This is a genomic window from Mesorhizobium sp. YM1C-6-2 (assembly GCF_003666685.1).
GTDB lineage: Bacteria > Pseudomonadota > Alphaproteobacteria > Rhizobiales > Rhizobiaceae > Mesorhizobium_K.
The window spans coordinates 82,501-539,831 of the sequence record NZ_RCIZ01000002.1; the positions used below are offsets into that span (position 1 = coordinate 82,501).

The 457,331-nt window shown below is 64.5% G+C and carries 426 protein-coding genes, 3 tRNA genes, 2 rRNA genes and 1 pseudogene (2 of these 432 only partly in view); 255 read left to right on the forward strand and 177 right to left on the reverse strand.

Annotated features, from left to right (window positions below; genetic code table 11):
* The 3 genes from D8676_RS05310 to D8676_RS05320 form a co-directional block, all read left to right on the forward strand.
* Positions 1–2,757: ribosomal RNA gene (locus D8676_RS05310) — 23S ribosomal RNA — on the forward strand; it begins 53 nt to the left of the window's first position.
* 87 nt (positions 2,758–2,844) lie between these two features.
* Positions 2,845–2,959 (forward strand): 5S ribosomal RNA (gene rrf / locus D8676_RS05315).
* A gap of 154 nt (positions 2,960–3,113) precedes the next feature.
* Positions 3,114–3,190 (forward strand) — tRNA-Met (locus D8676_RS05320).
* Between the two features lie 324 nt (positions 3,191–3,514).
* On the opposite strand, the gene D8676_RS05330 is transcribed toward D8676_RS05320, so the two are convergent.
* Complete coding sequence (locus D8676_RS05330) at positions 3,515–4,624, reverse strand: FlgO family outer membrane protein (protein WP_121579829.1); 1,110 nt, start codon at positions 4,622–4,624, stop codon at positions 3,515–3,517.
* A 127-nt stretch (positions 4,625–4,751) separates the two neighbouring features.
* Between D8676_RS05330 and D8676_RS26995 the strand changes: the two genes are divergently transcribed.
* From D8676_RS26995 to D8676_RS05355, 6 genes are all read left to right on the forward strand, one after another.
* Positions 4,752–5,030 (forward strand): hypothetical protein, encoded by a 279-nt coding sequence (locus tag D8676_RS26995; protein ID WP_147448159.1) that lies wholly within the window; start codon positions 4,752–4,754, stop codon positions 5,028–5,030.
* 411 nt (positions 5,031–5,441) lie between these two features.
* Positions 5,442–5,882 carry a GNAT family N-acetyltransferase gene (locus tag D8676_RS05335; RefSeq protein WP_348628999.1) on the forward strand — a complete coding sequence of 147 codons (441 nt, stop codon included), beginning with the start codon at positions 5,442–5,444 and terminating at the stop codon, positions 5,880–5,882.
* 60 nt (positions 5,883–5,942) lie between these two features.
* Positions 5,943–6,296 (forward strand): DUF488 domain-containing protein, encoded by a 354-nt coding sequence (locus D8676_RS05340; RefSeq protein WP_121579831.1) that lies wholly within the window; start codon positions 5,943–5,945, stop codon positions 6,294–6,296.
* Positions 6,297–6,441: 145 nt separating this feature from the next.
* Entirely contained in the window at positions 6,442–7,128 is a 687-nt protein-coding gene (locus D8676_RS05345) for a hypothetical protein (RefSeq protein WP_121579832.1), read from the forward strand.
* 95 nt (positions 7,129–7,223) lie between these two features.
* A complete protein-coding gene (locus tag D8676_RS05350) occupies positions 7,224–8,660 on the forward strand; it encodes an aldehyde dehydrogenase family protein (RefSeq protein WP_121579833.1) in 1,437 nt (478 codons plus the stop codon).
* Positions 8,661–8,752: 92 nt separating this feature from the next.
* A complete protein-coding gene (locus D8676_RS05355) occupies positions 8,753–9,655 on the forward strand; it encodes an NAD(P)-dependent oxidoreductase (RefSeq protein ID WP_121579834.1) in 903 nt (300 codons plus the stop codon).
* A 14-nt stretch (positions 9,656–9,669) separates the two neighbouring features.
* Here the strand turns inward: D8676_RS05355 and D8676_RS05360 are convergent, their stop codons facing one another.
* From D8676_RS05360 to D8676_RS05370, 3 genes are all read right to left on the reverse strand, one after another.
* Positions 9,670–10,434: an SDR family oxidoreductase gene (locus D8676_RS05360; RefSeq protein WP_121579835.1), complete on the reverse strand. Its 765-nt coding sequence runs from the start codon at positions 10,432–10,434 to the stop codon at positions 9,670–9,672.
* Between the two features lie 27 nt (positions 10,435–10,461).
* On the reverse strand, positions 10,462–11,460 hold the full coding sequence (locus D8676_RS05365) for an ABC transporter permease (protein WP_121579836.1): 999 nt from the start codon (positions 11,458–11,460) through the stop codon (positions 10,462–10,464).
* A 121-nt stretch (positions 11,461–11,581) separates the two neighbouring features.
* A complete protein-coding gene (locus D8676_RS05370; RefSeq protein WP_245426605.1) occupies positions 11,582–12,325 on the reverse strand; it encodes an ATP-binding cassette domain-containing protein in 744 nt (247 codons plus the stop codon).
* Between the two features lie 418 nt (positions 12,326–12,743).
* Between D8676_RS05370 and D8676_RS05375 the strand changes: the two genes are divergently transcribed.
* Both D8676_RS05375 and D8676_RS05380 read left to right on the forward strand, forming a co-directional pair.
* Positions 12,744–13,739, forward strand: coding sequence for a substrate-binding domain-containing protein (locus D8676_RS05375; protein WP_121579838.1), 996 nt, complete (start codon positions 12,744–12,746; stop codon positions 13,737–13,739).
* Between the two features lie 88 nt (positions 13,740–13,827).
* Positions 13,828–14,598: a FadR/GntR family transcriptional regulator gene (locus D8676_RS05380; RefSeq protein ID WP_121579839.1), complete on the forward strand. Its 771-nt coding sequence runs from the start codon at positions 13,828–13,830 to the stop codon at positions 14,596–14,598.
* 4 nt (positions 14,599–14,602) lie between these two features.
* Here the strand turns inward: D8676_RS05380 and D8676_RS05385 are convergent, their stop codons facing one another.
* Both D8676_RS05385 and D8676_RS05390 read right to left on the reverse strand, forming a co-directional pair.
* Positions 14,603–15,091, reverse strand: coding sequence for a nucleoside deaminase (locus D8676_RS05385; protein WP_121579840.1), 489 nt, complete (start codon positions 15,089–15,091; stop codon positions 14,603–14,605).
* Between the two features lie 87 nt (positions 15,092–15,178).
* A complete protein-coding gene (locus D8676_RS05390) occupies positions 15,179–15,913 on the reverse strand; it encodes an SDR family oxidoreductase (RefSeq protein WP_121579841.1) in 735 nt (244 codons plus the stop codon).
* A 122-nt stretch (positions 15,914–16,035) separates the two neighbouring features.
* Here D8676_RS05390 and D8676_RS05395 point away from each other — a divergent pair, with 122 nt between their 5' ends.
* The 8 genes from D8676_RS05395 (at position 16,036) to D8676_RS05430 (ending at position 24,888) form a co-directional block, all read left to right on the forward strand.
* Entirely contained in the window at positions 16,036–16,890 is an 855-nt protein-coding gene (locus D8676_RS05395; RefSeq protein ID WP_121579842.1) for an amidohydrolase, read from the forward strand.
* Between the two features lie 63 nt (positions 16,891–16,953).
* Entirely contained in the window at positions 16,954–18,483 is a 1,530-nt protein-coding gene (locus tag D8676_RS05400; RefSeq protein WP_121579843.1) for a phospholipase D family protein, read from the forward strand.
* Between the two features lie 106 nt (positions 18,484–18,589).
* The gene (locus tag D8676_RS05405; RefSeq protein ID WP_245426613.1) at positions 18,590–19,513 is read left to right on the forward strand and encodes an endonuclease/exonuclease/phosphatase family protein; all 924 of its coding nucleotides are present in this window, start codon (positions 18,590–18,592) and stop codon (positions 19,511–19,513) included.
* 90 nt (positions 19,514–19,603) lie between these two features.
* On the forward strand, positions 19,604–20,770 hold the full coding sequence (locus D8676_RS05410; protein ID WP_121579844.1) for a diphosphate--fructose-6-phosphate 1-phosphotransferase: 1,167 nt from the start codon (positions 19,604–19,606) through the stop codon (positions 20,768–20,770).
* Between the two features lie 27 nt (positions 20,771–20,797).
* Positions 20,798–21,643, forward strand: coding sequence for an ion transporter (locus D8676_RS05415; RefSeq protein ID WP_121579845.1), 846 nt, complete (start codon positions 20,798–20,800; stop codon positions 21,641–21,643).
* A gap of 101 nt (positions 21,644–21,744) precedes the next feature.
* Positions 21,745–23,031 (forward strand): 4-aminobutyrate--2-oxoglutarate transaminase, encoded by a 1,287-nt coding sequence (gene gabT / locus D8676_RS05420; protein ID WP_121579846.1) that lies wholly within the window; start codon positions 21,745–21,747, stop codon positions 23,029–23,031.
* Between the two features lie 149 nt (positions 23,032–23,180).
* On the forward strand, positions 23,181–24,155 hold the full coding sequence (locus D8676_RS05425) for a nucleoside hydrolase (RefSeq protein ID WP_121579847.1): 975 nt from the start codon (positions 23,181–23,183) through the stop codon (positions 24,153–24,155).
* 283 nt (positions 24,156–24,438) lie between these two features.
* The gene (locus D8676_RS05430; RefSeq protein WP_183096994.1) at positions 24,439–24,888 is read left to right on the forward strand and encodes a thermonuclease family protein; all 450 of its coding nucleotides are present in this window, start codon (positions 24,439–24,441) and stop codon (positions 24,886–24,888) included.
* Positions 24,889–25,436: 548 nt separating this feature from the next.
* On the opposite strand, the gene D8676_RS05435 is transcribed toward D8676_RS05430, so the two are convergent.
* Positions 25,437–26,180, reverse strand: a complete 744-nt coding sequence (locus D8676_RS05435) for a L,D-transpeptidase (RefSeq protein ID WP_245426615.1) — start codon at positions 26,178–26,180, stop codon at positions 25,437–25,439.
* A gap of 229 nt (positions 26,181–26,409) precedes the next feature.
* On the opposite strand from D8676_RS05435, the gene D8676_RS27835 reads away from it, so the two are divergent.
* The 6 genes from D8676_RS27835 to D8676_RS05460 all read left to right on the forward strand — a co-directional run bounded on the left by D8676_RS27835 (position 26,410) and on the right by D8676_RS05460 (position 31,403).
* Positions 26,410–26,532, forward strand: coding sequence for a hypothetical protein (locus D8676_RS27835; RefSeq protein ID WP_281034272.1), 123 nt, complete (start codon positions 26,410–26,412; stop codon positions 26,530–26,532).
* A 101-nt stretch (positions 26,533–26,633) separates the two neighbouring features.
* Positions 26,634–27,380 (forward strand): MBL fold metallo-hydrolase, encoded by a 747-nt coding sequence (locus D8676_RS05440; RefSeq protein ID WP_245426617.1) that lies wholly within the window; start codon positions 26,634–26,636, stop codon positions 27,378–27,380.
* Positions 27,381–27,457: 77 nt separating this feature from the next.
* A complete protein-coding gene (locus tag D8676_RS05445) occupies positions 27,458–28,081 on the forward strand; it encodes a LysE family translocator (RefSeq protein WP_121579850.1) in 624 nt (207 codons plus the stop codon).
* 179 nt (positions 28,082–28,260) lie between these two features.
* On the forward strand, positions 28,261–29,712 hold the full coding sequence (xylB, locus tag D8676_RS05450) for a xylulokinase (RefSeq protein ID WP_121579851.1): 1,452 nt from the start codon (positions 28,261–28,263) through the stop codon (positions 29,710–29,712).
* Positions 29,712–31,022, forward strand: coding sequence for a xylose isomerase (gene xylA, locus D8676_RS05455; protein WP_121579852.1), 1,311 nt, complete (start codon positions 29,712–29,714; stop codon positions 31,020–31,022). The genes xylB and xylA overlap by 1 nt, the downstream gene beginning before the upstream one ends.
* Positions 31,023–31,151: 129 nt before the next feature.
* On the forward strand, positions 31,152–31,403 hold the full coding sequence (locus D8676_RS05460; RefSeq protein ID WP_121579853.1) for a hypothetical protein: 252 nt from the start codon (positions 31,152–31,154) through the stop codon (positions 31,401–31,403).
* 27 nt (positions 31,404–31,430) lie between these two features.
* On the opposite strand, the gene D8676_RS05465 is transcribed toward D8676_RS05460, so the two are convergent.
* Positions 31,431–32,411, reverse strand: coding sequence for a GlxA family transcriptional regulator (locus tag D8676_RS05465; RefSeq protein ID WP_121579854.1), 981 nt, complete (start codon positions 32,409–32,411; stop codon positions 31,431–31,433).
* Between the two features lie 71 nt (positions 32,412–32,482).
* Between D8676_RS05465 and D8676_RS05470 the strand changes: the two genes are divergently transcribed.
* The 7 genes from D8676_RS05470 to D8676_RS05500 all read left to right on the forward strand — a co-directional run bounded on the left by D8676_RS05470 (position 32,483) and on the right by D8676_RS05500 (position 41,506).
* The gene (locus D8676_RS05470; protein WP_121579855.1) at positions 32,483–33,400 is read left to right on the forward strand and encodes a 3-keto-5-aminohexanoate cleavage protein; all 918 of its coding nucleotides are present in this window, start codon (positions 32,483–32,485) and stop codon (positions 33,398–33,400) included.
* Between the two features lie 14 nt (positions 33,401–33,414).
* Positions 33,415–34,593 (forward strand): 3-hydroxyacyl-CoA dehydrogenase NAD-binding domain-containing protein, encoded by a 1,179-nt coding sequence (locus D8676_RS05475; protein WP_121579856.1) that lies wholly within the window; start codon positions 33,415–33,417, stop codon positions 34,591–34,593.
* 4 nt (positions 34,594–34,597) lie between these two features.
* The gene (locus D8676_RS05480) at positions 34,598–35,761 is read left to right on the forward strand and encodes an acyl-CoA dehydrogenase family protein (RefSeq protein WP_121579857.1); all 1,164 of its coding nucleotides are present in this window, start codon (positions 34,598–34,600) and stop codon (positions 35,759–35,761) included.
* Positions 35,758–37,914 carry an acetate--CoA ligase family protein gene (locus tag D8676_RS05485; protein ID WP_121579858.1) on the forward strand — a complete coding sequence of 719 codons (2,157 nt, stop codon included), beginning with the start codon at positions 35,758–35,760 and terminating at the stop codon, positions 37,912–37,914. Before D8676_RS05480 ends, D8676_RS05485 begins: the two co-directional genes overlap by 4 nt.
* A complete protein-coding gene (locus D8676_RS05490) occupies positions 37,915–38,697 on the forward strand; it encodes a carnitinyl-CoA dehydratase (protein ID WP_121579859.1) in 783 nt (260 codons plus the stop codon).
* 243 nt (positions 38,698–38,940) lie between these two features.
* Entirely contained in the window at positions 38,941–40,443 is a 1,503-nt protein-coding gene (locus tag D8676_RS05495) for an MFS transporter (protein ID WP_281034279.1), read from the forward strand.
* A gap of 118 nt (positions 40,444–40,561) precedes the next feature.
* Positions 40,562–41,506, forward strand: coding sequence for a cation diffusion facilitator family transporter (locus D8676_RS05500; RefSeq protein ID WP_121580421.1), 945 nt, complete (start codon positions 40,562–40,564; stop codon positions 41,504–41,506).
* Between the two features lies 1 nt (position 41,507).
* Here D8676_RS05500 and D8676_RS05505 read toward each other — a convergent pair whose 3' ends face one another.
* The 4 genes from D8676_RS05505 to puuE are packed head-to-tail and all read right to left on the reverse strand — an operon-like array spanning position 41,508 to position 44,860.
* Positions 41,508–42,101 carry a nucleoside deaminase gene (locus tag D8676_RS05505; protein WP_121579861.1) on the reverse strand — a complete coding sequence of 198 codons (594 nt, stop codon included), beginning with the start codon at positions 42,099–42,101 and terminating at the stop codon, positions 41,508–41,510.
* 1 nt (position 42,102) lies between these two features.
* Positions 42,103–42,600: an ureidoglycolate lyase gene (locus D8676_RS05510; RefSeq protein ID WP_121579862.1), complete on the reverse strand. Its 498-nt coding sequence runs from the start codon at positions 42,598–42,600 to the stop codon at positions 42,103–42,105.
* On the reverse strand, positions 42,597–43,445 hold the full coding sequence (locus D8676_RS05515) for a bifunctional allantoicase/(S)-ureidoglycine aminohydrolase (RefSeq protein WP_121579863.1): 849 nt from the start codon (positions 43,443–43,445) through the stop codon (positions 42,597–42,599). Before D8676_RS05515 ends, D8676_RS05510 begins: the two co-directional genes overlap by 4 nt.
* Positions 43,442–44,860 carry an allantoinase PuuE gene (gene puuE, locus D8676_RS05520; RefSeq protein WP_121580422.1) on the reverse strand — a complete coding sequence of 473 codons (1,419 nt, stop codon included), beginning with the start codon at positions 44,858–44,860 and terminating at the stop codon, positions 43,442–43,444. The genes D8676_RS05515 and puuE overlap by 4 nt, the downstream gene beginning before the upstream one ends.
* Before the next feature lie 168 nt (positions 44,861–45,028).
* Between puuE and uraH the strand changes: the two genes are divergently transcribed.
* Genes uraH through xdhC form a run of 5 tightly spaced genes read left to right on the forward strand, consistent with a single transcriptional unit; the run spans position 45,029 to position 50,851 of the window.
* Positions 45,029–45,394, forward strand: coding sequence for a hydroxyisourate hydrolase (uraH, locus tag D8676_RS05525; protein ID WP_121579864.1), 366 nt, complete (start codon positions 45,029–45,031; stop codon positions 45,392–45,394).
* A gap of 2 nt (positions 45,395–45,396) precedes the next feature.
* Complete coding sequence (xdhA, locus tag D8676_RS05530) at positions 45,397–46,878, forward strand: xanthine dehydrogenase small subunit (RefSeq protein ID WP_121579865.1); 1,482 nt, start codon at positions 45,397–45,399, stop codon at positions 46,876–46,878.
* A 14-nt stretch (positions 46,879–46,892) separates the two neighbouring features.
* Positions 46,893–47,582, forward strand: coding sequence for a glutathione S-transferase family protein (locus D8676_RS05535; protein ID WP_121579866.1), 690 nt, complete (start codon positions 46,893–46,895; stop codon positions 47,580–47,582).
* A complete protein-coding gene (xdhB, locus tag D8676_RS05540) occupies positions 47,579–49,936 on the forward strand; it encodes a xanthine dehydrogenase molybdopterin binding subunit (RefSeq protein ID WP_121579867.1) in 2,358 nt (785 codons plus the stop codon). The genes D8676_RS05535 and xdhB overlap by 4 nt, the downstream gene beginning before the upstream one ends.
* Positions 49,937–49,990: 54 nt before the next feature.
* Positions 49,991–50,851, forward strand: coding sequence for a xanthine dehydrogenase accessory protein XdhC (xdhC, locus tag D8676_RS05545; RefSeq protein ID WP_121579868.1), 861 nt, complete (start codon positions 49,991–49,993; stop codon positions 50,849–50,851).
* On the opposite strand, the gene dps is transcribed toward xdhC, so the two are convergent.
* Together dps and D8676_RS05555 are read right to left on the reverse strand one after the other, a co-directional pair.
* Positions 50,852–51,340 (reverse strand): DNA starvation/stationary phase protection protein Dps, encoded by a 489-nt coding sequence (dps, locus tag D8676_RS05550; protein ID WP_121579869.1) that lies wholly within the window; start codon positions 51,338–51,340, stop codon positions 50,852–50,854. It abuts the gene before it with no gap.
* A 101-nt stretch (positions 51,341–51,441) separates the two neighbouring features.
* On the reverse strand, positions 51,442–52,362 hold the full coding sequence (locus tag D8676_RS05555) for a LysR family transcriptional regulator (RefSeq protein ID WP_121579870.1): 921 nt from the start codon (positions 52,360–52,362) through the stop codon (positions 51,442–51,444).
* Positions 52,363–52,493: 131 nt separating this feature from the next.
* Between D8676_RS05555 and D8676_RS05560 the strand changes: the two genes are divergently transcribed.
* The 4 genes from D8676_RS05560 (at position 52,494) to D8676_RS05575 (ending at position 56,914) form a co-directional block, all read left to right on the forward strand.
* Positions 52,494–53,711: a urate hydroxylase PuuD gene (locus D8676_RS05560; RefSeq protein WP_121579871.1), complete on the forward strand. Its 1,218-nt coding sequence runs from the start codon at positions 52,494–52,496 to the stop codon at positions 53,709–53,711.
* Position 53,712: 1 nt separating this feature from the next.
* Positions 53,713–55,035, forward strand: a complete 1,323-nt coding sequence (gene guaD / locus D8676_RS05565; RefSeq protein WP_121579872.1) for a guanine deaminase — start codon at positions 53,713–53,715, stop codon at positions 55,033–55,035.
* 113 nt (positions 55,036–55,148) lie between these two features.
* Complete coding sequence (locus D8676_RS05570; RefSeq protein ID WP_121579873.1) at positions 55,149–55,652, forward strand: heme-degrading domain-containing protein; 504 nt, start codon at positions 55,149–55,151, stop codon at positions 55,650–55,652.
* Positions 55,649–56,914 carry a glycerate kinase gene (locus tag D8676_RS05575; RefSeq protein WP_121579874.1) on the forward strand — a complete coding sequence of 422 codons (1,266 nt, stop codon included), beginning with the start codon at positions 55,649–55,651 and terminating at the stop codon, positions 56,912–56,914. The genes D8676_RS05570 and D8676_RS05575 overlap by 4 nt, the downstream gene beginning before the upstream one ends.
* Before the next feature lie 7 nt (positions 56,915–56,921).
* Here the strand turns inward: D8676_RS05575 and D8676_RS05580 are convergent, their stop codons facing one another.
* The 6 genes from D8676_RS05580 to D8676_RS05605 all read right to left on the reverse strand — a co-directional run bounded on the left by D8676_RS05580 (position 56,922) and on the right by D8676_RS05605 (position 66,973).
* Positions 56,922–58,472: a UdgX family uracil-DNA binding protein gene (locus D8676_RS05580; protein WP_121579875.1), complete on the reverse strand. Its 1,551-nt coding sequence runs from the start codon at positions 58,470–58,472 to the stop codon at positions 56,922–56,924.
* A 2-nt stretch (positions 58,473–58,474) separates the two neighbouring features.
* The gene (locus D8676_RS05585; protein ID WP_121579876.1) at positions 58,475–59,710 is read right to left on the reverse strand and encodes a putative DNA modification/repair radical SAM protein; all 1,236 of its coding nucleotides are present in this window, start codon (positions 59,708–59,710) and stop codon (positions 58,475–58,477) included.
* A gap of 63 nt (positions 59,711–59,773) precedes the next feature.
* Positions 59,774–61,162, reverse strand: coding sequence for a glutamine synthetase family protein (locus D8676_RS05590; protein WP_121579877.1), 1,389 nt, complete (start codon positions 61,160–61,162; stop codon positions 59,774–59,776).
* 25 nt (positions 61,163–61,187) lie between these two features.
* Positions 61,188–62,561 (reverse strand): aspartate aminotransferase family protein, encoded by a 1,374-nt coding sequence (locus D8676_RS05595; RefSeq protein ID WP_121580423.1) that lies wholly within the window; start codon positions 62,559–62,561, stop codon positions 61,188–61,190.
* Positions 62,562–63,089: 528 nt separating this feature from the next.
* Positions 63,090–64,712, reverse strand: a complete 1,623-nt coding sequence (locus D8676_RS05600; RefSeq protein ID WP_121580424.1) for an ABC-F family ATP-binding cassette domain-containing protein — start codon at positions 64,710–64,712, stop codon at positions 63,090–63,092.
* 173 nt (positions 64,713–64,885) lie between these two features.
* Positions 64,886–66,973 (reverse strand): autotransporter outer membrane beta-barrel domain-containing protein, encoded by a 2,088-nt coding sequence (locus D8676_RS05605; RefSeq protein WP_121579878.1) that lies wholly within the window; start codon positions 66,971–66,973, stop codon positions 64,886–64,888.
* Positions 66,974–67,213: 240 nt separating this feature from the next.
* On the opposite strand from D8676_RS05605, the gene D8676_RS05610 reads away from it, so the two are divergent.
* Together D8676_RS05610 and D8676_RS05615 are read left to right on the forward strand one after the other, a co-directional pair.
* Positions 67,214–68,284 (forward strand): helix-turn-helix domain-containing protein, encoded by a 1,071-nt coding sequence (locus D8676_RS05610; protein ID WP_183096995.1) that lies wholly within the window; start codon positions 67,214–67,216, stop codon positions 68,282–68,284.
* Positions 68,285–68,297: 13 nt separating this feature from the next.
* Complete coding sequence (locus D8676_RS05615) at positions 68,298–68,762, forward strand: hypothetical protein (RefSeq protein WP_121579880.1); 465 nt, start codon at positions 68,298–68,300, stop codon at positions 68,760–68,762.
* Positions 68,763–68,799: 37 nt separating this feature from the next.
* Here the strand turns inward: D8676_RS05615 and D8676_RS05620 are convergent, their stop codons facing one another.
* Positions 68,800–69,234 carry a MarR family transcriptional regulator gene (locus tag D8676_RS05620; protein WP_121579881.1) on the reverse strand — a complete coding sequence of 145 codons (435 nt, stop codon included), beginning with the start codon at positions 69,232–69,234 and terminating at the stop codon, positions 68,800–68,802.
* Between the two features lie 72 nt (positions 69,235–69,306).
* Between D8676_RS05620 and D8676_RS05625 the strand changes: the two genes are divergently transcribed.
* Positions 69,307–69,771, forward strand: a complete 465-nt coding sequence (locus D8676_RS05625; RefSeq protein WP_121579882.1) for a hypothetical protein — start codon at positions 69,307–69,309, stop codon at positions 69,769–69,771.
* Here the strand turns inward: D8676_RS05625 and D8676_RS05630 are convergent.
* Together D8676_RS05630 and D8676_RS05635 are read right to left on the reverse strand one after the other, a co-directional pair.
* Positions 69,768–70,739, reverse strand: a complete 972-nt coding sequence (locus D8676_RS05630) for a WD40 repeat domain-containing protein (protein WP_121579883.1) — start codon at positions 70,737–70,739, stop codon at positions 69,768–69,770. The two genes, D8676_RS05625 and D8676_RS05630, sit on opposite strands and share 4 nt — an antisense overlap.
* Before the next feature lie 115 nt (positions 70,740–70,854).
* Positions 70,855–71,880: a GTP-binding protein gene (locus D8676_RS05635; protein WP_121580425.1), complete on the reverse strand. Its 1,026-nt coding sequence runs from the start codon at positions 71,878–71,880 to the stop codon at positions 70,855–70,857.
* A 172-nt stretch (positions 71,881–72,052) separates the two neighbouring features.
* On the opposite strand from D8676_RS05635, the gene D8676_RS05640 reads away from it, so the two are divergent.
* Both D8676_RS05640 and D8676_RS05645 read left to right on the forward strand, forming a co-directional pair.
* Positions 72,053–73,243 (forward strand): NAD(P)/FAD-dependent oxidoreductase, encoded by a 1,191-nt coding sequence (locus D8676_RS05640; RefSeq protein ID WP_121579884.1) that lies wholly within the window; start codon positions 72,053–72,055, stop codon positions 73,241–73,243.
* 223 nt (positions 73,244–73,466) lie between these two features.
* A complete protein-coding gene (locus tag D8676_RS05645; RefSeq protein ID WP_121579885.1) occupies positions 73,467–73,937 on the forward strand; it encodes a MarR family transcriptional regulator in 471 nt (156 codons plus the stop codon).
* Here the strand turns inward: D8676_RS05645 and D8676_RS05650 are convergent, their stop codons facing one another.
* Positions 73,938–74,816 (reverse strand): AraC family transcriptional regulator, encoded by an 879-nt coding sequence (locus D8676_RS05650; RefSeq protein WP_121579886.1) that lies wholly within the window; start codon positions 74,814–74,816, stop codon positions 73,938–73,940.
* A gap of 29 nt (positions 74,817–74,845) precedes the next feature.
* On the opposite strand from D8676_RS05650, the gene D8676_RS05655 reads away from it, so the two are divergent.
* The 4 genes from D8676_RS05655 (at position 74,846) to D8676_RS05670 (ending at position 78,341) form a co-directional block, all read left to right on the forward strand.
* Complete coding sequence (locus tag D8676_RS05655; protein WP_121579887.1) at positions 74,846–75,253, forward strand: DUF2000 family protein; 408 nt, start codon at positions 74,846–74,848, stop codon at positions 75,251–75,253.
* A 136-nt stretch (positions 75,254–75,389) separates the two neighbouring features.
* Complete coding sequence (locus D8676_RS05660; protein ID WP_121580426.1) at positions 75,390–76,274, forward strand: DMT family transporter; 885 nt, start codon at positions 75,390–75,392, stop codon at positions 76,272–76,274.
* A 64-nt stretch (positions 76,275–76,338) separates the two neighbouring features.
* The gene (locus tag D8676_RS05665) at positions 76,339–77,358 is read left to right on the forward strand and encodes a LacI family DNA-binding transcriptional regulator (protein ID WP_121579888.1); all 1,020 of its coding nucleotides are present in this window, start codon (positions 76,339–76,341) and stop codon (positions 77,356–77,358) included.
* Complete coding sequence (locus tag D8676_RS05670; protein ID WP_121579889.1) at positions 77,358–78,341, forward strand: 2-hydroxyacid dehydrogenase; 984 nt, start codon at positions 77,358–77,360, stop codon at positions 78,339–78,341. The genes D8676_RS05665 and D8676_RS05670 overlap by 1 nt, the downstream gene beginning before the upstream one ends.
* A 3-nt stretch (positions 78,342–78,344) precedes the next feature.
* Here D8676_RS05670 and D8676_RS05675 read toward each other — a convergent pair whose 3' ends face one another.
* The gene (locus tag D8676_RS05675; RefSeq protein ID WP_121579890.1) at positions 78,345–79,118 is read right to left on the reverse strand and encodes a gamma-glutamyl-gamma-aminobutyrate hydrolase family protein; all 774 of its coding nucleotides are present in this window, start codon (positions 79,116–79,118) and stop codon (positions 78,345–78,347) included.
* Positions 79,119–79,372: 254 nt separating this feature from the next.
* Here D8676_RS05675 and D8676_RS05680 point away from each other — a divergent pair, with 254 nt between their 5' ends.
* Positions 79,373–80,482, forward strand: coding sequence for a TRAP transporter substrate-binding protein (locus D8676_RS05680; protein ID WP_121579891.1), 1,110 nt, complete (start codon positions 79,373–79,375; stop codon positions 80,480–80,482).
* 90 nt (positions 80,483–80,572) lie between these two features.
* Here the strand turns inward: D8676_RS05680 and D8676_RS05685 are convergent, their stop codons facing one another.
* From D8676_RS05685 to D8676_RS05695, 3 genes are all read right to left on the reverse strand, one after another.
* Positions 80,573–82,375: a TRAP transporter large permease subunit gene (locus tag D8676_RS05685; protein WP_183096996.1), complete on the reverse strand. Its 1,803-nt coding sequence runs from the start codon at positions 82,373–82,375 to the stop codon at positions 80,573–80,575.
* Positions 82,372–82,956 carry a TRAP transporter small permease subunit gene (locus tag D8676_RS05690; RefSeq protein WP_121579892.1) on the reverse strand — a complete coding sequence of 195 codons (585 nt, stop codon included), beginning with the start codon at positions 82,954–82,956 and terminating at the stop codon, positions 82,372–82,374. The genes D8676_RS05685 and D8676_RS05690 overlap by 4 nt, the downstream gene beginning before the upstream one ends.
* A gap of 156 nt (positions 82,957–83,112) precedes the next feature.
* Positions 83,113–84,021, reverse strand: a complete 909-nt coding sequence (locus tag D8676_RS05695) for a branched-chain amino acid ABC transporter permease (RefSeq protein ID WP_121579893.1) — start codon at positions 84,019–84,021, stop codon at positions 83,113–83,115.
* 92 nt (positions 84,022–84,113) lie between these two features.
* Between D8676_RS05695 and D8676_RS05700 the strand changes: the two genes are divergently transcribed.
* The 17 genes from D8676_RS05700 (at position 84,114) to D8676_RS05780 (ending at position 104,094) form a co-directional block, all read left to right on the forward strand.
* Entirely contained in the window at positions 84,114–84,725 is a 612-nt protein-coding gene (locus tag D8676_RS05700; RefSeq protein ID WP_121579894.1) for a CGNR zinc finger domain-containing protein, read from the forward strand.
* Positions 84,718–85,257 (forward strand): hypothetical protein, encoded by a 540-nt coding sequence (locus tag D8676_RS05705; protein WP_121579895.1) that lies wholly within the window; start codon positions 84,718–84,720, stop codon positions 85,255–85,257. Before D8676_RS05700 ends, D8676_RS05705 begins: the two co-directional genes overlap by 8 nt.
* 216 nt (positions 85,258–85,473) lie before the next feature.
* The gene (locus D8676_RS05710; protein WP_121579896.1) at positions 85,474–88,947 is read left to right on the forward strand and encodes an indolepyruvate ferredoxin oxidoreductase family protein; all 3,474 of its coding nucleotides are present in this window, start codon (positions 85,474–85,476) and stop codon (positions 88,945–88,947) included.
* A gap of 142 nt (positions 88,948–89,089) precedes the next feature.
* Entirely contained in the window at positions 89,090–91,402 is a 2,313-nt protein-coding gene (locus tag D8676_RS05715; RefSeq protein ID WP_121579897.1) for an EAL domain-containing protein, read from the forward strand.
* Positions 91,403–91,592: 190 nt separating this feature from the next.
* Positions 91,593–92,387 (forward strand): hypothetical protein, encoded by a 795-nt coding sequence (locus D8676_RS05720; RefSeq protein WP_245426622.1) that lies wholly within the window; start codon positions 91,593–91,595, stop codon positions 92,385–92,387.
* A gap of 122 nt (positions 92,388–92,509) precedes the next feature.
* Complete coding sequence (locus D8676_RS05725) at positions 92,510–94,492, forward strand: AMP-binding protein (protein WP_210210701.1); 1,983 nt, start codon at positions 92,510–92,512, stop codon at positions 94,490–94,492.
* Between the two features lie 65 nt (positions 94,493–94,557).
* Positions 94,558–95,313: an ABC transporter ATP-binding protein gene (locus D8676_RS05730; RefSeq protein WP_245426673.1), complete on the forward strand. Its 756-nt coding sequence runs from the start codon at positions 94,558–94,560 to the stop codon at positions 95,311–95,313.
* Between the two features lie 11 nt (positions 95,314–95,324).
* Positions 95,325–95,474 carry a DUF3096 domain-containing protein gene (locus D8676_RS05735; RefSeq protein WP_121579900.1) on the forward strand — a complete coding sequence of 50 codons (150 nt, stop codon included), beginning with the start codon at positions 95,325–95,327 and terminating at the stop codon, positions 95,472–95,474.
* 34 nt (positions 95,475–95,508) lie between these two features.
* Entirely contained in the window at positions 95,509–96,468 is a 960-nt protein-coding gene (locus D8676_RS05740; protein ID WP_121579901.1) for a branched-chain amino acid ABC transporter permease, read from the forward strand.
* 134 nt (positions 96,469–96,602) lie between these two features.
* A complete protein-coding gene (locus D8676_RS05745) occupies positions 96,603–97,070 on the forward strand; it encodes an endonuclease domain-containing protein (RefSeq protein WP_121579902.1) in 468 nt (155 codons plus the stop codon).
* 1 nt (position 97,071) lies between these two features.
* A complete protein-coding gene (locus tag D8676_RS05750) occupies positions 97,072–98,148 on the forward strand; it encodes a branched-chain amino acid ABC transporter permease (protein ID WP_121579903.1) in 1,077 nt (358 codons plus the stop codon).
* Positions 98,149–98,253: 105 nt separating this feature from the next.
* Entirely contained in the window at positions 98,254–99,564 is a 1,311-nt protein-coding gene (locus tag D8676_RS05755; protein ID WP_121579904.1) for an ABC transporter substrate-binding protein, read from the forward strand.
* A 151-nt stretch (positions 99,565–99,715) separates the two neighbouring features.
* Positions 99,716–100,540 (forward strand): ABC transporter ATP-binding protein, encoded by an 825-nt coding sequence (locus tag D8676_RS05760; RefSeq protein ID WP_121579905.1) that lies wholly within the window; start codon positions 99,716–99,718, stop codon positions 100,538–100,540.
* 133 nt (positions 100,541–100,673) lie between these two features.
* Positions 100,674–100,901 (forward strand): aa3-type cytochrome c oxidase subunit IV, encoded by a 228-nt coding sequence (locus D8676_RS05765; protein ID WP_121579906.1) that lies wholly within the window; start codon positions 100,674–100,676, stop codon positions 100,899–100,901.
* An 82-nt stretch (positions 100,902–100,983) separates the two neighbouring features.
* On the forward strand, positions 100,984–102,276 hold the full coding sequence (locus D8676_RS05770) for a Re/Si-specific NAD(P)(+) transhydrogenase subunit alpha (RefSeq protein WP_121579907.1): 1,293 nt from the start codon (positions 100,984–100,986) through the stop codon (positions 102,274–102,276).
* The gene (locus D8676_RS05775; RefSeq protein ID WP_121579908.1) at positions 102,276–102,695 is read left to right on the forward strand and encodes a proton-translocating transhydrogenase family protein; all 420 of its coding nucleotides are present in this window, start codon (positions 102,276–102,278) and stop codon (positions 102,693–102,695) included. Before D8676_RS05770 ends, D8676_RS05775 begins: the two co-directional genes overlap by 1 nt.
* Before the next feature lies 1 nt (position 102,696).
* On the forward strand, positions 102,697–104,094 hold the full coding sequence (locus D8676_RS05780) for an NAD(P)(+) transhydrogenase (Re/Si-specific) subunit beta (RefSeq protein ID WP_121579909.1): 1,398 nt from the start codon (positions 102,697–102,699) through the stop codon (positions 104,092–104,094).
* Here the strand turns inward: D8676_RS05780 and D8676_RS27635 are convergent.
* Positions 104,088–104,348 (reverse strand): hypothetical protein, encoded by a 261-nt coding sequence (locus D8676_RS27635; RefSeq protein WP_245426624.1) that lies wholly within the window; start codon positions 104,346–104,348, stop codon positions 104,088–104,090. The genes D8676_RS05780 and D8676_RS27635 overlap by 7 nt on opposite strands.
* Here D8676_RS27635 and D8676_RS05785 point away from each other — a divergent pair.
* Positions 104,274–104,984 (forward strand): aminoglycoside phosphotransferase family protein, encoded by a 711-nt coding sequence (locus D8676_RS05785; protein ID WP_245426674.1) that lies wholly within the window; start codon positions 104,274–104,276, stop codon positions 104,982–104,984. The two genes, D8676_RS27635 and D8676_RS05785, sit on opposite strands and share 75 nt — an antisense overlap.
* A gap of 52 nt (positions 104,985–105,036) precedes the next feature.
* Here D8676_RS05785 and D8676_RS05790 read toward each other — a convergent pair whose 3' ends face one another.
* The 4 genes from D8676_RS05790 to rpsU all read right to left on the reverse strand — a co-directional run bounded on the left by D8676_RS05790 (position 105,037) and on the right by rpsU (position 107,393).
* On the reverse strand, positions 105,037–105,522 hold the full coding sequence (locus D8676_RS05790; RefSeq protein ID WP_121579911.1) for a DUF992 domain-containing protein: 486 nt from the start codon (positions 105,520–105,522) through the stop codon (positions 105,037–105,039).
* 88 nt (positions 105,523–105,610) lie between these two features.
* Positions 105,611–106,090 carry a DUF992 domain-containing protein gene (locus D8676_RS05795; RefSeq protein WP_121579912.1) on the reverse strand — a complete coding sequence of 160 codons (480 nt, stop codon included), beginning with the start codon at positions 106,088–106,090 and terminating at the stop codon, positions 105,611–105,613.
* Between the two features lie 43 nt (positions 106,091–106,133).
* A complete protein-coding gene (locus D8676_RS05800) occupies positions 106,134–106,982 on the reverse strand; it encodes a tetratricopeptide repeat protein (RefSeq protein WP_121579913.1) in 849 nt (282 codons plus the stop codon).
* Between the two features lie 153 nt (positions 106,983–107,135).
* Complete coding sequence (gene rpsU, locus D8676_RS05805; RefSeq protein WP_121579914.1) at positions 107,136–107,393, reverse strand: 30S ribosomal protein S21; 258 nt, start codon at positions 107,391–107,393, stop codon at positions 107,136–107,138.
* 270 nt (positions 107,394–107,663) lie between these two features.
* On the opposite strand from rpsU, the gene D8676_RS05810 reads away from it, so the two are divergent.
* Positions 107,664–108,875, forward strand: a complete 1,212-nt coding sequence (locus D8676_RS05810) for an MFS transporter (RefSeq protein ID WP_245426626.1) — start codon at positions 107,664–107,666, stop codon at positions 108,873–108,875.
* A gap of 37 nt (positions 108,876–108,912) precedes the next feature.
* On the opposite strand, the gene D8676_RS05815 is transcribed toward D8676_RS05810, so the two are convergent.
* Positions 108,913–109,671: an SDR family oxidoreductase gene (locus D8676_RS05815; RefSeq protein WP_121579915.1), complete on the reverse strand. Its 759-nt coding sequence runs from the start codon at positions 109,669–109,671 to the stop codon at positions 108,913–108,915.
* A gap of 246 nt (positions 109,672–109,917) precedes the next feature.
* On the opposite strand from D8676_RS05815, the gene D8676_RS05820 reads away from it, so the two are divergent.
* The 5 genes from D8676_RS05820 (at position 109,918) to D8676_RS05840 (ending at position 115,391) form a co-directional block, all read left to right on the forward strand.
* Positions 109,918–111,171, forward strand: coding sequence for a sarcosine oxidase subunit beta (locus D8676_RS05820; protein WP_121580430.1), 1,254 nt, complete (start codon positions 109,918–109,920; stop codon positions 111,169–111,171).
* 13 nt (positions 111,172–111,184) lie between these two features.
* The gene (locus D8676_RS05825) at positions 111,185–111,568 is read left to right on the forward strand and encodes a sarcosine oxidase subunit delta (protein WP_121579916.1); all 384 of its coding nucleotides are present in this window, start codon (positions 111,185–111,187) and stop codon (positions 111,566–111,568) included.
* On the forward strand, positions 111,568–114,564 hold the full coding sequence (locus D8676_RS05830; protein ID WP_121579917.1) for a sarcosine oxidase subunit alpha: 2,997 nt from the start codon (positions 111,568–111,570) through the stop codon (positions 114,562–114,564). Before D8676_RS05825 ends, D8676_RS05830 begins: the two co-directional genes overlap by 1 nt.
* Positions 114,557–115,114, forward strand: coding sequence for a sarcosine oxidase subunit gamma (locus D8676_RS05835; protein ID WP_121579918.1), 558 nt, complete (start codon positions 114,557–114,559; stop codon positions 115,112–115,114). Before D8676_RS05830 ends, D8676_RS05835 begins: the two co-directional genes overlap by 8 nt.
* 73 nt (positions 115,115–115,187) lie before the next feature.
* Positions 115,188–115,391: a hypothetical protein gene (locus D8676_RS05840; RefSeq protein ID WP_348629006.1), complete on the forward strand. Its 204-nt coding sequence runs from the start codon at positions 115,188–115,190 to the stop codon at positions 115,389–115,391.
* 4 nt (positions 115,392–115,395) lie between these two features.
* On the opposite strand, the gene D8676_RS05845 is transcribed toward D8676_RS05840, so the two are convergent.
* Complete coding sequence (locus D8676_RS05845) at positions 115,396–116,301, reverse strand: LysR family transcriptional regulator (RefSeq protein WP_183097029.1); 906 nt, start codon at positions 116,299–116,301, stop codon at positions 115,396–115,398.
* Positions 116,302–116,404: 103 nt separating this feature from the next.
* On the opposite strand from D8676_RS05845, the gene D8676_RS05850 reads away from it, so the two are divergent.
* Both D8676_RS05850 and D8676_RS05855 read left to right on the forward strand, forming a co-directional pair.
* The gene (locus tag D8676_RS05850) at positions 116,405–117,298 is read left to right on the forward strand and encodes a DMT family transporter (RefSeq protein WP_121579921.1); all 894 of its coding nucleotides are present in this window, start codon (positions 116,405–116,407) and stop codon (positions 117,296–117,298) included.
* Between the two features lie 75 nt (positions 117,299–117,373).
* Positions 117,374–117,685 (forward strand): hypothetical protein, encoded by a 312-nt coding sequence (locus D8676_RS05855; RefSeq protein ID WP_121579922.1) that lies wholly within the window; start codon positions 117,374–117,376, stop codon positions 117,683–117,685.
* Between the two features lie 9 nt (positions 117,686–117,694).
* Here the strand turns inward: D8676_RS05855 and D8676_RS05860 are convergent, their stop codons facing one another.
* Complete coding sequence (locus D8676_RS05860) at positions 117,695–118,060, reverse strand: antibiotic biosynthesis monooxygenase (RefSeq protein ID WP_121579923.1); 366 nt, start codon at positions 118,058–118,060, stop codon at positions 117,695–117,697.
* A gap of 32 nt (positions 118,061–118,092) precedes the next feature.
* On the reverse strand, positions 118,093–118,566 hold the full coding sequence (locus D8676_RS05865; protein ID WP_121579924.1) for a MaoC family dehydratase: 474 nt from the start codon (positions 118,564–118,566) through the stop codon (positions 118,093–118,095).
* A gap of 185 nt (positions 118,567–118,751) precedes the next feature.
* Between D8676_RS05865 and D8676_RS05870 the strand changes: the two genes are divergently transcribed.
* Complete coding sequence (locus D8676_RS05870) at positions 118,752–120,005, forward strand: FAD-dependent oxidoreductase (RefSeq protein ID WP_245426631.1); 1,254 nt, start codon at positions 118,752–118,754, stop codon at positions 120,003–120,005.
* 201 nt (positions 120,006–120,206) lie between these two features.
* Here the strand turns inward: D8676_RS05870 and D8676_RS05875 are convergent, their stop codons facing one another.
* The 12 genes from D8676_RS05875 to D8676_RS05930 form a co-directional block, all read right to left on the reverse strand.
* Complete coding sequence (locus D8676_RS05875; RefSeq protein ID WP_121579925.1) at positions 120,207–121,271, reverse strand: ABC transporter ATP-binding protein; 1,065 nt, start codon at positions 121,269–121,271, stop codon at positions 120,207–120,209.
* Positions 121,272–121,283: 12 nt separating this feature from the next.
* Positions 121,284–122,075 (reverse strand): ABC transporter permease, encoded by a 792-nt coding sequence (locus D8676_RS05880; RefSeq protein ID WP_121579926.1) that lies wholly within the window; start codon positions 122,073–122,075, stop codon positions 121,284–121,286.
* The gene (locus D8676_RS05885) at positions 122,072–122,983 is read right to left on the reverse strand and encodes an ABC transporter permease subunit (protein WP_121579927.1); all 912 of its coding nucleotides are present in this window, start codon (positions 122,981–122,983) and stop codon (positions 122,072–122,074) included. The genes D8676_RS05880 and D8676_RS05885 overlap by 4 nt, the downstream gene beginning before the upstream one ends.
* A 126-nt stretch (positions 122,984–123,109) precedes the next feature.
* Complete coding sequence (locus tag D8676_RS05890) at positions 123,110–124,216, reverse strand: ABC transporter substrate-binding protein (RefSeq protein ID WP_121579928.1); 1,107 nt, start codon at positions 124,214–124,216, stop codon at positions 123,110–123,112.
* A 241-nt stretch (positions 124,217–124,457) separates the two neighbouring features.
* On the reverse strand, positions 124,458–125,630 hold the full coding sequence (locus D8676_RS05895) for an iron-containing alcohol dehydrogenase (RefSeq protein ID WP_121579929.1): 1,173 nt from the start codon (positions 125,628–125,630) through the stop codon (positions 124,458–124,460).
* Between the two features lie 16 nt (positions 125,631–125,646).
* Positions 125,647–126,126 (reverse strand): DUF2569 domain-containing protein, encoded by a 480-nt coding sequence (locus tag D8676_RS05900; protein WP_121579930.1) that lies wholly within the window; start codon positions 126,124–126,126, stop codon positions 125,647–125,649.
* A 3-nt stretch (positions 126,127–126,129) separates the two neighbouring features.
* Positions 126,130–127,518 (reverse strand): aldehyde dehydrogenase family protein, encoded by a 1,389-nt coding sequence (locus D8676_RS05905; protein ID WP_121579931.1) that lies wholly within the window; start codon positions 127,516–127,518, stop codon positions 126,130–126,132.
* A 60-nt stretch (positions 127,519–127,578) separates the two neighbouring features.
* Positions 127,579–128,949, reverse strand: a complete 1,371-nt coding sequence (locus tag D8676_RS05910) for a glutamine synthetase family protein (protein ID WP_121579932.1) — start codon at positions 128,947–128,949, stop codon at positions 127,579–127,581.
* A gap of 84 nt (positions 128,950–129,033) precedes the next feature.
* Entirely contained in the window at positions 129,034–130,098 is a 1,065-nt protein-coding gene (locus D8676_RS05915; RefSeq protein WP_121579933.1) for a TRAP transporter substrate-binding protein, read from the reverse strand.
* A 77-nt stretch (positions 130,099–130,175) separates the two neighbouring features.
* Positions 130,176–131,501: a TRAP transporter large permease subunit gene (locus D8676_RS05920; RefSeq protein ID WP_121579934.1), complete on the reverse strand. Its 1,326-nt coding sequence runs from the start codon at positions 131,499–131,501 to the stop codon at positions 130,176–130,178.
* Positions 131,498–132,010, reverse strand: coding sequence for a TRAP transporter small permease subunit (locus D8676_RS05925; protein WP_121579935.1), 513 nt, complete (start codon positions 132,008–132,010; stop codon positions 131,498–131,500). The genes D8676_RS05920 and D8676_RS05925 overlap by 4 nt, the downstream gene beginning before the upstream one ends.
* Positions 132,011–132,027: 17 nt before the next feature.
* Positions 132,028–132,789, reverse strand: coding sequence for an N-formylglutamate amidohydrolase (locus tag D8676_RS05930; RefSeq protein ID WP_121580432.1), 762 nt, complete (start codon positions 132,787–132,789; stop codon positions 132,028–132,030).
* Positions 132,790–132,968: 179 nt separating this feature from the next.
* Here D8676_RS05930 and D8676_RS05935 point away from each other — a divergent pair, with 179 nt between their 5' ends.
* The 5 genes from D8676_RS05935 to D8676_RS05955 all read left to right on the forward strand — a co-directional run bounded on the left by D8676_RS05935 (position 132,969) and on the right by D8676_RS05955 (position 139,153).
* Entirely contained in the window at positions 132,969–133,796 is an 828-nt protein-coding gene (locus D8676_RS05935; RefSeq protein ID WP_121579936.1) for a MurR/RpiR family transcriptional regulator, read from the forward strand.
* A gap of 206 nt (positions 133,797–134,002) precedes the next feature.
* Entirely contained in the window at positions 134,003–135,166 is a 1,164-nt protein-coding gene (locus D8676_RS05940; protein WP_121579937.1) for an efflux RND transporter periplasmic adaptor subunit, read from the forward strand.
* A gap of 18 nt (positions 135,167–135,184) precedes the next feature.
* Entirely contained in the window at positions 135,185–138,313 is a 3,129-nt protein-coding gene (locus tag D8676_RS05945; RefSeq protein ID WP_121579938.1) for an efflux RND transporter permease subunit, read from the forward strand.
* A 110-nt stretch (positions 138,314–138,423) separates the two neighbouring features.
* A complete protein-coding gene (locus D8676_RS05950) occupies positions 138,424–138,732 on the forward strand; it encodes a hypothetical protein (RefSeq protein WP_121579939.1) in 309 nt (102 codons plus the stop codon).
* Positions 138,733–138,736: 4 nt separating this feature from the next.
* Positions 138,737–139,153: an SET domain-containing protein-lysine N-methyltransferase gene (locus D8676_RS05955; protein WP_121579940.1), complete on the forward strand. Its 417-nt coding sequence runs from the start codon at positions 138,737–138,739 to the stop codon at positions 139,151–139,153.
* An 84-nt stretch (positions 139,154–139,237) separates the two neighbouring features.
* On the opposite strand, the gene D8676_RS05960 is transcribed toward D8676_RS05955, so the two are convergent.
* The 3 genes from D8676_RS05960 to D8676_RS05970 all read right to left on the reverse strand — a co-directional run bounded on the left by D8676_RS05960 (position 139,238) and on the right by D8676_RS05970 (position 141,663).
* Positions 139,238–139,540 carry a DUF982 domain-containing protein gene (locus tag D8676_RS05960; protein ID WP_121579941.1) on the reverse strand — a complete coding sequence of 101 codons (303 nt, stop codon included), beginning with the start codon at positions 139,538–139,540 and terminating at the stop codon, positions 139,238–139,240.
* Between the two features lie 153 nt (positions 139,541–139,693).
* Complete coding sequence (locus D8676_RS05965) at positions 139,694–140,707, reverse strand: saccharopine dehydrogenase NADP-binding domain-containing protein (RefSeq protein ID WP_121579942.1); 1,014 nt, start codon at positions 140,705–140,707, stop codon at positions 139,694–139,696.
* Between the two features lie 50 nt (positions 140,708–140,757).
* Complete coding sequence (locus D8676_RS05970; RefSeq protein WP_121579943.1) at positions 140,758–141,663, reverse strand: LysR substrate-binding domain-containing protein; 906 nt, start codon at positions 141,661–141,663, stop codon at positions 140,758–140,760.
* Between the two features lie 95 nt (positions 141,664–141,758).
* Between D8676_RS05970 and D8676_RS05975 the strand changes: the two genes are divergently transcribed.
* The 9 genes from D8676_RS05975 to D8676_RS06015 all read left to right on the forward strand — a co-directional run bounded on the left by D8676_RS05975 (position 141,759) and on the right by D8676_RS06015 (position 151,633).
* Entirely contained in the window at positions 141,759–141,995 is a 237-nt protein-coding gene (locus D8676_RS05975) for a hypothetical protein (protein ID WP_147448160.1), read from the forward strand.
* Positions 141,996–142,207: 212 nt separating this feature from the next.
* Complete coding sequence (locus D8676_RS05980) at positions 142,208–143,488, forward strand: PotD/PotF family extracellular solute-binding protein (protein ID WP_121579945.1); 1,281 nt, start codon at positions 142,208–142,210, stop codon at positions 143,486–143,488.
* Between the two features lie 79 nt (positions 143,489–143,567).
* Positions 143,568–144,446 carry an ABC transporter permease gene (locus tag D8676_RS05985; RefSeq protein ID WP_121579946.1) on the forward strand — a complete coding sequence of 293 codons (879 nt, stop codon included), beginning with the start codon at positions 143,568–143,570 and terminating at the stop codon, positions 144,444–144,446.
* 2 nt (positions 144,447–144,448) lie between these two features.
* Positions 144,449–145,285 (forward strand): ABC transporter permease, encoded by an 837-nt coding sequence (locus tag D8676_RS05990; protein WP_121579947.1) that lies wholly within the window; start codon positions 144,449–144,451, stop codon positions 145,283–145,285.
* Between the two features lie 44 nt (positions 145,286–145,329).
* The gene (locus tag D8676_RS05995; RefSeq protein ID WP_121580433.1) at positions 145,330–146,463 is read left to right on the forward strand and encodes an ABC transporter ATP-binding protein; all 1,134 of its coding nucleotides are present in this window, start codon (positions 145,330–145,332) and stop codon (positions 146,461–146,463) included.
* Between the two features lie 285 nt (positions 146,464–146,748).
* Entirely contained in the window at positions 146,749–148,125 is a 1,377-nt protein-coding gene (locus D8676_RS06000) for an amidase (protein ID WP_121579948.1), read from the forward strand.
* A gap of 82 nt (positions 148,126–148,207) precedes the next feature.
* Positions 148,208–149,182, forward strand: coding sequence for an N-carbamoyl-D-amino-acid hydrolase (locus tag D8676_RS06005; protein ID WP_121579949.1), 975 nt, complete (start codon positions 148,208–148,210; stop codon positions 149,180–149,182).
* 25 nt (positions 149,183–149,207) lie between these two features.
* Entirely contained in the window at positions 149,208–150,665 is a 1,458-nt protein-coding gene (hydA, locus tag D8676_RS06010) for a dihydropyrimidinase (RefSeq protein ID WP_121579950.1), read from the forward strand.
* Positions 150,666–150,727: 62 nt separating this feature from the next.
* Complete coding sequence (locus D8676_RS06015) at positions 150,728–151,633, forward strand: NAD(P)-dependent oxidoreductase (protein WP_121579951.1); 906 nt, start codon at positions 150,728–150,730, stop codon at positions 151,631–151,633.
* Between the two features lie 31 nt (positions 151,634–151,664).
* On the opposite strand, the gene D8676_RS06020 is transcribed toward D8676_RS06015, so the two are convergent.
* From D8676_RS06020 to D8676_RS06035, 4 genes are all read right to left on the reverse strand, one after another.
* On the reverse strand, positions 151,665–152,264 hold the full coding sequence (locus D8676_RS06020) for a 2'-5' RNA ligase family protein (RefSeq protein ID WP_121579952.1): 600 nt from the start codon (positions 152,262–152,264) through the stop codon (positions 151,665–151,667).
* A 95-nt stretch (positions 152,265–152,359) separates the two neighbouring features.
* The gene (locus tag D8676_RS06025) at positions 152,360–153,751 is read right to left on the reverse strand and encodes an MmgE/PrpD family protein (RefSeq protein WP_245426632.1); all 1,392 of its coding nucleotides are present in this window, start codon (positions 153,749–153,751) and stop codon (positions 152,360–152,362) included.
* Positions 153,752–153,772: 21 nt separating this feature from the next.
* Positions 153,773–154,630 carry a MaoC family dehydratase N-terminal domain-containing protein gene (locus D8676_RS06030; RefSeq protein ID WP_121579953.1) on the reverse strand — a complete coding sequence of 286 codons (858 nt, stop codon included), beginning with the start codon at positions 154,628–154,630 and terminating at the stop codon, positions 153,773–153,775.
* Between the two features lie 4 nt (positions 154,631–154,634).
* Positions 154,635–155,048 carry a DUF3830 family protein gene (locus D8676_RS06035; protein WP_281034273.1) on the reverse strand — a complete coding sequence of 138 codons (414 nt, stop codon included), beginning with the start codon at positions 155,046–155,048 and terminating at the stop codon, positions 154,635–154,637.
* A gap of 214 nt (positions 155,049–155,262) precedes the next feature.
* Here D8676_RS06035 and D8676_RS06040 point away from each other — a divergent pair, with 214 nt between their 5' ends.
* From D8676_RS06040 to D8676_RS06060, 5 genes are all read left to right on the forward strand, one after another.
* Complete coding sequence (locus D8676_RS06040) at positions 155,263–156,165, forward strand: polysaccharide deacetylase (protein WP_121579955.1); 903 nt, start codon at positions 155,263–155,265, stop codon at positions 156,163–156,165.
* Between the two features lie 72 nt (positions 156,166–156,237).
* Positions 156,238–156,537: a hypothetical protein gene (locus tag D8676_RS06045; protein WP_121579956.1), complete on the forward strand. Its 300-nt coding sequence runs from the start codon at positions 156,238–156,240 to the stop codon at positions 156,535–156,537.
* A gap of 5 nt (positions 156,538–156,542) precedes the next feature.
* A complete protein-coding gene (locus D8676_RS06050; protein ID WP_210210702.1) occupies positions 156,543–157,514 on the forward strand; it encodes a GTP-binding protein in 972 nt (323 codons plus the stop codon).
* 9 nt (positions 157,515–157,523) lie between these two features.
* On the forward strand, positions 157,524–158,147 hold the full coding sequence (locus D8676_RS06055) for an isochorismatase family protein (RefSeq protein ID WP_121579957.1): 624 nt from the start codon (positions 157,524–157,526) through the stop codon (positions 158,145–158,147).
* Between the two features lie 155 nt (positions 158,148–158,302).
* Positions 158,303–159,208 (forward strand): S1C family serine protease, encoded by a 906-nt coding sequence (locus tag D8676_RS06060; protein ID WP_121580436.1) that lies wholly within the window; start codon positions 158,303–158,305, stop codon positions 159,206–159,208.
* A gap of 5 nt (positions 159,209–159,213) precedes the next feature.
* Here the strand turns inward: D8676_RS06060 and D8676_RS06065 are convergent, their stop codons facing one another.
* From D8676_RS06065 to D8676_RS06085, 5 genes are all read right to left on the reverse strand, one after another.
* Entirely contained in the window at positions 159,214–160,032 is an 819-nt protein-coding gene (locus D8676_RS06065) for an ABC transporter permease (protein WP_121579958.1), read from the reverse strand.
* A complete protein-coding gene (locus D8676_RS06070; RefSeq protein WP_121579959.1) occupies positions 160,032–160,862 on the reverse strand; it encodes an ABC transporter permease in 831 nt (276 codons plus the stop codon). Before D8676_RS06070 ends, D8676_RS06065 begins: the two co-directional genes overlap by 1 nt.
* Before the next feature lie 10 nt (positions 160,863–160,872).
* On the reverse strand, positions 160,873–161,988 hold the full coding sequence (locus D8676_RS06075; RefSeq protein WP_121579960.1) for an ABC transporter substrate-binding protein: 1,116 nt from the start codon (positions 161,986–161,988) through the stop codon (positions 160,873–160,875).
* Positions 161,989–162,031: 43 nt separating this feature from the next.
* A complete protein-coding gene (locus D8676_RS06080; RefSeq protein ID WP_121579961.1) occupies positions 162,032–163,114 on the reverse strand; it encodes an ABC transporter ATP-binding protein in 1,083 nt (360 codons plus the stop codon).
* Positions 163,115–163,223: 109 nt separating this feature from the next.
* On the reverse strand, positions 163,224–164,132 hold the full coding sequence (locus D8676_RS06085; protein ID WP_121579962.1) for a LysR substrate-binding domain-containing protein: 909 nt from the start codon (positions 164,130–164,132) through the stop codon (positions 163,224–163,226).
* Between the two features lie 99 nt (positions 164,133–164,231).
* Between D8676_RS06085 and D8676_RS06090 the strand changes: the two genes are divergently transcribed.
* The 3 genes from D8676_RS06090 to D8676_RS06100 all read left to right on the forward strand — a co-directional run bounded on the left by D8676_RS06090 (position 164,232) and on the right by D8676_RS06100 (position 168,181).
* On the forward strand, positions 164,232–165,833 hold the full coding sequence (locus D8676_RS06090) for an amidohydrolase (RefSeq protein ID WP_121579963.1): 1,602 nt from the start codon (positions 164,232–164,234) through the stop codon (positions 165,831–165,833).
* Positions 165,834–165,846: 13 nt separating this feature from the next.
* Positions 165,847–166,782 carry a dimethylarginine dimethylaminohydrolase family protein gene (locus tag D8676_RS06095; protein ID WP_121579964.1) on the forward strand — a complete coding sequence of 312 codons (936 nt, stop codon included), beginning with the start codon at positions 165,847–165,849 and terminating at the stop codon, positions 166,780–166,782.
* A 250-nt stretch (positions 166,783–167,032) separates the two neighbouring features.
* Positions 167,033–168,181, forward strand: coding sequence for an amidohydrolase (locus D8676_RS06100; RefSeq protein ID WP_121579965.1), 1,149 nt, complete (start codon positions 167,033–167,035; stop codon positions 168,179–168,181).
* Positions 168,182–168,327: 146 nt separating this feature from the next.
* On the opposite strand, the gene D8676_RS06105 is transcribed toward D8676_RS06100, so the two are convergent.
* The 6 genes from D8676_RS06105 to D8676_RS06130 form a co-directional block, all read right to left on the reverse strand.
* The gene (locus tag D8676_RS06105) at positions 168,328–168,675 is read right to left on the reverse strand and encodes a RidA family protein (RefSeq protein WP_121579966.1); all 348 of its coding nucleotides are present in this window, start codon (positions 168,673–168,675) and stop codon (positions 168,328–168,330) included.
* A gap of 33 nt (positions 168,676–168,708) precedes the next feature.
* Positions 168,709–169,839: a pyridoxal-phosphate dependent enzyme gene (locus D8676_RS06110; protein WP_121579967.1), complete on the reverse strand. Its 1,131-nt coding sequence runs from the start codon at positions 169,837–169,839 to the stop codon at positions 168,709–168,711.
* 1 nt (position 169,840) lies between these two features.
* Positions 169,841–170,572, reverse strand: coding sequence for an amino acid ABC transporter ATP-binding protein (locus D8676_RS06115; RefSeq protein ID WP_183096997.1), 732 nt, complete (start codon positions 170,570–170,572; stop codon positions 169,841–169,843).
* A 20-nt stretch (positions 170,573–170,592) separates the two neighbouring features.
* Positions 170,593–171,246 carry an amino acid ABC transporter permease gene (locus D8676_RS06120; RefSeq protein WP_121579968.1) on the reverse strand — a complete coding sequence of 218 codons (654 nt, stop codon included), beginning with the start codon at positions 171,244–171,246 and terminating at the stop codon, positions 170,593–170,595.
* Positions 171,247–171,249: 3 nt separating this feature from the next.
* Positions 171,250–171,915 carry an amino acid ABC transporter permease gene (locus tag D8676_RS06125; protein WP_121579969.1) on the reverse strand — a complete coding sequence of 222 codons (666 nt, stop codon included), beginning with the start codon at positions 171,913–171,915 and terminating at the stop codon, positions 171,250–171,252.
* 64 nt (positions 171,916–171,979) lie between these two features.
* On the reverse strand, positions 171,980–172,795 hold the full coding sequence (locus tag D8676_RS06130; RefSeq protein ID WP_210210703.1) for a transporter substrate-binding domain-containing protein: 816 nt from the start codon (positions 172,793–172,795) through the stop codon (positions 171,980–171,982).
* A 134-nt stretch (positions 172,796–172,929) separates the two neighbouring features.
* Here D8676_RS06130 and D8676_RS06135 point away from each other — a divergent pair, with 134 nt between their 5' ends.
* The gene (locus D8676_RS06135) at positions 172,930–173,688 is read left to right on the forward strand and encodes an IclR family transcriptional regulator (RefSeq protein WP_121579970.1); all 759 of its coding nucleotides are present in this window, start codon (positions 172,930–172,932) and stop codon (positions 173,686–173,688) included.
* An 86-nt stretch (positions 173,689–173,774) separates the two neighbouring features.
* Here the strand turns inward: D8676_RS06135 and D8676_RS06140 are convergent, their stop codons facing one another.
* From D8676_RS06140 to D8676_RS06155, 4 genes are read right to left on the reverse strand one after another with little or no spacing between them, the layout of a single operon-like run.
* Positions 173,775–174,497, reverse strand: a complete 723-nt coding sequence (locus tag D8676_RS06140; RefSeq protein ID WP_121579971.1) for a GntR family transcriptional regulator — start codon at positions 174,495–174,497, stop codon at positions 173,775–173,777.
* A gap of 1 nt (position 174,498) precedes the next feature.
* The gene (locus tag D8676_RS06145; protein WP_121579972.1) at positions 174,499–175,347 is read right to left on the reverse strand and encodes an ABC transporter permease; all 849 of its coding nucleotides are present in this window, start codon (positions 175,345–175,347) and stop codon (positions 174,499–174,501) included.
* Positions 175,344–176,165: an ABC transporter ATP-binding protein gene (locus D8676_RS06150; RefSeq protein WP_245426633.1), complete on the reverse strand. Its 822-nt coding sequence runs from the start codon at positions 176,163–176,165 to the stop codon at positions 175,344–175,346. Before D8676_RS06150 ends, D8676_RS06145 begins: the two co-directional genes overlap by 4 nt.
* Positions 176,162–177,196 (reverse strand): ABC transporter substrate-binding protein, encoded by a 1,035-nt coding sequence (locus tag D8676_RS06155; protein WP_121579973.1) that lies wholly within the window; start codon positions 177,194–177,196, stop codon positions 176,162–176,164. The genes D8676_RS06150 and D8676_RS06155 overlap by 4 nt, the downstream gene beginning before the upstream one ends.
* Before the next feature lie 223 nt (positions 177,197–177,419).
* Between D8676_RS06155 and D8676_RS06160 the strand changes: the two genes are divergently transcribed.
* Genes D8676_RS06160 through D8676_RS06175 form a run of 4 tightly spaced genes read left to right on the forward strand, consistent with a single transcriptional unit; the run spans position 177,420 to position 180,430 of the window.
* Positions 177,420–178,118: a fumarylacetoacetate hydrolase family protein gene (locus D8676_RS06160; RefSeq protein WP_121579974.1), complete on the forward strand. Its 699-nt coding sequence runs from the start codon at positions 177,420–177,422 to the stop codon at positions 178,116–178,118.
* Complete coding sequence (locus D8676_RS06165; protein WP_121579975.1) at positions 178,115–178,732, forward strand: RraA family protein; 618 nt, start codon at positions 178,115–178,117, stop codon at positions 178,730–178,732. The genes D8676_RS06160 and D8676_RS06165 overlap by 4 nt, the downstream gene beginning before the upstream one ends.
* Entirely contained in the window at positions 178,729–179,592 is an 864-nt protein-coding gene (locus tag D8676_RS06170; protein WP_121579976.1) for an NAD(P)-dependent oxidoreductase, read from the forward strand. Before D8676_RS06165 ends, D8676_RS06170 begins: the two co-directional genes overlap by 4 nt.
* Positions 179,593–179,599: 7 nt before the next feature.
* Entirely contained in the window at positions 179,600–180,430 is an 831-nt protein-coding gene (locus D8676_RS06175; RefSeq protein WP_121579977.1) for a sulfite exporter TauE/SafE family protein, read from the forward strand.
* A 17-nt stretch (positions 180,431–180,447) separates the two neighbouring features.
* On the opposite strand, the gene D8676_RS06180 is transcribed toward D8676_RS06175, so the two are convergent.
* Positions 180,448–181,224 (reverse strand): LuxR family transcriptional regulator, encoded by a 777-nt coding sequence (locus D8676_RS06180; RefSeq protein ID WP_121579978.1) that lies wholly within the window; start codon positions 181,222–181,224, stop codon positions 180,448–180,450.
* Between the two features lie 113 nt (positions 181,225–181,337).
* Between D8676_RS06180 and D8676_RS06185 the strand changes: the two genes are divergently transcribed.
* The 11 genes from D8676_RS06185 (at position 181,338) to msuE (ending at position 193,717) form a co-directional block, all read left to right on the forward strand.
* Positions 181,338–183,482 carry a hydantoinase/oxoprolinase family protein gene (locus D8676_RS06185; protein ID WP_121579979.1) on the forward strand — a complete coding sequence of 715 codons (2,145 nt, stop codon included), beginning with the start codon at positions 181,338–181,340 and terminating at the stop codon, positions 183,480–183,482.
* Between the two features lie 13 nt (positions 183,483–183,495).
* Entirely contained in the window at positions 183,496–185,691 is a 2,196-nt protein-coding gene (locus tag D8676_RS06190) for a hydantoinase B/oxoprolinase family protein (RefSeq protein ID WP_121579980.1), read from the forward strand.
* Positions 185,692–185,696: 5 nt separating this feature from the next.
* Entirely contained in the window at positions 185,697–186,191 is a 495-nt protein-coding gene (locus D8676_RS06195; protein WP_121579981.1) for an acetone carboxylase subunit gamma, read from the forward strand.
* 4 nt (positions 186,192–186,195) lie between these two features.
* Entirely contained in the window at positions 186,196–186,966 is a 771-nt protein-coding gene (locus D8676_RS06200; protein WP_121579982.1) for a glucose 1-dehydrogenase, read from the forward strand.
* A 2-nt stretch (positions 186,967–186,968) separates the two neighbouring features.
* On the forward strand, positions 186,969–187,796 hold the full coding sequence (locus D8676_RS06205; protein ID WP_121579983.1) for an SDR family NAD(P)-dependent oxidoreductase: 828 nt from the start codon (positions 186,969–186,971) through the stop codon (positions 187,794–187,796).
* Positions 187,797–187,842: 46 nt separating this feature from the next.
* A complete protein-coding gene (gene choX, locus D8676_RS06210) occupies positions 187,843–188,784 on the forward strand; it encodes a choline ABC transporter substrate-binding protein (protein WP_121579984.1) in 942 nt (313 codons plus the stop codon).
* Positions 188,785–189,211: 427 nt separating this feature from the next.
* Positions 189,212–190,228, forward strand: coding sequence for a taurine ABC transporter substrate-binding protein (gene tauA / locus D8676_RS06215; RefSeq protein WP_121579985.1), 1,017 nt, complete (start codon positions 189,212–189,214; stop codon positions 190,226–190,228).
* Between the two features lie 75 nt (positions 190,229–190,303).
* Positions 190,304–191,098 (forward strand): ABC transporter ATP-binding protein, encoded by a 795-nt coding sequence (locus tag D8676_RS06220; RefSeq protein ID WP_121579986.1) that lies wholly within the window; start codon positions 190,304–190,306, stop codon positions 191,096–191,098.
* On the forward strand, positions 191,095–191,943 hold the full coding sequence (locus D8676_RS06225) for an ABC transporter permease subunit (RefSeq protein ID WP_121579987.1): 849 nt from the start codon (positions 191,095–191,097) through the stop codon (positions 191,941–191,943). Before D8676_RS06220 ends, D8676_RS06225 begins: the two co-directional genes overlap by 4 nt.
* Positions 191,944–191,975: 32 nt before the next feature.
* Entirely contained in the window at positions 191,976–193,145 is a 1,170-nt protein-coding gene (gene ssuD / locus D8676_RS06230; protein ID WP_121579988.1) for an FMNH2-dependent alkanesulfonate monooxygenase, read from the forward strand.
* An 11-nt stretch (positions 193,146–193,156) separates the two neighbouring features.
* Positions 193,157–193,717, forward strand: coding sequence for an FMN reductase (msuE, locus tag D8676_RS06235; RefSeq protein WP_121579989.1), 561 nt, complete (start codon positions 193,157–193,159; stop codon positions 193,715–193,717).
* Between the two features lie 95 nt (positions 193,718–193,812).
* Here the strand turns inward: msuE and D8676_RS06240 are convergent, their stop codons facing one another.
* The 3 genes from D8676_RS06240 to D8676_RS06250 are packed head-to-tail and all read right to left on the reverse strand — an operon-like array spanning position 193,813 to position 196,520.
* Positions 193,813–194,412 carry a UbiX family flavin prenyltransferase gene (locus tag D8676_RS06240; protein WP_121579990.1) on the reverse strand — a complete coding sequence of 200 codons (600 nt, stop codon included), beginning with the start codon at positions 194,410–194,412 and terminating at the stop codon, positions 193,813–193,815.
* A gap of 2 nt (positions 194,413–194,414) precedes the next feature.
* Positions 194,415–195,740: a UbiD family decarboxylase gene (locus D8676_RS06245; RefSeq protein WP_121579991.1), complete on the reverse strand. Its 1,326-nt coding sequence runs from the start codon at positions 195,738–195,740 to the stop codon at positions 194,415–194,417.
* A gap of 21 nt (positions 195,741–195,761) precedes the next feature.
* Positions 195,762–196,520, reverse strand: coding sequence for a UTRA domain-containing protein (locus tag D8676_RS06250; protein WP_121579992.1), 759 nt, complete (start codon positions 196,518–196,520; stop codon positions 195,762–195,764).
* A 285-nt stretch (positions 196,521–196,805) separates the two neighbouring features.
* Here D8676_RS06250 and D8676_RS06255 point away from each other — a divergent pair, with 285 nt between their 5' ends.
* From D8676_RS06255 to D8676_RS06285, 7 genes are all read left to right on the forward strand, one after another.
* Positions 196,806–198,296 carry an aldehyde dehydrogenase gene (locus D8676_RS06255; RefSeq protein WP_121579993.1) on the forward strand — a complete coding sequence of 497 codons (1,491 nt, stop codon included), beginning with the start codon at positions 196,806–196,808 and terminating at the stop codon, positions 198,294–198,296.
* 108 nt (positions 198,297–198,404) lie between these two features.
* Positions 198,405–199,292 carry an ABC transporter substrate-binding protein gene (locus tag D8676_RS06260; RefSeq protein WP_245426634.1) on the forward strand — a complete coding sequence of 296 codons (888 nt, stop codon included), beginning with the start codon at positions 198,405–198,407 and terminating at the stop codon, positions 199,290–199,292.
* Positions 199,293–199,412: 120 nt separating this feature from the next.
* A complete protein-coding gene (locus D8676_RS06265) occupies positions 199,413–200,240 on the forward strand; it encodes an amino acid ABC transporter permease (RefSeq protein WP_245426635.1) in 828 nt (275 codons plus the stop codon).
* Positions 200,241–200,269: 29 nt separating this feature from the next.
* Positions 200,270–201,034 (forward strand): amino acid ABC transporter ATP-binding protein, encoded by a 765-nt coding sequence (locus tag D8676_RS06270; protein ID WP_121579995.1) that lies wholly within the window; start codon positions 200,270–200,272, stop codon positions 201,032–201,034.
* A gap of 12 nt (positions 201,035–201,046) precedes the next feature.
* Complete coding sequence (locus D8676_RS06275; RefSeq protein WP_121579996.1) at positions 201,047–202,318, forward strand: FAD-binding oxidoreductase; 1,272 nt, start codon at positions 201,047–201,049, stop codon at positions 202,316–202,318.
* 163 nt (positions 202,319–202,481) lie between these two features.
* Positions 202,482–203,852 (forward strand): formimidoylglutamate deiminase, encoded by a 1,371-nt coding sequence (locus D8676_RS06280; RefSeq protein ID WP_121579997.1) that lies wholly within the window; start codon positions 202,482–202,484, stop codon positions 203,850–203,852.
* A gap of 29 nt (positions 203,853–203,881) precedes the next feature.
* Positions 203,882–204,400 carry a TIGR02444 family protein gene (locus tag D8676_RS06285; protein WP_183096998.1) on the forward strand — a complete coding sequence of 173 codons (519 nt, stop codon included), beginning with the start codon at positions 203,882–203,884 and terminating at the stop codon, positions 204,398–204,400.
* A gap of 602 nt (positions 204,401–205,002) precedes the next feature.
* On the opposite strand, the gene vsr is transcribed toward D8676_RS06285, so the two are convergent.
* A complete protein-coding gene (gene vsr, locus D8676_RS06290; RefSeq protein ID WP_210210704.1) occupies positions 205,003–205,497 on the reverse strand; it encodes a DNA mismatch endonuclease Vsr in 495 nt (164 codons plus the stop codon).
* 176 nt (positions 205,498–205,673) lie between these two features.
* Here vsr and D8676_RS06295 point away from each other — a divergent pair, with 176 nt between their 5' ends.
* Genes D8676_RS06295 through D8676_RS06305 form a run of 3 tightly spaced genes read left to right on the forward strand, consistent with a single transcriptional unit; the run spans position 205,674 to position 210,730 of the window.
* Positions 205,674–207,158 (forward strand): DNA cytosine methyltransferase, encoded by a 1,485-nt coding sequence (locus tag D8676_RS06295; RefSeq protein ID WP_121579999.1) that lies wholly within the window; start codon positions 205,674–205,676, stop codon positions 207,156–207,158.
* A gap of 2 nt (positions 207,159–207,160) precedes the next feature.
* Complete coding sequence (locus D8676_RS06300) at positions 207,161–208,912, forward strand: hypothetical protein (protein WP_121580000.1); 1,752 nt, start codon at positions 207,161–207,163, stop codon at positions 208,910–208,912.
* A gap of 3 nt (positions 208,913–208,915) precedes the next feature.
* Positions 208,916–210,730 (forward strand): DUF2357 domain-containing protein, encoded by a 1,815-nt coding sequence (locus D8676_RS06305; RefSeq protein WP_121580001.1) that lies wholly within the window; start codon positions 208,916–208,918, stop codon positions 210,728–210,730.
* 51 nt (positions 210,731–210,781) lie between these two features.
* Here D8676_RS06305 and D8676_RS06310 read toward each other — a convergent pair whose 3' ends face one another.
* From D8676_RS06310 to D8676_RS06335, 5 genes are all read right to left on the reverse strand, one after another.
* A complete protein-coding gene (locus D8676_RS06310; protein WP_121580002.1) occupies positions 210,782–211,351 on the reverse strand; it encodes a recombinase family protein in 570 nt (189 codons plus the stop codon).
* Positions 211,352–212,394: 1,043 nt separating this feature from the next.
* Positions 212,395–213,525 carry a hypothetical protein gene (locus D8676_RS06320; RefSeq protein ID WP_147448161.1) on the reverse strand — a complete coding sequence of 377 codons (1,131 nt, stop codon included), beginning with the start codon at positions 213,523–213,525 and terminating at the stop codon, positions 212,395–212,397.
* A gap of 180 nt (positions 213,526–213,705) precedes the next feature.
* Positions 213,706–214,749 (reverse strand): site-specific integrase, encoded by a 1,044-nt coding sequence (locus D8676_RS06325; protein WP_121580005.1) that lies wholly within the window; start codon positions 214,747–214,749, stop codon positions 213,706–213,708.
* A gap of 99 nt (positions 214,750–214,848) precedes the next feature.
* Positions 214,849–214,923 (reverse strand) — tRNA-Val (locus D8676_RS06330).
* A gap of 95 nt (positions 214,924–215,018) precedes the next feature.
* The gene (locus D8676_RS06335; protein ID WP_121580006.1) at positions 215,019–215,381 is read right to left on the reverse strand and encodes a response regulator; all 363 of its coding nucleotides are present in this window, start codon (positions 215,379–215,381) and stop codon (positions 215,019–215,021) included.
* Between the two features lie 150 nt (positions 215,382–215,531).
* On the opposite strand from D8676_RS06335, the gene D8676_RS06340 reads away from it, so the two are divergent.
* Entirely contained in the window at positions 215,532–216,473 is a 942-nt protein-coding gene (locus D8676_RS06340; protein WP_121580442.1) for an N-formylglutamate amidohydrolase, read from the forward strand.
* Positions 216,474–216,877: 404 nt separating this feature from the next.
* Positions 216,878–217,681 carry a histidinol-phosphatase gene (gene hisN, locus D8676_RS06345; protein WP_121580007.1) on the forward strand — a complete coding sequence of 268 codons (804 nt, stop codon included), beginning with the start codon at positions 216,878–216,880 and terminating at the stop codon, positions 217,679–217,681.
* A gap of 102 nt (positions 217,682–217,783) precedes the next feature.
* Here the strand turns inward: hisN and D8676_RS06350 are convergent, their stop codons facing one another.
* The 3 genes from D8676_RS06350 to D8676_RS06360 all read right to left on the reverse strand — a co-directional run bounded on the left by D8676_RS06350 (position 217,784) and on the right by D8676_RS06360 (position 219,446).
* Positions 217,784–218,125, reverse strand: a complete 342-nt coding sequence (locus D8676_RS06350; protein ID WP_121580008.1) for a type II toxin-antitoxin system HicB family antitoxin — start codon at positions 218,123–218,125, stop codon at positions 217,784–217,786.
* Positions 218,122–218,376 carry a type II toxin-antitoxin system HicA family toxin gene (locus tag D8676_RS06355; protein WP_121580443.1) on the reverse strand — a complete coding sequence of 85 codons (255 nt, stop codon included), beginning with the start codon at positions 218,374–218,376 and terminating at the stop codon, positions 218,122–218,124. Before D8676_RS06355 ends, D8676_RS06350 begins: the two co-directional genes overlap by 4 nt.
* A 113-nt stretch (positions 218,377–218,489) precedes the next feature.
* On the reverse strand, positions 218,490–219,446 hold the full coding sequence (locus D8676_RS06360; protein WP_121580009.1) for an alpha/beta hydrolase: 957 nt from the start codon (positions 219,444–219,446) through the stop codon (positions 218,490–218,492).
* Between the two features lie 448 nt (positions 219,447–219,894).
* On the opposite strand from D8676_RS06360, the gene D8676_RS06365 reads away from it, so the two are divergent.
* Positions 219,895–220,359, forward strand: coding sequence for an Hsp20 family protein (locus D8676_RS06365; RefSeq protein WP_121580010.1), 465 nt, complete (start codon positions 219,895–219,897; stop codon positions 220,357–220,359).
* A gap of 53 nt (positions 220,360–220,412) precedes the next feature.
* Here D8676_RS06365 and D8676_RS06370 read toward each other — a convergent pair whose 3' ends face one another.
* Entirely contained in the window at positions 220,413–221,462 is a 1,050-nt protein-coding gene (locus D8676_RS06370) for a low specificity L-threonine aldolase (protein ID WP_121580444.1), read from the reverse strand.
* Between the two features lie 369 nt (positions 221,463–221,831).
* On the opposite strand from D8676_RS06370, the gene gltB reads away from it, so the two are divergent.
* From gltB to D8676_RS06415, 9 genes are all read left to right on the forward strand, one after another.
* A complete protein-coding gene (gene gltB / locus D8676_RS06375) occupies positions 221,832–226,532 on the forward strand; it encodes a glutamate synthase large subunit (RefSeq protein WP_245426636.1) in 4,701 nt (1,566 codons plus the stop codon).
* Between the two features lie 184 nt (positions 226,533–226,716).
* On the forward strand, positions 226,717–228,171 hold the full coding sequence (locus tag D8676_RS06380; RefSeq protein ID WP_121580012.1) for a glutamate synthase subunit beta: 1,455 nt from the start codon (positions 226,717–226,719) through the stop codon (positions 228,169–228,171).
* A 613-nt stretch (positions 228,172–228,784) separates the two neighbouring features.
* Positions 228,785–230,872 carry a flagellar biosynthesis protein FlhA gene (gene flhA, locus D8676_RS06385; RefSeq protein ID WP_121580013.1) on the forward strand — a complete coding sequence of 696 codons (2,088 nt, stop codon included), beginning with the start codon at positions 228,785–228,787 and terminating at the stop codon, positions 230,870–230,872.
* Positions 230,869–231,621 carry a flagellar biosynthetic protein FliR gene (gene fliR, locus D8676_RS06390; protein ID WP_121580014.1) on the forward strand — a complete coding sequence of 251 codons (753 nt, stop codon included), beginning with the start codon at positions 230,869–230,871 and terminating at the stop codon, positions 231,619–231,621. The genes flhA and fliR overlap by 4 nt, the downstream gene beginning before the upstream one ends.
* A gap of 3 nt (positions 231,622–231,624) precedes the next feature.
* The gene (locus D8676_RS06395) at positions 231,625–232,017 is read left to right on the forward strand and encodes a hypothetical protein (protein WP_121580015.1); all 393 of its coding nucleotides are present in this window, start codon (positions 231,625–231,627) and stop codon (positions 232,015–232,017) included.
* Positions 232,018–232,072: 55 nt separating this feature from the next.
* Complete coding sequence (locus D8676_RS06400) at positions 232,073–232,639, forward strand: rod-binding protein (protein ID WP_147448162.1); 567 nt, start codon at positions 232,073–232,075, stop codon at positions 232,637–232,639.
* A 5-nt stretch (positions 232,640–232,644) separates the two neighbouring features.
* The gene (locus tag D8676_RS06405; protein WP_183097000.1) at positions 232,645–233,067 is read left to right on the forward strand and encodes a hypothetical protein; all 423 of its coding nucleotides are present in this window, start codon (positions 232,645–232,647) and stop codon (positions 233,065–233,067) included.
* Positions 233,064–233,600: a hypothetical protein gene (locus tag D8676_RS06410; RefSeq protein ID WP_121580017.1), complete on the forward strand. Its 537-nt coding sequence runs from the start codon at positions 233,064–233,066 to the stop codon at positions 233,598–233,600. Before D8676_RS06405 ends, D8676_RS06410 begins: the two co-directional genes overlap by 4 nt.
* 130 nt (positions 233,601–233,730) lie before the next feature.
* Positions 233,731–234,015, forward strand: coding sequence for an SCP2 sterol-binding domain-containing protein (locus D8676_RS06415; RefSeq protein ID WP_121580018.1), 285 nt, complete (start codon positions 233,731–233,733; stop codon positions 234,013–234,015).
* Positions 234,016–234,046: 31 nt separating this feature from the next.
* Here D8676_RS06415 and D8676_RS06420 read toward each other — a convergent pair whose 3' ends face one another.
* The gene (locus tag D8676_RS06420; RefSeq protein WP_121580019.1) at positions 234,047–234,625 is read right to left on the reverse strand and encodes an N-acetyltransferase; all 579 of its coding nucleotides are present in this window, start codon (positions 234,623–234,625) and stop codon (positions 234,047–234,049) included.
* Between the two features lie 145 nt (positions 234,626–234,770).
* Positions 234,771–235,904, reverse strand: coding sequence for an ornithine/lysine decarboxylase (gene odc2, locus D8676_RS06425; RefSeq protein WP_121580020.1), 1,134 nt, complete (start codon positions 235,902–235,904; stop codon positions 234,771–234,773).
* A gap of 611 nt (positions 235,905–236,515) precedes the next feature.
* On the opposite strand from odc2, the gene D8676_RS06430 reads away from it, so the two are divergent.
* On the forward strand, positions 236,516–236,905 hold the full coding sequence (locus tag D8676_RS06430) for a GFA family protein (protein WP_121580021.1): 390 nt from the start codon (positions 236,516–236,518) through the stop codon (positions 236,903–236,905).
* A 142-nt stretch (positions 236,906–237,047) separates the two neighbouring features.
* Here D8676_RS06430 and D8676_RS06435 read toward each other — a convergent pair whose 3' ends face one another.
* From D8676_RS06435 to D8676_RS06460, 6 genes are all read right to left on the reverse strand, one after another.
* Positions 237,048–238,712, reverse strand: a complete 1,665-nt coding sequence (locus tag D8676_RS06435) for an ABC transporter ATP-binding protein (protein WP_121580022.1) — start codon at positions 238,710–238,712, stop codon at positions 237,048–237,050.
* Positions 238,705–239,535 carry an ABC transporter permease gene (locus tag D8676_RS06440; RefSeq protein WP_121580023.1) on the reverse strand — a complete coding sequence of 277 codons (831 nt, stop codon included), beginning with the start codon at positions 239,533–239,535 and terminating at the stop codon, positions 238,705–238,707. The genes D8676_RS06435 and D8676_RS06440 overlap by 8 nt, the downstream gene beginning before the upstream one ends.
* Before the next feature lie 9 nt (positions 239,536–239,544).
* Positions 239,545–240,504, reverse strand: a complete 960-nt coding sequence (locus tag D8676_RS06445; RefSeq protein ID WP_121580024.1) for an ABC transporter permease — start codon at positions 240,502–240,504, stop codon at positions 239,545–239,547.
* A gap of 85 nt (positions 240,505–240,589) precedes the next feature.
* Positions 240,590–242,179, reverse strand: a complete 1,590-nt coding sequence (locus D8676_RS06450) for an ABC transporter substrate-binding protein (RefSeq protein ID WP_121580025.1) — start codon at positions 242,177–242,179, stop codon at positions 240,590–240,592.
* Between the two features lie 293 nt (positions 242,180–242,472).
* Positions 242,473–243,225 (reverse strand): DUF1236 domain-containing protein, encoded by a 753-nt coding sequence (locus D8676_RS06455; protein WP_183097001.1) that lies wholly within the window; start codon positions 243,223–243,225, stop codon positions 242,473–242,475.
* A gap of 68 nt (positions 243,226–243,293) precedes the next feature.
* On the reverse strand, positions 243,294–243,596 hold the full coding sequence (locus D8676_RS06460) for a DUF1236 domain-containing protein (protein ID WP_121580446.1): 303 nt from the start codon (positions 243,594–243,596) through the stop codon (positions 243,294–243,296).
* 474 nt (positions 243,597–244,070) lie between these two features.
* On the opposite strand from D8676_RS06460, the gene D8676_RS06465 reads away from it, so the two are divergent.
* Positions 244,071–244,499, forward strand: coding sequence for a hypothetical protein (locus D8676_RS06465; protein WP_121580447.1), 429 nt, complete (start codon positions 244,071–244,073; stop codon positions 244,497–244,499).
* On the opposite strand, the gene D8676_RS06470 is transcribed toward D8676_RS06465, so the two are convergent.
* Positions 244,441–245,133, reverse strand: coding sequence for a response regulator transcription factor (locus D8676_RS06470; protein WP_121580027.1), 693 nt, complete (start codon positions 245,131–245,133; stop codon positions 244,441–244,443). The genes D8676_RS06465 and D8676_RS06470 overlap by 59 nt on opposite strands.
* Before the next feature lie 25 nt (positions 245,134–245,158).
* Entirely contained in the window at positions 245,159–246,634 is a 1,476-nt protein-coding gene (locus D8676_RS06475) for a sensor histidine kinase (protein ID WP_245426637.1), read from the reverse strand.
* A 154-nt stretch (positions 246,635–246,788) separates the two neighbouring features.
* Between D8676_RS06475 and D8676_RS06480 the strand changes: the two genes are divergently transcribed.
* The 4 genes from D8676_RS06480 to D8676_RS06495 all read left to right on the forward strand — a co-directional run bounded on the left by D8676_RS06480 (position 246,789) and on the right by D8676_RS06495 (position 250,769).
* Positions 246,789–248,000, forward strand: a complete 1,212-nt coding sequence (locus D8676_RS06480) for an amidase (RefSeq protein ID WP_121580028.1) — start codon at positions 246,789–246,791, stop codon at positions 247,998–248,000.
* A gap of 3 nt (positions 248,001–248,003) precedes the next feature.
* The gene (locus D8676_RS06485) at positions 248,004–248,903 is read left to right on the forward strand and encodes a LysR family transcriptional regulator (protein ID WP_121580029.1); all 900 of its coding nucleotides are present in this window, start codon (positions 248,004–248,006) and stop codon (positions 248,901–248,903) included.
* Positions 248,904–249,003: 100 nt separating this feature from the next.
* A complete protein-coding gene (locus tag D8676_RS06490; protein ID WP_121580030.1) occupies positions 249,004–249,651 on the forward strand; it encodes a DUF1007 family protein in 648 nt (215 codons plus the stop codon).
* A gap of 23 nt (positions 249,652–249,674) precedes the next feature.
* Positions 249,675–250,769, forward strand: coding sequence for a nickel/cobalt transporter (locus D8676_RS06495; RefSeq protein ID WP_121580031.1), 1,095 nt, complete (start codon positions 249,675–249,677; stop codon positions 250,767–250,769).
* Between the two features lie 3 nt (positions 250,770–250,772).
* On the opposite strand, the gene D8676_RS06500 is transcribed toward D8676_RS06495, so the two are convergent.
* The 4 genes from D8676_RS06500 to D8676_RS06515 form a co-directional block, all read right to left on the reverse strand.
* A complete protein-coding gene (locus tag D8676_RS06500; RefSeq protein ID WP_121580032.1) occupies positions 250,773–250,979 on the reverse strand; it encodes a hypothetical protein in 207 nt (68 codons plus the stop codon).
* An 85-nt stretch (positions 250,980–251,064) separates the two neighbouring features.
* Positions 251,065–251,823 (reverse strand): SDR family oxidoreductase, encoded by a 759-nt coding sequence (locus tag D8676_RS06505; RefSeq protein ID WP_121580033.1) that lies wholly within the window; start codon positions 251,821–251,823, stop codon positions 251,065–251,067.
* 18 nt (positions 251,824–251,841) lie between these two features.
* Complete coding sequence (locus D8676_RS06510; RefSeq protein WP_245426679.1) at positions 251,842–252,720, reverse strand: cation diffusion facilitator family transporter; 879 nt, start codon at positions 252,718–252,720, stop codon at positions 251,842–251,844.
* A 194-nt stretch (positions 252,721–252,914) separates the two neighbouring features.
* Entirely contained in the window at positions 252,915–253,595 is a 681-nt protein-coding gene (locus D8676_RS06515; protein WP_121580035.1) for a GNAT family protein, read from the reverse strand.
* Between the two features lie 72 nt (positions 253,596–253,667).
* On the opposite strand from D8676_RS06515, the gene D8676_RS06520 reads away from it, so the two are divergent.
* From D8676_RS06520 to D8676_RS06530, 3 genes are read left to right on the forward strand one after another with little or no spacing between them, the layout of a single operon-like run.
* Positions 253,668–253,904: a type II toxin-antitoxin system VapB family antitoxin gene (locus D8676_RS06520; protein ID WP_121580036.1), complete on the forward strand. Its 237-nt coding sequence runs from the start codon at positions 253,668–253,670 to the stop codon at positions 253,902–253,904.
* Positions 253,904–254,320: a type II toxin-antitoxin system VapC family toxin gene (locus D8676_RS06525; protein ID WP_121580037.1), complete on the forward strand. Its 417-nt coding sequence runs from the start codon at positions 253,904–253,906 to the stop codon at positions 254,318–254,320. Before D8676_RS06520 ends, D8676_RS06525 begins: the two co-directional genes overlap by 1 nt.
* A 3-nt stretch (positions 254,321–254,323) precedes the next feature.
* The gene (locus D8676_RS06530; RefSeq protein ID WP_121580038.1) at positions 254,324–255,523 is read left to right on the forward strand and encodes a pyridoxal phosphate-dependent aminotransferase; all 1,200 of its coding nucleotides are present in this window, start codon (positions 254,324–254,326) and stop codon (positions 255,521–255,523) included.
* Between the two features lie 27 nt (positions 255,524–255,550).
* On the opposite strand, the gene D8676_RS06535 is transcribed toward D8676_RS06530, so the two are convergent.
* Positions 255,551–256,183 carry a LysE family translocator gene (locus tag D8676_RS06535; RefSeq protein WP_121580039.1) on the reverse strand — a complete coding sequence of 211 codons (633 nt, stop codon included), beginning with the start codon at positions 256,181–256,183 and terminating at the stop codon, positions 255,551–255,553.
* 174 nt (positions 256,184–256,357) lie between these two features.
* On the opposite strand from D8676_RS06535, the gene D8676_RS06540 reads away from it, so the two are divergent.
* A complete protein-coding gene (locus tag D8676_RS06540) occupies positions 256,358–256,720 on the forward strand; it encodes a YciI family protein (protein ID WP_121580040.1) in 363 nt (120 codons plus the stop codon).
* A 3-nt stretch (positions 256,721–256,723) separates the two neighbouring features.
* Here the strand turns inward: D8676_RS06540 and D8676_RS06545 are convergent, their stop codons facing one another.
* The 3 genes from D8676_RS06545 to D8676_RS06555 form a co-directional block, all read right to left on the reverse strand.
* Entirely contained in the window at positions 256,724–257,494 is a 771-nt protein-coding gene (locus D8676_RS06545) for an SDR family oxidoreductase (RefSeq protein WP_121580041.1), read from the reverse strand.
* Between the two features lie 204 nt (positions 257,495–257,698).
* Complete coding sequence (locus D8676_RS06550; RefSeq protein WP_121580042.1) at positions 257,699–258,478, reverse strand: tellurite resistance TerB family protein; 780 nt, start codon at positions 258,476–258,478, stop codon at positions 257,699–257,701.
* 90 nt (positions 258,479–258,568) lie between these two features.
* Entirely contained in the window at positions 258,569–259,498 is a 930-nt protein-coding gene (locus D8676_RS06555; protein WP_121580043.1) for a rhodanese-related sulfurtransferase, read from the reverse strand.
* A 107-nt stretch (positions 259,499–259,605) separates the two neighbouring features.
* Here D8676_RS06555 and D8676_RS06560 point away from each other — a divergent pair, with 107 nt between their 5' ends.
* The 3 genes from D8676_RS06560 to D8676_RS06570 are packed head-to-tail and all read left to right on the forward strand — an operon-like array spanning position 259,606 to position 262,306.
* On the forward strand, positions 259,606–260,523 hold the full coding sequence (locus D8676_RS06560) for an N-acetylmuramidase domain-containing protein (RefSeq protein WP_348629001.1): 918 nt from the start codon (positions 259,606–259,608) through the stop codon (positions 260,521–260,523).
* Positions 260,524–260,581: 58 nt separating this feature from the next.
* On the forward strand, positions 260,582–261,223 hold the full coding sequence (locus D8676_RS06565) for a 2-dehydro-3-deoxy-phosphogluconate aldolase (RefSeq protein WP_121580045.1): 642 nt from the start codon (positions 260,582–260,584) through the stop codon (positions 261,221–261,223).
* Positions 261,224–261,235: 12 nt separating this feature from the next.
* Positions 261,236–262,306, forward strand: coding sequence for a D-alanine--D-alanine ligase family protein (locus D8676_RS06570; protein ID WP_121580046.1), 1,071 nt, complete (start codon positions 261,236–261,238; stop codon positions 262,304–262,306).
* Positions 262,307–262,393: 87 nt separating this feature from the next.
* Here the strand turns inward: D8676_RS06570 and D8676_RS06575 are convergent, their stop codons facing one another.
* Both D8676_RS06575 and D8676_RS06580 read right to left on the reverse strand, forming a co-directional pair.
* Positions 262,394–263,959 carry a DUF882 domain-containing protein gene (locus tag D8676_RS06575; RefSeq protein WP_245426638.1) on the reverse strand — a complete coding sequence of 522 codons (1,566 nt, stop codon included), beginning with the start codon at positions 263,957–263,959 and terminating at the stop codon, positions 262,394–262,396.
* 316 nt (positions 263,960–264,275) lie between these two features.
* Positions 264,276–265,784: a sigma-54 dependent transcriptional regulator gene (locus D8676_RS06580; protein WP_121580047.1), complete on the reverse strand. Its 1,509-nt coding sequence runs from the start codon at positions 265,782–265,784 to the stop codon at positions 264,276–264,278.
* A 143-nt stretch (positions 265,785–265,927) separates the two neighbouring features.
* On the opposite strand from D8676_RS06580, the gene D8676_RS06585 reads away from it, so the two are divergent.
* From D8676_RS06585 to D8676_RS06600, 4 genes are all read left to right on the forward strand, one after another.
* Positions 265,928–267,781 carry a M3 family oligoendopeptidase gene (locus tag D8676_RS06585; RefSeq protein ID WP_121580048.1) on the forward strand — a complete coding sequence of 618 codons (1,854 nt, stop codon included), beginning with the start codon at positions 265,928–265,930 and terminating at the stop codon, positions 267,779–267,781.
* Positions 267,782–267,815: 34 nt separating this feature from the next.
* Positions 267,816–268,961: an aminodeoxychorismate synthase component I gene (locus D8676_RS06590; RefSeq protein ID WP_121580449.1), complete on the forward strand. Its 1,146-nt coding sequence runs from the start codon at positions 267,816–267,818 to the stop codon at positions 268,959–268,961.
* Complete coding sequence (locus D8676_RS06595) at positions 268,910–269,569, forward strand: aminotransferase class IV family protein (RefSeq protein ID WP_121580049.1); 660 nt, start codon at positions 268,910–268,912, stop codon at positions 269,567–269,569. Before D8676_RS06590 ends, D8676_RS06595 begins: the two co-directional genes overlap by 52 nt.
* Before the next feature lie 63 nt (positions 269,570–269,632).
* Entirely contained in the window at positions 269,633–270,559 is a 927-nt protein-coding gene (locus D8676_RS06600) for a DUF3445 domain-containing protein (protein WP_121580050.1), read from the forward strand.
* A 19-nt stretch (positions 270,560–270,578) separates the two neighbouring features.
* Here the strand turns inward: D8676_RS06600 and D8676_RS06605 are convergent, their stop codons facing one another.
* The 4 genes from D8676_RS06605 to D8676_RS06620 all read right to left on the reverse strand — a co-directional run bounded on the left by D8676_RS06605 (position 270,579) and on the right by D8676_RS06620 (position 274,736).
* Positions 270,579–271,454, reverse strand: coding sequence for a sigma-70 family RNA polymerase sigma factor (locus D8676_RS06605; protein WP_121580051.1), 876 nt, complete (start codon positions 271,452–271,454; stop codon positions 270,579–270,581).
* Positions 271,454–271,912, reverse strand: a complete 459-nt coding sequence (locus D8676_RS06610) for a carboxymuconolactone decarboxylase family protein (RefSeq protein ID WP_121580052.1) — start codon at positions 271,910–271,912, stop codon at positions 271,454–271,456. The genes D8676_RS06605 and D8676_RS06610 overlap by 1 nt, the downstream gene beginning before the upstream one ends.
* A gap of 115 nt (positions 271,913–272,027) precedes the next feature.
* Positions 272,028–273,866, reverse strand: a complete 1,839-nt coding sequence (gene ilvD, locus D8676_RS06615) for a dihydroxy-acid dehydratase (RefSeq protein ID WP_121580053.1) — start codon at positions 273,864–273,866, stop codon at positions 272,028–272,030.
* A 171-nt stretch (positions 273,867–274,037) separates the two neighbouring features.
* A complete protein-coding gene (locus D8676_RS06620) occupies positions 274,038–274,736 on the reverse strand; it encodes a TetR/AcrR family transcriptional regulator C-terminal domain-containing protein (protein ID WP_121580054.1) in 699 nt (232 codons plus the stop codon).
* Between the two features lie 195 nt (positions 274,737–274,931).
* Here D8676_RS06620 and D8676_RS06625 point away from each other — a divergent pair, with 195 nt between their 5' ends.
* From D8676_RS06625 to D8676_RS06635, 3 genes are all read left to right on the forward strand, one after another.
* Entirely contained in the window at positions 274,932–275,408 is a 477-nt protein-coding gene (locus D8676_RS06625) for a RidA family protein (protein WP_121580055.1), read from the forward strand.
* A 112-nt stretch (positions 275,409–275,520) separates the two neighbouring features.
* Positions 275,521–276,966, forward strand: a complete 1,446-nt coding sequence (locus D8676_RS06630) for a homospermidine synthase (RefSeq protein ID WP_121580056.1) — start codon at positions 275,521–275,523, stop codon at positions 276,964–276,966.
* Positions 276,967–277,039: 73 nt separating this feature from the next.
* Entirely contained in the window at positions 277,040–277,735 is a 696-nt protein-coding gene (locus D8676_RS06635) for an RNA methyltransferase (RefSeq protein WP_121580057.1), read from the forward strand.
* 40 nt (positions 277,736–277,775) lie between these two features.
* Here D8676_RS06635 and D8676_RS06640 read toward each other — a convergent pair whose 3' ends face one another.
* The 3 genes from D8676_RS06640 to D8676_RS06650 are packed head-to-tail and all read right to left on the reverse strand — an operon-like array spanning position 277,776 to position 280,022.
* Complete coding sequence (locus D8676_RS06640) at positions 277,776–278,063, reverse strand: PTS sugar transporter subunit IIB (protein ID WP_121580058.1); 288 nt, start codon at positions 278,061–278,063, stop codon at positions 277,776–277,778.
* 20 nt (positions 278,064–278,083) lie between these two features.
* On the reverse strand, positions 278,084–278,572 hold the full coding sequence (locus tag D8676_RS06645) for a PTS sugar transporter subunit IIA (RefSeq protein WP_121580059.1): 489 nt from the start codon (positions 278,570–278,572) through the stop codon (positions 278,084–278,086).
* A 43-nt stretch (positions 278,573–278,615) separates the two neighbouring features.
* Positions 278,616–280,022: a PTS transporter subunit IIC gene (locus D8676_RS06650; protein WP_121580060.1), complete on the reverse strand. Its 1,407-nt coding sequence runs from the start codon at positions 280,020–280,022 to the stop codon at positions 278,616–278,618.
* A 252-nt stretch (positions 280,023–280,274) separates the two neighbouring features.
* On the opposite strand from D8676_RS06650, the gene D8676_RS06655 reads away from it, so the two are divergent.
* The 7 genes from D8676_RS06655 (at position 280,275) to D8676_RS06685 (ending at position 288,314) form a co-directional block, all read left to right on the forward strand.
* Entirely contained in the window at positions 280,275–280,652 is a 378-nt protein-coding gene (locus D8676_RS06655) for a hypothetical protein (RefSeq protein ID WP_121580061.1), read from the forward strand.
* Between the two features lie 280 nt (positions 280,653–280,932).
* A complete protein-coding gene (locus D8676_RS06660) occupies positions 280,933–282,186 on the forward strand; it encodes an AMP-binding protein (RefSeq protein WP_121580062.1) in 1,254 nt (417 codons plus the stop codon).
* Between the two features lie 131 nt (positions 282,187–282,317).
* Positions 282,318–284,267, forward strand: coding sequence for a 5'-nucleotidase C-terminal domain-containing protein (locus D8676_RS06665; protein ID WP_121580063.1), 1,950 nt, complete (start codon positions 282,318–282,320; stop codon positions 284,265–284,267).
* Positions 284,268–284,423: 156 nt separating this feature from the next.
* Entirely contained in the window at positions 284,424–285,506 is a 1,083-nt protein-coding gene (gene hemH / locus D8676_RS06670) for a ferrochelatase (protein WP_121580064.1), read from the forward strand.
* Positions 285,507–285,561: 55 nt separating this feature from the next.
* The gene (locus tag D8676_RS06675) at positions 285,562–286,776 is read left to right on the forward strand and encodes an FAD-dependent oxidoreductase (protein ID WP_121580065.1); all 1,215 of its coding nucleotides are present in this window, start codon (positions 285,562–285,564) and stop codon (positions 286,774–286,776) included.
* A gap of 113 nt (positions 286,777–286,889) precedes the next feature.
* Positions 286,890–287,840, forward strand: a complete 951-nt coding sequence (locus D8676_RS06680; RefSeq protein ID WP_121580066.1) for an SPFH domain-containing protein — start codon at positions 286,890–286,892, stop codon at positions 287,838–287,840.
* A gap of 9 nt (positions 287,841–287,849) precedes the next feature.
* The gene (locus D8676_RS06685) at positions 287,850–288,314 is read left to right on the forward strand and encodes an NfeD family protein (RefSeq protein WP_121580067.1); all 465 of its coding nucleotides are present in this window, start codon (positions 287,850–287,852) and stop codon (positions 288,312–288,314) included.
* 35 nt (positions 288,315–288,349) lie between these two features.
* Here the strand turns inward: D8676_RS06685 and D8676_RS06690 are convergent, their stop codons facing one another.
* On the reverse strand, positions 288,350–289,348 hold the full coding sequence (locus tag D8676_RS06690; RefSeq protein WP_121580068.1) for a KpsF/GutQ family sugar-phosphate isomerase: 999 nt from the start codon (positions 289,346–289,348) through the stop codon (positions 288,350–288,352).
* A gap of 201 nt (positions 289,349–289,549) precedes the next feature.
* On the opposite strand from D8676_RS06690, the gene D8676_RS06695 reads away from it, so the two are divergent.
* Entirely contained in the window at positions 289,550–291,121 is a 1,572-nt protein-coding gene (locus D8676_RS06695; RefSeq protein ID WP_245426639.1) for an outer membrane beta-barrel protein, read from the forward strand.
* 117 nt (positions 291,122–291,238) lie between these two features.
* Here the strand turns inward: D8676_RS06695 and galU are convergent, their stop codons facing one another.
* A complete protein-coding gene (galU, locus tag D8676_RS06700) occupies positions 291,239–292,153 on the reverse strand; it encodes a UTP--glucose-1-phosphate uridylyltransferase GalU (protein ID WP_121580069.1) in 915 nt (304 codons plus the stop codon).
* 206 nt (positions 292,154–292,359) lie between these two features.
* Here galU and D8676_RS06705 point away from each other — a divergent pair, with 206 nt between their 5' ends.
* Both D8676_RS06705 and D8676_RS27535 read left to right on the forward strand, forming a co-directional pair.
* Positions 292,360–293,580 carry a lytic murein transglycosylase gene (locus D8676_RS06705; protein ID WP_121580070.1) on the forward strand — a complete coding sequence of 407 codons (1,221 nt, stop codon included), beginning with the start codon at positions 292,360–292,362 and terminating at the stop codon, positions 293,578–293,580.
* Between the two features lie 9 nt (positions 293,581–293,589).
* The gene (locus D8676_RS27535) at positions 293,590–295,944 is read left to right on the forward strand and encodes an SGNH family hydrolase (protein ID WP_210210705.1); all 2,355 of its coding nucleotides are present in this window, start codon (positions 293,590–293,592) and stop codon (positions 295,942–295,944) included.
* A 50-nt stretch (positions 295,945–295,994) separates the two neighbouring features.
* Here the strand turns inward: D8676_RS27535 and D8676_RS06715 are convergent, their stop codons facing one another.
* The 3 genes from D8676_RS06715 to uvrB form a co-directional block, all read right to left on the reverse strand.
* Complete coding sequence (locus tag D8676_RS06715; RefSeq protein ID WP_121580071.1) at positions 295,995–296,348, reverse strand: DUF1428 domain-containing protein; 354 nt, start codon at positions 296,346–296,348, stop codon at positions 295,995–295,997.
* 86 nt (positions 296,349–296,434) lie between these two features.
* On the reverse strand, positions 296,435–296,839 hold the full coding sequence (locus D8676_RS27000) for a hypothetical protein (RefSeq protein WP_147448163.1): 405 nt from the start codon (positions 296,837–296,839) through the stop codon (positions 296,435–296,437).
* A 165-nt stretch (positions 296,840–297,004) separates the two neighbouring features.
* Positions 297,005–300,046 carry an excinuclease ABC subunit UvrB gene (gene uvrB / locus D8676_RS06725; protein WP_121580073.1) on the reverse strand — a complete coding sequence of 1,014 codons (3,042 nt, stop codon included), beginning with the start codon at positions 300,044–300,046 and terminating at the stop codon, positions 297,005–297,007.
* 246 nt (positions 300,047–300,292) lie between these two features.
* Here uvrB and D8676_RS06730 point away from each other — a divergent pair, with 246 nt between their 5' ends.
* From D8676_RS06730 to D8676_RS06740, 3 genes are all read left to right on the forward strand, one after another.
* A complete protein-coding gene (locus D8676_RS06730; protein WP_121580074.1) occupies positions 300,293–300,826 on the forward strand; it encodes a DUF1097 domain-containing protein in 534 nt (177 codons plus the stop codon).
* Positions 300,827–300,945: 119 nt separating this feature from the next.
* Positions 300,946–302,064, forward strand: a complete 1,119-nt coding sequence (locus D8676_RS06735) for a CapA family protein (RefSeq protein WP_121580075.1) — start codon at positions 300,946–300,948, stop codon at positions 302,062–302,064.
* Between the two features lie 513 nt (positions 302,065–302,577).
* Entirely contained in the window at positions 302,578–303,507 is a 930-nt protein-coding gene (locus tag D8676_RS06740; protein ID WP_121580076.1) for a diacylglycerol kinase family protein, read from the forward strand.
* Positions 303,508–303,571: 64 nt separating this feature from the next.
* On the opposite strand, the gene D8676_RS06745 is transcribed toward D8676_RS06740, so the two are convergent.
* Genes D8676_RS06745 through D8676_RS06755 form a run of 3 tightly spaced genes read right to left on the reverse strand, consistent with a single transcriptional unit; the run spans position 303,572 to position 307,316 of the window.
* Positions 303,572–304,492, reverse strand: coding sequence for an NAD(P)-dependent oxidoreductase (locus D8676_RS06745; RefSeq protein ID WP_121580077.1), 921 nt, complete (start codon positions 304,490–304,492; stop codon positions 303,572–303,574).
* On the reverse strand, positions 304,492–305,703 hold the full coding sequence (locus D8676_RS06750) for a mandelate racemase/muconate lactonizing enzyme family protein (RefSeq protein WP_121580078.1): 1,212 nt from the start codon (positions 305,701–305,703) through the stop codon (positions 304,492–304,494). The genes D8676_RS06745 and D8676_RS06750 overlap by 1 nt, the downstream gene beginning before the upstream one ends.
* A complete protein-coding gene (locus D8676_RS06755) occupies positions 305,700–307,316 on the reverse strand; it encodes a GMC family oxidoreductase N-terminal domain-containing protein (protein ID WP_121580079.1) in 1,617 nt (538 codons plus the stop codon). Before D8676_RS06755 ends, D8676_RS06750 begins: the two co-directional genes overlap by 4 nt.
* A gap of 155 nt (positions 307,317–307,471) precedes the next feature.
* Here D8676_RS06755 and D8676_RS06760 point away from each other — a divergent pair, with 155 nt between their 5' ends.
* Positions 307,472–307,861: an acyl-CoA thioesterase gene (locus tag D8676_RS06760; protein WP_121580080.1), complete on the forward strand. Its 390-nt coding sequence runs from the start codon at positions 307,472–307,474 to the stop codon at positions 307,859–307,861.
* Between the two features lie 6 nt (positions 307,862–307,867).
* Here the strand turns inward: D8676_RS06760 and D8676_RS06765 are convergent, their stop codons facing one another.
* A complete protein-coding gene (locus tag D8676_RS06765) occupies positions 307,868–308,269 on the reverse strand; it encodes a helix-turn-helix domain-containing protein (RefSeq protein ID WP_183097003.1) in 402 nt (133 codons plus the stop codon).
* Positions 308,270–308,354: 85 nt separating this feature from the next.
* On the opposite strand from D8676_RS06765, the gene D8676_RS06770 reads away from it, so the two are divergent.
* Positions 308,355–308,957 (forward strand): NAD(P)H-dependent oxidoreductase, encoded by a 603-nt coding sequence (locus D8676_RS06770; RefSeq protein WP_121580081.1) that lies wholly within the window; start codon positions 308,355–308,357, stop codon positions 308,955–308,957.
* Between the two features lie 127 nt (positions 308,958–309,084).
* Here D8676_RS06770 and D8676_RS06775 read toward each other — a convergent pair whose 3' ends face one another.
* From D8676_RS06775 to D8676_RS06800, 6 genes are all read right to left on the reverse strand, one after another.
* Positions 309,085–310,392 carry a hemolysin family protein gene (locus tag D8676_RS06775; protein WP_121580082.1) on the reverse strand — a complete coding sequence of 436 codons (1,308 nt, stop codon included), beginning with the start codon at positions 310,390–310,392 and terminating at the stop codon, positions 309,085–309,087.
* Positions 310,393–310,477: 85 nt separating this feature from the next.
* Positions 310,478–311,209: an LssY C-terminal domain-containing protein gene (locus tag D8676_RS06780; RefSeq protein WP_121580083.1), complete on the reverse strand. Its 732-nt coding sequence runs from the start codon at positions 311,207–311,209 to the stop codon at positions 310,478–310,480.
* Between the two features lie 66 nt (positions 311,210–311,275).
* Entirely contained in the window at positions 311,276–312,043 is a 768-nt protein-coding gene (locus D8676_RS06785) for an extensin family protein (protein ID WP_245426680.1), read from the reverse strand.
* Positions 312,044–312,385: 342 nt separating this feature from the next.
* Positions 312,386–313,291: an extensin family protein gene (locus D8676_RS06790; protein WP_245426640.1), complete on the reverse strand. Its 906-nt coding sequence runs from the start codon at positions 313,289–313,291 to the stop codon at positions 312,386–312,388.
* A 414-nt stretch (positions 313,292–313,705) separates the two neighbouring features.
* Complete coding sequence (locus D8676_RS06795) at positions 313,706–314,140, reverse strand: DUF3775 domain-containing protein (RefSeq protein ID WP_121580085.1); 435 nt, start codon at positions 314,138–314,140, stop codon at positions 313,706–313,708.
* Between the two features lie 82 nt (positions 314,141–314,222).
* Complete coding sequence (locus D8676_RS06800) at positions 314,223–315,449, reverse strand: SLC13 family permease (RefSeq protein WP_121580086.1); 1,227 nt, start codon at positions 315,447–315,449, stop codon at positions 314,223–314,225.
* A gap of 174 nt (positions 315,450–315,623) precedes the next feature.
* Here D8676_RS06800 and D8676_RS06805 point away from each other — a divergent pair, with 174 nt between their 5' ends.
* Positions 315,624–316,493 (forward strand): NAD(P)-dependent oxidoreductase, encoded by an 870-nt coding sequence (locus tag D8676_RS06805; protein ID WP_121580087.1) that lies wholly within the window; start codon positions 315,624–315,626, stop codon positions 316,491–316,493.
* Positions 316,494–316,500: 7 nt separating this feature from the next.
* Here the strand turns inward: D8676_RS06805 and D8676_RS06810 are convergent, their stop codons facing one another.
* The 4 genes from D8676_RS06810 to D8676_RS06825 form a co-directional block, all read right to left on the reverse strand.
* A complete protein-coding gene (locus tag D8676_RS06810) occupies positions 316,501–316,848 on the reverse strand; it encodes a type II toxin-antitoxin system PemK/MazF family toxin (protein ID WP_121580088.1) in 348 nt (115 codons plus the stop codon).
* Positions 316,835–317,059, reverse strand: coding sequence for an AbrB/MazE/SpoVT family DNA-binding domain-containing protein (locus tag D8676_RS06815; RefSeq protein WP_121580089.1), 225 nt, complete (start codon positions 317,057–317,059; stop codon positions 316,835–316,837). The genes D8676_RS06810 and D8676_RS06815 overlap by 14 nt, the downstream gene beginning before the upstream one ends.
* A 58-nt stretch (positions 317,060–317,117) precedes the next feature.
* A complete protein-coding gene (locus D8676_RS06820; protein WP_121580090.1) occupies positions 317,118–317,645 on the reverse strand; it encodes a TIGR00645 family protein in 528 nt (175 codons plus the stop codon).
* A 236-nt stretch (positions 317,646–317,881) separates the two neighbouring features.
* Positions 317,882–319,285: an OmpA family protein gene (locus D8676_RS06825; protein ID WP_348629002.1), complete on the reverse strand. Its 1,404-nt coding sequence runs from the start codon at positions 319,283–319,285 to the stop codon at positions 317,882–317,884.
* Between the two features lie 834 nt (positions 319,286–320,119).
* Here D8676_RS06825 and D8676_RS06830 point away from each other — a divergent pair.
* Positions 320,120–320,566: a YcgN family cysteine cluster protein gene (locus D8676_RS06830; RefSeq protein WP_121580453.1), complete on the forward strand. Its 447-nt coding sequence runs from the start codon at positions 320,120–320,122 to the stop codon at positions 320,564–320,566.
* Positions 320,567–320,702: 136 nt separating this feature from the next.
* On the forward strand, positions 320,703–321,062 hold the full coding sequence (locus D8676_RS06835) for a hypothetical protein (protein ID WP_121580092.1): 360 nt from the start codon (positions 320,703–320,705) through the stop codon (positions 321,060–321,062).
* 103 nt (positions 321,063–321,165) lie between these two features.
* Here the strand turns inward: D8676_RS06835 and D8676_RS06840 are convergent, their stop codons facing one another.
* Complete coding sequence (locus tag D8676_RS06840; protein ID WP_121580093.1) at positions 321,166–321,879, reverse strand: SIMPL domain-containing protein; 714 nt, start codon at positions 321,877–321,879, stop codon at positions 321,166–321,168.
* 315 nt (positions 321,880–322,194) lie between these two features.
* On the opposite strand from D8676_RS06840, the gene D8676_RS06845 reads away from it, so the two are divergent.
* The gene (locus D8676_RS06845; RefSeq protein WP_210210706.1) at positions 322,195–323,265 is read left to right on the forward strand and encodes an efflux RND transporter periplasmic adaptor subunit; all 1,071 of its coding nucleotides are present in this window, start codon (positions 322,195–322,197) and stop codon (positions 323,263–323,265) included.
* Positions 323,266–323,268: 3 nt separating this feature from the next.
* Positions 323,269–326,415, forward strand: a complete 3,147-nt coding sequence (locus D8676_RS06850; protein WP_121580095.1) for a multidrug efflux RND transporter permease subunit — start codon at positions 323,269–323,271, stop codon at positions 326,413–326,415.
* A gap of 75 nt (positions 326,416–326,490) precedes the next feature.
* On the opposite strand, the gene D8676_RS06855 is transcribed toward D8676_RS06850, so the two are convergent.
* Positions 326,491–328,020: a DUF1254 domain-containing protein gene (locus D8676_RS06855; protein ID WP_245426641.1), complete on the reverse strand. Its 1,530-nt coding sequence runs from the start codon at positions 328,018–328,020 to the stop codon at positions 326,491–326,493.
* A 994-nt stretch (positions 328,021–329,014) separates the two neighbouring features.
* Between D8676_RS06855 and D8676_RS06860 the strand changes: the two genes are divergently transcribed.
* From D8676_RS06860 to D8676_RS06875, 4 genes are read left to right on the forward strand one after another with little or no spacing between them, the layout of a single operon-like run.
* Positions 329,015–330,031 carry an ABC transporter substrate-binding protein gene (locus D8676_RS06860; RefSeq protein WP_121580096.1) on the forward strand — a complete coding sequence of 339 codons (1,017 nt, stop codon included), beginning with the start codon at positions 329,015–329,017 and terminating at the stop codon, positions 330,029–330,031.
* Between the two features lie 34 nt (positions 330,032–330,065).
* Positions 330,066–331,535, forward strand: a complete 1,470-nt coding sequence (locus D8676_RS06865) for a sugar ABC transporter ATP-binding protein (protein ID WP_121580097.1) — start codon at positions 330,066–330,068, stop codon at positions 331,533–331,535.
* Positions 331,532–332,503 carry an ABC transporter permease gene (locus D8676_RS06870; RefSeq protein WP_121580098.1) on the forward strand — a complete coding sequence of 324 codons (972 nt, stop codon included), beginning with the start codon at positions 331,532–331,534 and terminating at the stop codon, positions 332,501–332,503. Before D8676_RS06865 ends, D8676_RS06870 begins: the two co-directional genes overlap by 4 nt.
* 1 nt (position 332,504) lies before the next feature.
* Positions 332,505–333,452, forward strand: a complete 948-nt coding sequence (locus D8676_RS06875; RefSeq protein WP_121580099.1) for an ABC transporter permease — start codon at positions 332,505–332,507, stop codon at positions 333,450–333,452.
* An 8-nt stretch (positions 333,453–333,460) separates the two neighbouring features.
* Here the strand turns inward: D8676_RS06875 and D8676_RS06880 are convergent, their stop codons facing one another.
* Both D8676_RS06880 and D8676_RS06885 read right to left on the reverse strand, forming a co-directional pair.
* A complete protein-coding gene (locus tag D8676_RS06880; protein ID WP_121580100.1) occupies positions 333,461–334,753 on the reverse strand; it encodes a sn-glycerol-1-phosphate dehydrogenase in 1,293 nt (430 codons plus the stop codon).
* Between the two features lie 62 nt (positions 334,754–334,815).
* A complete protein-coding gene (locus D8676_RS06885) occupies positions 334,816–335,661 on the reverse strand; it encodes a hypothetical protein (RefSeq protein ID WP_183097004.1) in 846 nt (281 codons plus the stop codon).
* A gap of 285 nt (positions 335,662–335,946) precedes the next feature.
* Here D8676_RS06885 and D8676_RS06890 point away from each other — a divergent pair.
* Both D8676_RS06890 and D8676_RS06895 read left to right on the forward strand, forming a co-directional pair.
* A tRNA-Ile gene (locus D8676_RS06890) sits at positions 335,947–336,022 on the forward strand.
* A 422-nt stretch (positions 336,023–336,444) separates the two neighbouring features.
* Positions 336,445–337,644: a P1 family peptidase gene (locus D8676_RS06895; protein ID WP_245426642.1), complete on the forward strand. Its 1,200-nt coding sequence runs from the start codon at positions 336,445–336,447 to the stop codon at positions 337,642–337,644.
* Between the two features lie 60 nt (positions 337,645–337,704).
* Here D8676_RS06895 and recQ read toward each other — a convergent pair whose 3' ends face one another.
* Positions 337,705–339,504 (reverse strand): DNA helicase RecQ, encoded by a 1,800-nt coding sequence (gene recQ, locus D8676_RS06900; protein WP_121580102.1) that lies wholly within the window; start codon positions 339,502–339,504, stop codon positions 337,705–337,707.
* Positions 339,505–339,733: 229 nt separating this feature from the next.
* Entirely contained in the window at positions 339,734–340,492 is a 759-nt protein-coding gene (locus D8676_RS06905) for an IclR family transcriptional regulator (protein WP_121580103.1), read from the reverse strand.
* 86 nt (positions 340,493–340,578) lie between these two features.
* Between D8676_RS06905 and D8676_RS06910 the strand changes: the two genes are divergently transcribed.
* The 9 genes from D8676_RS06910 (at position 340,579) to D8676_RS06955 (ending at position 349,828) form a co-directional block, all read left to right on the forward strand.
* Complete coding sequence (locus D8676_RS06910) at positions 340,579–342,273, forward strand: thiamine pyrophosphate-binding protein (RefSeq protein ID WP_121580104.1); 1,695 nt, start codon at positions 340,579–340,581, stop codon at positions 342,271–342,273.
* Positions 342,274–342,308: 35 nt separating this feature from the next.
* Positions 342,309–343,112 carry a transporter substrate-binding domain-containing protein gene (locus tag D8676_RS06915; RefSeq protein WP_183097005.1) on the forward strand — a complete coding sequence of 268 codons (804 nt, stop codon included), beginning with the start codon at positions 342,309–342,311 and terminating at the stop codon, positions 343,110–343,112.
* A 97-nt stretch (positions 343,113–343,209) separates the two neighbouring features.
* Complete coding sequence (locus tag D8676_RS06920; RefSeq protein WP_121580106.1) at positions 343,210–343,878, forward strand: amino acid ABC transporter permease; 669 nt, start codon at positions 343,210–343,212, stop codon at positions 343,876–343,878.
* Entirely contained in the window at positions 343,878–344,630 is a 753-nt protein-coding gene (locus tag D8676_RS06925) for an amino acid ABC transporter ATP-binding protein (RefSeq protein WP_121580107.1), read from the forward strand. Before D8676_RS06920 ends, D8676_RS06925 begins: the two co-directional genes overlap by 1 nt.
* An 8-nt stretch (positions 344,631–344,638) precedes the next feature.
* Positions 344,639–345,793: an NAD(P)/FAD-dependent oxidoreductase gene (locus D8676_RS06930; protein WP_183097006.1), complete on the forward strand. Its 1,155-nt coding sequence runs from the start codon at positions 344,639–344,641 to the stop codon at positions 345,791–345,793.
* Position 345,794: 1 nt separating this feature from the next.
* Entirely contained in the window at positions 345,795–346,922 is a 1,128-nt protein-coding gene (locus D8676_RS06935; RefSeq protein ID WP_121580109.1) for an acyl-CoA dehydrogenase, read from the forward strand.
* Between the two features lie 25 nt (positions 346,923–346,947).
* The gene (locus D8676_RS06940; RefSeq protein ID WP_121580110.1) at positions 346,948–347,295 is read left to right on the forward strand and encodes a RidA family protein; all 348 of its coding nucleotides are present in this window, start codon (positions 346,948–346,950) and stop codon (positions 347,293–347,295) included.
* 38 nt (positions 347,296–347,333) lie between these two features.
* Positions 347,334–348,782 carry an NAD-dependent succinate-semialdehyde dehydrogenase gene (locus D8676_RS06945; protein ID WP_245426643.1) on the forward strand — a complete coding sequence of 483 codons (1,449 nt, stop codon included), beginning with the start codon at positions 347,334–347,336 and terminating at the stop codon, positions 348,780–348,782.
* Between the two features lie 398 nt (positions 348,783–349,180).
* Positions 349,181–349,828 carry an isochorismatase family cysteine hydrolase gene (locus D8676_RS06955; RefSeq protein ID WP_121580112.1) on the forward strand — a complete coding sequence of 216 codons (648 nt, stop codon included), beginning with the start codon at positions 349,181–349,183 and terminating at the stop codon, positions 349,826–349,828.
* 132 nt (positions 349,829–349,960) lie between these two features.
* Here D8676_RS06955 and D8676_RS06960 read toward each other — a convergent pair whose 3' ends face one another.
* The 8 genes from D8676_RS06960 to D8676_RS06995 all read right to left on the reverse strand — a co-directional run bounded on the left by D8676_RS06960 (position 349,961) and on the right by D8676_RS06995 (position 357,992).
* Entirely contained in the window at positions 349,961–351,121 is a 1,161-nt protein-coding gene (locus D8676_RS06960) for a substrate-binding protein (protein WP_121580113.1), read from the reverse strand.
* A gap of 49 nt (positions 351,122–351,170) precedes the next feature.
* On the reverse strand, positions 351,171–351,869 hold the full coding sequence (locus D8676_RS06965) for an ABC transporter ATP-binding protein (protein WP_121580114.1): 699 nt from the start codon (positions 351,867–351,869) through the stop codon (positions 351,171–351,173).
* Positions 351,869–352,570, reverse strand: coding sequence for an ABC transporter ATP-binding protein (locus D8676_RS06970; RefSeq protein ID WP_121580115.1), 702 nt, complete (start codon positions 352,568–352,570; stop codon positions 351,869–351,871). The genes D8676_RS06965 and D8676_RS06970 overlap by 1 nt, the downstream gene beginning before the upstream one ends.
* A complete protein-coding gene (locus D8676_RS06975) occupies positions 352,567–353,517 on the reverse strand; it encodes a branched-chain amino acid ABC transporter permease (RefSeq protein WP_245426645.1) in 951 nt (316 codons plus the stop codon). The genes D8676_RS06970 and D8676_RS06975 overlap by 4 nt, the downstream gene beginning before the upstream one ends.
* Before the next feature lie 83 nt (positions 353,518–353,600).
* A complete protein-coding gene (locus tag D8676_RS06980) occupies positions 353,601–354,443 on the reverse strand; it encodes a branched-chain amino acid ABC transporter permease (RefSeq protein ID WP_245426647.1) in 843 nt (280 codons plus the stop codon).
* A 64-nt stretch (positions 354,444–354,507) separates the two neighbouring features.
* Entirely contained in the window at positions 354,508–356,007 is a 1,500-nt protein-coding gene (locus D8676_RS06985; protein WP_210210707.1) for an aldehyde dehydrogenase family protein, read from the reverse strand.
* A 153-nt stretch (positions 356,008–356,160) separates the two neighbouring features.
* Entirely contained in the window at positions 356,161–357,222 is a 1,062-nt protein-coding gene (locus tag D8676_RS06990) for a dihydrodipicolinate synthase family protein (RefSeq protein WP_121580117.1), read from the reverse strand.
* A gap of 83 nt (positions 357,223–357,305) precedes the next feature.
* On the reverse strand, positions 357,306–357,992 hold the full coding sequence (locus D8676_RS06995; RefSeq protein WP_121580118.1) for a TetR family transcriptional regulator: 687 nt from the start codon (positions 357,990–357,992) through the stop codon (positions 357,306–357,308).
* A 227-nt stretch (positions 357,993–358,219) separates the two neighbouring features.
* Here D8676_RS06995 and D8676_RS07000 point away from each other — a divergent pair, with 227 nt between their 5' ends.
* Genes D8676_RS07000 through D8676_RS07015 form a run of 4 tightly spaced genes read left to right on the forward strand, consistent with a single transcriptional unit; the run spans position 358,220 to position 362,676 of the window.
* Positions 358,220–359,098 carry an ABC transporter permease gene (locus D8676_RS07000; protein ID WP_183097007.1) on the forward strand — a complete coding sequence of 293 codons (879 nt, stop codon included), beginning with the start codon at positions 358,220–358,222 and terminating at the stop codon, positions 359,096–359,098.
* Positions 359,095–360,081, forward strand: a complete 987-nt coding sequence (locus D8676_RS07005; RefSeq protein WP_121580120.1) for an ABC transporter permease — start codon at positions 359,095–359,097, stop codon at positions 360,079–360,081. The genes D8676_RS07000 and D8676_RS07005 overlap by 4 nt, the downstream gene beginning before the upstream one ends.
* 21 nt (positions 360,082–360,102) lie before the next feature.
* Positions 360,103–361,173, forward strand: a complete 1,071-nt coding sequence (locus tag D8676_RS07010) for a substrate-binding domain-containing protein (RefSeq protein WP_183097008.1) — start codon at positions 360,103–360,105, stop codon at positions 361,171–361,173.
* 6 nt (positions 361,174–361,179) lie between these two features.
* Positions 361,180–362,676: a sugar ABC transporter ATP-binding protein gene (locus D8676_RS07015; protein ID WP_121580122.1), complete on the forward strand. Its 1,497-nt coding sequence runs from the start codon at positions 361,180–361,182 to the stop codon at positions 362,674–362,676.
* 10 nt (positions 362,677–362,686) lie between these two features.
* Here D8676_RS07015 and D8676_RS07020 read toward each other — a convergent pair whose 3' ends face one another.
* The 10 genes from D8676_RS07020 to D8676_RS07065 form a co-directional block, all read right to left on the reverse strand.
* Positions 362,687–363,511, reverse strand: a complete 825-nt coding sequence (locus D8676_RS07020; protein WP_121580123.1) for a GNAT family N-acetyltransferase — start codon at positions 363,509–363,511, stop codon at positions 362,687–362,689.
* Entirely contained in the window at positions 363,498–364,532 is a 1,035-nt protein-coding gene (locus D8676_RS07025) for an NAD(P)-dependent oxidoreductase (protein WP_121580124.1), read from the reverse strand. The genes D8676_RS07020 and D8676_RS07025 overlap by 14 nt, the downstream gene beginning before the upstream one ends.
* Positions 364,533–364,595: 63 nt before the next feature.
* On the reverse strand, positions 364,596–366,029 hold the full coding sequence (locus D8676_RS07030; RefSeq protein ID WP_121580125.1) for an amidase: 1,434 nt from the start codon (positions 366,027–366,029) through the stop codon (positions 364,596–364,598).
* Positions 366,030–366,042: 13 nt separating this feature from the next.
* The gene (locus D8676_RS07035; protein ID WP_121580126.1) at positions 366,043–367,638 is read right to left on the reverse strand and encodes a GMC family oxidoreductase N-terminal domain-containing protein; all 1,596 of its coding nucleotides are present in this window, start codon (positions 367,636–367,638) and stop codon (positions 366,043–366,045) included.
* Between the two features lie 373 nt (positions 367,639–368,011).
* Positions 368,012–368,641, reverse strand: a complete 630-nt coding sequence (locus D8676_RS07040; protein WP_245426649.1) for a cupin domain-containing protein — start codon at positions 368,639–368,641, stop codon at positions 368,012–368,014.
* Between the two features lie 36 nt (positions 368,642–368,677).
* Positions 368,678–369,694, reverse strand: coding sequence for an oligopeptide/dipeptide ABC transporter ATP-binding protein (locus D8676_RS07045; RefSeq protein ID WP_121580127.1), 1,017 nt, complete (start codon positions 369,692–369,694; stop codon positions 368,678–368,680).
* A 1-nt stretch (position 369,695) separates the two neighbouring features.
* Positions 369,696–370,682: an ABC transporter ATP-binding protein gene (locus D8676_RS07050; protein ID WP_245426650.1), complete on the reverse strand. Its 987-nt coding sequence runs from the start codon at positions 370,680–370,682 to the stop codon at positions 369,696–369,698.
* A complete protein-coding gene (locus D8676_RS07055; RefSeq protein ID WP_121580128.1) occupies positions 370,679–371,650 on the reverse strand; it encodes an ABC transporter permease in 972 nt (323 codons plus the stop codon). The genes D8676_RS07050 and D8676_RS07055 overlap by 4 nt, the downstream gene beginning before the upstream one ends.
* A complete protein-coding gene (locus D8676_RS07060) occupies positions 371,640–372,641 on the reverse strand; it encodes an ABC transporter permease (protein ID WP_121580129.1) in 1,002 nt (333 codons plus the stop codon). The genes D8676_RS07055 and D8676_RS07060 overlap by 11 nt, the downstream gene beginning before the upstream one ends.
* Before the next feature lie 22 nt (positions 372,642–372,663).
* A complete protein-coding gene (locus tag D8676_RS07065; protein ID WP_183097009.1) occupies positions 372,664–374,304 on the reverse strand; it encodes an ABC transporter substrate-binding protein in 1,641 nt (546 codons plus the stop codon).
* Between the two features lie 213 nt (positions 374,305–374,517).
* On the opposite strand from D8676_RS07065, the gene D8676_RS07070 reads away from it, so the two are divergent.
* The 5 genes from D8676_RS07070 to D8676_RS07090 all read left to right on the forward strand — a co-directional run bounded on the left by D8676_RS07070 (position 374,518) and on the right by D8676_RS07090 (position 380,587).
* A complete protein-coding gene (locus tag D8676_RS07070) occupies positions 374,518–376,086 on the forward strand; it encodes a serine hydrolase domain-containing protein (RefSeq protein ID WP_121580131.1) in 1,569 nt (522 codons plus the stop codon).
* 40 nt (positions 376,087–376,126) lie between these two features.
* Entirely contained in the window at positions 376,127–376,879 is a 753-nt protein-coding gene (locus D8676_RS07075) for a glutamine amidotransferase (RefSeq protein ID WP_210210708.1), read from the forward strand.
* 109 nt (positions 376,880–376,988) lie between these two features.
* Positions 376,989–378,362: an aminopeptidase P family N-terminal domain-containing protein gene (locus D8676_RS07080; RefSeq protein WP_121580132.1), complete on the forward strand. Its 1,374-nt coding sequence runs from the start codon at positions 376,989–376,991 to the stop codon at positions 378,360–378,362.
* Positions 378,363–378,378: 16 nt separating this feature from the next.
* Positions 378,379–379,338 (forward strand): ribokinase, encoded by a 960-nt coding sequence (gene rbsK / locus D8676_RS07085; protein WP_121580133.1) that lies wholly within the window; start codon positions 378,379–378,381, stop codon positions 379,336–379,338.
* Position 379,339: 1 nt separating this feature from the next.
* Positions 379,340–380,587 carry a Zn-dependent hydrolase gene (locus D8676_RS07090; protein WP_121580134.1) on the forward strand — a complete coding sequence of 416 codons (1,248 nt, stop codon included), beginning with the start codon at positions 379,340–379,342 and terminating at the stop codon, positions 380,585–380,587.
* 154 nt (positions 380,588–380,741) lie between these two features.
* Here the strand turns inward: D8676_RS07090 and D8676_RS07095 are convergent, their stop codons facing one another.
* Positions 380,742–381,584 (reverse strand): LuxR family transcriptional regulator, encoded by an 843-nt coding sequence (locus D8676_RS07095; protein ID WP_121580135.1) that lies wholly within the window; start codon positions 381,582–381,584, stop codon positions 380,742–380,744.
* A gap of 439 nt (positions 381,585–382,023) precedes the next feature.
* On the opposite strand from D8676_RS07095, the gene D8676_RS07100 reads away from it, so the two are divergent.
* The 8 genes from D8676_RS07100 (at position 382,024) to D8676_RS07130 (ending at position 389,973) form a co-directional block, all read left to right on the forward strand.
* Positions 382,024–383,385, forward strand: coding sequence for a sugar ABC transporter substrate-binding protein (locus tag D8676_RS07100; protein WP_183097010.1), 1,362 nt, complete (start codon positions 382,024–382,026; stop codon positions 383,383–383,385).
* A 65-nt stretch (positions 383,386–383,450) separates the two neighbouring features.
* Entirely contained in the window at positions 383,451–384,380 is a 930-nt protein-coding gene (locus tag D8676_RS07105) for a sugar ABC transporter permease (RefSeq protein ID WP_121580137.1), read from the forward strand.
* On the forward strand, positions 384,377–385,195 hold the full coding sequence (locus D8676_RS07110; protein WP_121580138.1) for a carbohydrate ABC transporter permease: 819 nt from the start codon (positions 384,377–384,379) through the stop codon (positions 385,193–385,195). The genes D8676_RS07105 and D8676_RS07110 overlap by 4 nt, the downstream gene beginning before the upstream one ends.
* Positions 385,196–385,214: 19 nt before the next feature.
* On the forward strand, positions 385,215–386,270 hold the full coding sequence (locus D8676_RS07115) for an ABC transporter ATP-binding protein (RefSeq protein ID WP_121580139.1): 1,056 nt from the start codon (positions 385,215–385,217) through the stop codon (positions 386,268–386,270).
* A complete protein-coding gene (locus D8676_RS27230) occupies positions 386,267–386,428 on the forward strand; it encodes a hypothetical protein (RefSeq protein ID WP_183097011.1) in 162 nt (53 codons plus the stop codon). Before D8676_RS07115 ends, D8676_RS27230 begins: the two co-directional genes overlap by 4 nt.
* Positions 386,429–386,465: 37 nt before the next feature.
* The gene (locus D8676_RS07120) at positions 386,466–388,733 is read left to right on the forward strand and encodes a propanediol/glycerol family dehydratase large subunit (protein ID WP_121580140.1); all 2,268 of its coding nucleotides are present in this window, start codon (positions 386,466–386,468) and stop codon (positions 388,731–388,733) included.
* Complete coding sequence (locus D8676_RS07125) at positions 388,730–389,149, forward strand: diol dehydratase small subunit (RefSeq protein ID WP_121580141.1); 420 nt, start codon at positions 388,730–388,732, stop codon at positions 389,147–389,149. Before D8676_RS07120 ends, D8676_RS07125 begins: the two co-directional genes overlap by 4 nt.
* Before the next feature lie 17 nt (positions 389,150–389,166).
* Complete coding sequence (locus D8676_RS07130; protein ID WP_121580142.1) at positions 389,167–389,973, forward strand: SDR family NAD(P)-dependent oxidoreductase; 807 nt, start codon at positions 389,167–389,169, stop codon at positions 389,971–389,973.
* A 108-nt stretch (positions 389,974–390,081) separates the two neighbouring features.
* On the opposite strand, the gene D8676_RS07135 is transcribed toward D8676_RS07130, so the two are convergent.
* Positions 390,082–390,771 (reverse strand): GntR family transcriptional regulator, encoded by a 690-nt coding sequence (locus D8676_RS07135; protein WP_121580143.1) that lies wholly within the window; start codon positions 390,769–390,771, stop codon positions 390,082–390,084.
* 143 nt (positions 390,772–390,914) lie between these two features.
* Between D8676_RS07135 and D8676_RS07140 the strand changes: the two are divergent.
* The 10 genes and pseudogenes from D8676_RS07140 to D8676_RS07185 all read left to right on the forward strand — a co-directional run bounded on the left by D8676_RS07140 (position 390,915) and on the right by D8676_RS07185 (position 402,272).
* A pseudogene (locus D8676_RS07140) lies at positions 390,915–392,035 on the forward strand (cupin domain-containing protein).
* A 10-nt stretch (positions 392,036–392,045) separates the two neighbouring features.
* Complete coding sequence (locus D8676_RS07145; RefSeq protein ID WP_121580144.1) at positions 392,046–392,966, forward strand: fumarylacetoacetate hydrolase family protein; 921 nt, start codon at positions 392,046–392,048, stop codon at positions 392,964–392,966.
* A gap of 126 nt (positions 392,967–393,092) precedes the next feature.
* Positions 393,093–393,731: a flavin reductase family protein gene (locus D8676_RS07150; RefSeq protein WP_121580145.1), complete on the forward strand. Its 639-nt coding sequence runs from the start codon at positions 393,093–393,095 to the stop codon at positions 393,729–393,731.
* A 113-nt stretch (positions 393,732–393,844) separates the two neighbouring features.
* Positions 393,845–394,897, forward strand: a complete 1,053-nt coding sequence (locus D8676_RS07155; protein WP_121580146.1) for a peptidase M29 — start codon at positions 393,845–393,847, stop codon at positions 394,895–394,897.
* Between the two features lie 22 nt (positions 394,898–394,919).
* On the forward strand, positions 394,920–396,233 hold the full coding sequence (locus tag D8676_RS07160; protein ID WP_121580147.1) for an acyl-CoA dehydrogenase family protein: 1,314 nt from the start codon (positions 394,920–394,922) through the stop codon (positions 396,231–396,233).
* A 4-nt stretch (positions 396,234–396,237) separates the two neighbouring features.
* Positions 396,238–397,527: an alpha/beta fold hydrolase gene (locus D8676_RS07165; protein ID WP_121580148.1), complete on the forward strand. Its 1,290-nt coding sequence runs from the start codon at positions 396,238–396,240 to the stop codon at positions 397,525–397,527.
* Positions 397,527–398,213, forward strand: coding sequence for a TetR/AcrR family transcriptional regulator (locus tag D8676_RS07170; protein ID WP_121580149.1), 687 nt, complete (start codon positions 397,527–397,529; stop codon positions 398,211–398,213). The genes D8676_RS07165 and D8676_RS07170 overlap by 1 nt, the downstream gene beginning before the upstream one ends.
* On the forward strand, positions 398,203–399,543 hold the full coding sequence (locus D8676_RS07175; RefSeq protein ID WP_121580150.1) for a glutamine synthetase family protein: 1,341 nt from the start codon (positions 398,203–398,205) through the stop codon (positions 399,541–399,543). Before D8676_RS07170 ends, D8676_RS07175 begins: the two co-directional genes overlap by 11 nt.
* 8 nt (positions 399,544–399,551) lie before the next feature.
* Entirely contained in the window at positions 399,552–400,715 is a 1,164-nt protein-coding gene (locus tag D8676_RS27235; RefSeq protein ID WP_210210709.1) for a LysR substrate-binding domain-containing protein, read from the forward strand.
* Between the two features lie 120 nt (positions 400,716–400,835).
* Positions 400,836–402,272: an APC family permease gene (locus D8676_RS07185; RefSeq protein WP_121580151.1), complete on the forward strand. Its 1,437-nt coding sequence runs from the start codon at positions 400,836–400,838 to the stop codon at positions 402,270–402,272.
* 110 nt (positions 402,273–402,382) lie between these two features.
* Here D8676_RS07185 and D8676_RS07190 read toward each other — a convergent pair whose 3' ends face one another.
* The 7 genes from D8676_RS07190 to D8676_RS07220 form a co-directional block, all read right to left on the reverse strand.
* Positions 402,383–403,657 carry an amino acid deaminase gene (locus tag D8676_RS07190; protein WP_121580152.1) on the reverse strand — a complete coding sequence of 425 codons (1,275 nt, stop codon included), beginning with the start codon at positions 403,655–403,657 and terminating at the stop codon, positions 402,383–402,385.
* A gap of 36 nt (positions 403,658–403,693) precedes the next feature.
* Positions 403,694–404,608: an SDR family oxidoreductase gene (locus D8676_RS07195; protein WP_348629004.1), complete on the reverse strand. Its 915-nt coding sequence runs from the start codon at positions 404,606–404,608 to the stop codon at positions 403,694–403,696.
* Positions 404,493–405,395: an SMP-30/gluconolactonase/LRE family protein gene (locus D8676_RS07200; protein ID WP_121580154.1), complete on the reverse strand. Its 903-nt coding sequence runs from the start codon at positions 405,393–405,395 to the stop codon at positions 404,493–404,495. The genes D8676_RS07195 and D8676_RS07200 overlap by 116 nt, the downstream gene beginning before the upstream one ends.
* 8 nt (positions 405,396–405,403) lie before the next feature.
* Positions 405,404–406,162: an ATP-binding cassette domain-containing protein gene (locus tag D8676_RS07205; RefSeq protein ID WP_121580155.1), complete on the reverse strand. Its 759-nt coding sequence runs from the start codon at positions 406,160–406,162 to the stop codon at positions 405,404–405,406.
* Positions 406,159–407,166, reverse strand: a complete 1,008-nt coding sequence (locus D8676_RS07210) for an ABC transporter permease (protein ID WP_245426653.1) — start codon at positions 407,164–407,166, stop codon at positions 406,159–406,161. The genes D8676_RS07205 and D8676_RS07210 overlap by 4 nt, the downstream gene beginning before the upstream one ends.
* Before the next feature lie 99 nt (positions 407,167–407,265).
* On the reverse strand, positions 407,266–408,177 hold the full coding sequence (locus D8676_RS07215; RefSeq protein ID WP_183097014.1) for a substrate-binding domain-containing protein: 912 nt from the start codon (positions 408,175–408,177) through the stop codon (positions 407,266–407,268).
* 94 nt (positions 408,178–408,271) lie between these two features.
* Entirely contained in the window at positions 408,272–409,012 is a 741-nt protein-coding gene (locus D8676_RS07220) for a FadR/GntR family transcriptional regulator (protein WP_121580158.1), read from the reverse strand.
* 431 nt (positions 409,013–409,443) lie between these two features.
* Here D8676_RS07220 and D8676_RS07225 point away from each other — a divergent pair, with 431 nt between their 5' ends.
* The gene (locus D8676_RS07225; RefSeq protein WP_121580159.1) at positions 409,444–410,139 is read left to right on the forward strand and encodes an MOSC domain-containing protein; all 696 of its coding nucleotides are present in this window, start codon (positions 409,444–409,446) and stop codon (positions 410,137–410,139) included.
* A gap of 45 nt (positions 410,140–410,184) precedes the next feature.
* Here the strand turns inward: D8676_RS07225 and D8676_RS07230 are convergent, their stop codons facing one another.
* The 5 genes from D8676_RS07230 to D8676_RS07250 all read right to left on the reverse strand — a co-directional run bounded on the left by D8676_RS07230 (position 410,185) and on the right by D8676_RS07250 (position 415,366).
* Positions 410,185–411,006 carry an ATP-binding cassette domain-containing protein gene (locus tag D8676_RS07230; protein ID WP_121580160.1) on the reverse strand — a complete coding sequence of 274 codons (822 nt, stop codon included), beginning with the start codon at positions 411,004–411,006 and terminating at the stop codon, positions 410,185–410,187.
* Positions 411,003–412,175, reverse strand: a complete 1,173-nt coding sequence (locus tag D8676_RS07235; protein WP_121580161.1) for an ABC transporter permease — start codon at positions 412,173–412,175, stop codon at positions 411,003–411,005. The genes D8676_RS07230 and D8676_RS07235 overlap by 4 nt, the downstream gene beginning before the upstream one ends.
* Before the next feature lie 136 nt (positions 412,176–412,311).
* A complete protein-coding gene (locus tag D8676_RS07240; RefSeq protein ID WP_121580162.1) occupies positions 412,312–413,292 on the reverse strand; it encodes a sugar ABC transporter substrate-binding protein in 981 nt (326 codons plus the stop codon).
* An 80-nt stretch (positions 413,293–413,372) separates the two neighbouring features.
* Positions 413,373–414,299, reverse strand: a complete 927-nt coding sequence (locus D8676_RS07245) for a ChbG/HpnK family deacetylase (RefSeq protein WP_121580163.1) — start codon at positions 414,297–414,299, stop codon at positions 413,373–413,375.
* A 323-nt stretch (positions 414,300–414,622) separates the two neighbouring features.
* The gene (locus tag D8676_RS07250; protein ID WP_121580164.1) at positions 414,623–415,366 is read right to left on the reverse strand and encodes a hypothetical protein; all 744 of its coding nucleotides are present in this window, start codon (positions 415,364–415,366) and stop codon (positions 414,623–414,625) included.
* Between the two features lie 440 nt (positions 415,367–415,806).
* Between D8676_RS07250 and D8676_RS07255 the strand changes: the two genes are divergently transcribed.
* The gene (locus tag D8676_RS07255; RefSeq protein ID WP_121580165.1) at positions 415,807–417,045 is read left to right on the forward strand and encodes an aminotransferase class I/II-fold pyridoxal phosphate-dependent enzyme; all 1,239 of its coding nucleotides are present in this window, start codon (positions 415,807–415,809) and stop codon (positions 417,043–417,045) included.
* A gap of 623 nt (positions 417,046–417,668) precedes the next feature.
* Here D8676_RS07255 and D8676_RS07260 read toward each other — a convergent pair.
* From D8676_RS07260 to D8676_RS07270, 3 genes are all read right to left on the reverse strand, one after another.
* Positions 417,669–419,126 carry a PLP-dependent aminotransferase family protein gene (locus tag D8676_RS07260; protein ID WP_245426655.1) on the reverse strand — a complete coding sequence of 486 codons (1,458 nt, stop codon included), beginning with the start codon at positions 419,124–419,126 and terminating at the stop codon, positions 417,669–417,671.
* A gap of 18 nt (positions 419,127–419,144) precedes the next feature.
* On the reverse strand, positions 419,145–419,393 hold the full coding sequence (locus D8676_RS07265; protein WP_121580166.1) for a LacI family DNA-binding transcriptional regulator: 249 nt from the start codon (positions 419,391–419,393) through the stop codon (positions 419,145–419,147).
* A 220-nt stretch (positions 419,394–419,613) separates the two neighbouring features.
* The gene (locus tag D8676_RS07270) at positions 419,614–420,462 is read right to left on the reverse strand and encodes a LysR family transcriptional regulator (protein WP_121580167.1); all 849 of its coding nucleotides are present in this window, start codon (positions 420,460–420,462) and stop codon (positions 419,614–419,616) included.
* 232 nt (positions 420,463–420,694) lie between these two features.
* Here D8676_RS07270 and D8676_RS07275 point away from each other — a divergent pair, with 232 nt between their 5' ends.
* Genes D8676_RS07275 through D8676_RS07285 form a run of 3 tightly spaced genes read left to right on the forward strand, consistent with a single transcriptional unit; the run spans position 420,695 to position 423,008 of the window.
* On the forward strand, positions 420,695–421,288 hold the full coding sequence (locus tag D8676_RS07275) for an ankyrin repeat domain-containing protein (protein WP_245426657.1): 594 nt from the start codon (positions 420,695–420,697) through the stop codon (positions 421,286–421,288).
* Between the two features lie 15 nt (positions 421,289–421,303).
* The gene (locus D8676_RS07280; RefSeq protein ID WP_121580461.1) at positions 421,304–421,777 is read left to right on the forward strand and encodes a nucleoside deaminase; all 474 of its coding nucleotides are present in this window, start codon (positions 421,304–421,306) and stop codon (positions 421,775–421,777) included.
* 4 nt (positions 421,778–421,781) lie between these two features.
* A complete protein-coding gene (locus D8676_RS07285; protein WP_245426659.1) occupies positions 421,782–423,008 on the forward strand; it encodes a cyanate transporter in 1,227 nt (408 codons plus the stop codon).
* A 21-nt stretch (positions 423,009–423,029) separates the two neighbouring features.
* On the opposite strand, the gene D8676_RS07290 is transcribed toward D8676_RS07285, so the two are convergent.
* Positions 423,030–423,890 (reverse strand): LysR family transcriptional regulator, encoded by an 861-nt coding sequence (locus tag D8676_RS07290; RefSeq protein ID WP_121580170.1) that lies wholly within the window; start codon positions 423,888–423,890, stop codon positions 423,030–423,032.
* Positions 423,891–424,001: 111 nt separating this feature from the next.
* Between D8676_RS07290 and D8676_RS07295 the strand changes: the two genes are divergently transcribed.
* Positions 424,002–425,219: a pyridoxal phosphate-dependent aminotransferase gene (locus D8676_RS07295; protein ID WP_121580171.1), complete on the forward strand. Its 1,218-nt coding sequence runs from the start codon at positions 424,002–424,004 to the stop codon at positions 425,217–425,219.
* Positions 425,216–425,638, forward strand: coding sequence for a RidA family protein (locus D8676_RS07300; protein WP_121580172.1), 423 nt, complete (start codon positions 425,216–425,218; stop codon positions 425,636–425,638). Before D8676_RS07295 ends, D8676_RS07300 begins: the two co-directional genes overlap by 4 nt.
* 67 nt (positions 425,639–425,705) lie before the next feature.
* On the opposite strand, the gene D8676_RS07305 is transcribed toward D8676_RS07300, so the two are convergent.
* Genes D8676_RS07305 through D8676_RS07320 form a run of 4 tightly spaced genes read right to left on the reverse strand, consistent with a single transcriptional unit; the run spans position 425,706 to position 429,884 of the window.
* The gene (locus D8676_RS07305) at positions 425,706–426,806 is read right to left on the reverse strand and encodes a biotin-dependent carboxyltransferase family protein (protein WP_121580173.1); all 1,101 of its coding nucleotides are present in this window, start codon (positions 426,804–426,806) and stop codon (positions 425,706–425,708) included.
* A complete protein-coding gene (gene pxpB / locus D8676_RS07310) occupies positions 426,718–427,464 on the reverse strand; it encodes a 5-oxoprolinase subunit PxpB (RefSeq protein WP_121580174.1) in 747 nt (248 codons plus the stop codon). Before pxpB ends, D8676_RS07305 begins: the two co-directional genes overlap by 89 nt.
* Positions 427,461–428,723: a Zn-dependent hydrolase gene (locus D8676_RS07315; protein WP_121580175.1), complete on the reverse strand. Its 1,263-nt coding sequence runs from the start codon at positions 428,721–428,723 to the stop codon at positions 427,461–427,463. Before D8676_RS07315 ends, pxpB begins: the two co-directional genes overlap by 4 nt.
* Positions 428,724–428,735: 12 nt before the next feature.
* Complete coding sequence (locus D8676_RS07320; RefSeq protein ID WP_245426661.1) at positions 428,736–429,884, reverse strand: hydroxyacid dehydrogenase; 1,149 nt, start codon at positions 429,882–429,884, stop codon at positions 428,736–428,738.
* Between the two features lie 9 nt (positions 429,885–429,893).
* On the opposite strand from D8676_RS07320, the gene D8676_RS07325 reads away from it, so the two are divergent.
* The 28 genes from D8676_RS07325 to D8676_RS07460 all read left to right on the forward strand — a co-directional run.
* A complete protein-coding gene (locus D8676_RS07325) occupies positions 429,894–430,673 on the forward strand; it encodes a transporter substrate-binding domain-containing protein (protein ID WP_121580177.1) in 780 nt (259 codons plus the stop codon).
* 53 nt (positions 430,674–430,726) lie between these two features.
* Positions 430,727–431,506 carry a 5-oxoprolinase subunit PxpA gene (locus D8676_RS07330; protein ID WP_121580178.1) on the forward strand — a complete coding sequence of 260 codons (780 nt, stop codon included), beginning with the start codon at positions 430,727–430,729 and terminating at the stop codon, positions 431,504–431,506.
* Positions 431,503–432,114, forward strand: a complete 612-nt coding sequence (locus D8676_RS07335; RefSeq protein ID WP_121580179.1) for an urea carboxylase-associated family protein — start codon at positions 431,503–431,505, stop codon at positions 432,112–432,114. The genes D8676_RS07330 and D8676_RS07335 overlap by 4 nt, the downstream gene beginning before the upstream one ends.
* On the forward strand, positions 432,111–432,905 hold the full coding sequence (locus D8676_RS07340; RefSeq protein ID WP_121580180.1) for an amino acid ABC transporter ATP-binding protein: 795 nt from the start codon (positions 432,111–432,113) through the stop codon (positions 432,903–432,905). The genes D8676_RS07335 and D8676_RS07340 overlap by 4 nt, the downstream gene beginning before the upstream one ends.
* Before the next feature lie 9 nt (positions 432,906–432,914).
* On the forward strand, positions 432,915–433,565 hold the full coding sequence (locus tag D8676_RS07345) for an amino acid ABC transporter permease (RefSeq protein ID WP_121580181.1): 651 nt from the start codon (positions 432,915–432,917) through the stop codon (positions 433,563–433,565).
* A gap of 18 nt (positions 433,566–433,583) precedes the next feature.
* Positions 433,584–434,543, forward strand: coding sequence for an agmatinase (gene speB, locus D8676_RS07350; RefSeq protein WP_121580182.1), 960 nt, complete (start codon positions 433,584–433,586; stop codon positions 434,541–434,543).
* Between the two features lie 123 nt (positions 434,544–434,666).
* Positions 434,667–435,332 (forward strand): GntR family transcriptional regulator, encoded by a 666-nt coding sequence (locus D8676_RS07355; protein WP_121580183.1) that lies wholly within the window; start codon positions 434,667–434,669, stop codon positions 435,330–435,332.
* Between the two features lie 51 nt (positions 435,333–435,383).
* Positions 435,384–436,577 (forward strand): carboxyl transferase domain-containing protein, encoded by a 1,194-nt coding sequence (locus tag D8676_RS07360; RefSeq protein ID WP_121580184.1) that lies wholly within the window; start codon positions 435,384–435,386, stop codon positions 436,575–436,577.
* Positions 436,578–436,582: 5 nt separating this feature from the next.
* Complete coding sequence (locus D8676_RS07365; RefSeq protein ID WP_121580462.1) at positions 436,583–438,544, forward strand: acetyl/propionyl/methylcrotonyl-CoA carboxylase subunit alpha; 1,962 nt, start codon at positions 436,583–436,585, stop codon at positions 438,542–438,544.
* A gap of 35 nt (positions 438,545–438,579) precedes the next feature.
* Complete coding sequence (locus tag D8676_RS07370) at positions 438,580–439,803, forward strand: aminotransferase class I/II-fold pyridoxal phosphate-dependent enzyme (protein WP_121580185.1); 1,224 nt, start codon at positions 438,580–438,582, stop codon at positions 439,801–439,803.
* Positions 439,804–440,239: 436 nt separating this feature from the next.
* Complete coding sequence (locus tag D8676_RS07375; RefSeq protein WP_121580186.1) at positions 440,240–441,193, forward strand: ABC transporter substrate-binding protein; 954 nt, start codon at positions 440,240–440,242, stop codon at positions 441,191–441,193.
* A gap of 30 nt (positions 441,194–441,223) precedes the next feature.
* Positions 441,224–442,234, forward strand: a complete 1,011-nt coding sequence (locus D8676_RS07380; RefSeq protein ID WP_121580187.1) for an ABC transporter permease — start codon at positions 441,224–441,226, stop codon at positions 442,232–442,234.
* A gap of 1 nt (position 442,235) precedes the next feature.
* A complete protein-coding gene (locus tag D8676_RS07385) occupies positions 442,236–442,985 on the forward strand; it encodes an ATP-binding cassette domain-containing protein (protein WP_121580188.1) in 750 nt (249 codons plus the stop codon).
* Positions 442,986–442,998: 13 nt separating this feature from the next.
* A complete protein-coding gene (locus tag D8676_RS07390; RefSeq protein WP_121580189.1) occupies positions 442,999–443,658 on the forward strand; it encodes an orotidine 5'-phosphate decarboxylase / HUMPS family protein in 660 nt (219 codons plus the stop codon).
* Positions 443,643–444,149: an SIS domain-containing protein gene (locus D8676_RS07395; protein WP_183097016.1), complete on the forward strand. Its 507-nt coding sequence runs from the start codon at positions 443,643–443,645 to the stop codon at positions 444,147–444,149. The genes D8676_RS07390 and D8676_RS07395 overlap by 16 nt, the downstream gene beginning before the upstream one ends.
* 5 nt (positions 444,150–444,154) lie before the next feature.
* Positions 444,155–445,069, forward strand: a complete 915-nt coding sequence (locus tag D8676_RS07400; protein WP_121580191.1) for a PfkB family carbohydrate kinase — start codon at positions 444,155–444,157, stop codon at positions 445,067–445,069.
* Between the two features lie 36 nt (positions 445,070–445,105).
* The gene (locus D8676_RS07405; protein ID WP_121580192.1) at positions 445,106–446,194 is read left to right on the forward strand and encodes a LacI family DNA-binding transcriptional regulator; all 1,089 of its coding nucleotides are present in this window, start codon (positions 445,106–445,108) and stop codon (positions 446,192–446,194) included.
* 337 nt (positions 446,195–446,531) lie between these two features.
* Entirely contained in the window at positions 446,532–447,815 is a 1,284-nt protein-coding gene (locus D8676_RS07410) for an extracellular solute-binding protein (protein WP_183097017.1), read from the forward strand.
* Between the two features lie 65 nt (positions 447,816–447,880).
* Entirely contained in the window at positions 447,881–448,774 is an 894-nt protein-coding gene (locus tag D8676_RS07415; RefSeq protein WP_183097018.1) for a sugar ABC transporter permease, read from the forward strand.
* Complete coding sequence (locus tag D8676_RS07420) at positions 448,771–449,616, forward strand: carbohydrate ABC transporter permease (RefSeq protein WP_121580195.1); 846 nt, start codon at positions 448,771–448,773, stop codon at positions 449,614–449,616. The genes D8676_RS07415 and D8676_RS07420 overlap by 4 nt, the downstream gene beginning before the upstream one ends.
* 10 nt (positions 449,617–449,626) lie before the next feature.
* Positions 449,627–450,652, forward strand: a complete 1,026-nt coding sequence (locus tag D8676_RS07425; RefSeq protein ID WP_121580196.1) for a Gfo/Idh/MocA family oxidoreductase — start codon at positions 449,627–449,629, stop codon at positions 450,650–450,652.
* Positions 450,653–451,447 (forward strand): creatininase family protein, encoded by a 795-nt coding sequence (locus D8676_RS07430; RefSeq protein WP_121580197.1) that lies wholly within the window; start codon positions 450,653–450,655, stop codon positions 451,445–451,447.
* A complete protein-coding gene (locus D8676_RS07435; RefSeq protein ID WP_121580198.1) occupies positions 451,444–452,658 on the forward strand; it encodes a hypothetical protein in 1,215 nt (404 codons plus the stop codon). Before D8676_RS07430 ends, D8676_RS07435 begins: the two co-directional genes overlap by 4 nt.
* Positions 452,655–453,428, forward strand: coding sequence for an MBL fold metallo-hydrolase (locus D8676_RS07440; RefSeq protein WP_121580199.1), 774 nt, complete (start codon positions 452,655–452,657; stop codon positions 453,426–453,428). Before D8676_RS07435 ends, D8676_RS07440 begins: the two co-directional genes overlap by 4 nt.
* A 23-nt stretch (positions 453,429–453,451) precedes the next feature.
* Positions 453,452–454,525, forward strand: a complete 1,074-nt coding sequence (gene ugpC / locus D8676_RS07445) for a sn-glycerol-3-phosphate ABC transporter ATP-binding protein UgpC (protein ID WP_121580200.1) — start codon at positions 453,452–453,454, stop codon at positions 454,523–454,525.
* 23 nt (positions 454,526–454,548) lie between these two features.
* Positions 454,549–455,865, forward strand: a complete 1,317-nt coding sequence (locus D8676_RS07450; RefSeq protein WP_121580201.1) for an aspartate aminotransferase family protein — start codon at positions 454,549–454,551, stop codon at positions 455,863–455,865.
* Between the two features lie 121 nt (positions 455,866–455,986).
* Positions 455,987–456,763 (forward strand): IclR family transcriptional regulator, encoded by a 777-nt coding sequence (locus D8676_RS07455; protein ID WP_121580202.1) that lies wholly within the window; start codon positions 455,987–455,989, stop codon positions 456,761–456,763.
* A protein-coding gene (locus D8676_RS07460) for a M81 family metallopeptidase (protein WP_121580203.1) crosses the window boundary here: on the forward strand, positions 456,760–457,331 show its 5' portion. Its footprint extends 919 nt past the window's final position; 572 of the gene's 1,491 nt are visible here — the first part of the coding sequence; its start codon is at positions 456,760–456,762; the stop codon falls past the right edge of the window. Before D8676_RS07455 ends, D8676_RS07460 begins: the two co-directional genes overlap by 4 nt.

Consider the following 457,331-nt stretch of genomic DNA (forward strand, 5'->3'; position numbering starts at 1 on the left):
AGGACGTGATACGCTGCGATAAGCTACGGGGAGGTGCGAATACCCTTTGATCCGTAGATTTCCGAATGGGGAAACCCACCTAAGGTACTTGTAAAATCAGAGCAGCTGGCAGACTTCGGTTTGCTGGCTACTTCGGTTTACAAGTATCGATAATAGGTAACTTACCCTGAATACATAGGGGTAAAGTGGCGAACGCGGGGAACTGAAACATCTAAGTACCCGTAGGAAAGGACATCAACCGAGACTCCGCTAGTAGTGGCGAGCGAACGCGGACCAGGCCAGTGGCGATTGAGAGACAAGTGGAACCTTCTGGAAAGTTGGGCCATAGCGGGTGACAGCCCCGTACACGTAATGCGATCAATCGTCCTCGAGTAAGGCGGGACACGTGAAATCCTGTCTGAAATTTGGGGGACCACCCTCAAAGCCTAAGTACTCGTGCATGACCGATAGCGAACTAGTACCGTGAGGGAAAGGTGAAAAGCACCCCGACAAGGGGAGTGAAAGAGTACCTGAAACCGATTGCCTACAAACAGTGGGAGCCTGAAATGGTGACCACGTACCTTTTGTATAATGGGTCAGCGACTTAGTGTGACGAGCAAGCTTAAACCGGTAGGTGTAGGCGCAGCGAAAGCGAGTCTGAATAGGGCGTTCAGTTCGTCGCATTAGACCCGAAACCGAGTGATCTAGCCATGAGCAGGTTGAAGGTAAGGTAACACTTACTGGAGGACCGAACCCATAACTGTTGCAATAGTTCGGGATGACTTGTGGCTAGGGGTGAAAGGCCAATCAAACTCGGAAATAGCTGGTTCTCCGCGAAATCTATTTAGGTAGAGCGTCGACCGAATACCCTGGGGGGTAAAGCACTGCATGGGCTAGGGGTCCTCACCGGATTACCAAACCTAAGCAAACTCTGAATACCCAGGAGTACTAGTCGGCAGACACACGGCGGGTGCTAACGTCCGTCGTGAAAAGGGAAACAACCCTGACCTACAGCTAAGGTCCCCAAGTTATGGCTAAGTGGGAAAGGATGTGAGGATCCCAAAACAACCAGGATGTTGGCTTAGAAGCAGCCATCATTTAAAGAAAGCGTAACAGCTCACTGGTCTAAATAAGGGTCTTTGCGCCGAAAATGTAACGGGGCTAAAGCCATACACCGAAGCTTAGGGTTCACGAGCAATCGTGAGCGGTAGCGGAGCGTTCTGTAAGCTGATGAAGCCGTACCTGCGAGGGGCGGTGGAGGTATCAGAAGTGCGAATGCTGACATGAGTAACGTAAGGGGTGTGAGAGACACCCCCGCCGAAAGTCCAAGGGTTCCTGCTTAAAGTTAATCTGAGCAGGGTTAGCCGGCCCCTAAGTCGAGGCAGAAATGCGTAGACGATGGGAATCACGTTAATATTCGTGAGCTTGGAGGTAGTGACGGATCGCGTGTATCGTCAGGTCTTATCGGATTGATCTGGCGGTGAAGCGGTTCCAGGAAATAGCTCCTCCTTATAAACCGTACCCGAAACCGACACTGGTGGACTGGTAGAGTATACCAAGGCGCTTGAGAGAACTATGCTGAAGGAACTCGGCAAATTGCACGCGTAACTTCGGAAGAAGCGTGACCCTTTGCTGCGCAAGCAGTGGAGGGTGGCACAGACCAGGGGGTAGCGACTGTTTATCAAAAACACAGGGCTCTGCGAAGCCGCAAGGCGACGTATAGGGTCTGACGCCTGCCCGGTGCTGGAAGGTTAAGAGGAGGGGTGCAAGCTCTGAATCGAAGCCCCAGTAAACGGCGGCCGTAACTATAACGGTCCTAAGGTAGCGAAATTCCTTGTCGGGTAAGTTCCGACCTGCACGAATGGCGTAACGACTTCCCCGCTGTCTCCAGCATAGACTCAGTGAAATTGAATTCCCCGTGAAGATGCGGGGTTCCTGCGGTTAGACGGAAAGACCCCGTGCACCTTTACTATAGCTTTACATTGGCATTCGTAGTGGCATGTGTAGGATAGGTGGTAGGCTTTGAAGCAGGGGCGCCAGCCTCTGTGGAGCCATCCTTGAAATACCACCCTTGCGACTATGGATGTCTAACCGCGGCCCGTTATCCGGGTCCGGGACAATGTATGGTGGGTAGTTTGACTGGGGCGGTCGCCTCCTAAAGAGTAACGGAGGCGCGCGATGGTGGGCTCAGAACGGTCGGAAATCGTTCGCTGAGTGCAATGGCATAAGCCTGCCTGACTGCGAGACTGACAAGTCGAGCAGAGACGAAAGTCGGTCATAGTGATCCGGTGGTCCCGTGTGGAAGGGCCATCGCTCAACGGATAAAAGGTACGCCGGGGATAACAGGCTGATGACCCCCAAGAGTCCATATCGACGGGGTTGTTTGGCACCTCGATGTCGACTCATCGCATCCTGGGGCTGGAGCAGGTCCCAAGGGTATGGCTGTTCGCCATTTAAAGCGGTACGTGAGTTGGGTTCAGAACGTCGTGAGACAGTTCGGTCCCTATCTGCCGTGGGTGTAGGAATATTGAAAGGATCTGTCCCTAGTACGAGAGGACCGGGATGGACGGATCTCTGGTGGACCTGTTGTGGCGCCAGCCGCATTGCAGGGTAGCTATATCCGGACGGGATAACCGCTGAAGGCATCTAAGCGGGAAACCCACCTTGAAACGAGTATTCCCTGAGAGCCGTGGAAGACGACCACGTTGATAGGCCGGGTATGGAAGTGCGGCAACGCATGAAGTTTACCGGTACTAATAGCTCGATCGGCTTGATCGTTCTCATTCTCTGTGCCCATCGTACCTTACGGTGCTGATCGGATGGCACGACAAGAACAGCTTCTCGAAACAACATGCTCTTCGCCGACCTGGTGGTTATGGCGGGGTGGCTGCACCCGTTCCCATTCCGAACACGGCCGTGAAACGCCCCAGCGCTGATGGTACTTCGTCTCAAGACGCGGGAGAGTAAGTCGCTGCCAGGTCTGCAAAGTGCATGTTGAAATCTTCTCTTTTACGACGGCCCGCCAAACGGGACATGGGGCCGCGCAAGCGGCCCTTTCATTTGGCGGGTTTAGCACTTAAGTAAGCGATGACTTACGTGAAAAGGACATTTTGCCTGCGGCAAAAGTCCGGTGACGCGGGGTGGAGCAGCCCGGTAGCTCGTCAGGCTCATAACCTGAAGGTCGTAGGTTCAAATCCTACCCCCGCAACCAAATCAAAACGGCCCGGCTTTGTCCGGGCCTTTTTTTCTGTGGTGCTGCAGCGTAAGCGGTGTTCTGTAAGCGGTGTTCTCAGGCCACGGCCTTGAGTTCGGGGCGCGCACGTAGGCCGCAGCCGCATCGGGAGTATTCCGAGATTGACCAGCTTCGTCTCGCGCTCCTTGCGAGCGGCAAGGGCAGCTCGCGTACGCTCAGAGGTTTGCCTGCGCTCCTTCTCCGCCAGCGCTGCGTAGACGTGAGCAGTTGGCGGTGCGAGCACCGGAGCCGGTCAGAAGGTTGTCGTTGGGGAAACAGCCCCAGCGCTGGACCCCTCGCCGACTATCCGCACCGATCGCCACGACCGTTTCGAACGAGCCAGTCGACGTTCCCGCAAGAAACACCAACATCCTTGAACATGCTGTCGTCAGCCCCGAGCAGCCGGCGTTTCAAAAGCCACACCTCCACCTCGCGCCGGATGGTCCGCATTGTTGCCTTGGCCCGATGCCGGGCTTGTTCAGTGGCGCGAAGCTGCAGGTCGTCCGCAAAACCCGGATCCAGTTCGATAGATCTCTCGATCAGCAAACGCGCGGGGCGATTCCCTTTGACCGACTGGTTGACCAGCGCCCGCCCGCGCACGAAAAGGTCGTAGGCTTCAAGATTCGCTGGCCTTTGACCTGCAATGGAAGGCACCGGTGGCAGCAGATCAGAAAGGCTGTTCACGATCCTTGCCACTATCTCATCCTGCAGCGCAAAGATATCTGCGAGATCCCGATCGAACCGTTCGGCCCACAGTGGGCGATTGTCGAGCGCATCGATGATCTGGGCGCTGATCCGGACACGATTCGCGGCACGGCGTACGCTCCCTTCGATTACGTAGCGCACGTTGAGATCCGTGGCGATTGATCGGATATCGGCCTGCTTGCCTTTGTAAACGAAAGAGGAATGGCGTGCGATCACCAGGAGACCGGCGACCTTCGACAGGTCCGTGATCAAATCCTCGGCCAATCCGTCGCCGAAATACTCTTGCTCTGGATCGCTGCTCATATTGGTGAACGGCATTACGGCAATCGAAGGCGTTGACCCAGTCGCTTGCGGCACCGGCGCATCGACTGCGGTGTCGATGTCGTGATTTCGTAACGGCGTGGAATGGACCAGCCTGTACCCCACGCGCGGAACAGTTGCTATCCACTCTTCGCCGTCAGCCGACCGGCCGAGGACTTTGCGAAGCGCGGCGATCTGAACGGTAAGATTGCTCTCCTCGACGTTCGTGGATGGCCACGCCGCATCCATTAATGCTGACTTCGTCAGGACCTCGCCATTTGCTTCCAATAGGGCCTTCAGTAGCGCCCGGCCTCTGGTTCCGATGGCAACCGGCGACCCACGTCGCAACAAGGTCCCGCGTCCGCAATCGAACGCGAACGAACCGAACGTGACGAACTGAAGCGCCATATCCAATCATATCGTCTTTCCGAAGATTTCGGAATAGTTCGGAACGGCTTTCAGGACCGGAAGTCGCCGAACGCCGATGATCCGGCCGTGATGCCCACGACGCACCACTAAGACTATGGAGGAGTTCATGAGCAAGCGAACTCGTGTTGGGCTTGGCTGCGGCTTGGCGTTCTATGTAGCAGTTGGCGTTTCAGAAACCTTTGCGGCCAACATGCCCAGTGACCCCGACATCGACCTGGCCGGAGGCAGCAAAATCGAACCCGGCAACAATCCGCGAGACGATTTGGTTGGCGTAACAACTATCCGAATAATAGGTCCGGACCACGATCAGGAACTCGGGACGATAATGTATGACGTTCCGGATAACGGACTGGCACCCGCCCATCTATGGGGTGGCCCGCGCTGAGTCGCGATATCATGTCATCGATGGCTTTGATGCCAGCGGTGCATGTCGCAGAGCCCATAGACACGACGGCGCGGACGACGCTTTCAGTGGAGCCCATCTCGCCGCCGCTTCCGTCCGCGCCGTCGAGGCGGCACCAGTGGTCCACCTATTGCCGCTGCCGTCGAATATGTGCGCTGCGAGCCGACGTCATTCCATAGCCGCACACACAGGCCGATTCTAGCTGGCAAGGGCCCGCAGTTGTTGGCAGCGGCCCGAGTTTACTTTCCGTCCGACCCGTCATATAGCCGCCGGTGTTCGTAGAAGGAGATTTATGCGCAGAGGATGAGACCTCGACCGCTTCAGCGGTGTTGTACGGCGCCTGCAAAGGCGCTGCCCTTTGTGCATATTCATCTACGGAAAATCATGAAAGATATGGATATCGCGATCCGCGCCTATGAGGCTGCGGACCTGGAAAAGTTGTCGGCCATGTGGTTCGAGGCGTCTCTGATCGCTCACGCGTTCATCGGCGAGACCAGCCTGCGTGAGCAGCGCGTTCTGATAGAGACCGTCTATCTTCCCCGGGCGGAGACCTGGGTCGCGGTGCGTGGCGGTGAGCCGGCCGGCTTCATAAGTCTCATCGAGGACTTCATCGGCGGGCTGTTCGTGTCTCCCAGCCGTCAGGGCGGCGGCATCGGCCGCCGGCTGGTCCGGCACGCCGCGCAACTGAAGGGTTCGCTTCGCCTGGAGGTGTATACCGCCAATGCGCAGGCTCTCGCCTTCTACAGGTCACTCGGCTTCGAGGAACTGTCGCGCAGGCCAAGCGACGATCAGGGGCTCCCCTTCGAAAATGCGCAAATGCTCCTGAAAGCCTGAGCCGAATCGAACATCGAAGCCCGCAGGTTTACCCTGCGGGCTTTTTTGTTATGGTCTGGCATGCGAGTTGCGATCAAGCGCGTCTATGAACCCGCCGCCGACGACGATGGACGGCGCATCCTCGTCGACCGTCTCTGGCCGCGCGGGCTCACGAAGGAGAAGGCCGCCGTGGATCTTTGGCTGAAGGAGGTCGCGCCGAGCGACGAGCTCCGAAAATGGTTCGGCCATGATCCGAAGAAATGGGGCGAGTTCCAGCGCCGCTATCGCGCCGAGCTCGATTCGAACGAAGAAGCCGTGCAGACCCTGAAGCAGGCGATCGGCAAAGGGCCGGCGACGTTGGTCTACGGCGCGCATGACGAACAGCACAACCAGGCGGTCGCTCTTCGCGACTGGCTGACCGCTTCGAAACGCTAGGCCGGCGATTCGCCGGCGGGGCGCGTCTTCCCGAAATTTCGGACATCACCGCTCCAGCCACGGAATTTTTGCCGCTTTCGCTCGTTATCCGGCAAAGCGTCGTGCGCGGCGCTCGTGAAATGCTGAAAGCGGCAGGAGCAGAAACATGGACAAGGCGCTGTTGCGGATGATGCCGGGCCTTGCCGCGTCCTGGCCGGTCTATCTGCTCGCGCTGCTGCCGGCCCTGGCGTTCTTCGGCCTGCTCTACATCCAGCCCTGGTTGCCGATGGCCAGCCTGATTCGGGATCCGGTGGCGATCTTCGAAGGCCAGTTCTACCACGGGCTGGTTTCCAACATCGGCATTCTCTTGTGGTGCACTGCGGCGGCGATCTGCCTGTTCCGCGGCGCCGAGAACTGGCGCGCCGGAGATCTGCGCCGCGGCGGCTTTCTGCTCTCGGCCGGTGTGCTGACGTCGATGCTGATGTTCGACGATTTTTTTCTCATGCACGAACAGATGCTGCCGCGCCTCACCGGGATGCCGGAGAAGCTTTTCCTCATCGTTTATCCAGTCGCCGTCGTGCTTTATGTCGCGGCGTGGTGGCGCGAGATCGTCCGCGCCGACGCCGCCCTGTTTCTGCTCTCACTGGCATTCTTCGCGATCAGCAACCTGATCGACGTCGCATTCGACTATCATTTCTACGAAATACCCGCCGGGCTGGAAGTGTCGGCGAGCGTGATCCTCGAGGAGGGGGCGAAGTTCATCGGGATTGCCGCCTGGGCGGTGTTCCATATCCGGGCCGCCTGGATGCTGAGGCCGGCGTCACCCTCGGCACGCGCAGTTCGCCGCGACTGATTCGCCGCCGGGCTGGCCGCGAGCCTTTTAGGGCTTGCAGTCTGCGGCCTGCCGGCCCAATTACCTCCTGCCGGAACAGAGGATTTAATGGACCAATGACATTGCATCAGAATTTCATCGCGGGAAGCTGGACCGACGGAGCCGAGGCCGCCGACAACATCAATCCGTCCGACACCGGCGATGTCGTCGGCCGCTATGCGCGGGCCTCGCGCGAGCAGGCCGAGCAGGCGATCGCGGCCGCCCGGGCTGCTTTCCCGGCATGGTCGCGCTCCGGCATCCAGCAGCGCCACGACATCCTGAAAAAGGTCGCCGACGAGATCGTCGCGCGCAAGGACGAGCTCGGCAGGCTGCTCGCCCGCGAGGAGGGCAAGACGCTGCCCGAGGCAACCGGCGAGGTGCTGCGCGCCGCCCAGATATTCGACTTCTTCTCCGGCGAGACGCTGCGTCTGGCGGGTGAAAAGCTGCCGTCGACGCGTCCCGGCATCGACGTCGAGCTGACGCGCGAGCCGGTCGGCGTCGTCGGCATCATCACGCCGTGGAACTTCCCGATCGCCATTCCCGCGTGGAAGATCGCGCCGGCGCTTGCCTACGGCAACTGCGTGGTCTTCAAGCCGGCCGACCTCGTGCCCGGCTCGGCCTGGGCGCTCTCCGACATCATCATTCGCGCCGGCGTGCCCGAGGGCGTGTTCAACCTCGTCATGGGCCGCGGCTCGGTCGTCGGCGAGGCGCTGCTCAACGATCCGCGCGTCGACGCCATCACCTTCACCGGCTCGGTCGGCACCGGCAAGAAAGTCGCCGCCGCCTGCGTCGAGCACATGCGCAAGTTCCAGCTCGAGATGGGCGGCAAGAACCCGCTCGTCGTGCTCGACGACGCCGACCTCAATGTCGCCGTCGATTGCGCCGTCAACGGCGCCTTCTTCTCTACCGGCCAGCGCTGCACCGCCTCGTCGCGGCTCATCGTCACCGAAGGCATCCACGACAAGTTCGTGGCGGCGGTCGGCGAGCGGCTGAAGGGGCTCGTCGTCGACGATGCGCTGAAATCCGGCACCCATATCGGCCCGGTCGTCGACCAGAGCCAGCTCGATCAGGACAACTCCTATATCGACATCGGCAAGAAGGAAGGCGCCAAGCTCGCCTTCGGCGGCGAGATGCTGTCGCGCGAGAAGCCCGGTTTCTACCTGCAGCCGGCGCTCTTCACCGAGACCACCGCCGAGATGCGAATCAACCGCGAGGAGATCTTCGGGCCGGTCGCCAGCGTCATGCGGGTGAAGGATTACGACGCCGCGCTCGCCGCCGCCAACGACACGGCGTTCGGCCTGTCGGCGGGCATCTGCACGACCAGCCTGAAACACGCCTCGCATTTCAAGCGTAACGCGGAGGCCGGCATGGTAATGGTCAACCTGCCGACCGCCGGCGTCGACTACCACGTTCCGTTCGGCGGCCGGAAGGGCTCGTCCTACGGACCGCGCGAACAGGGCCGCTACGCCGCGGAATTCTTCACCATCGTCAAGACGGCCTACACGCTTCCGTAAGACGGACGCTTTGCGGGCGCCTTTTTCGGCGCCCGCACTTGTGCTCGGGCACAACTGGCGTCAAATGTCTGACAAATAACGGAGGGCGCCTGATGAGCAAGCGGATCATGTTCACCGGCGGCAGCGGCAAGGCCGGCCGCCATGTCGTCAAATATCTCGTCGACCAGGGGCACCAGGTGCTCAACATCGACGCGAAGCCGCTCGACAACCCCAAGGTCCGCACGCTCATCACCGACATCACCGACAGCGGCCAGGTGTTCAACGCCCTGTCGAGCTATATGGGCCTGCACGAATTCGACCCGTCGCTGCGGCCCCAGCCGGTCGACGCGGTCGTCCATTTCGCCGCCATCCCGCGCATCATGATCACGCCGGACAACGAGCTTTTCCGCGTCAACACGATGGGCACCTACAACGTCATCGAGGCGGCGGTGAAGCTCGGCATCCGGAAGATCGTCATCGCCTCCAGCGAGACGACCTACGGCGTGGTCTTCGCCAACGAGCCGAAGGACCCCGCCTATTTCCCGCTCGACGAGGAATACGACGTCGACCCGATGGACTCCTATGCGCTGTCCAAGGTGGTCAACGAGAAGTGCGCGCGGGCCTTCGCCCTGCGCAGCGGCTTCGACATCTATGCGCTCAGGATCGGCAATGTCATCGAGCCGCACGAATATCAGGGGTACATCCCGAACTGGATCAAGGACCCGGCCTTCCGCAAGCGCATCGCCTGGAGCTACATCGACGCGCGCGACCTCGGCCAGATCGTCGATCTCTGCATTGCCAAGGACGGGCTGGGCTACCAGGTCTTCAACGCGGCCAACGACGATCCGTCCGCCGACCTGACGACGCAGGAACTGCTCGACCGCTTCTATCCGAAAGTGCCGTTGAAGCGGAAGCTCGCCAAATACGAATCGCTCTATTCCAACCGCAAGATCAGGAAAGTGCTCGGCTTCAAGCAGGAGCACAACTGGCGCAAATACGCGCCGAAGAAGAAGTAGCCCGCCAGACTCGTCTACACCGATGTCGTCAGTCCGCCGTCCACATAGAGCGTGTGGCCGTTGACGAAGGAGGACGCGTCGGAGGCGAGGAAGACGGCCGCGCCGACCAGTTCCTCAACCTCGCCCCAGCGCGCGGTCGGCGTGCGCTTCTCCAGCCAGGCGTTGAACTCGGGATCCTCGAACAGAGCCGTGTTGAGTTCGGTGCGGAAGAAACCCGGCGCGATGGCGTTCACCTGCAGCCCGTGCTTCGCCCAGTCGGCGCACATGCCGCGCGTCAGATTGCGCACCGCTCCCTTGGTTGCCGTATAGGGTGCGATCGTCGTTCGCGCGAGCTCGCTCATCACCGAGCCGATGTTGATGATCTTGCCGCGCCGGCGCGGGATCATGCGCTTCGCCGCCGCCTTGCCGACGTTGAAGACGCCGGTCACATTGGTCTGCAGCATCGCCTGCCACTTGTCGTCGGGGAATTCCTCCAGCGACTTGCGGAACTGCATGCCGGCATTGTTGACGACGATGTCGATCGGGCCGATTTCCTTCTCGATGCGCGCCACTTCCGCTTCGACCGCGGCGGCATCGACCACGTCGAACACCGAGCCTTCGACCTTCAAACCCTTGCCGCGCAGCGAGGCCACCGCCTTCTCCACCTTGTCGGCCGAGCGGCCGTTGACGACGACTATCGCGCCATGCTCGGCTAGGCCTTTCGCCAGCGCGAAGCCGATACCCTGGCCGGAGCCGGTGACCAGCGCAAGCCGGCCCTTCAGGCTGAACAGTTCTGACATTTCAAGTATTTCCTTGCTCGCCCGGGGCTATTCGCTCTGCCGGAAATTGCGGATGCGGTCGAACATCACGGCGAGCACAATGGCTCCGCCGATGAACGTGCCCTGCCAGAAGGCGTTGATGCCGAGCAGGCCGAGGCTGTTGCGGATGATCTCGATCAGCGCCGCGCCGACAAGCGCGCCGAAGGCGGTGCCGACGCCGCCGGCGAGGTTGGCGCCGCCGATGACGGCCGCGGCGATCACCTGCAGCTCCAGTCCGGCGCCGATGTTGGTGGTGATGGCGCCCAGCCAGCCGGTCTGAATGATGCCGGCGATGCCGGCCGATAGCGCGGAGATCATGTAGACGGCGACCTTGATCGGCTTTACCGGCACGCCGGTCAGCGTCGCCGCGTGCTCGTTGCCGCCGATGGCGTAGACGTGGCGGCCGAATTTCGTCCAGCGCAGCACGAAGCCTGTCAGCAGGGCCAGGATGATCATGTAGAGCACCGGATTGGCGATGCCGAAAAGCCACGCGCCGCCGCCGAGCGACAGCAGCTTGTCGTGATCGGGGCCGAACTCGAAAACCACCGTATTTCCGGATGCGACCATAGCCAGGCTGCGCGCGATGGACAGCATGCCGAGCGTCACCACGAAGGGCGGGAAGCCGAGATAGGCAATGAGAACGCCGTTGAAGGCGCCGACGATCAGCGCGGTGGCGATTGCCGCGGCGATGCCGACCTCGATGCTGTAGCCGGCGTGCATCGTCACGCCGAGCACCATCGAGCACAGGCAGAGCACGGAGCCCACGGAAAGGTCGATGCCGCCCGTGATGATCACCAGCGTCATGCCGAGCGCGATGATGGCGACGAAGGTGACGTTGCGGGTGATGTTGTAGAGGTTCTTCGTCGTGGCGAAGGAGTCCGTCGCGAAGGACAGGTAGATGCAGGCGAGGATTACGGCCAGCAGCACCCAGAAGGTCTGGGCGTTGAGGAGCCGGCTGAGCCAGGTGTGCTGCTTGTGTGCGATCGTCTGGTCAAGGGTGACGGCCATCTTCGATCTCTCTGAGCATCTTGCAGCGAGGCGAAATAGCCTCGCGCGGCAGACATGCGACGACAATTCGATGGAGCATGATCTTTACCGAAAACCGGTTTCCGCTTTTCGGGATCATGCTCTACGCCACTTGCTCGATGGCGCCGGTGATGAGGCCGGTGACCTCCTCGGGCGAGCTTCTTGCGATCTGCTTGTCTGCGACCTTCCTGCCGCGCCGCATGACGATCACCCGGTCGGCCACCGTGAACACGTCGGGCATGCGGTGGCTGATGAGCACCACCGCGATGCCCTTGCTGCGCAATTCGCGGATGAGGTTGAGCACCTCCGCCACCTGGCGCACCGAGATCGCCGCCGTTGGTTCGTCCATGAGCACGATCTTGGCTTCCGAAAGCATCGTGCGGGCGATCGCGACCGCCTGGCGCTGACCGCCGGACATCTGCTTGACGAGGTCGCGGGGCCGGGTCTCGGACTTCAATTCCTTGAAGATCTCGCCGGAACGCCGGTACATGGTCGCGTAGTCGAGAACAGCCAGGGGCCAGACGCCCTTGCGCAGCTCGCGGCCGAGAAAGACGTTGGCGGCGGCGGTCAGGTTGTCGCAAAGCGCCAGGTCTTGGTGAACGATCTCGATGCCGTGCCGGCGCGCATCGACCGGCTTGTGCAGCACCAGCTCCGCGCCGTCCATCTTCATGCTGCCTTCGCTCGGGCGGTAGTTGCCGGCGATCATCTTCACCAGAGTGGACTTGCCGGCGCCGTTGTCGCCCATCAGCCCGACCACCTCGCCGGGCTCGATCGCGAACGACACGTCGCTGACCGCGTGGATGGCGCCGAAATGCTTGGAAATGTTGGTCAGTTCGAGAACTGCCACCCTATCCTCCCTGAGCCGCTGCCGGTCTGTGCCAAGCTGGCGATATCGCGGCCCCTGTTCCTCCCGAGGCCAGCACGGCATTTACGCAAACCGCCGCGCGGGCGTCAATCGACAGTCCGGCCGGTCGACAATTTTGTAAGACAAATAGGACAATACCCGTTGACGAGCCAAACGCGCCGTTATTAGCTAGCCCTCCTTCGGGAGGAAGGCATGCTGATCCTGGCGACTGGCGCAACCGGCAAGGTCGGGCGGAAGCTCGTTGCACGCCTGCCTTCGCGGGGCGGCCGCAATCGATCTCGAAAGACTTGTCTATTCTGCGTGGAATGCAAAGGCGCGGAAGACGAACCGCGCATCTACCATCCGTGTTGATGTGGTTGGCGGACGCGTTCCGCGTCCGTCTGTTCAAGGGAGGAAGCAGATGAGGAAATTGTTGTTGCTCGCCGCCACGGCGGCGATGGCGCTCGGCGCGAGCCAGGCGATCTCGCAGGAAAAGAAACAGCTCGTGATCGTGGTGAAGGGCCTCGACAATCCCTTCTTTGAGGCGATCAACCAGGGCTGCCAGAAGTGGAATTCCGAGAATGCCAGCTCGGAATATGAGTGCTTCTACACCGGCCCGGCGTCGACCTCCGACGAGGCGGGCGAAGCGCAGATCGTGCAGGACATGCTCGGCAAGCCGAGCACCGCCGCGATCGCGATCTCGCCGTCCAACGCCAAGCTGATCGCGCAGTCGATCAAGACGGCCAATCCGACCGTTCCGGTGATGACGCTCGACGCCGACCTCGCCAAGGAGGACGCTGCGCTGCGCAAGACCTATCTCGGCACCGACAACTATCTGATGGGCAAGCGCATCGGCGACTACATGAAGGAGGCCAACCCGAAGGGCGGCAAGGTCTGCTCCATCCAGGGCAACCCCGGCGCCGACAACATCCTGCGCCGCGCCCAGGGCTGGCGTGACTCCCTGTCCGGGCAGGAAGGCCTGGCGGAACTCAAGGGCGAAGGCGGCTGGACCGAAGTCGCCGGCTGCCCGGTCTTCACCAATGACGACGGCGCCAAGGGCGTGCAGGCGATGACCGACATCCTTGCCGCCAATCCCGATCTCGTCGGCTTCGGCATCATGGGCGGCTGGCCGCTGTTCGGCGCGCCGCAGCCTTATCGCGACCTGTTCAAGCCGATGGCCGACAAGATCGCGAGCAACGAATTCGTGATCGGCGCCGCCGACACGATCGGCGAGGAAGTGGCGATCGCCAAGGAAGGCCTGGTCACGGCGCTCGTCGGACAGCGTCCGTTCGAAATGGGCTACAAGGCCCCGACGGTGATGATCGACCTCATCGAGGGCAAGGAAGTCGCCGATCCGGTCTTCACCGGCCTCGACGAATGCACCAAGGACACGACCGACACCTGCATCCAGAAGTAGACAAGGTCCAGGGCGCGCCCTTCCCGGGCGCGCCCGCTCCTTGCCCGCCCTACCCAAAGATGACATAGGCAGGGCGAGGGGATGATCCATGCGGGGCAGGAAAGACAAGACGATCGCGGCGGCCGGCCAGGCAGCGCCGGCTGAGCGAAGCAAGGGATCGGGCGCGCAACTGGTCGGCACCAGCGTGCATGCCTCGCTCGCCAACGAGATCGGCATGCGCATCGTGCGCGGCGACTATCCGCCCGGCACCATCCTGCCCAACGAGGCGAAATGGTCGCAGACCTTCGAAGTCAGCCGCTCCGCCGTGCGCGAAGCGATCAAGATGCTGATGGCGAAGAGCCTGTTGTCGTCACGACCCAAGGTGGGCAGTTGGGTCGAGCCGCGCGAGCGCTGGAACCTGCTCGACCGCGACGTGCTCGGCTGGTACGCCGCCGCGCCTGACCGGGAAGCTTTCCTGCGCACGGTGCAGGAATTCCGCCACATCATCGAGCCGGAAGCGACGGCGCTCGCTGCCGAGCGCCGCACCGACGAGCAGATGGTCGAGATCAGCACCGCCTGCCGCGAGATGGGCGAGGCGACGTCGCTCGCCAGCCGCACGCAGGCCGACACGCGCTTCCACCTTGCAATCCTGCACGCTTCCGGAAACGAGCTCCTGGTGCCGCTCGGCGTGCTGATCGAATCGGCGCTCAACAACCTCTTCGTCTTCACGACGCGCGAGACGAGCGACGTGCGCCATGCGCAGAAGCTGCACGAGGCGATCGAACGGAGCATCCGTCTGCAGCGGCCGGAGGCGGCCCGCGCGGCGGTGCGCAAGCTGCTCGCCAACACCGACCAGGTCATCGTCCGCGACCGGCGCTGAGCCGCTACTGGTCTTTCCAGAAATCGGTCTGGAGTTTCGACGCTTCGTCGGCAAGCAGCGGGCCGACGACCTCGGTGGGTCGCTGCCCGGCCCCGAAGACGATCGTGCAAGGCAGGTCGAGTGTCGGGTTCTCGTCATGCGCGCCCGTCTGCGCCTTGAGGTCACGTTCGCTTTGCCCGAAGACGACCCGTCCGATGCCCACCCAATAGATTGTGCCGGAGCACATCGCGCAAGGCTCGGCCGACGTGTAGAGCGTGCAGGAGGACAGCTCTTCGAGACTGAAATTCATCCCCGCCCAGCGGGCCAGCAGGCTTTCGGCATGGGCGGTGCGGTCGCCTCCTCCGGATTTGTAGGCGTTGGGCTGCTCGCGCAGCACGTTGCCGTCCTTGTCGGCGAGGAGCGAACCAAAGGGATGTTCGCCGGCGTCGCGGGCCTTGCGCGCGACGTCGAAGGCCTGTCGGAGCAGGCGCTCGTCATAGGGGCGTTGCGGCATCGACTGACCCTCCGGCGTGCCGCGGGATCATAATGCCGAACGATCGGGCCGCTCAAGCGGCCAGTTCAGTCGAGAACCTTCCTGCGCCTAGATCGTCCAGCCGCCGTCGATGACATAGGCCTGCCCGGTCGTATAGGTCGCGCCGGCGAGATGGACGGCGAGGTCGGCGATCTCCTCCGGCGTGCCCAGCCGGCCCATCGGCTGGCGCGCGATGAAGGCGGCGCGCGCCTTCTCGTAGTCGCCCTGAGCGCGCATGCGCTGCTCGAGGGAAGGGCTCTCCACCGTACCTGGGCAGATCGCGTTGCAGCGTATGCCCTTTGCCACATAGTCGGCGGCAACCGCCTTGGTGAGGCCGATCACGGCAGCCTTGGTGGTGCCGTAGGCGAAACGGTTCGGCACGCCGGTGACGCTGGACGCGACCGAAGCCATGTTGACGATGGCGCCGCCGCCGCGCTCGATCATGCCGGGCAGGACGGCGCGGATGGTGCGCACCATGGCGCGGACGTTCAGGTCGAAGGCGAAGTCGAGATCCTCGTCCTTCATCTCGAGGAGCGCGCCCGCATGGACGACGCCGGCACAGTTGAAGAGCACGTCGACCGGCCCGATCGCCTCGAAGGCGGCCTTCACCGCCGCGTCGTCGAGCACGTCGAGCTTGCGCGTCGAAATGCCGCTCTCCTTGCCGAGTTCGGCGAGTACGGCCTCGTTGAGGTCGGTGGCGATGACCTTGGCGCCGGCCTTGGCGAAAGCGAGCGCGGAAGCACGCCCGATGCCTTGCGCCGCCGCGGTCACCACAACTGTCTTGCCGGTCAGTTTCTCGGTCATGGGCTATTCCTGCGTCTCATGGATTTCGGAGTCGGCGGCAGTAATCATGTCTTGCGGCCACCCGCAAGACCGTCGCATGAATGGCGCGACCCACATTGCCCGTGGCGCGCAAGGAGGAACAAGTGCTCGTCGACACGCATCTGCATCTCATCGACCAGTCCCGGCTCGGCTATCCGTGGCTGGCGGGCGAACCGGCGCTGAACCGCGACTTCCTCTATGCCGAATATGCCCGCGACGCGCTTCGGGCCGGCATCACCGACGTGCTGCACATGGAAGTCGACGTGGATCCCGCCGAGATCGTGAGCGAGATAGAGTTCGTTCGCGAGCAATCGCAGAAACCGGGCAATCTGATCCGCGGCGCCATCTCCGCCTGCCGGCCGGAGGAAGACGGCTTTTCGCCGATGCTGGAACGGGCGCTCGCCGATCCTTTCGTGAAGGGCTTTCGCCGCATCCTGCACACTGTCGACGACGGCATCTCGCAGCAGCCGCTCTTCCGCGAGAACGTCAAGCGGCTTTCGGGCACCCGGCTGACCTTCGACATCTGCATGTTTCCTCGCCAGCAGCCGCTGGCGCTTGCACTCATCGGGCTTGCGCCCGAAGTGACCTTCATCCTCGACCATTGCGGCGTGCCCGACATCAAGAGCGGCGATTTCGATGGCTGGAAGCGGGGCATTTCCGAAATCGCGGCGCGGCCCAACGTGGTGGCCAAGATTTCAGGTATTGTCGCCTATGCCGACAGCGGTACCTGGACTGCCGAAACGCTGCGCCCCTATGTCGAGCATGTGATCGACTGCTTCGGCTGGGACCGCGTCGTCTGGGGCAGCGACTGGCCGGTCTGTACGCTGGGCGGTGGGCTGCTCGCCTGGGTGGCCGCGACCCACGCCGTGCTGACCGGCTGCTCCGAGGACGAGCGCGACAGCCTTTTCTGGAGAAATGCCGACCGCATCTGGCAACTCGGACTGGCCGTCGCGCGTTAAAGGCCGCCGGGCGCGGCAGCCGCACGCTCGAAGCGATCTGTTGGAGAACCTATATCTCGCCATATGTGGTGGGCTCTCATCATCGTTGTCCTCGCGGTGCTCGTCGCCGTCACGCTCTACGGCCGGTTCTCCGTCCGCATGGAGGGCGCGCGGTCCTGGGTCTTCCCGCTTTCGGAGGACGCTACCGTACTCGACCGTGCGGTCGCGCCGTTGCTCGCGCAAAATCCCGGCAGGACGGGCCTGCGGCTGCTCACCGACAATATCGAGGCCTTTGCGCTGAGGGCCGCCGCGGCGCGCAGCGCCGAGCGCAGCCTCGACCTGCAATATTACTACTGGAAGGACGACCTGACCGGCTCGCTGCTGGCGGCCGAAGTGCTGAAGGCGGCCGACCGCGGCGTGCGGGTGCGTCTGCTGCTCGACGACGTCAACGCCTGGCGGCGCGACTCCAGCTATCGTTCGCTCGACAAGCATCCGAACATCGAAGTCAGGCTTTTCAACCCCATCCGCTACCGCGAGGGCGCGCTGTTGCGCGGCATCGAGATGGTGCTGCGCTTCTGGAGCCTCAACCGGCGCATGCATCACAAGGCCTGGATCGCCGACGGACGCGTGGCGGTGGTCGGCGGCCGCAATGTCGGCGACGCCTATTTCGATGCGTCCGAGGCGTCGAATTTCCGCGACATGGACCTCTTGGTGCTCGGGCCTGCCGTAGGCCAGGCCGAGGAAGTGTTCGACCGCTACTGGAACAGCGCCATGGCGGCGCCGATCCGCAAGCTTGCCGTCTGGAAAGGGCGCGGCGATCTCGGGCGCCTGCGCCGCCGCCTCGAAACGAAGATCGCGCCTGAGCGCGCAGAGCCCTATCTGGAGAGGGTCCGAAGCGGAGCGGCCGCGCGGGGGCTGATGTCGGGCTCCGGCCTGCACTGGACGGAACGGGCGTCGATCGTCTCGGACCCGCCGGAAAAGGCCGGGTCCAGCGTGAATGACGGCTGGCTGCTCGACGCCATCGTTCCGGTCATCACCGCGGCGCGCGAGAGTATCGAGATCACCTCGCCCTATTTCATCCCGCTCGACAGCGGGACTGGGCTGCTTCTCAAGCTTGCCAGGCAGGGTGTCGCGATCTCCGTCCTCACCAATTCGCTTGCCGCGACCGACGTGACGGCCGTCCACGGCGCCTATATGCGCTACCGCAAGCCGCTGCTGGCGGGCGGAATCCGGCTGTTCGAGCTGCGCGCCCGCGACGCGGCCAGGAAGGATATGTCGCTGTTCGGCTCGCGCGGCGCCAGCCTGCACACCAAGGCGTTCGTCGTCGACGGGCGGTACGGTTTCGTCGGGTCGTTCAATTTCGATCCGCGCTCGGTCTCGCTCAACACCGAGATGGGGCTGCTTTTCGAGCATGCGGGGCTGGCGCAGGAGATGCAGGCGGTCTTCGCCACGGAAACCGAGGCCAAACGCAGCTACAGGCTGGTGCTTTCAGGCAAATCCGTTGGCTGGCAGGACGGCGGCGACCGCGTGCTGGACAACGAGCCGGAAGCCAGCTGGCGCCGGCGTTTCCTTGCCGCCACGATCAGCCTGCTGCCGGTGGAATCCCAGCTTTGAGCTCCTCTTGCATCGTGGGTAACGGAACCTTCATCACAAGACCGCCTTTTCCTCGTGGAAGGGTACGGTTATCACTAGTGTTCGAAATGCTTGCCAAGGTCGATTCATGCTGAAGAGCCGCCTCGCATTCCTCGATCCTGTCCTCGTGGCGCGTCTCAAGAAAAATCCCAGTTTCACCGCACTCAAGACGCGGCTGAGAACGCGGCTGCAGGCCATGCAGGCGGTCGACATCGCGGCCGCCGCGCCGGGCCGCGCCGTCGCGGCCAATGGCGACCACGAGTTGGTCGTCGCCTCCTACAACATCCACAAATGCGTCGGCACCGACGGCCGCTTCGATCCAGCCCGTGTCGCGGAGGTCATCGCGCAACTCGACGCCGATGTCGTCGCCGTCCAGGAGGCCGACAAGCGTTTCGGCCGACGCCACGGCCTGCTCGACCTCAAGGCGCTCGAAAAGCAGACCGGCCTGTTGCACATCCCGACGTCGGAAGACGCGGACGGGCACGGCTGGCACGGCAACGCGCTGCTCCTGCGCAAGGGCAAGGTGCTGGACATGCGCCGGCTGGCGCTGCCGGGCGCAGAGCCGAGGGGGGCGCTCGTCGTCGACCTCGACCTGCCGGCCGGGCCGCTCAGGCTCGTCGCCGCCCATCTCGGCCTGCTCAGGCGCAGCCGCCGCTGGCAGGTGCGCTCCATCCTCAATGCGATAAACGAGGGGCCGCCCATGCCGACCCTCCTGGTTGGCGACTTCAACGAGTGGCGGCCCGGCCGCAAATCCTCGCTGCACGAGCTCAGGCCCGTCTTCGGCCCCCTGGTGCACGCGCATTTCTCCTTCCCGTCCTATTTCCCCGTCATCGCGCTCGACCGCGTCATCGGCTCGCCGGGCCTGGTCACCGCGATGGAGGTGCATGACAGCGAACTCGCCCAGGTCGCCTCCGACCATCTGCCGCTCAAGGCGACCATCGACATCCCCGCCGCCCGGCGCGAGATGCGCGGCCACGACGACGAGCTGGTTCTGAACGAGGTCGGCACGTAAGTCCGGCCGCAACCTTCCCGACACCCGTTGCGCTCGCCGCCAAGGTCGGGCATGTGTCCCGCGGGGCAGACCTTCTCGGAGGAGTTTTCGATGGCAGAGACGTTCGTGATCGCGCAGGGCGGTGGCCCCACGGCGGTAATCAACCAGACGGTGGTGGGCGCGACGCTCGAGATCCGCAAGCGCTACCCGAACGCGCGCGTGCTCGGTTCCCGCTACGGCGTGCGCGGCGTGCGCGACGGCGATTTCGTCGTGCTGTCGGACATTTCCGAGCGGGAACTGCGGCTGTTCGGCGGCACGCCGAGCTCCGGCCTCGGCTCCACCCGCGACAAGCCGGATGCCGCCTATTGCGACCTCGTGCTGAAAGGCCTGAAGAAGGTCGATGCGCAGGCCTTCATCTATATCGGGGGCAACGACACGTCGGGCACCCAGCAGATCCTCACCGATGCGTCCGGCGGCTCGATCGCCTTCGTGCATGCGCCCAAGACCATCGACAACGACCTGATGGAGAACGACCACACGCCGGGCTTCATCTCGGCGGCCGAATTCGTCGCCGGCGCCTTCCTCTCCGTCGACCTCGACTTCCGCGCGCTGCCCGGCGTCTATGTGGCGATCGTCATGGGCCGGCATGCCGGCTTCCTCACCGCGGCCTCCGCCGCCTGGCGTCTCGATGAGCAGAGCGGCCCGCATCTGATCTACGTGCCGGAGCGCGCCTTCTCGGTGAAAAGCTTCATCGACGACGTCAAGCGCACGCTCGACAAGCACAAGCGCTGCATCGTCGCCGTCTCGGAAGGCGTGCAGACCGCCGACGGCACCTCGCTGGTCGAAAGCATCGTCGGCCCCGACAAGGTCGAGCGCGACGCGCATGGCAACGTCAAGCTGTCGGGCAGCGACCTCAACCGCGCCTTCGAGACCGCGCTGGCCGAGGGCCTGCCCGGCAAGCGCGCCCGCGTCGACGCGCTCGGCTACATGCCGCGTGGCTATGTCGGAGCGATCAACAGGACGGACAGCCAGGAAGCCTTCGATGCCGGCGTTTACGCGGTCGAGGCGGCAGCGCAGGGCGGCGGCTCGGTGGCGCTGCAGTATGACGGGCAGAAGACGGTGCTGAAGATCGTGCCGCTCTCCCACGTCGCGGCCAAGACCCGCCATATGCCCGACGACTTCATCACCGCCGAGGGCACGGGCCTGACGGCCAAGGGCATGGCCTATCTCGAGCGCCTCGTGCCGAAGAAGTACGACGTCGGCAAGCCGTTCGTGTGAGGCAGGAGCCAGGCGCGAGGTCTGCTCATGAATGCCAGTCATCACGAGCCGAAGACCTGGCGCCGCTGGCTCTACGTCAACCTCCATCCGCCAGCATGGCACAAGCGCGGCCTGTCGCCGCTCAACCGGCTGGTCGCGCTGGCGATCCTCGGCGCGGTCGCGCTTGCCATCCTGCAAAGCGAGCCGCTGGTCTACAGCGGCAATGAGGCACTGTTCCGGGCGCTGGAAATCGCCTTCGCGATCATCTTCCTCGCTGAATACGTCGCCCGGATCTGGATCGCCGGCGAGAACCCGAATTACGGCCCCACGTTTGGCGGCCGGCTTCGTTATGCGCTGACGATCCCGGCGCTCATCGACCTCATCGCGACGGTCACACTCTTCCTGACGCTGTTCGGATCGCACGGCGCCGTGCTACGGCTCGTGCGCCTTGTCCGGATCGTGGCGCTTGCCAAGCTCGGCCGCTACTCATCGGCGCTCAACGCCATCGGGCACGCCATCCATTCGCGCCGCTACGAGCTGACGATGAGCCTGGTCATCGCCGGCATGCTGCTGCTTGTCTCCTCGACCTTCCTTTATCTGGTCGAGGGCGAGGGCCAGCCCGACGACTTCGGCTCCATCCCGCGCGCCATGTGGTGGTCGATCGCCACGCTGACGACGGTGGGTTACGGCGACGCCGTCCCGCAAACCGTCATCGGCAGGATTCTGGCCGGCTTCACCGCCATCACCGGCATCGGCCTCATCGCCATGCCGACCGGCATCCTCGCCGCCGCCTTCAGCGACGCGCTGCAGCGCCAGCGCGAGGAGCGCGAGCACCAGCGCGAGGAACGCCAGCATGAGCGCGAGGAGCAGGCGAGGAAAAGCGAGGACACCTGACAGGCGGGCGGCTGCCTCCCTGATCGGGCTGCGTCTGGCCCAGTTCCGCTCGCCGCTCCGCCCCTATAGGATGGGCCAATTTCCACTGGCAGAGGTGTTTCATGTCCAGCAATTCAGCGCTCCAGGCCCGGCGGACCGCGGCCATTCCACGCGGTGTCGCCACCGCCTACCCGGTCTTCGCCGAACGGGCGGAGGGTTCCGAGCTCTGGGACAAGGACGGCAAGCGCTTCATCGATTTTGCCGGCGGCATCGCCGTGCTCAACACCGGCCACCGTCATCCGAAGGTGATTGCTGCGGTGAAGAAGCAGCTCGACGCCTTCACCCACACTGCCTTCCAGATCGTGCCCTACGAGCCCTATATCGAGCTTTGCGAGCGCCTGAACAAAATTGCGCCCTTCTCCGGCGAGGCGAAGTCGATCCTCTTCTCGACCGGCGCGGAGGCCGTCGAGAACGCGGTCAAGATCGCCCGCGCCGCCACCGGCCGCACCAACGTCATCGCTTTTTCCGGCGCCTTCCACGGCCGCACGCTGATGACGTCGGCGCTGACCGGCAAGGTCGCGCCCTACAAGAAGAAGTTCGGGCCGATGCCGGCGGGCGTCTGGCATGTGCCGTTCCCGGTGCCGCAGTTCGGCGTCTCCGTCGCGGATTCGCTGCGCGCCATCGACTACCTCTTCCGTGCCGATGTCGACCCGGTGAACGTGGCGGCGATCATCATCGAGCCGGTGCAGGGCGAGGGCGGTTTCCATCCGGCGCCGACCGAACTGCTCGAAGGCCTGCGCAGTATCTGCGACCAGCACGGCATCCTGCTCATTGCCGACGAGGTGCAGACCGGCTTCGCGCGCACGGGCAAAATGTTCGGCATCGAGAATTCCGGCGTCGAGCCGGACATGATCACCATCGCGAAATCGCTGGCCGGCGGCTTTCCGCTGTCGGGCGTCGTCGGCAAGGCGTCCGTCATGGACGCACCGGATCCCGGCGGTCTTGGCGGCACCTACGCTGGCAGCCCGATCGCCTGCGCGGCGGCGCTCGCGGTGCTCGACGTCATCGAGGAGGAGAAGCTGATCGAGCGCGCCAACACGCTGGGCGCCCGCATCAAGGGCGAGCTTCAGCGCATGTCGCAGCGCAACGACACGGTCGCCATGGCGGCGATCCGCGGGCCGGGCGCGATGGTCGCCTTCGACGTGGCCAAGGCGCGCGGTGGCGAGGAGCCCGACGCCGACGCCACCAAGCGCGTGACGACCGCAGCACTCGCCGAAGGCCTCGTGCTGCTCTCCTGCGGCGTTCACGCCAACACGATCCGCATCCTGATGCCGCTCACCATCTCCGACGAGCTGCTGACGGAAGGCCTGTCGAAGCTCGAGCGGGCGCTGATCGTCGCGAACGGTTGAAGGCTTTTCTCCGGCCTGCCTGAACGGGCAGAGACTGCCGACCTGCCGATTGAGCGGGTCGGCTCCCGGCCGTTCGGGATGGGAGCCTTGACGGCGCCAGGCGCGGCAGTCTGTAGTCGCGGCAGGCTCGGCCGATAAGGGTGTGTTTCATGGAAAAGATCATCCTGGACTGCGATCCGGGGCACGACGACGCGATCGCTATCCTTTTGGCGGCCGGCAACCCTGCCATCGATCTGCTCGGCATCACCACCGTGTCGGGCAACCACAACGTCGACAACACCACACGCAACGCGCTCTCCACCTGCACCGCCTACGGCATCAAGGTGCCGGTAGCGAAGGGTTCGCCCGGTCCCATGCTCGCCGATCAGGTCCTGGCCGTCGAGATCCATGGCGAGACCGGGCTCGACGGACCGGAGCTGCCGCCCGCCTCGTTCGAGCTCGACAAGCGGCATGCCGTCGATTTCATCATCGACACCGTCATGGCGCATGAGCCGAAGACCGTCACGCTGGTGCCGGTCGGCCCCTACACCAACATCGCGCTCGCCGCCCGCAAGGAGCCGCGCATCGTCAGCCGTGTGAAGAAGGTCGTGGCGATGGGCGGCGCCTATACGCGCGGCAACATCACGCCTGCGGCGGAGTTCAACGTCTATGCGGACGCGGAGGCCGCCGATGTCGTGTTCCGCGCCAACTGGGACGTCACCATGGTGGGGCTGGACCTCACCCACCAGGCGCTGGCTACCCCGGAATTGCAGGACAGGGTGCGCGCCGTCGGCGGCCCGATCGCCAAGTTCATCCTCGACATCTGGGAGTTCATCGACACCACGCATGGCGGCCTGCTGCAGATCCCGTATCCCGCCGTCCACGACGCCTGCTGTGTCGCGGCCATGATCGACCCAAGCGTCTTCACCACCGAAAAGGCCGACATCCGCGTCGAGATCGCCGGCCGCTGGACCAAGGGCATGACCGTCTGCAACTTCGAGAAGATGGGCGGCATGCGCCATTTCGGCGGCACTGCGAACGAGCAGGTCGACTTCCGCCACACGGTCGCGATGAAGCTCGATCATCAGAAATTCTGCGACCTGATCGTCGACGCGCTCGAGCGGCTTACCCGGCAGAAGGGCTGACGCGCTTTCTGCGAGTTGGCCGGCAGCGCTCGCCGAGGCTCTCCTGCGGCGTGCACGCCAACACCATCCATATCCTGATGGCGTTTTCGTGCATTTGCGAGAGGGCTTGTCCGCAAGCCGCAACATGATCAACATTTCCTGATTTGGAAACCGCCGATCAAGTCATCACGCCTCGCATGTTTTGCGTTAAACCCGGATCTCTGATCAGAATAGGTCGGCGGGGTAGCGGGAGGAAGCGGCAATGGCTAGATTCCTTGCTTTCGCGGCGACTGCACTTTCGATTTTGTTCTGCGCTTCGGCAAACGCACAATCCGAAACACCTGGCCCGACCGAACCGGTACACCTCTATCGCGCCAAGGTCGTGGGGGTCGTCAATGGCGATACATTCGTCGCCGACATCGATCTGGGCTTTCATATCAGGATCAACAAACGCCTTCGCCTTCTCGGCATCCATGCGCCCGAACCGGAAGGTGAAAGGTCGACGGCTGGCAAAACCGCCGCCGAATGCTTGCGGAAGCTGATCGACGCCAAGAACATCATCATCAGAACGGCAAAAGGCAGCGACGGCGCTGACCGCGACGTCGACGGTCGCTGGCTCGTCGTTGCCTATCTGGACGGCCTGGAGGTGAATGACTCGATGCTGAGCAAGGCCCAGCTGTGCCGCGTAGTCGACCCCAGACGCGCCGCCACGGCCATGCCGGAACGCGTGCTGGCGACGTGGTCGGACCGCTGACCCGTGGGGTGGAGAGATCACGCGCCGCGCGTCTGTAATAAAAAAATTCGGCGGCGCTTTTTCCACGCGCATTTTGCCTGGCGCATAATGCTCGTCACCGCCCTCGCGGGAACCCTGGTCCGGACCAGGGATCAGGGGAGGGCGGCGGTACCGGTTCGGTCGCGCGGAGGTGGCGCGGCTGGGTGATGAGCCCCGAGGACCGGGCCCTGACCGAGGTCGCGCGGTGAAACGATTCTGCGTCCCCTCCAGGTAGGGCAAGAACGCCGGCGGGGTGCGGGAAACCGGCCACGTATAATATTTGAGAGGCCAGGCCCCGTGCCCGCTTCCCGACTTCTCCCTCCGTGGCAGGGAGCGTTCTTTGACAAAGGCCAGACTGCGAAAGCAGGGCGTGGCGATGATGAAGCGCGCGGGTACCCTCCCCAAAGTCGATCGGGATGGGGTCGCCGATGAAGTGCTCGACCTCGTAGGAACGTCGCGTTGCCGCAACGACCCCACCCGGCTCGCTTCGCTCGCCGACCTCCCCTCGAGGGGGAGGTGGAGCGTCGGCGCTATACCACCAGGACCGGCGTCTTGCCGTTCACGCGGTTGAAAAGATCGATCACGTCCTGGTTGATCATGCGCACGCAGCCGGACGACATCGCCTGGCCGATGGTCCACCATTCGGGCGAACCATGGATGCGGTAGCCGGTGTCCTGGCCGTTCTGGAAGATATAGAGCGCGCGCGCGCCGAGCGGGTTCTTCAGGCCGCCGGGCTGGCCGCTGCGCCATTTCTCCAGCTCCGGCTGGCGCTTGATCATCTCGGCCGGCGGCGTCCAGGTCGGCCATTTCTTGCCGTACTGGATATTGGCGCGGCCGGACCAGGAGAAACCCTCGCGCCCGATGCCGACTCCGTAGCGCAGCGCGTCGCCGCCGGGCTGCACGTAATAGAGGTAGCGCTCCTGCGACCTCACCACGATCGTGCCCGGCGCCTCGCCGGTCGGGTCGACCACCACCTGGCGGCGCCACTGCGGATCGATCTTCTTGAACGGCACCTCGGGCAGCGTGAAGCTCTCGTCGGTGAAGGAGGCGTACATCAGCTCGGGCGAAGTCACCTGCCGGTCGACGCTGATCTTCGGCCTGATAGAGCCGGTCGACATGTCGTCCACCTGGTAGGCCGGGACCTCGAGCGCGGCCATGTCGATGGAGCGCGTGCAGCCCGCGCCGGCGACCAGGGCCGCCGAACCAAGGCCAAGAAGCGCCGTACGGCGCGAAATCGGTTCTCGGGATTCCTGCGATGCGGAAAGCTTGGACACGGGCACTCTTCCACTCGGCTACACACTCGGGCACAGCGCCGGAGCTTCTCGTATTTTAGCGATTCATGGTTGACGAAAAGTGAAAGCCTTGCCCGCCAAGGCGTTGTGCCGTTGCTTTCCCGCAACGCCGGCGCCGCCCGCTGCCGCCGGCACGAAAAGACCATTTCGCCGTCACAATCTCTCCCGAAACGGCGGGCTACTTGCCGCCTGTTAGTGACGAGGGGAAATCATGAGCCAGAAACTGAAGACCGATTTTGCGCTGTTCGCTGCGGCCTTCATTGCCAGCGCCATCGTGCTTGGAGCCGATACCGGTTTTGCGCACATGCTTGGGGCGGTGTTCGGCGCGCATTGACCGCATCCGGCGGGGCGGCCCGTAGGTCCGCTTCGGAGAGCCTTGCCCGGCGGCGCATTTCCTGTCCCTATCCGGCTGACACAGCTTCGAGGAGATCGAGCTTGCAGCCGACAGCATTGCCAGCAGGCCAGTCATGGTTCTCGAAAACGTCGCCAGATTCGACTCTCGGCGTCAGCCTTGCCGCATATACCGAACCGTTCCTGAACGACTACTTCAGGGCGAATTTCTATCACCTCAAGGGCCGCGATCTCGACCTCGTCGTTGATGCCGGCATGGGGCTGGCGCCGCTCGTTCCGCTGCTCGACCTGACACCGGGCAAGCCGGTGCTCGCGGTCGCCACCCACATCCATGCCGACCATGTCGGCTCGCTGCACGAGTTCGCGAACCGCGCCGGCCCGCGCGCCGAGGCCGAGGCCTTCGCGACTATGGAGGACCGCTGGACCTTCGCCGACGAGTTCCGTGCGCTCGCCGAGCCGGTGACGCGGCTGCCTGCCGTTGGCTGGACGGCCGCAGGCTATCGCATCCAGCCGGCGCCGCTGACCCGCATCCTCGACGAAGGCGACAGGATCGATACCGGCGACCGCAGCTTCACCGTGCTCAACCTGCCGGGCCATTCCTTCGGCTGCATCGGCCTTTACGACGAGCGCGAAGGGCTGCTGTTTTCGGGCGACGCCGTCTATGACGACAGCCTGATCGACGACATGTGGTGCTCGGACAGCGAGGACTACCGCGCCACGATGCGCAAGCTGATCGACCTGCCGGTCCGCATCGTTCATGGCGGCCACGGCGGGAGTTTTGGCGACGCGCGTCTGAAGGAGATCGCGCGGGAATATCTCGACAGGCCCTGAAACACAAAAAGATCGAGTGGCTTTACAAACGTCGCCCGCCAAGGATTTATCATGTCCTTTGCGAGAGGACCTCTGCCATGACCATCGAAACCTGGATAGCTTTCATCGCCGCTTCGTCCATACTTTTGATCATCCCGGGACCGACCATACTTTTGGTCGTTTCCTACGCGCTCGGGCAGGGCTGGCGCACCGCGCTGCCGATGGCTGTCGGCGTTGCGCTCGGCGACTTCACCGCCATGACGCTCTCCATGCTCGGCATCGGCGCGCTGCTGGCCGCGTCGGCCACCGTCTTCACGGCCCTCAAATGGATTGGCGCCGGCTATCTCATCTATCTCGGCATCAAACTCTTCCGCGCCGGCGGCACGCTCAGCGCCGAGCCGCGCACGGACGCCGCTTCTTCGGCGAAGATGATGGCGCATGCCTGGCTGGTCACCGCTCTCAACCCCAAGAGCATCACCTTCTTCGTCGCCTTCCTGCCGCAGTTCCTCGACCGCCATGCCGATTTCTGGACGCAGATGGTGATCTTCGAGGCGACCTTCCTGGCGCTCGCCTTCGCCAATGCCTTCGGCTACGCGCTGGTCGCCGCGCGGGCGCGCGACATGGTCCGCAACCCGCGCGCCATCCGCATCTTCAACCGCGCGGGCGGCTCGCTGCTCGTTGGCGCGGGCGTCGCCACGGTGGCGATGCGCTCGGGCAATTGAGGCAGGGAACCGGTTCGGTAGCAGCGCTCAGCTAATTTTTCCGAAACACGAAAAAAATCATGTTCCCGCTGTTGCGCCCCATGCGATTTTGCGCTGTAGGATTTGCGGGGAGGAAGCGCGGCGCCGAAAACCGGTGAACCGCATGACGGCCGATCGGAAAAACGGCCGGGAGGAGAGGCATGTATCTCGGCATCGATCTCGGTACGTCCAGCGTCAAGACGCTGCTCATCGATTCCGCCCAGGCGCTCATCGCTTCGGCGTCCGCCACGGTCGAGCTCTCGCGTCCGCGTCCGGGCTGGTCCGAGCAGGACCCGGCCGACTGGATCGCGGCGACCGAAACGGCGCTCGACGAGCTGAAGGCAAAGCACGGTGCCGAACTCGCCGCGGTGAAGGGCATCGGCCTGTCAGGCCATATGCATGGTGCAACCCTGCTCGACGCCGCCGACAAGGTGCTCCGCCCCTGCATCATGTGGAACGACACGAGAAGCTACGCCGAGGCGGCGAAGCTCGACGCCGATCCGCGTTTCCGCAAGATCACCGGCAACATCGTGTTTCCCGGCTTCACCGCGCCGAAACTCGCCTGGGTGAAGAACAACGAGCCGGCAGTCTTCGGCAAGGTCGCCAAGGTGCTGCTGCCCAAGGACTATCTGCGCCTCTGGCTCACCGGCGAGCACATGTCGGAGATGTCGGATTCCGCCGGCACATCTTGGCTGGATGTTGCGCAGCGCCGCTGGTCGGACGATCTGCTCGCCGCGACCGACCTGTCCGAGAAGCAGATGCCGAAGCTGGTCGAGGGTAGCGACCCGGCCGGAGCCTTGCGCGCCGAACTTGCCTCGAGATGGGGGATGAGTGCCGGCATCCCGGTGGCCGGCGGGGCAGGGGACAATGCGGCCTCGGCCTGCGGCATGGGCACCGTGAAGCCTGGCCACGCCTTCGCCTCCCTCGGCACGTCGGGCGTGCTTTTCGCGGCCAACGGCTCCTACCTGCCCAATCCCGAAAGTGCCGTGCACACCTTTTGCCATGCCCTGCCGGGCACCTGGCACCAGATGGGCGTCATCCTGACGGCGACCGACTCGCTGAACTGGTTGTCGAACATAACAGGGAAAAGCGCCGGCGACCTGACCGGCGAGCTTGGCGACAGTCTGAGGACGCCGACTGGCGTCACCTTCCTGCCCTACCTCTCGGGTGAACGCACGCCGTACAACGACGCGGCGATCCGCGGCTCCTTCACCGGGCTCAGCCATGAGGTCGACCGCGCGACCTTGACGCAGGCCGTGCTCGAAGGCGTCGTTTTTGCCTTTCGCGACTGCCTGGAAGCCCTGCATGTGGCCGGTACCGAACTGTCGCGTGTCACCGCGATCGGCGGCGGCTCGCGTTCGCGCTACTGGCTGAAGTCGCTCGCCACCGCGCTTGGGCTTCCGGTCGACATCCCGGCCGACGGCGATTTCGGCGCGGCCTTCGGCGCCGCGCGCCTCGGCCTCATCGCCGCAGAGAAGGCCGATCCTTTCGCGGTCTGCACCGCGCCCGACACCGAGGAAACGGTCGAGCCCGATACGGAAATGGCCGCTGCCTACTCCGAAGCCTATCGGCGCTACCGCGCGCTCTATCCCGCCATCAGAGGAGTTTCGTGATGCCCACCGGCTTTTTCGGCGACATCAAAAAGATCAAATACGAAGGGCCGGACAGCACCAATCCGCTCGCCTACCGCTTCTACAACAAGGACGAGGTGGTCGCCGGCAAGAGGCTGGAAGACCATCTGCGCTTCGCGATCGCCTATTGGCACTCCTTTGCCTGGCCGGGCGGCGACCCGTTCGGGGGGCAGACCTTCGAACGTCCCTGGTTTGGCGACACGATGGAACTGGCGAAGCTCAAGGCCGACGTCGCCTTCGAGATGTTTTCCCTCCTCGGCGTCCCCTACTACTGCTTCCACGACGCCGACGTCCGCCCGGAAGGCAAGAATTTCACCGAGAGCGCAGCACGGCTCGATGAGATCGCCGACTATTTCGCCAAGAAGCAGAAACAGACCGGCGTCAAGCTCCTCTGGGGCACGGCCAACATGTTCTCGCATCGCCGCTTCATGGCAGGCGCCGCGACGAATCCGGATCCCGACGTCTTCGCCTATGCAGCCGCGACCGTTAAGGCCTGCATGGACGTCACCAAGCGCCTCGGCGGCGAGAACTATGTTCTGTGGGGCGGCCGCGAGGGTTACGAGACGCTGCTCAACACCGACCTCAAGCGCGAGCGCGAGCAGGCCGGCCGCTTCCTGTCGCTGGTCGTCGACTACAAGAAGAAGATCGGCTTCAAGGGCACGATCCTGATCGAACCCAAGCCGCAGGAGCCGACCAAGCACCAGTACGATTACGACGTCGCCACCGTCTACGGCTTCCTCAAGGAGTTCGGGCTGGAGAAGGAGGTCAAGGTCAATATCGAGCAGGGCCACGCGATCCTTGCCGGCCACTCCTTCGAGCACGAGCTGGCGCTCGCCGGCTCGCTCGGCATCTTCGGCTCGATCGACATGAACCGTAACGATTACCAGTCCGGCTGGGATACCGACCAGTTCCCGAACAACGTGCCGGAGATGGCGCTCGCCTACTACTATGTGCTGCAGGCCGGCGGCTTCAAGACGGGCGGCACCAATTTCGACGCCAAGATTCGCCGCCAGTCGATCGATCCGCAGGATCTGCTGGTCGCCCATATCGGCGCGATGGATTGCTGCGCGCGCGGCCTCAAGGCTGCGTCCAGGATGATCGAGGACAAGGCGCTTTCCGGCCCGCTCGAGGAACGCTACGCAGGCTGGCGCTCGACCGAGGGCAGGGCGATGCTGTCGGGCAAGCGTTCGCTGGAAGAGATCGCCGACCGCGTCGTGAAGAAGTCGATCGAACCGCAGCCGAAATCCGGCCGGCAGGAATATCTGGAGAACATCGTCAACCGCTACGTCTGACGTGAATCGCAGCGCGGCAAGGCCTTCCTTCAAGGCAGGCTTTGCCGCAATGCCGGTAATAATAAAACTGTCGTCGGTTCGACACGTCTCTGCCTTCTGGTCGTCATGAACGACGGCTAGATTCGCGGCATGGAAACGAACCGCACCAACCGTACACAGATCCATTCGCAGAGTGGCTTCGAGGCTCAGGTCGGAGCGCTGCTTGATCGTGTCCATGAATCGGCGTCGATCATCGACAGCCTGATGGCCATGCCCCTGCCGGGCGAGAACGATGACGCGCCGGAATGGAATGCGGCGGTGACGCGACGGCTGGAGCGCCGCCTGGCCGACTCGATGCGGGCCATCATCGAGCCGGGCGAGCCGGATCGGCGCAGCGCCTGACGCAATTCCAAGAAGTCGAACCGGCTTTCAACCCTTCCGCAGCGCGGTCGGCGGCTTGCCGAAAGATCGCGCAAACGCCCGGGAGAAGGATGCGGCCGAAGAGAAGCCGGTGCGCGCGGCGATGTCGGTCATCGGAACGCGCGTGTCGACCACGAGCTTGCGCGCGGCGGTGAGGCGCAGACGCAGATAGTATGCCCCGGGCGTCTCGCCGATAGATTTGCGGAAAATGCTTTCCAGCGTGCGCGGGGTGACGCCCGTCCGTTTCGCGATCGCATCGATGCCGAACGGCTGGTCGACATGCGCCTCCATCAGCCTGATCGCCTGCGCCAGCCTGGGATCGTAGCCGTCGAGCCGGCCGAGCGAGACCAAGGGCTGCGCGTCGGTTGCTGCCCGCGACTGGTCGTAGATGAAGACGCTCGCCACATCGAGCGCAGCGGCCATGCCGAGGCGCGAGCGCACGAGATGCAGCATCAGGTCGAAGGTCGGAGAGGCGCCGCCGCTGGTGAAGACCGGACCGTCGATGACGTAGCGGTCGGGCCGGACGTCCGTGCCGGGGAAGGCGGCGGCGAAATCCTCCATGTCCTCCCAGTGCGTGGTCGCCGCGCGGCCTTCCAGCAGCCCCGCCCGCGCCACCAGCCAGGTGCCTGCCTCGATGCCGCCGCAGGCGCGCGCCGACCGGGCAGCGCGGCGTAGCCCCTGCAGGAAGCTCGCGGTGGCGTAGCCCTGGGTGCCGAAGCCTGCGATCACTACGATCACGTCGGTGCTGGCGGCGGGATCGAACCTGCCGCCGACGGCGATGGGAAGTCCGCATGTTGTGATGGCCGGATCGCCGCTCACCGAGACGAGGCGATAGCGGAAAGACTCCCCGCCGGAAATACGATTGGCCGCGCGCAGGGGATCGATGGCGGATGCGACGCACATGATCGACGCGCCCGAAAAGACGAGGAACGTCACGTCGAGCGGTGTTCGTTCCGGCTGGAAGATGCTTGGCTTTGCGGTTTTTGCCATGTTGTCTTCGTAAAACGCGAAACAGAGTTCCGCAAGCCGCGCCAAAATCCCGATCATTAAGGGAGAGATACATGCCGCTAGCCATGAATCGCGAGGTCTTCATCACCTGCGCCGTTACCGGATCGGGTGGCACACAGGACCGCAGCCCGCACGTGCCGCGCTCGCCGAAACAGATCGCGGACTCGGCCATTGCGGCAGCCAAGGCGGGGGCGGCTGTCGTCCATTGCCATGTGCGCGACCCCGAGACCGGCAAGCCGCGCCGCGACGTCTCGCTCTACCGCGAGGTGACCGAGCGCATCCGCGACGCGGATGTCGACGTGGTTCTGAACCTTACGGCCGGCATGGGCGGCGACATGGTGTTCGGCCCGGTGGAGAGCCCGCTGCCGTTGAAGGAGCAGGGCACCGACATGGCAGGCGCGGCCGAGCGCGTGGAGCATGTCAGGCAATGCCTGCCGGAAATCTGCACGCTCGACTGCGGCACGATGAATTTCAACGAAGCCGACTATGTGATGACCAACACACCCGGCATGCTGCGCGCCATGGGTGGTATGATGACCGCGATGGGCGTGAAGCCGGAGATCGAGGCCTTCGACACCGGGCATCTCTGGTTTGCCAAGCAACTCGTCGCCGAAGGCGTGTTGAAGCCGGATGCCCTGGTGCAGCTCTGCATGGGCGTGCCGTGGGGGGCGCCTGACGATCTCAACACCTTCATGGCGATGGTCAACAACGTGCCGCCGGAATGGACCTTTTCGGCCTTCTCGCTCGGCCGCAACCAGATGGCCTATGTCGCTGCCGCGGTGCTTGCCGGCGGCAATGTGCGCGTCGGGCTGGAGGACAATCTCTGGCTGGACAAGGGCGTGCTGGCGACCAACGCGCAGCTCGTCGAGCGTGCCGTCACCATCGTCGAGAATCTCGGCGCGCGGGTGATCGGCCCTGAGGAAGTGCGCAAGAAACTCAATCTCACCAAGCGCGCGCCGCTGGCGGCGTAATCGAGGGCAAAACCATGACCATCACCAAGGCGGCCGCGATCGGCGGCGGCGTGATCGGGGCGGGCTGGGTGGCCCGGCTGCTGCTCAACGGCATCGACGTGTCGATCTACGATCCCGACCCCGAGGCTTCGCGCAAGGTGAGCGAGGTGATGAAGGGAGCTCGCCGCGCTTACAAGAAGATGCTGCCGGACGGGCTGCCCAAGGAAGGCAAGCTGACCTTCGCAAAAACCATCGCCGAGGCGGTGAAGGACGCCGACTTCATCCAGGAAAGCGTTCCCGAACGCCTCGACCTCAAGCACAAGGTGCTGGCCGAGATCGACCTCCACGCGCCGGCCAATTCCATCGTTGGTTCATCCACCTCCGGCATGCTGCCGTCGGACATGCAGGTGGCGATGAAGAAGCATCCCGAGCGGCTGGTGGTCGGCCATCCGTTCAATCCGGTCTACCTGCTGCCACTGGTCGAGATCGTCGCCGGCAAGCAGACTTTTCCGGAGGCGGTCGAGGTCGCCAAGGAGATCTATGCTTCGATCGGCATGAAACCGGTCGTCATCCGCAAGGAGATCGAGGCCTTTGTCGGCGACCGCATCCTGGAGGCCGCCTGGCGCGAGGCGCTGTGGCTGGTGAAGGACGGCATCTGCACCGTCGAGGAACTCGACGACATCATGCGCTATTCCTTCGGCATACGCTGGGCGCAGATGGGCATGTTCCAGGTCTATCGCGTGGCCGGCGGCGAGGCCGGCATGCGCCATTTCATGGCGCAGTTCGGGCCGTGCCTGAAGTGGCCCTGGACCAAGCTGATGGATGTGCCGGAGTTCAACGACGAACTGGTCGACCTGATCGCCACGCAGTCGGACGAGCAGTCGGACAAATGGTCGATCCGCGAGTTGGAAAAGATCCGCGACGACAATCTGGTCGCGATCATGGAAGCGCTCGGCAGGCAGAACAAGGGCAAGGGCTGGGGCGCCGGCGAACTCTACAACGACTATACGAAGCAGCTTTCCGGGCTCGTGGCGAAGAAGGCGAAGCCCACGTCGAAGGCCAAGGCTACCAAGCCGGCCACGAAGGCGAAGGCCGTGAAGCCGGCCGCCAAGGCGAAGGCCGCGAAGCCGGCGAAGAAGGCGGCGGTCAAGGCAGCCCCGAAGGTCGCGTCCAGGAAAGCCGCGCCCAAGAAGGCCAGCCGCAAGAAGGGTTGATCAGATGGATTTCGGCCTCTCGGAAGAACAGAAGCTCATCGTCGAGACCACCCGCGCCTTCGTCGAGAACGAACTCTATCCGCACGAACAGGAGGTCGAGCGCACCGGCGTGCTGCGGCCCGAACTCGTGGACGAGCTGAAGGCGAAGGCGATCGAAGCGGGCCTCTACGCCGCCAACATGCCGGCCGACGTCGGCGGGGCGGGGCTCGATACGGCGACATGGCTCCTCTACGAGAAGGAGCTCGGCCGCGCCAACTATGCGCTGCACTGGACCTGCGTGGCACGCCCGTCCAACATCCTGCTCGCCGGGACGTCGGAGCAGCGCGAGAAGTATCTGTTTCCCTGCATCCGCGGCGAAAAATCCGACTGCCTCGCCATGACCGAGCCTGGCGCCGGCTCCGACCTGCGCGGCATGAAGGCGACGGCGGTGCAGGACGGCGGCGACTGGGTGCTCAACGGCACCAAGCACTTCATCTCACACGCCGACGTTGCCGATTTCGCCATCGTCTTCATGGCGTCGGGTGAGGAGGATAGTCCGCGCGGCAAGCGCAAGAAGATCACCGCCTTCTTCGTCGACAAGGGAACGCCCGGCTTCACCGTGCGCGACGGCTACCGCAACGTCTCGCATCGCGGCTACACCAATTCGGTGCTGGAATTCGACAATTGCCGCCTGCCGGCGAGCCAGATCCTCGGCGAGGTGCACAAGGGTTTCGAGGTCGCCAATTCCTGGCTCGGCGCGACGCGCCTGCAGGTCGGCGCGACGTGTCTGGGCCGCGCCGAACGCGCGCTCGGCCATGCCATCGATTATGCCGCCAGCCGCGAACAGTTCGGCCAGCAGATCGGAAAGTTCCAGGGCGTGTCCTTCAAGCTCGCCGACATGGCGACCGAGCTGAAGGCCGCGGAGCTCATGATCCTCGAAGCCGGCTGGAAATACGACCAGGGCACGGTGACCGACCAGGACATGGCGATGGCCAAGCTTAAGGCCACCGAGATGCTCGCCTTCGTCGCCGACGAAGCGATCCAGATCCATGGCGGCATGGGCCTGATGGACGACCTGCCGCTGGAGCGCATCTGGCGCGACGCCCGCGTCGAGCGCATCTGGGAGGGAACCAGCGAAATCCAACGCCATATCATTTCGCGCGCGCTGCTGAGGGCCGTCGGGGGATGAGCCGCCTGGACCGTCTGCTGCGGCCGAAATCGGTCGCCGTTGTGGGCGGCGGCTTCTTCGCGCCCAATGTCGTGAAGCAGTGCCTGAAGATGGAATTCGCCGGCGGCATCTGGCCGGTGCATCCGTCGAAGGACGAGGTCGCGGGCGTCAAGGCCTATCGTTCGCTGGCCGATCTGCCATCCGCGCCCGACGCCACCTTCATCGGCGTCAACCGCAACCTCACCATCGACATCGTGCGCGAGCTGCGGGAGCTGGGCGCCGGCGGCGCGATCTGCTTCGCAGCCGGTTTTCGCGAAACGGGCAGCTACGACGCCGACGGCGAGCGCCTGCAGCAGGCGCTGGTCGAGGCGGCCGGCGACATGCCGGTTATCGGGCCCAACTGCTACGGCCTGATCAATTATGCCGACGGCGCGCTGCTGTGGCCCGACCAGCATGGCGGACGGCGCCTGAAGGAAGGCGAGGGCGGCGCCGCGATCATCACGCAGTCGTCCAACATCGCCTGCAACCTCACCATGCAGACGCGGGGCCTGCCGCTCGCCTACATGATGACGGCCGGCAACCAGGCGCAGACCGGGCTCTCCGAAATGGCGCTCGGGCTAATCGAGGATCCGCGTGTCTCGTGCCTTGGCCTGCACATTGAGGGTTTTGACTCGGTCGCCGGCTTCGAGCGGCTGGCGGCGCGGGCGCGCGAGCTGAAAAAGCCGATCGTGGCGATGAAGGTCGGCCGCTCCGAACAGGCGCGCGCGGCCACGGTTTCGCATACCGCTTCGCTCGCCGGTTCGGATGCGGCGTCGGACGCTTTTCTCAAGCGTCTTGGAATACCTCGCGTGGACACCATCCCGGCCTTTCTGGAGACGCTGAAGCTCTTCCACGCGGTCGGGCCGCTGGACAGCTACACGCTGTCGTCGATGAGCTGCTCGGGCGGCGAGGCATCGGTGATGGCCGACACGGCGGAAGGCCGCCGCGTCCATTTCCCGAAGCTTGCGCAAGAACACCGTGCGCGTGTGCAGGAAACGCTCGGGCCGCTGGTCGCGGTCGCCAACCCGCTCGACTACAACACCTACATCTGGGCCAACGAGCCGGCGATGACCGCCACTTTCAGCGCCATGGCATCAGGCGGATTCGGCCTCAACATGCTGGTGCTGGATTTCCCGCGCACCGACCGCTGCTCCGACGCCGACTGGTGGTTCACCGTCAACGCCTTCGAGGCAGCGCTGAAGGCTAACGGCGCCAAGGGCGCGGTCGTTGCCTCGATGGGCGAGAACCTGCCCGAAAACCACGCGGAAGAGCTGCTCAGGCGCGGCATCGTGCCGATCCTCGGTATCGCCGAGGCGTTGGACGCGGCGGCGGCGGCGGCGTTCGTGGGGGAGATGTGGAAGCGCGACACTACTCCCTTGAGAGGAGGATCGCTCGGCGGGGCCGAGCGGGGTGGGGTCGCTCCGCCAGTACGCGACGCTGCTGAGGTGCCTTCTGAGGCTACTCCCTCCGCCTGCTCAAGCGGGAAAGAAATCTTCCCGGACGAAGCCTCGGCCAAGGCCATGCTGGCTGCAGCAGGCCTGTCCGTGCCGCCCGGCCGCCGTGCCGCCAGCGTGGCGGAGGCGGTGATAGCGGCCAACGAGCTCGGCTATCCGGTTGCGCTGAAGGCGCTTGGCGTGGCGCACAAGTCGGAAGCCGGCGCGGTCAAGCTCAACCTGAGGGACGAGGCGTCGGTGCGCGCCGCCGCCGAACAGCTGGCCGGCCTCGGAAGCGGCCTCTATGTCGAGCGCATGGTCGAAGGCGGCATCGCCGAACTCATCGTGGGCATCACGCACGATCCTTTGTTCGGGCCGGTGATGACACTGGGCACCGGCGGCGTGCTGGTCGAACTCTTGAAGGACAGCGCCACGCTGCTCCTGCCGGCTGCGCGCGAGGAGGTGGAGGCCGCCTTGCGCGGGCTGAAACTTTTCCCGCTGCTCGACGGGTTCCGCGGACGGCCGAAGGCCGATCTCGCCGCTGCCATCGATGCGGTGCTCGAGATTTCCGGCTTCGCGCTCGCCAATGCCGATACACTGACCGAGCTCGACGTCAATCCGCTCATCGTCTGCGCCGAAGGCAAGGGCGCCTGGGCCGCGGACGCGCTGCTCGTCACAAGAAAAACAGCTCCGGAGGCATAGATGACCGACGTGATCACCACGCGCCGCGAGGGCGGCATCCTCGAAGTCACGCTCGACCGGCCCAAGGCGAACGCCATCGATTTGAAGACATCGCGGCTGATGGGCGAGACCTTCAAGGCCTTCCGTGACGATCCGGAGCTGCGCGTCGGCATAGTCAAGACTGCCGGCGACAAGTTCTTCTGCGCCGGCTGGGACCTCAAGGCGGCAGCCGCCGGCGACGCGGTCGACGGCGACTACGGTGTCGGCGGCTTCGCCGGCCTGCAGGAACTGCGCGACATGAACAAGCCGGTGATCGCCTGCGTCAACGGCATGGCGGTGGGCGGCGGCTTCGAGCTGGCGCTGTCCTGCGACATGATCATCGCATCCGATCATTCGAGCTTTGCGCTGCCGGAAATCCGCGCCGGCACACTGGCCGACGCCGCGACGGTCAAGCTGCCGAAACGCATTCCCTATCACGTCGCCATGGACCTGCTGCTCACCGGCCGCTGGATGGATGTCGCAGAGGCGCATCGCTGGGGCCTGGTCAACGAGGTGCTGCCCAAGGAAAAGCTCGAGGAGCGCGTCTGGGAGCTTGCCCGGCTACTGGCCTCCGGCCCGCCGCTGGTCTTCGCCGCGATCAAGGAGGTGGCGCGGGAGGCCGAAGGCATGACCTTCCAGGATGCGATGAACCGCATCACCAAGCGCCAGTTCCGCACCGTCGACGTCCTCTACGGCTCGGAGGACAATCTCGAAGGCTTCAAGGCCTTTGCCGAGAAGCGCGATCCCGTCTGGAAGGGCCGCTAGTCTAGAGCCAGCCTCTGCGCTCCTGACAGAAGGCTGTCATGACGTTCTGCTATTGCTCCCAGTCCGTCCATTGCGGTTTTCAGCCGCGGACGCGATCTGCCGTGAAGTGACGAATGTTATGTCGGCTGCGAAGCCGGACATTCGTCCTCGATACGAAGAGGAGCGACACATGGACATGCGGGACACACTGCCCAAGGCACACCGCGCAAGGCAAGCCGCCGCGAGTGGATCGGACTCGCGGTCATCGCGCTGCCCTGCCTGCTCTATTCGATGGACCTCACGGTGCTGAATCTCGCGGTGCCGGCGATCACCGCCGACCTCAATCCGAGCGCCACGGAGCTTCTCTGGATCGTCGACATATACGGCTTCATGATCGCCGGCGCGCTGATCACCATGGGCACGCTCGGCGATCGCATCGGCCGGCGCAAGCTCCTGATGATCGGTGCCTTCGCCTTCGGCCTTGCCTCGATTCTCGCCGCTTTCGCCAACAGCGCCGGGATGCTGATCGTCGCTCGGGCCTTGCTCGGCCTGTCGGCTGCGACGCTCGCACCGTCGACCCTGTCGCTGATCTCAAACATGTTCCCGGACCCGAAGGAGCGTACTTTCGCCATCGGTGTCTGGATCTCCAGCTTCTCGGCCGGCGGCGCCATCGGGCCGGTGATCGGCGGGATCCTGCTGACGTGGTTCTGGTGGGGCTCCGTCTTCCTGATCGCGGTGCCGGTGATGATCCTGCTGTTGGCGGTGGCCCCACGCCTGCTGCCCGAATATCGCGACGAGAATGCGGGCCGGATCGACCTCGTCAGCGCTGCGTTGTCGCTCGCTGCCGTGCTCGCCACGATCTACGGCATCAAGCATGCGGCATCCTCTGCGTTCGACGCCGAGGCGATGGTTGCGATCCTGGCGGGCCTCGCCGTCGGCATCGTCTTCGCGCGGCGGCAGCGGCGGCTGGCCGAGCCGCTGATCGATCTGAAGCTGTTCAGGTCGCTGAAATTCTCGGCGTCGCTCGGCATCAACGTGCTTGGCTTCTTCGCCGCCTTCGGCATCTTTCTGCTCACGGCGCAATATCTGCAGCTTGTTCTCGGTCTGTCGCCGCTGGCGGCGGGGCTGTGGAGCGCGCCGTCCTCGATCGGCTTCATCGCGGGCTCGCTCCTGGCGCCAAGACTGCTCGGCAGCATGCGGCCTGCCTATGTCATGGCGGGCGGCTATGCGGTCACGGCGGCAAGCTTTCTGCTGATGGCGCAGGCGGCGTCGATGGGCTCGCTCTATCTGCTGGTGACGAGCTATATCATCATGTCGTTCGGCCTGGCGCCGATCTTCACCCTTTCCACCGACCTCATCATCGGCACGGTGCCGCCGGAGCGGGCGGGAACGGCCGCGGGGCTTGCCGAAACGAGTTCGGAATTCGGCGGTGCGCTCGGCATCGCCATCCTCGGCAGCATCGTGACCGCGCTCTATGCCAGCGGCATGGCGGCCTTCGACGGCGGCGGACTGAGCCGGGAGGCGCTGGTCGCCGCGCGCGAGACGATCGGCGGCGCCGTGGATCAGGCGGCGAATATCGGCGGAGTGGCCGGCGATCTGCTGCTTGCCGAGACGCGCGAAGCCTATGCCAGTGCATTTCACGCGGTAACGCTGGTTTGCGCGGCCGTCTCGCTGCTCGCCGGCCTGGTGGCGCTGCTCGTCCTCGGGCGCATCAAGCCCGACGCCGAGGAGAAATGCGAGGAAAGCAGTGTAGAGGCGGCCGCCTAGCCGGCTCTACGCGCCATGCGCGGCACGGCGGCTGCGGACGTTGCAGGAATGGATGAACCTCCCGTAGGCTGTGGATGCGAGCGCCCGGCGCTCTATCTTCGCCGTCGAGGAGGCGGGCATGGCGGCACATTCAGGCTCCAGGACGGTCATCTATGCGGCGCTGGTGGGCAATACGCTGATCGCCCTTACCAAGTTCGTGGCGGCCTGGTTCACCGGCAGTTCTGCGATGCTGTCGGAGGGCGTCCATTCGGTCGTCGACACCGGCAACGGGCTGTTGTTGCTCTATGGTCTGCACCGCGCCTCCCGCCCGGCGGACCTCTCGCACCCCTTTGGTCACGGCAGGGAGCTCTATTTCTGGAGCTTCATCGTCGCGCTTCTGGTTTTCGCTCTCGGTTCCGGCATCGCCTTCTACGAAGGCGTCATGCACATCATGGAGCCGGAGCCCGCGACCGACCCGATGGTCGCCTATGTCGTGCTCGGTCTATCGATGCTGTTCGAGGGGTATTCGTGGCGCGTGGCGCTGAAGGAGTTCCGTACCGTCAAGGGCAAGTTGAGCTATGTCGCGGCGGTCAGGCGGAGCAAGGATCCCAGCGTCTATACCGTGCTCTTCGAGGACAGCGCCGCCCTGCTAGGCTTGGCGATCGCCTTTCTGGGCATTCTTGGCGCGCAGGTGCTCGGCATCCCGGAGCTCGACGGTCTCGCTTCGATCGGCATATCGCTCATCCTTGGCGCGACCGCGATATTCCTGGCGATGGAGAGCAAGGGACTGCTGATGGGCGAGGAGGCGCTGCCCGAAGTGCAGCAGGCCATCCGGTCGATCATCGAGCGGGATCGGGACGTGGTGAAGCTCAACGGGCTCATCACAATTCATCTCGGTCCCGATCAGATCGTCGTCGCGCTCAGCCTGGAGTTTCGCGACGAAATGACCGTGCCGGAGGTGGAGGCCTGCATTGCGCGGCTCGAGGCTGCCTTGCGCACGGAACGCAACGACATCACCGGGCTGTTCGTCAAACCGCAGACGGCGCGGGCCTGGCAGGAGCGCCGCGCGCGGCTTTCGAGCTGACTCAGTTCAGCGGGATGTCGTTGCCCGCCTTGCCCGACTGGTAGGTCTCCGAGAGACGATCGTAGGTCGCCGCGATCTTGCCGATGCGGGCCTCCAGCCGCGACCGCTCGACTTCCGGCAACTCGCGAACGAGCTTCCGGATCGAATAGCTTTTCCAATAGGCGTTCTCGGACCGGTAGCCGCCGGGATCGAGCGTGAAGACCTCCTTCAGGATGCGGAGATCGTGCGGGATGGCGAAGCTGTCGCGCGAATCCTCGTGGCTGAAGAGGTAGTAGAAATTGTCGAAGCCGGTCCAGGTGATCGCCGACAGGCAGAGCGAGCATGGCTCGTGGGTTGTGAGGAAGATCGCATCCTTGGTGTCGACGCGCTCGGCCTTGGGCATTTCGTAGAAGCGCTTCAGGCAATGCATCTCGCCGTGCCAGAGCGGATTCTCCGTCTCGTTGTTGGTCTCGGCCAGAACCAGCGAGCGGTCGTCCTTTTGCAGGATCGCCGCGCCGAACAGCTTGTTGCCTCCGTCCACGCCGCCAGCCGTCTTCGGAACGATGTCGTGCTCGATCACGTCGAGCAACCGGTCGATGAGGGAGATGTCTGTCATGTCACTTCTGCAATTGGATTTCGTATGGATCGGAGAAGAAGAACTCTTCCAGATTGTTGCCGGCTCCGCCGCGGTCGACGATTAGAAAGTCCTGTGGTTCGCCGATCGGCGTCAGCACGCCGTGCCAGCTGTTGCGTGGATAGTTCACGCCCTGGCCGGGCTGGGTGAGGAAGGCGTGAGGCTTGCCCGGCGTGCCGTTCTCGTCGTGGCAGACGACAACGAGGAAAGGACGCGGCGACAGCGGCACGAAAGCCTGGCTGCCGAGCGGGTGACGCTCGACCATGGTCAGCTTCAGCGGGACGTCGTAGGGCATCGCCTTGGCGAGGCTGATCAGCACATGGCCGCCTGGCCCGGTTGCTTCCGGGCGGGCGAGCGCATGGTAGCGCTCCGTCTTGCCGGCATTGATCGGGTAGTGATTGTCGCCGCTGGCGTCGATCACGTCGCCGAAGGCCGCGAAGTTTTCGCGCGTCAGCAGTTCAGCCGTGATGACCTTGCTCATCGGCTGAACCCGCCCAGCTTCGCGTGGCGGTTGACGTCCTTGTAGAGGAGGTAGCGGAAGCGCCCCGGGCCGCCGGCATAGCAGGCCTGCGGACAGAAGGCGCGCAGCCACATGAAGTCGCCGGCCTCAACCTCGACCCAGTCCTGGTTCAGCCGGTAGACCGCTTTCCCTTCCAGCACATAGAGGCCGTGCTCCATGACATGCGTCTCGGGGAACGGGATGACGCCGCCCGGCTCGAAGGTGACGACCGTCACGTGCATGTCGTGGCGGACATCGTCGGGATCGACGAAACGCGTGGTCGCCCAGCGGCCGCCGGTATCGGGCATCGGGTTGGGGGCGACGTCGTTCTCATTGACGAAAATAGGTTCCGGCACGTCGATCCCGTCGACAACCTCATACGCCTTGCGGATCCAGTGGAAGCGCGCTTCGGAACGACCCCGGTTGGCGATGCTCCACTCCGAGCCGGGCGGCAGGAAGGCGTAGCCTCCTGGCTTCATCCTGTAGGATTTGCCGCCGACCTTGACGGTGATCTCACCTTCGAGGACGAAGAGCACACCCTCCGCAGCCTGGTCCGGCTCAGGCTTGTTGCTGCCGCCGCCGGGCTGCACCTCCATCACATATTGCGAGAAGGTCTCGGCGAAGCCGGACAGCGGCCGGGCGATCACCCAGGCGCGCGTACCGTCCCAGAAGGGCAGGCGGCTCGCCACAATGTCGCTGAACTCGCGTTTCGGGATGACGGCATAGGCCTCGGTGAAGACCGCCCTGTCGGTGATCAGGTCGGTCTGCGGCGGCAGGCCGCCGCGAGGCGCGTAGTAGCTGCGGACGGGAGCGGCGGATTTTCTCATGACGGCAGGATTTCTCTCAACCTGAGCAATGCGATGCGTTCAACCTGTTTGCAGGCGGTGGCGAATTCGGTGGCGCGGTCGTTGCCGATGCGGGTCTCGAAAGCCGCGAGAATCTCTTCCTTGGTCTTGCCTTTCACGGAAATGATGAATGGGAAGCCGAAGGTCGAGACATAGGCAGAATTGAGCTTCGAGAAGAGCTCGCGCTCTGCGTCGGTGAGGGCGTCGAGTCCTGCGGAGGCCTGCTCTTTCGTCGATTCCGGCGTCAGGCGCCTGGCGGCGGCGAGCTTGCCGGCGAGGTCGGGGTGGGCGTTGAGCACACCGAGCCGCTCCTTGTCGCTCGCCGCTCGGAAGATTCGGCAGAGCGCATTGTGCAGGCCGCCGGCGCTATCGTGGGCGGGGCCCAGCTCCAGTTCGTAGGCGCGCTCGGCGATCCAGGGGGAATGCTCGAATATGCCGCCGAAACGCGCGACGAAGTCGTCGTGGTCCATTCTGGACGGCCTGACCGCCTGCGGCTGGAAAGGGTGCGTCTCCCTCCAGTGGCGTGCGATGTCGATACGCCGCGCCAGCCACACTTTGTCATGGCTCTTCACGTAGCCGATGAAGCGCTGGAGCGCTGCCGCGCGGCCCGGCCGGCCGACCAGCCGGCAATGCAGGCCGATGTTCATCATGCGCGGGCGGCCCGCCTTGCCCTCCGCATAGAGCGTGTCGAAGCTGTCCTTCAGATAGGCGAAGAACTGGTCGCCCGAGCTGAAGCCCTGCGGGGTCGCGAAACGCATGTCGTTGGCGTCGAGCGTGTAGGGAATGATGAGCTGCGCGCGGCCGTCATGCTCGAACCAGTAGGGCAGCTCGTCGTCATAGGTGTCGGAGACGTAGTCGAAGCCGCCTTCCTCGGCGGCCAGCCTGACCGTGTTGACCGAGGTGCGGCCGGTGTACCAGCCAGTCGGCCGCTCGCCGGTCACCTCGCGGTGCAGCTTGATCGCCTCTTCCATGTGGTGGCGCTCGTCGTCGGCCGAATAGTCGCGGTAGTCGATCCATTTCAGCCCGTGCGAGGCAATCTCCCATCCGGCCTCCTGCATCGCCGCGACCTGGTCGGGAGAGCGGGCGAGCGCGGTTGCCACGCCGTAGCAGGTGACCGGCACCCCGGCCTCGGTGAACATGTGGTGCAGCCGCCAGAAGCCGGCGCGCGCGCCGTATTCGTAGATCGATTCCATATTCCAGTGGCGGATGCCCTGCCAGGGCGCCGCGCCGACGATTTCCGACAGGAACGCTTCCGAGGCCGCGTCGCCATGCAACACGCAGTTCTCGCCGCCTTCCTCGTAGTTGACGACGAACTGCACGCAGACATGGGCGCCGCCGGGCCATTGGGGATCAGGCGGGTTGCGGCCGTAACCGCGCATATCTCTTTCGTATCGCATGGTGTCGCTGTTGCCTGTCCGCTGCATCTTTAGGATAATCAAAGGGTGTGGCGGGCATTCCCCCCAAAATTTTTGAAAGTCTTTTCGTGGCCTTTCGCTTCACCCCGCCGACAGCATGGCATTTAATGGTGCAGAATTATGCTTTCGATCGCAGGTAAGGAGGGGCCGATGGCGAAAGTCGATGGCGGGCGCCTGACGACCCATGTACTCGATACCGCTTCCGGCCGACCGGCGGCAGGGCTGAAGATCGCGCTCTACCGTGTCAGCGGCAACTCGCATCGCAAGGTGAAGGAGGCCGTGACCAACGATGACGGGCGCTGCGACGAGCCCCTGCTCGAGGGGAAGGCGTTCCAGACCGGACAATACGAACTGATCTTTTTTGCCGGCGACTATCTCAGGGCGGCCGGCGCGACGCTGTCCGAGCCCCCGTTCCTCGACCAGATCCCGATCCGGTTCGGGATGGGGGAAGAAAAGCACTATCACGTGCCGCTCCTGCTTTCGCCTTACGGCTATTCCACCTACAGGGGGAGCTGAGCATGGCGAGGCCGAAGATCCGCAATGAGCTGCGCTTCATCCTCAACGGCGAGGATGTGGCGCTATCCGATGTCGGCCCGGACGAGACGCTGCTTGACTATCTGAGGCTTCGCCGTTCGCTGCGCGGCACCAAGGAAGGCTGCGCGGAAGGCGACTGTGGCGCCTGCACCGTCCTGGTCGGCAAGCTCGCTAGCGGCAAGCTCGTCTATGAGAACGTCAACGCCTGCATCCGCTTCCTCGGCTCGCTCGACGGCTGCCATGTCGTGACGGTTGAGCATCTCCGGGGGGAAGGCGGCAGCCTGCATCCCGTGCAGCAGGCGATGGTCGATTTCGACGGCTCGCAATGCGGCTTCTGCACGCCGGGCTTCGTCATGTCCCTCTATGCGTTGTGGATGCGCTCGCCCGATCCGTCGGTCGCGGCGATCGAGAAGGCACTTCAGGGCAATCTCTGCCGCTGCACCGGCTATGAGGCGATCGTGCGCGCGGCCAGGGCGATTTCCCGCTACGGCCAGGCGGCAAAAGATCCGCTCGCCACCGAACGCAAGCGCGTCGCCGCGAGGCTGGCTGCGATCAGGGACGGTTCGCGGGTAGAGATGGGCGAAGGCAAACGGCGGCTCGTCGTTCCCGCCGATGTCGATGATTTCGCATCCGTGCTGGACAAGGAGCCGGCCGCCACCATCGTAGCCGGCTCTACCGACGTCGGCCTCTGGGTGACCAAGCACATGCGCGACATCTCGCCGGCCGTCTTCATCGGCGGTCTCGACGGGCTGCGCGCGATCTCCGAGGTGAAGGGGCTCGTCACCATCGGCGCAGGCGTCACCTACAGCGAGGCCTTCTCGACGCTCGCAAAGCGTATTCCGGCGCTGGGGCCGCTGTTCGACCGGATCGGCGGAGAGCAAGTGCGCAACATGGGCACGATTGGCGGCAATATCGCCAACGGCTCGCCGATCGGCGACACGCCGCCGCCCTTCATCGCGCTCGGCGCGACGCTGACCTTGCGCCGAGGCAAGAAGCGCCGGACGATCCCGCTTGAGGAATTCTTCATCGCCTATGGCAAGCAGGATCGGCGTCCGGGCGAATTCGTCGAAGCTGTGCACGTGCCGGTGCCTGCGAAAGGCTCACATTTCGCGGTCCACAAGGTCACCAAGCGCCGCGACGAGGACATCACGGCGACGCTCGGCGCCTTCCACCTGACGCTGGCGAAAAACGGCACCGTCGCTTCGATCCGGATCGCCTATGGCGGCATGGCGGCGACGCCGAAGCGGGCGACCGCGGTCGAGGCGGCGTTGCTAGGCAAGCCATGGACGGAAGCGGTGATCGAGGCGGCGCTGCCCGCCTATGATCTGGACTTCACCCCGCTGACCGATATGCGCGCGACGGCCGAATATCGGCAACTGGCTGCCAAGAACCTGCTCCGGCGTTTCTTCGCCGAGACGTCAGGCACCAAGGCGCCAGTCATGGTGACCAGGCAAGAGGCGGCCTGAGGCGGAGGCGGAGGATGGCCCTCAAGCTTTATTTCCACCCGCTGGCGTCCTTCTGCCACAAGGTGCTGATCTCGCTTTACGAGAAGAACGTCGCGTTCGAGCCCATCGTCGTCGATCTAGGCGATCCGGAGTCTGCGGCGGCGTTCCGCAAGGTGTGGCCGATGGCGAAAATGCCTGCGCTGGTTGACGGGGAGACCGGCCGGACGGTCGCCGAGACCACGATCGTGCTCGAATATCTGGAGCAGCATTTTCCGCAGAAGCCGTTGCTGCTGCCCGCCGATCCGGACCAGGCGTTGCAGGTCAGGTTCTGGGATCGTTTCTACGATTTCTACGTTGAGCTGCCGATGCAGAAGATCGTCACCGACAGGCTACGGCCGGAAGGTGCAAACGACACGTTCGGCGTCGAGCAGGCATACGGCCAACTCCGGGAAGCCTATGGCGTGATCGACGGCGAGATGGCTTCGAAGAAATGGGCGGCGGGCGCAGCCTTCTCGATCGCCGACTGCGCCGCCGCGCCGGCGCTGTTTTATGCCAACACGGTCGAGCCCATCGGCGACGGCCACGGGCACGCCAAGGCCTATCTGAAGCGGCTGATGCAGCGCCCGTCCTTCAGCCGTGTGCTCGTCGAAGCAGAGCCGTATTTCAAGTTCTTTCCGATGCCACAAAGGCCGGATATTTCGCTTGCAAGGGGAACGGGACGATGACCACCCACACGCCCAATCTCAAGGCTGTGAAGATCGCCGGCGGCGTCGCGACGAACCAGCGCCACGACTCCGCGCACAAGCACGTCACCGGAACGGCGGTCTATATCGACGACATGCCGGAGCCGGCCGGCCTGCTGCATGTCGGGCTCGGCCTGTCCAATGTCACCCACGGGACGCTGAAAAAGGTTGATCTGTCGGCGGTTCGCGCGGCCCCAGGCGTCGTCGACGTGCTGACCTATGCGGACGTTCCCGGCGAGAACGACGTGTCGCCGAGCGGTATGCATGACGACCCGGTCTTCGCCGAAGGCAAGGTGCAGTTCCATGGCCAGCCGATCTTCGCCGTTGTCGCCAGGACCCGCGAAGAGGCCCGCCGGGCGGCGCGGCTGGCCAAGATCGAATACGGAGAACTGCCTGCGGTCACAAGCATCTGGGACCTCGATCCCGAGAAAGACAAGCAGGTCACAACGCCGCTGACGCTGACGCGCGGCGATGCGGCGGCCGCCATCGCTGCCGCGCCGCGCCGCTTGAAGGGGCGGATGAAGCTCGGCGGTCAGGATCATTTCTATCTCGAGGGCCAGGTGTCGCTGGCGGTGCCGGGCGAAGACGACGAAGTCCTGGTCTATTGCTCGACACAGGGGCCGAGTGAGACCCAGCACCTTGTTTCCCACGTGCTCGGCGTGCCGAGCCATGCGGTGACAGTGGAAGTGCGCCGCATGGGCGGCGGCTTCGGCGGCAAGGAAACCCAGGCCAACCAGTGCGCGGCGATCGCGGCGATCGCCGCCAAGAAGCACGGCAGAGCCGTCAAGGTCCGCCTCGACCGCGATGAGGATATGACGGCCACCGGCAAGCGCCACGACTTCGCCATCGACTATGAGGTCGGCTTCGACGAGGAGGGCCGAATCCTCGGCGTCGACTTCATGTTCGCGCTCAATGCCGGCTTCTCGGCCGATCTTTCCGGACCCGTTGGCGACCGCGCGCTGTTCCACTGCGACAATGCCTATTTCTATCCGGCTGTGCACGCCAAGTCGGCGCCGCTCTACACCAACACCGTGTCGAACACGGCGTTCCGCGGCTTCGGCGGTCCACAGGGCATGGTCGGCGCCGAGCGCGTCATCGAGGAGGTGGCATTCGCCGTCGGCAAAGACCCGCTCGAGATCCGCAAGCTCAATTTCTATGATGCGATAGGCGTGGCGGGCGAACGCAACCTCACCCCTTATCACCAGAAGGTCGAGGACAACATCATCCACCGCATCGTGGCGGAACTGGAGGAAAGCGTCTCCTATGCCCGTCGTCGGCGCGAGATCGCGGCGTTCAACGCCAACAGCCGCTTCGTCAAGCGGGGTATCGCGCTGACGCCGGTCAAGTTCGGTATCTCCTTCACCAAGACCGAGTCCAACCAGGCCGGCGCGCTGGTGCATGTCTACGCCGACGGCTCGGTGCACATGAACCATGGCGGCACCGAGATGGGCCAGGGCCTGCACCTCAAAGTGGCGCAGGTGGTGGCCGAGGAGTTCCAGATCGACCTCGACCGGGTGAAGATCACGGCGACGACGACGGCCAAGGTGCCGAACACGGCACCGACGGCAGCATCCTCGGGCGCCGATCTCAACGGCATGGCAGCGCAGGACGCAGCGCGGCAGATCCGCAAGCGGCTGACCGACTTCGCGGCGGAAAAATACCAGGTGCCGGTCGACCAGGTGGTGTTCCTGCCCAACCGGGTGCGTGTCGGCAATCAGGAGATCAGCTTCGACGCCCTGGTCAAGCAGGCCTATCTCAACCGCATCCAGCTCTCGGCCGCCGGCTTCTACAAGACTCCGAAAATCCACTGGGACCGCAGCAAGGGCCGCGGCCACGCCTTCTACTATTATGCCTATGGCGCGGCCTGCTCGGAGGTGTCGATCGACACGCTGACCGGCGAATATGTGGTCGAGCGTGCGGATATCCTGCATGACGTCGGCCGCTCGCTCAACCCGGCGATCGACCTCGGCCAGATCGAGGGCGGCTTCATCCAGGGTATGGGCTGGCTTACCACCGAAGAGCTGTGGTGGGACGGCAAGGGGCGGCTTCGCACGCATGCGCCGTCGACCTACAAGATCCCGCTCGCCTCCGACCGGCCAAAAATCTTCAACGTCGCTCTGACCGACTGGTCCGAGGCCTATGAGCCGACGATCCATCGGTCCAAGGCGGTGGGCGAGCCGCCGCTGCCACTAGGCATTTCGGTGCTGCAGGCACTGTCCGATGCCGTCGCCAGCGTCGCCGACCACAAGATCAGCCCGCGTCTCGATGCGCCAGCGACGCCGGAGCGGGTGCTGATGGCGGTTGAGCGGCTGAAGGCTCAGGCGGCCAAGGCCTAGGGCGCGCGAGGAGCAATTCGGGCCGGAACATGTTATGTTCCGGCAGGGTGCAGAATGGCCACGACCACAGGAAGCCTGAAAGCCTTTCTCGACGCGACCGATGAGGTCGCGCTGGTCGAGGTCGCGCAAGCAAAAGGCTCGACCCCGCGGGAAGCGGGCGCAGCCATGCTCGTGTCTCCAACGGCGATCCATGGCACCATCGGCGGCGGCCAGCTTGAGTTCATGGCGATCGATCAGGCGAGGCAGATGCTGACGCCTGCGGTCTCCTCCTCAAAGGCGAGGGAAATTCGCGCCACCCTCGACGTTCCGCTCGGGCCCGAGATCGGTCAGTGCTGCGGGGGACGCGTCGAGATTGCCATCAGACTGGTAGACAAGGCGTTGATGGCCGAGTTGATTCAGATTTCAGAGGCGCAAGACGCCCGCCTGCCTCACATCTATGTCTTCGGCGGCGGCCATGTCGGGCACGCGCTGGCCGGCGCCCTGTCGCTGCTTCCCGTAAAGGCGACCATCGTCGAGACGCGTGCCGAGGCTCTGGACGGAATGCCTGCCGGAGTTGAGACCCACCTGACGTCGGTGCCGGAGGAAATGGTGCGATCGGCCTCGGCGGGGGCTGTCTTCGTCGTGCTGACCCACGATCACGCGCTCGACTTCCTGATCGTCGCCGAAGCCTTGAGGCGGAAGGATGCCACCTATGTCGGCATGATCGGCTCGAAGACCAAGAAAGCGACGTTCCGGAGCTGGTATCTGAAGTCGGCCGGCGGCAACGACGCCGATTTCGCAAGGCTCGTCTCGCCGATCGGCGGCGACGCCGTGAAGGACAAGCGGCCGGCCGTTATTGCCGCGCTTGCGGCGGCGGAGATCATGACGGCGCTCGCGGCCTCCGCGACGGCGAAGGCCGAGGCTGCTGCCGGCTGATTATTCCTTTTCCTGCGTATGCGCCTCCAGGAACCACAGCGACTTGTCGAGCGAGCGTGAGAAGGCGGTGAAGATGTCCGCCGTGCCGGCGTCGCCTGCCTCGTCCGACTCGTCGATCGCCTTGCGCACGGAATTCGCGACAGCGGCATAGTGGTTGATCAGCGCCGCCAGATGATCCTTGGTCTTGTGGATGTCGATCGGATAGGGCTTCAGCGTCGTCACCTTCGCGACCTCCTGAGAGGTGCCTTTCGCGGTGCCGCCGAGCTGAACGGCGCGCTCGGCCATCGTGTCGACATGCCCGTCGAGCTCGGTGCGGAAGCCGTCGAGCATCTCATGGATGGCGATGAACTGGGGGCCCTTGATGTTCCAATGCGCCTGCTTGGTGATCAGCGCGAGGTCGATCGCGTCGGCCAATCGTGCGTTGAGCAACTCGATCGAAGCGGTTTTGGCGTTGGATTTGAGGTCGTTCTTGGTGGGGATGCCGGCCATGTGAAGCTCCTGAATTATGTTGGCGCTCTAATCTATATGGCAGCCGATGAGCCGGTTTCGAGCGCATCGGCGATGAAATCGTAATACCAGCCCACGCAACGTCATTTTCCCGCCAGCAAATCCTTGATCAAACGTTGGCACCGCTCCGCCATGAAGTCCAGCAGCAGACGGACCTTAGGATCCTGAAGCTTCTTGTGCGGATAGACGGCAGCGAGCTGCACCGGCGTCGGCGGTGTATCCGGCATGATGACCTTCAGGCGGCCGTCACGGATGAACGGCTCGACCTCGAAGCGCGGTTTGTTGATGATGCCGCGGCCGGCGAGCGCCCAGCCGGTCAGCACGTCGCCGTCGTCGGAATCGAACGGTCCGCGCACCTCGAATTTTGCCGGTCCCGAAGGCGTTTTCAGCGTCCAGAAGTGCTCGCGCATGCCGGGGTAGCGCAGCATCAGGCAGTCGTGCTTGCTGGCGATCAGTTCCTTGGGTTCGTTCGGCTCGCCCCTCACCTCAAGATAGGCAGGTGCGGCGACCAGCACCCGCTCACAATCCATCAGGCCGCGCATCCTGAGGCTGGAATCCTCCAGCAGGCCGAGCCGGAAGGCGACGTCGATGCCCTCCTTCATCATGTCGACGTCATGGTCGGAGAGGCGCAGCCGCACCTCGATATCCGGGTATTTGTCGTGGAAGTCCGGGATGCCCGAGGCGATCAGGCGGCGACCGAGCCCCAGCGGCGCGGTCACCCGGATGGTGCCGCGCGGCTGGCCCGACAGGGCGCTGACCGCGGCTTCGGCCTCGGTAATCGCTTCGAGCACTTGTTTGGCGCCGGCATAAAAGACGGTGCCGTGCTCGGTAGGCATCAACTGCCGCGTCGTGCGATTGAAGAGCCGGACACCCAGATGCTTTTCCAGTTCCTTGATGCGGTTCGACGCGACCGCCGGCGAAATGCGCATGTCGCGGCCCGCGGCGGAAAGATTGCCGAGTTCCACGACGCGGACGAAGACGGCGATGTTGTCGAGATATGCCATGCGGCCCGGAACCCCATGCCGGTTTTCGGTTACGGCGACAGTATTTTACATATTTTTTTGAAAGTCATGGGGCATGTCCCCTCTTTTCGTTTGGAGCGGAGCCCGTAAAGTCCTGGGACGAGAGGGTCCTGATGATCGATTTTGCCATTGCCTGGGACTGGCTGAGCTTCGCCGCGCGCTGGCTGCACGTCATCACCGGCATCGCCTGGATAGGCTCGTCATTCTATTTCGTCGCGCTCGATCTTGGCCTGCGTCAGCGGCCCGGCCTGCCGGCCGGAGCGCATGGCGAGGAATGGCAGGTCCATGGCGGCGGCTTCTACCACATCCAGAAATATCTGGTGGCGCCGGCCGAGATGCCGGAGCACCTGACCTGGTTCAAGTGGGAATCCTACGCCACCTGGATGTCGGGTTTTGTGATGCTCGCCATCGTCTACTACGCCGGCGCGGATCTCTTCCTGATCGATCGCAACGTGCTCGACATCTCGCCGATGACGGCGATCGGCCTGTCGATCGCCTCGCTGGTGCTGGGCTGGCTGCTCTACGACCTGCTCTGCAAGTCGCCGCTCGGCAATCACGACACGCTGCTGATGCTGGTGCTCTACGCGATCCTGGTTTTCCTCGCTTGGGGCTTTACGCAGATCTTCAGTGGACGCGCGGCCTTCCTGCATCTCGGCGCGGTGACCGCAACGATCATGTCGGCCAACGTGTTCATGGTGATCATCCCGAACCAGAAGATCGTTGTCGCCGACCTGATCGCCGGCAGGAAGCCCGACCCCAAATACGGCAAGATCGCCAAGACGCGCTCGACGCATAACAACTACCTGACGCTGCCCGTGCTGTTCCTGATGCTGTCGAACCACTATCCGCTGGCGTTCGGTACTGAGTTCAACTGGATCATCGCCTCGATCGTCTTCATCATCGGCGTGCTGATCCGGCATTTCTTCAACACGATGCACGCGCGCAAGGGAAAGCCGTACTGGACATGGCTCGCCGCGACGATCCTCTTCATCGTCATCATCTGGCTTTCGACCGTGCCGAAGGTGCTGACCGGCGAGCCGCAGGCTTCGGCCGCCGCGCAGACTTTAGTGGCCTCGACGCATTTCCCCGCGGTGCGCGACACCGTGCTCGGCCGCTGCGCCATGTGTCACGCGACCGAGCCCTCCTATGAAGGCATCTACCACGCGCCGAAAGGCGTGATCCTCGAGACCGATGCCGAGATCGGCGAGCATGCGAAGGAAATCTACCTGCAGGCCGGCCGCAGCCACGCCATGCCGCCCGGCAATGTCACACAGATCACCCCGCAGGAGCGGACGCTGCTGGTGACCTGGTTCGAGGAAACGCGGCAGTAAAATGGCCCAGACCCTTCTGCGCGGCCGCACGCTGAGCTTCCTGCGCTGGCCTGACGATACGAACGACCGATCGGCCTACCGATACGAGGAGGATGGCGGCCTGCTGGTCGAGGACGGCAGGATCGTCGCCGCCGGCGCATATGCCGATGTCTCCGCCAAGGCCGGAGAAGGCGCCAGGCGCATCGACCATCGGCCGCATCTCATCCTGCCGGGCTTCATCGACGCGCATGTGCATTTCCCGCAGATGCAGGTGATCGCCTCTTACGGGGAGGAACTGCTCGACTGGCTGAACAAATACACTTTCCCGGAAGAGACAAAGTTCCGGGACGCCCAGCACGGCCGCCGCATCGCCCGGCTGTTTCTCGACGAATTCATCCGCCAGGGCACGACGACCGTCGCCGCATACTGCTCGGTGCACAAGCAGTCGGCGGAAGCCTTCTTCGCGGAATCGCACGAGCGCAACATGCTCAACATCGCCGGCAAGGTGATGATGGACCGCAACGCGCCCGAGGGCGTGCTCGACACGCCCGAGAGCGGCTATGACGACACCAGGGCGCTGATTGCCGAATGGCATGGCAAGGGCCGCCAGCATTATGCCATCACGCCGCGCTTCGCGATCACCTCATCGCCCGAACAAATGGAAATGGCCGGTGCGCTGATGCGCGAGTTCCCCGATCTGCACATGCAGACGCATCTGTCGGAGAACCACGCCGAGATCGCCTTCACCCAGGAACTCTACCCTTGGTCGCGGGATTATACCGACGTCTACGAGCACTATGGCCTGCTCGGCCCGCGCGCGCTGCTCGGCCACTGCATCCATCTGTCGGAACGCGAGGCCGACGCCTTGTCGGACAGCGGCTCGGTCGCCGTCTTCTGCCCGACCTCGAACCTGTTCCTCGGCTCGGGCCTGTTCGACTATCAGCGCTATCGCACGCGGTCGAAGCCGCTGAAGATCGCGACCGCGACCGATGTCGGCGGCGGCACCAGCTATTCGATGCTGCGCACGATGGACGAGGGCTACAAGGTAATTGCGCTGAACGGCGAGAAGCTCAATCCGTTCGCCTCCTACTGGCAGCTGACGCGCGGCAATGCCGAGGCGCTCTCCATTGCAGACAAGGTTGGCACGCTGGACGTTGGCACGGACGCCGACATCGTCGTGCTTGACGCGCATGCTACGCCCGCCATGAAGCTCCGCATGGAAACCGTGAACACGCTGGCCGAAGAGCTTTTCCTGCTGCAGACGCTGGGAGATGACCGTTCCGTAGCCGAGGTCTATGTCGCTGGCAGGCCCGCAAAAAGCGCACTTGAAGCCTTCGTGCCTTAAGTTTGCCGCCGAACAGTCCGAAACCGCAAGCCACTTTTCGGCCTGATGGCCTTGCCGGACTTGACCGGCAGCCTCGATGACGTAAAGCCATGCTGCCGGTCAGGAGGAATGCCATGAGCGTCGCCGACGATATCGCGAAAATCGCCGAGCAGGAGAAGCGGCTGGCTTTCAGCGCTTTCGACGAGGCGACAGCCTTCACCATCGGCTCGGCATTGCGTGAGCGGGCGCTGGCTGAAAACCTGCCTGTCGTCATCCAGGTGAGCGTCTGGGACCGACTGCTGTTCTACGCCGCGCTGCCGGGCTCATCGAGCTCCAATTTCGACTGGGTGCGCCGCAAGATCAACGTGGTGAAGATGTTCCAGAAGAGCACCTACCGCATGGTGCTGGAGCAGAACAGTCCGGACCGGGCCTTCAAGACGGGACACGGCCTGCCCGTCACCGATTATGTGCTGGCGGGCGGCGGCTTTCCGGTGATGATCAAGGGCGTCGGCGCGGTCGGCGCTTTCGGTGTGTCGGGTCTGCCGGAACGCCAGGACCACGGCATCATCGTCGATGCGCTCTGCGACCACCTCAAGATCAAGCGCAAGACGCTGGCGCTGCCCGATAGGGCGGACTGATGGCGCTCGATCCCAAGGCATTTCTCACCGCGATCTTCGAAGCGGCAGTCGCCGCGGCCGATCCCGAGCGGACGATCCGCGCGCATCTGCCGGCGAAGCCGAAGGGCCGCACGATCGTGATCGGCGCCGGCAAGGGTTCGGCGCAGATGGCGGCCGCCTTTGAGAAGGCCTGGGACGGGCCGATCGAGGGGCTGGTCGTCACACGTTATGGATATGCCGCGCGCTGCGAGCGGATCGAGATCATAGAGGCGGCGCATCCGGTGCCGGATGAAGCCGGCCTGATTGCGTCGAAGCGGTTGCTGGAAAAGGTGTCCGGCCTGACGGCGGACGACCTCGTCGTTGCGCTGGTCTCCGGCGGCGGCTCGGCGCTGCTGCCGTCGCCGGCACCGGGGCTGACACTTGCCGACGAGATCGCGGTCAACGAGGCGCTGCTCGCCTCCGGCGCGCCGATCGCCGCGATGAACACGATCCGCAAGCATGTTTCCACCATCAAGGGCGGACGTCTGGCGGCGGCAGCCCACCCGGCGAAGGTCGTGTCGCTCGTCGTCTCCGACATTCCCGGCGACGATCCGGCGCTGGTCGCCTCTGGCCCGACCATTCCGGGCGAGGGCAGCCGCGCCGAGGCGCTGGACTTCGTGAAGGCCTATGCCATGAAGCTGCCGGACGCGGTGACGGCGCATCTCAACGCGCCCGAAGCCGACGCGCCCGAGATTGACGATCCACGCTTTGCCGGCAACGAGGTTCACCTGATTGCTTCTGCGGCGGTGTCGCTCGATGCGGCGGCTGCCGAAGCCAGGCGCCAGGGCATCGAGGCGGTGATCCTGTCGGATTCCATCGAGGGCGAGGCGCGCGAAGTGGGTTCGGTACATGCCGCATTGGCCCGCCAAGTCGGGTCGCGAAACCGGCCGTTCCGAAAGCCGGTGCTCATCCTCTCCGGCGGCGAGACGACGGTGACGCTGCGCGCGAAAGGCAAGGGCGGGCGCAACACCGAGTTCCTGCTGGCCTTCGCGATCGGCATCAACGGTTTTGACGGCATCCATGCGCTCGCCGCCGACACTGACGGCATCGACGGCTCGGAGAACAATGCCGGCGCCTTCGCCGACGGCTCGACCGTGGCGCGCATGCGGGCTGTGGGCGTCGACGCCAAGTCGATGCTGGCTGGCAACAATGCCTGGACCGCTTTCCACGTCGTCGGCGATCTCTTCGTGCCGGGGCCGACGGGCACCAACGTCAACGATCTGAGAGCGATCCTCATCCGCTGACTGGCTCTCATGTCGCCATCAGCTTTTTGACCGCCAGCATGTCCTGAAGGAAGCGCTCGCGTTCGGCTTCCTTGTCCGCCGCCTCGCGGATGCGCAGGATGAAGGAGGGGTGGATGGTGAGGAAGATGCGCAGCCCATCCTCGCGCTCGATCATCTGACCACGCATTTTCGTGATCGGCACCGCCTTGCCGAGCAGCGACTGTGCCGCTGTTGCGCCGAGCGCCACGACGAGGCTTGGCTTGGTCAGGGCAAGCTCTTTGTCGAGCCACCAGCGGCAGGCCTGGATCTCGCCGGCATTGGGCTTCGAGTGGATGCGGCGCTTGCCGCGCGGCTCGAACTTGAAATGTTTCACGGCATTGGTGACGTAGGTCTTCCTACGGTCGACGCCGGCTTCGTCGAGCACGGCGTCGAAGACTTTCCCGGCCGGACCGACGAAAGGCTTGCCGGCCAGATCCTCTTGGTCGCCGGGCTGCTCGCCGACAAACACGACCGTTGCATCTTCAGGTCCTTCGCCGAATACGGTTTGCGTGGCGTCGCGCCACAGGGGGCAGCGGCGGCAGCTTTCGGCCGCCTTGCGCAATTCGGCGATCGAGCGGGCGCCGGCGCCATCGTCGCTCGGCGCGGGTTCGCGCGGCGTCGGCCAGTGTTTGGCCTGGACCTTGGCATGATGGGGAGCAGGAGCCGTCGGCATCTTCTCGATCATCTCCCTGGCGGCGGCATCGGCGCCGGCTACCAGGCGAGGAATGAGCGGAGCCTCCGGAAGGTTCCGCCAATATTTCTTCGGCATCTCCTTCTGCATCGCCTTGGTCTTCAGGCGCGCCGGGTTGAAGATGTTCTGGTAGTAGGTCTGCCATAGTTCTTCGGCGGCGTCCTCTGCCGGCGCGTCGCGCTTGTCGGCGCCGGGCGTGAAGGTCAGATCAGCCGTATCCCAATGCGCGCAAAGATGGGGTGTGAGGATCGACCAGCGCATGCCGGTGAAACGGCGCACGAAGAACGGCGCGTTGCGCTCGACGATGAAATGCTCCGGCTCAAACCAGGCGACGTAGCGCTCGTCATCGCCGTCGCCGATCTTCCGGAAACGCACGAAGGCGCGCATCTTGTGGATGTCGCGGCCGACCGCCTTCTCCAGTGCCTCGAAGCGCCGCACGTCAGGATCGGAGGCGATCTTCAGCAGCGCCGGCTCGGCACGCATGCGCCACAGCATGCGGTAGAGCAGCGCAAAGCGCTCGGGATCGTTGTGGCAGACGACGATCTCGGCGCGTTTCACGAACTCGCGGGGGACGGTGAGTTGTGGCCCTGCGTTCCGGCCGTCATCCTCGGGCTTGTCCCGAGAATTTGCCACAGCAGCCAAACGTTCGGCGTGGATAGATCCTCGGGACAAGCCCGAGGATGACGGAGAGGGGTGTGGGCTTCCGTCACCACTAACAACCCATGCAACTTCCTCCGGCCTCACTCCACCCAGCGCCAGCCGGCGCGCCGCATCCCGCCAGCTTGCGAAGTCGGTCTCGCCGGCAAGATGAACCGTATGGGCGGAGAGGTCGAGAAGCGCGTTCTGCATGGTCAAAACAGCGAAAGCTGCTCGCAGGATGAAACGATCTTCTCGCGCAGCGCCGGCTGGTCGGTGAGCCCGCCGGGCGACCAGCCTTCGGCCGTGATGAAGGGCCTGACCTTGGCGAGTGAATGGCAGAGCCGGCCGATATCTTCGAGGCGCAGGCGGCGGTGCCAGCGAGTCTCCAGAATGCGCGCGACGACCTTGGCGCCGAGCCCCGGCACGCGCAGCAGCGTTTCCCGGTCGGCCCTGTTCACGTCGACCGGGAAGATGGCTCGGTGCCTGAGCGCCCAGGCGAGTTTAGGGTCGATCTCGAGGTCGAGCATGCCGTCGGGACGGCCGTCGAGGATTTCATCCTGCGCGAAGCCGTAAAAGCGCATCAGCCAGTCGGCCTGGTAGAGGCGGTGCTCGCGCATCAGCGGCGGCTTCTTCAGCGGCAGCGAGGACGAGGCGTCGGGAATCGGGCTGAAGGCGGAATAATAGACGCGGCGCAGGCGGTAGCTGCCGTAGAGCCGCGCGCTGGTCTGCAGGATGCCGGCGTCGGGCGTTGCGTCGGCACCGACGATCATCTGCGTCGACTGGCCGCCGGTGGCGAAGCGCTGGCGCCTCTTCGTCCGCAGCGTCGGCTCCGACTTCTCCTCTATCTTCGAGCGCAGCGCGGCCATGGAAAGCCGGATGGTTTCCGGACGCTTTTCCGGTGCGAGCTTCTTGACGCCCTCGTCGGTCGGCAGCTCGACGTTGATCGACAGGCGGTCGGCGTACCGTCCCGCCGCGTCGAGCAGGTCCTGCGAACATTCGGGGATAGTCTTCAGGTGAATGTAGCCGCCGAAATTCTCCTGCTCGCGCAGGCGGCGCGCGACCTCGACAAGCTCGGCCATCGTCTCGTCGGGCGAGCGGATGACGCCCGAGGAGAGGAACAGGCCTTCGATGTAGTTGCGCTTGTAGAAGGCGACGGTGAGTTTCACGACCTCGTCGACCGTGAAGCGGGCGCGGCGGACGTTGGACGACGAGCGGTTGATGCAATAGCTGCAGTCGTAGATGCAGAAATTGGTGAGCAGGATCTTCAGGAGCGAGATGCAGCGGCCGTCAGGCGCATAGGAATGGCAGATGCCCATGCCTTCGGTCGAGCCGATGCCGCCGGTCTTGCGTGAGTCGCGTTTCTCCGCGCCCGAGGAGGCGCAGGAAGCGTCGTATTTGGCGGCGTCGGACAGGATCGCCAGCTTTTCGCGCGTGTTGAGCAGGGCCATTCGTTCATGATATGTTCTTTCGGACGAAAGCGCCAACACATTTGATAAGCGGCCTTGCGCAGCTCACACCTCGTGCAGGTAAAGGTGGTAGTCGAGCTCGTTGACGGTGCGGGCGACGCGCAGATATTCGGCGTGCTTGATCTCGACGAAGGTGCGATGCATGTCCTCGCCGAGGGCCTGCTTCAGGAATTCCGACTTCCTGGCAAGCTCGATCGCCGAGCGCCAGTCCGGCGGCATGGTGTTGGACGCGTCGGTGGCGGCCTCGTAGCCATTGCCCTTGGTTTCCGGACCCGGATCGAGCTTCTCGTCCAACCCCTTGTTTATTCCGGCAAGCACCGTTGCGGCGACGAGATAGGGATTGGCGTCGACTCCGGACGGCCGGTGCTCGATGCGGCGCGCGGCGATGTTGCCGGCCGGTACGCGCAGCGCCACCGAGCGGTTGTTGACGCCCCAACTGGGCGCTACCGGCGCATAGGACTGGGAGACGAAGCGCCGCCAGGAATTGGCGTGTGGCGCGAAGACCAGCATCGATTCCGCCATGGTCGCGGACAGCCCTCCGAGGGCGTGCAGAAGGTTCGGTGACCACGTCCCTTCGCGCTCCTCGACGAAGACGTTTTTGCCACCGGCGTCCTGCAGCGAGACATGCAGATGCATGCCGGAGCCGGCGTAACGCTCGATCGGCTTGGCCATGAAGCAGGCGGTGACGCCGTGGCGGCGCGCCTGCGCCCTGACCAGCCGCTTCAGCATCAGAAGGTCGTCGGCGGCCTGCAGCACGTTCTTGCGGTAGTTGAGCGTCAGCTCGTACTGGCCGGGCGCATATTCCGAGATGACTGTTTCGGCGGGGATGCCCTGAAGCTTGGCGGCGGCATAGATGTCCGAAAACAGCGGCTCCATGCCGTGCAGGTGATCGACGGAATAGACCTCGGTCTTGCCGCTCTTGCGGCCGTCGAGCACGGCGGTCGCGGGCTGCACGCGCCCCTCGGCGTCGCGCTCATTGGCGAGCAGAAAGAATTCCAGCTCGAAGGCGCCGGCCGGATACAGGCCCTTTTGCGCGAAGGCGTCGACCTGGCGGGCGAGCGCGTGGCGCGGGTCTGACGTCATCGGCGCGCCGTCCAGCGCATACATCGACATCAGCACCTGGCCGCGCGCGGGGGAGGTGCCGTGCAGCGGCTTCAGCGTGCCTGGGATCGGCCATGCCCTGAGGTCGCCGTCGCCGGAATCCCAGATCAGGCCGGTCTCGTGGACGTCCTCGCCGGTGATGTCGAGGCCGAGGATCGAGATTGGCAGGTGGCGGCCGTGCTCGTAGAGGCCCATCAGCTCGTGGCGGCGGATGATCTTGCCGCGCCCGACCCCGTTGGCGTCGGTGAGCACGATATCGAAAGCCTCGATCTCGGGATGAGCGTCGAGGAAGGCCTTTGCTTCGTCTGGGGTCGAACCGGAGGGGGACGTCATGATGGAACTCTGTTTGCCGCTTGTCTCACGCCGCAAGAAGCGCCGCAACCTCGCCGAAGGCGCGAACCAGGCGGTCGACCTGGCGCCTGGTGGTGGCCGGCGAGACCAGCATCATGTTGTGGAACGGCGCGATCAGCACGCCACGGTTGACCAGCGCGACGTGGATCGCGGCCTCGAGATCGGGTGCATGCGCGGCTTCCGCCTCGCCGCCGTTCCTGAGTGGTCCCTCGGCGCAGATGAACTCGACGCGGGCGCCGACACGCGTCACGTGCCAGGGCAGGCCGTGCGATGCGATCGCGGCGGACAGTCCTGACGCGAGGCGTTCCGCGAGTTCTTCCATGTGGGCGTAGTTCGCCTCGGTCATCACCTCCTCCAGTGTTGCGCGCATGGCGGCGAACTGCAGCGGGTTGGCCGACAGTGTGGTGCCCATGCCGGAATAGCCTGATACCTTGGTCCTGTTGTAGGCGCGGTAGCGGCGGGCGAGGTCGGCGCTCATGCCCCAGACGCTCGCCGGCACGCCGCCGGCGACCGGCTTGCCGAGCACGAAGAGGTCGGGCTCCAGACCGTAACGCCGGGTGTAGCCGCCCGGGCCGGTCGAGATGGTGTGCGTCTCGTCTATGAGGAGCAGCGTGCCCGCCTTGCGGGTAAGCCGGCGAAGCGCGTCGTGGAAGCCGGGATCCGGCAGCACCATGCAGGAATTGGTCAGCACCGGCTCGGTGATGACGCAGGCGACGTCCTTGTCCGCGAGGGCCTTTTCGAGCGCGGGAATGTCGTTGAACTCGACGACCTTGGTGGCGCCGGTGAGGTCGCGGAACTCGCCGGCGAGACCGGGGCGGTTGACGGGCTTGCCGCCGACCAGCCGCACCATCGTCTCGTCGACGGAGCCGTGATAGCAGCCGTTGAAGACGAGGATCTTGGGACGGCCGGTGACGGCGCGGGCGACGCGCAGCGCAAAACGGTTGGCGTCGGTGGCGGTGGTGGCGATCTGCCATTCGGCGAGTCCGAAACGCTCCGACAGCAACCGGCCGAGCACCAGCGCGTCCGCGTCGGGCAGCATGTAGGTCAGGCCGCGGTCCGACTGCCGGCGGATGGCGCGCGCGACCGGCGGCGGCGAATGGCCGAACATCGAGCCGGTGTCGCCAAGGCAGAAATCGTCGAGGCGGATGCCGTCGATATCGAGGATCGTCGCGCCGCGCGCGCGGTCGACGACAACAGGGAAGGGCGTCGGCCAGTCGTTCATCCAGTGCATCGGCACGCCGCCGAAGAAGCCGGCGATGCCCTTGCCGAAGGCGGCTGCCGATTTCGGCCGCGCGGCGCGGAAAATTTCCGCTTCTGCGGTCCGCAGCTTCCTGATGCGGGCGAGGCCGACGCCGCCCTGGCTGTTCCCAGATGTCTTCATGATCCTGCCCGAGACGTTCATCGTTCCTAGCCGTTGGCGCGTTTTGCTGCAATCGAGGAGGGGTACCCGCGCGCTTCATCCTTGCCACGCCTGCTTTCGCATCTGGCCATTGCCTGGAAAGGTGGGAAGCGGGGCACGGGGCCTAGCCTCTCAAATGTTATACGTGGCCGGTTTCCCGCACCCCGCCGGCGTTCTTGCCCTACCTGGAGGGGACGCAGAATCGTTTCACCGCGCGACCTCGGTCAGGGCCCGGTCCTCGGGGCTCATCACCCAGCCGCGCCACCTCCGCGCGACCGAACCGGTACCGCCGCCCTCCCCTGATCCCTGGTCCGGACCAGGGTTCCCGCGAGGGCGGTGCGAGAAGTATCGCTCAGGCGAGAGAGGTGTGAATGAACAGCCGCTAAATTTTCTCGATATCTTGGAAAATCAATGGCTTGGCCGACGCATCCATCCACGCGGCATTGCACACCTCCCACGGGGGGAGATGGAGAGGCTGGACCTGCCGGGCTCGCCGCCGATGCGACGAACCTAGCTGCGCAGGCCCGGCGCCTCCTGGCCGGTGCGGGCGACATATTCGGTGTAGCCGCCGCCATAGGTGTGGACGCCGTCTTCGGTCAGCTCGAGCACGCGGTTGGAGAGCGCGGCGAGGAAGTGGCGATCGTGCGAGACGAACAGCATGGTGCCCTCATACTGCTCGAGAGCCGCGATGAGCATTTCCTTGGTCGCCATGTCGAGATGGTTGGTGGGCTCGTCCAGCACGAGGAAATTCGGCGGGTCGAACAGCATCATCGCCATCACCAGCCGCGCCTTCTCGCCGCCCGACAGCACCCGGCATTTCTTGTCGATCTCGTCGCCGGAGAAGCCGAAGCAGCCGGCCAGCGCGCGCAGCGGCGCCTGGCCTGCCTGAGGAAAGGCGTCTTCGAGCGACTGGAAGACCGTGCGTTCGCCGTCGAGCAGTTCCATGGCGTGCTGCGCGAAATAGGCCATCTTGACGCTGGGACCGCGCGACACCGAACCCTGATCCGGTTCCACTGCTCCCGTCGCGAGCTTCAGCAGGGTGGACTTGCCGGCCCCATTGACGCCCATCACGCACCAGCGCTCGCGGCGGCGCACCTGGAAATCGAGGCTGTCATAGATGCTGCGGCTGCCGTAGCGCTTGTGCACGTTCTTCAGCGTGACGATATCCTCGCCGGAGCGCGGCGCGGGCTGGAACTCGAACTTGACCGTCTGGCGGCGCTTGGGCGGCTCGACCTTGTCGATCTTCTCCAGCTTCTTGACCCGGCTCTGGACCTGGGCGGCGTGTGAGGCGCGCGCCTTGAAGCGCTCGATGAAGGCGATCTCCTTGGCCAGCATCGCCTGCTGGCGCTCGAACTGCGCCTGCATCTGCCGGTCGGCGATGGTGCGCTGCTGCTGGTAGAATTCGTAGTCGCCGGAGTAGCTGGTCAGCGAACCGCCATCGATCTCGACGATCTTGCCGACGATGCGGTTCATGAACTCGCGGTCGTGCGAGGTCATCAGCACCGCGCCGTCATAACCCTTGAGGAAGCTCTCGAGCCAGATCAGGCTTTCGAGATCGAGATGGTTGCTAGGCTCGTCGAGCAGCATGGCGTCCGGGCGCATCAGCAGGATGCGGGCGAGCGCGACGCGCATCTTCCAGCCGCCCGACAGCGCATCGACGGGACCGTCCATCATCTCCTGGCTGAAACCGAGGCCGGCCAGCACCTCGCGGGAGCGCCCGTCGAGAGCGTAGCCGTCGAGATCCTCGAACTGCGCCTGCAACTCGCCGTAGCGCTCAATGATGGCGTCCATCTCGTCGGCGCGGTCGGGGTCGGCCATGGCCGCCTCCAGCGCGCGCATCTCGCTTGCGACCGCGCTGACCGGCCCGGCGCCTTCCATCACCTCGGCGACCGCGCTGCGGCCTGCCATGTCGCCGACGTCCTGGCTGAAATAGCCGATGGTGACGCCGCGGTCGACCGACACCTGGCCTTCGTCTGGCTGCTCCTGCCCTGTCACCATGCGGAACAAGGTCGTCTTGCCGGCGCCGTTGGGGCCGACCAAGCCTACCTTCTCGCCTTTCTGGATCACGGCGGACGCCTCGATGAAGACGATCTGCTTGCCGTTCTGCTTGCTTATGCTTTCGAGACGAATCATGCCTGCCTGCGCGAAGTGCTGGAACGTTTTGCCCCGCGCCATACGCGATGAGCGGCGTCCGCGAAAGCCTGTCGCAGCGGCAGAATGGCTTGACCCTGCCAGCGATTTGCGTGCGGATGCCGGCAGGCGGCGTGCAAGTGATGGCAGGCTCTATTCGCTTACGGCGTCTTCGATCAGAACTTGAAGGCCAGACCGGCGCGTCCGGCGAAGATACTGTCGCCGTCATCCTCCAACGCGGTCTCGGCGCCCGCGAAGACCTGCGTGCTTGACGCCACCGAGAACGTCAGATCGGCGCCCAGGAAGCCGGCGACCGCGTCGTCGTTATCTTCCGGCGTCACGTTGAACGCCGTGGAGACCGCCAGAACACCGACAAGACTGTCGTCGCCGATGCTGCTTCGTCCTCTTACGCCGGCGCGGACAGCCGTCTGCCACGGGCCGGTGGAGGTTTCGCCTGACGTCCTCATCTCCAGTTGCAGCCGGCCGTTGATCAGCTCGATGTCGCGCGACTCGAGGGTGACGGCCGCCTGCGACCCTGTTTCCGTCAACTCGTCGAGGAAAAGCCCCGCGTAGCCGACGCTGGCGCTGGGCACCAGTTTCGAACTCACCCCGAAGGGCATCTCCATGCCCAGCGTCAGCTCGGGATTGACGAACCAGCCGTCGTAGCCGCCACGGGCGAACTCGACCCCGTCGAGCGCCATGTTGTTCAGGATGCGCCGCGCCGAATCGTTGTCGGTCTGTCCGGCCGTCACTATCAGATCGGCAAACGCCTGACCCCAGAAAGCGCGGCCATATGCACCCCCGAACCAGCTCTGCTGATCGATCTCGTGGTTTGGGCTTCCGAGGCTGCCATGCGCGTAACCCGCGAACAGCCCGCCGCGTGCGAACGAGGCCAACGGGGTCGAAAAGCCGGCCATGCCGCCGGCGAGCGTGTTGTCGGCCGCCGCGGGCTGGAAGGAGCCGCCGCCGTCATCGTCGGCATTGCGCTGGGCGCCGAACCCTTGAGTCCAGACATAGGTGGTCGGGTTGCCGGCCGTAAGGCGATGGTGCAGCGTCGCGTTGACTACGCCGGTCAGATCGGACAGGGCCGATGCCTCGGCCCCGAAGACCGTCGCCGCGGCGTCGAAGGTGGCGACGGTCAGCCCGCCGTTGAGAAAGGCCGTCGGCGCGCCCGATGTGTCGAGACTGTTGCGGAGCGTGGGGTCCTCGGTGAAGGTCATCAACCAGTTCTCGCCGCGCCCGAGTTTGACGGTGTTGCCTTCGCCGTCAAACTCCCCGAATTCAATCAGTCCGACGATGCGCGAGCCCTGCAGCAGGTTGAGCGTATTGTCGGTCTGCGACAGATGCACCGCCGACGAATTGAGGCCCGTGGCTACAATGGCGCCGCTGTTGGTGATGACGTTGCCGTTGAGCACGATGACGGCGTCCGAGCTTTCTCCGACCGTGGAGATGAGGCCCGAGTTGTTTATGATGTTGTCGTCGTCGACGGCGACACCCCAGGAGTAGTTGCGGGTTGTCCGGATCGTTCCGGTATTCGTGACGTTGTTTCCGTCGCCAAGATCGACAGCGGTCCGGATGGCCGTTATCTCGACAAGACCGGAGTTGACGACGGTGTTGTCGTGGTCAGCGTCTATGCCAATGCCGGTTACCGAGATGGTGCCGGTATTCGTTATGACGTTGCGGCTGCTCCCGTCGAGCCCGAACGTGTCGGTGCCCGTTCCCCGGATCTCCCCGGTATTCGTGACGATGTTGTCGTCGTCGAAAACAACCGCATGTGGCGAACCGTTTGCCAGTATCACGCCTTGATTGATGATCGTGTTCGAGTCTTCCGTCCTGATGACGTTGGCTCGTTCGGCCGACATCGTGCCGTAATTGATGATCGTGTTTTCGTCGTAGACAGAGATTGCCTGAGAGATCGCCTCCTCGGTCGCAATGACGCCGTGGTTGACGATCGTGTTGCCGTCCTCGCCATTTATGCCCCTGGCGTCTATTCCGGTGGTGGAAATGAAGCCGCGGTTGACGATCGTGCTGAAGTCGTCGGCCGCGATGCCATACTCGCTGTCGCCGGTCGTCTCGATTCTCGTGCCCGGCAGGACGGTGCAGTCCTCACCGGAGGCGATCGTCTGCGTGCCGACCGGAGATTCAGCCGGCTTAACGCTGGTCGGGCATGCCGCGGAGGCCGGCGCGGTGGCGGCGAATGAAATCACCAGGCCGGCAATCGGGAGACAGGCGACCTTGGCTGTTCGGCAGGTAAACCAGATCATATGAAGAATCCCGATTGCTGAAGAACAGGTTGCCGCCAACGCTTTCCGGACAGAGGGCATCGGAAGCGGGCGCCGCCGCGTGCGCAACCGCAGCCCCCGGTTCGCGACGACCATTACAGCGGAGATTTCCGAACAAAAGGTCGTGAATGGTCAATGAGACGCCCTGCAGGAAGAATGAGACGCCTTGCAAACCGGGAATGCCAAAGGCAGGCTGCGGCGCGATCTTGGCGGGAGGCGGTGGTGGAATCGCAGCGCGTGCAACAGGCCGTGACGCCGGCTCAATTCCGCCTGGACCTTTCGGTTGCCCCCGGTAATGCGGACGAGTTCGAACTCTGGCGCTTCGGCCTGTCGCCGCTGGTGGGGATGGAGGTTCCCGACCCGGAGGCGCGCTCCAGGTTCGCGGTGACGCTGGCGAGCTACCAGTTCGCAGATGTCGCGATCAGTTCGGGCTGCTCTTCTGCGGCTACGTACGAGCGGACTGCCCAGAGCATCGCGCGCAGCGGCCTCGACAGCATTTCCCTTATTACCTATTGCGTCGACGCGCGCCTCGACATCGAGGGGCGGGACGTCGAGCTGAAAGCCGGCGACGTTCTCTTTTTCGACCTGACCCGCCGCTGGAAGATCCGGGTTCCGGATTTCAGAAGCCACTCGATCATACTGCCGCGGGCGCTGCTTGTTCCTCTCGTTCCCGATCTCGACGACCTGCACGGGCTGATACTGCCGCGATCGAGCCCGCTCAACGCGATGCTGGCCAGCCATCTGCAGACGCTGTTTGCCGAGGCGCCTTCGTTCGGCACGCAGGATGCGTACACCGCCGCACGCGGAACGGCGGCGCTCATCGCGGCATTGGCCGGCGCGAGCACCAAGGGAGCCGGCGCGGCCGTCCGGAATGCGCCCGTCACCTCTCTCCTTGCGTTGCGGCGGACCATCGACGCCAACCTGGCAAACCCGGATCTGGGCCCGGGGTTTCTTTGCCGGCACCTCGGCATGTCTCGCGCGACGCTCTATCGCCTGTTCGATCCACTGGGCGGCGTGCGCCGCTACATCCAGCAGCGGCGGCTGATGCGCGCATATCAGGCGGTCACCGATCCGGCGCATACGGGAGATCGCGTCGGTACCATCGCCGCCCGCTGCGGCTTCAGCAGCAATTCGGTGTTCAGCCGGGCCTTTCGCGAGGCCTTCGCAATGTCGCCCACCGATTTGCGTGTTGCGCGCAGGGCCGGCGATCCAGTCGGTTTCGCCCACTCGAAGGGAGGCGATTTCATGACCATGAATCGCTGGCTTCTGGGTCTGGAGACCGCTGGCAGATAGCGAGGAGGCACCGATGCGCGCGAAACTTTTCCTGTTCCTGACGGCGCTTTCCTGTCAGCCGGCGCTGGCTTCCGGCGGCGTTAATTGTTCGGCGGATGCGGAAGGCGTGAGCTTCGAGGTCGGGGGCGGAGCCTCGCGAGGCATGGGCGCGGCACTGTTCAGCTTCGAGGGGACGCTGGCCGTCGCCGGACCGGATGTGGCGGACGATCTCGCCAAAACCAGCTTCGCGCGCGAGCATGTCGCGCAATACTGGCTGGACGGCGAGGAACTGAGGCTGCTGCTCTATCGCGAGCGGGAGGGAGACAAGCCGCACGGCTATGTCGAGCTGACGATCCGGACGAAGGCGCGGCCGGGCGACGACGGCGAAGGCATGTATGACGGCCGCTACGCGCTGACGGTGTTCGACATGACCGACGAGAATGGCGGGGAGGGCGTGACGATCAACCGCGAAGGCGAGGTCGCCTGCTCGGTCGAGTGACAACGGCCTTCTTGTTTTCCAGCAAATCCCGGATGCCTTAGTAGCGCTGCTTCAGCGCATCGATCACGCGACGGGTGAGGTCGAGGAAGACCAGCCGTTCCTCTTCGCTGAGATCGCCGAGAGCGACCCCGTTTACCGCCAGGGCGGCCGATGTCGCAGGCTCGCGCAGGGCGACGGCCTTCGGCGTCAGGTGGATGGACTGCGAGCGCCCGTCCTCGGGATGGGCGCGGCGCTCGATCAAGCGATCGCGCTCCATCCTGGTCAGCGTATTCGCCATGGTCGCCTGCTCGACGTCCAGCCGCTCGACCAACTGGCGCTGGGTGAGGCCGTCTTCTTCCCAGAGCGCAAGCAGGGTCATGAATTGTGCCGGGGCGAGGCCGAGCGGTTTTATGTTCTGCTGCAGGCCCTTGGCGAAAAGCCGGGCCATGTGGTTGGCGAGAAAGCCGGCGGAGCGGGTCTTGTCGAATGCCATGCCTAAGGAATAGCAGTTGCATAGCAAGCTATCCAATGATAAATAGCATGCTATCTAATTGGAGGCGGAGCGATGAAAACCAGGGTTCATGCCTTTGCCGGCGCGCTGGCGCTGCTGACGATCTGCATCTTCTGGAGTGCGACTGCGATCAGCGAACTGTTCGGCGACACCGCAGCGGTTGCCGCCGTGAAGAACGGCGTCCTCGCAGGCATGCTGGTGCTGATCCCGGCGATGGCCGTCGCCGGCGCGTCCGGCTTCTCGCTCGGCAAGGGATGGCGCAACCCCGCGGTGCTGCGCAAGAAGCAGCGCATGAAGATCATCGCCGCCAACGGCATCCTGATCCTCGTTCCGTCCGCTGTGTTCCTGGCGAGCAAGGCCGCGGCAGGCGCGTTCGACGCGGCATTCGTTGCCGTCCAGGCGATCGAACTGGTCGCGGGAGCGGTCAACATCACGCTGCTCTCGCTCAACATGCGCGACGGGCTGGCGCTACGCCGGAAGCCGGCGCGGCCGAAGGCTGCGAAAACGCTGCTGGCCTAACCGGTGATGTCGATGACGCCGCAGTCGCCGGTTTCGGTGCCGAAGGCGATGCGGCGTTCCTCGTCGTCCCACATCATCGAGGTGACGGCGCCCTTGCCGGGACGGCGCAACAGCACTTCCTTGGAGTCGGCGAAGCGCACGGCCATCACCATGCCGTCGTCATAGCCGATTGCCGCGACCTCCTGGCTCGGATGGCAGGCGACCACGGTCACCATGGAATTGCCGCGCGTGCCGAGTTCCAGCGGCGCCTTGCCCATCGGCCCGTCCTTGGCCTGGAACGGCCAGACGATCGCCGCCGGCGCGCCGGAACTCGCCAGCCACTTGCCCTTGACGCTCCAGGACATGCTCTTCACTTTGGCTGGATAGCCCGACATGCGCATGTGCTTGCCGTCGGCGAGCTTCCAGCCGTGCAGGGCATTCTCCTGCATGGCGGTGACGACGAAATTGCCGTCGGGCGAGAAGGTGATCGCCGTATGCGCGCCCGCCCATTCGAGCTCGGTCGGCTTGCCGTCGGTCGCCGGGAAATGCAGCGTGACGCCATTGTAGCGGGCGACGCCGAAACGCATGCCCTTGGGCGAGAAGGCGAGGCCTTCGACCGTGCGGGGGTGCTGGAATTCCTTTGTGCGGCCGTCGGAGAAACGCACGAAGGCGGAGCGGCCGGCGGCATAGGCGATCGCGGCTTGTGGGCCCGAAGCGACGCTGCTGATCCATTTGCGCCCGGCCTCGGCGAGCACTTCGGTCGTTTCGCCCGCGCTGGCGCAGACCTTGCCGTCCTCGCCGCCGGTGATCAGCCGTGTTTTCGTCTGGTCGAGCGTGGCGCAGAGCAACCCATCATGGACGGCAAGCGTCTTGTGGCCGTGGTCGAGGCGATGAATGGTGCCGTCGGCCAGCGCAAAATGCGGCACGCCGCCGAGGAAGACGGCGGCGATACAATGGCCATCGAGATCAAGCGGGGCGACGGTGGGCATGGGCTAAATTCCTGCGGCAGGGTGTGGCCGTGTTTGCGCAAAACGACGGCCTTTTCAACCGCGATCTTCCCGATGACGGGTGAAGACGACAGCAGCCCATGCAGAGAAGAGGCGGTCAAGCCGCCTGGCAGGCCTCAAAACTCTTCCTGAGGCGCTCGGCGTCGAGGTCGCGGCCGATGAAGACCAGCCGGCTCTCGTGCTTCTCGCCATCCTTCCAGGGACGCTGGTGGTCGCCTTCGATGATCATGTGCACGCCCTGGAGGACGTAGCGGTCCGGATCGTCCTTGATGGCGATGATGCCCTTGAGACGCAGGATGTTGGGGCCTTCCATCTGGGTGATCTTCTCGATCCACGGGAAGAACTTCTTGGGATCCATCTCGCCGCCGCGCAGCGACACCGACTTCACGCCGACGTCGTGGATCGCCGAGGCATGATCGTGATGGTCGTGGCCGTCATGATCATGGTGGTCGTCATGCGCCTCGAGGAAATGCGGATCGTTGTCCAGCGCCCGGCTGAGGTCGAAAGCGCCGCGGTCGAGCACTTCCGCCAGTTCGACGCCCGAACGCTCCGTGCGGTGAATCTTCGCCGCCGGATTGATGGCGCGGACCGTCGCCTCGACGGCGGCGAGTTCTTCCGGCGTCACCAGGTCGGTCTTGTTCAGGACGACGACGTCGGCGAAGGCGATCTGGTCTTCGGCCTCCTTGGAATCCTTCAGCCTGAGCGGCAGGTGTTTTGCGTCGACCAGCGCCACGACCGCGTCGAGCTTGGTCTTGGAACGCACGTCTTCGTCCATGAAAAAGGTCTGGGCGACCGGCGCGGGGTCGGCGAGGCCAGTGGTCTCGACCACGATGGCGTCGAAGCGGCCGGGGCGGCGCATGAGGCCCTCGACCACGCGGATCAGGTCGCCGCGAACGGTGCAGCAGACGCAGCCATTGTTCATCTCGTAGATTTCCTCGTCGGACTCCACGATCAGGTCGTTGTCGATGCCGATCTCGCCGAATTCGTTGACGATCACGGCGTATCGCTTGCCGTGGCTCTCCGAGAGGATACGGTTGAGCAGGGTGGTCTTGCCGGAGCCGAGATAGCCGGTGAGCACGGTCACCGGGATTTGCGCCGGGGTCTGGGTCTGCGCTTCGCTCATGGGAATGCCTCTGTCGATCAGACGCTCCATATAGTGTGGCGGGGCGGGTTTTGCACCCTGCGAATGCGATCATGCACGGGTTGGCTCGGGGTATGGGCCGGGTGGTCGAAATCGCCCGGTTCACGCGGCGCGGCCCGGCCTGTACAAGCGGCCGGTTTCAGGAGTGCTGGATTTGGATTCGATCGATGTCGTTGTCATAGGAGCCGGTGCGGCCGGCATGATGTGCGCCATCGAGGCGGGCAAGCGCGGCCGCAAGGTTCTGGTGATCGACCACGCGCCGAGCCCGGGGGAAAAGATCCGGATTTCCGGCGGAGGGCGGTGCAATTTCACCAACATCCACGCCAGTCCGAAGAACTTCATCTCCCAGAACCCGCATTTCTGCATCTCGGCGCTGAAGCGCTACACACAGCATGACTTCGTTGCCCTGGTCGAGCGGCATGGCATCGCCTTCCATGAAAAGACGCTTGGGCAACTGTTCTGCGACGGCTCGGCCATGCAGGTCATCAACATGCTGACGGGCGAGATGAAGCGGTCCGGCGCTGCGCTCAGCCTTTCGACAGCGGCCGAGCGGATCGAGAAAACGGACGGCGGCTTCGCGTTGACGCTGAGCGGCGGCGTGCCGGTGCGCTGCGCCTCGCTGGTCGTGGCGAGCGGCGGCAAGTCGATCCCCAAGATGGGGGCGACGGGGTTCGGCTATGACGTCGCGGCGCGGTTCGGCCTGCGGACCGTGGAGACGCGTCCGGCACTGGTGCCGCTGACCTTCGAGCCGAATACGCTGGAGCGGCTGCGGCCGCTGGCCGGCATCGCCGTCGACGCTGTCGTCTCCTGCGGCAAGACGCAGTTCTCGGAAGCCATGCTGTTCACCCATCGCGGCATCAGCGGTCCCGCGATCCTGCAGATCTCGTCCTACTGGCGCGAAGGTCAGGAGATCGGCATCGCCATGCTGCCGGAGGTGAATGTGTTCGAGGCGCTGCGCCAGGCGCGGGCGCAGAACGGCAAGCAGGCGGTGCAGACGGCGCTGGCCGCCTTCCTGCCGAAAAAGCTGGCCCAGACAGTCACCCAGACCCTGGGGCAGGAATTCGGCGCATCGACCTTGGCGGAAATGTCAGACAAGACCCTTCGTCGCGTCGAGGCGGCAGTCAACGGCTGGCGCATCAAGCCATCGGGATCGGAAGGCTATCGCACCGCCGAAGTGACGCTCGGCGGCGTCGACACGCGCGACCTGGATTCCCGCACCATGGAGGCCAAGGGCGTGCCCGGGCTCTATTTCATCGGCGAGGTCGTCGACGTGACGGGCTGGCTCGGCGGCTATAATTTCCAATGGGCCTGGTCGTCGGGCTGGTGTGCGGGCCAGTACGCCTAGGCGCTTCGGCTGAACCGCTTTCCAAGCCGGAATGATGGAGCCGGAACGCGTCCCCTGGACGAGAACCTTGCTGCAATTCAATTGTCATCTGGCTGTCAAATGATTCTGTCATTAGCCTTGGCGGCGACGAAGTCGCTCGCCGGCAAAGGAAATTTATGCGCAATGCTTTCCGGTGGGGGCAGTGCGCTCCAAGAGTGTGCTCCTACCGATCGAGAGGTTCAACATGGCCAAGACGAACAAGGCTGCGACGATGAGCCGGCTTCACTCGGCGGCGCGCCTGTCGCGCACTGCGCTGGCATCGAGACTGCTGGCGCATGGTTTCTATGCCGGCCAGGACCAGATCATGCTGGCGCTCAGCCACGATGACGGGCAGACGCCGGGGCAGCTCGCCATCCGGCTGGGCGTGCGCCCGCCGACGATCACCAAGACCATCAACCGCCTGCAGGCGCAGGGTTTCCTCGACAAGAAGGCCTCGAACCACGATGCGCGGCAGGCGCATATATTCCTGACCGACCCCGGTCGCGAGACGATCAAGGCGATCGAGAAATCGGTGCGCAAGACGGAGAAGCAGGCGCTGAAGGGGCTCGACAAGAAGGAGCAGAAGACGCTGGCGAAGCTTCTGCAGCGCGTCGAGGCGAACCTCTCCAGCAGCGAACTCGTCGAGATCGACGACGAGGTTGAGACGGAAGAGTAGTCAGGCGGCCGACGGAGCGGCGTTTCGGGTGAGCGCCGCCCAGCGGCCGGGCGTCATGCCGAACGCCTTCTTGAAATGCCTGTTGAAATGGCTCTGGTCGGCGAAGCCGGTCGCTGCTGCGATCTCGGCCAGCGGTTCGCCGTTCTCGATCATCCTGCGCCCGCGCTGAAGCCGGCGCATGACCAGGAAACGATGCGGGCTGGTCGAGAAGGCGGCGCGGAAATGGCGCGACAGCGCGTAGCGGTCGAGCCCGGTCACCGCTTCCAGCTCGTCCGAACGGACCGGCCGTTCGATGTTCTCCCTAAGATAGTCGCGGGCGAGATTTGCGGCCCGCCACGCCGTCCTACCGAGCGGCCGCGCCGGCTGGCCCGAATGCCTGGCGAGGCAGCGGCCAAGCTCTGCTACGAAGTCCGCCAGGAAAAGATCGTCGAGCGCCTCGTCCAGCGAGCCCAGCGCTGAAAGCAGCGTGGCGCAGAGGTCGGTGTCGCTGAGGACGGCCTCCCGCACGAAGGGCAGCGACGTATTCGCCGCTCCAAGGCATTCGGCCAGCACGTCAGGCTCGAGGTAGAGCATGCGGTAGCGCAGTCCGGCCTCGGTGCCGGCGCCGCCGTCGTGCAGTTCGTCCGGATGGAGCACGATGACCTGGCCGGGCAGGCTGCTCCGTGCGGTCCCGCGATAGCGGAAGGTCTGGACCCCGGAAAGCGTCACGCCGAGCGCATAGGTGTCGTGGCGGTGGAGATCGAAGGCCGGCCCGCTGAACCTCGCCTCGATGCGCTCGATGCCCTCGGAGGCCGGCGCCTGGAGGATCCGGTTGCCGGTTACGTCCGCGCACAAACGTCCAAGACCCTGAAAGGCTTCGCTCGATAGATCGTCCGGCATCGTCTCATCCAATCGAACGGAAAAGTGCCATGTTCGACACGAAATTTGCAATCGTCGTGCGCGACGATCTTGCCGTCTGGCAGAAGCTCAACGTGGTCGCATTCCTCGCCACCGGCGTCGCCGCGCAGTTCCCCAGCCTGATCGGCGAGCCCTACCGCGACCGCGCCGGCAACATCTACAATGCGCTTAGCATCCAGCCGGTCATCATCCTGTCCGCCGACCAGCCGACGCTGTCGGCCATCCATCGCCGTTCGCTGGAGCGGGGCGTGCAGACCTCGCTCTATGTCGAGGAGATGTTCTCGACCGGGCATGATGTCCTCAACCGCGAGGTCTTCGCCCGCTTCGCGCCTGATGACGCCAAGGTCGTCGGCATCGCGCTGCGCGCCGACAAGAAGACGGTCGACAAGATCACCAAAGGGGCACAGATGCACAAATAGCGGACCAGAGCGCCTTTTATATTGCCCGGTGGCGGAGAGTGCCGCAAAAGCAGAGCACATCCCTTTCCCGGCATCAGACGTGAACAATCCGAAAATACCAGGCGATTTCGCGACCCCGCCCGCGGCGATCATGTACATGGTCGTCGTCTACCTGTTCTTCACCTTCCTCGACACCAGCGCGAAATACCTCGTGCTTGCCGGCATCGCGCCGCTGTTCGCGGTCTGGATGCGTTACGCGTTGCATGTCGTGGTGGTGCTGTTCCTGCTGCGCGGCTGGCGGGAGCTTTGGCGCTTCCGCGCGCAGAGCCTGCCGCTGCAAGTACTGCGCAGCGGTTTCCTGTTCGGCTCGACCCTCTTCAATTTCCTCGCGCTCGAGACCCTCCAGCTTGCCGAGGCGACGTCGATCTATTTCTTCGGGCCGATGGTGATCACCGCGCTCGCCGGTCCGCTGCTCGGCGAATGGGCGGGATGGCGGCGCTGGCTGGCGATCCTCGCCGGCTTCGTCGGGGTCCTCGTCATCACACGGCCGGGCGTCGGCGTCTTCGCCATCGGGCACGTCTATGCGCTTTGTGCGATGCTCTCCAACTGCTTCTACGTAATCATGACCCGGCGGCTCGCCGCCACCGAGTCGCCGGAGAGCCTGATCCTCTATCCGGCGCTGGTTCCCGTCATCCTGCTCGCTCCGACGCTGCCCTTCACGGTCTCGTTGCCGCCGGACCTGTGGCACTGGATCATCCTCCTGTCGTTAGGCTTCTACGGCGCGCTCGGGCACTGGTTTCTCATCCGCGCCTACCGCATCGCGACGGCGTCGGCGCTGGCGCCCTATCCCTATCTGCAGATGGTGTGGATGATCGCCGCCGGCTGGCTGGTCTTCGGCCAGTTGCCGGACGGCTGGACGATCGGCGGCGCCGCCATCATCGTCGCCAGCGGGCTCTACATCGTGCATCGCGAACATCGTCTGCGCGTGCAGAACAGCGCGGCCCCGAACGCCGAGGACGAGGAACTGGCAAAAAAGCTTTGACCTCGCGGCCAAGGATGGCATAAGCGCGTCTTTAAACTGTTTAAAGACCGGGTGGGGAAGCGCGCTGGCACAGAAGATCAAGTTATCGACGATCGCCGACGCGCTCGGCGTTTCCACCGCCACGGTGTCGCTTGCCCTGCGTGACAGCCCGCTTGTCGCCGACGTCACCCGCGACCGCATCAAGGATCACGCCAGGGCCATCGGCTATATCTACAACCGTCGCGCGGCGAGCCTCAGGACATCGCGGTCGGGCATCGTCGGGGTCGTCGTTCACGACATCATGAACCCGTTCTTCGCGGAAATCCTGCGCTCGATCGAAAGCGAACTCGATCGCAGCCGCCAGACATTCATCCTCTCCAACCACTACGACCAACTCGAGAAGCAGCGCACTTTCATCGATACGCTATTGCAGCTCGGCGCGGACGGGGTGATCATGTCGCCGGCCATCGGGACGCCGCGCGAGGACATCGTCATGGCCGAGGAGAACGGCCTGCCGGCGGTGCTGATCGCCCGCACGGTCGAGGGCGCCGAGGTGCCGGTCTTCCGTGGCGACGACGCCTATGGCACCGGCCTTGCCACCAATCACCTGATCTCGCTCGGCCACAAGCGCATTGCCATGATCGGCGGCACCGACCAGACCTCCACGGGCCGCGACCGCTACCAGGGCTATGTCGCCGCGATGGAGGCGGCCGGGCTGGAGATCAGGCCGCACTGGCGCATTCCCGGCCCGCGTACCAAGCAGGCCGGTTTCGAGGCGGCCGGCCAGTTCCTGGCGCTCAAGGACCATCCGACGGCTGCCTGCTGCTGGAACGACCTCGTCGCCATCGGCCTGATGAACGGCATCGCCCGCGCCGGCCTCGTGCCGGGGGTCGACATTTCGGTGACGGGCTATGATGATCTCGAGGAGGCGGCGATCGCCACCCCGGCGCTGACCACCGTGTGGAACGGTCAGCGCGAGGTCGGCCGCCGCGCCGCGCGGGCGCTGCTCGACAAGCTCGGCGGGCAGTCCGTGCGTCCCTCGCAGGAACTCATCAAGCCGGAACTGCATATCCGGCAATCAACCGGCAAGCCCGTGGAGCGCTGATGACCGATACACATGACCTTAGCCGGATCACCGTGCTGGTGCCCGGAGCGCTGAACGACCACGCCGCCAAGCGCATAGAGAAAACCTTCGAGATGATCCGCATGGACAGCGCGGACCCGGCCAAGGTCACGCCGGAGCTGGCGGGCAAGGTACGCGGCATCGCGGCCTTCGGCGGCATCAGCGCCGGCTTCATGGATGCTTTGCCGAAGCTCGAAATCGTTGCCAGCTTCGGTGTCGGCTACGATTCGGTCGATGCCGTCCATGCCGGCAAGAAGAGCGTGATGGTCACCAACACGCCCGATGTGCTGACCGAGGAAGTGGCCGACACCGCGCTCGGCATGCTGATCAACGCGGTGCGCGAACTGCCGCGCGCGGAAGACTACCTGCGCGAAGGCCGCTGGGTGAAGGAAGGCCCATACCGCCTGACGCCGGGCACGCTGCGCGGTCGCAAGGCCGGCATCTTCGGCATGGGGCGGATCGGACAGGCGATCGCGCACCGGCTGGAGGCGTTCGGGCTGCCCGTCGCCTATCACAACCGGCGGCAGGTCGAGGGAATGGACTATGAGTACCACCCGACGCTGGTGTCGCTCGCCGGCGCCGTCGATACGCTGATCTCGGTGGTTCCGGGCGGCGCTTCGACGCTGAAGGCGGTCAATGCCGAAGTGCTGAAGGCGCTCGGGCCGAACGGCGTCTTCGTCAATATCGGCCGCGGCAGCACCGTGGACGAGGAGGCGCTGGCCGCAGCGCTCCGCGACGGCACCATTCTCGCCGCTGGCCTCGATGTCTTCGCCGACGAGCCGAATGTGCCGAAGGCGCTGCTCGATGTGCCCAATGCCACGCTGTTGCCGCATGTCGGCTCGGCGTCGGTTCACACGCGCAACGCCATGGCCGACCTCGTGGTCGACAATCTGCTGTCGTGGTTCTCGAAGGGCGAGCCCGTCACCGCCGTCCCCGAGACGGCGCATGTGAAGGCGAAGCGCTGAGGGTTATTCCGCCGCCGTCTGCACACCCGTACGGGCCAGCGCATGGGCCCGCACGGCGTCGCCGAAAGCGCGGAAGATCTTCGCCGAGTTGCCGTCGGAGTGCACCCAGTATTCCGGGTGCCACTGGACGCCGACCGCAAAGGCCCGGGCATCCTTGACCGACACCGCCTCGACCGTGCCGTCCTCGGCGACGGCCTCGACCTGCAGGCGCGAGCTTGGCAGGTCGATGGCCTGGCGATGAACGGAATTGACCAGGATCTCGCCGGGACCGAACACGCCGGCAAGGCATGATCCGGGCTTGATCGAGACGGTCTGGCGGATGCCGAAACGCTGATCCTGGTCGTCCGAAACCGGCGCGCGGTGGTCAAGCGAGCCGGGACGCTCCTGGATTTCGGACGCCAGCGTGCCGCCGAGCGCGACGTTGAGCTCCTGGATGCCGCGGCAGATGGCGAGCAGCGGGACGCCGTAGTCGATGGCCTTGCGGATCAGTGGCAGGGTCGTGGCGTCGCGATGCGCGTCGTAGGGACCGTTCGCCTCGCTGGCGTCGCCGCCGTAGATCGACGGGTGGACATTGGATTTCGACCCGGTCAGCATCACGCCGTCGACGGAAGCGAGCAGCCGGTCGAGGTCGAGCCGGTCGCCGAAGGAGGGCACCAGCACCGGGAACACGCCGGCGCCGGCAATCGCCGCCTCGAGATACTGTTTCGGCACGGCATGCCAATCGTAATTGTCGAAGTGCTTTACGTCGGTCGATACGGCAACGAGAGGCTGGAACATGGATGCCCTGTCAAAAGCCGGGAGTTTTCGTGCCTAATAGATAGGCGATCGGCCGCCGCAAATCCATTGCAACTTGCCGGGCTTCCTACTCTTCTCCGACTTTAGTTCCAGTTGCGGTCCGCCGGCGGCTTGCCGACCTCTCGAATGCTGGACTCGGGTCCTGTCGCGTGTATTGTCTGCGTCCGGCGCCGGCCAAGGAAATCAACGGCTTCCCTTGGGTCAGGCACGTCATGATCCAACAAGGGAGGTATTGCATGGATCGTCGTTCATTCATCCGCAAGGCGGGCAGCGCCGGCATCGGCGCGGCGGCCGCGACCGCCACGCTTGCCGCGCCGGCGATCGCCCAGTCGAACCCGAAGATCACGTGGCGGCTGGCCTCGTCCTTCCCCAAGTCGCTCGACACGATCTACGGCGGTGCGGATGTATTCTCGAAAATGCTGTCGGAGGCGACGGACGGCAATTTCACCATCCAGCCCTTTGCGGCAGGCGAGATCGTGCCCGGGCTGCAGGCGGCCGACGCCGCGGCGGCAGGCACCGTCGAGGCCTGTCACACGGTGGCATATTATTACTGGGGCAAGGACCCGACCTGGGCGCTGGGCGCCGCGGTTCCGTTCGCGCTCAACGCGCGCGGCATGAACGCCTGGCTCTATCACGGCGGCGGCAACGACCTGTTCAACGAGTTCCTCGGCACCCAGGGTCTCGTCGGATTTCCCGGCGGCAATACCGGCGTGCAAATGGGCGGCTGGTTCCGCAAGGAGATCAACACGGTCGCCGACCTGCAGGGCCTCAAGATGCGCATCGGCGGATTTGCGGGCAAGATCGTCGAGAGGCTTGGCGTGGTGCCGCAACAGCTGGCCGGCGGCGACATCTATCCGGCGCTCGAGAAGGGCACGATCGACGCAGCCGAATGGGTCGGGCCGTATGACGACGAGAAGCTCGGCTTCCAGAAGGTCGCGCCGTATTACTACTATCCAGGCTGGTGGGAGGGCGGACCGACCGTCCACCTGATGTTCAACAAGGCGAAGTTCGAAGAGCTTCCCCCGGCCTACAAGTCGCTCGTGCGCACCGCCGCCCAGGCGACCGACGCGAACATGCTGCAGAAGTACGACTATCTGAACCCGACGGCGATCCGGAACCTCGTCGCCAACGGCGCGCAGCTGAGGCCGTTCAGCAACGAGATCCTCTCGGCGTGCTTCGACGAGTCCAACAAGGTCTACGACGAGATGATGGCGTCCAACGCCAACTTCAAGAAGATCTGGGATTCGATCGTCGCGTTCCGGAAGGACTACTACCTGAACATGCAGATCGCAGAGTACAATTACGACACGTTCCTGATGGTGCAGCAGCGCGCCGGCAAGCTGTAACCTCGTCGTAACAACGAAAAGCCAAAGGCCCGGATCGGTCGCCGATCCGGGCCTTCGCTTGTCAGCATTCCAAAATGCCCGATGTCGGCCTCAGTTGAACTTCGGCGGCTGCGACAGATCGTTCGCCGGCGGCGCCGGCTCAGACTTGGGCTCTCCGAAACTCGGCGGCGCGGAGAGGTCGTTGGCCGGCGCGGGATTGGCCGGTGCCGGCGCGGCGCCGTTGGTGGCGGGTCCACCGAGCGGCGGCAGGCCTAGATTGGGCAGTCCGGGCTGCGCGCCGCCGCCGAGCGGCGGGAGCACGATCTCCACATCGGCCGGGTTCACCACGGTGCCCTTGTAGTGCATGACCATCTGCGGGAAGGCGATGGTCAAGCCCACCATGAGGACCTGTATGCAGACGAAGGGCACCGCGCCCCAGTAGATCTGGCCGGTCGTCACCGGCGCGATCTGCTTGCCGGTGATGCGGTCCAGATAAGGCACGCGGGCCGCGACCGAGCGCAGGTAGAACAGCGCGAAGCCGAAGGGCGGGTGCATGAAGCTCGTCTGCATGTTGATGCCGAGCAGGACGCCGAACCAGATGAGGTCGATGCCCAGCCGGTCGGCCGCCGGCGCGAGCAGCGGCACGATGATGAAGGCGAGCTCGAAGAAATCCAGGAAGAAGGCGAGCAGGAACACCAGTATGTTGACGGCGATCAGGAAGCCGGTCTCGCCTCCGGGCAGCGACACCAGGAGATGCTCGACCCACAGGTGGCCGTTGACGCCGTAGAAGGTGAGGGAGAACACCCGGGCGCCGATCAGGATGAACATCACGAAGGCCGACAGGCGCGTGGTCGAGGCGAGCGCCTGCTTGATGACGTCGAGCGTCAGGCGGCCCTTGACGGCGGCCATGGCCAGCGCGCCGACCGCACCCATCGCGCCGCCCTCGGTCGGGGTGGCAACGCCGAGGAAGATGGTGCCCAGCACCAGGAAGATCAGCGCCAGCGGCGGTATGAGGACGATGATGACCTGCTGGGCGAGCCGCGACATCATGTTGATCTTCAGACCGCGATCGGCGATGGCGACGACATAGATCACGATCACGCCGACCGTCGCACCGAGGATGTCGGCATTCGCCCCGTGGGTGGGGGTGAGGTAGACGTGCGCCGCGTAGGCGATGGCGGCGGCTGCTGCGAGCGCGATGAGCAGCGACGTCACGCCGTGCCCCAGCGTGCGGGCTTCTGGCGGCAGCGCCGGCATGGAATCGCGTTTCAGAAAGGAGAGGATGAACACGTAGACCATGTAGAGGCCGGTCAGCACCAGGCCCGGGATGAGCGCGCCCGCATACATGTCGCCGACCGAGCGGCCGAGCTGGTCGGCGAGCACGATGAGGACGAGCGAAGGCGGAATGATCTGCGCAAGCGTGCCCGAGGCGGCGATGACGCCGGTGGCGGCGCGCCGGTCGTAGCCGTAACGCAGCATGATCGGCAGCGAGATCAGGCCCATGGCGATGACCGATGCGGCCACCACGCCGGTGGTCGCCGCGAGCAGCGCGCCAACGATGACGACGGCGTAGGCGAGGCCGCCGCGGATGGGGCCGAAGAGCTGCCCGATCGTGTCGAGCAAGTCCTCCGCCATGCCGGAGCGCTCCAGCACGATGCCCATGAAGGTGAAGAAGGGGACGGCCAGCAGCGTCTCGTTGGACATCACGCCCCAGAAGCGCTCCGGAAGGGCGTAGAGCAGCGGCCAGGAAAGCGTGATGGTGTTGTTGGAAAGCGGTGCGAGCTCGACGGCTATGACGAAGAAGAGCAACCCGTTGGCGGCGAGCGAGAAGGCGACGGGGTAGCCGAGCAGCATGAAGACGATCAGCGAGAAGAACATGATCGGCGCCATGTTCTGCGCTATGAATTCGATCACTGGCGCACCTCTCCGGCAAGCGCCTTGGCTTCGAGTTCGGCCTGACCGTGGGCCGACACGAACGGATTGGGATCGTCGATGTCGCCGCGTATCACGGCGATCTTCTTGATGATTTCGGAAATGCCCTGGAAGCCGAGCAGGACGAAGCCGATCAGAAGCACCGACTTCGCCGGCCACAGGATCAGCCCGCCGGCATTGTTCGACATCTCGCCGGAGCGATAGGAGAGGCCGACATAGGGAACGAAGTAGACGATCATCAGGATGACGAAGGGCATCAGGAAAAAGACGTGCCCGAAAAGGTCGATCCAGTGCTGGACGCGGCGGGAGAAGGCTCCATAGACGACGTCGACGCGGACGTGCTCGTTTTGGCGCAGCGTATAGGCGGCGGCCAGCATGAAGGCGGCGCCGAACAGGTACCACTGCAGCTCGAGCCAAGCGTTCGAGGACATGTTGAACGCCTTGCGGATCACCGCATTCCCGGCGCTGACGAGGATGGCCGCCAGGATGAGCCACGAGACCCATCTGCCGACAACCTCGTTGAATCGGTCGATCGCCCGCGACAGTGCGAGAAGGCCTGACATCCGCTCCTCCCTTTCGCCCGCGCCGGTTTTTTGGGGTCGCGCGCCGTATCGGTATGACGCCCGGCGCAGGACCCGTCAACAGAAGCGCAAGCATCAAGGAGGCGGTGAAATCAGGGGTGGCGCTACGTTATGCGCCGAAAGTTCTAGACCGTCCGGCTAGGCCGTGGCGCGGTCGTCTTCCCTGCCGGTCCGGGTGAGCACGAGGAGGGCGGCGAGGAAGGCGAACATCCAGGCATCCCGCCATTCGATGGGGAAATATCCGGTCCACAGCGACTCCGCGATGCCGAAGCAGGCAGCGCCGGCCGCCGCCCGGGACGGGTCCCGGTAGCTGCCGGCGGCGGTCACGAACAGGACCTTCAGCCCGTAGACCATGCCGCTGCCGAAGCTGATATTGCCGTAATAGAGCGCTGCCATCGAGCCGGCGAGTGCCGCCAGCAGCGCTCCGCCGACGACCGCGGCCTGGAAGACGCGGCGCACGTCGACGCCGCACATCGCCGCCGCCGCGGGATCGTCGCTGACCGCCCGCCAGGACCGTCCGAATTGCGAACGCGACAGCGCGGAACCGGCCAGCACGATCACGGCGACGGCCAGCACGCAGTCGATGACCTGGATGACGGTGAGCGTCACCGGGAAGCGCCCCGACGGGAGGAACATCACCGGCGCGGCCAATATAGGGGGCAGCCAGAGATCGCGGGTATCGGCGGCGATGCGGGCGAGTTCCATGAGCACGATCGCAACGCCCAGCGTCGCCACCACGATGGCGTTCGGGGAACTCAGCGCAAGCGGGATGTACACGCTGCGCGCGAGCAAGCTGGCGGTCAGCGCCGCATAGAGGAAGGCAAGCAGGATGCCGAGCGCAACGGTCGCCGGAAGCGTTAGCCACAGCACGTTCCAGCCGAAGACGGCGATGATGATCAGCACCTGTCCTGCAAAGGCGAATATGGGCCCGTAGGCGAGATTGGTGCGCTTCAGCACGCCGTTGGTGAGCACGTAGCCGAAGGCCAGCAGCGCATAGAGCGCGCCCGAATGAAGGCCATTCAGCAGTTGCTGCAGAAAATAGAGCATCGGCGGCCCGGCCGTCCCGCGGCTGTGTCACAGACGACAGTTCACTGCGGAATCTAACTTGTCAAACATATATTGAAGGTTAGAATTCCTGCATGGCAGTTGCCTGGACGAAACATCGCTTTTCCGGCGGGCTCCTCGTGCTCGACACCACCAATACGGTGGTGCTGCGCGGGGACCCGGCGCGCATGTTCGACCGTTTCGAGGACACGGCCGAGATCGCGCGCTTCGCTTCCGCCGCCGAAGGCTTTCGCTCCGCCGAACTCGGCGGCCGGAGGCTTTCGTTCCAGGCTTCCGAGGCGGCGGCCGGGCGGGTCGTCGCATTGCGGGAAGCGGCCGACCGGCTGTTCCGGGCGGCGGCCGCCGAAGGATCTGTCCAGACCGGCGAGCTTCCGGAATTGCTGCGCGCCTGCGCGGCCTGCCTCGACGGCAGCGCCGAACGCATCGGCCCGGACGGCTTGCCATCAGGCGATCCGTCCCAGCCGATCCGCTTCGAGGCGGCGCTGGCGGTTTCGGCTCTTGCGCTGCTGGCGGACCGCGCCTGGGAGAAGGTCCGGATCTGCCCGAACTGCAACTGGCTGTTCGTGGACCGCAGCCGCAACGCCAGCCGGCTTTGGTGCGACATGTCGGTCTGCGGCAACCGCAGCAAGGCGAAACGGCACTATGAACGCCGCAAGGTGGCCGAAAAGGAGGCCGTCGATGCCTAAGCGATCCTTCCTGCTCCCCGCGTTTGCCCTTCTGGCCGTGCTCGGCGTCTCCGCCTGCCGCGACAGCGGCGGGGAGGGCGAGTATTTCGCCCTCGACGGCAAGCTCTTCGTCTTCAACTACCGCATCGCCACGGCGACCTATCTCGTCAATCTGGTGCCGATCAAGCCGGTCGAAGAAGGCCAGACGGCGGTGGCGAGCTTCGAGAATCCGGCCGGCGGCGAGGCGATCGTCGTGCGCAAGAAGATCTGGCCCAATCTGGCCAAGACAACGATCGAGAGCCCGCCGCTGCGCTGCGTGGTCAAGGACAGGCCCTACAAGGTGACGATCAGGATCGAAGGGCCGGATGGTGCGACCAGGCAGACGATAGAGACCGAGATGGCCTCCACGCAGGACCAGAGCATATTGCCGGATCTTCCGCTGGTGGTCGGCGACGGCTACATGCCGAACCCCGCCCTTGCCGGGAATCGTGGCGGGAAGCTTCCGAATCGACGCGAACCGCCTTGCCCTGCGGCTGCACCCGCCGACGGATAATAGCGATTGTGCGCCGCACAAGATAAGTATCATTCGCGATTGATGCGGCGCCGGTCACTTTGTTGCGCCGGCTGTTCTCCGCGCAGGCCGAGCATTGCTCTTTTCCGGCCGCTCCGGATTTCGTTTGACCTTGCAGTTCCTGCGGGGAACATTGCGTCATGCAACCCACGTTGGCCCGCCTGATATCCTAGGCCGACCTCCGCAGAGGATTTGCCGATGACGCTTCATGACGTTGCGCTCGACGACAAGTTCGACCTGGGCAAGCAGCGCATATTCCTGTCCGGCGCGCAGGCAGTCATCCGCATGCTCCTGATGCAACGCGAGCGCGACCGCCGGGCCGGCCTCAACACGGCAGGTTTCGTCTCGGGCTACCGCGGCTCGCCGCTCGGCGGGCTCGATCAGCAGTTCTGGCGCGCCAAGAAGCAGCTCGCCGAATCCGACATCGTCTTCCAGCCGGGGCTCAACGAGGAACTCGCCGCCACCGCCTGCTGGGGCTCGCAGCAAGCCGAACTCCTCGGCGAAGGCAAGCATGACGGCGTCTTCTCGGTCTGGTACGGCAAGGGGCCGGGCGTCGACCGCTCGGGCGACGTCTTCCGCCACGCCAACCTCGCCGGCTCGTCGAAACATGGCGGTGTGCTCGCCCTGATGGGCGACGACCACACGGCGGAATCCTCCACCAACGCGCATGCGACCGAGTTCCTGTTCGTCGACACGATGATCCCGATCCTCAACCCGGCCGGGGTGCAGGAACTCGTCGACTACGGTCTCTACGGTTTTGCGCTGTCGCGCTTCGCCGGCACCTGGGCGGCGATCAAATGCGTCAAGGACAATATCGAATCGACGGCGTCGGTCGACGCCTCGCTCGAACGGCTCGGCATCGTCATTCCGGAATTCGACATGCCGCCGGGTGGACTGAACATCCGCCACGAGATCAACTTCCTCGGCCAGGAAGCGCGGCTGCACGAGTTCAAGCGTGCGGCGGCGGCTGCCTTCGTGCGCGCCAACGGCCTCAACCGCACCATCTATTCCGGCGGCAGCAAGGCCAAGATCGGCATCATCACCGTCGGCAAGAGCTATCTCGACGTCCGTCAGGCGCTTGAGGACATCGGCATCGACGAGGCGAAGGCCAACCAGATCGGCGTGCGGCTGTTCAAGGTTGGCTGCCCCTGGCCGCTGGACATCGAGCATATCAAGGATTTCGCGCGCGGCCTCGAGATGATCGTCGTCGTGGAGGAGAAGCGTTCGCTGATCGAGGTGCAGGTCCGCGAGGACCTCTACGGCACGAGCATGCAGCCGACCGTCGTCGGCAAGAAGGACGAGAACGGCCACTGGCTGTTCCCGGCCAAGGGCGCGCTCGATCCGAACGAGATCGCCATCGCGCTCGGCGAGCGCGTGCTCAAGGTGATCGGACCTTCCGAGGAGATCGCGGCGCGGGTCAGCCGGCTGAAGCAGTACCAGGCCATGCTGGCAGATACCAAGGACATCGGCTCGCGCACGCCCTTCTTCTGCTCGGGCTGCCCGCACAATTCCTCCACCAAGGTGCCCGAAGGCTCGATTGCCGGCGCCGGCATCGGCTGCCACTTCATGGTGCTCTGGATGGATCGCGACACGGTCGGCTTCACCCAGATGGGCGGCGAGGGCGCGCAGTGGGTCGGCCAGGCCCCGTTCTCGAAGCGCGAGCATTTGTTCCAGAATCTCGGCGACGGCACCTACAACCATTCCGGCGTGCTGGCGCTGCGCTTCGCGCTCGCTGCCGGCGTCAACATCACCTACAAGATCCTCTACAACGACGCAGTCGCCATGACCGGCGGCCAGCCGCACGAAGGCGGGCTGACCGTCGACATGATCGCGCGCCAGGTTCATGCCGAAGGCGTCGAGCGCATCGCCGTCGTCTCGGACGAGCCGGGCAGGTACGACCGCGCGAAATTCCCGCCGGTCGCCACTTTCCATCATCGCGACGACCTCGATCCGGTCCAGCGCGAGCTGCGCGACGTGAAGGGCGTGTCGGTGCTGCTCTACGACCAGACCTGCGCGGCGGAGAAGCGGCGGAGGAGGAAGCGCGGCGCCTATCCGGATCCGGACAAGCGGGTCATCATCAATGAGCTGGTCTGCGAAGGCTGCGGTGATTGCGGCGTCAAGTCGAACTGCGTGTCGATACAGCCCGTGGAAACGGAATTCGGGCGCAAGCGGCGGATCGACCAGTCGAGCTGCAACAAGGATTTCTCCTGCCTCAACGGCTTCTGCCCGTCATTTGTCACTGTGCATGGCGCCAGGATGCGCAAGGCGGAGGGGATTGCCGGAAGGATCGATCCGCTCGAAGGCGTGCCGGAGCCGCAGGAATTTCCGCTCGACCGCGACGGCTGGGCCTCCATCATCGACGGCGTCGGCGGCACCGGCGTGGTCACGGTCGGCGCCATCCTCGGCATGGCGGCGCATCTCGAAGGCAAGGGCTGCGGCATGATCGACATGGCCGGCCTCGCCCAGAAGGGCGGCTCCGTCTTCAGCCATGTCCGCATCGCCAAGACGCCGGAGGACATCCACGCCATCCGTGTCTCTGCCGGCAAGGCGGACCTCATCCTCGGCTGCGACCTCGTCGTCTCGGGCGCCCGCAAGGTGCTCGCCGCGGTGCGCGAGAACCATACGCTCTTCGTCGCCAACACGGCCGAGGTCATGCCCGGCGAATTCACCCGCTCGGCCGACTTTTCGCTTCCCGTCGAACGACTCAAGAAGGCTATCCGGCAGGCCGCCGGCGAGGAGAAGGCGCATTTGTTCGACGCCACGCGCACGGCTTCGGCGCTTTTCGGCAATTCGCTCGGCGCCAACATGTTCATGCTGGGCTTCGCCCACCAGCTAGGGGGACTGCCGCTGTCCGCCGCAGCCGTCGAGAAGGCGATCGAACTCAACGGCCAGGCCGTCGCCATGAACGTTTCGGCCTTCCGCTGGGGCCGCCGCGCGGCGCATGAACCGGACCTGGTGCGCGGCCTCGTCGTCAAGGCGACCGGCGTGACCGCCGATCCCGCCGCGCAGACTGTCGACGAGGTCATCTCCCGCCGCGCCGAATTCCTGACGGCCTACCAGGATGCCGGTTATGCGCGGCGCTATCTCGACCGCGTCGCCGCCATCCGCGCAGCCGAAACCCTGGCAGCGCCGGACTCGACGCTGGTGACCGAGGCGGCCGCCCGGAACCTCTTCAAGCTGATGGCGATCAAGGACGAATACGAGGTTGCGCGGCTTTATACGGACGGCTCCTTCGCGAAGCAGATTTCCAAGGAATTTCAATCCTTTGACCGGTTGGAATTCCATCTCGCCCCGCCCATCCTCGGGCGCAGGGGCGCGGACGGGAAGCCGAGGAAATCGAGCTTCGGACCCTGGATGATGAAGGGTTTCCGGCTGCTGGCGGCGCTGAAGGGCTTGCGCGGCACCGCCTTCGACGTCTTCGGCTATTCCGAGGAGCGCCGCTTCGAACGGGAATTGCTTGTCCAATACGAGCAGGATCTCGATCTTATCCGTGGCCTTCTGTCGCCGGACAGGATCGAGGCGGCGGCGGCCCTTGCCTCGGTTCCGTCGCTGATCCGCGGCTACGGTCACGTGAGGCGGGCGAGCGCCGATGCTGCCTCGGCCGAGCGCGCGCGGCTTCTCAAGCGGCTGTCCGACGCGTCCGACGCGCCTGTCCTGCGGGCTGCCGAGTGACGGATACGGCTTGTTTACCGGAATGCCGGAATCCTTGCTTTGCAAGCATTTGAGGGCTTTCCAGGCCGTTCGAAAAGCGATGTTCTAAGCCTTTCTTAAGGCGATCCATGCCAAGACTGCGGTTCGCGCGGCTCCGCAGGCAATGAAAACAAGCGAACCCGAAGAGATACCGGAAGACATTTATGTCGGCTTTGTCCGGTCGCTTTTCAGCGGCTTCGTCATTCTGTTGCTTGGAGCCTTGACGCAGGGACTGGTCGGCCTGCTCGTCTACTGGAAGACCAACGAACCGATCTACATCGTTCTCGCCGTCATGATGACGGCCGCCAGCCTTGGCCGATACTGGGCCATACGCCGGGTCGATCCCGACAGCATTGTCGGCTATGAAACCGCGCTCCGCTGGGAGCGCTACTATATCGTGGCGGGAACGATCCAGGGCTTCTGCGTGGGCTTGTTCGCCTTCGTCAGCCTCTATGTGGCGCCGGACACTTTTGGCGAGATCGCAGCGATCTCGGTGGTGCTGGCAAGCACGATCACCATCGCCGGGCGCAATTTCGGCTCCCGCAAGATGGTCATCATACTGTCCGTCTCGGTGCTCGCGCCTATCGCGCTGGGGCTGATGCTCAAGGGTGATCTCTATCACTTCCTTCTAGGCCTCTTCATCATCCCGTTCATGTTCTCGATCAACAAGATGGCGCATCTGGTGCGCACAGTCTTGTTTACTGCCATCAGCGAGGAGAAGAAGGCGAACCGCATAGCGGAGCGGTTCAACCGCGCGCTGAACACCATGTCGCACGGGCTGGTGATGATCGGGCCGAGCGGCCGCGTCGTGGTGGCGAATGCGGAAGCCGCGAACCTGATGCTGTTCAAGTCGCCCGATGCGCTGCTGGGGCGCACCATCCACTCGATGCTGATGCGCGGCGTGGCGGGCGGCATGCTTGCCGCCAAGGACTGCAAGTTCATCGAGGGGCAACTGACGAGGGCGCTGCGCGAGGGGAGGGATCGCAAGGTCCTCGTTTCGCTTTCGAACGGCCAGCATTTCGAGTTCTCGGCCCGCGAAGGCAGCCAGGAACTCGGCGTCATCACCTTCGAGGACGTGACGCAGCGCGTCGAGGCGGAGGAAAAGATCCGCTCGATGGCGCGTTTCGACAATCTGACTGGCCTGCCGAACCGTGCCTATTTCCACGAGCTGGTCGGCGAAACCATGTCGACCGGCGACCGCGACCGCTTCTGCGGGCTGGCCGTCCTCGATCTCGACGACTTCAAGAGCGTCAACGATACGCTCGGGCATCCGGTCGGCGACGGCCTCATCTATGCGGTGGCCGAGCGGCTCGCCGCCTTCTCCAGCGATACGGTCAAGGTCAGCCGCTTCGGCGGCGACGAGTTCATGATCTTCATCGATCATGTCGAGGACGAGAGCCACCTTACCGGCATACTCGACCGGATCTTCGCCGGGTTGCAGGGGGATATCGACATCGCCGGACATGCGCTGCGCATCCAGGCGAGCGGCGGCGCGGTGCTGTCACGCGTCAAGGACACGGATGTCGACGCCATGACCGTCAAGGCCGACCTCGCCCTCTACAAGGCCAAGGAGCTCGGCAAGAACGGCTGGCGCCTGTTCGAGGCGGCGATGGACGCCGCCTTCCGCAGCCGCCAGCTGATGAAGGCGGATCTGCGCGCCGCCATCGAGTCCAACGCCCTGCGCGTCGTGTACCAGCCGATCGTGACGATGGACACGATGCGCATCGCGAGCTGCGAGGCGCTTTGCCGCTGGGAACATCGCGATCTCGGCCCGATCTCGCCGGCGGTCTTCATACCGCTCGCCGAGGAGATGGGCATGATCTCGGAGATCAGCCATTTCGTCCTGCAGGCCGCCTGCGCCGACTGCGTCAGCTGGCCGAACCAGCTCAGCGTCTCGGTGAACCTGTCGGCCAAGGATTTCCGCAGCCGCAACGTGGTCGAGAAGGTGCGCAACGCGCTCACCGCCTCCGGCCTTGCCCCGCACCGGCTTGAGATCGAGGTGACAGAAACCGCGCTGCTCGACGACAAGTCGCAGACCCGGCAATATATCGAGGAGCTGAAGCAGCTCGGCGTCCGCATCGCGCTCGACGATTTCGGCACCGGCTACTCGAGCCTCAGCTATCTGCACAAGCTGCCGCTCGACAAGATCAAGATCGACCGCAGCTTCCTCATGGATGTCAGCCAGAGCACACGTTCGCTAGAGCTGCTCAAGGGCATCGTCAGCCTGTCGCGGCCTCTCGGCCTCGCGGTGACCGTCGAAGGGGTGGAGACCTTCGAGCAACTGAAGATCCTCGCCCTCGTGGTGAAGCCGGACCTCGTCCAGGGTTTCCTGTTCGGCGCGGCGCTCACGGCTTCCGGCATCGAGACGATGTCCAATACCGTCTGGCCGTTCGCCAAGGATATCCAAGGCGCCAAACGCGCCTCAGCCAAGCACTGACGACGCTTTTCTCCTTCGACATCAGCAAGCCATCCAGCCGGATCGATGATCAGCGGCCGGTTGGATCGTATTAGATTCAATTTACCACTTGTTAAGGTTAACGCGTCGTAAACATCTTGTATGTAATTTAAAAGTTTACATATTTTGTAATTTCCGTACCTTGATGGCGCGGCGGACCATGGGGTTGCGTATGCTTACGAAGTCAACGGCGCTTCGCTCGACACCCGATACTGATCACGAGGATGCGGATCACGAGGGCGGGTCGGGCGGCAGATCGTCTTTTGCCACCAGGGTAGCCGAGCTGCTGGAGCGCACCGAATACAGGCGGTGCGAGAGCGGCGAGGACATCGAGGCCATATACCGCCTGCGCTACAAGGCCTATCGGCTGCACGGCTTCGTCGAGGAATCCAGCGACCAGATCGTCACCGACGATCTCGACGATGCGCCCAATTGCTACCGGTTCGGTGTCTTCATCGACGGCGAGCTGGTGAGCACGGTACGCATCCATCACATCTCGAAAGACGAGCCCTACGGGCCGGTGATGAAGACCTTCGACGATCTCCTGCGTCCGCGGCTGCTCCGCGGCGAGAGCTTCATCAACCCGACCATGCTGGCCGCCGAACCGCACTACCGGTCGCCTTTCCAGGCGCTGCCGTATCTGACGCTGCGGCTCGGCCTCGTGGCCAGCGTCTACTTTGATGCGACCGCCTGCATCGGCGTGATCAGGGCGGAGCACACGGCGTTCTACCGACGGATATTCGGTGCCGTGCAGGTGGGAGAACCGCGGGAATATCCGCCGATCAGCATCCCGCTCGTGCTCTACGACGCCAATTGCGAGGCGAACCGGCAGCCGATCCTCAAGCGCTTTCCCTTCTTCTGGTCGACCGCGGTGGAGCAGCGCATGCTGTTCGCCAAGCCGGCGAAGGGAGAACTTGCGCCGCTCACCATCCTGCCGACCGCCAAGTACTTCCGCGCCGCCGCCTAGCCTGTTGGCCCGGCGGCCGGCTCCCTTCCGTCTCATTCCAACGATGGGGTTGCGCGCCACGATGCCGCTGGCATTATGGCTGCAATCACACCGCGGACAGGCGGGACGGGAGGAGAATGCGCATGGTTGCGGCGGCCTTGGCCGGCGACATGGACACATTCCCGAAATACCTGCTGCGCAATGCCGAAAGGCTGGGCGACCACCCCGCCATGCGCCACAAGGACTTCGGCATCTGGCAGAGCTGGAGCTGGCGCGAGCAGCTTGAAGAAATCCGCAGGCTGGCGCTGGGGCTTCAGGCTCTCGGTCTCGGCAAGGGCGACCGGATCGCAGTCATCGGCGCCAACCGCCCGCGTTTATACTGGACCTTTGCCGCTGCTCAGTCGCTCGGCGCCGTCCCGGTGCCGGTCTATGCCGATGCGGTCGCCGACGAGATGGCCTATGTGCTGGACCATGCCGGCGTCCGCTTCGCGGTGGTGCAGGACCAGGAGCAGGTCGACAAGATCAAATCATGCGCGGCGAAGATCCCGGCGCTGACCGACGTGATCTATGACGAGCCCCGCGGCCTTGCAGGATATCCCCCGCAGGGGCTGCACGCCTTTTCCGACATCCAGGCGACGGGAGCCGGGCGTCTCGCCGCTGATCCTTCGCTCGGCCGTATCTGGGAGGACGGGATCCGGGCCGCGAGCGGCGAAGATATCTGCGTCATGCTCTATACGTCGGGGACGACGGGTCGCTCCAAGGGCGTGATGGTGAAGGCGGCGAGCGCCGTCCGGGCCGCGCAGGACACCGTCGCCTTCGACCGCCTGACCGAGCGCGACAGCGTGCTCGCCTACCTGCCGCTCGCCTGGGTCGGCGACCACTACCTCAACTATGCCCAGGGCTATGTCGCCGGGCTCTGCATGAACTGCCCGGAGAGCACCGATACGGTGCCGCAGGATTTGCGCGAGATCGGCCCGAGCTTCTATTTCGCGCCGCCGCGCATCTTCGAGCAGTTGCTCACCAGCGTCACCATCCGGATGGAGGACGCCGGCTGGCTGAAGCGCAAGCTGTTCCAGCATTTCATCGCGGTGGCGCGGCGGTATGGCGAGCCGATCCTCGAGGGACGGCCAGTGCCGCTGTCGGGCCGCCTGTCCTATGCGCTCGGCGAGTTGGTGATCTACGGCCCGCTGAAAAACGTGCTCGGCTTCTCCAACATCCGCGTCGCCTATACGGCGGGCGAGGCGATCGGACAGGACCTCTTCTCCTTCTTCCGCTCGCTCGGCATCAACCTCAAGCAGCTCTACGGCCAGACCGAAGCCTTCCTCTATGTGACCTGCCAGAAGGACGGCTCGGTGCGCGCCGACACGGTCGGGCCGGCCGCGCCGAATGTCGATATCCGCATATCCAGCGACGGCGAGGTGCAGTTCCGTTCGCCGGGCATGTTTTCGGGCTACTTCCAGCAGGAGGAGACGACCGCCGAGGTGATGACTGATGACGGCTATGTGCGCACCGGCGACGCCGGCTTCTTCGAGCCGGACGGGCAGCTCTGGATCATCGACCGCGCCAAGGATGTCGGCCGGCTGAAGGGCGGCGCCTTGTTCGCGCCAAAATACATCGAGAACACGCTGAAATTCTTCCCCGATATCAAGGAGGCGGTGGCCTTCGGCAACGGCCGCGACTTCTGCACGGCGTTCCTCAACATCGACCTCCAGGCTGTCGGCAACTGGGCCGAGCGCAACAACATCCCCTATGCCTCCTATCAGGAGCTCGCCGGCCATCCGGAGGTGGCGAAGATCATCGCCGCCCATGTCGACGCGACCAATCTCAGGCTGTCGCGCGAGCCGATGATGGCGGGCGGACAGATCAGCCGCTTCCTCGTGCTGCACAAGGAGCTCGACGCCGACGACGGCGAACTCACCCGCACGCTGAAGGTGCGCCGCGCCTTCGTCGCCGAGCGATACGCGCCACTGATCGAGGCGCTTTATGACGGGTTGGCGGAGAAATATGTCGAGACGGAGATGACCTTCGAGGACGGCCGCAAGGGTGCTGTTCGCGCGACCGTCCGCATCCACGAGGCGCGGACCCATCCGGCGGTTGCGCCGCCGGCGCTCGAGGCCGCCGCATGAATGTCGAAGCCGCGCCGGCTCGGGCATTCGCGGCTGACGACGGCGTCGCACCGGGCGGGCTCCTGATGGACGTCCGCAACGTCTCGCTCTCCTTCGGCGGCGTGAAGGCCGTCACCGACATCTCCTTCGACGTCAGGAAGGGCGAAATCCGCGCCATCATCGGCCCCAACGGCGCCGGCAAGACGTCGATGCTCAACGTCATCAATGGCTTCTACACGCCGCAGAAGGGCACCATCGTCTTTCGCGGCCACGAAAGGCGGTCGATGAAGCCGCACCACGCGGTACGACAGGGCATCGCGCGGACCTTCCAGAACGTCGCGCTGTTCAAGGGCATGTCGACGCTCGACAACATCATGGCCGGGCGTTCGGTGCTGATGAACCGCAACCTAATCTGGCAGATGCTCTGGCACGGTCCGGCGCTCGCCGAGGAGATCGAGCATCGAGAGAAGGTCGAGGAGATCATCGATTTCCTCGAGATCGAGCACATCCGCCGCACACCTGTCGGCAAGCTGCCCTATGGGCTGCAGAAGCGCGTGGAACTCGGCCGCGCGCTCGCCATGGAACCGTCGCTGCTGCTGCTCGACGAGCCTATGGCCGGCATGAATCTCGAGGAGAAGGAGGACATGAGCCGCTTCATCATCGAGGTGAACCGGCAGCGCGGCACCACGATCGCTCTCATCGAGCACGACATGGGGGTGGTGATGGACCTTTCCGACCGCGTCGTCGTTCTCGACTACGGCAAGAAGATCGCCGACGGCACGCCGGATGCCGTGAAATCCGATAGACACGTCATAGACGCCTATCTCGGCGTCGCCCACTGAAAGGAAAAGACATGGACCTCTCCAGCCTGCCGCTCACGCCGCTGATCTCGCTGATCGCCGGCGTGGTCATCCTGATCATGCCGCGCCTGCTCAACTACATCGTCGCGATCTATCTGATCATCGTCGGGCTGCTCGGCCTGTTCCCGCAACTCGCATCCTGACCCGGACGCGCCGGCCTCGGCGAGGGAGCCGCATATGGAGTTCGTGAATTCCGTCTTCGTCAAACCCTTCCAGGACATGGCCGGCGCGCCGGATTTCCTGCTGCAGGTGCTGTGGGAAGGGCTGGTCGCGGGCGTGCTCTACGCGCTGATCGCGCTGGGCTTCGTGCTGATCTACAAATCCTCGCGCATCTTCAACTTCGCGCAAGGCATCATGGTCGTCTTCGCGGCGCTGACGCTGGTCACGCTCTACGAGAAGGGCGTGCCGGCGCTGCTGGCGCTGCCGCTTACTCTGGCCGTGATGTTCGCACTGGCGGTCGCCATCGAGCGCGTCGTGCTGAGGCCGCTCGTCAACCAGCCCGACATCATCCTGTTCATGGCGACGATCGGCATCACCATGTTCCTGATCGGCTTCGGCGAGACCGTCTTCGGCGGCGAGAACAAGGCGATGATCACCGAGGCGCTTCATATTCCGACCGGCAGCTACACGTTCGAGCCGTTCGGCGGCCTGGTGCTGATCGAGCAGAAGGACCTCACGGCGGTCGTCGGCGCGGTCGTGCTGGTCTGCTGCCTGCTCCTCTTCCTCCACAGGTCGAGGCTGGGGCGGGCGATCCGGGCGCTCGGCGACGACCACCAGGCCGCACTCTCCGTCGGCATCTCGCTGTCGACCATCTGGGTGCTGGTGTGGTTCATCGCCGGCGTCATCGCGCTCGCCACCGGCATCGTCTGGGGCGCCAGGGCAGGGGTCTCCTTTGCGCTCGAAGTGATCGCCTACAAGGCGCTGCCAGTACTGATGCTCGGCGGGCTGGAATCGGTCAGTGGCGCGATCGTCGGCGGCATCGCCATCGGCGTGCTGGAAAAACTGTTCGAGATCTACTGGGGCCAGCCGCTGCTCGGCGGCAACACGGAGACGTGGTTCGCCTTCGTGCTGGCGCTGATCGTGCTCCTGTTCCGGCCGCAGGGCCTGTTCGGCGAGCGCATCATCGAGAGGGTGTGAGAGATGGGCGGGGAAACGATCACCGCGAGGCGCGACGCCTCCCTCCCCCTTGAGGGGAGGGTGGCCGCGAAGCGGCCGGGTGGGGTCGTCTCGGCAGTGCTCCAACGCCGTTTCTGGTGGCGAGGTGCGTTCTGATGGCCCGCACTCGCGTCAGCTTCGAAATGCGCCAGAAGGCCCGCTCGCTTAGGCTGTATGCGAGCAAGGCAGAGTCGCTTCTCTGGTATGAACTGCGGGAACTCAGAAAAACAGCTGACTTGAAATTCAGGCGTCAATCGCCGATCGGACCATACATCGTGGATTTTGTCTGCCTGGCCACAAGGCTTATCGTCGAGGTGGATGGCGATAGCCACGAAACCGAGGCAGGCAAGCGGCATGACGCCAACCGTGATCGGTATTTGAGGTCGCTGGGTTACGATATTCTCCGCGTAGACGAGCCCGATGTCATTCATAGCGCCTGGCATGTTGCCCAAGCGGTAAAGGAGAAGGCCGAGCGTATGTTCGGCAACCCCACCCGACCGCTTCGCGGCCACCCTCCCCTCAAGGGGGAGGGGGACGTTGCGCCCGTCAGCTCGCGTCGCGACTTAGCTGGCAGGAGAGTGTAAAATGCTCTACCGCACCGTCGGCCAGTTCAAGACATCCTACGCGGCCGACCACGCGCTGTTCCCGGTCAGGCAGGACGCCTGGCTGCTCGGCGTCATCCTGGTCTTCGCCTTCGTCATCTTCCCGTTCACGGCCAGCGAGTTCGCCTTCAAGGCCCTGCTCATCCCCGTGCTGATCTATTCGCTGGCCGCGCTCGGCCTCAACATCCTCACCGGCTATGCCGGGCAGCTGTCGCTCGGCACCGGCGCGTTCATGGGGGTAGGAGCCTATGCCTGCTACAAGCTGATCAGCATCTTCCCCGAGCTCAACCCGATCGCCGCGATCTTCCTCTCCGGCTTCTTCTCGGCGGCGATCGGCGTCGCCTTCGGCCTGCCGTCGCTGCGCATCAAGGGTTTCTATCTCGCCATCGCTACGCTCGCCGCGCAGTTCTTCCTCGTCTGGCTGTTCGAGAAATGGGCCTGGCTCTACAACTACAATTCCTCGGGCGCGATCCAGGTGCCGACGGTGTCCTCGTTCGGCGTTCCCGTCTTCGGCCCGAACGCCCTGTCGATCGTGCAGTATTATGTCGTGCTCTGCATCGTGACGGTGATCACCATTGCTGCGATCAACATCACGCGCGGCCGCATCGGGCGCATCTGGAAAGCCGTGCGCGACATGGACATTGCCGCCGAACTGGTCGGCATCAACCTGATGAAGGCGAAGCTCTCGGCCTTCGCCGTCTCGTCCTACATCGTCGGGGTCGCCGGGGCGCTGTTCGTCTTCCTGTGGCGGGGCGCGGCGGAGCCGGTCGTCTTCGACATTCCGCTCTCCTTCCGCGTCCTGTTCATCGCCATCATTGGTGGCCTGGGCTCGATCCTCGGCAATTTCCTCGGCGCAATCCTGATCGTGGCGCTGCCGGTCCTGCTCGGGACCGTGCCCGCCGCGCTCGGCCTGCCTATCAGCTCGGCCATGGTCGAGCACCTCAACACGATGATCATCGGCGCGCTGATCATCATGTTCCTGATCGTCGAGCCGCACGGGCTCGCGCGCTTCTGGGAAATCATCCGGGAAAAGCTCATCATGTGGCCTTTTCCGCACTGAAGATCGGACCGAAAAATGCGAAGCGGCTTTCGAAAGAATCCCGATGCGCAAACGACGAAAAAGCAGGCATTCTCGTATCCAGAACGACAAAGCGGAGGAAACGACATGAAGACCAACATGACCCGCCTGGCGCTTTCGGCACTATTGTCCGTCGGCGTGCTCGGCGCCGTACCGGCGCTCGCGGAAGACATCGTCAGCCTGCCCAATCTCTCCTACCGGACGGGGCCGTTCGCAGCGACCGGCATCCCGCTGATGAACGGCCAGCGCGACTACATGACGATGATCAACGAGCGCGACGGCGGCGTGAACGGCGTCAAGCTCGGCTACGAGGAGTGCGAGACCGGCTATTCCACCGAAAAGGGCGTCGAGTGCTACGAGAAGACCAAGGCAACCGGCATCGTCACGCAGCCCTGGTCGACCGGCATCACGCTGCAGGTGCTGCCGCGGTCGAACGTCGACAAGATCCCGATCTTGGCGCCCGGCTACGGCTTCTCGCCGATGGCCGACGGCAAGGTGTTCAAATGGGCGTTCAATCCGCCGGCTTCCTACTGGGACGGCGCCTCGATGATCCTGAGGCACATCTCGGAGGGCAATCTCGACAACCTCAAGGGCAAGAAGATCGTGCTCCTGCACCTCGACGCGCCCTACGGCAAGGAGCCGATCCCGCTCCTCCAGGCGCTTGCCGAAAAACACGGCTTCACCTTGCTGCCGATCCCCGTCGGCGTGAAGGAGATGCAGAACCAGTCGGCGCAATGGCTGCAGATCCGCCGCGAGAACCCGGATTTCGTGCTGATGTGGGGCTGGGGCGCGATGAACGCCGGCGCGCTCACCGAGGCGGTGAAGACGAGGTTCCCGATGGAGAAATTCATCGGCATCTGGTGGTCGGGCCATGACGGCGACATGAAAAGCGTCGGCGAGGAGGGCAAGGGCTACCGTTCGCTGTCCTGGAGCGTGCCGGTATCGGACTCGCAGGCCATGCAGGACATCAAGAAATACGTGCTCGACCCGAAGAAGACCGAGATCGGCGAGGGCGAGTTCGACTGGGTCTTTTACCAGCGCGGCGTGCTGATCTCGATGTTCACGGTCGAGGCGATCCGCGCCGCGCAGGAGCAGTTCAACACCAAGGTGGTCAATGCCGAGCAGCTTCGCTGGGGTTTCGAGAACCTGAAGCTCGACGAGGCGAGGCTGGCCGAGATCGGCATGACCGGCATGATCGCGCCGTTCGAGACGTCCTGCGACAACCATTCCGGCCATGCCGGGGCGTGGATGCTGCAGTGGGACGGCGCGAAGTTCGTGAAAGTGTCGGACCTCTTGCAGGCCGACCAGACCGAAATCGCGCCGCTGGTCGAGGCCGAGGCGAAGAAATACGCCGACGCCAATGCGCCCTGGCCGATGAACGACGAGTGCAAGATGTAAGCTCTCCTCTCCCCGCTTGCGGGGAGAGGATGCCGGCAGGCAGGTGAGGGGCAGCGCGAACGTTTAATGTTAGGCGCTGCCCCTCATCCGGCCCTTCGGGCCACCTTATCCCCGTGAACGGGGAGAAGGGGTCGTCCACGCTGGAGCCCGCATGACGAACCTTTCTCCAGATTCAACCCCGATCCTCTCGGTGAACAACATCGAGGTGATCTACGATCACGTCATCCTGGTGCTGAAGGGCGTGTCGCTTACGGTGCCGCAGGGCGGCATCACCGCGCTGCTCGGCGCCAACGGGGCCGGCAAGACGACGACTCTGAAGGCGATCTCCAACCTGCTGCGCACCGAGCGCGGCGAGGTGACCAAAGGCTCGATCGTCTTCGACGGCCAGCAGGTGCAGGCGCTGTCGCCCGACGATCTGGTGCGGCGCGGCTGCATCCAGGTTCTGGAGGGCCGGCGCTGCTTCGGCCATCTCTCGGTCGAGGACAACCTGGCCGCCGGCGCGTTCACGAGGCGCGACGGCAAGGCCGCCATCCGCGCCGACCTCGACCTGGTCTACGACTATTTCCCGCGGCTGAAAGTCCGGCGGAACAGCATGGCCGGCTATACGTCTGGCGGCGAGCAGCAGATGGTGGCGATCGGCCGTGCCCTGATGTCGCGGCCGAAGATGATCCTGCTCGACGAGCCGTCCATGGGGCTCGCCCCGCAACTGGTGGAAGAAATCTTCGGCATCGTGGAGAAGCTCAACCGGGAGCAGGGCGTCTCCTTCCTGCTTGCCGAGCAGAATACCAATATCGCGCTGCGTTTCGCCAAATATGGCTACATACTGGAATCGGGACGGGTCGTGCTCGACGGCGATGCCGGCGTGCTGCGCGAGAACGAGGACGTGAAGGAATTCTACCTCGGCATCGCAGCCGAGGGCCGCAAGTCGTTCCGGGACGCCAAGCACTACAAGCGGCGCAAGCGCTGGCTGGCCTGAGCGTCGCGCCGGGACACGATCCGATCTTATCAAGTCCTTTGACACTCTTGTCGCAGGCGGCACGGCAATCCTGCCATTGCCCTTGGCCTGGCTTTTCGGTATGTGCGCTTGAGAGCTATCCGGAGGATTTTGCATGGCCGACCACTCGCCGACCGGACCCGTCGAAACGGGCGCGCAGATGGACTATATCGAACACGAGAAAACCTACGCGGCTTTCACGACGCTCGCGAAGTATGGATCGCTGTTCTGCGCCGCGGTGCTCATAGCCATGGCCTTCGGTTTCTTCACCAGCGCCGGCTTCTTTTCGGCGACGATCCTTTTCATCCTGGTCTGCGCCGTCGGCTGGTTCATCCTCCGCTAAGGCTCGATCTCTCCATCCGCCGGACAGCCAGATTCCGGCCATCGCTTAACGTTGGGTAAGGTTCCGGCCGAAAGGACATGCGGTGGGACAGATAGCATTCATCCCCAAGGAAGTTGAGGCTGGAGAGCCGCGAGTTGGGGCGTCGCCGGAGACGGTGAAACGGCTTGCCGGCCTTGGCTTCGAGGTGATCGTGGAGGCGGGCGCCGGGCTTGGCTCGCGCATCACCGACGACGAATTCGCCAAGGCGGGTGCTGCGATCGGCAAGGCCGCGGATGCGGGCCGCGCCGATCTGGTGCTGAAGGTCCGCCGACCGACGGAAGCCGAGCTCAAGGGCTACAAACCAGGGGCGGCGGTCATCGCCACCATGGACCCCTATGGCCACGACGCGGCGGTGGCGGCGATGGCGAAAGCCGGCATCACCGCCTTCGCGATGGAATTCATGCCGCGCATCTCCAGGGCGCAGGTGATGGACGTGCTGTCCTCGCAGGCCAATCTCGCCGGCTACCAGGCGGTGATCGACGGCGCCGCCGAATATGACCGCGCGCTGCCGATGATGATGACGGCGGCCGGCACGGTTCCGGCGGCGAAAGTGTTCATCATGGGCGTCGGCGTCGCCGGCCTGCAGGCGATCGCCACGGCCCGGCGGCTTGGCGCGGTGGTCACCGCGACCGACGTGCGCCCGGCGGTGAAGGAGCAGGTTCAGTCGCTCGGCGCAAAGTTCCTGGCGGTCGAGGACGAGGAGTTCAAGGCGGCCGAGACCGCCGGCGGCTACGCCAAGGAGATGTCGAAGGAATACCAGGCCAAGCAGGCGGCGCTCACCGCCGAGCACATCGCCAAGCAGGACATCGTCATCACCACGGCGCTGATCCCGGGACGGCCGGCGCCGAAGCTGGTGTCGGCGGCCATGGTCGCCTCGATGAAGCCGGGTTCGGTGCTGGTCGACCTCGCGGTCGAGCGCGGCGGCAATGTCGAAGGCGCCGTCGCCGGCGCGGTCATCACGCTCGACAACGGCGTCAAGATCGTCGGCCATCTCAACGTGCCCGGCCGCGTCGCGGCGTCGGCCTCGCTGCTCTATGCCAAGAACCTCTACGCCTTCGTCGAGACGATGGTCGACAAGACCACCAAGGCCTTTGCCGTCAACCGCGAGGACGAACTGGTCAAGGCGACCATGCTGACCGACGCCGGCAAGGTCGTGCATCCGGCCTTCGCCGATGCGGCGGCTGCCGCCGAAAAGGCCGCGGCGGAACAGAAGAGCGCCGACGAGCCGGCCGCCGGGGGCGAACCGGCAAAGGCCGAGAAGAAACCGGCCGCCCGGAAATCGAAGAAGGCGGCATCGGGGCCGACATCCGGGCCAGCATCTGGGGGAGAGGCGTGATGGAGAAGACCGCGCTCGAACAGGCGCTCGACCAGCTCGAACAGGCGATCGGTACTGCCCGCGCCGCACTCGCCAATGTCGAAGGCAGCGCGGCAGCGGCCGGCGACGCGGCGCACGCGCTGTCGGGCGGCGCCATCGACCCCTTCGTCTTCCGCTTCGCCATCTTCGTGCTGGCGATCTTCGTCGGCTACTACGTGGTCTGGTCGGTGACGCCGGCGCTGCATACGCCGCTGATGGCCGTCACCAACGCCATCTCCTCGGTCATCGTGGTCGGCGCTCTGCTGGCAGTCGGCATCTCCGCCTCGGGGCTTGCCACCGGCTTCGGCTTCGTTGCGCTGGTGCTCGCCTCGGTGAACATCTTCGGCGGCTTCCTGGTCACCCAGCGCATGCTCGCCATGTACAAGAAGAAGGAGAAGTGACGTGAACGCCAACGTCGCCTCCTTCCTCTATCTCGTCTCCGGCATCCTGTTCATCCTGGCGCTGAGGGGGCTGTCGCACCCGACGACCTCCAGGCAGGGCAATCTGTTCGGCATGATCGGCATGGCCATCGCCATCGCCACCACGCTGGCGCTGGCGACCCCCAGCGCCACCGGCTTCGGCCTGATCGTGCTTGGCCTCGCCATCGGCGGCGGCGTCGGCGCGGTGACTGCGCGGCGCATCGCCATGACCTCGATGCCGCAGCTGGTCGCCGCCTTCCACAGCCTCGTCGGCCTTGCCGCGGTGATGGTGGCGGCAGCCGCCATGTACGCGCCGGAAAGCTTTGGCATCGGCACCGCCGGCGACATCCACGGCCAGGCGCTCATCGAGATGAGCCTCGGCGTCGCCATCGGCGCCATCACCTTCACCGGCTCGGTCATCGCCTTCCTGAAGCTCGACGGGCGCATGTCCGGCAAGCCGATCATGCTGCCCGGCCGCCACCTGCTCAACGCCGCGCTCGGCATCGGGCTCGTCGTGCTGATCGTCATGCTCGTCTCGACCGAGAGTTTTACTATCTTCTGGCTGATCGTCGCGGTTTCGCTGCTGCTCGGCGTGCTCCTGATCATCCCGATCGGCGGCGCTGACATGCCGGTCGTCGTGTCGATGCTGAACTCCTATTCCGGCTGGGCGGCGGCCGCACTCGGCTTCACGCTCGGCAACCTGGCGCTCATCATCACCGGCGCGCTGGTCGGCTCGTCGGGCGCCATCCTGTCCTACATCATGTGCAAGGGCATGAACCGCTCCTTCATCTCCGTTATCCTCGGCGGCTTCGGCGGCGAGACCGCCGCTGCGTCCGACGACGGCATCGAGCGCACGGTGAAGCAGGGCTCGGCCGACGACGCCGCCTATCTGATGATGAACGCGCAGAAGGTCATCATCGTGCCCGGCTACGGCATGGCGGTCGCCCAGGCGCAGCATGCGCTGCGCGAGATGGCCCACAAGCTGAAGGCCGCCGGGGTCGAGGTGAAATACGCCATCCACCCGGTGGCCGGCCGCATGCCCGGCCACATGAACGTGCTGTTGGCCGAAGCCAACGTGCCCTATGACGAGGTGTTCGAGCTCGAGGACATCAACTCCGAGTTCGCGCAGGCCGACGTCGCCTATGTCATCGGCGCCAACGACGTCACCAACCCGTCCGCGCGCGACGACAAGAGCTCGCCCATCTACGGCATGCCGATCCTCGACGTCGACAAGGCGCGCACCTGCCTGTTCGTCAAGCGCTCGCTCGGCTCCGGCTACGCAGGCATCGACAACACGCTGTTCTACAAGGACGGCACCATGATGCTCCTCGGCGACGCCAAGAAGATGACCGAGGAAATCGTAAAGGCAATGGATCACTGATCGATCTTCAGGTTCCAGACAGCGTACCCGATGCCTTCCGGGCGGCTATCCTGGCCGCCCATCCTTCCTTCGCCGGCAAGTCCTTCACAGTTGCCGGCCGGGGCTGGCACAGCATTGCCGTCGATGTCGGCGGCCGGTTCATAGCGAAGTTTCCCGAGGGTGCGGAGGCCGAGGAGGCGCTGAGGCGCGAGGCATCGCTGCTGGCTGCCGTCCGGCCGCGGCTCACCATGGCGGTGCCGGACATGACGATCCATGAAGGGCCGCCCCTATTCTCCCTGCACGGCAAGCTGCCGGGCGGGACGCTCGATGGCGGGGGCTATGCGCGGCTCGATGAGGAAGCCCGCCGCCGGCTGGCGGATGACGTTGCGCTTTTCCTGGTCGAGCTGCATGCGATCGAGCCGGCCGTCATGCGCGAGGCCGGAGCCGGTCCGGTTGGCTGGTGGGATACGGAAGAGGCCACGCTGGCGCCTGTCTGGCCGCTGCTGCCCGAGCATATCCGTGGCCCGGCCCAGGCCGCTATCGCCAACTACCGCCGGCTGTCGCCGGACCCGCTCGGCGAGGTCTACGGCTTCTTCGACGCGCATGGATGGAACATGGCCTTCGATCACGGAGAAGGCCGATTGAAGGGCATATTCGACTTCGCGGATTCAGGCTTCGGCCCGCCGCACCGCGAGTTCGTGCAGATATCGCTGATCGCTCCCGAGCTCGCGGCGCGCACCGTGGAGGCCTACCAGGCCCGGACAGGCAGGGTGCTCGACAGGGGGCGCGTCTTTCTGCTGACTGCCGCAATGCGCCTCTCGGAACTCGCCGGAGCAATCGAGACGGGCGAGCATGTCGACGGCATCCGCGGCTTTGTGCTCGACTGGTTCGAGCAGCGCGTACTGCGCTAAGCAATTGCCGGCCGCGCCTGGCGCGACCGGCTAATGTCACCGACGAGGGCGGTCAGCCCGCCGCGGTCCGCAGCTTGAATTCGGTGACGCCGACGGCGAGGTTGACGCCGGTCTGCGCCTGGACGCTCAGCGGCTGCAGCGAGAAGGTGCGGTTCGAGCCGCCGACCAGCACATTGGCGCCGGCGCCGATCGCGGCAGACGCCTCCGCGCTGGCGCCGACATAGTCGCCCGACAGCGCGCCCGGCGCATAGAGGTCGGCGTTCGGCGCAAGCACCGCCCAGGTGATCAGGGTTTCGCCGGTGACGCCGACGTCGAGCCCGATCTTGCTGATCGTGCCGTGATAGTTCTCCGGTGCGAGGTTCTTGTCGGCCGGCCGGTAGGTGCAGAGCACATCCTTGGTGGAGCCGATGATGAAGCCGGCGCCGCCCTCGACCTTGCAGTCGAGCACGCCGAGTTCCATGCCCTTGGTCTGGGAATTGGCCGCGGGCATGGCTGCCAGCATTGCTGCGGACGCAGCCGCGATAAGCAGATATTTCATGTCGGAACCTCCTTCAAAACTTTCGTCAACAACTGTCGACGCGGTTTCAAGGTTCCATCCCGGCCCGCCGGAAGGGCCGGAAGCCGGGCTATTTCAGCGGCTGGTATAGCCTCATCGACGTCACGGCCAGCGCGAGATTGACGCCGGTCTGCGCCTGGACGCTCAGCGGCTGCAGGCTGAACGATCGCTGGAAGCCGCCGACGAGCAGGTTGGCGCCGCCGCCAGCGACGACGCTCGCTTCGGCTGTCGCGCCGAGATAATTGCCGGCAAGCTGCCCGCCTTCGTAGTCGCTTGTGACGGCGAGGACCGCCCATACCAGCGAGCCCTGATGGGTGACGCCGAGGTCGACGCCAATCTTGGAGATGATGCCGGTGTAGCGCTCCTTGTGGCCGCCGCCGGACGGCTTGAAGGTGCAGTCGAGCCCCTTGTGGGAGGCGATGACGAGCGCGGTGCCTCCTTCAATGTCGCAGGTGAGGATACCGAGCCTCATGGTTCCGGCGCTGGCCGGAGCGGCGAGCAAAGCCGTCATGAGCGATGCTGCGAAGACGGAGGCGGTTCTCTTGATCATCGGAGTCCTCCAACGGTTTCGTGTGAAATGCCGGGGCCCGGGTTCAGGTTCCCCTGGTGCGGGCCAGCCCATCCACGGCGGGCTTGTAGTTCGGGTCCAGCCGCACGGCCTGCTGGTACGATTTCGCTGCCTTGGCCTTGTCGCCGCGCCGCTCGTAGACCAGCGCCTGGTTGGCCCAGCTCTCGGCGACCTTGCCGTCGAGCTTGATCGCCGTGTTGAAGTCGGAGAAGGCGTTGTCCTCGTCGTTCGTCGCCAGGTAGGAGAGACCGCGGCCGTTATATGGCTCGGGCGCGTTGGGTGACAGCGAGATGGAGGTCGAGAAATCCTCGATCGCGAAGGCGTGCTGTCCCTGGCTCTGATAGATCAGGCCGCGATTGTGGTAGGCGCGCGCATCGGTGGTGTCGAGCTGGATCGCCTTCTGGAAATCGTTGAAGGCGAGCGTCACCTGGCCCGTCTTGCGGTAGAGATTGCCGCGCCCGATATAGGCGGCGTCGTAGTTCGGGTTGAGCTGGATCGACCGGTTGTAGTCGTTGAGGGCTGCCTGCTGGTCGCCCATGAAGCGGTAGATCAGCGCCCGGTTGGAATAGGCCTGGTAGAAGTTGGGCCGGAGCTCGATCGCCTTGTTGAAATCGTTCAGCGCCTCGCGGTACTTGCCGCCGCGGCCATAGGCCGACCCGCGAACGTTGTAAGCTTCCGGATCCTGCGGATTGCGGCTGATGACGGCGGTCAGCGAAGAGATGTTCTGCTGCGAGCCCTGCGCCGTGTCGATGGTGGTGAGTTCGCCGCTCGGGCCGCTTTGGCAGGCGGAAAGCAGGAGGCCGGCAAACAATGCCGCCATTATCGTCGCGCCGCCAGACTTCGTCCGCTTGCGGTCGCCAATGGCTGCTTTCATCGCGCTCTTCCCTCAGATGCCGGGCCTGCTACGCCGGATTCATGATCCCCGCACCGCGTCCCCACGCGCGATGAAAAAACGAAAGGTGGCGGCGATTCACATCGCCCCACCCTGATGGTCGTATCGCCGGAAAAGGACGAAAAGTGGGCGTGCTCAGCGCGCCGGACGCCCTGCACCGCCGGCCGGGGCCGGACGCGGCGTCATCGGCAGCAGACCCTCGCGCTGGGCGCGCTTGCGGGCCAGCTTGCGGGCGCGGCGAACGGCCTCGGCCTTTTCGCGGGCGCGCTTCTCGGAAGGCTTCTCGTAATGTCCGCGCATCTTCATCTCGCGGAAGATGCCTTCGCGCTGCATTTTCTTCTTGAGGGCGCGGAGCGCCTGATCAACATTGTTGTCGCGGACGAGTACCTGCACGGGCGATCCTGCTTTTCGTGTTCAGAAACAAGGTGCTAGGTCGGGGTCAACGCCTACGGCCAAGCGCCTCCGCGGCGGCCTCCACCGCGAATTGGGGCGGCTGATAGCAGAATCAGGGCAGGTTGTCGAGTGTGGATCGCAGTATCATATGGCGGCCGAAGCGGCCATACTGGCACCAAAGCTTAGCAGGACTGCATCATACGCTTGACGCAGCCGGGGCGTATTGCACCCCTGACGCGCGTGCGTCAGGGCATTCTTCCGAGACGGGCAGTGACCGAGATCAGCATAAAGGGGCGGCCTTCGAGCGCCGACAGTACAGTCTTTGCCGTCATCGTGGCGGTGAGCCTGTGCCACTTCATCAACGACGTGATGCAGTCGCTGCTCGCCGCGATCTACCCCTTGCTGAAGGACAACTACCATCTCGACTTCTGGCAGATCGGCGTGCTGACGCTGGCCTTCCAGGGGACGGCCTCGCTGCTGCAGCCGCTGATCGGCATGTACACAGACAAGCGGCCGCTTCCCTATTCGCTGCCGGTCGGCATGGCGTCGTCGCTTGTCGGCCTGATCGTCCTCGCCTACGCGCACACCTATCCGGTCCTCATCGCGGGCGCGATGCTGATCGGCCTGGGTTCGGCGATCTTCCATCCGGAATCCTCGCGTGTCGCCCGCCTCGCATCCGGCGGCCGCTTCGGCCTGGCGCAGTCCCTGTTCCAGCTCGGCGGCAATTTCGGCCAGGCAATCGGCCCGCTGCTGGCCGCCTTCATCGTCATGCCGTTCGGGCAGGGCAGCATCTCCTGGTTCGCCGTCGGCTCGCTGGTCGGTATCGTGGTGCTGTGGCAGGTGGGAGGCTGGTATGCGGCGCATCTGCGCGACCGCAGCGCGCGAAAGATGCCGGCATCGATGTTCCCGGCGCTGCCCAGGGCCAAGGTGGTGACCGCGCTCGTCGTGCTGATGATCCTCACCTTCTCGAAGAACATCTACGTGGCGGCGCTGTCGAGCTACTACACCTTCTACGCGATCGACAATTTCGGCGTCTCGGTGCAGGGCTCGCAGCTCATGCTGTTCGCCTTCCTCGCCGCGTCGGCGGCGGGGCTGGTGCTCGGCGGGCTGATCGGCGACCGCTTCGGGGCGAAGACCGTCATCTGGTTCTCGATCCTCGGCGCGCTGCCCTTCACCCTGGCGCTGCCCTATGCCGACCTGTTCTGGATCAACGTGCTTGCCGTCCTGATCGGCCTCATCCTGTCGTCGGCCTTTTCGGCGATCGTGGTGTTCGCCCAGGAACTGGTGCCCGGCCGTGTCGGCCTGATCGCGGGCATATTCTTCGGGCTCGCCTTCGGCTTCGGCGGCATAGGCGCCGCGGCGCTCGGCGTGCTCGCCGACTACAAGGGCATCGAATATGTCTTCTGGCTGTGCTCGTTCCTGCCGCTGCTCGGCCTGCTCACCATCTTCCTGCCAAACATGACCGGCCCCAAGGCTAGCTGAAGCCGGCACGCGGCATGCCGCGTGCCTCCGGATCGCATCAGGTCCGGTTGATCGACACGCCGCCATCGGCGAACAGGGCGGCTCCGGTGGTGAAGCTCGAGGCGTCGGAGGCGAGATAGAGCGCGGAACGTGCGATCTCCTCCGGCTGGGCGACGCGTTTAAGCGCATGCAATCCTTCGACGAAGCTGCGTGTTTCAGGCGTCTTGAAGGTCGCCGACGGCGTGTCGGTGCCGCCCGGCAGCAGGGCGTTCACACGGATGCCTTTCGGACCGTATTCGGCGGCGAGCACCTGGGTCAGGCCGATCAGCCCCGCCTTGCTCGCCGCATAGGCCGCCATTCCGGGCATGCCGACAGTGTGGCCCACGAATGTCGAGGTGAAGATCAACGAGCCGCCCCCGCGTTCGACCAGCGCCGGTATCTGGTGTTTCGCGCCAAGGAACGCGCCGGTCAGGTTTGTCTCGAGCGTATTGCGCCAGTCGTCGGCGGACAGTTCCGAAATCGGGCCCATGGCACCGACTGTCGCCGCATTGTTGAAGGCGATGTCGAGGCCGCCGAATGCATCGGTGGCGAGCTCGACAAGCGCTTTGGCATAGGCCTCGTCGCGCACGTCGCCGGCAAGCGCCCGTGCGCTGCCGCCGGCCTCGGCGATTTCCGCGGCCACCGATTCAAGCTCATCCCGGCGGCGGGCAGCCAGCACGACGCTCGCGCCGTGTTCCGCGAACAGCTTGGCCGCCGCCCGGCCGATTCCGGAACTCGCGCCGGTGACGATTGCGACCTTGTCGGTGAGTTCGAACATGTCCTGCTCCCTTGGTTGCGCGGCCATGGTGGCCGTTTCCCGGGAGATGACAATTTGCCGCCGCTGCAACCACCCGATACTTGCCGGGCGGGAAGGGATATTCGATCGCACCGGGGCTGGCGCAAAGCGGCAAGCGCCGTCGCTATCAGTGCAAGGGTGACACGGGCTTTTCGCTAGTGCTACACCTCGCGCCGGCCGGGAAAGCCGGCGGTTGGTCCCTTGGGCATCTGCGAGGCCGTCGAAGACATGCGGAAATATTCGGTATTCGCCATCGCCAGGGAGGCCATGCGCGGCCACAAGGGCTGGGAGGAGCAGTGGTCCTCGCCCGAGCCTCGCTCGGAATACGACGTGATCATCGTCGGCGCCGGCGGCCACGGCCTCGCCACCGCCTATTATCTCGCCAAGGAGCATGGCATCACCAATGTCGCGGTGCTCGAAAAGGGCTGGCTCGGCGGCGGCAACACCGGCCGCAACACGACCATCATCCGCTCCAACTACCTCTATGACGAGTCCGCCGGCATCTACGACCACGCGGTAAAGCTGTGGGACGGGCTCAGCCAGGATCTCAACTACAACGTCATGTATTCGCCGCGCGGCGTGATGATGCTGGCGCACAATGTGCATGACCTGCAGGTGCTGAAGCGCCACATCCACGCCAACCGGCTGAACGGCGTCGACAACGAGTTCCTGACGCCCGAGCAGGCGAAGGAGTTCTGCCCGCCGCTGAACATCTCGAAGAATGCCCGCTACCCCGTGATGGGAGCCGCCCTGCAGCGGCGCGGCGGCACGGCGCGTCACGACGCGGTTGCCTGGGGCTATGCACGTGGTGCTTCGGCGCGCGGCGTCCACATCATCCAGAACTGCGAGGTCAAGGGCATCAAGCGCTCGGCGAACGGCGCCGTCACCGGCGTCGAGACGACGCGCGGCTTCATCGGGGCGAAGAAGGTCGGCGTGGTCGCGGCCGGCCATTCCTCCGTCATCATGGACATGGCCGGCGTCAGGATGCCGCTCGAATCCTATCCGCTGCAGGCGCTGGTGTCGGAGCCGGTGAAACCGGTCTTCCCCTGCGTGGTGATGTCGAACACGGTGCACGCCTATATCTCGCAGTCCGACAAGGGCGAACTGGTGATCGGCGCCGGCACCGACCAGTACGTCTCCTATTCGCAGACCGGGGGCTTGCACATCCTCAACCACACGCTCGACGCGATCTGCGAGATGTTCCCGATGTTCACGCGCATGAAGATGCTGCGCTCCTGGGGCGGCATCGTCGACGTGACGCCCGACCGTTCGCCGATCCTGGCAAAGACGCCGGTGAAGGGCCTCTACGTTAATTGCGGCTGGGGCACGGGCGGCTTCAAGGCGACGCCGGGTTCGGGCCACGTTTTCGCCCACACCATCGCCAACGACAATCCGCACCCGATCAACGCGCCGTTCACGCTGGAGCGGTTCAAGACCGGCCGGCTGATCGACGAGGCGGCTGCCGCCGCCGTGGCGCACTAGGAGGCCGCGGAAAATGCTTCTCATCCGTTGCCCCTATTGCGAGGAAGAGCGTCCGGAGCTGGAGTTCCGCAATGCCGGCGAGGCGCATGTCGCGCGCTCGACCGACATGGCCGCGATCAGCGACGACGATTTCGAAAAGTTCTTCTTCATCCGCTCCAACCCCAAGGGCATCATCTTCGAGCGTTGGCGCCACATCCATGGCTGCGCGCGCTTCTTCAATGCCGCGCGCGACACGGTGACGGACAAGTTCCTGGTCACCTACAAGGCCGGTGAGCCGAAGCCCGATCTGGAGGGGCTGGTATCGAATGAGCCGGCCGCCTATGCCAATCGCCCGCCGGACCAGCTCAATGTGAAGAAACCCAGGCGCGCGCCTGCGAAGAAGAAGGGAGAGGCGTGATGGCCGAGCCTTTCCGCATCTCCGGCGCGGGCCGGCTGACACCGGCCAAGACCGCGCGCTTCACCTTCGACGGCAAGCCGTTCAGCGGCATAGAAGGCGATACGCTGGCGTCGGCGCTGCTCGCCAACGGCGTCCATCTCGTCGGGCGCTCGTTCAAGTACCACCGCCCGCGCGGCTTCCTCTCGGCGGGCGCCGAGGAGCCGAACGCGCTGGTCAGCATCGAGCGGGACGCGGCGCGCAAGACGCCGAACGTCCGCGCCACGGTGCAGGAGCTTTATGACGGGCTGGCCGCCCATTCGCAGAACCGCTGGCCGTCGCTCTCCTTCGACGTCGGCGCGGTCAACGACCTTGCTTCGCCCTTCTTCTCCGCCGGCTTCTACTACAAGACCTTCATGTGGCCGAAGGCTGCCTGGAAGAACCTGTACGAGCCGAAGATCCGCGCGGCCGCCGGCCTCGGCGTCGCGCCCGACCAGCCCGATCCCGACCACTATTCGTCGCGCTTCGCCCATTGCGAGGTGCTGGTGCTCGGCGGCGGCGCGTCCGGCATCGCCGCGGCACTGGCGGCGGCCGAGACCGGCGTGCGCGTCATCCTCGCCGACGAGCAGTCAGAGCTCGGCGGCGCGCTGCGCTTCGAGAGCGGCTCCAGGGTCGACGGGCAGGACGGTTTCGCCTGGGCCCAGGGCGCGGTCGCCAAGCTCGCGGCGATGGACAATGTCCGCCTGCTGCCGCGCACCACCGCTTTCGGATATTACGCGCAGAACTTCGTCGGCCTGACCGAGCGCGTCACCGACCATCTTGCCGCTCCAGGCCACGACCTGCCGCGCGAGCGGCTCTGGCAAATTCGGGCGAAGAAGGTCGTCATCGCCACCGGCGCCATCGAGCGGCAGATGGTGTTCGCCGACAATGATCGGCCGGGCGTCATGCTGGCTTCCGCCGCGCGCGCCTATCTCAACCATTACGGCGTCGCCGTCGGCAGACAAGTAGGCGTCTACACTGCCAATGACAGCGCCTATGCCGCCGCCATCGACCTCAAGAAAGCGGGCGTCAACATCGCGGCGATCGTCGACCTCAGGGACAATCCCTCGGGTCCGCTGATCGACGAGGCGCGGACGCTGGGCATCGAACTCAATCTCGGACGCGCCGTGGTCAAGGCGCGCGGAAACCTGCGCGTCTCCGCGATGGTCGTGCAGCCAAAGAACGGCGGTGCCGAACGCACGATCCCCGTCGATGCGCTGCTGATGTCGTCCGGCTGGACGCCGTCGGTGCACCTCTTCTCGCAGTCGCGCGGCAAGGTCGCCTTCGACGACGCCACGCGGCGCTTCCTGCCGGGCGCCTATGCGCAGGATTGCGTCTCGGTCGGCGCATGCAACGGCACCGACAGCCTGGAAGCGTCGCTCGACGAAGGCTACGCGGCGGGCGCCAAGGCGGCCAAGGAAGCCGGCGGCAAGGCAGTGCGGGGCGGCGCGAAGCCGAAGGCCGACGCGGGCGAGGGCTGGACGGGCGGCATGCTCGGCTCGGCCCCTGGAGCCGGAGCTGGCACGACTGTCAAGGCTTTCGTCGACTTCCAGAACGACGTCACCGCCAAGGATATTCGCCAGGCGGTGCACGAGGGCATGCGCTCGATCGAGCACGTCAAGCGCTTCACCACCAACGGCATGGCGACAGACCAGGGCAAGACCTCCAACATGCACGGCCTCGCCATCGCCGCCGAGACGCTCGGCAAGGAAATTCCAGAGGTCGGGCTCACCACTTTCCGCGCGCCCTACACGCCGGTCACCTTCGGCTCGATCGTCAACCATGCGCGTGGGCCGCTCTTTGACCCGACGCGCCGCACCGCGACCCATGACTGGGCGGAGCGCCAAGGCGCAGTGTTCGAAGATGTCGGCCAGTGGAAGCGCGCCTGGTATTTCCCGCGCGCCGGCGAGGATATGCACGCCGCCGTCAACCGCGAATGCGTCACCGTGCGCAAGGCGGCCGGTCTGTTCGACGCCTCCACGCTCGGCAAGATCGAGGTGGTTGGGCCGGACGCCGCGAAATTCATGGAGCTCCTCTACACCAATCCCTGGGAGAAGCTCGGGGTTGGCCGCTGCCGCTACGGCGTCATGCTGCGCGAGGACGGCTTCATCTATGACGACGGCGTCGTCGGGCGGCTGGCGGCCGACCGCTTCCACGTCACCACCACGACCGGTGGTGCTGCGCGCGTCATGAACATGATGGAGGACTACCTCCAGACCGAGTTCCCCGGGCTCAACGTGTGGCTGACCTCGACCTCGGAACAGTGGGCTGTCATCGCCGTACAGGGGCCGAAGTCGCGGGACATCATCGCGCCTTTCGTCGAGGGCATCGACCTCGCGGACGAGGCCCTGCCGCACATGTCGGTGCGCGAAGGCAAGATCTGCGGCGTGCCGACCCGGCTCTTCCGCATGTCCTTCTCCGGCGAACGCGGCTTCGAGGTCAACGTGCCGGCCGATTACGGCCTTGCCGTCTGGGAAGCGCTGTGGGCCGAAGGCCAGAAGCACGGCGCCTGCGCCTACGGCACCGAGACCATGCACGTGCTGCGCGCCGAAAAAGGCTATATCATCGTCGGCCAGGACACGGACGGCACAGTGACGCCCGCCGACGCCGGGCTCGACTGGGCCATAGGCAAGAAGAAGACCGATTTCGTCGGCATACGCGGCCTGTCCCGGCCCGACCTCGTTGCCCCTGGCCGCAAGCAGCTTGTCGGCCTGAAGACGAAGGATCCGAAGACGGTTCTGGAGGAGGGCGCGCAGGTCGTCGCCAATCCCAACCAGCCGATCCCGATGAAGATGATCGGCCATGTGACGTCGAGCTACTGGTCGGAGAATTGCGGCCGCTCGATCGCCCTGGCGCTGGTCGTCGACGGGCATTCGCGCATGGGCGAGACGCTGTTCGTGCCGATGCCGTCAGGGGTCATCGAAGTCGAGATCTGCTCAGCCGTGTTCTTCGACGAGAAGGGAGGCCGCCTCAATGGCTGATTCGGTTCAGGCGGCCGTCCGCAATCCGGCGCAGGCGGGTCGCGAATTCCAGGCGACCGGGGTCAAGCTCGCAACGCTGCCGCCGGCGCACCGCATCTCGTTGCGCGCGCCCGCCGCTTCTGTCGCCGCGCTCTCCAAGGCGCTCGGGCTGACGCTGCCCGAAAAACCGAAAACCTCGGCGTCGAAAGGCAGCCGCACCGCGCTGTGGCTCGGTCCCGACGAATGGCTGGTCATCGATGACGGCGCCAACGATCCGCTCCAGGATTGCGCCGGAGTCGAGGCGCTGCATTCGGCGGTCGGCATCTCGCACCGCAACATGGCGATCTCGGTGACGGGGCAGGGCGCCGAAAGCACCGTCAGCGCCGGTTGCCCGCAGGACCTGTCGCTTGCGGCCTTCCCGGTCGGCGCCTGCTCGCGCACCATCCTCGGCAAGTCCGAGATCGTTCTCCTGCGCACCGCCGACGAGGCGTTCCGCGTCGAATGCTGGCGCTCCTTCTCGGACTATGTCTTCACCTTCCTCACCGAAGCCGCGCGCGACGCCTCCGCCTGAGGGAATCTTTCCTGCGGGTCTGGCAGGCGGCGCCGCGTCGCTTATGTCTAGGGGTGACAGAAAGGACGACGCGATGGCCAGTCCGAAAACGCCCGACGGCGCCAGGAAATCTCCCGCGGTGAAGTCGCTGGAGCGCGAGAAGCGCAAGCAGAAGCATGAGGGGGATTTGCGCGAGGAGGAACTCGACGAGGGCCTGGAGGACAGCTTTCCGGCGAGCGATCCCGTTTCCGTGACCTCTTCCTCCATACCCGGCGGTCCCAAGAAGAAGCGGAAATAGCGCTTCAGCTCTCCGCCGCCAGGAAGGCCTCGACTTTCTCCTGCTGCAGGCCGGCCTCCCTGCCGATCCTGCGCACAAGCTCTGCTGCGGCCTCGCGCGGCCTGCCGATGGGACGGTCCAGCCAGTAGGAAACCGGGTTCAGCGCAGTGCGCTCGTCCACCATGGCTATGCGGCCCGAGGCGAGCTGGTCGACAGTGAGCGGCGGTCGCGCCAGCGCGATGCCCAGCCCGTGGGCTGCGGCGTCGAGCACCAGATTGTAGTCTTCGAAGCGCCTGTCCTCCTGGCGCGGGCGATAGTCCATGCCGCGCGCCGAAAACCAGGCGCGCCAGGCGGACGCGTCGGAATCGTGGATCAGCCGGTATTTCAGCAGCCGCTCCGGCTTGCCCTTGCCGATCTCGGCGGCGAGTTGTGGCGAGGCCACCGGAAAGCAGTGCTCCTCGAAAAGCTGCACGGATATCCGGCCCGGGATCTTGCCGCGGCCGCAGCGGATCGAGAGGTCGAGCCCTTCGTCGGCGAGATCGGCCTGGTGGTCGTCGACGTCGAGCACGATACGCAGCGGCGTCGGTCCGGCTTCCAGCATGTGCAGCCTCGGCATCAGCCACAGGCCGCTGATCGACGGGATCGAGGTCAGCCGCACCACTGCAGGGCCGCGTGGCTCGCTCCAGCGGTCGGTCGTGTCCGATATCAGCGAGAAGGCCTCGCTTGTGCGCAGGAAGAGCCGCTGACCCTCGGGCGTCAGCGACACGCCGCGCGCTTTCCGCTCGAACAGCTTCAGCCCGAGCCATTGTTCCAGCTTGGCGATCTGCCGGCTGATGGCGCCGTGCGTGATGTTGAGCTGCTCGGCCGCCGCGCTGAAGCTGCCGGTGCGAGCGGCCGCCTCGAAACCGCGCAGCGTCTCCAGCGGCAGCATGGGCTTCAAGCTGTGATCCATATTCACAGCAGAACCCTCATTTATTCGATTGTCAATCAGCTCGCGATCGGGTTTCTTGCCGGCACTTCGAGAGGGCAAGGCAATGACGACGGCGCTGAGCACACCGACTGCCGGAAGCAGAACCGATTCCGTGGCGGTGGTCGCGATCGTGGTCATCATCTTCGCCTGGGCGTCGGCCTTTCCCGCGATCCGGGCCGGTCTCGAAGCCTTCGGTCCGCTGGAGCTTGGCGCGGTGCGCTTTGCCATCGCCGCCATTCCCGCTGCGATCTATCTTGCAATCACCAGGCCAAAGCTGCCGCAGATGAACGAACTCTGGCGCTTCGGCTTCGGCGGCTTCGGCTTCGTCGCGCTCTACACCGGCCTGCTCAATTATGGCGAGCTGACCGTCTCGGCGGGTGCGGCGAGCTTCATCATCAATGTCAGCCCGATCCTTACCGCGCTTTTCGCCACCGCCTTCCTCAACGAGCGTTTTTCGCTGATCGCCTGGGGCGGCACGCTGCTCTCCTTCGCCGGCATAGGCATCATCGCGCTAGGCGAAGGCGAGGGGCTCCGCTTCGATGCCGGCGCCTTGCTCATTCTCGGCGCCGCTTTCGTGACAGCGGCCAACGCCATCATCCAGAAACCGCTCTTCGTGCGCCACAATCCGCTGGCGGTCTCATCCTGGAACATCGTGATCGGCGCGCTTGCGCTTGCCCCGTTCCTGCCGCCCGGCCTCGATCAGGCGGCGGTCGCTGATGCAAGCGGTCTGTTCGCGGTGCTTTACCTCAGCATCGTGCCGAGCCTCATCGCCCAGGCGAGCTGGGCCGTATCGCTGTCGCGTCTGCCTGCCTCGCGCGCCTCGAACTTCCTCTACTGCGTGCCGCCGGTCGCGACCCTCATGGGCTTCTTCTGGCTGGGCGAAATGCCGGGTCTGTACGGCATCGCCGGCGGTACGCTTGCCCTGGTCGGCGTGGCTATCGTCAATCTGCGCCGCTGAACCGGGACCGGGAGCAAGGAACGAAAGCCCCGGCACATCGTTTGTTGTCCATAACTCTGCGAAGGGACAACACGAATGCATTCCCCTTTTTCACGGTTCCGCGAGGACGATCTGGAAGCGCAGGTGGCGCATCTCTCCAAGGAGCTGTCCGCGCTGAAGAAGGCGCTGTCCAGACGCGGTTCGGACGCCTATGACGATGCGCGCGACACGGCCGCGGATTTCTACAGCGACCTTCGCGACAGGTTCAGCGATGCGCTGCCGATGATGCGCAAGCACGGCCGCGCGGCCGGGGAGGCTGCGCGCGACCATCCCGCAACCACCGCCGTCGTCGGGCTGGTCGTGGTCGGGCTGCTGGTGGCGATGCTCGCCCGCAGAAGCGGCGAGTAGGCGCGGCGGTCAGCCGTCGTTCGAGGCGTTGAGTTCGTCGGGCGTCAGGCCTTCTTCGTCGAGCTGATCGGCGACGACCTGCGACAAGATCAGCCGGCGGGACTTCAGCATGGGCCCGAACGCGGCGCGCACTATTGCGAGGCGAGGATTGCTGCCGTGCAGGTCGACGGCGGTCTGGTCGGCGTAGAGTTCGCTCACCATCATCCTGTTCGGGATCGGCGCGCCCTCGGCGTCCACCGGCTTCAGCACCTCGAAGCGCAGGCAGCCGTCTTCTTCGAACAGCGTCCGCCGCGCGTGATCCTTGATCAGCGCCGTGAACTCCGCCTCGCGGCCTTCATGCGTCTCGAATTCCACGATGATGCTGATCTGCGGCACTTACTATCCTCCGGGTTCCGTTCTGTCGGCAGTCAGTCCGCCTTGGGCGGGACAAAGGTCAGCGTCAGCCAGCGCGCGGTCAAGGCCGGCTTTGCCGAACCCTCGATCTCGATCGTCACGTCGTTGGCGATCTGGACCCAGCCCGAGGGCCGGATCTTGACGTCGGCCAGCACGAAGCGCGCGCGGATGCGCGAGCCGGTCTTGACCGGCGCGACGAAGCGCACCGCATCGAAGCCGTGGTTGATGCCCATGTCGGCGCCTTCGATCTCCGGCGCGGTCTCGAAGGCGAAGGTGGAAAGCAGCGACAGCGTCAGGAAGCCGTGCGCGATGGTGCCGCCGAAGGGCGTCTCGGTGGCGGCCCGGGCCGGATCGCAATGGATGAACTGATGGTCGTCGGTGGCGTCGGCGAACTGGTCGATCATGGTCTGCGTGACCTCGCGCCAGGGCGACAGGCCGCTTTCCTGTCCGACCATCGCCTTGAGTTCGTCGAGCGTTATCGTCTTCACGCTGGCTTCGCCTCCGCCGATTTCCGTTCGCCTCCCTATCGCGGTTCCGTCAGGCATTTCAACCTCGAAGCGTGCCGCGCTGATGGAGTCTGACAGACCGGCAACTTGCCGGCATCCTGCGTCGAAACTAAGAGCATGAGGGATCAGGCTTGACCCGCTTGGGGCGAGAGCGTCGGGAAGACGGCATGAGCACAACGGACCGCAACGCAGGAATGGTCATCATCGGCGCCGGGGAATGCGGCGCGCGAGCAGCCTTCGCCTTGCGCGAGAACAGTTTTTCGGGGCCGGTGACGCTGGTCGGCGAGGAGGCGCATCTTCCCTATGAGCGGCCGCCGCTCTCCAAGGAGGCGCTTACCCGCGACGAGCATCCCGAGCCGAAATGGATAGGGCTCGCCGAACGCTTTGCCGAAAAGGGCATCTCGGTGCTGACGGGGCGGAACGCGGTCTCGATCGACAGGGCGGGGAAGTCGGTGAGGCTGTCGGACGGCTCGACGCTCGCCTACGAAAAGCTGTTGCTCGCCACTGGCGCCGTGCCCAGGCAATTGCCGCTGGCGGCAAATGCGGGGCCGCGCTGCGTGACGCTCCGGAGCTTCGACGATGCGCTCGCCATTCGCCGGCTGCTGCCACCCGGCATGCGGCTCGTCGTCGTCGGCGGCGGCTTCATCGGGCTCGAGCTTGCCGCGAGCGCGGTCAGGCGCGGCGCGGCCGTGACCGTCATCGAGGCGCAGCCGCGGGTCCTGATGCGCGGCGTGCCGGAAGAGGTCGCGGCGGCGGTGACCGAGCGCCATTGGGCCGAGGGCGCGGATATACGTGTCGGGACAGGCATCGCATCGATCGCGGGCGATGCCGGCGAGGTGCGCGTGACGCTTGCCGATGGGACCGAACTCGCCGCCGACCTGCTGGTGGTCGGCATCGGCGCGGTGCCGGTGACGGGCCTCGCCGAATCCGCTGGGCTGGCGGTCGACAACGGCATCGCCGTCGACCGCTTCCTCAGGACATCCGATCCCGACATTTTCGCGGCCGGCGACTGCTGCTCGTTTCCGCTGGAGATCTATGGCGGCCGGCGCGTTCGGCTGGAATCTTGGCGCAATGCGCAGGACCAGGGAACGCTTGCAGCCAGGAACATGCTCGGCGCCGAGGAGCCTGTCTCCGCCGTGCCGTGGTTCTGGTCCGATCAGCACGATCTCACGCTGCAGATCGCCGGACTGGCGGAGGGCGCCGAGCGGCACGTCCGCCGCGACCTCGGCGACGGCGCCTTCATCCTGTTCCACCTGGCGGCCGACGGAAGGCTGCTTGCCGCAAGCGGCATCGGCAAGGGCAATGCGGTGGCGCGCGACATAAGACTGGCCGAGATGCTGATCGCCAAGGGCACGCGGCCCGACCCGGCGGCGCTCGCCTCGCCCGAGGTGAAGCTGAAGTCGCTATTGTCGGGCGGGTAACGGGACAGGTTATTGGGTCTTCGTCTGGGCTCTGCTGTATAGGCGCAAAACGAGCCGGGTGGGGTAGCCGGAGGCAGCGCTCGACGTTCTTTTCAGCGTCGCTCAGGCGAGGCGGGTGTGAACGAACAGCCGCCAAATTTTCTTGAGATCGAGGAAAATCAATGGCTTGGCCGACGCGTCTCTCCACGCGTGGCGTTTGCCTTAATGCAGCACCAGCACGTCTTCGGGCGAGAAGCTGATCTCGGCCTTCTCGCCGACCGTCGGCGGCGGCGATGCCGGGCTGTTGAAGGTGTCGAGCGACACGGCTTCCTTGCCGAGGCCGACGCGCACGCGGATGACTGAGCCGAGGAAGCTCACCTCGGAAATCTCGCCGCCGAGCGTGGCGTCGCGGCCGGCCTGGCGGCCGAGCGAGATCGCTTCCGGACGCAGCGCGAGCGACAGCGTGTCGCCGGCCTTGGAACCGTTGAGCTTGCCTTTCAGCGTGACCTCGCCGGCGCCGACCTTGACCGTGCCGGTCGCCGCGTCGGTGACGGTGCCTTCGAGCACGTTCAGCGTGCCGACGAAGTTGGCGACGAATTTCGTGGAGGGGCGGTTGTAGATCTCGAAAGGCGTGCCGACCTGCTCGGCCTTGCCGCCATACATGACGACGATCCGGTCGGAGATCGACAGCGCCTCTTCCTGGTCGTGGGTGACGAAGACGGTGGTGATGCCGAGCTCCTTCTGGATGGCGCGGATCTCGTCGCGCAGCGACACGCGCACCTTGGCGTCGAGCGCCGACAACGGCTCGTCGAGCAGCAGGAGCTTCGGCTTCGGCGCGATGGCGCGGGCCAGCGCCACGCGCTGCTGCTGGCCGCCGGAAAGCTGGTAAGGATAGCGGTCGCCGAACTGCGGCAGCTTGATCAGCTCGAGCATCTCGGCGACACGCCTGTCGCTGTCGGCCCTGGGCACGCCGGCGACCTTGAGGCCGAAGGCGATGTTCTGCGCCACCGTCAGGTTGGGGAACAGCGCATAGGCCTGGAAGACCATGCCGATGTTGCGCTGGTTGGGCTTCAGCCGCGTCACGTCCTTGCCGGCGATGCCGATCGAGCCGGAAGTCGGCTCCTCGAAGCCGGCGACCATCCTGAGCACCGTCGTCTTGCCGCAGCCGGACGGGCCCAGGAAGGAGATGAACTCGCCGGCGCCGACGTCGAGGTTGAAGTCCTGCACGACGGTGTTGTCGCCGAAGGTCTTCTTGACATGCTGGATGGAGAGGAAGGAGTCGGCCATCTTGGATTGTCCTTAGTTCGGACGGTTGGCGGATTTCGGCGCATAGCGCGCCAGGAACTGGATCACCGACATGCAGCCCCAGGTGATCGCGAACGCGATGATCGCAAGCGCCGCCGGCTCATAGGCGCGATTGGCGCCGATATTCTGCAGATAGGGACCGAAGGCCGGGCGGTTGAGCAGCGAGGCCATGGTGAATTCGCCGATCACGATGGCGAAGGTGAGGAAGGCGCCCGACAGCACCGCGATCAGCACATTGGGCAGGATGACGCGCGCGATGATGGTGGTCCAGCCGGCGCCGAGGATCTGGGCGGCCTCGGTCAGCGTGCGCACGTCGATGGTTCTGAGCCCGGTGTCCACGGCGCGATACATATAGGGCAGCGCCAGCGTCGCATAGCCGATGATGAGCAGGATGTCGGTGCCGCGCGCCGAGGCGAGGAAGGGCAGCGGCGAGTTGGAGCCGTACATGCGGATGTAGCCGAAGACGATGACGATCGCCGGAATGACGAGCGGCAAGAGCGTGATGAACTCGACCAGCGGCCTGAGATACGGCATGCGCAGCCTGATCCAGTAGGCGGTCGGCACGACGACGAGCACACCGAGGATGATGGTGAAGACGGCGACGACCACCGAGTAGCCGAAGGTCGCCTGGAAACGCGGGTCGCCGAGCACGACCTGGTAGGCGTCGAAGGAATAGGTGCCGCGGCGCATGCGCAGCGAGAATTCCAGCGTCGCGATCAGCGGGATGAAGAAATAGGCGGCGCCGACGATGAAGGCGGCCCAGGCCCAGAAGCGCCCCGACCTCATTTCAGCCACCTCTCGGAGCGGGTTCGGAACCAGATGTAGAAGGCGTTGGCTAGCCCGGTGATGAAGATCATGCCGAAGGCGAGCGCGTAGCCGAGATGCGGGTTGTTGAGCACGTCGCCGCGGATCTGCGCATAGAGCAGGATCGGCACGATGTTGAGCGAGGAGCCGGTCAGCGCATAGGCGGTGGCGATGGCGCCGAAGGAATTGGCGAAGAGCAGGATGACCGTGCCGAGGAAGCTCGGCCACAGCACCGGGATGACCACCATGCGCCAGTATTGCCACTGGCTGGCGCCGAGTGTGGCCGCGGCCTCGCCCCATTCGCGCTTCAGCCCGTCGATCGCCGGCGTGATGATGACGATCATCAGCGGGATCTGGAAGAACAGGTAGGTGAGGGTCAGGCCCCAGAAGGAAAGGATATTGAAGCCGAGGTCGCGATAGATGTCGACGCCGACATAACGCAACAGCACGGTGACGAGGCCGAGGCGGCCGAGCGTCGCCAGGAAGGCGAAGGCGAGCGGAACGCCGGCGAAGTTCGAGGCGACGCCGGAAAAGGTCATGGTGGTGGAGCGCACCCAGTTGGGCAAGCCGCCGCGCACGATGGCGATCGACATGGCGAGGCCGATCAGGGCGCCGAGCACCGAGGAGGCGAAGCTGACCTTGATCGAGATCCAGTAGGCCGCCATGATCGAGGGCTGGAACAGCGCGCGGATGTTCTCGAGGGTGAACTCGCCGGCCGGGTTCTGGAAGGCGCCGAGGATCAGGTAGCTGGTCGGCAGGATCAGGAAAAGCAGGGCGAACAGGAAGAACGGCGCGACGCCCAGCCATTGCGTCGGCAAACGAATGCCGGCGCCGCTTGTCGGCGGTGCGGACCTGGCCGCTGCCGGGTCGGAAACGGTGATGTCTGTCATGGCCGCCAGCCCGCGCTCGCTTCGCTTGTCGCAGCTCCGGCACGGAAAACCGGATTCACCCGTGCCTGGAATTGCTCCGGATACGAGTCGGGCGGCGCAATCCGCGCCGCCCGACTCCTTGTCGTCTTACTGGACGTTGGCGCCGACCACGCTGTCCCAGCTTCCGGTGATGGCGCCCTTGGCTGCCGCCTGATCGTCGAGCGTCGGGAACACGGCCTTCTCGTAGGCGGCTGCCGGCGGCAGGGCGTCCAGCAGATCCTGCGGAACCTTGCCGTTCTTCACCAGGTCGTTGAAGCGGATCGGATGGCAGTAGCCCTTGAGCCAGAGCAGCTGGCCCTCGTCGGAATAGAGATGCTCCATCCACAGCTTCGCGGCGTTCGGATGCGGCGCGTAGGCGCTGATCGCCTGCACGTAGACGCCGGCGACGACGCCGTTGGCCGGGATCACGATCTCGGTCGGCGGGTTGCCGTTGAGCGTGTCGCGGCCCGACAGGTTGTTGTAGTCCCAGTTGATGAGGATCGGAGTCTGGCCCTGCGCCAGCGTCGCCGGCTTGCCGATGACGGGGACGAAGTTGCCGGCGGCGTTGAGCTCCTTGAAGAACTCGAGGCCTGCCTCGCCGGCGGCCTTGCCGGCCGCGGCGCCCTTCGCCAGGCCAGCGGCATAGACGCCTTGGATGGCCTGGTTGGAGGCGCGCGGGTCACCCGCGAGGGCGACCGCGTTGGCGTATTCCGGCTTCAGCAGATCGGCCCAGTCCTGCGGCACGTTCTCCACGAGGTCCTTGTTCACCATGAAGGAGAGCACGCCGTAATAGTCGCCGTACCAGTAGCCGTCCGCGTCCTTGGCCTCGGCCGGAATCGAATCCCAGGTCGCGACCTTGTAGGGCTGGATCAGGTTGTCGGCCTTGGCCGCCGGACCGAAGGAGAGGCCGACGTCGATCACGTCGGGGGCCTGCGGACCCTTGTTGTCCTTGTTGGCCTTGATCGCCTCGATCTCGTCGCCCGAACCGGCATCGGGGTTGAGTTCGTTGACGGTGATTTCGGGATATTTAGCCTTGAATGCAGCAATCACTTCGCCGTAGCCGCACCAGTCGTGCGGCAGCGCGATGGTCGTGAGCTGGCCCTCCGCCTTGGCCGCCGCCACGAGCTCCGCCGACGGCTCGGCCGCGACGAAAGCCGTGGTCGTCATGAGCGACGCGGCGGCAAGGGAAAGCAGCTTCCCCGTAAACTTGAACATGTGTTCTCTCCGTTGAACTGACGCCATTAGACGCCTCGGATGCGGTACCGCTGTCGTATGACAGTCCGATGAATGATCGGGCCGCCGGGACCCCCCAGGCAAGAAAAGTTAACGCCTTTTTCAAGGCTGTAGCAATCACCGCCGAGTTGTTTCTCGGCTAATTATTTCTGGTTCCCTCGACTGTGCTTCCCCTCCCTTTCGCGACCCTGGCCCCCTCAAGTGAAGGCGCCAGGGTTGCAGTTCAAAGCTTGCCTGCAATAGCGTTGTCGAGCAGCGCGCGTGCCGCCGTCTTGGTGAGCTTGACCGGGTTGGAGCCGGTGCTCGGGTCCTCGACCGCCATGGCGGCTATCTCGGCCTTGCGGGCGCCGTCCATCTTCAGGCCCTTGATGAGGTCGGGGAGGGTGTGCGGAACCTTGAGCTCTTTCCTCAGCTTCAGGATCGCCTTCGCGAACCCGTCGAAGCCGCCCTTGATGCCGAGATAGGCGGCGGCGCGGGCGATGCGCTCCTCGATCGCCGGGCGGTTGAAGGCGAGCACATAGGGCATGAAGACGCCGTTGGTCATGCCGTGATGGGTGTCGTAGAGCGCGCCGATCGGATGCGACAGCGAGTGGATGGCGCCGAGACCCTTCTGGAAGGCGGTGGCGCCCATCGCGGCCGCCGCCATCATGTTGGCGCGGGCGGTGATGTCCTTGCCGTTGGCGGCCGCCTTAGGCAGGTTCTCGAAGACCAGCCGCATGCCTTCGAGCGCGATGCCGTCGGCCATCGGATGGTAGCCGGGAGCGCAATAGGCCTCGAGGCAGTGGGCGAGCGCGTCCATGCCGGTGCCGACGGTGATGAAGGGCGGCATGCCGACGGTGAGCTCGGGATCGGCGATGACGATCGCCGGCAAGAGCTTCGGATGGAAGATGATCTTCTTGGTATGGGTGGTCTCATTGGTGAGCACGCCGGCGCGGCCTACCTCGGAGCCGGTGCCGGCGGTGGTGGGCACGGCGACGATCGGCACGATGGCGTCGGAATTGGCGCGCGTCCACCAGTCGCCGATGTCCTCGAAGTCCCAGACGGGTCGGGTCTGGCCTGCCTGGAAGGCGATCAGCTTGCCGAGGTCGAGCGCGGAGCCGCCGCCGAAGGCGATGACGCCGTCATGCTTGCCCTTCTTGAACGCCGCGATGCCGGCGGTGAGGTTGGCTTCCACCGGGTTCAGCTTGACGTCGGTGAAGACCGAATAGGGGATCTTGGCGCCGTCCAGTACCTTGAGCGCCGAGGCCGTCGAGGGAAGCTTGGCGAGCCCCGGATCGGTGACGAAGAGCGGCCGCTTGATGCCAGCGAAGGCCAGCGCGTCCGGCAGTTCCTGGATGCGGCCGGCGCCGAAGCGGACGGTGGTCGGGTAGTTCCATTTGGAGACGAGCTTGGTCATTGAAGCCTTCTACCGATTATCTGACGAAAGTGTTGGCGACACGCTCGGAGCGCATCGTATACGGAATCCAGATCGCAGCGCTGATGATGGAGCGCCCGATGTTGCGGACGGTGTCCTTGTCGAAAACGTCTTCGCCGGCGAACATCTCCGGGAATATCGCCTTACCGAGCATGGCGTCGGCGATCACGATGATCGGTGCGGCTGCGAGCCAGATCATGTACCAGCCCGGGAAAATCTCCAGACGCTTGAACATGAAGAAGAGCAGTGTGATCGGCGCCACAAAGAGAAGAATGGCGTTCAGCACTAGTTCGATGACGATGAAGCTCGCCTGTACGGCTGTTAGATAAGGCCATGCGTCTTTAAGACCCGAAAAATCGACCAGCCCCGCCAGGCCAATCAGGGGCGCGGCGAAGAGGCCGAGCATTGGCAGGAGGAGCCAACCGCCGAGCCCGACGGGTCCTTCCTTGATGTCAGCCGCGACGCCCCCTTCGCTCATCGATCAAATCTTTTCCCGAAGGTGATAGGATTTCGGCCGGGTCAGGTTGTCGTAACCGATGGCCGAGAGTGCCGCGCCCTTGCCGGTGTCCTTGACGCCGGTCCAGACCAGCGCCGGGTCGAGATAGTCGCAGCGGTTCATGAACACGGTGCCGGTCTCGACGCGGTCGCCGATACGAACCGCATGCTCGGTGTCGGCGGTCCAGATCGAGGCGGTGAGGCCGTAGGGGCTGTCGTTCATCAGCGCGATCGCCTCCTCGTCGTCGCGCACCTTCATGACGCCGACGATCGGACCGAAGCTCTCCTCGCGCATGACCGACATCTGATGGTTGACGCCGGTCAGAACCTCGGCGGGCAGATAGGGCGAGCCGGCCTGGTCGCGCTCGTCCTTGACGTTCAGATGAGCGGTCGCCCCCTTGCGCAGCGCCTCGGCCTTCTGCTCGCGGATGAGGTCTGCGAAACGAGGCTGTGCCATCGGACCGATGACCGCGTCCTTGTCGAGCGGGTTGCCGAGCGTCCAGTTGCGGCTTTCGGCGATGAAGCCTTCGACGAAGTCGTCGTAGACTTTCTCGTGCACATAGACCCGCTCGATGCCGCAGCAGCACTGGCCCGAGTTGAAGAAGGCGCCTTCGGCGAGGTTGGCGATGGCGTGATCCATCTTGGCGTCGGGCAGCACATAGGCGGGGTCCTTGCCGCCGAGCTCCAGCCCGAGCGTCATGAAGGTGCCGGCCGCCGCCTTCTCGATGGCGCGCCCGCCGGCGACCGAGCCCGTGAAATTGACGTGGTCGATCTTGCCGCTGCCAAGTAGCCTTTCCGTCTGGGCATGGTTCAGGACGATGTTCTGGAAGACGCCCTTGGGCAGGCCTGCCTTCTCGAAGGCCTGGGCGAAACGCTCGCCGACGAGCAGCGTCTGCGCGGCGTGCTTGAGGATGACGGTGGAACCCGCCATCAGCGCCGGCACGATGGTGTTGACGGCGGTGAGGTAGGGATAGTTCCACGGCGCGATGACCATCACCACGCCGAGCGGCTCCTTCTTCACGTAGCGACGGAAGCCGTCCTTGGGATTGGAGGCGGGCACGGGGGCGAGCGCCTTCTCGGCGATCTCGACCATATACTGCGTGCGCTCCTTGACGCCGCCGAACTCGCCGCCGTAGCGCACAGGCCGGCCCATCTGCCAGGCGATCTCAGGCACGATCTCGTCGGCCATGCCGACCAAGGCTTCCAGCATGGCGAGCATGTATTTGCCACGCGTGGCGATGGAGGTCTTCGCCCACTCGACCTGCGCGGCCCTGGCGCGTTCGACGGCGGCGTTGACCTGCTGGTCGGTCGCGACGGGACGCTCGGCGTAGATCGAGCCGTCGATGGGGGATTTGAGTTTGATGGTCTCGGTCATGCTTTCGTTCCTCGTAACTCCGGCGCAGGTCCTTGCGCTTCCGGCAAGGACAAGAGCGGCTCAGTACCTTTCAAACCCCCGGTGCAGTTCCCAGTCCGTGATGCGGCGGTCGTATTCGAGCTGCTCCCACTTGGCGGTGTGGACATAATGTTCGACGACCTCTTCGCCGAAGGCCGCCTTCATCATGCCGGACTTCGCAAAGATATCGGTCGCCTCGCGCAGTGTCTTCGGAATCTCCGGCAGCTTCCGGGCATTGTAGACGTCGCCCTCGAAGGGTTTCGACAGTTCCAGCTTCTCGTCGATGCCGGCGAGCCCTGCCGCGATTAGCGCGGCGAAGGCGAGGTAAGGATTGAGGTCGGCGCCGCCGATCCGGCACTCTGTGCGGATGCCTTTGGTACCTTCCCCGCAAAGACGGAAGCTGGCGGTCCGGTTGTCCCGGCTCCAGGCGATGCGCGTCGGCGCCCAGGTCGCCACCTGGAAGCGCTTGTAGGAGTTGATGTAGGGCGCCAGCATCAGCGTGTACTGGCTGGCGTATTTGAGCTGGCCCGCCACCCACGACCGCATCAGCGGCGACATGGTGTTCTCGGCTTTCTTGTCGAAGAACAGCGGCGTCTTGCCGTCGGCGCTCCACAACGAGTTGTGGACGTGGCTGGAGCTGCCGGCCAGCGAATAATTGTACTTCGACATGAAGGTGAGCGACTTGCCGAGGCCCGCCGCGATCTCCTTGCAGCCGTTCTTGATGATGACGTGCCGGTCGGCCATCTCCAGCGCTTCGGCGTAGCGGACGTTGATCTCTTCCTGGCCGGGCCCGGCCTCGCCCTTGGAATTCTCGACAGGAATGCCGGCGGCGTCCAGGCCGTTGCGGATCGCCCGCATGACGGCTTCCTCCTGGGTGGTGATGCCGATCAGGTAGTCGCCGATATAGGGGGATGCGGTCGCGACGTTCTTCCAGTTCTTGGCGCGCGCCGCCGCATAGGTCTCGTCGAAGAGGTAGAATTCGAGTTCGGAGGCCATGTAGGCCATCCAGCCGCGATCCGTCAGCCGCGCAACCTGCTTCTTCAGGATCGCACGCGGCGAATGCGGCACGTCGTCATGGCTCTGGTGGTCGAGCAGGTCGCACAGCACGAGCGCCGTCTTATCGAGCCAAGGAACGTGCCTCAGCGTGGAAAGGTCGGGCTTGAAGACAAAGTCGCCGTAGCCCTTTTCCCAGTTGGCCGCCTTGTAGCCGGAAACCACCTCCATATCGATGTCGACGGTGAGCAGGTAGTTGCAGCCGTGGCTCTCCGCGTAGCCGGATTCGACGAAAAACTTGGCCAGAAAGCGCTTTCCGACCAGACGTCCCTGCATGTCCGCCGCGCAGGCGAGCACGGTGTCGATCTCGCCGCTGGCAACGGCCTTCTTCAACTGGTCGAAAGTCATGTTGCCGGCCATCTGGTGTCCTCGTCACTGCACGCTGTTTGTCGTCTGAAAAGGGGGACCGGCCGCGCAAGTGGCGCGGCCGGCAGGTTTCGAAACTTAGCTGTAGCGGTACGGCGCGCCAGCCTTGTTCATCGAGTCGTTGTATTTCTTGATGATCTCGACGACCTTGGCGCTGCGCGGGCTCTGGCCGGCGACCTCGTCCCAGAACTTGGTCGCCTCGTCCTCGACCTGCTTCCACTCCGCGGCGGGAATGGTCGTCAGCTCCAGCTTGCCCTCGTTGCGGTACTTAGCCTCGCCCGCCCAGTACCAGTGCTGGCGATAATAATGCGAGGAATCCATCGCCAGCTTGAAGAGCTGCTGCAGGTGCTCCGGCACCGCGTTCCACTTTTCGGTGTTGACGAAGTAGGAGCCGGCCCATGCGCCCGACAGCGGGTTGGTGAGGTAATACTTCAGCACGTTCGCCCAGCCCACGGTGTGCATCTCGGTGATGCCGCACCAGCAGACGCCGTCCAGTTCGCCGGTCTGGATCGCCGGCTCGACGTCTTCGTAGGGCAACGACACCGGCACCACGCCGAACTTGGAGAGGAACTGGCCGCCTGTCGGGAAGGTGTAGACCCTGAGGCCCTGGAGGTCGGCCAGCGAGTTGATCGGCTTGGTAGTGCCGAAGTTGCAGGGATCCCACGCGCCGGTCGAGAGCCAGGTCACGCCGGGAATCTCGGCGTAGGCTTCCTCCCAGACTTCCTTGAGGCCGTGCCAGTGCCACAGCGCCGGCACATCGAGCGAATAGCGCGAGGCGAGCGGGAAGTAGGCGCCGAACACCTTGACGTCGACGGGCGCGGCAGCCGAGTCGTCGTCGCTCTGGGCGGCGTCGATGGTGCCGGACTGCACGGCGCGGAACAGCTCGCCGTGAGGAACGAGCTGGTCGGCCGTATAGAGCTCGATCTCCATCTCGCCATTGGCGGCCTTGTTGAACCAGTCTATCGAATTCTTGACGACGTGCTCTGCGAGCGCCGGGCCGGCATAGGTCTGCAGGCGCCACTTGATAGGGCTCTGCGCCTTCACGTAAGGCGTCGCGAGCAAGGTGGCGCCGGCAGCGCCGGCGCTGGTCAGCACCGATTTGCGCAGGAAGTCGCGTTTGCTGAGGTTGGTCTTCTCCGTCATCACTACGTTCTCCTCTTTCTCGTTGCGGTTTCAGTATCGAATACCCTGCCCGGAGGCAGTCATGTCCCCGGCCGTCGTCACCCCCCGCGGTAGAGCGACGGCAGCCACAGGGCGATCTCAGGGAAGACCATCAGGATGATGATCGACAGAACCATCAGGAAGAAGAAGGGGATGATCGAGCGATAGATGTCGATCAGGGTCACCTCGGGAGGCGCCATCGCGCGCATCAGGAACAGATTGTAGCCGAAGGGAGGCGTTATGTACGCGATCTGGCAGGTGATCGTGTAGAGGATGCCGAACCAGATGAGATCGAAGCCGAGCGCCCCCACCAACGGAATGTAGAGCGGCGCCACGATGACCAGCATCGCGGTGTCGTCGAGGAACATACCCATGACGATGAAGGAGAGCAGCATCAGGATGAGGATCGTCCAGGGGCTGAAATCGTATGTATCCACCAGCAGGGTCTTCACCGCCTTGACCGCTCCCAGCCCGTCATAGACCGAGCTGAAGCACAGCGCGCCGAGGATGATCCACATGAACATGCACGAGATGGTGAGCGTGTTGCGCGTGGAATCCTCGAACACGCGACGGTTGAGGTTGCCCGACCACCAGGCGGCGCCGACGGACAGCAGCGCGCCGACGGCCGAACTCTCCACCAGGCTGGTGACGCCGGTGAGGAACAGTCCCATCATGATGAAGAAGATCGCCAGCGGCAGCAGGCCCGAACGCAGCAGCGCGAATTTCTCGGAGCGTGTGATCTGCGCGCGCTCCTCGGCCGGCAGCGCCGGCCCAATCTCCGGCTGCAGGAGGCAGCGGACATAGACGTAGATCGCGAAGATGACCGCCATCAGCAGGCCCGGCCCGATGCCGGCCAGCCACAGGTCGATCACCGGCGCCCGCGCAATCATCGCGTAGAGCACCAGCACGACGCTCGGCGGAATGAGGATGCCGAGCGACGAACCGGCCTGGATGACGCCGGTCACCATCACCTTGTCGTAGCCGTGGCGAAGCAGCTGCGGCAGCGCGATCGTCGCGCCGATCGCCATGCCGGCGACCGAGAGGCCGTTCAGCGCCGCGATCAGCACCATCAGGCCGATCGTGCCGAGAGCCAGACCGCCGCGAACCGGGCCGAACCAGACGTGGAACATGCGGTAGAGGCCGGACGCCATGCCCGATTCCGACAGCATGTATCCCATGAAGACGAAGAACGGCACGGTGATCAGCGGATACCAGTTCAGCACCTGGAAGGTGGCGTTGAACGGCATCTCGAAGGAGCCCTGTCCCCACAGCCACAGCGCCGCAGCCGAGCCGACGAAACCGATGACGCCGAAGACGCGCTGGCCGGTGAACAACAGCACCAGCATGGTGCCGAACATGAACAGTGTGATCAGCTCGGAGCTCATGCGAGGGGCTTTCCGCGCGCAATGGCGATGTCTTTGAAGAGGGCGCTGACGCACTGCAGCAGCATCATGAAGATCGCGGCCGTCATCACGACCTTGATAGGCCACAAGGGCGGGCTCCACGCGGAGTAGTTCTTCTGGCCGTAGACGATCGCGTAATTCGTGCTCGACAGGCCGCCGCCGAAGAGGACGGCAAGATAGAAGATGACGAACAGGATGGTGAATGCGTCAGTGATGGCGCGATTGCGCGCCGACAGCCTGTCATAGAGCAGATCCATCCGCACATGCTGGCCGAGCTGGAACGTGTAGGCGCCGCCGAGCAGGTAGTAGGCGGACAGGATGAACTGCGACATTTCCAGCGCCCAGTTGATCGGCAGGCCGAGGAAGATGCGCGATGCCGTGGAGGCGAGCAGGATCGCCGCCAGCGGATAGAGCAGGTACATGGCGAAGCGGCCGATCCTGTAGTTCAGGCCGTCGACCACTCGGACGAATATGCGGATCGGCTCGGGCAAGGCGCTTGTGCTCCTGTCTACGAATCGAGATGCGGGTCTGGGTGCCCGGCGGAAGCGGGCAGGCGGATGTTTCCGAGGATCTGCGCGAGCAGCTCCGCCCATCGCGCCTGCCCGTCGGCGTCGGCGATCTCGGCATTGCTGATCTCGATCATCACGCAGGGGAGGCCGCGCGAACGCGCATGCCGCTCCAGCGTGAAATAGACGCGATCGGCGGGCGAATAGGGCTGGTTGATGCCGACGTCGAAGCGTTTCGTGGCTTGCAGGGCGGCGATGAGGGGGGCCGACAGGCGCTCGTCCTGGTCGTGGATGACGCCGATCTCCCAGGGACGGACGACGTCCTTGTAGACGGGGGTGAAGGAATGGATCGAGACCAGCCAAGTGGCGCGGCCGGCGGCCAGCCGCTCTTGGACCAGCGACTCGATCGTGTCGTGGAAGGGGCGCCAGGAAAGCGCGATCCGCTCGGCGCGGTCGGCCTCGGCGAGGGCGGCGTTGCCGGGGACGAGCGTGGTCTCGCTGATCTGCGGGATGAGGTCCGGCGCATCCAGCGGCCGGTTGCAGTCTATGGCGAGGCGCGACACGCCGGCCTCGACCAGCGCGGCGTCGAGCATATCGGCCATCTTGAGGGAAACGGGCAGCGCGCCCGGGTCCCAGGCGATGTGGCGCAGCATGTCCGCCGGCTTCAGGCCGAGCGTGCCGAGATGCGGCGGCAGGTAGTTGGATGCATGATCGCAGACGAGCAGGAAGGGCGACGTGCCGGCGCGGTTCGTGACCCGAACCATGCCTTTCTCCACCACGCCTTCGCCGGCGTGTGCCGCCTGCCTTGCATGCTGCATGCGAAGCCCCTCCGACGCTGTATCGTATGTTACGATTTTTGTTTCATTGCGTCGTCGTGGATGATTTCATACACCTTTCGCGGCTTTGTCAAATCGGTTTTGGAAAGAAGTGGGGGACGGCAAAGATGAAAACCGGCGTCGCCGAACTGATCTCCGACCGCATGGACTCGATGCCTGCGGGGGAACGGCGCGCCGCGCAGGCGCTGATCGCCGGCTACCCCGTCGTGGGGTTGAAGACGGTGGCGGAGTTCTCGCAAGTCGCCGGCGTCAGTTCGCCGACCATCCTTCGCTTCGTGGCGCGGCTGGGGTTCCACAACTATCCCGAATTCCAGGCGGCGCTGCAGGACGAACTGGCGGCGCAGTTGCAGTCGCCGGCCTCGCGGGCCGGGCTGCCGCAGCCGTCGCGGCGCGGCGGCGTTCCGCCCACGGTCGAGGCGACGCTGGAAAACATCCACGAGACGTTCCGCCACGTGTCCGAAAAGCAGATCGCCGACATGGTGACGCTGCTGTCGAACCCGAAAGCCGCGGTTTTCCTGATCGGCGGGCGCTTCACCGACCCCGTCGCCCACTACATGGCGGCGCATCTGACCATCATCCGGCCCAACGTGCTTCACCTCGCCGGCCAGGAAAGCAACTGGCGCGACCGGCTGATCGACATGGGCAAGCGTGACGTGCTCCTGATCTTCGACATCCGCCGCTACCAGGAAAGCCTCGCCCGCTTCGCCGAGAAAGCGCATCAGCGCGGCGTCCACATCATCCTGTTCACCGACCAGTGGCTGTCGCCGATCGCGCGTTTTGCCCGCCATGTCGTCGTCGGCCGGACCGCCGTGCCGTCGCCCTGGGACTCCTCGGCGGCGCTCTTCGTCGTCGCCGAAACCCTGATCGGAGAGCTGACGCGGCGGCTCGAGGCGGACAGCGCGCGGCGCATCGGCGAGATGGAGGGCCTGCGCTGAACAAGCTTTTGTGAACAATCGTTTACCGGAACGCAGGCGCTCTACCTTACCTAGATTTAATGATAAAATGGGTGCGCCGGGGCCGTGAAATTGTCATAAGGCGCCAGTAGGGATTCCTGGGGACAGGGCGTGCAGGGTCGCGCCTCATCCTCAATCCAGCATGACCGTTACGGGCGCATCCCTGGCCCGCCGGACCCGGAGTGTCTATGACAGCCTGGAAACAACTGCTCCTTGCCCTGGTCGTTCTGGTCGCAGCCGCGGCCGCATGGGTGAAGTTTTTTCCGGGCGCTTCCGAGATTCTGGCGGGCTGGGGCTTGGGCTGGGCCGTGCAGGTCGCCGGCGATGCGAAGCCGCAGGGCGGGAACGGGGAACCGCGCCGCAGCGGCCCCCAGACCGCGGTGATCACCGCGCCGGTGATCGAGGCCGTCATCAACGACAGGCTTTCGGCGATAGGCACCGGCCGGGCGAACAATTCGGTCACCGTCAAGCCCTATACGGCCGGCCGGGTGACGACGATCGAGCTCGAATCCGGCGCGCAGGTCGATGTGGGCACGGTGATCGCGCGGCTCGACTCGGAGGTCGAGGAAATCGCGCTCGACCGCGCCAAGATCGCACTCGCCGATGCCGAGGCGAAGCTGGAGCGCGTCCGCTCGCTGAGATCGAGCAATACGGCGACGCAGGTGCAGGTGACGGACGCCGAACTCGTCGTCGGCAACGCGAAACTGGGCCTGCGCGACGCGCAGCTCAACCTCGACCGCCGCGCTATCACCGCCCCGATCGAGGGCATCATCGGCATATTGCCGGTGGAGGCCGGCAACTACGTCACCACCGACACCGTGGTCGCCACGATCGACGACCGTTCGCAGATCAAGATCGACTTCTACGTGCCGGAGCGCTTCGCCGCCAACATGGCGGTCGGCGGCCGCCTGACGGCGTCGCCGATCGCGCGGCCGGACGAGGTGTTCGAAGGCACGGTGAGCGCCGTCGACAACCGGGTCGACGACAAGAGCCGCACGCTGCTCGTGCAGGCCGCCATCCCCAACGACAAGGACACGCTGCGCGCCGGCATGTCGTTCCGCGTCTCGGTCAAGTTTCCGGGCGACGCCTATCCCTCCGTCGATCCGCTGGCGATCCAGTGGGGCACGGACGGCGCCTTCGTCTGGGTGATCCGCGACGGCAAGGCGAAGCGCACGCCGGTCCGTATCGTCCAGCGCAACACCGAAAGCGTGCTGGTGTCGGCGGAAGGCATCAGGCCGGGCGATACGGTGGTGACGGAAGGCGTCCATGCGGTGCGCGACGGCGCCGAGGTGCTCATCGCCCGCAGCGAGCCCGGCACGACGCGGCCGGCCGTGGTCGGCAGCGGCTCGTAGCGCGGGGCAAGGCGCGCGATGTCGGAAGCCAGCAACGCCCATCCCGAAAACGGCATGACGGCGCTCTTCGTGCGCCGTCCGATCCTCGCCTTCGTGATCAACACGCTGATCATCGTTGCGGGGCTTGCCGCCTTCTTCGGCGTCGAGGTGCGGGAACTGCCCGACGTCGACCGGCCGGTAATCACCATCACCGCCGACTACCGGGGCGCGGCGGCGGAAACCATCGACCGCGAACTGACCGACGTGCTCGAAGGCGCGGTGTCGCGCGTCTCCGGCGTGAAGTCGATCTCCTCGACATCCTCCTACGGCCGCAGCCGCGTCACCGTGGAGTTCAACGACGGCGTCGATCTCGACGTCGCCGCGTCCGACATGCGCGACGCGGTCGGCCGGGTTACCGATCAATTGCCGGACGACGCGGATCCGCCGCGCATCGTCAAGGCCGACGCCAATGCCGACGCGGTGCTGCGCCTCGCCGTTACCTCAGACACGATGTCGGTCGAGGACATGACGATCCTGATCGAGGACCAGATCCTCGACACGCTGTCGGCTGTGCCGGGCGTGGCGGACATCAGCGTCTACGGCGACCGCGAGAAGATATTCCGCATCGACATCGACCAGGCGAAGCTCGCCAGTCTCGGCCTCACCATCGCCGACATCCGCAACACGCTGTCGTCGATCGCCCTGGACACGCCGGCCGGCGCGCTGACCACCAACGACCAGAACATCATCGTGCGCGCCACCGCCGACGTGACGACGCCCGATGCGTTCGAAGCGCTGATGATCGGCGACCAGAACCGGCTGGGCGACGTGGCGACGGTGACGCTCGGTCCCGACATCGCAGTCTCCTCGCTGCGCTCGGACGGCAAGACGGGCATCGGACTCGGCATCATCCGGCAGGCCGAATCCAACACGCTCGACATTTCCGACGGGGTGCGGGCGGCGGTGGCGAACATCCAGAAGAACCTGCCGGAAGGCATGAGCATCAAGGTGACCAGCGACGATGCGGTCTTCGTGCGCGGCGCGGTGCACGAGGTCGAGATCGCGCTTGTGATCGCCGTGTCGATCGTGCTGCTCGTCATCTATCTCTTCCTGCTCGACCTCAGGGCGACGCTCATTCCGGGCCTCGCCCTGCCGGTCGCGCTGATCGGCACGATCGCGGCGATCTACCTCGTCGGCTTCTCGGTCAACATCCTGACGCTGCTGGCGCTGGTGCTGGCGACCGGTCTCGTCGTCGACGACGCGATCGTGGTGCTGGAGAACATCGTGCGCCGGCGCAACGAGGGCATGGGGCCGCGCGCTGCCGCCGTGCTCGGCACGCAGGAGGTGTTCTTCGCGGTGGTCGCCACCACGGCGACGCTGGTCGCGGTGTTCGTGCCGCTCTCCTTCCTGCCCGGCCAGACCGGCGGCCTGTTCCGCGAATTCGGCTTCGTGCTGGCGATCGCGGTGATGCTTTCCTGCGTCGTCGCGCTATCGCTCTGCCCGATGCTCGCCTCGCGCATGCTGACGGCGCATGCCGGCGACCATCATGGCGGTGTGATCGGCAATATCGGCGGCAAGCTGGCCGGCCTCTACCGGCGCTGCCTGCACGCCTGTCTCGGCGCGCCCTGGATCGTCGTGCTGGTCTCCCTGCTGTTCGCCGCGAGCGCCTATGGCGCTTTCGGGCTGATCCGGCAGGAGCTTACGCCGTCCGAGGATCGCTCGCTGGCGATGCTACGCATCAACGCGCCGCAGGGCGTGAGCCTCGACTACACGACGCAGCAGCTGCGCCGCATCGAGCAGTTGATCCAGCCGCTGCGCGATTCCGGCGAGATTCAGGCGACCTTCGCCAATGCCGGGCAGGGCGGTTCCGTCAACAGCGCCTTCATGGTGATGGCGCTGGCGCCGTGGGACGAGCGCGAGCGCTCGCAGCAGGAAATCATGGCGGAGATCGTCAGGCTGGTGGCCGACGTGCCGGGCGTCCGCGCCTTCCCGGTGACGCCCAATAGCCTCGGCATTCGCGGCGCCGGCAACGGCCTGCAATTCGCGGTGATCGGTTCGAACAGCTATGCCGAGCTCGGCGAGACGGCAAACAGGATCATCGCCGAGATGGAGAAGGATCCGCGTTTCCAGCAGCCGCGCCTCACCACCGACGCGACGCAGCCGCAGCTTTCCGTGTCGATCAACCGCGACCGCGCCTCGGACCTCGGCATCGACATCGTCGGGCTCTCGGAAGCCATACAGGCGATGCTCGACGGCAACGAGGTCGATGAGGTGTTCATCGACGACCGTTCCTTCGCGGTGAAGCTGGTCTCCACCACCAATCCGATCAACGACCCGACGGATATGGAGAACATCTTCCTGAAGACGGTCGACGGCCGGTTCGTGCCGCTGGCCTCGATCGCGACGCTGACCGAGAAGGCGGTGCCGCCGTCGCTGGCGCGCGAGCAGCAGCTCAGGGCGGTCGCCATAACAACCAACCTGGCGCCGGACTTCGCGCTGGGCGACGCCTATCAGCGCGCCCAGGAGATCGCGGGGCCGATGCTGCCGGCCGGCAGCCGCATCCTGCCGCTCGCCGAGGCGGCGACGCTCGGCGAGACCAACAGCGGCATGATGACGATCTTCGGCTTCGCGCTGGTCATCATCCTGCTCGTGCTCGCCGCGCAGTTCGAGAGCTTCGTCAGCGCCGTGATCATCATGGCGACGGTGCCCCTCGGGCTTGCCTGCGCGGTCTTCGCGCTGCTGATCACCGGCACCAGCCTCAACGCCTATAGCCAGATCGGCCTGGTGCTGATGGTCGGCATCATGGCGAAGAACGGCATCCTGATCGTCGAATTCGCCAATCAGTTGCGCGATCGCGGCATGGACGTGCGCCAGGCCATCGAGGAGGCGTCCAACATCCGCCTGCGGCCGGTGACGATGACCATGATCTGCACGGTGCTCGGCGGCTTGCCGCTGGTGCTGGCGTCGGGCGCCGGGGCGGAGGCGCGCATCGCGCTCGGCTGGGTGATCGTCGGCGGCCTCGGCATGGCGACCATCTCGACGCTGTTCCTGACCCCCGTCGCCTATCTGCTGTTAGGGCGCTTCGTCACGCCGAAGGTGCAGGAGGAGGCGCGGCTGAAGCGCGAACTCGAGGAAGCCGCCTATTCCGGCGTGGAGCCGGCCGAGTAGGCTCTTGCGGCTTCCCCGCCTGCCGGAACCATTCCTGCCGGCCTGAGGTTATGGCGCAAGCCGGCGGGTGAGCGCCTGGCCGCCGGCAGCTCAACAGGAAGGGACAAGCCATGAACACCGCGAACCTGCAGCTTCAGGGCCTTCTGCTTGCCGTCGCCTCCATCAACAACGCGCTGGTGCACAAGGGCCTGCTCAGCATTGACGAGATAGACCTTGCCTTGCGAAAAGCCGAGGCGAGCCTGACCGGCGAAGAGAGGCTGTTCGAAGACATGTCGCCCGCCAACCGTGACGCCATCTGCTTTCCGATCCGCCTGCTGCAACTGGCGAACAACAGCCAGGGCGAATCGAGCATGCCCGGCTTTTCGGAACTGGCGCGCATGGTCGGGCAGACCAAGGAACACTACAACGACCAAATGTGAAGCCATGCTTCTGGTGAGCACCTATGTGGCCGCCAGCGAGATCGAGGGAGTGGGCGTCTTCGCGGCGGCGCCGATCGGCAAGGGAGCGCCCATATGGCGGCTCAATCCGGATTTCGACCGGCTGATCCCGGCGGATGCCTATGATTCCATGCCTGAAACGATGAGGGAACTGCTCGACCGCTACGCCTATCCGAGCCCGGACAGTCCCGGTTTTCTGGTCTACGAGGTCGACAACGGGCGCTTCATGAACCACTCCGACACGCCGAACACCGATTTTTCGGAATATGGCGTCGGAACCGCAACGCGCGACATTGCGGCCGGCGAAGAGCTGACCTGCAATTATCACGAGTTCTACGAAGGGTGCGAGCTTGTACCTGGTACGGGGGGCGGGGCGGCGCAAGCGGCTGCCGCCGGCGAGTAAAGCCGCGCACTCCAGACCCTGACGAAGCCCTGCCGGGTCTGGTTCGACTTCACTGATCCTGGCAGTTGGCTGGATCGCGGCGTGTTAGCCTTGCAGGTGGCGTCTGCCGTCCGGATCGCCGGCGACGGCCGGCTTCAGATCGGTCTTCTTCAGGATGCCGGTGATGCGGGCGAAGCCGGACAGCGATTTCCTCGCTTCCTCGACCGTCAGGTAGCCGTCGCGGGCCGCGGTGCAGGCGTTGTAGGCAGCCTGATAGACCGGGCCGCGCCTGTCTGCCGGCCAGTGGCGCAGGAAAAGCAGCGCCTGCTCCAGATCCTCGATGTCATGGCCGGAAGGCTCGTCAGCCGACGACACGCATACCGGCGAAAAGAAAGGCATCTTGCGCATACATTCCTCCCGGAACCCCGCTTTAGGAGCTTAGCAGAAATAAACGCCGAAGCCGCAAAAATGTTCCGCTGGGGAACGCAGCCGGCGAGGAAATCGCCGGCTGCAATGAGGGGTTGCGGGCCGCTTCTGGACGGATGAGCCGGACGAAATCGCTCAGGTCGAGATCATCTTCTTCTCGATGCCGACGCCGGCAGCCATCGCCCGCTCGTATTCCAGCGGCACGGTCGCAGAATCCTGCAGCGCGATGCCGGTGGAATCGAAGATGGTGATCTCCTCGTCGGAAGTGCGGCCTTGCTTCCTGCCGGTGATCACCTCGCCGATCTCGCCGGCGACGTCGGCCTCGGTGATGACGCCTTCCGAAAGCGGCACGTTGATCTCGCCGTCGGTGCGGCACTGCCTGATATCGTCGACGAAGATGCGCGCGCCCTTGAGCAGCCTGCTCTCCAACTCCTGATCGCCCTTCTTGTCGGCGCCGACGGCGGCGATGTGGGTGCCGGGCGAAATCCAGTCGGCCATGACGATCGGTCCGCGCGCCGGGGTCAGCGTCACCACCACGTCGGCGCCGCGCACCGTCTGCTCGAGGTCGGTCGAGGGCTTGATCTCGAAGTGGTCGAACTTCGGCTGCATGTCCTTGACGAAATTGTCGAGCGTCTCCTTGCCACGGCTCCAGACGCGCACCTCAGACCATTTGAAGACCTCGTTGCAGGTCTGGATCGCGCCTTCGGCCATATGGCCGGCGCCGATGATGGCGAGCTTCTTGGAATCCTTGCGCGCCATCCATTTGGTCGACACGGCCGCAGCCGAGCCCGTGCGCATCACCGTGTGGTAGCTGCCGTCGACGATGGCGAGCGGGAAGCCGGTCTCGGGGTGGGTGTAGATCAGGATCGAGAAGACGGTCGGCAGGTTGTATTTCTCGCGATTCTGCTCGCGGATCGACACCCATTTGCAGGCCGCCGCATGCGGCTCCTCGATATAGGAGGGCATGGCTTCCCATTCGCCGGGGAAGCGGTCGAGCACGATGTGGCCCTTCGGGTCCATGTAGAAGCGGCCCTCGCCATGCATGCGATAGGCCTGTTCGACGCAGTCATTGTATTCGTGCGGCTTCAGGAGGCCGATCATCTCGTTGCGGCCGAGGATCAGCGTCTTGCGGTTTGCCCAGTTTTCCATGTCGATGGTTCCCCTTTTTGGATTGGAATGGTGGGTGGGTGAGCTCGAAATCACGGCGCCAGGTAGGCGGCGCTGACCCTCTGGCTGGCTTCGATGAAGCGGCGCTTGGCCATGTTGATGCTGGTGCGGCGCCAGGCGAGGTGCGTCTCGATCTGCAGCGGCGGGTCGGTGACGATGGGCCTTGGCGCGATCGCGTTCTCGCCGCAATAGCGGGGCATGGCGGTGAAGAGCGTGATGCCGACGCCGGCGGTGACGAGGCCGAGCAGGCCGGTGAGGCTCGACGCCTCCTGGCCGACATTCATCACATAGCCATGGCTCTGGAACAGCGCGACGACGATGCGCCGGAAGGTCGGCCACTCGGCGTTGGTGCCGATGACGAGCTTCTCCTTGGCAAGGTCCTCGATGGTCAGATGCGGCTTGGCGGTGAGCGGATGGCGCGGCGGGAGCAGCGCCCACAGCTTGTGGCGGGCGACGAGGCGGGATTCGATCTCGGAACTCTGGAAGGGGCCGTCGATCAGGCCGAGATCGATCTCGTCCTGCAGGATCTTGTCGCGCTGCACCGGCGACGTCATGTACTCCAGTTCGAGGCGGACGTCGGGATTCGACTGGCGGAACTCGCGGGTGATGTCGGGCATCAGCGCGTGGCCGGTGATGGTGGTGTAGCCGACGCGCAGGATCGCCTTGGTGCCGGAAGCGAGGAGGCGGGTGGTGTTTTCGGCGATCTCGATGCGGTCGAGGATCTCCTGCGCCTCCTCAAGGAGATAGCGCCCGGACTCCGTCAGCCGCACCTTCCTCGTGGTGCGCTCCAGGAGCTTGACGCCGAGCCGGTCTTCGAGCTCGAGCACGATGCGGCTGACGGCCGGCTGCGCCATGGCCAGACGTTCGGCGGCGCGGTGGAAGTTGAGTTCCTCGGCAACGGCGATAAAGGTGGCGAGATGCTTGAGATCGTATCGCATTCGATGTCCGCCTGCAGATTGATAACTATTTCATTTCAATCTATGCGAAATAATTATTTCACAATAAAAGCTTCGCTGTCTACGACTTATATAAATTGAAAAAAGCGTCCGTCAGTGACGTTGGGGTGAACAGATTAATGGGTGATCCAGCGTTGGATATACGCGCCTTCAGCGCCCTTGTGTCGGCAGCAGACGAAGGTTTTGCAATCTCCTGCAACCGCTTTCCCATCCTTGCCGGCGGCCATCCGCGCGATGGCTTCTGCCGCGGCGGGGGATGGATGCTCGACATGGATGAAACGAATGCGCCGGACGCCGGGATGGCGCGCGGCTAGGACGGATTGAAATGCCGCGGCAAGGCGCCGTGGAATTTCATTGCCGGCACTGTTCCGCCGGAGGATAGTGACGGAGCGACGAAGGGAGACTGCATCACTTTACCAACAGCCGGCCTACCGACTTCAAGAAGACCGTGGCAAACTCGGCATGCGAAGGGCAAGGCGGCGTCGTCGACGCAGCGTGAAAACGCAAACGCAATGGGAGAACTGACATGAAGAAGACACTTCTGAACAAGACGGTTTCGCGGCGCGCGGTCCTCAAGGGCGGCGCAGCGGTCGCCGGCGTGACGGCTGTCACCGGCTTCCCGATGGTCTGGGCGCAGAACCTCAAGGACATCACCCTCAACCACACCGGCATGTCCTATTCGACGCTGCCGGACATCGCCAGGCAGGCAAGCCAGGATCTCGGCTTCAAGGTCGAGATGTCGGTGGTCGACCATCCGGGACTGCTCAACCGTCTGGTGCAGGACCCGTCCTCGCTCGATATCGCCGACCTCGAGGTCTGGCAGAGCAAGGTGGCCGTCCCGCAGGGCGCGCTGCAGGGCGTCGAGATCGCCAAGATCAAGAACTGGGGCGACCTGACCCCGCTCTACACGGAAGGCACGTTCGCGGGCAAGGAAGTCTCGCGCCAGGGCGATGCGCCGATCGAGTTCATCTATCGCGAAGGCAAGGACAGCAACGGTTTCGCCAGTGGCAAGACCGATTGGGCGAACTTCTGCCCCGGCGTCTTCAATGCCGACACGCTGGGCATCCGTCCCGACCTGGTCGGACGCGAGGTCAACAGCTGGGCCGACCTCTTCTCGCCCGACTTCAAGGGCAAGACGGCGATCCAGAACATCCCGACCAACGGCATCATGGACGCCATGATGGCCTGCGAGGCCGCCGGTCTGCTGACCTATGGCGACAAGGGCAACCCGACCCAGGAAGAACTGACCGCCACCATCGCCAAGCTGATCGAGCTGAAGAAGGGCGGCCATTTCCGCGCGCTCTGGAACACGTTCGACGAGAGCGTGAACCTGATGGCGTCGGGCGAGGTCGTCATCCAGTCGATGTGGTCGCCGGCCGTCACCGCCGTGCAGACGCAGGGCGTGAAGTGCACCTACCAGCCGCTCAAGGAAGGCTATCGCGGCTGGGGCAACGGCCTCGGGCTGCTCGCCCACCTCGAGGGCCTGAAGCTCGACGCGGCCTATGAGTACCTCAACTGGTACAATTCCGGCTGGGTCGGCGGCTTCATCGCCAAGCAGGGCTACTACAGCTCCAACCCGAAGACGGCGATGGCCAACCTCTCGGAGAACGAGCGCGGCTTCTTCTACGAGGGCAAGGCGGCGACTGCCGACATCACCAGCCCGACCGGCGAGAAGACGAACTCGGCGGGCGACGTGCGCGACGGCGGCTCCTTCGAGGAGCGCTTCGCCCAGGTCGCGGTCTGGAACAACCTGATGGACGAGGCTGAATTCCTCTACTCCAAGTGGAACGAATTCAACGCTGCCTAAATCGGGAACTCGGGGCGGCGCGATGCCGCCGCCCCGAAACTGCCCCTCGGGGCGAGATTGATTTCATCCGGGATAGACGATGACATCTGCGCCGACTGCAAAACGCTCCATGTTGCCGACCTATCTGCAGGTCGCGCCGCTGACGATCGTGCTTGCGCTGTTCTTCATCGTGCCCGTCGCGCTGGTCGTGGTGGTGAGCTTCTTCCGCTACCAGATGCTAGTCGGCATCGTGCCCGACTTCACGCTGAAGAACTACATCGACCTGCTCAGCAATCCGACGACCTGGACGCTCTACCGGTCGACGCTGAAATTCACGCTGATCGTGCTCGCCATCACCTTCGTGCTGGGTTTCTGGATCGCCTATTTCCTGGTCTTCCACGTGCGCAGCCTGCTGATCGCGATCGGGCTCTTCCTGGTCTGCACGGTGCCGTTCTGGACGTCCAACATCATCCGCATGATCTCCTGGCGCCCAGTGCTTGGCACCGAGGGTCTGATCAACAGCGCGCTTTTGAAGATGGGCGTCATCGACCAGCCGCTGCAATGGCTGCTCTATTCCGACTTCTCGGTGGTGGTCGCCTATGTGCACCTGTTCACGCTGTTCATGATCGTGCCGATCTTCAACTCGATGGCGCGCATCGACAAGTCGCTGCTGGAAGCCGCGGTCGACGCCGGCGCCACCCGCTGGGGCGTCATCTGGAACGTGGTGCTGCCGCTGTCCAAGACCGGCATCGCGCTCGGCGCGCTGTTCGTGGTCACGCTGGTGATGGGCGACTTCTTCGTCGTCACCGTGATGAGCGGCGGCCTGTCCGGCTCCGCGACCTCCGGCATCTTCAACGACCTGCAGTTCCTGAACTATCCGCGCGCCGCGGCTAGTGCGGTGATCCTGCTGATCGTCGTGCTCCTGATTGCCGCCTCGATCTTCCGCCTGGTCGACGTGCGCAAGGAACTGGTGAGATAGGCATGGCTGCTTCTTCCCCCTCCTACGGACCGCGCCCCTGGACGTTCTACGTGCTGGCGGCGCTGTTCGCGCTGTTCGTCATCTTCCTGTACGGGCCGATGATCGCGGTGCTGATCCTCTCCTTCCAGGGTCCGTCCGCCTCGCTCGTCTTCCCGCTGCGCGACCCGTCGCTGATGTGGTTCGACGAACTGTTCAACCCGCGCCGGACCGGCGACGTGGTCGGCGCCTTCAACCGCTCGCTGCCGCTGGCGGTCGGGGTGATGCTGCTCACCGTGCTGATCTCGGTGACGGCCGGCTTTGCCTTCCGCCGCCGCTTCAAGGGCGCGACCGCGATCTTCTATACGGCGATCGCCAGCCTGATCGTGCCCGGCCTGGTGCTGTCGATCGGCATCCTCGTCACGTTCCGCTATCTCGGCTGGCCGGCGAGCTGGTACACGTCGGCGCTGGGCGCACACCTGTCCTGGGCGCTGCCCTTCGGCCTGCTCATCATGTTCGCGATCCTCGGCCGGCTGAGCCCCTCCTACGAGGAGGCGGCCTACGACCTCGGCGCCAGCAAGTGGCAGACGGTCAAGGAAGTCGTCGTTCCGATCGTGTTCCCGGGCATGATCGCGGTGGCGCTATTCGGCTTCACGCTGTCCTATGACGAGTTCCCGAGAAGCTGGCTCACCGTCGGCTCGAAGAACACGCTGCCGCTGGAGATCTGGACGATGACGACCAACGTCACCTCTCCGGCGCTCTATGCACTGGGCACCGTCACCACCATCGTCTCGTTCCTCGTCATCGCGCTTGCGCTGTCGTCGATTATCCTCATCCAACGCAAACGGTCCCGCGGGAAATGAACAGCATGACAACAACCGCAGCCCACGTTTCGAACGCCCGTCCGCTGCAGGAAAGCGGCGAGATCCGCCTGGTCGACGTCGCCAAGCAGTTCGGCAACACCTACGCCGTCCAGAACATCAATCTGACGATCCCGCACGGCTCCTATTGCTGCCTGCTCGGGCCGTCCGGTTGCGGCAAGACGACGATCCTCAGGATGATCGCCGGCCACGAGACGCCGAGTTCGGGCGAGATCTACATCGGCAAGGACATGGTGGTGGGCAAGGCGCCGGTCGAGCGCGGCACCGCTATGATGTTCCAGAGCTATGCGCTGTTTCCGCATCTCTCCATCCTCGACAACGTCGCCTTCTACCTGAAGATGCGCAATGTCGGGAAGGAAGAGCGCCGGCAGAAAGCGCTGGAGATGCTGCAGCGTGTGCAGCTCGACCACCTGAAGGACCGAATGCCGGCGCAGCTTTCGGGCGGCCAGCAGCAGCGCGTCGCGCTGGCGCGCTCACTGATCACCAACCCGAAGGTGCTGCTGCTTGACGAGCCGCTGTCGGCTCTCGACGAGTTCCTGAGGCTGCGCATGCGCGGCGAGCTTAAGAGCCTGCAGGACGAGCTCGGCATCACCTTCGTGCACGTCACCCACACGCAGCCGGAGGCGATCGCGCTGGCCGACATGGTGGTGGTGATGGACACCGGCCGCATCGACCAGGCAGACACGGCGAACGTCATCTTCAACAAGCCGAAGACGCCATACGTGGCGCGCTTCATGGGCGGCCAGAACGTGCTGACCGGCACTGTGGAGAGCAATTCCGGCGGCGTGTTCAAGCTGAAGTCCGCGGACGGATCGACGTTCGAGGCGAAAGCCGGAGACGAGACGGCCTCCGCCGGCTCGAAACTGTCGGTGTCGGTGCGGCGCGACCATGTCGCGCTGCGGCGCGGCGACGGCACGACCGAAGTCAACTCGATCGCCGGCGTCGTCGACGCCACCGAGTACCAGGGCAGCTACGTCAAGGTCACGATCAACACTGCGGGCGGCGTCTTCGTCGCCAACGTGTCGGACCGCGCCTATTTCGCCGAACCGGTCGACACAGGCGACAAGGTCGTCGCGAGTTGGAGCACCGAGGACGTCCACATCCTCTCCAAGGCCGATACCGGCGTGGCCGGCGATCCCTATCTGGATGGAGGCCATTAGCCGAGGCGGCAAGCACGAGATGATCGCCGGCCGCCGTGAAGAGCCGGAGCGGCAGGCGTGCGATCGAGGCAGAAACGGAACGTTGGACGCGCACGGCCATGCGGCAGGGCGTGGAGGAGAGCTGTTTTTTGAAGGGAGCCCGCCGGGCGGAAGCGCTCAGGTCGGCAGCAAGGGAGATGTAGCCCGGGTTCGGCGGCAGCGCAATGGCGGTCGCAGCAAGGCGGGCATGACGGCGGCGCCAAACGGGGCAGCGCGGCCGCTGCAGGCGAGGAGCAGGAGCGAAGCGTGAGCAGTATCGAAGACATCGCCGACCGGACAGCGGCGGGCATCGCGCTTGCCTACCGTTCCGGCGAGGCGAGCCCCGTCGAACTGACCGAATGCGTGCTGGAGCGGATCGCCAGGGCCAAGGGCGACAACATCTTCATCACCGTCGGCGCGGCCCGCGCCCGCGCCGAGGCGAAGAAGGCGCAGGGCCGCTACGAAGTCGGCGCGCCATTGTCGCCGCTCGACGGCGTGCCTATCGCCTGGAAGGATCTCTTCGACGTCGCAGGCACGCCGACAACCGCGGCCTCCAAGCTGTTCAGCGGCAAACCGGCCAAGACTGCGGACCACGCCTGCGTCGCCAATGCGGCGGCCGCCGGCATGGTGTCCGTCGGCAAGGTCAATCTCAGTGAACTCGCCTATTCGGGCCTCGGCCTCAACCCGCATTTCGGCACGCCGGTGAATCCCAACGACCGCAAGACGCGGCGCTCGCCGGGCGGCTCGTCCTCGGGCAGCGCCGCCGCGGTCGCCGGCCGGCTGGCACCATGCGCAGTCGGCACCGATACGGGCGGGTCGGTGCGCATCCCGGCGGCGTTCAACGGCATCGTGGGCTTCAAGACTAGCACCGGCCGCATCGACACCACCGGCCTCATCCCGTTGGCGCGCAGCTACGACACGATCGGACCGCTGGCGCGTTCCGTCGAAGACTGCATCCTGCTCGACATGGCGCTGCGCGGCGCGGTGACCACGCCGGTGCGCCGCCGCGAACTTTCGACGCTGACCGTGCTCGCGCCGCAGAACGTGGTGTTCGACGATGCTGACGAGGCCGTGGTGGAGAATTTCCAGCGCTCGTTGGAGGCGTTGGCGCGAGCCGGCGTGTCGGTGCGGCACGAGCATGTCGATACGCTCGACGAGATCCTCGAGATGAACGCCAGATACGGCACGCTGACGGCGGCGGAGGCTTACAACGAGTACCGCGACCTCATCGACAGCGACAAGGTCGAGGTGATCGACCGCCGCGTGGTGAAGCGCATCCTGGACGGCAAGCGGATGTCGGCCGACGACCTGCTGTCGATCCAGCGGGGGCGCAACAGGCTGATCCCGAAATTCCACGCACAGCTCGGCGGCGCGCTTCTCGTCATGCCGACGACGCCGATCACCGCGCCGGAAGTGGCGCCGCTCGAGGCCGACGACGACCTCTTCCACAAGGTCAATCTCAGGGCGCTACGCAACACCATGCTCGGTAACGTCCTGGACCTTTGCGGCGTGGCCCTGCCGAACGGACGCGACGCGAACAACCTGCCGACGAGTTTCCTCGTCCAGGCCGGCCACGGCGAGGACGAGCGGCTGCTCGGCCACGCGCTGGAGATCGAACGCATCCTTTTGGACGCGACAAGCTGAAGCCAGAGGCGCCGAGGGGCGCGGTTGGAAAGATTCAAGCGCGGACAGGAGGTCCGCGGCGAAGCAGAAAGAGGAGGAAACGATGGCACGCATCGTCAACGCAGCCGCAGCCCAGATGGGGCCGATCGCCAAATCCGAGACCCGCAAGGACACGGTGAGGCGCCTGATCGAGATGATGCGCGAGGCCAAGGCCCGCGGTTCCGATCTCGTCGTCTTCACCGAACTGGCGCTCACCACCTTCTTCCCACGCTGGCTGATCGAGGACGAGGCGGAGCTCGACAGCTATTACGAGAAGGAGATGCCGGGACCGGAGACGCAGCCGCTGTTCGACGAGGCCAAGAAGCTCGGCATCGGCTTCTATCTCGGCTATGCCGAGCTTGCGCATGAGGACGGCCGCAAGCGGCGCTTCAACACCTCGATCCTGGTCGACCGCTCGGGCAACATCGTCGGCAAATACCGCAAGGTGCACCTGCCGGGGCACTCCGAGCCGCAGCCCGGCCGCACGCACCAGCACCTGGAGAAGCGCTATTTCGAGCCGGGCAACTACGGCTTCAAGGTGTGGCGCGCCTTCGACGGCGTCATGGGCATGTGCATCTGCAACGACCGCCGCTGGCCCGAAACTTATCGCGTCATGGGCCTTCAGGGCGTCGAGATGGTCATGCTTGGCTACAACACGCCGCACGACCACACCGGCCACAGGGACATCGACAGCCTGACCCATTTCCACAACCATCTTTCGATGCAGGCCGGCGCCTACCAGAATTCGACGTGGGTCATCGGCACCGCCAAATGCGGCGTCGAGGAAGGCTCGAGCATGGGCGGGCAAAGCGCGATCATCGCGCCGTCGGGCGAGATCGTCGCACAGGCGGTGTCGCTGGAGGACGAGGTGATCACGGCGCGCTGCGACCTCGACCTCGGCCAGCGCTACCGGCAGACGATCTTCAACTTCGCCAAGCACCGCGAGCCGGAGGCCTACAGGCTGATCGTGGAGCGGAAGGGCGCCGAACCGCCGCCCGAAGCTGACTTTTCGGTCGGGGCGGGGCACAATGGTTTTTGACACGGAACACGGGAGAGAGACGATCATGTCGACAGTCATCAAGGGCGGCACCATAGTCGCTGCGGACAGGACCTACGAAGCCGACCTGCTGATCGAGGGCGAGAAGATCGCCGCGATCGGCCCGAACCTCAAGGGCGACACGGTGATCGACGCCGGCGGCGCCTACATCATGCCCGGCGGCATCGATCCGCACACCCATCTCGAAATGCCCTTCATGGGCACCACCGCGGCCGAAACCTGGGAAAGCGGCACCTTCGCCGCCGTCTCCGGCGGCACCACGCTGGTGGTCGACTTCGTCATCCCCGGGCCGGACGGCATGATCGCCGCGCTCGACGAATGGGAGGCGAAAGCCAAGCGCCAGGCCTCGACCGACTACTCGCTGCACATGTGCGTCAACGGCTGGTCGAAGAAGCATTTCGAAGAGATGGAGAAGGTGGTCGGCCGCGGCGTCAACACCTTCAAGCACTTCATGGCCTATAAGGGCGCGCTGATGGTGAACGACGACGAGATGTTCGCCTCGTTCCAGCGCTGCGCCGCACTCGGCGCGCTGCCGCTGGTGCACGCGGAGAACGGCGACATTGTCGCGGCGCTGCAGGAAAAGTTCATGAAGGAAGGCATCTCCGGCCCGGAGGCGCACGCCTATTCGCGTCCGCCCGAGGTCGAGGGCGAGGCGACCAACCGCGCCATCATGATCGCCGACGCGGCGGGCGTGCCGGTCTATATCGTGCACACCTCCAGCGAGCAGGCGCATGAGGCGATCCGCCGTGCCCGCCAGAAGGGCATGCGCGTCTACGGCGAGCCGCTCATCCAGCACCTGACGCTCGACGAGACCGAATACCAGAACAAGGAATGGGACTATGCGGCGCGGCGCGTGATGAGCCCGCCCTTCCGCGACAAGAGCCACCAGGATTCGCTGTGGGCCGGTCTCGCCGCCGGCTCGCTGCAGGTGGTGGCGACCGACCACTGCGCCTTCACCACCGAGCAGAAGCGCACCGGCATCGGCAACTTCACCAAGATCCCGAACGGCACGGGCGGCCTCGAGGACCGGCTCTCGGTGCTGTGGACCAAGGGCGTCGAGACCGGCCGCATCACGCCCAACGAGTTCGTCGCGGTGACCTCGACCAATATCGCGCAGATCCTCAACATCTATCCGCAGAAGGGCGCGATCCTGCCCGGTTCCGACGCCGACATCGTGGTGTGGGATCCAAAACTGTCGAAGACGATCTCGGCCGCCAACCAGAAGTCGATCATCGACTACAACGTGTTCGAAGGCTTCAAGGTCAACGGCCAGGCGCGCTACACGCTGTCGCGCGGCGAGGTCGTCTGGCATCACGGCCAGAACTCGCAGCCGAAGCCCGGCCGCGGCAAGCTGGTGAAGCGGAACGCCTTCCCGGCGGTGAACAAGGCGCTGTCGACCTGGAAGGAACTGACCGCGCCGCGCGCCGTGACGCGCTCGGCCGAGCACATGCCGATCGGCGTGTAATTTTCAAACGGCGGCCGGAGTTGCATCCGGCCGCCGGCTCCCCACCGATTGGAGGCGAGGGAATGGCGGAGACCATTCTGCTGACCGGAGCGGCCGGACTGATCGGCCGCGCCCTGCACAGGCGGTTGCTGGATCGCGGCGACACCGTGATCGCCATCGACAGGATCGGAGGCGACGACATCCTCGCCTGCGACCTGACCGAAGTGCACAGGCTGCACGAACTCGGCGCCGACGCCACCGCGGTGCTGCATTGCGGCGCCATCTCCGGCCCGATGGTGGCGCGGGACAATCCGCACCTGATCGTCCAGTCGAACATCGTCGGCACCGCGAACATACTGGAGCTTGCCCGTGTCCGGGGCATGCGGCGCGTCGTGTTCCTGTCCTCCGTCAGCGCCTACGGCAACACGCCTGCCGGCGTCGACCCGGTGCCGGAGAATGTGGTGCTTTCGCCGTCCAGCGTCTACGGCGCGAGCAAGGTGGCCGGCGAGGCGCTGGTCAACGCGTATCATCTCCAGCACGGGCTGGATGCGGTCAGCCTGCGCCCCGCATGGGTCTACGGTCCGGGCCGCACAACGGCCTGCGCCATCCGCGACATGATCGAGGACGCGCAGGCGGGACGGCCGACGCATTTTCCCTTCGGCCGCGACTTCTTCCGCCAGTATGTGCATGTCGACGACGTCGCCGACGCCATCCTGCTCGCGCTGGATGCCGAGAATTTCCGGCAGCGCGCTTATACCGTCACCGGCGGCAGCTATCTGACGCTCGGGCAGGTGGCCGACACCGTGCGCACTGTGCTGCCCTCCGCCGAGATCAGGATGGAGCCAGGCCGCGATCCGATCGACGATCTGCAGGCGCGCTTCGACATCTCAGCCGCGGCGAACGACCTCGGCTACCGGCCGCGGATCGCGCTGGAAGACGGCATCCGCAGTTACGCCGAATGGTTGGCAGCGCAGCGGCAGACTCACTGAGCCGGGCTTAATCTGCCTGATGCTCCCGGCGTCAATGCAGGGGCCATCGGCGCAGGATCCTGTACTCCTTCAGCCATAGCATGCTGTGCACGAGCACGAATTCCGTGACCAAGAAAGTGATCGGTTGGATTGCCCGCGCCGGCACGAACTGCAGGTTGTAGGAAAGGGTCAGGTGGGGCCGGAAGCTTTCCGGCACGCGGAAACGGAATTTCCTGAGTTCGGCGGCGAGCGCCGCGTGAAGCTCCGCGACCGGTCCGTAATCGGCAAGCAGGACGAGCGGGTGTTCGAGCGGACGGTCCCTTTTCGGCGCGCCAGGAAAACTGCCCATGCGGCTGTAGGTGATTTCGAAGGGCGGTATCTTCACGGTCCTGGCGGCAAGCTCTGCGGCGTATTCGTCGCCGCTGCGCACGCGCTTGCGATCGCTGAGATGGATGAGGGAGGTATGATAGCGCTCGGCACGCAGCGGGTTGCCGACGAGACCCAGTTCGCCGGAAACCAGCCGACTCCAATGGTTCGCCTTTTCCCTGGCGTGCTGGTTCGGAAAGAGGCCGATGAACACCCGCTCCGGCATTTTGGGCCGTCGCGGCTGTACCGGGATGAAATCGAACGTATTCTGGTCGGGAACGGGCATGGGCAAGACGCGCCCTCGGTTCACTACATACAACAGTGAACAAAGCATGAACATTTGGGAAAGTCAACACCGCCAACCGCCGAACGAGGGCTTGCCTAAATCAGCCGCCCCACCTCGTTGCGCTCGGCGATCGACCAGAGGCGCGGCATGAGGCGGTCGATGCCTGGGGCGTCCAGGCTTTTTCCATAGGACGCGAGCCGCCGCGTCTTGGCGTCGATCTCCTCGCGCGACAGCGTGTTGCCGGGGTCGCCCTTCGGCTCGTCAACACGGCCGTCGAACGTCTTGCCCGACGTCGTCGTCACCGAGACCTTGCCGATCCAGCGGTTGGGATAGGCGGCGTCGACTTCCGGATCGAGCTTCATCTCGACGCGGCTGAGGAAGGCGCGCGCCGCGTCGTCGGCGAGATAGGCGTCGAATTCCGCCATGCCGGCGCGGCGGTGCGCCGCGACCAGGCCGAGGGTGGCGGGCATGGAGAACTTCGCCTGATGCACGGTGACCGGATCGACCACCGGTCCGAGCACGTCGATCGCCCCCTGGTGCACATGGGCGACGATGCCGGCGATGTCCGCCGCCGCCAGGTCGTGCGCCTCGATCACCTGGAGAAGCGCATCCGCCGCGGGATGGGTATGGCGGCAGGAGGCGTGGTACTTGAAGGAGGTCTCGAGCACCGTCCAGCGGGAGCCGAGGCGGTCGACGAGCTTGGCCGGGTCAGCGTCGGAAGACATGCCGGCCGCCATGCCCTGCTTGCCCTCCAGGATGCGCTTCGCGCCGGTAAAGCCGTCTTTGGCGAGGAAGGCGGCGGTCAGCCCGTCGGCTGCCGCCTTGGCGGTGTGGAGCTGCTTGGAATCGGCGGCGTCGCGCAGGAACTCCCAGAGACCCGCGGCCTGGGTGCCGGCCGAGCCGATCGCATGCAGCATCGTGGCGCCGTCGAGACCGAGCAGCCGGCCGACAGCAACCGCTGCGGCGATGGTGCCGGCGGTGCCGGTCGTATGGAAGACGCGGTAATGCGAACGCCCCAGGAACTCGCCGACGCGGATGCCCACTTCGTAGCCGGCGACCGACGCCGCGATGAAGTCGCGACCCGAGGCGCCGGCATGCTGTGCAGTCGCCAGCGCCGCCGGAAAGACCACGGCCGCCGGGTGGAATACCGAGCCGTTGTGGACGTCGTCCTGCTCGGAGATGTGCGAGGCGGCAGCGTTGACCAGCGCGGCGAAGAGCGGCGAGGTCATCTTGCGCGAGACGAGGATTTCGGATCGTCCGTCCGTCGGCCCCATCGTTTCGGCGAATTTCTGCAACGCGACGATGGCGCGCTGGCCGGCGCCCGACAGCGTCGAGCCCGCCCAGTCGACGAAGAAGTCCACCGTACGATCGATCACCGGCTGCGGGATGTCCTCATAGCGCAGGGCGGAAGCGAAGGCGGCGAGCGCAGCGCTTTCCTCACCGGTAGCGCCGGCCATTGCGGGATTCTTCAGCGCTTCAGCAGCCATTTTTGCCTCAGAAGGAAGGGCTCATGCCAGCTTCGCCTGCGCCGTCATGGCGAGGTCGCCATCCGCATTCGCCGCCCAGAGCTTTACCACGCCGTCGGCGTCGGGCGGCGTGGCGTTGACGCTCATCCTGTTGCCGTCGAAGAGGGGCGAGACGGCACGGAAGGAGAATTCCGCGATCCGCGCGGCCGACGCATTGCGGCGCACGAGATCGACGAGTAGCGTCGCCGTCAGCGGCCCGTGCACGATCAGGCCCGGATAGCCCTCTTCGCGGGTGACGTAGTCGCGATCGTAGTGGATGCGGTGGCCGTTGAAGGTCAGCGCCGAATAACGGAAGAGCTGCACCGCATCGGGCACGAGTTCGCGCCGCCATTGGCCAGGCTCCGCCTTCTTCGGCGAGGCCTTCACCGCCGGTGCTTCCAGCCCGCGATAGACGATATCGTGCTCGTCGACGATTGCCGCCGCTTCGCCCTCGCGGCCGAGCTCATGGCGCACTGTGACGAAGACGAGCGGGCCGCTGGCGCCGTCCTTGCGCTGCACCGACTGGATGGTCGAGCGCCGCACGATGCTGTCGCCGACGCGGATCTCGCCCGGAAAGGCTATGCGGCTGCCCGCCCACATGCGGCGCGGCAACTCGTGCACCGGCGGCAGGAAGCCGCCGCGCTTCGGGTGGCCGTCCGGCCCGATCTCCGACTGCCTGATGTCGGGGAGGAAAAAGAGCCAGTGGGCGAGAGGCGGCATCGCATCGCCGTCCCCGGCGCGGGGATCGTCGCGGTCGAGCGTGGCGGCCAGCCGGTCGAGCGGACCGGCCGTCACGGTGTCGCGGTTTTCCTCGGAGCGACCGACCCAGGCGGAATAATCGTCGGACTGAGCTTCGGCCATGGGGTCAGGCGGCCTCGAAGCGGATGTCCTGCGCGCCCTGCCAGAGTGTGCGCCGGCCGATCTCGGGCAGGAGATCGAGGTTCGACGTCAGCGTGATGAAGTGATTGCCGGCGAGCTGGCCCATCTTGCTGGCGAACTGCACGCCGCCATAGGCGAGCAGGATCTCGGTCTCCGATATGCCGCCCGGATAGAGCAGGATCTGGCCCGGAGCGGGATGGCTGGTGTGGTTCTCGTAGCCGACGCCGAAGTCGAGGTCGCCGAGCGGAATCCAGACGCCCTCGCCACTCCAGCGCACATGCACGACCTTGCTCTCGTAGGGAAGGCGGGCGGCGAAGACAGCGCTGGTCTGCGGCGCCTTCTCGCTTTCCAGTCGCGCGTCGAAAACCATGTCGGCGATGGTGATTTTCAGTTTTGTCACATTTTCCTCCAGGATTGCTTTTTCCATTCGGCTTCTCAGCAATCCAGAATCCAACATCAATTGATGCTCAATTCAGATTAATGTGGAAGCACAATGGCTTAAGTCGTTCTGCACGATAAAGAAAATTCTGGATTTTTCAATGAGGTCATGTTCCTATCAGTGAGATTGGACCAATCCAACACGCCGCGTCGACGGCCAGAATGGGAGAAGGAAAATGGCAAAAGAAATTATCTGCGCGTTCGGCACCGACATCGATTCCGTTGCCGGCTGGATCGGCTCCTATGGCGGCGGCGACTCGCCGTCCGACATCCAGCGCGGCATCTTCGCTTCGGAAGTCGGCGTGCCGCGCCTGCTGCGCCTGTTCAAGAAATACGGCATCAAGACCAGCTTCTTCGCCCCTGGCCACTCGATCGAGACCTTCCCGAAGGAGATCGAGATGATCGTCAAGGACGGCCACGAGCTCGGCGCGCATGGCTATCTGCACGAGAATCCGATCGCGATGACGCCGACCCAGGAAGAGGCGGTGCTCGTCAAGTCGATCGAGCTGATCGAGAAGCATTCCGGCAGGAAGCCGCGCGGCTACGTTGCGCCGTGGTGGGAGATGTCGAACTCGACCGCCGCTCTCCTGCAGAAATACGGCTTCGAATACGATCACAGCCAGGGCTATCGCGACTTCCAGCCCTTCTACGCCCGCGTCGGCGACAGCTGGAACGTCATCGACTACACCAAGAAGGCGGAAGACTGGATGCATCCGCTGAAGCACGGCAAGGAGATCGACCTCGTCGAGATCGGCGCCAACTGGTATGTCGACGACCTGCCGCCGATGATGTTCATGAAAAAGGCGCCCAACAGCCACGGCTTCGTCAATCCGCGCGACATCGAGGACCTGTGGCGCGACGCTTTCGACTGGGTCTATCGCGAGATGGATTACGGCGTCTTCGCCTTCACCATCCATCCCGACGTCGCCGGCCGCCCGCAGGTCCTGCTGATGCTCGAGCGCCTGATCGAGCACATCAACAGCAAGAGCGGCACCAAGTGGATGACCTTCGAGGAGATCGCCGGGGACTTCCGCAAGCGCTATCCCTTCGCCGGCAAGGCCCGTCCGGAAGTCATCTGACGGCGGCGGCATTCGACACGGCGCGCCGGCGGCGTTAGAATCGCGGCCGGCGCTCAACGGAGCAGATCAGCCATGTGCTCAAGCTGCGGATTCCCTGCAGCGCCCGGCCACTGGACCGAGGCGGGGGCGGCAACGCCGCACGACCGCCTGCGCGCCCGGTTCCGCCGCGCGCAGGTGCTGCAATCGGTGCTGCCGGCCTACGGGCTGACGGCGCATGACGGCGCCCAGGTGCCGGGCATCCAGCTCGGCACGCTGTCGGGCAGCCAGACCATCGTGCGCGACCTCGAAGAGGTCTGGGCCGAGGCCGAGCGGCTGTCCGGCAAGGCGATCGACCCGCTCGATCCGCGCTTCATCGGCGAGGAGACGCCCTGAGCAAGATGGCCGGCATGGTCGAGACGAGCGACGCGGCTGAAGGCCGGATGCGGCTCACCGTGCTCGGCGGTTTCCTCGGTTCCGGCAAGACGACCTGGCTGCGCCACCAGCTCCATCACGGCCTGCTCGCCGATGCCTTCGTCGTCGTCAACGAGGCGGCGGAGACGCCGGTCGACGACGCATTGCTCAGCCAGTCGGCGGAGCTCGCGGTCGTGGCGGGCGGCTGCGCCTGCTGCGAGGCGCGGGACGAGTTGGTCGCGCTCTTGCGCGACATTTGCGACAGGCGGGTCAGCGCGGAAGGGCGGCGGCCCGACCGCATCGTCATCGAAACCAGCGGCCTTGCCGATCCCGGCCCGATCGTCTCGGCGATACGTTCCGATCCGATGCTCGCCTACCACATCGTCATCTCCGAGATCGTGGTGGCGGTCGACGCCGTCTACGGGCTCGAGCAGTTGCGGCAGGAGCCGCTCAGCCGCCGGCAGATGGAACTCGCCGACCGCCTCGTCGTCACCAAGATCGACGAGGCTGACGAAGCGGCGCTGGCGCGGTTGCTGGCGACGCTGAAAGCGATCAATCCTGGCGCGGCGATCTCGGGTGCGGTCAAGGGAAGCGACGCCGCGCTCCCCGACTCCGGCAGCGCCGAGCCTGAGGTGCTGGGCGAGGTGGGCGATGGCGGTGCGCCGATCCGCGCGCTGAAGCTCGAGATCGGCGAGGACATCGACTGGACGGCCTTCAGCGTATGGCTGAGCGCGCTGATCCATGCGCGCGGCGACGACATCCTGCGGGTCAAGGGCGTGGTGCGCACGCCGGCCGGCCGCCTGCTGCTGCAGAGCGTGCGCAAGATCGTGCAATCGCCGGAAATCCTGCCCGACGACAGGCCGCTCGGCGACGACAACGGGCTGGTATTCATCGGCCGCGGCTTCGGCACCGACCAGCTTGCCAGATCGCTGCGCCATTTCGCGGGACTGCGGGAATAGGGGGAGAGCATGGCCGACGACGTCTACGCCAAGCAACAGTTCGGCCAGAAGATCGGCTTCGGCAGGCTGCCGGCGCTGCTGGTCGTCGATTTCGTCAACGGCTTCACCGACCCGGACATCCTCGGCGGCGGCAACATCCTCGATGCGGTCGAGGCGACGAAGCCGTTGCTCGCCTTCTTCCGCGCGGCGAAGCTGCCCGTCGTCTTCACCCGCATCGTCTATGCCGACGACGGGGCGGACGCCGGCGTCTGGTGCCAGAAGGTGCCGCGGCTGCGCGACCTCACCGAAAAGGCGCATGCCAGCCAGGTCGTCGACACCCTCGCGCCCGTGGAGGGCGAGCTGGTGATCCGCAAGACGCAGGCGTCGGCCTTCTTCGGCACGCATCTCGCCGCGCATTTCGTCGGCAAGGGCGTCGACACGGTCGTGCTCGCCGGCTGCACCACGTCGGGCTGCATCCGCGCCAGCGCCATCGACGCGATGAGCATGAACTACCGCGTCACCGTGGCGAAGGATTGCGTCGGCGACCGCGCACTCGGCCCGCACGAGGCGAACCTCTTCGACATGGGCCAGAAATACGCCGACCTCTTGACCGGCGGTGAGGTGGTGGCGGCGCTGAAAGCCAGGGCCGCCTGACCGGACGGTCGCAGCAGGCCGCCCATCGCGCCCGCCAACCTTGTACGCTCCGCCCCGATCCCTAGTTATGTGGTGAACGGCACGACAGCCTTGGGCTTCCCGGTGGGCTGTATCGGGGCTGGAAATCGGGCCGATACGGCGTCAGGATGAAAAGCATGAAAATCGAACCTGTCTTGCGGTCAGTCGTGGCCATTCGCTCTTCGATCCCGGAGGACGCGTTCACGGCGGGCACGCTCGGCAACCTCAGGGAAGGCAGCGGCGTCGTCATCCGGGAAAACGGACTGGTGCTGACCATCGGCTACCTGATCACCGAGGCCGAGGAAGTCTGGCTGACGCGCCATGACGGGCGCGTGGTTCCCGGCCATGCGCTCGCCTACGACCAGGAAACCGGCTTCGGCCTGGTGCAGGCGCTGGGTCCGCTCGACTTGCCGGCGCTGGAACTCGGCGATGCGGCGGCGGCCAAGGTCGGCGACGACGTCGTGCTCGCCGACGGGACCGGCAGTTATATCGAGGCAGACATCGTCGCCAGGCAGGAATTCGCCGGCTACTGGGAATATCTGCTCGACGACGCGATCTTCACCGCACCGGCCCATCCTTCGTGGGGCGGCGCAGCCCTGGTCGGCTCTGATGGCAAGCTCATCGGCATCGGCTCGCTGCGCCTGCAGATGAGCCGGGGCAGCGAGGTCGCCGACATCAACATGGTGGTGCCAATCGACCTGCTGCCGCCGATCCTCGACGACCTGGTCAAACGCGGCCGGGTCGACAAGCCGCCGCGCCCCTGGCTCGGTGCCTTCTCCGCCGAAAGCAATGGCGAGGTGATCGTCATGAGCGTGTCGGAGGGCGGTCCGGCGGCGCAGGCGGGGCTGCAGCAGGGCGACATCATCTCGGATGTACGCGATACGGAGGTCGAGGGCCTCGGCGACTTCTACCGCAAGCTCTGGGCGAGCGGGCCGGCGGGTGCGGAGGTGCCGATGCGCATCGTGCGCGACGGCCGCGAGACATGGCTGCGCGTGAAGACCGCAGACCGCAGCTCGTTCCTCAGGAAGCCGCAGCTCCAGTAACGCAGTCAGCCGTTGCCGGATTCGGCCCTGGATCCCGGCCAACGAAGGCGGCGGAGCACCAGCACCGTCGCGGTGACCAGGATAAGGATGACGGAGATCGCGGCGATTGCCGGGTCGATGTTGTCCCTGAGACCCATCCACATCAGCCGCGGCAGGGTGATGGCGTCGACGCTGGTGATGAACAGCGTCACGCCGATTTCTTCCCAGGACAGGACGAAGGAGAGCAGCGCCGCCGTCATGATCCCGAACTTGATGTTGGGGATGATGATCTGGGTCGCGCGCTCCCACGTGCTGGCGCCGAGGCCGCGCGCCGCGAGGTCGATGCGCCGGTCGACCTGGGAGAGCGCCACCAGGATGAGGACGGTGGCGAAGGGCACGGTCATGACCGAATGCGCCATGGCGACGCCGAGCCAGGTATCGTAGCCGAGCCAGGGGATGACGTTCGAGAGCGAGGTGAGCAGGAAATAGAGCGTGATCGCCGACACGACCGGCGGCACCACCATGGGCAGCAGCACGAAACCGACGAGAAGCGCGGTGAAGCGCGGCTGGAACATCCATACGCCCAGGCTGAAGCAGAGCGCCAGCACCGTCGAGAATACGCTCGAGACGATGCCGATGCGGATCGAAAGCAGGATGCCGCCGATCCACTTCGGATCTTCGATCAGCGCGCGGTAGTGCCTGAGCGATAGCTCGCCCGACGGCATCGCCAGCATGCGCGACGGCGTGAAGGACACCGGCACTACGGCGAGCAGGGGCATCAGCAGGAAGAGCGCCACCAGCGTGGCGGCGATCAGCGAGACGGGGCCGGGGCGATAGGTCGGCATCAGATCAGCTGCCTTGGCCTGACATAGCGGAAGAGCACCGCCATCAGCGCGCCGACGAAGAGTACGAGCACGACGCTGATCGCCGCGCCCAGCCCCCAGTCGGGGCTCTGGAAGATGCGCAGCCAGACCAGTTCAGCCACCATCACGCTGCGGCCGCCGCCGAGGATGGCGGGGGTGACGAAGAAGCCCAGCGCGAAGACGAAGACGATCGCCGCGGCGCCGATAATGCCCGACGCCGTCATCGGCACGAAGATCGTCCAGAAGGTCCGTGTGCGGCTGGAACCCAGGCCGCGCGCGGCGAGAAGCACGCGGTCATCGAGGTTGCGCATGGCCGACGCCAGCGGGAAGACGGCGAACGGGACGAGGAAATGCGTCATGCCGACGATGACGCCGAATTCATTGCGCACCAGCGCCAGCGGCTCCGAGATGAAGCCGATTCCCTGCAGCCAGGTGTTGATCAGGCCGCGGTTGGACAGCAGCGCCACCCAGCCGAAGGCGCGTGTCAGCACCGATATCCAGAACGGGATGAGGATGCAGAACTCGGCGGCCATGCGCTGGGCAGGGGTCCCCCGGACCCACACGACGGTGATGGCATAGGCGGCGATTACCGAGGCTATGGTGACGACAATGCAGATGCGCAGCGTGCGGATGAACACCGATTGCACGAGCGGATCGGTGATCAGCGCGCCATACTGCCCGAGCCCCGGCTCGGGCAGGGTGAAGCTCCATTTCACGACACCGAGGAACGGCCACAGATAGGTGACGGCCAGAAAGAGGAGCAGCGGCGCCATCGTCAGCGCCGCGCCTCGTCCGTTCGAAAGGTGTCGCATCTCGGCCCGGTCAGGCGGAGATGATCTTGGTGTATTCGTCGAGCGCAGGCCCGTAATTGGCGGCATACCACTCCATGTCGAGGGTGATCTGCTTGGCCATGTTGGCCGGGTCGACCGGGTTGAAGTTCTTCTTGTCGGCGGGGACGAGCGCGTCGGCCGCCGGATTGGCCGGACCCTGCCCGAGCTTGTCGAACATGATGAGCTGCCGCTCGGGATCCTGGGCGCTGGCGATGAACTTCATCGCTGCGTCCTTGCCGCCGGGATTGCCCTTCAGGACGGCGAGCGCGCCGGGCGAGATCAGGCCTTGGTCCCAGATGAACTTGATCGATCCGCCCGAATCCTGCTCGATCAGCGAGGCGCGCGTCGACCACACGATGGCCATGGAGGCTTCGCCGTTGAGCAGCACGCTCTGGCTTTCGGCGCCGCCGCCCCAATAGGCGACGACGTTTTCCTTGAAGGCGGCGATCTTGTCATGCGCGCGCTTCAAGTCGAGCGGATAGAGGTCGGCGGGCGCCACGCCATCGGCGAGCAGCGCGGCTTCCCAGCTCGACACGCCCCATTTGTAAAGAGAACGCTTGCCGGGGAATTTCTCGACGTCGAAGAAATCCTTCATGCCGGTTGGGGCGGTGTCGCCGTATTTCTCGGAATCGTAGGCGATGACATAGGAGAAGAAGTAGGTCGAAGCGGCATAATCCCAGCCGAAGCCCGGCCGCATTTTCGACTTGTCGACGATGGCGTAGTCGATCGGCTCCAGCATGCCCTTGGCGCCGAGCGTGATCGCGGAGAACGGGTCGACGTCGACGAGGTCCCAGGTCGGCTTGCCGCTCTTGGCCTGCGCCTCGATCGCGCCTTCCGTCGGTCCGGAGCCGTCCATCTTGACGACGATGCCGGTCTCCTTGGTGAAGGGCTGGCCGTAGGCCGCGTCATAGGCGGTGATGGCGTCGCCGCCCCAGTTCACCAGCACCAGTTCCTTGGCCTGCGCGAAAGCCTCGCCCGAGCGCAGCAGCAATGGCGTGCCGGCGAGCACCAGCGCCGAGAGTTGCGTGAACTGGCGGCGGGAGATCTCGCCGCGGGCGGCTCTGCCGGCCAGCGACTCCACTGCCTGTTTCTTGAATTCGTTCGTCATGTCAGTTCCCCTTTTTCGTTGCTATCGACCGTTGCGGGCATCGCTACCTTGCCAGCAGTATGCCCCTTTCCGCCGGCCATGTGAGCCAGACCGAATTGCCGCCGCGCAAAGCCGTCGCGGCAACGTCGTTGGGTACGGAAACCGTGAGTCGGGTGCCCTGTCTGGTCAACAGGTCGAGCTTGGTGGCCGCGCCGAGATAGGTGGAGGCGGTGGTGGTCGCGACGATCCCATTCTCGCCTGACTCTGCCTCGCTCCTGATCGTCATATATTCGGGCCTGACCGCCAGCACGGCGTCGCCGGTCACGTCCGTGGCGCCGCGCACGGTGATTGTGCGGTCCTCGCAGAGGCCCGTCGCCGCGCCGTTCTCCTGCCGCACATTGTTGAGCGGCAGCATGTTGATCTCGCCGAGGAACTCGGCGACGAAGCGGTTCGCCGGCCGGTCGTAAACCTCTTCCGGGGTTCCCACCTGCAGCAGCTCGCCGTGATTGAAGATGGCGATACGCGAGGCGAGCGCCAGTGCCTCGCTCTGGTCGTGGGTGACGAAGACGAAGGTGGTGCCGGTCTCCTGGTGCAGGCGTTTCATCTCGGCCTGCATCTGGCCGCGCAGGCTCTTGTCCAGCGCCGAGAACGGTTCGTCGAGGAGGAGAACGCCCGGCTCGAACACCAGCGCCCTCGCCAGCGCGACGCGCTGCTGCTGGCCGCCTGAAAGCTGCGAGGGAAGCTTGGTTTCGTGGCCCTTCAGCCCGACGCGCGCGATCATCTCGGCGACGCGCTGCCTGATCTCTGCTGCGGGCCGCTTGCGTACCTTGAGCGGGAAGGCGATGTTGGCCTCGACGCTCATATGGGGGAAGAGCGCATAGCCCTGGAAGACCATGCCGGCGGCGCGCAGCTCAGCCGGCCGGTCGGTGATGTCGACGCCGTCGCTGAACAGCCGGCCGTCGCTTGGCGGCAGGAATCCGGCCAGGATCATCAGGAAGGTCGTCTTGCCCGATCCGGACGGGCCGAGCAGCGCCAGGAACTCGCCGCGACCGATGTCGAGCGTGAGGTCGTTCAGCGCGCGAAAGTGACCGAAGCTCTTGCCGATCCCGATCGCCTTGATTTCCGCTGCGCGAGCGTTCTTGGGCATCCACATTTCCTTGCCGATGGGAAAAGCGTACGGAGGCCGGGTTGCGTCCGCAACAGAAATATTTTCGCGCCTCCGGCAAATTTCATTCACCTGAAACTGTCGTCAGATTTCAATCATAGGCATTTCGCGCCACGGCTTCCGCCTCGATCAGCCGGGATTTGAGCCAATGTGCAAATGTCTTGAGCAGAGGCTGCTCGGCGCGCGAGTGCTCGGTGACGAGGTGATAGGAGCGGGTCGACTTGATGGCGTCGTCAAAAGGCCGGATCAACTGTCCTTCCTTCATGGCGGTCCGGCAGGTGAGTTCGTCGCCCATGGCGATGCCCTGGCCGGCGCTCGCGGCGGCGAAGACGAGGTTCATGTCGGAGAATACGATTCCGGATTGCGCATCAGGCGCCACCACGCGCGCCTGCGCCAGCCAGCGCGTCCAGTCCTCCTGGTCGCCGAGATGGAGCAAGGTCGCCCGGAATACGTCGGCCGGCTCCGACAGGCCGCCGAGCTTGTTGAGGAGCACGGGGCTGCACAACGGCGTGAACTCGACCTCGCAAAGCAGCTCGACCAGGCGATCCGGCCAGTTGCCGTCGCCGAAGGCTATGAAGATGTCTACGTCCGGACTGCTGACGTCGTCGAGCCGCCGCGGGGTTACGATGTGGAGGGCGATGTCCGGATAGAGCGCCTGGAACTCGCCGATATGCGTGCACAGCCACAGGGATGCGAAACCCGGCGTGCAACTGACGCAAAGCGAGCCGGCGAGCCCGCCCTGGCCGTGCTGCGAGCCGGCGTCGCCGAGCATGGCGAGCGCCTTGCGGACATCGCTTGCGTAGCGCTTGCCGCGGACGGTCAGTGCGACGCCCTTGCCAATGCGTTCGAGCAGCTCGAAGCCGAGGTCGCGCTCGAGCAGGCGCAACTGATGGCTGACCGCGCTGCGCGTCAGGCTGAGTTCGTCGGCGGCGCGCCAGACCGAGCCGTGCCGGGCAAAGCTGTCCAGCGCACGCAGCGCCTGCATGGAGGGTATACGCATGGCTCGGCCTCTTTGGTGAAGAAAATTTGCAGATAATGGCAAAACATATCACTTTTAGCGCGGCCTTTTCACTGATTACCTGTCGATCAGGAGGTGGCCATGAACACTTCAGCATCGAGAACCGCCGAGGCCGTCGTCGACGCGCGGCAGGCGGAGCTTTCCGGCTGGACCCGCCACATCTTCGATCTCGGCGAGACTGCCTGGCGGGAATATGAATCAGCGGCGTGGTATGTCGACAGGCTGAAGCGGGAAGGCTTCTCGGTCGAGGAAGGCTCCGGCGGCATGCCGACCGCCTTCTGCGCGCACTGGACGAACAAGGGGACCGGCGGCGCCGGCTCGGCCAATGGCCCGACCATCGGCATGTATGCCGAATATGACGGCGTGCCCGGCAACTGCCAGGACGCGGCGACGGTCAAGCGGCCCCGCACCGGCCTGAACGAGCATGCGGGCGGTCATACCGATCCGCATTCCGGCCTCGGCATGGGCTCGTTCGGCGGCCTGCTCGCCACCAAGGCGGCCATGGAGAAGCACGGCATTGCGGGAACGCTGCGCTTCACCGGCGAGCCGGCGGAGAAGGTGAGGGGGTCGAAGCCGATCCACGCCGCCAGGGGCTATTATGATGGCCTCGACGCGATGATCTCCTTCCATCCCTTCTACATGCTGCCGATGTGCAACACGGTGCGCTGGGAGACGCATTGCGGGGCCGCCTACGGGATGATCTACCGCTTTATCTGCGACGAGCCGGAAAACTGGACGCGGGGCGACGGCGCGCCGATCCCGCAGGCGCATTCGGCGGTGCGGGCGCCCGGCGCCAACGACGCGCTGATGCTCATGTACATGACGTCGAAGGCGCTGCGCGATTCCATGCTGACCTACCAGGGCGGCTGGTCGATGAGCGAGGCGATCCTGACTGCCGGCCAGGCGACGGCGGACAACCTGCCGGCCGGCCTCGCCGAGATACAATACATGCTGCGGGCGCCGACGGTCGCAATGGGAGAGCGGGTGGCGGCGCTGCTCGACCAGAACGCCGAGGCCACGGCGCGGATGACCGGGTGCCGCGTCGAGCGCCACTGGGTGACGAAATCGCGTCCAGGCCTCGCCAACCATGTCATGGCGCGCGTCACCTGGGATGCGCTGAAAACGGTCGGCGCGCCGCGCTGGAGCGAGAAAGCAAAGGCAATCGCGCGCGAAATCCAGCTCAATGCCGGCGGGCAGGCGACGGACGAGCCGTTCCTGCCCGAATGCGAGCGGCTGATCGACCCGGAAGCGGCGGAGGCGATCCTGCGGCGCGACCTGCCGCCCTCGCAGATCAACTCGACCTCCGACGACTACACCGACATGAGCTGGCATGCGCCGACCTGCCGCTTCTACATCGCGCGGCCGGCGCTCGCGGCGCAGCCTGATGTCGCCTGGCCGGGCTGGGCGATGAATGCGCTCGGCGGCATTCCCGAGACGATCGACCCGATGGTGACATGCGCCGCCAAGACGGTGGCGCTGACGGCATTGCGGCTGCTCGAGGACAAGGCCGCGCGCGATGCGGCAAAGGCGGAGTTTGTCGAGCGCACCGGCGGCGGGATCGGCGGCGACAAATGGCTCGCGCCGCTCTGCGACTACGATCCGCCCATCCATTTCCGCTGGCCGGAATATGTCACCACGCCGCGCGGCCGCGACTGGTGGATACCGACCGTTCCCAACGCATGAAGAGGAGACCGACATGACACGGCATGAAACCATCGCTGCTGCGGAGCCCTTTTCGCTGCAGCGCCGCAACCCGGCCGGCGGCACCAAGCCGCTGGCCGGCTGGGGCTTCCGCAACGAGACCGACCAGCTTACTGACGTGCTGCTCGGCTCGCCGGCCTTCCTGCGCCATCTCGCGACCAGCTCGCTGTCGCGCAAGCATCTGCGCGAGGCGCCCTGCAACATCCAGACGGCGCAGGCCCAGCACAAGGACCTGGTCGCCGCTTACGAGAATTTCGGCGTCAAGGTGCACTGGCACGAGCCGTCGCCGGAACTGCCGATGCAGGTCTATTCGCGCGATTCCAGCGTGATGACGCCGTATGGCGCCGTCATCACCGCCATGGCCAACTGGTGGCGGCGCGGCGAGAATTACGCAGCGATCCGCACCTATGAGAAGCTCGGCATCCCGATCTACGACATGGTGACGGCAGGCACCTTCGAGGGCGGCGACTTCAACGTCATCGAGGACGGCGTGGTGCTGATCGGCTGCGGCGGCGCGCGCACGCAGGAGGAGGGCGCCCGCCAGGTACAGGACTGGTTCGAGAAGGAAGGCTGGGAGACGCGGCTTGCCTTCATCGACGAATATTACGTGCATATCGACCTGATGGTGGTGCCGATCGCCGAAAAGCTCACCGCCGTCTGTCTCGCCTGCACCGAGCCCGGCATCGTCGACTGGCTGAAGGGCAAGGGCCACGAGATCATCGACGTGCCGTTCCAGGACACGATGGCGCTCGGCTGCAACTTCATGTCGCTCGGCAAGGACAGGGTGATCGCGCCGACCGTGTCGAAGACGCTGATCGAGAAGCTCAAGGCGCGCGGCTTCGATGTCGCGGCGGTCAACATGAGCGAGATCTCCAAGACCGGCGGCGGCATTCACTGCATGGCGCAGGCGCTGAAGCGCGTGCCTGCCTGAGCAGCCGGCAGGCGCGCGGATAAATCGATCGCGACGGCTCCGCGCTGCGGAGCCCGATGGCAGCGCGCGCCGCCGATTCCCGGCGCACGCTCCGAGATCGCTGTCAGTACCGCTATATCCCTTGCGTCGAATGGCCCGACAAGCTTGTCTCGCATGTCGGAGGATTCTTCATTACTTCCTGCCCGGGAGAAGACGATGAGCGGACCCTTCGCTGCGGGCTGCCGCCTCACGACCGGACTGGGGAAGCATCATGGAACTGACCAATCAGGACATCTCGGATCTCGTCGCATTCCGGCGTGAGCTTCACCGCTATCCGGAAGTCTCCAACGAGGAGGAACAGACGGCGAGACGCGTCGTGGAGTTTTTGGCGGGAACCGGCCCGGCCGAGGTGCTCACCGGGCTCGGCGGCCACGGCGTCGCGATGGTCTACGAAGGCGAGCAGCCTGGGCCGACCGTCCTGTTCCGCAGCGAACTCGACGCGCTGCCCATCGAGGAGCTGTCTGAGATCCCGCACCGGTCGCTGGTGCCCGGCAAGTCGCATATGTGCGGCCATGACGGGCACTCCACCATTCTGGCGGCGCTCGCCCGGCAGTTCGGCCGCCGGCCGCCGGCGCGCGGGCGGGTCGTGCTGATGTTCCAGCCGGCCGAGGAAACCGGAGACGGAGCCGTCGGCGTGGTTGCCGATCCGCGCTACCAGAGGATCCGGCCTGACTTTGCCTTCTCGCTTCACAACCTGCCCGGCACGCCGCTCGGCCATGTCCGTCTCAAGCCCGGTGTCGTCAACTGCGCGTCACGCGGCATGCGCATCACGCTGCAAGGCAGGACGGCCCATTCCTCCATGCCGGAAAACGGCGTCTCGCCGATGCTCGCGGTGAGCCGGCTGATGCCGGCGCTTTCAAAGCTCGGTGGCGGCAGCTTTCACGATGACGATTTCGCCATGGTGACGGTCGCCCACGCCTCGATGGGAGAGCCGGTCTTCGGCATCGCGCCCGGCCATGCGGAGATACTGGCCACGCTCCGCACGCGGCTCGACGAGCGCATGGCGGATTTGTGCGCGTCGGCGGAAGCGCTGGTGCGCGACGCCGCCGAGGAGAACGGTCTGCGCCATGCCGTCGACTATCACGAGATATTCGTCGCCAGCCTCAACGATCCGGAGGCGGTTGCACATCTGCGTGCGGCGCTCGACGCTGAAAACATCCCGCATGACGAGGAGCAACTGCCGATGCGCGCCTCGGAGGATTTCGGCGTCTTCGGCCACTCGTCGAAATCGGCGATGTTTTTCCTCGGCGCCGGCGTCGACCGGCCGTCGCTGCACAATCCGGACTACGATTTCCCGGACGATCTGATCGCGATAGGGGCGCGCATCTTCATGCGCACCGCCCGTAACCTGCTCGGGTGAGGGCGCTGGACATGTCCGGGCCGCCGTTCGCGGCTGCCGCGCCGTAGGTGGAGGCGGATATGGCAAATGCAATTGCCATATCCGGAAGGCGTCGAGACGTGCAGTCGATGCATCTCATGGAAAGGGCAGAACCCTTAAACCTCCCGTCAGGCGATATAGCCGACCGCCGTCATTTCCACCCGGATGTTGGGATCCGCCAGGCGGCCTTCCACGCAGGCGCGGGCCGGCGGACGCGACGGGTCGATCCACTTGTCGTAGACGGAGTTCATGCGGTCGAAATCGCTGATCGCAGCGAGGAAAATATTGACCGACACCAGTTGCGATTTGTTGCTGCCCGCCTGCGCGAGCAGCGCGTCGATCTTTGCCAGCACCTGCCTGGTCTGGTCCTCGAGAGAGGTGGTGCGATCGTCGGGAACCTGACCGGCGATGTGAATGAATCCTCCGTGAACTACGGCCTGGCTCATCCTCGAGCCGACGTCAAAGTGCTTGGTCATTGGAATTCCTCATTTGCTCATTTCGACGAGCCATCATGCTTGCGAAGACGGCGCGTTTACCCAGCGGCCTGAAATCAGGCTGCTGATCCGGCCGGCCATCGCGGCCTGCTCGGGATTCTGATCCGGCGCGGGAACGTCGCCGCGGTAGGTATGCTTGAAGCCGGATGCGGTGATCACACAAACGGCTGGTCCGGCCAGCTTGGCGGTCCTTCTCATCAGGAAGGCCACGCCGGCAGACGCCGAAAGCTCCGCGTCCACGCCGTCCCACTGGAACAGCGCCGAACGCGCCGCCTGCATTTCCGCGTCCGAAACCGCTTCGGCCAGTCCGCCGCTTTCGCGTATCAGCCGCAACGTGTAGGTCCCGTCCTGAGGATAGCCGTTCAGTCTGTCGGTGATGGAGGTGGCGGCCGTCTTCACCTCGCCCTGCCAGGGCACGACGGTGTCGCTGCCCTCGCGATAGGCCTTGGTGATCGGACAGCAGGCGTCCGGCTGGACGGCGACAAGGGCCGGAAGTCCGCCGTTCGTTTCCTGAGCGACGCCGTGGCCGGCGCCAACAAGCACGGGGCCCGCGCTTATCGGCGCGATAACGGTCGTCGGAGCAGCACCGAGCTGACGGACGGCTTCCACGCCGATCATCCGGCACGCCCATTCGGCGATGGGCGAGGCGAAGGTCGAATAGAGCTGGATGAGCCCAAGTTCCGCCGCCACGCGGTCTGCCGCGGCATAGGCTTCGCTGGGGTCCTGACCGGCTTCGATGACGACGGCTCCGCGCGCGACGACCGGCGCTATACGCTCGCTTGCGGTTCCCCTGGGAACGATGGCGTAGACGGGCAGGCCCTGGCTGGCGCCGGCGGCCGCCGCCGACAGCGCCGCGTTTCCGCTGGAGGGCACCACGGCGCCGAGCGGGCTCGCCTGCATGGCGCGGGCGACCGCAACGCGCATGATGCGGTCCTTGAAGGAGCCCGTCAGCGAGCCGTTCTCATATTTCAGGTAGACGTTCTCCAGGCCCGGAATGCGGCTGCGGATCAGCGGCGTTCCCGGCCAGCGCAGAGCCTGCGCATCGGCATCCGTTATCGGCTGCCGCACGATGCGAATGCCGCCGCAACGGCAATAGCCGACCGATTCCGGGGTCTCGGTTCCGCAAGTCGAGCAGACGGTCAGCATGTCAATGTTCCGTCAGGCGGCGCATGAACTGCTGGATGCGGGGGTCGGTCGGCCGCACCAGAATGTCTTCCGGCGTGCCGTCGGCGAGCACGCTGCCCTTGTCCATGAAGAGAACGCGGTCGGCGACCTCGCGCGCGAAATTCATCTCATGCGTGACCACGAGCATTGTCATGCCGCTCTCGGCGAGAGAACGCATCACGCCGAGCACCTCGCCGACCAGCTCCGGATCGAGCGCCGAAGTGGCTTCGTCGAAAAGCATGATGCGCGGGTCCATCGCGAGCGCCCGCGCGATGGCGACGCGCTGCTGCTGTCCGCCCGAAAGCTGGCTCGGATAGGAGCCCCACTTTTCCTCGAGCCCGACACGCGCCAGCAGTTCCCGCGCTCTTTTCTCCGCTTCGGACTTGTCCCTGCGCAGCACCAGCCGCTGCGCCAGCATGACGTTGCCGCCGACCGTCAGATGCGAGAACAGGTTGAACTGCTGGAAGACCATGCCGACCTGCTTGCGGACTTCGCGCAGGCCCTGGAGCGACGCAGTCGAGACGCCGTCGACCTCGATCGTCCCCTTTTCGATCGGTTCGAGACCGTTGATGACGCGCAGCAGGGTGCTCTTGCCCGAGCCGCTCGGGCCGATGACGGCGGCAACCTGGCCTGCCTCGACGGACATGTTTATTCCGTTGAGCACGGTCAGCGCGCCGAAGCGCTTGTGCACGTTGTTCATTGTCAACAGGGGCATTGGGAGAAGTCCTTGCGGAATTATGCGCCGTTGCGCGCCAGGCGGCGTTCCAGCCACTCGCTGAATTTCGAGATCGGGAAGCAGATGATGAAATAGAGAATGCCCACGACGAGGAAGATCTCGAGCGGCCTGCCATATTGCAGGACAAGCTCCATCGCGCGGCGCATCAGCTCGTTGTAGCCGATCACCGTCGCAAGCGACGTGTCCTTGATGACGGAGACATAGACGCCGACGAGCGGCGGCAGCGCTACGCGCAACGCCTGCGGCGCGATGACGTAGGTCAGCCGCTGTACGAAAGTGAGGCCGAGCGCCGTCGATGCCTCCACCTGGCCGCGCGGCACTGCCTCGACGCCGGCGCGGAACACTTCGGCGACGTAGGCGCCCGTGTAGAGCGAGATCGCGCTGAAGGCGGCCCAGAACTTGTCGACGTTCACGCCGAGCATCGGCAGTCCGAAATAGACGAAGAACAACTGCATCAAGAGCGGGGTGCCGCGGAACAGTTCGACATAGGCGCGAAGCACGACGTTCAGGATGCCGACATTGAGCGTGCGCAGGACAGCGACGATCGCGCCGACCAGCGTGCCCACCACGACGGCGATCGTCGACAGCAGCAGGGTCGTGAGGAAGCTGTCGAGCAGCAGCCAGCGGGCGTTCCAGACGGGTGTGAAATCCATCGTTCAGCTCCGTGACGCGCGCGGGAACAGCCAGCGTGCGAGCAGCGCCAGACCGATGGAGCAGCTCAGCGTGAGCGCCAGATAGATAAGGGTCGAGAAGGAGTAGACCTCGATCGTCAGGAAGGTCCGCGAGCTGATCTCGTTCGTCTCGCCGGTGAGCTCGGGCACCGCGATGACCGACAGCAGCGAGGAACCGAGAAGGGTCGCCAGGAACATGTTCGAAAGCGCAGGGAAGACCGCGCGAAGCGAAACCGGAATGACGACCCAGATCAATGTCTGGACCTTGCTCAGGGCGAGAGCGGTCGCCGCTTCGCGATGCCCCTTGGGGACCGCGATCACGCCGGCCCGGAAGATCTCTGCGAGGTAGGCCCCGACATTCAGGCCGAGGCCCAGAACGCCGGCCGTCACCGCGCTGAAGCGCAGGCCGAGGCTGGGGAGGCCGTAGAAGATGATGAATATCTGCAGCAGCACGGGGGTGTTGCGCATCACCTCGACATAGACGGTCGAGGCCCAGCGGACCGGGGCGACCCGGCTGATGCGTCCCGCGCAGACGAGGAGACCGACCGCGATGGCGATTGCGAACGCCAGTCCCGTGATCACCAGTGTCAGGCCCGCACCCTTCAGGAGCTGGCCGTAGAAGGTGGTGATAGATCCCCAATCCAGAAACACGCGCTATTCTCCATCGTGCAGGCACGGCAACCGCCGCGCCTGCACCTGATCTCGAAGATACCGATCAGAACTGCGGATTGACCGGAGCGGGCATGTCCGCGTCGAACCACTTGCGATACAGCTCGCGGCCCTTTCCGCTGGTGTTCAGCTCGAAGACGAACATGTTGACCCAGTTGAGCCACTCCTGGTCGCCGCGCTGCACGCCGATGCTGTTGTAGTCGATGAGGTTGCCGAAGGCGGGATCGATGATCACCTTGAGGTTGCCGGCGAGCTTGGCCTGATAGTTCAGGAAGTTGCCGTCTTCGATCATGGCGTCGACCTGGCCCTGCTTGAGCGCCAGAAGCGCAGCGGCCGAGCTGTCGAAGCGCTGGATGTCGGCGCCCGGAACCGCGGCCGAGAAGGCAGCGTCCTGCGTCGTGCCCTTGATGACGGCGACGCGCTTGCCGTCGAGATCGGTAGCTTTGGCCGCCGTGCTGTCCGACGGCACCGCGATCGCCATGACGACTGCGGTGATGTACGGGTCGCTGAAGCTGATGACCTTGGCCCGCTCGGAGTTGCGCGTGAACTGGCCGATGATCATGTCGACCTTGTCCGTGCGCAGGTTCGGGATGCGGTCGGCGGCCGTGGTGTCGACGATCTCGAGCTCGGCGCCGAGACGCTCGGCGGCCAGCTTGGCGACGTCGACGTCGAACCCGTCGGGCTCGCCGGCTTCGTTCTTCATGCCGAAGGGCGGCAGGCTGAGGATGATGCCGACCCGAAGCTGCTTCGAAGAGATGATCTTGTCGAGGCGGGATTCCTGCGCCGATGCCGGGCCAGCCATCGTCAGCGCGATACCGAGCGCCGCCGCGGAGAGCGCGGCAGCCTTAAGGATGCTTCTCAATTTTTTCTCCCTGTGTGTCTGTTATACCGGACAACTTGTCGGTATAGCGGACGTTCTTAATTTTAACGCGCGCCTGACGCAAGGGTGATTGTTGTTGTAAGGGTGCGACCAGATTGCATATCCAGGCGACCAGCATGACGACTCAGACGGTGAGGGCTCGGGGCATAGACCGGGCCGTCGAGATACTGGAATATCTGCGGGCGACGCGGCAGCCGATCGGCATCGGCGACCTCGCGCGCCGACTGAAGGCGCCCCGCTCTTCCCTGTACGAGATCGTCGACAGCCTCGTTCAGGCCGGCATTCTCGAGATCGCGGACGAGCAGGGGAGGATCTTCTTCGGCAGTTCGGTCTATTTCTACGCCGACGCCTATCTGGCCTCGCAACCGCTGGTGCGCAGCGGGCGCGACGAGGTGATCCGCCTGGCGGAAATCACCGGCGAGACCGCACAGCTCTGCATCCTTCTTGGCAACAAATATACAGTGGCCTACATGCAGCCCGGCTCGAGGCTGTTCCGCATCAGCTCGGAAACGGGGGTCCTGGTGCCGATACCCTGGACGGCGTCAGGACGGGTTCTGCTCGGCGACATGACGGAAGAGCAGGTGCGCGCTTTCTTGCCCCCGGAAGATTTTGTGCTTCCCAATGGCAGGAAGATAGAGTTCGGTGAATTCCTGGACGACCTGCGCCTGGCGCATGACCGGGGTTATGCCGTGACGACCAGCCTCGCCGACGAATTCACCTGCTGCCTCGCGGCGCCGATCCCCGACCAGATCACCGGCCGGCCGCTGGCCACGCTGTGCTTCGTGGTTCCCGTCCATACGCCCGACGAGAGACGCGCCGAACTCGTCCAACTGCTGATCGACAGCAGCCGAACGATTTCGACGAGGCTTTCTTGACTTACGCCAAGGGGCGGGCGGCTAACGGGAGAGATCGGAGACTCCCTCTGTCCCTGTGAGGCTTGTAAACCCCTCAGCGCCTCGGTTCACGTGCGATCCGGCGCGCTTTCCGATTGCTGTTCGCCGATCACCAGCCGAAGGCCCTCAAGGGTCGTCGTGTAGTGCTCGGCAAGTAATGCACAGGCCCGCGCCGCATCGTGCTCAAGCACCGCGTCGAGGATGCCCTGATGCTCCGCCGCCGCGCCTTCCCGCCGCAGCCTGCTCGGATTGGTGTTCATCGACAGGCTGCGATAGCGGACCGCCTGGTCCATCAACGTCGAGCAGAAGCCGAGCAGCCAGCGGGAGCCGCAGCGCGACAACAGGAGCAGGTGAAACTCCTTGTGGCGGATTTCCCACTCCTCCGACACCTCCCGTCCGACCTCGGACGGCAATCGTCTCTGCGTGCGGGCAAGCCGGTGATAGCTGACGACGAGCGCGTCCTCCCACGACTCGTCTCCGCGTTCCATGGATTCCGTCAACGCCTTGGTTTCCAGCCAGATGCGCGTCTTTACCAGCTCTTCGAGGTCGGTGATCGAGATGGTCTGGACGAAGAAGCCGCGATTGCTCTTGCGGTAGACCAGTCCTTCCGACGACAGCCTGTTCAGCGCCTCGCGCACCGGCACCGTGCCGATGGCGTATCGCTCGGAGATCGCCTCGATCTGCAGTTTCGCATCTGGAAACAGGGCGCCGTGCAGGATGTCGTGACGGATCCTGTCATAGGCCTGCTCGGACAGGCTTTTGCCCTCCGCCACTGTTTCGACAAGGCTCATCTTAGCCAATGGCCCCGGGCTGATCCGACTTGTTCCAGAACACCAGGCGCCGCTGCACCCACACCACGGTGAAGTAGAGCGCCAGGCCAAGCAGGCTGAGATAGATGATCAACGCGAAGACGCGTGGCGTGTTCATCTGGCTCGCCGATTGGCGAATGAGGGCTCCAAAACCTTTTCCTCCACCCAGGAATTCTCCCATGATCGCACCGGCCATCACGCCCACGGCCGCGATCTTGAGGCCGGTGAAGATATAGGGCAAGCCCGTCGGCAGCTTCAGTCGAAGCAGCGTCTGCATCCGCGAGGCCCCTATCGACTTGAACAGCATGCGTTCGTTCTCGCTCGCGGCATAAAGCCCGGCGGCGGTCGCCACGACGATCGGGAAAGTGGCGATGAACGCCGCAAGGGCGACCTTGGACGAGATGTCGAATCCCAGCCATGCGATGAAGAGCGGCGCGAAAGCCACCTTCGGCATGGTGTCGATCGCCACCAGGTAGGGCATCACCGCACGCTCGCCGAACTTGGTCTCGCCGACCAGGACGCCGAGCGAAAAGCCGATCGCCGTCGCGATGAGGAAAGCGTAGAACACGGTGAGCGTCGTGGTCCACAGCGCTTCCAGCATGTACTGGCCCGAAATCAGGTTCTGCCCGACGAAGATCAGGTCCGCCAGCGTTTCTGCGGGGCTCGGCAGGATGATGGGCGAGACCCAGCCCATGCGGGTGACCAGATCCCAGATTGCCACGACCACGATGAACAGCAGCGCCATCGCCACGCTGCGCGGAATGCGGTCGATCAGCGCGTCCTTCTCTATCCAGACGGTATCGGCATTGGACACATCGGACACGTTGCTCATACGAAAGCCTCCTTGCCCAAAAGGTCGCGGATATGCGCCACGATCTCGCCGAAACGGGGCGTGTTGATCATCTCCAGCGTGCGCGGGCGCGGCAGATCGATCTTCACCTCCTCGATCACGCGGCCCGGCCGTGGCTTCATGACCAGGATGCGGTCGGACAGGATGACGGCTTCGGCGAGCGAATGGGTGACCAGGAAAGCCGTTGCCTGCCGCTCCATGCAGATACGCTGCAGCTCCATGTTCATGAAGTCGCGCGTCAGCTCGTCAAGCGCCGAGAACGGCTCGTCGAGAAGCAACACCGCAGGATCCGCGACGAGCATGCGGCAGATCGAGGCGCGCTGCGCCATGCCGCCTGACAGCTCGCCCGGATAGACATTCGCGAAATCGCCGAGGCCGACCAGGCGAAGCAGTTCGAGCGCACGGCCCGAAGCGGCTTTTGCCGCGCTGCGGCCGTTCCTGATCTCGATTGGCAGCACGATGTTCTCGAGCGTGGTCTTCCACGGCAGGAGGGTCGCCTGCTGGAACATCATGCCGATATCCGCGCGCGGACCGAGCACCGGCTTGCCTTCGAGCACCACGCGGCCCGTCGTGGGTGGCAGCAGGCCGGCCATGATCTTCAGCAGGGTGGATTTGCCGCAGCCTGACGATCCCACCACCGAGACGAATTCGCCCCTGTGCAGCGAGAGGTTCACCCCTTGTAGGGCAACCAGTTCGTTGCGCGCATATGTCTTCGAAAGCCGCTGGATCTCATAGACCGGCCGCTCTGTCGAGGCGGCCGGTCCCGGATCCCCCGGACGAGGGATCACGATTGTTGTCACGCGTTCCAACCCTCGACGAATTCGTTGGTGTAGACCGCCGAGAGATCGGGGAGGGCCGCCGGGAGCGCTCCCGACGCGACCGCCGAATCGTGGATCATCTTCCAGTGCTCCGGCGGCTGGTAGCCGTAGCCCTTGGCGACGAAGGCCTCCGTCGGGGTCATGCGATCGATGACGCCCTGCAGAAGCGATGCGGCGAAATCCTTGTCCTCGCCTTCCTGCGGGTTGCCGGCCGCGCAATGCGCCAGCGTCTTGTCCTTGTTGGCGGGGTCGATGGCGAAACGCATGCCGCGCACCAGCACCTTGCCGAACTTCGGGGCCAGATCCGGCGTGGCGGCCATCTGCGATTCCAGCATGGCGATGCCGTTGCCGAAGAAGCCGAGATAGGCTTCCGGCGTGATCTCGCGAAGCTTCAGGCCGCGCGCGCCGAGGATTGCCGCGTCCGACACCGCGCCGGCATAGCAGGCTACCTCGTCGCGCAGGAATGCGACCGCGGCGGTGCCGCCATCGCCGACCGGCAGGAAGGTGTAGTCGTCGCCCTCGTTGAGGCCGACATCCGTCATGATGGCGCGGGTGAAGGAGACTTCGGCGCCGTCGGCAGTGCCGACCCCGATCACCTTGCCCTTCAGGTCTTCCGGCTTCTGGAACTGGCTGTCATCTTTCACCAGCAGGCCGAAGACCGACTTGGGATAGAGATTGTAGAGGAACTTGATGTCGACGCCGCGTGCCCGGGCGCCGAGCGTCGGCCCGGGGCCGGGCGCGCCGATCTGGGCCTGGCCGGCCGACATGGCCTGCATGCAGGCCGAGGAGCCGTCGACGGCCTCCAGCGTGGGCGAAAGTCCTTCTTCCCCGAAATACCCCTCGCCAAGGGCTGCCCAATAAGGGAGCCACGTCAGCGCCGAGGGATTGGGCACGACAAAGGTGATGGCCGTCTGCGCACGGACAATCGCAGGCATGCCGATGACCGCGCCGGCCAAGCCGCCGGCCGCCAATTTTCCGAAACTACGACGCGATAGATTGAAGCCTCGCTTCATCGAAAGATCCTCCCGTTCTTATTCTCCTCCGGACAACGGCGTGGAGCCTGCTGCCCGACAGGAAGATTATACAAATCGTGGTCCATTGCAAAAAGAATATACAAAAATCCAAAATGACGGATTTCATATCTTGATTTTTGACGGTAACCGGGAAAATCTGCACCCGCTCCCGGCGAGGTACCTGCCCGCGATGGGGACGGATTGTAATTCAGGGAGGAAAATCATGGTCTCTTATGCCGTCTCGGCACCACCGCAGGCGCATCTCGACATAACCGGATCGGACGAGAAGTTTCCGGTCAGGCGGATTTATTGCATCGGCAAGAACTACGTCGCTCATATCCGCGAGATGAACGCCGACGAACGGGATCCGCCCGTGATCTTCATGAAGCCGGCGGACGCGGTGGTGAAGAATGGCGGCGAGATTCCCTATCCCGTATTCACCAATAACTTCCACTACGAGTGCGAGCTCGTGGTCGCGCTGAAATCAGGGGGTTACAACATCGCCGAAGGCGACGCCTTCAGGCACATTTTCGGCTATGCGGTCGGCCTCGACATGACCCGGCGGGACCATCAGGCTGCGGCGCTTGCCAAGGGCCTGCCGTGGGAAGTCACAAAATCCTTCGACCGTTCCGCGCCGATCGGGCCGCTCACCCGCGTCGAGGACGTCGGCGTGATGGAATCCGGTCACGTCAAGCTGAAGGTCAACGAGCAAGTGCGCCAGGACGCCGATATCTCGCTCATGATCTGGAAGATCGACGAGATCATCGCCAAGCTGTCCGAGCAGCATGAGCTGAAGGCCGGCGACATCATCATGACCGGCACGCCAGCCGGCGTCGGCGCAGTCGTTACCGGCGACGTCCTCGACTGTTCCGTCGACGGTCTTGCCGACATGCAGGTTCGCGTCGGAGCCAAGGCGGCGTGACACCCGTCGCACGGCTTGCCGCGCTCGGCACGGCGACCGTTGGAGAAGCTGCTTCGTCGGCAAGGATCGTCGACCTGCCGCTCCGTCCGCTCGCGCCGGGCATGGTCGCGGCCGGGACGGCACTGACGGTGCGCTGCCACCCGGGCGACAACCTCGCGCTGCATCGCGCGATCGCCGCCGCTGTCCCGGGCGACATCCTGGTCGTCGACTATGGCGGCAGCACCGCGAGCGGTCCATTCGGCGAGATCATGGCGCTCGCCTGCCAGTTGCGTGGCATAGCCGGGATGGTGATAGACGGCTCGGTGCGCGACAGTGTGAGCATCGCCGCACTTGGCTTTCCCGTCTTCTGCCGCGGCCTAGACATACGCGGCACCTCGAAGCTCGATCCCGGCCGGGTCGGCGAAACGATCACGCTGGGATCGGTGGAGATCCGCCGGGGTGATGTCGTGGTCGCCGATACGGATGCGGTCATCGTCCTGCCGCCGGAGGCCGTCGCCGACGCGGTTTCAGCCGGCGAGGTTCGCGTGGCCAGGGAGGCCGCCATGATGGAGCGCTTGCGTTCGGGGGAGACGACGTTGCAGATACTCGGGCTCGAAACGGGGGAGCAGCAATGAGCACCGTCGGAATTGCCGGCGCCGGCAGGATGGGCACCGCTTTCGCCCGCCGCCTGATCGAGACAGGTCATACGGTCCTCGTCTGGAACCGCACCCCGGCGCGGACCGCGGATGCCGCCAAGGCCGGCGCCGGAGTTGTCTCCAGCCTGGCGGCGCTAGCGGCCGCCGACACGATCCTGATTTCGCTGACCGACGCCAGGGCGGTCGAGGCCGTGGTCGACGGCCTGCTGGCGGCGGGCATTTCCGGGCGGCTCGTCGTGGACATGTCGACGATGTTGCCTGACCAGACCCGGCCGATCGCGGCGAAGGTCGTCGCGGCCGGCGCGGACTTCGTCGATTGTCCGGTCGGCGGCACGGTTGCGCCGGCCCTGAAGGGACAGCTTCTCGGCATGGCCGGCGGAACCGAGGCAGCGTTTTTGCGGGCAAAGCCCGTTCTCGACCAGCTTTGCCGCCGCGTCGAGCATCTCGGACCTGCCGGCTCCGGCGCGCAGATGAAGCTCGCCATCAACCTGCCGCTGGCGCTCTACTGGCAGACGCTCGCCGAGGCGTTGGCGATGCTCAAGGGCTCGGGCATATCGAACGAGATGGCGGTCAGCCTCATCGCCGACAGTTCCGCCGGGCCGACAGTGCTGAAGAACCGCGCGCAGGTGGTCGTCGATACGCTGGCCGGGACCGACCAGCCGGGAACCTTCGATATCGCCGGCTTGAGCAAGGATCTCAACCTTGCGCTGGCGTGGGCGCAGACCGGCGGCCACGCGCTGCCCCTCTCCGGCGCTGCCCGCGAGAGCTATGAAAGGGCGCTCGCGGACGGTCTTGGGCGTTTCGACGGCGCGAGCCTCACGCGATTTCTGTTGAGGTAGCCAGAGCTTGCAAGTTCTCTCCGATCCAGCGACCCTTTTCACGCTCGTCGCGGCGCTTGTCGTCGCCGGCGCGGCGATCGGCTTCCTCGCCGGCCTCTTCGGCATCGGCGGCGGCGCGATCTCCGTTCCTGTGTTCTTCGAGATATTCGGAATTCTAGGCTACCAGCCCGACGTCGCCATGCCGCTCGCCGTCGGCACGTCGCTTGCCGTCATCATTCCGACCTCGATCAACTCGGCGATGGGGCACTACAAGCGGGGAACGGTCGACACCGACCTGCTTCGCGTCTGGATCGTGCCGGTGCTGGTCGGCGTCCTCGCCGGCGCGGCGATCGCCCGCTATGCCTCGCCTGAGGTTTTCCAGGGCGTCTTCATCCTGGTCGGGGTCGTCAATGCAGCAAAGCTGCTGTCCGGCGGCAAGGGGTGGCGGCTGCGCGAGGAACTGCCGTCGCGCGGAGTGCTCCGCCTCTACGGCGCGGTGATCGGCCTCGTCTCCGCGCTGATGGGCATCGGCGGCGGCGCCGTCTCCAATCTTGTGATGACCCTGCACGGCGTCCAGATCCACCGTGCCGTGTCGACATCGGCCGGCGTCGGGGTGTTGATCGCGATACCCGGGACGCTGGGCTACATGGCGGCCGGTTACGGCCGTCCCGACCTGCCGCCCGACGCCATCGGCTTCGTCTCGCTCGCGACCTTCGCCCTGACCATCCCGACGTCGCTGCTGACGACCCGTTTCGGCGTCGCTCTGGCGCATGCCCTGTCGCGGCGCGCGCTGGAAACGGCTTTCGGCCTGTTCCTCCTCCTCGTCTGCATCCGCTTCGCCTGGGACATGTTCGCCTAGCCGGCGATCGACTTCGCCTAACCCGCGATCGATTCAAAGAACTGCAGGAACAGTTCGCGCTCGGTGGTGATATCGAGCTTCTCGTAAATTCGCCTGCGATGGTTCTTGACTGTCCCCACGGTGATTTCCATGCGCTGTGCGATCGCCGCAGTCGGATGCCCGGCAAGAATCAACTCCACGAGCTCTTTCTCGCGCGCGCTCAAATCAAGCCAGAGGCCAGGCGGGATGCTTGTCTCCTTTCGGGGTAGCGCGCCCAGGCCATCCCGCGCCCTGCTCCGGGCGAAACCAGGGCCCCGCGCCTTGATGTCGAGCGCGTGCAGGGCTGCGAATACCGGGAAACGCTGCACCAGTTCCTGGATCTCGTGATCGCGGAACGGCTTTGCCGATCGATCCAGGAATATGCCGAGGCACCAGTCGTCGCCGTCCTCGAGGATAACGCCTACTTCGTCGCAGATTTCGGATTGTGCAAGGAACTCGGCCATGTACTGGCCGCGCTTGACCTCGTCGTCGGCCAGCGTCCTCAGCGGAATGATGCCCAGCCGCCGTTCGCGCCGCCAGCAGGCGTAGAACGGGTCGAAGACATAGTAGCGATCGAGGTACCGCTCGACCAGGCGATCAGAGAACCGGCGATGCTTCACGAACTCCGGAATCTTCGTCGTCGAATACCGGGTGACGGTGACGAAATCATGCGGCACCTCTGCCGAGATCAGATCGATGAGACGATCGACGTGCTCGTCGGTCCCGGTCGCCGAGACGGCGCTTGCCATCGCTTCCCATGTCTTTTCGCCAGGCATGGCCAGTTGTTGGCTATCCATCGGACCCCGTCATTGTGCCTTTAGGCATATGGCGCGATCCCGGGAAAAGAATCTAGCCTCCCCGCCGTCATAGATGTTCTGGAAGGCGACCCGTGGACCAGCTCACTGTCACCCAGCCTATCGTGATCGGCATCGACGCCGGCGGCACGATGACCGACACCATCCTCGTCGACAGCAACGGCCACTTCAAGATAGGCAAGTCGGCGACAACCCCCATGGATGAGGCCGAAGGATTCCTCGCCTCGGCCGAAGACGCCGCGGATGCCTGGGGCATCTCGCTGGAGAGCCTGTTTTCAGGTGTCGGCGTCGTCCTCTACTCCGGCACCGGTATGCTCAATACGCTCCTGTCACGGACGGGACGCAAGCTCGGCCTCATCACCACCAAGGGCCTTGAGGACATGATCCTCATGGGTCGGGGGCTCCAGGCGTGGGCGGACTATTCCTATGCGGATCGCCTCCATGCCGTCACCCACGCGCACCCGGACCCGCTGGTGCCTCGCCGGCGCACGCACGGCGTCACCGAACGCGTCGACCAGTTCGGCGACATCATCCTGCCGCTCTACGAGCACGAGGTTCACGCTGCCGCGAAAAAACTGATCGCCGACAAGGTCGATGCGATCTGCATCATGACCGTGTTTTCACACGTCAACCCGACGCATGAGAAACGCATCGCGGAGATCTGCCGCGAGGAGATCAGGGCGGCCGGCGCAGACATGCTCGTCTACACCAGCCATGAGGTGCGGCCTGTCATCCGTGAGCAGTCGAGGCTGAATTCGGTCCTGATCGAGGCCTACGCAACCTCTCGCGGCCGCAAGCAGCTGAAAGGCATCGAGGACGTCTCGAAGAAGTACGGCTTCAAGTACGGGGTGCAGACCCTGCTTTCCTTCGGCGGCCTGACCTCTATCGACCACCCCCGGCTGCACGAGACGATGATCTCCGGACCGATCGGCGGCATCCTCGGTGCCGCCTATGTCGGCAAGCTGATCGGCAACGACAGCCTGATCTGCTCGGACATGGGCGGCACGTCCTTCGACATGGGCGTCATCACGCGAGGCCAGACGCGGATCGAAAACGAGCCGCTGATGGATCGCTTCAAGCTGAACGTGCCGACGCTGCATCTCGACACGATAGGCGCCGGCGCGGGCATGATCCTGAAGGTCGATCCGCTGACGAAGAAGGTCTCTCTCGGTCCGGAGAGCGCCGGCTCCGATCCCGGCCCGATCTGCTTCGCAAAGGGCGGAACCGAACCGACGATCGCCGACTGCGACGCGATTTTGGGAAGGCTCAATCCCGACTATTTCCTCGGCGGCAAGGTCAAGCTCCAGGTCGAGAAGGCAAGGAAGGCATTCAAGGAGAAATGCGCCGACGTGCTGGGCGTTGGTCTGGAGGAGGCCGCCGAGGGCATGATCGACATGCTCGAAGCCGACGCCAACAACGCGCTTCGCCGGGTCATCTCGAGCCAGGGCATCCATCCTTCCGAGTTCACGCTCCTTTCCTACGGTGGCTCCGGACCGCTTCACTTGGCCGGATGCTCGCGCGGCATCGGCTTCAACGACATCATCACGTTCCAGTTTGCGGCCGCCTTCTCCGCATTCGGCTGCACGACGGCCGACTTCATGCGCCGGCACTCGGTATCGACCCAGATCGATATCGGCTCGCGGGCGAACGATGGCGAGTTGGAAGGTTTCGGCGAGCGCGTCACAGCAGTCTGGAACGATCTGACGAAAGCCGCCGTGGACGAGATGATCGCGGACGGACATGCCCGCGAGAAGATCAAGACCATCCCCTTCCTGATGATGCGCTACACGGGGCAACTGGAGGATGTCGAGGTCATGGCCCCGCTGTCCGAAATCCGTTCGGTCGAGGACATGCGCAAGGTGCTTGCCGAGTTCGAGGCGGTGTACGCCAAGGTCAACCACCGCGTCTCGCGCTACGGCGAGGCCGGGTACTCGATCACCGAGCTCGGATTGATCGCGACGGCCGACAAGGTGAAGCCGGTCCTTGTCAAGCGCCCCCTCGGAAAGCCGGATCCGTCTTCGGCCCACAAGGGCGTCCGCGAAGCCTATATCGGCGGTCGCTGGCACAAGGCGAACCTCTACGAGATGGATCTCCTCCAGCCGGGCCACGAAGTCATCGGCCCGGCGATCATCGAACATCCCGCGACCACTCTCGTCGTGCATCCCAAGGATCGCGTCACGGTCGACGAGTGGACCCTCCTTCATTACTCCCATGCTTGAAAAGGCGAGTACGATGCTGGACAAACCCGCCTCCACGCTGCGCATCCGCGAACGCCTGCTCGAATCCGAGCGGCTGATGGAAGAGACCGGATGCTATGACGGCATCACCGAACTGGAACTGCGCAACCAGGACCCGCTGAAGTTCGAGACGCTTCACACGAAGCTTCGCGCCTACTGCGTCTCGGCCCGCGAGATGGCCCGACGCATCTCGGCATCGCCAGGCGTTCGCGAGGTCGGCGAGATGGTCGTCGCGATCTACACGCCGGAGGGAGACGCGATCGCGCTTTCCAACGGCATCATGGTTCACGTTCACACGATGAGCCGCTTCATCAAGTGGATGATCCGCAACGGCTACGAGGACAATCCCTGCATCCGCGACGGCGACATCTTCGCCAACAACGATGCTTTCATCGGGACCGTCCAGGTGCCCGATGTGATGGACGTTGTCCCTATCTTCCATTCCGGAAAGCTGGTCGGCTGGGCAGGCGCGGTCTGTCACGAACTGGAGGCCGGCGGCATCACGCCCGGCGGCGACGTCGCGCTGGCCCAGGAGCGATTCACGGAAGGGCTCTTCGTTTGCGCCGAGAAGGTCGGCGAGAACGACGAGCTTCGCCGGGACTACGTGATCCGCTGCGAGCGCAATTTGCGCATGCCGATCTACTGGGTTCTCGACGAGAAGGCGAAGGTCGCATCCTGCATCGATATGCGCGAGAGCGTGAAGGCGCTTATCGACGAGGTCGGCCTCGACTACTGGATGAAGATCTCGAAAGAGTTCATCGAGGAAGGCCGCCGCGCGCAATTGGCCCGCTCCCGCCAACTCACTGTTCCGGGCATCTATCGCGGCCACACGTTCTACGGCCATGTGACCGCAGGCAAACCCGGCTATCAACCGCTTGGCGATCCCGACTGGCTCTACAACATGCCTATCGAGATGGAGATCACCACGGACGGCAAGATCATCATGGATTTCGAGGGCACGCAGCCCTGGGGCTTCCATTCGATGAACTGCACCCCTGCCGGCATGGATGGCGGCATGTTCGTGACGCTGACCCAGCACATGAACTTCGAGGGCCTTGTCAACGACGGCGCCTGGATGGCGACCGAGTTGAAGCTGCCGAAAGGAACCTGGACGAACCCGGATAGCGAGATGGCGGCGACGGCCACGTCCTGGGCGCTTCTACTTCCCGCCTATGGCGTGTTCCAGCGACTTCTGTCGCGCTCCTTCATAGCACGCGGCTTTGTGGAGGAAGCATTCGTAGGGCAGGTCAACTCGCCGATGATCGAGATGGGCGGGACGAGCCAGTACGGCACTCTGTTCGGCATGGCGCATTTCGAGTGTGCGGCGGCAGGTTCGGGTGCTCTTGCCATCAAGGACGGGCTCGATACCGCCTATGTCGGGTGGAACCCCGAATCCGACATGGGCAATATCGAGATCTGGGAGCAGAACATGCCGATGCTCTATATCGGCCGGTCGATCGTCCCCAACTCCGGCGGCGCCGGCAAGTATCGGGGCGGCTGCTCGTTCCTCTCGACCTGGCTGGTCAGCAAGACCGACCATCTCCGGTTGGTCACCTCCGAGCATTCTTCCAGAGTGTTCGACAATGGCGGCATGTGCGGCGGCTATCCGGCGCCGACTTGCCAGAAGCACCGTGCAGTCCGCAACTCGAACATCTTCGAGCTCGCCGGGAAGGGCGCTCCGCTGGCGCACCACACCGGGACCAACCCGCACCGTTCGGAATTGGAACTCCGGCTCGAAGGTGAACATGTCACCGTGGAGGGGCCCTACATCACGGCTCCTCACAAGACCGGCGATGTATTTACCCACTCCTACAACGGTGGCGGTGGATATGGCGACGTTCTCGAGCGCGATCCTGTAAAGACCGCCTGGGACGTCGAGAACGGGTTCCTCACCAAGGAAGCCGCGGAAGGCGTCTTCGGCATCGTTCTCGACGAAGATGCCGACGGCTTCCCGGTCGCGAACCTCGACGCGACCAAGCGGCATCGCGCCGGCATGCGCGCCGAGCGCCTCGCCAAGGCTCGGCCGGTTTCCGACTGGATCGCCTCTCAGCGGAGTCGTGTCGAAGCTGCTGCATTCGCCCCTGAAGTGAAGAAGATGTACGCGAGTGCCATTAAGCTCTCGCCGCGTTTCACCAAGGATTTTTCGGATTTCTGGCAGGTCGACGCGAAGGCGGCCTTCGGGGTGGAGTGACGGACATGAGCTCGTACAGCAAGGAAGTGATCGCCGATCTCGTCGCCGGAACCCTGCCATGGCCGCAGACACGACGCGTCATGAGCGCGTACAAGGATGACGACCGCTTCTTCAAATATGTCGCCGTCCTCCAGGACAGGGTGGAGTGGAAGGATCCTATACTGCTGCCCGTCAGCGACCACCTGTTCATCTGCCAGAGCGGCGACGAACGCGTCACCAAGTGCGAATGCGGGCACTCCTTCGGCGACTACCGGAAGAACTGGAAGCTGAAAGCCCACATAATCGTGCGCGACACCGAAGAATCGCTGCGGGAGATCTACCCCAACAGCGACCTTCCCGATCCGGAATGGATGGAGATCCGGGAATTCATCTGTCCCGAGTGCGGCACGCTGCACGAAGTCGAAGCCGCCGCTCCCGGCTACCCGATCGTCCACGATTTCGAGCCGGACCTCGAAGGGTTTTACCGGGACTGGTTGAAGAAGCCGCTGGGCGGGGAGTGACGGTATGGCGCGGGTCAGCGGGAAGGTAGCGTTGATCACCGGAGCGGGAATGGGGCTCGGCAGGGCCACCGCTCTCCTGCTGGCCAGGGAAGGTGCGACGCTCGCCATCTCCGACATCAACCCGGAAGCCGGGGCGGAAACGGTTGAGTTGATCCGCCAGGCCGGTGGCCGTGCCTTTTTTCAGAAGCATGACGTATCCGACCCGGATGCCTGGACCTCCGTGCTCAAGGCCTTCGAGGAAGAATTCGGGCGGCTGGACGTGCTGGTGAACAATGCCGGAATAGCGATCGCCAAAAACGTTGAGGAGACGACGCTGGAAGAATGGCGGCGCACCATGGCGATCAACTCCGACGGCGTCTTCTTCGGGTGCAAGTACGCCATCCCGTTGATGGCCCGTTCCGGCGGTGGCTCGATCGTGAACCTTTCCTCCATCGACGGCATCATCGGCGAGGCCGACCTTGCGGCGTACTGCGCCAGCAAGGGCGCAGTACGCACGCTGACAAAGGCGGTGGCGGTCCACTGCGCCGAGAAGCGGTACGGCATCCGCTGCAACTCGATCCACCCCGGCTACATCTGGACCCCGCAAACGGAAAACTACCTGCGGGATCTGGGCAAGCTCGACGAACAGAAGGCGAGGGCGCTTTCCCGGCACCCGATCGGCTATCTCGGGGAACCGAACGACATCGCCTACATGGTTCTCTACCTCGCCTCCGACGAATCCAAGTTCGTCACCGGAGCCGAGATGGTTGTTGATGGCGGCTACCTGATGGTGTGACGATGGCTTCTCTTTCCGGACGCAGTGCTATCGTAACCGGGGGCCTGACCGGTCAGGGGCTGGCCATCGCGCATGAACTCGCGAAAGCGGGGGCCAGTGTTGCCGTCGGCTCCTATGTCGGCGAGGCCGCCGGACGGCAGGGTGATGCGGCAGCCTATCCCGAGCCGACGGAAGTGTCCGACGTCCGCGACGCATTGAACAGTTACGGCTCAAAGGTCTTTGCCGGACATCTCGATGTACGCGACACGCCGGCGATAAAGCGGTTCATCGCAGATGCGGAAGCTCATTGCGGACCGGCCGACATCCTGGTGAACGCCGCCGGCACGACGGCCGAGCAGCCTGTATCCGGCCATCCCGACGATCTCTGGCTCAAGATCATCGACACAAATCTCAACGGCGCTTTCCGAATGACCCGAGAGCTTCTCCCGGGCATGATCGCGCGCCGGTGGGGACGCATCGTCAACATAGGCTCCACCGCCGCCACGGTCGGCTGGAAGGACAATCCCGCCTACTGCGCCTCGAAGTCGGGGCTGCTCGGCCTGACGAAGTGCGTCGCTCTGGAGGGTGCGTCCCACGGCGTGACCTCGGTGATGGTCAGCCCGACCTGGGTGGAGACCGAGCTCATGCGCCGGAACGTCGCGCAGGTCGTCGCCCGTGACGGAAGCGGTCGCACCCTCGAAGACGCGATGGCCGATATCGCTGCCCAAAACCCACAACAGCGCCTGATACAGCCAACCGAGATTGCCGCCCTCGTCGCCTTCCTGTGCAGCGAGGCGGCGAAAGGCATCACGGCTGAAAACATACAGATCACTGGCGGAGCGCTCTGGTAGCGCCCTGCCGGTGTCTTCAAAAACCAAAAAAGAAGGAGAGGGAACAATGCGCAGTGCAGTCATCACCACCTTGGCATTCACCTTCATTGCGCTGGGGGCGGCGCGAGCCGCGGAGCCGGCCAGTTGCAAGAAGGTCCGGCTTTCCGACCCCGGCTGGACGGACGTCACCGCCATCACTGCCACTGCGTCGGTGATTCTCGAAGCGCTCGGCTATGAGACCGAAGCCCAGATGCTGTCGATCGACGTCACTTACGCCAGCATGAAGAACAAGGACATCGACGTCTATTTCGGCGACTGGCAGCCGAGCACCGCCGCGAACCGCCAGCCTTATCTCGACGACAAGTCCATCGAGGTGGTGAGCACGAACTTGACCGGAGCGAAATATACCCTGGCGGTCCCCCGCTACACCGCGGAAGCCGGAGTGAAGGACATCGCCGACCTGTCCAAGTTCGCCGACAAGTTCGGAAAGAAGATCTACGGCATCGAGCCCGGCAATGACGGCAACCGGCTGATCGGCGAGATGATCAAGTCCGGCAAGTTCAGGCTGGAGGGATGGGAGGTCGTGGAATCCTCGGAGTCAGGCATGCTCTCGCAAGTGGAGCGCGCCGTCGCACGGCAGCAATGGATAGCCTTCCTTGGCTGGGCTCCCCACCCGATGAACGCCCGTTTCCCGATGGAATATCTTTCCGGCGGCGATGACTATTTCGGACCGAACTACGGCGGCGCCGAGGTCCACACCGATATCCGTGCCGGTTACGGCGCCGAATGTCCGAACGTCACGAAGTTTGCCACCAACCTCAAATTCACGGTCGACATCCAGAACGAACTGATGGGCAAGGTCATCGAGGATGCGAAGGACCCGAAGCCGGTCGCGAGAACCTGGCTCAAGGCCAATGAAAATCTGATCGGACCGTGGCTGGAAGGTGTGACGACGTATGACGGCGGCGACGCGAAAGCAGCGGTGGCTGCGGCCTTGGACGGTGATTGATCCCAGGCTGCCTCGCCGCCGCGCCGACGGCCACAGCAGCCCATCTTCAGGTTGCACAGGGATCATGCTGCGCGCTGAAATGTCTGCTTTCAGGATATAGCAGGCCAGCCCTGATCGGCGGCATAGAGCCAGGCATGCCGGTCTGGCTCGGAATGTGCCAGTTGGCGATGCCGCCAGATGTCTCGGTCATCGAGACTGCTTCACGGATTCTGCAATCAGACATTGTTGGTCAGAGATCCTCAATTCTCCGGCGCAACACGCCTGTGGCAGGGAGAGGAAATCAACGAACATCGATTTTTCGCAAGGCGATGATATTTCGCAAAATCATCCCTCTCCAGTAAGTCTACAAACTTCATAGAGTTTACCCGCCGGCGATTTCCGCACGGCCTCGAGGCAAGAAGAGCCTCATGCGAAAAGGGGTAGACTTATGAAGAAGCTTCTCGTGGCCGCCCTTGCAGGGCTCTCCTTTGCCATGTCGCTTTCGGCTGCCAGCGCGGCCGAAGACAAGAAAGTGGTTATCGCCTACCAGACTGGTTCGGTGCCATACTTCGTCGGCATCGCCAACGGCGACTTCGCCAAGAAAACCGGGTGGGACATCGAGTTTCGCCGGTTCAACTCGGGCGCTGAAATCTTTGCCGCCATCGCTTCCGGCGACGTGCAGATCGGCGATGTAGGCTCCAGCCCCTTTGCCGCTGCGGTGAGCCGGGGCGTCGACGTCAAGGGCTTCTTCATCTCCTTCGTGTCCGGCGACGGCGAGGCGCTGGTTGTGCGTCCCGATATCCAGACGCCGGCTGACCTCAAGGGCAAGAAGCTCGCTGCCGCGCCCGTTTCGACCGATCACTACCAGTTGCTGGCCGTGCTCAAGCAGGAAGGAATCTCAGAGAGCGAGGCCCAGGTCATCGCCATCCCGCAGCCGGAAATCGTCGCGGCATGGAAGCGCGGCGACATCGACGGCGCCTTCGTTTGGGATCCGGCGCTGACGGAGCTGAAGAAGGACGGCAAGGTGCTGCTGACATCGGGAGAGGTCGCCAAGCGTGGCGCGCCGACCTTCAGCGCGATCGTCGCAACCGGCCCTTTTCTTCAGGAGCATCCGGACTTCATCACGCAATACGCTGATCTGGTCGACGGCTATTTCCGCTCCTATGCCACCGACGCCGCCGCCTGGAGCGCCGACTCCGAGAACGTCAAGCTGATCTCGAACCTTCAGGGCGGCACCCCGGAGAATGTCGTCGAGCAGCTGAAGGCGACGGTCGGCGTGCCGACGCTCGACGAGCAGACGTCCGACAAGTGGCTCGGCGGCGGCGAGAACAGCGGCGTCGCGAAAATCCTGAAGGACACGGCCTACTTCCTCAAGGATCAGAAGAAGATCACGGCCGTCAAGGACAGCTACGGCGAGTTTGCCGATCCCCAGTACGCCGAAGCGGCCAAAACCCTGTCGAACTGATCTGCCTTCCAGGGCTTGAAACGAGGACGCGGCCGGCCACCGGTCGGCTCGCGTCCTCCAGATGCGGAGAAGTTCATGCTTCAGGTTCGCGAAGCCAGCGTTGTCTTTCCGGCGTCCGACGGCAGCGACGTCCAGGCGTTGGACCGGGTGTCCCTCGACCTTCACAAGGATTCCATCGTGGTGGCCGTGGGCGCTTCCGGCTGCGGCAAGTCCACCCTTCTCAACGCGGTCGCCGGTTTCTTGCCGCTGACCGAAGGTTCGATCACGCTGGATGGAGAGCGGATCGAAGGTCCTGGCGGAGATCGCGGGGTCGTCTTCCAGAAGGACACGCTGCTGCCCTGGGCGTCGGTCCTCGACAATGTCGCGCTCGGCCTCAGATACCAGGGCGTTGCGAAGCGGGAGCGTCACCAGCAGGCGCGCGAGCTTCTCGGCCTCGTCGGGTTGTCGGAATTCGGGGACAAGCCGCCCTATGAACTCTCGGGCGGCATGCGCCAGCGTGTCGGAATAGCCCGTGCGCTCGCCACCGATCCGAAAATGCTGCTCATGGACGAGCCGTTCGGCGCGCTGGACAGCCTGACGCGCGAGACGATGCAGCAGTTGCTCGCCAGGATCTGGGCGCGGACCGGAAAGCAGGTGCTTTTCATCACACATTCGATCGAGGAAGCGCTGCTTCTCGGCACTATGATCGTGGTCATGTCGCCGCGGCCGGGCCGGATCGTGGCGCGTTTCGATGCCGACTTCGTGCGCGACTTCGCGAACTCCGGCGAGATCGGGCCAATCGTTTCGCAGCCGCGTTTCGTCGCGCTGCGTGAGGAGATCCGGGCTCTTATCCACAACCCTCCCGTTTCCAAACATGGAGCGCTGCAATGACTGTTACGGCAGACCTTCCGCTCGATCTTGCGCCTGCGGTCCGCAGGCGCGCAGGGGCTCGGCCGGCAAAGCCGCTTCGCGAGAAGGGCACGGCCCTCATCGGTTTCGCAACCTTCGCGGCGTTGGTCGGGTTCTGGTTCGCGGCCAGCCACTTCCAATGGGCCTCGCCGCTTTTCCTGCCGTCACCCGCCGAAGTCGCCACCCAGCTGCGGATCGTTGCTGAAGACGGCTACGCCGGTGGAACGCTTGTCACCCACCTGGGATCGAGCTTGTGGCGCATTGGCATGGCGCTGGCGCTTGCGATTGTGATTGGTGTTCCGCTCGGCCTTGCCATGGGCATGAACCGATGGGTACGCGGCGTCTTCAGCGTTCCGATCGACCTCTATTGGGGCTTGCCGCCGCTCGCCTACCTGCCGCTGCTGATCATCTGGCTGGGCATCGACGAGACGTCGAAGGTGCTGCTGCTTACGCTCGCGACCTTCGCACCGGTGTGCTTTTCCGCCCAGGCCGGCGTTCGCTCGGTGCCGGCCGAGCGCATGAACGCAGCCCGCTCGCTCGGCGCCGGCCGCTTGCAGCTGTTCAGCACGATCATCCTGCCGTCCGCCTTGCCGGAGATATTGACCGGCCTGCGCATCGCCATCGGCGCGGGGCTGGCGACGCTGGTCGCGGCAGAGCTGATCGCGGCGAGGTCGGGCGTCGGCTACATGATCATGTCCGCCGCGAACTTTCTCGCCACCGACATCGTCTTCGTCGGCCTCATCGTCATCGCCGCTCTCGCTTTCAGCCTCTCCACCGGCATGCGCTGGCTGGAGCGCCGGCTCGTGCCCTGGAAGGGCAAGATCTGATCCTGAATTCCACGCCAGAAAGGAACGCCCAAATGTCCAAAGCACCTGACATCTACTGGTATCTCCCCACGCATGGAGACGGCCCTTATCTTGGGACCGACGAACGCCATCGCCCGGCGACGCTGGGCTATCTGAGCGAGATCGCCAGGGCCGCCGACCGGTTCGGCTTCAAGGGCGTGCTTTTGCCGACGGGAACACGTTGCGAGGATGCCTGGATCATCGCGGCCGCGTTGATCCCGCAAACCCGGGACTTGCGCTTCCTGGTCGCGCTGAGACCGGGCAGCGGAACGCCGGCGCTGTTCGCACGCCACGCAGCGACCCTCGACCGCATCTCGGGTGGCCGCGTCCTGGTCAATGTGGTCACCGGCGCCGATCCTGCCGACCTGGCAGGCGACGGCAACACGCTGTCGCATGACGAGCGTTACGCCCAGACCGATGAGTTCCTGACCATATGGCGGCGGATATTGTCGGGTGAGCCGGCGGACTTCGAAGGCAAGTATCTGTCCGCCCACGGCGCAGACCTTTCCTTTCCGCCGGTCCAGCGGCCGCATCCACCGCTGTGGTTTGGCGGATCGTCGGACGCAGGCATCGAGGTCGCTGCCAAGCATATCGACGTCTATCTGAGCTGGGGCGAGCCCGTCGAGCAGCTCAAGGAGAAGTTCGAGCGAGTGCGCGCGCGAGCCGCCGCGTTGGGGCGCAGCATACGCTTCGGCCTGCGCATCAACCTGATCGTGCGGGAGACCGAAGAGGAGGCCTGGGCCGCCGCCGATCGCCTCATCAGCCGCGTGACCGATGACATCATCGCCGAGGCGCAGCACCAGTTCACAAAAGTGTCGGAATCCGTCGGCCAGAAGCGGATCTCTGCGCTTCATCAGGGCCGCCGCGACAAGCTCGTGGTCGGGCCGAACCTCTGGGCCGGCCTCGGCCTGGTGCGTGGCGGGGCGGGGACGGCGCTCGTCGGCAGCGCCGAAAACGTCGCGGCGCGTATCCGGGAATATCAGGAGATCGGCGTCGAGACCTTCATCACCTCGGCCTATCCACACCTGGAGGAAATCTTCAACGTCTCCGAGTTGCTGTTCCCGGCCCTTGGCATCGAAGGCGAGGCAGCGCCCGCCGAACGGGGTTGGGACCTCGAGTTCGGTCGAGGGGGTGGCGCACCCGGTGTCGTCGCTTCGCTTCCACGACAGCAAGCTGCCGGCTGAAGGAGGCTGTGATGTCGCATGCGACGGTAATCGGGTTCTCGGGAAACATCAGCCGACCCTCCAAGACGTTTGCCTTCGTCGATCATGTTGTGCAGGACGTTGCCAGGACCACGGGCCTGACGGGGCGTACATACGACATCGAAGATCTCGGTGCGTCGCTGCTGCAGGCCCGTCGAGCGAGCGAACTCGACGGGCAGGCACAAGGCATATTCGAACAGATTGTCGGGTCGGACATCCTGGTCGTGGGATCACCGACCTACAAGGGAAGCTACACCGGGCTGTTCAAGCACTTTTTCGACCTCGTCGAGCCGGCAGCCTTGCGAGGCAAGCCGGTGGTGCTCACGGCCACCGGCGGCGGCGATCGCCACGCCTTGATAGCCGAGCATTCGCTCCGACCCCTCTTCGGTTTTTTCGAGGCGCTTACCTTGCCCACCGCGATCTACGCATCGGAGCGTGATTTTGCAGGCGGCAAAATTGTCTCCGACGCCGCGCTTGGGAGAGTATCACAGGCGGTTGGCCAAGCAGCGGCGGCACTGAAGTCCACCGGCGGCTTTGCACTCGCCGCCGAGTGAGAATGATCGTGCCTGATAGGGCTGGCGGTTAGAGGCGGCTATGAATCTCGGGCAGCCGAACGGCCTCGTTCAAGAAGCCCGAAGAACTGTCTCTCTTATTCCGGGAGCAGCGTGTCGCGCAGGCCCTCTTTGAGGCCGCCCCACCGCTTGACGGCGCCCGTGTCGATGTCGAAGAGGTCCAGCGCCCGGGCGACGGAATGGCTGACGACTTCGTCAAGGCTCGCCGGCTTGGCATAAAAGGCCGGCACGGGCGGCATGATTATCGCGCCCATCTGCGTGAGGCGCACCATCGTTTCCAGATGCCCGAGATGAAGAGGCGTTTCGCGGACCATCAGGACGAGGCGGCGCCGTTCCTTGAGCACGACGTCGGCAGCGCGGCTCATCAGCGTCGAGGTGACCCCGGTGCTTATCTCCGACATGGTCCTCACCGAACAGGGTGCGACAAGCATCCCCATGGTGCGGAACGACCCCGACGCGATCGTCGCGCCGACATCGGACACCGGATGGATGACGTCGGCGAGCCCGTCCAGGTCGGCCTTGTGCAGGCCGAGCTCCTGATGAAGCGTCAGCATGGCCGAGCGGGAGACCACGAGATGCGTCTCGACGCCTGCGGATCGGGCGAGCTCCAGCGCCGCGAGACCGTACGCTGCCCCTGATGCGCCGGAGATACCGATTATGAGCCGCCGCGACGTCATTGTTACCTGCCTGGGAACCAGTCTTCGGATCGAACCTGATCGGCCATACGAAGCCGCTTGCGTTCGAATTCCGGCTCTCTCCCCCATGGTTTGGTGGCGTCCACGAGAAGACGGCCCCAATGGTCCTTCTTTTCGTCCCGGTAGAATGACGGCGTCTCCGGTATGATCATCATGCTTTTGTCAGGCCGGCAACGCGTGAGAATGGCCCACTGGACGTCGTCCATGTCGTAGATATTGACGTCGGTGTCGACGACGGTGATCTGTTTTGCCCATATCGGCTCCGCCCCGATCGTGGCGAGCATCACCTGGCGTGCATGGCCTTCGAACTGGGGTTCGATCTGGACGATAGCATGGTTGACGAAAGGCTGGCAGGTGACGTTGACGATGCCGGGCAACGCCGCCGACAGCCGCTGATAGATATTCGCCGACACCGAAAGCTCGAGCGTGAGCACCTCTTCCGGCGAGCCGCAGAGGATCGAGTGGAAGATAGCGTCCTTGCGCACGGTGACGCCGAGAACCTCGAACACGGCGTTGGGCCCCACGGGGACATAGTAGCCCATGAACTCGCCGAAGGGACCTTCCGGGCGCCGCTCGTTGGGCAGGAAGCGCCCTTCGATGACGACCTCGGTTTCGGCCGGCACTTCCAGATCGATATGGTTGCATTTGCGCATCGCGATCGGGCGCCCGCGCAGGCGCGCCGCCACCTCGAGCTCGTCGACATCGTAGGGCAGGGGGGCTGCCGCGGTCAGGAAGGCATGTGCTGGCGGGCCGATAAGCATGGCCGCCTCGAGCGGCTTGCCCATCTTTTCGGCCTTCTCGTGATAGATCGTGAGATGATGGCGGGGAGCGAGGCGGCAGCGCAGCTCGCTGTCGCTGATATACATGGAGCGATGGTAGGACAGATTGCCGACGCCGGTCTCGGGGTCCTTGGCGATGAACATGGCCGAGGTGAAATAGGGAGCCCCGTCCTTGTCGGAATAGGTGATCAGCGGCAGGTCTGACAGCTTGACCTCATCGTATTCCGGGAGGTCCGTCGCCGGGACGAGCGGTTCCTTCAGTTCCGACGAGCCCAACGAAGCAAGCTTGCTCCATTGCCGGCAGAAGTCGCCGGCGTCGATGCCGATGACCTCGCCCAGGCGCTCGCGGGTGCTGTAGACGTTGCTGATGACGGGAAACCGCGTCCCCTTCACATTGGTGAACAGAACCGGCTTGGCCCACTTCTTCTGCGCCAGCTGGGTCACGGCGGCAAGCTCATGAGCCGGATCGATCTCGCGGTCCACCCGCAAGACGTCCCCTCGCTCCTCAAGCTTGCGGATGAACTCTCTCATGAAATCCTCCTGGGCGGAAAATCAGCGGCCCTTTCCGGGCATGCTGAGAATGCGATTGGTGCGCGCTTCGTGGGTCGAGCGCAGGCGATAGCGGTCGCCGGGATAGATGAAGCGGCTGCGGGTGACCGGGATCCCGTCGCGCCATGTGGAACGGTCGAGCAGCAGGCAAGGCTGGTTCCCGTCGATCTGCAGGTAGTTCCGCACGTCCTCATCCGCACGGATTGCGCGAATGGTGTTGTCGATCGTCGTCACGGTGGTCTCGCGGAGAAGCCAGTTGTGCGGCGTTACGTTGGTGAAATCCTGTTCGATGTAGCCGGGCGCCTCCGCACCGTTCACATACCGATCCTCGAGCTGGATCGGGGTCCCGTCTTCCAGATGGATGAGCCGGGAAAAGAAGACGACGTCTTCCGGCGGCAGTTGGAGCATGTTCCGGCCGGGGCTGTCCTTCCCGAGTATCGCGTGTTGCAGCACGCGGCAGGTGTGAGCTCCGCCCGAGAAGGAAATCTCCTCGGTGATGTCCGGCAGGCTGAATATCGCGCACTGCATTCTTGGCCCGATGACGAACGTGCCCCGGCCTTGAATCCGCACCAGCAGGCCGTCGGCCTGCAGTTCGCGCAACGCTCTTCGTACAGTCAGCCTGGAGGCGCCGAACTCACCGGCGAGATCGCCTTCGGAAGGCACCTGGAAATTGGCGGGCCATTCCTCGGTCTCGATACGCCGATCGATCACGGTCTTGATCTGTTCGTAGAGGGGAAGCTCTGAATTCACTGGTCGATCCATAGTGATATCATTATCCACATAAAACACTCATATCAATCCCGTTGGGAAATCAACCCGGGCTTGCCGTCACTGCCCTGCAGAATTGTGATTCACTGCCGTTTTCCCCAGGATCGCAGCGTTTCTGCCAAAAAAGCACAACATTATAAGTCGCTCAAAACCATTCTGTTGACAGCTAAAAAAATATCAGTTTCATTCCAAACCAATATCACTTTGCACCCGAATGCATGAAGAAGCGAATCCTCGCGTCGGATTTTGGGGTGCGGCTACCAAGCTTTTGGAGGAAATATGCCGACCGAGAATTTGCCGAAGCTAGCGATGTATATCGGCGGCGAATGGGTGGCCCCCGCTTCCGGCGAATATCTGGAAACGATCGATCCTTTCACGGCAAAGCCTTGGGCTCTGGTGCCTCGCGGCAACGCTGAAGATGCCGACCGGGCCATTCAGGCCGCGCATAACGCGTTCACAAACGGCCCGTGGCGCACGATGCATCCAAGCCTTCGTGGCCGCGTCATTCAGCGTTTTGCCGAATTGATCGAGGAAAACGCCGATGCGCTGGCTGAAATTGAGGTGCGCGACAATGGCCGGTTGCTGGCCGAGATGCGGCACCAGATCCGCTACATTCCGCGCTGGTATCACTATTATGCAGGCCTGGCGGACAAGATCGAGGGCGCGGTTCACCCCTGCGACAAGAACGCGTTGAGCTTCTCGCGGCACGAACCGCTCGGCGTCTGTGTCGGCATCGTGCCCTGGAATGCGCCGCTGTTCCTGTTTTCGCTCAAGGCGGCGCCGGCTCTGGCGGCAGGCTGCACGCTGGTGATGAAGCCGGCGGAGTATACGTCGGCGACCGCGCTCAAGCTCATGGAACTGGTGGAAAAGGCCGGCTTTCCGCCGGGCGTCATCAACGTCGTGACCGGCTTTGGACCTGAGGTAGGCGAGCCGTTGGTGACGCATCCGCTCGCCCGCCACGTGGGCTTCACCGGATCCACGCGCACCGGCGCGCATCTCTATTCACTGGCAGCCAAGGACATCAAGCGCGTCAGCCTGGAACTCGGCGGCAAGTCTCCCAACATCGTTTTCGACGATGCCAATCTGGACAATGCCGTGCGCGGCGTCGTCGGCGGTATTTTCGGCGCCGTGGGTCAGACCTGCATTGCCGGGTCGCGTCTCCTGGTCCATCGCAAAGTGCAGGACCAGTTCCTCGAAAAGCTGACGGCGTTCACCAAGACCGCACGCATTGGCGACCCGAAACATGCCGACACGCGGATCGGCCCGATCGCCAACTCGATGCAGTACGAGAAAGTACTGGGCTACATCGACATTGCCGTGCAGGAAGGCGCCGATCTCGTCCTCGGTGGCAAGCGTCCCGACATCGCCGAATGCGAAGCGGGTTATTTCGTCGAGCCGACGATCTTTGCGGGCGTCAACAACGACATGCGCATCGCCCGCGAGGAGGTGTTCGGTCCGGTGCTCGCCACCATCGCCTTCGACGAGCCTGAAGAAGCCATTGCGATCGCGAATGACAGCGAATTCGGCTTGGCGGCAGGCGTCTGGACCGCGGACATGCGTCGCGCGATCCTGATGTCCGAGCGCCTGGAGGCCGGCAGCGTCTGGGTCAACACCTATCGGGACGTTTCATACACCACACCCTTCGGCGGGTACAAAAAGAGTGGCATCGGCCGCGAGAACGGCATCGAGGGTATCCGGGAGTTCTTGCAGACCAAGGCTGTCTGGCTCTCGACCGCTGAAGAGATTGCGAACCCCTTCGTCATCGGCTGATCGGCGAAGGGTCCGACGACCGGACTGTGGACCGGTGTCGGACCGAATGAAGACCAAATCCCGGCTGTGAGCCGACAGCCGGACCGGATCAACAATGGGAGTATCGTTATGAAGAAGAGTGATGAATACCGGCGCGGCAAGATCGGCGCCACGCTGGCAATAGCCCTGCCTGGCCTCTTGCTGGCGGCTGGCGCCGTTCACGCCCAGAGCGCGGCCGACCTCCTGCCCCAGAAATATCGCGACGCGGGCGTCATCAACCTGGTGACGGACGCCAAATATCCGCCGTTCCAGTACATCGACGACGCCGGGAAGATGGTCGGGTTCGAGGTCGATCTTTGGGATGCGATCGCAGAGCGGCTGAACGTGAAGGTGGAAGTGACGTCGGTGGCCTTCGACTCCATGATCCCCGGCGTTCAGTCCGGCCGGTGGGACATTTCCATGGAAGGCATCACCGATAACGCCGAGCGTCAGGCGGTCGTGAGTTTCGTCGACTACGGTTACACGACCTCGTCGGCCTATGTGCTGGAATCCAAGGGCGCGGAGATCAACGATCATCTGGCGCTTTGCGGCCTGAAGGGCGCGGCGCAGAGCGGAACCGAATGGGTCGGCATGATCACGGCCGAGATGGCGGCGGCCTGCAGCGAGGCGGGAAAGCCGGCGCCGACGGTTTCCGAATTCGGAACTTCGGACGCGACGCTTCTGTCCGTCTATTCGGGGCGCACCGACTTCGTGCTGACGTCCGCGGCGTCCGCCCAGGAAATCAAGAAGGCAGCGCCGAACCCGGTGAAGGTCGTGCCGATGCCGATCCTGCCGCGCAAGCCGAGCGGAATTGCCTTCCGCAAGAATGAAGAGGATCTTGGCAAGGCTCTGCTGGCCGCGCTCAAGGAGGTCCGCGCGGATGGCACCTATGACAAGATCTATGCCACCTGGAACGTCGAACCCATGAAGATGGAACACGAGCCGGGCATCAACCTCGAGACCGTCCCGACGAAATAGTGCCGACGGGCCGGCGGTTGATACCGTCGGCCCTTTTTCCTGCACAATCACCGAGCGCCCATGTCCCTAGTCAAGCAAGATGATCGGGAGCCCTCCGGCTCTCACCAGTCGGACGAACCAATGCTGACTTACGTCCCCGCCCGCGCCTGGGGAACCCGTGTGGCCGCGGTGATGCTGTCGTTGGCGGTGGTGTATTTTCTGGTTTCCATCGCCGGAAACGCGAACTTCGGCTGGGCTGTCGTCGGGGAATACCTGTTCGACGCCCGCATACTTTCCGGCTTCTATCTCACCATCTGGCTGACGCTCGTCACGATGGTTATCGGCGTCGTGCTGGGGACGGTTTTTGCCGTCATGGCGATGTCCGGAAACGTCGTGATCTCGACGGTTGCCAACGCCTATATCTGGTTCTTCCGCGGGACGCCGGTCCTCGTCCAGCTGATCTTCTGGTACAATCTGGGCGCGCTGTTCCCTGAACTGTCCCTGGGCATCCCCTTCACCGACTGGGGCGTCTCGGTTCCTACCAACACCCTCATCTCGCCGATCACCGCAGCGGTGCTCGGGCTGGGCCTCAATGAAGGGGCCTACATGTCCGAGATCATCCGCAGCGGCCTGCTTGCGGTCGACCCGGGCCAGCGCCAGGCCGCGACTTCGCTGGGTATGACGGCGAGGAAAGCACTGTGGCGCATCGTGCTGCCGCAGGCAATGCCGGTGATCATCCCCCCGACGGGAAATCAGACGATCGGCATGCTGAAGACGTCTTCGCTGGTCAGCGTGATTTCGCTCTCGGACCTGCTTTATTCGGCCCAGACGATCTATTCCCGCAACTTCCAGACCATTCCGCTGCTGATCGTCGCCTGCCTGTGGTACCTTTTCGCGACGACCATCCTGAGCTGGCTGCAAAGCCGCATCGAACGGCATTTTGCCCGCTCTCGCAACACATCGACATGATGCACTTTTCACCAGAGAACCGGCAAACCATGCACGCTCCCATGATTGTGTTCGACCGGGTGTCCAAGAATTTCGGCAACCTGCCTGTTCTGCGCGATATCAACCTCACAGTGTCCGCAGGCGAGGTCATCAGCCTGATCGGACCGTCGGGGTCCGGCAAATCGACGCTGCTGCGCTGTGTCAATCACCTCGAGCGGATCGACAGCGGCAGCGTGACGGTCGATGGGGAGCTGATTGGCTACAGGCGCGCCGGCAATCACGCCCACGAGCTGCCGGAAAAGCTGATTGCCAAGCAACGCGCCCGCATCGGAATGGTCTTCCAGAACTTCAATCTGTTCGGCCACAAGACCGCGCTCGAAAATGTGATGGAAGCGCCCGTTCATGTGCTGCGCATTCCGCGCGAGGAGGCCAAGGAGCGGGCGATCCAACTGCTCACCCGGGTCGGGCTCTCCGACAAGATGCAGAATTACCCACGCATGCTTTCCGGCGGGCAGCAGCAACGCGTCGCCATCGCCCGTGCGCTGGCCATGAAGCCGAAGGTCATTCTCTTCGACGAGCCGACCAGCGCTCTCGATCCGGAACTGGTCGGCGAAGTGCTCGAAGTGATGCGCGACCTGGCCTCGGATGGCATGACGATGATGGTCGTCACACACGAGATGTCGTTCGCGCGCGAAGTGTGTCACCGCATAGCGTTCATGGAGGGAGGCAGGATCGTCGAATGCGGCAAGCCTGCCGAGGTTCTCGACAATCCCGCTTTTGAACGGACGCGGGCGTTTCTCTCCAGGGTGCAATGACGCGGCATTCCGATGGGAACGAAATCCACACGCGATTGGGATGTTATCGTCATAGGTGGGGGCATCGTCGGGTGCTCGGCGGCGTACTACGCCGCCCGTAGCGGCATGCGCGTCCTGATCGTGGAGCGCGATGGCCCGGGATCAGCCCAGTCCGGTCGAAATCTCGGCTTTATCCGTCAACAGAACCGGGACTTTCGAGAACTCTCCTTGATGATCGGCGCCTTGCGGATCTGGGAAGGCCTCGAAGCAGAACTCGGGTGTCGCGTCGGATGGCAGCAGGGGGGCAACCTGTCGCTGGCGTTCAGCGAAGCGGATCTTGTTGCGCGGCGTGACTGGCAGCGGCGCGCGGTCGAGGAGTTCGGCCTCGACACGCGTATGCTGTCGGCAACGGAAACCCATGCCCTGATACCGCAACTGGCGACCGGTCGCGGCGTCGTCGGAGCGATGTACACGGCGAGCGACGGGAAGGCCGAGCCGGCGCGGGCGACCCGCGCGTTTTTTGATGCCGCGCTCGGAGCGGGTGCGGCAGTCTGCTTCGGCGAGCCGGTGACGCGCATAGACACGAGCGCCGGGAAAGTCTCCGGCGTTCAGATCGGCGATCGGCTTTACCGGGCGAAGACGGTTGTCACCGCCGCCGGCGCCGGGAGTGCGGCATTGTTGCGGAAGGCGGGATTGAGCCTGCCGCAGGAGTTCATCCGTGCAACGGTGGCGCGAACGGTCGCCGCGTCCGATCAGCGAATACCGGCCTGCGTCTCCGGTCAGCAAACCGGAATCCGCCAGGATGTGAATGGAGCCTATGTGATATCGGTAGCGGGAGGCGAATACGACCTGCGCCTGGATTCCTGGCGTCACATGCGTTGGTACGAAGCCACCCGAAAGTCCAATCCCGATGCTGCCCGCATAGACTATCTCGCACCGCTCAAGCGGCTGCTTCCGGGGAAGACGACGTCGCCGCTGGCCGATTTTCCGCCGAGCCGGGACGATGCGCGTCCGGAGCCTTTTCGCGTGGAACAGGCGCGCCGCGAATTTGCTCATCTCTTTCCCGTATTGGCTGACTTGCAGATCGAGACTTCCTGGGCAGGGATCATCGACGTCATGCCGGATGTCATCCCCGTGCTGGGGACGGTCGACGGCATATCGGGCCTGCTCGTTGCAACGGGGTTCAGTGGTCACGGCTTCGGTCCGGGTCCGATGGCCGGAAAGGTTCTTTCGGAACTGGCGGCAGGACGGCTTTCGCCTGTCGACATATCGAGCCTCTCGCCAATGCGTTTCGAGAGACAATGAATCGGGTCAGAAGCGAGATGAACGCCGTGTGGGCGGTTGTTTGGCAACCCCGATCATCCAACCGGTGTCCGCCGCGGACTTGCGCCGTTGCCGGTCCTGGTCCCGACCTTCATGACGGACGTTGCCGCTTCAGACCCAGTTTTTCTCTGACATCGGACTCTCAATGAGCGAGAAGATCGATTTGACGCTTCATGCAGGCGAGGCGCTGCTGCCGGAGGGCTGGGCAAAGGACGTGCGGATCGCCGTGGCCGGCGGACGCATCGCCTCGGTCGAGGCCGGTGTCCCAGCGGTCGCGGGCGATGAGCAGGCGGCGATCCTCCTGCCCGGCATGCCCAACCTGCACAGCCACGCCTTCCAGCGCGGAATGGCAGGGCTGGCTGAGACGCGGGGGCCCGGAGCTGACAGCTTCTGGTCATGGCGCGAGGTCATGTACCGCTTCGCGCTGTCCATGACCCCGGAGCACGTCGAGGCGGTTGCCGCCCAACTCTATGTCGAGATGCTGGAGGCAGGGTTCACGCGGGTCGGAGAGTTCCACTATCTGCACCACGATCATGACGGGCAGACTTATGACGATGTTGCCGAGATGGCCAACCGCATCGCGGCGGCGGCCAGCTCGACGGGAATAGGCCTGACGCTTCTTCCGGTCTTCTATGCCCATTCGGGTTTCGGCGGCGCTGCGCCGAATGAAGGCCAGCGTCGCTTTATCAACGACCTCGATGGTTTTGCACGCCTTCTGGAGGCGAGCCGAAACGCCGTCCGGTCGATGCCTGAAGCGGCGGTGGGCATTGCCCCGCACAGCCTGCGTGCGGTCACGCCTCGGGAGTTGAACGCCCTTGTCGAACTCGCCCCCGACGGTCCGATCCACATCCATGTCGCCGAGCAGGTGCGCGAGGTCGAGGATTGCGTTGCCTGGTCGGGTGCAAGGCCTGTCGAATGGCTTCTCGACAACGCCGCTGTTGACGGACGCTGGTGTTTGATCCACGCAACGCACATGAGTGAGGACGAGACGCGACGCATGGCGGCGAGCGGGGCCGTGGCAGGCCTCTGTCCGGTCACCGAGGCGAACCTCGGGGACGGGACCTTTCCGGCGCCGCTCTTTCTCGACAATGGAGGCCGATCGGGCATAGGCTCCGATTCCAATGTGCTGATCGGCATTCCCGACGAGTTGCGTCAGCTCGAATATTCCCAGCGCCTTGCGCGGCGGGAACGCAACGTGCTGGCGGCGCCCGGCCGCTCCAACGGCCGCGACCTGTTCGATCGCGCAATTGTCGGAGGCTCTGCCGCGCTTGGCGCATCCGCCTGTGGTCTCACTGCCGGCGCATCTGCCGATTTCGTCTCGCTCGACCGCGCCCATCCCACGCTCGCCGGCAAGGCGAACGACGCTGTCCTCGACGCCTGGATCTTCGCCAACGGAGCAAGCGTGGACGGCGTTTGGGCGAACGGCCGCCGGCAGGTCACGGCCGGCCGCCATCGACTGCGCGAAGAAGTGGCGGAACGATTTCGACGGACGATGCTGGCATTGTCAGACGACTGAATCGGCAGAGGCGTTGTTGGAGTAGGGAATTGAACCAGGAAAAGCAAAAGCTCGATCTGGAGGGCGATCTTTGGCGCTTCGCGCTCGCCTTCTATGGTAGGCCCGGCATCGCGGAAACCTGCTTGCGTCTGCAGGACGAGGCAGGGATCGACGTGATCGCCCTCATCGTCGTCCTATACGCGGATACCGTCCTCACCCACGGCTTGGACGAGCACGACATCGCCGGGCTACAAGCCTCTATGCGCCGCTGGCGGGAGGAGACCGTGCTTCCGCTGCGGCGACTGCGGCGGGCGCTCAAGCAACCGCCGCAGGAATTTCCCGCCGAGGAGACGGAGGCCTTGCGCGGATTGATCAAGAAGACCGAATTGCGGGCCGAGCAGATACAATTGGCCTTGGCCGAACGGTGGCTCTCGGAGCGCCCCCCTCACGCCGGCATCGAGCTGGAAAAAGCGCTGACGCTCCTGGTGGGCGCTGCCAGCGGGGACGACGAGATCGCCGGCATGTTCGCCCGGACAATCGCCGAGGCGCGTGCGACAGCGCGCGGTTGACGAACCGGTATGCCTAGGCCCAGGCAGCTTTCAGCCGTAAGGCCGTCAGTAGGCGAACTGCTCGCCTAACGGGCATACCTCCCCGGCGCTTTTGCCTAGCCGAACGGTAGGGTGGAACAGCCGAGCGCGCTGTACGCTCATTGATGCCGACTAGGCGAAAAAGTCTCTTCCAGTGAGTTCGGATGGTGGGCGTGACAGGGATTGAACCTGTGACCCCTACGATGTCAACGTAGTGCTCTCCCGCTGACAGTCGCTTTCGCTCCTTCAAAGACTGAATGAATTCAGCTGCTTACGCAGTCTGCGATCTTTTCTCAGCTACGCCGCCCCATCCGACCAAGCGCCGCGATCAATGTCAAGTGGAGCCACAGTGGGACCAAAATTGGCAGTGCACTCGACAGAATTCGACCTTCTGAAAGCTGCTTTCGGAGGGCAGCACTCTATCCAGCTGCTCGCTCTGCTCGCATCGAAAGATTGAATAAATTCAACTTCTTGCGCAGTGGACGATCTTCTCGGCTACACGCAATGCGACGCCTTTGGTAAGCCTTCCGATGTTTGGTGTTACACCAGTGTGACAACCCTGCGCGAAAGGTGTTTGAGTTCGATCAGTCCAACTGGGGCGACAGTTCAAGATCGTCTATTTCCATTACTCGACGGCAACCGGATGCTTCGGAAGCTACGAAAAGGGTATCTGCTCCCTCCAACCAGTTCGATAGCTCATCGATCAGCTCAGGTCGCTTAGTCGCACACTCCCAGATCAATGCTGTGCGCCATCCGGCCTCTTTGAGAAAAACTATGCTGTTACGGTCTCTGGTACTGTTCTTCGAAAGCTTGCTGCTCCAGAACTGCAAATTGCTTTTGGGTAGCCTGTAATGCCTACATCCCTCGTGTTGATGCCAAAAGCAGCCGTGAACGAAGACAGCGACTTTCCTCGGGGTCAGTACGATGTCCGGACGTATTGAGCCTATGAGCTTGTGAAGCCGGAAGCGGTAGCCGCGGCGAAAGAGGCCTTGGCGTACGAACATCTCAGGTTTCGTGTCTTTTCCCTTGATCTTCGCCATCATAGCCGAGCGTTCTTGCTTTGTTACTATATCGGCCAATATGGGTCTTCCCTTTCCGTAGCGCTTGCAAGGGGCGGGCGCTCAGAGCTGTGATAGGCCAGCCCGAAAGCCTCGGCCGCCACTAACTCCTGAATCGAACAATGGTATGATTCAAAACGAATCACCATCACTGGGTCAATCTCACTGACTCTGAAATTGTGAGTACGAAATTGAATATGAGAGTAGGTGATGAGCCCTTTATCCTAGGGAAGCTCAGGCGGGCCGATAAGCGCGGATATCTCCGTACACTCGATCTTTTCGCGGGATGTGGCGGTATGAGCTTGGGGTTCGACAGGGCTGGTTTCCGCTCGGTTGCGGCCGTCGAGATCAACGATTATGCCCGGGCCTCGCATGAGATGAATTTCGCACCGCTGGTGCCAGAGGGTGACTACCGCAGCTTCTCCGACATCACCACCCTTGAGCCGCAGGATGCAGTGGCGCATCTGAAGCGCTACGGCGGTGTAGACGAGCGCGTCGATGTGGTCATCGGCGGACCTCCCTGTCAGGCATTCTCCCGTCTTGGCCGTGCTGCTCTTTGGCGGCTGGCAGGTAAAGACCACGCCCACGGCGAAGATCAGCGAGCCTCGATGTACCACCACTACCTTCGGTTCGTCGCATCGTTGAAGCCGATTGCGTTCGTCATGGAGAATGTGCGGGAGATTGGCAAGTTCGTGGGCCGCAATGTGGCCGAGGAAGTCGCAGCGACCGCCGATGAGCTCGGCTACTCGACACGCTACTGCCTGTTGAACGCAGCTTGGTATGGCGTTCCGCAATTGCGTGAGCGCATGATCATCATTGGCATCCGCAAAGAACTCGCGACCACTCCCGAATTCCCTGTGATCACGCATCACTGCGAAATCCCGGGCGGATATTCCACCGCTCGGTCCGGAAAGGGGCACTTGCAGGTGCTGCCCCCTTTCGACCATTTCGTCGATCACGCTGATGCCTTACCCGCGCTCTCCCCCGCTGTGACAGCATCGGACGCTTTTGCTGATTTGCCCAGGATCGTGTCTCACCTGGATGGAAAGAAGGGGAAGGGACAACCCCGCGATATTGCGCAGTCGTTCGAATATAAGAGTGAGCAAACCTCCTTCACTCGTGCGATGAAGAAATGGCCGCATTTCGAGGCAGGATCGACCTTTACCGGACACGTCATACGCTACACGCCCAGAGACTATGAGACTTTCAAGCGCATGCCTGAAGGCGGAATGTACCCCGAGGCTCTGGCGACTGCACAGGAGATTTTTCGCGAACGCTTAGCCCACCTTGAGAAAAAGCTGAAGCGGAAACTTGCCGAGGACGATCAGGAATACAAAGAACTGTTCGCAGCTACCGTGCCTCCGTACAAGGATAACCGTTACCCCAACAAGTTCCGCAAGATGTGGCGCGACCAGCCCGCGAGAACGCTCCCGGCGCATATCGGAAAAGATGCCTACTCTCACATCCATTTCGACAGCCAACAGGCACGCGGTATCTCGTTGCGGGAGGCTGCACGTATCCAATCCTTCCCTGACGGCTTTCGTTTTTCTGGCAGCATGAATACCCAGCTCACGCAGATAGGGAACGCGGTGCCACCATTGCTCGCATTCGCGGTTGCTTCGAAATTGAAGCAGCAACTTGTCGATGCGTGCCCAGTCCGTCATGCGGAAGCGGCTGAATAGACGTGAGTGATGTTGTCTATGCTGCGCGCAAACTTGCTGCCTCAAACTTAGGGTGGTTCAACCGTACACGTCAAACGCTGGGCGAGGCGGCGGGTCGAGAGCGGGCCATCAACATCAATCGGGACGTACTTGCGGACTGGTTCCCCGACCGCAATCTTGACAGCGCAGACCCCATCGAAATCAGCACCCGCTTTCTGGACGGCTCCCAAGGAAGCGCTCATGAGATAAGGACCGTTAGGAGAACAATTCGGCTTCAAGGCGGCGGAAAGAATTGGCGGCTGGCAGGGGACGCAATTCCTGGCGAGTTGTATGATGTGCGCGAGAATGACCTCCTCATCATGGCGTTCGATCGCCCGACATCCACTCTCTCATTCATCGTTTTGAAAAAGGATAATCAGCCGACCCGACCCGTCGCGCCGATCGAGCAAGCAGCTTATGCAAGTGTTTCAGCGGAGCTAGGGCCAGACAATCGAAGTATGTGGATCGTTCCTGCGGGCAAGGCGGGCAAGATCATCGAAATCGCAAAGGCAGTTTATGACAACGCAGGGGACGTCCTCATGCAATACAAGAGCATGGCGGAAAGCTGGAGGAGCGATCTCTCCTCATCGGGGTACGCGGTTGTCCAGAACGTTGACGATCGGCTGCTTCTGGCGCTCTTCGCCAAGCGCTTCCTGATTTTGACCGGCCTATCTGGATCGGGCAAGACGCTGCTTGCACGGTCTTTTCTGCGGTGGTGCTCTGCGCAGCCGGACCAGTATGCAGTTGTCGCGGTCGGCGCAAACTGGACTTCGAACGAACATGTTCTCGGGTATGCGGATGCTCTCGATGAGAACCGTTATGTTCGGACGAAGGTGCTTAATGTGCTGCTGAGGGCAGCCAACAACCCCGAGCAACCTTATTTCGTAATCCTCGATGAAATGAACCTCTCACACGTAGAACGCTACTTTGCTGATTTCCTATCTGCCATTGAGTCGCCTAACGAGCCGATCCACCTCCATGGCGATACACTGCCTAGGGGCGGCGTTCCAAGCCAGCTACCTAGTATGCCCCCGAACTTGTTCGTGATCGGAACGGTAAACGTCGATGAGACGACATACATGTTCTCCCCGAAGGTGCTAGATCGCGCCAACGTCATCGAGTTCAGGACATCACCTGAGGCGATGGAAACGTTCCTAACCCTATCGAAGCCCCCCGCAACTCCTGTCGATCAAAAGGGGAGCGGCTTTGGCAACGTCCTAGTTGAGGCTCATCAGAAGAATATCTCTCCGGTAGACCTGCCCGGAGCGGTCCGGAACCCTGCGGCAGGGGAGATACTGCTCCTTTTCAACCTTCTGACAGAAGAAGAGCTGGAGTTCGGTTTCCGGAGCGCCGACGAGATGGTACGTTACTTCTGGTTCGCCTTCGAGGCTACGCAGCCTGCAACTGATGCAGAGCGTCACGACGTGTTGGCCACGGCGTTAGATCATCAAGTTCTTCAGAAAATCCTTCCCCGCATCCATGGGGCGCGGAAGCGGGTTGAGCCTTTGTTGCTGAAGTTGCGCTCCTACTGCCAGGAGGCGCATGAGTGGGAAGTGGCAGGGATCAAGAATTTGACAGATCTGAACGCTGCTATCGCTGACTCGAAAGGCGTTGCGCAGACTACTGTTGCCGAGGACGTAACCGCCACGCCTTTCCTTCCTCTCTCACACAGGAAAATTGAACGGATGTTGACGAAGCTCAAGTCAACTGGATTTGTTAGCTTCGCAGAGGGGTAGCTCTTGCTCACGAGGCTCGCTTTTCAGAATGACCAGGGCCATCCGTTAACGGAATTGCGAATCGTCGCCCGCGAAAGCGACGTTGATGCGATACGTGTATTGTCCGCATCGGAGGCCCTCGAATATGGTGAGGAGCAAATCCAGCTCTTGGAGGGATGCACCTACCATTATGAAGTCAACGATGCGGGGTTCGAGCTTGAGCCCATCTCAGGCATCGTTCAGCGCTTCATGGTTGGAGCTGTTGATCTCGACCGAGGCATGATTACCCCTGGCCTCTACGTTGGGTCATTGCAGCTTCACCTACTTCGAGATGGACGGCGGATTGGCTCGGCAAGAGTTGAGGTACGTTCGAGAAAGCTTGATTTCCGCAGCGACTACCGGCGAATGCTTGATGACATCGCTAGCGTCTCTTTGGACCTGCTCTTGTCGATGTTCTCCCCTTCATCCGTTGACGTGGATTTCGATCTTGCAAAGGACGGCGAGGCGCTCCAGCAGCAATTCTTCTTTCTCCGCTCGCTCATCGACTGTGCGGATTTTAGAGCCGCGATACAGCAGGTTTTGGCCCAGCCACACAGTCGTCTGGTAGCAACCCATGAAGAGAGGTCAGCTTCAAGGCCTGTCAGTGGCGGTGCCGACATTGGCAGACAGATCGCTTCCCGCTATCCCCGCGAACGGCTGGCCTCCTCCCACCCTCTGAGGGCCTCGCTTCCTACTATACCCCGCTACATACAAAGCAGCGCAGTTGTCGAGACGCTTGATACACAGGAGAACCGTTTCGTTCTCTTCGTCATAGAGCAGTTCATCGAAACCCTGACTACAATTTCCAGCACGCTGCTGGCGAAAAGAAAAAGCGCTGCGCATTTCGTTGGGCGAGAGATCGATCCGCTCCTCCGACGTATGGAAGAGTACCGCGGGCATGATTTCTTTCGAGACATATCCCATCTCACTGAACTCCCCCTTGGCAGTCCGGTGCTTCAGAGGAAGGCAGGATATCGCCAAGTGCTTGAGGCGTGGCTCAAGTTTACCGCCGCTGGGCGTCTGACATGGGGCGGCCTGAGCGATGTAATCAGTGCAGGGAGCAGAAACGCGGCCGCCTTGTATGAATACTGGCTGTTCTTTGTGATGCTAAAGGCGCTGGAACCTTGGCTTGGAGCAGAACGAGAGGAAGTGATCAAGACGATCTTGTCCCCTCGTTCCGACGGGTTCGGATTGAAAGTAAAATCCGGGCAGGTTCTGCCCCTTCCGAGCGTCGCGCTCACGCACAAGGGTTGTGAATGGAAGCTCCAGTTCAGCTACAATCGCACGTTCTCCGATGGACCTTCCACGCCGAACATGAAACGCTTAACCTTTCTCGATACCGGGAACTCGGAATCTTGGTCGCGCAAGATGCGTCCAGATTTCACGGTTTCCTTCTGGCCCGCTGCCTTTGATCAAAATGATGCGGCGATGGCTGGCAAACTTATCCATTTGCACTTCGATGCAAAGTATAGCGTCGACCAACTCAGGGACCTTTTCGGTGACCCCGAGATAGATATTGACGAAGAGAAGGACAAGCAAAGAGTCGGAAGGTACACCCGAGGTGACTTGCTGAAGATGCACGCATATAAGGATGCGATAAGGCGGTCCATGGGTGCCTATGTACTATATCCTGGGCAGGGCTCCGGTCATCGGGATTTCTTGTGGCAGGAGTACCACGAGGTTATCCCAGGCCTTGGCGCCTTTTCAATTCGACCTGATGAAGCTGACTCCGGTTGTGAGACTATCCAAAGGTTTCTTCTCGACATTCTGGATGAGATTTCGACAACGACATCACACTGACGAAAGGCTTAATCGCCTCGCAACGAACACGCGCGAAGGTAACCCAACCCTTCAATTGCAGGTTTGGAAGGAGGCGACGACCTTCTGGACAGTGGCCTTGCAGAAACCTATCTGGGCAGCGATCTTTCGCATACTGACACCGTCCTCCCGCAGCTTCCGTACTTCTGCGACAACAGCATCGGTCACTAGCTTAGGCCGACCTCCTACCCTGCCTTCCGCCTTGGCCCTGGCTATGCCTTCCATCTGGCGTTCCCGGCGTATCTCCGTCTCGAACTCTGCGATCAGCGCCAGTATGCCCATGACGAGCTTGCCGGTCCTCGACGTGGTGTCGACAGCCGGATCGTCCAGAACCTTGAAACCGATGCCTCTATCGCTGAGGTCCGTCACGATCTTGTAGAGGTCGGCTGTCGATCGAGCCAGTCTGTCCAGCTTGGTAACGAGCAGCGTATCACCCTCTCGGACATACCGAAGGCACTCGGCCAGCTGAGGTCTGTTGCCGTCCAAGCCTGACCGCTTCTCTGAGAAGAGCTTCGTAGCGCCTGCTGCCTTCAAGCGATCAAGCTGTGCCTGGTAGTCCTGCTTTCCCGTCGAGACACGGGCGTAAGCCACGACAGTGCCCATATACGTACCCTTTCCTCTCAGAGAGACATGGACAAATTGTTAGTGTACGAAAAGGGTACGGTCAACAGTCGCGTGCTCGAAAGGTATACTTTTGTGGACATAGGATTCGGGTCCTCCGCTTCCCGAAAGTTCAAAACCCGTCGGCATAAGGACCGTTGCCAACCTCACATCGCTTGTTCCGAAAGATTGTTTACAAAAACGTACACGCAGCCGCCGCACCCTCCAGTGTCTGAGATATGTAAACTTTCCCACTGTGCGAAATTGAAGATGAGGGAGAAGCGTGCCAGGGTGGGCAAGTGCCAGGTGGGGGTGGCACGCTAGTCGTATATGCCCGGGACAGGCTTTCAGAATTTGGTTTGTAAACTATCTGTTCTACCTCGCTAAGCTGAGGTTCTGCGACCTGCCAGTATTTTCATTGTTTACACTCCAACAATAAGGTCGCCATTCAAATCCGACGACACCTGAGTACAAGCTTCCGCCCGCCTTCGCTTAGAACACGTGTAACGTATCCTTGACACCCCTCTGAATTCCTGTGTCAGTCTCAATTTGTCTGTTCGACATGGAGAGCGGCATGAGGGGCTTCATGTGGTTGTTGGTGATCGTGGGAGCAGTTTCGGGCTGCGTTTCACCTGGAGAAATGCGGCGCGAAGGAGAAGATGATCGCGCTTGTGTTTCGTATGGGTTTGCAAAGGGAACTGAGGGCTATGCCAATTGTCGGCTCGAACTTTCCCGAAATCGTGCGATTGCGCGTGGCGGTTCTTCATCGGCTGAGAATCAGCGACGAGGACAAGCGGCAGGGGCGGCGGTCGGTCAGTCGATGGGCCAACATGCTAGAAAGTCGTGTGTCTTGAGGCAGAGCTTCCCGGGCGGACCGACTTATGTCGATTGTTAACCGGAAAGCATGTGAGGCGAATGCCCTGACACCAGTATTCTCACACTGGCATCAACGACACCCGCCTCAATGCGGCAACGCAAGTCTCTGGTGACAAGTTCAGGCAACTAGAAACTGCCGGAGCCTGCTCACTTGTGCACCTGTGCGAGGCTTACCAAGCCAATGCCGGCTTCCTCTGGGAATGGAAGACCTCATCCGGACTGGGTAGAACGCTTCCGTTTTCGAGCTTGCGCTCTCCGAGTACCACCTTGGCCTCTTTGCCTTGGCCAGGATTACGGTTCTCCAGATAGCCGGCTGAGATGCCTGCATTGATATTTCGACCTACCGTCGAGCGATCAATACCGAGTACCTCGGCCAACTTGGAATGGCTGATCCCGTCACCGGAATGCCCCACCGCCTGAAGCTCAGCTACCTTCTCCACGACCGTTCGAACAGGCTGCTTTACAGTAGCCTCTATCCCCTCTGAAAGAGGTTTATTGATTAGAGCATAGACAGTTTCGTAGTCGCTCCTATCGGCTAGGATTCCGCTTTCCCCTTCGGTCTGTCTCTGATTATAGTGCACAAGTGCGCAAGCTCGTACGAGAGCCAAGACCTTGGGGAAATCCCTCTGGATTTTATAGCCTGTTGTGGGAAGTAGATCAGCAATCCGCTCAGCGTAGGGGATCCGGACCGTCATCTTGTTGTCTGCGATGTAGTCGCAAAGGTCGTGCCAAGGGGTGAGGTCGAGTTTGACAGTGCTCTTTGTCAAACCTCTGGCTTGGTTTCTCAGCGCTTCCCTTACCCGCGCTGGGTCCTCCACCATATTCAGAACGAGCATGCGGCTCTGATCCTCGTGGTGGATACGGTTCGCAGTCGTCGCCATCATGAAGCAAACGGGACCCTCGGTCGTAGGCAGCTTGGCGCCGTCCATACCGTTCTGGCTCTTCTGGACGGTCAGGTAGTCGATCTTCCCCTCTGTCATCAGTTGCCTGAGGAAGGTTCGACCTTGACCGTCAGCCATGCCTGACGCCTCTCCCAAAAAGAGGACACGGTGCTTCAAAGGGATGTTCAAATAAGGCAGAGCTTTTTCGCTCATACCTGCGATGCTTTCAATCGCGCTAGGCGTTATGAATTGCAGCCCGGATTCGATGGAGTAGGTTTTTCCTGATCCAGATGGGCCCATAACTACCAGCGAAACGGGATCGTCGAATACCCGGGAAATTGCCGCCAAGTAGACAATTTTTGGTATGTCGGTTGATCCCGAGTATCCCTGCTTTTTTATGCTTTCATCCAGTTCGTCCATTATACCTTTTTTTAACAAAATAGTCATTTATCATGCTTTCAAGGTTTCTTTCTAAAAAAGTCATTTCTTCTATGGATACAATTGTCCCCGACTCCCTTACGTAGGGACATTTTTTGAGCATTAAGGTTGGGAGCCGGAAGAGAAAAACTCTCACTCTACACGGTTAGTATACCACGTATTTCAGGTTTTGTCAATATTCTGATAACCTTCACATGAATGTCGGTCGAATTTCCGTCGGATAGTCTGGAGTGATGCGTGAGCATATCGAAGTAGCATTCTCACGTCGCGATGACCGCTGATGGAGGCAACTTCCGGAACCGTTAGACCTAGTTCGAACAACCGGGAAATAGCCTCGTGCCGTAAATCGTGAAAATGAAGATCTTCGATCTTCGCCCTTTTCGTCAGCCGATCCCAGGAGAGACGAAGTGCGAGGGGAGTTGTGGGAAACAGTCGCCTGTTTTCCGCTCTAGCATCCGCGCTCATTTTGGCGAGAACGTTGTCCAAGATCGTCGTTGCGGTAGGCGAAAGTGGGATGATTCTCGAATAGCCGTTTTTCGATTCCCTGACTGTCGCAATTTGCCGCTCAAGGTCGATGTCCCCGAATCGTAGCGCCAGAATCTCACTGCGCCTCATGCCGGTTTCGAGAGCAAAACGAACTACAATCATGGTGTAGGGGTTACGCAACTTCCTCGCGGCTTCCAGCAGCTTGTCGAATTCGCCAGGGCGCAGACGCCTTTCACGCTTGTTGTCGTTTGCCTTCACGGAAAGCTCAGAAAGTGGATTGTGCCTGAGGGGGATTTTCCAGTCAGTGCGAGCGACTTCAAACATATTGCTGACAGGCGACAACTGTCGCTTTAGAGACTTCCCGGAGATAGTCCTGAGACGTTCATCCCGATAGCTGGCGAAGTCTGCTGTTGTTAGATCAGAGAGGCGTTTCTTACAGACCGGATGGCGGAGGAATGCGTCGAGTATAATTGTCTCGATTTCGGCTCCCTTCTTGGCCGGGACGACTTCGTTCCGGTAACGCGTCACGAGTTCGGCCAGGGTGATCCGATCAAGCTGTTTCCTGTCGGGACCAAGCTCGCCTCTGTCCGCTTGTCTTTCCTGATGTCGAGCCCATTCTTTAGCGTCGGACAGTTTATGAAAAGTCTTAGTGATCGTGGGGAATCCCGTTCGGCGGATTCGTACTTGGTACTTGTCGCGATGCTTGCGTATTGAAGACATGTCGGCACGCTCCTGGAGCCAGAGTGGGACCAGCAGCGAATTCAACAGTCTTTGGAAGCTCGACGAAGCCGATTTGTCTAACGAAATCAGCTATTTGGATGGTGGGCGTGACAGGGATTGAACCTGTGACCCCTACGATGTCAACGTAGTGCTCTCCCGCTGAGCTACACGCCCATCCGACCGGAGCGCATACACCACTTTTGATCCGGCGCGTCAATAGCGGTTTGACGGCCTCGATGCATGTCCCCTGCGGCGAAAAATCCTGCTTGTCAGGCGGCCTGCAGCATCTTCTCGACCTCGTTGACGAGATCGCGCAGATGGAAGGGCTTCGACAGGATCTTGGCGTCCTTGGGCGCCTTCGAGTCCGGGTTCAGCGCCACCGCCGCGAAGCCGGTGATGAACATCACCTTGAGGTCGGGGTCGATCTCGGTGGCGCGGCGGGCGAGCTCGATGCCGTCCATCTCCGGCATGACGATGTCGGTGAGCAGCAGCGAGAAGGGCTCCTCGCGCAGCCGCTCATAGGCGCTCGCGCCATTGTCGAAATCGCTGACGTCGTAACCGGCGCGTTCGAGCGCCTTGACCAGAAACCGACGCATGTCGTCGTCGTCTTCCGCAAGCAGTATGCGTGCCATTCCTATCCCGTCCGAATCGCCCACGGAGCCGTTCCCAAGCCGGCCCGTTAACCATGATGTATATGAAGCCTGGAGGGTAAACATCAAGTGAATGTTGCCGGCCCGGTCGATGACGGCCGGCGCGGCTGTGCTGGACAGGGGGGCCTGCAGATGTCAATTTCGACGCATGTTGTTCCAGAGCGCATGGCCATGACGCCGGCCGACGACTTCTCGGCCGTGCCGCCCTTCGAGATCCGCGAGAGCGCCGAGCAGCGCGTCCCGTTCGTCTTCAATTCTCCGCACAGCGGCAAACACTATCCCGAGCGCTTCCTGTCGCTGACCAAGCTCGACCGCATGGCGATCCGCCGCTCGGAGGATTGTTTCGTCGACGAGCTGTTCGGGGCGGCGGTGCCGCTCGGCGCGCCGATGCTGGCCGCCAATTTCCCGCGCGCCTATCTCGACGTGAACCGCGAGCCGTGGGAGCTCGACCCCAGGATGTTCGTCGAGCCGGTGCCGTCCTTCGCCAACATCCGCTCGGCGCGGGTGGCGGGCGGTCTCGGCACCGTTCCCAAGCTGGTCGGCGAGGGGCTCGACATCTATCCCGGCCGCCTGCCGCTCGCCGAGGCCGTGGCCCGCATCGATTCGGTCTACAAGCCCTATCACGACGCGCTGAAGCGTCTGCTCACCCGCACCCATTCCCGCTTCGGCTACGCGGTGCTGATCGACTGTCATTCGATGCCGGCGAGCATCCGCGTCGGCGACAACGGGATGCGGCCCGACTTCATCATCGGCGACCGGTTCGGAGCTTCCGCCACGCGGACGCTCACCGAGGCCGCGATCGCGCTGCTCATCTCGATGGGTTACACGGTCGCCCACAACAAGCCCTATGCGGGCGGCTTCATCACCGAGCATTACGGACGGCCGGCGCGCGGACTGCACGCGCTGCAGATCGAGATCAACCGCGGCCTCTACATGAACGAGCGGACGCTGCAGAAGTCGTCGGGCTTCGATGCGCTGGCCGACGACCTGGCGCGCCTGTCGGCCGAACTGATGGCGATGCCCGACCACAATTTCCTGGATGGCCCGCTGGACCGTCCGCTCGCCGCCGAGTAGCGCCGGCAGCCATCGAGCCCGCCGATCGAATCTGACCGATGGAACAGCGGCGCTAAAAAAAGACCGCATCGTCGCCGACGCGGTCGAAGTCTAGGGAGGAAACGCCCAAGGAGGGCATGGACAGGACACCTGTCCGACTCGCAGGGTATTGTGCGATGCACAAATGTCAACAATTTCTGAAGGGCTTTTGGCCTACATATAGGGAAAAACGGCGCGAAAGAGCATACTAGTTGTATTTTTGCATCAGTTTTGCCCGGGGAGAGGCGCAATTTTGTCGGGCGCCGTATCGCGTTCGGTGACGTCGAAATCGAAACGGCGCTGGGATAGAAGGGTTCTCTGGAAGTGGCGCGGCCCTCGATTGCGGACCGGCGCGGCTTCAGGGATCGGGCATCAGGAGGCGTTCTTTGGAAATTTCGGTCGAGTTCTTCCGGCGCATAGCGGCCGCCGCGGGAGAGCAGGCATTGCCGCGCTTCCGCCGCTACGGCGACATATTGAACAAGCAGCAGGGCGGCTTCGACCCGGTGACCGAGGCGGACCGCGAGGCCGAGCAGGCGATCCGCGCCTTGATCCGCGCGGAGCATCCCGGTCACGGCATCCTCGGTGAGGAATTCGGCTCTGAGAACATGACGAGCGACCATGTCTGGGTGATCGACCCGATTGACGGTACGCGCTCCTTCATTTCCGGTATCCCGCTCTGGGGCACGCTCGTCGGCCTGACGGAAAAGGGTGACGCCGTCGCCGGGATGATGGCGCAGCCCTTTATCGGCGAGCTGTTCTACGCGACCGGTGGCGAAGCCTGGTACGAAGGCCCGCACGGCCGGGCCAAACCGCAGCGCCTGTCGACGCGCAAGACGACCTCGCTCGCCGAGGCGACGCTCTGCACGACGACGCCGGCGCTGTTCCAGGGCGACAGGCGCACCGCCTATGACCGGCTGGAGAAGGCGGTGCGGCTGCCGCGCTACGGCACCGATTGCTACGCCTATGTCATGCTCGCCGCCGGCAATGTCGACCTCGTCGTCGAGGTCGGCCTGCAGCCATACGACATCGTCGCCCTGATCCCGATCATCGAGGCGGCCGGCGGTATCGTCACGGAATGGAGCGGCGGGGCGGCGGAGGAGGGCGGCGGCATCATCGCCGCGGCGACGCCCGAGCTTCATGCCGCCGCGATGGCCGTGCTGCATGCCGGCCGGGACGATCCTGCCGGCTAAAGCTACTCGAGGAAAAGCGACAAGCCCTGTTGCCGAGAATTGCACGCGAATTCTGGGGTAGAACTGCGTCGGACCCCGGATATCCGGGAACGGGTTTGCATCTCAGGCGGAAGCTTTCTCGAGAGCATGGGCGATGGCTTCCTGCCCCCATTCATTCAGGCTCTTGCCGGCCAGTTCAGCCGCTATCGCAGCTTTGGAATGGACCTCTGGACTGACGCGAAGCATAAGGTTGCCGCTCAGACTCTTCTGCGGGGCCTTGCCAACTTTCTTGCAGGTCTCGATGTAGTCGTTGACCGCCTCATGGAAGGCAGCCTTCAGATCAGTGACCGTGTCTGCGTGAAAGCCGACTACATCTTGTATTCCAGCGATCCGGCCGACGAAAATTTCATCGTCGCCGTCGAATTCGATCCGGGCCGAATACCCCTTGTACGAGAGCGCCTTCATGGCTCCACTCCTATCTGTGCGAGAAACGCACGGGCGTCCCTGACCTGATAGCGCTTCGCTTCCTTGGCCGGGTGCGGTCTGTGAAAACTGGCGATCTGGCCTTTGAAGTTGAACCGGACGCGGGAACCGCTTCCCTCGATCACTTCGCATCCGACCGCGACCAACAGGCTTTCGATATCGGCCCAAGCAATGGATCCCGATACGGGGTCGGTGAACACGGCTGCAAGGGTCTTCTTCTGCCTGCTGTTCATGCTTGCAATATATGCATGCATGCAGGATTTGCAAGCAAAAAATGCATGCAGCGCTCGTGATACCTCCTCCGGCACTTGAGGTGCTCGACCGCCTCAGTACTTCAGCGGTTGCCTTAGATCCCCTCGTCGTTGCCGGGGATGAAGGCGTCGAAGGCGGCAAGCAGCTGCTCGCGGAAGATATCGGCCTCCTGCAGCAGCTCGTGGCGGGCCCCGGCGATGGTGAGGATCTGCCCGCCGCGCAGGCGCCTGGCGTAGTCGGCGATGGCGCGGGTGGAGACGATCTCGTCATTGCCGGCGCCGACGAACATGACGGGAATGTTGATCCGCTGCATGAACTCCGGGTCCTGCACGATGTCGACCGCCCTGCAGGCAGCGCGGATCCATGCGACCGTCGGGCCGCCCAGCCCGAGCTTGGGATGTTTCTCGTAAAGCTCCATGTTGCGGCGATAGCGACCGATGTCGGTGGTCAGCTTGTTGGTGGCGAAGGGCGGCGAGCGCCTGGGACGCGGTCCCCAGGCGCCGTACATGCGCCCCAGCCCCAGCCAGTAGAGCACGCCGGCAATGCGGCCGATCGCGGACATGGTGAGCGGGAAGCCGGTATAGGTGAAGAAGGGCGCGGCCAGCACCATGCGCCTGACCCGGTTGACCAGTGAGGGCGTGGCGAGCAGCGCGATCAGCGAGCCGGTCGAATGGGCGAGTATGTAATAGGGACCGCGACAGTCCGGCAGCACGACCTCTTCGAAGAAGCGGTCGAGATCCTTCACATAGTCGCCGAAGTCCCTGACATGACCGCGCTGCGGATCGCGCAGTAGCCGCTCCGAGCCGCCCTGGCCGCGCCAGTCGAGAATGGCGGTGGTGAAGCCGCGCTCCGACAGGTTGCGCGCAGTCTCGAAATATTTCTCGATGGATTCGTTGCGGCCGGGGAGCACGATGACTGTGCCCTTCAGCGGACGCGCCACGGCCGGAAAGCGCCCGTAGCGCAGCTTCTTCCCGTCGAAGCCGGCGAAATAACCTCCGCTCGCCTTCTCCGGCAGGGGATTGCTGGGAATCTCGTGGAAGATGTCCGTCATGAGGCGCTTTCGCGTCGGTGGGTCGGCGCCGTGGCCGATCTGGCGCGCTGTCAGGTGATAGAAAGCGGGACGGGAGAAAGCAAGCCACCGTCCCAACCGGTCTGAAAGACAAGGCCGGAAGACCGCCTGCGCGATCCTCCGGCCTCGGTCGATCCGGGGGAAGGGACGTTACACCCGGCTCGAACTGATCGCGGTGCGGCTTTCGCATCGCGTCGTTGGGATGAGACTAGGCCGGATGTCCTGAACGTTGCCCGAAGCGGCGGTTCATCTTCGGTTCATCGGATTCCCGCTCCAAAACCGTCGGCAGGAAGCCTTGAAATGCCGTTTTTGCCTTCCCAAATGACCTCTGCGGCCGCCGTATCCGGGGCCGCTGGTCCGGTCGGAACGCCAGAATGGGTTCTGCCGAAGGGCCAAACGCAAACCATGTTGCTCAACAGGAGAACACCCCATGCGTCATGTCGATTTTTCCCCGCTCTATCGCTCGACCGTAGGCTTCGACCGCCTCTTCACGATGCTCGACTCGCTCGCGCAGCCTGACAGCGGCCAGACCTATCCGCCCTACAACATCGAGCGTACCGGCGAGGACGCCTACCGCATCTCCATGGCCGTCGCCGGCTTCTCGGAGAAGGAGATCGCGATCGAGGCCCACCGCAACGTTCTGTCCGTGAAGGGCGAGCGCAAGGACGAGGCCAATGGCGAAGGCTCCGAGGTGCTCTATCGCGGCATCGCCGCCCGTTCTTTCGAGCGCCGCTTTCAGCTTGCCGACCATGTCGAGGTGCTGGGCGCCGAGCTGAAGAATGGCCTGCTCCACATCGATCTGAAGCGCTCGGTTCCCGAGGAGCTGAAGCCGCGCAAGATCGAGATCGCCAATGGCGGCAAAGCCAAGCAGATCGAGGCGAAAGCCGCTGCCTGACCTTAGAGTCTCCTCCCGAGACGGAAGCGGCGCCGAAAGGCGCCGCTTTTTGTTTAGCCGATCAGCTCGCCGAACCGGTCGACTTCATCCGTCGTGGTCGCGAAGCTGGTGACGAAGCGCCAGAGCTTTTCGCCGGGCTGGATGCCGCCGCTGAAAGCGGCGGGCGTGTGCCAGTCGTAGAAGCGGGCGCCTTTCTCCTGCAGTGCCTCCGCCGTCTTCACCGGCAGGATGGCGAAGACCTCGTTGGCCTCAGGCTCCCAGGCGAGGCGCATCGTCTTCGAGGCGCGGATGTGTCCTGCGAGCCGCGCCGACATGGCGTTGGCGTGACGCGCCGTTTCCAGCCACAGCCCGTCCTGGAAATAGGCGTCGAACTGCGCGGCGATGAAGCGCGATTTCGAGAAGAGCTGTGCGGCGCGCTTGCGGATGAAGGTGAATTCCCTGGCGCGGTCGGGGTCGAACATGACGACGGCCTCGGCGCACCAGCAGCCGTTCTTGGTGCCGCCGAAGGAGATGATGTCGACGCCGCTCTTCCAGGTCATCTCGGCCGGCGTCGTCTCGAGCGCGACCAGCGCATTGGCGAAGCGGGCGCCGTCCATGTGGAGCGGCAGCGCGTGCTTCTTGGCGATGGCCGAGATCGCCCGGATCTGGTCGAGGGAATAGACGGTGCCGATTTCGGTCGCCTGGGTGATCGTGATGGCAGCCGGCCGGCCGGCATGCACATTGTCGACGGCGAAACGCCCGACGGCCTGCGAGAGCTTTTCGGGATCGATGCGGCCGAGCGCACCGTCGACTGCGAAGAGCCGCGAGCCGCCCATGAAATATTCTGGCGCGCCGCATTCGTCGTCCATGACATGCGATTCGCGGTGGCAGAAGGAGAGGCCGCCCGGCTTGTTCGCCGAAACCAGCGACAGCGAGTTCGCCGCGGTGCCGGTGCCGACGAAGAAGACCGCCGCCTCGCGCTCGAAGATCTCCGAAAATGTCGCCTGCACTTTCGCGTCCAGCGAACCGTTGCCATAGGCCGGCGCGAAGCCCGATGCATGAGCCGAGAGGCCGGCGGCGATCTTCGGGTGCGCGCCCGCCCAATTGTCCGATGCGAAAATCACGTGATCCATTCCGAGGGTTTTTGAAGCGGTGCGACCTGACTGCTTTTTCACGGCAACTTCAAGGGCAGCCAGTCCAGAAATTCGTTGCGTCACGCCCGGCGATTGCCCGATGCGGACGACCTTAGATTGTGTGCCGCGCCGCTCTCGCGCAATTTTCTTTCACAGATGCTCCGATTTTTTTGTGAATCGGTCTTGTCAGGGCCGCCGGTTTCTGCGATAAAAAATTTAGGACAGCATTACTGTCTTATTTATCTGCGCATTGCCGGCCGGTTTGGCGTATGCTTGACGCCCCTGCCGGCCATGCGCGTCGCAAGAACGCACGGCAGCCCTCTAGAAGGACGCACGGAGGTTATGATGATGACGGACTTCATGCCATCTGCAACAGCGGAAAACACGACCGCGCAGACCAATGGCAAGTCTGTCAACAAAAGTGGCCTGCCGGACGCCCAGGGTCTCTACGACCCGAAGAACGAGCACGATGCCTGCGGCGTAGGCTTCATCGCCCAGATGAAGGGCATCAAATCGCACAAAATCGTCGAGGACGGGCTGTTCATGCTCGAGAACCTCACTCATCGCGGGGCGGTCGGCGCCGATCCGCTGATGGGCGACGGGGCCGGCGTGCTGGTGCAGATCCCCGACCGCTTCTTCCGCGAAGAGATGGCGAGCCGTGGCATCGAACTGCCGCCTGCCGGACATTACGGTGTCGGCCACTGGTTCATGCCGCAGGACGAAGCGCTTCGCGAGCATATCAATGAGATCATCGCCGAGTCGGCGCAGTCCGAGGGCCTGCCGCTCATCGGCTTCCGCGACGTTCCGGTCGACAATTCCCTGCTTTCCAAGGCGCCGGAGATAGCCGCCGCAGAACCGTTCCACCGCCAGGTCTTCATCGGCCGCCCGGCCGAGATCGACGATGACGAGGAATACGAGGCGCGGCTCTATCTGCTGCGCAAGGTCATTTCCGGCCGCATCTATGCCGAGAACAACAACAAGGACAGCGGCGCCTATTGCGTGTCGCTGTCGGCGCGCACCATCGTCTACAAGGGCATGTTCCTCGCCTATCAGGTCGGCGCCTACTACAGGGATCTCACCGATCCGCGTTTCGAGACGGCGTTGATCCTCGTCCATCAGCGCTTCTCGACCAACACCTTCCCATCGTGGAAGCTCGCGCATCCCTACCGCATGGTCGCGCACAACGGCGAGATCAACACGGTGCGCGGCAACAACAACTGGATGGCGGCGCGCCAGGCCTCTGTCGATTCGGAGCTGTTCGGCAACAACATCTCCAAGCTCTGGCCGATCTCTTATGAGGGGCAGTCGGACACCGCCTGCTTCGACAACGCGCTCGAGTTCCTGTTCCAGGGCGGCTACACGCTGGCGCATGCCATGATGATGCTGGTCCCCGAAGCATGGGCCGGCAACAAGACCATGGATGCCGAGCGCAAGGCCTTCTACGAATACCATGCCGCGCTGATGGAGCCGTGGGACGGCCCGGCTGCGCTGGTCTTCACCGACGGCCGCCAGATCGGCGCCACGCTCGACCGCAATGGGTTGAGGCCGGCGCGCTACATCGTCACCGACGACGACCGCGTCATCCTCGCCTCCGAGGCCGGCGCGCTGCCGGTGCCCGAGGAGAAGATCGTCACCAAGTGGCGGCTGCAGCCGGGACGCATGCTGCTCATCGACCTTGTTGAGGGCCGCATCATCTCCGACGAGGAGATCAAGCACGAGATTGCCACCCGCCATCCCTACAAGCAGTGGCTGGCCAACACGCAGCTCATCCTCGAAGACCTGAAGCCGGTCGAGCCGCGCGCGCTGCGCAAGGACGTCTCGCTGCTCGATCGCCAGCAGGCCTTCGGCTACACGCAGGAGGACACCAAGCTCCTGATGTCGCCGATGGCGACGACGGGCCAGGAGGCGGTCGGCTCGATGGGCACCGACACGCCGATCGCGGCGATGTCCGACAAGCCCAAGCTGCTCTACAGCTATTTCAAGCAGAACTTCGCGCAGGTCACCAACCCGCCGATCGACCCGATCCGCGAGGAGCTGGTGATGAGCCTCGTCTCCTTCATCGGTCCGAGGCCCAACATCTTCGACCTCGTCGGCTCGTCGCGCCGCAAGCGGCTGGAGGTGCGCCAGCCGGTCCTGACCAATGCCGATCTCGAGAAGATCCGTTCGATCGGCCACACCGAGGACCGCTTCGACACCAAGACCATCGACATCACCTATTCGGTGACCGAGGGCGCCGCCGGCATGGAGGCGGCGATCGAGCGTCTGTGCGAGCGCGCCGAGGCTGCAGTCGCCGGCGGCTACAACATCATCATCCTCTCCGATCGCCAGATCGGGCCCGACCGTATCGACATACCGACGCTGCTGGCGACGGCTGCCGTGCATCATCACCTGATCCGCAAGGGCCTGCGCACCTCGGTCGGACTGGTGGTCGAGTCCGGGGAGCCGCGCGAGATCCATCATTTCGCGTGCCTTGCCGGCTACGGCGCCGAGGCGATCAATCCCTACCTCGCCTTCGACACGCTCACCGACATGCACAAGCGTGGCGAGCTGCCGGAGGAGGTCGACGCCGAAGAGGTCGTCCATCGCTACATCAAGTCGATCGGCAAGGGCATCCTCAAGGTGATGTCCAAGATGGGCATTTCGACCTACCAGTCCTATTGCGGCGCGCAGATATTCGACGCAGTCGGGCTGAAGTCGGACTTCGTCGACAAGTACTTCACCGGCACCGCCACCCAGATCGAAGGCGTCGGGCTGGAGGAGGTCTCGGCCGAGACCGTCCGCCGCCACACCGACGCGTTCGGCGACGATCCGGTGCTCCGGAACGCGCTCGAGGTCGGCGGCGAATATCTCTTCCGCATGCGCGGCGAGTCGCATATGTGGTCGCCGGATTCCGTCGCCACGCTGCAGCACGCGGTGCGCAAGGGCTCGTGGGAGACCTTCAAGGAGTTTTCCGCCCAGATCGACAGCGAGGCGGCGCGCGCCCAGACGATCCGCGGCCTGTTCAGGATCAAGCTCGCCGAGGAGACCGGCCGCAAGCCCGTTCCGCTCGACGAGGTGATGCCGGCAGCCGACATCGTCAAGCGCTTCTCCACCGGGGCGATGTCGTTCGGCTCGATCAGCAGGGAGGCGCACACCACGCTGGCGCGCGCCATGAACCAGATCGGCGGCAAGTCGAACACCGGCGAGGGCGGCGAGGAGCCGGACCGCTATCTGCCGCTGCCGGGCGGCGGCGCCAACCCCGAGCGCTCTGCCATCAAGCAGATCGCGTCCGGCCGCTTCGGCGTGACGACCGAATATCTGGTCAACTCCGACGTCATGCAGATCAAGGTCGCGCAGGGCGCCAAGCCCGGCGAGGGCGGCCAGCTACCCGGCCACAAGGTCGACGCGACCATCGCCAAGACGCGCCACTCGACGCCTGGCGTCGGCCTCATCTCGCCGCCGCCGCACCACGACATCTATTCGATCGAGGATCTGGCGCAGCTCATCTACGACCTGAAGAACGTCAATCCGGCGGCGGACGTGTCGGTCAAGCTGGTGTCGGAAGTCGGCGTCGGCACGGTCGCGGCGGGCGTTGCCAAGGCGCGCGCCGACCACATCACCATCTCCGGCTATGACGGCGGCACCGGCGCCTCGCCGCTGACCTCGCTGAAGCATGCCGGCAGCCCTTGGGAGATGGGCCTCGCCGAGACGCATCAGACGCTGGTGCTGAACGGCTTGCGGTCGCGCGTTGCACTGCAGGTCGACGGTGGCCTCAGGACCGGCCGCGACGTCGTCATCGGCGCGCTGCTCGGCGCCGACGAGTTCGGCTTCTCGACCGCGCCGCTGATCGCGGCCGGCTGCATCATGATGCGCAAGTGCCATCTCAACACCTGCCCGGTCGGCGTGGCGACGCAGGATCCTGTCCTGCGCAAGCGCTTCAAGGGCACGCCCGAGCATGTCATCAACTACTTCTTCTACGTGGCCGACGAGGTGCGCGAGCTGCTCGCCGCGATGGGCTTCCGCCACATCGACGAGATCGTCGGCGACACCGATCTTGTCGAAAAGCGCGGCATGATCGACCACTGGAAGGCGCGCGGGCTCGACTTCACGCGTATCTTCCACAAGCCGGACGCGCCGCGCGAGGCGACCCACTGGACCGAGCGGCAGAAGCACCCGATCGACGACGTGCTCGACCGCACGCTGATCGAGCAGGCGAAGCCGGCGCTCGAAGCGCGCCAGCCGGTTGAGATCGCGCTGCCGATCCGCAACGTCGACCGCTCCGCCGGCGCCATGCTGTCGGGCGAGGTGGTCAAGCGCTTCCGGCACAAGGGCCTGCGCGACGACACCATCTCCGTGAAGCTGACCGGCACCGCCGGACAGTCCTTCGGCGCGTTCCTGGCGCGCGGCGTCTCCTTCGAACTGATCGGCGACGGCAACGACTATGTCGGCAAGGGCCTTTCGGGCGGCCGCATCGTCATCCGCCCGCCGGAAGAATCGAAGATCGTCGCGGAGGAGTCGATCATCGTCGGCAACACGGTGCTCTACGGCGCGACCGAAGGCGAGTGCTATTTCCGCGGCGTTGCCGGCGAGCGCTTCGCCGTGCGTAACTCAGGCGCTGCGGTCGTCGTCGAGGGCGTCGGCGACCATGGCTGCGAATACATGACGGGCGGCATCGTCGTCGTGCTCGGCAAGACCGGCCGCAACTTCGCGGCGGGCATGTCGGGCGGCGTCGCCTATGTGCTCGACGAAGCCGGCGACTTCGCGCAGCGCTGCAACATGGCGATGGTCGAGCTGGAGCCGGTGCCGGAAGAGGACTACCTGCTCGAGAAGTTCCACCACCATGGCGGCGACATCGACCACAAGGGCCGTGTCGACGTGTCGGGCGACATGACCAGCCATGACGAGGAGCGGCTCTACCAGCTCATCTCCAACCACGTGCATTTCACCGGCTCGACCAAGGGCAAGGCGATCCTCGACAATTGGGCCGACTATCGGCCGAAGTTCAGGAAGGTCATGCCGGTCGAGTACAAGCGCGCGCTGGAAGAGATGGCCCGCATGCGCATGGGCGTCGCGGCGGAATGATCAGGCTGGCGATCTTCACGATGGGGGTGCCCCCATCACGAAAACCCGGAGCGCGTCCGCGCTGATTGACGGGCCGCTGCGTGTGGCCTTGAATGCCGGAGCCAGTCTCCGGCTCCCAATCAATGTACGCAGGACCGTGGGTTGCCGATGAAGGTCCCGGTCGAACGCTGATCCGAGATGAGCCATGGGCAAGGTAACAGGTTTTCTTGAAATCGACCGGCAGGTGCACAAGTACCAGCCGGCCTCCGACCGCATCCGGCATTTTAAGGAATTCACGCTGCCGATGTCGGACAAGGAGGTCGAGAAACAGGCCGCCCGCTGCATGGACTGCGGCATTCCGTTCTGCCACGGCCCGACGGGTTGCCCGGTCCACAACCAGATCCCGGACTGGAACGACCTCGTCTACAATGGCGACTGGGACGCTGCGATCCGCAACCTCCACTCGACCAACAATTTCCCGGAATGGACCGGCCGCATCTGTCCCGCGCCCTGCGAGGAAGCCTGCACGCTGAACCTTGAGGACATCCCCGTCGCCATCAAGACGGTGGAACAGGCGATCGCCGACAAGGCCTATGAGACCGGCTACATCCGGCCGCATCCGGCGCAGAGCAAGACCGGCAGGCGCGTGGCGATCATCGGCTCGGGTCCGGCGGGCATGGCCGCCGCGCAGCAGCTCGGCCGCGCCGGCCACGACGTGCATGTCTACGAACGCGAGACCAAGCCCGGTGGGCTGATGCGCTTCGGCATCCCTGACTTCAAGATGGAGAAGCGCTACATCGACGCCCGCGTGAAGCAGATGGAAGGCGAGGGCGTCACCTTCTTCTGCGGCGTCAATGTCGGCGTCGACAAACCTGTGACCGAGCTTCTCGCGGAATATGACGCGGTGCTCTATTGCGGCGGCTCCGAGACGCCGCGCGCGGCCGGCATCCCTGGCGACGATCTCGACGGCGTGCACGATGCGATGCCCTATCTCGTGCAGCAGAACAAGCGCGTCGGCGGCGAGGACATCCAGTCGACCGCCTGGCCGGAGAAGCCGATCCTCGCCGGCGGCATGCATGTCGTGGTGGTCGGCGGCGGCGACACGGCGTCGGACTGCGTCGGCACCGCCTTCCGCCAGGGGGCCGTACGCGTCACCCAGCTCGACATCCGCCCACAGCCGCCGGAGAAGGAGAACAAGCTCGCCGTCTGGCCCTATTGGGCGACCAAGATGCGGACCTCGTCCAGCCAGGCCGAAGGCGCGGAGCGGGAGTTCCAGGTGGCGACGCTCGAATTCATCGGCGAAGAGGGGCAACTCACCGGTGTCAAGTGCTGCGAAGTCGACGATGGGCGCAAGCCGATCGCCGGCACCGAATTCGTCATCCGCGCCGACCTCGCCTTCATCGCCATCGGCTTCGCCGGTCCGATATCGGGTGGCGTGACCAAGGAGCTCGACGGCCAGATGAAGCTCGTCACTGACAGCCGCCGCTCGCTCAACGTCGCCGCCAACGACCGCGACTACCGCACCAGCGTCGACAGGCTCTGGGCGGCGGGCGACGTGCGCCGGGGCCAGTCGCTTGTCGTCTGGGCGATCCGCGAAGGCCGCCAGGCCGCCCGCGCCATCGACGAAGCGCTGATGGGGTCGACCGTCCTGCCGGCCTAAGCGACCTCTTTCCTCTCTCTGTTTACGGGGAGAGGATGCCGGCAGGCAGGTGAGGGGCAGCACGAACCTGTCCGGCTTCGGCGTTCCTGACCGCTCCGTCATTCCGGGTTCCGCTTCGCGCCCTGGGATGACTTACGTCTTGGGGTCTGTCAGGAGTTGTCAGGAATATCTTCCTGCGTTTTCCACGCCCCCAAAACCTCCCTCATACTCGTCGTCAGCAGCTTGCTTGTGGGAACGGGTGTGCACGACCGGCATCCAGGCAAGTGTGGCGCTGGATCGCGTCCCGTGTTGGTCACACGGGCGGCTCCGGTCCCGATGCTGGCCTGCGCGCCCGCTCCTCCAGCCTATCGGAAGGGGATGGGCCGGGCACGGCACCGGGAAAAACGCCGGCGGCGCATGGCTGCGCGTCAACTAGATTACTTAGAAGACGTCGCAGCCATGCGCCGCCTCCCACAATGGCCAGACTGCGAAAGCAGGGCGTGGCGATGGCCACGCATACCTGGAGACAGGAGGGTTTCGCATGAGCAGGTCCGCCCGCAGCCTTCACGCAAGCTTGGGCGTCTAGCCTGATCGCACCTGCGCCTGCGCGGGCCGTTTGCGATTGGACTGAGACATGGCGATCACGGAGACAGTCGGCACCGAACCGGCAGCCAGGAACGGCCGCGACGTCTTCTTCGCGCTCGGCATCGTCGTTATCCTGGCGGTGCTGTTCCTGCCGATCCCGGCCTTCCTGATCGACGTCGGCCTCGCCTTCTCGATCGCGCTCTCGGTGCTCATCCTGATGGTGGCGCTGTGGATCGCGCGGCCGCTCGACTTCTCGTCCTTCCCGACGATCCTGCTCATCGCCACGATGCTCAGGCTTTCGCTCAACATCGCGACGACGCGCATGATCCTGTCGCACGGTAACGAGGGCACGCACGCCGCCGGCTATGTGATCTCCGGCTTCTCGAACCTGGTGATGTCGGGCGACTTCGTCATCGGCCTGATCGTGTTCATGATCCTGATCATCGTGAACTTCATCGTCATCACCAAGGGCGCGACGCGCATCGCGGAGGTGGGCGCGCGCTTCACCCTCGACGCCATCCCCGGCAAGCAGATGTCGATCGACGCCGATCTCTCCGCCGGCGTCATCGACGACAAGACGGCGCAGCTTCGCCGCCGCGAACTGGAAGAGGAAAGCTCGTTCTTCGGCTCGATGGACGGCGCCTCGAAATTCGTGCGCGGCGACGCCATCGCCGGCCTCATCATCACCTTCATCAACATCGTCGGCGGCATCATCATCGGCTATTTCCGCCACGGCATGGACCTCGCGCATGCTTCCGACGTCTTCATAAAACTGTCGGTCGGCGATGGCCTCGTCACGCAGATCCCGGCGCTCATCGTCTCGCTCGCCGCAGGCCTGCTCGTTTCCAAGGGCGGCACGCGCGGCTCCGCAGAGAAGGCGGTGTTCGGCCAGCTCGGCGCCTATCCGCGCGCGCTCTATGTCGCCGCCCTGCTGCTCCTCCTGCTGTCGCTGATGCCCGGCCTGCCGATGTTTCCCTTCGTGGCGCTCGCCGGCGCGATGGCTGCGCTGGCCTACATCGTGCCGCTGCAGCAGAACCGCCGCACGGCAGCGGTAGAAGCGAAGAAGGACCAGGAAGCCGCCGCCAAGGCCGACGAGGAGAAGAACTCGGTCAAGGCTTCGCTCGCCACCGCCGAGATCGAACTCCTCATCGGCAAGCAGCTCTCGACCAAGCTCATCGTCGCGCATCAGGAACTCGCCTTCCGCATGTCGAAGATGCGCAAGAAATTCGCCCAGCAATACGGTTTCGTCGTGCCTGAGGTGAAGCTGACCGACGATTTCGCGATTCCCTCAAAGAGCTACCAGATCAAGGTCCACGGCACCGTCGTCGCCGAGCATGCCATGCGCGTCGGCGAGATCATGGTGCTGCTCGGCAATCGTCCGGCGCCAGAGATTCCCGGTGAGGAAGTCCGCGAGCCCGCCTTCGGCATGCGCGCCTGGTCGGTGCCGGAGATGTTCTCGGAGGATCTGAAGCGCGAGCAGTACACTTTCGCCGACAACATGTCGGTGCTCCTGACTCACCTCTCCGAGGTGATCCGCAACAACCTGCCGCAGCTTCTGTCCTACAAGGACATGAAGGCGCTGCTCGACCGGCAGGACCCGGAATACAAGAAGCTCGCCGACGAGATCTGCACCTCGCACATCACCTATCCCGGCCTGCAGGCGGTGCTGAAGCTGCTGCTTGCCGAGCGCGTCTCGATCCGCAACCTCCACCTCATCATCGAGGCGATCGCCGAGATCGCGCCGCATGTCCGCCGCACCGAGCAGATCGTCGAGCATGTGCGCATCCGCATGGCGCAGCAGATCTGCGGCGACCTTTCCGAGGGCGGCGTGCTCAAGGTGCTGCGCCTCGGCAACCGCTGGGATCTCGCCTTCCACCAGGCGCTGAAGCGCGACGCCAAGGGCGAGGTGCGCGAGTTCGACATCGATCCGCGCCAGCTTGAGGAATTCGGGCAGGACGCTTCCAAGGCCATCCGCGCGCAGCTCGACGCCGGCGAGCGTTTCGTGATGGTCACCGCGCCCGACGCACGGCCCTATGTGCGCATGATCATCGAGCGCCTGTTCCCGACGCTGCCGGTGCTCTCCCATGTCGAGATCGCCAAGGGCGTCGAGTTGCGCATCCTCGGGACCATTTCGTGACCGCGACGGTCGAAGGCGCGGTCATCGCCGCGTTCCTCGCCTTCTGCCGTATCGGCGCCTGCTTCCTGGTGATGCCCGGCCTGTCCTCGGTGCGGGTGCCGATGCAGATCCGCCTGTTCGTCGCGCTCGCCGCCACCGGCGGCCTGCTCGTTCTCCTGTGGGACCAGATCTATCCCTATGTCGACCGCCGGCCCGGCGTGCTGGTGCCGCGCATCGTCTCCGAGCTTCTGATCGGGGTGCTGATCGGGCTCCTGGCGCGGCTCTATATCCTCGCCCTGCAATTCATAGGCGCGGCGATCGCCATGCTGGTCGGATATGGCGGCATGAGCGGCCCCGGCATCGAGGACGGCGAGCCCCAGGCGGCGCTCGGCGCCATCATCTCCTTTTCCGCGCTGCTCCTGCTTTTCATCTTCGACTTCCACCACGAGATCATCCGCGCGCTCGTCGCCTCCTATCAGATCGCGCCGCTCGACGTGCTCTTCAATCCGCAGTCGGCCCTGATCGACGTCACCGACACGCTGTCGGAAAGCTTTCTCGTCGTGCTGAGGCTCGGCAGCCCCTTCGTCGCCTATTCGCTGCTGGTCAATCTGACGATCGGCTTCGTCAACAAGCTCGTCCCGCAGATCCCCGTCTATTTCATCTCGCTGCCCTTCGTCATCGCGGCGGGCCTCATCATCTTCTACTTCGCCATCGGCACCATGCTCAGCCTGTTCGCCGACGGTTTCGTCGACATCACCATCGGGAGGTGAGCTTTGACCGATCGGGTGAAGCGGCTGAAGAAACTTCTCACGCTGCAGGAGCAGCTCAAGGCCATGCACGAGCTTCGCCATGCCGGCTTCGTCGCCGGAGCCCTCGCGGCGAAGGAGGAGGCGGCCGAGATCGTCGACCGTTTCAACGCCGACGATTCCCTGTCGGGCCTCTTTCCCGAAGTCTACAACCGCCGCATCGGCCAGGCCTTGTCGCGTGAGGAGACGAACACGAGGCTGGCGACCGGCGAGGCGGCGAAGGTCGCGACCGCGACGGCGCGCACCAACATGGTCGAGCGGAACTATCGGGAAGCGCGCGCCGCCGACGAGCGGGAGCGCGGCGACCGCGAAAGGTTGGAGATCATCGGCCAGCGCCTGAGCAGCAAGGCTGCCAAGTAAGGCTGCCACAAGCTTGCCGGTTCATGATCGGCATCGAGGAAACGGGAACGGCATCTTGCCCATCTCTGCGCCGAACACTGTAGCACTGGACGTCATGCGCTCGCCCGCGCTGCCCGACATCGCGGCCGCGCGCGCCGAGATCGCGCGCCGGTCGGACGCCGCGGCGAATGCCACGTTCAGCGCCGAAGCCAAGGCGGAAACCGCAACAACGCCCGCAGCCGGCCCGACCGCCACGCCGGAGACGTTCCGGCGTTTCGAGGCAATGGTGCTGCAGACCTTCATCCAGAACATGTTGCCGAAGGACGGTGCGGCCGTCTACGGCAAGGGCATGGCGGGCGACATGTGGAAGTCCATGCTCGCCGAGAAGGTGGCGACCGTCGTGGCGGAGCGCGGCGGCATAGGCATCGCCGACCGCCTGCTCAGCGCACGCTACACAGCCGACGCAAAGCCGGCAGCCGCTACAGAAACGGCCAGCGGCCCGGTCGACGCCGGACGGGAAATCCACGATCCGTCGCGGATAGCACCAGCCGTCCTCGACCGCATGCAGCACTCATTGTCCGAGCTGCTGACCGAAGCGGCAGCCATGCCTGCCAATGACGAAGTTCAGTTCACGAACGGATAGAGCCGATGTCCTTTTACACGCCTGAAATCCAGAACCCGGGCCAGAGTCTCGCCCTCCGTCCTGGCATCGAGCAGACCGTGCCGGCGATCAATCTCGGCGCGCTCATCGGGCGCATCGAGGAGGCGATCTCGGAAGAAACGGCGGCGATCCGCACCGACATCGACTTCGACATCAAGGCATCGAACGCGAGGAAGAGCCGTTATCTCTACGAGCTCACCCGCGCCCTGAAGGGAGCCCGCGAAGGCAACGTGCCGGCCGAGCACCGCGACGGCCTGATCCGGCTGCGCAACAAGCTCGCCGACAACGAGGCGGCGATCCGCGCCCATCTTTCCGCCGTCAACGAGGTGGCGACGCTGATGCAGAACGTCATCCAGCATGCCGAGAACGACGGCACCTATTCGGCCGGCGAATTCGGGTACGGGCGGTGATCAAGTTCATCGCGGCCGCGATCTGGATCTGCGCCGTGACCATCGGCGCGGTGTTCTATTCCTTCCAGAGCGCCTCGGCCAGGATGGACGCGCCGGCGCCGCCGCCTCTGCTCGGCGGGCTCGACTACATCAAGACCGACATCGTTTCGGTCCCGGTGCTGCATGAGGGGCGGATCAACGGCTATTTCCTGACGCGCCTGGTCTACACGGTCGAGCCGGAGAAGGCGGCGAGGCTCTCGGTGCCGGCCGATGCGCTGATCGTCGACCAGGTCTATTCCTACATCTACGGAAATCCGGAACTCGATTTCGCCAGCCACGAAACGCTCGACCTCGACGCGTTCCGGGACGGAATCCGCAAGAAGATCAACGAGAAGATCGGCGAGGACCTGATCCACGAAGTGCTGGTCGAGCAGGTCGACTTCCTGTCCAAGGAGGAGATCCGCGACAACACGATCCGCCGCAGGATGCAGTCGGGTTCGACCGCGCGGGAAATGGCGAAGGGCTTCAAGGAGCCGCCTGCGAAGTCGCATTGACGTGCCCGGCCGCCTCACCCATGGTAACGCCCTGCCGGGCTTGAGGCGGCGCGCTTTCCGGCTATCTTCCCTGCAAGCCTCAGGGCCGCGACGCGGCCCGCACCGGCACGGAAACACGAGGAGATTTTCGATGGGCGTCCAAGCGATCGTGGACCAGATCAAGCCGAAAGTGGAGAGCGCGGGCTTCGAGCGCTCGGTGAAGTTCGACACCGGGCAGGACGGAGTGATCGTGATCGACGGCGCGACGATCTCGACCGCCGACCAGGAAACCGACTGCACGATCAAGCTGTCGCTGTCCGACCTCGAGGACATGATCTCGGGCGAGCTCAACCCGACGACCGCCTTCATGACCGGAAAGATCAAGATCGAGGGCGACATGTCGGTCGCCATGGCGCTCAGCCAGCTGATCGGCTGAGCGCTCTCAAGCCATTGCAGGAAAAGGCTTTTCAGGCCGCTGCGGCGACGCGTGCGGCCTTTGACTTGCGGCCGGTGGCCTTCAGCGTGCCGGCGGCGTCGTCGAGTGCACCGGGCACGAGCTCCAGCGCCAGGAAGCGGTGGCGCTCGTAGGGGCCGGGCATGGAAAGCGCGCCCGTCTTCTCGGCCGAGAAGCCGAAACGGCCGTAATAGCCGGCGTCGCCGATCAGCAGGATCGCCTTGTGGCCGAGGCGCTTCGCCTCCGAAATCGCGTGCAGCATCAAGGCCTTGCCGATGCCGGCGCTCTTCAGATGGGGGTCGACCGCAAGCGGGCCGAGCAGCAGGGCAGGGCGGCCGTCGCCGGTTGCGACGTCCCACAGGCGGACCGTACCGGCGAGATTTCCGTCCTCGCTGCGCGCGACGAAGGCCAGGCCCTCGGAGGGCCGCCGGCCGCGGCGCAGCTTCTGCGACGTTTTTCTCTTCCAGTTCAAGCCCATGGCGCGGCCAAGCAGCGCTTCGCGCGCTGCCGCGACGGCCGGCGACTGTTGGTCGATTTCCGCCGAGATGGCGAATGACACGGGAACTTTTTCAACGATTTCAGCGGTTTGCATCTGTCCAATCCTGTGCGAGCAGCAGAATTTGTTCACAAGGACCGGAAGCCCGCGAAAACCGCAGGCTTCCGAAGTGATCTGAGGGTCCGCCGGGCATGATCACCCCGAAAACCGGTTTCCGGTCTTCGGGACGATGCCCGACGCCTCAGATCACGTAGGATCGCAGCGGCTCGAAGCCGTTGAAGGCGACAGCCGAGTAGGTCGTCGTGTAGGCGCCCGTCCCCTCGATCAGCACCTCGTCGCCGATGGTGAGCGTCAGCGGCAGCGGGTAGGGCGCCTTCTCGTAGAGCACGTCGGCGGAATCGCAGGTCGGGCCGGCGAGCACGCAGGGTGCAACCTCGGCGCCGTCGCGCGGGGTCACGATCGGATAGCGGATCGCCTCATCCATCGTCTCGGCGAGGCCGCCGAACTTGCCGATGTCGAGATAGACCCAGCGCACATTGTCGTTGTCGGCCTTCTTGGAGATGAGGACGACTTCCGACTTGATGACGCCGGCGTTGCCGACCATGCCGCGGCCGGGCTCGATGATGGTCTCCGGGATGCGGTTGCCGAAATGCTTGCGCAGCGCGCCGAAGATCGCCTGGCCGTAGGCCTGGGCGGCCGGCACGTCCTTCAGGTAGCGGGTCGGGAAGCCGCCGCCCATGTTGACCATCTTCAGGACGATGCCTTCCTCGGCAAGCGTCGCGAAGACGCGCTTGGCGTCGCCGAGCGCGCGGTCCCAGGCGGTCAGGTCGCACTGCTGCGAGCCGACATGGAAGGAGACGCCATAGGGGTCGAGGCCGAGCGCCCTGGCATGGCGCAGGACGTCGACGGCCATCGCCGGCACGCAGCCGAACTTGCGCGACAGCGGCCACTCGGCGCCTTCGCCGTCGGTCAGCACGCGGCAGAACACGCGGCTGCCCGGAGCAACGCGTGCGACCTTCTCCACCTCCTCGACGCAGTCGACGGCGAAGAGACGGATGCCGAGCGAGAAGGCACGGGCGATGTCCCGCTCCTTCTTGATTGTGTTGCCGAAGGAGATACGGTCTGCGGTTGCCCCCGCATCAAGCGCCATCTCAACTTCGGCAACGGACGCGGTGTCGAAGGAGGAGCCCATCGAAGCGAGCAGGCGCAGGATCTCGGGCGCAGGGTTCGCTTTCACCGCGTAATAGATCTTGGAATCGGGGAGAGCCTTCTCGAAGGCGCGGAAATTCTCGCGCACGACGTCGAGGTCGACGACGAGGCACGGTCCGTCCGGACGTCGGGTGGCGAGGAAGTCGAGGATGCGCTGGGTTGCCATCGGTCTCTCCATTCGCGCTTTCGCGCGCAAGCATGCTCATGCGCGCGGGCACTCGGGCCACGCGGCATGCGGTCAAACAAAGGCGGGACAGTCATCCATGGAACCAGCCGGTGGAGACACCGGAACCATGAAAAGCCGTCTCGCGGCGGTGAGCTGAAGCCTTGCCCGGCTCCTGCTCGCTTTGTCTGCCTTGGCTTGGATTGGGAGACCCGTTCCGCACTGCCGGCAATGAGGGTGTGCCTCTTCAGTAACCCCGGTTTTTGGACAACCGGGTGACACCAGAAAGGCCCGCACCGTCGTTGCTTCAAGACGTCCTCGGATATGCGGTTGGCCGCTCATCCGACCGGGTTCGTTACTCCCCGGGTACCGTCCCGATTACCTCGCCATTTCGAGGATCGGGGGACGCCCACAGGCACGTGCGACTTTGGGCAAGCGCGCATATAGAGATTCGCGCCGTCACAATCAATAAAAAATTTGAGGCCGCAGGATGTTTGGTCACCGCGCGCGACAGGTGGCCAAAACCGGTCCGGGCTGGGTGGGCGGATTTGACCATGATGAACGGCGCCGTTCGTCGTAACATCGCGCCCGAGTGATCTTGAAGGAGATGCAGCATGGACCGATTCACCGGCGGTTGCCTGTGCGGCGACGTTCGAATCGTGGCGTCGGGACGCCCGTACCGGGTCGGCCTCTGCCATTGTCTCGACTGCCGCAAGCATCATGGCGCTCTTTTCTACGCCGCCGCGGTGTTCCCCGAGGATGCGGTGACGATCGAGGGCGAGACACGCGACTATGCCGGGCGGTTCTTCTGTCCGCGTTGCGGCTCGTCCGTTTTCGCGCGCAGCGGGGACGAGATCGAAGTGCATCTTGGGTCGCTCGACACTCCCGACCAGCTTATGCCCACCTATGAGGGCTGGACGATACGCCGGGAATCCTGGCTGCCGCCGTTTCCGCTGAAGCGATACGACCGCAATCGCACCGGTACGGGCCGCTCGGAGGAGTAGGCCGGACAGGCGCTCGCGGCTGCCGGAGTACCGGCAATCGCGACGCTAGAGCGTTTCCGTGTTCTCCGAATCGCGGAACCGCTCTATTATTTTTTGCGCAATTCCGGACGCAAAACCGCTGCGCACTTTTGCTGGAATTGCTCTAATTTCCGGCGCTCTCCATGCGCCGTGACGCAATCGCCTTGTCGAGCCAGCCGATCTCCATCTCCGGCACGGAGGAAAGCAGCAGGTCCGTGTAGGGATCGAAGGGCGGCGCCAGGACCTCGCTCTTCGATCCGTACCGGACCACCTCGCCGCGATACATGACGGCGATCGAGTCGGCGATCGACCTCACGGTCGCCAGATCGTGGGTGATGAAGAGATAGGCGACGCCCTCTTCGGCTTGTAGCTCGAGCAGGAGCTTCAATATGCCGTTGGCCACCAGCGGATCGAGCGCCGAGGTGACCTCGTCGCATATGATCAGCTTCGGCTTGGCGGCGAGCGCGCGGGCGATGCAGACGCGCTGCTTCTGCCCTCCCGACAGCTCGGCGGGATAGCGGTCGGCAAAACCCTTGCCCATCTCGATCTTGTCGAGCAGCTCGGCGACGCGGCGGTCCCGCTCGGCCCCCTTCATGCCGAAGTAGAACTCCAGCGGGCGGCCGATGATCGTGGAGATCGGCTGTCGCGGGTTCATCGCCACGTCGGCCATCTGGTAGACCATCTGCAACTGCCGAAGGTCCTCCTTGCTTCTCGCGGAAAGCGCGTTCGAAAGCTTCTTGCCGCCGAAGGTTATGGAGCCTTCCATGGGCGGCAGCAGCCCGGTGATGGCACGCGCCAGTGTCGACTTGCCCGATCCGGATTCGCCGACGACCGCCAGCGTCTGGCCGGAATGGATGTCGACCGAGACGTTCTTGAGCACCTTGACCGTGCCTTGCCCATAGGCCGCGGTGACGTTCTTGACCGACAGGAACGGCGTGTCGGCGGCCTTCTTCTCCTGGTGCTCGATCTCGTGCACCGAGACCAGCGCATTGGTGTATTCCTGGCGCGGCTCCTTGATGATCTGCCTCGTGTCGCCCCATTCGACCAGACGGCCATGCCTGAGCACCATGATCTCGTCGGCCACCTGCGCGACGACGGCAAGATCGTGCGTGATGTAGAGGGCGGCGACGCCGGTATCGCGGATGGCGTCGCGGATCGCGGCCAGCACGTCGATCTGGGTGGTCACGTCGAGCGCGGTGGTCGGCTCGTCGAAGACGATCAGGTCGGGCTCGGAGCAGAGGGCCATGGCCGTCATCACGCGCTGCAACTGCCCGCCGGAGACCTGATGGGGGTATCGCTTGCCGATGTTCTCGGGGTCTGGCAGGCCGAGCTTGCGGAAAAGCTCGACCGCGCGTTTTTCCGCCGCGGCGCGTTTCGCGGTTCCGTGCAGAAGGGAAGCCTCCACCACCTGGTCCATCAATTGATGGGCCGGGTTGAAGGCGGCGGCGGCGGACTGCGCCACGTAGCACACCTCGCGGCCGCGCAGCTTGCGCAGGCCGGAGCGGCCGCCCTTCAGGATGTCGCGGCCGTTGAGGACGACCTCGCCGCCGATGATGCGGCAGCCGCCGCGGCCATATCCCATCGATGCAAGCCCGATGGTCGACTTGCCGGCGCCGGATTCGCCGATCAGGCCGAGCACCTTGCCGCGCTCCAGCGTCAGCGACACGTCGTGGACCAGGGTTATGGTCTTGGGCGGCTCGCCGGGAGGATAGGTGGTCGCCTCGATCCTGAGGTTGCGGATGTCGAGCAGACGCCCGGACTTCGCCTTGCGGGATTGTTCGTCAGGCATTGCCGCGTCCTCCCTTGAGGTCGGTGGTGCGGTTCAGGATCCAGTCGGCGACGAGGTTGACGGAGATCGCCAGCGCCGCGATGGCGCCGGCCGGGATCAGCGCGGCCGGTATGCCGAACACGATGCCATCCTTGTTCTCCTTGACCATGCCGCCCCAGTCGGCGGAAGGCGGCTGGACGCCGAGCCCGAGGAAGGAGAGCGCCGACAGGAAGAGCACTGCATAGATGAAGCGCAGGCCGAGCTCCGACACCAGCGGCGACAGCGCGTTGGGCAGAATCTCGCGGAAGATGATCCAGCCGCGGCCCTCGCCGCGCAGCTTGGCGGCCTCGACGAAGTCCATGACGTTGATGTCGACGGCCACCGCGCGCGACAGCCGGTAGACGCGCGTCGAATCGAGGATGCCCATGACCAGGATGAGGGTCAGGATATTGGCGGGCAGCACCGAGAGCACAACCAGCGCGAAGATCAGCGTCGGGATCGACATCAGGAGGTCGACGAAACGCGACATCAGCGAGTCGAACCAGCCGCCGACGACGGCGGCGGTGAAGCCGAGGATGGAGCCGAGCGAGAAGGCGAGCGCCGTCGCAAGGACGGCGATGAAGATGGTGATCCTCGCGCCGTAGATCATGCGCGAGAGAAGGTCGCGGCCAAGATTGTCGGTGCCGAGCAGATTGGTGGACGTCATGGGCCCCCACACGTCGCCGACGATCTCGCCGTTGCCGTAGGGCGCCAGCCATGGTGCGAAGATCGCGCAGATCAGAAACAGCGAGGTAAGGATCAGGCCGATCCAGGCACCGAGGGGGATGCGCTTGATGTCGAGCATGGGCGCCTCCTATTTCGGGTGCCGGAGGCGGGGATTGGCGAGGATCGCCGAGATGTCGGCGACGATGTTCAGCAGGATGTAGACGGCCGCGAAGATCAGGCCGACCGCCTGCACCACCGGCACGTCGCGCTTGGCGACATGGTCGACGAGGTACTGCCCCATGCCGGGATAGACGAAGATGACCTCGACCACGACGACGCCGACGATCAGGTAGGCGAGGTTCAGCATCACCACGTTGACGACCGGCGCGATGGCGTTGGGAAAGGCGTGCTTCCTGATCACCTCCAGCGGTCTCAGCCCCTTCAGCTCGGCCGTCTCGATATAGGCCGACTGCATGACGTTGAGGATCGCGGCGCGCGTCATGCGCATCATGTGGGCGAGCACCACCAGCGTGAGCGCGGTCGCCGGCAGCGCCACGGCATGCAGCCGGTCGATGAAGCTCATGCCGTCGAACACAGTCGAGATCGCCGGGAAGAACTGCCATTTGACCGCGAAAAAGAAGACCAGCAGATAGCCGATGAAGAACTCGGGAAAGGATGTGGACGCCAGGGCGAAGGCGGAGATCGCCTTGTCGACCGGGCCGTTCCTGTAGCGGACGGCCAGCAGGCCGAGCAGGATGGCGAGCGGGACGGCGACGACGGCGGCGCAGGCGGCCAGGAAGAGCGTGTTGGCGAGCCGGTCGCTGATGGAACTGGCGATATCGTGTCCGCTGGTCAGCGCGGTGCCGAGGTCGCCGCTGAGCACGCCGCCAAGCCAGCGGAGATAGCGGACATAGGCGGGGTCGTTGAGGCCGAGCTCCTCGCGGAGGGCGGCCAGCGCCTGCGGCGTCGCCGTCTGGCCGAGGATCGACTGGGCGACGTCGCCCGGCAGGATCTCGGTGCCGACGAAGATGAGGAGGGACACGGCGAACAGAAGAACGATGCCGAGCGCGACGCGCTGGACGATCAGCTTCAGGATCGGTGAGGACATTGGCTTCCTGACGGGGGACCCGAGGTTGCGTCGATGCGGGTATGATGCAGAAGGGGCCGGTTTCGAGCCGGCCCCTTTCACATGACTAGGCTTCGAGCCAGCAGCGCACCAGCGCGTGCCCGTTGCACATCTCCTGGGCGGGGTTGGCCACCCAGCCCTGGACACCCTTGCCGCTGGCGTCGATGTACTGGTTGAAGAAGGGCACGATCAGCCCGCCCTCGTCGCGCATGATCTCCGCCATGTCGCGATACATGGCCTTGCGCTTGTCCTGGTCGAGCTCACCGCGCGCGGTGGCGACCATCTTGTCGAATTCCGGACGCTTCCAGCGGGTGTCGTTCCAGTCGGCGCTCGACACATAAGCGGTCGAGTACATCTGGTCCTGCGTCGCCCGCCCGCCCCAGTAGGAGAGCGAGAAGGGCTGCTTGTTCCAGACCTCCGACCAGTAGCCGTCGCCGGGCTCGCGCTTGATCTCGATGGTGATGCCGGCCTTGGCGCAGCTCTGCTGGTAGAGCTGGGCGGCGTCCACGGCGCCCGGGAAGGCGACGTCGGAGGTACGCAGCAGGATCGAGCCGGAATGCCCTGATTTCTTGTAGAGCTCGGCCGCCTTTTCGGGGTCGAACTTGCGCAGCTCGATGTCGGTGGAGAACAGCGGATAGGCCTCGTTGATCGGGAAGTCGTTGCCGACGGTGCCGTAGCCGCGCAGGATCTTCTCCAGCAGCTCCTCGCGGTCCATGGCGAGCTTCAGCGCCATCCGGAGGTCGTTGTTGTCGAAGGGCGCGGTGTCGCAGAACATGTTGAACGGGTAGAAGCCGCGTCCGGATGCGGTCTGGACGGTGACGCCCGGCACGCGCTTGATCAGGTCGACGATCTTCGGCTCGACGCGGTTGACCATGTTGACCTGGCCGCCCTGCAGGGCGGCGGTGCGGGCGGTCGGATCGTTGATGACGATGATCTCGACCTGGTCGGCGTGGCCGAGCTTGTCGCCCTGCCAGTAGTTGGCGAACTTCTCGCCGCCGTAGCGCACGCCGGGTTCGTCGACGGTGACCTTGTAGGGGCCGGCGCTGATGCCGGCGTTGGGGTTGTCCTTGCCGCCGTTCGGCTGGATGACGAGGTGGTAGTCGGCCATCAGGTAGGGGAAGTCGGCGTTGGCCTCCTTCAGGGTGATGATCGCCTCGTCGCCGCTGGCCTTCATGGAATCGATGCCCGACAGGATACCGAGCGCGGCGGATTTGGACGCCTCGTCGGCATGGCGCTCGAGAGTCGCGACGACGTCCTCGGGCGTCACGCTCTTGCCGTCATGGAATTCGACGCCCTTGCGGATCTTCATGGTCCAGACCTTGGCGTCGTCGGACGAGCCGATCGACTCGGCGATGCGGTGTTCCAGGCTGCCGTCCGGCGCCAGCTCGACCAGCAGTTCGCCCCAGCACTTGCCGAAGTTGAAGTTGACCTGGCTGAGGTTGAGGGCGGGGTCGAGCACGTTGGACGACTCGCCGCCCTGCAGGCCCGCCTTGAGCATGCCGCCCTTGACCGGTCCTTCGGCGCGGGCGGCGGCCGCGAGCATCGAATTTGCGACAGTTGCCGTCACGCCCAGCGCCGCGGCCCTTCCGAGGAAGTCGCGGCGCGTCAGGCGGCCTTTTGCGACGCGTTGGCTCAGGAATTCGAGTTCATTCGACATATTCGGGTTCCTCACCTCTGTTGGCAGTTTTCTTGTCAGGGATAGTGGCCAGAAGTGGCAGGAGGTAACAAGACCGAATGCGACATTGCGTGGCGTAATTGCATTGGATGTGTGGACCAAACCGCTCCAGGGCGCCCGGCAGACCCCCGGCCGTTACAGACGGTTCATGAAGGCGACGAAGGCCCGGCCGGGGAGCAATATCCCGAGGGCGATATGGGGAAAGTCGGCGGGGGAGGTCGGTTGGAGGGAGGAAGAGATCGGGACGCCAGGCCCCGATCTCCAAGGGCGGCGGCTTACACCACCAGGACGTAGACGATCTTCAGAGTGCCCGGCTCGACGATGATGATGCGGCCGTCGGCGAGCACGAAATATTCGTAGCCGCGATAGGTCGGCACGATCTCGATCACGCGCGGGGGCAGCGGATGCAGGACCACCGTCCTCGGAACCGCGACGCCGACATTGATGTCGAAATCGACATCCACCGCTTCGGTGCGCGTGTCGCGGAAGACCTTGGTGATCTCGGTGCGCTGCTCGGTATTGATGTCGATACTGCCTGTCGTCTCGGTCGACGGCTGCTGCTCGTCCGAGGCCGCATCGGTTCCGGGCTCGCCTTCAGCCGGCTTCTGGCCCTCGGCCTCGCCGGTCTGCTGCTGCTGTTCGCCGGCAGCAGGCTTCTTGCCCTCGGCTTCGCCCGTCTGCTGCTGCTTTTGTTCGGGAGCGGCTTCGGTCTCGCCGGTCTGGGCCTGGCCCTCAGCACTGCCGGACGCCGACCCGTCGGGCTTCACTTCGCCCTGGGCGGTCCCGGTTGCGCTGCCTGACTGCCCGCCAGCCTGACCCTCGGTCTGGGCCTTGCCGGACGCTTCGCCTTCCGTCTGGGCGGACGGCTTCTGCTTGCTCGGCGCCGCCTCGGGAGCCGATTTCGCATCGGGCTTCTTGATGATCTCCTCCTGGGCGCCAGTGCCCTGGGTATCCTGCGTCTGAGCGCTGGAAAGGGCGGTACTCGCAAGCAAGACGGCGCTTGCCGCCGCGACGACAAACTTTTTCATGATCTTTTCCTTTTGGTTGTTTGAAGTGCGGCCGCGCTCAAGGCGCGGCCGATACGGTCGATCGTGCATCAGTCGAGGACGTAGACGACCTTGCGCGTTCCCGGTTCGACGACATAGGTCCGGCCGCCGACGACCGTGTAGCTGTAGGCAATGTCGGGCGCCTCGATCCTGTGGAGCTCGACGGTGTCCGGGAGGGTGGACCCGATGTTCAGTTCGACGCCCGGCAGATCGATGGAAGCGAGGGGTTTCGACTGGACATATTCACGGATCACGGTCTGCTGCTCCGGCGCGATCACGACGGTCTCTGCAGCGGCAATACCGGCGCCGGACAGCAAGATACCGGCCGCAAGGATTGGGACATGTACTTTCATCATAAAACTCCTCTCGGGTTCTGCGGATCTGCGTGACCCGCACACGTCGGTCCAACGTGGCTTGGGAGGCGCCGTTCCACCTGCGGACCTTTGCCGGGAAGGGGCCGTCGAAGGTCCCCTGAGGCCGCGGACTTTGGTCCCGGCGCCGGCGCAATGGTCCCTCGGCGCCAATTTGCGGGAACGTCGGCCGGCCGGTCGGAGTTGATCCCGCCGAAATGTGGGATCATCGTCATGGACCGAAGCGTCTACCAGGCCCGCTGGCTGCTCGCGCCAGTGTTTGCGCTCAGCCTCTCGCTCGCGGTGCTGGCCGCACTGTCCGGATGATGCTGGAGAACCCGCGCAGCAACGTCCCTTCCTGCCGGGCGGCGGCCCGCTGCCACGGCTCGGCCGCGGCGGCGGGCCTTTCCTGCCGTGCGATGTCTCCGGAATATTGTTGAGCGGCGCGCCATGCAGACCAGACGCCTTTTCCTCACCATGCTCCTTGCGGCGTCGGCCTTCCCGGCCACGCGGGCCGCCGCGCAGGGGCAGGGCAACGGGGCCTCCAACGGGCAAGGCAACGGCAATGGGCAAGGCAACGGCAATGGGCAAGGAAATGGCAACGGCGGCAACGGGAATACGGGGGGAGGCAACAGCGGCAACGGCAATGCCGGTGAAAACGGCAATGACAATGGCGGCAACGGAAATTCAGCCGGGAGCGAAACCGAAGGAGGAGCGGAATCGGCGCCCGCAGCCGACGAAAGGACGAACCGTCCGTCCGCCCTGCGGCTGCGCCACAGCAACGGATTCGAGGAGGAGATCGGCGGCGGCCGCTACGAGATGCGCGACAACCGGGGCCGGCGCATCGTCAACCGCGCGGTTCAGCCCTCCGACTATCTGCGGCTGCGGCGGCTGAGTGGGCGGTAGGCTGCAGCGAATCGCGGAAGACCATCGCCGCCTCCGTCCTGTTGCTCACCGCTAGCTTCGAGAAGATCCGCGTCATCTGATGCTTGATCGTCTTCTCGTGGAGGTCGAGCTCGATGGCGATCTCCTTGTTGCTGAGCCCCGCCGACACAAGGTCGAGAATGCGGCGCTGGCGTTCGTCGAGGGCATCGACCGGCGACCTGCCATCTGCCTGGGGTTCGGCGCCGTCCGACAGAAGGCGCGCCGACAGGGCAGGCGACACGTAGCGCTCGCCGGCGGCGATGTTCGCCAGTATCGTTGCCAGCGATCCGGCCTCGACACCCTTCAGCACATAGCCCCTGGCGCCGCCGCGCATGGCGCGGGCGACGTCGCCGCCGGATTCAGACACGGTGAGCATGACGACCTTCTGGCCGGGATGCCGGGTGACTATCGCGTTGAGCGCGTCCAGACCGCCCCCCGGGATGGAAACGTCGAGCAGCAGGATGTCGGGCGGGCGATCCCCGACGACCCGCAGGGCATCGTCGCGGCTGCCGCCTTGCGCGATAACCTCGAACCCGCCGCTCTCCAGCAGGCTTTGCGTCACGCCCGCCCTGAATAAAGGATGATCGTCAACGATCGCGACCCTTATGCTGTCCATTCGTCAACCTTATCGCCAGCCACCTTCATGCCGGTTCGTCGATCCTGCGAGCCGATGAACCGTCCGGCGCCTCGCCGTGGCGCAATTCCCGGGCAGCCGGTTCCCACCGTTCCTGGCATTGCTCCACCGACATGGTCAGCCGGGTGCCTGTAGACGCAGATGCGATCACTATGGTTCCGCCGAGGCTTTCGATGCGTTGGCGCAGGCAGGCGAGACCAAGGCGTTCCTGCGGCACCGCGTCGGCGTCGAAACCCGGCCCGCGATCGGCCACCTCAATCGACAGGCAGCCGTTTTCGCAGCTCTGCGAGACCGACACGCCTTTGCCGCCGGCATGGCGGAAGGCGTTGGCGAGGCCCTCCTGCACGAAGCGGAAGGCGCAGATCTTCACCGCCGGATCAAGCGACGCGAGATCGTCCGAGACGGTCAGCGGCACCTTGGTCTTCGTGCGCTGCTCATGGGCCTTCACGGCCGCCACGAGGACTTCGGCGAGGCTCGCCGTCTCGATATGCGGCAGGGCGAGGCCGGCGGAAATCGCCCTGATCTCCTCCATGGCGTCGGCAAGGCTCGCCTTGATCGACTTCAACTCGCGGTCGCGGGCCGCCTTCGGCGACGCGCCGTCGCCAAGAACCCGGCTGCCCAACCGCAAGGATGCGAAGGCGACAAGCTGGGCGGGGCCGTCGTGGAGGTCGGCGCCCAACTGGCGCAGGAACCGCTCGTTGAAGGCGGTGGCCTGCTCGGAAGCCGCCTGCGCACGCCTGGCAAGGAGCTCGTTCGACCGGGCGAGGCGCGACAATTCATGGACACGCTGCTTCAGGGCCAGCCGCTGCGCCTCGATGGTGGCGCTGCCGCGAAAGACGATGGCGGCGAGCGTCAGGAAAAGCCCGAGCGTGACCACGACGACCGCGCCCCAGCCCTTGAGTCGGGCAAGATGAAGGGCCTGGGCGAAATCGGGAGCGTGCTCGTAGAATTCGGAGACGGCGACGACCTCGCCGCTCCAGGGTTGCAGCATGGGGCTGTAGATCTCGAGAAGCGGCAGCCCTATCGACCGTTCCGAACCGCTTTCCGGGTCGTCCGCATGGCCGTATCCGGCGACGACCTGGCCTGAAAACGCCTTGGCGAGATCGGGGCCGGGCTCGAACCGCTTGCCGATCAGGTCCTGCTGGTTCGCATAGAGGATCGTGCCGTCGCGCCGCCACAGCCGGTAGGAGACGAGGCGCTCGCCGAGCTTACCGGCTGCCAGCGTCTCGTCGAGGGCATGCGCCACCACGCTGTCCAGGTTCCGCACGGTGCGCATGTCCGGCAGGATCGGCGCGATGACGCTGTCGACATAGAGCGCCGTGGTCGCGGCGGCGTGGCGGGTGAGCGAACGTTCGATGACGTTGGCGACGAGGGCGCCGACACCCAGCATGGCGACGAGCGAAACCAGCGTTCCCGCCAGCAGAAACTGCCTGGCCAGGGTGAAGGAACGCCATCGGTCGAGCATTTTCGGTACAATGCGCATCGGCTTTCAGTTCCAGCTAATGCAGGAGGCCGAACCGTCAATGCGCGGGCCGATACTCGGTTGCGCCTCAACGAACTGTTGGGGCAAGCGATCGACGCTTGAAAAACTTCATCCGTTGAACAATGCTCCCACGATCATATCAGGGCAGTGAACGATGAATCTGAAGACACGCGACCGGCTGAACGCTTTCCTCGACCTTCCGGATGTACCTGTCGAAAGCGCGACCACCGGTCCGCTCGCCGGGCTGACGCTCGGCGTCAAGGACATATTCGACGTCAAGGGCAATCTGAGCGGCTGGGGCAATCCCGACCGGCTCGATGAGGCCGTTCCGGCGGCGGCAACCGCACCCGCGGTGCAAAAGCTGCTCGACGCCGGCGCGCGCTTCATCGGCAAGACGCAGACGGAAGAGCTCGCCTTCTCGATGCTCGGCCAGAACGTGCATTTCGCCCATCCGGTCAACCCGGCGGCGCCGGGCAGGGTGACCGGCGGCTCGTCGTCCGGTTCGGCCGCGGCGGTCGCCGGCGGGCTGGCGGACATCGGGACCGGCTCGGACACCGGCGGCTCGGTGCGCGTCCCGGCGAGCTTTTGCGGATTGATCGGGCTGCGCACGACGCATGGCGCGATCTCGCTCGAAGGGACGATGCCGCTGGCGCCGTCCTTCGACACGTTCGGCTGGTTCGCCAAGGATGCGGAGATTTACGAGCGGGTGGGGGAGGTCCTGCTGGGCGCCGCCAAGGGGAAAGACAAGACGCCGCGCCTGATTTCCCTTCCGGCGCTGGACGAGCTCGTATCGGGACCGGCCGAGGCGAAGGCCTATGGCCGCATGCGCAACACGATCTCGAACGCGCTCGGGCCGGTGCATGCGGCGAAGCAGCCCTCCTTCTCCATCGACGAACTCTACTGGGCGATGCGCAAGCTGCAGGCATATGAGGCCTGGATGGCGCAAGGCGAGTGGATCTCGGCGGAGGGCCGGCGGATCGGCCAGGGGATCTACGACCGTTTCGCCTTCGGCAGGACGGTCAGCGCCGCCGAGGTGTCGGAGGAGACGAACAGGCGCGACGCCTTCCGCAAGGCGCTCGGCGACCTGCTCGGCGAGGACGGCATCCTGGTGCTGCCGACCGTGCCATGCGTGGCGCCGCTGGCGGACAGCTCGGACGAGGAGAAAGGAGCGTTCCGCGAGCGGGCGATAAGGCTGCTCTGCTGGTCGGGGCTTTCCGGCTTTCCGCAGATCAGCCTGCCGCTGGGGTCGATCGGCACTGGCGACGGAAGCGCGCCGTTCGGCATCTCGCTGCTTGGCCCGGCGATGAGCGACATGGCGCTGATCCGGCTGGGGCGCAAGGTGCTCGAAGCAGCCGGAAAGGCCTAGACGATGGGCACGCTGACCCGCATGCGCGCCTTCATCGACGTGGTCGAGGCGGAGGGATTTTCCGCCGCGGCGCGCAAGATCGGGCGCTCCAAGGCGCTGCTGTCGAAATATGTGCGCGAGCTGGAGGACGACCTCGGCGCGCTGCTGCTCAACCGCACGACACGGCAGTTCTCGCTGACCGAGGCCGGCCATACCTACTACAAGCGCGCCTCCGAGATCGTGCGCGAGGTGGACAGCCTGTCGGACGCGGTGCGCGAATCCTCGGGCGACGTCCGCGGCCGGATAAAGCTCTCGGCGCCGCGCACCTTCGCCGACGCGCCGATCGGCCAGTCGCTGATCGATTTCGCGGTGGCGCATCCCGAGATCGTGCTGGAGATCCAGCTCGACGACCGTTTCGTCGATCTCGTGGAGGAGGGGTTCGACCTCGCCATCCGCATCACCAGGCTGGAGAACTCGTCGCTGATCGCAAGGCGGCTTTCGCCTTTCGCGATCAGGCTCTGCGCCTCGCCCGAGGCGATCGAGAAATACGGGGCGCCGGAGCGGCCGCAGGATCTCGCCGGCAAGCCCTGCGTGATCGACACCAACGGCCGCTGGCTCTCCAACTGGCCCTTCGTCGGCGAGGACGGGCAGATGTTCACGGTGTCCGTCAGCGGGCGGATCGAGGTGAACAGCCCGATCGCGGCGCGCGCGGCGGCGGTGTCGGGCCTGGGCTGGGCCGTGCTGCCCGACTTCATCGCCGAGCCGGACATAAAGGCCGGCCGCCTGGTGCCGGTGCTCGACGAAACCCTGCCCAAGGGCGGCGGCATCTTCGCCGTCTATCCGCACCGGCGCTACCTGCCGGCCAAGGTGCGCGTCTTCGTCGACTTCCTGGTGCAATGGTTCCGCAAGGCCGGCGAGGAGTGAGCGGACAGCAGGTCGCGGCGTTTGCCGCCGGCACGGTCCCATTTTCGCCAGCTTTGTGATAACGTTACGTTCCGGCGAACAAAGAGCGATTCAGGAAAAGATGCGGACCGCGACAACGGCCTTCGGACTTGCAGTCCTCCTTGCCTCGACGATTCCGGCGAGCGTGCATCCGCACGTCTTCGCCGAGGCGCGGCTCGACGTCATCGTCAATCCCGACCAGACCGTGAAGTCGCTGCGGCATCTGTGGCGCTTCGACGATCTGTTCTCGTCGACGGTGCTGGTCGAATTCGACGAGAACGCCGACCTCAAGCTCGACGACGCCGAACTGCAGCAGGTTTCGCAGACGGTCTACGACTCGCTCGCCGACTTCAACTATTTCCAGCTCGTTTCCGTCGACGGCAAGGACGTCGCGATGAAGCCGCCGCCGCAACTGATGGCGAATTACGAGAACGACCAGCTCATCATCATGTTCGAGACCGAGCCGAAGGAGGGCCTGGCGCTGAAGGGCAAGATCGACTTCGGCGTCTACGACCCGACCTTCTACACGGCGATCGAGTTCCTCGACGACGACAACATGGCGGTGAAGGATCTGCCGGCGAGCTGCACGCGCGCCGTCATCCGGCCTGACCCGGACGAGGCGATAGCGCAGAACCAGGGCACGCTGACCGAGGCGTTCTTCAGCGACCCGTCGGGCAACGACCTCAGCAAGATATTCGCGACGAAGCTGGAGCTGACCTGCAGCGGCTGAAGGCAGGCGAGGGGAGACGGGATTTGCAAAAGACAACGGTCCGGATCGTCTTCGGCCTGCTCGCGCTGACCTATGTGCTCACGCATTTCATGGGACATGCGCATGCGCAGAGTTCGCTCGGCATCGGCACGGCCGAGACGGCGGTGCCTTCGACCGGGCTGTTCGCCGGCTGGCTGAACTGGATCAATGTGCAGCAGCAGGGTTTCTACCGGGCGCTGACCGGCGCGCTCAAGGGCATGCGCGAGGACGGCAGCCGGCTGTGGGTGCTCGTCGGCCTCTCTTTCGCCTATGGCGTCTTCCACGCCGCCGGGCCCGGTCACGGCAAGGCGGTGATCTCCTCCTACATGCTCGCCAACGAGGTGGCGCTGAGGCGCGGCATCATGCTTTCCTTCGTGTCGGCCTTTCTGCAGGCGGTGACGGCGATCCTGGTCATGGCGCTGGTGTTCTTGGTGCTGCGCGGCACCTCGGTGTCGATGACCGACGCGACCTGGTTCCTCGAGATCGTGAGCTATGTGCTGATCACGCTGTTCGGCGCATGGCTGCTCTGGCAGAAGGCGGGGCCGCGGCTGCTGTCGCTGTTCGGCGCCGGTCCCGCCCACAGCCTGTCGGCCGCGCATTCGCACGATCACGGGCATGCGCATGTGCATCACGGCCACGCGCACGACCATCACCATCATGGCCACCATGCGCACAGTCACGCGCACGAACATGCTCATGGGCATGCCCACGCCGCGGGCGAGGTCTGCGAGACCTGCGGCCACAGCCACGCGCCGGACCCGGCGATGCTGTCGGGCGACCGCTTCAGCTGGAAGACGGCTTGGTCGGCGGTCGCCGCGGTCGGGCTGCGGCCATGCTCCGGCGCACTGATCGTCTTGACCTTCGCCTTCCTCAACGGCCTCTTCGTCGGCGGGGTGATGTCGGTCTTCGCGATGGCGGTCGGCACCGCGATCACAGTCTCAGTGCTGGCGACGCTAGCCGTCACCGCCAAGAACTGGGCGGTGGCCTATGCCGGCGATGGACGCATGGGCAACCGCGTGCACGCGACGATCGAGATCGCCGGCGCGGCAATGGTGCTCCTGCTCGGCCTGCTGCTGCTCACCGCCAGCCTGGCGACATAAAGGTCAGCCGCCGCGTTTGCGCTGGCTCCTGCCGCGCAGCCAGAACACCATGAAAAAGGCGGCGACGAAGAGTACGGCGATGACGCCGGCGACGGCCGTCGAAAAATTGCCGACCGCGAGCATGACGGTCGGCAGGTAGAAGGCGCCGAGCCCGAAGACGGCGAGAAGAACGGCGGCGGCGATGGCGGAGTTGCGGTTTTCCGGGGTCATGCGGCCTTCCTAGCCCAAGCGCGGCGCATCGGCGACAGGGCGCCCGTGCAGCATGGTGACGCGGAGCGGCCTGCCTGAGAGGTGGTCACAGCGCGAAACCGCCATCGACCTGCATCACCGTGCCGGTGGTGAAGGCGGCCTCGTCGGAGGCCAGGTAGACGACGATCGGCGCGATCTCGGCGGCCTCGGCGACGCGGCCCATCGGCTGGCGCTGCACGAACATCTCCAGCGCCTTCTCCTTGCTGCCCCATTCCTTGCCGAGCGTCTCGACGCGGTCTTCCCAGGAGGGCGACTTGAAGGTGCCGGGAGCGACCGCGTTGCAGCGGACGCCGTCGCGGATGAAGTCGGCGGCGACCGCCTTGGTCAGGCCGATGACAGCGGCCTTGCTGGCGCCGTATGCATAGCGGTTCGGGATGCCGCGCACGGAGGAGGCCCCGGACGCGATGTTGACGATGGAGCTCGTCCTGCCGCTCTCCTTGGCCCGCTCCAGCATTCCGGGCAGGAAGGCCCGGATCGTGCGGTGCATGGACTTCACGTTGAGGTCGAAGGAGAAATCCCAGTCCTTCTCGCTGGTGGTGAGCACGGTGCCGTGATGCACGAAGCCCGCCACGTTGACCAGGATGTCGACCGGCCCGACCTTGGCGGCATAGGCATCCACGGCCTTGGTCGAGAGCACGTCGAGCTTCGCTTTCTTGGCGCGGGCGAGCCCCTCGAGCTTGTCGCGGGAAACGTCGGAGGCGTAGACGGTCGCGCCCTCCGCCACGAAGGCCTCGGCGATCGCCCGGCCGATGCCCTGTCCTGCCGCCGTGACGACGGCGATCTTCCCCTTCAGCCTGCCTGCCATGATGTCCCCTGATGAATGTTAGTGCTGATTTCCCGATGGTTCGTCCGTACAGGCGCCGAATTCCGGCTCGACGGTGGCATGGTCGATGCCGTGCGTCTTGGCAAGCCGCGATTTTATCGCAGTGACGGCGGCGTAGGCGTCGGTCCCGTCGGTGAGGCAGGCGTGCAGCGTCGCCATGTTCCTGGCGCCGTCCATCGACCAGACATGCATGTGATGGATCTCGCGCACCCCGGCCACATTGGCCGCGATGTCCTTCGCGATCCCGTCGCGGTCGAGGCTGTCAGGCACGCCTTCGAGCAGCAGATTGCCCGACTCGCGCACCAGCGACCAGGCGCTGCGGAAGAGGAGCACGGCGACCAGCGCCGAGAGGATCGGGTCGATCAGCACCCAGCCGGTGGTGATGATGACCGCCGCCGCGACAAGCGCGGCGACGGAGCCGAGCAGGTCGCCCAGGACATGCAGGATGGCACCGCGCATGTTGAGGCTTTCGCGGTCGCCGCCATGCAGCACCAGGAAGGCGACGATGTTGACGATGAGGCCGAGGACGGCGATGACCAGCATCGGACCGCCGAGCACCGGCGTCGGGTCGTTGAGGCGATGGAAGGCCTCGACCACGATCCAGGCACCGATGGCGAAGACGGCTATGCCGTTGGTGTATGCGACCAGGGTCTTCACCCGGTGGAAGCCGTAGGTCAGCCGCGGGGTGGCCTTCCTGTCGGCGAGGTGGAAGGCGTACCAGGCGAGCAGCAGCGAGATCGAGTCGGTCAGCATGTGGCCGGCGTCTGCAAGCAGCGCCAGCGAGCCGGTGATGATGCCGCCGGCGGCCTCGGCGACCATGAAGCCGCCGGTCAGGCAGGCGGCGATGAGGACGCGTGTCTTGTCCGTCGAGCCGTGCACATGGCCGGGGCCGTGGCTGTGGCCGGCGTGACCATGCCCGGCATGGCCGTGCCCGACATGGCCGGGGGCTTCATGAGCGTGCCCCGAATGGTCATGGTCGGGGTGGTCATGATCGGAATGGTCGTGGTCGTGGCGGTGGCCGCCATGACCGGGGGAAGATGCCAAAACAGACCTCGTCGTAACGAAATAACCTTTCACGCCAAGGACTTACGAAAATCCTCCAGGCGGCGTTTCTGGTTTCCGTCACTATCAAAATTGGCCGGATCGAGCCAGCCCTCATATGCCGTCTTCAGCGCAGGCCATTCCTTGTCGATGATCGAGTACCAGGCGGTGTCGCGGTTCTCGCCCTTGATGATCATGTGCTGGCGGAACACGCCCTCGAACTGGAAGCCGAAGCGTTCGGCGGCGCGTTTCGACGGCCCGTTGTTGTTGTTGCACTTCCATTCCCAGCGGCGGTAGCCGAGATCGTCGAAGATGTGCTGCATGAAGAGATAGTGCGCTTCCGTCGCCGCCGGCCTGCGCTGCATCAGCGGCCCCCAGTGGATGTGGCCGATCTCGATGACGCCGTTGGCCGGATCGATCCGCAGGAAGGTCTGGCGGCCGGCGATTTTGCCCGACGCTTTGTCGATGGCCGTGAAATAGAGCGGATCCGTGCTCGCCTCGGCCTTGTCGAGCCAGGGCTGGAACGCGGCGCGGCTCTCAGGCGTCGTCTCGCCCAGCCAGCGGAAGCGCTCGTCGGCGTTGGCGACGGTTGCCGCCTCGAAGAGCCCGTCGCCATGTGCCGCGGCGGAGAGGGGTTCGAGCCGCACATAGCGGCCTTCGAGCGACTTTCGCTCGGGGCGCGGGCGCGGAGTCCAGTCCTTCAGATCGGCCATGCAAAAACCTCGCCTGCTTGAGAATGGAAGCATAGCAGTATATGCTTCCATTCCAGCAAGGAGATAGGGCCAGTGGCCATCACCATTAGGAACACGGAGATCGAAAACATGATCCGCGAGATCGGTCGCCATACTGGCGAAGGCCCGAGCGCGGTGATCGCCCGTGCCGTTCGCAGCCTGAATGGTGACCAACTTTCGCCGGAGGAGTCGCGCGCAAAGCTGAACCGGCTCATGCGCGGAGTGCCGCCGCGTGATCCGAAGCTGACGTGGAAAGACCTCGAGAACGACATGAACAGCATTTTCGACTGATGTCCGACGCCGTCGTCTCGTCCTGCGTGATAGACACGTCGGCGATCGTCGCCGTGCTTGCCCGCGAGCCCGATGCCATCCCCTTGATCGAGGCGCTGGGTTCATTCCCTCACCGCGTCCTGCCGCCGTCTTGCGTGGTCGAGCTTTGTTTCCTGCGCAGGCTGGGGGTGGACATGAAGCGCTGGCTGTCGGACTTCATGCATGAATACGATGTCACGATCCTGCCCATGGACAGCCACATCGCCTGGCTGGCCGCGGAGGCCGCGACACGTTACGGACGCGGCTCGGGCCATCCCGCGAAGCTGAATTTCGGCGATTGCATGTCCTATGCCTTCGCACGGAATCTGGACGCCTCCCTTCTTTTCAAGGGAGAAGATTTTGCGCATACCGACATAAAGACAGCTCTACCGAGGTAACACATGCTCCACACCGTCGCCGCCTTCGACCGGCTGGGCGAAGAGAACGCCTTCGCCGTGCTTGCCCGTGCCACCGCGCTCGCAGCGCAAGGCAAGGACATCATCAACCTTGGCATCGGCCAGCCCGACTTCAAGACGCCGGGCCACATCGTCGAGGCGGCGATCAAGGCGCTGAAGGACGGACATCACGGCTATACGCCGGCGACCGGCCTGCTTGCCACCCGCGAGGCGGTGGTGCGCCGGACCCTGACGACGACCGGCGTCGAGGTGTCGCCCGAAAACGTGATGATCCTGCCCGGCGGCAAGCCCACCATGTATGCGGCGATCATCATGTTCGGCGAGCCGGGTGCGGAGATCATGTACCCGGATCCCGGCTTCCCGATCTACCGCTCGATGATCGAGTTCACCGGCGCGACGCCTGTGCCGATCCCGATCCGCGAGGAGAACGGTTTTGCCTTCTCGGCCGAGGAGACGCTGGCGCTGATCACGCAAAAGACAAGGCTGATCATCCTCAACTCGCCGGCCAACCCGACCGGCGGCGTGACGCCGAAGGCCGAGATCGACAAGCTGGTGAAGGGGCTGGAGAAGCATCCCGACGTCGCGATCCTGTCCGACGAGATCTACGACGTGATGACCTATGACGGTGAGCAGCACACCTCGCTGCTCAACTACCCCGAAATCCGCGACCGGCTGATCGTGCTCAACGGCTGGTCGAAGACCTGGGCGATGACCGGCTGGCGCATGGGCTGGTCGATCTGGCCGAACGGCGAGAAGGGCGGAAACCTCTACGACAAGGTGCGGAAGCTCGCGGTGAACTGCTGGTCCTGCGTCAATGCGCCGAGCCAGTTCGCCGGCATCGCGGCGATCGACGGGCCGCAGGACGAGGTGGAGAAGATGATGAAGGCCTTCGACCGGCGGCGGAAGATCGTGGTCGAGGGGCTGAACGACCTGCCCGGCGTCTCCTGCATCACGCCGAAAGGCGCCTTCTATGCCTTCCCGAACGTGTCGAAGACCGGCTGGAAGGCGAAGAAGCTGGCCTCCGAACTGCTGGATGACGCCGGCGTCGCGCTGATCGGCGGACCGGATTTCGGCGTGCTCGGTGAAGGCTATATCCGCCTGAGCTACGCCAATTCAGAAGAGAATATCCTCAGGGCGCTGGAACGGATGAAGGCTTTTCTGAACAGGACGCATAATCAGGGCTGAGCCTGATAAGCCATCGACGGCCGGATGCTACAATCTGGCCGTCGCGAGCTTGAAGCTGGCGAACAGGAAGAAGCAGCCGAGACCGGCCTCGATCCAGCGGCGGGCGCGCACATAGGTGGCGCGGACCGGGGCGGAGGACAGAAGCAGCGCATAGCCGCCGTGGCCGAGGAACGAGTTCACGAAGGCGACGACGACGAAGAGGGCTACCACCGGCAGCGGCGCATCGCCGACGCCGCCGACGCTGGCGATGGCCAGCCAGAACATGATCGCCTTGGGGTTCGAAATCTGCAGCACGAAGCCGGCAAGTCCGGTGCGCCAGACGCTTTCGTGCCCGACCTTTCCAACGACGAGTTTTGGCGTCGAGGCGGCGTTGCGAAACGCCTTCCAGGCCAGCCAGGCCAGATAGGCCGCGCCGGCGAAGCGCAGCACGGTCATCAGTTCGGCGACCTGGGCGAGGATCGCGGTGACCCCGGCGACCGTCGCGACGGCCAGCACGATCGATCCGCAGGCGACGCCGAAGGCGGCGACCACGGAGGGCAGCCGGCCGCGGCTGGTCGCCACGCCGAGGATGAGCGCCACGCTCGGCCCCGGCGAAAGGATGCCCATGGCCTGGATCGACCAGGCGAGCAGCAGTTGCGGCAGGTATTCGGCGAAGTGCATCGTTTTTCCCGGGCGAGACGTTCGGTTGGAGTTGCCGGGGATCGGCTAGCATAACCTCTGCTGCCAGCGTCGTGGCAGGAGGCGGTCTCCGCTTGGCGCACGGGCCGCCCCTTGGCGCGGCCCCGTGCGCGTGGTCAATTGCGCCCGGTTGTTTCAGGAGAAAGGTGTCTGCCCGTGCTCTACGCAATTCTGGCCTATCACGAGGAGGCGAAGATCACCTCGATGTCGTCCGAGGACCAGGCGGCGCTGATGGCGAACCTATTGAGGATCCAGGGACCGAAGGTCGAGGACGGCAGCCTCGGCCCGCAGGTGCGGCTCGGCGCGACCAGGGAGGCATGCACAGTCCGCGCGCGCGGCATGGTGGTCGATGGCCCCTTTGCCGAGACCAAGGAGCATCTGCTGGGGTTCTACGTCATCGACTGTGGCGAACGCGACGAGGCGATCGCGTTCGCGCGCGAACTGCAGCAGGTCAATCCGACCGCGGTCTACGAAATCCGGCCGGTCCCGCTCTACATTCGCGGAGCGCCGCTGGGGTGACCGCTATCCCCTGCCGACGAACGGCATCTTGGTCGCCATGACGGTCATGAAGAGCACGTTGGCCTCCGGCGGCAGGCTCGACATATAGACCACCGCTTCGGCCACGCGCTGCACGTCCATCACCGCCTCGGTCGCCATCTCGCCATTGGCCTGCGGCATGCCTGTCGTCATGGCGCGGGCCATGTCGGTCAGCGCGTTGCCGATGTCGATCTGGCCGCAGGCGATGTCGAAGGGACGCCCGTCGAGCGCCAGCGTCTTGGTCAGGCCGGTGATGGCGTGCTTGGTGGCGGTGTAGGGCACGGAGCCCGGCCGCGGCGCATGCGCCGAGATCGAGCCGTTGTTGATGATGCGGCCGCCCATCGGCGTCTGCCGGCGCATGGCGGCGAAAGCGGCGCGCGCGACCAGGAACGAGCCGGTGAGGTTGACGGCGACGACGTCGTTCCACACCTCGACCGGAATCTCGTCGATGGTCGAGGTCTTGAAACCCATGCCGGCATTGTTGAAGACGAGGTCGATGCGGCCGAACGCCTTGTCCACTTCGGCGAAGAGGGCGTCGACTTCGGCGGGCTTGGTGACGTCGCAGGAAACGGCGAGCGCCTTCGCGGCGGGGCCGGACTTCTGCGCTTCGGCAACCGCCTCGTCGAGCAGGTTCTTGCGGCGGCCGACGAAGACCGTGTTCCAGCCCTCGGCGAGAAGCGCTGCCGCTGTCGCCTTGCCTATGCCTGTGCCGGCTCCGGTGACGATCGCGGTCTTGCCGTTTGCGGGTTTTGCCATCCTGCCTTCCTCCTGGTTTGCGAAAAGACACATGGCAAACACGGGAGGGCAAGGCAAACAAAAAGGGCGGCCATTGGCGACCGCCCCAGTTCGCAGATCAAGCTTGGGAGGAGGAGGCTCGATCCGACTGCTCCAAAGCATGCGCCCGACTGGTTAACGAAAGCTTAACGGCTGCAGCCTCGCTCAGGACGCAACTTCCGCGTGTTACCAGCGCGAACTGCCCGACCCGGAGATGGGCGGTACGGATGTGGGGGAGCCGCGGTCGCTCTCGACATCCACGGTCGCGGGCTCCTTGGCGGCCGAGACGGTGGCCTCGATGTGGTCGACCAGCGCGTCGGGAAGCTGCAGCCGGCCGGCGAGCAGGTCGAGATAACCGCGCTCGGCGCGCGAATCCGGCTCGATGGTGAGGCGCGAGGCGGTGTAGAGCTCGACGCGCTGCGCCTCGGTATGAGCAAGCCCCACCAGCTCGTCGAGGTCGAGCGGCTTTTCCAGCTCCTCGGTCAGGAAGGCTTCGGCCTCCGAACCGATGCCGGCAAGCGCGAGGCGGTCGCCGATCTTCTTCTTCTCCTCGTCGTCGATATGGCCGTCGGCCTTGGCCGCGGCGATCATGGCGCGCACCAAAGCGAGGGTGAATTCGGCTTCGCCCTGCGGTGCCTGGGCAGGATCGAACTCGGTGTTGGAGGGTGGCGGCAGGAGCTCGGGCTGCTTCTGGGCCTCGGCGCCCGGCTGGTCGCCCTTCTGGTAATTCTGGTAGGCCTTGTAGGCGAGGCCGGCGACGGCGGCGAGACCGCCGATCTTCAGCGCGGAGCCGGTCACCTTGCGGCCCGTGCCGGTGCCGAGCAGCACCGCGACCAGCGCGCCGGCGGCAAGCGGATTGTCCTTGGCGAGCTGGGTCGCCTGTCCGGCCTTCTCGCGCACGGTGGATTCGGTGCCGGGGATCTTCGAGCCGAGCAGGTCGTCGAGCAGTTTCTTGGGATCGAACATGAGGGACTCCGGGTTGGCGGGGCGGTCTTCGATCAGGTAGGCGCAGGCGGCGACATTACAATGACGCGCCGGCGAATTCGACGGCGACGATCAACTGCCGATATGCGGGCGGGCGCCGCGCGCGGCGGCGAGTTCGACCTGGCGGTGGCGCTCGGCATAGCGGGCGCGGTCCTGTTCGCTGCGGTCGCCGTGGCAGCGCTCGCAGGAGACGCCCTCGCGGAACTTCGGCGACTGGCGATCGGCGGCGGTGAGCGGGCTGCGGCAGGCGCGGCAGAGTTCGGCCTCGCCGATCTCCAGCCCGTGGGCGACGGAGACGCGCTCGTCGAAGACGAAGCATTCGCCCTGCCAGAGGCTGTCCTCGGCGGGCACCTCCTCGAGATATTTCAGGATGCCGCCCTTGAGGTGGAAGACGTCCTCGATGCCGAGCGAGCGGACATAGGCTGTCGCCTTCTCGCAGCGGATGCCGCCGGTGCAGAACATGGCGACCTTCCTGCCTTCGAGGGCATCCCGGTTGCGGGCGACCCAGTCCGGGAAATCGCGAAAACTCGGCGTTTCGGGATCGATCGCGCCGGCGAAGGTGCCGAGACGGACCTCGTAGTCGTTGCGGGTGTCGATGACCACCGTGCCAGGGTCGGCGATCAGCGCGTTCCAGTCGCCGGGATCGACATAGGCGCCCGCATCGGTCAGCGGGTCGATGTCGGGGACGCCCATGGTGACGATCTCCTTCTTCAGCCGCACCTTCATGCGGTGGAAGGGCATCTCGCCGGCGGTGCTGTATTTGACGTCGAGGCCGGCGAATCCCGGCATCGCCTCCAGATGCGCGACGAGTTCGGCGATCGCGTCCTCGCTGCCCGCGACCGTGCCGTTGATGCCTTCGCGGGCAAGCAGCAGCGTGCCCTTGATGCCGTGCCCGCAGCAGAAGGCGGCGAGCGGCGCGCGCAGGCTTTCATAGTGCTCCAGCCGCACGAAGCGGTAGAGCGCCGCGACGCGGACGGGCTGGGCTGGCGTGGAGACGTTCATGCGCCGGGGCGGTACTGTTTCAACACGGTGTTTTCAAGGCCAAGGCTTCATATGCGGCAGTGCAACTATTTTTTCCACCCTGTCTCAAGTCGGGCGATAGTGGCGGCATGACGGAGGAAAAGATGTTCACGCAGGCGACAGCAGATGAAATCAGGAAAGTGGCGGCGGAGTTCGGGATCGAGCCGGCGGCGCTGCTGGCGGTTGCCGAGATCGAGAGCGGCGGCGACGTCTTTGCCGTGATCGACGGCAGGCAGGAGCCGCTGATCCGCTTCGAGGGCCATTATTTCGACCGGCGGCTTTCGGGAGAAGCGCAGGCACGGGCGCGCGCCGAGGGCCTTGCCTCGCCGGATACCGGCGCGGTCGCCAATCCGGCCTCGCAGGCGGCGCGCTGGGAACTGCTCGAACGGGCCGCCGGGATCGACCGCAAGGCTGCCTATGAATCGGTGTCCTGGGGACTCGGCCAGGTGATGGGTGCGCACTGGGAATGGCTGGGTTTCCCCGATGTGGATGCGCTGGTCGCCGAAGCCCGCACCGGGGCTGGCGGGCAGGCGGGGCTGATGGCGCGCTTCATCCGGAAATCGGGGCTGAAGGACGCGCTCGAAAAACGCGACTGGGAAGCGTTCGCGCGCGGCTATAACGGGCCGGGGTTCCGAAGGAACGCCTATGACACGAAACTCGCAGCCGCCTATCGGCGGCATTCCGGCGGAGGCGATGTCGGCGAGTCCGTCGGCGCGCCTGCCGAAAGGACGGCGCTGCTCGGCAGGGGATCGGCCGGCGAAGCCGTGCGCGACCTGCAGCGGAACCTGTCGGCGCTCGGCTATCCGCTCGCCGCCGACGGCATCTTCGGCAGGGACACGGAGAAGGCCGTGCGGGCTTTCCAGCGGGACCACGGGCTGGACGCGGACGGCATCGCCGGCCCCAGGACATTCGCGGCGATCGGCGAAGCGCTGCCGTTCGGCGGAGCCGGCGGCTGGGCGCTTGCGGCGTGGCGGCGGGTAAGCCGCTGGCTCGGCCTGCGTTCATAGACTCGCCATCCGCCTTCTGCTAACCGGTCCAAAATCCCCGCGCGCCGAAAGAGGACCCATGACCGGAAAATCCGAAAAGCTCATCTCCCTGCTCGGCGGCCAGCCGGTCATCCCGGTGCTGAAGGTGAAGGACGCGGCGGACGCGGTGCCACTTGCCCGCGCTCTTGCTGCCGGCGGCCTGCGGATGATCGAGATCACGCTGCGCACCAAGGATGCGCTGGAGGCGATCCGCCGCGTGGCCGGCGAGGTCGAGGAGGCAATTGTCGGTGCCGGCACCGTGCTCGATCCGAAGCAGTTCGCGGAGGCGGCCGCCGCCGGCTCGAAATTCATCGTCAGCCCCGGCGTGACGGCGAGCCTGATCGCTGCGCAAGGCGACAGCGAGGTGCCGCTGCTGCCCGGCGCGATCACGCCGGGCGAGGTCATGATGGCGCTGGAAGCCGGCATCAGTTTCCAGAAATTCTTTCCGGCCGAGCAGGCCGGCGGCACCGTGTTTCTGCGGTCGCTCGCCTCGCCGCTCGCCGCGGTGCGCTTCTGTCCGACCGGCGGCATCTCGGCGCTCAACGCGCCGGAATATCTCGCCGTGCCGAACGTGGTCTGCGTCGGCGGCTCGTGGGTGGCGCCGGACGAGATGATCCGCGAAGGCAAATGGGACATGATCGAATCGCTCGCCCGCCAGGCGAGCGAGCTGAAGCCGATCTGAGCCTCGTCGCCCATGGCCGCGAACAGGTTGCGCATAGCGGTGCTCTTTGGCGGACGCTCCGCCGAGCATGACGTCTCGGTGATGTCCGCCAACAACGTCATGCGCGCGCTTGATGCGGCGAAATACGATGCCGTCCCGGTCTTCGTCACCCGCGAGGGACGCTGGCTGCTGTCGAGCTACGAGGACGGGACGCTGGCGAAGCCCGCCGGCGGCGTGGAACTCAGCCTGGTGCCGGGCGGGCAGGGGCGCGTGCTCGCCATCCCGCAGGAAGGCGCGCCGCACGAACTGCCTGCAATCGACATCATGTTTCCGGTCCTGCACGGGTTGCATGGCGAGGACGGCGCAATTCAAGGGCTGGCGGAAGTGGCGCGCGTGCCGCTCGCCGGATGCGGCATACTCGGGTCAGCGACCGCGCTCGACAAGGATATCGCCAAGCGCCTCATGAAGGAGGCGGGCCTCTCCGTTGCGCGGTCGGTCACCATCCAGCAGGGCTCGACCCCGGATTTTACGGAGATCGAGGGCGAACTCGGGCTTCCGGTCTTCATCAAGCCGGCCCGGCAGGGCTCCTCCGTCGGGGTGAGCAAGGTTTCCAGCGAGGCGGAATACAAGGCGGCGCTCACCGAAGGGTTCCGGCACGACCGCAAGCTGCTGGCCGAACAATTCATCCGCGGACGCGAGATCGAATGCAGCGTGCTGGAGGATACCGAGGGCGCGCTTTTCGTCTCGCGCCCCGGCGAGATCGTGCCCGCCGAAAGCCACGGCTTCTACAGCTACGACGCCAAATATATCGACGAGCAGGGCGCGGCGCTGAAGGTGCCGGCGGAACTGGCGCAGGGGATCGAAGGCAAGGTCCGGGAACTGGCCGCCGCCGCCTTCCGGGCGCTCGGCTGCGACGCCATGGCGCGCGTCGACTTCTTCGTGACCGAGGACATGGAGTGCCTCGTCAACGAGGTGAACACGATCCCCGGCTTCACCGACATCAGCATGTATTCGAAGGCGATGGCCGCGAGCGGCGTCAGCTATCCCGAGATCATCGACCGGCTGGTGGAGCACGGACTGGCGCGGGCAGGGCGGTCGGCCTGAGGCGCCGCTCGTGCGCCGTCCGCTCGAAGGGCTGCAAATGAAAAAGGCCGGCGATGCCGGCCTTTTTGTTTTGCCAGAGCTGGCGGTTCAGTTCTCGAAGCGGGCGACCGGCATGAAGGTGATCGCCTTGCCGCTGAAGCGGCTGGCGTCGGCCACCACCGTGTCGCGCTGGAAGCCGGTGGCGTAGACCTCGCTCGCCACGCTGCGCAGATGCTCGATCGACGGGCCGCCGGCGGCGTAGGCGAGATGCGTCTCGCCGCTGAGCGCCCAGCGGGCGGCCTCCGGCTGGGCGGCAACGACCAGCGGCTTCGGAGCCGGCCTGGCGCCGGAACGGGCGCGGGCGGCCTTCTCCGTCGTCTTCACGCTGCCCGGCTTGGCCGCGGCTTCGGTGTCGCGGGAAAGCGAGGCGACAGCTTCGTCGATGCCGGCAGGCCTGGAGAGCCCTGCGAGACGGTTGCTGTTTTCCTGGATCACGGCCTCGATGGCGTCGGATTCGGAGCCGTTCAGGCCGGCAAGGCCGACTTCCTGCAGGACCGCGGCGCTATCGGATTCGGGCTGTGCGAGGGCGAGCAGCGAGCCGTCCTCCCCGACCCCGGGATCGGGCCGCCAGGTCGGCAGCGGGACGTTGATGCCGGCGTCTTCGCCGATCTCGTCGCCGCCGTCCTCCGGCAGCACCTCGGCCATGCCGAAGGGGATGTTTTCGGGCTGCGCTGCGGCAACCGTCGTCGGGCCGACATCGGCCTGCGGCCGCGGCGCGAAGGCCGGCAGCGGGATGTCGCGTGCGGGGAGCGCCGCGATGATCGTCTCGGGGGTCGCCTCGATCGGCTCCTCGACCGCCGGTGTGGCAGCGGCTGCGGGCGTGGCGAGCTCCGGCGGGACGATCTGGATCTCGCCGGCAGGCTTCTTCGGCGCCCGCGCGGCAGGGGCGGCGGCTGCGACCGATTCTTCGCCGTTGTCCTCTTCCTCGTCGGCGCCGCCGCCGAAGAGCGCCGAGAGCAGGCCGCCGGACCGGCCGGACTTCGAAGGGCTGGCGGCAAGGGCGAGCGCGGTGGTGCCGCTCTTCTTGCGTGCCTCGTAGGAGGCGAGCGCGGTCTCGAAGCCGGGCAACGGCTTGCCGTCGGAAGGCACATGCAGCGTCTTGCCGTTCGGGAACACCGCGACCAGCTCCTGGCGGCTCATGCGCGGCCAGTGGCGCACGTTGCCGACGTCCATGTGGACGAAGGGCGAGCCGGAACGCGGATAATAGCCGACGCCGCCGGCCTGGGCGCGCAAGCCTGCGTCGCGCAGCTTCTTCAGCGAAACACCGGGGATATAGAAGTCCATCGCCTTGCCGAGCATGTGCTGGCTCTTGTTGGCGACGCCCTTCGAGCGCTTGCGCAGCATCGAGTTGGTGGCCGGCGAGCGATAGGCGGAGACGACGTGGATATAATCCCTGGCGCCGACGGCCTTGTAGGTCTCCCAGACGGCGTCGAGCAGCCGCGGGTCCATCTTCGTAGGCTCGTTGCGCCGCCAGTCGCGCAGGAAATTGTTGATCTTCTTCAGCCCGGCCTGGTCGTAGCGGCCGTTGCGCTTGAAGGTGATCTCGGCCTTTTCCTTGGTGTGGATGAAATAGAGCTTGAGCGTGCGGGTTTCGGCCTCTGCGGCGGGGGCCATGGCCAAAACGAAACCGAAAGCCAGCATGAAACCAGCAAGCCACTTCGGCCAGACCGTGGTCTTCAACGTCCGCCGATCGATGGGTCGGTCTGTATTCGTCAAATCAAATGGCCTTGCAGGCTGCCGTTTGTCCCCGGAGATGACGCACGGATGTGTTGGAAGACATCCGAATATCGATCCTAATGGTTAATCCTCGCTTATTGAAGCCGAAATGCGGTGAGACCGTGGCGGAAATCCGGTGCAAATCGTCAAGCCGATTTCTTGGTAAACCGCAGGTTTAATTCAAATCCCACCCTATCGACGGGGCCTGCCGCGATCAGGAAGCAAGCCGATCCTCCCGATCGGCGCGGCCAGCTTCGGGATCGATACCATATTCCTTGAGCTTCCTGTAGAGCGTCGAGCGCCCTATCCCCAGCCGGCGCGCCACCTCGCTCATCTGGCCCCTGTAGTGGTCGATGGCGAGCCTGATCATCTCGACCTCGACGTCGGCGAGCGTGCGCACATTGCCGCGCTCGTCGAGCGCCTTGAGTATGCCGAACGCCGCCGCCGGGGGCTGAGGGGCGACCCCGGGCGATTCGGCGGCCGCCGTTGCCAAGCCGTTTCCAGGCCGGGTTTCGTGGCGGTCGAGGTCGATGGAACCCTCCATCTGCGCTCGGATCTGCGGGAACTCCTCCTCGGTCAGCGTATCGCCCTCGCAGAGCACGGAAGCCCGGAAAACCGCGTTTTCGAGCTGCCTGATGTTGCCCGGCCAGTCATAGGCGCCGAGCATGGCGAGTGCGCCTTCGGAGATCTTGTCGATGCGCGGCGCGCCCTTGCCGGACGCCACGCGGGCCATGAAATGGCGGACGAGATAAGGGATGTCGGCGCGGCGCTCCCTGAGCGGCGGCACCACGATCGGATAGACGTTGAGGCGGTAGAACAGGTCCTCGCGGAACTTTCCGTCCTTCACCTGCTGCAGAAGGTCGCGGTGGGTGGCGGAGATCAGCCTGATATCGACCTTTACCGTCGATTTGCCGCCGACGGGATCGATCTCGCCGTCCTGCACGGCTCGCAGGAGCTTCACCTGCACGTCCAGGGGGAGGTCGCCGATCTCGTCGAGGAAGAGCGTGCCGCCATGCGCCTCGACGAACTTGCCGACATGTTTTTCGGTGGCGCCGGTGAATGAGCCCTTTTCGTGGCCGAAAAGGATCGATTCGACCAGATTGTCGGGGATGGCGCCGCAATTGACGGTGACGAAGGGTTTTGAGCGGCGCTCGCCCGAGCCCTGGATGGCGCGGGCGACGAGTTCCTTGCCGACGCCCGATTCGCCCTCGACGAGGATCGGGATGTTGGAGGCGGCGGCCTTCTGCGCAAGACGGATCACCTTGTCCATCGCCGGGCTTCTGGTGACGATGTCGCGGAAGGTGACGACGCCGCCCTTCCGCTGTGCGCGCCTTGCGTCGGCCTCCAGCGCCTCGACCTTCAGCGCGTTGGCGATCGCGGTGCGCAGGCGTTCGGGCGAGGCCGGCTTGACGACGAAGTCGACGGCGCCGTTGCGCATGGCCGACACGACGGTGTCGATGCCGCCCTGGGCGGTCTGGACGACGACGGGGATGGCGATGCCGCGCTCGCGCATCGCCTGGAGCACGCCGATGCCGTCGATGCCGGGCATTGCCAGATCGAGCACGATCGCGGCGATATCGCCGCCGGCGGCCGTTTCGAGCGCCGCGAGAGCTGCCTCGCCGCCTTCGGCGAGCAGCGTCTCGTAGCCGAATTTCTGCAATGCCGCCTGGAGCAGGCGGCGCTGCACCGGATCGTCATCGACTATGAGTATGGAACCTGCCATGAGAGATCGCTATTTGGGGCATGCCCTCGGGAGCCGTCGCCGGCGACTGGATCAACTTGGCACAGGCTTCTAAATAACGCTTCAAAAAAGCCGGTGAACGAAGTCTTTAGACTTTTCACGGTTTCGGATCGGAAGGCGGTCAAATGCGGACGTTTTCAACGCAAAGAGCGGTTTCGGCGCAAAGAACGGGCGCCGCGGCGGCGAAAGAGGCCAAGGCGGCGCTCGGTGACCTGCCGGAATGGAACCTCGCCGACCTCTATGCGAGCATGGATGCGCCGGAGCTGAAGGCCGACATCGAGCGCGCCGGGCGCGAATCGCAGGCTTTCGAAACCCGCTGGAAGGGCACGCTCGCCGCCGAGGCGGAGAAAGGCGCGGCGGGCCGGCTCGGCGAAGCGCTGCGGGACTTCGAGGCGCTGGAGGAACTGATCGGCCGCGTCGCCTCCTATGCGGGCCTCGTCTATGCCGGCGACACGTCCGACCCGAAGCGGGCGAAGCTCTACGGCGACATCCAGGAGAAGATGACCGATGCTTCCGCGCATCTCCTGTTCTTTGCGCTGGAGCTCAACCTGATCGACGACGCGCTGATCGAAAAGGCGCTGGCGGCCGATCCGCTGTTCGGCCACTACCGGCCGTGGGTCATCGACCTCAGGAAGGACAAGCCCTATCAGCTCGAGGACCGCATCGAGCAGCTCTTCCACGAGAAGTCGATCACCGGGCGCGGCGCGTGGAACCGCCTGTTCGACGAGACGATGACGGAACTGCGCTTCGACGTCGGCGGCGAGGAGATGCTGCTTGAGCCGACGCTGAACCGGCTGCAGGACGCCGACGGCGCGGTGCGCCGCGAGGCCGCCGAGGCGCTGGCGGCGACCTTCCGCAAGAACCTGCGCAGCTTCACGCTGATCACCAACACGCTGGCCAAGGACAAGGAGATCTCCGACCGCTGGCGTGGCTTCCAGGATATCGCCGATTCCAGGCATCTGGCCAACCGGGTGGAGCGCGAGGTCGTGGATGCGCTGGCCGCCGCCGTTCGCGAAGCCTATCCGCGGCTGTCGCACCGCTATTATGCCATGAAGGCGCGCTGGCTCGGCATGGAGGCGATGAACCACTGGGACCGCAACGCGCCGCTGCCCGAAACCCCGCAGGCGACGATCCAGTGGGACGAAGCGAAGAACACGGTGCTCTCCGCCTACCAGGATTTCTCGCCCGACATGGCGGAGATCGCGCGCACCTTTTTCGACAAGAACTGGATCGATGCGCCGGTGCGCCCCGGCAAGGCGCCGGGCGCCTTCGCGCATCCGACGGTTCCCTCGGCGCACCCCTACGTGCTCCTGAACTACATGGGCAAGCCGCGCGACGTGATGACGCTGGCGCACGAACTCGGCCACGGCGTCCACCAGGTGCTGGCGGCGGGGCAGGGCGCGCTGATGGCGTCGACGCCGCTGACGCTCGCCGAGACGGCCTCGGTGTTCGGCGAGATGCTGACTTTCCGCTCGCTGCTCGACAGGACGAGCGACCGGCGCGAGCGCAAGGCGATGCTCGCCCAGAAGGTCGAGGACATGATCAACACGGTGGTGCGCCAGATCGCCTTCTACGAATTCGAGCGCAAGGTGCACACGGAGCGCAAGAACGGCGAGCTGACGTCGGACAAGATCGGCGAATTCTGGCTGGAGGTGCAGGCAGAGAGCCTGGGCCCGGCGATCAAGCTGCGCGAAGGCTACGAGACGTTCTGGACCTACATCCCGCACTTCATCCATTCGCCCTTCTACGTGTATGCCTATGCTTTCGGCGACTGCCTGGTGAACTCGCTCTACGCGGTCTACCAGAATGCCGAGCGTGGTTTTCAGGAGAAATATTTCGAGATGCTGAAGGCCGGCGGCACCAAGCACCATTCGGAGCTCCTGAAGCCGTTCGGGCTCGATGCATCGGACCCGAAATTCTGGCAGATCGGGCTCGGCGTGATCAGCGGGCTGATCGACGAGCTGGAAGCGCTGGACTAGGCAAAGGCCACCCGATCGGCGGACCGCGCCCGTGCTGAAATCACCCTTCATCCTCTTCCGCGACGATTTCTCGGGCAGCGAGGTGCTGTTCGACCGGCCGCGGAAAATCATCGTCGCGGAGAAGCCCGAGGAGTTTTTCCCCGCACTGGAGGCGGCGCAGAAGGCGCATGAGCAGGGAAAATGGCTCGCCGGCTATTTTTCCTACGAGGCGGGCTACCTGCTGGAGCCGAAGCTTGCGCCGATCATTCCAGAGGACAGGCGCACGCCGCTGATGATGCTTGGCGTTTTCGATGGTCCGTCGGAAAACGCGCTGCCGCAGGACCGCCGTCCGCAGACCAACGGGCCGATCTTCGGCGTCAGCGCGACGTGGTCGTTCGAGGACTACAGGAAACGTTTCGACCGCGTGCACCGGCACCTGCGCGAGGGCGACTGCTACCAGGCAAACCTGACCTTCCCGGTCGAGGCGAAATGGACGGGCGATCCGCTGTCGGCCTTCGACGCGCTGGCTGCGCGGCAGGCGGTGAAATACGGCGCGCTGGTCGATCTCGGCGGACCGGTGATCCTTTCGCGCTCACCGGAGCTTTTCTTCGAGATCGACGACGAGGGCTGGATCGAGACGCACCCGATGAAGGGCACGGCGCCGCGCGGCGCCACGCCGGAGGAGGACGAGGAACTGAAGCGTTTCCTCGCCAACGATCCGAAGAACCAGGCCGAGAACCGGATGATCGTCGACCTGCTCAGGAACGACATCTCGCTGATATCAGAGGTCGGCACGCTCGACGTGCCGGAGCTCTTCCGCATCGAGAGTTTTGCGACAGTCCACCAGATGGTGAGCCGGGTGCGCGCAAAGCTGCTGCCGGGCCTCACCATCCGCGACATCTTCGCGGCGCTGTTCCCCTGCGGCTCGATCACCGGGGCGCCGAAGATCCGCGCGATGGAGATTCTCCGCGAGCTGGAGACGGCGCCGCGCAACGCCTATTGCGGCGCCATCGGCTGGATCGAGCCTGGCGGCCGGATGCGCTTCAACGTCGCCATCCGCACCATCACCCTCTTCCCCGACGGCGAGGCCGTCTACAATGTCGGCGGCGGCGTGGTGTTCGATTCCACCGCCGAGGAGGAATATGCCGAATGCCTGCTGAAGGCGCGCTACGCGACGGGACGGCCGCCGGCCTCGAGCTGATCGAGACGCTGCGCTGGGAGCCCGGCGAGGGGTTCGTGCGGCTGGAGCGGCATCTCCAGCGGCTTTACGCCTCCGCGCATGCGCTTGGCTTCGCCGCGGATCCCGAGGCGATCGGCGAGGCGTTGCGTGAATGCAAGGGCGAGCGCGTGCCGCTCAGGGTACGGCTGACGCTAGTGCGGAATGGCGAGATAAAGGCGACGACCGCGCCGTTCGAACCGCTGCCCGCGGATGCGGTGTGGTCGCTGCGCATCGCCGCGACGCGGCTGGATTCGGCCGATCCGCTGATCCGCCACAAGACGACGCGCAGGCAGGTGTACGAGGCGGCGCGGGCGGAATTTTCGCGCGAGGAGGCGGACGAGGTTCTGCTCCTCAACGAGCGCGGCGAGGTCTGCGAAGGCACGATCACCAACGTCTACATCGACACGGGCGGGCTGGTGCTGGTCACGCCGGCGCTCGACTGCGGCCTGCTGCCCGGCGTGCTCCGCGGCGAGATGATCGATGAAGGGAAGGCGAAAGAGGCGGTGCTGACGGAGGTCGATTTGCGCGCGGCAAGGGCGCTCTATGTGGGCAATTCCCTGCGCGGGCTGATCAAGGCGAGGCTGGCCTAGCAGGCGAATGTTGCAGCCACCAATTCGAAACGTTATCGCGAAGCGGAACGAGACAGGCCTGTTGTGACGCAACTCCCCATCCACACGCCCTATGACGGTTCGTCGAAGCTTTTTCAGATCGGGCTGAAGCAGCTCGACCTGACGACCTGGATCGAGATCGACGAGACCTTCGATTTCCAGCTTGCTGAAAAGCGGCGCATCTACGCCGCGCATGCGCGTGACGTCTTCGTTGCCGAGCCCGGCACCGAAGAGGCGCAGGCCGAGGTGCTGGCTCTGCTGACCGAGCATCTGCCGACGCGGTTTCCGGAACGCTACCGGCAGGACGGTAACAGGCTGATCGTTGCCGGCCAGCCGGAACTCGACGGGCTTGAGGCACAGGAGCTGCCACCGCTCCAGCAGGCATCGCTGCTCGTGCAGGAAGACCTGATCCTGATGCGGCGCGGCGAGGAGAGCTGGCGACTCGCCGCCGGCGCGCTCTGCTTCCCGTCCTCGTGGCGGCTGACGGAAAAATTCGGCAAGGCCATGTCTGAAATCCATGTCCCGGTGCCGGGATTCGGACCGGGCACGCGCAATGCCGGGCTGATCGACCGCATGTTCGGCAGACTGCAGATCGCGCAGCCGGTGGAGCGCTTCAACTGGTCGATCCAGGCAGGCGACGCGCTCTATCACCCGCTGTCGAACGACGAGCGCATCGACCGCGCCACCGGCCGGCCGGTCCGCTTTCCCGATGTCGAGGCCGCCGCCCGCGCCTTCATCCGCGTCGAGCGGCAGACGCTTCGGAAGCTGCCTGTCTCGGGCGACATCCTGTTCACCATTCGCATCCATCTCGATCCGATGGGACTGCTGAAGAGCCGGCCGGACCGCGCAACGCTGGCGGCCTCATTCGCCGAACAGCTTCTCGCCCTCGACGGCGAGCAGCTCGACTACAAGGGCCTCACCGCCGACCGCGACAGGCTGGTGGAGGCGCTGCGGGGGATCGCGGCGGCTTAGCCGACAAGGCGCACGCCCCTCAATTCAGCGCGTGCTCGACATGCTTCAGCTTGTCGGGGTTGCGCATGACGTAGATGCCGAAGATCTTGCCGTCACGGATGTCGAGGGCAGTCGTCTGCAGCGTGTCGTCGGCCTCCATCGTCACGAAGCCCGGCAGGCCGTTGATGACGGCGAAACGCAGGAAGCGCGAGCCGTTCCTTGCAAAGAACTGCGCCAGCGCGGTGTGGAACTTCATCACCTCGTCGAGGCCGAGCATCGGCTTCATCGTGGCGGGTTTCTTGCCGCCGCCGTCGGTGTGCATCGAGACATCGGCCGCGAGCAACCCGGCGAGGGCCGTCATGTCGCCGCTGCGCGAGGCGGTGAAGAAGGCCTCGGCGATCTCGATCCCCTTTTCCCTGGGCAGGTCGAAGCGGGGCCGGTCGGCCCGTACGTGGCTGCGCGCGCGGGCCGCAAGCTGCCGGGTGGCGGCAGGGTCGCGGCCGATCGTCGTGGCGACCTCCTCGAAAGCGACGCCGAACACGTCGTGCAGGATGAAGGCGGCGCGTTCCAGCGGCGAGAGCCGTTCGAGCGCCATCATCAGCGGCAGCGTGACGTCGTCGGTCTCGTCCTCGCCGGATTCGACCACCGGCTCGGGCAGCCATTCGCCCGGATAGACCTCGCGACGACGGCGCGCGGATTTCAGATGGTCGAGGCAAAGACGCGTGACGGTGCGGCGCAGGAAACTTTCGGGCTGCCGCACCGCCGAGCGGTCGGTCGCCATCCAGCGCAGGAATGCGTCCTGGACGACGTCCTCCGCGTCGGCGACCGAACCCAGCATGCGATAGGCGATCCGCGCGAGCTTCGGACGCAATGGATCGAAGACCGATGCCGGGTCCGGCGCCGACGGGGTCGCCATCACGCGGCCTTGCGCTGCTGCGAGATGGGCGGCACGTGAAAGCCGACGCCGATGCGGTTGAAACTGTTGATCACGCCGACCATAAGGGTAAGCGCAACCTGCTCCTCCTCGCTGAACTGGGCCTGCACGGCTTCGTAGACATCGTCCGGCGCGCCCTTTTCGGACAGCCGCGTCAGCGTCTCGGTCCAGGCGAGCGCCGCCTTCTCGCGCTCGTTGTAGAGCGTCGTCTCGCGCCAGGCCGAGAGCATCAGTACGCGCTCCTCGGTCTCGCCTGCCTGGCGCGCTTCCTTGGCGTGCATGTCGAGGCAGACGCCGCAGCCGTTGATCTGCGACGCGCGGATCTCGACCAGCCTCATCAGGCTTTCTTCCAGGCCGTAGCCCTTGACGGTCTTGCCGAGGTCGATCAGCGGCTTCACCAGGCCGTAGTGCGTCACATAGGGGTTCATTCTAGCAGTCATCGTCGCTTCCTTTCAGATGGTTCCGGAGACAAGACGAGATGGCAACGCCCGATGTGACATGGGCCGGAAAATTTTTCCCGGCCCATACAGAATTCCCGAAAATGAAGCGGAAATCTCACTCCTCCGGCACGATGCGCACGGCGCCCTTGTCGGCGCTGGTGGCGAAGGCGGCGTAGGCGCGTAGCGCGGTGGTGACGTTGCGCTTGCGCTTCTCGGCCGGCTTCCAGCCCTTGGCGTCCTGCTCGGTCCGGCGGGCGTCGAGGGTCGGCTGGTCGACCAGGAGGTTGATGGTGCGGTTGGGGATGTCGATCTCGATGAGGTCGCCGTTCTTCACCAGCCCGATCGCGCCGCCGAGAGCCGCCTCCGGCGAGGCGTGGCCGATCGAGAGGCCGGAGGTGCCGCCCGAGAAGCGGCCGTCGGTCAAGAGCGCACAGGCTTTGCCCAGGCCCTTCGACTTCAGGTAGCTGGTCGGATAGAGCATCTCCTGCATGCCCGGGCCACCCTTCGGTCCCTCGTAGCGGATGACGACGACATCGCCTTCCTTGACCTCGTTGGAGAGGATGCCCTTCACCGCCGCGTCCTGGCTCTCATAGACGACGGCTGGGCCGGTGAACTTCAGGATCGACTCGTCGACGCCGGCGGTCTTCACCACGCAGCCGTCGAGCGCGATGTTGCCCTTCAGCACGGCGAGGCCGCCGTCCTTGGAGAAGGGGTGTTCGGCCGAGCGGATGACGCCCGACTTGCGGTCGAGATCGAGCTCGGCCCAGCGGTTTGACTGCGAGAAGGCCTGCGTGGTGCGCACGCCGCCGGGCGCCGCCATGAAGAACTGGCGCACGTTCTCGCTGTTGGTGCGCGAGATATCCCACTGGTCGAGCGCGTCGCCCATGGTGACGGCATGCACGGTCGGCTCGTCGCGGTTGATCAGGCCGGCGCGGTCGAGCTGGCCGAGGATCGCCATGATGCCGCCGGCGCGATGCACGTCCTCGACATGCACGTCGCTCTTGGCGGGCGCCACTTTGCAGAGCACCGGCACGCGGCGCGACAGGTCGTTGATGTCGTCCAGCGTGAAGTCGACGCCGCCCTCGTGAGCCGCCGCCAGGATGTGCAGCACGGTGTTGGTCGAGCCGCCCATGGCGATGTCGAGCGCCATGGCGTTCTCGAACGCCTTGCGGGTGGCGATGGAGCGGGGGAGTGCGGTCTCGTCGTCCTGCTCGTAATAGCGCCGCGCCAGATCGACGATGAGATGGCCGGCCTCGACGAACAGCCGCTTGCGGTCGGAATGGGTGGCGAGCGTGGAGCCGTTGCCGGGCAGCGACAGGCCGAGCGCCTCGGTCAGGCAGTTCATCGAGTTGGCGGTGAACATGCCGGAGCAGGAGCCGCAGGTCGGGCAGGCGTTCTGCTCGACCGCTTCGACTTCCTCGTCGGTGTATTTGTCGTCGGCCGCCATCACCATGGCGTCGACGAGGTCGAGCGCCTGCAACTGGCCTTTCACCAGCGCCTTGCCGGCCTCCATCGGGCCGCCCGAGACGAACACGGCCGGGATGTTGAGGCGCATGGCCGCGTTCAGCATGCCGGGGGTGATCTTGTCGCAGTTGGAGATGCAGACCATGGCGTCGGCGCAGTGGCCGTTGACCATATATTCGACGGCGTCGGCTATGATCTCGCGGCTCGGCAGCGAATAGAGCATGCCGTCATGGCCCATGGCGATGCCGTCGTCGACGGCGATCGTGTTGAACTCCTTCGCCACGCCGCCGGCGGCCTCGATCTCGCGCGCGACGAGCTGGCCGAGGTCCTTGAGGTGCACGTGTCCCGGCACGAACTGGGTGAAGGAGTTCACCACCGCGATGATCGGCTTGCCGAAATCGCCGTCCTTCATGCCCGTCGCGCGCCAGAGGCCGCGGGCGCCGGCCATGTTGCGGCCGTGGGTGGTGGTGCGTGAACGATAGGCGGGCATGGGTGGTTTCCTCAAAACTGCGGCCGTCTCGCGATACAGTCCCGGCCTTGCAGCCTAGTTAATATGAAAGCGCGCGCCCGGCAACCAGAAACCGTACCGTACGGTACGGTACGGTTTTCTGAAGGCAGGCCCGGCGCCCGCTGGCCGGTGCGGCTGAGCCGCGGCTCGGCCTCATCTCGTGGCAAGGCCATCGAGCAGGGTGTCGAGGCCTTGCCTGAAAGCCCCGTCCCAATCGTTGTCGAGGAGAAGGCGGGAGCGCGCGATTGTCGGGTAGCGTTCGCTTTGATCTGCGAGGCGCTGCTGGGCGGCGGTCCTCTCGTCGTCCGAGACGCCGAAACCCGCCCGGGTGACGGTGGCGCCTATCACATAGTTCCAGAGCGACCATAGCGCGACGTTCAGATCGGCGTCCGCCACACCGGCCCCGGACAAGGTTCTGCTCAGCAGTTCCAGGCGGCCGAGGATGTTCGGGCCGAGCGTCCGGCGCGGCAACAGCAATGCCGACCAGGGATGGCGCAGCATGCCGGCGCGCCAGTCTTCGAGCATGTGAACGACGTCCTCGTGCCAGGCCTGGGGCCCGGCCGTCCGCGACGGTCCGCGATATTCGAGCACCGAGTCGAGCGCCAGGTCCAGGACATCCTCCTTGTTGTCGACGTGCCAGTAAAGGCTCATCACCCCCGAGCCGAGGCGGTCGGCCAGCCGACGCATCGTCAACCCCTCGAGCCCTTGGGCGTCCAGCAGTTCGACCGCTGTCGCCACGATGCGCTCCAGGGAAAGCGGCGGCTCCTGACCGGATCGAACCGATTTGGCCCTGCCTCGAACCGGTTTGTCACGAACCGGTTTGTCTGGGGCGCTGCTATGTTTGCCTGCCATCCATGCCCTCGCTGTCAGAGCGGTCGATCTAGACCGTCAATGCGCCGAATGTCGATCCCGGTCCAGTTGACTCGTACTATGTACGATGCGACTAGTAGTACATTGTACGAGTCGATCGTTATTCAGGCGGGAACGGCCAGCGTGCGGATCCCGCCCGATGCGATCGTTCGCGTTCATCGAAGCCACGAGAAAATCATGTCACTGACAATCAAGCATCCGCTCATCGGAGGACTAATCATCATGACCATGGGAATTTCCACCGCTGCGACGGCGACCGGACTGACCATCGTCAATCCGGGGAACCTTCACGATCCGTCACCGAACGGCTACAGCACTGCGGTGATCACGCCTCCCAACGCCCGGGTGGCCTACATCTCCGGGCAGGGCGGCCAGGACAGCACCGGAGCCCTGTCGCCCGACTTCGCTGTCCAGGTCGAGCAGGCCTATGCCAACTTGCGCACCGCCATCGAAGCCCTCGGCGCCAGACCGGATCAGGTCGCCAAGCTCACGATCTTCGTGGTCGATCACGATATGTCCAAGCTCGAGGTGCTGACCAGGAACGTCAAGGCTATGTTCGGCAAGTCGCTGCCGGCGCAGACTTTGGTGCCTGTTCCGAAGCTTGCAATCGACCCGATGCTCTTCGAGGTCGAAGCCATCGTCGTTCTGGAATAGCGCCTCCGGCCGCCCCGGGCAGGGGAATTCCGCGCTTTTTGCCTCTTTATTGTGACACCGCCTTGTGCTTTCTGCTTGGCCAGTGCGCAACAGAGACGGAGTGCTGCCCAAAATGGCGGATCAGAAATGGCCGGTTCACGGCGAGATAACGGGCCCAATCGTGATGATCGGCTTCGGGTCGATCGGGCGCGGGACCCTGCCGCTGATCGAACGCCATTTCAAATTCGACAAGTCGCGCCTGATCGTCATCGATCCGAGTGACGAGAACAAGAAACTGCTCGACGAGCGCGGCATCGCTTTCCTGCAGGAGAGCGTCACCCGCAAGAATTACAAGAAGCTCCTGACGCCGCTGCTTACCAATGGCGGCGGCCAGGGTTTCTGCGTCAACCTCTCGGTCGATACCGGCTCGGTCGATCTGATGCATCTCTGCCGCAAGCTCGGCGCGCTCTATGTCGATACCGTCGTCGAGCCCTGGCTCGGCTTCTATTTCGACGCCAAGGCCGACAATGCCAGCCGCACCAACTACGCGCTGCGCGAGACGCTGCGTGAGGAGAAGCGCAAGCATCCGGGCGGTCCGACCGCGGTGTCCACCTGCGGCGCCAACCCCGGCATGGTCTCGTGGCTGGTCAAGCAGGCCCTCGTCAACCTCGCCACCGATCTCGGCCTGAAGTTCAAGGAGCCTACCGTCGACGACCGCGAGGGCTGGGCGAAGCTGATGAAGAAGGCCGGCGTCAAGGGCATCCACATCGCCGAGCGCGATACCCAGCGCACCAAGAAGCCGAAGCCGCTCGACGTGTTCTGGAACACCTGGTCGGTCGAGGGCTTCATCTCCGAAGGCCTGCAACCGGCCGAGCTCGGCTGGGGCACCCATGAGAAGTGGATGCCGAAGAACGCCAGGAAGCAGAAGCAAGGCTGCAAGGCGGCGATCTTCCTCGAACAGCCCGGCGCCAACACCCGCGTGCGTACCTGGTGCCCGACGCCCGGCCCGCAATACGGCTTCCTCGTCACCCACAACGAGTCCATCTCGATTGCCGATTTCTTCACCGTGCGCGGCAAGGACGGCAAGGTGAGCTACCGGCCGACCTGCCACTACGCCTACCATCCCTGCAACGACGCGGTGCTGTCGCTGCACGAGATGTTCGGCGCGGCGGGCAAGGCGCAGCCGGTCCACCACGTGCTCGACGAGAATGAGCTGGTCGACGGCGTCGACGAGCTCGGGGTCCTGCTCTACGGCCACAAGAAGAACGCCTACTGGTTCGGCTCGCAGCTTTCGCTGGAGGAGGCTCGCAAGCTCGCCCCCTACCAGAACGCCACCGGCCTGCAGGTGACCTCGGCGGTGCTCGCCGGCATGGTCTGGGCGCTGGAGAACCCGGAGGCCGGCATCGTCGAGGCCGACGAGACGGATTACCGCCGCTGCCTGGAAGTACAGCTTCCCTATCTCGGCCCGGTCAAGGGCTATTATACCGACTGGACGCCGTTGGAAGGCCGACCGGGCCTGTTCCCCGAGGATATCGACAAGAGCGATCCCTGGCAGTTCCGCAACGTTCTGGTGCGGTAAGCGTCGAAAGCAAACAGAGCGGCCTTGAGGCGCCCTCTAGAGCACGCACCACGCGGGATGGTAAAGAACCTACATGGAAACGGTCGAGGTTAAAAAACCCAGGGTGTCGGTTCGCAAGCGCGCGGACGCGATCAAGTCGTTTCGCTGTAAAAACTTGGTCGCGGTCGTCGAAGATCCAAACGACATCAAAAACATCGGGACGGTAATACGCAACGTAAACGCGCTCGGCGTCGAAAAAGTCTATATCGTGGATCCGCGAAAGGCGCTTCCCGATGATTGGCAGGATATGCGCGAGCGCAAGTCCCTTTCCGGCACGTCCGTATCTGCCGTCAAATGGACGTTCGTAAGGCGCTTCGACAGCACCGAAGCGTGCTGCGACCATCTGGAGAAGCAGGGCTTCGTGTCGGTCGTTACCTCGCCGCATGTGAAGGGCAAGACGAACGTTTTCCTGCACGAAGGCGATTACACGGGGCCGACGAAACTCGCCGTCTGGTTTGGTAACGAAAAACGCGGCATCAGCCAGCTTGCTGTCGAGCGCAGCGAGATGTGTGTGGCAATCCCGATGTTCGGAATGATTGAGAGTCTCAATCTGGGCACCAGTTCAGGCATCGTTCTTTACGAGGTCGCCAAACAACGGCGTGAATATCAGAGCAAATATCGCCGTAGCAGGCGGAAGGGGAAACGCGCTGAGCCACTGCCCACCGTGATGCTTCGCGACGATGAGTCGATGCCCTTGGAAGCGATGCTGTCGATGGAAGACGCCGGCTAGGCGACCTTGCTTTTTGGGCGCTTACCTGACTGCGCCCGGCCTACTTGCGCAGTTCGGCTTCGATCTCGTCGAGCGCCTTGTCCTTGCCGATGCCGGTGAGGAAGGCGAGGCCCTTGATGACCGGGATGGTTATCGACGAGGAGACCGGCGTGGTCGCCACGATCAGGTCCGCGTTCTCCGCCATGCTCGGCGCCTCGGTCGCCTTGCACTGGACCGAGTTGAAGGTCAGCCCGCGCGCCTTCATCGCCTCGGTCACGGTGGCGTTGACCGCCGTCGAGGTGGCGACGCCGGTGCCGCAGGCAAAGAGTATGGTCTTCTGTCTGGCCATGCCGAGCTTTCCTTCCCTTCTCAGCCGAGCAAGGATCTGATCTCCTCGGCGGTCCTCGCGCTTGTGAGACCGCTGAGTGTATCCGGATCCTGGATCGCTTCCATTATCTGCTGGAGCATGTCGATCTGCTTGTTCTTGTCATCGATGGCAAGCAGGAACACCACTCCGACCGGTACCAACTCATCCGGCTCCTCCATATTGGCGAAATCGACCGGGGCCGACAGCACGCCGAGCGCGACGCCCGGCCTGATGACGTGCTCGGGATCGGTATGCGGGATGGCGACGTTGACCGCCCGCCCGAGCGGCAAGCCCGTCGGCATCGTGGCCTCCCGCTTCACCACCGCGTCGGCGTAGGACGACCTCACATAGCCCAGTGCCTCGAGCCTTTCGGCGAGCAGGCTTATCGCCTGCTCCGCACTCTGCGCATCGATGCCAAGCGCAAGCGCTTTGGGGTGGATATGGTCGATGAGCGCCAAAGAGGCCTCCCCGTGTTCCGGAACCGGCCGCATGGGCGGCCGGTTCCCTTACTATACTATGGCTTTGCCTTTCGGCTCAGGCCGTACTGGCCTCCGGCTCGTCCTCGGCGCCGGCCGCCCGCTCCCAGGCCGCTGCGTTGCGGTGGTAGAGGACGAAGGTCACCGCGATGACGACGGCGAGCAGCACGAGGCCGAAGACGGCCAGCCACTGGATCGCCTCGATGACCACGTAGGGGATCCACAGGAAGCCGTCGACCACCGAGGTGATCTCCACCGCGTTCGCCGGCAACTGGAAGCCCGATGCGACGGCGGCGCTGGTGAAGAGCGGCGCCAGCGCGTTGGCGACGTAGAAGCCGACGGCGAGCGTTATCGTTCCGACCACCACCATGCGGAAGACGTTGCCCTTGAGCAGCGGCGCAGTCATGGCGACGATGAAGGGGATGACGGCGAGGTCGGCGAACAGGATCACGCGGTTGCCTGGCAGGACGATCGACAGCACGATGGCGATCGGCACCAGGATCAGCGACGAGGCGATAGCCGCCGGATGGCCGATCAGGATCGCCGAGTCGAGGCCGACCAGCAGCTCGCGGTCGCCGGTGCGCTTGCGCACGAATTCCTGCGCGGCGTCGGAGACGGGCAGCAGCCCTTCCATGAGGATCTTCACCATGCGCGGCAGGAGCAGCATGACCGCGGCCAGCGTCATGCCCGTGCCCAGCACCTTCGACAGCACCGTGCCGAAATCGCCGGCGTTGTAGTAGCCGATGAGGCCGAGAACGAGGCCGATGATCAGGCCGAGCACGACCGGCTCGCCGAACACGCCGAACCGCTTCTCGATGGTCTCGGTGCTGATGTCTATGCGGTTGATGCCGGGGATGCGGTCCATCACCCAGTTGAGCACGATGGCGATCGGCAGGATCTGCGCCGAGGCGAGATGCGGTACCGAGACGCCGGGGATGCCGTAGAACTGTTGGACGGCGCGCGCCGACCAGTCGGCGAAGAGCAGCGCCAGTGCCGCGACCAGCGCGCCGACGACGAGGCCGTAGCCGAGGCTGCCGGTCGCCGCGGTCGCCAGCGAGCCGATGAAGGCGAAGTGCCAGAAATTCCACACGTCGACGTTGAGCGTGCGGGTCAGGCGGGTGAGCAGCAGCACTATGTTGACGGCGATGCCGATCGGAATGATCCACAGGCCGACCGACGAGCCGAAGGCGATCGCCGCGGCCGACGGCCAGCCGACGTCGACGATGTCGCGCTTTATGCCGGTGTTGGTGACGATCGCCTGGGCGACGTCGCCGATCGAGCCGAGCATCAGCCCGAGCACGAGATTGATGCCGATGAAGGCGACGCCGATGGTGACGGCGGCGCGGAAGGCGCGGCCGACCTTGGCGCCGAGCACGATGGCGATGATGAAGATGACGATGGGCAACAGAACCGTCGCCCCGAGCGTGTCGATGGCCGTCTTGAGGCCGGTCAGAAAGACATCCATTCCTTGAGTTCTCCTCCCGCAATGCCCCGATCTTCGCCGGGGAACATTTGTCGATTATGGAATGCGAAAGTTCGTCGTCAAAGGGCGGTCGGCGCCGCCACACAGCTTATCCCGAGAAAAATGCTGGAACCGGGGCCGGCCTCCTGTCGTTTGCGCTGTCCAGAAAGACGTGATGCGCTTGCGAGCGCGCCTTGATTTCATTCGAAAATCAGGCGATTGAGGGTGTCGGGTCGGAAAGAGAGGGACGAAATCATGACGATTGCACGCAAAGTGTTCTCGGCAGGTGCGGTTGGCGCCCTGTCTGTCATCCTCGCCGGCTGCATGGGCGATGGCGGAGGCGGCTCGCCGTCCAGGCCTTCCCAGTCCGGCGTCGAGGGTTCCTGGATCGACGCGCAGGGAACCGGGCTTTCCACGCTTGCGGGGGGCTCCTTCTCGACGGTCGCCACCGACACCGGGCAGAAACTCGCCGAGGGCAGCTACACGCTGACCAACCCGACATCGGTGCAGATCAACGGCACCTCGCTGATCCGCCAGTCGCCGATCAGCTTCAACTGCCTGCTGGTTTCGGCCAGGCAGCTCAACTGCACCAGTTCGGCCGGCCAGCAGTTTGTGCTGACCAGGCGCGCCTGACAAGCTGAGCCCTTCACAGCGCTGACGATCGTCGTCTTCGCCGTTTTTCCCCTGGCAATCCGGTCCGGGTGCAGCGCGCCATAGGCTGTCATGGCGCGGAGCGCCCCGACCTCGACGGCGCGAAGGTCGAGATATCCGACCAGGGTGACCGCACCGCTCCCGTGGCAAAGGCGGTTCGTCTACCGCCAACGGCTATTCGCCCGCCTTGCCGATATCGCTGGCCAGCCTTGCGCGCCGGATAGGACTGCTGCGATAGTCCGGCCCACGCCGGAGGAGCGTCATGGTCGCCTATTTCGACGAGCGGGAAATCCGCGACTACAAAATTCGCGAGGCCGATCTGTTCGGTCGCCTGCCAGCCTTTGTGGCGCGCGCGATGGCAAGGGCGCCCGGCTGGGCGCGCTGGCTGGAAGGCGTCGATCCCGTCAGCGTCAAGAGCCGCGAAGCGCTGGCCAGGCTGCCGGTGCTGCGCAAGGCGGAGCTAGCCGAATTCCAGGCAAAGGAGCCGCCTTTCGGCGGTTTCGCCGACCGCGACGCGCTGCAGGGCGCGCGTCTCTTCCAGTCGCCGGGGCCGATCTTCGAGGTCCAGGGCGCCGGCGTCGACCCCTGGCAGTCGGCGCGCGCCTTCTTCGCGGCCGGCGTGCGCGCCGGCGACATCGTCCACAACGCCTTCTCCTACCATTTGACGCCGGGCGGGTTCATCCTCGACGAAGGGGCGCGGGCGCTGGGCTGCGCCGTGCTTCCGGCCGGGGCGGGCAACACGGACGCGCAGGTGGAGGCCGCGGCCGGCCTGCGGCCCGGCGTCTATTGCGGCACGCCGGATTTTTTGAAGATCCTGCTCGACCGGGCGGCGGAGATGGGCCGCGACCTCGGTTCCTTCCGCCGCGCGCTGGTGTCGGGCGGCGCGCTGTTCCCGGCCATGCGGCAGGACTATGCGGCGCGCGGCGTCGCCGTCTTCCAAGCCTATGCCACCGCCGAACTCGGCGTCATCGCCTATGAAAGCGCGGCCGACGACGGCTCGCCGTATCCGGGCATGATCGTCAACGAGAAACTGATCCTCGAGATCGTGCGGCCGGGAACCGGCGACCCGGTGCCGGCGGGAGAGGTCGGCGAGGTGGTGGTGACCAGCTTCAACCCGGCCTATCCGATGATCCGGTTCGGCACCGGCGACCTGTCGTCCGTGCTATCAGGCGCCTCGCCCTGCGGGCGGACGAACACCCGCATCAAGGGCTGGATGGGCCGCGCCGACCAGCGCACCAAGGTGAAGGGCATGTTCGTCGATCCCAGGCAGGTCGCCGAGGTGCTCCGCCGTCATCCTGAAATCGCCAAGGCGAGGCTCAGCGTCTTCCGCGACGGCGACCGCGACGCGATGCGGCTCGATATCGAGCCGGCCGGCGCTTCGGCGATCGACGCGAAGGCGATCGAGGCGGCGCTGCGCGATGTCACCGGCCTGTCAGGCGCCGTCGCCATGGTCGACCCGGGAAGCCTGCCGAACGACGGCAAGGTGATAGTCGACGAACGGGATTATTCCCGCTAGCGGGCGGCGCGGTTTTCACTTGCATCGGAGAAATCCGGGTGTGAACATCCAAGCCTAGGGAATGCTGAGAATTCCATCGGCGAAGGCGCGTCAGACGCTGTCGGGACACCAGTAAAATCGGGAGACGTTGCATGAGAAAGATCGCCGTAATCGCCGCGCTGTCGGCCTCGGCTTTCGGCCTTTCGGCGGGAGCGTCCTTTGCCGACTACACGCTGACCATCCTGCACATCAACGACTGGCACAGCCGCATCGAGTCCAACAATGCCTACGAGTCGACCTGCTCCGCCGAGGAGGAGACGGAAGGCAAGTGCATCGGCGGCGCGGCGCGGCTGGTGACGGCGATCGCCGACCGCCGCAAGGCCAACGAGGGCAAGAACGTTCTCCTGCTCAACGGCGGTGACAATTTCCAGGGTTCGCTCTTCTACACGACCTACAAGGGCAAGGCGGAGGCCGAGTTCCTCAACCTGATGAAGTTCGACGCCATGACGGTCGGCAACCACGAGTTCGACGACGGCGAGGATGCGCTGGTCCCGTTCCTGGAAGAGGTGACCTTCCCGGTGCTCTCGGCCAACGTGCATCCCAATGCGCAGTCCAAGGTCGGCGACAGGATCAAGCCGTCGCTGGTGCTCGATGTCGGCGGCCAGAAGATCGGCATCATCGGGGCGGTGACGACCGATACGCCCGAGATCGCCTCGCCCGGTCCCAACATCGCCATCGAGGACGACATCAAGACGATCACAGCCGAGGTCGAGAAACTGAAGGGCGAGGGCGTCAACAAGATCATCGCGCTCACCCATGTCGGCTATCCCCGCGACAAGGAGCTGATCGCCAGGATTCCGGGCGTCGACGTCGTGGTCGGCGGCCATTCCCATTCGCTGCTGTCGAACACGGACGACAAGGCCGAGGGGCCGTATCCGACGATGATCGACAATCCGGACGGCTACAGGGTTCCGGTGACGCAGGCGGCGTCCTATTCGAAATATCTCGGCGAGTTCACCGTCACCTTCGACGACAACGGGGTGGTCAAGGAAGCGAAGGGCGATCCGATCTTCCTCGACAAGTCGATCACGCCGGACGCAGCCGTGCTGGTTCGCGTCAAGGAGCTCGCCGGGCCGATCGAGGAGGTGAAGGCGAAGGAGGTCTCGGAGACCACCGCGCCGATCGACGGCGACCGCAAATCCTGCCGCGCGCGCGAATGCGAGATGGGCAACCTCGTTTCCGAGGCCATCCTCGACCGCGTGAAGGACCAGGGCGTCACCATCGTCTTCCAGAACGGCGGCGGCCTGCGCGCTTCGATCGACCAGGGCGTCGTCACCATGGGCGAGGTGCTGAACGTGCTGCCCTTCCAGAACACGCTCGCCACCTTCCAGCTCACGGGCAAGGACGTCGTCGCGTCGCTGGAGCACGGCGTCAGCATGGTGGAGGAGGAGAAGGGCGCCTTCCCGCAGGTCGCCGGCCTGAAATACTCCTTCGACAAGTCGGTGGGGCCCAATGCCGGCCGCATCAAGTCGGTCGAGGTGATGGAAAATGGCGCCTGGGCCCCCATCGACGAGGCCAAGCTCTACACGGTCGCCACCAACAATTTCACGCGCGGCGGCGGCGACGGCTACGAGTTGTTCGAGAAGAACGCTGAGAACGCCTATGATTTCGGCCCAAGCCTGGAGCAGGTGGTGGCCGACTACCTGACCGCCAACCGGCCCTACACGCCCAAGCTCGACGGCCGCATCGTGGATCTCGCCGCAGCAGCTCCGGAAACCGCCGCTGCACCCGCGCAATCGGAGGCTGCGGCGGCTCCCGCAGCCGCCGAGCCGCAGGTGCCAGCGCCGCCAGCGGCCTCGGCTGACATCGCGGCGACGCCGCCGACTGTCGAAACGGCGGCTGCACCCGCCGCGACGGAAGCCGCAGCCCCGGCGGCCGCGGAAAACACGCACACCATCGTTCGCGGCGATACGCTGTGGCATATCGCCAGAAAGGCCTATGGCGCCGGTTCCAAGTGGAAAGTGATCTCCGATGCCAACCCCGGCATCGACGCGCTTGATCTGACCATAGGCTCGACGCTGAAAATCCCGCCGGCGAGCTGAGCCGCGGCTTCGCGCGCCTTGCCGCTTCTCGCTTGCCGGGGCTGACGGGCGGGCGCCTGTAGGCGGGCAGGGGCTGTGCGGGAGGCCCTTGCGCCGAATTTGAAGTGCGGCCAGACGCAGCATTGAAAACGCCGCCGCCGCCGCTAAGTTCGCGCCATGTCAGAAGCACCCGTGAAATCCGCCGCCGACAAGCAAGTTCCCGGCGCCGCCACTAGGGAAACCATTATCCCTGCCGCCCGTCCGTCGGCAGAGCCGCGCCGCGTCGGCGTGCTGCTAGTCAATCTCGGCACCCCTGACGGCACCGACTACAAGTCGATGTGGCGGTATCTGCGCGAATTCCTGTCCGATCCGCGCGTCATCGAACTGCCGAAGATTGCCTGGAATCCGATCCTCTACGGGCTGGTGCTGACCACCAGGCCACAGAAATCCGGCGCGAACTACAAGCGGATCTGGAACACGGAGATGGACGAATCGCCCCTGCGCACCTTCACGCGGGGCCAGGCGGAGAAGCTCGCGGCAGCGCTTGCCGACCTGCCCGACGTCCGCGTCGAATGGGGCATGCGCTACGGCAATCCCTCCACCCGCAGCGCCGTGCAGAGCCTTTACGAGCAGGGCTGCGACCGTATCCTCATCTTCCCGCTCTACCCGCAATACTCGGCGACGACGACCGCCACCGCCAACGACCAGCTCTTCCGGGCGCTGATGAAGATGCGCGAAGCCCCGGCGGTGCGTTCCGTGCCGCCCTATTACCGGGAGCCGGTCTACATCGAGGCGCTGGCGCGCTCGCTGCAGGCGAGCCTCGCCAGACTCGATTTCGAACCGGAAATGGTGCTCGCCTCCTATCACGGCATACCCAAGCCCTATGCCGACAAGGGCGATCCCTATGGTTTCCACTGCGAGGAGACGACCCGGCTGCTGCGCGAGTTTCTGGGCTGGGACGAGAAAAGGCTGATCACCACCTTCCAGTCGCGCTTCGGCGCGCAGGAATGGCTGCAGCCCTATACGGACAAGACAGTCGAGCGGCTGGCGAAGGAAGGCGTGAAGTCGATTGCCGTCATCAATCCGGGGTTCTCGGTCGACTGCATCGAGACGCTGGACGAGATCGGCCGCGAGGTGCGCGACGAATTCCTGCATGCCGGCGGCAAGCATTTCGCGCATATCCCCTGCCTGAACGACAGTCCGGAAGGCATGGACGTCATCGAGACGCTGGTGCGGCGCGAACTGCAGGGCTGGGCGTAACCGGAACCGCCGGCCCCGCGAGGCGTTGAGGGCAGTCTCGGGGAGACTGCCATCCATGCGCCGAAAGCTCGATCTGAGGACCGGCCGTCCGGTCTGGTTCGCCTATCGCGTGCCTTCCGTTCCAACCGAAAAGCTCACCCGCGACGTCAAGGCGGACGTCGCCGTCGTCGGCATGGGCATCAGCGGGGCGATGATGGCCGAAGCGCTGACGGCGCGCGGCCAGTCGGTCGTCACCATCGACCGGCGCGGCCCGATGAAGGGCTCGACGGCGGCGACCACCGCGCTGGTGCAGTTCGAGATCGATCAGCCGCTCGCCAAGCTGTCGGGCATGATCGGCCGCGCGAAGGCGGAGCAGGCCTGGCGACGCTCGCGGCTCGCCATCGAGAGCCTGGCCGCCCGCATCCAGGGCCTCGACATCGATTGCGGGCTGGGCCGGCGTCCCTCGCTCTATCTCGCCGGCAATATGCTTGGGCCGGGCGCGCTTCGAGAGGAGGCTGAGGCAAGGCGGCGGGCAGGGATCCATGCGACATATCTCACGGCTGCCGCGCTCAGGGAGCGCTTCGGCATCGGGCGCGAGGGTGCGATCCTCAGCTACGGCAACCTGACGCTGGACCCGCGCAAGCTGACCGCCGGCATGCTGCTGAAGGCGTGGGAACGTGGGGCGCGTTTGTATGCGCCGGCGGAGGCGGTGGCGATCGAGGACGGCAAGGACGAGGTTACGATCGTGACCAAGGCCGGGCCGACCGTCACCGCCGGCCATGTCGTGCTCGCCACCGGCTATGAGCTGACCGACATGGTTCCGGCGGCAAGTCATCGGATCATCTCGACCTACGCGATCGCCACGCGCCGGCAGCCACGCAAGCTCTGGCCGCAGCAGGCCTTCATCTGGGAGGCGTCGGACCCCTATCTCTACATGCGCGCCACGAGGGACGGCCGCGTCATCTGCGGCGGCGAGGACGAGGAGTTCTCCGATGAGGACAAGCGCGATGCGTTGATCGGAAAGAAGGCTGCGCGCCTGTCGAAGAAGCTGGCAAGGCTCTTCCCGGGCCTCGATACCGATCCGGAATTCGCCTGGGCCGGCTCCTTCGGCACCACGACGACCGGCCTGCCCTATATCGGCAAGGTGCCGCGCCATCCCCGCATCCTTGCCGTGATGGGCTATGGCGGCAACGGCATCACCTACTCCGGGATCGCCTCGGAGATCGCGGCTGCCGCGATCGAAGGCCGCGACGACAGCGACGCCGGTCTTTTCGCCTTCAGACGCCGTTAAGCCTCGCCGCCAACCACCGGTTCAACAATCGGCTGCCGTCTGATTGTATAGCGGCCAGACGAATCCTAACTGATTCTCGGGCGGCCGACGCCGCGACAATGGGGAGAAGCGGAATGTTCTCGGGCTTCGACATCATCATACCCGTGCTGGTCGTTCTCGTCCTGCTGGTGATCTTCACCGGCATCAAGACGGTGCCGCAGGGCTACAACTACACGGTCGAGCGTTTCGGCCGCTACACGCGCACGCTGGCGCCGGGCCTCAACATCATCATCCCCTTCGTCGACCGCATCGGCGCCAGGATGAACATGATGGAGCAGGTGCTCGACGTCCCGACGCAGGAGGTCATCACCCGCGACAACGCCATCGTGGCGGTCGACGGCGTCGCCTTCTTCCAAGTGCTCAACGCCCCGCAGGCCGCCTACCAGGTGTCCGGCCTGCAGAACGCCATCCTCAACCTGACCATGACGAATATCCGCTCGGTCATGGGCTCGATGGACCTCGACGAGCTCCTGTCCAACCGCGACGCCATCAACGAGCGGCTTCTGCGCATCGTCGACGAGGCGGCGCATCCGTGGGGCATCAAGATGACTCGCGTCGAGATCAAGGACATCAACCCGCCGGCCAATCTGGTGGAATCGATGGCGCGGCAGATGATGGCCGAGCGCGACAAGCGCGCGCAGATCCTGACCGCGGAAGGCCTGAAGGCGGCGCAGGTGCTGGAAGCCGAGGGCCGCCGCGAGGCGGCGTTCCGCGACGCCGAGGCGCGCGAGCGCGCGGCCGAAGCCGAGGCCAGGGCGACGCAGGTCGTCTCGGAGGCGATCGCCAAGGGCGACGTGCAGGCGATCAACTACTTCGTGGCGCAGAAATACACCGAGGCGCTCACCAAGATCGGCTCGGCGTCGAACAGCAAGGTCGTGCTGATGCCGATGGAAGCGTCGTCGCTGATCGGCACGCTGGGCGGCATCGGCGAGATCGCCAAGGAGGTTTTCCGGGCCGAGGGCACGGCCGGCGCGCAGCGGCAGGCCGCCCGCACGCCGCTGGTGCGCCCCGAAGACAACCAGTAGGCGGCGGCCATGCTGGAGCGCGTCTTCGCCGAACTCGGCCCCTGGAACTGGATGGTCCTGGGCTTTGCCCTGCTGACGCTCGAGATTCTGACGCCGGGCGTATTCATGCTGTGGATTGGCCTGGCGGCGCTGATCGTCGGCGCGCTTTCGCTGATGTTCTGGAGCGCCGGCTTCTGGGTCTGGCAGGTGCAGATCTTGGTGTTCCTGGCGCTGGCGCTGGTCTGCGCCTTCGCCGGCAAGAAGATCATGAGCGGGCGCGGGAGCGCTTCCGACCAGCCGCTGCTCAATCGCCGCGGCGACCAGCTGATAGGCCGCACCGCGACGCTGACCGAGCCGATCACCGATGGGCGAGGGCGCATCAAGATCGGCGACACGACTTGGCGCGTGTCCGGGCCGGACCTCCCGGCCGGCACAAAGGTGCGGGTCAAGGCGGCGGCCGACCTCGATCTGGAACTGGTGGTGGAACCGGTGTGAGACGGCTTCTCCCCGTTACGGGGAGAAGGTGGGACTTACGCGATGCCGATCCTGAGCAGGTCGTGGAAGTGCACGATGCCGACCGGCTTGCCGTCCTCGACCACGACGAGCGCCGAGATGCGTTTTTCTTCGAGGATAGCCATCGCCTCGACTGTCAGCGCGTCCGGGTCGACGGTCTTGGGCGTACGGGTCATGATCTCGTCGACGGCCATGCCGCCGAGGTTCCTGTCGAGATTGCGGGCAAGGTCGCCGTCGGTGATGATGCCGGCGAGCAGGCCGTTGTCGTCGACGATGCAGACGCAGCCGAAACGCTTGTTGGACAGCGTCACCATGGCGTCGCGCAGCGAGCTGCCGACCGGCGCCATCGGCATGTGGTCGCCCCGATGCATGATCTCGCGCACCTTCATCAGGCTGGCGCCGAGCTTTCCGCCGGGATGGAAGGTGCGGAACTGGTCCGGAGTGAACTCGCGCGCCTCGAGCAGCGCGATGGCGAGCGCATCGCCGGCGACCAGCTGCAGCAGCGTCGAGGTGGTCGGCGCCAGCCCGTGCGGGCAGGCTTCCGGCACGCGCGGCAGGGCCAGCACGACGTCGGCCTCGCGCGCCAGTGTCGATGTCTCGCCCGAGGTGACGGCGATCAGCGGAATGGAAAACCGGCGCGAATAGGCGACGATGCTTTTCAGTTCCGCGGTCTCACCCGACCATGACATGGCGATGATGGCGTCGTCCTTGGCGATCATGCCGAGATCGCCGTGATTGGCCTCGGCCGGATGGACGAAGAAGGCCGGAGTACCGGTGGAGGCCAGCGTCGCGGCGATCTTGGCGCCGATATGGCCGCTTTTCCCCACCCCGGTGACGATGACGCGGCCGCGGATCGCCGAGATCAGCTCGATGGCGTGGGCAAAGGATTCGGACAGGCCGTTGTTCAGCGCCTCGGCAAAGACGGCGAGGCCTGCCTGCTCGGTGGCAACGGTTCTCAGGGCGGAGGCGATCGCGGCGCTCCGGTCAGGCTGCTTCTTCATCGGCACTGCATGCATGGGCACAGCGATTAGCGCTTCGCGGTGCGGCTGTCCATACGATCCTGCGCCGGGCGGCCCCGGCAGGCCGGCTTTCTCAACGCTCCATTAACCATCGGCATTTACGGTTCGGTAAGCATGGCGCGGCTCGCGCCTTCAATCATTTGGGTCGAGATGCCGCCGGTACGCCCCGACAAAACAACACGTCCCGGCCGGGGCGCCTTGCAGGCACTTCTCCTGGCAGCCACGGCTGCCGGGGCTGTCTCGGCCGGCACGGTCCAGGCCCAGGAAACCACGGGTTTGCGCGGCGCCCTGACAGCCGCCGATACGAACAGCGGCCTACTTGCCGGAGAGGATGCCCGCCCGGCCGAAGCGGCGCCGGCCTACGTGCCGGTGAGCCCCGGCGCGTTGCCGGAGGAGGATGCGCCCCGTCCGCCCCGGATATTCGCGGCCGACCCTGCGTTGCCGGGCGAGGCCGAAGCCCAGCCCCAGTCCCCTGTCGCTGCGGCCGCGTCACGGGCGGCAGCTGCCGCCGAGATCGACCAGACTCCGACCGGAACCGTGCGCCAGCCGACGGTCGATTCGCTTGAGAGCGAGTCCCTCGATCGTGGCGCGCAACGCGCCCAGGCGATCGAGGGCCTGGACCGGCCGATCGAGGAAAACCCCTATGAGGCGCCGGGCATCACCTTCGGCACCTTCATCCTGAAACCCTCGATCGAGCAGGGCGTGACCGCCACCTCCAACGCCGATTCGAGCACCGACGGGTCCGAAGCGGTGCTGTCGGAGACGACGCTGCGCCTCAACGCGGTGTCGGACTGGTCGCGCCATTCGGCGACGGTCGACGCCTTCGGCACCTTCCGCAAGACGCTGTCGGGCCAGGAGGTCGACGACTTCGAGGGCGGCGTCGACGCCGTGCTGGATCTGGAACTCGCCCATGAATACCGGGCCCGGGGCACCTTCACCTACTCGGCGGCGCCCGAATCGGCCGCTTCGCCGGTGGTCATTGCCAATACCGTGGAAGAGCCGATCACCCAGCGCGTCGGCGGAACACTCGGCCTCCAGAAGGACATGGGCAAGGCGCGTTTCGGCATCACCGGTGGCGCCATCCACGACAGCTATGGCGACGCCGACCTCGAGGGCGGCGGCACGCTGTCGCAGAGCGACCGCGATGCGACGCTCTACACGATGACGCTGCGCGCAGGATACGAGATATCCCCGGCGCTGACGCCGTTCGTGGAGACCGAGATCGGCCGCAATCAGTACGACCAGGAAGTCGACAGCGCGGGCTATCAGCGCTCGTCCGACCGTTATGCCGTGCGCGGCGGCCTGGAACTCGATCTCGGCGAGAAATTCTCGGGCGAGGTGGCCGCTGGCTGGGTCCGCGAGGATTTCGACGACGACAGGCTGGATGCGCTCTCGACGCCGACGGTGGACGGCCTGCTGAGATGGTCGCCCGAGCGCGGCACCGACGTGACGCTGTCCGGCTCGACCATCCTGGAAGGCACCACGACGGCGGGCGAAAGCGGATCGGTGCTCTATTCCAGCCGTATCGGGATCGAGCGTCAGATACGCTCGAACCTCACCGGCGGGGCGCTTCTCGGCGTGGCATACCGAAACTACTCGCAGTCGGACGGATACGACGTCATCTTCGATGCCGAGGCGAGCCTGACCTGGTGGCTGAACCGCTATGCCGGCGTCGTGACGCGTGTCGAGCACGAGACGGTGACCAGCAACCTCTCCGACCGCGACGCCAAGACGAACAGCATCTTCCTGGGGCTGAAGCTGCAGCGCTAGAGCATCGGGCCGGCCTGCGGGACCGCGCAGCGAAAAGATGCGCGGCCGTTTCGGGAAATCCGATGCTCGAACAATGAGATAGGCTGCAAAAGCGGCCCGGGTCGGGCGTCTGCCGGGCTAGTTCACGTTCTGCAATTTTGCTCCGGTCTTCTCGTCGAGCAGGCCCGAGATGATATCGGCCATCTTGGCTGATAAATCCGGCCTTGCCAGCGCAAACGCGACGTTGGCCTCGACAAAACCTTCCGGCGAGCCGCAGTCGAAGGTGCGGCCCTTGTAGTGATAGCCGTAGAAGCCCTGCTGCTTCTCAAGCTTCAGCATGCCGTCGGTGAGCTGGATCTCGTTGCCGGCGCCCCGCTCCTGGTTCTCCAGGATCGAGAAGATCTCCGGCTGCAGGATGTAGCGGCCGTTGATGAACAGGTTCGACGGCGCCGTGCCCTGCTTGGGCTTCTCCACCATCCCTGTGATGCGGAAACCGTTATGCGCCGCCTCGCCCTTGCCGACGATGCCGTATTTGTGCGCCTCTTCAGGATCGCATTCCTGCACCGCGACGATGTTGCCGCCGGTGTTTTCGTAAAGCTCCACCATCTCGGCCATGCAGCTCTTCCTGGACTGCATGATCATGTCGGGCAGAAGCAGCGCGAACGGCTCGTCGCCGACCAGTTCGCGGGCGCACCAGACCGCGTGGCCGAGCCCCAGCGGCTCCTGCTGGCGGGTGAAGCTGGTCTGCCCGGCCAAGGGCTGCAGCCGCTGCAGCTTGGCCAGCTGGTCGTCCTTGCCGCGCTGCGCCAGCGTATGGTTCAGCTCGAACTGCATGTCGAAATGATCCTCGATGACCGCCTTGTTGCGGCCGGTCACGAAGATGAAGTGCTCGATACCCGCCTCGCGAGCCTCGTCGACCACATACTGGATCACAGGACGGTCGACGACCGTCAGCATCTCCTTGGGCACCGCCTTCGTCGCCGGCAGGAACCGCGTCCCCAACCCTGCTACCGGAAATACTGCCTTGCGGACTCTTTTCGGCCCTCGTTCCATTCCCATATCGATCCTTTCGAAAAGCCCGGCATTGCTTACGTAACGACATTTTCATGCCGGAATTCACGGCTACCGACAACGTCGTCACGTTTTTGTGTCCGGCGGATAAGGCGTTTCAGGTATTTTCGTTCCCTGCATCGAACATGGTAAACTGATTCATAACCTTCAGCGATGAATCGTCTTCCTGACTCTCGAAGGAGGAAAAGATGCGTCTCTCTATAAGCGTCCGGCGTCTTGCCGGCACGGCTGCGGCGACTGTGCTTGGGCTTGGCATGCTTCTCTCGCCCGCGCTTGCCGAGGCAGGATTCGAACGCTGGGTCGCCGGCTTCCGCCAGACGGCGGCCGAAAGCGGGATATCGCGCTCGACCTACGACCGCGCCTTCCGCGGCGTCAACAGCATCGACCCGGAAGTGCTGGAAAAGGCGCGCTACCAGCCCGAGTTCACGGCTCCGGTGTGGGATTATTTCGACAACCGCGTGCATGAGCACTCGGTCGAGGTCGGCCGCCAGATGGCGCGGAAGTACAAGGGGACCCTCGACCGCATCGAGCAGCGCTACGGCGTCGACCGCTATATCCTGCTCGCCATCTGGTCGATGGAATCGAACTACGGCGAAATCCTCAAGAACGACAAGGTGATGCGCAATGTGGTGCGCTCACTCGCCACGCTCGCCTATGCCGACAAGAAGCGCGCCAAGTTCGCCCGCACGCAGCTTATCGCGGCGCTCAAGATCCTGCAGAGCGGCGACATCGACGAAAGCCATCTGACCGGCTCCTGGGCCGGCGCCATGGGCCACACGCAGTTCATCCCGACCAGCTACCAGGCCTATGCCGTGGATTTCGACGGCAACGGCCGCCGGGACATCTGGAACTCGGTGCCGGACGCGCTGGCGACGGCGGCAAATCTCCTGCGCAAGAACGGCTGGCAGGCGGGCAAGACCTGGGGCTACGAGGTCGAGCTTCCGGGCGGACGCAAGTTCCCGAGCGGCTCGTTGTCGCTCGCCAAATGGCAGGACCTCGGGGTGAGGCGCGCCAATGGCAAGGCGTTCCCGCGCGGCAACGACAAGGCCGAACTCAAGGTGCTGGACGGGCGCGGCGGCCCGGCCTTCCTCGCGACCAAGAACTTCTTTGTGTTGAAAAGGTACAACAACGCCGACAAATATGCGCTCGCCGTCGGCCTGCTCGCCGACGAGATCGCCGGCTATGGCGGGCTCGTGCGCGACTGGAACCGGCCATTCACGAAGCTCAGCTTCGAGGAAAAGCAGGAATTGCAGGAGCGGCTGTCGGTTCAGGGCTATTACGACGGCAAATTCGACGGAAAAATCGGCGAAGGGTCCAAAAGCGCCATCAAGGCGTTTCAGGCGCAGGCGGGCTTGACGCCCGACGGTCATCCTAGCATGGAAGTGCTGTCGAGGCTGAGGCAGCGTTAGGAGCACCTATTGAAGGCGAGGACGGGCGATGGGGCTCTCTCATCCCGATGCGCAGTGCTGTTCCTTGCGCTGGCCGTCCTTGCCGCGGCTTTCCTTGCCGCGCCGTCAAACGCGCAGGCCCAGGAGGACGAGCCCCGCATCGGCATCCTGAACCGGCTTTTCGGCAGGCCTGCCTACCGGGTCGAGGAGCCGCCGGCCAATGTCGCCAAGCCGAAGGCCGAGCGGACCGAGCGGAGCCAGCGCAAGAAGGCGCGCGCGCGGCGCGATAACGACGAACAGCCACCGCCGGTCGCGGTGATCAGCAAGCATCCGGATGCGCGCGTCGTGCTGGTCATCGGCGATTTTCTCGGCAGCGGACTGGCCGAGGGCCTGACCACCGCCTTCACGGAAATCCCCAATGTCAGGATCGTCGACCGCACCAGCGGGTCGTCGGGTTTCGTGCGCGAGGATTTCCACAACTGGCCGGAGAAGATCGGCGAGCTGATCACGGCCGAGCGGCCGGCGGCGGTGATCGTCATGATCGGGGCCAACGACCGCCAGCAGATGCTGGTCGACGGCGTGCGCGAGACGGTGCGCTCGGAAAACTGGAACAAGGAATATGCCGAGCGCGCCGGCGAACTGGCGAAGGCGATCGCGGCACGCAAGGTGCCGTTCCTGTGGGTCGGCATGCCTCCCTTCAAATCGTCGAAGATGATGCTCGACATGCTCGCCTTCAACGACGTCTACCGCGCCGCGGCAACCGGCGTCGGTGGCGAGTATGTCGACATCTGGGACGCATTCGTCGACGAGAACGGCGCCTATGCGCCGAGCGGCCCAGACATCAACGGCCAGCCGGCGCGGCTGCGCGCCAATGACGGCATCAACCTTGCCCGCCCCGGCAAGCGCAAGATCGCCTTCTACGCGGAGAAGCCGCTCTACAAGCTGCTCGGCCTCGACCCGACGGCGGCCGCTGCTGCCACGGCCGTCGCGCCGCGCTCGCCTTATCGCATCATGGGCCCTTTCGGACCGGCCGAGGTCGAGCTGCCCTCCGACATCGACGTCGTCGTCAATCCCAACGAACTCGCCCCGCTGGACGCCTCGCGGCCGGTCTTCCTGAGGACCCCGGGTCTCGACGGCGGCGAGGAGCTGCTCGGCATGGTCGCCGAACCGCGCCACGAGGCGCGCACGCCGGCAGAGAAGCTCGCCATCGAAGGCCTGGCGCCGGCGCCCCAGGCGGGTCGCGCCGACCAGTTCGCCGGCCCGCAGGTGGCTTCCGCCGCGACCGCTGCCCGTGCGATCGCCGTCGACCGCACGACCAACAAGGTCGCGGCGCCGTCGGTGCTGCCGGAGGCGCCCGGCGACCGGGCCGAGCTGCGGCTGGTCCGTTCCGATGCGTCGACCGCGCCTGCGCCCGAGGCGCCGCTTCCGATACCGCCGGAGATCAGGCCCGATCGGCTGGATGAGATCTCGCCGGCGCAGGCAGCACCAGACATCGCCGCCCTGCCGCCGTCGATGACGTCCCCGGCCACCAAGAACAGGGCGACGGTGCCGGATTTCGCCGCCGGCGATCCGAAGGACCGGTCGCCGTCGCGCGCCGCGCCGCGCGAATCCTACAAGCGGCCGAAGTCGATCGGACCCGAGCCGAACCGCGCGCCTACGGCCGTGCCGCCTCCGATCGAGCAGATTCTGGCGCCGGCGGAGGTGCAGCCCGAAGTGCCTTCGGCTTCGACCGGCGAAGGCGCGGCAGAACCTGTCGCCGAAGTGCAGCCGGCCTTGCCCGACACCGCGCCGGCGAGGGCAGGCGCACCGTCGCTCGTGCAGGAACCCGTCGCCGATCCGGCGCCTGCCAGGGGCGCGCCGGCCAAGGCCGATCCGGTTCCGGTGGCGGCCCTGCCGGTGAAAGACGTTCCGACTGCGCTGGAGCCGGTATCCGTGGCGCCGGCCATCGCCGCGCCGAACGCGCCGGTCGAGCCGGCGGAAGATGTTTCCGTCGCCAAGGCGGCGCCGTCCACGATCATGTCCGACGATGTCGACGGCCCGCCGTCCAGGACGGTCCCGACAGACGAGACGCTGCCCACGAGCGGGGCGCTGCCGGCGGGTGAGGCGTCCGCGCCCGCGCAAGCACCGGTTCCGACCGAGCCGGCAGCGCTTCCCGAAGCCTCGCCCCCGACGTCCGACGCGGTCGCGCCGGCGGCAGCCGGTCCGCAGCCGGCTGCACCCACTGTCCCGACCGAAACCGTGAGGCCGGCGACGCCGGTCGCGCCGGCCCCGCCGACGGTGCTGCCGACCGGTTCACCCGCGCCGCGCGAAAAGGCGGAAGCGCTTCAGGACGAGCCCGCCGGCCCGGCGCCCGCGGCTCAGCCTTCGTCTTCGACGCCCGGATAGCTCCGGGTTTCCCGTCGGCCCGCGATTTTGCGCGGGAAGCGGGAGGGGCTTCAGGCCTGCACGAAGGCTTCGAAGCCGCCGAAGATCATGCGCTTGCCGTCGAAGGGCATCTTGTCCATGTCGCCGTCCATGCGCGGATCTTCCATCACCTTCTTCATGATCCGGTCGCGCGCCTCGCGGGATTCATAGGTCACCCAAGAGAAGATGACGGTCTCGTCGTCCTTGGCCTGAACGGCGCGCGGGAAGGAGGTCAGCTCGCCGTAGGGCACGTCGTCGCCGGTCGCCTCGACATAGCTCAGCGCGCCGTGCTCCATCCACACCTTGCTCGCCTTGCGCGCCAGCTCCTTGTATTCGTCGAGTCTGGCCTTCGGCACCGCGAGCAGGAATCCGTCGACATAGGTCATGGTCGTCTCCTTGTTACCCGCAAAGGACGAACGGGCCGGCATCGATCCGACACCGGCCCGCAAATTGTTCTGGCTGTCTTCTGCGATCAGTAGACGCAGTAGCGGACAGACCCGATGCGCACGCAGTCACGGCCGCCGTGGCCGTCCCAGCGGCGCAGCACGCGGACGCGGCAGTTGGGGCCGACATGACGGTGCAGAACGCGGCCATATCCCGGCACGAAGTGCCGCCGGGCGTCGCGGTGGCAGTCCCTGCGGTTTCCGCTGTCGACGCGAACGGGACGGCAGTTCCTCTGATGGCGATGGGTCGCGGTGCGCCCGAACTCGGGAACATAGGCGCGGCGAACGTCGGAGTGGCACCGGTGGACCGGCACGACGAGGCTCTGACCCGCAGGCTGTGCGCCGGGCGAGGCAAAGGGAGCCGCGCCTACAGGTGACACCAGAGCGAAACTGGCGGCCAAGCAGGCCGCAGATGCGAAGCGAAGCAGATTCATGCAATGATTCCTCGAAATGCGTCCCAACGTGCCCCAACGTCTTTCCGCCGGAAAAGTTCAGGCGCCGCAATCAGGCATGGGTCAGGAAAAATTGCAACCAGGACTAGAAGCCGACCCTGCCGCCGCGGATCGGACAGGGTCAGACCTTGACGTAGACTTGGATCGTCACCGGCCGGGCCTTCCGGTCTTGCCGGAACGCTTCTTGCGGCTGTTCTCGTCGGCCGGGTCTTCGTAGGACCCGGCACCGATCTTCTCGCGCTTGATGGGCTTTGCGCCTTCCACCGGCTTCTCGGTGCGGCGCACGGTCATCTCGTCGAGTGAGTTCTTGCGGAAGAGGGACGGGCGCATGCCGTCGTCGCGCACGCCGTAATCCGACTCGTGCGCCTCCTTGGCCGACTGCTTCTTGAACAGCGACCGCGAGACGGCGCCGGCCGGCGTGACCGCGTCCGTGCCGGGACCCATGTCGTCGATGTCGGGCTTCTGGAACAAGGACTTGCCGGCGGGCTTCGCGCCGTCGGCGCCCATTTCGTCCAGCGTCGGCTTGCGGAACATGTTGGGGCGGGCGGCCTTGGCTGCTTCTTCGGCGGCGCGCGCCTCGTCCAGCTTGCGAAAACGCTCCTGCTCCTCCGCCGTGCGGTGCTTGGCAACGCCCTTGTTGTGCTTGCCCTTGCCGCGTCCGGAAACCGGGCTCTCGGATTCCGCCTGACGGGCCAGCGGATCGTCGGACAGCGTCAGCTCGAGCTCGGTCAGCCGCTTGATTTCGTCGCGCAGCCGCGCCGCCTCCTCGAAGTTGAGGTCTGCGGCGGCGTCGCGCATCTTCTTCTGCAGATATTCGAGATGCGCCTTGAGATTGTTGCCGACCATGTTGCCGTCGGCGGCGAACTCGGAAATGTCGGGCCGGACGTGATCCTTCTCGTACACGCTATCCAGTATGTCGGCGATGCGCGACTTCACGCTCTCCGGCGTGATGCCGTTCGCCTCGTTCCAGGCGAGCTGTTTTTCGCGGCGGCGGTTGGTCTCCGCCATCGCCCTTTCCATCGAGCCGGTGACCTGGTCGGCGTAGAGGATGACCTTGCCGTCGACGTTGCGCGCGGCGCGGCCGATGGTCTGGATCAGCGAGGTCTCGGAGCGCAAAAACCCTTCCTTGTCGGCGTCGAGGATGGCGACGAAGCCGCATTCGGGAATGTCGAGGCCCTCGCGCAGCAGGTTGATGCCGACCAGCACGTCGAAAGCGCCGAGGCGCAAGTCGCGCAGGATCTCGATGCGCTCCAGCGTCTCGATATCGGAGTGCATGTAGCGCACGCGCACGCCATTCTCGTGCAGATATTCGGTGAGGTCCTCGGCCATGCGCTTGGTCAGCACGGTCACCAGCGTGCGGTAGCCTTTCTTCGTCGTCTCGCGGATCTCGCCGACGACGTCGTCGACCTGGGACTTGGCCGGGCGTACCTCGACCGGCGGGTCGATCAGGCCGGTCGGGCGGATGACCTGCTCGGCGAAGACGCCGCCGGCCTCTTCCATCTCCCAGCCGCCCGGCGTCGCCGAAACGGCGACCGAGAGCGGGCGCATCGCATCCCATTCCTCGAAGCGCAGCGGCCTGTTGTCCATGCAGGAGGGCAGCCGAAAGCCGTATTCGGCGAGCGTCGCCTTGCGGCGGAAGTCGCCCCGATACATGCCGCCGATCTGCGGGATGGTGACGTGGCTTTCGTCGATGAAGATCAGCGCGTCGTCGGGCACGTATTCGAACAGCGTCGGCGGCGGATCGCCGGGACGGCGGCCGGTCAGGTAGCGCGAATAGTTCTCGATGCCGGCGCAGGAGCCGGTCGCCTCCAGCATCTCCAGGTCGAAGCGGGTGCGCTGCTCCAGCCGCTGCGCCTCCAGCAGACGGCCGGCCTTTTCGAGCTCTTGCAGTCGGTGCTGAAGCTCTTCCTTGATCGACTTGATGGCTTGATTCAAGGTCGGGCGTGGCGTGACGTAGTGCGAGTTGGCGTAGATCTTCACCGATTTCAGGTCACCGGTCTTCTGGCCGGTCAGGGGGTCGAATTCGGTGATCGTCTCGATCTCGTCGCCGAACATGGAGATACGCCAGGCCGAATCCTCCAGGTGGGCCGGGAAGATCTCGATCGTGTCGCCGCGCACCCGGAATGAGCCGCGCACGAAGTTGATGTCCTGCCGCTTGTATTGCTGGGCGACGAGGTCGGCGAGCAGCTGGCGCTGGTCGAGCCGGTCGCCGACCGTCATCTGGAAGGTCATCGCCGTATAGGTCTCGACCGAGCCGATACCGTAGATGCACGATACCGAGGCGACGATGATGACGTCGTCGCGCTCGAGCAGCGAGCGCGTCGCCGAGTGGCGCATGCGGTCGATCTGTTCGTTGATCGAGCTTTCCTTCTCTATGAAGGTGTCGGTGCGCGGGACGTAGGCCTCCGGCTGGTAATAGTCGTAGTAGGAGACGAAATACTCGACCGCGTTGTCGGGGAAGAATTTCTTGAACTCGGAATAGAGCTGCGCGGCCAGCGTCTTGTTCGGCGCCAGGATCAGGGCAGGGCGCTGCGTCTCCTCGATGACCTTCGCCATGGTGAAGGTCTTGCCCGAGCCGGTGACGCCCAGCAGCACCTGCGTGCGCTCCGCCTCGTCCACGCCCGCCACCAGGTCCTTGATCGCCTGCGGCTGGTCGCCGGCCGGCTCGAAGTCCGAGACCATCTTGATGGCGACGCCGCCCTCGGACTTTTCCGGCCGGGCAGGGCGGTGCGGCACCCAGAGCTCGCCGTTCTTGTGCAGCGGGTTGCCGCTCTCGATGAGCTTCGACAGGGCTGCGACAGTGGCGGTGACACCGGAATTGGAGAGCTTGTCGACATCCTCAAGCGCGATATCGAGGCCGGCGACCGGGTTCAGGCCTGCCGCGGCGCGCTCCTTCGGCGTCGCCGCGCCGCCCATCGAGGTGCCGCGCGCGGTCTTGGTCGGAGCCGACGAGCGTTCGGGGATCTTCTTCTTCGGCTTGGCGGGCGCTTTTTCCGCCTCGCGCGCGATCTCGTCCGCCCAGTCGGAGATCGAGCCGGACAGCGGCTTGCCCGACAGTTCCGGCTGCGGCGCCTCGGCAAAACCGCCGCGCTCCAGCGGCACAGCGGCATCGAGGTAATCCGTCAGCGGATTGCCACGCTTACGATAGCCGTCCGGCGCCGGCGACTTCTTTTCGGGGGTTTTGGCCATGACCCGAATATGGGGCGAGTCAGGCCGAATGGAAAGTGTCAGTTGGACGTGAGGCGCGAGCCAGCCGGCAATGCTGACAGGAGGGTGTCAGGAGGGTCGTCGCTGTCGTCGCCGAAAAGAGCGGTGGACGATATTTACGTAAAAGTTGACGTAACGTCAGATTGATGATGTTGTCCCGCCCAGGGCACTGGCATGAGGCAAGGCACACGCGCTGCGTTGCCTCTGCAATCCGGTTGGAGGATTGACATGCCACTGCTCACAGCACTTGCACTCAGCATCGGCATTCTCGGCGGCATCGCGACCTACCTGTTCGTAGGGCCGGCTGCCGCGCTCGGCCTGCAGATATGGGCCGCCTTCGTGGCCTGGGCGGCCTATTACCATTCGGGCGGCAAGGAAGCGTCGCTCAGGAGCAACATTCCCGCGCATATCTGGGGCGCGCTGCTTGGCTGGGTGGCGCTGCTCGGCATCAACGCATTGGCCGGCTCGCTCGGCGTGCCGCTCGCTGCCGGGATTTCGGTCGCGGTCACCGTGATCGTTCTGGTGCTCGGCGCGAACCTGCCGCTCTTCTCCCAGATCCCGTCGGCGGTCTACGGCTATGCCTGCGTCGCGGCCTATGCGCTGCTTGCCGGCAAGCTCGCCACGCTGACCTCGGCGTCGCTGGTCGACAATCCGCTGGTCAACATCATCGTATCGATGATCATCGGATCGCTGCTCGGCTGGCTTTCTGAGAAGATCGCAACCGCGCTCGCCACCAAGGCGCCTGCGGCGGCGTCGGCCTGACATCGACGCACGCCGGCCGGCCGGGTTCACCGGCCGGCGTCGCCCCGGAGCCGGTCCGGCTGCGCCGGGCGCGCGCGGTTCGGCTTGCCAAGCCCGAACGAAAGCGGTCTGCTCCGCGCGTGTCGAACTTTCCGCTGTCCTACAGGCTTTCCTGGCCGCTGCGGCTGCTGAAGCCGTCGCTGGCCGGCAAGGGCGGGGCGTTCGGCCCGCTTGCGGCACGGTGGCGCAAGCCGCACTCGGCCGTGCGGCTGGCCTTCCTGGGCGACATCTCGGCGGTGGCGAACAGCGAGCCGCCGGAGATCGACCCGGCGCTGCGCGAGGCGATCGCCGGGGCCGACCTGGTCGTCGCGAATTGCGAAAGCCCGGTGGTCGCAAGGCCTGCGTTTCCCTTTTCAACGCGGCTTGGCCTGCGCCATACGATGACGCCGGCGTTTCTCGACCGGGTGCTGGTGGCGGCAGGCATCGCGCCGGCCAGGCTGGCGCTGTCGCTTGCGAACAACCATGCGCTCGACCAGGGTATCGCCGGTTTCGACGAAACCGTTGCGGCGCTGGCCGATCGCGGAATCACGGTGATCGGCACGGCCGCGGGCGGACCGGTTCAGGGCGTGGAGGCAGGCCCGCTCAAGCTAGGCTTCCTGGCTTTCACGAGATGGCGCAATGCCGCCGCCCTCGACTTTGCCGGCCGCGTCGTCATGCCGGACACGACGGGCGGCTGGCGCGAGCGCGCGCCGGAGGTCGATCTCCTCTGCGCGGTGCCGCACTGGGACCTCGAATTCAGGCATTTTCCGCTGGCGGAGACGAGAACGCTGGCGCGAAGGCTGGTCCGGGAAGGCGTCGGGCTGGTCGTCGGAGGCCATCCCCATGTCGTCCAGCCCGTCGAGGCTGTCGACGGAGCACTCATCGCCTACGGGCTCGGCGATTTCCTCGGCACCGTGGCTTCGCGCACGCCCTGGCCGATGAGGCTCGGCGCAATGCTGTCGGTCGAGGTCAGCGCCGACGCGGATAGCAAGGGTCAGGTCGCCGCATACCGGGTTTTTCCTTTCATGCGCGAGAGGCGGGGGCGGCATGAAACGCTGCTGCCGATCGAGCGGTCCGAAGGGCCGGGGGCAGGGAAGGTGAAAGGCCGGCTGGCGGCGATCTTCGCCGATCGGGCCACGAAGGTCTCTACGGCGGCGCGTTCCCAGGCCGGTGCGCGAGACAGGAGCGGCGGCGGGCACTCAACTCCCGAAACAGAGTAGGCGCCGGGATTTCTCCCAGCGCCTCCCTGCCAGATCGAGCCTTGCGCTCGCGCCGCTGCTCGGAGAGCAGGGTACCGCGCTGGCTTTCTCGTGACGGTCCGGCAAAGCGCTTCTCGAAAGATGCGGCATCTGTCCGAACCTACGCCTGCTTCTCCCGAAGGGTCCACTGACGTGCCATCGAAAGTCTTTCCCGGCCTTTCATGGCAGCATCGGTCCGCCGTAGGCGTTTGCACGCTTCCCGCGGTCCCCCGTTCGTCGGACTGGCGCGTGACGGGCGAACCCGCCGCCTTCCTGCCCCCGGTTTCGGGGTTCCCCAGGTTGCTCCCTCCACTTCCGCTTCGCCTTGCGGCGCCGTTTCCGTTTCGGGCCTGAGATGGGTTTACCTTAGGTGACGAAAGACCGGGAGGAAATGGCCGCGGTCCTGTGGAAAACGGGATTATCGGGGAACAGTCGACGGAAAATCGGCGGCTTGCGGCGGGCGCGAAACTGCAACAGGGTGCGGGGGGAGGACGCATGAAGGTCGGCGTGATCATGAACCCGGTCGCGGGAGGCGGCGGACTCCGCCGCCATTGGCCTGTCATCGCCGTCGCTCTGAAAGGCGCGTTCGGCGAATTCGAATTGCGCGAGACGCAGGCGGCGCGCGATGCGGTGACACTGGCGATGGACCTCGCCGCCAACGGATGCGGGCTGGTCATCGCGGCCGGCGGTGACGGCACGGTGAGCGAAGTCGCCGGAGGGCTGATCAGCGCGGCGGCCGAGGGGAGCAAGGCGTCTCTCGGCGTGCTGCCCTGCGGTACCGGGACCGATTTCGCGCGCGGCCTCGGCGTTCCGCTCGATCCCGAGGCGGCCGTCCGCCGCATCGCCGCTTCGAAGGGACGGACGATCGATGCCGGCCGCGTCTCCTATGTCGACGCTCATGGAGCGCTGGCCAGCCGCCACTTCATCAACATAGCGAGCCTTGGCGTCTCCGGCGCGGTCGCGAGCGCGGTCAATGCCGACGAGCGCCGCGGACGCGTTTCGTCGAAGGCGCTGTTCTACTGGCACACCGTCGCCGAATTCGTCCGCTACCGCTTCCAGGACGTCAGGATCACCGTCGACGATGCCGAGCCGTTCGACGCGCCCGTCGCGCTGGTCGCGGCGGCCAACGGAAAATTCTTCGGCGGCGGCATGATGGTGGCGCCCGATGCGGCGCTCGACGACAGCCAGTTCGACATCGTCGTCCTGCGCGCGGCAAGCAAGCTCGGGCTGATCCGCGACATCCGCCTCCTCTATGGCGGACGGCACCGCAACCATCCGGCGATCACCATACTGCGCGGCCGCAAGGTAACGGTCGAGCCGGTGTCGGCAGCGACCCGGCTGCCGGTCGAAGCCGACGGGGAATCGCCCGGACATATACCGGCGACCTTCGAGATCGTGCCGGGGGCGCTGACGCTCATGGACTGATTCAAGTGGCTGCCGGCCTGATTCAAGGAAGGCAGGCAAGTCATTGGCAGGCCGTGCTTTTTTCTCAGGCCTCGAGCCTGGCGGGAAAGCCCGGGGCGCGCAGGTCGGTGCCGGTCGTGTCCTCCAGCAGCCTGACGATCATGGTCGACCATGCTTCGCCACCATAGGCCGCCTTGCCCTCCTCGAAGATGGCGCGGACGCGGGTGGCGAGGTCGAGCGGCGCCCCGAATTCCTTGCCCATGGCGAGCGCGAAGCCGAGGTCCTTCAGCGCGAGGTCCATGGTGAAGCCGATGTCGTAGGAACCGTTGAGCACGAGCTGGCTCTCGGTCTCGTGCACGAAGCTGGTGCCCGACGACGCTGAGATCGCGTGGTAGGCCTGCGCGAGGTCGAGCCCGCCGCGCTTCGCCAGCATCAGCGCCTCGCCGGCGGCGACGAGGTGGATGAAGGCCAGCATGTTGGTGATGACCTTGATCACCGCCGCCGAGCCGACCGGCCCCATCAGGAAGCTTTTCGCGCACATCGCCTCGATCGCGGCGCGGTGCCTTTCGTAGAGGGCGGGATCGCCGCCGACCAGCGCGGTGATTTTTCCCGCCGCGGCGAGGTGAACGCCGCCGGTGACGGGACATTCGAGCGTCTCGACGCCTCGCGCGGCTGCGATGGCTGCCAGACGAACGATCTCGTCGCGGCCGTTGGTCGACATCTCGATCCACGTGCCGCCCGCCGGAAGTCCCGACAGCAATCCGTCCGGCCCGGCCAGAACCGCCTCGCTGATGGCGGGCGAGGGCAGGCAGGTGATCGCATTGCCGGCGCTGGCGGCGGCTTCGGCAGGCGAATTTGCGGGGGCTGCACCGAGCGCGACCAAACGAGCGACGGCGGCCGGGTCACGGTCATGGACGGTGACGGTAAAACCCGCGCGCAGCAGCGAAGCGGCCAGATGCCCGCCGAGATGGCCGAGGCCGATGAAGGCATAGGCAGGCTTCGCCATCACGGGAACAGCGGCGTCTGCCGCATCTCCAGATGCAGCGCCTTGCCGTCATAGGGATGCGCCTCGCAGACGGCCTCGTCGAGCTCGACGCCGAGCCCCGGCTCCTTCGACGGGATGACGTAGCCGTCCTGCCACTCGATCTTCTTCTTGAGCAGCTTGGCGTGAAAACCGTCCCACTGCTTCAGCGATTCCAGGATCAGGAAGTTGGGCAGGGTGACGGCGAGCTGTATGTTCGCCGCGCCGACGATTGGCCCGCAATAGCAGTGCGGGGCGATCTGCACGTGATAGGCCTCGGCCATGGCGGCGATCTTCTTGGTCTCGAGGATGCCGCCCGAGCGTCCAAGGTCGGGCTGCAGGATCGTCGCGGCGCGTGTCTCGATGACGCGGGCGAACTCGAATTTCGTGGTCAGCCGCTCGCCGGTGGCGATCGGGATCGAGGTTCCGCGCGCCACCTCGGCCATCACTTCCGGCATGTCGGGCGGCACCGGCTCCTCGAACCACAACGGATCGTAGGGCTCGATCGCCTTCGCCATGCGCAGCGCCCCGGACGTGGTGAACTGGCCGTGGGTGCCGAACAATATGTCGGCCTTCGTGCCGACCGCCGCGCGGATCGCCTTCAGCATGCGGGCGGAGAGGTCGATGTCGACGAGCCTCGGCTGGTGCCCGTCGAAGGCGGTGTAGGGCCCGGCGGGGTCGAGCTTCACCGCGTCGAAGCCCTGGCTGACGTAGACCGCGGCGCATTCGGCCGCCATGTCGGGGTCGTTGTAGACGTTCTTCGGCCCGACATCCTCGGTGTGGACGGAGCCGGTGTGCGGGTAGAGATAGGTGTAGGAGCGCAGTCTTTCGTGCACCTGGCCGCCGAGGAGCTTGTAGACCGGCTTGCCGGCCTCCTTGCCGACGATGTCCCAGCAGGCCATCTCCAGCGCCGAGAAGCAGCCCATGCCCGAGACGTCGGGCCGCTGAGTGAAGCCGGAAGAATAGCAGCGGCGGAAGAAGATTTCGATGTCGTGCGGGTCGTGGCCGATGAAATAGCGCTCGGCCATGTCCTCGATCATCCTGGCGGTGACATGCGCCGAGAAGGTTGCGTTGTAGGCCTCGCCATAACCGGAGACGCCGGAGTCGGTCGTCAGCTTTACGAAGATGAAATATTTGCCGCCGATGCCCGGCGGCGGATTGCCGACGACCCAGGTCTTTACGTCGGTGATCTTCATGTCTGCTCCTCCAGCACCATTTCCGCGCCCTTCCAGCCGGTCATGATGGACGCCGCATTGGTGTTGCCCGAGATGTTATCCGGAAAAATCGAGGCGTCGATGACCCGCAGGCCGGAAATCCCGTGGACGCGCAGGCGCGGGTCGACCACGGCGCGCGACGGGTCGGGTCCCATGCGGCAGGTCGATACCGGGTGGTAGACCGTGCCCGAGCGCTTCCGGAAATCCTGGATCAGGTCGGCGTCCGCGGTGACGGAAGGGCCGGGTAGCACCTCCTCCTCGATGATCTCGGCCAGTGCCGGCTGCGCCGCGATCTTGCGCACGAATTTCACCGCCGCCAGCATCTCGGCGACGTCGGCCTCGGTGGAATAGGCGTTGGCGACGATTTTCGGATAATCGCGCGGGTTCTTCGAGCGGATCATGATCTCGCCGCGGCTCGACGGCCGGCAGTTGGAGAGACCGACGGAGAAGCCGGGCCATGGGTCGGGGGTCAGGATCGGCCGCTCGCCGCTCTTCGGGATGACGGTCGAGAAGGCCTGGAAATAGAGCTGCATGTTCGGCCGTGCCATCGTCGGGTCAGTGCGGAAGAAGCCGCCCGCCCCGTTCATCGACAGCGACAGCGGCCCGCTGCGCAACAGGATGTAGCGCATGCCGACCAGCGCCTTGCCCCACCAAGGGCGCAGGATCTGGTTGAGCGTCGGCAGCCGTCCCTTGAAGGTATAGTTGATGCCGACGTGATCCTGCAGGTTGGCGCCGACATCGGCGTTGGCGTGCACGACCGGGATGCCGAGGTCTTGCAGCAGCGGAGCCGGACCGACGCCGGAAAGCTGCAGGAGTTGCGGCGAGTTGATCGAGCCGCCCGACACGATGACCTCGCGGCCGGCGCGCACGGAATGGGTCCGGCCGTGCTGCTCGTATTCGATGCCGACGGCACGTGTGCCCTCGAACAGGATCTTCGTCCCCAGCGCGTTGGTCTCGACGCGCACGTTGCTGCGCTTCATCGCCGGGCGCAGGAAGGCGCGCGCCGCCGACATGCGACGGCCGCCCTTGGCGTTGATCTGGTACACGCCGACGCCCTCCTGGCTCGCCCCGTTGAAGTCCGGGTTGAGCGGCAGCCCGGCCTGTTCGGCGGCCGCGAGGTAGCGCGCGGTCAGCGGGTGAACCTTGTCGGTCGTGTCGGTGATGTGGACGGGACCGCCGGCGCCGCGCCATTCGTCCGCGCCGGCTTCGTTGTCTTCGATCGCCTTGAAGACCGGCAGCAGGTCCTTGTAGGACCAGCCCGGATTGCCGGCCGCCGCCCAGGCGTCGAAATCCTCGCGCTGGCCCCTGATCCAGACCATGGCGTTGATCGAGCTCGACCCGCCGAGGATCTTTCCGCGCGGCCAGTGGTCGGCATTGCCTGATAGCCCGGGGTCGGGCTCGGCACGGTAGTTCCAGTTGACGGCGGGGTCGAAGAAGGTCTTGCCGTAGCCGAGCGGCATCTGCACATAGAAGCGCATGTCGGTGCCGCCGGCTTCCAGCACCAGCACGGAGAAACGGCCGCTCGCCGACAGCCGCTCGGCGACCACCGAGCCGGCGGAGCCGGAACCGACGACGATGAAATCATAAGCCTGCATGATGGGCTGGTCCCGGAAGCTTGCCGAAGCTAGTCCGGGCGCCGCCCGCGCGTCATGCGCCCATCCGGCATGGCCTGTGGAAAAAGCGACCGGCCTTGGCTTGCGGCCGCGTCTGCGGCATGAGGGAGTCACCGCATCGGACGAGGATCACGCATATGGCCGCCGACAAAGTGCACCCCATCGGCGAATTGACGCTGCGCACGCTTGCCATGCCGGGCGACACCAACGCCGCCGGCGACATTTTCGGCGGCTGGGTGATGGCGCAGATGGACCTTGCCTGCGGCATCCGCGCCGCCGAACGCGCCCGCGGCCGCGTGGTCACCGCCGCGGTCAGAGAAATGTCCTTCGCCGCGCCGATGAAGATCGGCGACACGCTCAGCATCTACACGAAGGTGACGAGGGTCGGGCGCACCTCGATGACGCTGAAGGTCGAGGCCTGGGCGCAGCGCTACCTGACGCACATCATGGAGAAGGTGACCGACGCGGAGTTCGTCATGGTGGCGCTGGACAGCGAAGGCAAGCCGACGCCGGTGCCGGCGGAATAGGGAGGACTAGACGGTCCTCCCGATTCGGTTTGTGTCGACCCCTGCAACCGCCGCATCGAACCGCGCCCGTGCGGCATTGACGCGCCCCGTATTCTTCCGCGCCCATTCGCCCAGCCTGTTGACGGGCTCGAGGAGCTCGCAGCCGAGATCGGTGAGTTCGTAATCGACGCGTGGCGGAATGGTCGGAAAAACAGTGCGGGTGACGAAGCCGTCGCGCTCCAGCCCGCGCAGCGTCGTCGTCAGCATCTTCTGCGAGATGCCGCCGACGGCTGCGCGCAGCTCGTTGAAGCGCAGGGGGCCGTCGCCGAGCTTGCCGACCACCAGCACCGTCCACTTGTCGCCGACCCGTTGCAGGATGTCGCTGACCGCGCGGCAGTCCTCGCTGAGGTGCTCGTGCCTAGGTTTCAAAAAGGTGCCTCCTTGCCGGAGTTGCTTCCAGTATCCTATGTAGGCCAGGTATCCTCTGGATACTAGAGCTTCACAGGAGACTAATATGTCCAAACCCAAGATCGCGGTGATCGTCGGCTCGACCCGCGCCACCCGTTTCGCCGACAAACCGACGGAGTGGATCGCCAACATAGCAAAAGCGCGTGGCGATTTCGATGTCGAGGTTGTCGACCTGCGCGACTACCCAATGCCGTTCTTCGACGAGGCCACCTCCTCCCTGTGGGCGCCGTCCAAGAACGAGGTGGCGCTGCGCTGGCAGAAGAAGGTGGCCGAGTTCGATGGTTTCATCGTGATCGCTGCCGAATACAATCGCGGCCCGACGGCGGTGCTGAAGAACGCGCTCGACTACGCCTACACCGAATGGAACCGCAAGCCGATCACTTTTGTGGGATATGGCGGCGTCGGCGGCGCGCGTGCGATAGAGCAACTCAGGCTGCATGCGGTCGAGCTGCAGATGGCGCCAAGCCGTTTTGCCGTGCACATCGTCTGGGGCGATTTCATCCAGATTCTGCAGCAGGGCAAGAAGATCGAGGAATTCGAGCACCTCAACCAGGCCGCGACCGTCGCACTCGACGACCTCGCCTGGTGGGCGAGGGTGCTGAAGCAGGCGCGCGAGGAAGACCTCCAGGTCAAGCAGGCCGCCGAGTAAGGCAGACCCTATCCTCCCAAAGCATGATCCCGAAAAGTGCGAAGCGGTTTTCGGAAAAGATCGTGCTCAACAAACAGGTAGGCACGGGGGCGGCATTAGCCGCCCTTTTTTGAGAAAGCTGGAACCGCTAGGTCTTTCGGCCGCGGTGGACGTCGGGCAGCCGCGAGGCGATGACCTTGTCGATGCGGCGGCCGTCGAGATCGACCACCTCGAAACGCCAGCCGTCGGCGTCGACGCATTCGCCGGTCGCCGGCAGCCGGTGGAGATGCGACAGGATATAGCCGGCGACCGTCTCGTAGTCGCGGCTCTCCGGCAGGTCGATGCCGATCTGCTCGGCCATTTCGTCGGCCTGCATGTAGCCGGCGAGCAGCCAGGAACCGTCCTCGCGCCTGACCGCCGGCGGCTCTTCCTCCTCGTCGAGGTCGGAGCGGAAGACGCCGGTGATCGCCTCCAATATGTCGGCCGGCGTGACGATGCCTTCGAAATGGCCGTATTCGTCATGCACCAGCGCAACGGGCACTTCCGATTCCTTCAGGGTCGTCAGCACGTCCAGCGCATCGGCCTGGTCGTGCACGATCGGTGCGTGGCGCATGTATTTGCGCGGCTCGTAGGCCTGGCCGGAGAGCAGCGCTGCGAGCAGGTCGCGCGTCTTGACGACGCCGACCATGTTGTCGACGGCGCCTTCGCCGACCGGCAGGCGCGAATGCTGTGTCTCCACCAGCATCTTCCTGGCCGTCGGCTCGTCCCATTCGAGGTTCAGCCAGTCGATTTCGGTGCGCGGCGTCATCACCCCGCGCACCGCGCGGTCGCCGAGCCGCATGACGCCGGCGATCATGCGGCGCTCGTCGGATTCGATCGTGCCGTGGTGTTCGGCCTCGGCGACGAGCATTTTGATTTCCTCGTCGGTGACCTTCTCCTCGCTTTCGCCGGACTGGCCGAGCAGCCAGAGGACGCCGCGGCCGGATACGTCGAGCAGGAAGACGAGCGGCAGGGCCACCTTGGAAAGGACGGCCATGGCGGGCGCGACCATGACGGCGATGCGTTCGGGATCGCGCAGCGCGATCTGCTTGGGCACCAGCTCGCCGATGATCAGCGAGGCATAGGTGATCACCGCGACCACGATGCCGACGCCGAGCGGGTTGGCGAGGCCGGGCGACATGCCCGATGTGTTCAGCGCCTCGCTCAGCCGCTGGCCGAGCGTTGCGCCGGAGAAGGCGCCCGACAGCACGCCGACCAGCGTGATGCCGATCTGCACCGTCGACAGGAAGCGGCCTGGATTGGCGCCGAGTTCGAGGGCGTGCCCGGCGCCTTTGACGCCGCGATCGATCATTGCCTTGAGGCGGGCAGGCCGGGCAGAGACCACCGCCAGTTCCGACATGGCCAAAAGGCCGTTCACGCAGATCAGAACGACAACAATCGCAATTTCTAAAGACATCGAGGCTCAATAGCATCCCAGCGGGGACGAAGAAAATAGACGCCGCGCCGATTTAAGCAATGGCCGGGCTGGCCGGTTCCGGCACTCAATCGGCCTTTCCGAGCACGCCGACCATCACTTTGCCGTCAGTGAAATAGCGGTCGCCGCCGCCGTTTCGTCCGTCCTTGGTGGCTCCGGAGCCCTTTACCTCGTAGGTCGAGCGGATCCAGCCGGCTTCGGTCAGGTTGGAGATGACGAAATCGCGCTCGGCGTCGAGGTCGGGCCCGATGTGGTGGGTTATCTGGCCGGTGTCGTGGCTGAAGCCGACGCCGCGGTCGAAACTCGCCGAACCCAGCCACAGCGGGCCGTCGCCGCCCGGCGTCAGCGGATCGCTGTGCCAGAAGCGGACGTGGTTGCGCTGGTCGGCGCTGCCGCCCACGGGTTTCTCGAAGGCGAGGTCCTGCCGCCGTCCGTCATAGACCAGCGTGCTGACCGGGGCGTCGGGATCGGGCAGGCGCAAGGCCACGCTGAGGCCGATCTCGACGCTGGTCTTTAGCGTGATCGCGTCGGCAGGCCGCCAGCCAGCGGCGGTGAAGGCCTGCAGGAGGTCTTCCTTGGCGCCGACAAGGCCGACATTGATGGGATCGCCCGGAATGCCGTCGGTCGTCGTGGTGCGCATGGCGAGCCGGTTCAGTCCGCCCTCGCGGAACCACCAGAATTCGGGCGCGGCGATATAGGCGATGGCGAGATAGACGAACAGGATGACGAGGCTGGCCGTGGCGGCGCGCCGCGAGCGTTTGGGGTGGTGCTTCTCCGGCTCTGCGGGCGCTGCGGTCATGGCCCGCAGTCTAGGCCAGCAGCCAGTCGGCTGCCAAGCGGAACTCGTTGCCGACCGGCTGCCGCCTCAGTGGCAGGCGACGCGGTTGGCGCGGCGCTCCTTGATGTCGAAGTGGAAGTGGTTGCGGTGGTCGTAATTGTAGCCGGGGCCGAGCACCGTGTTGAAATACTGGCAGCCGTCGGCGCGCACATTGTTCAGGAAGCCGCGCTGGCGGAACGAGAAGAAGCCGGGCTTCTTCACGTCGATGTCCCTGCCGCTGTTCAGCTCGATGCGCATGATGTCCAGTGCATTGCCCTTGCCGTGCTCGGACAGGGTGCGGCTGCGGGCGATCTTGCGGCAGGAATAGCTCGAACCCTGGTGGATCGTCTTGACCCCGGTGAGGTAGCGCCGGCGGGCGGAAGGCACGAGTTCGTTCTTGGTCCACTGCGCGAAGGTCAGCGCCATGGCGCAGGTGAGGGTCGCCGCGGGCTTCATCTGGACGCTGCCGATGGCCGAAATCTTGACCGGATGGTCGATGCCGCACTGGCCGTCACGGATGGGCGCCAGGTCGACGAACTGCACTTTCAGCCGCTTGAGCTGCGCCCGGCAATCGACCTCGTCTGAAGGCATCGGGTTGTATTGGGGAGCGGATGGCGGGTCGGGACGCGGATAACCGGCCATATAGGGATCGGACGGCACCAGTGTCTGCAGCCCGACGCCCTGACGAGGCGAGGCCTGCGCGACCTGCACCGGGGGCGTCATGGTCTCGGCGGGCGGCGCCAACACGCCGTTGGGTGTCGCGAGGGTTTCGGCTTGTGCGTCCAGAGTCTGGGCTGGCGCAGCCGCAACCTCCATCTGCGACGCCGCTGCGGCCGTTTCCACACGGGAGATCGACGCGGTGGGAGGACCGACATCGACGGCCGGCTGAAGCGACAGCACGCTGCCGGTGGTGCAGGCGGCGGCCGACGCGGCGAGGACCGCCAGCATCGCTCCCGCGCGTAGGCGCGCCAGCCTGTTTGGCCGGCCGGGAAAACGATGGCGTCGATGGTCTCCCATCGGGCAGGGCTCCGAACTCGCAACAAAGAGCACCAAACGCCCGAGGCGGCCGGCATCTTGCTCTGGAAAGCCTGAGATTAGGCTCAAAGTGTAAAGGAAAGCTCAGCGGCCCGATTTACGGGTGCGGCCAAATTGCGGCGGCTATTCGCAGACAGTGCCGCCGTTCCGCCGCGGCGCCAGGTCGAAATGCAGATGCTCGGAATGGTCGGGATCGCCGGGGCCGAGCACCGTCTTGAACGGGCCGCAGGCGGCGCGGCGCACGGTGGAGACGAAACGCCCGTTCTTTTCCGGCGGGGATGGCTCGACCGCCACGGTCGTACCGTCCGAGAGCGTGAAGGAGGAAATGTCGAGCGCGTTGCCGAAGGCGTGTTCGGAGAGCTTCTGGGTGCCGGCGCGCGGCCGGCAGACATAGGCGGAGGCGTGCGAGATCGCCTTCAGCGGCTTGCCGAACACGTCCTGGGCAGCCGGCGAGATCACATCCTTCGCAAAGCGGGCGGCGGCTTCGGCCATCGCGCAGTTCATCGCCGCGTCGGGCTCTATGCCGATCCCCTTGCCGAGCGACTTTATCACGATCGGGTAGGGGATGGAGCAGCCGACCGGATCGGATTCCGCCGGCAGGTTGTCGAACTTCACGCCGAGTTCGGTCAGCCTTTGCCGGCAGGCGATCTCCTTTGCCGGCATCTGGCCGGAAGGATCGGGACCGACGGCCGAGCGCGCATCGGGGAGCATCGGTTTCGGCTGGTCGCTCTCGGGTTCCGTCTCCTCGCCCGGTGCGGCATCATCAGGCTTTTCAGCCGCCGTCCGCGGGTTCGGTTCAGGAATGGGAGCGGTTTCCGGCGGTGTCTCGTCCTGTCGGGATGCTTCGGAAGCAGGCGGCATCGGTGGCCCCTGGACCGGGCCGGCCGGCTTTTGCGGAGGCTGCTTGTCTTCCTTCGCCGCGCGTGGATTCGGCTCCGGAACAGGCACCGGGTCGACGGTTTCCGGCAGCGTCGTGCTGGGGTCGCCCGGAACGCTGTCTGCGGGCACCGCCGGCTTGGGCTGAGGCATTGGCGGGCCCTGCATGGGACCCGCGGGCTCCGTCGCCGGTTCGGCTGTTTTCGTATCGTCCTTTGGGGCTTGAGCGCCCTCGACCGCCTGCGGCGGTTCCTCGTCGCGCGCCGTCATCTCCTCGCCGGGCTTTGGCGCAGGCACCGGCGCCATCAGGGGAGTAACGATTTTCGCCGCCGGTCGGGATTTTGCCGCCGGGCGAGGCTTGCGGGACTTATGCGCCTTGTGACGCGGCGCGGAGAACAGCCTCTCCAGCCAGGCTGGCGCTGCCAAAGAATCCGTTGGGGGGAACAGGAAGATCCCGGAGATCATCATGGCCAAAGCCAGTCGCGGGATCGATAGCTTGCCCATGGCCATCAAACGCAGATCGCCGCGCCCGGGTTGCATCGACGATGCGGCTTCGCCGTTCACCATTCATTGCGCCGCGGACACGCCGATTGCCTCCAGCCCTTCCTCCAGCCAGTCGCCTAGCATCGGCATGCCGAGCAGATAGCGCGCCGGGCGGTAGTTGCGCTGTCTCGCCTCGGCGACCGCCTCGGTGAACTCGGTCGGCTCGTAGTCGCCGCGCCCGATCCAGGTGAGCGCGATCAGTTCGCTTGCCTCGTCGACGTTGAGCTGGCGGATGATCTGGCGCAGTTCCTGTCCGGTCAGGTCTTCGGTCTCTTCCTCGGCAAGCCCGTCATGGTGGTGATTGTCGCGGGCGTCGCCGTCGAGTTCGACCTCGTGCTCGGCGCCGTCCTCATAGTCCTCGTTGACGGCGGCGCTGACCATGCGGGCCTTTTCGATGATGAGGCGCACCGTGTCGGGCGCGATCGTCAGGTCCCACACCTTCTCGACAGGTTTCTGCACGCGCGGCGCTCCCTTGTTCGGTGCAGACCAATAAACAAACAGATTCGCGGGATGTAAACGCCGATTGGCCGCGCAAACCCGGTCAGAAGCTCACCAGGCCGGTCGCCCACAGCCATGCGGCGGCCGCGGCCATGCTGGCGAGCGTCATCGGGACGCCCGACCGGGCGAAATCAGCGAAGCTCAGCGGCGCCCCCGCCTGGGCGGCGCGCTCGGCCACGATGATGTTGCAGAGCGAGCCGGTGAGCAGGAGGTTTCCGGCGAAGGTGGAGAGCAGCGCAAGCGCCGCCAGCACGCCGTCCGACAGGTCGGGCATGAGCTGGATGATCAGGATGACGGCCGGCACGTTGCCGATCGTGTTGGAGGCGGCAAGCGTCAGCGGCGCCAGCACCGAAAGTCGGTCGGGCATGAGTCCATGCGAGGCGAGGAAGGCCAGCCCCTCCTGCGCCAGGCCGGTGTTGGCGAAAGCCGCGGTGACGCCGAACAGGCATGCGAAGAGCAGCAGGAGCTGCCAGTCGACGGCGCCGATCATGGCGCGCGACGACAGCCGCCGCGACATCAGGAGCAAACCGGCGACGGCGAGCGCGGAAAGCTCGCGCGGCAGCGGCGTCAGGAAAAGGCCTATGAGGAGGACGACGGCGGCCAGCCCCTTCGCCATCTGGAAGCGGTCGATCTCAGTCTCCCTGACTGGGTCCGTCGCCGCCCGCTCGGCCGGTGCGAGCCGCCATGTCGCCAGGATGGCGACGAAGGTGATCGCGAGGCAGATGAGCGTCGGCGGCAGGGCCAGCACGAAATAGGTCCAGAAATCGAGCCCGCCGGCCTGGCCGATCAGGATGTTCTGGGGATTGCCGATCAGCGTGGCCGCCGATCCGGCATTGGCGGCGCCGGCAAGTCCGATCAGATAAGGCCGGGGGTCGAGTTTCTGCGACATCAGGCCGGCCGCCACCAAGGGCGTCAGCGCGAAGACGACGACGTCGTTGGTGAACACCGCCGCCAGCGCGCCGGTCACCGCAATCAGCACGGCAAGCAACGTCTTTGGATTGTGGGTGGCGCGGATGATGCGGCTTGCGACCCAACCGTAAAAGCCGGAATGCTCGAACTGCGCCGACAGGATCATCAGCGCGAAAAGCAGCGTGATCGTCGGCATGTCGACGGCGTCGCCGGCCTGGTCGAGCGTGAGGTCGCCGGAGGCCAGGAGCACGATCAGCCCGAGCAGCGCGACGCCCGTCCGGTCGATGGCGAGGCCGGGCACACGGCCCAACGCCATGCCCACATAGGTGAGCACGAAAACCGCGACGGCCAGGGTTGTCATGCGGAAGCCTCGGAGAATCGGGCTGTTGGAAGGTATCGCCGGCAACAGATAGCGGAGTTGTTCGGTTCGCGCGCGGGGGGGCGGCCGAAATATCTGTTGGTCGGCGGCTGCCGCCGCGACAGCTTGCCAGCGCGCCTGCGAGCGGCGAGGATCGCTGGGATCTAGGAGGACGCCATGTCGCTGAAAGACAAGACGCTGTTCATCACCGGCGGTTCGCGCGGCATCGGGCTGGCGATCGCGTTGAGGGCCGCCCGCGACGGCGCCAACGTCACCATCGCGGCGAAGACGGCGGATCCGCATCCGAAGCTGCCGGGCACGATCTATACGGCGGCCGAGGAGATCGAGAAGGCGGGCGGCAAGGCGCTGCCGGCGCTCTGCGACATCAGAGACGAGGCGCAGGTTGCGGACGCCGTGGCGAAGACGGTGGAGAAATTCGGCGGCATCGACATCTGCGTCAACAACGCCAGCGCCATCAGCCTGACCGGCACGCTGGACACCGAGATGAAGCGCTACGACCTGATGCACCATATCAACACGCGCGGCACCTTTCTCGTGTCGAAACTCTGCATCCCGCATCTGAGACAAGCCGCCAACCCGCATATCCTCAACCTCGCGCCGCCGCTCGACATGAAGGCGAAATGGTTCAAGGGGCACGTCGCCTACACGATGGCGAAGTTCGGCATGTCGATGTGCACGCTCGGCATGAGCGCCGAGTTCGCCGGGGACGGCATCGCGGTCAATTCGCTGTGGCCGCTCACCGCGATCGACACGGCGGCGGTGCGCAACCTGCTCGGCGGCGACGGCATGGCGTCGATCAGCCGCTCGGCCGACATTCTCGCGGACGCGGCCTATGCGATCTTCAACCGGCCGTCGCGCGAGACATCAGGCAATTTCTTCATCGACGAGGAAGTGCTGCGCGAGGAAGGGGTCACGGACTTTTCCGTCTACGCACCGAACGCCAAAGGACCGCTCGCCGGCGACTTCTTCGTGCCGGACGAAGTGTTCGCGCGCAGTGAAACCAAGGTGGCGAGGACGTTCGGCTAGGGAGCCGTCAGATTACGCTGGCCAGCGCTTCCGAAAGCTTCGCGGCTTCGTCGCGTCGGATGCGGCCGGCTATTCGAACGATGCGGCCGACATCTACGGTGGCCAGCTTCCATGGGCGTATCACCGATGGCGCGGTGAGGCCGGTTTCCGGACCGTCGGCCAGGGGGATGTCGCACGACCATCCTGCGTTCATGGTGCTGGTGATCATCGCGACCCAGACGATGCCGTGATCATGGGCGAGGTCCGCCTTCGAGACGACCACCGCCGGTCTGCGCTTCTCGGCAAGTCGGTCGGCATAGGGGAACGGAAGGACGACGACGTCCCATTGCCGGATGGCCGGCTCAGAGGTTGGCATAGGCCCTGTCGTCGGCTTCAGTTGCCCATTCCGTGAAGGTGGCGAACGGATCGTCCTCCATCGTCCGCGCCTTCTCGATCATGATGCCGTCGGCCGTTTCCACATAACGCAAACTGTCACCCGGGCCGATGCCAAGTTTCTCGCGGATGACGGCGGGGATGACGGTCTGGCTTTTCGACGTCACCTTGGAGACGACGGGTTTGGTGCGCATATCGGTAAGATATCTTACTTTCTTACCAAATTCCAGTGCTTGCCGTTCAGGCGCCTGATCAGACGTCTGGCGCCTGATCGATCTTCTTGCCGGTCTTCAGCCCGGTCAGCCGGTCGATATAGGCCAGCAGCAGGGCGGAGGCCACGAAGGCCATGTGCATGATGGTCAGCCACATCAGCTGGCTGCTGGTGTAGGTCGCGCTGTTCAGGAAGACCTGCAGCAGGTGGATCGACGAGATGGCGACGATGGTCGAGGCGACCTTCACCTTCAGTGAGCCGACATCGATCGTGCCCAGCCAATGCACCTCGCCGGTCTCGCCGTCGAAGCGGCTGACGAAGTTCTCGTAGTCCGAGATGATGACCATGACGACGAGGCTCGCGACCAGCGCGGCGTCGATCAGCCCGAGTATCTTCAGGATCGTTTCGGTGTCGTTCATGATCATGACGGCGGCCACGAACTCGAAGAGCTTCTTGCCGAAGGAGAGCGCATAGATGGCGAGCGCCGCCGCAAGCCCGAGATAGAAGACGACCAGCAGCCAGCGCGAGGCGAGGATGATCGATTCGATGGCGAGTTCGATGCGCTTCATGAGGGAATCCGGTGATGTTTCGGCTGCTTTTTCGGGCAGGCGGGGGCGGTTTGCAAGAGCCTGCGGGACCGTTCACGAAAGCGTTTCAAGGGAGAAACCCGGCCGGGGAGGGGGACCGGCCGGGTTTCGATCCCGCAATCTCTCGCGGGATGGGGCAGGGATGCCTTGTTGCCGAATCTGGTGCGGAACTCCCGCGATTCAATAGTTTCCCATCGAATCGCGGGAGGGTTTCGCCGTCAGTTGGCGCTGGCGACAGGCGCCACCAGCGGCGTGACGCGGCGGATGGCGACGCGCCGGTTCTCGCGCTCGCGCGCCTGGGTGTTCACCTTCAGGTACTGCTCGCCATAGCCTTGCGTGGCGAGGTTCTCCGGCGGGATGTCGAACACGTTGGTGAGCGCTTCGGCGACCGCCTCGGCGCGCTTGTCCGACAGCGCCAGGTTGGCGTTGTCCGAACCGACCGCATCGGTATGGCCTTCCAGAAGGAAGGTCTCGGCCGGGTTCTTCTCCAGGAGCTTCTGCATCGCGTTCGCCACGCCCTCGAGCTTGGGTATCTCGCTCTCCGCGATGGAAGCGGAGCCGAACTCGAAGGTCAGCGTGTCCATGTCGATGCGGCGCACCTTGTCGCGGATGCGGGCGGAACGCTTCACCTCGGTCAGCGAATAGGTGCGCTCGACCCGTTCCACCGGCGGCTGCTCGAGGAACTCGTAGTAGTCGTCCGGCTCGTCCACATATTCCGCGTCGAGGATATATTCCTCGCGTGGAATGGTGAGACGCATCGGCGGCAGGTCGAGGCCGGGGTCACGCCACACGCCCCTGTCCTCGTAATCGTCCTCGACATAGACGAGGATCACCTCGCGGTTGTCGGGCTCGATGCGCGAACGGCGGATGACATCGCCATAGCGGTTGCGGATGGTGACGATGCGCACCCCGTTCGGCCGGGTGACGACCTCGCGGATCCGGCCGCGCGGCAACTCGTCGTAATAGACGTCGTCGCGATCCCGGATGATGCGGGTGTAGTCGGGGCTGTCGATATAGGTGTGGTTGTTGATCTGGATGATCGTGCGGTTGTCGTTGAATTCCTCGACGACCCGCGTGTCCTGGTGGCGTTCGCGGCGCTCCTCGCGGAACCGCTGGCGCTCTTCGCGCGAGGCGCCGACCTCGATGCGGCGGCCTTCCTCCGAGGTCAGAGGCTGGATCTGCTCAGGCCGCATCGTCGCCTGCGCTGCCGCATCGCTTTCGGGCGGAGGACCCTGGTCGGCAGGCGGCTGCGGCTGAGCTGCCTGCTCGCCCTGCTGCTCGCCTTGCTGTCTGTCCCGTTGCCTGCGCTGCCGCTCGCCGGTCTGGGCAGGCTGCTCGCCTTCCAGGGCCGGTTGCTGGCCGGGCTCGGCTGCCGGTGCCGTTTCCTTCTGGCTGTCGAGGATCGGGGCGGCATTCGGATCGGCCGGAGCCTCGCCGGATTGCTCGCCCTGCTGCGCGGGCTGCCCGTCAGGCTGTTCACCCTGCCGCTCGCCGCGCCGGGCCGGTCGTCCGCCCTGTTCGGAGGGCTGTTCGCCTGTTAGGCCGGGTTGCTCGGCTGACGGCTGTTCGGTTGAAGGCTGTTCGCCCTGAGGCTGCTCGCCCTGCCGCTCCTGTGCAGGCACCTCCTCGGCCGGAGTCTCCGCAGCAGGGGCTTGCTGTTCTTCCTGCTGCTGCCGGCGCTCCTTGCGGCGTTCCTGACGGGGCTGCTGCTCTTCGGCAGCGGGAGCCTGCTGCTCTTCCGCAGCCGGGGCCTGCTGTTCCTCCTGCTGCTGCCGGCGCTCGTTGCGGCGTTCCTGACGGGGCTGCTGCTCTTCGGCAGCGGGAGCCTGCTGTTCTTCCGCGGCAGGGGCCTGCTGTTCCTGCTGCTGCCGCCTCTCCTTGCGGCGTTCCTGGCGGGGTTGCTGCTCTTCGGCGGCGGGAGCCTGCCGCTCTTCCGCAGCGGGGGCCTGCTGTTCCTCCTGCTGCCGCCTTTCCTTGCGGCGTTCCTGGCGAGGCTGCTGCTCTTCGGCAGCAGGAGCCTGCTGTTGTTCCTGCTGCTGTTGCCGGCGCTCCTTGCGACGTTCCTGGCGGGTCTTCTGCTCTTCAGCGGCGGGAGCCTGTTCGGGCGGGCAGGCCTCGCCCTCGCATTCGGCCTGGGCAAGGATCAGCGGTGCTTCGGTGGCGCGTGCGGCGAGCGGCTGGGCCGACAGCGGGAACGCGCCCAACGGCGCGGATGCCATGAGCAGGCCGAGCGCCGTGCCTGCCAGAATCCGTGGTTGGCGTTTCATCGATTGAATCTCCTAAGGATGTGGGTGTCCCTAACCTCGCCGAAACCCTGCTGTGTCAGTTTTGGTTCCGCCGGAGCCGCTTTGACAGCGCTATCGGGCGACACCCGGACGGCTTCGTGGCAATATCGTGTTCGGGAAGGGGCAGAAGCCGTGCTTGACCTTCTCTCGGCGAAGCATCACATGCGCGCGATGAGCGAGCCCTTCTGGAAGACGAAGACGCTGGAGGAGATGGACGCCGCCGAGTGGGAATCACTCTGCGACGGCTGCGGAAAGTGTTGCCTGTCCAAGCTAGAAGACGAGGACACGGGAGAAATCTACTTTACCAGCGTCGGCTGCCGGCTTTTCAACTCGAAGACCTGCCGCTGCAACGACTACGCGAACCGACAGTCGCAGGTCTCCGATTGCGTCAAGCTGACGCCCGAAAACGTCCGCACCATCGCGTGGCTGCCGAGCACCTGCGCCTATCGCCTGGTGGCGGAGGGACGCGACCTCTACCCCTGGCACCCGCTGATCTCAGGCGACAGGAACAGCGTGCACAAGGCGGGAGCCTCGGTGCGCGGCCGCGTCACCGCGTCCGAGGCGGACATGCAGGACCCCGAAGACTATTTCGAGCACATGCTCGACGGCGAGCCTTGAGCTCGGCCCCCGAAATCCCCCGGCATCGATGGCTTGCAACATGAACCTTGAATGAACGGACGATTCCCGTGCCGTTCAGTCGGGGTCGCGCAATCTCCGGTCAATCGCCTCGGCGAGATGACAGAAGGAGAAGAACATGTTGACCAAGCTCAGGACCGCCGCCTTTTCCGCCCTGATCGGCCTCGGCGCCATCGCCGCCGTGCCGGCCGCGGCCCAGGCCGAAGGCCTCTACCTCAATTACGGAAGCGGCTATGGCGGCTCCGGCTTCGGGGTCCAGGTCGGCGACTACGGCCGTCACCACTATCGCCCTGACCGCCGTCACTTCCGCGCCTGCACGCCGCAACGCGCCGCGAACAAGGCCGAGCGCTACGGCGTCCGTCGCGCCCGCGTGATCGATGTCGACCGCCGCACCATCACGGTCGCCGGCCACAAGTGGGGCGAGCGCGTGCGCATGACCTTCGGCCGTTCGGCCAACTGCCCGATCGTCCGCTGGTAGATCGCCGGCCTTAGAGTAGCGAGAGCCGCCGTCACCGACAGGCGCGCTCGAAAAAAAGCCCCGGAGGTCTCCTTCCGGGGCTTTTTCAGGCTGCCGGTTGCGGCTATTTCAGCTCGAAGGTCATGTTGACCTGCACGCGATAGCTGGTCTCGCCGGCCTCGATCGGCACCGAGGCCCCCATCATGGCGCGGTCGAAGGATTTTGCCTGGATCTGCATCGGCTGGGCGCCGAACGACTGGTCCATGATCTCGAGCACGCGGCCGAGCTGGACACCGGCGGCCTCGGCCAGGGTCTTCGCTCTGGTGGTCGCCTCGGCGACGGCATTCTTGCGCGCCTCGGTGATGGTGGCCGACGGATCGTCGTTGGTGAAGACGATGTTGCCGCCCTGGTTGACGCCCAGCGACACGGCCTTGTCGATGATCTCGCCGGTCTTGACGAGGTCGCGCACCCGCACCGTAAGCGTGTTGACCACCTGGTAGGCGACGAGTTCCGCGTCCTGGGTGCCGTCCGGCTTGTTGGTGTAGTTGTAGCGCGGCATGATCTGCAGGCCGGCCGTCTGCACGTCGCGGTCGGCGATGCCGAACTGCTTGACCGCCTCGATGACCTCCGCCATCGCGGCGTTGTTGGCGTCGAGCGCCTCGCGTGCGGTCTTTGCCTCGCGCATCACGCTGAGTGACAGGATCGCCATGTCGGGCGCCACCGTCGCCTCGCCCTCGCCGGTCACCACGATGCGTGGTTGTATCGGTTCAGCGGCGGCCGCCACGGCCGGCAGGGCCATCATCGCCGCGAGCCCCAGCGCCATCATTCTTCTGTTCATGAGGTTTCCTCGTAAGATTCACTGCAATTGCGACGTATGCCGCGATTATGGATGCATTGCGGCGGACGGTCTCCTCCGCCGCACGCCGATCGACACGACAATCTACGGCTGTATCGTACCTGGCGGAAGCTTGAGGCTGGCCGAATGCGCAGAGATTCTCTAAGAAAGTACGATCTACCGGAATTGAACCCGTTGTGAGGGGAGTGCAGGATTGTGCCACGTCGTCGTTCAGGGCTAGCTCTAGCGATCGCGGGTTCCTGCCTGCTTGCCGGTTCCGGCGCGTTCGCCCAGGAGCAGCCGGCCGCAGCGCCGCCAATGGTCGAGACCGCGGCCGTCAAGCTTTCGGAGGTCACCACGAAGACCGAGTTCGTCGGCTCGGTGGTCGCGGCGCAGCAGGTGGCGCTCATGGCGCGCGTCGAAGGCTTCCTCGACGAGGTGAACTTCACGGAAGGCACCTTCGTGAAGGCCGACAGCATCGCCTTCGTGATAGAGAAGGATACCTACCAGGCGGCGGTCGAAGGGGCGCAGGCTCAGCTCGAATCGGCGAAAGCGGCCGAGGCGGGGGCGGAAGCCAATCTCAAGCTGCAGGACATCAACCTGGTTCGGCAGCAGGAGCTGCTGAGGACTGCCGCCGTTTCCCAGTCGACCGTCGATCAGGCGCAGGCCAACCGGGACAACGCGGCAGCCCAGGTCGATCAGGCGAAGGCCCAGATCCTGCTGATGCAGTCGCAACTGCGGACCGCCCAGCTCAATCTCTCCTACACCGACGTGAAATCGCCGATCGCCGGCCGCATCGGCAGGGCGAACATCACGGAAGGCAACCTCGTGTCTCCGTCCAGCGGCGCGCTGGCGACCGTCGTGCAGACCGATCCGATCCGCGTCGTCTTCTCGATCTCCGACCGCGAATATCTCGGCGTGGTCAAGTCGCTGCAGCCGGACAATGCCGGCATCGCCGCCGATGCGGCTCACTTTCAGCCGAGGCTCAGGCTGTCCGACGGCAGCGACTACGACCAGCCGGGCAAGATCGCCTTCATCGACAACACGCTGGACCCGTCGACCGGCACGATCGCCGTCTATGCCGAATTCGCCAATCCGCAGCTGAAGCTCGTACCGGGCCAGTTCGTGTCGGTCACCGTGCAGTCCGGCGAAAGCGTCCAGCTTCCGGTGGTGCCGGCATCAGCCATCCTGCAGGATCAGGAGGGTGCCTATGTCTTCGGGCTTGGCGAAGGCAACCGCGCGGAAATTCGCCGCGTGACGCTTGGCCAGCGCGTCGGCACCGACTGGGCGGTGACGGCCGGGCTCGCCCAGGGCGAGATGGTCATCGTCTCCGGAATCCAGAAGGTGCAGGCAGGCGTCGCAGTGACACCGCAGCCGGCGGGGAACTGATCCATGTTCGCCGATATCTTCATCCATCGTCCCCGGCTGGCGATGGTGATCGCCATCATCATCACGCTCGCCGGCGCCCTGGCGCTCATCAACATACCGGTCGCGCAATACCCTGATATCACGCCGCCGACCGTGCAGGTGACCGCCAGCTATCCGGGTGCGGACGCGCAGACGCTGGCCGAGACGGTCGCCGCCCCCATCGAGCAGCAGGTCAACGGCGTCCAGGGCATGATCTACATGGCCTCGACCACCAGCTCGAGCGGTCTCTACACGCTGACGGTGACGTTCGCCGTCGGCTCCGATCCCGACATCGCGCAGGTCAACGTCCAGAACCGCGTGGCGCTTGCGACGCCGCAACTGCCCGACGCGGTGACGCGGCTCGGCGTCAACGTGCGCGCACAGCAACCGAACTTCCTGCTCATCGCCAACGTCTATTCGCCGAACGGATCGCGCGACGGGCTCTTCCTGTCGAACTACGCGCAGATCAACGTGGTGAACCCGGTGGCGCGCGTCGCCGGCGTCGGCTCGGCCAGCCTGATGGGCGGGCTCAGCTATTCGATGCGCATCTGGCTCGATCCGCAGCGCATGGCAGCCCTCGGCATCACGTCCGACGACGTCACCAACGCGATCCAGCAGCAGAACGTGCAGGCAGGCGCCGGCCTGATCGGCGCGCCGCCGATACCGAACGACCAGGTGCTGCAATATTCGATCACCGCGCTCGGCCGCCTCACCAGCACCGACCAGTTCGCGGACATCATCATCCGCGTCAACGACACCGGCGGCATCGTGCGCGTGCGCGACATCGCCAGGGTGGAACTCGGCGCGCAGACCTATGCCTCGATCAGCCAGCTCAACGGCCGGCCGGCGGCGACGATGGCGATCTACCAGTCGCCGGGCTCCAACGCGCTCGGCGTGGCGCAGGCGGTCAAGGCAGAGCTCGAATCGCTGAAAGGGCGCTTCCCCGACGACGTCGCCTATCAGGTCATCTACGATTCCACCGATTTCGTCCGCGCGACCGTACACGAGATCGTCTACACGCTGGCGCTCACCGGCGTCATCGTTCTCGCCGTCGTCTTCATCTTCCTGCAGGACTGGCGCGCCACGCTGATCCCCGCGCTCACCATCCCGGTGTCGCTAATCGGCGTCTTCGCGGTGCTGCTCGCCTTCGGCTTTTCCGCGAACACGGTCACCCTCTTCGCGCTGATCCTGGCGATCGGACTGGTGGTCGACGATGCGATCGTCGTCGTCGAGAACGTGCAGCGCGTGATGGAGGAGGAACCGGGCATCCATCCGGCGGAAGCCGCGCACAAGGCGATGGCGCAGGTGACCGGCCCGATCATCTCGACCACGCTCGTCCTCTTCGCCGTGTTCCTGCCGGTCGCTTTTCTCCCCGGCATCACCGGCCAGCTCTACCGGCAGTTCGCGATCACCATCACCGCGTCGGTGGCGATCTCAGCGCTCAATGCGCTGACGCTCAGCCCTGCACTTTGTGCCGTGTTCCTCAGGCCGCCGCGTGAGGGCAGGGGGCTGTTCCGCTACTTCAATCGCGGGCTCGACAAGACGCGCGACGGCTATTCCACTGTCAACCGGCTGCTGTCGCGCCGTTCCCTGATCGCGCTGCTGATCGTCGCCGCCTTTGGCGGTCTCGCGGCCTGGCAGTTCGTGCGCACCCCGACGGCCTTCATCCCGACCGAAGACCAGGGCGTGCTGTTCGCGAACATCCAGCTTCCCGACGCCGCCGCGCTGCCCAGGACACAGGGCGTCCTGGACAAGGTCGAGCAGATCGCCACGGCCACCGAGGGTGTGGCCAACGTCGTCACCATCTCGGGCTATTCGCTGCTGTCGGGAGCCATCCAGCCGAACAGCGGCCTGGCCCTCATCGTCCTGAAGCCGTGGGACGAGCGCAAGACGCCCGAGACGGGGCTGCGCGGCATCTACGCCAAGCTCAACCAGGATTTCGCCGCGCTCGGCGCCGCCAATATCATCCTCTTTCCGCCGCCCGCCATCCCCGGCGTCGGCAATGCCGAAGGCTTCGACTTCCGTCTCGAGGCGCTCGGCGGCCAGTCGCCGGAGGAGCTCGCGCAGGTCATGCGTTCCTTCATCGTGGCGGCGAATGCGGACCCGGCCATCGGCAGCGCCTATTCGACCTTCTCGGCCGAAGTGCCCGGCCTGTTCGTCGACATCGACCGCAACAGCGCGCAACGGCTGAACGTGCCGGTCTCGACGATCTTCAACACGCTGCAGGCGCAGCTCGGGTCGGCCTATGTCAACAACATCACGATCATGGGGCAGGTCTATCAGGTCAATGTGCAGGCCGATCAGGCCTTCCGGCGCACGCCCGACGACATATTGAAGATCTACGTGCGCAGCACCACCGGGGCGATGGTGCCGCTGCGCGCCGTCGCGACTGTCAGGGCGGAGCTTCAGCCGACGCTGCTTGCCCGCTACAACCAGTTCACCGCGGCGACCATCAACGGAACGCCGTCGGCGGGCTCGTCGTCCGGCCAGGCGATGGACGCGATGGCGAAGCTGGCCAGCACGTCGCTGCCGCAAGGCTACGCGTTCGAGTGGTCGAGCCTCTCCTACCAGGAGGCGCTGGCCGGCGCCTCGACGGTCGTCGTCTTCGCGCTGGCGATCATATTCGGCTATCTCTTCCTCGTCGCGCAGTATGAAAGCTGGACCATCCCCTTCGCGGTTCTCGCCTCGGTCGTGGTGGCCATCCTGGGCGCCATACTCGGCATCCAGATGGTCAAGCTCGGGCTGAACATCTACGCGCAGATCGGCCTGGTGCTGCTGATCGGCCTGGCGGCGAAGAACGCGATCCTGATCGTCGAGTTCGCCAAGGAGAGCTACGAATCCGGCAAGAGCCTGCAGGAGGCCGCGATCGAAGGCGGGCACATGCGCTTCCGCGCCGTGCTGATGACGGCGATCGCCTTCATCCTCGGCTCGGTGCCGCTGGTGCTGACGACCGGCGCGGGCGCGGCGAGCCGCGTCTCGATCGGCGCGACGGTGGTGGCCGGCATGCTGGCCGCGACCGTCATCGGCATCCTGCTCATCCCGGCGCTGTTCGTGCTCTTCGTCAGGCTGGGCGAGATGATCGGCGGCACCCGGCGCAAGGAACCCGCCGCCGCGACCCCGCCTGCCGCCTAGCCGAGGCAGCTGCCAGGGGCGGCGCCGGTTGGCGCCTCCCGTCCGCCGGCCGGCATCGGCTGATTGTCGACAGGCCTAGTCCACCAGCTCGAAATCGCCGGGCTTCCAGGTCTTGTCGAACCACGGCGCCTGGGGTCCGTAGAGCCTGAAGATCACGTTCCAGCTCTTGCCGGGCCTGGTCTGCACCCAGTTGCCTTCCTGGCCCTCCGGCGCCTGCGGGCCGAACCAGATCGTGTGGGACCCGTCCTCGTTTGCCTTCATCGCCGGGTTGAGGCTGTCGATCCCGGCCGCCCGCTGGTCCGTCTCCAGCAGCGAGCGCGTCTGCGAATCGTAGACGACGAAGGACCAGAAGGCTTCCGCCGGCACCGGCGCGGGCAGGGTGATCCTGTAGGTCTTGCCGCCGTCGAGATAGTCGCCCTTGGCGTCGCGCACCGCATAGGCGTAAGCCGATCCCGTCCCCGGTTTCGCCTCGGCCATCGAAGGCGTGATGCCGGTGGCGTAGTAGTGGAACGCCGTGCGCGCGTCGAGGAGCCTGGCGCCGGCCTCGAGGAACTCGTAGCTGCCGCCGATGAAGGCGTTGCGCCATTGCCGGTCCTCATAGAGGATCGCCTGCGGGTTGCGCGGCGCGAAAAGCAGGGCGCGCGCCGTCGCATTGCCGACGGCGATGGCGTCGGACAGGATCTCCTTCGTCTTCTCGCTCGGCTCGAAAGGCTTGCCCTTCTGGATTCCGATCGCAGCGAAAAGCCCCGCCATCTCGGGATCGAAGGCACCGGCGGGTTCGGCCTGGACGGCAGCGTTGAGTTCTTCGTAGAAGCTGAAGTCGTTGGGGGGGATCGTGTTGAGCTGCACGCCCGATATGTTCGAGAAGGTGGACGGCGGCGGGTTCTCCGCTGCCGACAGCGGGTAGATCCTGGCCTTCTCCTTGACGTTCCTCACCGTCGCGGCAATGTCGCCGTTCTCCACGAAGGCGCGATAGAGGCCGACCAGGTGGTTGGTCCGCGACGGGACCATGTAATAGCCTTCCGGCGGGAGCTCGCCGGAATAGCCCGGCGGCACGAAAAGATACTTGCCTCCCTTGCCCTGGTCCGGGCCGGTGATGCCGAGATCGGTGATGAAGCGGAACGCGGCGTCGTTGACCGGCCCCAGCACGGAAGGCGGCACCTCGACGACCATCGGACCGTCGGTGAGGTCGAGGCAGTGGAAGACATAGGGCGTCGCCGGGTTGGGCGTCAGGAGCAGCGAACGCGCGTCGACCAGCGTCTCGGTGATGGCGATGCCGCCATTCTTCCTTACCCCGACCGCCTCCAGCCCCTTGCAGATGGCGTGCACTGAGGCGACCGGCACGCCCGACAGGAAGGCCTCGATCCCGCGGGTGAAATCGAGATTGTCGTAGATCCTGGCGACCGTCTCGGCGTCCGGCAGGCCGTCGAAGAACTTCAGCGTGCCGATCCGGCTTTCGGTCGCCTCCGGCGTCAGGATCGAAGGCGGGATCTCCGCCGAATAGTCCGGCTTCTCGCCGTCTTCCTGCGCGTGCAGCGAGGCCGCCATCATGAAAAAAGCAAGCAACGCCGTGGCCGCCACCACTGACGTATTCGTGCACTTCACCGTGATTCCTCCTAGCAGTGTGCGCCGCACCCTATGCGCGCCCGATGACAGGCACAAGCGACGCGTCGGGGGATCGGCCCCGACAGGTCAGAATTCGGCCCTTCTCCCTGGAACCGGGCGAAAGACGCCGTTCCGGCCGCCTGTTTGAGCACTGCGATCCGGTGGAGTGCTGAGGAGGCGGCGTGCGCCTGGACCGGCTGTCCCGGCTGCATGGATGGATTTTGCGCTCTTTTCGCAACTGGCAATTTTGTTGCTTCAGCGTGATTTTGCACAAACTGTTGGAATCGCTGGGAGTCCGCCCAACAAGAGCGACATCTGTGACGCCTCCTGCAAAAAATTCTTTCGCAACTGCACTCACGCCACTCCCGGTTGAGCGATACTTCTCGTCATCTCCTGCACGGGAACGCGGGTCGCGAACCGGGCGAGCGTGGCAGGGACGGTACCGGTTCGGTCGCGCGGAGGTGGCGCGGCTGGGTGATGAGCCCCGAGGACCGGGCCCTGACCGAGGTCGCGCGGTGAAACGATTCTGCGTCCCCTCCAGGTAGGGCAAGTATGCCGGCGGGGTACGGGAAACCGGCCACGTAATACTATTGAGAGGCCAGGCCCCGTGCCCCGCTTCCCACCTTTTCCGGCAATGGCCAGATGCGAAAGCAGGCGTGGCATCGATGAAGCGCGGGAGAAGGAAAATTGCACATTCGGCCGAAGCCCGAGCCCGCGACCGCGGGCCGCCGGCTGTCCGGCGCCCTCGCGGAGGCCAGCGAGCAAAGCGAGCGCCCGGCCGCGAGCGAAAGGAGGCCGTGGCCCAATCGCGAAAACCTGTTTGTCTGATTTGTCGGACTTGCGCTCGTTTCGACTCCGCGCAACTGTAGGGCGACATGGGAATGGCTGCCGGTCTCGGGCCCGGCGACATCGGCGCGCAGACGCCGCGACAGGAGAAACGCCGGCAGGAGGTGCCGGCGTAATGGTCTGATGGTTCCCGAAGGGAGGGAGTGGAATGAAGAAGCTGCTTGTATTGAGTGCGCTCGCCGCAATGCTGGCGTCTGGCACCGCTCTTGCCGACACCAGCGGCAAGAAGATCGCGTTCTCGAACAACTATGCCGGCAATTCGTGGCGACAGGCGATGCTGAAGAGCTATGACGCGGTGACCAAGAAGGCGGTCGCCGACGGCGTGGTGGCCGCGGCCGACGTGTTCACCACCGCCGACCAGGAAGTGCCGACCCAGGCTGCCCAGATCCAGAACCTGATCCTGCAGGGCTATGACGCGATCGTCATCAACGCCTCGTCGCCCGACGCGCTTAACGGCGCCGTCAAGCAGGCCTGCGACGCCGGCATCGTGGTCGTCTCGTTCGATGGCATCGTCACCGAGCCCTGCGCCTACCGCGTCGTCGTCGACTTCGAGGACATGGGCCGGCAGGAAGTCGAGCAGATGAAGGCCTTCCATCCGGACGGCGGCAATCTGCTGGAAATACGCGGTCTTGCCGGCACCTCGATCGACGAGGCGATCCATAAGGGCATCCTCGCCGGCGTGGAGGCCAATCCGCAGTTCAAGATCGTCAACTCGGTGACCGGCAACTGGGACCAGACGACGGCGCAGAAGGCCGTCGCCACGGTGCTACCCTCGCTGCCCGACATCGTCGGCGTCGTTACCCAGGGTGGCGACGGCTACGGCACGGCGCAAGCCTTCGCGGCGGCCGGCAAGCCGCGCCCGACCATCATCATGGGCAACCGGCAGGACGAGTTGCAGTGGTGGAAGGAGCAGAAGGAGAAGGACGGCTACAAGACCTGGTCGGCCTCCATCGCGCCGGGTGTCTCGACGCTCGCCTTCTGGGTCGCCCAGCAGGTGCTCGACGGCCGCACCGACGTGCCGCACGACCTTCTGGTGCCGTACCTCGCCTTCACCCAGGACGATTTCGAGGCGGCCCTGCCGAACATCGAGGTCGGCGGCGTGGCGAGTGCGGAGTACACGCAGGAAGACGCGGTCAAGGCCATCGAGGCCAACATCAAGAAATGATCGTGGAGCGTCTTCCGGCGGGTGGCGGAGACTGATGTCCGGCACCCGTCCCAACATCGTGAAGCTGGACGGCGTCGAAAAACATTTCGGCGCCGTCCGCGCGCTCGACGGCGTCGACTTCAGCGTTGACGCCGGCGAATGCATCGGCCTCGTCGGCCACAATGGCGCCGGCAAGTCGACGCTGATGCACACGCTGGCCGGCACGCTCGTGCCCGACCGGGGGCGGATCGCCGTGCGCGGCTCGGCGGAGGAAAACTATTCCGTCGTGCGCGCGCAGCGGCTCGGCATACGCTGCGTCTTCCAGGAACTGTCGCTCTGCCCCAACCTCAGCGTGGCGGAGAACACGCGCGTCAACCACCCGTCGCTGAAGGGTTTCGGCTGGCGCAAGAGATCCGCCGCGCTGATCGCCGCCAAGCTCGACGAGATTTTCCCCGGCCATGGCGTCGACCCGTCCGACGTCGTCAGCGACCTGTCTATCGGCAAGCGCCAGATGGTCGAGGTGGCGCGCGCGTTCACCGTCACCGACGACCCGCTGGACCTCGTCATCCTCGACGAGCCGACCTCCTCGCTCGACGCCCATACGGCCGGCCAGTTGCTCGCCTTCGTCAGGCGCTTCGTGGCGGGCGGCAGGAGCTGCATCCTGATTTCGCACCTGCTCGGCGAAATCCTCGAAAATGCCGACCGCATCGTCGTCATGCGCGACGGCAAGGTCGTGGCGACGGACGCAGCCTCGGCCTTCGACCGGGAAAGGCTGGTCGCCACGATGGGCGGCGCGGAGCATCACGAGAAGACCATCGCTGCCGCCAAGGCCGAGGCCAAGCAGGGGGCGGCCCTGCGGGTCCGCGCCCGTCCGGCGCGTCAGGGCGACGACAAGGAACTCGTCGCGCGTGAAGGCGAGATCATTGGCCTTGCCGGACTGGCGGGGCACGGCCAGACCGATCTCCTGCTTGCGATCTTCGACGGCGCGCGCCGGCGCAAGGCAGGTGTCGAAGTGACCGCTCCGGTCGCGCTGGTTGCCGGCGACCGCCAGACCGACGGCATCTTCCCGCAATGGTCGATCTCGGAGAACATCGGCATCCGCTCGCTGGCGCGTCTGCGCAACGGGCTGCTGATCTCGCCGCGTCGCGAGGCCGAGCTTGCCGAAACGTGGAAGAAGAAGATCGGCATCCGCACGCCCGACATGGGCAACAACATCCTGTCGCTGTCGGGCGGCAACCAGCAGAAGGCGCTGTTTGCGCGGGCGCTCGGCTCCGACGCCAGGATCGTGCTGATGGACGACCCGATGCGCGGCGTCGACATCGGCACCAAGCTCGAGGTCTACGACCTGATCCGCGAGGAGGCGAAAAACGGCCGCACCTTCCTCTGGTACACGACCGAGACCGACGAACTCGACCATTGCGACCATGTCTACGTTTTCCGCGGCGGCCGCATCGTCGCAAACCTCGATCGCGGCGAACTCACGGAAGAAAAAGTGATCCAGTCTTCGTTCAGCGAGGCGTCATGACAACGACCGCCATCGAACGGTCGGTGGCGCGTCCAGGGTCCGCCTCGCGGGCTCGGATGCTGCGCGCCATGCTGCCGGCGCTGTCGCTGTCGCTCGTGGTGATCGCCATCGCCTGGCTCAATCCGCGCGCGATCAGCTATTTCGGCTTCAGCCTGATGCTGAACCTCGCTATCCCGATCGCGCTGGCGACGATCGCGCAGATGTTCGTCATCGCGAGCAACGAGCTCGACCTGTCGATCGGCACCTTCGTCGGCTTCGTCGGCTGCGTCACCGCGACCTGGCTGCGCGAGGCGCCGCTGGTCGGCGTGCTGATCCTGCTCGGCTCGATCGGCGTCTACGCGCTGCTTGGCGCGCTGATCCATCTGCGCAACCTGCCGTCCATCGTCGTTACCCTCGGTATGAGCTTCGTCTGGCAAGGGCTTGCGATCCTTACCCTGCCGACGCCCGGCGGCAAGGCGCCGGAATGGCTCTCGGCAATCATGGGGTTCAAGCCGCCTCTCGTCCCGTTCCCGATCGTGGCGGCCGTGGTCATCGCGCTCGTCGTGCATTTCGGCCTGATGCGCACCTCCTACGGCGCCATTCTGCGCGGCTCTGGCGGCAATCCGGTGGCGCTCGGGCGCGCCGGCTGGTCGATCCTCAGGGTAAAGGTCACGCTCTTTGCGCTTGCGGGCCTGTTCGGGGTCCTGTCCGGAATGGCGCTGATCGGCATCACCACCTCCGGCGACGCCAATATCGGCAATGGTTACACGCTGCTGGCGATCGCCGGCGTCATCCTCGGCGGCGGTGAGTTCGTCGGCGGGCGCGTCTCGCCGATCGGTGCGGTGCTGGGCGCGCTGACGCTGGCGCTGGCCGCCTCGCCGCTGCTCACCTTCATGAAGATACCGCCCGACTGGCAGGTCGCGGCGAACGGCATCATCCTGATCGTCGTGCTTGCCGCCCGCGTGCTGATCAGCCGGAGGGAACGCTGAGATGACGCAGGTCCGCGCGATCTTCTCCACGCCCTGGATATGGTCCTTCGTCGGGGCCTTCGCGGTGTGGCTGGCGACGATCATCTTCACGGGCGGCGTCGGCGGCGGCGGCATGATCACGGCCGCGCTTTCGCTCGCCGTCTTCATGGTCATCGTCGGCGTTGGCCAGATGTTCGTCATCACGCTCGGGCCGGGCAATGTCGACCTGTCGCTGCCCGCCAATATCGGGCTGGCGAGCGCGGTGGCGATGACCGTGATGAACGGTCAGGATTCGCGTATCGCGCTCGGGCTTCTCGCCGCCCTCGCTTCCGGCGCCGCGGTCGGCATCGCCAACTACCTGCTGATCTGGGCGCTGCGCATCCCGCCGATCATCGCCACGCTGTCGGCGAGCTTCATCATCCTTTCGATCGACATCGCCTTCGGGCGCGGCCTGCAGATCAAGCCGCCGCCGGGCTTCGCCGACTTCACCAACGTGCAGGTCGCCGGCATCCCGGTCATTGCGATCCTCATCGTGCTCTTCACCATCGTTGCGGCAGTAGCGCTCAACCGCATGATCTACGGCCGTTCGGTGCTCGCCATCGGCCAGAACATCCGCGCGGCCTGGCTCGCCGGCGTCAATGTGGGCTGGATACGCTTCCTCACCTATACGCTCTGCGGTACGCTCGGCGGCCTCAACGGCGCTCTGCTCGCCGGTTATTTCCGCGGCGCCAATGTCGATATCGGCAGGGAGTACCTGCTGTCGTCGATCGCCGTGGTGGTGATCGGCGGCACCTCGGTCGCAGGCGGCAAGGCGAACGTTCCCGGCATATGGGGCGCGTCGCTTTTCCTGGTGCTGCTGCTCACCATGCTGAACACGTTCGGGGTGAGCGCGGGCGTCAGGCTGCTGCTCACCGGCCTCATCATCGTGGGGGTCATTACCGTCGCGGGCGGCGAAAAGGCGCCGCGCTAGCGCGGCCGTCAGACACCGGCCTCGACCGGATCGACCGACATCGCCGCGAGGTCGAGCATGGTGAAGCGGTCGCGGATCAGCCGCGCATTGGCGACCGCCTCGCGGTAGAAGGGCAGGGGCAGGCCGACATCCTGCGGCGCCGTCGGCGCGCCGACTGCGAGCAGCGCCTGCTCCAGCTCCACCGGCGCTCGGGCCACCCGGCGCAGCCGCTCGCGGATCGCGGGCCATTCCGCGGCGAGTTTCCGGTTGAGTTGATCGGTCGCGTCCTTGTCGAAGACCTTGGGCAGGAAAGCCTGCCAGCAGGCGCGGCCGACCTCCGGGCCGAATTTTTCGATCGTGGATGTTTCAGTGTCCGACGTCGGAGCCAGCTGCAGAGCGTCCAGCGCCAAGACACGCTGCTGCAGCCGCGCCATGGTCAGCGTCGTCACCGCGATGTGCTCGCCGTGGAAGGCCTGCGGCAGGTTCTCGCCGCGCATGTCGATATAGTGCGCGATCAGGTGCTCGCCCTGGCTCGCCGGGTAGGACCCCCCGCAAAGCGTCATGCCGAGCCCCGACATCACGAGCGTGCGCACCAGAAGCTCGACCGCGGACACGTCGCCGGCCTTCAGCGCGGACGCTGCCTCGATCATCGCGTCCTCGTCGTCGGCGAGCAGCATGAAAGGCGCCTCGCGGTAGGGCTTGCCGAGCAGAAGGTGAGCCATCAGCCAGTCGGTCTGGGCCGTGGCGCGCGCCAGCGAATCGCCGAAACCGGAGGCGATCAGCCGCTGCGGCGCCGCCGCCATCACGTCGAGATCGAGGAAGACGCCTTTGGGCATCGTCGCCGGTAGCGACTTCTTCAGGCCGTGTTCGGTGATCGCCGCCGACACCGAGGTGTAGCCGTTCATCGAAGGCGCCGTGCCGAAGACGGCATAGGGCCTGCCGGTCAGATGCGCTGCATATTTGGTGATGTCGTTGATCGAGCCAGAGCCCACGGCAATCAAGGCGTCGGCCGTTCCTGTCCTGGCGATGACGCCGTTCACCGCGTCCATGTCGGGATGGGGGAGGCGGGAAAGGACGATCTCGTCGACCTTATGGGAGGCAGCGAGCAAAGCCGTGACCTGCTCGCCCATGGCGGCGCGCGTATCCGGATCCATGATCACGGCGAACGATTTGCCCAGGGAGAGGGGTGCTACCAGCGAAGCCGCCGCCTTGCCCAGTCCGCGCGCCAGCGCGATGTGCTTCAGAGGCGGAACCAGCATGCCGCCACCGTCAGGATCGCGGAGCTTTCCTGCAAGCAGACGATCGAGCATCTCCTTTGACATCGTTTCGGCCTCCCGTCAGTCGGCGTGTGGCGGCACGGGTGATCTGAGTCGATAAAGCGGTTTCATGTGCCGGCACTCGCGGACTGGCCGGGGCGAGGCCGAGGCGCCATCGGACCCTCCGCCCCGCAATCGGCAAGGATGTCGCGCAATTGCGACAGGATCGAGCCCTTGTTCGGCGAATAGGAGCCGTTGAAGACCGCCGTGCCGATGGTGAAGGCATCGGCGCCGGCGGCCTCGATCGCCCGGACGCGTTCGGGGGAGGCGATCGCACCGGCGACGATCAGGTATTTGTCTGGCCCGAGCCCGCTCCGTGCGGCTTTCACGAGGTCGATCGGGTCGGCCTCGGTGGCGCGGAAGGCGAGGAGATCGCATCCGGCGCAACCCCTGGCGACGAAGTCGCGGCAATGGGCCTCGACGTCCGAAGGCCTGCCGCCGAGTCTGGTCGGATGGCCGGTCGGCTTGCCCGGGAAAGGATAGTATCGGGTGTCGCTGCCATCCAATATGTCCATGATCTCGTCGACCTGCGTTCCCCCGAGCAGCCGGTCGACGCCGAGATCGCGCGCCACGCGTGCGGACGCCAGGCATGCTTCCGGCGTCGTCGAGACGACTTCCATGTATGAGGTGGCACCTGCCGTACGGATAGCTCTGGTCAACGCCTTCTGCACATCGGGCGAAATGCCGACATCCTTGAAGCCGACATGTTTCAGGCCGACGGGACGGATCAGTTCGACCAGGTCGAGGCAATCCTCGACCGTGCGATCGTCGCGTGTCAGCATGAAGATGAAGTCCATGGAAAGCCCCTGCTTGGCGAGACCGTGGTCGCGGCGAAGCCACTTCGCATCCGCCTGCCCGGTGACATAGCATCGCTGCAGGCAGCGTGGGGCACAATCCGGCGCTTGGCCTATCATGTACCTGCCACACGGCCCAGCCTTGTGCGAGACCTCCCGACGGGTAGAAATCGTCGCGCATTTTTCGGCGGACGCGCCTTCGCCTCGGGTCGATACTGTCGCCAGGGAGGCGCGGAAAGTGATTGCGGCTGGGGTCGAAGCCGGCTTGGGCTTCTTTGCCGGATTATCCACGACGAGCGACCGTCGGGGATGTGCAGGTCCTTTCCAGTTCGTGTAGCGGTTCCGGCTCCGCGCGCTTGTTCGCGACTTGTGCGGCGCGCCAAAAGCAACTAATGCAGCCGCGTGGGGCCTGTAGCTCAATGGTTAGAGCCGGCGGCTCATAACCGCTTGGTTGGGGGTTCGAGTCCCTCCGGGCCCACCAACGTCCTGCAATATGTCGTTGCCAAACAAAAGCGAATTTGATCCAAAAAATAGCGAATTGCCTTCTAAGCGGCGCACCTCTTTTTCCGCCCGTTCAAGAATAAGGTTTCGCTGCTGAAGGCCCGAGAGCGCTCAGAAAAAAATTTTTGCGTGACAAGTAAGATTGTCTTTGGAAGATTCGCTTCTCCAAAGCTGCCACGTTAATGCCGCGCTTCCACGCAGCTATTTCAAAAAGAGTAGCGATTCGGTTTTCTACGACCGGAAGGTGGCGGGCTTCATTTTCCAAGCGTGGTCTTGCTGAGCGAGTTATGCACGGGGTCAGCACACGATCTTTGGGTGCGATGTCACTAACTCCAGGCGCAAAAGCTTCGCTAGCCAGCCCTGATCTAAAACACGGCGTTCCCTTCTTTTCCGGCGTAGCGGGTGGCGCGTACGGATCATTGCATTGAATTCAAAAGGCTTTTGAAAGAACGCGGAATAGCGGTGCTATTTGCGGATGAAATGTCCGGTAGGTCTGGGCTTCGATCTGAAGTCGGCAGGGAGGCGCGTGGGCAGCCAGGGGGTGCACGCGCCCGCGACCTGGGTCTGCCCTTTCCAGGTACGCCCGGTCCACTGAACGCCATCACCGACATTCCGGGACTGGCCGTCGGCTTCTGCACGCTTACCGATCCTGCGCGGAAGATCCGCACCGGCGTCACCGCCATCCTTCCCCGTCCGGAACGTGAGGCTAGGCCGGTCTGGGCCGGCCAGTTCACGCTGAACGGCAACGGCGAGATGACCGGAACGCATTGGGTGAACGACGCTGGCTATTTCGTTGGCCCGGTGCTGATCACCAGCACACATGGCGTGGGCGCAGCCCACACCGGAGCCACCCGCTGGATGCTCGACCATTACAGCGATCACTTCCATGGCCCCAACCACGCCTGGGCCATGCCGATCGTCGCCGAGACCTACGACGGCGTTCTCAACGACATCAACGCCATGTTCGTCACCCCCGAGCATGCGATCGCGGCGCTCGATGCGCGCTCGACCGGACCGGTGGCCGAGGGTTCCACGGGGGGCGGAAACGGTATGATCGCCTATGAGTTCAAGGCCGGAACCGGCAGCGCGTCGCGCCAGGTTAAAGTCGGCGGGCGCCATCACATTGTGGCGACGCTGGTGCAAGCAAACCACGGCATCCGGCCGTGGCTCAACATCCTTGGCAATCCGGTGGGCAGGCTGATGCCGGAGGGTACCCTGCACAGCCAGGAGACCGGCTCGATCATCGTCATCCTTGCCACGAATGCACCATTGTCGCCGCTGGCGCTGCGGCAGATGGCCAAGCGCGCGGCAATCGGCATCGGTCGTGGGGGTACTCCGGGAGGCAACAATTCCGGAGATATTTTTCTCGCGTTCTCGACGGCGAATCCGGCGCCGATGCCGGAGGCCGCTTCTGTCTTCTCGATGCGCGAGGAAATCAATCAGGATGCGCTCGACCCCTTTTACCTAGCTGCCGTCGAGGCGGTGGAAGAGGCCGTGGTCAATTCCCTCGTCGCGGGCGAGGACGTGCCCACCTTCAAGCCTCCTGACAAGGTCTGTCGCGCAATCGACCGCGAACGGCTTGCCGAACTGTTTGCGCAGTGATCATCTTCCCGGTGCGAACAAGGCAAGGCGAGCAACCCATTCGCGGCTACCAAACGCCGGTCATCTATGCTCGGCGATCACCGCCAGGAAGGCCGGGCCGTAGCGGTCGAGCTTGGTTTCGCCGACGCCGGGCAAATCGGCCATCTCGGCACGCGACGCGGGCCGCGCCGCCGCCAGTTCGATCAGCGTCTTGTCGTGGAAGATCACATAGGGCGGCACGTTCTGCAGGCGCGCGATCTCCGTGCGTTTCTGCCTGAGCGCCTGGAACAGGTACTGGTCCGCCTCGCTGACGGCGGACTGCGCGGCATTCCGCGTGACCTTGCCACGCCGGGCGCGCGGAGGCGGCGGCACGCGCAGCATCAGCGTCGGCTTGTCGCGCAGGAAGTCGCGGCCATCAGGCGCTATCGACAGGCCACCGTGGCCGGCAAGATCGACGTCGACAAATCTCAGCGTGATCAGCTGGCGCAGGATCGCCCGCCATGTGCGGTTGTCGTGCTCTCTTCCGATGCCGAAGGTGGAGATGCGGTCGTGGCCGAACTGGGTGATGCGCTCGTTTTCGACGCCGAGCAGCACGTCGACGACATAGGCCTGCCCGAAACGCTCGCCGGTGCGGTAGATGCATGACAGCGCCTTCTGCGCCGCGATCGTGCCGTCGAACAGTTTTGGCGGCTCGGCGCAGGTGTCGCAATTGCCGCACGGCTCGGCATGGTCGCCGAAATAGGAGAGCAGCACCCGCCGGCGGCAGTCCGCCGTCTCGGCCAGTCCCAAAAGTGCGTCGAGCTTCTGGCGCTCCATGCGCTTGCGCTGGTCCGACGCGTCCGATTCCTCGATGAAGCGGCTGCGCAGCGCGATGTCCTCGGAGCCGTAGAGCATGAGGGTGTCTGCGGCCAAGCCGTCGCGCCCGGCGCGGCCGGTCTCCTGGTAATAGGCCTCGATGCTGCCGGGCAGATCGAGATGCGCGACGAAACGCACGTCCGGCTTGTCGATGCCCATGCCGAAGGCGATGGTGGCGACCATGACGACCGCCTCGCCGCGCTGGAAGCGCATCTGGTTGGCCTCGCGCGCCGCCTTGTCCATGCCGGCGTGATAGGCGAGCGCGTCGTAGCCGAGGCCCTGCAGCCAGGCGGCGGTCTCCTCGGTCTTCCGCTTCGACAGGCAGTAGACGATGCCGCTTTCGCCCTCATGCCGTTTCAGGAAATCCTTCAGCTGCGCACGCGGATTGTCCTTTTCCTCGATGGCATAGCGAATGTTGGGCCGGTCGAAGCCGGCGATGAAGGCGTCAGTTTCGGCGATCTCGAGGTGCGACAGGATCTCTGCGCGCGTCGGCTCGTCGGCCGTCGCAGTCAGCGCCATGCGCGGCGTACCGGCAAAGCGCGGCACCAGCGCGTCGAGCTGCCGATAGGAAGGACGGAAATCGTGCCCCCATTGCGACAGGCAGTGCGCCTCGTCGATGGCGATAAGCGACAGCTTCACCCGGTCCAGTTGCTCCAGCACGCCCGGCCGCAGCAGCGTTTCGGGGGCGACGTAGAGCAGGTCGAGATTGCCGCCGTGGACGTCGCGCCACAGGGCGCGCCGCTCGTCGGCCGGCAGGTCGGAGTTGAGGGCTGCCGCCCGCACGCCAGCCTGCCGCAAGGCCGCCACCTGATCGGCCATCAGCGCCAGCAGCGGCGATACGACGAGCCCCATGCCGGGACGGACGATGGCGGGGATCTGGTAGCAGAGCGACTTGCCGCCGCCCGTCGGCATCAGCACGAAGGCGTTGTGGCCTGATATCACATGCTCGACGATCCGCGCCTGCGGTCCCCTGAACGCATCATAGCCGTAGACGGTCTTGAGTATTTCGAGGGCGGGCATGGTCATCGGCGGCAGCAGGGAGAATCATGGAGACGTCCCTCATAGCAGCTTCGCCGCGCCGAAACCGTAGAGCTCGTGGATATGCCAGTCGGTGACGAGCAGCGCCCGTTCGCGCGACACCATCCCCGCAAGCAGCCTGTCTGGGATCATCGTGCCCGTATGCGGAAAGGTGACGAGAAGAGGAGCTCTCCGCGCACGACTTCCATTGCGCCGGCCGAGGACGGCTCGGCTGCCTTCAGCGGCTCCAATTCGTGTCTCCGATCCGTTGCCCCAGCTTGGCGGCGGTGCGCAGCAAGGCGTGGCGGACGTCGCTCTGCTGCCCCTCGTTCAGATTCGCCACGGGAAACGAAACGCTGAGCGCTATGCCGGAAGGTTCGCTGGCCGCCGTCAATGCGACGCTTATCGAGGTTATGCCGTCGATGATCTCCTGCCTCGTCTCCGCCCAGCCCCTTTTGCGTATCGTCGCCAGCTCGGCCAGAAGGCGGTCCATCGAGGTCAGCGTGTTCTCGGTGAAAACCGGCAGGTCCGACGAGCGGTACAGCGCGCGGATCTTCTCGTCTTCCAGGCGCGCCAGCAGGGCTTTGCCGGCGGCCGTGGCGTGGGACGGCAGCTGGCTGCCCACTTCGACCACCAGCCGGATCGGGTAACCGCCGTGAATGCCGTCGACAACCGTTATGTCGGTTCCCGAAAGCACTGACATCCAGCAGGAATGGCCGGTTTCCGTCGCAAGCTCCTTCATGCCCTCGCGGATGATGTCGCGCGTCGAGACGGTGGAGGAATAGAGCGCGCCGAGCCTGCGCGCGAGCGGCCCGATGCCGTAGACGCCACCCTTCGACACCTGCGCAACGATCTCGCTTTTGCGCATCGCGGAGAGCAGCCGGGACGCCGAACTCTTTGGAATCGCAAGCTCCTTGGCCACTTCGCTGACGCTGATCTGCATGCGCTCCGTCGAGAACAGCTCCAGCACCTTCATAGCATTCGTGACGGATTTCATGATTCCGCTTGACACCCGTTTTCTGGTACAGTTTCATAATAAGCATATAGTTTCACATTGTGCAACACATAAAGCAGGTAATTCAGATGACTTTGACTGTCGGTGCGGCCATAGCCCGGACGTTGCAGGAATACGGGGTGACCTGCGTGTTCGGCATGGAGGACCCCGTGAACATCGTGCATGGGCTGGACGGCAACGCCGTCAGGGTCGTCACTGTGCGCGACGAGAAGCACGGGGCGATCATGGCGCACGGCTATGCGAAGGCGACCAACCGCCCCGGCGTCTGCCTGTCGACGTTCGGCCCCGGCGCAACCAACCTCGCCACCGGCCTCCTCGAGGCGCAGAAGTCCTCGATCCCCGTCATCGCCTTCGTGCAAGAGATCGCCCAGTCGAACCGCGGCAAGCATTCGTCGAGCGAACTGGACCACGGGCTGGCGCTTTCGCCCTACGTGAAATGGGTCGGCCGCATCGAGATGCGCGAGCGCGCGCTGGAAATCACCCGCCATGCCTTCCGCATCGCCACCTCCGGGCGGCCGGGTCCGGTCGTCGTGCTCTGTCCGCCGGATGTGATGGCGCAAGTCGCGCATGAAGACGGCGTGGCCAACCAGGAGCGGTACACCTCGTTCCCGTCCATGCGGACCCGGCCTTCGCGGGAAGCGGTGGCGGAAGCCGCGGAAATCCTGCTTTCGGCACGCCGCCCAGCCATCCTGTCGGGAGGCGGCGTCATCATTTCGCAAGCGTGGGACGAAATGCTCGCGCTCGCCGAGAAACTGCGCGCGCCGATCGCCACCACGATGAACGGCAAGGGCGCCGTTCCGGAGGATCATCCGCTGAGCGCCGGCGTATCGGGCACCTCGACCGGCGGCCAATACGGTCGCGGCATCATTGCAAACACCGTCCTTGAGGAAGCGGACGTCGTCCTGATCGTCGGCTCCCGCAACGGCCAGATCTGCTCCTTCAACTGGACGCTGCCGAGACCGGGAACGCGGGTCATCCACATCGACATGGACCCCGAGGAAATCGGCCGCAATTTCCTGACCGAGGTGCCGCTCTTGGGCGACGCGCGCGAAACGCTGCAGGATCTGCTTGCCGAGATCGGCGGCCGCGCGCCGTCTTCGCGGGACCCGGCGCCGCGTCTCGACGCGCTGCGCGCCGAATGGGAGAGCGAGGTCAGCGAGGTCTTCGCCTCGCAGCAAACGCCGATCCGCCCCGAGCGGCTGCTTCGCGAGATATCGGACCGCGTGCGCGACGACACCGTGATCGTCACCGACGCGAGTTACATCACCGGATGGGCCATGAGCCACATCGACACCGTGGGCAAGGGCAAGGCGATGATTTCGCCGCGCGGCACTGGCGGCATCGGCTGGTCGCTGCCGGCAGCCATCGGCGCCAAGATGGGGGCGCCAGACAGCACGGTCATCTGCGTGACCGGCGACGGCGCGTTCGGCTACGTCTTCAACGAGCTGGAAACGGCCGCGCGCTACCGGGTGCCGCTTGTCGTCATCGTCTTCAACAACGGCACGCTCGGTTTCCAGAAGCACTACGAACAGAAGATGTTCGGCAGCTACCGCGAGTGCGATTTCCTCGAAATCGATTTTGCCGAAGTCGCGCGCAGCCTGAAATGCAGGGGCGAACGCGTCACCGACCCGGCCCTCATCGGCGCGGCCATCGAACGGGCTCTCGCCGGCAACGAGCCATACGTCATAGACGTCATTATCGACCCCGACGCGATGGCGCCCATCGTCGGCATGAGCTCGGATCTCGTCATGCAGTCGCACTAACCGAAACCTGGTCCAGAATAAAAAGGGGAATAAAAATGCTCAAACGACTGAAGCTGGCCCTGGTGGCCGTATCGTTACTGGTGGGCGCAACCGCCACAGGCAGCGCCCAGGAAGCTCTGCAGCGCGTGCTGCAGGAAAAGGTCATCAAGGTAGGTGTCGTGCCGGGCTGGCCGCGCTTCCTCATGAAGAAGCCGGATGGCGACGGCTACGAAGGCTTCCTCGCCGACGACCTCAAGAACTTCGAAGAGCGCATGGGCATCAAGGTCGAATATGTTGCGACCAACTGGGCCGGCATCGTCGCCGGTCTTCAGGCTGGCACCTTCGACGTCATGGTTGGCGGCGGCGTCACGCCCGAGCGGGCCGCGGCCCTTGCATTCGGCAAGCCCTACGCGTTCTTCAACACGTCGGCGCTGGCGCGCCCTGACAGCGATGCGCAGTCGCTGGCCGATCTCGATCAGGAGGGCAAGGTCCTCTCCGTCGTTTCCGGAACGGCCATGCACACCTTCGCGCGCAACCACATCAAGAACGCCCAGATTTCCGCCCTGGCCGATTCCTCCTCCGCCGTGCTCGACGTGATGCAGGGCCGGGCCGACGCCTATATCGGCGATTCCTGGACCAACTTCATCCGCGCCGAGGAGCGTCCCGACGAACTCAAGCTCGTGCGTTTCAAGGACGACGAAACCGAATGGGGCGGCCTCGCCTTCGCGGTGAGGTATGACGACGCCGATTTGCTCGCCCTGCTCGACGGCTACGTTACGTCGATGCAGCTTCAGCGCTGGTATCACACGCTGACGAAGCGCTACAGCCTTCCCGAGGAAACGCCCATCGGACCGCGCTGAGCCAAGGACGACGTGACCTGCGGGGCGGAGGCGTGTCCTCCGCCTTCGCTTCCCGGGAGACAGCCGATGCCGTCATGGCTCGTCGGAGCAAATTGAGATGAACTACAAGTTCGATTTCAGCATCCTCCACACCTACGGGCCCTACATGCTCGAAGGGCTCTACGAGACGGTGTGGGTCGCAATTCCCTCGATCGTCATCGCCACGGTCCTCGGCCTGCTTCTCGCTGTCTTCTCGACGGCGCAGCATCGGCTGCTGCGCATCCCGACCGTCGTCTTTGTCGATGTTTTCCGAACCATCCCGGTCATCTGCCTGCTGTTCTGGGTGCACTACGTGCTTCCCATGTTGACCGGATGGCGGTTTTCCGCCGCCGAAAGCGCGATTATCTCGCTATCGCTGAACGGCGCCGCCTTCACGTCCGAAGCGTTTCGCGGCGGCCTGGAATCGATCGCGACCACGCAGCGCCAGGCGGCCGCGTCGCTCGGATTTTCCGGCATCCAGACCATGCGCTACGTCATCTTCCCGCAGGCGTTCTTCATGACGCTGCCTGCGGTGACAAACGTGCACATCACCATCATCAAGACAGTGCCGATCGCGGTCGTCATCGCGGTCCCGGAAGTGATGTTCCGCGCGCAGGAACTGACCGTACAGTTCTTCCGGCCGCTGGAGCTTTATACCGGCGCCGCCGTTCTCTACGTCGGCCTGGTCATCCTCTACACGATGTTCATGCGTGGCATCGAACGCCTTCGTAAGTGGGAGCCTATCTGATGCAGGGTGCAGCTCCCGTCGTCAAAATCGAGAACGTCACCAAGAGGTACGGCTCGCTCGAGGTGCTCAAGGGCATCTCTTTCGACGTCGCGCCCGGCGAAGCCGTGGTTCTGCTTGGCCCCAGCGGCTGCGGCAAGAGCACGCTGTTGCGCTGCGTGAACGGGCTGGAAAAGATCAACGGCGGCAAGATCTCCGTCGGCGGCATCGACGTTGGATCGGCGAGCCCCAAGGAGATGCTCAGGATTCGCCTTTCCACCGGCTTCGTGTTCCAGCAGTTCAACCTTTTCCCGCACATGACCGTGCTGGACAACCTCACCATCGCGCCGCGCAAGCTTTTGGGCATCGACCGCCGGGAGGCCAACGAGACCGCTCACGATCTGCTCAAGCGCGTCGGCATTCCGGAGAAAGCGAACGTCTATCCCTCGACGCTGTCCGGCGGACAGCGGCAGCGTGTAGCCATCGCGCGGGCGCTGGCGATGAAGCCAAACCTGATGCTCTTCGACGAGCCGACATCGGCGCTCGATCCGGAAATGCGCGAGGAGGTGCTCAACGTCATCCGCAGCCTCAAGGAGGTGGACAACATCGCCATGATCGTCGTCACCCACGAGATCGGCTTCGGGCGGGACGTCGCCGACCATGCGATTCTGATGGATTCCGGCCACATCGCGGAAAGCGGCAGCGCGTCCGACGTATTCCGCAATCCTCAATCGGAACGCGCCAAAAAATTCCTCAAGTCGATCATCAACGCGTGAGCATGGCCATGCCTTCCGGAACGGCGACTGTTGTAGGCGGAGGTTTTGCCGGTCTCGCGGCGGCAACGGCGCTGGCTCGCTATGGATGGGACGTCACCCTCCATGAGCGCGGGCCCGAAATCCGCGCCTTCGGCTCCGCCCTCGCGCTGTCGGAAAACGGGCTGAAGGTCCTCGAAATGCTGGGTGCCTACGACGATGCGGTCCAGGGCGCTTTCCCTCTGTCCAACCGCGAGACACGGGATGGGGAAGGCCGGCTTCTATCTTCCTATAACTGGAAGACCGAGGTCCAGACGCTGCGCATGTTCATGCTGTTGCGCAGCCGCGTCATCGCAGCGCTCGAAACTGCCGCCCGGAAGGCAGGCGTCACCATTGTCACCTCTTCGGAGATCTCGGACGTCGATGCCGGCGGCGCCGTGACCTTGGCAAGCGGAGAAACCCGGACTGCCGATCTCGTTGTGATCGCCGACGGCGCGGGTTCGCGAAGCAGCGTTCGCAAGGGGCTTTTCAAGCGCAGGAAGCTCTTTGCCGACGGGTCGATCCGCATGCTGGTTCCGCGTGACGCCGCTGGCGAATGGCCGGAAGGCACCTTCGTGGAATACTGGAGCGGCCGCCGGCGCGCGATGCTTTCCCCGTGCAGCGAAAAGCATCTCTATCTCGGGCTGATCGCCCAGAAAGGCGACGAGCGCGGTACCCGGGCGCCCATCGACAAAGAGAGCTGGATCGAGAGCTTCCCCGTCCTTCGCGACTACATCGAGACCGTCGGCGAACAGGAACGGTGGAGTTGGGACCAGTACCAGAGCGTCATCCTGACAAAGTGGCACCAGGGGCGCGTGGCCATTCTCGGCGACGCCGCGCACGCGATGTCGCCGAATTTCGGACAGGGCGCCGCACTTGCCATGGTCAATGCGCTCTCGCTTGCCGCCGTTGTGAGCAAGGCGCGCGACATCGAGACCGCGCTTGCCGGCTGGGAGGAAAACGAGCGCCCGCTGGTCGATCGGACGCAGCTTCTTTCCGGCGTCTACAGCTCGTTGATGAACTGGCCTGCCTTCGCGCGCAACGCAGCGCTTGCAGGCATGGGTCGCTCGCGCTGGATCATGAAGCAGCGCACGCTGGCGGCCTACCGCACGCCGACCGGCTACGCCCCCGGACAGGTGGAAGCATAACATGCCGTTTGAACTCCCATCCGATATCTCCGCGCTGGTGGAAGCGGTGCGCGCATTCTCCGCCGAGCATCTTGCGCCCGGCTCGCTGGAAAGGTCGAAGGGCGAGCGCTTCCCGCGCGACGTCTCGCAACTTCTGGCAGGCAGGGGCTGGTCGGGCCTCTCTTCCTCGAAAGGTGCTGGCGGCGGCATCCTTGCCGCCGCTGCAGCGCTCGAGGCCGTCGCCCGCGCATGCGCGCGATCCGGCGATGCGTTCCACCAGCTCAACTTCGGTGCGTCGCTGCTGCTTGCCCGCCACGCGCATAGCGATCGTCAGCGAGCCGTGCTGAAGGACGTCGCCGAAGGCAAGGCGATCGTCCCGATCGCGATCACCGAGGACAACGCCGGCGCTCAGGCCGCGGCCACGCAAACCGCCGTTGCCGGCGGGATGCTGGCCGGGCACAAGACCTACTGCTCGAACTCGGCAGAGGCGGACGCCTTCGTGGTCTATGCCAATTTCGGAAGCACGGTCGCCGATATCGGAGCGGTCCTGATCGAGCGTAACAGACCAGGGCTGGATATCCACGCTGCCGGCGCTTTCATGAACGGGGAAAGCTGGTGCCGGCTGGAGTTCGATAACATCGCCATCGGCGAGGAGGACATTATCTTCTCCGCGGGAGGCTTTGTGGCGAAGGCCGGCTTCTTCGACGTCGAGAAGCTGGGCAATGCCGCCCGAGCGCTTGGCCTCGGCTGGTGCGCCTACGATCTCGCCCGCGCTCATGCGCTGGACCGGCAGCAGTTCGGCCGGCCGATCTGTGAGTTCCAGGGTATCCAGTGGAAGGTCGCCGAGGCCCGCCTGCAGCTCGAAGCGGCACAGCTCATGCTTTACCGGGCGGCCCACCGCGCCGACGAAGGCCGCCTCACCGGCGACGAATCGTCGATGGCCAAGATCCACTGCAACCGGGCGGCGCTGGCCGCCGGCGACATGGCCGTACAGGTGATGGGCGCTGCGGGCTACAGCGATGCCGCACTCGCCGAATACTGCTTCCGCAAGGCGCGGGGCCACATGATCAATGGCGGCACCATCGAGATGATGCTGACCCGGATCGCCGAAGCGGCATTCGACCGCAAATTTCCACAGCAGGCCGCATGACGCCCGAACAGAAAGGAACCGAACCATGAGCATTACGCGACATCACAAGAACGCCCGCATGAGCCAGGGCGTCTCCTGGAACGGTATGTTCGTCACCTCTGCACAGGTCGCGAAGGATTTCGATCTCGACGCCGCCGGCCAGACCAGAGAGGTTCTGGACAAGATCGACGCGCTTCTCGCCGAGCAGGGCTACGACAAGTCGAACATCGTTTCGGCCACGATCTGGCTGGCCGACATCGCCGACTACGCCGCGATGAACAGCGTCTGGGACGCATGGGTGTCGACCGACGAGCCGCCGGCGCGCGCCTGCGTCGAGGCGCGCTTCTCGTCGCCGCGCATCAAGGTCGAAATCCAGATCATGGCGGCCGGCTGAGCCATTCAACCATCCAATCGCGAGAGGTAGGTTCGACCGTGTCCAACGAATATCCCGATCTGATCCGGCTGTGCATCGGCGGCGAGCGTCGAACCGGCGGGGATGGCCAGACGCTTCCCGTCGAGAACCCCGCCACGGGCGAAGTGATCGGCCGTGTCGCGGCCGCGACCGCCGGGGATACCGAGGCTGCGGCGCAATCGTCGGCGCGCGGCTTCCGGGAATGGAGTGCGACGCCCGCTTTCAGGCGCTATGGCCTGATGCGCGACGCCGCACGCCTGCTGCGCGAACGGGCCGAGACCGTCGCGCGCCTGATAACGCTGGAGCAAGGCAAGCCGCTGCGGGAGGCGCGTGCGGAAGTCGCCCTGGCGTCGGATCTGATCGAATGGTTCGCCGAAGAGGCTCGCCGGCTCTATGGACGCGTCATTCCTTCGCGTCAGGAGGGCGTGACCCAGACCGTCATGCCGCATCCGGTCGGGCCAACCGCGGCGTTCACGCCGTGGAACTTCCCCATCAACCAGGCCGTGCGGAAGGTTTCGGCCGCTCTGGCCGCGGGGTGTTCGATCGTGCTCAAGGGGCCGGAGGAGACGCCGGCTTCCTGTGCGGAGCTCGTTCAGGCGTTTCATGACGCCGGCGTGCCCGTTGGCGTCGTCAACCTGCTCTACGGCAATCCGGCCGATATCTCGTCCGCCTTGATCGCCCATCCGGCGATCCGCAAGATCTCGTTCACGGGGTCCACCGCCGTGGGCAAGCATCTCGCATCGCTCGCCGGCCGGCACATGAAGCGCGCGACGATGGAGCTCGGCGGACACTCGCCGGTCATCGTCACCAGGGATGCAGACGTTGCCGCCGTCATCGAACTGATCGCGGCGGCAAAATTCCGCAACGCAGGGCAGGTCTGCGTATCGCCGACGCGTTTCATCGTCCATGAGGATATCGCGGCGGATTTCACCGAAGCTTTCGTGGCCAAGGCGCGTGCGCTGACGCTCGGTTCAGGCCTCGATGAGGCGACCGGCATGGGACCGCTGGTCAACGAGAAGAGACGCGCGGCGGTCCGGTCCATCGTCGCCGACGCGCTCGATCGCGGCGCCAGGCTTGCCAGCGGCGGCGCACCGGTGGACGGTCCCGGATATTTCTTCGAGCCGACGGTTCTCGTCGACGTGCCGGTCAGCGCGCGGATCATGAACGAGGAGCCCTTCGGGCCGGTCGCGCCCATCGTGACGTTTGCAGAGATCGAGGAGGCGGTCGCCGAGACCAACCGCCTCGACTACGGACTTGCCGCCTATGCCTTCGCGCGCGACCCGCAAGACTTGGCCAGGCTGCGCTCCGGCGTCGAGGCGGGCATGCTGACCATCAACCATCTGGGGCTCTCGCATCCCGAGCTTCCGTTCGGCGGCATCAAGGATTCCGGCATCGGCTCGGAAGGCGGCGAGGAGGCGCTGGAAGCCTACACCTATCCGCGCCTCGTCACCGAGCGAGCCATCGCCTGAATGGTTCTGGCTGTCTCGGTCTGACGGGCTATCTGCTTGGCCCTAAGGTTTTGACCCTCCGCGCTACCACTGCGTTTTCTGATAGCTGCTACGAGGCCGATCGGCTTTGGAGACCGTCAGTTGGTCGGCGTAGTTGTGGGCCTATGTCTACCTTCGAGAATTGCAGGCTGCGCGCGCGGCCATCGCTCGGCTTCCGTTAGCTTAGCAACTTCGGCCGCAAGGCCAAGCACCACGACTCCGTCGACGCCGGCAGCGATGCAGTACTCGACTTGTCTGTTCATCGCGGCGCAATTCAGAATCCAGCTTGGATATTTCCAACTGACTAGTTGTAAAATCGACTCCGATCCCGCAAATTCCGGGGCTGACTATCGTGTGCGTAGCCGAGAAGGGGTTGCTTGATGCGCTCATCCGCCGATTTGCCTGTTGCCGAGCGCGTCGACGCTCCTGGCCTGCTCGTGATCGACATGCAGAACGATTTCGTCCGGCAGGGCGCGCCCCTCGAGGTCGCGGAAGCGCGCGACACGATCGTGCCTATCCAGCGTTTGATCGAAACATTCCGCAAGCTCGGCCGGCCGGTGATCTATACGCGTTTCCTGGCCGAGCAGGAACCGGGCCTCATGTGGCTGTGGTCGCCTCAGTGCGATGCCACGGTAAAATGCTGTTGGGAGGGTGCGACGCGGGAATATGCCGACGCGTCGGGCGCGCTGGAGTGTATCGCGGTCATCGACGAACTGGCGCCGCTGCCCGGCGATCCCGTGATCGACAAATATGCCTATGGTTCGTTCCACGGCACCGATCTGGACCGGTTGCTGCGGGAGCTCGGCGTCCGTTCGCTGGTGGTGACGGGCACCGTCGCGCAGATCTGCGTCGACCAGACGGCGCGGGAAGCCATGCAGCACGGCTACCGCACGGTGCTCGTCTCCGACGGCGTTTCATCCTTCGACCCTGAGCTGAAAGCGGCGACGCTGAAGAATTTCGCGATGAAGTTCGGCTGGGTGGCCGACAGCAACACGGTGATCGACTGGCTGGACGGCGAGGGCCGTTGAGGTTTTGCCGCCCGCGGCAGGTCCCACCTGCGTTCGGAATTGCGCAAAGCAGCAAGATAGGGCGTTTCAGGCGATCTAGTCTGATGGGATGCCTCGAAGAGTGAAGGGGGGCTTTGTGCCCCCCATTCCAATTCAGAGCTTACAGCCTGCCACGGGCGGCTTGGGCTCGTATGATTTGAGGATTTCCAGCTTGGCGCTGTCGTTCACCCTGGCGAGGTAGTTCGGCAGGACGGCGTGATGGGTCTCCGCTTCCACGCGCATCGTGCCGATCGGACCGTCGACCTCGACCTGGCTGATCGCCTCGACCACCTTCTCCGGCTCCACGCTGCCGGCCTTCTCGACCGCCTTGGCGTAGAGCATCGCGGTCTGGTAGACGGATGCACCGATGTAGTTGATCGGCTTGTCGGCCCCGAACTTCTCCGCGAAGGCTGCGGTGAAGGTCTTGTTGGCCGGAGAGTCGATCTGCTGGAAATATCCCTGTGAGGACAGGATGCCGGCTTGCTCGGCTGGCGTCACCGCTCCGAGCGAAACCTCATCCCAGGCGTGGAATACGAGCGGCTGCGTCATGCCGAAGCTGTGGTACTGCTTGACGGCGGTGATGGCGTCGTCGGCCACCAGCATGAAAGCGACCACGTCCGGATTGGCTTGCTTGACCTTGGCGAAGGACGGCCCGAAGTCGCTGACGCCGAAGGGCATGAACTCGGCGCCGGCGAGCCTGCCGCCGCGTGCCTCCAGTCCTGCCTTCAACTGCTCGGTGCTGCCGCGCGGCCAGATGTAGTCATGGCCGATCACATAGACGCTCTTCCCGGCCAGGTGTTCGGCCAGCGGGTCGATCTGCTGGTTCGGCACCTGCCCGGTGTTGATCAGATAGGGTGAGCAGTCGCCACCTTCGTAGTAGGTCGGATAGATGAACAGCTTCTTGGCCCGGCTGGTCACGCTCAGCGCCGCCGTGCGCTCGAACGAGGCGAGCGTGCCGAGCACGAGGTCGACTTCGTCCTTGGCGACCAGCTTGCGGGTCTTGTCGATGGTCGACTTGGCGTTCGTCTCGTCGTCCTCGGTGATCGACACGATCTCGCGTCCGCCGATGCCGCCTGCCGCGTTGAGGTGGTCGATGGCCAGTTGGTAGCATTGCAACTGCACGATGCCGAGAATAGCCTCGGAGCCGGTCAGCGGTGCGAGGAATCCGATCTTGACCTGGTCGGCGGCGCGTAGGATCGGCGGCATTGCGAGCGTCGTGGCGGTGGCGAGCCCGGTCTTGAGGACGGTGCGGCGGTTGATTTGGAATTTCGGCATCGGAGTTCCCTTCTTCTGGTTTTGGTTGGCCTGGTTGAAACGGTGGTGGCTACAGGGCCAGGTGGCGTCTCAGGACTGCCTCGTTTCGGAATTCGTCGGGCGGTCCGGAATGGACGATCCGGCCCTTCGCCATGACGATGCAGCGGTTTGCGGTCGCGAGGGCCAGTTCGAGATTCTGCTCGACGATCAGGATCGCGAGCCCGCTTTCGTCGGCCAGCTTGCGGACAAGCTGCCCGATCTGCTGGACAATGTTGGGCTGCACGCCCTCGGAAGGTTCATCGAGCAGCAGCACCTTGGGCCGGCCCACCATGGCCCTGGCGATGGCAAGCTGTTGCTGCTGGCCGCCCGACAGCGTGCCTGCCATGGCGGGCAGTTTTTCGCGCAGCGCTGGGAACGGCGCGATCGCCTGGTCGATCGAAAGTGCCGGGCGGGATCCCGCTGCGCGCATGGCGGCGCGCAAGTTGTCGGCAACGGAGAGCTTGCCGATGATGCCGCGGCCCTGGGGTACAAGCGCCATGCCCATGCGTGCGATGTCGTGGGTGGCGATAGGGGCGAGGGGCGTACCGTCGATGCGGATGCTTCCGTTCCAGGATGGAACGAGGCCGACCAGGGTGCGCAGCAGGGTCGACTTGCCAACGCCGTTACGCCCCAGCAGGGCGACCACCTCGCCCGCTTGCACCGAAAGGCTCACGCCCTGCAGCACTGGGCCTGCGTTGTAGGATGCGACGAGGTTGTCCACCGACAGCATCAGCCGCGCCCCAGATAAACATCGCGCACATGGTCGTCGTCGGCGACTTCCTGGAAGCCGCCTTCGGCAATGACGCGGCCCTGGTGAAGGACCAGGGTGCGTACGCCGAGTTCGCGGACGAACTCCATGTCGTGTTCGATCACGGCGACTGCGGCGCGCGAGGCGATCTCCTGGATCAGCCGTACCGTGTGCATAGTCTCTTCCGGCCCCATGCCGGCGGTGGGCTCGTCGAGCAGCAGCACCTTGGGCCTGGCCACCAGTGCCATGCCGATCTCGAGCCATTGCTTCTGGCCATGCGAGAGGGTCCCGGCCGGGGCGTCTGCCATGCCTGAAAAGCCGAGCAGACCGAGGATCTCGCCGAGATGGATTTCGTCACTGCCCTGGCGCTGCGCCACGCGCAGGTTGTCGCCCACATTCAGCGACGAGAATATGCTCGGTGCCTGGAACTTGCGCGCGACGCCGCGCCTCGCGAAGGCGTGAACGGGGCGGCCGCTGAAATTCTTCCCGTCGATCAGGATGCGGCCGGTGGTGGGTTTCACGGTGCCGGTCAGCACGTTGAACAGCGTGCTCTTGCCGGCGCCGTTCGGCCCGACGATGCAGCAGATCTCGCCGCGGGCGATGGAAAGGCTGACGCCGGCTACCGCGACCAGGCCGCCGAAGCGTACGCCGACATTGTCGGCCTCGATCAGCGGCGTGCTCATGCGGTTCCCCCGCGATCGCGTCGCGGCACGAGCCGGTGGACGAGGTCGCTGATCAACGGCAGCAGGCCTTTTGGGAAAAGGAAGACCATGGCGATGAAGAACGCCCCGAGCAGCAGCGGCCACAGCGCATAGCTGAAGCTCGACACTTCCTGCTGTACATGGATCACCAGGACGGTAGCCAGGACTGGGCCGATCAGTGTTCCGCGGCCGCCGAACGCGACATGGACGATGGCTTGCGTGGAGAGCAGCAGACCGACGAGGTCGGGCGCGACATAGCCTGCAGCGGACGCGTAGAGGCCTCCCGCGATGGCTGCCAGACCCGACGACAGGACAAACACCGCCAGAAGATAGCCCGAGGTGTCGTAGCCAAGGGCCCGGGCCTTCGCCTCGTCGTCCTGGATGGCGGTCAGTACCCGGCCTAGGCGTCCGCGCGAGGCGGCCCAGAGCGCGGTCAGGGTGACGGACAGGACGATGGCGACGACGAGGTAGAGGCTGACGGAATCGCTCGCCGTCACGCTCCATCCGCCAATCGACAGGCCGGGCGGCGGTGCGCCGATCAGTCCGGCCTCGCCGCCGGTGACGCTGGCCCACGAGGTGGCGACGTTGCGGGCGATCAAGGTCAGCGCCAGCGTGACGATGGTCAGGTAGGCGCCGCGCACGCCGCCATAGATGAGGAAATAGCCAACGATGCCCGAGACGAGCACTGCGAGCCCGATGCCGGTGACCATCCCGGCCAGTGCGCCATTGTCGTTGGGGACCATCGGGCCGACGATCGCCACGGCATAGGCGCCCATGCCGAAGAAAGCAGCTTGGCCGAACGACAGTACGCCGGCCTTGCCCCACAGGAAGTCGAGCGACAGGGCGAGCAGCGCGAAGATAAGCGCATCGCGGGCGACGTCCATCTGATAGGAGGACAACAGAAGCGGATAGGCCAGCACCGCGGCCATCAGGCCAGCCGACAGTGAGATGGAAGCCAGGCCTCCCTTGTTTTGCGTCGTGGCTTTTACGGAAGAGGAGGAGGCCTGGAGGGTCATGCCGGCAACAGACCCCGCGGACGGAAGCGGACAATGACGACCGCGGCGATGAGCACCAGCGCCTGCGACAGCGTCGTCGGCACCTGGTAGTCGAGCAGCGTTCGTAGCCCGCCAATGAAGGCGCTTCCGGCGACCACGCCCATCAGGCTTCCGGCCCCGCCGACGATGACGACGAAGAAGGAAGGCGCCAGATAGTCGGCCCCCATCGTCGGCACCACCTTGATGAGGGGCGCCACGAGAGCGCCGGCGAGCGCGGCCAGCGCCGAGGCGCCCACCAGGGCGAACATGAAGATACGACGGGAATCGATGCCGACTAGTTCGGCCACCTCGCGGTTCTGGATCACCGTGCGCAGGTCGAGGCCGAAGCGGGTGCGGTTCATGACGATGGCGGTCGCCGCGATGGTGAGGACAGCGGCCGCGATCAGCACCAGGCGATAGCGGGGGTAGGGATTGCCGAAGAGCGTGATCGAGCCCTCGATCGGCGTGTAGACGATCTGGGGGCTCGGGCCGAACAGGAGCAGGAGCCCTTGCTGGATGATTAGGCTGACGCCCCAGGTTGCCAGGATGACGCCCATCGGGCGATCGTAGAGGTACCGGATCAGGCCGCGCTCCAGTACCCATCCAACCAGAGCGCCGACAATGATTGCCGCGACGACGCCCAGCCAGAAACTGCCGCTATGCACCTGCACGAGCGACGCCGTGAAGGCCCCGATGGTGACCAGCTCGCCATGCGCCATGTTCAGGATGTTCATCAGGCCGAAGACGATGGCCAGGCCAAGCGCGACCAGCAGCAGGATGCTGACCATTGTTGCGATGTTGAGCGCCGCTTCGAGATACACGGGCGACTTCCTATCCTGGCTTTGCCTGGATCGGCCCAGGCGGAGTGTTGTGTGTGGCGCGGCCCTAGAGGGCCGCGCAGACCGACTTGATCTCGGTATAGGCGCGGATGGCCTCGAAACCGCATTCCCGGCCCCAGCCTGATTGCTTGGCGCCACCGAAGGGCAGGGCGGAATCGAAGGCGCTGTGCGTGTTGATCCACACGTTGCCCGCCTTCACGCGGCTCGCCATCTTGTGGGCGACGCCGAGATTCGTGGTCCAGATCGAGGCGGCCAGTCCGTAGGGGGTGTCGTTCGCGGCCTTGGCGATGTCGTCCAGGTCCTCGTCGTCGAACGACATCGCGCAGACGACCGGGCCGAAGATCTCCTCGCGCACGACGTCCATTGAATGATCGGTGTTGGCGAGAAGCGTGGGCTCGAGGAAGTAGCCCGCATTGCCGATGCGACGACCGCCGGTCCAAACCTTGGCGCCGGCGTGGCGACCCTTCTCTACGTAGCCGAGCACGCGCTGGAACTGTTCGTCCGAGATCAGCGGGCCGAAATGGGTACCGGGCTGGAGCGGATGACCCGGGGCCATCTTCGACGCCTGCTCGGCAATGCCGTCGAGCAGTTTGTCGTGGATAGACTTGTGCGCATAGATGCGGGTGCCCGACGTGCAGACCTGCCCCTGATGGTAGAAGCCCGCGCCAGTGATGCCCGGGATGGTGCGTTCCAGGTCGGCGTCCGGGAAGACGATCATCGGCGATTTGCCGCCGAGCTCCAGCGTCAGGCGCTTCATGTTGCCGAGGGCGGCTCGCGCCACGATCTTGCCGACCTCCGTCGAGCCAGTGAAGGCGACTTTGTCGACGTCGGGATGCTCTGCGATCGCAGCCCCCGCCGTCTCCCCAAATCCGGTCACGACGTTCACGACGCCCGGCGGGAAACCCACTTCCTCGATGATCTGGGCGAGGCGCAGCGTGGACAGCGGCGCCTGCTCGGCCGGCTTTATGACGACCGTGCAGCCGGCGGCGAGCGCGGGGGCGAGCTTGTAGGACAGCAGGATCTGCGGGAAATTCCAGGGCAGGATGAGACCCGCCACGCCCACCGGCTGGCGCAGCGTGTAGGCATGGAAATCGCCGCCGCCGGTCAGCTGGATCTGCTCACCGTTCAGCTTGCTCGCCCAGCCTGCCATGTAGTGATAGGTGACGCTGGTCTGCACCATGTCGCTGTGGCGTGCAAAGGCGAGCGGCTTGCCGCCGTCGATGGCTTCGATCTCGGCCAGTTCGTCGGCCAGTTCCTCGATGCGCATGGCAAGCTTGGTAATGAGCTTGCCGCGTTCGATTGGGCTGATCTTCGGCCAGGGGCCGCTCTCGAATGCCTTTCTTGCAGCGGCTACGGCCTTGTCGACGTCGGCCTTGTCGCCGGCCGGAACCGTCGCCAGCTGCTGGCCGGTGGCAGGGTCCTCGACGGCAAGCGTTGCGCCCGACTGGGCGTCGACCCACTCGCCGCCGATATAGAGCTTGTGCTTCTGCGCCAGGAAGCGTGAAACGGACGGGCTGATCAGCGCCGCGACGTTCGAGATGTCCAAGGCAAACCCCTCATGCTTGGAGCGCGCAGCACCATGCGTTCGGGCAGCATGCCACCCGCACGTCCGGCCTGGGCCGCTCAATTGTAAGTTCTGTCAACCAACCAGTTATTTGATAATATTTGCGCGCTTGCCGCTGTCAAGCGGAAGTGGCGCCTAGGACAGCCAGCGGTCCAGATTGGCCTTCACGAATTCGTCGTCGGCCAGGTCGGCATGAACCTGGTACACCCGGTCAATGGCCTCCGATTGACCGGGGCTCAGCGTCTCGTTCGGATTGAGGCACCAGATGCCTTCCAGGAGCCCTTGCCGGCGCAGCACCTCGTGACAGCCGGCGATGCAGCCATGGAAGTCGTTGGCGACGTCGAAGAAGGCTGCGTTGCAGTCGGTCACGCGCGCATCGAGCGCCAGGATGTCGTTGGGGATGGCGCCGGCCTCGACAGCCGCGCGAATACGCTGGTGAAGTTCGACCGCGCCTCGCGTCCATACCGACCAGTGGCCAAGCAGCCCGCCGCGGAAGCGCACGTCGACGGAGGTTCCGTCGCGCGGGATGGAGAACGGGAGCGCCAGGTCGAGCACGATATGATCGTCGTTGCCGGTATAGAGTGTGATGCGGTCCTCCGCGCGCGCTTCCACCAGTCCGCGCAGCACGTCTATCGTCCGGTAGCGGTTGAAGGGCGCGGCCTTGATCGCCACGACATTTTCGATTTCGCAGAACTCTCTCCAGAAGGTGGCGTCGAGACTAACGCCGCCGACCGCGGGCTGCAGGTAGAAGCCGACCAGCGGAATTTCGTCCGCCACGCGGCGGCAGTGCTCGATGATCTCCTCCTGCGAGGCGCCCTTGAAGGCGGCGAGGCTGAGCAAGCCGGCATGATAGCCGTGGTCGACGGCGATACGCGCCTCCCGCACCGCCTGTTCCGTGCGCCCGACGACGCCGGCGATCATGACCAGCGGCCGATCGGTCCATTCCCGCGCCGACTGCATCGCCAGCGACAGCACCGGCTCGTAGAGGCCGACGTCGCGGATTTCGAACTGGGTGGTGTGGACGCCGACGGCCAGCCCGCCTACGCCGGCATCGATATAGTACCGCGTCAGCGCCTTTTGGCGCCGTGCGTCGAATTGCCGGTCTGCGGTCAGGGCAAGCGGTTGGGCGGGAATGACGCAGCCTTGGCGCAGCAGGGCCATGACTTCAGCAGGCAGATCGTCGCGATGAAGGCCCATTCTCGTCTCCAGCAATCGTCATGGCTGCCGGCGCCAGAGCAGGCGCCCGCGATCAGCGGACGATAGCAAAGGAATGGCAGTTGTCAACCAACTGGTTGGTTTCTTTGTAGCGCCGTCAGGACGAACTCGATCACATGCTTGCGCCGCTGCGCGATCGCCGCCGGCGCGCCGAGCTTCTTGCCGAAGATCGCCGACAGGGTCGGGTTGTTGGAAAAGTAGAAGTAGGAAATGCCGGCGATCGAGATGTAGACGTTGATCGGGTCCATGTCGTCGCGGAAGGTGCCTTCGGCCGCGCCGCGCTTCAGCGTCTCGGTCAGGAGGTCCACCAGGGGCCAGTGCATTTCCGTCAGCTGGTCGGATTTCTTGGCGTGCGGCGCGCCTTGCGCGTTCTCGTCGTTGACCAGCCGGATGAATTCGGGATGCTCGACGAGATAGTCGAAGGAGAAGCCCACCAGCGTCCGCATCGCCTCGAGCGGCGTCAGGTTGCCGAGATCAAGCGCCTTTTCCTTGGCCCGGATCTCCGAATAGACGGCCTCCAGAGCGATGCGGTACAGGTCGTCCTTGTTGCCGAAATGGTGATAGAGCAACTGCTTGTTCACCCCGGCCCGGTTGGCGATCTCGTCGACGCGCGCGCCGGCAAAGCCCTTGTCTGCAAATTCGCTGATCGCGGTCGAGAGCAGTGCGGCTCGCGTTGCCGCCGCGTCGCGCGGCTTTGGTTTGCGGGCTGGTGTGCTTTCGCCCGCTGTCACTTTCGCCGTCCGCTGGCTCATCGGCCGTGCCTCCTGAGTACCCTGCCAATCTGCCACATCCGTGCAGAAATCAGCACGAGAGCACGGCGCGCGTCCAGAGGGACTGCGATGTATATTGACCGGTCACCGAGTCTCGTGATAACCAACTACTTAGTTACTTTTGGGATGGAATGCAAATGCGGCCTTTGCAGGCTACCGCGTTGGCTTGCCAGAGGCTTCCCCGGATATACTGGGCGCTGTTTCTGCTGGTGTTGGCTGGCCTTGTCAGTACGCCGCAATTCGGCACCGCCGCCAATCTCGCCAACGTGCTTGAGCAGTCGGCGACGCTCGCCATCCTCGCGCTTGGCCAGGCGGCGGTGATTGCCGGCGGCATGATCGATCTTTCGGTTGGGCAACTGGTTGGTCTCATCACGGTTGTCGCCTGCATGCTGTTCGAGGCGTATCCCGCCATGAGCCTGCCCATCATCGCCGTTTGTCTTGGTCTCGCAGCATTCGTCGGCCTGGTCAACGGCGAGCTGGTCAACCGCCTGCGCATGTCGCCGCTGATCCTTACCTTCGGCATGCTGAGCATCCTGCAGGGTGCCATATTCATGCTGACCGACCGCAGCGTGGGCCAGGCCCCGCCTGTCATGACCTTCCTCGCCAATGGCCGCATTGCCGGCATTCCCGCATCCCTGCTGCTCGTGGCCGCGATCGCCGTCGGAGCCTGGTATCTCTTGCAGCGCTCGGTCTTCGGCTGGCACCTGCTTGCGATCGGCAACAGCGCGGAATCGGCCCGCAAGGCGGGGCTGAACCTGGCCTCGCGGACCCGCACGGCCTTCGTCCTTTCTGGTCTGTGCGCAGGCATTGCCGGCCTGCTCGTCGCCGGCCGTCTCGGCACGGGTTTCCCGAATGCGGGCAGCGGCCTGGAACTCGACTCGATCGTCGCGGTCGTTCTCGGCGGCACTTTGCTGAAAGGCGGCAGGGTGAGCGTGGCGGGCATTCTGGGCGCGGTGCTCTTTCTCGGCGTGCTCAGCAACATACTCAACCTGCTTCAGGTCCCGGCCTTCACCCAGATCGTGGTGAAGGGGCTGATCGTCATCGCCGCCATCCTGGTCGACCGCCCACGCGAGGCGGCAGCGGCATGACGACGTCGGTGCAATCCTTCCCGCGCACGCTGCGCCTGCCATCGCTCGACAGGGCCGCGGTGTGGATCGTGCTCGTCGTGCTGGTTCTGCTGGCCGGGCTCGTCTCGGATGCCTTTTTCAAGCTGAACTACCTCACCAACCTCGTCCGGCAGGCGGCGCCCGTGGGCATCACGGCGGTCGGGGTCACGTTCGTGATGCTGCTGCGCGGCGTCGACCTTTCGGTGGGCGCGATCGTCTCGATGAGCGCGGTGGTGTGCGCGCTCGTCATGGGCGGCAAGGTCGATAATCTGTGGCTCGGCATTGCAGCCGCAATTGCCTGCGGCAGCGCCGTCGGCCTCGCCAACGGCCTGCTGATCGCCTACGGCAAGGGTTCCGCCTTCATCCTGACGCTCGGCATGTCGATCGTAGTCTACGGCCTGGTGCAGATGGGCACGGGCGGCACGGCCCGCGGCATCGTTTCGCCCGGCTTCCGCGAGACGCTCAACGGTCGCATCGGCGGGGTGCTGCCGGTGCTGGTGATCTGCCTTCTGCTTGCCGTGGCGGTCGGCATCTTCTTGCAGTCGCGCACCCGCTTCGGGCGCAATGCCTATCTGATCGGCGCCAATCCGGACGCGGCGCGGCTGGCCGGCCTGCCGGTCAGCCGGGTGACCGTCGTCGCCTATATGGTGTCGGGTTTCTTCGCCGCGCTCGGCGGCCTTGCGCTGCTGGCCCGCACCGGCGTGTCGGGCACCAACCCCGGCGCCGGCATGGAGTTCGACGTGCTGGCTGCCGTCGTGCTTGGCGGCACCACCTTTTCGGGCGGGCGCGGCGGCGTCGGCGGCACTTTCGCCGGCGTCTTGGTGCTGATCATCGCGCTCAATCTCGCCAATGTCGCCGGGCTGCCCTTCGCGGCGCAGCTCGCGGTCAAGGGCGCCATCATCATCGCCGCCTCGGCCGCCTATTCGTGGATAGGTCGGCGCGGCGGTGGTCTCGGTCGGGAGTAATCAACAATGGGAGTAGAAAAAATGCGCCAGCTCATCAAGCCGGTCATCGCCGCGGGCGTGATCGGGACGTTTCTGACCTGCGGCTCCATGGCCCAGGAGCTCGATCTCACCAAGAAGGAAACCTATGACCAGATCATGGGTTGGGCGAACGAGCCGCTCGACACGTCGGCCTTCAAGAAGGACGGAGACCTGCGGATCGGCGTCGCCGCCGGCTATCTCAGCAACGCCTGGATCAACTTCACCGCGCAGTCCATCAAGTACGAAGCCTCCCTGCATCCGGAGATCAAGGAGATCAAGGTCACCGATGCCGCCTTCAACCCGAGCAAGCAGGCCGCCGACATCGACGACCTGCTGACCAGCGGCGTCGACGCCATCCTGTTCTGGCCGGTGGACGAGAAGGCCATCCTTCCTGTGCTCAAGAAGGCGCATGACCAGGGCGTCGCCACGATCAACATCGGCTACAACTTCATGCGCGACCCCTCGGTCACGTCCAACGCCTATGTGAACCAGTGGAGCTACACAGAGCAGGTCGTGGACGAGTTCATCAAGTCGCTGGACGGCAAGGGCAAGGTGTTCGCCATGCTGCCGATCGCCGGCTCCTCGGCCGCCGTGGTCCAGCTCGCCGTGCTGCAGGACGCGTTGAAGAGCCATCCGGACATCGAGCTTATCAGCACCGAATATGGCGACTGGGACCGCGCCAAGGCCAAGCAGCTGACGGAAAACCTGCTGCAGCGCTTCCCGCAGATCGACGGCGCGTTCTCGCCCGCCGGCCAGATGTCGATGGGCATCTACGAAGCGTTCGACGAGTCCGGCCGCCTGGAAGAGCTCACGCTGTCGCCTGGCGATGACTACAATGGCTGGACCAAGCTCGTCGCCAAGGAAGGCAAGTGGGGCTCCGTCACCAGTGGCCTGGAAGTCGGGCGCGAGGCCGTCAAGCAGGCGGTCAAGATCCTGACCGGGCAGCCGACCACCACCGCGGTTGTCGTCCCCACTCGCTATCTCGATCCGGCCGAAGCCGCCAAGCTCAACGAGGCAGATCGTCCGGACGACTGGTTCAAGACGGACCTGCCGGCCGAGTTTCTGCCGCAGTAAGTGGTAATGACCATGCCGCTCCTGCAGACACGAGCGCTGACCCGCCGCTTTCCCGGTGTGGTGGCGCTCGCCAATGTGGACTTCGCCGCCGACGGCGGCGAGGTCCATGCTGTATGCGGCGCCAACGGGGCCGGCAAATCCACCCTGATGAACGTGCTTTCGGGGACCATCCTCCCGAGTTCCGGCAGCGTCTCCGTCGCCGGGCAGGAGGTGTCCTTTGCATCGCCGGCGGACGCACGCGCCGCCGGCGTCTCCATCGTCTACCAGGAGTTCAGTTCGATCCCCGAACTGACCGTGGCCGACAACATCTATCTCGGCCGCGAGTTTCACGGCCCGCTGCATACGGTCGACCGTCGTGCGGCTGTCCGCGCCGCTGGCGTGTTGCTGGAGCGGCATGGCATCGCGCTTGACGCCAATGCCATGGTCGGCTCGCTCGGCGTCGCCGACCGGCAGCTCGTCGAACTTGCACGCGCGCTGTCTACCGACGCCCGCATCCTGATCCTGGACGAGCCGACGGCGGTCCTCTCGATCGCCGAGCAGGAGAAGCTGTTCGGCGTCATCCGCAGCCTTCGCGAGAAGGGCCTGCTCGTCCTCTACATCTCGCATCGGCTGGAAGAAATCTTCGAGATCGCCGACAGGGTCTCGGTCATGCGTGACGGGGCCCTGGTCGCGACCCGCGCCAAGGCGGATCTGACGGAGACCGAGCTGGTGCGGCTGATGACCGGTCGCGAGGTGTCGGCGCCGCATCCGCCGGAGCCGATCCCTGCTGGCAGCCGAACGGTACTGACGCTGTCCGGCCTCGCCACCGACGGCAGCGCTGTCGAACTCAGGCAGGGCGAGATACTCGGCCTTGCCGGTCTGGTCGGCGCCGGCCGCACCTCGATTGCACATCGCATCGTCGGCCTGCGCCCGCGCAGCGGCTTCACCGCCGCGCTCGATGGGGCGCCGCTGCCTGACGATCCGGCCCGCGTGCTGGAAGCCGGCGTGGTCTACATGACCGAGGATCGCAAGCGCGACGGCATCTTCGGGCCGCTGGCCATCACCAGCAACGCCACGGCAGCCGCGCTGAAGCGCTTTTCCTCCGCTGGGTTCCTGCGGCTTCGCCGCGAGCGCGCGGCAGCCGGCGAGATGTTGCGCGGCCTTCGGCTCGTCGCGGCCTCGCTGGACACGCCCATCGCCTCTCTGTCGGGCGGCAATCAGCAGAAGGTGCTGTTTGCGCGCGCGCTGATGACGGCGCCCCGCGTGCTGATCTGCGACGAGCCGACCCGCGGCGTCGATGTCGGAGCCAAGGAAGAAATCTACGGCGTGCTGCGGCGTCTGGCGGGGGAGGGCGTCGCCATCATCGTCATCTCGTCGGAGCTCAACGAGGTGCTGGCGCTCAGCCACCGCATCGCGGTCGTGCGCGATGGCCGCATCACCGCGACGATGGACAATGCCGGGCTGGATGAGCACTCCCTGACAGTCGCTGCGACCGGCGTCGCGCTGCGGTCCGCCCAGGGGTAGGTTCGGTCGTTCAGCCGAATTCCGGGCCGGCGGCGACCATCACGTCGGAAACTATGCCGGGCAGGTCGTTGCGGTCGAGTACCATCCGCTCGAACGTGCGGAACGCCTCGAATCCGTGCTTCTCCAGCACCGGGTGAAGCCCTTCGCCGGCGTCGAGCACGTCGAGGATGATCGGCCCCGAGACATGGCTGAACGCCAGTTCCAGCAATTCGCGCGCTTCCACCGGCGAGGCGCAGACCAAGGGGCCGATCTGCGTGGCGCGGCGCCCTTGGCGTAGCAGGACGAATGACCTGGAATTGCCGAGGACGAGCGTTCCCGGGCGGTTGAGGAAGTCGTTGAGCAGGAAGCCGCGATCGCCTCCGAAGGCCTCGCGGTCCCGCTGCAGGATCGCGCTGCGGTCGGGTTGGATCGCCGCTTCGCGGTTCCGGCTTTCGGTTCCCATGCCGCGCCAGCGCGCCATGCGGCAGCGCGTGCGGAAGCCGAGCTGGGAATAGACCAGCGCGCCTTCGGGCGTCGCGTCGAGCAGCGACGCCGCGCCGTGCCGGCGCATCGCCTCGATACAGCGGTCCATGAGGCGGCTGGCGAGGCCCCTGCGCCTGCTGTCGGCAGTCACCAGGACCATGGAAATCCAGCCGAAGCCGCCCGCAAAGGGCAGGATGGCTGCCGAGGCGACAAGGCGTCCGTCGGTCCGCACGCCGTAGCATTCGCCGGGCGACATGAAGAGCGCCCAGTCTTCGGCGATCTGATTCCACCGTGCCTCGTCGGAAAGCAGAAGGGCGTCGTCGATGTCGGCGACGCCCAGGATCACGCTCGGCGAAGCGTCAGTAGGCCCCACTACGAACCTCGAACTTGGTGGGCTTCCCGAGGCTCCTGCGCCCCGCCGCGACCCAGTCGGCCACCCAGCCGATCATGGTCAGCGTGGAGACGGACGGATAGCCGAACAGCTGCGCGGCGCGCGCCGTGTTGGTGAGCCAGGAGCGTTCGGCCTCGACGCCGATGATCTCAGGTTCGATATCGAGGCGGCGGCCGAGTTCCTGCGCCAGCCAGCGCACCGACAGGATTTCCGGACCGCTGACATTCAGCGGCATCGGCGGCGAGGCGCAATGCGCCAGGCTGCGCAATGCCTGTGCGCACGCATCGCCCTGCCAGATGATGTTGACGTGGCCCATCGACACGTCGATGGGCTTGCGGTCGATGATCTTCTGGGCGAGGTCGTGCAGCACGCCATAGCGCAGGTCGATCGCGTAGTTCAGCCGGAACAGCACGCCGGGCGTGCCGTAGAGCTTGGAATAGTGCTGGAACATGCGTTCGCGGCCGAGGCAGGTAATGGCGTATTCGCCGGGAGGCTCGGGCGTCACGTCCTCCGAGCTGCCGCCCTCGCGCACCTCCGCGAAGGGATAGACGCAGCCGGTCGAGAAGGCGACGATGCGCGAGTCGCGGAACGTCTCTGCGACGATGGCTGGAACCTGCACGTTCATCGCCCAGGTCTGGCCGGGATCGGACTGGGCTCCGAACTTGAAGCCCGCCATGAACACGATGTTCTCGATGCGCGGCAAGGCCCGCACCGCTTCCGCGTCGAGAAGATCGCATACGATCGTGTCGATCCCTTCCGTTTCCAGCTCCTCGCGCAGGCCGCTCGATGAGAAACGGGCCACGGCCACGATGCGCTTCTCGGGGGCGGCGCGCCGCGCCATGCGGGCCAGCGTCGGGCCCATCTTGCCGCCGACGCCGAGGATCATGATGTCGCCCGGCACCCGCGCTAGGTCCTGCACCAGGCCGGGGGAGGGCGTCGACATGATGTCCTCGAGCAACGCTTCGCTCTCGATGGATGTTGGAAACCCGTCGTTAGGGGACATGATTCAAATCCTGCATTTCATGGTTGGCGAGGCCGGCGCAGATGGCTGCGCCGGCCTGCGGAGCTAGCCCCGCGGCGGATGGCGATCCTTCCAGGGCATTTCCTGTTCGAGCACGGCCGCCAGCGCCAGGATCGTGGCTTCGTCGCCGTAGCGCGCCACGGCCTGCACGCCGATGGGAGCGCCGCTCGCCGACATGCCGAGCGGCAGCGACATGGCCGGCTGGCCCGACATGTTGAAGGGGAACGCGAAGACCGCGTCTGTCCATTTGGCGTTGTAGCGGTCGAGATCGGTCTCCGACATGTCGTAATAGCCGACCGGGCGGGGCAGATGCGTCAGCATCGGCGTCAGGTAGATGTCGTAGGCATCGAGGTCGAGGCAGATGTTGCGGCCGATCTGGCGCATCGCTTCGACGTCGGCGATGTGGCGTACGCCGCTCGTGGCGCGGCCGCGCTCGATGACCGCCCAGGTAACGGGCTCGACGTCGGCTTGCGTCACCGGCCGCCCGACCAGGCCCGCCAGCCAGTCGAAGACGATCGCCGTCTGCACGCAGCTCATATGGGTGTAGGTCTTCCACGCATCGTCCGCGTCGAAGGCCATGTTGTGCTCCTCGACATGATGGCCGAGGCGCTCCAGGACCTTGACCGTGTCGAGAACCGTCTTCCTGACCTCGGGATCGATCGCTCTGCCGTCCGGCGGCGTCACGGAATAGCCGATGCGCAGCTTGGTCGGCGCACGGCGCGAGAGTTCCAGCCAGCTCTGGGCCGGGACTGGCGGCTGGTAGGGGTCGCCCGGAAGCGCACCCGCCACGGCGTCGAGATAGGCGGCGGTGTCGCGCACGGTGCGGGTGTTGGCCAGGAAATAGGCGCCGCCGTGCCAGACGTCGGCTGCCGGAGCCATGGTGACGCGCCCGCGCGACGGCTTCAGTCCCAGCACGCCGCAGCACGACGCAGGCACCCGGATCGATCCTGCCGCGTCGCTGGACTCGGCGATCGGCACCATGCCGGCCGCCACCGCGGCACACGAGCCGCCGCTCGACCCGCCGGCCGTGAGGTCGTTGCGCCACGGATTGACGGTCGCGCCGTAGAGCTTCGGCTCGGTCGAGATCGACCAGCCGTTTTCCGGTGCGTTGGATTTGCCGACCAGCAGGAAGCCGGCCTTCTTCAGGCGCTTCACGACCTCGGCGTCGAAATTCGAGACGATGTCCTTCAGATAGTAGGAGGAGTTGGTGTTGGGCGCTCCATCCCAGGACGTTGCCAGCTCCTTCAGCAGATAGGGCACGCCGGCGAAGGACGCCTGGCGGTCGACCGTCTTCGCGGCGTCGCGGCCCATGTCGTAGAGCTTGTGGATCACCGCGTTGAGCTTCGGATTGAGCTCTTCGATGACCGTGACTGCGGTCTCAACGAGTTCGATCGGCTGGACCTCGCCCTTGTGGACGAGTTCGGCCAGCGCCAGGCCGTCGGATTCCAGATATGTCTGCTGCAAGCTCTTGGTAGTCACTAGGTCCTCCCGGTCAGTTCATGAATTCCGAGCCGCGCTCGGCGATCATCATCACGCTCGACATGATATTGCTGGACACGACATCAGGAAACACCGAGGCGTCGCAGACCCGCAGGCCTTCGAGCCCGCGAACCTTGAGGGTCGACGGATCGACCACGGCTTCCCCGTCGGTCCCCATGCGGCAGGTGCTGGTCGGGTGGTAGATGGACTGGCTCTGCGCGCGGACGAATGTCGCGATCTCGTCGCGGGTCTTCGCCTCGGAGGACGGAAAGGCCTCGCGCAGGCCAAGATGCGAAAACGCCCGGGTCGCGGCGATGCCGCGGCTCAGTTCGACGCCGCCGATCAGCGCGCCGAGGTCTTCGCCGTCCGGATCGGAAAGATATTGCGGGTCGATGGCCGGATGGACGAGCGGATCGGCCGACCTGAGCTTCAGTGTGCCGGTGCTCTTGGGGCGCTGCAGCACGTTGAACATCGAGATGCCCGGCAGAGTGGACAGGTAGCGGGCATGGTCGCGATGGGGTGTGGCGATGCCGTAGATCTGCAGGTCCGGCTCGGCGAGGCCGGGACGCGACTTGGCCTGTCCGCCGGGGGTCGACCACGGGTTGGCCATCGGGCCGGTGCGGTGCTCGGTCCACTCGTTCACCGCGTCCGCGAACTCATCGGCGGTCATCCCGCCGATGCCGAACTTCTCGCGCGTCGTGAACGTCACCACGCAATTGAGATGATCCTGCATGGAACGGCCGACGCCTTTCAGGTCGTGGATCGGATCGATGCCGGAGGCGCGCAGGTCGTCGGCAGGGCCGATGCCCGACAGCATCAGGAGGTGAGGGCTGTTGACGGTGCCGCCGGCCAGCACGACGTCGCTGCCGGCAAAGGCGGTGCGCAACTGCCCGAAATGCAGATATTCGACGCCCTTGGCGCGGCCTTGGCTGACGATGATCCGCGTCGCCATCGCCGAGGTGATTACCGTCAGGTTGGGGCGCGAGCGCACCGGTTCGAGGAAAGCGGTCGCCGGGCCGCAGCGCTCGCCGTCGCGCATGAAGACCTGGAAGTAGCCGCAACCATACTGGTCGCCGCTGTTGAAGTCCTCATTGTACGGCAGGCCGTATTCCTGCGCCGCCTTGAGCCAAAGCTCCTCGGCGGGATCGTGGTTCGGCACGTCGACGACGGGCATTTCGCCGGTGGCCCCATGCATGGGGGAGTGTGCGAGCCTGGGATTGCTCTCGGACTTGCGGAACCAGGGCAAGACGTCGTCCCAGCCCCAGCCGGGGCAGCCCTTGTCTCGCCAGCGGTCGTAGTCGGACGGCGAGCCGCGCATGTAGACTAGCGCGTTGGTTGAACCGGACCCGCCGAGCATGCGGCCGCGCGGCCAGGCGATGCGGCGGCCAAAGCAGCCCGCCTGCGGCACGGTGTGGTACTTCCAGTCGTATTCCGTGTCGATCAGGCTGATCCAGGCGCCCGGCATCCGGGCGGCGACCGGCATGTCGCCCGGCCCCGCCTCGAGAAGCAGAACCTTGCGGTCGGGATCGGCGGTCAGGCGGTTGGCGAGCACGCAGCCTGCAGCGCCGGCCCCGACGATGATCACATCAAACTTGCCGGACTGCGCCATGCCTGTATTTTTTCCCGCCCCGCCTTGCCGGTGGATGAACTCAGCGGACCGAGCCTAACCAGAAACAAATGACTCAGTCAACCAACTAGTTGGTTCTGGTTGGTATGTGGATCGACGATTGTAAAGCGTCCTTGTGCGAACGTAGTCTATAGCGCACGGCTTCCGTCGCAGATCGTTGCGGGTCACGTAGGCGTTCTTCCTCGCCGTCCGCCGGTCATCGATAGGGGGTATGCCACGCGGCAGAGGAGGAATGTGGTGATACTCGAGCCGTCCGGTGCTCGCTCACCAAACAGGCCACCCGTCGCGGTTCTTCTGCCGGAAACCATCGGTCTGATCCTGGCAGATTTCTAGCCCTGGCAGATCGGGTCCAGAGCTAGAACGTCGGAGGTGTATTCACCCAGAAAATGCTGGCCGGCTTACTGCCGGGATTCAAATATCCATGGGGAATATTCGAGGGAAAGAAAAATGTATCGCCCTCTGACAACAGATAAGAATGGCCGTCCGCGATCAGCTCTACCGTCCCGGAGATGACGTAGCCTACTTCCTCGCCTTCGTGCGAGATCATTCCATTGCTGGTGCTGTGGGGTTCAAGGCGATGGATATAGCATTGCAGATGACCATCCTTGCTGTATGGGATCACCCGCTCGAGGGATACTCCTGCCCCTTGGTGCAGGCGGTCCAGGTGGATCAAGGGTCGTTCCCCCTTTCTGTCCACTACCACTTTTCCGCGCTGCTCGTTCTCGAACAGCCAGGAGATGTTGGTATGGAGCACCTGGACAAGCGCGTGCAGCAACGGCAGCGAGGGCAGCGTATGGTTGTTCTCGATCTTGGAAAGCTGGCTTTCGGAACAGCCGACCATGGCGCCGACTTCCTTGAGCGTCAGGTTCCTCTCCAGCCTGACGCTCTTCAGCTTTTCGCCCATCCGGGTTTCGATCATCAGGTTGCTGTACTGGCCGCCGCCAGATGAAACCTCGGCGCCATTCTCCTCTTTATTGTCGCTCATTGTCGATCTGCCTGCCCGCTTTGTGAGGGGCCTTTGCTAATCGTTCGGGAAATGACATGCAACGTGTCGTTGGCTGCCCTTGACCGTGATGACCGGCGGCACCTCCCTGCATTTGGCCTGGGCGCGGGTGCAGCGAGGATGAAAGTGACAACCGGAGGGAGGCGCGGTCGGGCTGGGTATCTCACCCTTCAGCGGCACCAGGCGTGCCGGTTGCGGCTCCGCTTCGGGGATCGCGTCCAGAAGCGCCTGCGTGTAGGGATGAAGCGGCCTCGAAAATACCTCGTCGACGGGCCCGACCTCGACCAGCTTTCCCAGATAGAGAATGCCGACGCGCTCGCACAGGTGGTGCACGACGGCGAGATTGTGGGAGATGAACAGCATCGCCATGCGTTGCCGCTCGTGCAGGTCGCGCATCAGGTTGATGACCTGGGCCTGAACGGACACGTCGAGGGCCGACACAGGCTCGTCCGCAACCAGCAGCCGAGGGCTGCCTGCAAGCGCCCTCGCCAGAGCGATGCGCTGCCGCTGGCCACCGCTGAACTGCGATGGAAGCCTGTCGAGATGCTCGACGCTGAGCCCGACGGCCAGCAGGAGTTCGGCAACGCGTTCGCGCAGCGCCCTGCGTGCGACACGCTCATGGGTGATGATCGGCTCGCCGACGATCCTCTCGACGGTCCAGCGCGGGTTGAGCGAGCCATAGGGGTTCTGGAAGACAACCTGCACATCGCGGCGTCTCGCGCCAAGCTCCCGGTCGGACAGGGTCGACCATGGCTTGCCGTCCAGCTCGACGGCCCCTGCCGTCGGGCTCAGGAGATGGGCGACCATCGATCCAAGGGTGGATTTGCCGCTGCCGCTCTCGCCGACCAGTCCGAAGACTTCGCCCGGCATGATCTCAAAGGTCACGTCGTCGACGGCTCGCAGTGGGCGCGACCTGCCGAACAGCCCGCTAATGCCTTTCGACGCCGTCGGGAAATACTTCTGCAATCCGGTTGCCTTCAGCAGCGGCTTCCGGTCGTTGCCGGCATCGCTCGCCGGTGCGAGTTCGCCTTTCATGTCAGCAGGCTCCCGCGACCAGGTGACAGGCCACCAAGCGGCCGTCATCGACCGGCAACAGGCCGGGGTTGACCTCGGAACACTTCGGGATGGCGAATTGGCAACGGTCCTGGAAGATGCAGCCGGCGAACCGCTGCGACGGCGGCGGTACTGTTCCCGGTATGCTCTCCAGCACGCGATTGCGCGAACGAACGGATGGAACCGCGTTGAGCAGGCCCTTGGTGTAGGGGTGGAGGGGGGCGGCCAATATCTTCGAGGTCATCCCGCTCTCGACGATCGTGCCGGCATACATCACCGCCATGTTCTCGCAGATCTGGGCGATGACGCCGATGTCGTGGCTGATGAGGACGATCGCCGTCTGCAGCGTCGACTTCAGCTCCCTGATCAGTTCCAGGATCTGTGCCTGGATGGTGACGTCGAGCGCGGTCGTCGGCTCGTCGGCGATTATCAGCTTCGGCGACAACAGAATCGCGGAAGCAATCGCCACGCGCTGGCGCATACCGCCGCTTATTTCATGCGGATAGTTGGACAGGCGTTCGCGCGGGCTGGAAATGCCGACGCTTTCCAGGGCCTGCTCGCATATTTCGCGCGCTTGTGCTTTTGACAGCTCGGGCCGGTGGCAGCGGAGCTGCTCGGCAAGCTGCGCGCCGATGGTCATGACCGGGTTCAGCGTATTGCTCGGATCCTGGAAGATCATGGCAATGCCTGCGCCGCGAATCTTGCGCATCCTCTTCGGCGAGGATTCGAGAAGGTTCTCGCCGTCGAATTCGATCCTGCCGGTCACCTTTCCCGGCTTCGGAGTGAGGCCCATGATCGACAGGCCGGTTATGGACTTGCCGCAGCCGCTTTCGCCGGCAAGTCCGAGCGCCTCGCCCGACTTCACGGAAAAGGACACGCCCTGAACCGTATCGCGCAGGCGCGTCTGGTCGAAGTTGATGGTCACATCCTTGACCGACAGGATCGGCGACCGGGACGGAGGTGTCATCATCGCTGTGCGCTCTCCGGATTGGAGCCCGATTCACTGTCGAGCGCGTCCTGCAGGAAGTCGCCGAGAAGGTTGATCCCCATGGCGGTGAGGATGATCGCCAGGCTCGGAGCAAGAACGATCCACATGTTCTGGGTCAGAAAGCCCCGCCCTTCGCTGATCATCACGCCCCATGATGTCTGGGGAGGCTGCACGCCGAGCCCGAGAAAGCTCAGGGACGCCTCGAAGATCATCGCCCACGACAGGTCGAGCGTGGCCATCACGATGACCCCAGGCAGGATCGCCGGCATCAGATGCCGGCGAATGATGGTGAACGGGCCGACGCCTATGGAGCGTGCGGCGGTTACGTATTCGAGCGTCCGCAGTTTCATCACCTCGGCGCGGACCAGCCGGGCGTAGTTGATCCACAAGGTGGCGGCGAGCGCCAGGATCGCGGTCAGGGCGCCTGGCCCCAGGACGGCCAGGAATATGAGCGCTATCAGGATGAAAGGAAGCGACAGCTCGAAATCGGTGATCCGCATGATCAGGCTGTCGATGAAGCCGCCAAAATATCCCGCGATCAGACCGAGAAACGTTCCCACCACAAGAGCGCAGGCGACGACGACGAGGCTTACCCCCACCGACACGCGTGCGCCTGCGATGGTGCGGCTCAGAATGTCCCGGCCCAGATTGTCGGAGCCAAGAACATGTTGCCATGTGCCGCCATCGAAAACCGGCGGCAGGAACCGGTTCTGGACGATTTGGGCCGTCGGGTCGTGCGGCATCAGGAAATCGCCGAACAGGGTGGTGATCAAGGCGACGAGGACGATGACTAGGCCGGTCATTCCCTTCTTGCTGCGCAGCCGGGCAGCGACCCCGCGCAATTTCGAGGCGGCCGGGGCCACCTTGGCGACGTTGACGGTCTCTGCCGTCGTGGCGGCCGCCGCGGACTCGGCTAGGAGGCCGGACGAAGGACTGGGATCACTTGGCATGACGTATCCGCGGGTCTGCGATCTGATAGAGCATTTCCACCGCGATATTGATCAGCAGGAACATGACGGCGGTGACGGCCACGATCGCCTGGATAAGCGGATAGTCGCGCCATGACACCGCCTGAACGGCCAGCCGGCCGATGCCCAGCCACGCAAACACGTTCTCGACGATAAAGGCGCCGCTGAGCAGATATCCCATCTGCAGGCCGACGATCGTGATCGTGGGGATGAGGGCGGTGCGAAATGCATGCCGCATCACCACCGTGAATTCCGGCAGGCCTTTCGCCCGCGCAAAGCGCACATAGTCGGCCTTGAGAACCTCAATCATGGACGACCGGATCAGCCGCGTGTTCCACGCCACGACCGAGAAGGCCAGCGCGAATGCAGGAAGCGCCAGATGGCGCAGTGCACTGACAAGCGGCTGAATTCCCCGTCCTGACGCGAGGTCGAGAAGTCCGAAGATCAACCCCTGGCCTCCGCGTCCGGCGACCGGAAACCATTTTAGATGCAGGGAGAAGAAAAGGATGAGCACCACCCCCAGCACGAAGCTGGGAATGGAGACTCCAAGGATGCTCACAGCCGAAGCCACGCGGTCCAGGAACCGTCCGCGGAACAAGGCTGCCAGAATGCCCAGCGGCAAGGAGATCGCCAACGCCAGGAACATGGCTGCGAAGGTCAACTCCACCGTAGCAAGAAGCCGCTCGACGACCACTTCCGCCGCCGAGCGGCGGAAGCGTATCGATTCACCCATATCCCCCGAAGCGAACCGCTGGACCGAGCCGACCACCTGCGTCAGCAGGGATCCGTCCAGACCGAGCTGGCTGCGTAGCTCCTGTCGCTGTTCCTCCGTAATTCCCGGCGTGCCCGCCGTCATGATCTCGACCGGATCGCCGGGAATCATCCTCACCGCCACCACGACCGTGACGACGACGCAAAACAGGATCGCCGCCGCATGGCCCAGGCGCCGGAGGAAAAAGGGAATGAGATACATATCCGTCCTCGGGACGCGCCTCTTAGAGGTTGAGGTCCTGCAGGTGCACGAAACCAAGCGTGTCGATGCTGATTCCGGTCACCTCCTGGCGCGACGCGATCAGGTAGCCGGGCTCATAGAGCGGGGCCCAGAACGCCTGATCGACCAGGATGTCCTGGATGCCGAATACTAAATCCTTTCGCTCGGCGGCGTCGAATGACAGCCGCTGACCGTCCAGCTTGCCCTGCAGATCCGCGTTTTCCGGCGCAAAGCAGAAGTTGAGACCGCCGCCCTTGCCGAAGAGCGCAACGAGGATGTCGGGATCGCCGAAGGTGTAGTACAGCGCGACAGCCGTGCTCTCGCCCTTGCCGGCCAGCGCCAGCGCATCCCCGACCGGAAGGATCTGGACGGACATCTTGATGCCGACCGCGGCCAGATCGGCCTGGACGACTTCCGCGACACGCTTGAAGATCGGCGCGTCGAAGATGATCAGTTCGAACTCGAAACCGTCGCCGAGGCCGGCCGAGGCAAGCAGCTCCTTCGCCTTCGCCGGATCGAACGGATACTTGCTTTCGGTCGCCGGATTGTACTGCGGGAACACCGAAGTCAGCGGGCTTGCCGCGGGCTTGCCGTTGCCGTCCAGCACCAGGGCGATGATCTTTTCCTTGTCGACGGCAAGGTTGACCGCCTGGCGGGCTTCAAGCTTGTCGAAGGGCGGCTTCGACTGGTTGAAGATGATGCCGAACACGCTCGGCGCCTGCTGGCGGCTGATCCGCAGGCTCGGATCGGACTCGATCTCGCGGGCGCGGTCGAAGGGAACCGCATTGTCGCCGGCCAGCAGATCGACCTCGCCGCCCTGAAGGGCCGCAATACGGGTCGAATCCTCGGGGATCACCACATAGGTGGCAGCCTCGAGATGCGCCTTGCCGGCGTTCTCATACCACGGCGTTGCCCAGTCGTGCTCATCGTTGCGGACCAGCCTGATGCCGGTGTCCGGCTCCCATGCCTCCAGCTTGAACGGACCGGTGCCGATCGGCTGACGGCCGATCTTGTCGCCCATCGATTCGAACGCCGTCGGGCTCATCGGTGCGCAATAGCTGTAGCCAAGACCGACCCAGAGGGGAACGAAGGGCGACGTGTAGTGATATGCAACCGTCAGATCGTCTATCGCCTCGACCTTTTCCAAAGGCCCGAGCAGGAATGCGTTGGGGCTTGCCGTTTCCGGCGCCTGGTGACGCGCGACGGTCTTGGCGACCGCCTCGGCGTTGAACGGCGTGCCGTCATGGAATTTCACATCGGGACGAAGCTTGAACGTGACCGTCTTGTTCTCGTTGGAGAACTCCCAGCTCAGAGCCAGGCCCGGATAGACCTCACCCTTCTCATCGAGATAGATCAGGGTGTCCATGACCTGCCAGAGTATCTCGTGATCGACGAGATTGAACGTCTTCTGGGGATCAAGCGTCGTGGATTCGAGCGACCTTGCAACTCTCAACGTGCCGGTTCCGGCCTGCGCCCGCGCCGACTTCATGAAGCCGGGAGCCATTGCGAGGGCGCCCAGTGACAGCGCACCCCCCAACAGGGAACGCCGGGTAACGGCGTGCTGACGAGCGTAGTCGCGTGTCAGTTCCTCGAATTGCTTTCCGGGCAGGCCGGCGAGTTCATTTGCTGCAGTCTCGGTCGTCACATCGATCCTCCTGGTTGCCAGAGGCGTCCTCATGCCTCATGAACTTGCATCCTAGTCAAATTCCGAATACCGTCAATCGGTGCCTCCGTCAGATGCTGATATCAGCAATTTAGGCTGATTTTTGTGGATAAACGGTAGGTTGGCGAACCTTCGGAAACGTGGTTGTGGAATTGACACGCTTGACTAGCTTGAAAATCAGGAAAGTCTTTCCGGATGAATAAAAGTCAACTCGATTCCGCTCTCGACCGCTTCGACTTGGCGCGCGCGCACGGCGTCGCGATTGCAGCCGTGAAGGACGGAGCTGTCGTCTATTCGCGTGCAGCCGGCATGGCGTCGGTGGAATTCGCCGTGCCCAATTCCATGGATACGCGCTTCCGCATCGCGTCCCTGACGAAGCAGTTTCTCGCCTATGCGCTGCTTCAGCTCGCGGAGGAGGGCGTTCTCGACCTGGACGCGGACCTGCGGAGCGAAGTTCCCGCGCTCGCTCGGTACCAGGTGAAGATAAGCCTGCGCCATCTGCTGGAAAACACCAGCGGGTTGCGCGATATCTTCGACCTTCTTGTCCTGCGCGGACAGGACATCGAGGCCCCGATCTCCGACCCCGAGATCGATGCGTTGCTGGAGCGCCAGCAGGGCCTCAACTTCACCCCGGGCTCGCTGTTCGTTTATTCGAATTCCGGCTTCCGATTCGCGTCCCGTCTGGCCGAAAAAGCGACCTCGCAACCGCTCGAGACGATCCTGCGCACGCGGATATTCGAACCGCTCGGCATGACCGCGACGGAGCTTTGCCGCCATGAAAGCGCCGTCCTGCCCGGCTTGGCGACAGGATACCAGGCCGATGGCGACACCATCCGTAAGGCAGGCTACGGCCTTTCCTTCAACGGCGATGCCGGCCTCGTCTCCAGCGCGAACGATCTGGTGACCTGGGAGCGCGCCATGCCCGGGTTGCGGGTTCTCGGAAGTCCTCTCGAGGCAAAACTTTCCGAGGCGGCGCGTTACCACAATGGACGTTCAGGCAGCTACGGGCTGGGTACATTCTCGACCACATGGCGCGGTCTGCGTGTCTCGGGCCATGGCGGGCTTCTGCCCGGCTTCACTTCCAAGTTGCTGAGGTTCCCGGAAAAGGGCGTCTCGATCATCGTGCTGGCCAATTCGTCGGACACCGACGTCGTCAAGCTCGCATCCTTGACGGCAGCGGCGGTGATGGACGACGCGCCGCCGGAGCAGGAGCTTCCCGGCGATCTCGGTGGCCGGACCGGTCTCTACATCGATCGCGACCGGGACGAGTTGCTCGAACTGGCGTTCAACGAGGGCAGGGCGGTCGTGCGCATGCACGCGATGGAGTTCCCTCTCGAGACACAGGACGAAGCCTGCGTACGGATAAAATATTCCGCGATCGACCGCCAACTGGCGCTCAAGGACGACGGGCTCAGCCTTCTGGAAGGCGGAGAGGAACATGGCCTCTCCAGACTGTCGCCCTATGCCGGTGGGCATGCCGATCTCGATCGCTTCGTTGGCCAGTTTTACTCTCCGGACCTTGAGGCGACTTACCGTTTCTTCCGCGATGGCGATACGTTGAAACTGTCCATCGAAGGCCCCGCCGGGCGTGCGGCCTATAACCTTGAGCGACTGGAGCAAACCTTGTTTGCCGGATGCTCGGGGCAAGGCTACTGGCTGCCCTACCAGATCGCGATCCGTTTTGTCGGAGAGGGCGGTTTCGACGCCATCCGACTGACGACCGGTCGAACCAAATCGCTTCGGCTCTCGAGAAGCAGCTCATAGAGCCACCGAAAAACAACATCAGCCCAAAAAGGAGACAGACTTGAGTAAGATACTGCGCGTTTTGTTTGCCGGAGAATCGTGGTTCACCCACACCCAGCATGTGAAGGGCTTCGATTCGTTCGAGGAATGCAGCTACGGCGAAGGCGGTGATCATCTGATCGAGGCGCTTCGCGGAGCCGGGATCGACGTCACCTATTTCCCGAACCACATCGCCAACCGCGACTTTCCGATGACCCGGGAAGAGATCGACAAGTTCGACGTCGTCATTCTGAGCGATATCGGCGCCAACACGCTTCTTCTGCCGCGCAAGTCGTTCAACGAGGCGCAACGCACCCCCAATCGTCTGGACCTCATCCGCGACTACGTACAGAACGGCGGCGGCTTCCTGATGGTTGGCGGATATCTGACGTTCCAGGGCATCCAGGCCAAGGGCAACTGGGCCGGAACCGCCGTCGATGCTATCCTGCCCGTCGAACTGCAGCACAAGGATGATCGGTCCGAGCATCCGGAAGGTATTACGCCCGTGGTCGCCAAGGCAGAGCATCCCATCGTGCAGGGACTGCCGGCCTGGCCTCATCTGCTAGGCTACAACCGCGCCGCCCTCCGGCCGGATTCGGATCTGATCGTCACCGTCGGAAACGATCCGCTGGTTGCGGTGAGAGAGGTCGGCAAGGGCCGCACCGGCGTGTTTTCGTCCGACTGCGGTCCGCATTGGGGACCGCCGGAGTTCGTCAACTGGGAAGGCTATCCGCCGTTCTGGACCAACCTGGTCCGGTGGCTCGCCAAGCAATAATCCGCAAGCAGGGGGCAGGCGGTTCGCTGCCTGCCTCCCCATCATACCCAAAGACTGCAACTTGAATTTTCAGTGAGGAATTGACGTGGCGTCCTATCGCTTGAGAGAAGTGGAACTTCCTTCCATCACCTCCCCCAAGATCATGCCGGAGATCGCGGACAGCGTCTATGCGGACCGGTTCCAGACCTTCCTTGACCGTGCGGCGAAGCAGGGCATCGATACGGTGGTCGTCTATGCCGATCGTGAGCATTGCGCGAACATGGCCTACCTCACCGGCTTCGATCCGAGATTCGAGGAAGCGTTGCTTGTGTGTTCGGTCAAGGGCGGCACTCCCGTCATCGTTACCGGACCGGAATGCCAGCCGCGTGCAGCCAATGCGCGCATACCGGTTTCCACGAAGCTCTATCCTCCCTTCGGCCTGCTCGGCCAGGACCGCAGGCAGACGCCAGCATTGCTGGACCTGCTGTCCGATTGCGGCATCAGGCAAGGCGCCAGGATCGGGGTTGCCGGATGGAAATATTTCACCAGCCTGGAATCCCCGAACCCCAACAGCTGGATCGAGATCCCCGGCTACGTTCTCGACGGGATCAGGACGCTGGCGGGCGCGAGCGCTGAGATCACAAATATCGGTTCCATCCTCATGAACGCCAGCGACGGCATGCGGGCCATCAATGAGCTTGAGCAACTGGCTCAGTTCGAATTCGCCGCCGCAAGCGTCTCGGACGCGATGCAACGGGTGATCGGCCAGATTCGTCCCGGCCAGAGCGAATACGAGATGCTGTCGAAGGCGATGCTGCCTGGGATACCTCTCAACTCACACCTGATGCTGTCCACCGGCGAGCGCGCCCGCGCCGACGGCCTCAACGGCCCCTCGTCGCGCATTGCAAAGAAGGGCGATCCCATCTCGATGGCCTTCGGCCAATGGGGTGCGCTGACGGCGCGCGGAGGCTGGATCGCCGAGGATGCGGGCGACCTGCCTCTTGAGGTCCAGGACTATGTCGAGAAACTGGCCGGACCGTTCTTTGAAACTGTGCGAGAGTGGTACCAGACCATCGGCATTGGCGTCGTCGGCGGCGACATCGATGCGATGGTCCGCTCGCGCCTGGGGGACAAGTTCTTCAATCTCATCCTGGTTCCCGGCCACCTGATCCATCTCGACGAATGGATGAACACCCCGATCTATCCGGGCAGCACGGAAACCTTCAGTAGCGGGCAGGCGGTCCAGATGGACATCATCCCTGCAACCGGAACGCCCTACTTCACCACCAACATGGAAGACGGAATTGCGCTGCTGGACGAAAACGGGCGCGCCGCGTTGAAGGAACGCTATCCCGATCTCCACGACCGGGCTGAAGCAAGGCGCGCCTACATGGCGGACGTCATCGGCATCAAGCTGAAGCCGGAAGTCATCCCGCTGAGCAATACGTGCGGCATCCTACAGCCATTCGTGCTCAGTCCGAATCGCATCCTGGTCGCAAACTAGGTCGCGGCGCATCGGCATGGATCACAAGCAGATGATCGTCATCCTCGGTGTATTCGTCGCCGATACCGCGTACCGGGCCGCCCGGCAGCCGCGGGTGGGGGAGACCGTCATGGGGTCCTCCTTCCACCTCGGCCCGGGGGGCAAGGGTTCGAACCAGGCTGTCGCCGCCGGCAGGCTGGGCGCCGACGTCACGTTCCTTACACGACTTGGCGTCGATGCCTTTGCCGAGCTGGCAAAGCAGACCTGGGCTGCAGCCGGGGTCACCAGCGCGGCGATCGCTACGCCCGACAGCTATACGGGCGCGGCTTATATCTTCGTGGAGGAGACGACTGGCAACAATGCCATCATCGTCAGCCCTGGAGCGGCCTCTCTCCTGTCGCCGGATGACATCGACGCCAACGCCGATGTCATCCGTTCTGCCAGCGTGTTCGTGACGCAACTCGAGCAGCCGGTCGAAACGGCCCTGCATGCGCTGCAAATCGCGCGCGCGGCCAAAGTGAAGACGGTCCTCAACCCAGCACCGGCAGCCGAGCTCCCGGAACATATGTATGGGCTTTGCGACTATCTCACTCCCAATGAAACCGAGGCCGAGGCATTGACCGGCATGAAGGTCTCGTCAGTCGACGACGCCAGGCGGGCCGCCGACGTCCTGCTCGCCAGGGGTGTCGGAACCGTGATCGTGACATTGGGCGACAAGGGCGCGCTGGTGCATTCCGCGCAGGGCTCGCACCATGTGCCCGCCCTCCATGCCGGGCCTGTCGCCGAGACGACCGGCGCGGGCGACGCTTTCACGGGCGGGCTGGCGGTTGCGCTCTCACGAGGCGCAGAAGCTATCGAAGCCGTCCGTTTCGCATCTGCGGTCGCCGGCATTTCAGTGACGCGGGCGGGAACCGCCCCATCCATGCCGACGCTGCCGGAGGTCGAGGCCCTGCTCGCCGCGCAGCGGCCAACCGCAACGCCTTCGACAGAGAAATAGCATGACCAAAGCGAAGATTGATGCACAACGGCTGCTCGGCCGGCTTGACGCTTTTGCCGCCATTGGCGCCACCCAGGGCGGCGGCGTCAACCGTCAGGCCCTTTCGCAGGAGGATCGGCGGGCGCGCCAGTTACTGACCGAGTTGGCGCAAGCCCGTGGCTTTACCGTTCACCAGGACGCAATCGCGAACCTGTTCGTGCGGCGGACGGGCAAGGATAGCTCCCATGCGCCTTTCCTGATGGGCAGCCATCTCGACAGCCAGATTACCGGTGGACGCTTCGACGGCGTGCTCGGAACGCTGGCCGCCTTCGAGGTCCTGGAAGCTTTGGAGGATGCCGGCATCGAGACGCCCATAGCTGTGGAAGCTGTGGCCTGGATGAACGAGGAAGGCTGTCGCTATCAGCCGGGCTGCATGGGTTCGATGGCTTTCGCCACCGGCTCGATCCCCGACGGCTGGGCAACGCTGCGCAGCAATGACGGGCGACTGTTTCGCGACGACTTGCAGGCCGCGCTGGACGCGCTGCCGCAGGCTGCGATGCGCCCGCTCGGATTTCCAATAGCCGGTTACCTCGAACTTCATATCGAGCAGGGACCATCCCTGGAGCGCGCCGATGTTCCCATCGGCATCGTCGAGGGGATTCAGGGAACCCGGTGGCTGGAAATCTCGATCAAGGGACAGGCAGCGCATGCCGGCACCACCCCGCTCGAGTTCCGTCGCGACCCGATGGCTGCGGCGGCGAGCGCTCTTTCCGAGTTGTACGCCGAGATCATGCCTCGGGATGCACGGGCCCGTTTTACCGTCGGCAAATTTGTGGTCGCACCGGGTACCGTCAACGCCATCCCCGAGCAGGTGGATTTTACGGTGGACCTGCGCCATCCACAGAACACCGAGCTCGACCGCCTCGTATCCTTCATCGAAACCACCTGCACGGAGGCGGCGGTCGCTGTCGGTTGCGAGACGCATATACGCCGTGTCTTCGACATGGCGCCAACCGATTTTTCGGAGACCCTGCTGGACGAGATCAGGCAGGCGGCCGACGGATTGGGGCTTTCATACAGACCCCTGCTTTCCGGCGCATTCCACGACGCGCTCTTTGTCAACAGGGTCGCGCCGACCGCGATGATCTTCGTGCCTTGTCGAGCCGGCTTGAGTCACAACGAAGCCGAGCACGTCGAGCCGCAACATACCGTCGCCGGCGCACAGGTGCTGTTCGATTCCGTGCTGAACATTCTCGGGAAACTTGACTGAAATAGCATCGACGATGAGGGGCCCGCCGCAGCTGCTTGGAGAATGGCTGGAAAGGCAAGGGTGTCATGAACGCCCGCCAGGGCTTGAGGTCTTGGTTCGCCAGGAGCAGACAGTCCGGGCCGAAACCTTTCGCATTGGCTGTGGGCGCTGTTGTCTATGTGCCTGGGATCGTCGTTCGGACGAAGATGGAAAACAGCTCTCTCTGTGACGAGATGCGCATCTTGGCGTAGATGTTCTTGCGATGGATGCGGACCGTGCCCGCCGATATGCCGAGCACGCTGGCGATCGACTCGGACGAATGACCCTCGAGGACGAGCCCGACGACCTGGAGTTCGCGGGGCGTCAGCGCCGGCATGTCGCGGGCCTTCAGGGCTTCCTGAACGGTGCGCCGCAGGACCTCCTTGTCGTCCTCCACGTGGCTTGCCGTCTTCAGGCGCTCTTCGGTTCGCCAGTGCATTTCGGCGATGCGTCGAACCAGGGGCTCGACCGTGCGCAAGGTCCGCAGGTCGTGGGCGGAAAATCCGGGCTGGCTCGGCGCGCGCATCAAGGACGTGACGATGATCCAGTTGTCCTTGCCGGGAATGAAGAAGCCGATCTCGTCCACCGGGCCGGTCTGGACATAATAGGACTTATAGTACTCGCTCTTGTAGAACTGGTCCGGCGCGACATCGCCAAGCCTGTAGAGGCCAGAGGGGATGCTGTTTGTGGCGGCCTTGTAGAAAGGGTCGAGCAAGTAGGGCCCGATCTCGTATTCCTTCACGTGGATGTCGAACTGTTTCGGTCCGAATGTATGATGCAGGCAGACCGGTATGCCCGGGCCGCTGTATGCGAAACTCACCGTGTAGTCGAAAGGGGCAAGGCGCTGGACCGTGGCGGCGAACGCGTCGGGAAAGTCGTGGCTGCCCACTTGCGAAATCAGGTCGCCGAGGCCCGCAAACCACTCGGGCTGGGACAGGAGCCGCCTGCCGGATGCGGCTTCGACGCCATTCTTTGTCACGCCGATCCTCCTATCACAAAAGGCATATGCCTTTTAGATTACCCTGAATGGGAAATATCCCATCGGCAGGGTATTCTTATAGGCTTTGCTCGATTTGTGGAATATGCCTCCAATGGCGCTCGGCGTTGAGGAGGCTACTGTCGGATGCATATTGCGAGCTTGCCTCATCAGGCTCGTTTAGGAGGCAGACGACAGGTCTTCGCAGGTCGTTGGGAGGGTTCAAGTGGAGGATGCCAGCGAGCGGTCAGGCGGTGCCTGCGACGTGCTGACGGATAGCCGATCCGTCGGTCTGGATGCTGCCGAATGCCGTGCTCTCTTCGTGCCAGTCCGCGGGCTTCTGCCCGACCGGTGCCCATCCGATGACCGAATCTGGCGGCAGGTCGAAAACCATAACCAAGCAAGGGGAACTACGATGTATGGAAACGGCTCACGGTTACGTATGCTCATAGCGACTTCGCTGCTGGCGACGAGCGCTGCATTGGTTCTCGTCGGCGAGGCGGGAGCCTGGTCGCTCGAGGAGGCAGCCGCGCCCTACAAGGGCACGACTATCCGCACCATAGGCGAGGCGCTGCCGCCGCTCGAGGCGATGAAGAAGCTGGCGCCGGAGTTCGAGAAGCGCACCGGCATCACGGTCGAGATCGAGATGTACGAGGCTTCCGAGACCGCCAGCAAGGTGATGCTCGACCTCAACTCCAAGCGCGGCCGCTACGACTTCATCCTCCAGCAGCACCGCAACGTCGGCAAGTTCGTCACCAATGGCCATGTCGAGCCGATCGAGCAGTTCATGACGTCTGCTGAGTTGCGCGACCCCGAATTCAAGCCGGAGGAGCAGCTCTACCAGGGCCTCTGGAAGGAAATCTCCTGGTATGACGGCAAGGCTTACGGCTTCCCGTTCACCGCGCTCACCATGTACGAATGGTATCGGGCCGACCTGCTGTCGGATCCCAAGGAGCAGGAAGGCTTCAAGGCGAAATACGGCTACGACCTCGGCCCGGCGCAGGACTGGAAGCAGTACCGCGACATCGCCGAGTGGTTCACGCGTCCCGACCAGGGTCTTTACGGCACGGCGATCCAGGGCAAGCGCCACGAGGCGCTGTGGTACGAGTGGCTGAACTTCCTCTATTCGTTCGGCGGCGACATGCTCGAAGTGAAGACGGGTTCCGAATGCGGCCCGGTCATCGTCAACAGCCCGCAGGCGATCGCCGCCACCGAATACTATAAGAGCCTGATGGCCTTCTCGCCGCCGGACACGCTCAACTACTTCTGGGACGACGTCATGGCGCTGATGCAGCAGGGCAAGGTCGCCGAGCTGATCATGTGGAACGATGCGACCTACGCGGTCGCCGTCGACGAGAACGTGTCGACGGTCGTCGGCAAGATGGGCTTTGACATCGTGCCGCAGGGCGAGGGCGGCAAGGTCGCCCAGGTCGAGGGCTGGTCCTACCTCATCCCGACCGCGGCCAAGAACAAGGAGGCCGCCTACCTCTTCATCCAGTGGATGATGGAATACGACCAGCAGCTCGAGCAGCACCTCAACGGCGGCGCCACCCCGCGTCCCGACGTCTATGCCTCGGCCGAGGTGCAGAAGCTGCCCTACGCCAAGGCGTCGATGGCGTCCAACGAGGTGGCCAAGCCCAAGCCCACCATCCCGCAGTCGAGCGAGATGACCGACATCCTCGTGCGCGAAATCTCCTCCTACCTGGCCGACGAGAAGACGGCCAAGGAAGCGCTCGACGAGTCGGCCAAGGAAATCTCGGCGGTGCTGGGCTCCTGCGCGCCGATGAAATATCCGGTGCAGTGAAGACTGCGATCGCGTGAAATGATCCCGTGGGGAGCAAGGCCCCACGGGAGAACGCCAGGCACCTCATGACCACAACAGCACAACCTTCGCGGGGACAGATCCTGCTCGACCGCGGCGCATCGCTGCCGCTGATCCTGCCGGCGACGCTGCTCGTCCTCGTTTTCCTCGTCGGGCCGTTTTATTACATGGCCTACACGGCGATGACCGACCTGAGCTTCGCCAACCCGGACCAGAACGGCGCCTTCATCGGCTTCGACAATTTCCGCAAGCTGGTGCGCGAGGACACGATCTTCTGGGGCTCGTTCTGGCGCACCATCCGCTTCGTCGCCATCGCCGTCTCGATCGAGTTCGTGATCGGCTTCGCGCTCGCCTGGCTGATCTGGCGCTACGTCGAACGGCAGCGCCTGCTTACGACGCTGCTCCTCGTGCCGATGATGCTGGCGCCGGTCGCCGTAGGCCTCATCTGGCGCCTGCTGCTGCAGGGCGACTTCGGCATGGCGACGCATTATCTGCGCGCGGTAGGCCTCTTGTCCCAATCGAGCGCCGTCTTCTCGACGCCGAGCCTGGTCATGCCCACCATCATCGCCATCGACGTGTGGCAGTGGACGCCGTTCGTCACGCTGATCATCCTCGCCGGACTGATGAGCATGCCGCGCTCGCCGTTCGAGGCCGCGACCATGGACGGTGCCGGTCCCTGGCGGCAGTTCTTCGACATCATGCTGCCACTGCTGAGGCCGATCATCGCGCTGGTGCTGCTGCTGCGCGGCATCGACGCCTTCAAGGAGTTCGACAAGGTCTTCATCATGACCGGCGGCGGTCCGGGCACCGTCTCGGAGCTGCTGTCGATCTACGCCTACCGGGTGAACTTCAAGACGTGGAACCTCGGCTACGGCGCCGCGGTCTCCTTCATGGTCTATCTCGTCGTGCTGATCCTGTGCTCGGTCTTCTACAAGGCCGTCTACTGGAAGTCCGCTGACCAGAGGGCCCAGGCATGAGCAAATCCTGGAAGATACTCGCCTTCGGCATTCTCGCCTGCGTGTTGGTGATCGCGCTCACGCCCTACGTCTGGATCCTGCTCACCTCCTTCAAGGGTCGCCTCGACATCCTGTCGCCGCAGCCGACCTGGTTCTTCACGCCGACCTTCGCCAACTATCCGGCCGTCTTCATCGACAAGGAATATCTGCCGCTCGTCTTCAATTCGCTGATCATCGCGTGCGGCTCGACGGCCCTGTCGATCATGATCGGCGCACCGGCGGCCTATGTCTTCGCGCGCACGGATTTCGCCGGCAAGGAAGACCTGTTCTTCTTCTTCCTGACGACGCGCATGGCGCCGCCGATCTCGATCGCCGTGCCGCTCTTCCTGTTCTTCACGACCCTCGGCCTCACCGACACGATCTACGCCGTGGTCATCGCGCACACGACCTTCAACCTGTCGCTGGTCGTCTGGATGATGCGCGGTTTCTTCGCCGAGATCCCGAAGGAGATCGACGAGGCCGCGATGATGGACGGGCGCTCCAAGCTCGGCGCCTTCGTGCGCGTCATCGTGCCGCTCGCCGCCCCCGGGCTCGCGGCGACCGCGGTGCTCTGTTTCATCATGTCCTGGAACGAGTTCCTCTACGCCTTCATCCTGGTGGCGTTCGAGGGCCGGCCGCTGACGGTCGGAATTCCCGGTCTGATCACGCCACACGGCACCTTGTGGGGCCAGGTCGCCGCGGTAGCGGTGGTCGCGACCCTGCCGATCATCGTCTTCACCTTTCTCGTCCAGAAGCACCTCGTGCGCGGCCTGACTTTCGGCGCGGTGAAGGGCTGAGGGGCCAGCGGAGTATTTTATGGCAGTCTCGTTCAAGCAAGTGACGAAGCGGTTCGCGGACGGCACCGTCGCGCTCGACCATCTCGACCTCGACTTCGAGCTCGGCGAATTCGTCGTGCTGCTAGGCCCTTCCGGGTCGGGCAAGACCACCGCCTGCCGCCTGCTGGCCGGTCTGGAGCAGCCGTCGAGCGGTCGCATCGAGATCGACGGCAAGGATGTCACCAACGTGCCGCCGCGCTTCCGCGGCATCGGCATGGTGTTCCAGAACTACGCGCTCTACAGCCACAAGTCCGTCTTCGAGAACATCGCCTATCCCCTGCGCATCCGCAAAGTTCCCGCCGCCGATATCGAGCGGTCGGTCAGGGACGTGGCCGATTTGCTGCGTATCGGGGACTACCTGAAGCGCAAGCCGGCGCAGCTTTCCGGCGGCCAGGCGCAACGCGTCGCCGTGGCGCGCGCGCTTGTGTGGGAACCGGCGATCTGCCTGATGGACGAGCCGCTGTCCAATCTCGACGCGCTGCTGCGCCTCCACATGCGCACCGAGCTCAACCGCCTGCACCGCAAGCTCGACAAGACCTTCGTCTTCGTCACCCATGACCAGGAAGAGGCGATGACGCTGGCGACGCGCATCGCTGTGCTGAAGGACGGAAGGCTGGTGCAGTTCGACGAGCCGAAGACCATCTACCGCAAACCCGCCAATCGCTTCGTCGCCGAATTCATGGGCCGCCCGGCGATGAACACGATCGACGGCATGGTCGAGGGTGGGGTTTTCCGTGCCGGCGCGGTCGCCTGCCCGGTGGACCGGTCGGACGGGCCGGTCACGCTGGGTATCCGGCCCGAGCAGATCGAGCTCGCAGCCGCCAGCACACCCGGGGCCATGACGCTCACTGTCGATGTCAAGGAAGCCGTCGAGCCCGATACGCTGCTGATCTTCCAGAACTCGGGCGGCAACGCCATCACGCTGCGGACTCAGGCCAATTGCGATGCGATCGAGGCCGGCCAGCCGGTAAGCCTCGCCTTTCCCAAGTCGGCGCTGCACTATTTCGATGCCAGGACCGGGCAGAGGGTCGAATGACCGCGACGAGCTTTGTCCCGCTCATCCTGGCGGCGGTCGTCTGGCTGGTTTTCTGGCGGCTGAACCGGAAAACCGGATGGTTCACGATCGGCGAGGTGATCTTCTGGGACGTGATCATCCTCATTCTCATCCAGCTGGTATGGCTGCGATGGTTCTGAGAAACCGCCAGATCAGATACAGCACAGGAGAGCTGCGATGACCTCGCCTCCACGCTGGCGTCGCTTCGACGAGTGGGATACGCGGCCGCTGCGTCACGACCAGTTTGCGGTCGAGGATCCGGAGGCCGGGTTCGCGACCTTTCACAGCCCTTGGGACCCGGCGCCGTCGGCACGCGTGGAGAACGGCCGCGTCGTCGAGATCGACGGCAAGCCTGAGGCCGAGTTCGACATACTCGATTCCTTCATTGCAGCTCATCACCTCGACCTCGACGTGATCGACGAGGCGATGGCGATGGATTCGGGCGAGGTCGCCCGCATGCTGGTCGACATCAACGTGCCGCGCGAGAGGCTGGAGCGCCTGGCGCGGGGGATGACGCCGGCGAAGCTGGCTTCCGTCGTCTCGCATCTGTCGTCGCTGGAGATCACCTTCGCCTATTCGAAGATGCGGCAGCGCCGCACGCCGGGTAATCAGGCGCACGTCACCAATGCCAAGGACGATCCGCTGCAGCTCGCCGCGGATGCCGCGGTGGCCGTGGCGCTCGGCTTCGACGAGATCGAGACGACGATGCGTGTCGCATCGAACTCCTGGTCCAACGCCATCGCTTGCGCGGTCGGCGCCTCGGTCGGGCGCGGCGGTGTGCTGTTCCAATGCTCGATCGAGGAAGCGGAAGAGCTGCGCATCGGCATGGCGGGCTTCACCTCCTACGCCGAGACGGTGTCGGTCTATGGCACTGAGGCGGCCTTCGTCGATGGCGACGACACCCCGTGGTCCAAGGCGTTCCTCACCGCCGCCTATGCTTCGCGGGGCATCAAGGCGCGCTGCACCTCCGGCGCATCGGCCGAACTGCTGATGGGTTTCCACGAGAAGCAGTCGGTGCTCTATCTCGAAGCGCGGTGCCTCTGCCTGCAGCGCGCCATGGGCGTGCAGGGCACGCAGAACGGCGGCATCGACGGGGCGCCGCTGACCGTCTCGATGGCCGGCGGCATGCGCGAGCTGATGGCCGAGAACCTCATCGCCGTCTGGCTGGGCCTCGAATGCGCCTCCGGCAACGACACGCGTGTAAGCGAATCCGAGATCCGCATCGGCGCCAAGATCACGCCGTACCTCATGGCCGGCTCCGACCTCCTGTGTTCCGGCATGGGCTCGATCCGCAAATACGACAATTCGTTCAACCCCTCGCTCTTCAACGGCGAGGACGTGGAGGATTTCCTCGCCCTGCAGCGCGACCTCGAAGCCGATGGCGGCCTGACGCCCATCGAAGAGGGAGATATCCGCGAACTCCGGATGCGGGCGATCAAGGCGCTGGCGGCGGTCTTCCGGGAGTTGGGTCTGGCCGAAATTCCGGAAGCCTGGATGCTCTCGGTCGCAGCCGCCTCAGGCTCGCTCGACACCGAAACCTTCTCGACCGGCGAGGTCACGCGCATCAGCGAGGCGATCCGCGATCGCGGGCTGACGGCGGTGGACGCGGTGCGGGCGCTGGAGAAGCATGGTTTCGTGCACGAGGCCGAGAACCTGCTGTTGATGCTGCGGCAGCGCATCTCCGGCGATTACCTGCAGACCTCCGCCATCCTGCGCGACGGCAAGGTCATCAGCGCGCTCAACGATCCCAACGATTACCAGGGACCGGGCACCGGGTACCGGATGTCGGAGGCCCGTCGGCAGGCGGTGAACGGCGTCCGCGACCTGCAGACCCGCGAAAAGGTCCTCGACACCGAGCGCCGCGTCGACCCGACCGCGGAGCCGTGGCTGATCGCCGGACGCGAAGCGAACAAGGGGACCGACCCGCGCGAGGTGGTTATCGGTCTGAGCCCCGCCTTCGGCAATGAACTCACCCAGACGACTGCCGGCCACGACCTGATCGACGTGGTGCTGGCGCTGACCGACGGCGTGCGGGAAGGCGGCGGGAACCCACGCCTCGTGCGCATCCGCCACACCGCCGATACTTCGTTCCTCGGCCTGACGGCGGCACGCCTTTCCGGCTCGGGTTATGCGATCGGCATCCAGGCCAAGGGCACGGCGGTGATCCATCGCGCCGGCCGGCTGCCGCACATGAACATCGAACTCTTCTCCAACGCACCGATCACGACGCTCGACCACTACCGCGCCATGGGCCGCAACGCCGCGCTGCACGCGCTGGGGCGCGAGCCGGAACCGGTCATCGTGCCGACCGAAGGCCAGGCGCTCGGCGCCCGCTACCACGTCCGCGTCGCCATGCTCTACGCGATCGAGACAGGCCTCGTGATCCCGGACGCTCCGCCGCTCGAACTGGCGCTGAGCATCGGCCAAGGAGGGATGCAGCAATGAGCTCTCCGCTGGATATCTATCCGATCTCGGAAGAGGCGCCCGAGCGCGCCGTCTCGGCTTCGGGCATGCCGCTTGATCGGCTGACACTCGACGCGGTCGTGTCGGGCCAGGTCGGCGCCCGGGATATCCGCATCTCGGCGGATGTCCTCAAGCTGCAGGCCGGGATTGCCCGCGCCGCCGGCCGGGATCGCCTCGCGCTCAATCTCGAACGTGCCGCCGAGCTGGTGGAAGTGCCGCAGGACGTCATCCTCGAGACCTACGAGATGATGAGGCCGGGACGTATATCCGATCCCGCGCCGCTGTCGGAACGCGCCGAAATGCTGCGGCGGGAATACGGGGCGCATTCCATCGCGGCGCTGATCGACGAGGCCGTCGCCGTCTACGAGCGCCGCAACCTGTTTCGTCGCCGTTACTGAATGAGGAAGGAAATAGCATGATTCTTGAGGGCAGGACGGCGATCGTGACCGGTGCTGGCTCCGGTATCGGACGCGCCGGATCGGAGGCCATGGCCCGCGAGGGCGCCATCGTCGTCGCAACGGACCGCGATATTGCCGCTGCGCGCGAAACGGCGGACCGGATCGCGGCCGCCGGCGGCAAGGCGGAAGCGTGGCAACTGGACGTTACGGACGACGCAGCGGTCGCCGCGCTGATCGGCGATGTCGCCACCCGTCACGGCCGGATCGACATCCTGCACAACCATGCCGGCGTCCAGGTGGCCGGCAGCCTCGAGGAGATCGAAATTGCGGGTTTTGACCGGTCGTGGGCGGTAAACGTCCATGCCCAGTTCGTCGCCTGCCAGGCCGTCCTGCCGATCATGAAGAAGCAGCGGCGCGGGGCGATCTTGAACACGTCCTCGAACTCCGGCGTCTTCCTCGACAGGGCGATGACGGCCTACATAACCAGCAAGGCGGCGTCGATCACGATGACCCGTCAGATCGCGCTGGACGTGGCGCGCTACGGCATACGCATCAATGCGCTCTGTCCTGGCTGGGTCGATACGCCTTTCAACGACCCCTACACGAGACAGCTTGGCGGCCGAAAGGCGCTGGAGCATGCGATCGCCAACATCGTGCCGATGGGCCGTTTCGCCACGCCCGAGGAGATCGCGGAGGTGATCTTGTTCATGGTGTCGGACCGCTCCTCCTACATGACCGGCCATGCGCTTGTGGCTGATGGCGGCGAGTCGCTTGCGGGCGGAACGAACTCGGTGAGCGACAGCGAGGAAGCCCTGGCTTCCTGATCGCTCCGATGCACACGTCCCTTACTTTGGGCGCGAAGGTGAGGGCGGACGTTCAAGTCGCAGGACGCGACGTCCAGATGCGCCTATGCCGGGAAGCGGCGAGGGCGCTCACAAGGCAGCAGTTTTCGCCGGTACGGTCGTGAGTTCGTTCCTGTCGATGGCGTTGGAAATCCCCTCGACGGTCCTGAGGTAGTGTTCCGTCAGGAGCGCGCACGCCTTGTCCGCGTCGCGGTCGAGCGTCGCCTCGGCCAGCGCGCCGTGCTCCGCCTGCACGTCGCGGGATACCGGCAATGACGCGTTGAGCAGCACAGGGATGCGATAGCGCTCGGTCGCGGCATAGAGGCGCTCGAAGAACGCCATCTTCCACGGCGATCCGCAAGCCGACAGCAGCGCGCGATGAAAGAGAAGGTGCCGGGCCTCCAGCGCCCATATGCCGTCGGGCGCCTTTGCTCGCGCGACCTGCAGGTTGAGCGCATAGAGCGCCGAGACGATCCCCGCGGCCCAGTTGTCGTCGCCGAGCTCAATCGAGGAGCGCAACGCGTCGGTCTCGATCAGTATCCTCGTGGATACGGCATCCTTGAGTTCTTCCAGCGACAGCGGCGCAACCCGGAAGCCGCGCAGGGATTCGGCGGTGACCAGGAGTTCCGCGTGAAGCCGGTTGAGCGCCTCGCGCAACGGGGAAAATCCCATTCCATATCGCTTGCTGAGATCGGCCAGCCGCAACGGGCGACCCGGCGCAAGCTCGCCCCGGATTATGTCGTGGCGCAGCGCCTCATAGGCTTTTTCGGCAAGGGTCATGGGTACCGTTCTCTTAGTCTGAATCCATAACTCATCGTGGCGTTTGTCGGCAATCCCAAAAACTTTCGAAAATTATGTTGCTTTCGAAAGAACGACAATCCATCTTGGCTCGCTCGGGAAGGTTTGTGCAAAGGGAGGTTGCGGTGGCGAGAGAGCGGGAGAACTATCGCGAGGACGTCGCCGGACGCGCGAACGTCGAGGATACGCCGGAACTGCTGGCGTATTACGAGGAACTGGAGCGCCATAAGGCGGGCGCGCTCTGGACCGTCGCCAACAAGATCGAGCCTGGGAGCCGAAATCTCAATCGGTTCCGGTGGTCTGGCGTTATGCCGACCTGCGTTCGCACGTGCTGCGCTCCGTCGATCTGGTGACCCCGGAAAAGGCCGGACGGCGCGTGATCTATCTCAACAATCCCGGACGTACCGACGTGGCTGCGGCCGTCGGCTGGATCTATGGCGGACTGCAGGTGATGAAGCCCGGCGAAGTCGCCTCCGCGCACCGCCATTCCGCTTCGGCCATCCGCTTCATCATGGAGGGCTCAGGCGCCTATACCGTGGTGGACGGCCACAAGATGACGCTCGGCGCGAATGACTTCGTGCTGACGCCGAACGGCACCTGGCACGAGCATGGCGTCGAGGCTACCGGCACCTCCTGCATCTGGCAGGACGGGCTGGACATCCCCTTCGTCAACGCGATGGAGGCCAATTTCTATGAGGTGCATCCGGATCTGAGCCAGGTCGTCGGCTACGAGGTCGACGACATGACCAAGACGTGGGGAAATCCCGGCCTCAGGCCGATGGGTGAATCCTGGGCCAAGGGCTACAGCCCGATGTTCAAATACGAATGGGCGCCGACCTACGAGTCGTTGCTGAAATACGGGTCCTGCACCGATGGCTCGCCCTTCGACGGCGTGCTGATGGAATATGTGAACCCGTCGAACAATGGCCCGGTGATGCAGACGCTGGGCGCATCCATGCAGATGCTGCGACCCGGCGAACATACGAAGGCGCACCGCCATACCGGCAGCGGCCTGTTCCACGTCGCGAAAGGCAGCGGCTACTCGATCATAAACGGGCAGCGCTACGACTGGCATGAGCACGACATATTCTGCGTGCCGTCATGGGCCTGGCACGAGCATGTGAACGGCTCCGACCGCGACGATGCCTGCCTGTTCTGCCTGTCCGATCTGCCGGTGATGCGTGCGCTCGGCCTCTACCGGGAGCAGGCGTTCGGGGACAATGGCGGCTTCCAGCCGCTCAACTGAAGGAAGAAGCATGAAACTCGTGACCTATCGCGCCTCCGTCGAGGCGGCGGCGAAGCTCGGCGTCCTCGTCGATGACCTTGTGGTCGATGTCGCGGCGCTTGGGACGACGCAAGGCGCCCGGCTGCCCGACACGATGCTGGGGCTGATCGATGCGGGACGGCCGGGGCTGGAGACCTTGCGTGCGTGTCTCGATGCGGCAGGCGGACGTTTTCCCGCTGGAGCGGCGACGGCGCTGGCGAATGTGAAACTGCTCGCTCCCATCCCGCGTCCCCGCAAGAACATCTTCGGCATCGGCCTGAACTATGTGGAGCATGTCGCCGAAAGTGCGAAGTCGCTCGACACCGCCAAGGAACTGCCGAAGCAGCCGGTGATCTTCTCGAAACCGCCGACGGCCGTGATCGGGCCGGGCGACGGCATCGAGCACAATGGCAGGATCACGCAGCAGCTCGACTGGGAGGTGGAGCTTGCCGTCATCATCGGCACCACGGCCCGCCGCGTGCGCAGGGAGGACGCGTTGGGTCACGTGTTCGGCTATTCGGTCATGATCGATGTTTCGGCGCGCGACAACCGGCGCGCAGGGCAGTGGATATTCTCCAAGGGCCTCGACACCTACGCGCCGTTCGGCCCCTGCATCGTCACCGCAGACGAAATTCCCTATCCGCAGGTGCTCGATCTCTGGCTGACCCTCAACGGCGTCGAGAAGCAGCGCTCCAACACGCGCCACATGCTGTTCAAGGTCGACCACCTGATCGCCGATATCTCGTCGGGGATTACGCTCGAGCCCGGCGATATCATCGCCAGCGGTACGCCGGAGGGCGTCGGCGCCGGGCGCAGTCCCCAGGAGTGGATGAAGCCTGGCGATGTCGTCGTGGCGTGCGTCGAAGGTATCGGGACGCTCCGGCATCCGGTGGTCGATGCGACGCCCGAATAGGCGGACGCCGGTCCCGCCCTCGGTTTTGCGGACAGCCTTGCTTGCGTATCCGCCGGTCGCTAGCAAGGTGTGTCTCCTGACGGTTCCGGAGATGCCGACTCTCAACTGCCCGACAGGCAAAAGCTGATGCGTTTCGATCTGGACGACGTAGGGGCGCAAAACGCCTACAAGCTCCTGGCGGCGACCGTGATGCCGCGCCCGATCGCCTGGGTCGTGACACTGGACCGGGAAGGGACGATCAACGCCGCGCCGTTCAGCTTCTTCAACGTGATGGGATCGGCCCCGCCCACGGTTGCCCTCGGCATTCTTGCCGATCCGGAACGAGGCTTCAAGGATACGGCCCGCAACATCCTCGACACCGAGGAGTTCGTCGTCAATCTGGTGCCCGAGCGTCTCGTCGGCGCGATGAACGTCACCGCCGTCGATGCGCCGCGCGGTGTTGACGAACTGGCGCTCGCCAACCTCGCAACGTCGCCGTCGTCGCGTGTCAGGCCCCCACGCATCGCAGAAAGCCCGGTGAACTTCGAATGCGTATTGCTGTCCTCGGTGCAGACCGGTCCGGCGCAGCTGGTGGCGATCGGTCGGGTTCTGGTTGTTCACATCGACGACGACTATCTCCTCGACGTCGAACGAGCCTATGTCGACACGCCGAAACTGGATCTCGTCGCCCGCTCCTATGGCAGCGGCTATGTGCGCAGCCGTGACACTTTCAATCTCGAAAGGCCGAAATGGAGCGACTGGGTCGCCGAAGGACGGGTAAAATAATCGAACGTACAGGAATTTTCGCAAATCCTGATTGACAAGGCGCGGCCAATCAGAAAACTTAACTCCCAAGTAAAGAAATCCGAAAACGACGGATCGTCAATGGGAGTTTTGCGATGCTGCAGGAACGCGTCGAAGGGCGGTGGCTGGACTGTTTCCGGCGCGTCTTTGCGCTGAACGGTATCGGCAAGGGAACGCAGGTCGCGGTCCTGTCCGAGACGCAGTCGCGTCCGGTTCTCATCCATCTTTCGGAACTCGCCCTTCACGACCTCGGCGCCGAATTCTGCATGATCCAGATGCCGACGCCGCGCCAGACCGCGCCGGTGCCGGTGAAATCCACGGGAACGTCCTGGGCGATCCAGGGCAATCGCCCCGTGATCGAAGCGCTGAAACGCGTCGACGTGATCGTGGATTGCACGGTCGAGGGCCTGATCCACGCGCCCGAGTGGCCGGAGATCGAGGACGCGGGACGCACCCGCCTGCTCGTGATCTGCAACGAACACCCTGAAATTCTCGAGCGTACCGAGCCGACGGCGGAGCTCGGTCCGAAGGTGGCGCGCGGAATACAGCTGCTGCGCGATGCCAATGAGATGCGCGTCACCTCCGCGGCCGGCACCGATCTCGTCATCGATCTCCGCAACGCCCCTTGCGGTGGCACGCCCGGCTTCGGCACGACGCCGGGTTCGGTGGCGCACTGGCCGGGCGGGTTGTGCCTTGCCTTCCCGGGCAAGAACTGCGTCAACGGCCGTATAGTCATGGATGTCGGCGACATGAACCTGACGTTCAAGACGACGCTGGCCAGTCGCATCGACTTCACGGTCGAGGACGATTTCGTGACCTCGATCAAGGGCGACGGCGTCGATGCCATCCATTTCCGCGAATACATGGAAGCCTGGAACGACCGCAACGCCTACGGCATGAGCCATGTCGGCTGGGGCATGCATCCTCGCGCCCGCTGGGTTTCGGCCGCCATGTACGACAAGCGCGACATGCAGGCCGTCGAGTTTCGCGCCCTGGCCGGCTCGTTCCTGTGGTCGACAGGCGCCAACCAGTATGCCGGCCGCTACACGCTCGGTCATTTCGACCTGCCGATGCGCAACTGCACGATCGCACTGGACGGGATCGTCGTCGTCAAGGACGGCGTCCTGCAAGGCGAACTGGCGCTCTGACGCCCTCCGGAGAAAGTGATTTATGAGCAGCGATATCGCCGACTATTACGATCTGTCCCGCATCCGCCCCGAAGTGCAGGCCAAGCTGCGGCTGGTCAACGAACTCGGCCGCGATAAGTTCGCGCCGCGCGCCAAGTCGATAGACGACGACGCATCGTTCCCGGTCGAGAACTACAGGGATCTGGCCGCCGAAGGTTTCCTCGGCCTCTGCATTCCCGAGGAATTCGGCGGCTGGGGCTATTCGATGTTCGAATACGCCATGGTCGGCGCCGAGATCGGCAAATATTGCGGCGCCACTGCGCTCACCTTCAACATGCACAATTCGTCCATGGCCTGGTCGCGCTTCATGTACGAGATGCCCAACCTCACGCCCGAGGAGAAGGCGGCATTCGCGCCGCTGCGCGAGCGACAGTTTCGCCGCGCCATCGCCGAGAAGGCGATCTATTCGCAGCCGATCTCGGAAGGCGGGCAGAACTGGACCTCGAAGCCCAACCAGACGCAGTGCCGCAAGGTCGACGGTGGCTGGAAGATCAACGGGTTCAAGAAGTTCGCATCGCTCGCAGGCTATTGCGACTACTACACCATCGTCTGCACCGAGGTCTTCGAGGGGCAGGAGCCCCGCCACGAAGACACCATGCTGTTCGTGGTGCACAAGGACGCGCCCGGCCTCAGCGTGAAAGGCGACTGGGACCCGCTCGGCATGCGGGGCACCAACAGCCGCGACCTCATCCTCAAGGATGTCTTCGTCACCGAGGAGGACATGCTGATGCCGCGCGGCATCTTCGGCAAGACGCTGCCCAACTGGCCGCACATGATGGCGACGTTGTCGCCCACCTATATGGGCGTGGCACAGGGCGCCTTCGACTTCATGGTCGACTACCTGAAGGGCAATATCCCCGGTCAGCCGCCGATCGACCGGCGCATGTACGCGACAAAGCGCGTCGCCGTCGGCAAGATGTATGCCCGCCTCGCCAGCATCCGTGCGCTGTGGTGGCAGGCCTTCAGCGAGGCTAAGGGCTTTCCGAGCAAGGCAGAGGTGCTGCGCATGTATGCGGCGCAGTACAACGTCATGGAGGGCGCGGCCGAAATGGCCTCGATGGCGATCCGTACCTGCGGCGGCCAGTCGATGCTGAAGTCCCTGCCATTGGAGCGCATGTATCGGGACAGCCGCTGCGGTGCGCTGATGCTGCCCTACACGTCGGAGATCATGGAGGACTATATCGCCGTCCTCTCGCTCTACGAGATGGACGAGATCGACAGCGCTCCGGGAGACGAGGGCGGCGCGCGCACATCGCTCTGGCGCGGCGATTCCGGCACGCTTCGGTCCCTGCGTTAGATCGATGGCGCGGGGGACCGTCGAAGCTACCGGCAGCTTGAGCGCCTCGCCCGAGGCGGTCTGGTCCGTATTGTCCGATTTCTGCGGCGCGTGGCATCCTGCGATAGCCTCGATCCGAGCCGAAAGGGATGAGCGTGGCGCCGTTGTCCGCGCCTTCACGGTACATGGCGAGGATACGCTCTATCGCGAGCGGCTGACATGGCTGAGCGACAGCGACCGAACGCTTGGATACACCCATCTGGAGGGTATCGAAGGCGCCCGGGCCTATGACGCTCGTATCGAGGTGGACGGCACCGAGGACAGCGGCAGCGTGGTACGCTGGAGCGCCGTGGTCGAGGCCGACAGCCCACGCCTCGACGCGATCTGCGCGGGCACCAAAGCCGTCTTCGAAAGCGGCCTCGCGGCGCTGGCGGAAGCGGTCGGCAAGACTGGCGTAACGCAAGTGGCGAAACCCTTGCCCGCGCCGGTTCCGACGGCTGACATCATCATCGATTCCGAGCCGCGCCTTGCGCTGACCGTCACGCCTCAAGCTCCCGGTCCTCTCTGCCTCTTCCTGCATGGGATAGGTGGGGCGCGCGGCAACTGGCTGCCCCAGCTCGCTGTTGCCGGGAGCGCGACGCGTGCGGCCGCACTCGATCTGCGCGGCTATGGCGGCAGCGCGCTCGGTCGGCATCAATCGACGGTCGACGACTATTGCGACGACATCCTGCGGGTGATGGAAAAGCTGGGTGCGGATCGTCTGGTTCTGGCCGGCCTCTCCTACGGGTCCTGGATCGCGACGTCCTTTGCCATGCGCTATCCGGAAAAGCTGGTGGGGCTGGTTCTGTCCGGCGGCTGCACGGGAATGTCCGAGGCCGGTCCCGAAGAACGCGAGGCCTTTCGCGTCAGCCGCGAAGTGCCGCTGAATGCCGGCCAGACGCCAGCCGATTTCGCGCCGGCCGTCGTGAAGGTTTTGGCCGGCCCCAACGCCTCCGAGGCGGTCAAGGCGGAATTGCTCGCCTCGATGGCGGCCATCCCCGCGGCCACCTATCGCGATGCGCTGGTCTGCTTCACCAATCCGCGCGAGCGCTTCGACTTTGCGCGCCTGAACATGCCGGTGCTGATGATGACCGGCGAGCATGACCGTCTGGCGCCGCCCTCCGAGATCAGGGGAGTGGCCGAACGTATCCTGGCGCAGGCGAAGCATCCGGACGTGCGCTACGAGACGATCGCCGATGCGGGCCATGTCTGCAATGTCGAGCAGCCTGAAGCGTACAGCCGGGTCCTGCTCGAGTTTCTGGCGAGGCTGCGGTGATGACCGCGCTTCCCAAGCGGCAACAGAACAGGATCGAGCGCGAGCGGCGTATCCTCGAAGCCGCAAGGAAGGTCTTTGCCGAAACCGGATATTCGGGTGCGACGATGGACGTCGTCGCCGTCGAGGCCGGCCTGTCGAAGCCCACCCTCTATCAATATTTCGAATCCAAGGAAGCGCTGTTCGAGGCGATGATGCTCGTCGAGCGCGACCACATGCTCGACGCTTTCCAGCATCCGTCGCCGCGAGGAATGGTGGCCGAGCTGCTGGAGTTTTCCTGGGCCTACGCCGACACGGTTCTGCGCCCCGACATGCTGTCGCTCGCTCGCCTGATCATCGGCGAGGTGCAGCGTTTTCCCGAGATCGGCCACGCCTATCAGGCATCCGGCCCGGACCGGCTGCTGCGCGGAATCATGGACTATCTGGACGACCAGAAGAAGGCCGGGCGGCTGGCTTTCGAGGACACCGAGTTGACCGCGCAGGATCTATGGGGCCTGATCCTCTCGGCGCCCCGCAACCAGGCGCTCTACATGCCCGACAACCCGCCGACGCGCGGCGAAGTTGCCCGCTTCATCCACAACGGCCTCAGGGTTTTTCTCAAGGCCTATTCCACCCGATCCCAGGCCGATATCGCTGAACTCGAACGATGCATCGGCGCCACCTCCAGGAAGGTCAGACATGACAGCTGAGGATTATCTGGCGGACCCCGCCAGCCGTTTCGCCACGGTCGCGATGACCGACACGAACGGGCTGTTGCGCGGGCAGATGGTATCCGTGGGCAGCCTGAAGGGCATCATGAAGAACGGCATGGGCATGGCGCCGGCCCAGCTGGCGCTCGATCCCACCGACGCCATGCTGACGATCCCCGGCGTCAATGACGACAAGGGCGATTTCCACGACGATCCCCTGCAGGTCGATCCGGCCTCCGCCAGGCGGCTGCCATGGTCGAAGCCCGGCTACGATCTTCTGGTCCTGTCGAACTACACCGGTGCCGCGGCGCAGATATGCCCCCGCGCGATCCTGAAGTCGGTCCTTGCGCGCGCCGCCGACGCTGGGCTCGTGCCGAAATACGGGATGGAGCTCGAATACACGCTGTTCGACGAGACGCCGGAAAGCGCGAGAGCCAAGGGCTATCGCAACCTCAAGACGGCGACGGCGCATGCCAGCCACGACCTCGTTCTCTACCAGGTCGTGCAGACTGAGTGGTACGAGGCCGTCGCCGGAATATGCGAACCGCTGAGAATCGACCTGGCGAAAATGCATGAGGAGATCGGCGCCGGCTTCATGGAGGCCTGCATCGCCGCCGGCGAGGGCATAGAGCCCGCCGACCAATTGGTCCTCTTGAAGAATTTCATCCGTGCGCTGGCCCTGCGGCAGGGAAAGTCGGTCACCTTCATGCCGCGCTGGAACGAACAGGCCGACAGCCAGTCGATACACCTGCACATCAGCGTGAAGGACAAGGACGGCAAGTCGCTGTTCTGGGATCCGGCCGAGAAGAACGGCGTCAGCCGCACCTTCCGGCACTTCCTCGGCGGCCTGCAGGCCTATGTCGGCGACATGACGCTCCTGTTCCAGCCGACGGTCAATTCCTACAGGCGTTTCGCGCCGGGCACCTTCGCTCCGCCCGGCCTCACATGGGGTTTCGAGAACCGCACGACCTGCTTTCGTCTTGTCGGCCATGATCCGGGATCGCTCAGGGTGGAGAACCGCCTGCCGGGAGCTGACTCCAACCCCTATCTCTCCACCGCGGCCACCATTGCCGCCGGCATCGCCGGCATTCTCGGCGAGATCGAGCCGGACGACGAAGTCATCGGCTCGGGTTATGCCCAGGAACCTTCCCGCGACTTCGCCCGCTCGATGCCCGAGGCGATCGAGCGATTGCGCGGATCGGCGTTCGCAAAGGACTGGCTCGGCGAGCGCTTCGTCGAGGCGTTCACCTCAACCCGTCAGGGGCAATACGACGAATTCCGTCGCAAGGTTCCCGACGTGGAGCTGGAGCGGTTCTTCGACCTGGGATGAGACCTGCCATGGACGCCGATCTCCGCAGTCGTTTCCTTGAAGGGATGAGCCGGGTTGCCTCGGCGGTCACCGTCGTGACCACCGATGGCGACGCGGGCCGGTTCGGCGTCACCGTATCGTCGATGACTTCGGTGTCGGCCGATACGACCAGGCCGTCATTGCTGATCAGCGTCCATCATCTCAGCCCCGCCTGCGAGGCGATCCGCAACAACCGGCGGTTTTGCGCGAATGTGCTGAGCGGCAACCAGAGCTTCGTCTCCGATCTTTTCTCCGGCCGGCTCAAACACCTGAACGAGGATCGTTTTGGTGCGATCGGCTGGCATCCAGGCGCGACCGGCGCGCCGATCATCGACGGTGCCGTGGTCGCACTGGACTGCGAGTTGAAGACCGCGCTGCTCTGGGGAACGCATTTCATCTTCATCGGCGAGGTCGAGCAGATCGAGCTCTCGGCCCAGCGTTCGCCGCTGGTCTACGCCAACCGGGGCTACCGGCGCGCCATTCCGATAGCCCCTGAAGACCACCAGCGCCATTCTCCCGGGAACCAGCTGCGCGTCGGCTTCTTCATCACGCTCGGCCCGGAGCTGGTGCCGGCGCTGTTCGCCGATTTCGCAAGCAGGAAGCCGAGCGTCGATCTTCGCCTACTGGAGGCCGATCACGACGATCTTGTCGAGCAGATGCGTGCCGGCAACATCGAGACGGCCATCACCTTCGGTTCCGTGGAAGACCCCGACATCGCGGTCGAGCCCATATGCCCGCCCGACCCGCATGTGCTGGTGAGCGTCGACCATCCGCTGGCCGGGAAATCCAGCCTTCGCCTCGCCGACCTGGCGGAACAGCCGATGATCCTGCTGGATCATCCCTCGGTCCGCAGGGCCAACGCAGCGCTGTTCGACCGCCACGGCTCGAAGCCCATCGTGCGTTTGCAGTCGCCTTCGTTCGCCATGGTGCGGGGGATGGTGGCGCAAGGCCTCGGATATTCCATCGTCCCGCAGGAGCCGCAGACGAAGACGGGTCCGGACGGCAAGGCCATGCTGGCGATACCCCTGGAGGAGGAATTCCCGGAAGGCGCCGTCATCGCCCTTGCGCAGCAGGCGGACCGCCGCGGCCCGCTGGTGGAGGATTTCGTGGCGCGATGCCGCACCCATTTTACGGCCCGCATCAGAGCCGGGTGAGAGAGGAAACGACAGGCCCGGCGGCTACGGGCAGGTGAATACGGCGCTCGACGCCGGGAGCAGAGGGCGCGGACCGAACGGCCGGCCGAGGGGAACTGAACTCAAAGGGAGATCGTGGACATGAGTATCGAGGGGACCAATCAACTTCGCAAGAATTCGCTGGGGCTCATCGCCGTCACCTTCATGGTGATATCGGCGGCGGCGCCGCTGACGGGCATAGCCGGCGCCATGCCGATCGCCTTCCTGCTCGGGAACGGGGCGGGCATTCCCGCCACCTTCATCTTCGTGACGCTCCTGATGCTCGCCTTCTCGGCCGGCTATGTGGCGATGTCGCGTTATGTCACCAATGCGGGCGCCTTCTACGCCTATGCCGCGCACGGGCTTGGCGGGCGCACGGCTGGCGCGATCGCCATCGTTGCGCTTGTTGCCTACAACGCCATGCAATTCGGCCTGATCGGCCTGCTTGGCGGCATAGCATCGGGCGTCTTCGCCGAATTCGGCATCGTCCTGCCCTGGTGGGGATGGAGCCTGATCGCCATCCTCCTTTTTGGTATCCTCGGCTACCGGCAGGTGAACCTTTCCGCCAAGGTGATGGTCGTCCTTGTCGCGCTCGAATACCTGATCGTCCTGATCGTCGACTTCGCGATCATCGGCAAGGGCGGCGGCCCGAACGGTCTTTCGGTCAATATCTTCGACACCAGCGCGATCTTCTCCGGTTCACTCACCATCGCGGTGCTGTTCTGCCTGGGCTCCTTCATCGGTTTCGAGGCAACGACGATCTATGCCGAGGAAGCCCGCGAGCCTGAAAAGACCATTCCGCGCGCGACCTATCTGTCCGTGCTGATGATCGGCGTCTTCTACGTCTTCAGCACATGGCTGATGATCGCGGGCGTCGGCGCCGAAAATCTCGTCCCGACGCTCCAGGCGCTTCCCGATCCGTCCGCCTTTTTCTTCAACCTGGCGGGCGAATATGTCGGCGGGCCGATACCGGCGATCGCCGGGATACTGCTCGTGACCAGCCTCTTTGCGGCGCTTTCGGCCTTCCACAACTACATCGCCCGCTACAGCTACGTCGCGGGTCGCGAAGGTCTGCTGCCGGCCGCCTTCGGACGCACGCATTCCGACCACCAGAGCCCGCATATCGGCTCCGTGGTGCAGACCGTCGGCGCGCTGGTCGTCGTGGCGATCTTCGCCGGGCTCGGCCTCGATCCGGTGCTCAACCTGTTCACCTGGATCAGCCAGGTGGGGACGCTCGGCATCCTGGGCATGATGATCGTCACGTCCGTCGCGGTCATCGCATATTTCGGCCGCAGGCAATTGAAGGCATCGGCGCTGACGACCAGGCTCCTGCCCGCTCTGTCGGCGCTGATCATGGCCGCCCTGTTCGTCTACATCTTCCTGAACTTCGGCGACCTGACCGGCACGACAGGCGGTGCGCTCGGCATCATCCTGCCCTGCCTGATTCCGGCGGCCGCAATCGTCGGCTACCTCCTGGCGGTCCGGCTGGAAAAAGCAGATCCCGCCCGCTTCGCCGCCATGGGGCAGAACCGGAACTGAGCGAATTTTGCCCGGGCTGGAGCACACCTGCCGCACAGCCCGGGCAAATTCGGCGGGGACGTCGCCATTCAATGCGGAAGATGGCGAGTGTAAATTCGCCGCCGGCCGGCTTAATCGAAATTGGTAGACATCTGACCGGAAATGTTTCCTTCAGCGTCGAGTACTCGCACCGTTCGCCACAGATGCATGCATGTGCACGGGTGAGAGATTCCGAACTCAACTATATCACCCACTTTTAGGTCCACGTCGTGGGCCGATAAGAACGCATGCTGATCGTTGAGCCGTGTTACGATGATGTCCGTAGTATCTAGCTGCTGATCCACACCGTCTCGGAATACGCGCAATGCGCGCGGCAAGCCCGCGTCGTAGGAGGCGTGGCGCATGCCCATGCCGCATATGGCCAAGCCCGACTCCGGTCGCGACAAGACCTCCGCCCACACGCGCAGCGCCGGACGGAAGGGACCTATATCGGAGACATCGGCTTGTGCGAAACCGTGTCGTGCCCCCATCGCCGTCAAGGCGCGCTCGTAGAGCCCATGATCGCTGAACAGAATTGCACCCGGCCGTATGATCAGGTCGGCATTCTCATCCAGCTCGACGGTTCGCCCCAAGAGAGCAGCAACGCGGTCAAGATACATCGAGCCTCCCGCAGTCACTATCAGGCGACGGTTGGGCCCCACGGACTGCCTCAGATATTCGAGAGCGCGGCCTTGCAAGGACAACAACGTGTCGACGCGGTGAACGGCATCGTTCATGTCGCCGGTGGCTGCGGCGCCCTCATATGCTGCGACACCAGCTAACAGAATGTCGCCGTTCTTGTCTGCACGGATCGCCGCATCGACTACGCGGGCAAAGGCGTCGAGGTTGCGAGCGCCCGCGCGGCCAGCGCCCAACTCCAACAGCACCGCGGCGCAGCGGGCCGGACGCACCTCCTGCCATGCGACGGCTAGCGCCTCCACCGTATCGACTGAATCGGCGAAGACAAAAAATTCAACGTCCGGGTGGGCCGCTGCGAGCAGTGCGAAATGACGCGCGCCGTGAATTCCCCCGACTTCATTTGCAATCAGGACCCGCTTTATTCCGGCGTCGACCATGACGGTCGCCTGGCGCACGTCCGCGACCGTGATTCCCCATCCCCCGGCCTCGACGAAATCAACGGCAAGGTTAGGGAGCATCGCTGTCTTCACGTGCGGCGCGATCAGAAGGTGATGACCGGCGCCGTAGCGCAGAAGGGCGTCGCGGTTTGAACGGTAGACCTCGAGGTCGAGCGTCAGCATGGGCAACGGCAATGCACCGTTTTCCGGGCGCGGCTTCAGGTCTGCTTCGAAATCATACACGTCTTTTAGACGCGCCCCGGATGGAGCTGCCTGCATAGTCGTGTCCATGTCCACTCTCTGCGGTAGGGGCACTACGCTATCGGTTTACGTCGGGGTCTTTGGGTATCCGGCGGGATATTCCCGCAACGTCAGGCCGCCATCGACCGTCAGCGTTTGACCGGTGATGTAGCCCGCCCGTTCACTGGCAAGGAAGGCTACTGCTTCTGCAATGTCGGCAGGCGCGGCGAAACGGCCGATCGGAATGAAGGCCTCGACCGCCGCCCTGAAATCCGCGTCATACATCGGTCCGGCGCCTTCCGTCATGACGTGCCCGGGCTCAACCGCATTCACGGAAATTCCGAACGGCGCAAGCTCGAGTGCCGAGGCGCGAACGAATCCGTTGATGCCGGCCTTGGTGGAGGCATAATGTGCCATGCCCGCGATTGCCGTGCGGTTTCCGGTTATGGAAGAGGACGCGACGATGCGCCCGTAGCGCTGGGCCTTCATGGCCGGCAGACATGCCTGCACGGAGAGAAAGACGCCTTTGAGGTTGACGGACATCAACCGATCCCAGAGCGCCTCCTCCATCGTGTCGAGCGGTGCGCTGTCGAAGACGGCGGCGTTCGGACAGAGCACGTCGATTCGGCCGAACGTTTTAAGCGTCTCGGCTGCGACGCGCTCCATGTCGGCTGCGGAAGATACGTCTGCGGTTGTCGCGAGGACCTGACGGTCCCCGAATTTCTCTCGTACCTCGCCGACGAGGTCGGCGTCGCGGTCGATGATCACCACCGCCGCACCATCGTCCGACAGCTTCTGTGCGATCGCGAGGCCGATGCCGCGGCCTGCACCGGTAACGAGAGCTACCCTGCCTTTTTGTGATACACCAGACATGATTGTTCCCTCCCTAGCCGGCGAAAGGTGTTTCGAGGACGCCAGGGACGTCGACGTCGATCGCGAAAAGCGCGCCCGCCAGTGGGGTCTTCTCGAAACCGGCCTCGTCCATGTAGACCCACTTGCCATCGATCATGTCGATCGAGGCTGATGTGACATACAGAGTGCCTAGATCCGGCCCGCCAAACGCACAGCTTGTCGGGCTCTTGACCGGCATCTCTATGACGCGGTCTTCCGTTCCGTCCGGCCGATACCGGGTGACCCGCCAGCCGCCCCAGTGGGTGGACCAGAGATATCCTTCTGCATCTACGGTCGACCCGTCCGGAATACCGTGCCGCTCATCGACGGTTGCGAACACGCGGCCTCTGGACGCTGCCCCGGTGGCGGGGTCGATGTCGTAAGCCCAGATCTCGCGGTCCTGGCTGCGTGTGTGATACATCCTCCGCCCGTCCGGGCTGAAAGACGGACCGTTGGAACAGACGTAGCCGTCATTCACAGGCAGCACACTGCCGTCCGCCTCTATGCAAAAGAGGCGGCCGAATTTGTCGGTCTCCAGGCGGTCGGTGGTTCCCGCCCAGAGGCGGCCTTGGCGGTCGCATTTGGCATCGTTGAAACTCGCGCGCGGCATGTCGGCGATCGGATTCACGAATGGCCGCCGTGAGCCCTGTTTGAAATCGACTAGTGACACCCCGTCGCTTCCCGCCAGCGCGAACCCGCCCGCTCGGCGCGCCACCAGCGCGCCGAGTTGTTCAGGCAATGGCCCAACATCCAGCTTTTCGTCCGTCAGCCCGACCGGATCGAAGCGATGCAGTTCGGGCCGCATCTGGTCGATCCAGTAGAGCAACCCTTCGTCAGCCGACCACAGGGCTCCCTCTCCAAGGACGGACCTGGATTCGTGAATGCAACGCACGTTCATGAGAATGCCTAGTATTTGACGATGATGTCGTTCAGTTCACTGACGCTTGTCTCGGCTTTGGCAAGATTGCGGATCACCCTGCCGCGCGAAAGGATCGTGAAGCGATCGCAGCTTTCGTAAGCGTGATAAAGATTGTGCGTGATGAAGACCGCGGAGACACCCTCTTCCTTGAGTTCGGAGAGATGGGCAAGCAGCTTGTCCGTCTCGCGTACCGAAAGCGCGCTTGTCGGCTCGTCGAGCAGCAGCATTGCTGTCTTGAAGTAGACCGCACGAGCAATGGCGACTGCCTGCCGCTGCCCGCCGGAAAGCGCCTCTACCGGAATATCGGGAGAGTTGATGCCCGAGATGCGCACCACGTTCATCAGCTGATCCATGACGATCTCGTTCATGCGTGCGGTATTGAGGATACCGAGCCCTCTCGTCAGCTCACGGCCGGCAAAGAAGTTGCGCATGATCGACGCCGATCCGACCAAGGCGGAGTCCTGGTAGATCGTCTCAATGCCGAGACGTTCCGAATCTTTGCGCGAGCGGATCGAGACCTCTTTCCCGTCGCGAAGGATCTTGCCGCTCGTCGGGAACTCGACGCCCGACATGATCTTCACCAATGTCGATTTGCCGGCGCCGTTGTCGCCCAAGAGGCCGACCACCTCGTTGCGGCCGATGGTGAAGCTCGCGTTTGTAAGAGCATCCACGTGGCCGTACTGCTTGCTGATGTCCCTGAGTTCGAGCAGCGGAGCGGCGTGTTCCTGTTCGGCGATGGCGTTCATTTGCTGCTCCGGCGCGTCATCCAGGTGTTGATTATGACGGCGCCCACGAGGATCGCGCCGACGAACACGTCGAGGTAGAAGCCTGGTGCTCGCAGGAGCAGCAATACGTCCTCCACCATGTATAGGAGGCAGGCGCCGACGAAGATGCCCAGCACCGTGCCGCGGCCGCCGTTGAGAGCCAGGCCGCCGATGACGCAGATGGCGATTGCACGCAGTTCGAGCCCGGTGCCCTGGGCCGGCGTTGCGGTACCTACGCGGGCAATGCTGATGACGCCTGCGAGCGCGGCGGCGAGGCCGGCGAGCGCGAACGCGATCACCTTGACCCGCTGCGAGGCGATGCCGACCGCCGTAGCCGTGCGTTCGTTGCCGCCGACCAGGAACATGTGGTTTCCAAGTTTCGAACGGTGCAGAAGAATCCAGGCAAGAACGGACAGTCCGATAAACCAGATGAACGGAGCCTCGATACCGGCCACCGAGCCGGTGAAGATGGCTGCGACCTCGGCCGAGGGACGGAAGGAGACGGAGCCCGATTCGGAAAGCCATCGCACAATACCGCGCACGACAAGCATGCTGCCCATCGTCGTGATGAAGGATGGGATCGCGGCGCGCACGGTGATCAGACCGTTGATGACGCCGATGACGATGCCTACCAGCAGCGCGCATCCGACTGCGATGAGCACAGGATATCCGGCAGTAAAGACGATGGCGGCGACATAGGCCGCAAGCGTGTAGACGGAGCCCACGGACAGGTCGAACTCACCGGTGATCATGAGAATCCCGACACCCAGAGCTATGATCCCCAGGGTGGGAATAGCCTTCATGAGAAGACCGATATTCGTGGCGCTGAGGTATCGAAACTCGTTCGGATAGGCGAGCGCGACGAGGACGCAGACGATCTGCAGCAAGATGAAGAGGAGCGTGATATTCGCGATGGGCTCGCGCATCAGACGCCTGAAGCTGCCTTGCGGCGCCTTTGCAGGCGGGGTCGTGGATATGTCGGCCATCGATGAAACCAAAAACGGGCAGGAGGGAAGCGGCTGGAACGCCGTCGCGTAAGTCTGTCGAAAAGGTGCCGGCGGAAACCGCCGGCACCCTTTAAGGAACTAGCGGTAAGTGCCCGCAAATTCCTTGACGAGTTCGGCATTGCTGGCATCGATCACAGTGCCGCCAATGGGAATGCTGGACGGCGGGATACCGTACTTGGCGTAGTAGTGGAGCATCACTACCGGCATGTAGCCCTCGTAGTAGGCGCCGGAGTCGACCGTGGCGACCATGCTGCCGCCGAGGATGGCATCGATGATGCCCGGGCTGAGGTCAAAACCGCCAACGGCGATTTCTACTCCTGCCTCCTTGGCCGCTTGGGGCGCGACTTCGGTGACGACGCTGCCGAGGCCGATGACGGCCTTCGTGTTCTGATTGCCGACGAGATATTGCGAGATGCGGGTCAGCGCGGTTGCCATCGTTGGAGAAGCGTCAAGGCGCTCCGACGTGATGCCGGCCTCGTCGAGGACAGCTTTGATCCCGCGATAGCGCTCAGTCCCGTAGAAGGCATCAGGATCCTCCACGGGAGCCACGACATGGTCGCCGCTCTTGAGCTTGCCCGCTTCGATCATGCGCTTCGCGATGCGCTGGCCCGCCGCGAAGAAGTCCTGGCCCACATAGGCCTGGCTCTCCGTCGCGCCGGGGCGCGGATCGTCCGTGTCGAAGGTGACGACGCCGATGCCCGCGGCCCGCGCCTTGGCGATATTGTCGGTGAAGGCATCCGGCAGGTAGTTGACCACTGCTATGCCGTCGACGCCGTTGGTGATCGCGGTTTCAAGCAGATTGTTCTGCTTCACAGGATCGCTGTCACCATATTGTATGTCGAGGTTTACGCCACGATCGGCGGCAGCCTCCTTCGCCCCGGTGATCACCGGATCCCAGAACGGATCGCCGGCCGCCGTGTAGATGATGAAGGTGACGTCGACGCTCTCGTCCTGTGCGAGGGCCGGCGCGGACTGCACTGTCCCCAACATTAGCAGCGAAGCCGCGAGCGCGCGTAAGCGCGATGCGCGAACAAATCTTTCTCCGAATTGGCGTGTCATTCTGGTTCCCTTCTTCGTTTGAGGTTCAGCTTGGAGTATCGGTAGTGTCCAAGGTGGTCCGGCGGGCGTTTTGACCCTTACGGTCGGATGCGTCGATCATCGCTGAGTCGACGATATGGCGGACGAGGTAGGCAGCAGCGGCATCGCCATCACGCATGCGGACGAGGCTCAGCAGTTCGCGATGCTCCCGCAACTCACGTTGCTTGAACTCCTCGGGATTGTCGCGCCAGCGATGCGCCTGCAGCAGTTCGAGAATCGACCGGATGAAGGCGAGCGAGACAGGATTGCCTGACGCTTCCGCCAGCATGATGTGGAAGCGCATTGCCGGTTCCGCGACATCGCGGCCGGCCTTGAGAGCCTCCTCGTGCCCGTCGAGCAGACGTTCGATCGCCGCGATCTGGTCGTTGCTGATACGCAGGCAGGTGTAGCGGATCGTCTGGGGCTCGATCATCTCCCGCGCCTCGATGAGGTCGAGCACTGCGGCGTCGTTGATCAGCAGGCTGATCAGGTCAGGCCGGAAGAGGTCGTCGGCTCCGACGTTCTTGATGAAGCTACCCTGGCCGGGGACGATCTGTACGACATTGAGGGTTGAGAGAATCTGCAGCGCCTCTCTGACCGTGGAGCGGCCGACGGACAACTGCTCAACCATCTCGCGCTCGGACGGCAACTGATCGCCCGGCTTCCAGACGCCTTGCAGGATCAGCTTGATGATCTGGTCGGCCGCCTTGTGTGCTGTGGTCGACTTTTCTATGGGAGCCAGTTTCATTCGCAACCTCGTGGTCAGACCAGCAGACCAGATAGTTGCGGCGGCTGTCAAGCCCGGAGGAATGCGATCACATCAACGAAGCCCTTTTATCGAAACATCCGAGGTCAGGGTCCGGATCTATGGCGAGATGCTTGACGTGTTGGCTCATATCGCCGACGTCTTGGCATGGCCGGGGTGACACCGGGCGACCGTGTTGTGGTCCAGGTTGAAAAAAGGCGCCGAAGCGCCGATGCTTTATTTCGTGGGACGAATACGCGGATCTTTACGACCGAAACCGCAAACCTACGGTTGAGCGTTCGGCAGCGGAGCCGCCCCTCACGTCGCTGGCGCACATCTCTTGCTTGAGCATTTTGGCTGCTCGGAGTTCCTGGCTAAGGCGTATGCTATCGCTGGGCCATGACATTGACGGGTTCGGCTGGCATTGAGCCAGGATGTCGTTTCCTGCTGATCTGGTTCTGGGTCCCATCTTCGTCGGCAAAGCCGTGACACGCTGGGACGGCAGGCCTGCGAGCGCCATTGCCAAGCAAAAGGTAGATGGCAGGATCTGGCTGACAAAGCTTGGACTTCGCGGCGACGAGCAGGCCGACCTTACCGTCCACGGCGGTCCCGAAAAGGCCTTGCACCACTACGCCGCCGACCACTACCCGTTCTGGCGGGAAAGGATGCCGGACAGTGTCGGGAAATTTGCGCCGGGCGGATTTGGCGAGAACGTCTCCACCGTCGGGCTGACCGAGGAACAGCTCTGCATAGGCGACGTCCTCCAGCTCGGCGAGGCGGTGGTTCAGATATCGCAGGGCCGCCAGCCCTGCTGGAAACTGTCCGCCCATACCGAGCGTGAGGACATGGCGGCGCAATTCCAGAAATCCCGCCGCACCGGCTGGTATTATCGCGTCCTGCAGGAAGGGTACGTCGAGGCCGGCGCCCCGGTCGCCTTGGCCGAGCGCCCGCAGCCGGAATGGCCCCTCCCGGTGGTGATAGCGGCCCGGTTCGATCCGAAGCTCGATCCGGCGGAGGCCGGGCGCCTGGCGATGATCGAGGAGTTGTCGACGTCGTGGCGCGAAGGTTTTAGGCGGAAGTCCGTCTCCGGCTATGTCGAGGACACCGCTCCCCGGCTCGCCGGCACCTGACGCTGGCAGCGACTGACCGCAGCCGATCCGGGAACCTCGCGAGCATCACAAGGCCGCCGCCGGACGTTGCGCGGCAATCGACGCCAGCAGCGCCTCGATTTCGGCCTCCACCACCTTGAGGTCCTCGCCGCCCGACATGATCGAGACGACCTCGTCGCGCGAGATGTCCGACTTGGCGTAGGTGCCCCGGTTCCTGCCCCGGTTGAGCAGGGTAAAAGTATCGCCGACCGGATAGGCGTGGTGGATGTTGTGGCTGATGAAGATCACGGCGAGCCCCCGCATCCTCGCCTCGATGATGAATTTCAGCACCATCGCGGCCTGGTGGACGCCGAGCGCCGAGGTCGGCTCGTCTAGGATCAGCACCTTGGCGCCGAAATGCACGGCGCGCGCGATCGCCACCGACTGGCGCTCGCCTCCCGACAGCGTGCCGACCGCCTGGGTCGGGTCGCGCACGTCGATGCCGATATCGGCCATCGCCTGCTTGGCCACCGAATTGGCGCGCTCCTTGTCCATGCGGGAGAAGGGCAGGCTGCTTCTCGTCGGCTCGCGTCCGAGGAAGAAGTTGCGGGTGATCGACATCAGCGGGATCATGCCGAGGTCCTGGAAGACGGTGGCCACCCCCATCGCCTGCGCCTCGCGCGGGTTGCGGAAGGCGACCGGCCTGCCGTCCACCAGGATCTGGCCCCGGCTCGGGCGGTGCACGCCGGACAGCACCTTGATCAGCGTCGACTTGCCGGCGCCGTTGTCGCCGAGCAGGCAGTGCACCTCGCCGGGATAGACCTTGATGTCGATGTCCTGCAGCGCCTTGACCGAGCCGAAATTGACGCTGACGCCGCTGAGCTCCATGGCGGGAACGAGGGCGCTCATCGGCTGCGCCCTCCGCCGAGCGCCTTGGTGCGGATGTAGGTGTTGACCAGCACCGCGGCGAGGATGACGAGGCCGAGGAAGACCTTGAACCAGTCGGTGTCGATGCCGGTGTAGAAGATGCCCATCTGGACCAGCCCGAAGATCAGCGAGCCGAACAGCACGCCGTAGACGGTGCCGTAGCCGCCGGTGAGCAGCACGCCGCCGATGACGGCCGCGATGATCGCTTCGAATTCCTTGAGCAGGCCGCGCGTGGTGTCGGCCGAGCCCGCTTCCATCACCTGTATGGTGGCGAGCAGCGTGGCGGCGCAGGCGGTGCAGATGAAGAGGCTGATCTTCACCCGCCCGACCGGCACACCGACATTCCTCGCCACCTCCTGGTCGCCTCCGGTCGCGAAGATCCAGTTGCCGTAGCGGGTCTGCGTCAGCACATATCCGGCGGCCGCGGTGATGGCGAGCCACCAGACGATCGAGGCCGGGATGCCGGTGACGAAGGGGATGCCGTCCGAGCGGGCGGCGATCCAGCCCTGGGCGGCCATCCACCGGAAGAAGCCGGTGAAGACATGGCCGTTGAACAGGCCGGCGGTGGCCGGGTCGGGCACGTCGTCGAGGATATAGGGGATCTGCGTGCGGCCGGTGACGGCGCGGGTGATGGCGATCGACAGACCGCGCAGGATGAACAGCGAGGCGAGCGTGACGATGAAGGATGGCAGCCTGGTCCTGACGACGATCAGGCCGTTCAGATAGCCGACCAGCACCGCGACGGCGAAGGCGGACGCGATGCCGCCCCACAGCGGGAAGCCGAGCTCGCGCACGGTGAGGCCGATGACGACGCCGGCGAAGCCGATCATCGAGCCGATCGACAGGTCGAACTCGCCGGCGATGATGAGCAGCGCCGTGGCGGTGGCGATGATGCCGAGCTCCGCCGACAGCGTCAGGAAGGTCATAGCGCCCTGCAGCGAATAGAGGTTCGCGGCACCCGGCAGCAGGGCGAAGATGACGATCGTGGCGACCAGCCCGCCGGCTGCGCCGGCTTCGGGACGGCGCAACAGCTTCGTGAACCAGTTGGCGGCGGCAAGCCGTTCGTCGGCCCCGCCCGCCCGCTTCGGCTTGATGCCGAAACGGTTTTCCTGAGACGTCAGATCCGGGACCTGCTGTTCCACGGCCGTCATTAGGCTCCCCAATTATTCGATGCGCAATGCGATCTTGATATCCACCAGCCGGCAAGGCCCGATTCCCTCCCCTTGTAGGGGAGGGGGCCAGGGTGGAGGTCCGTTGGCGGAAGGATGCTCCGCCAGATCTCCCGGTTTACCGTATCCCGTCCTTGGCGAGACCGAGCATGGCCTTGGCCTTGTCGGGCGTGTCGATGAAGAGCGGGCCGGTATAGGCATCGCTGATCGGCCAGAAGCCGTGGGTGGCATTCTCGACCAGATAGATCACCGGCAGGTAGCCCATCAGATATTGCTGGGCATCCATGCCGAAGCCCATCTCGCCGGCGATGACGGAATCCAGCACTTCGGGGCTGATGTCGAAGGTATAGAGCTTCAGCTTGCCGAACAGCTCCTTCTCGCGGAACATCGGGATCAGCGGGTTGGCGGCGCCCGCGCCCATGGCAAAGACAGCCTGCACGTCGGGATGCGCTGACAGGTATGCCTCGGTGCGGCGGGTGATGTCGGCCGGGTCGGGCGTCACCGCGACCACCTCGGTGCCGCCACCCGACGGCTTCAGCCCGTCGTTCAGCCCGCGGCAGCGGTCGTCCAGGCTGACATTGCCGACCTCGTGGTTGATGCAGACGACCTTGAGGATGCCGTCCTTGGCGAGGCGTTCGCCGGCCTTCTTGCCGGAATCATATTCCGACACGGTGCCGACATAGAGGGTGGTGCCCATCTCCTCGCCGGTCAGTTCGCCGGAATCGACGACGATGACCGGGATGTTGGCTGCGAGTGCTGCCTGCACCGATTTCTTCATCGCGTCGGCGTCGGCGATCGACACGGCGATGCCGTCTGGCTTGGTGGCGATCGCCGCCTCCATCAGGCGCGCCTGCTCGATCACGTCGAAGACCTGCGGCGAGTGGTATTCGACCGTCGCGCCGGTCAGCGCGGCGGCGTCGTCGACTCCGCGCTTGACCACCGACCAGTAGGGGTCGGAGGCGGAGCCGTGGACGACGAAGGCGATGCGGACGTCCTTCGTCTCCTTCAGGTTGGCGGCCAGCGCGCCGCCGGCGGAAAAGCCCGTGACAAAGCTCGCCGACACGAGAGCGGCGATGGCAAGTTTCGATAACAGCTTCATGTTCGGTCTCCCATTTGCCGTTTGAGTGACAGTTCCCTTGCTGCGCGCCTGCTGGCCGCAGATCGAACGGGGGACCGCGTCTATGCGCGCTTGCCCCGTGCGAATTCCTTGCCGGTGGTTTTGCCTGCGGTCGGCAGCCTGGCGCGCAGTTCGTCGCGCAGCGGCCGCATGCCGACGATGTCGAGATCCTGCGCCAGCAGCCAGCCGCGAAAACCGTCGCTGCGGAACAGGTCGTATTCCTCGGTGCGGATATAGGCCGAGCGCGGCTCGATGAGTTCGAGTTCGCCCGGTGCATTGAAATGCAGGCAGAAGAAGGTGAGGCCTTCCTTCACGCCTTCGATGATCGCCTTGTAGGCCGGCTCGGCGGGCTTTGAACGCGGCCGGCTCCATGTGGTCTGAACCGCGGCGTCGAAGATCGCGAAGCCGGCCGCCCGCGCCTTGTCGACGCCCTTCCTGTGCGCCGCCTCGGTGACGCCGACCAGATTGTCGTTCGGGCTGTAGGCGGCGATCGTGCCGGTAAGCAGGATCGGCAGCCGGTATTCCAGGCCGAGCCTCACATAGATGTCGCAGAATTCCGGCGCGAGCGCGCAGCCCATATGCGCATCGAGATGGGTGACGTCGACGCCGGCCGCATAGGCTGTCTCGATCTGCGCGCGCAGCTCCGCCTCGACCGCATCGGAATGGGCGAGCCGCCGGGTCGTGGCGACGTCGGGATGGAAATAGCCGAGTTCGTCGACGAGGCCCGACGCGCGGCCGGGCGCCGTCAGCGGTCCCCATTTGTAGTGGCGCTTCTCGGCGTTGAGCGTGAGGTGCACGCCGAGGTCGATCGCCGGGTCGGCAGCGGCGGCCTCGGCGATTTCCAGGAACCAGGGGCAGGGCACCATGACGGCGCCTGAACTGCATGCACCGAGCTTGACCAGCTCCAGGAAGGCGGTGTTGGCGCCGTGGCACATGCCGACATCGTCTTCGTGCAGCACGATGCGGCGCCTGGATCCGGCCGCGCTCATCGCCGGGCCTCGTTCCCTGGCACGCAAGGATACGTCGCGGGTCGTCCGAAGTCTGTTCCCGAAAGCATGGAACCAACCGTTTAGCCGATGGCGTTCAGCCAGGGGCGTTGCCCAACTGGATGGGATGGAACCGCGAAATTATAGCACGAGACAGAGCCACTTCGGCGGATTCTGATAGGTACGCTTGGCCTAGGCGGAGCCTTCCTTTGCGCAGTTGCTAAATGCGGGGGTGGACGGAAGACCGAAAAGTAGAAGGAAAATCCGACCGACGGTCGCGGGTCCGGGCCATCGACTTTCAACTCTTCTCTGTCTGAGCCCTGTGCTTACCGGTTGTCAAACAATCCTGGTTGCATCTGCAGGAACTCAAAACTGGTGGAAGGGCTAAAGGTCGGTGCTGTCGTGGTCACGGTCTTCCTACCCTTGGAGTCGACGATCACGACCTGCATAGGTTGCGGTTTCTTGATTTCCTTCATCACAACGGCAAGTCGGTGAGTGTGAGATCGTCCGGCGTTGACGCCAAAACCGCCAGTCAGATTGTCGATGCCGAAGCTTGGCCTAAGAAACCCGTCGTATGTAACAACAAACTCGAGCGTCCGGCCGAGGCTGCTTGGTATCAGCATCGGATCGTCAATTGCGCTGTCGATCCATTCTGCAATTCCCAGTCGCCCCTTTAGAGCAGGAATCGAAACCTCGTATCCAGTGCAATACGGCCTTTCTTCCGCGGTGTAGACAAAGCTGGAGGTCACCAAGGTCGTATCGCTATCCTTGCCGGTTGCTCCGATGCCAATCCCAAGCCCGAACTTGCCGTCCCCAGATGGAATGACCCAATCAAGCGCCGACATGCCAGCGCCTACCCGACGCTCCACAATCAGGAATATCTGGTACTCACCGCCCCATTTCTTTAGTTCGGGCTCGGATCTAGCCGCCTGCCGCAAGGCGTCTTCGAATTCACATTGGACCATTCGTTGCACGTCGGCAGGCAAGAGCAACTTGCCGTTTTTATCCCGCGTCAGGGACGCACAACCAGTTAACAGGCCAAGCGCGACCAAAATTATACGGGCGCGCATATTAAGATCCAAAATGGCCTGAAGATTCCATTCATGTCTTAGCCCCCCGACGCAGACATAATCTATCTTTGGCGGCGCCAAAGGATAGCTATACTTTCATATATTTAGGTAGTTATTCTAATATCTCCCTCGAAACAAATCATCATTAAATACGACATAGTATTAAGTCAAGATGGCTAATCGTGTAATCGTGCTCCTGTGCTTGGTGTTCAGAGCAGCGCTCACTGATTGACAACGTCGGTGTCGGGTTGCCAGCAATCTGACATCGTCCTGGCTTGTGTTAAATTTCATACTCCCGCGCTCGATTCCTCAGGCGATCCTGAAGGCTCGCAAAGGGGCAAGAGGTGGATTCGTCCGAATGCGCCGGAGTGGTTCTTTCAAGCCGCAAGCATCCGGTGCATCACGGGATACCAGTTCCAAGCAAGCGACCGGAGGCGGCGATGTATCTGGCAGGTGAGGAAGAGATCGAGGCCATTGCGCGGGTGATCCGCTCCGGCAAGCTGTTCCGCTATCGTGACGACAGCGAATGCGAGCGTTTCGAGAAGCGTTATGCCCAGCATCTCGGCGTTGGCGAGTTCGCGCTCGGCGCCAGCGGCACGCAAGGGCTGGCGGCGGGGCTGGTCGGCCTCGGCATCGGCCCCGGCGACGAGGTGCTGGTGCCCGCCCACACCTACATGGCGACGGCGACGGCCGTCCTGGCCGTCGGCGCCATTCCCGTCATCGTCGACATCGACGAGACGATCACGATCAGCCCGGAAGCCATCCGCGATGCGATCGGCCCGCACACGAAGGCGATCGTCCCCGTGCACATGTGGGGCGCCGCCTGCAACATGGATGCGATCATGGACATTGCCGAGCGGCACGGCCTGCTGGTGCTGGAGGACGTCTGCCAGGGCATCGGCGGTTCCTATGAGGGAAAGAAGCTGGGTTCGATCGGGCATGCCGGCGCGTTCAGCTTCAACTTTTTCAAGAACATGAGCGGCGGCGAGGGCGGCGGCATCGCCGCCAGCGATCCGAAGGTGATGGAACGGGCGCGCTGCTATATCGATCCTTGCCATTTCTACTGGCAGGGACGCAGCGACGGGACCAAGCCCTTCGCCGGCGTCGGCGCGCGTGCCTCCGAACTCCTTGGCGCAATGCTGAACGTCCAGCTCGACCGGCTGGACGGCATGATCCGGACCATGCGGGCCGAGAAGAAGCGGATTCTCGCAGGCACGAAGCATCTCGGCAATCTGGGCCTCCTTGCGAGCCCGATGAACAGCGCCGACCACGACTGCGCGACGCAGGTGATGTTCACGCTGCCGAGCGAGGCTGCGGCGCAGGCCTTCGTGAAGACCATGCCCGCCGTGATTGCCGGCAAGACCGGGCGGCACACTTTTACGCAATGGGATCAGGTGCTGATGCACGAGGGCGCGCATCATCAGGCGATCAACCCCTACACGCTGCCTGCCAACAAGGGCCTGCGCACCGAGTACAAGGACGGCATGTGCAAGGATTCGCTCGAGATACTCAACCGCACGGTGATGGTGGCGACCAGCCCCCTCCATACGGACGAGGAGATAGAGGCGATCGTCCACAACATCGACCAGGCGGCGCGGGTCGCACTGGAGGACGCGGCGGCCGAGACTGTGGTGCTGCGGCGCCAGCAGGCGGTGGATTTGCAGAAGTTCGACGCGTGAGAGCGCCCCTCCCTTCTCCTTGAGGGAGAAGGTGGCCGAGCTGAGCGAAGCGATGGCCAGGTCGGATGAGGGTGCTGGAGAGTTGCAATTTTCCGAAGGGGGTGACGGGTCGTTGTGTTTCCACTCATCATCAGCCTTCACTTGATTGAGGATCACTTCCTCAACAGAGGAGCGGGCGTGTGGAAAGAAGCTCCGGCCAACCCGTTGATTTCGTTCACCTGCACACGAAAATCAGGCCCGGCTTATTCACGCTCCTCCAACCTCCCGCATAATCCGCTCACCGCCCTCGCGGGAACTCTGGTCCGGACCAGGGATCAGGGGAGGGCGGCGGTACCGGTTCGGTCGCGCGGAGGTGGCGCGGCTGGGTGATGAGCCCCGAGGACCGGGCCCTAACCGAGGTCGCGCGGTGAAACGATTCTGCGTCCCCTCCAGGTAGGGCAAGAACGCCGGCGGGGTGCGGGAAACCGGCCACGTATAACATTTGAGAGGCCTGGCCCCGTGCCCCGCTTCCCGACTTCTCCTCCCGGTGGCGAGGAGCGTTCTTTGAAATGGCCAGACTGCGAAAGCAGGGCGTGGCGACGGTGAAACGCGCAGCTATCCCTCCCCTCATGAGGAAGGTGGCGCTACTGCAGGTCGAGTCGCTTGAAGGCGGCGCGCAGCGCCAGCACCGCGCGCAGAATCTGCCGCTCGTCCATGGCGGCATAGCCGAGCAGCAGGCCGTGCTCGGGCTCCGTCGAGTGATAGTTGATCGAGACCGCCTGCACGTCGAGCCCTTCCTTCACCGCGGCCGCGACGACGTCGAGGTCGTTCAGCGGGCGGGTGAAGCTCGCCAGGAGCTGCATGCCGGAATCGTTTTCCGACACCGTCACCCATTCGCCGAGATGCTCGCGGCAGAGTTTTACGAAATTCGCCTGCCGGCGCGCATAGAGCCGGCGCATGCGCTTCAGGTGCGTGGCGAAATAGCCCTGTCTGATGAAGTCGTTGACGGTGGCTTGCAGGATCAGCGGTGCGAACTGGCCGGTGATCGAGACCGCCTTGTCGAAGGAAGACACCAGTTCCGGCGGCACGATGAGATAGCCGATGCGCAGCGCCGGCAGCAGCGTCTTGCCGAAGCTGCCGATATAGACGACGTGGTTGGCCTGATCGAGGCCGCGCAGCGCCGGCACCGGACGACCGCGAAAACGGTACTCGCCGTCAAAATCGTCCTCGACGATCCAGGCGCCGTGGCGCTCGGCGATGTCGAGGAGCTGCAGCCGCTCCTCGATGCGCATGATCGTGCCGAACGGCCATTGGCAGGACGGGGTGACGTAGATCAGCCGCGGCGGCGGCAGTTCCGGGTCGGAGAGGTTCCAGCCGCGGCGATCGACCTTCAGCGGCGCGAGTTTTGCGCCCGCGGCGAGGAACGCGCTTTTCGCGCCGAGATAACCGGGCTCTTCCATCCAGACATGGTCGCCCTCGTCCATCAGGACGCGCGAGACGAGGTCGAGGGCGGCCTGTGCGCCGGTGACGACGATGACCTGTTCGGGCGAGCAGTCGACACCGCGCGACACCGAGATGTTGCTGGCGATCGTGGCGCGCAGTCCCGGATGGCCGGCGAAGGAGAGGTAGCCGAGCAGGCTCTCGTCGCGTGAGCGCGAGTTGCGCACCAGCAGGCTCGACCAGATGGAGAAGGGGAAGGATGCGGTCTCCGGCACGCCGGGGTGGAAGTTGATGACGCCGGCGTTCCGCGGCGGCTGCGGCCCATCGACGATGGTCTGGCCGCGGGAAGAGAGGCGGCGCGGGCTGCCGTTGTAGCGGATGGGGGAAGCGTCCGCGTGCTTCGCCTGGTTGATCGGCGCGACCCAGGTGCCGGAGCCGGCGCGCGCCTCGATGAAACCCTCGGCGAGGAGCTGGTCGTAGGCGGCGATCACGGTGTTGCGGCCGACCTTGAGGTCCTCGGCCAGCGAGCGGGTGGAGGGCAGCAGCGTGTGCGCGGCGATCTGGCCGTCGAGGATGAAGCGGCGCAGAGCCGCGTAGATCTGCCGGTGCATCGGATCGTCGGAGGCGCGGTCGACCGACAGGATGTCGAGCGAAAGGCGCATGTGCTCGCCCAAGTTCTTTCACCTCCCTCGCGGCCGGCCGGTGGAAGTCTGCACCTTTTCGGCCGCATGCTCCAGCCGTGCCGCACGGGCGATCTTCTCCTCGTTGAGCAGTCGCACGGTATCGAGGACCAGCCGGCGGGTCTCGATGCTGACCAGCCGGCCGCCCTTCAGCGCGCGGTGCACCGTGCCCGCGCCGAGGGCGGCGCGATCGGCGATCTCCTTGATCGTGCAGAGCCGTTCCGAACCGAGCCCGACTTCGTAGGTCATTCCGCGTCGTCCTCAGCCGGACCAAGTCGCCGTATCGCCGCCGAGTTCAGGGTCGCCGTCATTCGTCCAGGCGATGGGATCGATGCCGATCCTGATCGCCATTTGCCCCACCAATGGACCCATCGAACTCAGCAAATCGGGCCGCTTCCATGGAACTTGGCAGGGTACTGGACCCTGCGCTAGGTCCACTTGCTGCAAATTGGCCGGAGCCATCGCATCGTCATTTGGGCGTGGATCTGGCGGCGAGCGCTGCCTGCATCGAGGCGACCAGTTCCGAGACTGGTCCGGCGTTTTCCCATGCGTAGAGCGAGACGGTCATGGCCGTTTCCGTGCCGAATGGCGCATATTGCCGAACGCGATGTTGCTGCGTTGCGCGGACAGGCAGGAGCGTCAGGCCGAGCCCGGCCTCCACGGCGATGAGGACGTTGTGGAGGCTGCTGGCCGCGAACGCCACATACCAGCGGCGCTGCTCGCGCTCGATGCGTTCGAACATCGTTTCGCGGTAGAGGCCGCCCGGCTGGAAGGCGACGAGCGGAAGCGGATCTGGCCAGTCGCCCTGAATATCGGCGCTTTCGAACCACGCGATGGGTTCCTGAAAGGCCGCCCGGCAATCGGAGGCCGGCTCGTTCTCCTTGACGACGGCGATGTCGAATTCGCCGCTGCGGTAGCGCCTTGTCAGATCGCGGCTCAGCCCCGCAGTGACATCCAGCCGGATTTCGCGGTGCCGGCGGGCAAAGTCGGCGAAGGTTCCGGCCATCGTGGCGCTGACGATGTCTTCGGGTACGCCGATGCGGATGGAGGCGGTCCCCGCCGGATCGCCCAGCGCCGCCTGGGCCTCCTGCTGCAGCGCAAGCAGCCTGCGCGCATAGCCGAGGAGCCGTTCTCCGGCTGCGGTGGGTTCGACCGGTCGTGCCGAGCGTTCGATCAGCGCGGAGCCCACGGCATCTTCCAGCCGGGCAAGTTGCTGGCTGATGGTGGACTGGGTCATATGCAGCCTCTCGGCTGCAAGCGTGAAGCTTCCGGCATCGACGATGGCGGTGAAGGCGCGAAGCAGGCGGGGATCGAGCATGTCGCCGGGATCCTACGAATGACATTCACAAACGCGATTTAAATCATCCTGATATTTAATTTTCAAATGCGTTCTGTCCTCCTTATCTGGAAGCAGAACCAGATCCACGCAATCACGCAGCTGGCCCACCGCTGCCCCTGATCGGGGGAAATCCAATATGCTTCGTCGTTCGATCCTGATAGGCGCCGCCGGCCTGCTGTTGATGACCGTTCCCTTGACTGCAGGAGAAGCCATGAGTGAAACACGCTTGCACCAGGCGGCCGCGGACAACGCTGCCGCCGCAGTCAGCCAGCTTCTGGCCGAGGGCGCGAAGATTGACGCGCGCAATGACAATGGAGCAACGGCGCTGCTGGTCGCCACCCACGCCAACGCCGTCGATGCGGCCCGCGTCCTCATCGAAGCTGGCGCTGACGTCAACGCCAAGGACCGGATCGACGACAGCCCCTATCTTTATGCCGGGGCGCGCGGGCATCTCGAAATCCTCAAGCTGACGCTGGCGCATGGCGCCGATCTGAAAAGCACCAACCGCTACGGCGGCACGGCGCTCATTCCGGCCTCGGAGCGCGGCCATGTCGAGACGGTGCGCACGCTGATCGAAGCCGGTGTCGACGTCGATCACGTCAACAATCTCAACTGGACCGCGCTGCTCGAGGCGGTCATCCTCGGCAATGGCGGTCCCCGCCACCAGCAGATCGTCGACGTGCTGGTCAAGGCGGGTGCCGACGTCAATCTGGCCGACGGGAACGGCGTGACGCCGCTTCAGCACGCCCGCCGCGCGGGCTATCGCGAAATCGAGAAAATCCTCTCCGCCGCCGGCGCCCGCTAAACAATGGAGGCTTCCGTGAACGATGCAAAACGCTACCTGAGCCAGGCAATCAAGCTTGCGCGCGCCAATATCGAAGCTGGCGGCCGTCCCTTCGGTGCAGTCGTGGTCAGCAATGGTGAGGTGATCTCGACAGCGGTCAACGAGACGCATCTCAGCCACGACGTCACCGATCATGCCGAACTGCTGGCCATCCGCGCCGCCGCGCGCACACACGGTCCGGCGGCGCTCAAGGGCAGCGCGGTCTTTGCCAGCGGCCATCCATGCCCCATGTGCCTGGCCGCCATGCGGCTGGCCGGGGTGGGCGATGTCGCATATGCCTATTCAAACGAGGATGGCGCGCCGTTCGGCCTGTCCACGGCGGATATCTACGCCGAACTCAAGCGGCCTTTTGCCGAGCAGTCGATGGCGATCAGCCATGTGCCGGTGCATCCAGAGACGGGCCTGCATCTTTACCAACACTGGGCACAGACCCGCGACGGACGGCGCTGAGGCGGTGGAACGCGCATCGATATCCGATCGCATGCCGCTGCTTGCGGCCATCGTGCTGGTTGGGCTCAATCTTCGGCCCTTCATCACCGGCATCGGCCCGCTTGCATCGGACATCGGGGCGCAGACCGGGCTCGGCCTGCAAGGCATCGCGCTGCTGACGCTGGTGCCGATGCTTCTGATGGGCGTCCTGGCATTTGCGGGTCCGTCGCTTCAGTTCCGGGTGGGCGCGCGCCGATCGATCATAGCCGCGCTCGCCATCCTGGCAGTGGCCTCGCTGCTGCGCCTGTTCGTGTCTGCCGGCTGGCAGATGGTGGCAACGGCGGCTTTGCTCGGGCTCGGGGCGGCGGTGGTGCAGGCGATGTTGCCGGGCGTCATCAAGCAGCATTTCCCCCGCCATGTCGGCGTCGTGATGGGACTCTATTCCGCCATGCTGATGGGCGGCGGTGCGTTAGGCGCGCAGTTGGCGCCACTGGTCGCCACTGCCGCTGGAGACTGGCATGCCGGACTTGCCTGGATGGCGTTGCCTGCCGTGCTCGCGCTTTGGCTGGTCGCACGCAGCCTGCCGAGGGATACGCGGCGGAAGGCGGGACCGAACAAGACCCTTGCTATTCTCGCGCGGCCGCGGACATGGCTGCTGATGGCCTGTTTCGGTCTCGTCAATGGCGGCTATTCGACCGTCGTGGCATGGCTTGCGCCCTTCTATCGGGGGCTCGGCTGGACTGCCGCCGCCAGCGGCAGCCTGCTGGCGGTGATGGCCGTGTGCCAGGCCATCGCCGCTCTGGTCCTGCCGGTTCTGGCCGGCAGGCGGGAAGATCGCCGGCCATGGCTGTGGCTGACGCTTGCCTTGCAGGCGCTTGGCTTCACGGCGCTGGCCGTGATGCCCGAGGCCGCTCCGTTGCTGTGGGCGGGCATGCTTGGCGCGGGGCTGGGCGGCTGTTTTGCGCTCTCCATGATCGTGGCGCTCGACCATCTGCCCGATCCGGCCGAAGCCGGCGCGCTTTCCGCGCTCATGCAGGGCGGCGGCTTCCTGATCGCAGCGCTGCCGCCATGGATCATCGCCATCCTGCATGATCTCACCGGCGGCTTCACCGCCGGCTGGATGCTTCACCTGGGCTGTGTAGGCATCGTCACGATCCTCTATTGGCGGGTCTCGCCGGCAAGCTATGCGCGAGCATTGGGACTGACAGCCCCGACATCCCCGACCGACGCGGCCTGCGCCGCCAGAGCGTGATCGTGACGGCGCGCGGCTGAATTAGAGGGCGGTGCAACTGTCCACAAAAGCCCGGGTCGCGGCAATCTGCGCCCCGGACTTGTTCCAGAGGACGCCGGTTACCCTCATCTCGGCGTCATCCAGGATGTGCTTGCGAAGCTTCAGCCCCCCGGGCCAGGGCGGGGCCCAGTCCGGCACAATAGCGACGCCGAGGCCGCGATCGACAAGAGCGGCGATCGCATCAAGTGCGTCGAGTTCCAGCCATTCGCGGACCTTCAATCGATGTTGGCGGAGGTATCGATCCACCAGTTGCCCGCCCCATTGATTGCGGTCGTATCTGATGAAGGGATGCTGTTGGATGGCCAGATGGACATTCTCGAAAGGCATCGCCTGAGGCGTTATCAGCACCTGCGGCTCTTCCCTCAACGGCAGCCAGCCGGTGGATTTCGGCGGCTGAAAGGGCGGCTGCACGATGATGGCTGCGTCCAGGTCGCCGGTGACGACCTCCTGGTAGAGATCCAGCGACGAACCGGGGCGGACGAAATATTCGATCAGGGGGTATCCCGCGCTCAAACGTGAAATGATGCCGGGCAACAGACCCGTGAGCGCGCTTGCAGTGGCACCCAGGCGAAGCCGGCCTTCAGGCTGGTCGTTGGCCGCTATGGCGCGCAAATCCCGCGCTGAATCGACCAGCATGCGAGCGTGCCTGATGATCGCCAGGCCGGATTCCGTCGGCTGCATTGTTCGTCCGACGCGGGTGACGAGCGAGTGGCCGATGTCTTCCTCAAGCCTGTGGAGGCGCTGCGCCACCGCTGCCGGCGTCAGTCCCAGCCGCCGTGCCGCGGCGGCCACGGACCCGCTTTCGGCCACGGTGATGAAGCTCTCCAGGAAGCGGACGTCCAAAAGTTATAATTCCTATCGTTTGAAGCTGTAAAAAATCAGATTTTCTATCTTTATTCCAGTGCTATTGAACGTCGCTCAACCTGCTGCAATCTTCATTTCGGGGTAGAACCAGTGTCCATCGAAGCCAAGTTCAGGAAGCTCGGAGTAGACAATGCTCCCGGCCAGGAAGTCCGCCAGACGAACGCGGGAATAGAAGCCCTGCTTCGCGGCGAGAAGATCGACGGACGTCCCGTCGACTTCTCCCACGGCGACGTCGATGCCCATGAACCGACGCCGGGCTCGTTCGATCTGTTTTCCGCGGGTGTCGCAGTCGGCGGTGCGCAGGCCTATACCGAGTATCGCGGCGACGGCGGCATCCGTCGCGAGCTGGCCGTCCGGCTGGCGGAATTCACCGGCGCCCTCGTCGATCCCGAGGACAGCCTGATCATCACGCCCGGCACGCAGGGCGCACTTTTCCTCGCCGTGGCGGCGACCGTGACCCGAGGCGACAAGGTTGCGATCGTCCAGCCAGACTATTTCGCCAACCGCAAGCTGGTCGAGTTCTTCGAAGCTGAGATGATCCCGGTGCGCCTGAACTATCAGGAAGCCGGCGAGGACCGGGCCGGGCTCGATCTCGATCAGCTGGAGAATGCCTTCAAGGCCGGAGCGAAGGTTTTTCTTTTCTCCAATCCGAACAACCCGGCTGGCGTCGTGTATTCGGCCGACGAGATCCGGACCATCGCAGCCCTGGCTTCGCGCTATGGAGCGACTGTCATTGTCGATCAGCTCTATTCGCGGCTCCGCTACGCCGGCGTCAGCTACACGCATCTGCGCGCCGAGGCGATCGATGCCGAAAACGTCGTCACGATCATGGGTCCCTCAAAGACGGAGTCGCTTTCCGGCTATCGCCTGGGGGTCGCATTCGGCTCGAAGACGATCATCGTCCGGATGGAGAAGCTGCAGGCTATCGTCAGTCTCCGCGCTGCGGGGTATTCCCAGGCGGTCTTGCGCAGCTGGTTCAATGAACAGGAAGGCTGGCTGGAAGATCGCATCGTCCAGCACCAGCTCATACGGGATGATCTGCTGACCGTGCTGCGCGGCATAGAAGGGGTCTTCGCGCGTTCGCCACAAGCCGGCAGCTATTTCTTTCCGCGTCTTCCAAAGCTTGCCGTTTCGCCTGCGGATTTCGTGAAAATCCTGAGGCTCCAGGCCGGCGTCATCGTGACCCCGGGAACGGAATTCAGCCCCCATGCCGGCGACAGCGTGCGGCTGAATTTCTCGCAGGATCGCAGCGCGGCGGTCGAGGCCGTCAAGCGCCTTGGATCGCTGGTCGAGAGGTATCGTGCATGACCGGCGGTCAAGGACCGAAGCCGCAGGGCGACTACGTACCCGCCACCCGCAACGGCAACCTGATCTTCACTTCGGGCATGACGCCGCGCAAGGATGGCGTCATGACGCTGACCGGCCCGGTGAAGGTCGATGAGCCTCTCGACACCTACAAGAATGCGGTGCTGCTGGCGTGTGGAAATGCGCTTGCAGCGGCCCGCAGCATGCTGGGCAGCGGAGAGCGCATAACGGCGATCCTCAGCCTGACGGTCTACGTGGCGGCCGAGCCCGGATTCACGGCGCATTCCAGGCTGGCCGACTTCGCCTCCGCGTTCCTGCGCTCCGAACTGGGAACGGACGGCATAGGAAGCAGGGCGGCCGTCGGTGTCGCCACGCTGCCGGGCAACGCACCGGTAGAGATCCAACTCGTCGCTGCTGCCTGATATCGACGTTGCGCCCAGGCGATATCGCCGGTCGTCGAGTGTGGCGACCGGTCTTCCGCCCGCGGATTTATGCCTTGGCCACCCCGCCAAGCAGGTCGATCGTCCACCAGCGATCCGGCGGGATCGGCAAGGCTGAATCCGCTCGTTCGCGAATGGCGCTGAACACAGCCTGGATATCCCACTCCTGCTGCCGCGCGATGCGCTCGGCAGCTTCGGCATCTACAGCCTCGAAGCGCAGGGGCTGGCCCGGGCGGGCCTGCGCCACCTTGCGTAGATCCGGGCCGATGACTGTGGCAATCTTGGCGTAGCCGCCCGTCGTCTGCCGGTCGGCAAGCAGCACGATCGGCTGCCCGGTGCCGGGAACCTGGATGCTTCCATTCACGATACCATCGGAGACGATGTTGAAATCGCCCGCATGTTCGATCCTGTCGCCTTCCAACTGACATCCCATGCGGTCGACCTTGGTCGACAGGCGATATTCCGAGCCGAGGAATGTGGATATTCCAGCCGGCGTGAAGAGATCGTCCTGCGGCCCGAGCACCACGCGGACCGCGCCGAGGTGAGAGGGCAGCATTTTCGGATCGAGTTCCCGGCAGATGACCGGATCGGCAGGCGAACCAACGGGGATACGTTGGCCGGCTCGCAAAGGACCACCGTCGAGCCCGCCGATATTCGACCGGGTGTGCGTGGCACGGCTTCCCAGCACGGGTTCGGACAAGATGCCGCCTTCAACGGCCAGATAGCCTCGCAACCCGCTGCGCATGGCGCCGATCGTGATCGTGGAACCTTCCTCGGCGATGAAACTGGTGCACGGCTCTATCGCCACGCCATCGACGCTGATCGCCGCCGGCGCGCCGACATAAGCCAGGTGGCAGCGCCCCTCACTGATCTTCAGCGTCACGCCGGCCAGCGTCATCTCGATCGCGGCCGCATCGTCATCATTGTCGACCAGCGCATTGGCAACCCGGAAGGCGACCGTATCCATCGCCCCCGATGCGGAAATGCCGAAGCGCTGATAGCCCAGCCGGCCCCTGTCCTGGATGGTCGAGAGCGGCCCTGCCTCGATGACTTCGAGTACGCTATTCACGGAAGTCCTCACGCTCTGCGACGAGATCGCCTGTTTCGGCGGCTTCAAGCTGCCGGTGGTATTCCTGCGGCGTGACCGCATGGAAACGCAGATAATCGCCCGGCTCGAACAGGAAACTTTCCGACTTGCGCGCCGGATCGTAGGTGCGTACCGCCGTTTGTCCCAGCATGTGCCAGCCGCTGGGGATTTCCAGCGGTGGCGAGACTGCCGTCTGCATGCCGCCGACCGATATGCTGCGGGGAGGGGTCTTCAAGCGGGGGTCGGTGCGGCGGCTCGTATGCAGCGCCGGATCGAGGCCGCCGAGATAGGCAAATCCCGGCGCAAAGCCGATCATGTAGATGCGATAGGTGGCCGCGGCGTGCCGGGCAATCACTTCCGCCTCATCGAGCCCGTGTGTTTGCGCGATGAATGGAAGGTCCATCCCGTGATCGCCGCCGTAGCACACCGGGATATGCCAAAGACTTGCATGGCGTTGGGTGCTCTTTGCCGAGGTCCAGCCTGACAGGACGGTGGTAGCCAGCTCGGATTTCGTCAAACGCAGCGGGTCGAATTGAACGAGCAAAGAACGGTAGGTGGGAATCAGTTCCAGAATGCCGTCGAGATTCGCTTCCGCGAGTTGTTCGGCGAGCGCCATCACGGCGGAGTTGGTGCCCGCGTCTATTTCCCGGCCAAACTCGACCACCAGACCGCCATCGCCGGCATCGAGAAAGCGCAAGCCGTGACGAGATGCCTCCGTCAATTGTCATCCTCCGCTACGAGCAGCTCGGTCAACAGCGCGATCGCCGTTTCAAGGTCCGCCAGCCGCATAGCTTCGTCGGGATTGTGGCTGCCGTTCTGATTGCGAACGAAGATCATCGCGGACGGAACGCCGTTTGCGGCGAAGACGGCGGCGTCATGGCCCGCACCGCTCGGCATGCGAAGCGTTCGAAGGGCGAGCTTTGTCGACGCGATGTCTTCCAGGCGCTGGACGAGATCCGCGTCCATGGGCGCCGGCGTGCTGCCCGAACGCGGCCCCCACTCGAAGCGTACGCCGCGCCGTTCTTCTATGTCCTTGGCAAACACGAGCATGGCTTCATGAGTCTTCTCGACAAGCGATGTCGAGGTGCTGCGCACATCCAGGCAGAAATTCACCTCGCCCGGAACCTTGCTGAATGCATGCTGCGAGGGGTCCGTTGCGACTTGGCCGAAGGTGATCGTCAGCGGCGTCTCGGGTTGCTCGTTCTCCTCCCAGAAGCGATCGAGCTTCATGGCTAGATCGGCCAAGGCCATCACCGCGTCCTGCCGGTGGCGCCGCGGCACGGCGCCCGAATGTCCGTAGGCTCCGAGGCAGCGGCCGGTGCGATACCGGAAGCTGCCGGAAATGCCGGTCACCAGCCCGATCGGGATATCCTCGAGCTCGAGCGTCGGCCCCTGCTCGATATGTATCTCCACATAGCCCTTGACCGTTTCCGGGCGGATCGACGCCTCGCCCCGACGGACGCTCTCGGGATTCAGCTTGAGATCGAGCATATGCTGTCGAAGGGTTCTTCCGGTGTCGGCGCGTGGCAGGTCGAGGGCCTCCGCATCCAGTTTCCCGAATGCAGCACGGCTTCCGATATAGGAAGCGGGGAACCAGGTGCTCTCCTCGGCCCGGATCGCCAGAACGGTGACAGGCCGCGAAGGCTCCCGTCCCGCCTTGATCGCCGTCGAGATCGCCGCCAGGCCAGCAACGACGCCGGCTGCGCCGTCGAAGTTTCCTCCATGCGGAACGCTGTCGAGATGCGAGCCGACGATCCATGCCGGCCGATCGGGATTTTTGCCCGGCAAGGTCATGAAGAGGTTGCCCGCGGGATCGCGGGTGATCGACAAGCCGAGCCGCTCCGCCGCTTCCCGGACGATCGCGTGAGCAGTCTCTTCGCCAGCGCCGTAGGCATCGCGCGTGACGCCCGGCTCGTCACGCGACGCCTCGCGCAAAGCATCGAGGAGTGCGCCGGCAAATTCGATATTGGGCGTTGGCATGAATTCTCCGCGTCAGCGATTGAGGATGGACTGGCGCCTCGACGCCCAGACCTGCGGATTGACGAGCGTCTCCGGCCGCTTGTCGGACAGGACGGTCAGGACACATTCGGCCGCTGCAATCGCCGTTCGCCTCAGCGCGGCTTCGGTGGATCCCGCGAGATGCGGTGACAGAATCACGTTCGGCAGCGAACAGAGCGGATGATTTGGGTCCAGCGGCTCGGACCTGAACACGTCGAGGCCGGCGCCCCTGATCGTTCCGTCGCGGAGCGCATTCACAAGGGCGTCTTCATCGACGGTGCTGCCGCGTCCCGTATTGATGAGGAGAGACGTTGGCTTCATGAGCGCCAATTGTTCGCGGCCGATTATGTTTCGGGTGGACGGCGTCGACGGCAGATGGAGGGAAACGACATCGCTTTCGCGAAGCAGCGTCTCTAGCGACGCTGCGCGGACCACGCCCAGCCGTTCGAAGACGGCGTCGGGCTGATGGCTGGAGAGGGCGATGACCCGCATGCCCAGCGCGCGTCCGATCGCTGCAGTTTGCCGGCCGATGGCGCCGAAGCCGAGGATGCCCAGCGTCAGCCCTGCGACCTCCATGAGGTCCACCGAATATTTGAAGGCAAAGTCGCCCGTGCGCGCTGCCGTGTCGGCGGCAACTACCTGCTTGGCCAATGCAAAGATGAGCGCGATTGCCTGCTCGGCCACCGACCGCTCGTTGCTGCCCGGCGTGTTGGTCACCGAGATTCCGAGGCTCGTGGCCGTGTCGATGTCGACGGGGTCATAGCCGACGCCATGAACCGCCACGACCTTCAGGTCCGGCAGGCCGTTCATCTGCTGGCCTGAAAACCCGGCGTTGCGCGTGATCGCCGCTACTACGCGCCCCGGGTCCACGGCGTCGAGACTATCGACCGGAAAAACGCCGGCATCTTTCAGGCGGCCCATGCCGGCCGAGTGGATCGGCTGAACGATCAGACATGCAGGCAATTCGGACGAGTTCACAATGTAAAAATCCCTCTTGCGTTCCATTGGTATACCAGCGATACTCCACTTGGCAAGCCCGATCGGAGGAGACGATCCTGCCGGGGCAGGCTGTGTGGCTGCAGCGGTTTCACGCCTACGGCACGCGATCGAAACGGATAGCTGAAACCAGCAAGAACCAATCAAGGGGAAGTCATGAAGATCAAGCTGGCGATTGCCGCCATTCTCGCTTTTGCAAGTGTCTCCGCCGTTCAGGCCGAGGACCTGAAACTGGTCCAGGATGGAACATTGATGGTCGCGACCGAGGGCACCTATCCGCCCTTCTCGATGCAGTCGCCGTCGGGTGAGCTCGACGGGCTTGAGATCCGCGTCATGAAGGAAATCTCCAGCCGGATCGGCCTTACCTATGAACCCGTCGTGACGAAGTGGGACTCGCTCCTGGTCGGCCTTTCGGCCAATCAGTATGACGTCATCAGCGCGGCGATGGACATCACCGAGGAGCGCCAGAAGGCGGTCCTGTTCTCGGACGGATGGCTGGAGTCCGGTGGCCGCATCGTGACGATGGAAGACTCGGCGATCAAGTCGGCCGCCGATCTCAAGGGCAAGGCGGTCGGTGCGCTCGTCGCCTCGACCTGGTTCAAGATCGCGGAGGATCTGGGCGGTACGGTCAAGGGCTACAAGGCCGAGTCCGATGCGCTCCAGGATCTCGCCAACGGCAATATTGATGCCGTGATCACGGATGCCGTGGCCGCCGGCTACTCGATCAAGAATGCCGGCCTGCCGCTAGTCATGACCGAGGACTTCGTCAGCCGCGTGCAGAAGGGCTTTGCCTTCAACAAGGATCGTGGCGACCTCGTCGAAAAGGTGAACAAGGCGCTGGCCGACATGATCGCCGACGGCACCTACGCCAAGCTTACGACGGAACTGGTCGGCTTCGATCCGCATCCGGCCGAGCCGATCCGCACCCTGAAGTAAATCGGTTGCGCGGGCGCTCCGCGCCCCTATTCAGAACGGAGGCCGGTGCGCCCGTGCGAACGATCGACATCAACTGCGACATGGGTGAGAGCTTCGGCGTCTACACCCTCGGCGACGACGACGCTATGCTCTCCATAGTGACGTCGGCCAACATCGCCTGCGGCTTCCACGCGGGCGATCCGCTGGTCATGCACCGGACATTGGCTGCTGCGGCTGCGCGCGGGGTCAATGTCGGCGCCCATCCAAGTCTGCACGATTTGTGGGGGTTCGGGCGTCGGCGGATTCTCGATGAGAGTCCCGACGAAATCGCCAAGCAGATCATCTACCAGATCGGCGCGTTGCGAGCATTGGCCGAGTGTCAGGGCATCAGGTTGGCGCACGTCAAGACGCATGGTTCGCTCGGCAACATGGCTGCGGAGGATGCGGCGCTGGCTGTGGCCATCGCCGGTGCGATCGCGTCGGTCGACGGCGATCTCTTCTTCACCGTCATGCCTGCAATGGAGACGGAAAAGGCAGCGCTGGAGGCAGGGCTCAGCCCGATACGCGAGATCTACGCAGATCGCGCCTATGCCGACACTGGAAATCTGCTGTCGCGCAAGCTTCCCGGTTCGGTGATCCACGATCCGGATCTGGCCGCGGACAGGGTGCTTCGCATGATCGAAGCCGATGCCGTGATCTGCGAGTCCGGAAAGCGCATTCCGGGGCGGATCGACAGCGTTTGCGTGCACGGGGACACGCCCGACGCAGTTTCAATGGCCAGGCGCCTGCGGGAGCGGCTGGAGCAGGCCGGCCTCAAGGTCGCGCCACCGTCCAAGGATACGAAAACATCATGAGCAATCCTTCCGTCGTAAAGGCCAGCCATGGCCGGGCGTTCGCCCTGAAGGCCGGCGACCACGTCCGCATAACGACCCCCGCGGGAACGCAGGTGTCGGACACCTGGGCATTCGCTGCCGACGATCTGCAGGAACACCTGTCGATGGATCATACGAGATCCGTGAACTCCAACATCTTCGTCGATCGGGGCACGCGGCTCGTTTCCAATCATCGCAGGCTGATGATGACGGTCGTCGAGGATACCACCCCGGGACGGCATGACACGCTCCTGTGCCCTTGCAACTCCGCGATCTACCGGGAGCTCGGCGCGCCTGAGGATCATCGCAGCTGCACCGGCAATCTGCACGACGCGCTGGAGGAAGCTGGCCTCAAGGTGCCCTTCACGCCGGCGTCGCTCAACCTTTTCATGAACGTGCCTGTGGCGCCTGACGGCAGTGTCGACCGGCTGCCTCCGCGCTCTGCCGCGGGCGATCATGTCGTCCTGCGCGCCGAGATGGATTTGACGCTGGTCATCTCCGCCTGTCCGCAGGATATCACCCCGATCAACGGCGACGCTCGCACGCCGACCGACTTGCATGTCGACATCTGGTCGGGAGACGCGCCATGACCCGTTCCGAACAACCGCAGGACGGCACTCCGCTCCTCAAACTCCAGAACATCGAGAAGAGCTTTGGCGACGTGAAGGTGCTGAAAGGCGTCTCGGTCGAGGTGGAGCGGGGCGAGATCGTCGCGATCATCGGCGGCAGCGGGTCCGGCAAGTCCACGCTGCTTCGTTGCGTGAACCTGATGGAGGTCCCGAGCGCGGGCCGTATCGAGTTCCAGAATTTCGTCGCCGAGTTTGCCGAAGGCCGCAAGAACAAGATCAGCGGCGAGCATCTCCGGCAATTGCGCACCCAGATCGGCATGGTTTTCCAGAGCTACAATCTGTGGCCGCACAAGACGGTGATGGAAAACGTCATGCATGCTCCCATGATCGTAAAGGGCGTAAGCCGTCGCGATGCTGCCGAGCAGGCCGAACAGTTGCTCGCCCGCATCGGTCTGGCGGAGCGCCGCAACCACTATCCATCCCAGCTTTCCGGCGGCCAGCAGCAGCGCGTCGCGATCGTCCGCGCCCTGGCCATGCAGCCGAAGGCGATGCTTTTCGACGAGGTCACCTCGGCGCTCGACCCGGAACTTGTGGGGGAGGTGCTGAGCCTCATGGCGGAACTCGCGAATGAAGGCATGACGATGCTGATCGTCACGCACGAAATCGCCTTCGCCCGCGAAGTCAGTTCGCGCACGCTGTTCTTCGACCAGGGCGTGATCGCGGAATCCGGACCTTCGAAAGAACTGCTGCGCAACCCCCAGAGTGACCGGATGCGGCAGTTCCTGAGCCGCGTCCTGCACGAAACCTATTGAGGCGTGGTCATGAACAGCGACCTTCTCGTTTATGTCCCCGGCTTTCTCCACGCGAGCTGGCTTGTCTTCTCGATCACCGTCCTTGTGATCGTCGTAAGCTGGATCTGCGGTCTCGCCGCGGCGCTCGGCAAGACCTCGAGCTTCGCTCCGGTTCGCTGGCTGTCGACGTTCTACATCTGGTTCATTCGCGGAACGCCGACGCTGATCCAGGTCTTTATCGTCTATTTCGGCTTCCCGCAGCTCGGCCTGAAGCTGTCGCCTTTCGTGGCGGGCGTGTTGGCCCTGGGCGTGAACTCGGGCGCCTACGTGGCCGAGATCATTCGTTCCGGTCTGACCGCAATTCCGAAAGGACAGATGGAATCGGCGATGGCGCTTGGTATCTCGCGCCGCAAGACGATGACGACGATCATCCTTCCCCAGGTGTTTCGCATCATCCTTCCGCCGCTCACCAACGAGGCGATCACCTGCCTCAAGAATACGTCGCTCCTGTCGACCATCACCGTCATGGAGCTGACGCTCTATTCGCAGGTGTTGATCGCGACGACGTTCCGTCCATTCCAGTTCTACATCGCAACGGCCGTGATCTATCTGATCATGACGACCGTCCTGTCGCAGCTGTCCGCCTATCTGGAGAGGCGGAACATGCGAAGCGCCGCCTGATCGGAGAATACATTCACCATGACAAACACGCTCCCTGTCGACTCGCTTGCGCTTCCGCGTTTCTGCGGAGTACCGACTTTCATGCGCCTGGAGCAGAATGCGAGCCTGGACGGCATCGACGCCGCGATCCTAGGCATCCCGTCCGACTCCGGTGCTCCCTACCGCACCGGTGCGCGCTTCGGACCAAATGCCATCCGCGCCCAGTCGGTGATGCTGCGTCCGATCAATCCCTACAGGGGCGGGCTGCACGTTTTCCAGGAGTTGCGTGTCCGCGACGTCGGCGACTGCGGCGTCGTCCCCGGCTATCTGGAGGAAACATACCGGCAGATCGAGGAAGCGGTGGCGGCGATCGTTTCGGCGGGCGTCGTTCCGATGTCGCTCGGCGGCGATCATTCTGTAACCCTTCCCCAGTTGCGTGCCGTGGCCGCGAAGCACGGCCCCGTCGCTCTGGTCCATTTCGATTCCCATAGCGATACCTGGGACAACTATTTCGCCGGCAAGAAGTACAGCGCGGGAACGCCGTTTCGCCGCGGCGTCGAAGAGCAGATCATCGACACCGCACATTCGATCCAGATCGGAATGCGCGGCTCGCTCTTCTCGCCTACGGATGTCAGCCAGTCGGTCGAGCTCGGCTATGAAGTGCTGACGACGGACGACGTCTTCGCATTGGGGCCAGACAAGCTTGCCGAACGCATTGCCGAGCGCACGGCCGGGCGGCCGGTGTTCCTGACCTTCGATATAGATTTCGTCGACCCGTCGGCCGCACCCGCTGTCCAGACGCCCGAAGCGGGTGGCTTCTCGGCGCACGAAACGCTGACGATCCTGCGCAAGCTCAGGGACATCAATCTCGTCGGGTGCGACGTCGTCGAGGTCAATCCGCTGTATGACGGGCCAGGCCAGATCACGTCGTTGCTGGCGGCGACGGTGATGGCGGAACTGCTTGCGCTGCTTGCCGATGGCAGGCGCGCCGCGCGGTAATTCCATGGGCAAGAGGCACACGATCTCGCGAGCTTTGCATATGATAGCGAGCCGTGTGACGGCACCGGGGCTGTTCCCTGGACATGGCCATGGCGAGGATGGCTTCGGGGGAAGGATGTTGTGATGCGCACTGCGGCAGACGCCATACTTCAGGCTCCGGAAAAGAGCCTCAGCCAGCAGATCTACGATCGTCTTCTGACGATGTTGATCCAGCGCGAGCTTCCTGCCGGAACAGTCCTGCAGGAGCGCAAGCTCGCGGAAGCCCTGGACGTCTCCAGGACGCCCGCGCGCGAAGCCCTCAATCGCCTCGAAACCGAGGGGTTCATTTCCCGCCAGCCGGGCAATTCGATGATCGTGCGTGAGTTCTCCGTGCGGGAACTCACCGAAGTCCTGCACCTGCGCGGGCTTCTCGAGGCAGAGGCCGTGTCCCTCGCCATAGGCCGCATTCCCGCCGAGGAACTCGATGCCATCGAGGCCGGCGTCCGCCGCATGCTGGAAGCCGAGAAGCCGGACCCCCTGGAGGACTGGAAGGTCGACACTCATCTGCATGGCGCCATCGCCGAGGCAGCGGGGAACGCCCTCCTGGCCAAGATGGCGCTAGAACTTCGGCTGAAGACGCGGATGTTCAACCTTACCCATATGCCGGAGCGCTTTCGCGTCGGCCATGGGGAGCACCTCAAGATCATCGAAGCGATCAGGGCAGGGGACAGGGAGGCAGCCAAGACTGCCGTCCACGATCATATCGATGGCGTCAAGGGTTCGATCATCCGCAAGCTGAGCGAGGTCTGACGGAATGACCTCGGAAGGAATGATCCGCAAAGGCCGCGGAGCTGTCTGGTCATGACAAGCGCGGAAACGAACGTCGCTGCGGCAGTCGACGCACGCGACTACCTGGATTTCGCGTTCGACGCCTCCGGCTGGAAACGCCTTGGCGAGAGCGATTGGCACGTCTGTGCCCGCGGAGCGATCGGTGGCCGTGACATGCTCGCCGTGGCGCTCGGCAATGCCGACTCGCCAATTCCGCCTCAGGCCCTGAACGACATCGCACACTTTGTTAGACGCGACGGGAACTCGCCTCTCCTTATGGTCCTGACGTCTTGTGAAGTCTCGAACCAGCCCGAACAATACCTGGCCCTGAATCACCTTCTGGCGGAATTGTCGCTCCGCCGGAAGCGGAGCCCGATCCTCGCCGTCGTGCTCGGCTCTCTCATTGGCCCGATGGCCATGCTGGCGCGGCTTGCGGACATCATCTGTTTCGGCCCCGAGGGAAGCCTGGCGCTCGCCGATGCTGTGACAGCGAAGCGGATTCCGTCCCGCAACGAAGCCTCGCCGCAGCCCGGAGAATTGAGCTGCGCATTCGCCACCGACGCTGCCGCGCTTCTCGGTCTTCGCCGCATAGCCAATCTGCTGCCGGCCGGGCTGATGTCGCGGTCGAACGGGGATGCACCGGATCGTGGCAACGACCTCGCTTTCGAGTTCCTTGCCGGTTCGGACACGAGCCAGCATGTCGACGAGCGTCGCTTGTTGCAGCGGATTGCGGACGACCGCAGCTTCGTCGAATTCAAAAGCTCCGGCGGCCTGAGGGGCTATCTAGCAAGAATCGGCGGGGAGCCCGTCGGCGTGCTGGCCAGCACCGCGGCGATGTCCGGAGCACTGGACGCCGCGGCGCTTGCGCAGGCCGGCAAGCTGGTCGGCTTCTGCGGACGCCACGACATGCGCGTCATAACTCTTGTCGATTGCCCGGGGGTTGTTCCCGACGACGCGGCCCTCGGCGGATTGGCCAATCTCGTGACGGCGTGGACGGACAGCGGCGTCGCGGTGATCAGCCTCGTCGTCCGCAAGGCGATAGGCGCGGCCGCAGCGGCACTGATGCCGTCTTCGGCGGCGGATCATGTCGTGATGCATTGGCCCGACGCAAGGGTGGGGCTGCTCAAAGACGCAGCCGGTGCTCCGCAAGGACGGCTGATTTCCGGTCGTGAGACGCGGCGCGCTCTGGTGGAGACGCTTGCTTCTTTCCGGGAGGCTCCAGTTTGACCTCCTTGTTCCGCAAGATATTGATCGCCAATCGCGGCGAGATCGCCTGCCGCATCATGCGGACCGCGAAGCGGTTGGGCATTGCGACGGTGGCGATCTATTCGGATGCCGATCGCGACGCGGCACATGTCCTGATGGCGGACGAGGCTTATCGCGTCGGGCCTCCGCCTGCCGCGCAGTCCTACCTGGACGTCTCCCGTATCATCGAGGTCTGCCGTGAGGCGGGCGTGGACGCCGTCCATCCAGGATACGGCTTCCTTTCCGAGAGGCGCGCCTTTGCCGAAGCGCTCCGCGAGGCGGGAATAGGCTTCATCGGGCCCAATCCCGAGGCCATCGACGCCATGGGCGACAAGATCACCTCCAAGCGCGTGGCGGCCGAGGCCGGCGTCTCGGTGGTGCCGGGCTATCTCGGCACGATTGCCACAGCGGAAGAGGCAGTCCGCATCGCCGATGAAATCGGCTACCCGGTGATGATCAAGGCCTCGGCCGGCGGCGGCGGCAAGGGCATGCGGATCGCCCACTCGGCCGGCGAAGTCGCGGAGAGCGTGGAACGCTCGCGATCGGAAGCCGCCGCCTCCTTCGGGGACGACCGGCTTTTCATCGAGAAGTTCATCGTCGATCCGCGCCACATCGAAATCCAGGTTCTCGGCGACCGGTACGGCAGCATCGTGCATCTGGGCGAGCGCGAGTGCTCGATACAGCGCCGCAACCAGAAGGTTCTCGAGGAGTCACCGTCGCCGTTTGTGGACGCCGCCATGCGCAGCGAGATGGGCGCCCAAGCCGTCGCGCTTGCACGTGCGGTGGGTTACGACAGCGCGGGAACCGTGGAATTCGTGGTCGGGCAGGACCGCTCCTTCTACTTCCTCGAAATGAACACCCGCCTGCAGGTAGAGCACCCGGTCACCGAGTTCGTCACCGGCCTCGATCTGGTCGAAGAGATGATCAGGGTCGCTGCGGGCGAGCCGCTGCGCTACCGACAGGAAGACATACGCCTCAACGGCTGGGCAATCGAAAGCCGCATCTGTGCCGAGGACCCGGAACGTGGGTTCCTTCCTTCCGCCGGCAGGCTCGACATCTATCGAACTCCCGATGAGCAGTCTGACCGCTTGCGTGTCGACGACGGCGTGCGGGAAGGGGACAATGTTCCCGCACTCTACGATCCTTTGATCGCGAAGCTCGTTACCTATGCCGAGACCCGCGACGAAGCGATAGAGCTGCAAGCAGACGCGCTGGATGACTATGCAATCGAGGGCATATCGACAAACATCGACTTCCTTTCCGACCTGCATAGAAACCCGAAGTGGCGCTCCGGAGAGTTTTCGACCGCATTGATCGCAAACGAATATGGCGCGCGTTTCGAGCCGCGCGCCTGCGCGGGCGAGGAATTGCTCTTGCGGGCAGCGGTTGCGGCGTCGGCGCATGTGGCGGCGTTCTATGGGCGTATGAGCCAATCGGTCCCGATTCAGCTCGCTGTTCTCTGCGGCGAGGCCAGGATCGACCTGTCGGTGACGCTCGATGACGCCGGCGCGACAGTTCAACTGGGAGACCGGAGCCTCTCGCTTGCTGCCGATTGGCGGTCCGGGCAGCCTTTCTGGCGTGGTTCGATCGACGGTGCGGCGGTCCGGCTGAAAATCTCAACGGTCGACGACGTCATCACGCTTGCTCGCAGAGGCCAGCGAACATCGCTGCGCGTGCTCACGCCCCGCCAGGCGGATCTCTTCGATCGGCTTAACGCTTCAGGCAACGCTCACGGAACCGGGCAGCTCGTTTCGCCTCTGCTCGGCGTCCTGGTGCGCTGGATGGTCGTCGAAGGTGACCGCTTCTCGGCTGGAGATCCGCTCTGCGTACTCGAGGCGATGAAGATGGAGATGGTGCTGCGAGCGGAGCGGGACGGAGTGGTTACCCATCTCGACGCCTCGCCGGGAAACAGCATCGAGGCCGACGCCGTACTGATGCGCTTTGCCTGAACGATTTTTGATTTGAAATGACGGAGACCCCGAAGATGTCCATACAGTTCCCCGAACCGGCTCGTATCTCGCGCCTTCAGCTACCCGAACGCAAGGCCGAGATCGGCATGTCGCTGCGCGAGGGTGAGCGCGTGCTGGAGGTGAATGCTTCCAAGCATCAGAATCTGGTCGATCTGACCTATGCCGATACGAAGCGCTTTCCCGCGCCCGACTATGCGATCAAGGCGTTCACCGAGGCGGCGACCGCAGGCGGCCTGAGCTACACCGCCTATCGCGGCGGCAAGTCGGTAAGATCTCCGGTGGCCGCCAATGTCAGCGCGTTCATGGGCATCGATGTCGACCCGGATCGGAACCTGATCCTGACCCCCGGCACCCAGGCGGCGCTCTATGCCGCGCTGTCCTCCGTCGTCGAAGAGGGTGACAAGGTGGCGATGATGGACCCCGACTATCTGACCAACGAGCGGATGCTGCGCTACCTTTCGGCCCAGCCGATCCGCGTACCTCTGCTTTGGGAGGAATCGCAGGAAGACACGATCGATTTCGATGCTCTCGAGGCGGCTTTCAAGGGCGGCGCCCGCGTGTTCTTGTTCTCCAACCCGAACAACCCGACGGGCACCGTCCACTCGCCGGCAGTCATCAAGCGCCTTGCCGAGCTTGCGATGCGCTACAATGTGTTCGTCATCGCCGACCAGCTCTATGCGCGACTGGTTTACGATAACAGGCCGTTCCTTCACCTCGCAGCCGTACCGGGCATGGCAGAACGTACCGTGACCCTGCTTGGCCCTTCCAAGACCGAATCCATGAGCGGATATCGCCTCGGGCTTGCTGTTGGACCGGCGGAAATCATCGACAGGATGGAAGATCTGCAGAGTATCACGGCGCTGCGCGCGCCGGCTTATGCGCAGCATACGCTCTCGCATTGGCTAGTCGAGGACAAGGATCTCGTCGCAGGGCGCGTCCAGGAGTTCCAGAAGCTGCGGGACATGGTCGTCCAGAAGTTCCGGAAGACGAACTTCCTGACCGTCGTTCCGTCCGGCGGATCCTCCTACATCTTCCCGCGTGTGGTCGGCCTCGACCTCAGCGACAAGGAGATCGCGGTGACCCTGCAGGACAAGGCCGGCGTAATCATCAACCCCGGTTTCCAGTCGGGTCCGCGCGGCATCGGGCATTTCCGCGTCTGCTTTGCGCAGGAAGAGAGCGTTCTTGAGCGTTGCCTCGATCGGATCGTGGCAGCCCTGGGCGATCTGGCCGCTCGCTAGTCCGAAGCCTTCGATAACCGGTTGCGGTACGCCCAACGGCTCCGCAACCGGTTGTACATGTGACTGTTGACTGCAGGACGATGCTGTCCTGAACACTTCAGTCTGTCAGCACCGGCCCGCGGCCGGATCGGCCAATACGACGACCGAGCAGTTTTCTCTGACCACGGCTGTCTTGCATGCGCGGCTGGTCTAAGCCGCAAGTCGCCCCGTAGCGATTCCCAACATCTCGAAGCCGTTTTCCACGGCTAGATCGCGCGCGCTCCGCAGCTCCTACGCTCATCCCTCCCGCCCAGGCGTGCGATCCTTCCCGCATCATATGCAATCGCTCCGTCTTACCGCCTTCGCCCAGATGAGACGCGGACGATCGGGACGGTTGACTCCAGGCGGGAAATCGCGGAAATAGGCGAATGAGATCGATCTCATAAGGGAGGAACCCATGAAATTGCTTCGTTCATTGGCCGCTGCGGCCGTCGTTTCCAGCATCGCCTTCGGCGCGGCGATCGCGCAGGACAAGCCGACCGTCGCCTTCATCCCCGGCATCGCGTCCGATCCGTTCTTCAAGGCGATGGAGATCGGCGCCAGGGCCAAGGCAGAGGAACTCGGCATCGAGCTCATCTGGCAGGGCAGCGCCTCCGAATATTCGCCGCAGACGCAGCTTCCCTTCGTCGACGCGGCGCTGGCGCAGGGCGTCGATGCCTTGATCCTGGTGCCGACCGATCCTGACTCGCTGCAGGCCAGCGTGGCGCGCGCCGAGGCGATGAACATCCCGGTCATCACCGTCGATACCACCGTCACCGACCAGGCCTACCTGACCTCGCACATCACCGGCGACAACGTCGACGGTGGCCGCCAGGCGGCCAAGACCCTGGCCGAGCAGATCGGCGGCGAGGGCAAGGTCTTCATCCAGTCGGGTTCGCCGAGCGCGACGACCAACACGCTGCGCGAGCAGGGCTTCCGTGAGGAACTAGCGGCCAACTACCCGAAGATCGAGATCATCGGCCGCGAATATTCCAACAGCCAGCCGGCGACCGCGACCTCGGCGATCAACACCATCCTGCTTGCCAATCCGGACCTCAAGGGCATCTTCGCCATCGACGGCACCAGTGGCACCGGTGCCATCGCCGCGCTGCGCAACAACAACGCCGTCGGCAAGGTGAAGCTCGTCGGCTACGATGCCTACAAGGTGCAGGTCGACGCGCTGAAGGAAGGCGAGTTCAGCGCTCTGATCGCCCAGCAGCCGGGTCAGGAGGCGGAGCTCGCGCTCGAATACGTCAAGGCCAAGATCACCGGCGAAGGCGTGGACAAGATCGAGAAGAGCGTGGTGATCCCGAACGTCGCGATGACCAAGGACAATCTCGGCGAGACCGAGAAGTACATGTACGCCGAATAGGCTAGGCAAGAGTAGCGCGGAACAGACGCCATGGCTCTCGAAAGCAGCCCTGTCGAAGACAGTGCCGGCCAGCGCATCGCTGCTGTGCTGATGCGTCAGGACGTCATCCTGCTCGGCATCTTCGCGGCTATGGTGGCGTTCTTCTCCGCCATCAATCCGCGCTACTTCTCTCTGCCTTCGGCGGCGAACATCCTGCAGGATTTCTCGCCGGTCGTGCTGATGGCGATCGGCCAGACCTTCGTCATCGCCTCGCGCGGCATCGACCTTTCGGTCGGCTCGGTGCTCGGGCTGTCCGGTGTCACCATGGCGCTGGTCATCCGCACCTGCAACGAGGCCGGGCTCGACCCTGGCCTCACCATCGCGCTAGGCCTGCTGGCGGCGGTCGCCGTCGGGCTGGTCGTCGGCCTCGTCAACGGCCTGCTGATTGCCTATGCCGGGCTCGTGCCCTTCATCGCCACTCTGGCGACGATGGGCGCGGCAGCGGGCCTCAGCCTCGTCCTGACCGGTGGCGTCCAGATAGCTGGCGCCCCGCGCGCCGTGATCATGCTTGGCAATACCGCCTATTTCGGCTGGCTCACCGTGCCGGTGCTGGTCGTCTTCGTCATCATCGCGCTTGCCTGCGCTTTCATGGCGTGGTCGCGCTTCGGCCGCTGGACCTATGCGATCGGCTCCAACAGCTTTGCCGCGCGCGGCGCCGGCATCGACGTGCAGCGCCACCTGATCAAGATCTATGTGCTGTCAGGCATACTCGCCGCTCTCGCCGGCGCCTTCGTCTATTTCCGTCTCGGCTCGGGCTCGCCGCTTTCGGGTCGCGGCGGTGAGCTCAACGCCATCGCCGCCGCCGTCATCGGCGGCATCAGCCTGCATGGTGGTGTCGGCAAGATGTCCGGCGCGGTACTCGGCGCCCTGATCACCACCGCCGTGCTCAGCGGCCTGATCATGGTCGGCGTGCAGCCGAACTGGCAGCAGATCGTAGTCGCCTTCCTGATCGCCATAGCCGTCGGCGTGCAGGGCATCGGCGCGCCGAAGCGTGGAGGCTGAGATGACTGCCGCGCCACTTTACGAAGTCCGCAATGTAGGCAAGCGCTACGGCAACGTGGTCGCTTTGCAGGACGTGAATTTTGCGCTCCACGCCGGCGAGGTCGTCGGATTGGTGGGCGACAACGGCGCCGGCAAGTCGACGCTGGTAAAGATCCTGTCCGGCGCCCATGCTCCGGATACCGGCGAGATATTGCTCGACGGCTCGCCACGCAATTGGCATTCGCCGCATGACGCGCTGCAGGCCGGCATCGAGACGCTCTACCAGGACTCCGGCATCGCGCCCGACCTGACTGTGGCGGCCAATGTCTTCCTCGGCCGCGAGATACTGAAGAAGGGCCTGCTCGGCAGGCTCGGCTTCCTCGACGAGAAGAAGATGCGCGAGGAGGCGCGGCAGGAACTGGAGCGCGTCGGCATCGCCGTGCCGTCGGCCACCCGCGCGGTGGCAAAGCTTTCCGGCGGCCAGCGGCAGGCCGTCGCCATCGGCCGCGCCGTCGCCTGGGCCAACAAGGTGATCATCCTCGACGAACCGACCAACCATCTTGGCGCCCGCCAGGCGGCGGAAGTGCTGCAGGTGATCCGCCAGGCGCGCGACAAGGGCCTCGGCGTGGTCTTCATCTCGCACACTCTGCCGCACGTCTTCGAGGTGACCGACCGCACTGTCGTGCTGCGACTCGGCAAGGTTGTCGCCGACGCACCGACCGCGAGCTTCACCCACGACAGCCTGCTCAAAGCCATCACCGGCTTGAAATGATCCGGAAAACACCATGCTTCTGCAGATAGCCTTCGACAAGCCCGAACACCTTGCGCTGATGCCGCAGGTGAGGGAGTTCGCCGACATCATCGAGATCGGCACGCCGGTGCTGAAGCGTTTCGGCATCTCCGCCATCAGCACGGCGCGCGAGCTTTGCCCTGATGTGATGGTGCTGGCCGACACCAAGACGGTGGACGGCGGGCAGCTGGAAGCGGACATGGTGTTCGGCGCCGGCGCCGCTTTCATGACCGTGCTGTCCTGTGCCTCGCGTGCCACGCATGAGACGGTGGGCAGGCGCGCCGCTGCTTTCGGCGCCACCGTCATAGTCGACACTATCACCGAATCCGGTAAGCCCGATCTGCTGGAGCATGGCTCAGATTTTCCGGAGAGCTTTGGCTACGTCGCCGTCCATTCGCCGACCGATGCGCGGCTCGCCGGCAACACCTCGACCTCGCATATCGACGCGGTGAAGCAGATGCACGAGCGCGGCTTCCGCGTTTCGCTCGCTGGCGGCATCGGCCCCGACACGCTCGACGCGGTGATCGGTGTCGCTCCCGAAATCCTCGTGGTCGGCAGCGCGATCACGGAATCTGCAAACCCGAAAGAGATAGCCAAATGGATTCGCGACAGATTGCCCAATCCCGGCCTTGGCTGGCCGTGGGACAGGAAATAACCGACCTTCTGAACCGCGTCGACGGCGATGCTTTCGCGCGCGTCGTGCAGGCCTTCGCCGATCCCGGCCAGCGCTGGTTCTTTTCCGGTCAGGGTCGCTCCGGCCTCTCGGCCCAGATGGCCGCGATGCGCTTCATGCATATCGGGCGAACCGTGCATTTCGTTGGCGAGGTGTCGGCGCCGTCGATCCGCAAGGGTGACGCCATGCTGATCATCTCGGGCTCCGGCGAGACGCCGGTCAGCGTCGGCTTCGCCCGCATCGCCAAGGCGGAAGGCGCCAAGGTGGTGACGCTCACTCACAAGCCAAAGGGCACGCTCGCCGGCATCGCCGACGTCACGCTGCCTGTGCCGATCGAGAAGACCGAGCAGTTCGGCGGAAGCCTGTTCGAGCAGTCCTGCCTGATCCTGCTGGACAGCGTCATCCTCGCCATGGCCCGGGAGGTGCCGGACGCACACGGGCTGATGCTGCATCGTCATACCAATCTGCAGTGAGCCGCATGCCGACTGTTGTCAGTATCGGCGACGGCATCATCGACGCGGTGGAACTGACGCCCGGCAGCGTCGAGCGTTTTCCCGGCGGCGCGGCGCTCAACCTCGCGGTCGGCATCGCGCGGCTCGGGCTGAGGTCGCAATTCGTGACGCGCTTCGGCCTCGACCGCGACGGCTTCCTGCTCGATCGCTATCTGCGGCAGGAAGGTGTTCAGGTCCTCAATTCGCCGAACGTCGACTTCACCGGCGTCGTATCGTCGAGCCGGCGGGACGGCGAGCCGACCTATCACTTTGCGCCCGCTATGTTCCGGCGCCGCATCACGTTCACCGACAGGGCGCTGGAGGCGATCGCCGCCGCCGACGCGGTGGTGGTCAACTCGTTTCCGTTCGACGATCCGCGCCAGGCGGAGGCATTGGTGGCGGCGCTCAAGCAGGCGCGCGGGCTGGTCTTCGTTGATCCTAATCCCCGGCCCAACCTGATCGCCGACCTCTCGGCCTATCGGGACGGTGCCGAGAAGGCGATGACGGTCGCCTCCGTCGCCAAGTTGAGCGACGAGGATGTTTCCCTGCTCTACGGCACATCGACCGAAGAGACGGCGGCGCGCCTGTTCTCATTAGGCGTGGACACCGTGCTCTTCACGTATGGAAGCGCCGGCGCAAGCGTGGTGACGAAAGCCGGTGTGACGACCTCCATGCCCGTCGCGCCGGCAGAAGGCGCTGTCGTCGACACGATGGGCGCCGGCGATGCGACGCTGGCGACGGCCATCGCCTTCATGCTGCGCGAGGGCGCACCGTCCGACGCGGCCGGCTGGCGCGCCTGTCTCGATGAGGCAATGCGGATCGCAGCCGCCACCTGCCGAAGTCCCGGCGGCTCGCTCGCGCTTCCCTCCGGCTATCTGGCGGTGCGCGAGGAACGAGTCTAGAGCGATAGCCGGCACGCTTGTTTCTGAGAGGATGGCATGGCCAGGGGTTCCGGCGAAGCCGAAAAAGACACTGTGGAACGGCCGGCGCGTCTGCTCGATGTCGCGCGTCGCGCCGGCGTCTCGCGGGCGACCGCCGCGCGCGCTCTCGGCGGCTACGGCCTGGTCGGCGATGAGACGCGCGAGCGCGTGCATGCCGCGGCGCGAGAGCTGAACTACAGCGCCAATGTGGTGGCGCGCGCCATGCGCGCCGGCAGGACGCTGACCATTGGCGTCGTCATCGCCGACATCAGCAACTCCTTCTTCAGCTACGCGACGAGGGCCATTATCGATACGGCGGCCCAGGCCGGCTACCAGACGCTGGTAATCAACACCGACGACGACCTCGCCAGGGAGATCGACGCGGTGCGCGTGCTGGTGGAAAAGCGTGTCGACGGGCTGATCCTGGTAGCCTCGTCCAGGCAACATTGCGAGCATCTCGTCCAGGATGGGGAACTGGCGACGCCACTGGTGCTGCTCGACCGCCGAGTCGACGGGCTGGACGTCGCGGCCGTCACCACCGACGACCGGCGCGGCGCGGAGGCGGCGATAGACCTCTTCTTCGAACGCGGCCATCGCCGCATCGGGCTGCTCGTGGCAACCGCGGCGGCAACGGCCAGGCACGAGGCAGCGCCTGGCGAGGTCGTCTCGACAGTCAGCGATCGTCTGGAGGGCGCTCTGGGAGCGATCGCGCGCCAGGGCATGGAATTGCCCGAACAGTTTATCCGCTACAGTCGCAGCGACGTGGAAGCCGCCACGGAGGGTGCCTTGGAACTGCTGTCCCAGGATCCGCGCCCGACGGCCATCTTGGCGACTAACGAGGAGATGGCGCTCGGCGTGCTCGCCGCCTGCGGCGAACTTGGCCTCAACATCGGCAGCGACGTCTCCCTGGTCAGCTTCGACGACTCCCCTTGGGCGAAGGTGGTCACGCCCGCTATCTCGGTGGTGAAGCGGCCGGTCTACGAACTCGGCGACGTCGCCGTGACCAGCCTCATCGCTGAAATCAAGGGCGAGGGGAGGGCAAAGGCAATCGAACTGCCGACGAGCCTGATCGACCGCCGGTCGGTAGCGGATCTGACGCGCGGTTGATTTGCGGGCAAGTCCCCGTAGCAAGCCGGATTCGACACGTCGGGCCAATTCGAAACTCATTCGCCCAAACTCTCCGAATACACCGCCATCAGGTTCCCCGCGGGCCATGGTGGGTATGGCCGGATACGATCACAATTGGCTGCGGCCAGGCCGGAGGGCGCGTTCTATCGGCGCATTGCCTTTTTTCATGCTCATGAACCGCATAGACCCTAGCATCGGCGGGAAGGAAGACACTTTTCGAATTTCGCAATGTGAAACTTGAGTTTTTTACAGCGAAACTCTGTTGACAAACCGGATGGTTTTCCGACAATCTCCCAACTGAAAATGGGAGATGAGAATGGGTATTTCGCGGCGAGAACTGCTGTTGACTGGGGCTGGGGTTGGTTTGGGGAGTTTGCTCCTGCCGGCTTTGGGGAGTGCTCAATCGGGCAACACCTCGCCGGTGAGTCTGCTTCTAGGCTCGCACATGGACTATCTCATTGCGCTCACCTCCAAATACCAAGCGCTTCACGGAGTTGAGCCAAAGGTGGAGCTGGTCACCACGCCGGATCTGCCGGTGAAGCTGTCGTCGGCCTTTATTGCTCGCCGTTCGCTCGGCGATGCGGTGTTCGTCGATGCCGCGACCCTCGCCGGACTTGCGGACAAGGGCTGGCTGACGGATGTCGGAGATATGGTGGAAGCCAAGTTTCTTCCAGCAGGTCTGCTTCCCAACAGCCTGACTGCCGCGCGCTACAATGGCGGCATCTACGGTGTGCCCGTGACGATCGGTGCGCCGATCATGCACTGGAACAAGGATCTGTGCGAAAAGGCTGGCCTCGATCCGGAGGCGCCGTCTGATTGGCATTCGACGCCGAAAAGCTGGTCGGAATTCGTGCGCTACGCGAAGACTATCACGAGCGCCGAAGGCGACATCTACGGCGCGGTGGACAACTGGGGCGGAACGGGCAGCGTCTTCACCTTCGGTTCGCTGTTGCAGATGCATGGCGGCCGCTTCCTGGACGATGAGCGCAAGCCGATCATGAACAGCGAGGCGGGCGTCGAGGCGCTTTCCCGCATGGTGGAGCTGCTGCACGTCGAGAAGGCGATCGATCCGGCTTCGGTCACCTACAATTGGGTATTCGACGCATCGCCAAGTTATCTGGCCGGCAAGCGAGGGTTCTTCCTGACCTGGCCGTTCATCGCCGATATCGCCAATAATGGCCAGGACTCGGCGATCAAGGGACGCAGCGGCTTCGCCCCGAACCCGTCCGTCATCACCTCCGCGTCGGTGGACGGGTCCGAATTCCTCGTCGTTCCGACCTTCGCCGAAAATCCTGAAGGTGGCCGACAGTTCATCGAGCTCGCGCTCGATCTGCCAAATCAGATACGGCAGGGCTCGGAGACCGCTTGGGCTCCTGTGCTGGATGCGGCGCTCAGCGATCCCGCGGTGGAAGGCCATCTGCCTGTCGCCGCCGTCATTCGCCAGTCCTATCTCTACCCGGTCGATGGCGGCTTCTCCGCGGATCGTCAGGCGTGGATGGAAATCCTGTGCGGCGAGCTATCGCAGGCATTCGCGCAGTCGAAGACCCCGCGCGCCGCGCTCGATGACGCAGTCCGTCTGATCGAGCAGAGCCGCGCCTAATGGGGAATGCGCCTTTGCCGGCAACGGTGAGGGCGCTCGCGGGCAATCAAGTGGAGACAGTGTCGATGAAGCGTCGGGGCGAGCAGATGCTTGGCCTGCTGATGGCCGGCCCAGCTTTGCTGGTCGTGCTGGGAATCTATCTATACCCGGCGGTATTCACCCTGGTGCTCAGCTTCGCCGATTACGATTTGGTCCGGCTGAGCATCAAGCGCTTTGTCGGCTTTGCCAACTTCTCGAGCCTTGCGGGCAACCCCGCCTTCGTGCAGGCGACGCTGAGGACGATCTATTTCGGCCTTTTGGTGTCGGCGGTCACCACCGTCCTTGCCTTCTTGATCGCGCTTCTGCTTGACCAGAAATTCTATGGCCGCGGCCTGCTGAGGGTGTTCGTGGTTCTCCCCTGGGCGGTTCCGCCCGTGGTCGCCGGCGTGCTCTGGGGGCAGATGTTCCACGCGGATGTCGGCTTCGTGAATGCCATGCTTTTCCAGCTCGGCCTGATCGACAGCTATCGGATATGGTTAGGCGACGCGTGGACGGCGCTGCACGTGATCGCCATCGCGGAGATCTGGAAGGCCATTCCCTTCATGGTCCTCTTCTTTCTCGCGGGTCTGCAGAGCCTGCCGCAGCAGGTGTTCGAGGCCGCCGCGGTGGACGGGGCGACGGCGACGGAGCGTTTTCGCTACATCCTCGTTCCGCTGATGACGCCGGTCGCCATTCCGCTGATGCTCATCCAGTTCGTCTGGGCGATGAAGGCGTTCGACACGATCTTCGTTCTGACCCGCGGAGGCCCCGCCGGCGGCACCACGACGCTCAACTATTTCGTTTACCAGGAGGCATTCCAGAGCTTCAATCTCGGCCGCGCTTCCGCCGCAGCCTACATCCTGCTCCTGGTGACGTTGCTCACCGTCGCGGTCTTCGCCTTCATCCGCATCTACGTCGACCGCAAGTGGAGGCGCGCATGATCTTCCGGCGCCGCCGCAAGGCGATCTTCAGGGCGTCCGCGATCTACCTGGCGGCGGCTGTCGTCCTGCTGGTCATGGCCTTCCCGCTTTATGCACTCGTGCTGACCAGCGTGCAGCCGGAAAATCTGATGCGCTCTCGCGACCTTCAGGTGATCCCCTCCCAGATCATTTTCGACCACTATCAGGCGGTGCTGGCGCCCGGCCACATCGTGCCCTTGCGCCAGGGCATGCTGAACAGCCTTCTGGTCTCGCTCTGCACGGCGGCGTTCTGTGTTTTGCTGGCTCTTCCCGCCGCCTACGCGCTGGCGCGACTGCGCGTCCCCGGCAGTAAGGCGATTCTCGGGGTTCTGGTGTCAGTCTATTTCCTGCCGACGACCTTGTTCCTGATCCCGATGTTCGTCGTCTTCGTCGGCTGGGGACTGGACGACACCATCCTCAGCCTGGTTCTGACCTATTCCGGTTTCATCCTTCCGTTTCAGATCTGGATACTGAAGACCTTCATCGATCGCCTGCCGGTTGAACTGGAGGAAGCGGCCCGCATTGACGGCTGCACTCCCGGCCAGATCGTCCGGCTGATCGTCCTGCCTCTCATACGTCCGGGCATCCTCGCCGGGTTCGTCTTCGCCTTCATCCTGTCCTGGATAGAATTCCTCACGCCGCTGATCTTCACCAATTCGCTGAAGATCAGCACAGTGGCGCTGGGGATGTTCCGCTCGACGATCGACATCCAGATCGGCCAGCAAGCGGCGGCGGCTGTCCTGACACTGCTGCCGGTGGCGCTCGTGATGATCGTGTTCCAGCGCCTGGTGACGCAGGTGATGCTCGCCGGCGCCGACAAATAAAGGGAACCTGATGTCAAAGCTGCGCACCGCCGTGATCGGCGTCGGAATGATCGGAAACCTGCATGCGCGGATCTATTCCTCCAGCCCGCGTTGCGAGCTCGTCGCGGTGTGCGATGCGGATCCGGCGCGAGCCGATACGGTGGCGAAGGCGACTGACAGCAAGGCATATTCCGATCCGCTTGAAATGCTGGGCAACGAACAGCTCGATGCGGTCAGCATCGCGACGCCGGAGACCATTCGTATCGAACCGGCATTCGCTGCGGCCGAGCGGGGCATTGCGCTGCTGATCGAAAAGCCACTCGGCCGTTCGCTTGATGCCGTCAGGCATTTGGTCGAAGGGCTGGAGGCCCGTAATGCTCGGGCGGCCATAAACTTTATTCTCCACGCCGAACCCCGTTATGCGCGCATGAAGCAGATCGTGCGGGCGGGCGAGATAGGACGCACGGTGTCTTTCTTCGCTCGGCGCCGGGGCACCCGTCTCGGCATGCAGATGTACGGGCCTTGGACTGATCTTCTGTCCTCGACGCTCATCCACGACATCGAGATGGTGCTCGCCGCAAGCGGGTCGTATCCGGAGCGGATTTTTGCCGAGGCCGTGGTGCGGGAGTGCGCCCCCTTCGGCAGCCAGGATGCGGTTTTCGCAACGATCCGTCTCGCCGACGGGGCGATCGCCGCCTTCGAAACGTCGTGGGTGCTTCCCGAACTCCAGCCGGAGCCGCTCGAGCCCGCATTGCATGTGGTCGGCGACGCAGGCGCGGTGATCATCGAAGGATCGTCGCAGGGCATGCGCGTCCTCACCAAGGATTCATACAGACATCCGGACATGACGCACTGGCCGATGCTTGGCGAGGAAGTCGGCGGTGCCTTGCGGGCATCGATAGATTCCTTCGTTCACTCGGTTGCGACGGGGGCCAAGCCGCTTGTGGGCCTTCGGGCCGCGCTGGCCGCAGAAGCCGCCGTCGATGCCATCAAGCGATCCATTGCCACGGGGGCGCCGGTGTCGGTCGATCCAGAACTTGTCACCGGAGCAGGCTAGATGCGCGTCCTTCTCGCCGAATATACTTGGCCTGAGGTCGAGGCCCTCCTGAAGCTGGATCCGGTCGTCGTCGTTCCGGTCGGCGCGTTCGAGCAGCACGGGCTACATCTGCCTCTGATGGTGGACGCCAATCTGGCCGGCAGCGTCGCAGAGCGGGCGGCGGGAGAGGCCCAGGTGGCCGGCGCGAACGTTGTCGTCACGCCGACGATCTGGACCGGCTATTCACCGCATCATCGTGATTTTCCCGGCACGATCACACTCGACGACAAGACCTTCAGCCTGGTCGTTTCGCAGGTGGCACGGAGCTTGGCGGGACACGGCTTTCGACGCATCGTCCTTTTGAACGGCCACGGCGGCAATGCCAATCTCCTGCGCAACGTGGTGCAGTCCCTCTACTATGAGGACGGCATTTCGGTTGCGGCAGCCAACTACTGGGACTTCGCGCTGCAGGAACTCGCCGCGTGGCGCCGCTCGCGGCCTGGTGGGATCATGCATGCATGCGAGATGGAAACGTCGCTGATGCTGGCCAGCCGGCCTGACCTCGTCCAGATGGACAAGGCGCAGGACCATTTTCTGGATCGCTCGAACTACCTCGCCGCCGATCTTCTTTCGGGCGGGCCTCTCTCCGTGGCTGCGAGCTTTGCCGAGCTCAGCCCTACCGGCGTGATCGGCGCACCTTCGCTTGCCGACCCGGAACGCGGCGCGGAACTGCTGGACGCGATGGTTGCGGCGGTTGCGCGTTTTCTTGTTGACCACGCGGCCTGGCCGCTGACCAAGCCGGAGAGCGGCCGATGACAAATTCTCCTCTCGGACTTTTCGCCTATCCCTGGGACGTGCTGGACGAGGGCGCCGATGTGGTTCTGGACGCGGTGGAGCGCGCCGGGCTCAACACGCTCTACATCACGACCTGGTATCATTCAGGCATGTTTTTTCTGCCGCACAACCCGCGGCGACGGCTCTATTTCCCGACTCCGGGGGCACTTTATTTCTCTCCCGGCGAGTGGCACCGCCGGCATCCGCTGGCCCCACCGGTCAGCACGCTGACGGATGACTGGATCGGTTTCTGGCAGGACCTTGCCCGCAAATGCGCCGCAAGGGGCATCGGGCTGTCCGCATGGATGCCGGTCCTGCACAATTCGGGCGTCGGCAACGCGTATCCCGGCATGGCGGTGCACAATGCGTGGGGCGACGCCGTCACCCATACGCTCTGTCCCGCCAACGAGGCTGTGGTAGATCTCGTCGCGTCCGTCATGACCGATGTCGTTAAGCTCGGCGTGTTCGACCGGGTCCTGCTGGAATCGATCGAATACCTGCCGCTTCGACACGGTCATCACCACGAGATCATCGGCGTTCCGCTGGATGGCGACATCGACTTTCTCGCCTCCCTGTCATTCTCGCCTGCACTCATGCAGCGCCTGTCCCAGCAAGGCATCGACGGCGAGGAAGTACGCCGCTTCGTCCGCGATACATGCGACCATGCACTGACGGGTGTGGAACGCCAGCCCTTGGGTTGGGCCGCGCTGGAAGGCGCGGTGGGCGGCCAACTGGGCGCTTATCTGCGCGTCCGCGAGAGCGTCCTGACCGAGATCTTGGCTGCCGCCGCACAGGCTCTGCGGGTGCAGGACGGTATCCGTATCGGGCTCCTCGATTTCGGACCGCTCTACGGGCTTGGGCCGAACGGCCGGCGCTGGCAGAGCGGCGTCGATCTCGACGCGCAACTACCCCTGGTCGACGAGGTCCATCCGACCTTCTACTTCACCGACGCTGACGTGCTTGCGGCGAAGATTGCGCAATATAGAGAGGTTGTGGGCGACACCGTCCCGCAGATACCGGCGATACGCGCAATCCTGCCGCAAACCGTCGATGCAGCCAGTCTCGCCGCCCAGGTCGCAGGCGTGTCCGGCCATGCCTCAGGCGCGACTTTCTACAACTACAGCTTCATGCGCCTCGACACGCTCGACTGGATCCGGGCCGCGCTCGATAAGCACTGGAGGGTCGGCGCATGAGCGAAAATGGGAAACTGCCCCGGGTCGATGTGATCATCCACCCCGTCTGTCTGCGCTTCCGCTACGACAAGGACGAGATCGTTTACATGTTCGCCGGGAATGCCGACCAGCAGCTTGACGGAATGGAGACGATGCTCGGCATCGAGCCGTCGCAGGGCCCGATCTTCGACAGCAATCTGGGCTTTCTGCCGGTGGCGAGCACGATCCTCATTCGCGGTGAGAAGACACTTGTCGTCGATCCCGGCAACCATCACATCGGCGCATATTCGATGCTGCGGCGCGCTCTTGCCAGCAGGGGCCTGAGCTATGACGACGTCGATGCCGTGGTCACGACCCACGGTCACTCCGATCACGCCGCCGCCATCGTGCAGCTGCGCGGCAAGCCGTGGATCCTGGGCAAGGGCGAATTCACCGAGATGGAGGCGATCGAAGGCAAGGCCATCATCGACGCCAAGAAATCGATGATGGGGCTTGTCACCGAAATCGGTGGAGACGAGCCGGTGGAGATCATGGCCGGCGTGCTTGCTGTGCGTACCCCGGGCCACACCGCGGGTCACATCTCGCTCGTGGTGGAGACCGAGGACGGCCGCGTGCTGATCGCAGGAGATCAGACGATGACCCGCTCCGAATATGAGGATCGCCGGTTTTCCCAATGGTATGGAGCCCCCCAGCTCGAGCAGCTCAATGCTTCCCTCGACAAGGTGATGGCGTTCGAACCCCACCTCGTCATTCCCGGGCACGACAGGCCTTTCAGGCCGCGCAACGCCTGAGCAACCGTCCGATCGAGTAAAACATGGCACCTGTCACAATTGCTAATGCGCGCAAATCCTACGGCACGCACCCGATCATCAAGGGGATTTCCGTCGACGTCGAGGACGGCGAGTTCGTCGCGTTGGTGGGGCCGTCAGGCTGCGGGAAGTCAACGCTGCTACGCATGATCGCCGGTCTTGAGGAGATCACCGAGGGCACGATTTCCATAGGCAACGTCGTGGTGAACGACCTTTCGCCGAAGGAACGCGACGTGGCGATGGTCTTCCAGAACTACGCGCTCTACCCCCACATGACGGTGGCGCAAAACATGGGCTTCTCCCTGAAGATTGCCCGTTCCTCCCCGACCGAAACCGAAACACGTGTGAAGCGCGCAGCCGCCATACTCGATCTCGAAGGATTGCTGGCCCGTTACCCACGCGAATTGTCGGGCGGACAACGCCAGCGCGTGGCGATGGGCCGGGCCATCGTGCGCAATCCGAAGGTGTTCCTCTTCGACGAACCGCTGTCGAATCTCGATGCGCAACTGCGCGTGCAGATGCGTGGCGAGATCAAGCAACTCCACCATACGGTCGGGACGACGACGATCTACGTGACCCACGACCAGATCGAGGCCATGACGATGGCAGACCGGATCGTCGTGTTGCGAGGAGGCGTGGTCGAGCAGGCCGGCGCCCCGCTGGAGGTCTACGATTCGCCCGCCAATCTGTTTGTGGCGAGCTTCATCGGCTCGCCTTCCATCAACCAGTTGAAAGGAACGGTGCGCCGTGTCGACGGCAAGCCGCGTTTCGTCGTGGCGGAAACCACTCTGCCTCTGCCTGAGAATACGCCATCGCGGATTGAGGACACGCCCGTTGTGTACGGCATCCGGCCCGAACATCTCTCGCTGGGTGAGGGCGGGGTTCCCGCCAAGGTGGAGATCGTCGAGCCGACCGGGTCGGAAACCCAGATCGTGGCGACCCTCGGGGGACAGAAGATCGTCTGCGTGTTTCGCGACCGACTGTCGACCGCCCCCGGAAGCCTGCTGCCATTGAAGCCGGACCTGCAGAAGGTGCTGCTCTTCGATGCCGGGACAGGCAACCGCATCCAGACGAACTAGTTCGCATTCTTAAGGAGAGTTCTATGCAAGTGTCCCGGGTCTTTGAGGCTTCGCGCGCCTACAATGTCGAAGCTTCCAAGGTGATCGCCGGTGCGGTCAACTCGAACGTCAGGCTGGGCGGAGCCCCGTTGCCGCTCTGCTTCGAGCGGGCGGAAGGGGCGTATCTCTACGACGTCGACGGGAACCGGCACATCGATTACGCGCTGGGCATGGGGCCGACTATCCTCGGTCATGCGCCGAGGCAGGTATGCGAGGCCGTAGCCGGGTCGCTGTCGCTGGGCCAAATGTATGCAGGGCAGCACCGCGCCGAATTGGAACTCGGGAAACTGCTGCAAGAACACATTCCGAGCGCCGGTCTGGTGCGTATCGGCATGTCGGGTTCGGAAGTCGTTCAGGCGGCGCTACGGCTGGCGCGCGCCCATACCGGACGGCGCAAATTCGTAAAGTTCGAGGGGCAGTACCATGGCTGGTTCGACAACGTGCTGATCAGCCACAGCCCTCGGGCCGCTGAGGCTGGCGAAGTACTGCCTTTGCCACGCGAACCCCATCTCGAAACGATCGGCCAGGTCGAGTCCGTTAAGGGCGACGTGATGGTGTTGCCCTGGAACGACATCGATGCGATCGAACGGGTTTTCGCCGAGCACGGCCACGACATCGCCGCCGTGATTACCGAACCCGCCATGTGCAATACCGGCGTGATCGCGCCGCGTCCGGGCTATCTCGAGCATCTGCGCGCGGCAACGGAGAAGCACGGCATCGTGCTGATCTTCGATGAGGTGATCACGGGTTTTCGCCTCGGCCTGGGTGGCGCGCAGGCGCGGTTCGGGATCACGCCCGACCTCTCCACCTTCGCCAAGGCAATGGCGTCCGGTTTCCCGGTCGCCGCATTGGTGGGGCGCGCCGACCTCATGCAGCGCTTCGGAAACGGTTCGGTCAATCACTCCGGAACATACAATTCCAACGTGCCGAGCATCGTCGCTTCGATCGAGACGGTGAGAGAACTCGCTCGCGATGACGGTGCCGCCCTGAAGCATGCCGAGGCGATGGGCAATGCGATCATGGAAGGACTGCGGGCAATTGCTGCGAAGCAGGGATTGAACTTGCAGGTTTCAGGCTTCGGGACCTGCTTCAACACCTATTTCGGTGCGCCGGATTCCGTCCACGACTATCATAGCTACAAGAGGACCGATCTGGCGACGCAGCAGAAGTTCCTGGCCGGGCTTGTCCAGCACGGCGTGCGGCCAACGGGGAGGGGCACCTGGTTCGTATCGGCAAGCCATTCCGAGACGGATGTCGCAGAGACGCTCGATGCCGTTCGTGCGGCCGCGGCGCAGTTGTAATGCTTGTCCAGTGCAATGAGGCGATCACGGGCGAAAGGCACTTCGTTCCGACCGGTCCGGAGACAGATAGGCGTGCGATGACGGAATATCGTGGCAATTGCTCGCCTGATGGAGCGAGGTCGTGAGCCAGCCGATTGCAGTTCTGGAGAAAGCTTTCCTTGTGCTGGAGACGGTCGACAAGCTCGGCCGTACGGCCACGCTCAAGGAACTGACCGAGGCGACAGGACTGCCGAAGCCGACGCTCTATCGCATCCTTCAGACGCTGGTCGACCTCGGCTATGTCGATCAGGACAGTGCGCGCAGCCGCTACGGACTCAGCTTGCGCCTTCGCCAGCTCGCCAGGGGCGGAGACGACTTCGAAGAACTTCGTCAAAAGATGCTACCTGTGATGGAAAACCTTCATCGCAAATTCAACGAAACGATCAATCTCGGCGTCTTGCAGCTTAACCACGTCTATTACGTGCACTTCATTGAAACGACGCAAAATCTTCGCTGGCAGGTGCGGCCTGGCTCCCGTGACCCCTTCTATTGCACGGCGCTCGGCCGCGCGGTCGTCGCTCATCTGCCCGAAAAGCAGCGGAAGCAATTGCTCAACAGGATCGTCTTCGAACAACGAACGCCCAGTACGCCGACAAACCGGGAGGAAGTGGAGCGCCTGCTCGCCGAAACCGAGGAACGGGGCTGGGCGTATGACGACCAGGAAAACGATCTTGGCGTTTCTTGTTTTGGCGTGCCGCTCTTTGACCCTGACGGAGAAGTCGTTGCAAGCCTGAGCATTTCAGTACCGCAAAGCCGCCTGACGCCGGATCTGAGAGATGAGATCATCTCGGCGCTCCTGGCGGTGCGCCACGCAGCCCTGGGATCAGAGTCCTCCGTGGTCGAGGGCGTTCCGACATGAAGCGCATCCTGCTGGCTGGCCTCTATCACGAGACGCATTGCTTCGTCGACGAAGTGACGATCATCGACGATTTCATGGTTTCGCGGGGAGACGAAATTTTCGGCCATCGCGGCGACGGGTCCACCATCGACGGCTTCCTGGAGGTCGCGGACAGGGAGGGATGGGAAGTGGTCCCGACCTGCGTCTATTCCGCAACGCCGTCGGGGTTGGTCGCAGGCGACGTGCTCGACCGCTTCTGGACCGATTTTGAACAGGCTGTCCGACGATCCGCGGACCGGACCATCGATGCCGTCTTCCTGAACCTGCACGGCGCAATGATGTGCGAGGGGACAGACGACGTTGAGGGGGAAATTCTCTCGCGCATAAGGCGCATCGACAGACTCCGCGAAGTCCCGGTTTTCGGTGTGTTCGACCTGCACGCGAATTTTACTGGCGCCATGGCGAGAGGCGCCAACGGCTTGGTTTGTTATCGTGAGAATCCCCACACGGATGCACGTGAAAGCGCTGTTCGCGCGGCAGATCTGCTCGCGCGCAGCTTCGCGACCGGAAGCATCCCCACGATGACGCG

Excerpts from the sequence above, each read along its gene's own strand:
- D8676_RS06050 (WP_210210702.1), top strand. The coding sequence starts at position 156,543 with ATGGCCGGCATGGTCGAGACGAGCGACGCGGCTGAAGGCCGGATGCGG.
- D8676_RS06530 (WP_121580038.1), top strand. The coding sequence starts at position 254,324 with ATGCTCCACACCGTCGCCGCCTTCGACCGGCTGGGCGAAGAGAACGCC.
- D8676_RS07165 (WP_121580148.1), top strand. The coding sequence starts at position 396,238 with ATGGCGCGGGGGACCGTCGAAGCTACCGGCAGCTTGAGCGCCTCGCCC.
- D8676_RS07430 (WP_121580197.1), top strand. The coding sequence starts at position 450,653 with ATGCGCGTCCTTCTCGCCGAATATACTTGGCCTGAGGTCGAGGCCCTC.
- D8676_RS06995 (WP_121580118.1), bottom strand. The coding sequence starts at position 357,992 with ATGAGCCAGCGGACGGCGAAAGTGACAGCGGGCGAAAGCACACCAGCC.
- D8676_RS06960 (WP_121580113.1), bottom strand. The coding sequence starts at position 351,121 with ATGCCGAAATTCCAAATCAACCGCCGCACCGTCCTCAAGACCGGGCTC.
- D8676_RS07145 (WP_121580144.1), top strand. The coding sequence starts at position 392,046 with ATGAAACTCGTGACCTATCGCGCCTCCGTCGAGGCGGCGGCGAAGCTC.
- D8676_RS06470 (WP_121580027.1), bottom strand. The coding sequence starts at position 245,133 with ATGGACAGCATAAGGGTCGCGATCGTTGACGATCATCCTTTATTCAGG.
- D8676_RS05695 (WP_121579893.1), bottom strand. The coding sequence starts at position 84,021 with ATGCTCTATTTTCTGCAGCAACTGCTGAATGGCCTTCATTCGGGCGCG.
- xylA (WP_121579852.1), top strand. The coding sequence starts at position 29,712 with ATGCCCACCGGCTTTTTCGGCGACATCAAAAAGATCAAATACGAAGGG.
- D8676_RS07340 (WP_121580180.1), top strand. The coding sequence starts at position 432,111 with ATGACCCGTTCCGAACAACCGCAGGACGGCACTCCGCTCCTCAAACTC.
- D8676_RS07215 (WP_183097014.1), bottom strand. The coding sequence starts at position 408,177 with ATGTTGGGGACAGTGCAGTCCGCGCCGGCCCTCGCACAGGACGAGAGC.
- D8676_RS06880 (WP_121580100.1), bottom strand. The coding sequence starts at position 334,753 with ATGTCAAAGGAGATGCTCGATCGTCTGCTTGCAGGAAAGCTCCGCGAT.
- D8676_RS06380 (WP_121580012.1), top strand. The coding sequence starts at position 226,717 with ATGGGCAAGGTAACAGGTTTTCTTGAAATCGACCGGCAGGTGCACAAG.
- flhA (WP_121580013.1), top strand. The coding sequence starts at position 228,785 with ATGGCGATCACGGAGACAGTCGGCACCGAACCGGCAGCCAGGAACGGC.
- D8676_RS07250 (WP_121580164.1), bottom strand. The coding sequence starts at position 415,366 with ATGCGCGCCCGTATAATTTTGGTCGCGCTTGGCCTGTTAACTGGTTGT.
- D8676_RS07255 (WP_121580165.1), top strand. The coding sequence starts at position 415,807 with ATGTATCTGGCAGGTGAGGAAGAGATCGAGGCCATTGCGCGGGTGATC.
- D8676_RS07325 (WP_121580177.1), top strand. The coding sequence starts at position 429,894 with ATGAAGATCAAGCTGGCGATTGCCGCCATTCTCGCTTTTGCAAGTGTC.
- uvrB (WP_121580073.1), bottom strand. The coding sequence starts at position 300,046 with ATGGCCAAAACCCCCGAAAAGAAGTCGCCGGCGCCGGACGGCTATCGT.
- D8676_RS06885 (WP_183097004.1), bottom strand. The coding sequence starts at position 335,661 with ATGATAGGCCAAGCGCCGGATTGTGCCCCACGCTGCCTGCAGCGATGC.
- D8676_RS06360 (WP_121580009.1), bottom strand. The coding sequence starts at position 219,446 with ATGACGGACATCTTCCACGAGATTCCCAGCAATCCCCTGCCGGAGAAG.
- D8676_RS05930 (WP_121580432.1), bottom strand. The coding sequence starts at position 132,789 with ATGGTTCGGGTCACGAACCGCGCCGGCACGTCGCCCTTCCTGCTCGTC.
- D8676_RS05880 (WP_121579926.1), bottom strand. The coding sequence starts at position 122,075 with ATGAGGTCGGGGCGCTTCTGGGCCTGGGCCGCCTTCATCGTCGGCGCC.
- D8676_RS06575 (WP_245426638.1), bottom strand. The coding sequence starts at position 263,959 with ATGGCCCCCGCCGCAGAGGCCGAAACCCGCACGCTCAAGCTCTATTTC.
- D8676_RS05825 (WP_121579916.1), top strand. The coding sequence starts at position 111,185 with ATGCTTCTCATCCGTTGCCCCTATTGCGAGGAAGAGCGTCCGGAGCTG.
- gabT (WP_121579846.1), top strand. The coding sequence starts at position 21,745 with ATGTCCAGCAATTCAGCGCTCCAGGCCCGGCGGACCGCGGCCATTCCA.
- D8676_RS07090 (WP_121580134.1), top strand. The coding sequence starts at position 379,340 with ATGACCAAAGCGAAGATTGATGCACAACGGCTGCTCGGCCGGCTTGAC.
- D8676_RS06105 (WP_121579966.1), bottom strand. The coding sequence starts at position 168,675 with ATGACCAAGCACTTTGACGTCGGCTCGAGGATGAGCCAGGCCGTAGTT.
- D8676_RS06295 (WP_121579999.1), top strand. The coding sequence starts at position 205,674 with ATGAGAGTAGGTGATGAGCCCTTTATCCTAGGGAAGCTCAGGCGGGCC.
- D8676_RS07415 (WP_183097018.1), top strand. The coding sequence starts at position 447,881 with ATGAAGCGTCGGGGCGAGCAGATGCTTGGCCTGCTGATGGCCGGCCCA.
- D8676_RS05870 (WP_245426631.1), top strand. The coding sequence starts at position 118,752 with ATGAGCACAACGGACCGCAACGCAGGAATGGTCATCATCGGCGCCGGG.
- D8676_RS05790 (WP_121579911.1), bottom strand. The coding sequence starts at position 105,522 with ATGAAATATCTGCTTATCGCGGCTGCGTCCGCAGCAATGCTGGCAGCC.
- D8676_RS06085 (WP_121579962.1), bottom strand. The coding sequence starts at position 164,132 with ATGCGTATACCCTCCATGCAGGCGCTGCGTGCGCTGGACAGCTTTGCC.
- D8676_RS06205 (WP_121579983.1), top strand. The coding sequence starts at position 186,969 with ATGGCTTCTCTTTCCGGACGCAGTGCTATCGTAACCGGGGGCCTGACC.
- D8676_RS06595 (WP_121580049.1), top strand. The coding sequence starts at position 268,910 with ATGCCTGCTGAAGGCGCGCTACGCGACGGGACGGCCGCCGGCCTCGAG.
- puuE (WP_121580422.1), bottom strand. The coding sequence starts at position 44,860 with ATGCGATACGAAAGAGATATGCGCGGTTACGGCCGCAACCCGCCTGAT.
- D8676_RS06820 (WP_121580090.1), bottom strand. The coding sequence starts at position 317,645 with ATGAAGCGCATCGAACTCGCCATCGAATCGATCATCCTCGCCTCGCGC.
- D8676_RS06055 (WP_121579957.1), top strand. The coding sequence starts at position 157,524 with ATGGCCGACGACGTCTACGCCAAGCAACAGTTCGGCCAGAAGATCGGC.
- D8676_RS06080 (WP_121579961.1), bottom strand. The coding sequence starts at position 163,114 with ATGCCCAAGAACGCTCGCGCAGCGGAAATCAAGGCGATCGGGATCGGC.
- D8676_RS05580 (WP_121579875.1), bottom strand. The coding sequence starts at position 58,472 with ATGCAGAACGCGCTTCTCGACCTCTCCGCCCATACGGTTCATCTTGCC.
- D8676_RS05355 (WP_121579834.1), top strand. The coding sequence starts at position 8,753 with ATGAGCAAGCGGATCATGTTCACCGGCGGCAGCGGCAAGGCCGGCCGC.
- D8676_RS06320 (WP_147448161.1), bottom strand. The coding sequence starts at position 213,525 with ATGGACGAACTGGATGAAAGCATAAAAAAGCAGGGATACTCGGGATCA.
- D8676_RS07360 (WP_121580184.1), top strand. The coding sequence starts at position 435,384 with ATGACAAGCGCGGAAACGAACGTCGCTGCGGCAGTCGACGCACGCGAC.
- D8676_RS07260 (WP_245426655.1), bottom strand. The coding sequence starts at position 419,126 with ATGCGCCTTTCGCTCGACATCCTGTCGGTCGACCGCGCCTCCGACGAT.
- D8676_RS05900 (WP_121579930.1), bottom strand. The coding sequence starts at position 126,126 with ATGAGCGAAGGGGGCGTCGCGGCTGACATCAAGGAAGGACCCGTCGGG.
- D8676_RS06350 (WP_121580008.1), bottom strand. The coding sequence starts at position 218,125 with ATGAAGGCGCTCTCGTACAAGGGGTATTCGGCCCGGATCGAATTCGAC.
- D8676_RS05485 (WP_121579858.1), top strand. The coding sequence starts at position 35,758 with ATGAGCCGCCTGGACCGTCTGCTGCGGCCGAAATCGGTCGCCGTTGTG.
- D8676_RS07110 (WP_121580138.1), top strand. The coding sequence starts at position 384,377 with ATGAGCAAATCCTGGAAGATACTCGCCTTCGGCATTCTCGCCTGCGTG.
- D8676_RS05445 (WP_121579850.1), top strand. The coding sequence starts at position 27,458 with ATGACCATCGAAACCTGGATAGCTTTCATCGCCGCTTCGTCCATACTT.
- D8676_RS05915 (WP_121579933.1), bottom strand. The coding sequence starts at position 130,098 with ATGACGGAGAAGACCAACCTCAGCAAACGCGACTTCCTGCGCAAATCG.
- D8676_RS05340 (WP_121579831.1), top strand. The coding sequence starts at position 5,943 with ATGCGAGTTGCGATCAAGCGCGTCTATGAACCCGCCGCCGACGACGAT.
- D8676_RS06905 (WP_121580103.1), bottom strand. The coding sequence starts at position 340,492 with ATGAAATCCGTCACGAATGCTATGAAGGTGCTGGAGCTGTTCTCGACG.
- D8676_RS06070 (WP_121579959.1), bottom strand. The coding sequence starts at position 160,862 with ATGCGACACCTTTCGAACGGACGAGGCGCGGCGCTGACGATGGCGCCG.
- D8676_RS05635 (WP_121580425.1), bottom strand. The coding sequence starts at position 71,880 with ATGAGCGAAGCGCAGACCCAGACCCCGGCGCAAATCCCGGTGACCGTG.
- D8676_RS05500 (WP_121580421.1), top strand. The coding sequence starts at position 40,562 with ATGGCGGCACATTCAGGCTCCAGGACGGTCATCTATGCGGCGCTGGTG.
- D8676_RS07150 (WP_121580145.1), top strand. The coding sequence starts at position 393,093 with ATGCGTTTCGATCTGGACGACGTAGGGGCGCAAAACGCCTACAAGCTC.
- D8676_RS07200 (WP_121580154.1), bottom strand. The coding sequence starts at position 405,395 with ATGAACGTGCGTTGCATTCACGAATCCAGGTCCGTCCTTGGAGAGGGA.
- D8676_RS06715 (WP_121580071.1), bottom strand. The coding sequence starts at position 296,348 with ATGACCTATGTCGACGGATTCCTGCTCGCGGTGCCGAAGGCCAGACTC.
- D8676_RS05670 (WP_121579889.1), top strand. The coding sequence starts at position 77,358 with ATGACCGATACACATGACCTTAGCCGGATCACCGTGCTGGTGCCCGGA.
- D8676_RS06365 (WP_121580010.1), top strand. The coding sequence starts at position 219,895 with ATGCGTCATGTCGATTTTTCCCCGCTCTATCGCTCGACCGTAGGCTTC.
- D8676_RS06560 (WP_348629001.1), top strand. The coding sequence starts at position 259,606 with ATGACGGAGGAAAAGATGTTCACGCAGGCGACAGCAGATGAAATCAGG.
- D8676_RS05595 (WP_121580423.1), bottom strand. The coding sequence starts at position 62,561 with ATGAAGACATCTGGGAACAGCCAGGGCGGCGTCGGCCTCGCCCGCATC.
- D8676_RS06910 (WP_121580104.1), top strand. The coding sequence starts at position 340,579 with ATGACTTTGACTGTCGGTGCGGCCATAGCCCGGACGTTGCAGGAATAC.
- D8676_RS06225 (WP_121579987.1), top strand. The coding sequence starts at position 191,095 with ATGACTGTTACGGCAGACCTTCCGCTCGATCTTGCGCCTGCGGTCCGC.
- D8676_RS06580 (WP_121580047.1), bottom strand. The coding sequence starts at position 265,784 with ATGGCAGGTTCCATACTCATAGTCGATGACGATCCGGTGCAGCGCCGC.
- D8676_RS05840 (WP_348629006.1), top strand. The coding sequence starts at position 115,188 with ATGGCCAGTCCGAAAACGCCCGACGGCGCCAGGAAATCTCCCGCGGTG.
- D8676_RS06335 (WP_121580006.1), bottom strand. The coding sequence starts at position 215,381 with ATGGCACGCATACTGCTTGCGGAAGACGACGACGACATGCGTCGGTTT.
- D8676_RS05470 (WP_121579855.1), top strand. The coding sequence starts at position 32,483 with ATGCCGCTAGCCATGAATCGCGAGGTCTTCATCACCTGCGCCGTTACC.
- D8676_RS06245 (WP_121579991.1), bottom strand. The coding sequence starts at position 195,740 with ATGAGAGAGTTCATCCGCAAGCTTGAGGAGCGAGGGGACGTCTTGCGG.
- D8676_RS07130 (WP_121580142.1), top strand. The coding sequence starts at position 389,167 with ATGATTCTTGAGGGCAGGACGGCGATCGTGACCGGTGCTGGCTCCGGT.
- D8676_RS05730 (WP_245426673.1), top strand. The coding sequence starts at position 94,558 with ATGGACGTCCGCAACGTCTCGCTCTCCTTCGGCGGCGTGAAGGCCGTC.
- D8676_RS06465 (WP_121580447.1), top strand. The coding sequence starts at position 244,071 with ATGCTCCTTGCGGCGTCGGCCTTCCCGGCCACGCGGGCCGCCGCGCAG.
- D8676_RS07195 (WP_348629004.1), bottom strand. The coding sequence starts at position 404,608 with ATGGCAAGTGGGTCTACATGGACGAGGCCGGTTTCGAGAAGACCCCAC.
- D8676_RS05705 (WP_121579895.1), top strand. The coding sequence starts at position 84,718 with ATGCCTAAGCGATCCTTCCTGCTCCCCGCGTTTGCCCTTCTGGCCGTG.
- D8676_RS06310 (WP_121580002.1), bottom strand. The coding sequence starts at position 211,351 with ATGGGCACTGTCGTGGCTTACGCCCGTGTCTCGACGGGAAAGCAGGAC.
- D8676_RS27000 (WP_147448163.1), bottom strand. The coding sequence starts at position 296,839 with ATGAATCTGCTTCGCTTCGCATCTGCGGCCTGCTTGGCCGCCAGTTTC.
- D8676_RS06550 (WP_121580042.1), bottom strand. The coding sequence starts at position 258,478 with ATGTTCGATCCCAAGAAACTGCTCGACGACCTGCTCGGCTCGAAGATC.
- D8676_RS06430 (WP_121580021.1), top strand. The coding sequence starts at position 236,516 with ATGGACCGATTCACCGGCGGTTGCCTGTGCGGCGACGTTCGAATCGTG.
- D8676_RS06110 (WP_121579967.1), bottom strand. The coding sequence starts at position 169,839 with ATGCTGACCGTCTGCTCGACTTGCGGAACCGAGACCCCGGAATCGGTC.
- ugpC (WP_121580200.1), top strand. The coding sequence starts at position 453,452 with ATGGCACCTGTCACAATTGCTAATGCGCGCAAATCCTACGGCACGCAC.
- D8676_RS05985 (WP_121579946.1), top strand. The coding sequence starts at position 143,568 with ATGACATCTGCGCCGACTGCAAAACGCTCCATGTTGCCGACCTATCTG.
- D8676_RS06190 (WP_121579980.1), top strand. The coding sequence starts at position 183,496 with ATGCTGGACAAACCCGCCTCCACGCTGCGCATCCGCGAACGCCTGCTC.
- D8676_RS05660 (WP_121580426.1), top strand. The coding sequence starts at position 75,390 with ATGGTCGTCGTCTACCTGTTCTTCACCTTCCTCGACACCAGCGCGAAA.
- D8676_RS07225 (WP_121580159.1), top strand. The coding sequence starts at position 409,444 with ATGTCGTTTCCTGCTGATCTGGTTCTGGGTCCCATCTTCGTCGGCAAA.
- D8676_RS06455 (WP_183097001.1), bottom strand. The coding sequence starts at position 243,225 with ATGAAAAAGTTTGTCGTCGCGGCGGCAAGCGCCGTCTTGCTTGCGAGT.
- D8676_RS05830 (WP_121579917.1), top strand. The coding sequence starts at position 111,568 with ATGGCCGAGCCTTTCCGCATCTCCGGCGCGGGCCGGCTGACACCGGCC.
- D8676_RS06790 (WP_245426640.1), bottom strand. The coding sequence starts at position 313,291 with ATGCCTCAGCCCAAGCCGGCGGTGCCCGCAGACAGCGTTCCGGGCGAC.
- D8676_RS07335 (WP_121580179.1), top strand. The coding sequence starts at position 431,503 with ATGAGCAATCCTTCCGTCGTAAAGGCCAGCCATGGCCGGGCGTTCGCC.
- D8676_RS07060 (WP_121580129.1), bottom strand. The coding sequence starts at position 372,641 with ATGTATCTCATTCCCTTTTTCCTCCGGCGCCTGGGCCATGCGGCGGCG.
- rbsK (WP_121580133.1), top strand. The coding sequence starts at position 378,379 with ATGGATCACAAGCAGATGATCGTCATCCTCGGTGTATTCGTCGCCGAT.
- D8676_RS05425 (WP_121579847.1), top strand. The coding sequence starts at position 23,181 with ATGGAAAAGATCATCCTGGACTGCGATCCGGGGCACGACGACGCGATC.
- D8676_RS06930 (WP_183097006.1), top strand. The coding sequence starts at position 344,639 with ATGCCTTCCGGAACGGCGACTGTTGTAGGCGGAGGTTTTGCCGGTCTC.
- D8676_RS06500 (WP_121580032.1), bottom strand. The coding sequence starts at position 250,979 with ATGACCCCGGAAAACCGCAACTCCGCCATCGCCGCCGCCGTTCTTCTC.
- tauA (WP_121579985.1), top strand. The coding sequence starts at position 189,212 with ATGAAGAAGCTTCTCGTGGCCGCCCTTGCAGGGCTCTCCTTTGCCATG.
- D8676_RS06440 (WP_121580023.1), bottom strand. The coding sequence starts at position 239,535 with ATGCTCGACATCAAGCGCATCCCCCTCGGTGCCTGGATCGGCCTGATC.
- D8676_RS07420 (WP_121580195.1), top strand. The coding sequence starts at position 448,771 with ATGATCTTCCGGCGCCGCCGCAAGGCGATCTTCAGGGCGTCCGCGATC.
- D8676_RS07300 (WP_121580172.1), top strand. The coding sequence starts at position 425,216 with ATGACCGGCGGTCAAGGACCGAAGCCGCAGGGCGACTACGTACCCGCC.
- D8676_RS07230 (WP_121580160.1), bottom strand. The coding sequence starts at position 411,006 with ATGAGCGCCCTCGTTCCCGCCATGGAGCTCAGCGGCGTCAGCGTCAAT.
- D8676_RS05380 (WP_121579839.1), top strand. The coding sequence starts at position 13,828 with ATGCGGGGCAGGAAAGACAAGACGATCGCGGCGGCCGGCCAGGCAGCG.
- D8676_RS06920 (WP_121580106.1), top strand. The coding sequence starts at position 343,210 with ATGAACTACAAGTTCGATTTCAGCATCCTCCACACCTACGGGCCCTAC.
- D8676_RS06405 (WP_183097000.1), top strand. The coding sequence starts at position 232,645 with ATGTCCTTTTACACGCCTGAAATCCAGAACCCGGGCCAGAGTCTCGCC.
- D8676_RS06705 (WP_121580070.1), top strand. The coding sequence starts at position 292,360 with ATGCGTCTCTCTATAAGCGTCCGGCGTCTTGCCGGCACGGCTGCGGCG.
- D8676_RS07160 (WP_121580147.1), top strand. The coding sequence starts at position 394,920 with ATGAGCAGCGATATCGCCGACTATTACGATCTGTCCCGCATCCGCCCC.
- D8676_RS06270 (WP_121579995.1), top strand. The coding sequence starts at position 200,270 with ATGCACGCTCCCATGATTGTGTTCGACCGGGTGTCCAAGAATTTCGGC.
- D8676_RS06355 (WP_121580443.1), bottom strand. The coding sequence starts at position 218,376 with ATGAACAGCAGGCAGAAGAAGACCCTTGCAGCCGTGTTCACCGACCCC.
- galU (WP_121580069.1), bottom strand. The coding sequence starts at position 292,153 with ATGGAACGAGGGCCGAAAAGAGTCCGCAAGGCAGTATTTCCGGTAGCA.
- D8676_RS06515 (WP_121580035.1), bottom strand. The coding sequence starts at position 253,595 with ATGGCCGATCTGAAGGACTGGACTCCGCGCCCGCGCCCCGAGCGAAAG.
- D8676_RS05605 (WP_121579878.1), bottom strand. The coding sequence starts at position 66,973 with ATGATCTGGTTTACCTGCCGAACAGCCAAGGTCGCCTGTCTCCCGATT.
- D8676_RS06535 (WP_121580039.1), bottom strand. The coding sequence starts at position 256,183 with ATGCACTTCGCCGAATACCTGCCGCAACTGCTGCTCGCCTGGTCGATC.
- D8676_RS07185 (WP_121580151.1), top strand. The coding sequence starts at position 400,836 with ATGAGTATCGAGGGGACCAATCAACTTCGCAAGAATTCGCTGGGGCTC.
- D8676_RS07010 (WP_183097008.1), top strand. The coding sequence starts at position 360,103 with ATGCGCCAGCTCATCAAGCCGGTCATCGCCGCGGGCGTGATCGGGACG.
- D8676_RS05700 (WP_121579894.1), top strand. The coding sequence starts at position 84,114 with ATGGCAGTTGCCTGGACGAAACATCGCTTTTCCGGCGGGCTCCTCGTG.
- D8676_RS05360 (WP_121579835.1), bottom strand. The coding sequence starts at position 10,434 with ATGTCAGAACTGTTCAGCCTGAAGGGCCGGCTTGCGCTGGTCACCGGC.
- D8676_RS05905 (WP_121579931.1), bottom strand. The coding sequence starts at position 127,518 with ATGACCGAGACCATCAAACTCAAATCCCCCATCGACGGCTCGATCTAC.
- xylB (WP_121579851.1), top strand. The coding sequence starts at position 28,261 with ATGTATCTCGGCATCGATCTCGGTACGTCCAGCGTCAAGACGCTGCTC.
- D8676_RS05945 (WP_121579938.1), top strand. The coding sequence starts at position 135,185 with ATGTCGGAAGCCAGCAACGCCCATCCCGAAAACGGCATGACGGCGCTC.
- odc2 (WP_121580020.1), bottom strand. The coding sequence starts at position 235,904 with ATGGCAACCCAGCGCATCCTCGACTTCCTCGCCACCCGACGTCCGGAC.
- D8676_RS06325 (WP_121580005.1), bottom strand. The coding sequence starts at position 214,749 with ATGTCTTCAATACGCAAGCATCGCGACAAGTACCAAGTACGAATCCGC.
- D8676_RS07210 (WP_245426653.1), bottom strand. The coding sequence starts at position 407,166 with ATGGCCGACATATCCACGACCCCGCCTGCAAAGGCGCCGCAAGGCAGC.
- D8676_RS06805 (WP_121580087.1), top strand. The coding sequence starts at position 315,624 with ATGTCGCTGAAAGACAAGACGCTGTTCATCACCGGCGGTTCGCGCGGC.
- D8676_RS06040 (WP_121579955.1), top strand. The coding sequence starts at position 155,263 with ATGGCAAAAGAAATTATCTGCGCGTTCGGCACCGACATCGATTCCGTT.
- D8676_RS06640 (WP_121580058.1), bottom strand. The coding sequence starts at position 278,063 with ATGGCCAGACAGAAGACCATACTCTTTGCCTGCGGCACCGGCGTCGCC.
- D8676_RS06660 (WP_121580062.1), top strand. The coding sequence starts at position 280,933 with ATGGTCGCCTATTTCGACGAGCGGGAAATCCGCGACTACAAAATTCGC.
- D8676_RS06620 (WP_121580054.1), bottom strand. The coding sequence starts at position 274,736 with ATGGCAGGCAAACATAGCAGCGCCCCAGACAAACCGGTTCGTGACAAA.
- D8676_RS05555 (WP_121579870.1), bottom strand. The coding sequence starts at position 52,362 with ATGGCATATCTCGACAACATCGCCGTCTTCGTCCGCGTCGTGGAACTC.
- D8676_RS07305 (WP_121580173.1), bottom strand. The coding sequence starts at position 426,806 with ATGCGGTCACGCCGCAGGAATACCACCGGCAGCTTGAAGCCGCCGAAA.
- D8676_RS05765 (WP_121579906.1), top strand. The coding sequence starts at position 100,674 with ATGGCCGACCACTCGCCGACCGGACCCGTCGAAACGGGCGCGCAGATG.
- D8676_RS06555 (WP_121580043.1), bottom strand. The coding sequence starts at position 259,498 with ATGAACGTCTCCACGCCAGCCCAGCCCGTCCGCGTCGCGGCGCTCTAC.
- D8676_RS06475 (WP_245426637.1), bottom strand. The coding sequence starts at position 246,634 with ATGCGCATTGTACCGAAAATGCTCGACCGATGGCGTTCCTTCACCCTG.
- D8676_RS05745 (WP_121579902.1), top strand. The coding sequence starts at position 96,603 with ATGGCCCGCACTCGCGTCAGCTTCGAAATGCGCCAGAAGGCCCGCTCG.
- D8676_RS05400 (WP_121579843.1), top strand. The coding sequence starts at position 16,954 with ATGTGGTGGGCTCTCATCATCGTTGTCCTCGCGGTGCTCGTCGCCGTC.
- D8676_RS06815 (WP_121580089.1), bottom strand. The coding sequence starts at position 317,059 with ATGCGCACCAAACCCGTCGTCTCCAAGGTGACGTCGAAAAGCCAGACC.
- D8676_RS05885 (WP_121579927.1), bottom strand. The coding sequence starts at position 122,983 with ATGACAGACATCACCGTTTCCGACCCGGCAGCGGCCAGGTCCGCACCG.
- xdhC (WP_121579868.1), top strand. The coding sequence starts at position 49,991 with ATGGCCACGACCACAGGAAGCCTGAAAGCCTTTCTCGACGCGACCGAT.
- D8676_RS05625 (WP_121579882.1), top strand. The coding sequence starts at position 69,307 with ATGAAAACCAGGGTTCATGCCTTTGCCGGCGCGCTGGCGCTGCTGACG.
- D8676_RS06625 (WP_121580055.1), top strand. The coding sequence starts at position 274,932 with ATGTCACTGACAATCAAGCATCCGCTCATCGGAGGACTAATCATCATG.
- D8676_RS07240 (WP_121580162.1), bottom strand. The coding sequence starts at position 413,292 with ATGAAGCTGTTATCGAAACTTGCCATCGCCGCTCTCGTGTCGGCGAGC.
- D8676_RS07440 (WP_121580199.1), top strand. The coding sequence starts at position 452,655 with ATGAGCGAAAATGGGAAACTGCCCCGGGTCGATGTGATCATCCACCCC.
- D8676_RS05630 (WP_121579883.1), bottom strand. The coding sequence starts at position 70,739 with ATGCCCACCGTCGCCCCGCTTGATCTCGATGGCCATTGTATCGCCGCC.
- D8676_RS06145 (WP_121579972.1), bottom strand. The coding sequence starts at position 175,347 with ATGAGCAACGTGTCCGATGTGTCCAATGCCGATACCGTCTGGATAGAG.
- D8676_RS05735 (WP_121579900.1), top strand. The coding sequence starts at position 95,325 with ATGGACCTCTCCAGCCTGCCGCTCACGCCGCTGATCTCGCTGATCGCC.
- D8676_RS05650 (WP_121579886.1), bottom strand. The coding sequence starts at position 74,816 with ATGCCGGACGATCTATCGAGCGAAGCCTTTCAGGGTCTTGGACGTTTG.
- D8676_RS07125 (WP_121580141.1), top strand. The coding sequence starts at position 388,730 with ATGAGCTCTCCGCTGGATATCTATCCGATCTCGGAAGAGGCGCCCGAG.
- xdhB (WP_121579867.1), top strand. The coding sequence starts at position 47,579 with ATGACCACCCACACGCCCAATCTCAAGGCTGTGAAGATCGCCGGCGGC.
- D8676_RS05505 (WP_121579861.1), bottom strand. The coding sequence starts at position 42,101 with ATGACAGACATCTCCCTCATCGACCGGTTGCTCGACGTGATCGAGCAC.
- D8676_RS05795 (WP_121579912.1), bottom strand. The coding sequence starts at position 106,090 with ATGATCAAGAGAACCGCCTCCGTCTTCGCAGCATCGCTCATGACGGCT.
- ilvD (WP_121580053.1), bottom strand. The coding sequence starts at position 273,866 with ATGCCCGCCTATCGTTCACGCACCACCACCCACGGCCGCAACATGGCC.
- D8676_RS07345 (WP_121580181.1), top strand. The coding sequence starts at position 432,915 with ATGAACAGCGACCTTCTCGTTTATGTCCCCGGCTTTCTCCACGCGAGC.
- D8676_RS06340 (WP_121580442.1), top strand. The coding sequence starts at position 215,532 with ATGTCAATTTCGACGCATGTTGTTCCAGAGCGCATGGCCATGACGCCG.
- D8676_RS07245 (WP_121580163.1), bottom strand. The coding sequence starts at position 414,299 with ATGAGCGCGGCCGGATCCAGGCGCCGCATCGTGCTGCACGAAGACGAT.
- D8676_RS07235 (WP_121580161.1), bottom strand. The coding sequence starts at position 412,175 with ATGACGGCCGTGGAACAGCAGGTCCCGGATCTGACGTCTCAGGAAAAC.
- D8676_RS06045 (WP_121579956.1), top strand. The coding sequence starts at position 156,238 with ATGTGCTCAAGCTGCGGATTCCCTGCAGCGCCCGGCCACTGGACCGAG.
- D8676_RS06940 (WP_121580110.1), top strand. The coding sequence starts at position 346,948 with ATGAGCATTACGCGACATCACAAGAACGCCCGCATGAGCCAGGGCGTC.
- D8676_RS05725 (WP_210210701.1), top strand. The coding sequence starts at position 92,510 with ATGGTTGCGGCGGCCTTGGCCGGCGACATGGACACATTCCCGAAATAC.
- D8676_RS06420 (WP_121580019.1), bottom strand. The coding sequence starts at position 234,625 with ATGCAAACCGCTGAAATCGTTGAAAAAGTTCCCGTGTCATTCGCCATC.
- D8676_RS06840 (WP_121580093.1), bottom strand. The coding sequence starts at position 321,879 with ATGAACAGAAGAATGATGGCGCTGGGGCTCGCGGCGATGATGGCCCTG.
- D8676_RS06565 (WP_121580045.1), top strand. The coding sequence starts at position 260,582 with ATGACCGGAAAATCCGAAAAGCTCATCTCCCTGCTCGGCGGCCAGCCG.
- uraH (WP_121579864.1), top strand. The coding sequence starts at position 45,029 with ATGGCGAAAGTCGATGGCGGGCGCCTGACGACCCATGTACTCGATACC.
- hydA (WP_121579950.1), top strand. The coding sequence starts at position 149,208 with ATGTCGACAGTCATCAAGGGCGGCACCATAGTCGCTGCGGACAGGACC.
- D8676_RS06160 (WP_121579974.1), top strand. The coding sequence starts at position 177,420 with ATGGTCTCTTATGCCGTCTCGGCACCACCGCAGGCGCATCTCGACATA.
- D8676_RS05460 (WP_121579853.1), top strand. The coding sequence starts at position 31,152 with ATGGAAACGAACCGCACCAACCGTACACAGATCCATTCGCAGAGTGGC.
- D8676_RS06850 (WP_121580095.1), top strand. The coding sequence starts at position 323,269 with ATGTTCGCCGATATCTTCATCCATCGTCCCCGGCTGGCGATGGTGATC.
- D8676_RS05940 (WP_121579937.1), top strand. The coding sequence starts at position 134,003 with ATGACAGCCTGGAAACAACTGCTCCTTGCCCTGGTCGTTCTGGTCGCA.
- D8676_RS05570 (WP_121579873.1), top strand. The coding sequence starts at position 55,149 with ATGAGCGTCGCCGACGATATCGCGAAAATCGCCGAGCAGGAGAAGCGG.
- D8676_RS06665 (WP_121580063.1), top strand. The coding sequence starts at position 282,318 with ATGAGAAAGATCGCCGTAATCGCCGCGCTGTCGGCCTCGGCTTTCGGC.
- D8676_RS05535 (WP_121579866.1), top strand. The coding sequence starts at position 46,893 with ATGGCCCTCAAGCTTTATTTCCACCCGCTGGCGTCCTTCTGCCACAAG.
- D8676_RS05405 (WP_245426613.1), top strand. The coding sequence starts at position 18,590 with ATGCTGAAGAGCCGCCTCGCATTCCTCGATCCTGTCCTCGTGGCGCGT.
- D8676_RS06195 (WP_121579981.1), top strand. The coding sequence starts at position 185,697 with ATGAGCTCGTACAGCAAGGAAGTGATCGCCGATCTCGTCGCCGGAACC.
- D8676_RS05875 (WP_121579925.1), bottom strand. The coding sequence starts at position 121,271 with ATGGCCGACTCCTTCCTCTCCATCCAGCATGTCAAGAAGACCTTCGGC.
- D8676_RS05655 (WP_121579887.1), top strand. The coding sequence starts at position 74,846 with ATGTTCGACACGAAATTTGCAATCGTCGTGCGCGACGATCTTGCCGTC.
- D8676_RS05560 (WP_121579871.1), top strand. The coding sequence starts at position 52,494 with ATGATCGATTTTGCCATTGCCTGGGACTGGCTGAGCTTCGCCGCGCGC.
- D8676_RS06460 (WP_121580446.1), bottom strand. The coding sequence starts at position 243,596 with ATGAAAGTACATGTCCCAATCCTTGCGGCCGGTATCTTGCTGTCCGGC.
- D8676_RS05645 (WP_121579885.1), top strand. The coding sequence starts at position 73,467 with ATGGCCAAGACGAACAAGGCTGCGACGATGAGCCGGCTTCACTCGGCG.
- D8676_RS06975 (WP_245426645.1), bottom strand. The coding sequence starts at position 353,517 with ATGGCCGCGGTGCTGGCCTATCCGCTTCTGTTGTCCTCCTATCAGATG.
- D8676_RS06180 (WP_121579978.1), bottom strand. The coding sequence starts at position 181,224 with ATGCCTGGCGAAAAGACATGGGAAGCGATGGCAAGCGCCGTCTCGGCG.
- D8676_RS06780 (WP_121580083.1), bottom strand. The coding sequence starts at position 311,209 with ATGACCGCAGCGCCCGCAGAGCCGGAGAAGCACCACCCCAAACGCTCG.
- gltB (WP_245426636.1), top strand. The coding sequence starts at position 221,832 with ATGCCATCTGCAACAGCGGAAAACACGACCGCGCAGACCAATGGCAAG.
- D8676_RS06280 (WP_121579997.1), top strand. The coding sequence starts at position 202,482 with ATGAGCGAGAAGATCGATTTGACGCTTCATGCAGGCGAGGCGCTGCTG.
- D8676_RS05980 (WP_121579945.1), top strand. The coding sequence starts at position 142,208 with ATGAAGAAGACACTTCTGAACAAGACGGTTTCGCGGCGCGCGGTCCTC.
- D8676_RS05510 (WP_121579862.1), bottom strand. The coding sequence starts at position 42,600 with ATGAGCAAGGTCATCACGGCTGAACTGCTGACGCGCGAAAACTTCGCG.
- D8676_RS07045 (WP_121580127.1), bottom strand. The coding sequence starts at position 369,694 with ATGAAAGGCGAACTCGCACCGGCGAGCGATGCCGGCAACGACCGGAAG.
- D8676_RS07015 (WP_121580122.1), top strand. The coding sequence starts at position 361,180 with ATGACCATGCCGCTCCTGCAGACACGAGCGCTGACCCGCCGCTTTCCC.
- D8676_RS07275 (WP_245426657.1), top strand. The coding sequence starts at position 420,695 with ATGAGTGAAACACGCTTGCACCAGGCGGCCGCGGACAACGCTGCCGCC.
- D8676_RS05850 (WP_121579921.1), top strand. The coding sequence starts at position 116,405 with ATGACGACGGCGCTGAGCACACCGACTGCCGGAAGCAGAACCGATTCC.
- D8676_RS06935 (WP_121580109.1), top strand. The coding sequence starts at position 345,795 with ATGCCGTTTGAACTCCCATCCGATATCTCCGCGCTGGTGGAAGCGGTG.
- D8676_RS27230 (WP_183097011.1), top strand. The coding sequence starts at position 386,267 with ATGACCGCGACGAGCTTTGTCCCGCTCATCCTGGCGGCGGTCGTCTGG.
- D8676_RS06655 (WP_121580061.1), top strand. The coding sequence starts at position 280,275 with ATGACGATTGCACGCAAAGTGTTCTCGGCAGGTGCGGTTGGCGCCCTG.
- D8676_RS05680 (WP_121579891.1), top strand. The coding sequence starts at position 79,373 with ATGGATCGTCGTTCATTCATCCGCAAGGCGGGCAGCGCCGGCATCGGC.
- D8676_RS05710 (WP_121579896.1), top strand. The coding sequence starts at position 85,474 with ATGACGCTTCATGACGTTGCGCTCGACGACAAGTTCGACCTGGGCAAG.
- speB (WP_121580182.1), top strand. The coding sequence starts at position 433,584 with ATGACAAACACGCTCCCTGTCGACTCGCTTGCGCTTCCGCGTTTCTGC.
- D8676_RS06170 (WP_121579976.1), top strand. The coding sequence starts at position 178,729 with ATGAGCACCGTCGGAATTGCCGGCGCCGGCAGGATGGGCACCGCTTTC.
- D8676_RS05515 (WP_121579863.1), bottom strand. The coding sequence starts at position 43,445 with ATGAGAAAATCCGCCGCTCCCGTCCGCAGCTACTACGCGCCTCGCGGC.
- D8676_RS05390 (WP_121579841.1), bottom strand. The coding sequence starts at position 15,913 with ATGACCGAGAAACTGACCGGCAAGACAGTTGTGGTGACCGCGGCGGCG.
- D8676_RS07175 (WP_121580150.1), top strand. The coding sequence starts at position 398,203 with ATGACAGCTGAGGATTATCTGGCGGACCCCGCCAGCCGTTTCGCCACG.
- D8676_RS06260 (WP_245426634.1), top strand. The coding sequence starts at position 198,405 with ATGAAGAAGAGTGATGAATACCGGCGCGGCAAGATCGGCGCCACGCTG.
- D8676_RS07405 (WP_121580192.1), top strand. The coding sequence starts at position 445,106 with ATGGCCAGGGGTTCCGGCGAAGCCGAAAAAGACACTGTGGAACGGCCG.
- choX (WP_121579984.1), top strand. The coding sequence starts at position 187,843 with ATGCGCAGTGCAGTCATCACCACCTTGGCATTCACCTTCATTGCGCTG.
- D8676_RS07435 (WP_121580198.1), top strand. The coding sequence starts at position 451,444 with ATGACAAATTCTCCTCTCGGACTTTTCGCCTATCCCTGGGACGTGCTG.
- D8676_RS05815 (WP_121579915.1), bottom strand. The coding sequence starts at position 109,671 with ATGTTCGAACTCACCGACAAGGTCGCAATCGTCACCGGCGCGAGTTCC.
- D8676_RS06830 (WP_121580453.1), top strand. The coding sequence starts at position 320,120 with ATGAGCGAGCCCTTCTGGAAGACGAAGACGCTGGAGGAGATGGACGCC.
- D8676_RS06090 (WP_121579963.1), top strand. The coding sequence starts at position 164,232 with ATGAACACTTCAGCATCGAGAACCGCCGAGGCCGTCGTCGACGCGCGG.
- D8676_RS06525 (WP_121580037.1), top strand. The coding sequence starts at position 253,904 with ATGTCCGACGCCGTCGTCTCGTCCTGCGTGATAGACACGTCGGCGATC.
- D8676_RS07005 (WP_121580120.1), top strand. The coding sequence starts at position 359,095 with ATGACGACGTCGGTGCAATCCTTCCCGCGCACGCTGCGCCTGCCATCG.
- D8676_RS06870 (WP_121580098.1), top strand. The coding sequence starts at position 331,532 with ATGACAACGACCGCCATCGAACGGTCGGTGGCGCGTCCAGGGTCCGCC.
- D8676_RS05890 (WP_121579928.1), bottom strand. The coding sequence starts at position 124,216 with ATGTTCAAGTTTACGGGGAAGCTGCTTTCCCTTGCCGCCGCGTCGCTC.
- D8676_RS06690 (WP_121580068.1), bottom strand. The coding sequence starts at position 289,348 with ATGCATGCAGTGCCGATGAAGAAGCAGCCTGACCGGAGCGCCGCGATC.
- D8676_RS05615 (WP_121579880.1), top strand. The coding sequence starts at position 68,298 with ATGCGCGCGAAACTTTTCCTGTTCCTGACGGCGCTTTCCTGTCAGCCG.
- D8676_RS26995 (WP_147448159.1), top strand. The coding sequence starts at position 4,752 with ATGAGCAAGCGAACTCGTGTTGGGCTTGGCTGCGGCTTGGCGTTCTAT.
- recQ (WP_121580102.1), bottom strand. The coding sequence starts at position 339,504 with ATGACCATGCCCGCCCTCGAAATACTCAAGACCGTCTACGGCTATGAT.
- dps (WP_121579869.1), bottom strand. The coding sequence starts at position 51,340 with ATGGCCGGCATCCCCACCAAGAACGACCTCAAATCCAACGCCAAAACC.
- D8676_RS06415 (WP_121580018.1), top strand. The coding sequence starts at position 233,731 with ATGGGCGTCCAAGCGATCGTGGACCAGATCAAGCCGAAAGTGGAGAGC.
- D8676_RS06810 (WP_121580088.1), bottom strand. The coding sequence starts at position 316,848 with ATGCCAACCTCTGAGCCGGCCATCCGGCAATGGGACGTCGTCGTCCTT.
- D8676_RS06155 (WP_121579973.1), bottom strand. The coding sequence starts at position 177,196 with ATGAAGCGAGGCTTCAATCTATCGCGTCGTAGTTTCGGAAAATTGGCG.
- D8676_RS05590 (WP_121579877.1), bottom strand. The coding sequence starts at position 61,162 with ATGACGTCCCCCTCCGGTTCGACCCCAGACGAAGCAAAGGCCTTCCTC.
- D8676_RS05775 (WP_121579908.1), top strand. The coding sequence starts at position 102,276 with ATGGAGAAGACCGCGCTCGAACAGGCGCTCGACCAGCTCGAACAGGCG.
- D8676_RS05335 (WP_348628999.1), top strand. The coding sequence starts at position 5,442 with ATGGATATCGCGATCCGCGCCTATGAGGCTGCGGACCTGGAAAAGTTG.
- D8676_RS06435 (WP_121580022.1), bottom strand. The coding sequence starts at position 238,712 with ATGCCTGACGAACAATCCCGCAAGGCGAAGTCCGGGCGTCTGCTCGAC.
- D8676_RS06875 (WP_121580099.1), top strand. The coding sequence starts at position 332,505 with ATGACGCAGGTCCGCGCGATCTTCTCCACGCCCTGGATATGGTCCTTC.
- D8676_RS06200 (WP_121579982.1), top strand. The coding sequence starts at position 186,196 with ATGGCGCGGGTCAGCGGGAAGGTAGCGTTGATCACCGGAGCGGGAATG.
- ssuD (WP_121579988.1), top strand. The coding sequence starts at position 191,976 with ATGTCCAAAGCACCTGACATCTACTGGTATCTCCCCACGCATGGAGAC.
- D8676_RS06775 (WP_121580082.1), bottom strand. The coding sequence starts at position 310,392 with ATGTCTTTAGAAATTGCGATTGTTGTCGTTCTGATCTGCGTGAACGGC.
- D8676_RS05910 (WP_121579932.1), bottom strand. The coding sequence starts at position 128,949 with ATGGCCGGCAACATGACTTTCGACCAGTTGAAGAAGGCCGTTGCCAGC.
- D8676_RS07410 (WP_183097017.1), top strand. The coding sequence starts at position 446,532 with ATGGGTATTTCGCGGCGAGAACTGCTGTTGACTGGGGCTGGGGTTGGT.
- D8676_RS06835 (WP_121580092.1), top strand. The coding sequence starts at position 320,703 with ATGTTGACCAAGCTCAGGACCGCCGCCTTTTCCGCCCTGATCGGCCTC.
- D8676_RS07205 (WP_121580155.1), bottom strand. The coding sequence starts at position 406,162 with ATGAACGCCATCGCCGAACAGGAACACGCCGCTCCGCTGCTCGAACTC.
- hemH (WP_121580064.1), top strand. The coding sequence starts at position 284,424 with ATGTCAGAAGCACCCGTGAAATCCGCCGCCGACAAGCAAGTTCCCGGC.
- D8676_RS05410 (WP_121579844.1), top strand. The coding sequence starts at position 19,604 with ATGGCAGAGACGTTCGTGATCGCGCAGGGCGGTGGCCCCACGGCGGTA.
- D8676_RS06865 (WP_121580097.1), top strand. The coding sequence starts at position 330,066 with ATGTCCGGCACCCGTCCCAACATCGTGAAGCTGGACGGCGTCGAAAAA.
- D8676_RS05480 (WP_121579857.1), top strand. The coding sequence starts at position 34,598 with ATGGATTTCGGCCTCTCGGAAGAACAGAAGCTCATCGTCGAGACCACC.
- D8676_RS05935 (WP_121579936.1), top strand. The coding sequence starts at position 132,969 with ATGAAAACCGGCGTCGCCGAACTGATCTCCGACCGCATGGACTCGATG.
- D8676_RS05375 (WP_121579838.1), top strand. The coding sequence starts at position 12,744 with ATGAGGAAATTGTTGTTGCTCGCCGCCACGGCGGCGATGGCGCTCGGC.
- D8676_RS06030 (WP_121579953.1), bottom strand. The coding sequence starts at position 154,630 with ATGGCCGAAGCTCAGTCCGACGATTATTCCGCCTGGGTCGGTCGCTCC.
- D8676_RS06740 (WP_121580076.1), top strand. The coding sequence starts at position 302,578 with ATGAAGGTCGGCGTGATCATGAACCCGGTCGCGGGAGGCGGCGGACTC.
- D8676_RS06645 (WP_121580059.1), bottom strand. The coding sequence starts at position 278,572 with ATGCGGCCGGTTCCGGAACACGGGGAGGCCTCTTTGGCGCTCATCGAC.
- D8676_RS07355 (WP_121580183.1), top strand. The coding sequence starts at position 434,667 with ATGCGCACTGCGGCAGACGCCATACTTCAGGCTCCGGAAAAGAGCCTC.
- D8676_RS07270 (WP_121580167.1), bottom strand. The coding sequence starts at position 420,462 with ATGCTCGATCCCCGCCTGCTTCGCGCCTTCACCGCCATCGTCGATGCC.
- D8676_RS06140 (WP_121579971.1), bottom strand. The coding sequence starts at position 174,497 with ATGAGCCTTGTCGAAACAGTGGCGGAGGGCAAAAGCCTGTCCGAGCAG.
- D8676_RS06025 (WP_245426632.1), bottom strand. The coding sequence starts at position 153,751 with ATGGCTGCTGAAGCGCTGAAGAATCCCGCAATGGCCGGCGCTACCGGT.
- D8676_RS06240 (WP_121579990.1), bottom strand. The coding sequence starts at position 194,412 with ATGACGTCGCGGCGGCTCATAATCGGTATCTCCGGCGCATCAGGGGCA.
- D8676_RS06100 (WP_121579965.1), top strand. The coding sequence starts at position 167,033 with ATGGAACTGACCAATCAGGACATCTCGGATCTCGTCGCATTCCGGCGT.
- D8676_RS05970 (WP_121579943.1), bottom strand. The coding sequence starts at position 141,663 with ATGCGATACGATCTCAAGCATCTCGCCACCTTTATCGCCGTTGCCGAG.
- D8676_RS06490 (WP_121580030.1), top strand. The coding sequence starts at position 249,004 with ATGCGGACCGCGACAACGGCCTTCGGACTTGCAGTCCTCCTTGCCTCG.
- D8676_RS05800 (WP_121579913.1), bottom strand. The coding sequence starts at position 106,982 with ATGAAAGCAGCCATTGGCGACCGCAAGCGGACGAAGTCTGGCGGCGCG.
- D8676_RS05820 (WP_121580430.1), top strand. The coding sequence starts at position 109,918 with ATGCGGAAATATTCGGTATTCGCCATCGCCAGGGAGGCCATGCGCGGC.
- D8676_RS06445 (WP_121580024.1), bottom strand. The coding sequence starts at position 240,504 with ATGTCCTCACCGATCCTGAAGCTGATCGTCCAGCGCGTCGCGCTCGGC.
- D8676_RS05475 (WP_121579856.1), top strand. The coding sequence starts at position 33,415 with ATGACCATCACCAAGGCGGCCGCGATCGGCGGCGGCGTGATCGGGGCG.
- D8676_RS05760 (WP_121579905.1), top strand. The coding sequence starts at position 99,716 with ATGACGAACCTTTCTCCAGATTCAACCCCGATCCTCTCGGTGAACAAC.
- D8676_RS07380 (WP_121580187.1), top strand. The coding sequence starts at position 441,224 with ATGGCTCTCGAAAGCAGCCCTGTCGAAGACAGTGCCGGCCAGCGCATC.
- D8676_RS06585 (WP_121580048.1), top strand. The coding sequence starts at position 265,928 with ATGCGGACGTTTTCAACGCAAAGAGCGGTTTCGGCGCAAAGAACGGGC.
- D8676_RS06065 (WP_121579958.1), bottom strand. The coding sequence starts at position 160,032 with ATGCCGACCTATCGCCCCGGCCCCGTCTCGCTGATCGCCGCCACGCTG.
- D8676_RS07370 (WP_121580185.1), top strand. The coding sequence starts at position 438,580 with ATGTCCATACAGTTCCCCGAACCGGCTCGTATCTCGCGCCTTCAGCTA.
- D8676_RS05755 (WP_121579904.1), top strand. The coding sequence starts at position 98,254 with ATGAAGACCAACATGACCCGCCTGGCGCTTTCGGCACTATTGTCCGTC.
- D8676_RS06745 (WP_121580077.1), bottom strand. The coding sequence starts at position 304,492 with ATGGCGAAGCCTGCCTATGCCTTCATCGGCCTCGGCCATCTCGGCGGG.
- D8676_RS05750 (WP_121579903.1), top strand. The coding sequence starts at position 97,072 with ATGCTCTACCGCACCGTCGGCCAGTTCAAGACATCCTACGCGGCCGAC.
- D8676_RS06650 (WP_121580060.1), bottom strand. The coding sequence starts at position 280,022 with ATGGATGTCTTTCTGACCGGCCTCAAGACGGCCATCGACACGCTCGGG.
- D8676_RS05920 (WP_121579934.1), bottom strand. The coding sequence starts at position 131,501 with ATGAGCTCCGAGCTGATCACACTGTTCATGTTCGGCACCATGCTGGTG.
- D8676_RS05415 (WP_121579845.1), top strand. The coding sequence starts at position 20,798 with ATGAATGCCAGTCATCACGAGCCGAAGACCTGGCGCCGCTGGCTCTAC.
- D8676_RS06255 (WP_121579993.1), top strand. The coding sequence starts at position 196,806 with ATGCCGACCGAGAATTTGCCGAAGCTAGCGATGTATATCGGCGGCGAA.
- D8676_RS27835 (WP_281034272.1), top strand. The coding sequence starts at position 26,410 with ATGAGCCAGAAACTGAAGACCGATTTTGCGCTGTTCGCTGCGGCCTTC.
- D8676_RS05895 (WP_121579929.1), bottom strand. The coding sequence starts at position 125,630 with ATGACCAAGCTCGTCTCCAAATGGAACTACCCGACCACCGTCCGCTTC.
- D8676_RS05960 (WP_121579941.1), bottom strand. The coding sequence starts at position 139,540 with ATGCGCAAGATGCCTTTCTTTTCGCCGGTATGCGTGTCGTCGGCTGAC.
- D8676_RS07390 (WP_121580189.1), top strand. The coding sequence starts at position 442,999 with ATGCTTCTGCAGATAGCCTTCGACAAGCCCGAACACCTTGCGCTGATG.
- D8676_RS07100 (WP_183097010.1), top strand. The coding sequence starts at position 382,024 with ATGCTCATAGCGACTTCGCTGCTGGCGACGAGCGCTGCATTGGTTCTC.
- D8676_RS07375 (WP_121580186.1), top strand. The coding sequence starts at position 440,240 with ATGAAATTGCTTCGTTCATTGGCCGCTGCGGCCGTCGTTTCCAGCATC.
- D8676_RS06680 (WP_121580066.1), top strand. The coding sequence starts at position 286,890 with ATGTTCTCGGGCTTCGACATCATCATACCCGTGCTGGTCGTTCTCGTC.
- D8676_RS05600 (WP_121580424.1), bottom strand. The coding sequence starts at position 64,712 with ATGATTCGTCTCGAAAGCATAAGCAAGCAGAACGGCAAGCAGATCGTC.
- D8676_RS07155 (WP_121580146.1), top strand. The coding sequence starts at position 393,845 with ATGCTGCAGGAACGCGTCGAAGGGCGGTGGCTGGACTGTTTCCGGCGC.
- D8676_RS06925 (WP_121580107.1), top strand. The coding sequence starts at position 343,878 with ATGCAGGGTGCAGCTCCCGTCGTCAAAATCGAGAACGTCACCAAGAGG.
- D8676_RS07115 (WP_121580139.1), top strand. The coding sequence starts at position 385,215 with ATGGCAGTCTCGTTCAAGCAAGTGACGAAGCGGTTCGCGGACGGCACC.
- D8676_RS06075 (WP_121579960.1), bottom strand. The coding sequence starts at position 161,988 with ATGACGAACGAATTCAAGAAACAGGCAGTGGAGTCGCTGGCCGGCAGA.
- D8676_RS06570 (WP_121580046.1), top strand. The coding sequence starts at position 261,236 with ATGGCCGCGAACAGGTTGCGCATAGCGGTGCTCTTTGGCGGACGCTCC.
- D8676_RS06760 (WP_121580080.1), top strand. The coding sequence starts at position 307,472 with ATGGCCGCCGACAAAGTGCACCCCATCGGCGAATTGACGCTGCGCACG.
- D8676_RS06605 (WP_121580051.1), bottom strand. The coding sequence starts at position 271,454 with ATGGCGACCCCGTCGGCGCCGGACCCGGCATCGGTCTTCGATCCATTG.
- guaD (WP_121579872.1), top strand. The coding sequence starts at position 53,713 with ATGGCCCAGACCCTTCTGCGCGGCCGCACGCTGAGCTTCCTGCGCTGG.
- D8676_RS05620 (WP_121579881.1), bottom strand. The coding sequence starts at position 69,234 with ATGGCATTCGACAAGACCCGCTCCGCCGGCTTTCTCGCCAACCACATG.
- D8676_RS07190 (WP_121580152.1), bottom strand. The coding sequence starts at position 403,657 with ATGGACACGACTATGCAGGCAGCTCCATCCGGGGCGCGTCTAAAAGAC.
- D8676_RS06965 (WP_121580114.1), bottom strand. The coding sequence starts at position 351,869 with ATGCTGTCGGTGGACAACCTCGTCGCATCCTACAACGCAGGCCCAGTG.
- D8676_RS06770 (WP_121580081.1), top strand. The coding sequence starts at position 308,355 with ATGTCCAAACCCAAGATCGCGGTGATCGTCGGCTCGACCCGCGCCACC.
- D8676_RS06120 (WP_121579968.1), bottom strand. The coding sequence starts at position 171,246 with ATGGATTTCACACCCGTCTGGAACGCCCGCTGGCTGCTGCTCGACAGC.
- D8676_RS06685 (WP_121580067.1), top strand. The coding sequence starts at position 287,850 with ATGCTGGAGCGCGTCTTCGCCGAACTCGGCCCCTGGAACTGGATGGTC.
- D8676_RS06060 (WP_121580436.1), top strand. The coding sequence starts at position 158,303 with ATGAAAATCGAACCTGTCTTGCGGTCAGTCGTGGCCATTCGCTCTTCG.
- D8676_RS05990 (WP_121579947.1), top strand. The coding sequence starts at position 144,449 with ATGGCTGCTTCTTCCCCCTCCTACGGACCGCGCCCCTGGACGTTCTAC.
- D8676_RS07450 (WP_121580201.1), top strand. The coding sequence starts at position 454,549 with ATGCAAGTGTCCCGGGTCTTTGAGGCTTCGCGCGCCTACAATGTCGAA.
- D8676_RS06755 (WP_121580079.1), bottom strand. The coding sequence starts at position 307,316 with ATGCAGGCTTATGATTTCATCGTCGTCGGTTCCGGCTCCGCCGGCTCG.
- D8676_RS06675 (WP_121580065.1), top strand. The coding sequence starts at position 285,562 with ATGCGCCGAAAGCTCGATCTGAGGACCGGCCGTCCGGTCTGGTTCGCC.
- D8676_RS07120 (WP_121580140.1), top strand. The coding sequence starts at position 386,466 with ATGACCTCGCCTCCACGCTGGCGTCGCTTCGACGAGTGGGATACGCGG.
- D8676_RS05855 (WP_121579922.1), top strand. The coding sequence starts at position 117,374 with ATGCATTCCCCTTTTTCACGGTTCCGCGAGGACGATCTGGAAGCGCAG.
- D8676_RS07035 (WP_121580126.1), bottom strand. The coding sequence starts at position 367,638 with ATGGCGCAGTCCGGCAAGTTTGATGTGATCATCGTCGGGGCCGGCGCT.
- D8676_RS07385 (WP_121580188.1), top strand. The coding sequence starts at position 442,236 with ATGACTGCCGCGCCACTTTACGAAGTCCGCAATGTAGGCAAGCGCTAC.
- D8676_RS07220 (WP_121580158.1), bottom strand. The coding sequence starts at position 409,012 with ATGAAACTGGCTCCCATAGAAAAGTCGACCACAGCACACAAGGCGGCC.
- D8676_RS06250 (WP_121579992.1), bottom strand. The coding sequence starts at position 196,520 with ATGGATCGACCAGTGAATTCAGAGCTTCCCCTCTACGAACAGATCAAG.
- D8676_RS06800 (WP_121580086.1), bottom strand. The coding sequence starts at position 315,449 with ATGACAACCCTGGCCGTCGCGGTTTTCGTGCTCACCTATGTGGGCATG.
- D8676_RS07170 (WP_121580149.1), top strand. The coding sequence starts at position 397,527 with ATGACCGCGCTTCCCAAGCGGCAACAGAACAGGATCGAGCGCGAGCGG.
- msuE (WP_121579989.1), top strand. The coding sequence starts at position 193,157 with ATGTCGCATGCGACGGTAATCGGGTTCTCGGGAAACATCAGCCGACCC.
- D8676_RS06970 (WP_121580115.1), bottom strand. The coding sequence starts at position 352,570 with ATGAGCACGCCGCTGATCGAGGCCGACAATGTCGGCGTACGCTTCGGC.
- D8676_RS05835 (WP_121579918.1), top strand. The coding sequence starts at position 114,557 with ATGGCTGATTCGGTTCAGGCGGCCGTCCGCAATCCGGCGCAGGCGGGT.
- D8676_RS06005 (WP_121579949.1), top strand. The coding sequence starts at position 148,208 with ATGGCACGCATCGTCAACGCAGCCGCAGCCCAGATGGGGCCGATCGCC.
- D8676_RS27235 (WP_210210709.1), top strand. The coding sequence starts at position 399,552 with ATGGACGCCGATCTCCGCAGTCGTTTCCTTGAAGGGATGAGCCGGGTT.
- D8676_RS06845 (WP_210210706.1), top strand. The coding sequence starts at position 322,195 with ATGGTCGAGACCGCGGCCGTCAAGCTTTCGGAGGTCACCACGAAGACC.
- D8676_RS07135 (WP_121580143.1), bottom strand. The coding sequence starts at position 390,771 with ATGACCCTTGCCGAAAAAGCCTATGAGGCGCTGCGCCACGACATAATC.
- D8676_RS05950 (WP_121579939.1), top strand. The coding sequence starts at position 138,424 with ATGAACACCGCGAACCTGCAGCTTCAGGGCCTTCTGCTTGCCGTCGCC.
- D8676_RS06485 (WP_121580029.1), top strand. The coding sequence starts at position 248,004 with ATGGGCACGCTGACCCGCATGCGCGCCTTCATCGACGTGGTCGAGGCG.
- D8676_RS06785 (WP_245426680.1), bottom strand. The coding sequence starts at position 312,043 with ATGGAGGTTGCGGCTGCGCCAGCCCAGACTCTGGACGCACAAGCCGAA.
- D8676_RS06275 (WP_121579996.1), top strand. The coding sequence starts at position 201,047 with ATGGGAACGAAATCCACACGCGATTGGGATGTTATCGTCATAGGTGGG.
- D8676_RS06630 (WP_121580056.1), top strand. The coding sequence starts at position 275,521 with ATGGCGGATCAGAAATGGCCGGTTCACGGCGAGATAACGGGCCCAATC.
- D8676_RS05350 (WP_121579833.1), top strand. The coding sequence starts at position 7,224 with ATGACATTGCATCAGAATTTCATCGCGGGAAGCTGGACCGACGGAGCC.
- D8676_RS05955 (WP_121579940.1), top strand. The coding sequence starts at position 138,737 with ATGCTTCTGGTGAGCACCTATGTGGCCGCCAGCGAGATCGAGGGAGTG.
- D8676_RS07055 (WP_121580128.1), bottom strand. The coding sequence starts at position 371,650 with ATGCCAAGTGATCCCAGTCCTTCGTCCGGCCTCCTAGCCGAGTCCGCG.
- D8676_RS05845 (WP_183097029.1), bottom strand. The coding sequence starts at position 116,301 with ATGCTGCCGCTGGAGACGCTGCGCGGTTTCGAGGCGGCCGCTCGCACC.
- D8676_RS06135 (WP_121579970.1), top strand. The coding sequence starts at position 172,930 with ATGACGACTCAGACGGTGAGGGCTCGGGGCATAGACCGGGCCGTCGAG.
- D8676_RS07025 (WP_121580124.1), bottom strand. The coding sequence starts at position 364,532 with ATGTCCCCTAACGACGGGTTTCCAACATCCATCGAGAGCGAAGCGTTG.
- D8676_RS05345 (WP_121579832.1), top strand. The coding sequence starts at position 6,442 with ATGGACAAGGCGCTGTTGCGGATGATGCCGGGCCTTGCCGCGTCCTGG.
- D8676_RS05465 (WP_121579854.1), bottom strand. The coding sequence starts at position 32,411 with ATGGCAAAAACCGCAAAGCCAAGCATCTTCCAGCCGGAACGAACACCG.
- D8676_RS05740 (WP_121579901.1), top strand. The coding sequence starts at position 95,509 with ATGGAGTTCGTGAATTCCGTCTTCGTCAAACCCTTCCAGGACATGGCC.
- xdhA (WP_121579865.1), top strand. The coding sequence starts at position 45,397 with ATGGCGAGGCCGAAGATCCGCAATGAGCTGCGCTTCATCCTCAACGGC.
- D8676_RS06265 (WP_245426635.1), top strand. The coding sequence starts at position 199,413 with ATGCTGACTTACGTCCCCGCCCGCGCCTGGGGAACCCGTGTGGCCGCG.
- D8676_RS05720 (WP_245426622.1), top strand. The coding sequence starts at position 91,593 with ATGCTTACGAAGTCAACGGCGCTTCGCTCGACACCCGATACTGATCAC.
- D8676_RS06990 (WP_121580117.1), bottom strand. The coding sequence starts at position 357,222 with ATGGGCCTTCATCGCGACGATCTGCCTGCTGAAGTCATGGCCCTGCTG.
- D8676_RS06020 (WP_121579952.1), bottom strand. The coding sequence starts at position 152,264 with ATGCCCGTTCCCGACCAGAATACGTTCGATTTCATCCCGGTACAGCCG.
- D8676_RS05490 (WP_121579859.1), top strand. The coding sequence starts at position 37,915 with ATGACCGACGTGATCACCACGCGCCGCGAGGGCGGCATCCTCGAAGTC.
- D8676_RS06955 (WP_121580112.1), top strand. The coding sequence starts at position 349,181 with ATGCGCTCATCCGCCGATTTGCCTGTTGCCGAGCGCGTCGACGCTCCT.
- D8676_RS06750 (WP_121580078.1), bottom strand. The coding sequence starts at position 305,703 with ATGAAGATCACCGACGTAAAGACCTGGGTCGTCGGCAATCCGCCGCCG.
- D8676_RS06635 (WP_121580057.1), top strand. The coding sequence starts at position 277,040 with ATGGAAACGGTCGAGGTTAAAAAACCCAGGGTGTCGGTTCGCAAGCGC.
- D8676_RS05690 (WP_121579892.1), bottom strand. The coding sequence starts at position 82,956 with ATGTCAGGCCTTCTCGCACTGTCGCGGGCGATCGACCGATTCAACGAG.
- D8676_RS05675 (WP_121579890.1), bottom strand. The coding sequence starts at position 79,118 with ATGTTCCAGCCTCTCGTTGCCGTATCGACCGACGTAAAGCACTTCGAC.
- D8676_RS06115 (WP_183096997.1), bottom strand. The coding sequence starts at position 170,572 with ATGCCCCTGTTGACAATGAACAACGTGCACAAGCGCTTCGGCGCGCTG.
- D8676_RS07070 (WP_121580131.1), top strand. The coding sequence starts at position 374,518 with ATGAATAAAAGTCAACTCGATTCCGCTCTCGACCGCTTCGACTTGGCG.
- D8676_RS05715 (WP_121579897.1), top strand. The coding sequence starts at position 89,090 with ATGAAAACAAGCGAACCCGAAGAGATACCGGAAGACATTTATGTCGGC.
- D8676_RS06915 (WP_183097005.1), top strand. The coding sequence starts at position 342,309 with ATGCTCAAACGACTGAAGCTGGCCCTGGTGGCCGTATCGTTACTGGTG.
- D8676_RS05585 (WP_121579876.1), bottom strand. The coding sequence starts at position 59,710 with ATGGCCCTGCTCAACACGCGCGAAAAGCTGGCGATCCTGTCCGACGCC.
- D8676_RS05365 (WP_121579836.1), bottom strand. The coding sequence starts at position 11,460 with ATGGCCGTCACCCTTGACCAGACGATCGCACACAAGCAGCACACCTGG.
- D8676_RS06545 (WP_121580041.1), bottom strand. The coding sequence starts at position 257,494 with ATGGCAAAACCCGCAAACGGCAAGACCGCGATCGTCACCGGAGCCGGC.
- D8676_RS06610 (WP_121580052.1), bottom strand. The coding sequence starts at position 271,912 with ATGACTGCTAGAATGAACCCCTATGTGACGCACTACGGCCTGGTGAAG.
- D8676_RS06450 (WP_121580025.1), bottom strand. The coding sequence starts at position 242,179 with ATGTCGAATGAACTCGAATTCCTGAGCCAACGCGTCGCAAAAGGCCGC.
- D8676_RS06095 (WP_121579964.1), top strand. The coding sequence starts at position 165,847 with ATGACACGGCATGAAACCATCGCTGCTGCGGAGCCCTTTTCGCTGCAG.
- D8676_RS06220 (WP_121579986.1), top strand. The coding sequence starts at position 190,304 with ATGCTTCAGGTTCGCGAAGCCAGCGTTGTCTTTCCGGCGTCCGACGGC.
- D8676_RS07050 (WP_245426650.1), bottom strand. The coding sequence starts at position 370,682 with ATGATGACACCTCCGTCCCGGTCGCCGATCCTGTCGGTCAAGGATGTG.
- D8676_RS07400 (WP_121580191.1), top strand. The coding sequence starts at position 444,155 with ATGCCGACTGTTGTCAGTATCGGCGACGGCATCATCGACGCGGTGGAA.
- D8676_RS07315 (WP_121580175.1), bottom strand. The coding sequence starts at position 428,723 with ATGCCAACGCCCAATATCGAATTTGCCGGCGCACTCCTCGATGCTTTG.
- D8676_RS07105 (WP_121580137.1), top strand. The coding sequence starts at position 383,451 with ATGACCACAACAGCACAACCTTCGCGGGGACAGATCCTGCTCGACCGC.
- D8676_RS07040 (WP_245426649.1), bottom strand. The coding sequence starts at position 368,641 with ATGAGCGACAATAAAGAGGAGAATGGCGCCGAGGTTTCATCTGGCGGC.
- D8676_RS07425 (WP_121580196.1), top strand. The coding sequence starts at position 449,627 with ATGTCAAAGCTGCGCACCGCCGTGATCGGCGTCGGAATGATCGGAAAC.
- D8676_RS05330 (WP_121579829.1), bottom strand. The coding sequence starts at position 4,624 with ATGGCGCTTCAGTTCGTCACGTTCGGTTCGTTCGCGTTCGATTGCGGA.
- D8676_RS05965 (WP_121579942.1), bottom strand. The coding sequence starts at position 140,707 with ATGGAAAACTGGGCAAACCGCAAGACGCTGATCCTCGGCCGCAACGAG.
- D8676_RS06730 (WP_121580074.1), top strand. The coding sequence starts at position 300,293 with ATGCCACTGCTCACAGCACTTGCACTCAGCATCGGCATTCTCGGCGGC.
- D8676_RS06480 (WP_121580028.1), top strand. The coding sequence starts at position 246,789 with ATGAATCTGAAGACACGCGACCGGCTGAACGCTTTCCTCGACCTTCCG.
- D8676_RS05385 (WP_121579840.1), bottom strand. The coding sequence starts at position 15,091 with ATGCCGCAACGCCCCTATGACGAGCGCCTGCTCCGACAGGCCTTCGAC.
- D8676_RS06015 (WP_121579951.1), top strand. The coding sequence starts at position 150,728 with ATGGCGGAGACCATTCTGCTGACCGGAGCGGCCGGACTGATCGGCCGC.
- D8676_RS06505 (WP_121580033.1), bottom strand. The coding sequence starts at position 251,823 with ATGGCAGGCAGGCTGAAGGGGAAGATCGCCGTCGTCACGGCGGCAGGA.
- D8676_RS27635 (WP_245426624.1), bottom strand. The coding sequence starts at position 104,348 with ATGGATCGTCATGTCCGGCACCGCCATGGTGAGCCGCGGCCGGACGGC.
- D8676_RS06860 (WP_121580096.1), top strand. The coding sequence starts at position 329,015 with ATGAAGAAGCTGCTTGTATTGAGTGCGCTCGCCGCAATGCTGGCGTCT.
- D8676_RS07265 (WP_121580166.1), bottom strand. The coding sequence starts at position 419,393 with ATGACCTACGAAGTCGGGCTCGGTTCGGAACGGCTCTGCACGATCAAG.